Consider the following 455,745-nt stretch of genomic DNA (forward strand, 5'->3'; position numbering starts at 1 on the left):
GGCGCGGAACGTCCCGGCACCTCAGAACGCGGCGCGGATCTCCCCGACGCGTACGCCGCCGCCGAGCAGCGGGGCGTCGGCTATGCGGTCGAGGACCGGGGCGTCGACGCCCATGGTGCGCAGGGTGCGGGCGAGGACGGGGCCGAGGGCGCGGGAGGCGCCGTCGTCGATCTTGAAGGCGAGGGCGCGGCCGTCCGGGAGGGCGACGGCCTGGACGGCCTCGGCGCCCATCTTGGAGAGGGTGCCGGGCAGTTCGCGCATGAGCCAGGTGTCGGGGCGGCGGGTGCCCGCGACGTACTCGGGGTGGGCGCGCATGGCGTCGGCGACGCGGCGGGCCGGGGTGCCGGGGTCGGCGGTGACGTAGGAGCGGAAGACGCGGGCGAGGCCGGTGAGGGAGATGGCCATGAGGGGGGCGCCGCAGCCGTCGACGCCGACGTGGTCGACGCTCTCGCCGCTGCGTTCCCGTACGACGTCGAGGACGAGGCGCTGGAGGGGGTGGTCCTGGTCGAGGTAGCTCTCGGTGGGCCAGCCGTTGCGGACGCAGGCCCAGAGCATGGCGGCGTGCTTGCCCGAGCAGTTCATGAGGATGGGCTTGCGGACGCCTCCGGCGGCGAGCCACGTCTCGGACTCGGTGGCGTCGAGGGGGAGGTCGGCGGGGGTGCGGAGGGCGGACTCGGGGAGACCGGCGGCGGCGAGGAGGCGGCGGACACCGTCGAGGTGAAACGTTTCTCCGGAGTGGCTGGCTGCGGCCAGCGCGAGGAGTTCGCCGTCCAGGTCGACCCCGGCGCGCAGGACGGCCTCGGCCTGCATGGGCTTGTTGCTGGAGCGGGGGAAGACCGGGGAGGTGACGTCGCCGAGGGCCAGCTCGACCTTGCCGTCCGCGTCGAGGACCACGAGGGAGCCGTGGTGGCGGCCCTCGGTGAAGCCGGAGCGTACGACCTCGGCGAGGACGGGGAGCTGGGCGTGCTGGTCAGGGACAACTGACGTCATCGTCGGCCTTCCGGGTAGGTGCGCCCGCCCTCGGTGGCGGGCGGGCGGCCTCCCGGGGGGTGGCCCCGGGCCGCCCGGCTAGGCGCCGGAGAGCAGATCGTCGATTCGTGCTTCACCTTCACGGTACCTGCGGGTGATCTCGGCGCTGCAACCGTCGACGGTCTCCTGGAGGCCACGGCGGCGGCGGGAGATGTCCTGCTCCAGGGCCTCCATGCGGGCGAGACCGGCTCGTAGCTCGGTGTCGGTGCGGGCGGAGAGGTCGGAGAGGCCGACGTCGTCCAGTATCCGATCGGCGAGCCGGCGGTATTCGGCGCCCCGGGGGGTGCCCAACGTCACGTGTCGGGCGGACTGGCGTACCGCGGAGGGGTCGTCGGTGAGGATCTCGGGAAGCCGGTCGAGCAGGGGCAGGGCGGCGGGGAGGACGACGGGGCGGCGGGGCGGCGGGGCCGGGCGTCCGGCTGGCGGATCGGTTCGCCTGGCCAGTTCGGCGCGGAGGATGTCGACGCGGCCCTGGAGGAGGCGGCGCAGGTAGGACAGGTCGGCTTCTTCCTGCTGGGCGTCGCGGCGCAGGGTGCGGAGCCGGGGCAGGGCGAGGGCGGTGAGATCGGTGAGGTTGGTGGGCGCGGAGCCGGTGGTGTGGGCGGTTCCGGTGCCGATGACGGTGGCGCCGGGGTCCGGTGTCCCGTTGACGGGATCTTGTGGCGTGGTCATTGCGTGGGCGTTCCCCTCCTCGGGCGGCACCGCACGGGCCCCCGGGGCGCCGCCTGGCACAGATCGTGCCACCGCGCCCGCACCCGGCGCAGCGTCGCCGCGCCCGAACGAGCGAGAATGGGCGCCATGCGTGCCGTAGCCCAGCGAGTGACCGAAGCCGCCGTGACCGTGGACGGCGAGACCGTAGGCAAGATCACCGGCCCGGGCCTGTGCGTCCTGGTCGGGGTGACGCACGACGACACCCCGGAGAAGGCGGCGCAGCTCGCCCGCAAGCTGTGGTCGCTGCGGATCCTGCCGGACGAGCGGTCGTGCTCGGACATCGACGCGCCGCTGCTGGTGGTCAGCCAGTTCACGTTGTACGGGGACGCGCGCAAGGGGCGTCGGCCGACGTGGAACGCCGCCGCGCCCGGCCCGGTGGCCGAGCCGTTGGTGGACGAGGTGGTGGCCCGGTTGCGCGAGCTGGGCGCGACGGTGGAGACGGGACGGTTCGGGGCGTCGATGAAGGTGTCGCTGGTGAACGACGGTCCGTTCACCGTGGTGCTGGAGATCTGAGCCGCGCGTCGGCGCTCACGGCGCGACGACGACCTCCTGGTTGGCGGGGACGGTGTCGGCGAGGAGTACGGCGTCGGCGGGGACGTTCCGCTTGACCAGGGCGAGGGCGATGGGGCCCAGCTCGTGGTGGCGGGCGGAGGAGGTCACGAAGCCGATCTGGCGGCCGTCGGGGCCGTCCTCGGCGAGGCGGACGGGGGCGCCGTGGCCGGGGAGCTTGACCTCGCTGCCGTCGAGGTGGAGGAAGACCAGGCGGCGCGGGGGGCGGCCGAGGTTGTGGACCCGGGCGACGGTCTCCTGGCCCCGGTAGCAGCCCTTGTTCAGGTGGACGGCGCTCTCCAGCCAGCCGACCTCGTGCGGGATGGTGCGGTGGTCGGTCTCCAGGCCGAGGCGGGGGCGGTGGGCCTCGATGCGCAGCGCCTCGTGGGCGAGGACCCCGGCGGGCGTTCCGGCGCGGCCGGCGAATGCCTCCAGTTCGGCGCGGGGCACGAAGACGTCCCGGCCCCAGGGCGTCTCGCGGACCGCCCAGTCGGCGGGGACCTCGGTGATGTTGCCCGCGGGGAGGTGGACGACGGCGTACGCGTCCCCGGCGTCGGCGGTCTCGACGCGGTAGAAGAACTTCATGCTCTCCAGGTAGGCGAGCAGGTCGCCCTGGGTGCCCGGTTCGACGTGGGCCCAGGTGGTCGTACCGTCGTCCACCAGGTACAGGGCGTGCTCGACGTGGCCGTGGGCGGAGAGGACGAGCGCCTCGGTGGCCTGGTGCGCGGGGAGTTCGCTGACGTGCTGGGTGAGCAGCAGGTGGAGCCAGGCCAGCCGGTCCTCGCCGGTGACGGTGACCACGCCGCGGTGGGAGAGGTCCACGAAGGCGGTGCCGTCGGCGAGCGCGCGCTGCTCGCGGAACGGGTCGCCGTAGTGGCCCGCGACCCCTTCGTCGGGGCTTTCCGCGGGGACGGCGCCGGGGAGGGAGAGCAGGGGACTGGAGGTCATGCGCTCCAGCGTACGACGTGGTCCCCGGCCGGTTCGCGGGTGCGGGAACGGGTCAGCCCCCGGCGGCGGAGCCGGCGCAGTCGGCGCAGCGGCCGAAGATCGCGAAGTGCTTCATGTCGGTGTCGAAGCCGAACTGCTGCCGGAGGCCGTCGATGAGGGGCTGGGCGACGGAGACGTCCGCCTCGATGACCGAGCCGCAGTCGCGGCACACCAGGTGCATGTGGTGGTGGCGGTCGGCGAGGTGGTAGGTGGGGGCGCCGTGGCCGAGGTGGGCATGGCTGACGAGCCCCAGTTCCTCCAGCAGTTCCAGCGTGCGGTAGACGGTGGAGATGTTGACGCCGCTGGCGGTGCGCCTGACCTCGGTGAGGATGTCGTCCGGGGTCGCGTGCTCAAGGGTGTCGACGGCTTCGAGCACGAGTTGGCGTTGCGGCGTCAGCCGGTAACCGCGTTCCCGCAGGTCCTTCTTCCAGTCGGTGGTCACCACCCGACCAGTGTAGGACCGCTGCGGGAACGGCCTACTTGAAGAAGGCGCCTACTTGCCTACTTGAAGAAGGCGATGCCGTCGTCGGGCAGGTCCTTGATGTCCTTGATCCACTCGGCCGGGGAGACGACCTTCTTGAGGTGGGCGGACATGTAGGGGCGCAGCGGGACCGAGGGGGTGGCCTTCTCGCCGACCCACATCAGGTCGCCCTTGACGTAGCCGAAGAGGCGCTTGCCGCCGGAGTACTCGTCGGCGGAGGCGATCCGGGCGACGGCGTCGGTGGCCAGGTCGATCTGCGGCTTGTTCTCGGCCAGCTCGCCGTACCAGATCTCGATGACGCCGCTGTCGCGGGTCATGACGACCTCGACCTTGCGGTCGCCGTCGACGCGCCAGAAGCCGCTCTCGCTCTCCAGCGGACGGACCTTGTTGCCGTCGCCGTCGAGCACCCAGGTGTGGGAGGTGTACTCCAGGAACGGGCGGCCGTCGTGGCGGAAGGTCACTTCCTGGCCGAAGTTGCACTTCTCGGCGCCGGGGAAGTCGAAGACACCCGCGCCCGCCCAGTCACCGAGGAGGAAGACCAGCGGGGCGATGTCCGGGTGGAGGTCGGACGGGATCTCGATCATCGGAACTCAGGCGATCTGTGAGTGGTTTCGAGGGGGCAGGTGCGCCCGGCCCTCAGCGCTGGCCCTGGAAGAGCTTCTTGAAGGAGAGCCCGGCGAAAGCGAGCACGCCGACGCAGACCAGGACGAGCAGGGCATCGAAGAAGTACTCCAGCACGGCGGCGCTCCTCGGGCAGGCTGATGGGTGACGCTAAAGGACCATGGCCGAGTCTAGTGGGCGGGTGTGCGCGGCGTAGGGTGGGGCCGTGACCAAGCAGCTCGTGATCAAGGTGACGGCCGGCGCGGACGCGCCGGAGCGGTGCTCGCAGGCGTTCACGGTGGCGGCGGTGGCCGTGGCCAGCGGGGTCGAGGTGTCGCTGTGGCTGACCGGTGAGTCGTCCTGGTTCGCGCTGCCGGGCCGCGCCGCGGAGTTCGAGCTGCCGCACGCCGCGCCGTTGCCGGAGCTGATCGACGCGATCCTGACCGGCGGACGCGTCACGCTGTGCACGCAGTGCGCCGCGCGCCGCGACATCACCGAGGACGACGTGGTCGAGGGCGTGCGGATCGCCGGGGCGCAGGTGTTCGTGCGGGAGATCATGGGCGAGGGCGTGCAGGCGCTGGTGTACTGAGCCTCGTCCGGTTCAGCGCTGGTCGGGGCCGGGTCCGGGGCCGGGTCCTCGGTCGCCGGGGTCCCGGTTGAGGCGGTCGCGGGCGGCCTTCTCCCGTTCCCGCCAGGTGTCGTCGGGCGGGTCGTCGCGCAGCCAGCTGTCGTCCGGCTCGTCCCACCAGGGGTCGTCCGGGCCACGCCGGTTGGCCACGATGGCGGCGCAGGGCGGGATGACCATGGCGACCACGCACATGGCCACGGCGGCGGGCACCGACCAGATCCGCACGACTCCCCAGGCCAGCACGAAGAGCCCGATGCAGACCCCCATCATCGCGAAGTACCGGTGACGGCGTCTCGCGTACATGCTTCCACGGTACGTCCGGCGGGCCGGGCGCACAGCCCGCGGGGCCGCACCCCGCCAGGCGTCCAACCCTGGGGTGCGGCCCCGTGGCCTCAACCGTGCCGTCAGACGGCGATGGCGACCTCCGCCAGACCGCCGCGCTGGGCGACCACCGTGCGGTCCACGGTGGCACCCGGCACCAGCGCGCGCAGCGTCCAGGTGCCCTCGGCGGCGTAGAAGCGGAACTGCCCGGTGGCCGAGGTGGGCACCTCGGCGGTGAACTCACCGGTCGAGTCCAGCAGGCGGACGTAACCGGCGACGGGCTCGCCGTCCCGGGTCAGCGAACCCTGGATGGTGGTCTCACCGGTCTTGGCGGACGAGGCGTCCGGGCCGCCGGCCTTGGCTCCACACATGGATGTCTTCCTTCGGGGCGAGGGGTGTCGGGGTTCAGTTGCCGGCGCCGAGCTCGATCGGCACGCCGACCAGCGAGCCGTACTCGGTCCACGAACCGTCGTAGTTCTTGACGTTGGCCTGGCCGAGCAGCTCGTGCAGCACGAACCAGGTGTGCGCGGAGCGCTCGCCGATGCGGCAGTAGGCGATGGTGTCCTTGGACAGGTCGACGCCCTCGCCCTCGTAGAGCGACTTCAGCTCCTCGTCGGACTTGAAGGTGCCGTCGTCGTTGGCCGACTTGGACCAGGGGATGTTGCGGGCGCTCGGCACGTGGCCGGGGCGCTGCGACTGCTCCTGGGGCAGGTGGGCCGGGGCGAGCAGCTTGCCGCTGAACTCGTCGGGGGAACGCACGTCGACCAGGTTGAGGCTGCCGATGGCCTTGACCACGTCGTCCCGGAAGGCGCGGATCGAGGTGTCCTGCGGCTGCGCCTTGTACGCGGTCCGCGGCCGGCTGGGGACCTCCGCGACCAGGTCGCGCGAGTCCAGCTCCCACTTCTTGCGACCGCCGTCGAGGAGGCGGACGTCGCGGTGGCCGTAGAGCTTGAAGTACCAGTACGCGTACGCGGCGAACCAGTTGTTGTTGCCGCCGTAGAGGACGACGGTGTCGTCGCCCGCGATGCCCTTCTCGGACAGCAGCTTCTCGAACCCCGCCTGGTCCACGAAGTCGCGGCGCACCGGGTCCTGGAGGTCCTGCTTCCAGTCGATGCGGATGGCGTTCTTGATGTGGTTCTTGTCGTACGCCGAGGTGTCCTCGTCGACCTCGACCACGACGACCTTGGGGTCGTCGAGGTGGGCCTGGACCCAGTCGGCGTCTACCAGGACGTCGCTGCGGCTCATGCTGTTCTCCTCCGGGGCAGTTGCGGCGGTGCTGAGGGGTGCGGGTCCGCCCCGGCTTCGCGGCGGGCGCCGGGCAGGCGGCGGGGGCGCGCGGAGGTGGCCGGGGTGGCGGGAGGGGACGCGGACGGGCGGGGAGGCCCGGTGGACGTGCGCCCGGCGGCGGCGGACGGGCCGCCGACGGGGAAGGGCGCGCCCCCTCAGGACGTACGACAGAGCATGGCGGCGACGCGGCACAGGTCGACTGCCCGCCGCTTCGTGAGGTCCGCCTGTCGCTTCATGGCCCCGATCGTAGGGAAGCCCGGGGGCGGGTGTCACCGGCGTGTCGTCAGGTGAGACGCGATCGTCCGAATGGCGGAACACTTTCCGTCGGACGCCGCGTCGGCGGGGGCGCGCGGGGGGCGCGTACCCCGCTGGAACGGTCCGTTCCGCGGAGGTCGGCCTGAGGGGCGGACGGTTTGTCTCAGCGGTCGGACGTGCGGGGGCGCCGTCCCGGCGGGGAGGCCGGGCGGCGCGGCCGACTCAGCCGGTCAGGGAGACGTTCTTGCCGGTGAGGGTGATCTCGACGCCCTGGAGGGTGGCGCGGATCGACGACAGCTGGATGCCGTGCGGCAGGCCGGACAGGCGCCGGGTGAAGTCGGTCTTGCTGCGCACCAGTTGGTCGAGGCCGGGGACGGCGTCGCCGCCGGGGATCTCCTGGGCGCGCAGCCGGACGGCGTTCCCGCCGTCGAGGCTGATCTCGCTGAGCACGCTGCGGTGGAGCGTCTGCCCGAGCACCGGCAAGGTGATGCTTCCGGTGACCTTGACCCGGCCCTTGCCGGAGGAGTCGGTGCCGCCGTAGGAGACCGAGACGCCGGAGGGGGCGGCCTTGGTCAGATCGGCGTAGGAGACGAGCGCGGTGCCGGAGGCGGTGTCGGCCACGGCGCTGGAGAAGTCGGAGTTGATGCGGACGTCGCGCAGGTCGGCGTCGAAGCGGGCGATGGTCAGCGGTCCGGTGGCGCCCTCCACCGTGGTGCCGTTGGGGTGCAGATCGGTCGCGCTGACCGTGACCTCGTCCAGGTTCTTGGCGAGGACCTGGGTCAGGAACGGGAAGCCCTTGACGGAGACCCCCGGCTTGGCGGAGAGCCCCTCGGCGCTCTGTATGCGGTCGGCCGCCTTGGACTCGGCGACGGAGAGCGCGATGCGGTCCGCGGCCACCAGCAGGCCGACCACCACCACGACCAGGATCAGCAGGATACGTATGCCACGCCGCATTGCGTCGCCCCCCAGGATTCGAGCGCCTTCGGTGTCCGTTCCCCCGCCGGTGAGCCTAACCCGACACCGCGAAGTGCCCGAGGAGGTACACCACGGGCGCGGCGGCGGCCAGCGGCAGGGCGACGCCCGCTGTGAAGTGGACGAACCGCGACGGCCAGTCGTAACTGGCCACGTGCAGCCCGATCACCGCGCACACCCCGGCCGCCGCGGCGAAGAGCACGGCGTGGGTGCCCAGCCCCATCAGGTGCGCACAGCCGTAACCGCTTCCCGCGGCGGCGGCCAGGGCGAGGACCACCGAGATCACGGCGGGCAACCGCACCGCCCGCACCACCGTCGCCACGGCCACCGCGCACCCGGCCACCACCACCGGGCGGTACCCCGCCGACGTCCCGGCCGCGGCGAGATGACCCGAGGCGAGCACGGCCAGCACGGTCGAGGCGGCCGTCGCCGTCAACGACGCCAGCCGTTCGTCCCCGTCCCCCCGGTGACGCATCTGCTGCACCAGGATGAGCAGGATCCACACCCCGAGCGTGCCCAGGATCACCGCCGGTGCCTGGCCGGTCGGCGCGGCCAGCAACCCGGCGTCGGCGGCCACCCCGGCGAGGAACGCCAGCGCGATGCCCTGCCGGGCCGGCCACATCCCGTTGAGCCGGAACCACCCGGCCGCCGTCACCGCCTGGAGCAGCACCGCCGCCACCGCCAGCGCCGGCCGCCCCAGCCACGCCCCGCCCGCGGTGAGCGCGGCGAGCACGACGGTCAGCAGGGCGGGCTGGATGCCCGGCGGGATGATCGGAGACCCGGTGCGAACGGTCGCCGCGGGGGCCGCGGTCGTCCCGGCGGCGGACTCCGGCACGGGTGCGTCCCCGGTGGCCGGCGCGGGCTCGGGCCAGGGCACGGCCGGGGGCGCCGGGGCGGGGGGGTGGCCGGGGTGTCCGGCGTACGGGTGCTGGTAGGGCTGGGCCGGGGGCAGGGGGGCGGAGACCTGGTGGCCCGCGTGCGTGCCGCCGTAGCCCGGGGCGGGCGGAGGCTGGGCGGCGTGGCGGCCGTGGGCGGGCTGCGCGCCGTTGTGGCCGGGGGCGGCCTGGCCGCCGGCGTGGCGGGGGGCGGACGGGGGCGGCTGGTGGTCCACGGGGGCACCGGACGGGTAGCCGTGCCTCGGCTGCCCGCCGTCGCCACCGGACGCGGGCTGCCCGTCGCCGTAGCCGGGGCCGGCGTGCCGAGGGGCGGGCGGGGGCTGCGGGGCGGCGTAGCCGTCACCGGGGTGGGAACCGTCGGCGGGGGGCCAGGGCTGGGGGTCGTTCCACTGCGGGGTGGTCATGGTGTGCGCCTCACCCTCCGGCGAACGGGGGGAGCACCTCGACGGTGCCGCCCGCGACGAGCTGGACGGACTCGTGGTCCCGGCCGCCCACCGGGGCGCCGTCGACCAGGAACGAGGAGCTGCCCAGTACGCGGGCGAACTCCCCCCGGTCCGCGTGGCGTTGGCGGGCCGCCGCGAGCGCGTCGGCCAAGGTCGCCGCGTGGTACGGCTCCTCGGCCACCCCGGCGGCGGCCTTCGCCGCGGCCCAATACCGGATCGTCCCCGCGGGCACGGCCCTCGCCGCGTCGCCGGCAACCATGGCGGCTCCTCCTGGTCGTGCTGGTCTGCTGGTCCGGCCGGGCCGTTCGTCATACGTCGTACCGGCGCTGCCGCGTCCATGATGACGGATGGCCCGCGCCCGCCGGCCCCGGCTCACCCGGTCCGCTCGGCCGCCCAGCGTCCGACGCGGGCGAGGAGCCCGGGGTGGGCGGCGTTCTCGGCGTGGCCGAAACCGGGCTCGATCCACAGCTCGGCGGCGTCCCCGGCGGCGTCCTTGAGCGAGTAGGGGTGGTCCAGCGGGAAGTAGCGGTCCCGGTCGCCGTGGACGATCAGCAGCGGGGTGGGGGCGATCAGCGGGACGGCGGCCACCGGGGAGAGCGGCACCGGGTCCCAGTCCTCGGGATGGATGCGGGTGCGCAGCCCGTACCGGGAGACCAGGCGGCCGGCCGGCCGGGTCACCGCCCAGTGGAGGCGGCGCATGGGCGCGGTGCCCCGGTAGTACCAGCGCGCTGGTGCACTGACCGCCACCACGGCGTCCGGCCGTGCCTCCGTGCGCCCCCCGACCGCCGCCTGCCGGAGCACCACCGAACCGCCCATCGAGAAGCCCACGGTGACCACCCGGCGGTAGCCGAGGGAACGGGCCCAGCCGACCGCCGCGTCCAGGTCGAGCACCTCGCGGTCGCCGACGGTGGACCGGCCGCCGGAGCCGCCGTGGCCGCGGAAGGAGAAGGTGACCACCCCCGCGACGTGCGCGAAGGCCGCCGCGGCCCGGCGTACCGCGGGGCGGTCGAGGGAGCCGGTGAAGCCGTGGGCGATCACGATCGCCAGGTCGCCGGTGTCCGTCGCGTCCGTATCGTCCGGTGCGGGACGGCGGTCGCGGGGACGGTGCCCGGCCTCGATCCGGACCCCGTCGTCCGTCAACAGCACGTGACGAAAAGCCCTCGTCCGGGTGGCGTCGTGACCACGGGACGTGATCGACGGAACACCCGGCGAGGCGGCTGCGGTCTCACCCGTGGACTCCATGTCGGCTATTCTCCTGGCCTGGAGGATCCGGGCAGCGTCGCCCCCGGGTCCTTTCGTGCTTTCTGCACGTCGCGTGCTTCCCGCACGCCGCCAGGGACGAGGAGGGTTCGGCACATGCGCACACCGAAATGCCCGGACGGACGGCAGAACCTGAACACGCGGGATGAACCTGGCAAACTTGCTCCATTGACCCCATCGACTCCATGGACAGCTTTGGACGGTCTCGCCGGCCAGCACACGCGACGCGGCCGGACGACCGACGGGAGCACCCGGTGAGTTCTCTTCTCCTCCTGACCAACGCCCTCCAGCCCTCCACCGAGGTGCTGCCCGCCCTCGGTCTGCTGCTGCACGGAGTCCGGGTGGCCCCCGCGGAGGGGCCGGCGCTGGTGGACACCCCCGGTGCGGACGTGATCCTGGTGGACGGCAGGCGTGATCTGCCGCAGGTGCGCAGCCTGTGCCAGCTGCTGCGGTCGACCGGCCCGGGGTGCCCGCTGATCCTGGTGGTCACCGAGGGCGGGCTCGCCGCGGTCACCGCCGACTGGGGCGTGGACGACGTCCTCCTCGACACCGCCGGGCCGGCCGAGGTGGAGGCGCGGCTGCGGCTGGCCATGGGGCGCCAGCAGATCGGCGACGACAGCCCGTCGGAGATCCGCAACGGCGACCTGTCGGTGGACGAGGCGACCTACAGCGCCAAGCTCAAGGGGCGCGTGCTCGACCTGACGTTCAAGGAGTTCGAGCTGCTGAAGTACCTCGCCCAGCACCCCGGCCGGGTCTTCACCCGCGCCCAGCTCCTCCAGGAGGTGTGGGGGTACGACTACTTCGGCGGTACCCGCACGGTGGACGTGCACGTACGGCGGCTGCGGGCCAAGCTCGGCCCCGAGCACGAGTCGCTGATCGGCACGGTGCGCAACGTGGGGTACCGGTTCGTGTCGCCGGAGAAGGAGAAGGGCGAGCAGCGGACGGCCGGGGAGGCGAAGGGCGGCGGCGGCGCGCAGCCGGCCGAGGCGCGCACCGGCGCGTCCCGTACCGCCGGTGCCCGCGCCGGTTCAGCGCGTACCGGCGGTAGCACGACCGGCGAGGGCGCCGGTCAGCCCGCGTAGACTGACGCGCGTGCCCAAGGTGACGCGTGACGACGTGGCCAGGCTCGCGGGGACCTCGACCGCGGTCGTCAGCTACGTCATCAACAACGGACCCCGGCCGGTCGCCCCGGCCACCCGCGAGCGGGTGCTCGCCGCGATCAAACAGCTCGGCTACCGGCCGGACCGGGTGGCCCAGGCGATGGCCAGCCGCCGTACCGACCTGATAGGGCTGATCGTCCCCGACGCGCGCCAGCCGTTCTTCGCGGAGATGGCACACGCGGTGGAGCAGGCCGCCTCCGACCGCGGCAAGATGGTGCTGGTCGGCAACTCCGACTACCTGGACGAGCGCGAGGCGCACTACCTGCGGGCCTTCCTCGGCATGCGGGTCTCCGGGATGATCCTGATCAGCCAGGGCGTGAGCGAGACCGCGGCGCTGGAGATCGACGCGTGGGACGCCCGGGTGGTGCTGCTGCACCGCAGGCCCGACGCGATCGACGACGTCGCGGTGGTCACCGACAACGTCGGCGGCGCCCAGCTCGCCGTCCGCCACCTGCTGGAACACGGCCACCCCTATGTGGCCTGCCTGGGCGGCAACGAGAAGACGCCGACGTTCGGCGACCCCGTCACCGACCACGTCGAGGGCTGGCGGCGGGCGATGCGCGAGGCGGGGCTGTCCACCGACGGGCGGCTGTTCGCCGCGGAATACAACCGGTACGACGCCTACCAGGTCGCCCTCCACCTCCTCGCCGGCCCCGACCGCCCCCCGGCGATCTTCTGCTCCACCGACGACCAGGCCCTCGGCCTCCTGCGCGCCGCCCACGAACTCGGCATCGACGTCCCCCGCGAACTCGCCATCGCCGGCTTCGACGACGTCAAGGAAGCCGCCCTCGCCGACCCTCCCCTCACCACCGTCGCCTCCGACCGAGAAGCCATGGCCCGCGCCGCGGTCGACCTGGTCCTCGACGACGGCCTCCGGGTAGCCGGCTCCCGCCGGGAGCGCCTGAAGCAGTTCCCGTCGAGGCTGGTCGTCCGCAGGTCCTGCGGCTGCGCGTAACGCGTACGCCTGCGGCGGGCTTGGGCCGGTACGGGGTACCGCGCGGCGACGCAGCAACGCCGGCGGCGGGCCCGCTCCGACGGGCACGATGCGTGCGGCGTACGCATGGCATCTGACGCGGGCACGCGCGACCGGGCGCCGGGCGCGGCGGGCGACGCCGTGACGCGTGCGCATTCGGCCTGGGGGTAACGGGGGGCTAAGTGGCGGGAGTTGGTCGGCGGGGCGGGCTTTATATCGGGCATACCTACTTCTGTCGGGCTTCTCAGCCGGCGCTCAGGGAACTCTCATGGAGCGCGGCGAGAGTCGTTGGCATGACACCGGACATGCAGGACAGCACCCAGCCAGGCAGTGGCGCGGCGGGCGCCTGGTACCCGCCGCGGCCCGAGTACCAGCCAGGGGCGGCGGGGCAGGACCCGGCCGTGCCGGAACCGCGGCGGCGGGCGCGGCGGCCGGTCGCGTTGCTGGTGGCGGTGGCGATCGCGTCGGGGGTCGTCGGGGGCGGCACCGCGGCGCTGATCGGCGGGGCCACGCACAGCACGGCCGCGGCGGCGCCCGTCGCGGGGGCACCCGTTTCGGCCAAGTCGGGCGGCAGCGTGGCCGCCGTCGCCGCCGCCGTCGGCCCCAGCGTCGTGGAGATCACCGCGGACTCCGGCGACGGCCAGTCCATCGGCTCCGGGGTGATCCTCACCGCGGACGGCACGATCCTCACCAACAACCACGTCGTCGCCGGCGCCGACAACGTCAAGATCGCGCTCAGCGACGGCCGTACCGCCACCGCGAACGTCGTCGCCACCGACCCGTCCAAGGACCTCGCGGTGATCAAGGCCAACGGGGTGAGCGGGCTGAAGGCGGCCCAGCTCGGCAGCTCCGCCGGTCTCGCGGTCGGCGACCCGGTGGTGGCCATCGGCTCCCCCGAAGGGCTCTCCGGCACGGTGACCAGCGGCGTCGTCTCCGCGCTCAACCGGGACGTGACGGTGCCGGTGGAGGACGGCTCCGGCAACTCCGACTCCAACGGCAACGGCAACGGCAACGGCAGCGACCGCTGGCCCTTCGGCTTCGGCGGCCACCAGTACAACGGCCAACTCGGCGGCGACACCACCACCTACAAGGCGATCCAGACCGACGCCTCGCTCAACCCCGGCAACTCCGGCGGCGCGCTGCTCAACATGAGCGGCCAGGTGATCGGCGTCAACTCCGCGATGTACGCGCCCTCCGGCTCCTCCGGCTCCGCCGCCTCCGGCAGCGCCTCGGGCAGCATCGGGCTCGGCTTCGCCATCCCCGTCGACACCGTCAAGGCGTTCCTCGACGCCCACCACATCGCCTACAACCGCTGAGCCGCAACCGCTGAGCCGTCCCGGAAGGAACCCGCGATGCCCCCCGTCACCGTGCGCGTCCGCGCCGTGCGCCACCGCCGCGCCGACGCCGGACCGGCCTGCCTCGGCCTCGCGCTCGCCACCGCCGTTCCCGCCCCGGCGGCCCGTGCCCGGGGCGCGGCCAAGCGGCGATCCGTGCGAGTCTGAACGGTGACGGCAGTGGAAGCAGCGGACGAAGAAGGCCGAGGTACACCCGTGATGAGCGCCGCCGACAACGGTGACCAGCCGTCCCGGATCCTGGTCGTGGACGACGAACCGGCGGTGCGCGAGGCGATCCGCCGCAGCCTGGTCTTCGAGGGGTACGACGCCGAGCTGGCCGCCGACGGCCTCGCCGCCATCGAACAGGTCGAGCGCTACCGCCCGGACGCCATCGTGCTCGACGTGCTCATGCCCCGCATGGACGGGCTGACCACCGCCCGGCGGCTGCGGGCGAACGGGGTCACCACGCCCATCCTCATGCTCACCGCCCGCGACACCGTCGGCGACCGGGTCACCGGACTCGACGCCGGCGCCGACGACTACCTGGTCAAGCCGTTCGAACTGGACGAGTTGCTGGCCCGGCTGCGGGCGCTGCTGCGGCGCAGCGAGTACGCCGCCCGCGCCGTCGCCGCGGGCACCCCGGCCGACGCCACCCTCACCTTCGCCGACCTGCGGATGGACCCGGCCACCCGGGAGGTCACCCGGGCCGGCCGCCCGGTCGAGCTGACCCGCACCGAATACACCCTGCTGGAACTCTTCCTCACCCACCCCCGCCAGGTCCTCACCCGGGAGCAGATCCTCAAGTCCGTGTGGGGCTTCGACTTCGAGCCGAGCAGCAACTCCCTCGACGTCTACGTGATGTACCTGCGCCGCAAGACCGAGGCCGGCGGCCTGCCCCGGCTGGTGCACACCGTGCGGGGCGTCGGCTACGTGCTGCGCGCCCCCGAGAGCAAGCCGTGAGACGACGGCCGTTCCGCTCGCTGCCGCTGCGGTCCCGGCTGGCGCTGCTGACGGCGCTGGCGGTGGCGGTCGCGGTCGCGGCGGCGGTCTTCGCGTGCTGGTTCATCACCCGGGCCGAGCTGCTGCGCGGACTGGACAACCAGCTCAAGGGGCAGGAGTTCGGCCCGCGCGACTACCAGCAGGTGTGCGGCTCGGCCCCCGGCTACGTCCCCAGCCCGTACACCGTGCGGGTGCTCCAGGGCGACGGAACGGTGTGCGCCTTCGCCAACCGGGCCACCCTGCCGGTCACCAAGGCGGACGTGGACGTGCTCTACGACGGGCGGGCGTGGGTGGCCTACGACACCAAGGACTCCCGCGGCACGCCGGTGCGCGTGGTGACCAGGCCGATCCCCTTCGCGCGCGACGCCGTCCTCTCCGTCGCCGCCCCCCTCTCCCAGGTCAACGACCCGCTGGGCCAGCTCGCCGTCATCCTCGCCGTGGTCGGCGGGGTCGGGGTGCTGGGCTCGGCGACGGCGGGGCTCGGGATCGCGCGGGCCGGGCTGCGTCCGGTGGACCGGCTCGCCGACGCGGTCGAGCACGTGGCCCGTACCGAGGACCTGACCGTGCGGATCCCGGTGGAGGGCGAGAACGAGGACGAGATCGCCCGGCTGACGACGGCGTTCAACTCGATGACCGCGCGGCTGGCGTCCAGCCGGGAACGGCAGCAGCAGTTGATCGCCGACGCCGGTCACGAGCTGCGGACGCCGCTGACCTCGCTGCGTACCAACATCGAGCTGCTGGCCCGCAGCGAGGAGACCGGCCGGCCGATCCCGGCGGAGGACCGCAAGGCGCTGATGGCGTCGGTGAAGGCGCAGATGACCGAGTTGGCGCTGCTCATCGGCGACCTCCAGGAGCTGTCCCGGCCGGAGGCCGTCCCGGGCAGCGAGCCCACCCAGATCGTGGCGGTGCACGAGGTCGCCGGGCAGGCGGTGCGGCGGGCCCGGCTGCGCGGCCCGGACCTGGTGCTGGAGACGGTACTGGAGCCCTGGTACGTACGGGCCGAACCGGCGTCGCTGGAGCGGGCGCTGGTGAACCTGCTGGACAACGCGGTGAAGTTCAGCCCGTCCGGCGGCACGGTGGAAGTGCGGTTGCGGCGTGGGGAGTTCACGGTGCGGGACCACGGTCCGGGAATCCCGGCGGAGGACCTGCCGCACGTCTTCGAACGGTTCTGGCGGTCGCCGTCCGCCCGCAGCCTGCCCGGTTCCGGCCTCGGACTGTCCATCGTGGCCCGTACCGTGGCCCAGCTCGGCGGGGCCGTCGCGCTCCACCCGGCGAAGGGCGGCGGCACGGTGGCCGTGGTCAGCCTGCCGGGGACGCCGGTCCCACCGGCGGAGCACGACTGACGGCCGACCGGCGGCGGCCCTCCGGCGGCACGACCTAGACTCTCGGCCATGACCGCCGCATCGACGCCGCCCTCCGCCCGCCGCCGGATCGAGACGCTGGACGAGCTGCCGCCGCCGGTGGCGCGGGACGTGCTGGAGCTGATCGAGCGCGCCGCGGTGTCGGACGGGCAGCCGGCCGTCTCCGAGCAAGGGCGGCTCAACCTGCGCGGCGGACCGCGCCCCGGGATCCGGCACCTGCTGGTCACCGACGACGGCGAGCTGGTCGGGTACGGGCAGCTGGAGGAGACCGACCCGGTGGAGGCGCCGGCCGCGGAGTTCGTGGTGGCCCCGGGCCATCGCGGGCGCGGCCACGGACGGGCACTGGGCCAGGCGCTGCTGGAGGCCTCCGGCAAGCGGCTGCGGGTGTGGGCGCACGGCGGCCACCCCGGGGCCCGGCACCTCGCCGTCCAGCTCGGGCTGTCGCTCTTCCGTGAACTGCGCCAGATGCGGCGTCCGCTGCCCGGCGAGCCGCTGCCCGAGCCGCGGCTGCCGCGGGGGATCACCGTGCGCGCCTTCCGCCCCGGCGAGGACGACGCCGCCTGGCTCGCGGTCAACGCCGTCGCCTTCTCCCACCACCCCGAGCAGGGCTCGCTCACCCAGCGCGACCTGGACGACCGCAAGGCCGAGCCGTGGTTCGACCCGGCCGGGTTCTTCCTGGCGGTACGGGAGGACGACGGCGCCATCGCCGGCTTCCACTGGACCAAGGTGCACGCCGCCGAACGCCTCGGCGAGGTCTACGTGGTCGGCGTCCACCCCGACGCCCAGGGCACCGGGCTCGGCAAGGCGCTCACCGCCATCGGGCTGCGCCACCTCGCCGACGACCGGGGACTGCCCACCGCCATGCTCTACGTGGACGCCGACAACGCCCCCGCGGTCAGCGTGTACGAACGGCTCGGTTTCACCACCTACGAAACAGACCTCATGTACCGCACGGAAGTCTGACTTTCACACACTCTTCGTCCAACACCCGTGTCGCCGCCACACCTCCAGTTGGCATCGGTGACGCCACTTTGACAGGGTGATCCCCTGGATCAAGCAGGTAACGGGGAAGGGTCGAGTAGTGTCCGATCTCAAAGTGACCAGTTCGGTGCTGAGTGATCTCAGACGGACATTCACCACGATCACGTCCCGGCTGGACACCGCGCGCCGCCAGCTCAGCGGCGTGGAGGGGCACGCCGCGGGCGAATCGGATCTCATCGACGCGCTGCACGAGTTCGCCGACGACTGGAAGTACGGCATCACCCAGATCGGCAAGCACACCGACAGCACGGTGCAGATGATCGACCAGATCGGCAAGACGTTCGATCAGGTCGACGTCGAACTGGCCAACAGTCTCAACAAGTCCGGGGGTAAGTGAGATGGCACGTTCGTTTCCCGCCCTCGGCTTCGATCCCACGCCCGGTGACGTCGACGAGACGCGCACCCTGGCCAAGCAGCTGTCGAACATAGCCACCGATCTCACCACCACGTACAACGAGATCTCCCGCGTCGACTGCACGGCCTGGCACGGCAAGGCGGCCACCGCGTTCAGCAACCACGTCTCGCACGACGTGCAGCCGCTGATCGGCAAGGCCAAGGACTCGTTCTCCGGCGCCGCCGACGCGCTGGCGGACTGGGCCGTCCGGCTCGCCGCCTTCCAGCACCGCGCCGACGACCTCGAACGCCGCGCCGCCGCCAAGCAGCAGGACGTCACCAGCACCGGCAACGCCCTCAACGCCCTGAAGGGCGACTCCTCCGGCGGGGACCACCCCGACCCGGCGGCCAAGAAGAAGCAGGACGACCTCAAGGACTCCCACAAGAGCGCCCAGCACGCGCTGGACTCGCTGCGCCAGGAGGCCGAGGACCTGCACGGCGAATACCGCCGCGAGGCCGTCCGCATCGGCCACCGGCTCCAGAAGGCCGGCCACATCGCCCCCGAGAAGCCCGGTCTGCTGCACTCCATCGCGCACGGCGTGGAGGAGGCGTGGGACGCCACCAAGGACTGGGTCAAGGAGCACGCCGACCTCATCAAGGTCATCAGCGACTTCGTCAGCGACCTCAGCGGCGTCCTGGGCATGCTGGCCATCATCACCGCGCCCTTCGAACCGCTCGGCGCGATCTTCGCCGGCGCGGCGGTGGCCACCAGCGCGATCGCCCTCGTGGGCCACCTGGTGGCCAAGGCGGGCGGGGCCAACGTCGGCTGGATGAGCATCGGCTTCGACGCGCTCGGCGCGATCCCGGGCATCGGCGTCTTCTCCAAGGGCGTCAAGGTGGTCGACGGCGCGGTGGCGGCGGGCCGGGCCGGCGAACTCGGCAACGGCTTCCGTGGCGTCACCACCATCGGCCGCAACATCGTCGGTCTCGGCGGCGACGCGGTGTCCGCTGCCAAGGAGTTCAAGCTGCCCAGCCTCGGGATGAGGTTCCTGGAGGGCAAGTCGATCGCGCTGGGCGGCCTGAAGGCCGGCGGCGTGATCAAGGCCGAGGGCTTCATGAACCGGCTCCAGCTGGTCTCCGAGGCCGGCTACCAGTACGGCCAGAGGCTCGGTGTCGGCGGTCTGAAGTTCGTCACCGGCGGCAGGGTGAACATCGACGCGATGAGCGGCCTGGGCCGCGGCATCGACGCCACCGTCAAGATCGCGCCGAAGCTCCTGTCCATCCCGGAGCACATCGGCGAGGCGATGCACCTGTACCGCGGTTCGCACCAGCCGGCCGCCGCGTAGGAAGAGACGAGCAGCCATGGACTGGTACCCCGCCGCCGGAGAGACCTCGCTGCTGCGCGGCCAGGTCTCGTTCGCCACGGGTTTCGCGGACCCGGTCAGCGGTATGCGCTGGTTCCGTGACCCGCAACGCCGCGACATCCAGCCGGAGTTGACCGGTTGGCCGTCCGGGCCGCAGTTCGAGCCGCACAGCAAGGCCGAGCAGACCATGGCGCGCGGCGCGCGGGGACTGGCCAAGGGCATCCCGCTCGTCATCGATACCGCGCTGCACTTCCTCGGGTCGAACGGCCCGCTTTTCGGCAACAAGATCGCATCCTCGCGCGGCGAGCCGCAGGACCCGGCCAACGAGGTCGAGGACTTCCCCGTGATGTGGGCGGCCCCCGGCACGTTGGCCCGTACCCTGCCGTGGCAGCTCGACCCGCGTCGGCGCCCGGAACGCCACCGTACGGAACTGGTCGTCACCGACCGGCGGTTGGTGGTCCTCGGCGTCGGACCCGACGTCCGCGCCCAGGCCGACGTGTTGTGGGAGGCCCCGGTGGACGCCGTGGCCGACGCGGTGGTCAAGCCGTTCAGCCACAACCAGGCCGACGTCCAGCTCGTCTTCACCGACACCTCGTGGGTACGGCTGAACGCGGGCCGGGCCGAGATGGCCGGCCGGATCGCCGGCGCCCTCACCCGGCGCCACCAGCGGACGATCGACACCGAGCTGACCGAGGCCCAGCGGCGCAAGGTGGCCGAACTGGTCGCCGCGCCGCCGCTGGAGGTGGCCAAGTCCTTCGGGCCGGTGCTGCCGGTCACCGAACCGCCGCGCCTGGTCAAACTGCCCAGCGGCATCCTCTCCGTGGAGATCGACGTACCGCTGTCGCGCGGCCCGAAGCAGACCCTCACGTTCTACCTCGACGCCGCCGGCACCCCCGCACTACCCAAGCCAGGTGACCTGTGACCACGACCGTCGCGCCCGAGAACACGAGCGGCGCGCTGCCGCCCATCCGCTTCACCGTCCCCACCGGCTTCCACAGCCTGCCGATCGCCGCCACCGAGGAGGAGCGCGACGAACTGGCCGCCCAGTTCGTCCGCGAGCTGTACCCCAACGGCGACGAGGCCCTGTGGACCCCGGCCGCGCCCTATTACGCGGCCGTCGGCGAACTGATGGAGAGCGCCGGCCTGGAATACTCCGCGATCGGCCTCTTCAGCAGCGAGGAGGGCGTCGCCCAGTGCTCCTTCTCGGTGCTGGCGTTCCCCTCCGACCACACCGACCCCGAGGTCGCCGCCAACGGCATCCAGGTCGTCCTCGCCAACGACCCCCTCAACCAGGTGCAATGGGTCGACCTGCCCTCCGGCCCCGCCGTCGCCTGCCTCACCGCCCACCAGATGCCACTGGCCCCGGAGATGACCGCCGACGGCCAGGAAACCCACCTGACCTCCGGCCAGATCCAGGTCTTCGTCCCCTTCCCCACCGGCCCCTTCACCGCGGTCTTCACGCTGAACACGCCGATGCTGAAGTACTGGGACGAGTTCTGCACCATGATGTTCGCCACCGTCGGCTCGATCAGCTTCGAGCCCGAGCCGGAGGACGACACCGAGCAGCCGGGTCCGGGCCCGGCCGGTGCCGAGCCGGTCGGCACACTTCAGAATTCCGGGTGGAAGTAACGTGGCCGGTGAACGCCCCAACCTCCGAGCCCTGGTGGGTCACGATCCGACCCCGGGCAACGTCGAGGAGACCCGCAGCCTGGCCCGTCAGTTGGACTCCTTAGCATCCGACCTGAGCACAGCCGTGGGCGAACTGGCGCTGATCGACATCGGCCAGTGGAAAGGCAAGTCGGCGCTCGCCTTCCGTGACCACGTCTCCCACGACGTTCAGCCGCTGATCGTCAAAGCCCAGCAGTCATTCGCCGGCGCCTCGAACGCGATGTCCAAGTGGGCCAGCCGCCTCCAGGGCTTCCAGGACGAGGCAGACGCACTGGACCGCCAGGTCGCCAGCCATCAAAACGTCTTGGACGCCGCCAACAAGGCAGCCCGCACACCGAGCCCCGCCCCGAACCCTTCGCCGTCCGGCAGCGACCATCCGGACAAGCAGAAGGAAGCCGCGGTCACCGCTGCCAAGGACGCTCTGAACAGCCTCAAGCAGCGGGTACTCGACCTGGAGCACGCTTATCGGCAGGCAGCCAAGGCCATCGCGGACCAACTCGTATCGGCCGGCCACATCTCGCCGGCAAAACCGGGGCTGCTCCACAGCATCCTGCACGGTGTCGAGAGCGCCTGGGAGGCGACCACGCACTGGGTGAAGGAACACGCAGAGCTGATCAAGATGATCGGTGACGTCCTGGGCACCATCTCGGCGGTGTTGGGGGCGATCGCGATCTTCACCGCTCCCTTCGAGCCGATCGGGGCCGTTTTCGCCGGCCTGGCCCTCGGTGTCGGCCTTGGTGCGCTGGGCGCGCACGCGCTGGCGAAAGCGGGCGGAGCGGATGTGTCGTGGTCCACGCTCGCCTTGGACACGCTGGGCGTACTGCCCGGCGTGAAGGGTCTCACCATGGGCGCCAAGATGGCGAAGGGCGCTTCGGCCGCGGAACGTGTGGCCGAGTTGGGCGGCACGGGGTTCAAGGCCGTGACGAAGGAAAGCAGGATCTTCAAACTGTTCGGCAAGTCGGTCGAGAGCGACTTCATCAAGGGAGAAGGCCTGGGCAACCGCGCACGCACAGCTGTCGAGGGTCAGCTTCAGTTCATGCGTGAGAACCAACTGGTCGGAACGAAGCTCATCAACCCCATCAGCCGGAAACTCGCGGGTTACGAATTCAAGGCGATGTCGACCGCCTCGCGGGCAGTGGACGGCGGAATCAAGATCGCTACCCACGCCATCACCGCGCCTCGCGAACTCATCAAGGACTGGAAAACCGTCGAGAAGTCCAATCCGATCGCAGTCCAGGATTTCAAGGTGGCATCGAAAGCGTTTGCCTGGGCCGCATCGGTGTGATGGCCATGGACACCACGGCCACGACCGAACACGAACTGACCGCGGCAGACCTGCCGCCACTCCTTCTCGCACTTCCCGCCGGCTTCCATCCGTTGCCCCTCGGCACCGAGGGGGCCGAACGCGAGGCCGCTGTATCGGCTTTGGTAAGAGAGATCTTCCCGAGAGGGAACGAAACCTTGTGGGCCGGCTTCGCCGGTGTGTACTCCGACACGGTCGAAATGATGCTCGACGCCGAACTGTCGTTCGCTGCCGTGGGGTTCTTCGACGTAGGTGACGGCAACGTGGGCCAGTGCAGCCTCACAGTCGCCGCCACCGTCTCCGGGCACGCTTCCCCCGAGACCGCCGCAGACGGCATCTGCGAGATACTGTCCAGGACATCGGAAGCCGAAGTGCAGCGTCTGGACCTGCCGTGCGGACCCGCCGTCCTCGCTGTCAGCGGCCGGGAAATCACCGTGGACGCGAGGGCGACGACGACCGGCGAGGACACGGTGGTGCGTACCAGGCAATTGCAGGTCATGGTGCCCTTCCCGACCGGTCCCTATCTCGCGGTGTTCACCATGGAGACACCCGCCATGCAGCACTGGGAGGACTTTTCCACAATGATGAGCGAGATCATGCGGTCGGTCGCCTTCCCGGAGCAGGATGCGGAGAATGCGGATGGCTGAGTACACGGGACCCGAGGAAGTGGTGCTGGGTCAGCAGCCCGTTTTCTTCAGCTCGAGGGACCGTTTCGGGCGAGCCGATCACCGGTCCTACCGGGATTTCAGACGGACCGACATCGAGCCTCATCTGCCGGGCTGGCCTCCGCGGCGTATGGACAACCCTGCTGTTTCGGTGACGAAGCAGACCGGGAAGTTCCTGGCCGAACTCGTGGGGGAAGTGCTCACAGGGCTCGCGGGGCCCTCGTCCGGCCGGAGGACGACCTCTCCGGACGAACGGGACACCCCGAACGAGGTGGACGACCTCGTCGTCATGTGGGCCGATCCGGGCACGGTCGCGCGGGACGCGCCGTGGCAGCTCGATCCGTCCCGACGGCCGCCCCGTTACCGGACCTTGCTGGTGGTCACCGACCGTCGCATCGTCGTGGTCGGGCGTCCCGGTGGAAAGGACGCCGTCGAGGGCGAGGAAGTGCTGTGGCAGGTGCCGCGCAGCCTCATCGCCCATGCCGAGGTGCGTCCGTTCGGAGGCGCCGACGGAGAGGATCTGCGCATTCACTTCACGGACGGGTCGTGGGTGCGGCTGGCCAACGGCGCCACACTGTGCAAACACCTGGAGGCGTTCCGGCGCTGACCCGCCAGGAACCCCACTCGCCCGATCACAGCAGGCTGGAACGAGGTCATATCCCCATGGACTGGTATCCCAACGCCGGTGAGACCTCGCTTCTGCGGTCCCGGATCTCGTTCGCGACAGGTTTCGCGGACCCGGTCAGCGGGATGCGGTGGTTCCGCGACACACAACGCCGGGACATCCAGGTGGAGGTGACCGGCTGGCCACCCGGCCCGCGGTTCGAACCGCACAGCAAGGCCGAGCAGACCGCGGCACGCGGCGCCCGCGGGCTGGCCAAGGGCATTCCGTTCGTCATCGACGTGGCGCTCCACTTCCTCGGGTCCAACGGCCCGCTCTTCGGTAACAAGATCGAGGGTGGGCGCGGGGAGCCGCAGGACCCGGCCGACGAGGTCGAGGACTTCCCCGTGATGTGGGCGGCCCCCGGCACGCTGGCCCGTACCCTGCCGTGGCAGCTCGACCCGCGTCGGCGTTCAAGGCAGTACCGCACCGACCTGGTCGTCACGGACCAGCGGCTGCTCATCCTCGGGAACGGGCCGGACGTGCACGCCCAGGCAGAGGTGTTGTGGGAGGCGCCGGCGGATGTCGTGGCCGACGCGGTGGCCAAGCCGTTCAGCGAGAATCACGGGGACTTCCAGCTCGTCTTCGAAGACGGCTCCTGGGTCCGACTCAGCGCCGGTGGCCCGGACCGGGTCGGCAAGTTCGTCGGCGCCCTCACCCGGCGCCACCACCAGGCCGACATGAGCGAGCTGACCGAGGCCCAGCGGCGCAAGATCGCCGAGCTGGTCGCCGCGCCCCCGCTGGAGGTGGCCAAGTCCTTCGGGCCGGTGCTGCCGGTCACCGAACCGCCGCGCCTGGTCAAACTGCCCAGCGGCATCCTCTCCGTGGAGATCGACGTACCGCTGTCGCGCGGCCCGAAGCAGACCCTCACGTTCTACCTCGACGCCGCCGGCACCCCCGCACTACCCGAACCAGGTGACCTGTGACCACGACCGGAACCCGAAACGCCGGCCGCGGCGGGCGTGTGAGCGGGGCGCGGATCTGGGAGCGGGGGCGGCTGGGAGGGCCGGGGCGGGGGGCCGCCTGGGCCAGGTGCGGGGTCGTGGTGGCGGCGACCGCGATCGGGGTGGGGGCCTGCTGGGTGCAGTGGGCGCACGCGAGCTGGACGGGCACCTGGGCCATCCTCGACCTGGTGCCCGGGGTGCTGGTGGCCTCGGCGGCGATGACCGCGGTGCTGTACTGGCTGCACGGCTCGGCGGGCCAGGTGATGCTCTTCCTGGCCGCCGCGCTGACGGCCGTCTTCGTCGGCGGGGTCACGCTGGGCGACGCCGTACTCGCCGGGCGGGGCACGGTCGCCCGGGCCACCGTGACCGACGCCGAGGGGCGCACCGACATCCGGGGCACCAGCTGGACCGACTGCCGGCTGCGGCTGCCCGACGGCACCCCGCTGGCGCTGCCGGTGCGCTGCGACCGGGAACGCCCCGGCGACACCGTCACCGTCACCACCGACCCGGGCGGCCTGGTGCCCCCCGCGCTCGGGGACCGCACGCACGTCGGCCCCGCCCTCCCCGGCCTGACCGGGGCCTGCGTGGTTGTCGCCGTCGGCTGCGCGGTCGCGGCCACGTGGAAGGGTGAACGGCAGCGGCTGCGCGGCGAACCGAGCCTCGCCGAGCGGTACAACCCCGGCTACTACCCCCGGCGCCGGTCCAGCCCCGGATACGGCAGCCGGCCCCGGCGCACCCCCGCCGACCTGGTCCACGGCGCCTGACCGGGGCCCCGCGCCGCAGCCCGCCGCTTTCCTGGCCGCCACGTCCCCGTTACCCGCGATTCAAACTCGCTTGCGACCATCGAGCCGATCGGCGTCCGGGTCGTTGGCGCAGGAGAATGGGGGAACCGGGTGCACAGCCGGATGCGGAGGAGGGTGTCGGCCTGATGTCTGCGACCAATCCCCACGCCGTGGAGTCCCCGGCCGACCACGCCCGGGTGCTCGGGGTGCCCGATCTCGACGGCGACGCGGACGAGCCGCCGCGGGCCGACGACGCGGAGCTGCCGCAGGGCCGCTTCCTGGACCGCGAGCGCAGCTGGCTGGCGTTCAACGAACGGGTGCTGGAGCTGGCCGAGGACCCGGCCACCCCGCTGCTGGAACGGGCCAACTTCCTGGCGATCTTCGCCGGGAACCTCGACGAGTTCTTCATGGTCCGGGTCGCCGGGCTCAAGCGGCGGATCGCCACCGGGGTCGCCACCCGTTCCGCCTCCGGCCTCCAGCCGCGCGAGGTGCTGGAGCTGATCTGGAACCGCTCCCGGGAACTCATGGCCCGGCACGCCGCCTGCTTCCAGAACGACGTCGCCCCCGAACTGGCCGCCGAGGGCATCCACCTCATGCGCTGGCAGGAGCTGACGGAGAAGGAGCAGGCCCGGCTGTTCACGCTGTTCCGGCGGCGGATCTTCCCGGTGCTGACGCCGCTGGCGGTGGACCCGGCGCACCCGTTCCCGTACATATCGGGGCTCTCGCTCAACCTCGCGGTGGTGGTGCGCAACCCGGTCAGCGGCCACCAGCACTTCGCCCGGGTGAAGGTGCCGCCGCTGCTGCCGCGTTTCCTGGAGGCCGGCGCCCAGCGGTACGTGCCGCTGGAGGACGTGATCGCGGCCCACCTCGAAGAGCTCTTCCCCGGCATGGAGGTGCTGGCCCACCACGCCTTCCGGGTCACCCGCAACGAGGACCTGGAGGTCGAGGAGGACGACGCGGAGAACCTGCTCCAGGCGCTGGAGAAGGAGCTGACCCGGCGTCGCTTCGGCCCCCCGGTGCGGCTGGAGGTCGAGGAGTCCATCGACCCGTACGTCCTCGACCTGCTGGTGCGCGAGCTGAAGGTCTCCGACGCCGAGGTCTACCCGCTGCCCGGACCGCTCGACCTGACCGGGCTCTTCGGCATCGCCGCGCTGGACCGGCCGGAGCTGAAGTACCCCACGTTCGTGGCCGGCACCCACCGCGACCTGGCCGAGGTGGAGTCGGCCTCGCCGCCGGACATCTTCGCCGCGCTGCGCGAACGCGACGTGCTGCTGCACCACCCGTACGACTCGTTCTCCACCTCCGTGCAGTCGTTCCTGGAGCAGGCGGCGGCCGACCCGGACGTGCTGGCGATCAAGCAGACGCTCTACCGCACCTCGGAGACCTCCCCGATCGTGGACGCGCTGGTCGACGCGGCCGAGTCGGGCAAGCAGGTGCTGGTGCTGGTGGAGATCAAGGCCCGCTTCGACGAGCAGGCCAACATCAAGTGGGCGCGCAAGCTGGAGGAGTCCGGCTGCCACGTGGTCTACGGGCTCGTCGGCCTCAAGACGCACTGCAAGCTGTCGCTGGTGGTCCGGCAGGAGGGCGACACCCTGCGCCGCTACAGCCACGTCGGCACCGGCAACTACCACCCCAAGACCGCCCGGCTCTACGAGGACCTCGGGCTGCTCACCTCCGACCCGCAGGTGGGCGCCGATCTGTCCGACCTGTTCAACCGGTTGTCGGGGTACTCGCGCCGGGAGTCCTACCGCAGGCTGCTGGTGGCCCCCCGGTCGCTGCGCGACGGACTGGTCTCCCGGATCACCAAGGAGATCACCCACCACCGGGCCGGCCACCCCGCGTTCGTCCGCCTCAAGGTCAACTCCATCGTGGACGAGGCCGTCATCGACGCGCTCTACCGGGCCTCCCGGGCGGGGGTGCCGGTGGACGTGTGGGTGCGCGGGATCTGCGCGATCCGGCCGGGGGTGCCGGGGCTGTCGGAGAACATCCGGGTGCGCAGCGTCCTCGGCCGCTTCCTGGAGCACTCCCGGGTCTTCGTCTTCGGCGGCGGCGGCGAACCGGAGGTCTGGCTGGGCAGCGCCGACATGATGCACCGCAACCTCGACCGCCGCATCGAGACGCTGGTGCGGGTGACCGACCCGGCGCACCGGGCCACCCTCAACCGGCTGCTGGAGACCGGCATGTCGGACGCCACCGCCTCCTGGCACCTGGGCCCGGACGGCAACTGGACCCGGCACGCCACCGACCCGGAGGGCCGCCCGCTGCGGCACGTACAGGAAATGCTCATCGACGCGCGGAGGCGCCGGCGTGGCCCAGCGACACCCTGACAGCGCGCGGCTCCCGGCGCCGCCGGAGACCACCGCGGGCGGCGTGCTCGCCGGGCACCTGGGCGACCACGCCGCCGAGTTCCTGCGCGCGCTGCGGCTGCGCGGCGAGGACGAGCAGGCGGCGATCGCGCTGCTGCGCGGCTCGGCCCGCAGAATCAGCGCCGCGCTGCACACCTACGAGGCGCTGGTGGACCCCGGCTGGGCGGAGACGCTCCGCGGCGAACTGCGCTGGCTGAGCACGCTGCTCGCCCGGGAACACCGGTACGGCGGCCAACTCGCCCGGCTGACGGCCGCGTTGCACCGGCTGGCCGACGGGGACGCCGCGGACCCGGCGGCCGGGCGGGGGCCGGTCGCGGTCGGCGCGGCCCGCGCCGGGGCGCTGCTGGAACGGCAGTTGACGCTGGCCCGGACCCGCGCCCACTCGGCGACGCTCCAGGCGTTCGGCTCGGCCCGGTTCCACGCGGTCGCCGACCATGTGGCGCTGCTCGCCTCGGAGTTGCCGCTCGTCCCGGCCGCCGGCGGTCCGGCCGGGCCGGTGCTGCTGCCGCTGGCGGAACGGGCCCACCAGCGGCTGACCGAGGCCGCCGCCGCGCTGCCGCTGTCCGCCGCCGGGCGCGCCTACAACGCCCACGCCACCCACGGCGCCCTCGCCGACCCGGCCGCCGCCGACCAGCAGGACGCCCCCTGGCACCGGGTACGGGCCCAGGCGCGGCTGTGCCGGTACGCGCTGGAGGTGGTCGACCCGCTGCTGCCCGGGGCCCCGGAGGCGAACCGGCTGCACGCCGCCTGGCGGGCGCTGGAACGCCACCGGGAGGCCGCCGACGCCGCCTCCGCCGCGGCCACGGCGGCCCGTACCCCGCGGATCACCCCGGCCACCGCCTACGCGCTCGGGGTGCTCCACGCCGACCAGCGCGCCGAGGTGGAGGCCGCCCGGCACGCGTTCGGCCGGATCTGGCAGAGTGTGGCGGTCCCGTTCCCGGAGGCGGTCACCGCCCCCTGACCACCGCCCGGAAGAGAACCCGTTGCCCAAGAGCTCCCCGATCCACGCCGCCGGTGCCGTGCTGTGGCGCCGCCCGCCGTACGGGGGCGCGCTGGAGATCGCGGTGATCCACCGGCCCCGGTACGACGACTGGTCGCTGCCCAAGGGCAAGCTCAAGCGCGGGGAGTCGGCGGCCGAGGCGGCGGTGCGGGAGGTCGCCGAGGAGACCGGGATGGCGTGCGTGCTCGGCCCCGAACTGCCGCCTTGCCGCTACCTGGTGGGCGCGCGCCCCAAGGAGGTGCGCTACTGGGTGGCCGAGGCGGCCGGCGGGGAGTTCGTCCCCGGCCGCGAGGTCGACCGGATGCGCTGGCTGCCGCCGGCCATGGCCCGCCTGCGGCTCACCCACGACCGTGACCGGCCGCTGCTGGACGCGGCGCTGCGTACGCTGAGCGGCATCGTCTGAACCAGTGCTGCCGCGCCGTCGTCGTACGCCACACCGACGGGCGAGGTTCACTCCGCGTTCACCGTTCCCCGTCGGCCACTTCACCTGTTCTGTCTAATTTCGGCCGTGCCGGTGGACGCGCGCCACCGGGACGACCGGTGGCGGCCACGTCCGGCCACGCCGGTGGTGAGCAGCACCACAACCTTGCTTCGCCGGGTGCCGGCGGGCTCCAGGAAGGAACACTCGAAGGTGAAGCTTCAGCGGAAGAGCGGCCTGCGGGCCCTGGCTGTCGGCGCGGCGGCTCTCTCCGGCGCCCTGGTCCTGACGGCCTGCGGCTCGGACAACAACTCCGGCAGCTCCTCGCCGTCCGGTCAGGCGTCGAACAACGCCGCCGGCAACATCAAGTGCGGTGGCAAGGGCAACCTGCTCGCCTCCGGCTCCACGGCGCAGAAGAACGCCATGGACGTCTGGGTCAAGAACTACATGCAGAGCTGTACCGGCACCCAGATCAACTACAAGGCGACCGGTTCCGGCGCCGGCGTCACCGAGTTCCTCCAGGGCAGCACCGCCTTCGCCGGCTCCGACTCGGCGCTCAAGCCCGAGGAGGTCGCCAAGTCCAAGTCCGTCTGCAAGGGCGGCGAGGCCATCGACCTGCCGATGGTCGGCGGCCCGATCGCGGTCGGCTACAACGTGCCGGGCGTGGACAACCTGGTGCTCGACGCGCCCACCCTGGCGAAGATCTTCGACTCCAAGATCACCAAGTGGGACGCCCCGGAGATCAAGAAGCTCAACCCCAACGCCAAGCTGCCGTCCACCTCGATCCAGGCGTTCCACCGCTCCGACGAGTCCGGCACCACCGACAACTTCACCAAGTACCTCAAGGGCGCCGCCCCGGCCGACTGGTCCTACAGCGGCGGCAAGGCGTGGCAGGCCAAGGGCGGCCAGTCGGCGCCGCAGTCCTCCGGCGTGGCCTCCCAGGTCAAGCAGACCGCGGGCGCCATCGGCTACTTCGAGCTGTCCTACGCCACCGCCAGCAACATCCCCACCGTCAAGATCGCTACCGGCGCCGCCGCCCCGGTCGAGGCCTCCTCCGACGCCGCCTCCAAGGCGATCGCCGACGCCAAGATCACCGGCACCGGCAACGACCTGGCGCTCAAGCTCAACTACGCCACCAAGACCGACGGCGCCTACCCGATCGTCCTGGTCACCTACGAGATCGCCTGCGACAAGGGCAACAAGCCGGAGACGCTGGACGCCACCAAGGCGTTCCTGTCCTACCTGGCGAGCGACGACGGCCAGAAGGGGCTGAGCGGCCAGGGCTACGCGCCGCTGCCCGCCGAGATCGCCACCAAGGTGCGCACCGCCGTCTCCGCGCTCTCCTGACCCACCGCGGCCGGCCCGCCACCCGCGCGGGCCGGCCGCCGCCACCTATCCGGTGCACCGCCACAGGGGCCGTCACCCCGCCAGACCGGAGCTGAGCTCGATGGACACCTCACCGACCGACACCCTTCCGCCACCGGCCCGGCAGCCGGGCCGCACCCGCCCGGGCGACCGGATCTTCCTCGGGCTCTCCCGGGGCTCCGGCATCCTGCTGCTGGCCCTGATGGCCGCCATCGCGGTCTTCCTCACCGTCCGCGCGGTCCACGCGATATCCCTGGACCACGGCAACTTCCTGACCACCTACGAGTGGAACGCCAACGCCAACCCGCCGGTCTTCGGCATCGCCGTGCTCGCCTACGGCACGGTGGTCAGCTCGGTGATCGCCATGATCATCGCGGTGCCGGTCTCGGTGGGCATCGCGCTGTTCATCACGCACTACGCGCCGCGCCGGCTGACCACGCCGCTGGCCTACCTGATCGACCTGCTCGCCGCGGTGCCCAGCATCGTCTACGGCCTGTGGGGCGCGCTCTTCCTGGTGCCGCACCTCCAAGGGCTCAACCTGTGGCTCAACGACTACCTGGGGTGGACCGGCGTCTTCCACAAGTCCGACCCGGCGAGCGCGGCCCGTTCGCTGTTCACCGTCGGCGTGCTGCTGGCCATCATGATCGTGCCGATCATCACCAACGTCAGCCGTGAGGTCTTCCGCCAGGTGCCCCGGGCACACGAGGAGGCCGCGCTGGCGCTGGGCGCCACCCGCTGGGAGGTGGTCCGCACCGCGGTGCTGCCGTTCGCCCGCTCCGGGATCATCTCCGCCTCCATGCTGGGCCTGGGCCGGGCGCTGGGCGAGACGATGGCGGTGGCCACCGTGCTCTCCGCCTCCCCGGTGCTCACCCTGCGCCTGCTCGACCCGGCCGGCGGCACCTTCGCGCAGAACATCGCCGCCAAGTTCAGCGAGGCCGGCGACTTCGGCCGGGACGCGCTGATCGCCTCCGGTCTCGTCCTGTTCGTGATCACCCTGCTGGTCAACGGTGCCGCCCGGCTGATCATCGCCCGGCGCCGGGAGTACTCGGGAGCCGCCGCGTGAGCGCCGCCGTCACCGAACGCCGGGCCACGGCGCCCGCCCACTCGCTGCTCTCCCAGCGCCGGCTGCCCCGCTGGGCCCCGGCCGGGATCGCGGTGGCCGCCATCGTCCTCGCGGTGGTCATCGGGCTCGCCGCCGGGCTCACCAGCCACGTCCAGTGGGGGCTGATCGCGCTGGCGCTCTTCGTGGCCGGCACCTACCTGGTCACCGCCCGCGTCGAAGGCCGCCGGCAGGCGCGCGACCGGGTCGCCACCAGCGCCGTGTGGGCCTGCTTCATCCTGGCCGTGGTACCGCTGTACTCGCTGGTGCAGACCACCATCAGCAAGGGCGTGAAGGTCCTCGACGGATACTTCCTGGGCCACTCCATGGCCGGCGTGGTCACCACCCAGCCCGGCGGTGGCGTCTACCACGCCGTCATCGGCACCCTGGAACAGGTGGCGCTGGCCTCGGTCATGGCGGTGCCGGTCGGTCTGCTCACCGCCGTCTACCTGGTCGAGTACGGACGCGGCCGGCTGGCGAAGTGGGTCACCTTCTTCGTGGACGTGATGACCGGCATCCCGTCCATCGTGGCCGGCCTGTTCATCCTGGCCTTCTGGATCATCATCCTGGGGTTCGGCTACTCCGGCTTCGCCGGTTCGCTGGCGCTGGCGATCCTGATGATGCCGGTGATCGTCCGCTCCACCGAGGAGATGCTCAAGCTCGTCCCGAACGAGCTGCGGGAGGCGTCGCTGGCGCTGGGCGTGCCCAAGTGGCGCACCATCCTCAAGGTGGTCCTGCCCACCTCCGTCGGCGGCATCCTGACCGGCGTGATGCTGGCGGTGGCCCGCATCGCCGGCGAGACCGCCCCGGTGCTGCTGCTGGTCTTCGGCAACCAGCTGATCAACAACGACCCGTTCAACGGCGCCCAGTCGTCGTTGCCGTACTACGTCTACGAGCAGTACGCCAACGGCAACGACGCCTCGTTCGACCGGGCCTGGGCGGCGGCCCTGGTGCTGATCGCCTTCGTGATGATCCTCAACCTGGTGGCCCGCGGCATCGCCCGCTGGAAGGCCCCCAAAACAGCCGGCCGCTGAGCCACCCGACCCCGAAGAGAAGTGATCCCCATGGCCAAGCGCATCGACGTCAGCGGCCTCTCCGCGTACTACGGCGGCCACAAGGCCATCGACGACATCTCGATGACCGTCGAGCCGCGTTCCGTGACCGCCTTCATCGGCCCCTCCGGCTGCGGCAAGTCGACCTTCCTGCGCACCCTGAACCGCATGCACGAGGTCACCCCCGGCGGCCGGGTCGAGGGCAAGGTCCTCCTGGACGACGAGGACCTGTACGGCAGCGACGTCGACCCGGTCTCGGTCCGGCGCACCGTCGGCATGGTCTTCCAGCGCCCCAACCCGTTCCCCACCATGTCGATCTACGAGAACGTCGCGGCCGGCCTGCGCCTCAACGGGGCCGCCAAGGGACGCAAGAACCTCGACGAGATAGTGGAGAAGTCGCTGCGCGGCGCCAACCTGTGGAACGAGGTCAAGGACCGGCTGAACAAGCCGGGCGCGGGGCTCTCCGGCGGTCAGCAGCAGCGGCTGTGCATCGCCCGGGCCATCGCGGTGGAGCCGCAGGTGCTGCTGATGGACGAGCCGTGCTCGGCGCTGGACCCGATCTCCACGCTCGCCATCGAGGACCTCATCGGCGAGCTGAAGGAACGGTTCACGATCGTCATCGTCACCCACAACATGCAGCAGGCGGCGCGGGTCTCGGACCGCACCGCCTTCTTCAACCTGGCCGGGGTCGGGCAGCCCGGCAAGCTGGTCGAGATCGACGACACCGAGCGGATCTTCTCCAACCCCTCGGTGCAGGCCACCGAGGACTACATCTCGGGCCGCTTCGGCTGAGCACGCTGCGGCCGGACCCGACCGCCTGTGCGGTGCTGCATGGCGGTGCCACCGCACAGGCGACGGGCCCGCCCCCCGGTCGGGGGCGGGCCCGTACTCGTCCTCGCGCGCGATCCGCGGGCGGGGTCAGACCGCCAGGTCCACGATCCCGTAGACCACCGCGGCCACCGCGGCGGCGGCCGGCATGGTGATGAACCAGCCCAGCACGATGTTCTTGGCGACCCCCCAGCGGACCGCCTTGACCCGCTTGGTGGCGCCCACGCCCATGATCGACGAGGTGATGACGTGGGTGGTGGAGATCGGCGCCTTGAAGATGTACGAGGTGATGTAGAGGATCGCGGCCGAGGTGGTCTCGGAGGCGAAGCCCTGCGGCGGGTCCAGCTCGATGATCTTGCGGCCGAGGGTCCGCATGATCCGCCAGCCGCCCGCGTAGGTGCCCAGCGAGAGCATCAGCGCGGTGACGATCTTGACCCAGATCGGGATGGAGTTGCCGGACTGGGTGCCGGAGATGGTGAGCGCCATCACCACCACACCCATGGTCTTCTGGGCGTCCTGGAGGCCGTGGCCGAGCGCCATCGCGGCGGCCGAGACGGTCTGCGCGGCCCGGAAACCGCGCTTGGCCTTGTGCGGGTTGACCCGGCGGAAGATCCACAGGATCACCACCATCACCAGGTAGCCGACGATCAGGCCGACCACCGGCGAGAGCACCATCGGGATGATGATCTTGTCCAGCACACCGCTCCAGTGCACGGTGACCGAACCGGCGAGCGCGGCGCCCACCAGACCGCCGAAGAGCGCGTGGCTGGAGGAGGACGGCAGGCCGAAGTACCAGGTCGTCAGGTTCCAGACGATCGCCCCGACCAGCGCCGCGAACAGGATCGCCATGCCGTGGCCGCCGGCCGGTGTGGCGATCAGCCCCTTGCTGACCGTCTGGGCCACCCCGCTGCCCAGGAAGGCACCGGCGAGGTTCATCACCGCCGCCATGGCCAGCGCCGCCTTGGGGGTCAGCGCCCGGGTGGAGATGGAGGTGGCGATCGCGTTCGCGGAGTCGTGGAAGCCGTTGGTGTACGTGAAGAAGAGCGCGACGCCGATGACGACGACGAGTACAAAGGTGTCCACGCCGGTCAGGACTCCTTGACCGCGATGGTCTCTACCGTGTTGGCGACGTGTTCGAAGGCGTCCGCGGCCTCTTCGAGGACATCCACGATCTGCTTGAGCTTGAGCACGTCCATGGCCTCGTACTTGCCGTTGAACAGGTGCGCCAGCAGCTTGCGGTGGATCTGGTCGGCCTGGTTCTCCAGGCGGTTGACCTCGATCCAGTACTCGGTGAGGTTCTGCATGGTGCGCAGGTTGGGCATGGCCTCGGCGGTCAGCTCGGCGGCCCGGGCGAGCACCTCGATCTGCTGCTCGACGCCCTTGGGCAGCTCCTCGATCTGGTAGAGGACGACCAGGTCGACGGCCTCCTCCATGTAATCCATGATGTCGTCGAGGGAGCCGGCCAGGGAGTAGATGTCCTCCCGGTCGAACGGGGTGATGAAGGACGAGTTGAGCTGGTGGAAGATCGCGTGCGTCGCGTCGTCGCCCGCGTGCTCGGCGGCGCGCATCCGGTCGGCGATCTCGGAGCGCGCGGAAGAGTCCGCCCCGAGCAGTTCCATCAGTAGCTTGGATCCGGTGACGATGTTGTCCGCGGATGCGGCGAACATGTCGTAGAAGCTCGTCTCCCTGGGGGTCAGACGAAGGCGCACTGGGGGTCCTCGGGTGCTCTGGGGTCGGTCTCGATGATGCTAGGCGCATCATCCGGCCACTGCGAACCGGCGTTCCCCAGTGTCGCCCATAGGGCAGAGTGCTCCATACAGGTGGGTCGCACATCGAGCCGATTCGGTATCATATACCGCAGGGGGGTATAAGCATGGGCAACCGTGGAAGCCGCGGGCCAAGCGACGAGCGGAGGACGCCGCGATGACGGTCGACGAGGCGGTACAGCAGCCGGCGGAGAACGCGGGCGGCCCCGAGGGCACGCCGTGCCACGGCGCTCCGCAGGGCCCGCACGGCTACAGCAAGCAGAAGGACCAGCACCTCAAGCGGCTCCGCCGCATCGAGGGCCAGATCCGCGGCCTCCAGCGCATGGTCGACGAGGACGTCTACTGCATCGACATCCTCACCCAGGTCTCCGCCGGCACCAAGGCGCTCCAGTCCTTCGCCCTCCAGCTCCTCGAGGAACACCTGCGCCACTGTGTCACCGCCGCCGCGGTTCACGGCGGCCCGGAGGCCGACGCGAAAGTGGCCGAAGCCACAGCGGCCATCGCCCGCCTCCTCCGCACCTGACGGCTCGCGCCGGGCGGAGCGGGAACGGGTGCGCCCGTTGGCCCCGGGGGGCGAGCCTGGGGTGCGCCCGGTTGCCCCGGGGGTGGCGGACTCCTGGGGGTGCGCCCGGTTGCCCCGGGGACTCCCGCGGGGTGCCCCCGGACCCGTCGCCGGCGTTGCCCCGACGCCCCCCGCCGAGGTGGCCGGCTCGCCCGGTTCGGGTTGCCGGGGTGGCCCCGGCGGCCCGCTGCCCGGTGGGTGGTTGGTGGGTTTTGGTTTGGTTCGGCACCGGGGTGGTTCGCCTTCGGTGCGTTTCGGGTCGGGGGCGCGCCGGGGGTGACTCCTCGCTCCAGGTTTCGTCGTCGGCTTTCCCCCGCCCCGCTGGGTCGCTGCGGGGACACCCCCGACACACCCCCTCCTGTCCGGTTGGCGGGTGCCTCTCTTCGCGGGAAGGGGTGAGTAAGGAGGTTGGGGTCACCCCGATCTCCTTCTCACCCACCCCGTGCCGCAGCGCGGAACGAGACCGGACGGGGGCGTGCAGGGGTGTCCCCGCAGCGACCCAGTAACCGGAGCGCAACCGTGGCGGATACGCGGAGCGAGGAGTCACCCCGGAGGGCCCCCGGACCCCAGGCAGACAGTGCGCACCCCGCACTGTACGAACGCAGCCACGGGTGGGCGGGGGGAAACGTCCGTGACGGCAACCACGACGAGACGGAGACCGGGGGCACCCGGGGAGGTAATGGCTGACCGCCAGCGCGAGCGAACCCGCAGACAGTGCGCACCCCGCGCTAGACGAGTACAGCCACGGGTGGGCGGGGGGAAACAACTGTGACGCCAGCCACGACGAAAGGGGACCGGGCGCACCCCGAGGACGTGATGGCTGACGGCCAGCGCCGGCGAACCCTCAGGGGGTGGGGCGGCGGGACTGGGTGGGGACTTTGGCGGGGGCGCGGCTGACGTCGAGAACCTCGTCGATACGGGCCGCGGACAGCCGTCCCTCGCCGACCGCGGTGGCCGCGATCATGAGTTCGCCGCACCACTCGATCTCGGCGAGCGCCACGAGGTCCTGCTGGTCCATCGCCTGCGGTCCGGGCGACGATGCCACGTGCACCACCTCCTCGTCCTAGCGCGCTGGATTTCCAGGCTAGGCAAGGGCCCGTCCGCGCCGCATGACACGTACGGACCATTTCCTCAGCCCTGCGGGGAAACGATCATGCCGGGATAGGTGTCGGCCGCGCGGGGCAGCGCGATCCGGACGGGGACGCCGAAGTCGTACACCTCGGTGACGGAGGTCACCGTCATCCGGTGGCCGTCCGGGGTGCGGTAGGTGAAGACCTCACGCAACCGCCGGGGGCGCCCCCGGGCGTCGAGGGCCACGTCGAACGGGACGGGGGCGCCGGCGAAGGAACGGATCGCGGCGGGCGGCCGGGTGATGCCCCGGTAACGCCACAGCACGGCGCCCGCCACCCGTTCCGTCCCGGCCGGGGCGGCCTCCCGCACCCCGCCGAGCAGCCGGGCCGCCGCCAGCGGATCGGTGGCACCCCCGGTGACCAGGTCGCCGTCGGCCAGCCGCGCGGTGTCCACCCGGAGCCACTTGTCCCGGGGGACGCCGGCGCCTCGGTGGCGCAGGTAGAGCGCGCCGGGGGCGACGACCTCGGTGACCGGGCCGGGCTCGGGGGCGCCGGGCGGCAGCACCACGGTGAGGGCGCCGCGCCCGGCCACGTAGTCGAACGTGCCGTCACCGGTGATCGTGCGGGGCGACCCGTCCCCGGCCGTCACCATCGTGGTGCGGAACCGCGAGGTGCCCGAACGCACCAGCGCCGCCGCGGCGCCCGCCACCGACTGCCGCGCGGCGGCCGACGGACGGTCCTGGGCGCCGGCCGCCTGCCCGGTGCAACCGCTCAGCGCGACGAGCGCGGACACCGCCGTCGTACCGATCCCCATGGCGGCCACAGCCGCCCGCCTCCGCCGCCGCCACGCCATGGCCGCCACCCCCGGGGGAGATCCGACATGAGTCGTTTCCCGGTTAACGACCGGCCCCGGGGCGCCGTCACGCCCCGGGTATACCGTGGTCGCGTGCTACCCCGGCCCGCGGGCCCCGTCGCCCGCACCGACCACCGTCCCGCCGACGCCCCCTCCGGCACCGCCGCCGACCAGGCCCACCGCACCACCACCGCCGAACGCGGCGCCTTCGCCTTCGCCCGGTGCTCGTGCGGCTGGCAGGGCCCCGCCCGCCGGGCCCGCGACCGCGCCCGGCGCGACGCCGCCGAGCACACCGCCCGGTGACCGCCGCCCCGCCCCGGGTCGTGGTCGCCGGAGAGGCCCTCATCGACCTGGTCCCGCACGGCACCGGCGCGCTCGCCGAGCTGTCGCCACGGCGCGGCGGCGGACCGTACAACACCGCCGTCGCCCTCGGCCGGCTCGGCGTGCCCACCGCGTTCTGCTCGCGCGTGAGCACCGACCCGTTCGGCGAGGCGCTGCTCGACGGGTTGCACACGGCCGGGGTGGACACCTCGCTGGTGGGACGCGGCCCGGAGCCGACCACGCTGGCCGCCGCGACGCTCGGCGCCGACGGCTCGGCGCGCTACACCTTCTACGTCGAGGGCACCGCCGACCGGCTGTTCACCGCGCCCGCCGCCCTGCCGCCGACAGTGCGCGCGGTCTGCCTGGGCACCTGCTCGCTGGTGCTGGAGCCGGGGGCCACGCAGTACGAGGGGCTGCTGCGGCGCTGCGCCTCGGCGGGCCTGCTGACCATGGTGGACCCCAACGTCCGGGCGGCGATCGTGCCGGACGAGGCCGCCTACCGGAAGCGGTTCGCCTCCTGGCTGCCGGAGGTCACGCTGCTGAAGGTCTCCGCCGAGGACGCCCGCTGGCTCACCGGCGCCGACGACCCGGCCGACCCCGCCCGCCACTGGCTCACCCAGGGCCCGCGGGCCGTGGTGGTCACCGACGGCGCCGCCGGCATCACCGCGTACACCCGGCACGCCGGAACGGTACGGGTGGCCGCCGTCCCGGTGCCGGTACGGGACACCATCGGGGCCGGCGACACCGTCAACGCCGCCCTGCTGCACTGGCTGGCCGGCCGGAACGCGCTGGACGCCGACGCGCTGGACGGGCTCGGCCCCGACGACTGGCGGGCGGCGCTCGGCCACGCCGCGCGGGCCGCCGCGATCACCTGCGGCCGGCCCGGCGCCGATCCGCCGTACGCCGCCGAGCTGGGCTGAGCCGCGGCTGGCCGGGCTCAGGCCGCCAGGTCCTTGTCGGCGGCGGTCGGCTCCGGGTACGGCTCGCCGCGCACCCCGGCCGTACGGGGCCGCCCCGGCGCCCGTACCAGTACGGCGGCCCGGCCCCGGCCCACCGCCGCCGCCAGCGGGGCCAGCGCCAGCATGGCCAGCGGGGCGAGCAGCAGCGAGGTGGCGGTGCCCAGGGCGAAGCCGCCGATCACGTCGGTCGGGTAGTGGGTGCCCATGAAGACGTACCCCAGGCCGTCCAGCGCGGCCAGCGCGATGGCGGCGAGGCCGGTCCTGCGGTGCACCATGAACAGCCCGACGGCGACCGCCATGGCCAGCGTGGCGTGGCCGCTGACGAAGGAGAACCCGGTGCGGCCGGGGACGAGCACGGTGAGCTGGTCGTGGTCGACGACCGGGGCGCGGCGGGCCACCAGCGACCGCACCGGCACGCTCAGCAGCACCGCGAGCCCGGCCGACAGCACCGCCCAGGCCACCCCGGCGACCGCGGCCGGCGCCCCCGCGCCCTGCCGCCGCGCCACCCGCCACCAACACCAGGCCAGCAGCGCCGCGAGCACCGCGAGCACCCCGTACTCGGCGCCGAAGGTGACCACCTGACGGAACCACCCCGGACAGTGCCGGGCGACCCCGTTGACGAGGTAGAGCAGTCCGACATCGGGGTTGGAGCCGTCCAACGCGAGCTCAGCCATCCAGAGCACCCCTCACCGGTTGTCGTGATCCCCGCGCGCCCAACCCCCGCTGATCGCACCGTCCGGGTCGTCAATCCGCGTACGACGACCGCGTACCACTCGTTCGCTTCCCATTGAACGAGGTTTCCGGTGGCACGGGTTCCGCTCTCACCGGATGATCACCAGGAAGTTATCGAAGGGAGACCGCAGCCGCCACGTCGGGGTCCAAGCGTGACGCAGCGTCAACGCGCCCTGGGGCGGGGGCGCGCCGCCGCCGTCAGGCGCCGGGCGCGGAGGCGGCCGGACCCTGCCTCGGCAGCGCCAGCGCCCCGTCCTGGGTCACCCGGGTCGCCCCGAAGTAGTCCGCCCCGTCGATCGGGTCGAAGCGGATCACGGCACCGGTGTGCGGCGCGTCGATCATGTAACCGCCGCCCACGTAGATCCCCACGTGATGGATGCTGCGCGGATCACTCAGGTCATGCGCGAAGAAAACCAGGTCGCCGGGGAGGAGTTCGTCCCGTTTCGGGTGCGGCCCGGCGTTCCACTGGTCGTTGGCGACCCGGGGCAGCTCGATGCCCACCGAGTGGTAGGCCGCCTGGGTCAGCCCCGAGCAGTCGAACCGGCCGCCGTCGTCCGCCGTCCCGGTGCCGCCCCACAGATACGGGGTGCCCAGCTTCGACTGCGCGAAGTAGATGGCGCCGGCCGCCTGCTGGGAGGGGGCCACCGGGGTCACCGGCGCGGTGAAGCTCTGCGCCAGCGCCTTGATGTTGCGTACGTACCCTTGCGTCTCGGCGTAGTGGGGGACGCCGTCGGCGCGGAGCACCGGGTCGAGGCCGGCGTTGTAGGCCGCCAGCATGTTGGCGGTGGTGTCACCGGAGATGCCGTGCACCTCCTTGGCCAACTCGCAGTCGTAGGCGGCGGCGGACGGGATGGCGTCGGCCGGGTCCCACACGTCGGCCTTGCCGTCCCCGTCGCCGTCGACCCCGTAGGTGGCCCAGGTGCCGGGCATGAACTGGGCGATGCCGAGCGCCCCGGCACCGCTGCGGGCCGCGGGGTCCCACCCGGACTCGCTGTACAGCTGGGCGGCGAGCACCGGGGGGCTGAGCTGGGGGCACAGGTTGCCCCACTTCTCCACCAGCGCGCTGTACCGGGCCGGCACCGCCCCCGGCGCCAGCCCCACCGCACGGCCGCCGCCGAGCAGCGACGAGGCGGCCGAATAGGTGCCGATCACCAGCAGGGCGACAAAGGCGAAGCCGGACCCCACCGCGATGGTGACACCCAGCCAGACTCTGTGCCCGCGCGCCCGCCTGCCGCTCATCCCACCCTCACCCCGCTCCCGGATCGTTGCTCTGCGCTATTACCCGTGATACACACAGTAAGGTCCGGCGCCCCCATCGGACACCGGCATGGGCCCCAGTGTGGACGCCCCGTCGCGCATCCCACGGGGAATCCACCGAGAATGTCGCTCGGTCGACATCCGCCAGCGGCATTGTCGGCCAATATAGAGTCTGGCCCCTTGCGCCCCTGCGAGGGTCCCAACTGATCATGCGGGGCGGTGAGTTGTTCATGTTCCTGGCAGCCTCGAAGGGCGACATCAACACCATCATCGGTGGAATCGCACCAAACTGGGGTCCCTTCGGCAACCTTGGGAACGAAGCACGGGTGATGGTGGAAGTCGTGATGGCCGTCGCCATCCTGCTGTGTCTGGCCATCGCCATCTGGGGTGCGGCCAAACAGCGGATCGGCGCGACGGCCCTGCGCGATACGTTCAGCGCCGAGCAGGGTAAGGGTCTGATCATCGCCGGACTGACCGGCGTGTTCATCATCGGATCCCTCGGCACCCTGTTCACCATCGTGTACGGGATGGCGGTCTAGGGCGGCGGCCGAGCCGAGCGCCCCCCGCGCACCCGTACACCCCCCTGGGCCCGTCCCCGGCCCCGACACCCCCACTTAGGCTGCGTGCTGATGCCCACTCATCCGAGCCACCGAGACCCCGGCGACGATCACCCCGACGCCACGACGCGCACCCGGCTGCCCGAAAGCACCGCCGGTACGGCGGCCCGCCGCCCGGCCCGCGTGTCACGGACCATGGTGACGGTCGTCGGGATCGTCGTCCTGCTCATCGCGGCGTTGGCCTTCGCCAACCGGCAGGGCGGCGGCTCCGGCAGCGCGGCCTCCGGCTCCGACGCCACCGGCGGCTCCGGCAAGGCCCCCGGCCCCGCCGCCACCGCGCCCACCGGACAGCGCCCGGTCACCACCAAGACCTCCGGCATCGCCACCGGCTTCCCCGGAACGGCCGAGGGCGCCCAGTCCGCCGCCGCCAACTACGCGGTGGCGCTGGGCGGTGACGGGATGTTCGACGCGGCACGGCGGAGGGAGATCGTGGGGGCGGTGTACGACCCGGCGGTGGCGAACGCGACCATCGCCCGGCTCGACAAGACCTACACCGACGCCGGCCTGCTCAAGCGCGTGGGCCTCACCCCCAAGGGCACCGCGCCGGCCGGCCTCACCTTCGTCTCCCGGGCCACCCCCGTCGGCACCAAGCTGGACGCCCTCGGGAACGGCACCGCCAAGGTCGAGGTCTGGTGTTCGTCGTTGTTCGGCCTGGCCGGTGACGGGTCGACGAACCCGGTGTCCGAAAGCTGGTACACCACCACGTTCGACCTGCGCTGGGCCGACAATGACTGGAAGGTGACCGGCTTCAGCCAGAAGGACGGGCCCACCCCCGTCGGCCGCGACCAGACCGCGTCGACGGCCAAGGAGATGACCGATGCGGTCAACGGGTTCGGAGGGTTGACCTATGCCCGCTAGTCGCCGTCACCCCGGCCCCCGCCGCCTGGCCACGGTGGCCTCGGCGTTCGCCGCCGTCCAGTGCGCCGCCCTGGTCCTCGCGGCACGGGTGGCGGCGGCGCCCACGCCACCCCCGCTGCCCCACCCGTCCAGCAGCACCGGCACCCCCTGCGACCTGAACGGCCCCGCCGGGTCGGCCATGTGCGGCAAGGGCACCGTTCCCTCCCTCCCCGACTCCAACCCTCTCGACCCGCTGTCCTCGCTGGCCAAGGGGTGCGCGGAGGCGGCTTCGTGGACGATCGGGAAGCTGAGCCACGCGGTGACGGCGACGTCGCAGGTGGACTTCACCAACGCCTCGTTCCTGCGGCAGTACGCCGTGGTGTTCGCCGCGTCGACGATCCTGACGCTGGTGCTGTGGCTGCTGGCGGTGGCGAAGCGGGCGGTGCGGGGGGTGCCGCTGACGGAGGCGCTGAGCGAGGCCGTGGGGTTCCTGTGGCTGACGGTGCTGGCCTCGGCGTTCACCCCGCTGGTGCTCTACACCCTGGTCTCCGCGGTGGACGCGGTCACCTCGGTGATCGCCACCGGCACCACCACCCACTCCGACGTGTTCTTCGGCTCCTTCGCCGCCGCCCTGAAGAAGGGCAACGACATCGGCGGCGGACCGATCATGCTCATCGTGGTCTCGCTGGTCTCGGTGCTCGCGGCCGGCGTGCTCTGGCTCGAACTGGTGATCCGTGCCGCGCTGCTGTACGTCGGCGCGCTGCTGGGCACCGCCGTCTACTCCGGCCTGGTCGACAAGAACATGTGGCACCACGTACGCCGGTGGGCCGGGATCATGATCGCGGTGATCCTGGTCAAGCCGGTGGTCGTGGTGGTGCTCTCGCTGGCCGGGGCGCTCTCCGGCTCGGGCGGGCCGTCCTCGTTCTCCGCCGTCGTCTCCGGGCTCGCCATCATCCTGCTGGCCATCTTCGCCAGCGCCATGATCTACCGGTTCGTCCCCGGCTTCGGCGACGACGTGGTCAACGTCCGCAACAACCGCAAGGCGTCCGCCGAATCCCCGGCCGCCGCGGTGATCTCCTCCCCCGCCGCCCTGGTCAAGCAGGGCATCAAGACGCACAGCAGCCGCGGCGGCCAGGAACAGTCCGCCGCGGGCAACGCCCCGCAACCCGCGGGGGCCGTCTCCGGCGGCCTGGCCGCCCACAGCTCCCGCACCGGCAACCCCGGCAAGGCCACCCCTCCGGCCGCCCCCGCCGCTCCAGCACCGCGCACGTCAGAACGTAAGAACGGAGGGGGCACGCCATGACCACACAGCCGGTCGGCCAACGCCGGACCTACCTGATCGGCAAGGCCCGGCCCAACGCCATCGTCGGCAAGAACCGGGAGACCGGCGAGATCGTCCTGATCGTCGTCGGCGCCGCCCTGGGCATGCTGTGCGGGCTGGCCATCCCCTACCTCCCGCTGCGCATCCTCGGGCTGATCACCTGCCCGCTGCTGGCGTTCGCCGCCGTCTTCCTGCCGTACCGGCACCGCACCTTCTACCGCTGGTTCGAGATCAACCGCAGCTACCGCCGCACCCTGCGCAACAGCGCCACCTACCGCTCCGGCGCCATCGAGGCCGGCACCCGGCTCGACGGCCGGGAGATCGAGGTCGGCCCGCCGCCCGGCATCGGCCGCGTCACCTGGCTCACCGCCCCCTTCGGCCCCGACGAGATCGCCGTCCTGCTCCACCTCGACCGGCGCACCGCCACCGCGGTGATCGAGATCGAGGGCCCCGGCGTCGGCCTGCGCGACAGTGAGGACCAGGAAGCCCTGGTCGAACGGTTCGGCACGCTGCTCAAGCACGTGGCCAACGGCGACGGCTTCGTCACCCGGCTCCAGATGCTCGCCCGCACCCTGCCCGCCGACCCCGACGCCCACGCCAAGGACGTCGCCCAGCGCGGCGCCGACGACGCCCCCGGCTGGCTGAAGTCCTCCTACGACCAGCTCCAGTCGATGGTCTCCACCTCCTCCGAGCAGCACCGCGCCTACCTGGTCGCCTGCATGCACTACACCCGCGAGCTGGCCGCCGAGGCCGCCGCGATGTCCCGGGCCACCGGCCACACCAGGGACGAGGGCCTGGCCATCGTGATGGCCCGCGAACTCAACGACATCTGCGCCCGGCTGGCCGAGGCCGACATCCGGGTCCGCCAGCCGCTCGGCCAGGCCCGGCTCGCCTCGCTGCTGCACTCCATGTACGACCCCGACCACCCCATCGACCACATCCAGGCGATGTCCCGGCGCAACGCCTGGCCGGCCGAACTCGACGCCACCGAACCGACGTTCCTCCAGGCCAAGACGCGCGAGTCGGCCACCCGGGCGCCCTGGTGCCACGCCACCGCCTGGGTCAAGGAGTGGCCGCTGACCCCGGTCGGCGTCAACTTCCTCGCCCCGCTGCTCGTCCACACCCCCGACGTGATCCGCACCGTCGCCGTCACCATGGACCTGGAGCCCACCGACGTCGCCATCGAGCGGATGCTCACCGAGAAGACCAACGACGACGCCGAGGCGAGCCGGGCCGCCAAGATGAACCGGGTGGTCGACCCGCGCGACATCGCCCACCACAGCCGGGTCGACCAGCGCGGCGAGGACCTCGCGGCGGGCGCCGCCGGGGTCAACCTGGTCGGCTACATCACCGTCTCGGCCCGCTCCCCGGAGGCGCTCGCCCGCGACAAGCGCACCATCCGCGCCTCCGCCGGGAAGTCGTACCTGAAGCTGGAGTGGTGCGACCGCGAGCACCATCGGGCGTTCGTGAACACCTTGCCGTTCGCCACCGGAATCCGTCGGTAAGGAGCCCAAGCATGGCCTCGCTGGATCCGATCGCCGCCCTGACCGACGCCTTCACCAGCTTCCTGTTCGGCAAGGTGGAGACCACCCGGCTGCCGGTACGCACCTCCACCGGCCAGGCCCAGGCGGTCTACCTGCCCACCGCCGCCCCGGGCCTGGGCGACTCCGGAGTGATCATCGGCCGCGAGGTCTACAGCGGCAAGGGCTACATCTACGACCCGTTCCAGCTCTACGGCCAGCAACTCCCCGCCCCCCACTGGCTGGTGCTCGGCGAGTCCGGCAACGGCAAGTCGGCGCTGGAGAAGACGTACGTCCTGCGCCAGCTGCGCTTCCGCGACCGGCAGGTCGTCGTCCTGGACGCACAGGGCGAGGACGGCGTCGGCGAGTGGAACCTGATCGCCCAGCAGCTGGGGATAACCCCCATCCGGCTGGACCCGATGGCCGCCCTCGACGGCGGTATCAAGCTCAACCCGCTCGACCCGGCGATCACCACCACCGGCCAGCTCGCGCTGCTGCGGACGATCATCGAGGTCGCCATGGGCCACGGGCTGGACGAACGCGCCGGCTTCGCGCTGAAGGTCGCCCACTCCTACGTCCACCACAACGTCACCGACCGGCAGCCGATCCTCACCGACATCGTCGACCGGCTGCGCCACCCGGCCGCCGAGTCCGCCGAGTCGATGAACGTCGACATAGAGGACGTACGGGCCTGGGGGCTGGACGTGGCGCTCGTCCTCGACCGGCTGGTCGACGGCGACCTGCGGGGCATGTTCGACGGGCCGACCACGGCCGGGATCGACCTGGACGCGCCGCTGATCGTCTTCGACCTGTCGCACATCGACCGCAACTCGATCGCCATGCCCATCCTCATGGCCATCGTCGGCGTCTGGCTGGAACACACCTGGATCCGCCCCGACCGGGTCAAGCGGATCTTCCTGGTGGAGGAGGCCTGGCACATCATCAACAGCCCGTTCGTGGCCCAGCTCTTCCAGCGGCTGCTGAAGTTCGGTCGGCGGCTGGGGCTGTCGTTCGTCGCCGTCGTCCACCATCTGTCCGACGTGGTGGACGGCGCCGCCGCCAAGGAGGCCGCGGCCATCCTCAAGATGGCCTCCACCCGGACGATCTACGCCCAGAAGGCGGACGAGGCCCGGGCCACCGGACGCGTCCTGGGGCTGCCCCGGTGGGCCGTGGAGATCATCCCCACGCTCACCCCGGGCATCGCGGTGTGGGACGTCAACGGCAACGTGCAGGTGGTCAAGCACCTGATCACCGAGGCGGAACGGCCGCTGGTCTACACCGACCGGGCGATGACCGAGGCGTCCACCGGACCGGCCGCCCGGGAACGCACCGCGGACGAGGTGACGTTGGGCAAGCAGCTCGCCGACGACGTGGTGGCGTGAGGTGGCGTGACCCGTGACCCCTCCGACGCGCACCCGCCGGGAGGGCGGCATCCCGGACGGCCTGCTGGTCTTCCTGATCGGCTTCCTGCTCGCGGTGACGGTCCTGGTGTGGACGGCCACCGGGCTCGCCGGGCTGTTCGCCCACGGCCACTGGCCGGACTCCCTGTACTTCACCCACACCCCGCAGGCCATGCGGCAACTGGTGGTCTCCCCCAAGAACGTGGCCGCCGCCTGGCCCGACGTCCGCCCCGCCGACCTGCCCGGCCCCGGACTGCTGTGGGGCATCCTCATCAGTGAGCTGATGGTCCTGCTGGTACTCCTCGGCTTCGGGGTCGGCACGGTGAGCCGGATGCGCGCGGTGCGGGCGGCCCGCCGCAACGCCGCCGCCCCGCCACATCCGCCGGCCCCGCCCGCGCCGCTGCCGCCGCCGGTGGCCGCCCCGGCGTACGCGGCGGGTGTCCCCAGCGGCGCCCCGGCTCCGACGGCGACGGGTACTGGCGCATCCGAGCCCGCGCCGACCCCACGGCAGCCCGTCGAACAGGCACCGCAGCCGCTGGTGGAGCAACCCCCGCCCACCATCCCCACCGGCCAACTCGACGGCTCCTACGTGCTGTTCACCGGACACCACCCGGACCGTGGCGGCGAGGCCGTGGAACCGGTGGTGCTGGCGGCCCCCGGCCCGGTCGTCGTCACCTGCCCCGACGCGCGGCTGTGGGAGCGTACGGCGGCCGGACGGGCGGCGGTCGGCCCGGTACACCTCTACGACCCCGAGCACCTGGTGGACGCCCCGGAACGGCTGCGCTGGGCCCCGCACAGCGGCTGCGAGGACCCCTCGGTCGCCACCGCCCGCGCCCGGGCGCTGCTCGCCCCGTTGCGCACCCACGACGTCACCGCCAACGACGCGGCGGCCACCTTGCTGCGCTGCTGGCTGCACGCCGCCGCGGTGGACGGGCTGCCGTTCCGCCAGCTCCACCGCTGGGCGGCCGGCTCGGGGGCGGCGGAACCGGTACGCATCCTGCGCACGGCACGGGAGGCGGCGTCGGGGTGGAGCGGCGAGCTGGAGGCGACGCTGCACGCCCACCCGGAACGCCGGGACACCGCGCAGGAGGCGGTGCGTCAGACGCTGGCCGGGCTCAACTCCGTGCACATCAGGGACGCTTGCACGCCGGCGCGAGGTGACCGGTTCGAACTGGAATCGTTCGTGCGCGACCGGGGAACACTGTATGTGGTGGGCGAGCCGCGGGAGGATCCGCGCTCCCGCCCGGGTGCGATGCCGTTGCTGACCGCACTCGTGTCAAGCGTGGTCGAGCACGGCCGGCGCATGGCCGCAGGGTCATCCCCCGGCCGGCTCGACCCACCAATGACCTGCGCCCTCGACCAGGTCGCCGCGCTCGCCCCGCTGCCCGAACTCCCCGGTCTGATGGGCCAGGGCCCCGCGCTGGGCATCGTCACGCTGGCCGTGCTGCGCTCTCAGGAGCAGGCCCGGCACCGCTGGCCGACCCGGGAGGCCCCGTCGATCTGGCGTACGGCCACGGCCTGCGTCACGGCGGACGGCTGAGGGCGCGTCGGCCCGGTGGCCCGCCCGGCTACGGATGCTCGGAAGCGTCCAGCGGACGGTCCAGCGCCAGCTCGAAGCCGGTGAGGGTGGGGTCCGGCGGATGCGGGGCGGAGACCCCCGTCTTGGCGAACCCCAGGCGGGTGTAGAAGGAGAAGGCCCGCGGGTTCCCGTCGCTGCACCACAACCTCACCCGCGCGATCTCCGGCCGCCGCCACGACCATTCCACCCCCGCCCGCACCAACGCCTCGGCCGCCCCACTCCCCCGGTGCTCCGGGAGGACGTACATCCCCACGACGTGCGTCTGCGGCACGGGATAACGGGCCTCGGTCTCCACCAGGACGGTGGCGGTGCCCACCCACGCTCCGGTGGACGGTTCCACGGCCACGAAGGTGGTGTTCCCGGACGCCCGGCGCTGCCAGAACTCGTCGGGGTGGCCGGCTTCCTGCTCGTACGTGCTGGCGAAGGCCGACCGGGCGATCGGATCGCGCAACGCCGTCAACCGCAGTGCCTTGGCCTTCGCCCACTCGCTCGGGCGGGCCGGCCGGATGTCGTAGTCCATCCAGGCATGGTAAACGCGAAAAGGCCGTTGGCCCGTACCGGATGACACACGGTACGGGCCAACGGCCCACAAATTGTTCGGCGGCGTCCTACTCTCCCACGGGGTCCCCCCCGCAGTACCATCGGCGCTGAAAGGCTTAGCTTCCGGGTTCGGAATGTAACCGGGCGTTTCCCTAACGCTATAACCACCGAAACACTATGAAGTAAACAACCAGACCACACAACACACCCTACACGGGGATTGTGACGGTTTTTCGTTACCTCAGAACCTACACAGTGGACGCGAGCAACCTATGGACAAGCCCTCGGCCTATTAGTACCGGTCAACTCCACCAGTCACCTGGCTTCCATATCCGGCCTATCAACCCAGTCGTCTACTGGGAGCCTTACCCCATCAAGTGGGTGGGAGCCCTCATCTCGAAGCAGGCTTCCCGCTTAGATGCTTTCAGCGGTTATCCCTCCCGAACGTAGCCAACCAGCCATGCCCTTGGCAGAACAACTGGCACACCAGAGGTCCGTCCGTCCCGGTCCTCTCGTACTAGGGACAGCCCTTCTCAAGACTCCTACGCGCACAGCGGATAGGGACCGAACTGTCTCACGACGTTCTAAACCCAGCTCGCGTACCGCTTTAATGGGCGAACAGCCCAACCCTTGGGACCGACTCCAGCCCCAGGATGCGACGAGCCGACATCGAGGTGCCAAACCATCCCGTCGATATGGACTCTTGGGGAAGATCAGCCTGTTATCCCCGGGGTACCTTTTATCCGTTGAGCGACGGCGCTTCCACAAGCCACCGCCGGATCACTAGTCCCAGCTTTCGCTCCTGCTCGACCCGTCAGTCTCACAGTCAAGCTCCCTTGTGCACTTACACTCAACACCTGATTGCCAACCAGGCTGAGGGAACCTTTGGGCGCCTCCGTTACCCTTTAGGAGGCAACCGCCCCAGTTAAACTACCCATCAGACACTGTCCCTGATCCGGATCACGGACCCAGGTTAGACATCCAGCACGACCAGAGTGGTATTTCAACAACGACTCCACCCAAGCTGGCGCCTGAGCTTCACAGTCTCCCACCTATCCTACACAAGCCGAACCGAACACCAATATCAAACTGTAGTAAAGGTCCCGGGGTCTTTCCGTCCTGCTGCGCGAAACGAGCATCTTTACTCGTAATGCAATTTCACCGGGCCTATGGTTGAGACAGTCGAGAAGTCGTTACGCCATTCGTGCAGGTCGGAACTTACCCGACAAGGAATTTCGCTACCTTAGGATGGTTATAGTTACCACCGCCGTTTACTGGCGCTTAAGTTCTCAGCTTCGCCCTGACGAATCAGAGCTAACCGGTCCCCTTAACGTTCCAGCACCGGGCAGGCGTCAGTCCGTATACATCGCCTTACGGCTTCGCACGGACCTGTGTTTTTAGTAAACAGTCGCTTCTCGCTGGTCTCTGCGGCCACCCCCAGCTCACCGTGCACGACGGATCACCAGGAATGGCCCCCCTTCTCCCGAAGTTACGGGGGCATTTTGCCGAGTTCCTTAACCATAGTTCACCCGAACGCCTCGGTATTCTCTACCTGACCACCTGAGTCGGTTTAGGGTACGGGCCGCAACAGCACTCACTAGAGGCTTTTCTCGACAGCATAGGATCATCCACTTCACCACAATCGGCTCGGCATCAGGTCTCAGACTATGTGTCATACGGATTTGCCTGCATGACGTCCTACACCCTTACCCCGGGACAACCACCGCCCGGGCTGGACTACCTTCCTGCGTCACCCCATCGCTCACCTACTACCACGTTGGACCGGCGGCTCCACCACTCCCCCTCACTCCGAAGAGATCAGAGGCGGCTTCACGGCCTTAGCATTCGAGGATTCAGCGTTGGCGCACTGCCACGGGTACCGGAATATCAACCGGTTGTCCATCGACTACGCCTGTCGGCCTCGCCTTAGGTCCCGACTTACCCTGGGCAGATCAGCTTGACCCAGGAACCCTTAGTCAATCGGCGCAAGAGTTTCCCACTCTTGTATCGCTACTCATGCCTGCATTCTCACTCGTGAACCGTCCACAACTACCTTCCGGCGCTGCTTCACCCGGCACACGACGCTCCCCTACCCACCCACACCCTCGTTGGAGGTATTGTGTGAGTGACACGACTTCGGCGGTGTACTTGAGCCCCGCTACATTGTCGGCGCGGAATCACTTGACCAGTGAGCTATTACGCACTCTTTCAAGGATGGCTGCTTCTAAGCCAACCTCCTGGTTGTCTCTGCGACTCCACATCCTTTCCCACTTAGCACACGCTTAGGGGCCTTAGTCGATGCTCTGGGCTGTTTCCCTCTCGACCATGGAGCTTATCCCCCACAGTCTCACTGCCGCGCTCTCACTTACCGGCATTCGGAGTTTGGCTAAGGTCAGTAACCCGGTAGGGCCCATCGCCTATCCAGTGCTCTACCTCCGGCAAGAAACACACGACGCTGCACCTAAATGCATTTCGGGGAGAACCAGCTATCACGGAGTTTGATTGGCCTTTCACCCCTAACCACAGGTCATCCCCCAGGTTTTCAACCCTGGTGGGTTCGGGCCTCCACGAAGTCTTACCTCCGCTTCACCCTGCCCATGGCTAGATCACTCCGCTTCGGGTCTTGAGCGCGCGACTGACTCGCCCTGTTCGGACTCGCTTTCGCTACGGCTACCCCACACGGGTTAACCTCGCCACGCACCGCAAACTCGCAGGCTCATTCTTCAAAAGGCACGCAGTCACGACCGCCAAGCAAAACCTGACGGCGACGCTCCCACGGCTTGTAGGCACACGGTTTCAGGTACTATTTCACTCCGCTCCCGCGGTACTTTTCACCATTCCCTCACGGTACTATCCGCTATCGGTCACCAGGGAATATTTAGGCTTAGCGGGTGGTCCCGCCAGATTCACACGGGATTTCTCGGGCCCCGTGCTACTTGGGTGGCTCTCAAGCAAGCCGCTGATGTTTCGACTACGGGGGTCTTACCCTCTACGCCGGGCCTTTCGCATGCCCTTCGCCTACACCAACGGTTTATAACTCGCCGACCGGCCGGCAGACCGGTCAAGAAAGCTCCCACAACCCCGCCTGCGCAACCCCTGCCGGGTATCACACACAAACGGTTTGGCCTCATCCGGTTTCGCTCGCCACTACTCCCGGAATCACGGTTGTTTTCTCTTCCTGCGGGTACTGAGATGTTTCACTTCCCCGCGTTCCCTCCACACTGCCTATGTGTTCAGCAGTAGGTGACAGCCCATGACGACTGCCGGGTTTCCCCATTCGGACACCCCCGGATCACAGCTCGGTTGACAGCTCCCCGGGGCCTATCGCGGCCTCCCACGTCCTTCATCGGTTCCTGGTGCCAAGGCATCCACCGTGCGCCCTTAAAAACTTGGCCACAGATGCTCGCGTCCACTATGCAGTTCTCAAGCAACGACCCATCCCCCACACCCAACACCTCACGGCGCCTTCGGCGAGACCGGTCTCCATGTCCGAGGGGACTCATCGTTCCCTCAGGACCCAACAGCGTGCCCGACACCACCCCGCTCAAGGACCACGTTCCACGCCGAAGCAGTACTAGTGCCCATCACAAGGCCATGCCGAATAGTCAACGTTCCACCCATGAGCAACCGTGCGAGACACTCGCTCGCATCCGGCTATGTGCTCCTTAGAAAGGAGGTGATCCAGCCGCACCTTCCGGTACGGCTACCTTGTTACGACTTCGTCCCAATCGCCAGTCCCACCTTCGACAGCTCCCTCCCACAAGGGGTTGGGCCACCGGCTTCGGGTGTTACCGACTTTCGTGACGTGACGGGCGGTGTGTACAAGGCCCGGGAACGTATTCACCGCAGCAATGCTGATCTGCGATTACTAGAGACTCCGACTTCATGGGGTCGAGTTGCAGACCCCAATCCGAACTGAGACCGGCTTTTTGAGATTCGCTCCACCTCACGGTATCGCAGCTCATTGTACCGGCCATTGTAGCACGTGTGCAGCCCAAGACATAAGGGGCATGATGACTTGACGTCGTCCCCACCTTCCTCCGAGTTGACCCCGGCAGTCTCCCGTGAGTCCCCATCACCCCGAAGGGCATGCTGGCAACACAGGACAAGGGTTGCGCTCGTTGCGGGACTTAACCCAACATCTCACGACACGAGCTGACGACAGCCATGCACCACCTGTACACCGACCACAAGGGGGCACCCATCTCTGGATGTTTCCGGTGTATGTCAAGCCTTGGTAAGGTTCTTCGCGTTGCGTCGAATTAAGCCACATGCTCCGCCTCTTGTGCGGGCCCCCGTCAATTCCTTTGAGTTTTAGCCTTGCGGCCGTACTCCCCAGGCGGGGAACTTAATGCGTTAGCTGCGGCACGGACAACGTGGAATGTCGCCCACACCTAGTTCCCAACGTTTACGGCGTGGACTACCAGGGTATCTAATCCTGTTCGCTCCCCACGCTTTCGCTCCTCAGCGTCAGTATCGGCCCAGAGATCCGCCTTCGCCACCGGTGTTCCTCCTGATATCTGCGCATTTCACCGCTACACCAGGAATTCCGATCTCCCCTACCGAACTCTAGCCTGCCCGTATCGAATGCAGACCCGGGGTTGAGCCCCGGGCTTTCACATCCGACGCGACAAGCCGCCTACGAGCTCTTTACGCCCAATAATTCCGGACAACGCTCGCACCCTACGTATTACCGCGGCTGCTGGCACGTAGTTAGCCGGTGCTTCTTCTGCAGGTACCGTCACTTGCGCTTCTTCCCTGCTGAAAGAGGTTTACAACCCGAAGGCCGTCATCCCTCACGCGGCGTCGCTGCATCAGGCTTTCGCCCATTGTGCAATATTCCCCACTGCTGCCTCCCGTAGGAGTCTGGGCCGTGTCTCAGTCCCAGTGTGGCCGGTCGCCCTCTCAGGCCGGCTACCCGTCGTCGCCTTGGTAGGCCATTACCCCACCAACAAGCTGATAGGCCGCGGGCTCATCCTGCACCGCCGGAACTTTCCACCCCAGGGCATGCGCCCTAAGGTCGTATCCGGTATTAGCCCCGGTTTCCCGGAGTTATCCCAGAGTGCAGGGCAGATTGCCCACGTGTTACTCACCCGTTCGCCACTAATCCACCCCGAAGGGCTTCATCGTTCGACTTGCATGTGTTAAGCACGCCGCCAGCGTTCGTCCTGAGCCAGGATCAAACTCTCCGTGAATGCTTCCGGGCTATCCCGGTGACACAGTCACGAGAGCGGCACGGGCCGGAGGAATAATCCGGTCCGTGCACAGCGTCCTCGCTGTGTTTTCTTCAAAGGAACCTCATCCATCCAGGCCGTCAGGCCTGGCGGACGGGGTATCAACATATCTGGCGTTGACTTTTGGCACGCTGTTGAGTTCTCAAGGAACGGAAGCTTCCTTCGTTGCCGTTTCCGGCCCCTCCGGGCTTTCCCTTCGTTGTCTCCAGCTTATCAGATCCTTTCGGGCCCGATCCCCGCTGGCGGGGTTTTGCCTTTTTGGCCTCTCGGCCCGTCCGGCGTGATCACTACTTTAGCGGATTTCCCCGGCGGCTCATAATCGAGCCGCTTGGAACGAAATTCGGCATGCCGAATTCGCCCCGGAGGGAAGGTCGTGCGGTAGTGGTTTGCCGCTCGAAGCGGCGTAAGTGGCTGCCGTCAGACGGGGTCCGCCCGTGGCAACCGTTCGACTGTACACCACACCGGAGAGAGCGACAAGGCGCGACATGGCCGTCGCCGGGCGCTACTCTCGGTCCATGACTTCGCGTGCGCTCACCCATCTGTGGTGGGCCGCCTGACGGCGGCCCACGCTCAGCGCATGCGATCCAACGGCCGCCGCTTCCGGCGGCCGTTCGCGTATCCACTCTCACTCCCGGCCCCGCAGGCGGCGGCTCCCACGGTCCGGCCGACGAACCGGCGGACAGACGACGGAGACGGGAGACGACGGAGATGACGCGGATCTTCAGCGGGGTCAAGCCCACCGGACACCTCACCCTGGGCAACTACCTCGGGGCGGTGCGGCGTTGGGTCACGGTGGACCAGCACCGGGCCGAGGCCCTGTTCTGCGTGGTCGACCTGCACGCTCTCACCATCGACCACGACCCGGCCCGGGTGCTCCGGCTGAGCCGGCAGGCGGCCACCGTCCTGCTGGCGGCCGGGCTCGACCCCGAGGTGTGCACGCTCTTCGTCCAGAGCCATGTGGACGAGCACACCCGGCTCGCCTACCTGATGGAGTGCACGGCCACCGACGGCGAGATGCGGCGGATGATCCAGTACAAGGAGAAGACCGCCTCCGAGCGGCAGCGGGACCGCGGCGTACGGCTGTCGCTGCTGACCTACCCGGCGCTGATGGCCGCGGACATCCTGGCGTACCAGGCGGACGAGGTGCCGGTCGGCGACGACCAGACGCAGCACGTGGAACTCGCCCGGGACCTGGCGGTGCGCTTCAACCAGCGGTACGGGCACACCTTCATCGTGCCGCGCGCGGTGAACCCGCCAGTGGCGGCGCGGGTGATGGACCTCCAGGACCCCACCGCCAAGATGGGCAAGTCCGTCGGTGCCACCCCGGGGATCGTCTATCTGCTCGACGAGCCCGACGCGATCCGCAAGAAGGTGATGCGCGCGGTGACCGACAGCGGCACCGAGGTGGCGTACGAACCCGAGGAGCGGCCCGGGGTTGCCAACCTGCTCGACATCCTCGCGGTCTGCACCGGCGACCGCCCCGAGGAGCTGGCCGGCGGTTACGACTCGTACGGCGCCCTGAAGAAGGACGCCGCCGAGGCCGTCGTCGAACTGCTGCGACCGCTGCGGACCCGGCACGCCGAGCTGTGCGCCGACCCGGGGTACGTGGACGGGGTGCTGCGGGCCGGGGCCGAGCGGGCCAGGGCGATGGCCCGGCCGACGGTGGACGCGGCGTACCGGGCGATCGGGCTCATGCCGGCGTTGTGAGGGGGGCGGGCGGGTCAGCCGTTTCCGGAGGCCAGCTCGCGGCTGCGGTCGCGGGCGGCCTCCAGGGCGGCGAGCAGCGCGGCGCGGACGCCGTGGTTCTCCAGTTCGCGGATGGCGCTGATGGTGGTGCCGGCCGGGGAGGTGACCGCCTCGCGCAGCTTGACCGGGTGCTCCCCGCTGTCCCGGAGCATGACGGCGGCGCCGATGGCGGCCTGCACGATCAGGTCGTGGGCCTGGGCGCGCGGCAGGCCGAGCAGGATTCCGGCGTCGGTCATCGCCTCGACCAGGTAGTAGAAGTACGCCGGGCCGGAGCCGGAGAGCGCGGTGGCCGCGTCCTGCTGGGACTCCGGCACCCGCAGCGTCTTGCCCACCGGCTTGAAGATCGCCTCGGCGCGGGCCAGATGGGCCTCGGTGGCGTGGGTGCCGGCCGAGATCACCGACATGCCCTCGTCCACCACCACCGGGGTGTTGGGCATGACCCGGACGACCGGGGTGCCCTCGGCGAGCCGCTGCTCGAACAGGGTGGTCGGGACGCCCGCGGCGGCGCTGATCACCAGGCGGTCGGCGGGTACATGCGGGGCTAGCTCGTCCAGCAGGGCCGACATGTCCTGCGGTTTGACGGTGACGATCAGGGTGTCGGCGGCCTTGGCGGCCTCCGCGTTGCCGACCGCTTCGACGCCGTACCGGGCCCGCAGCTCCTCGGCGCGCTCCGGGCGGCGGGTGGTGACCAGCAGGTCGGAGGGGGACCAGCCGGCCCGGATCATGCCGGACAGCAGCGCCTCACCGATCTTGCCGGCGCCGAGGACGGCGACTTTCTGCGTCATGGCGGATCTCACCTCGTGGTGCGTACGCGGTACCAGTTGCTGCCGTCATCCTCGCACCGGGGACGGGCCCGGGGCGGGGCGTTCCACGTGGTGGTCGCGGGTTCAGCGGCGCTTGCGCTTGCGGGCGGAGGGGTTGCCGGCGCGGCGGCGTTCGTACTGCTCCCGGGCGCGCTCGTACTCGGCGCGCAGCAGCTTCTCGCCGGGGGCCTCGATCAGGCTGCGGACGAAGTAGGCGAGGAGCGAGCCGACGAAGCCGATCAGCAGCAGGCCGCGGCCCTCGGGGGGCGCGCCCTCGGGGCGCCGTACGTAACCGTCCCAGGTGCGGCGGAACGCCAGCAGCGTGCAGACGGCGAGCGCCACTACGAAGAGGACGTTCACCACGGTGCCGACGGCGGCCGACTGGAAGCCCTGGTAGGCGAAGCGCAGCAGCAGGGCGCCGGCCGCGGCGGCGATCAGCGAGCCGGCCGCGACGCCCGCCCGGCGCAGCGCGTACCCGCCATCGTGGTGGAGCCAGGTGGTGCCGAAGAACCGCAGGGGTTCCGGACGCGGCTCCCCGCCGTCGGGCCGCTGGGTCTGCTCGGATTCGCTCACACCGGCCATTGTCCCCGACCCGGCCGCGGTCCTCCCCGGAGGAGCCCGGGGAGGACCGGCCGCGGTGCGTCAGTCAGCCCAGCTTGCTCACGTCGCGGACGGCGCCCTTGTCGGCGCTGGTGGCCATGGCGGCGTACGCCTGGAGGGCGGCGGAGACCTTGCGGTCGCGGGCGGCCGGACGGTACGCGCCGGCCAGGGCGGCGCGGCGTTCGGCCAGCTCGGCCTCGGGGACCAGCAGCTCGATGGCCCGGGTGGGGATGTCGATGCGGATCCGGTCGCCGTCGCGGACCAGGGCGATGGTGCCGCCGGCCGCGGCCTCCGGGGAGACGTGGCCGATGGAGAGCCCCGAGGTGCCGCCGGAGAAGCGGCCGTCGGTGATGAGCGCGCACTTGGCGCCGAGTCCACGGCCCTTGAGGAAGGAGGTCGGGTAGAGCATCTCCTGCATGCCCGGACCGCCCTTGGGACCCTCGTAGCGGATGACGACGACGTCGCCCTCCTCGACCGTCTTGTCGAGGATCTTCTCGACGGCCTCCTCCTGCGACTCGCAGACCACCGCCGGACCCTCGAAGGACCAGATCGACTCGTCGACGCCGGCGGTCTTGACCACGCAGCCGTCCACCGCGAGGTTGCCGTGCAGGATGGCGAGGCCGCCCTCCTTGGAGTAGGCGTGCTCGACGTCCCGGATGCAGCCGCCCGCGGCGTCGGTGTCGAGCGACTCCCACCGCTCGGACTGCGAGAACGCGCTGGCGGAACGGACGCAGCCGGGGGCGGCGTGGAACAGCTCGACCGCCTCCGGGGAGGGGGAGCCGCCGCGGATGTCCCACTTCTTGAGCCAGTCGGCGAGCGAGGCGCTGTGCACGGTGTGCACGTCCTCGTTGAGCAGCCCGGCGCGGTACAGCTCGCCGAGGATCGCCGGGATGCCGCCGGCCCGGTGGACGTCCTCCATGTAGTACGAGCCGTTGGGCGCGACCTTGGACAGGCACGGCAGGCGGCGGGAGAGGGCGTCGATGTCGGACATCGAGAAGTCCAGCCCGGCCTCCTGGGCGGCGGCGAGCAGGTGGAGGATGGTGTTGGTGGAGCCGCCCATGGCGATGTCGAGCGCCATGGCGTTCTCGAACGCGGCCCGGGAGCCGACGTTGCGCGGCAGGACGGTGGCGTCGTCCTGCTCGTAGTAGCGCCGGGTGATCTCCACGACGGTGCGGCCGGCCGCCTCGTACAGCGCCTTGCGGGCGGTGTGGGTGGCGAGGACGGAGCCGTTGCCCGGCAGGGAGAGGCCGATCGCCTCGGTGAGGCAGTTCATCGAGTTGGCGGTGAACATGCCGGAACACGAGCCGCAGGTCGGGCAGGCGTTCTCCTCGATGAGGGCCATGTCCTCGTCGGAGACCGCGTCGTTGGCGGAGTCGGCGATCGCCGAGATCAGGTCGAGCTTGCGGACCGTGCCGTCGACGAGGGTGGCGCGGCCCGATTCCATCGGGCCGCCGGAGACGAAGACGGTGGGGATATTGAGGCGCATGGCGGCCATCAGCATGCCCGGGGTGATCTTGTCGCAATTGGAGATGCAGATCAGCGCGTCCGCGCAGTGGGCCTCGACCATGTACTCGACGGAGTCCGCGATCAGGTCGCGGGAGGGCAGCGAGTAGAGCATGCCGCCGTGGCCCATGGCGATGCCGTCGTCCACGGCGATGGTGTTGAACTCACGCGGCACGCCACCGGCCGCCTTGACCGCCTCGGAGACGATCCGCCCGACCGGCTGGAGGTGGGTGTGACCCGGTACGAACTCGGTGAAGCTATTGGCGACCGCGATGATCGGCTTTCCGAAGTCCTCCCGCGCCACGCCTGCGGCGCGCAGCAGCGCTCGGGCTCCCGCCATGTTGCGACCGTGGGTGACCGTACGTGACCTCAACTCGGGCACGGTAGCTCCACTTCTCTGAGTTCTCACCGGGATCCGGCCTCGGGCCGGATCCCTCCGAGGGTACGCCGGGTGGCCGCGATGCGGACGGGCGTTCCACGATGTGTACACGCTCGCGCTGGCGGTCAGCCATTACTCCGTGGCCGGTTCGCCCGTTTCAGGTTTCCGGGGTGGCCCCCGTTCGCCCCTGCCCGGTGGGGGGTTGGGGTGGGTTTTGGTTTGGTTCGGCACGGGGCCGGTTCGCCTTCGGTGCGTTGGGGATCGGGGGCGCGCCGGGGGTGTCCCCGCAGCGACCCAACAGCCGGAGCGCAACTGTGGCGGATACGCGGAGCGAGGAGTCACCCCGGAGGGCCCCCGGAAACCCAGGCAGACAGTGCGCATCCCGCGCTATACGCGTACAGCCACGGGTGGGCGGGGGGAAACAGCTGTGACGATAACCACGACGAAGCGGAAACGGGCGAACCCCGAGGGGGTAAGGGCTGAGCGGCAACGTCAGCGCGTGGTGACCAGGTGGAGGCGGGTGAAGGCGAGCGCCTCGGCGAGGTCGGCTTCGCGTTCGGCGGCGGACATCGCCCTCCGGGTGTTGACCTCCACCACCACGTGGCCCGAGAACCCCCGGCGGGCAAGGCGTTCGAGGAGTTCCGCGCAGGGCTGGGAGCCGCGGCCGGGGACGAGGTGTTCGTCCTTGGCGGAGCCGTTGCCGTCGGCGAGGTGGACGTGGGCGAGCCGGTCGCCCATGCGGTCGGCCATGTCGAGGGCGTCGTTGCGGGCGGTGGCGGTGTGGGAGAGGTCCACGGTGAAGTGGCGGAAGTCCTCCTTGGTGGGGTCCCAGTCCGGGGCGTAGGCGAGCATCTCGCGGTCCCGGTAGCGCCAGGGGTACATGTTCTCCACCGCGAAGCGGACGTCGGTCTCGTCCGCCATGCGCCACACGCCGCGTACGAATTCCCGGGCGTAGGCGCGCTGCCAGCGGAACGGCGGGTGGACGACGACGGTGGAGGCGCCGAGGCGTTCGGCGGCGGCGCGGGCGCGCTGGAGCTTGGTCCACGGGTCGGTGGACCAGACCCGCTGGGTGATCAGCAGGCAGGGCGCGTGCACCGCGAGCACCGGGATGCCGTGGTAGTCGGAGAGCCGGCGCAGCGCCTCGATGTCCTGGCTGACCGGGTCGGTCCACACCATGACCTCGACGCCGTCGTACCCGAGCCGGGCGGCGATCTCGAAGGCGGTCGCCGTCGACTCCGGGTAGACCGAGGCGGTGGACAGCGCGACCTTGGCGTCCGGTACGCGTACCGTACGCCCGCCCGTCCGGGCCTGGTGCGCCGTGGGGTCCACTGGGTCAGCCACGGGGAACAGCGTACGGCGGCCCGTCAGCCGTACGGCACAGCGCTCCGGGGCGACGTGACCGGTCACACACCGCCGGGCTCAGCCGGCCGGGGCCATCCGGTCCAGGCGGCGCAGGATGACGCCCTCGCGCAGGGCCCACGGGCAGATGTCCAGTTCGGCCACGCCGAACAGGTCCATGGCGCCCTCGGCGACCAGCGCGCCGGCCAGCAGCTGGCGGGCGCGGCCCTCGGAGACGCCGGGGAGCCCGGCGCGTTCCCGTTCGGTCATGGCGGCGAGCCGGGGCACCCATTCCTCCAGCGTGGCGCGGCCGAGGGCGCGCGGGGCGTAGAGCCCCTCGGCGGAGCGGGCGGCGCCGCAGATCCGGGCGAGCTGCTTGAACGTCTTGGAGGTGCCCACCACGTGGTCGGGGCTGCCGAGGCGGGCGAACTCGGCGACGACGCGGCCGATTTCGGCGCGGACGTGTTTGCGCAGCGAGCGGACGTCCTCGGTGGCCGGCGGGTCGCCGGGGAGCGCGGCGGCGGTGAGCCGGCCGGCGCCCAGCGGCAGCGACACCGCCGCGTCCGGGTCCTCGTCCATGCCGTAGGCGATCTCCAGCGAGCCGCCGCCGATGTCGAGGACGAGGAGCTTCCCGGCCGACCAGCCGAGCCAGCGGCGGGCGGCCAGGAAGGTGAGGCGGGCCTCGTCCTCGCCGGAGAGCACGGTCAGCTCGACGCCGGTCTCCTCGGCGACCCGGGCGAGGACCTGTTCGCCGTTGGTGGCCTCGCGCACCGCGGAGGTGGCGAACGGCAGGATCTCCTCCACGCCCTTGTCCTCGGCGACCTGGCGGGCCTCGGCGATCTGCTCGGTCAGCCGCGTCACGCCGGTGGCGCCGATGGCCCCGTCCTCGTCGAGGAGTTCGGCCAGGCGCAGCTGGGCCTTGTGGGAGTAGGCGGGCAGCGGGCGGGCACCCGGGTGCGCGTCCACCACGAGCAGGTGGACGGTGTTGGATCCCACGTCGAGCACTCCGAGTCGCATGGCATGACGCTAGCAATCCGGCGCCGCGCGGTGGCCGCGGTCGCCCGTCCGAGGACCTACCCTGGGCTGCGTGGTGAAAGCGGCTGAGCAGGGATCCGCCGGGCGGCGGAAGGACCGGGCACGGGAGAACGCGGTGTCCGACGAGGTGGGGCTGGACTTCGCCCGGGCCTGGGTGGAGTTCCCCGACCCGGAGGACGACGAGCAGGTCTTCCGTTGCGACCTGACCTGGCTCACCTCCCGCTGGAACTGCGTCTTCGGCCGTGGCTGCCAGGGCATCGAGGCGGGCCGGGCCAGTGACGGCTGCTGCACGCTGGGCGCGCACTTCTCCGACGAGGACGACGAGGCGCGGGTGGCCAAGCACGCCGCCCGGCTCACCCCCGCGCTGTGGCAGTACCACGCCACCGGCACCGGTCCGGACGGCTGGGCCGAGGTGAACGAGGACGGGGACCGGCAGACCCGCCGGGTGGACGGCGCCTGCGTCTTCCTCAACCGGCCGGGGTTCGCCGGCGGTGAGGGGTGCGCGCTGCACACGCTGGCGCTGCGCGAGGGGCGCGAGCCGCTGGAGACCAAGCCGGACGTGTGCTGGCAGCTGCCGATCCGGCGCACCTACGAGTGGGTGGACCGCCCCGACGACACCCGGGTGCTGGTGGTCTCGATCGGCGAGTACGACCGGCGCGGCTGGGGTCCGGGCGGCCATGACCTGCACTGGTGGTGCACGGGTGCCACCTCGGCGCACGGGGCGAGCGAGCCGGTGTACGTCTCGTACCGGCCGGAGCTGACTGAGCTGATGGGGGCGGCGGCGTACGCGAAGCTGGTGGAGGTGTGCGAGGCGCATCTGGCGTCGCGCCTGCCGATCGCGCCGCATCCGGCGGATCCGCCGCGTAGCTAGCGCGTACAGCGCGTTCAGCGCGTTCCGGACGCGGAGGGGTGGCCGGCCGGGGAGGCCGGGCCGGCGGGCGGGGTGCTCGGCGGGGACGAGGACGGCGGGGGCGCGGGGGTGTGGCCGCGGCCGTCGAGGGTGACGACGGTGGCGCCGGGTTGCAGGGCGATGCGGGCGTGCCAGGGGCCGGGGGGCTCGGCCTGGTGGTCGACGGTGACGAGGACGGTGACGGGGCGGCCGGGCAGGAGTTCGCCGCCGGTGGCGCTCAGTCGCAGCCAGGGCGCGGCGGTGGTGGCCGACCAGCGCAGGGGCGTTCCGCCGTCGTCGGTGAGGGTGAGCACCGTGTCGGCGCCCTGCGGGTGGACGGTGACGGTCAGGCGTGCGGGGGCGGTGGACGGCCGGGTGGCGCCGGGTGGCGCGGCGGACGGCGGGGCGGTGCCGGTGGCGGGTGACGGCGGGCCGGCGTCCGCGGTGGCCGCCGAGGCGGGGCCGGGGGCGCCGCCGGCCGGCCCGGGGCGGCGTGGCCGGGCGGGGCGGGAGCGGTCGGCGCGGGGGTAGGGGTAGGTGTCGCCGTTGTCGGACCCGGTGGCCGAGACGGAGGCCTCCTGGTTGTCGGCGGTGTGCGGGGTGCCCCGGTAGGCGGCCCACAGGGCGAGGGCGGGGGCGGCGACCACGGCGGCGACCACGGTGGTGGTGACGGCGCGGCGGCGGAACAGGGCGCGGCGTCCGGCGCGTTCGTCGTCGTCCTGCGGGAAGCCGTGGCGGTCGAAGCGGGGCACGGCGCGGCGGCCCCGGCGGCGTTCGTACGTGGTGGAGCGCAGCGCGCGGCGGGAGCGGGCGAGGGCGGCGGCGAGTTCGGCGCGGGGCGCTTCGACGACGGCGAGCACGGCCGGGGTGGCGGTGCCCGGCCAGGGGCCGCCGGCCATCGCCTGTTCGGCGGTGAAGCGGCAGGCGGGGCATTCGTCGACGTGCCGGACGAGGCCGCGGTGGAGGGTGCCGCCGAGCAGGACGTGGGTGTCGCCGGCCAGGCGGGCGACGGCGGGGCAGCTGCCGAGTTCGACGACGGCCAGCGCGATGCGGGTGCGTTCGATCTCGCAGGCGGCGCTGGAGACCAGGGCGCGGGCGGTCTCCCGGTCGGTGCCGAGGACGGCGGCGACCTCGCGTTCGGTGAGCTGGTGGCGGACGGCGAGTTCGACGGCGCGGCGTTGTTGCGGGGTGGTGCCGGCGGCCTCGGGCCAGGCGAGGGCGGCCAGTTCACGGCGGCGGGCCTCGGCGCCGGCGGTGAGCGGCGCGGTGGCGTGGCCGGCGGCCCCGGCGGTGCTCTCGGCGGTGGGGGCGGTGCCGGGCGCGGCGGGGGCGAGGTGGCGGGCGCAGGCCCAGCGGGCGAGGGCGTAGAGCCAGGCGCGGCGCAAGGAGGCGTCGCGCAGCCGGCCGCGGTGGCGTTCGGCGACCGCCAGGGCGTCGGCGAGGGCGGCGACCGCGGTGTCGTGCTCGCACAGGGTGGACAGGCAGTAGGTGAACAGCCCGTCCAGGTACGGCTCGTCCGGGGCGGCCGGCTGCGGGGGCAGGCCACCGGGCGCCTGTCGGGTCGCGCGCGGCACCGCCCGGTGGGCGCCGGTGGCGTGGTGGTGCGACGGGGTGTGCTCGTGCCTGCTCATCACTGGCCGACGGTAGGGCGGGGATTCGCGCCCTCTCACCCCTCAGCGCCAGCTTTAACCCTTTCGGGTGTACTACCCCCTCGAAAGGGGACAGTGCGGCCATCCATCCGTGCGATTCACCGTGTCCCGCCAGGCCGCGCCACCCGTCCGCCCGGGCGCTCGCCACGGCGCGCGTGGTCTCCGGCGCTCCCCGGGCGTCTCCCCGGTTCCCGTACCCCGTTGTCGTACCCCGCCGATACGGTGGCTGCCATGGCTGCCCGAACGCGTACCGCCTCCAAGGACCGACCGTCGTACCGCTGCTCCGAATGCGGCTGGACGACGGTGAAGTGGCTGGGCCGGTGCGGGGAGTGCCAGGCGTGGGGCACGGTGGAGGAGGTGGGCGCCCCGGCGGTGCGCACCACGGCGCCGGGGCGGGTCACCACGCCGGCTCGGCCGATCGGGCAGGTCGACGGCAGGCAGGCCACCGCGCGGCCGACCGGGGTGGCCGAGCTCGACCGGGTGCTCGGCGGCGGGCTGGTGCCCGGGGCCGTGGTGCTGCTGGCGGGCGAGCCGGGGGTGGGCAAGTCCACGCTGCTGCTGGACGTGGCGGCCAAGGCGGCCGGGGAGCAGGCCCGCACCCTCTACATCACCGGCGAGGAGTCGGCCGGGCAGGTGCGGCTGCGGGCCGACCGGATCGGCGCCCTCTCCGACCACCTGTACCTGGCCGCCGAGACCGACCTCGCCGCGGTCCTCGGCCACCTCGACGACGTCAAGCCGGCGCTGCTGGTGCTGGACTCGGTGCAGACGGTGGCCTCGCCGGAGATCGACGGGGCCCCCGGCGGCATGGCGCAGGTGCGCGAGGTGGCGGGGGCGCTGATCCGGGCGTCGAAGGAGCGCGGCATGTCCACGATCCTGGTGGGCCACGTCACCAAGGACGGCGCGATCGCCGGGCCGCGGCTGCTGGAGCACCTGGTCGACGTGGTGCTCCACTTCGAGGGCGACCGGCACGCCCGGCTGCGGCTGATCCGCGGGGTGAAGAACCGCTACGGCGCCACCGACGAGGTCGGCTGCTTCGAGCTGCACGACGAGGGCATCACGGGGCTGGCCGACCCCTCGGGGCTCTTCCTGACCCGGCGTGCCGAGCCGGTGCCGGGCACCTGTCTGACCGTCACGCTGGAGGGGCGGCGCCCGCTGGTGGCCGAGGTGCAGGCGCTCACCGTGGCCTCGCAGATCCCCTCGCCGCGCCGGACCACCTCGGGGCTGGAGACCTCGCGGGTGTCGATGATGCTGGCGGTGCTGGAGCAGCGCGGCCGGATCCACCAGATCGGCAAGTGCGACATCTACAGCGCGACGGTGGGCGGGGTGAAGCTCTCGGAGCCCTCGGCCGACCTGGCGGTGGCGCTCGCCCTGGCCAGCGCGGCGAGTGACACCCCGTTGCCGAAGAACCTGGTGGCCGTCGGGGAGGTGGGGCTGGCCGGGGAGGTCCGCCGGGTGACCGGGGTGCAGCGGCGGCTGGCGGAGGCGGCCCGGCTGGGGTTCACGCACGCGCTGGTGCCGCCGGACCCGGGGCGGGTACCGGCCGGGATGCGGGTGACGGAGGTGGCCGACGTGGGCGAGGCGCTGCGGGTGCTGCCGCGTGGTGCGGCCCGCCGGACGGCGCGGGAGGCCCCACGGGAGGAGGAGCGTCGCCGGTAGACTTTGCCCTGGTCTCGCCCGTCCGGGCATTCGTACGACCGGAGGAGAGCAGTGGCAGCCAACGACCGGGCCGGAGGCACCTCCCAGGCCCGCAGGGCCGTGGGGGAGGGTTCCGGCAGGTCCGGCTCGGGGTCGGCGCCCTCCGGCGCGGCGGGCGCCGAGAGCCTGATGCGGTCCTCGCTGAGCGCGGTGGCGCCCGGTACGGCGCTGCGTGACGGGCTGGAGCGGATCGTCCGCGGCAACACCGGCGGCCTGATCGTGCTCGGCATGGACAAGACCGTCGAGTCGCTGTGCACCGGCGGTTTCGTCCTGGACGTGGAGTTCACCGCGACCCGGCTGCGCGAGCTGTGCAAGCTGGACGGCGCGGTGATCATGGACAAGGACATCACCAAGATCCTGCGGGCCGGGGTGCAGCTCGTCCCCGACTCCACCATCCCCACCGAGGAGACCGGCACCCGGCACCGCACCGCCGACCGGGTCAGCAAGCAGGTGGGCTTCCCGGTGGTCTCGGTGAGCCAGTCGATGCGGGTGATCGCGCTCTACGTGGACGGGCAGCGCCGCGTCCTGGAGGACTCGGCCACCATCCTGTCCCGGGCCAACCAGGCGCTGGCCACCCTGGAGCGTTACAAGCTGCGGCTGGACGAGGTCACCGGCACCCTGTCGGCGCTGGAGATCGAGGACCTGGTCACCGTGCGGGACGTCACCGCGGTCGCCCAGCGGCTGGAGATGGTCCGCCGGATCGCCACCGAAATCGCCGAGTACGTGGTGGAGTTGGGCACCGACGGACGGCTGCTGTCGCTCCAGCTCGACGAGTTGATCGCCGGCGTGGAACCGGAGCGCGAGCTGGTGGTCCGCGACTACGTGCCGGAGCCGACCGCCCCCAGAGCTTCGCCTGGGAGGGGCCCCCAGCGCACCCGCACGGTCGGCGACGCGCTGGCCGAGCTGGACGCGCTGCCGCAGAGCGAGCTGATCGAACTGACCACGGTGGCCCGGGCGTTGGGCTACACCGGCTCCCCCGAATCGCTCGACACCGCGGTCAGCCCGCGTGGTTACCGGCTGCTGGCCAAGGTGCCGCGGCTGCCGAACACGGTGATCGAGCGGCTGGTGGAGCACTTCGGCGGGCTCCAGAAGCTGCTGGCCGCCAGCGTGGACGACCTCCAGATGGTGGAGGGCGTCGGCGAGGCGCGGGCCCGTTCGGTCCGCGAGGGGCTGTCGCGGCTGGCGGAGTCGTCGATCCTGGAGCGGTACGTCTGACCCGCGGGGTGCCCGGTCGGCGCCGCGCGGACCGGCCCGTTCAGTTGCGCCGGTCCGCTTCCGTACGCCGGGCTCAGTCCGCGCTGAGGACGAACGAGGTCTGCGCGGTGGCGACGTCGCCGACCGCGGCCTTGGCCTTGTAGGTGCCCGCCTTCACCACCTGGGCGCCGCCGGTGGGGGTGGCGCAGTGCGGGGCGCCGGTCTCGCGGTTCCAGTAGGCCACGTAGGTCACCGAGCCGTGGGCCGGGACCTTGAGCAGGTAGGGGCTGCGGCCGGGCGGGCAGTCGTCGGAGGCCCACACCGGGTGGCCGGAGGCGTCCTCTATGGTCAGCACGGCGGCGGTGGCGCCGAAGTCCAACTTGCACGAGTCGTCACCGGAGTTGGCGGCGATCAGCTGGAACGTCGGGCGCTGGCCGGGGGCGTAGCTGCCGTGCAGGCTCACCAGCCGCAGTTGCGTGCGGCCCGGGGTGCAGGCGGGCAGCGGGGAGTCGGGCGGGAGCGGTCCGCCGCCGCCCGGGCCGCCGGAGCCGCCGCCCGTACCGGAACCGCCGCCGGAGCCCGTGCCGACACCCGAACCGGCGTCACCGGTACCGGAGTCGGCCCCGGACGAGCCGGAACCGCCGCCGGTGTCCCGGCCGCCGGGGCGCGCGGTGATACCGGTCTGGCTGGTGGACGGGCCGGGGGTGATCTCGGGCAGCGGACTGCGACCGCCGGGGCCGTGCGCCGAGGGCCGGCCGCCGTCGGAGGAGCCGCCGGAGGTGACGGCCCACACGATCAACGCGACGACGAGCAGGAAGAGGAACAGCACAACTGCCCGTCGCCGCCAGTAGATGGAGGAGGGCAGGGGGCCCACCGGGTTGCGCACATTGCCCACGCCACAAACTCTATGGGAGAGCGGGGCCCGCCCCGCGCATCACCCGCCGCAACTGGCGTAACACTTTGCAGCTCTTCATACTGTCCGACACTGACGGTGATCTTCGGTCACGCCCGGCGACCAGCGGTGTCGGAGGCGTGTGCGAGGATCGGGTGGAGATGACCACCGAGACCGCGCCCCAGTCCGCCGCCGGCACCCCGGTCGGCGTCCCCTCCGCCCGGCGTGCCGACCCCGCCGACGAGCACTCCGCCCTCCACCTCGCCGTCATCGGCTGGTTCGACGCGCACGCCCGCGATCTGCCCTGGCGGCGGCCGGAGGCGGGGGCGTGGGCGGTGATGGTCAGCGAGTTCATGCTCCAGCAGACCCCGGTGGCCCGGGTGCTCCCGGTGTACCAGGAGTGGCTGGCCCGCTGGCCCTCCCCGGCCGACCTCGCCGCCGAGCCGCCCGGGGAGGCGGTCCGCGCCTGGGGAAGGCTGGGGTATCCGCGCCGGGCGCTGCGGTTGCACGCCGCGGCCACCGCGATCAGCGAACGGCACGCCGGACGCGTCCCGGCCGGCCACGACGAGCTGCTGGCGCTGCCCGGGGTCGGCGAGTACACCGCCGCCGCCGTGGCCTCGTTCGCCTTCCGGCAGCGGCACGCGGTGCTCGACACCAACGTCCGCCGGGTCTTCGCCCGGGCCGTCACCGGCGTCCAGTACCCGCCGAACGCCACCACGGCGGCCGAACGGCGGCTCGCCCGCGGCTGTTGCCGGACGACGACGCCACCGCGGCCCGCTGGGCGGCGGCCACCATGGAGCTGGGCGCCCTGGTCTGCACCGCCCGTACCCCGCGCTGCGGCGGGTGCCCGATCGCCGAGCGCTGCGCCTGGCGGCTGGCCGGCTCCCCGGCGCACGACGGACCGCCGCGGCGCGGCCAGAGTTACGCCGGCACCGACCGCCAGGTGCGCGGCAAGCTGCTCGCGGTGCTGCGGGACGCCCCCGGCCCGGTGGCCCAGGCCGAGCTGGACGCGGTCTGGGACGACGAGGTGCAGCGCGCCCGGGCGCTGGACGGCCTGGTCGCCGACGGGCTGGTGGAGCCGGTGGCCCAGGGCGTCTACCGGTTGCCGCAGTCCTGACCGGCGCCCCGCCGCCTGGGGCGAAGCCTCCCAGGTGAAGACGGCGTGGACGAGCGGTGAGGATCGGGCGCCCACAGTGTGTCCCGAGGCCGCGGGTTCCGGTTGTTACACAACCGACGGGTTCCTGTGAGCTCGCTGTGCGCTCCCGGCCGGTGGTTCCGCAACAGCGCCTCCGTACCGTCCTGTCACGTCATCGCGTCCCGTCCGGCCCGACCAGCCGGGCGCCCAAGGGCGCGGTGCGGCTTACGGACACGTTGGCTTGGAAACGGGACGGATGGAGGCGGCTGCCATGGCGGCGAGCACGACGATCGACGACAGCGCCGGGCTGGACTTCGAGGAGTACGTGCGCTCCCGCCAGGAATCGCTGCTGCGCAGCGCCCGCCGGCTCGTCCCCGACCCGGTGGACGCCCAGGACCTGGTCCAGACGGCGCTGTGCCGGACGTTCCCGCGCTGGGACCGGATAGCGGACAAGGGCCTCGCCGACGCCTACCTGCGCCGCGTCATGATCAACACCCGTACCGAGTGGTGGCGGGCGCGGAAACTGGACGAGGTCCCCACCGACAACCTCCCGGACGCCAGCATCGACGACGGCACCGAGCAGCACGCGGACCGGGCGATGCTGATGAACGCCCTGCGGGTGCTGGCGCCCAAGCAGCGGCAGGTCGTCGTCCTGCGCCACTGGGAGCAGATGAGCACCGAGGAGACGGCGCGGGCGCTGGGGATGTCGACCGGCACCGTCAAGAGCACCCTGCACCGCGCCCTGGCCCGGCTGCGTGAGGAGCTGGAGCAGAACGACTTCCCCGGCGCGCGCGCCCAGCGGGAGCGGCGGGAGGCCGAGGAGGCGGAGCGGGCCCGGCCCGCCGCCACGCCCACCCCGCTGCGTACCGGCCGGGCCCGCGGGCCGCTGCGGGTCCCGGCAGCGAGGGAGGGCGCGTGCGCCGCATAGGCCCGGTCAGGTTCGCGCTGTGCGCCGCCGCGCTCGCGCCGCTGGTGCTCGTCACCGGTTGCGCCGAGGGCGGCGGCGTACGCGTGGAGGGGCCGGCCCCGACCTCGGTGAAGACGTCGGTCTCCCCGTCCCCGCGTCCGTCGGCCAGCCCCCGCAACGTGGACGCGCTGGCGCTGCTCACCAACGACCCCAAGGTGGGCACCAGCACCAAGGGCGCCCTCAAGCCGTGCGGCGGCCACGAGTACCCCATCGACACCTCGTACGGCGATGTCACCGGGAATTCCATGCCCGATGTGGTGATAAATGTCTCGACCTGTGGGGATGGCGTAGGACTCGGCAGCTATGTCTACCGCATGGAGAATGGCCAGTACGTCAACGTCTTCGAGGACGAGCAGCCGCCGGTGACCATCGACATCGACAAGGGGGACCTCGAACTCACCCGCCTGGTGTACAGCAACGACGACCCGGTGTGCTGCCCCTCCGGCGAGGACGTGATCACCTACCACTGGACGGGTACCCGCTTCGCGGAGATCTCCCGCACCCACAGCGACTACGGAAAAAGGGCGAATGGCTGACACGCACGTGCTTTTCGTGGAGGACGACGACGTCATCCGCGAGGCGACCCAGCTGGCCCTGGAACGTGACGGCTTCCAGGTGACCGCCGTGCCCGACGGGATCGTCGGGCTGGAGGCGTTCCGCGCCCAGCGGCCGGACATCGCGCTGCTGGACGTGATGGTCCCCGGGCTCGACGGGGTCAGCCTGTGCCGCCGGATCCGTGACGAGTCCACGGTGCCGGTGATCATGCTCTCCGCCCGCGCCGACTCCATCGACGTGGTGCTCGGGCTGGAGGCGGGGGCCGACGACTACGTCACCAAGCCGTTCGACACCGCGGTGCTGGTGGCCCGGATCCGCGCGGTGCTGCGGCGCTTCGGCCACGCCGGGCGCGGCCAGGAGACCGAGGGCGACCCGGCGCAGGACAGCTGCCTGCGCTTCGGCGACCTGGAGATCGACACCAACGGCATGGAGGTGCGGCGGGCCGGCCGGCCGGTCTCGCTCACCCCGACCGAGATGCGGCTGCTGCTGGAGTTCTCCGCCGCCCCCGGCTCCGTCCTCTCCCGGGACCGGTTGCTGACCAGCGTGTGGGACTACGAGTGGGGCGGTGACACCCGGGTGGTGGACGTCCACGTCCAGCGGCTGCGCACCAAGATCGGGCAGGACCGGATAGAGACCGTGCGCGGCTTCGGCTACAAGCTCAGGGCCTGACCGGCGTGCGTTGGAACCTCCGGGTGGGTCTGCGCTGGAAGCTGACCGCGGCGATCGCCGTGGTCTCGGCGCTGGTCGCCCTCGCGCTCGCCGTGGTGGTGCACGACGCGGCGCGGTTCAGCATGCTCAGCAGCGCCCGGGACGTGCAGGACACCCGGGTGCAGATCGCCGCCCGGATCTACGACTCCACGCACCGCCCGACGTTCGGCGCCAAGTTCAACGACCCCAAGCTGCCGCCGCCGCTGAAGGCCGCGGCGGCCAAGGGGCTGCGCGCCACCTACGTCCAGCAGACCAGCGGGGCCCCGGTGATCTGGGCGTCGATGCCGATGCCCAACAACAAGGTGCTCTCCATCAACAGCCGGTTCACCGACCGCACCGCGGTCCTGGACGACCTGGACGGCGTGCTGATCGCCGGGGCGGTGGCGGTGGTGCTCGCCGGGTCGGCGCTGAGCGTGCTCATCGGCGGCCAGCTCTCCCGGCGGCTGCGCAAGGCCGCGGTGGCCGCCCGCGAGGTGGCCGACGGCACCCCCGGCATCCGGGTGCGGGACGCGCTCGGCAGCCGGGTACGGGACGAGACGGACGAGCTGGCCCGGGCGGTGGACGCGATGGCCGACGCGCTCCAGAAGCGGCTGGACGCCGAGCGCCGGGTCACCGCCGACATCGCCCACGAGCTGCGCACCCCGGTCACCGGGCTGGTCACCGCCGCCGAGCTGCTGCCCCCGGGGCGCCCCTCGGAGCTGGTACGCGACCGTGCCCAGGCGCTGCGCACCCTGATCGAGGACGTGCTGGAGGTGGCCCGGCTGGACGGCGCCGACCAGCGTGCCGACCTCCAGGAGGTGGCGCTGCCGGAGTTCGTCAAGCGCCGGGTGCGCGGGCTCGCCCCGGAGGCCGTGGTGGAGGTCCGCCGGGACGCCTGGGTGCTCACCGACCCCCGGCGGCTCGAACGCATCCTGGGCAACCTGCTGGCCAACGCCTGCCGTTACGGCAAGCCGCCGGTCGAGGTGATCGTGGACGGCCCGGTGCTGCGGGTGCGGGACCACGGCCCCGGGTTCCCGGAGGTGCTGCTGCGGGAGGGGCCGAGCCGGTTCCGTACCGGCAGCAGCGACCGCGCGGGGCAGGGGCACGGGCTGGGGCTGACCATCGCCACCGGGCAGGCCCGGGTGCTCGGCGCCCGGCTGGCGTTCCGCAACGCCGACCCGGAGGACGCCGGGGGCGGCGCGGTGGCGGAGCTGTGGCTGCCGGAGAGCACGGAGGCCGTCCGGACCGCTCAAGCGGCCGGGACGACCTCGGTGCCCGGGGTCGCGGCGGCGGCCGAACCGCCGTCGGGTCCGGCGGACGACGGCCGCTGAACGGGGGTTACGGCGCGGCCGGTTCGGCCAGTGCCTCGGCCGGTACGGCGGCCTCGCCGGCCGGGGCGTCCCCGGCCGTCCTGGGGCCGGCGCCGCGCAGCGGGATCTCCTTGACGAACAGGGCGGCCACGAAGGCCAGCGCGGCGGTCACCGCGCCCCACAGGAAGACCGCGTGGGTGCCACTGACCACGGCGTGGAAGTAGGCGTCCTTGACCGGGGCCGGCATGTGCGCGACACCGTCCGGGGTCTGCTGGGCGTGGCCGGAACCCGCCTTGCCGGCCGCGGCGCCGAGCCGGGCGGTCATGGTCCGGGTGACCTGGTGGGTGAAGAGGGCGCCGAAGAGCGAGACGCCGAAGGAACCGCCGATGGTCCTGAAGAGCGTGGCCGAGGAGGAGGCGACGCCCATGTCCTTCAACTCCACGCTGTTCTGCGCCACCAGCATGGTGATCTGCATGAGGAAGCCCATGCCGGCGCCGAGCACGGCCATGAAGACCCCGGAGACCAGCCGGGTGGAGTGCACGTCCAGGGTGGACAGCAGGTACAGGCCGACCACCATCAGCGCGCCGCCGGCGATCGGGAAGACCTTGTACTTCCCGGTGGCCGTGGTGACCCGGCCGGCGATCAGCGAGACGGCCATCATGGCCAGCAGCATCGGCAGCAGCAGCAGACCGGAGTTGGTGGCCGAGGCGCCCTGCACCGTCTGCTGGTAGAGCGGCAGGAAGGTCATCGCGCCGAACATCACGAAGCCGACGATGAAGCCGATCACCGTCATCAGCGAGAAGTTGCGGCTGCGGAAGATGCCCAGCGGCATGACGGGCTCGGCCGCGCGGGTCTCCGCGAAGAGGAAGGCCACGATCGCCAGCACCCCGGCCACCAGCAGCGAGACGATCACCGGCGAGCCCCAGGCGTACTCGGTGCCGCCCCAGGTGGTGATGAGGACCAGGGCGGTGATGCCGATGGTCAGCAGCAGGGCGCCCAGGTAGTCGATGCGGCCCTGCGCGCGCTTCCTGGGCAGGTGGAGCACGGCGGAGATGACGAAGAGGGCGACCGCGCCGAGCGGCAGGTTGATGTAGAAGCTCCAGCGCCAGCCCCAGTTGTCGGTGATGAAGCCGCCGACCAGCGGGCCGCCGATCATGGCCAGCGCCATCACGCCGGCCATCATGCCCTGGTACTTGCCGCGCTCGCGCGGGGGTATCAGGTCGCCGATGATCGCCATGACGCCGACCATCAGTCCGCCCGCGCCGAGGCCCTGGATCGCCCGGAAGGCGATCAGCTGGCCCATCGACTGGGAGAGGCCGGAGAGCGCGGAGCCGATCAGGAAGAGCACGATCGACGTCATGAAGACGCCCTTGCGGCCGTACATGTCGCCGAGCTTGCCCCAGATCGGGGTGGCGGCGGCAGTGGTGAGCGTGTAAGCGGTGACCACCCAGGACAGATGGTCCATCCCGCCCAGCTCACCCACGATCGTGGGCATCGCGGTGCCGATGATCATGTTGTCCAGCATCGCCAGCAGCATGGCGATCATCAGCCCGAGCAACACCACGCGTACGCTGCGCGGCTTCCTGCCGGCGGGCGGGGACTGCGTTTGAGACATGGCCGAGCTCCCCCCGGAGTGGCGGCACTTACTTGCCGCCCGACTAGTCAGTGATCCGCCGAGAGTAGGCGTGGCGCCGGGGAGGCGTCAACTTGTTTACTTCCGCGTACCCCCCGCGCGCCTTGGCGCCGGAAATCGTATGAATTGCTCGCCCGGAAAAGCGGAAAGGGCCGCTCCCTTTCGGGAGCGGCCCTTTTACCGTGCTACGGCTCAGACGTCCTTGGAGAGGTTGGGGCCACTGCCGCCGCTGCCGGCCGCCTCGATGGGCGGGGCGTCGGCGACGGTCACCTTCTCCTCACCGCGGAAGGTGAACTTCTTCTCCTCACCCTCGCCCTCGGTGCCGACGACCACGATGTGACCGGGGCGCAGTTCGTTGAAGAGGATCTTCTCGGAGAGCTGGTCCTCGATCTCGCGCTGGATCGTCCGACGCAGCGGCCGGGCGCCCAGGATCGGGTCGTAGCCCTTCTTGGCGAGCAGCTTCTTGGCCTCGGGGCTGAGCTCGATGCCCATGTCCCGGTCCTTCAGCCGCTCGTCGACGCGGGCGATCATCAGGTCGACGATCTGGATGATGTCGTCCTCGGTGAGCTGGTGGAAGACCACGATGTCGTCCACACGGTTGAGGAACTCGGGGCGGAAGTGCTGCTTGAGCTCCTCGCCGACCTTGGCCTTCATCCGCTCATACCCGGTCTTGACGTCACCCGCGGCGGCGAAGCCGAGGTTGAAGCCCTTGGAGATGTCCCGGGTACCGAGGTTGGTGGTCATGATGATGACCGTGTTCTTGAAGTCCACGACCCGGCCCTGGGAGTCGGTCAGCCGACCGTCCTCCAGGATCTGCAACAGCGAGTTGAAGATGTCCGGGTGGGCCTTCTCGACCTCGTCGAAGAGGACCACGGAGAACGGCTTGCGGCGCACCTTCTCGGTGAGCTGGCCGCCCTCCTCGTAGCCGACGTAGCCGGGGGGCGAGCCGAACAACCGGGAGACGGTGTGCTTCTCGCTGAACTCCGACATGTCGAGCTGGATCAGCGCGTCCTCGTCGCCGAAGAGGAACTCCGCCAGCGTCTTGGACAGCTCGGTCTTACCGACGCCGGAGGGGCCGGCGAAGATGAACGAACCGCCGGGACGCTTCGGGTCCTTCAGGCCGGCCCGGGTACGCCGGATGGCCTGGGAGAGCGCCTTGATGGCGTCCTTCTGCCCGATGACGCGCTTGTGGAGCTCGTCCTCCATGCGCAGCAGACGCGAGGACTCCTCCTCGGTGAGCTTGAAGACCGGGATGCCGGTGGCGGTCGCCAGGACCTCGGCGATCAGCTCCTCGTCCACCTCGGCGACGACGTCCATGTCGCCGGCCTTCCACTCCTTCTCCCGCTTGGTCTTCGCGGCCAGGAGCTGCTTCTCCTTGTCGCGCAGCGACGCGGCCTTCTCGAAGTCCTGGGAGTCGATGGCCGACTCCTTCTCCCGGCGCACGTCCGCGATCTTCTCGTCGAACTCGCGCAGGTCCGGCGGGGCGGTCATCCGGCGGATGCGCATCCGCGAGCCCGCCTCGTCGATCAGGTCGATCGCCTTGTCCGGCAGGAAGCGGTCGGAGATGTAGCGGTCGGCCAGGGTGGCCGCCGCGACCAGCGCCGCGTCGGTGATGGAGACGCGGTGGTGGGCCTCGTAGCGGTCCCGCAGGCCCTTGAGGATCTCGATGGTGTGCGGGAGCGACGGCTCGGCGACCTGGATCGGCTGGAAGCGGCGCTCCAGGGCCGCGTCCTTCTCCAGGTGCTTGCGGTACTCGTCGAGCGTGGTGGCGCCGATGGTCTGGAGCTCACCGCGGGCGAGCATCGGCTTGAGGATGCTGGCGGCGTCGATCGCGCCCTCGGCGGCGCCCGCACCCACCAGGGTGTGGAGCTCGTCGATGAACAGGATGATGTCGCCGCGGGTGCGGATCTCCTTGAGGACCTTCTTCAGGCGCTCCTCGAAGTCACCGCGGTACCGGGAGCCGGCCACCAGGGCGCCCAGGTCGAGGGTGTAGAGCTGCTTGTCCTTCAGCGTCTCGGGGACCTCGCCCTTGACGATGGCCTGGGCCAGCCCCTCGACCACGGCGGTCTTGCCGACGCCGGGCTCGCCGATGAGGACGGGGTTGTTCTTGGTACGGCGGGACAGCACCTGCATGACCCGCTCGATCTCCTTCTCGCGCCCGATCACCGGGTCGAGCTTGGTCTCGCGGGCGGCCTGCGTCAGGTTGCGGCCGAACTGGTCGAGCACCAGGGAAGTGGACGGGGTGCCCTCGGCGGGGCCGCCGGCCGTGGCCGACTCCTTGCCGCCCTGGTAACCCGACAGGAGCTGGATGACCTGCTGCCGCACCCGGTTGAGGTCGGCGCCAAGCTTCACCAGCACCTGCGCGGCCACGCCCTCACCCTCGCGGATCAGGCCGAGCAGGATGTGCTCCGTACCGATGTAGTTGTGGCCGAGCTGGAGGGCCTCACGGAGCGACAGCTCCAGGACCTTCTTGGCACGAGGGGTGAAGGGGATGTGGCCGGACGGGGCCTGCTGGCCCTGGCCGATGATCTCCTCCACCTGCTGGCGGACCGCCTCAAGCGAAATGCCGAGGCTCTCCAGGGCCTTAGCGGCGACACCCTCACCCTCGTGGATCAGACCCAGGAGGATGTGCTCGGTGCCGATGTAGTTGTGGTTGAGCATCCGGGCTTCTTCCTGAGCCAGGACGACAACCCGCCGCGCGCGGTCGGTGAACCTCTCGAACATCGTTAATCGCTCCTCAGAGCGGTCAGGCAGATCGGGGCCGGTCCCCTCCCTGTCCTTCCGCATGCTAGTCCCGGCGAGCGGGACAGCTCACTTCAACCGTCGACACCCGTGCGGGGCTTCCTGCCCCGTACAGCCGACAACAGCTCCAACCCGATGGTGCGAGACGATGTTCCCGCAGGCCAGGCGGATGAACCTTTATCCAGTACGCCCATGGCGAACGCCCTGCTCAGCGACACGCCAGCCCGATTCCCGTAGGTACCCGTCCCTTGGGGCCGATGTCCCTCTCGTTGCCTTTCCCCACACCTTTTTCCTACCCGCACGGCGGGAGGGTCCATGCGGCGCACAACCGCTGCTCCGCTACCAGCGAACAACCTTGCGCCGGAGCCCGCACCACCGTGCGCCGGAAATTCCGCGTCGCGCTTTCACTACGGTACGTATCCGCTGACGCACCGTTCGTAACCCTTGCGCGGAACGGGAGTTGCTCCGGACATGGAGAACGACGCGGTGGAGGAGGCGGCCGTCCGGCTCTGGTACGAGCGGGAGATGGGCTGGCCGGTCACGGGCGGGCGGCCGGCCGGGCTGGTCACCGGGGTGCGCTTCGACGTCCTGGACGTACCGGCCGCCGCGGGGCGGGCGGTGCTGCGTCGCCTGCCCCGCACCGGTCCGGCCGCGCTGGCCGGCGACCGGATCTGGCTGCTGGTGGCGGCGGGCGGCGCCGAGGAGCTGCCCGGGCTGCTGGACTGGCTGGACTGGGGCGGCGTGGCGCTCGACCTGACCGCCCGGGGTGCCGGTGACCAGGTGCGCGCCCCCGCGCTCCCGGGGCGCCCCCCGCACCGCGGCGGGCCGGTGTGGCTGCGTCCGCCCGTGCGCGGGTGCGCGGTGGAGATGACGCTGCCCGCGCTGACCCTGGCGTGCGGCCCCGCCGGTCCGGCGGCCGACGGCCCGGTCGGGCTGGTGCCGCTGGTCGGCGTGGTGGCGACCGAATGCCACCGGAACCGGCTCTTCCCGGCGGATCCGCCGGGCTCCACACCACCGCGCGCGCCGGTATCCGCCCCCGCGTGCGTACCGGCGCCCCCGATGGCGCGCGGTCGGCTCCGGCCGCGTGCCCTCATCTGAACGTGCCGTGCTCCCCCGCCGGCCGGACCGCGGTACGCCGTCGCCCCGCGTACCCCGTGCCGTGCGCCGGACGGATCAGCCGTGCGCCTTCTCGTACGCCTCGCGGATGCTGGCGGGGACCCGGCCGCGGTCGTTGACCTCGTAGCCGTTCTCCTTCGCCCAGGCGCGGATCTTGGCGGTGTCGGCGCTGCCGGCGGCCGGGCGCGCGGCGCGGCCACGGCCACGGGAAGCACGGCCGCCGACCCTGCGACCGGCTTCCACGTAGTCGGCGAGCAGGCCGCGCAGCTTGTCCGCGTTTTCCGTGGAGAGGTCGATCTCGTACTGAGCGCCGTCGAGAGCGAACGTGACCGTCTCGTCGGCCTCGCCGCCGCTGATGTCGTCAACGAGAAGGACCTGGACCTTCTGTGCCACGGGCTTCCCTTTCATCGATATGGTCCGGGGAGACCCCGGGATAAAGCAGTACGGGTAAAAGGAAACCGCTTTTCCGCGGAAAACTCAAACCCTTGGACGAGGAGAGACCGCGCACCTGTACGGCCGACGCGCCTTCCGAGTGCGCGATTCGGACATACGGCATAGGCGATCACAGTTGCAAGAGCATCCGGGTGTTGCCCAGGGTGTTCGGCTTCACTCGTTCGAGGTCGAGGAACTCGGCGACGCCCTCGTCATAGGAACGGAGCAGCTCGCTGTAGACATCGGTGTCGACCGGGGTCTCGCCGATCTCCACGAAGCCGTGCTTGGCGAAGAACTCCACTTCGAAGGTGAGGCAGAAAATGCGCCGCACTCCCAGCCAACGGGCGGTCTGCAACAGCTTGCCGAGCACCTGGTGGCCGACGCCCTTGCCGTGCTGGTCAGGGCGGACCGCGAGGGTACGGACCTCGGCGAGGTCCTCCCACATGACATGGAGCGCGCCGCAGCCGACCACCTCGGCGTCCATGTCGCGCTCGGCCACCCAGAACTCCTGGATGTCCTCGTAAAGCGTCACCGTGGGCTTGTCGAGCAGGATCCGGTCGCGGACATACCCGTCCAGCAACTGGCGCACGGCCCGCACATCGCCGGTCCTGGCCCGGCGGATCGTGACGTCATTCGAGACTTCGCGGCTTGTGGACATAGCCGGACGTTATCGCCCGGGACCTTCCGGGGCGGCGGCGGGTTCATCGGGCGGGGCTTCGGGCTGGACGATGCGCGAGGCGTCCCGCAAGGCTTCCCGCTGTTCCGGCGACATCATGCTGAAGAACTGGACGAGGGCGGCGGCCGGGTTGTCGCTGGCCGCCCACGCCTCGTGCATCAGTGCGGCCGAGTAGGCGGCCCGGGTGGAAACCGCCTCATATCGATAGGCCCGGCCTTCGTGTTCCCGGCGCAGCCAGCCCTTGTGATGCAGGTTGTCCATTACGGTCATCACCGTGGTGTAGGCGATGGACCGTTCCCGCTGCAGGTCCTCCAGGACTTCACGGACGGTGACCGGGCGGTTCCACTGCCACACCCTGGTCATGACCGCGTCTTCGAGATCTCCCAATGGCCGGGGCACACCTGAATACTAGTGGCAAATGTCTGGTTTGCCGCTTTTATTCGTTCAGCTGTCACGGGCCGGGCCGGCCGGGCCCTGCTGCTGGGCGCCCTCGGCGCGGGCCAGCGCGGCGTCGACCAGCGCGTCCTCCTTGGCCTTGTTGGCGCCGCCCTGGTTCTTGATGATCGTCACGACCAGGGCGGTGAAGGCCACCGCCATCACGATGGGCGGCAAGAGCGCGGAGACGTAGTCCACGGTTCGCTCAACTCCTTCTCCGGGCGCGAACGGGCCTCACCAGAGTAGCCAGCGCGGCCGGGTCCGCCCGCGCAGGGTCGCCCGGCGGGTCCCCGGCCGCGGTCAGACCACCGCGCGACCGCCCGGCACCGGCCGGACCCGCTGCTGCGGCGGCGGCTCACGGCGCCGGGGCGGGAAGACCTCGGCGGGGGTGGGCACCTTGCGGTCGCGTTCCGGGGCGGACGGGCGCGCCGGTCCGGCGGGCCGGCCCGGCTCGGACGGCTGGGCCGGGGCGGAGGGCTCCTCGCGGGCGGGCCGGGCCGGGCGCCCCGGACGCGGCGCGGCGCCGGGGGACGGACGGCGCTCCGGGCCCGGCTCGTCCTCACCGCGCTCCCCCGCCACCGGCGCCAGGGCCGAGCCACCCCGGCCGCGCCCGCGTCCGCCGGGCAGCGCCAGCAGCCGTACCCGGGGACCGGGGGTACGGCCGGCGAACCGGTCCCTGACCGCCCGTTCGGCCAGCTCCTCGCAGCGGCGCCGGACGCCCTCCCGCCGGCAGGACTCGGCAGGGGTGCACGGCAGCCGGCACAGCCGGCGGACCGCGGCGAGGTCGTCGGGCGCGGGCGGATAGCCGTGGTCGAGCGCGGCGGCGAGCCGGTCCAGGTAGTCGGCGGCGGTGCCGGGCAGGGCGTCGCGGTAGCGGGCGAGGTCGGCCAGGAGGAAGGCGCGCAGCCGGTCGCCCTCGCGCACCGCCTCGTCCACCGCCGCCGTCAGCCGCGCGTACTCGTGCGCATCGGCGGCGGGCACGTCGTCGGGCGCGGTACGCAGGGCCACGGCGAGCGCGCGGCGGAGCACTCGCAGCTCCTCCGCGCTGAACGCCATGCCGCCTCGGGGTCCGTGTGGCGTGGGCATGCGCCGACTTTACGTACTAAACGGACAAACGTGGCGGATTGCGCCGCTGCGGTGTGTCTGCCGGCCTCCCCGGCCGGGGAGGCCGACGGCGCCGGGTCAGGAGACCGAGACGTTCCGCTCGTACACCAGGCGCAGCCCGATCAGGGTCAGCCACGGCTCGTGGTAGTCGATGATGGACGCCTCGCCGAGGACCAGCGGGGCCAGCCCGCCGGTGGCGATCACCGTGACGTCGTCCGGGTCGTCCGCCAGCTCCCGGGCCATCCGCTCGCCGATGCCGTCCACCTGGCCGGCGAAGCCGTACAGGATGCCGGACTGCATCGCCTCCACCGTGCTCTTGCCGATCACGCTGCGCGGCCGGGCCAGCTCGATCTTGCGCAGCTGGGCGCCACGCACCCCGAGGGCGTCCACCGAGATCTCGATGCCGGGGGCGATGGCGCCGCCCACGTACTCGCCGCGCGCGGAGACCGCGTCGAAGGTGGTCGCGGTGCCGAAGTCGACCACGATGCACGGGCCCCGGTACAGATGGGCGGCGGCCAGCGCGTTGATGATGCGGTCGGCGCCGACCTCCTTGGGGTTGTCCATCAGGATCGGCACCCCGGTCTTGATCCCCGGCTCCACCAGCACCGAGGGCACGTCGCCGTAGTAGCGCCGGGTCACCTCGCGCAGCTCGTGGAGGACGGAGGGGACGGTGGAGCAGATCGAGATCCCGTCGATCCCGTCCCCCAGCTCGTCGCCGAGCAGCGGATGCATCCCCATCAGGCCCTGGAGCAGCACCGCCAGCTCGTCCGCGGTGCGCCGCGCGTCGGTGGAGATCCGCCAGTGCTCGACGATCTCCTCGCCGTCGAAGAGCCCGAGGACGGTGTGGGTGTTGCCGACGTCGATGGTGAGGAGCACGGCTCAGCCCGCCCGCAGGTCGAGGCCGATGTCCAGGACCCGGGCGGAGTGGGTCAGGGCGCCCACCGCCAGGTAGTCGATGCCGGTCTCGGCGTACGCCCGGGCGTTGTCCAGCGTCAGCCGGCCGGAGGACTCCAGCATCGCGCGCCCGGCCACCAGCGCCACCGCCTCGGCGGTCTCGGCCGGGGTGAAGTTGTCCAGCAGGATCAGGTCGGCCCCCGCGTCCAGCACCTCCCGCACCTGGTGCAGGGTGTCCACCTCGACCTCGATCGCCAGGTCCGGGAACTCCTCGCGGACCTTGCGGAACGCCTCGGCCACCCCGCCGGCCGCCACCACGTGGTTGTCCTTGACCAGCGCCGCGTCCGACAGCGACATGCGGTGGTTGACCCCGCCGCCGCAGCGCACCGCGTACTTCTGGAGCGCCCGCAGGCCCGGGGTGGTCTTGCGGGTGTCGCGCACCCGCGCCCCGGTGCCGGCCAGCGCGTCCGCCCAGGCCCGGGTGGCGGTGGCGATGCCGGACAGGTGGCACAGCAGGTTGAGCGCGCTGCGTTCGGCGGTGAGCAGGTCGCGGGTACGGGTGCGGACGCTCAGCAGCACCTGGCCGGCCTCGACCCGGTCGCCGTCGGCGACGTGCCGCTCCACCTCGAACTCCTCGGTGCACACCACGGAGAGCACGGCCTCGGCGATGTGCAGCCCGGCCACCACGCCGGCCTCGCGGGCGGTGAAGTCGCCCACCGAGACGGCCTCTTCGGGGATGGTGGCCACCGTGGTGACGTCCACCCCGTGGTCCAGGTCCTCCTCGATCGCCAGGTGGGCGATGTCCTCGACCTGGACCGGGTCGAGCCCGGCCTCGACGATCAGCTGGGCCAGGTCGGGGTCGAGGCCGCACTCCAGCGGGTCCAGGTCGTACGCGTCGTCCCCGCCGCAGCCGCAGGAGTCACCGCAGCGCGCAGCGCTTCCGTCAAGGGTGGTGGGCGACGGGTGGGCGCAGCCACCGCCCGCGGTGACCGGGCTCTGGCCGGGACGGCCGATCTGGAGCAGGGGGAGGTCGGGGTTGCTCATCAGCGGTGCTCCCTGGAAGGGGTGGTTACGGGTGGGAAGTCGGCGGCCGGGGTGGGCGTGACGGTCAGCGTCCGCTCCGGGCCGAGACGGACGACCAGGTGGCGCCGCCAGGTGTCGTCGTCGCGCTCGGGGAAGTCCTCCCGCCAGTGGCAGCCGCGGGTCTCCTCGCGGCGGCTCGCGGCGGCCACCAGTACCCGGGCGACCAGGCAGAGGTTGGTCGCCTCCCAGGTCTCCACGCACGGCTCGGCGGTCTTGCCGTCCCGGGCCAGCTCCTCGGCGGCCCGGTCGTGCAGCCCGGCCAGGGCGGCGGCGGCCCGGTCGAGGCTGGCCGCGCTGCGCAGCACACCCGCGCCCTCGGTCATGATCCGCTGGATCTCGTACCGGGCGGCGTGCGGCAGCAGCGCGTCCCGGGCCGGGGCGGGGGCCACCGCGGGGCCGGGGCGGACGGTGCGCGAGGTGATGTCCGCGGCGATCCGCTCGGCGAACACCAGCCCTTCCAGCAGGGAGTTGGAGGCCAGCCGGTTGGCGCCGTGCACCCCGGTGCAGGCCACCTCGCCGCAGGCGTACAGGCCCGGGACGGTGGTGCGGCCGTGGCGGTCGGTGCGGACGCCGCCGGAGGCGTAGTGGGCCGCCGGGGCCACTGGGATCGGCTCGGTCACCGGGTCGATGCCGTGCGCGCGGCAGGCGGCCAGGATGGTGGGGAAGCGCTCGGCCCACATCCGGGCGCCGAACATCCGGCCGTCCAGGTACATGTGGTCGGTGCCGGTCTCCTGCATCCGGCGCGTGATGCCCTTGGCCACGATGTCGCGCGGGGCCAGTTCGGCCAGTTCGTGGCGGCCCACCATGAAGCGCGTGCCGTCGGCGTCCACCAGGTGGGCGCCCTCGCCCCGGACCGCCTCGGAGACCAGCGGCTGCTGCCCCTCGGCGTCCGGGCCGAGCCACAGCACGGTCGGGTGGAACTGGACGAACTCCAGGTCGGAGACCTCGGCCCCGGCGCGCAGCGCGAGCGCCACCCCGTCCCCGGTGGAGACCGGCGGGTTGGTGGTGGCCGAGAAGATCTGGCCCATGCCGCCGGTGGCCAGCACCACGGCCGGGGCGCGCACCGCGCCGACGCCGTCGCGCCGCCCCTCCCCCATCACGTGCAGGGTGACCCCGGCCGCGTGTCCGTCGGCGTCGGTGAGCAGGTCGAGGACGAGGGCGTTCTCCACGGTCTCGATGTCGCTCGCGCGGACCGCGGCGACCAGGGCGCGGGAGATCTCGGCGCCGGTGGCGTCCCCGCCGGCGTGCGCGATACGGCGGCGATGGTGGCCGCCCTCGCGGGTGAGGAGGATCTCGCCGGCCGCGGAGGTGTCGAAGCGGGCGCCGGTGCCGATCAGCCGCCGTACGGCGTCCGGGCCCTCGGTGACCAGCAGGCGTACCGCGTCCTCGTCGCACAGGCCGGCGCCGGCCACCAGGGTGTCGTCCAGGTGCTGGCCGGGGGTGTCGCCGTCGCCCAGGGCCGCCGCTATGCCGCCCTGCGCCCAGCGGGTGGAGCCGTCGTCGAGGCGGGCCTTGGTCACCACGGTGACCTTGGCCCCGGCGGCGGCGCACCGCAGCGCGGCGGTGAGGCCGGCCACACCGGAGCCGACGACGACCACGTCGGCGTCGATGGCCCAGCCGGGCGCGGGGGCGTTGAGTCGTATGCCGGTCATCGAGCCGCTCCGAGCTCCGCCTGGCGTGGTCGGTGCGCGACGTCCGGCGGGAATTCCAGGGGGATGTTGTCGATCAGTCGGGTGGTGCCCACCGTGGCGGCGACCGCGAGGACGGCGGGGCCGGTGTGGTCGTCGGGTGCCTCGGTGAAGTCGGCGGGGTCGATCAGCGCCAGGTAGTCCAGGCCGACGCCGTCGGCGCCGAAGAGCACGTCCGCCGCCGCCGCGCGGACCGCGGCCGGCCCGTGCGGCACGGCGTCGCGGCCGGCGAACAGGGCGCGGGAGAGGACGAGGGCCCGGGTGCGCTCGGCGGCGGTGAGGTAGCGGTTGCGGCTGGAGAGCGCGAGGCCGTCGGGTTCGCGGACGGTGGGGACGGCGGCTATCTCCACGCCGAAGTTCAGGTCGGCCGCCATGCGCCGGATCAGGGCGAGCTGCTGGGCGTCCTTCTGGCCGAAGAAGGCCACGTCGGGCCGGGTCAGGTGGAGCAGCTTGGCGACCACGGTGAGCATGCCGTCGAAGTGGCCGGGGCGGGAGGCGCCCTCGTACCGCTCGCCCATCGGTCCGGCGGTGATCCGTACCCGCGGCTCGCCGCCGGGGTAGACCTCGGCGACGGAGGGCGCGAAGACCACGTCGGCGCCGGCCGCGCGGGCCACCTCCAGGTCGGCGTCGAGGGTACGGGGGTAACGGTCGAGGTCCTCGCCGGGGCCGAACTGGAGCGGGTTGACGAAGACGGTGACCACGACGCGGCCGTCGGGGACGCGTTCGCGGGCGGTACGGATGAGCGTGGCGTGGCCCTCGTGGAGGGCGCCCATGGTCATCACGACGGCGACGCGGGGGCGGCCGGCGGGGTTCGGGGACGGGACCGCGGCGGCCAGTTCCCGCGCGGTGCGCACCAGTTGGGTCATGCCGTACCTCCGTCGGCCGGGCCGCCGTCGGCCAGGACGCCGAGCAGCGCCTCGGCGGCTTCCGCCTTGAGTGTTCCGTTGGCCAGCGCCCGGTCGGCGGTGGCCCGTGCCATGGCCAGGTAGGAGGCCACGGTCTGCGGCGCGTGCCGGCGCAGCTCGGTGATGTGCGCGGCCACGGTACCGGCGTCGCCGCGGGCGACCGGACCGGTCAGCGCGTCGTCGCCGGAACGCAGCGCGTTGTCCAGGGCGGCGCCGAGCAGCGGGCCGAGCATCCGGCCGGGGTTCTGCACGCCGGCCGCGGTCAGCAGGTCGCGGGCCTGGGCGACGAGGGTGACCAGGTGGTTGGAGCCGATCGCCAGCGCCGCGTGGTACAGCGGGCGGACCTCCTCGGGGATCCACTCCGGCTCGCCGCCCATCTCGACCACCAGCGCCTCGGCGGCCAGCCGCAGCTCCTCGGGGGCGGTCACCCCGAACGGGCAGCCGGCCAGCCGCTGTACGTCCACGGCGGTGCCGGTGAACGTCATCGCCGGGTGGATCGCCAGCGGCAGCCCGCCCGCCCGGCGCGCCGGATCGAGCACGGCCACCCCGTGGCGTCCCGAGGTGTGCACCACGAGCTGCCCGGGGCGTACCGCGCCGGTCTCGGCCAGACCGCGCACCAGGTCCGGCAACGCGTCGTCGGGCACGGTCAGCAGCACCAGGTCCGACATGGCCAGCACCCGCGCCGGGTCGACCAGCGGCACCTCGGGCAGCAACGCGGCGGCCCGGCGCCGGGAGGCGTCCGAGACGCCGGACGCGGCCACCGGCCGGTGGCCGGCCAACTGCAACGCCGCGGCCAGCGCCGGCCCGACCCGCCCGGCGCCGACGACGCCGACAGCGAGCCGCGCCGGCCGTGACCCGGCGGACGTGGTGGGGCGGGGGGTGTTCACCGGCGGTGCCTTCCGTTCCAGTCCTCGCGGGGTACCGGACGTCACTGGCCCCCCATGCTACGTGAGCCCGTCCGCCCCCTGTCGGGCGGCGGACGGGCGGTACGCCGGAGTTGCCCGGTGCCGCCGGGCGGGCGGTTGGGCTCACCCCCGCGCGCCCCGGGCGGAGTACGGGCGCGCTGCCCCCGGACCGCCGGGCGGGCGGGTGCCGCCACGGATGCCCAGTCGGGGGCAGCCGCCCTAGATGATTGAGTCCAAGGGGTGTCGTCGCTATCAGAGGCGGTTCAGGTCAGTGCATGAGTGCGGGCGCGGATTCGGTACCGCCGTCGCCGGTGGCTTCTGCCTGGGTGGGGGGCTTGGCGTTGACCAGGACGGCGGCCAGGAGGGCTGCGAGGAGGAGGACGGCGACGGACCACCAGAAGCCGGTGGTGTAGCCGTGGACCAGGCCGTCCAGCTGTACGGCTTGGGTGGTAGTGCGTCCGGCGAGGTAGCCGGCGGTGGCGGAGGCGGCGAGGGTGTTGAGCAGGGCGATGCCGACGGCGCCGCCGATCTGCTGGGCGGTGTTGACCAGGGCGGAGGCCGCTCCGGCGTCCTCGGGGCGGACGCCGTGCGTGGCCATGGAGACGGCGGGCATGAGGGCGGCGCCGCTGCCGAGGCCGAAGAGGAGGACGCCGGGCAGGACGATGGCCAGGTAGTTGGTGTGCGGGGTGATGAGGGTGAGCAGGGCCATGCCCGCGGCCGCGGTAATCAGGCCGGAGAGCATCACGGTGCGGGGCCGGAAGCGGATCGAGGCGCGGGCAGCGAGTTGGACGGCGCCGATGATCATGCCGAGGCCCATGGGGACGAAGGCGAGGCCGGTCTTGAGGGCGGAGTAGCCCAGGACGGTCTGGAAGTAGTAGGTCAGGAAGAGGAAGTCGGCGAAGAGGGCGACCACGGTGAGCCCGGCGACGAGGAAGGCTCCGGCGCGGTTGCGTTCGGTGACGATACGCAGGGGGAGCAGCGGGTCCTTGGTCTTGGTCTGGACGAGGACGAAGGCGGCGAGCAGGACGACGGCGGCGATGCCGGGCACGACGGTGAGGGGGGCGGACCAGCCGGCGTGCTCGGCGTTGGCGAAGGCGTAGACCAGCAGGGCCAGGCCCGCGGTGGACAGAACGACGCCGGGGATGTCGAGGCGGGTGCGCGGGCCGGCGGCCTTGATCTCGGGGATGACGCGGGCACCGCCGATGAAGGCGACGGCGGCGATGGGCACGTTGACGAGCAGAGTCCAGCGCCAGGTGGCGTACTCGGTGAGCAGGCCGCCCATGACGACGCCGAGGACGCCGCCCGCGCCGGCGATGGCGCCGTAGATGCCGAACGCCTTGGCGCGCTCCTTCGGTTCGGTGAACATCGAGGCCAGCAGGGAGAGGGCGGCGGGGACCAGGAGCGCGGCGAAAGCGCCCTGTCCGGCGCGGGCGATGAAGAGGGCCGGGCCTCCGGTGGCGGCGCCGCCAATGGCCGAGACCACGGCGAAGCCGGCCAGACCGGTGAGGAAGGTGCGCTTGCGGCCCCACTGGTCGGCGATCTTGCCGCCGAGCAGGAGTAGGCCCCCGAAGGCGAGCGCGTAGGCGGTGATCACCCACTGCCGGTTGGCGTCGCTGATGCCCAGGTCGGCCTGGGCGGTAGGCAGGGCGATGTTGACGATCGTGCCGTCCAGGGCCGTCATGAGCTGGGCGATGACGATGAACGTCAGCGCCTGCCAGCGGCGGGGGTAGAGGTGGGTCTCGGGCGTGGACATGGCAGTGGGGTTCCTCTGAGTCGGCTTCGGTGCGTGGCGGGGCGCGTGGGGGTGGCGGACGGTCGCGCCGTCCTCGCCCCTCTCTGTGGTCACGGGTATTGCTCACGTTTTCCGTGACTCCAACGCTAAGCGCACGTCACGGAAAAACGCAAGCTGTACCATGAGGGCATGAAGGAGACCGAGCGCGTCGATGTCGCCCTGCCCCCCGCCCCAGGCGCCGACCGTCACCTGTCCCTGGACTTCGCGGACAGTGTGGCGACCCTGCCTGGCGACCAGGGGTACGACCTGCTGGCCGTCCCCGACTCCGCCGTGCGCTGGCTCGCCGACCACGACCTGGCGCAGCCCGACGTGGAGATGCACGCCGTGTGCGCGCAGCGCATGCGAACGCTGCGTGAACACGTACGCGCCCTGTTCGCAGCCCACGTCGAAGGCATCGTCCCGCCGGACCGGTCCGTACGCGCCTTGAACGAGGCGCTGACCCGCGTGCCCGCCGTGCCCACTCTCGCCTGGGATGCGGCACAGGGTGCGCACCGCGTCCAGCCGCACCCCACCTCCCAGGCCGTGGACCACGCCTTCGCGCTCCTGGCGGCCGACGCGGCAGACCTGCTCACCGGGCCGGACGCTGATCGCCTCGCGGCCTGCGGCGCCCCGTCCTGCGACCGCTTCCTGGTGCGCACCCACGGCCGCCGGCATTGGTGCTCCACTCGGTGCGGCGACCGCGTCCGGGCCGCCCGAGCCCGCCGGAGCAGCACGACGGAACACGTTAAATAGTCGAATATTCGGTTACTCTGTGTGGCGTGGATCAACATGGCGGACGGGTCAGGACATGCCCTCAGTGGTCGTACGCGATCAGCGACCGCTTTACCGGCTGATCGGTCTTGTCGTTGTGCCAGACCACCGCGGTCAGTGCCAGGATGCGCGACAAGATCCGCACCACTACCCCGGCGGGGCTCTTGCCGCCGTGTCGTTCCAGGTCCAACTGGCCCTTGAAGGTCTGGTTGATCGACTCGATCACCTGGCGCAACGGCTTGAACAGGTGCGCCCCGGACCGCTCGGCCTCGCCCCTGCGGGCCGGGCGCAGCAGCACCAGGTGACGCTCCGCGAGGTCGAGCTCGAACTCGCGGCCGTAGTAGTTCTTGTCGCCGATGATCGTCTGGCCGGGATGGCTCGCCGCGACGTCGGGCGCGGTGTCGAGCATGTCGCGCAGCGTCTCACGCTCGTCGGCCTTCGCGCCCGTAAGCGCGAAGAGCACCGGTAGCCCGGAAAGGGTGCACACCAGGTGCAGCCGCAGGCCCCAGAAGTAGCGCGAGTGCGACGCGCAGTAGCCGTACTGGGCCCAGCCGGCCAGGTCCGAGCGCTTCGCGGTCTCCCGTGAGCAGCCGCAGCCGACGGGGGTGGAGTCGACCACCCACACGTCGTCGCTCCACAGCGTCGTGTCCGTGGCCAGGATGCGGATCATGCCTGTGAGCAGGGCGGACGCGGCGCGCAGCCGCTTGTTGTAGCTGGACTGCTGGGGCACATAGGGGAACAGGCGGGTGAAGTCCCGGCGGACCCGGCGCAGCCAGCGCCGCTCGGAGGTGTAGCCCAGCAGCGCCGACAGCACCGCGAGCGTGAGCAGCTCGGCGTCGCTGAGCGTAGGCGCGATGCCGACCTTGGGCCGGACCGGGGCCAGCCACGGGGAAGCCTTCAACTCGTCGTCGATGCGGGCGTAGAGTGCCGTTGCGAGGGTGTCCAGGTTGTTCGTCACAGACTGACCATGGACGCCCTCGCTCCATGTCCGCAGGCGAACCCTTGGACTCATTCATCTAGGGGGCCCGGGGCCGGGCGTGTCGGGCGCGCCCGAGCGGGCGAGGGCAGCGCCCCGGCGCGATGGGGCACTCACGGGGGCCGTGAACGGGCGCGGCGTGGAGGAGTCGCCGTACGCGGTGCGGGGCTACGGCCCAGGGCACGCCTTGGACCCGGGTCGGACGGAGCGACGCGTGGGGGCCGCCACGGGCTCCCGGACGCAGGCAGCCGCGCGGGAACGGTTCGGGCACGCCGAAAGCGCGCGAGCGGGCCTGGTCGGCGCGGCCCATCGCACCCCGACACGGGCGAGGACCGCCAGCCCCCGGCACCCGGGAACCCGCGGCAACCTCCAAACACCGCAGCCCCCAAGCCCGGGCAACCAGGCCCGGACCGGCGCACCCGAAACACGCGAACAGGCACGGCCGGCACGGCCCACCACACCCCGACACGGGCGGCGATCGCCGGCCCCCGGCACCCGGGAACCCGCAGAAACCTCCGCACGCCGCAGCCCCAAGCCCGGGCAACCAGGCCCGGACCGGCGCACCCGAAACACGCGAACGGGCACGGCCGGCACGGCCCACCGCACCCCGGCACGGGCGGGGACCACCGGCCCCCGGCACCCCGGCACCCGCCCCCGCCCCCGCGCCCGGGAACCCGCGACCCCCGCGCTCGGACGGGCCCCTACGGCGGCCGGCGGGAAACCCGGAGGCCGATCGGGGGAAGGGTGGGGCATGATCGGCGGCATGGAGACCACGGGCGGGGCGGAGCGGCGGAGGCGGGCGTGGCGGGGGGCCGCGCGGGTGTTGGGGCCGGTGCCGGAGACGATCGGGGAGCGGCTGGCGCGGCTGGCGGAGGGGGCCGGGGAGGCGGCGGGGCGGATCACCGACTTCTACGGGGACGGGGTGGTCGCCGAGGTCGAGGAGAAGGTGGCGGAGTTGCTGGGCACCGAGGCCGCCGCGTTCTTCCCGACCGGGACGATGGCGCAGCAGGCCGCGCTGCGCTGCTGGGCCGGGCGGACCGGCAACGAGGTGGTCGCCCACCACCCGCTGGCCCACCCCGAGGTGCACGAGGACGACGCTCTGCGGGCGCTCACCCGGCTGCGTACCGTGCGTCCGACGACCGAGCCGCGGTTGCCCTCCGCCGAGGAGGTGCGGGCGGTGCCGGAGCCGTTCGGCACGCTCATGGTCGAACTGCCGCTGCGGGACGCGGGGTTCGCGCTGCCGTCCTGGGAGGAGTTGACGGCGACGGTGGAGGCGGCACGGGAACGGGACGCCGTGGTGCACTTCGACGGCGCGCGGCTGTGGGAGTGCGCCCCGCACTTCGGGCGGACGCTGCCGGAGGTCGCCGGGCTCGCCGACAGCGTCTACGTGTCGTTCTACAAGTCGCTGCGCGGGATGTCCGGCGCCGCGCTGGCCGGCCCGGCGGCGTTCGTCGAGGAGGCGGTGGTGTGGCGGCACCGTTACGGCGGCCAGGTCTTCCAGCAGTGGCCCGCCGCGCTGGACGCGCTCGCCGGGCTCCGGGACGAACTGCCCAGGCTGCCCGGGTACGTGGCGCACGCCAAGGTGGTGGCGCGGGCGCTCGACACGGCGCTGGCCGAAGCGGGCGAGCCGTGGTTCCGGGTGCACCCGTACCCCCCGCACACCCACCAGTTCCAGGTGTGGCTGCCGTACCCGGCGGAGCTGCTCACCGAGGCCGCGGTGCGCCAGGCCGAGCGGACCGGCACCGCACTGTTCCGTACCTGGTCCGCCCCGGGGGCGGCGCCCGGGGTCGCCATGTCCGAGGTGACGGTCTCCGGGCCCGGTCACCTGGGGTGGACGCCGGAGGTGGTACGCGAGGCGGTCGGGGACTTCCTGGCGCTGGTGCGCGACCTCGCCGGGTGAGGAGGGGGAGGAGGGTGAGGGCGGCCGGCCCGGTCAGCCCACCGCGCCGCCGCCCGCGCGCACCAGCCCGGTCTCGTACGCCAGCACCACCGCCTGCACCCGGTCGCGCAGCTCCAGCTTGGTGAGGATGCGGCCGACGTGGGTCTTGACGGTGGCCTCGGAGAGCACCAGCCGCCGGGCGATCTCGCCGTTGGACAGGCCCTGCGCCACCAGCAGCAGTACCTCGCGTTCGCGTTCGGTGAGCCGGCCCAGTTCGGCGGAGACCGGCTCGCCGGTGTGCGGCAGCAGCGGGGCGAAGCGGTCGAGCAGCCGCCGGGTGGTGGAGGGCGCCACCACCGCGTCCCCGCTGTGCACCGCCCGGATCGCGGCGAGCAGTTCGGCCGGCGGCACGTCCTTGAGCATGAAGCCGCTGGCCCCCGCCTTGAGCGCGGCGAAGGCGTACTCGTCCAGGTCGAAGGTGGTCAGGATGAGCACCTTGGGGTTGCCGGTGCCGGCGGCGTGCTCGGCGCCGCCGCAGATCCGCCGGGTGGCCTCGACGCCGTCCAGCTTGGGCATCCGGACGTCCATCAGCACCACGTCGACCTCGCTGCGGCGCAGCACGTCCAGCGCCTCGGCGCCGTCGCCCGCCTCGGCGACGACCTCCATGTCGGGCTGAGCCTGCAACACCATGCGGAAGCCGGTGCGCAGCAGCATCTGGTCGTCGACGAGCATCACGCGGATCGCCATGGGGTCAGGGCCTTTCGGTAGCGGCGGGGGACGGCGGGTCGGGACGTCCTAGCGGGCGGGCTTGAGCGGCAGGGCGGCGCTGATCCGGAAGCCGCCGCCGGGCCGGGGGCCGGTGCACAGGGTGCCACCGACCATGGCGATCCGCTCGCGCATCCCGATCAGCCCGTGCCCGAGCCCGTCGGCACCGCCGGATTCGTACAGCTCCTGGCGGGCGCCGCGGCCGTCGTCCTCGATCAGCATCCGCAGTTCGGCGTCGCCGTAGGTGAGGTGGACGGTGGCCTGGGCGCCGGGGCCGCCGTGCTTGCGGGTGTTGGTCAGCGCCTCCTGGACGATGCGGTACGCGGTCAGCTCCACCCCGCTGGAGAGCGGGCGCGGGGTGCCGGCCACCTCGAACTCCACCGGCAGCCCGGCGCCGCGGACCTGCTCGATGAGGTCGCCGAGCTGCTCGACACCGGGCTGCGGGACGTACTCGCCGCCGCTGTCGTCGGAGGCGCGCAGCAGCCCGAGGAGGCGCCGCATCTCGGCCAGCGCCAGCCGCCCGGTCTGCGAGATGGTGCCCAGCGCCTGCTTGGCCTGCTCCGGGGAGGCGTCGAGCACGTAGGCGGCGCCGTCGGCCTGGACGACCATCACCGAGACGTTGTGGGCGACCACGTCGTGCAGTTCGCGGGCGATCCGGGCGCGTTCGGCGGCCACCGCGGCCTTGGCCTGCGCCTCGCGTTCGCGTTGCAGCCGTTCGGCGCGCTCCTCCAGCTGCGCGTAGTACGCCCGGCGGGTGCGCAGGCTGTCGCCGATCACCCAGGCGAGGACGAACGGGACGGTGAGGAAGACGACGGAGGCGGCGCGGTAGCCGACGGCCTCGTAGGCGCTGGGCCACCGCAGCTCGGCCAGCGGCGCCGCGCACAGCGAGGCGACCAGCGCCAGCCGGCGGGCCCAACGCGCCCCGGTGGAGGCGACCGTGTAGACGATCACCAGCATGGCCAGGTCGGAGGCGTTCACCCCGCCGTCGACCACCAGCTGGCCGACGCCGGCCGCCACCGCCAGCAGCAGCATCCACTCCGGCCACCGCCTGCGCAGCCACACCACCACGCACAGCGCGATCCCCTCGGGGATGATCAGCGCGCGATGGGTGCGCGAACCGGGCAGCGCCACGATCGTCAGCGCCGACAGTCCGAGCAGGACCACGGCCCAGAAGCCGTCGACCATCGTCGGGTGCCTGCGGAGAAAATCGTAGAGACGCTGCACGTAACCCAGAGTAGGCAGGTGGGCCGGGTTCCGGGGTCAGCCGGTAGAGCGATCTCGTACACCGTGCGTACTGCTCAGGGTGGACATCGGCGCCCGGGTGCGGCGGATAGCGTGGGGCGGTGACGACGCGGTGGTGCGGGTGGCGGGAGGCCACCGGGCGGGCGCTGTACGGGCCGGGCGGGTTCTTCCACCGCCCCGAGGGCCCGGCCGGCCATTTCCGCACGTCGGTGCAGGTTTCCCCGCACTTCGCGGCGGCCGTCGCGGAGCTGCTGGTACGGGTCGACGCGGCGCTGGGCCGACCATCGCGGCCGGCCTTCGTGGACGTGGGCGCCGGGCGCGGGGAGCTGCTCACCGGCGTGCTGCGCGCGCTCCCCGCCGAGCTGGCCGCGCGGGTGGTGCCGTACGGCGTCGAGCTGGCCGCCCGCCCCGCCGGGCTCGACCCGAGAGTGCGCTGGACGGCCGAGGTGCCGCACGGCGTCGAGGGGCTGCTCTTCGCCAACGAGTGGCTGGACAACGTCCCGGTGGAGGTGGCCGAGGCGGACGAGGCCGGGGTGGCCCGGCTGGTGCTGGTGGCCGAGGACGGCAGGCAGCGGCTGGGCGACCCGGTGGCCGGCGCGGACGCGCGGTGGCTGGCGCGGTGGTGGCCGATCGCCGGGGACCCGGGGGCGCGCGCGGAGATCGGCCGGCCCCGGGACGCGGCCTGGGCGGCGGCCACCGGCTGCCTGACGCGGGGGCTGGCGGTCGCCGTCGACTACGGCCACGTGCGCGGGCGGCGCCCGTACGGGGGGACCCTCACCGGGTTCCGGGAGGGGCGCGAGGTGCCGCCGGTGCCGGACGGTTCGTGCGACCTGACCGCGCACGTCGCCTTCGACGCCTGCGGTTCGGCCGACGCCACGTTGACCACGCAGCGCGCGGCGCTGCGCGCCCTCGGGGTCGGCGCCGCCCGGCCGCCGCTGGCGCTGGCCGGAACGGACCCGGCGGGGTACGTCCGCGCCCTGGCCGCGGCCTCCCGGGCGGCCGAGCTGACCGACCCGGCCGGGCTGGGCGGCTTCGGCTGGCTGATCGAGGGCGTCGGGCTGCCCGCGCGGATCCCACCGGCCGGGGACGACGCCGCGGCGGGCTGAGACACTGGTGGGCATGACGGAGACGACGGTCGGCATCGGTGGCGCCGCGGAGGGCACCGACATGGTGCTCAACATCGGCCCGCAGCATCCCTCGACGCACGGCGTGCTGCGCCTGCGCCTGGTTCTCGACGGCGAGCGGATCAGCCACGCCGAGCCCGTCATCGGCTACATGCACCGCGGCGCGGAGAAGCTGTTCGAGGCGCGGGACTACCGCCAGATCATCATGCTCGCCAACCGGCACGACTGGCTGTCGGCGTTCTCCAACGAGCTGGGCGTGGTGCTGGCGGTGGAACGCATGCTGGGCATGGAGGTGCCCGAGCGCGCGGTGTGGACCCGTACCCTGCTCGCCGAGCTCAACCGGGTCCTCAACCACCTGATGTTCCTCGGCTCCTACCCGCTCGAACTGGGCGGGATCACCCCGGTCTTCCACGCGTTCCGGGAACGTGAGGAGCTGCAGAACGTCATGGAGGAGGTCTCCGGCGGCCGGATGCACTACATGTTCAACCGGGTCGGCGGCCTCAAGGAGGACCTGCCGGCCGGCTGGTCCGGGCGGGCCCGGCAGGCGGTGGCCGCGGTGCGGTCCCGGATGGACGTCTTCGACCGGCTGGTGCTGGGCAACGAGATCTTCCGCGGCCGGACCCGCGGGGTCGGCGTGCTCCCCGCCGCCACCGTGCACGCCTACGGGGTCAGCGGCCCCCTCGCCCGCGCCTCCGGCGTCGACTTCGACCTGCGGCGGGACGAACCGTACCTGGCCTACGGGGAGTTGGCGGACACGCTGAAGGTGGTGACCCGGGAGGAGGGCGACTGCCTGGCCCGGTTCGAGTGCCTGCTGGAGCAGACGCACAACGCGCTCGACCTCGCCGACGCCTGCCTGGACCGGCTCGCCGAGCTGCCGCCCGGCCCGATCAACCAGCGGCTGCCCAAGGTGCTCAAGGCCCCCGAGGGCCACACCTACGCCTGGACCGAGAACCCGCTGGGCGTCAACGGCTACTACCTGGTCTCCAAGGGCGACAAGACGCCCTACCGGCTCAAGCTCCGCTCGGCCTCGTACAACAACATCCAGGCGCTGGTCGAGCTGCTGCCGGGGACGCTGGTGGCCGACATGGTGGCGATCCTGGGGTCGATGTTCTTCGTGGTGGGCGACATCGACAAGTGACCGCCGCGCGCCTCAGGAGTGCGCGCGCAGCTCCCGCAGGTCGAGCTGTTCGGTCTCGTCGTGCGCGGTCAGGTCGATGACCTGCTGGTCGTCCTCGGCCTCGACCGCGGCCTCGTCGGCGTCCCGGCCCGCGGTGTGCTCGGCGTAGGCCTCGTCGCCGACGACGTCCGCGAGGTCCCGGGCCGGGTCGGACTTCCGCAGGCCGAAGTAGTCGAAGCCGCCGGCCGGGGCGGCCGGGCGGCGTCCGGCGTACGGGAGGACGGCGGAGGCGACGGCGGGCACCAGCGCGGGCGGGGTGGCCGCCTCGGAGGTGTGCGCGTGGGCGGCGGGGTCGTCGGCCTGATCGGCCTGGTCTGCCTGGTCGGCTTTCGCGGCGGGGGCGGCGTGGCGGCCGGTGGCGCGGCCGAGGTTGCGCAGCGCCTCGGCGGCACGGGCGAAGGCGGCGGGGTCGAGACCGGCCGGGCCGGAGGTGAGCGCGGTGCGCGGTCCGGCGGCCAGTTCGAGCTGGCGGCGGCTCTCCAGGGCGCGGGCGCGTTCGCTCTCGGCGGTGGCGTACCGCCGCAGCAGCTCGGCGTGTTCGCCGCGGAGCCGGGACAACTCGGCGCGGCGGGCGCGCAGTTGGCCTTCGAGGCGGCGGCGGATCTCGCGGGACTCCTCGGCGTCGCTCTCCAGCTCGGCTATGCGCTCGTCGGTGCGCCACTCGTCACGCAGCCGGGCCGCGGTCAGCTCCGCGACCCGCTTGCCCGCCGCCCGGTCCCAGCGGCGCAGCAGGAACGCGCCGGTGCACGCGGCCACCGCGGCGGCCCCGACGAGCGCGCGCAGAACGACACCGTGGTCACCGGCGGGGCTGAACCAGGCACCGGCGGCGACAGCCGCGGCGGACCCGGCGACCGTCAGCGGGGGAAGGAGCCGGTGCAGCGGGGGTGAATGGCGGTGTCGTCCTCGAGGCATGGCTTGAAACTTAGCGTGCGAAAGCCGGTTCGGGGGAGGCGACAGTCCGATTTGGCACAGCCTGTTGCATCACAGTCGCATTGCGGTCGAGTTCCGGTACGCAGGGCATCCGGGCCGACACCAACCGTCCACCGGGAATTCCCCGGCGGAAGAAGAAATGGATCTTGAACGGGGGCCGGGCGGGCCCCCGTTCACGATCGTGCGGGTCAGCGGTGGCCGGTGGTCACCCCTTGAGCAAACCCTTGGACTTCAGATAGTCGGCGGCCACGTCGGAGGGCTTCTTGCGTTCGGCGTCCACCTGCCGGTCGAGTGCGGTGAGATCGGCGGTGGTGAGCACCTTGGTCACCTTCTCCAGCGCGGCGGCGACCGCCGGGGACCCGGCGTGCCCGGCGTTGACCACCGGCAGCAGGTTGTCGGCGTTCTGGAGCTTCTTGTCGTCGTCGAGCAGCACCAGCCCGAACTGGTCGAGGGTGGCGTCGGTGGTGCTGACCAGTACCAGCTGGTCGGTGCCGTCCTTGACCGTCTGCTTGGCCTGCGGGGTGTCCACGCCCTTGGGGTCGATTCCGGTGACGTCTATGCCGTAGGTCTTCTTCAACCCCGGTTCGCAGAACGGCCGTTGCGGGCATTCGTCACCGGCCGCCAGTTTCACCGGCAGCTTGGCCCGGCCGAGATCGCTGAGCGTCTTCAACCGGTGTTGCTCCGCAAAGGATTTGGTGACGGCGAACGCGTTCTGGTCGACCGCCTCGCCGGGCGGCAGAACCTTCAGGCCGCGTGCCTCGGCGAGCTTGGCCAGCGCGGACACGGTGGCCTTCACGTCGGATGAGGCGACCGGCTTGGCGCCGGAGCCGTTCTCCTTGGCGTTGAGGAATTCCGCGAGGGTGGCCGCGTACTCCGGCACGATGTCGATCTGGCCCTTCTCCAGGGCCGGTTCGTAAAGCTCGCGGTTGCCGAGCGTCTTGACCGTGGTGCCGTATCCGGCGTCGCCGAGGACCTTGGCGTACAGCTCCGCGAGGACCGTGCTCTCGGTGAACCCGCCGGCGCCGATCACCAGGGAGCCCTTGGCCCCGGAGCCGCCGGAGGCCGCGGAGGACGCCTGCCCCTGCTTCTCCAGGCTCTTGCCGCCGCCGCAGGCGGTCAGCCCCGCCGCCAGCGCGACCACGGCCGACACCGCGCGCACGGCGTGCGCGGCCCGCGCGGAGCGAAGTGGGTTGCTCATCGGATTGCCCATCTACTCGGTGTTCCAGTGCGTGGTGCCACGGTGGCGGTGTCCCGGCCCGGCCGCCGCCGGGGCGGCCGGGGGGCGGTCGCGGTCAGGAGGCGGTGGCCGCCTCGGCGGTGCGGCCACGGCGGACCCGGCGTTCCGCCCGGCGCCGGTGGCGCAGCGGGTCGGCGAACCGCTGGGCGGCCACGAAGACCGCCTCGACCAGCAGCGCGAGCACGGCCACCAGCAGCGCGCCGGCCACCACCTGGGCGGTGTCGTAACGGTTGAAGCCGGCCGTGATCACCCGGCCGAGACCGCCGCCGCCGGGGAGGGCGGCCAGCGTGGCGGTGGCCACCACCTGCACGGCCGCGGTACGCACCCCGGTCATGATCAGCGGGAAGGCCAGCGGCAGCTCGACCCGCCACAGCAGCTGGCCGCCGGTCATGCCCATGCCGCGGGCCGACTCCACCACGTCCCGGTCGACCTCGCGCATACCGACGTAGGCGTTGGTGAGCACCGGCGGCACGGCGAAGAGCACCAGGGCGATCACCGTGGGCCACTGCCCGTACCGGCCCAGCGGGCTGAGCACCAGCAGCACCAGCACCGCGAAGGTGGGCACCGCCCGGCCGACGTTGGACAGGTTGACCGCCAGCGCGCCGCCCCGGCCGACGTGGCCCAACCACAGGGCGACCGGCAGCGCGAGGACGCAACTGATCACCAGGCAGACCACGGTGAGGTAGAGGTGTTCGCCGAGGCGGTGGACGACCCCGTCGGTGCCCGCCCAGTGGGCCCCCGTGGTCAGCCACGTCCAGGCCCCCGAGACCGCGCCCATCAGACGGCCGCCTTTCCGGTGCCCGCGGTACGCCAGGCGCGCGGCCGAAGACGGCGCGCGCGGCCACGGTGACGCGTCCACGGGGTGAGCAGCCGCTGCACGGCGAGCAGCAGCAGATCGGCGGCGACCGCCATCACCACGCAGATCACCGACGCGGTGAGCACCTGCGCCTTGAACAAGCTGTTCATCCCCGTGTAGATCAGGTTGCCCAGGCCGCCGTAGCCGACGATGGCGCCCACCGTGGTCAGCGAGACCGCCGAGACCGTGGCGATGCGCAGCCCGGCCATGACCGCGGGCAGCGCCAGCGGCAGCTCCACGGTGAACAGCAGCCGCAACGGCCCGTACCCCATGCCGCGGGCGGCCTCCCGGGCGTCCTCGGGGACCGACTCCAGCCCCGCGAGTATGTTGCGCACCAGGATCGTCAGCGAGTAGAGGACCAGGCCGGTGACGACCACCGAGGCCGACACCCCGAAGACCGGCAGCAGCAGCGAGTACATCGCCAGCGACGGGACGGTGTACAGGATCGTGGTGAACGCCAGCACCGGGCCCGCCGCCGGCTTCCAGCGGCGGGCCACGAGCGCCAGCGGGAACGCCAGCAGCAGCCCCAGCGCCACCGACACCGCGGTGATCCACAGGTGCTGCACGGTGGCCGCGGTCAGCTCGTGGGCGCGTGAGCGCACGTACTCGCCGCAGATCCAGTCGTTCGCAGCCAAACAGTCCTGACCAGCCATCGCGCGACACCTCCCCCGTTGCGCGAATTCAACGCCCGCTCGTTTCGACAATTTCTTCGACGTCCGCGAGCCTAACCCGGGGCACCGACAATCGGCAGAACCGCGGCGCGACGGCAACACGACCGTCACACCGACGCCCGGCGCGGTCACCGGGACGACGGGGTACGGTCGGCAAGGGGCGGTCACCGCCGAAGCGCCGCCGCCCGGCCGGACGAGCCTTGTCGACAGTGGGGACCCATGATCCGTTTCGAGCACGTCACCAAGCGCTACCCGGACGGCACCACCGCCGTGGACGATCTGTCCTTCGAGGTCGCCGAGGGCGAGCTGGTCACCCTCGTCGGACCGTCCGGCTGCGGCAAGACCACCACCATGAAGATGGTGAACCGGCTGATCGAGCCCTCCGAGGGGCGGATCCTGCTCGGCGGCGAGGACATCGCCACCCTCGACCCGGTGGAGCTGCGCCGCCGCATCGGGTACGTCATCCAGCAGGTGGGGCTCTTCCCGCACAAGACGGTGCTGGAGAACACCGCGACCGTGCCCAGGCTGCTGGGCGGGCAGCGGCGGGCGGCCCGGGAACGGGCGGCGGAGCTGCTCGACCTGGTCGGCCTGGACCCCGCGGTGCACGGCGACCGCTACCCCGACCAGCTCTCCGGCGGCCAGCGGCAGCGCGTCGGGGTGGCCCGGGCGCTCGCCGCCGACCCGCCGGTGCTGCTGATGGACGAGCCGTTCGGCGCCGTCGATCCGGTGGTGCGCGAGCGGTTGCAGTCGGAGTTCCTCCGCCTCCAGCAGCGGGTGCGCAAGACGGTGCTCTTCGTCACCCACGACATCGAGGAGGCGGTGCGGCTCGGCGACCGGATCGCGGTCTACGGCTCCGGACGCATCGAGCAGCTGGACACCCCGGCCACCGTGCTGGGCGCCCCCGCCACCTCCTACGTGGCCGACTTCGTCGGCGCCGACCGGGGGCTGAAGCGGCTGTCGGTCACCCCGATCGAGCCCGACGACCTCGAACAGCCGCCGGTGGTCCGGCTGGACGACCCGGCCGGGGCCGCCGCCGCCCGGCTGCGGGGCGAGGGGGCGCGCTGGGCGGTGGTCCTCGACGCCGACGGGCTGTTGCACGGCTGGGTGGCCGCCGAGACGCTGGGCGACGGCGCGGTACGCGACCACGCCCGGCGGATGGACGCCTGGCTGCCGGTGGGGGCGACGTTGAAGCAGGCGTTCAGCGTGATGCTCCAGCACGACGCCGGGTGGATCGCGGTGCTCGACGGGGCGGGGGGCAACCGGTTCCGCGGCGTGCTCACCCCGGCCCGGCTCCACGCGGCGCTGCGCCGTTCCATCGACGCCGACGCCCGCGACGTGGCCCGGGCCGAGGTGGAGCTGGACTCCGTCCCGACCGTGTGACCAGGGCGGGTCAGGCCCGGTCGGCCGCGGGCGGGCCGTCGTCCTCGTCGTCGGGGAGCCGGCACACCCGCTCCAGGAAGAGCGCGGCGGCGACCACGGCGGCGCCGGCCACCACCGCGAGCCCGGCGTAGACGGCCTGGTCGCGGCGGGCCGGGACGTCCAGCTCGGAGAGGACCAGGAAGACGCAGGCGCCGCCGTAGACCCCGGCCACCAGCGCCGCCACCAGGGCGCTGGCCTGGCCGAAGACCACCGCCCGGGCGGCGAGCAGCGGGTCGACCCCCTTGGCACCGGGACGCCGTTCCCGCTGCGCGCGCAGCCGACCGCGCAGCGACAGCGCGGTGGCCGCCAGCACGACGGCGATCAGCGCCAGCACGATCGGCGCCGCCACCGGAACGCTCGGCAGCGTGCCCAGCGCGTTCCACAACCGGGAGCCGGCCCACGCCAGCACCCCGGCCACCACGAACAGCCCGACCAGCACCCGGAACCGCAACTGCTTCAACGAGCTCTCCTCACCCGAGGCCGCCGCCCAGCCGCGGCCGTCTCGGTGCCAACGACTATTCCGGCAGCCGGAGTTCCAGATCCGCACGGCGAGTGACGCCCTCGACACCGGCGGCGGCGAGCAGCTTGTCCACCGGGCCGTGGCCGGGCAGCTCCGCCTCCGGGTCGACGTCGTGCCAGGGGGCCAGCACGAAGGCCCGCTCGTGGGCGCGCGGGTGGGGCAGGGTGAGCGTCGGGTCGTCGCTGACCACGTCCTGGTAGCTGACGATGTCCACGTCGATGGTGCGCGGTCCCCAGCGCTCGTCGCGGACCCGGACGAACGCCTCCTCGATGGCGTGCGCCCGCTCCAGCAGCGAGGAGGGCGGCAGCGTGGTGCGCATCAGCACCACCGCGTTGAGGTAGTTGGGCTGGCTGCCCGGCTCGACGCCCCACGGCTCCGTCTCGTACACCGGCGAGACGGCCTTGACGCGCGCCCCCGGGGTGTCCGCCAGCGCGTCCACCGCGCCCTGGAGGGTCTCCATGCGGTTGCCGAGGTTGCTGCCGAGCGAGATCACCGCCCATTTGGGGTTGTGCAGCGTGGTGTCCGCGGCGTCCACCTGCTGTTCGACGGAGGCGGGGACCGGCTGGACGGTGGGGTCGGAGCTCACGGGCGCCTCCTGTGGATGGTGACGGTCACGTCGTCGAACGGAACGGTGATGGGGGCCTGGGGCTTGTGCACCGTCACCTCCACCTCCTGCACCACCTCGTGCTTGAGGCACTGGTCGGCGATGCGCTGGGCGAGCGTCTCGATGAGGTCGACCGGCTCGCCCTCGACGACGGCGGTGACCTCCTCGGCCACCACGCCGTAGTGCACGGTCCTGGTCAGGTCGTCGGTGGCGGCGGCCGGGGCGGTGTCCACCCCCAGCACCAGGTCCACCACGAAGGTCTGGCCCTCTTCCCGTTCATGGGCGAAGACGCCATGGTGGCCACGGGCCTTCAAGCCGCGCAGCGCGACACGATCCACGAACATCCTCCTGCCGTCGGTCACCGGGGCGGCCTGTCGGAAGCTACAAGCCGAAGCCGCGACTCGAATCTACCTGCGAGCACCGACAACCCGTGCCGACGGGTCCGCCTGGGCCGTCGCGACCGGGACCGGCGCATATGCAGCCGCCCTTACCCGGCGACGCACGGTCCACTCCTCCCTTGGGCTCTTCTTGGCTCGAACGGGTGGCCGCTCACAGCGCGGAGGAGGTGCCGCCGTCCGCCTCGTCGCCGTCCTCGCCGTCGTCCTCCTCGTCCTCGGCCATCACCGGCGAGCCGTGGTGCGACCACAGCCGCCAGCCGTCCTCGGTGCGGCGGAAGACGTTGGTGGCCACCACCAGCCCGCCGATCAGATCCCCGGCCGAGCCGTCCGGGCCCGCCGGACCGCCGCTGAGGATGTTCTCGCTGCAGGTCAGCAACGCGGTGTCGCCGGCCACCGTGATCTCGACGTCGGTGAGGAAGAACTGCATGTAGTCGGTGTTGGCCATGATCAGCGCGTAGGAGCGCAGCACGTGGCCCCGGCCGCGCAGCACCGGCCAGCCGGGGTGGACCACGCTGACCGAGTCGGCCAGCGCCCCGTCCAGCAGGACGGACTCCAGCGCCCCGAGGTCGCCGTTCTCCACCGCGTCGTAGAACGCCTGGTTGACCCGTTCGACCTCCTGCTCGTCGGTGCGGGCGGGCTGGGAGGTCACGTGGCCGCCTCGATGGCCCGGGCCACCCGTACCGCGTCCGCGGTGGGGCGCACCTGGTGGACGCGGACCGCCCAGGCGCCCTCGCGGGCGGCGATGGCCGAGACGGCGGCGGTGGCCGCGTCGCGTTCCCGGGCCGGCGGCAGGTGGCCGTCGCCGCCGGCCAGCACCCGGCCGAGGAACCGCTTGCGGGAGGCGGCCACCAGCAGCGGCCGGCCCAGCGCGCGCAGCGCGTCCAGCCGGGCCAGCAGCGCCAGGTCGTGCTCGGCGTCCTTGGCGAAGCCCAGCCCCGGGTCGAGCACGATCCGCTCCGGGTCGACCCCGGCCCCGACGACCGCCTCGAAGCGCTGCCGCAGTTCGGTGACGACCTCGCCGACCACGTCGCCGTAGCGGGCGCGGGAGACCATGTCGATGCTGTGGCCGCGCCAGTGCATCACCACGAAGGCGGCCCCGGTGGCGGCCACCAGCGGCACCATGCGCGGGTCGGCCAGTCCGCCGCTGACGTCGTTGACCAGCACCGCCCCGGCCTCGACCGCCCGCTCGGCGACGGCCGCGCGCATGGTGTCCACGCTCACCACGGCCCCGGCCGCGGCCAGCTCCCGGACCACCGGGACCACCCGGCGCAGCTCCTCCGCCTCGTCCACCCGGCTCGCGCCCGGACGGGTCGACTCCCCGCCGACGTCCACCAGGTCGGCCCCGGCGGCCACCAGGTCGAGGCCGTGCTTGACGGCGCGTTCCGGGTCGAACCACAGACCGCCGTCGGAGAAGGAGTCCGGCGTGACGTTGACCACGCCCATCACGGCACAACGGTCCCAGTCGGGCAGCCCCGCCACTCGGCCTCGCAACGTACTCATGCCTAGAGCCTAGGCCGTGCGCGACGGCCCAGGCTCTCGGCAGGGGGGCGCGGCGGGACGCCGCCGGGGTCAGGCGGCCTTCCCGCCGACCGCGGAGACCCGCTGGTGCTCGGGGTGGGCGCAGGCGCGCGTCTTCGGCTCCCGGCTGACGAACGGGATCCAGCGGCGCACCCGGGCGGGGAGTTCCAGGGTGATGAACGCCTCCGCCTGCATCACCGCGAAGCCGATCCGCGGCAGGTCGCGGTTGTTGGGGAAGACCATGAAGCGCGGCTCCCACTTCGGCTGGAACTTCTCGTTGAACTTGTACAGCGACTCGATCTGGAACCAGCGGGAGAGGAAGACCAGCAGCCCGCGCCAGAACCGCAGCACCGGGCCGGCGCCGATCCGCTCACCGCGGGCGAGCGCCGAGCGGAACATCGCGAAGTTGAGCGAGACCCGGGCGATGCCCAGCTCGGGGGCGTGCTGGAGGGCGTGCACGATCAGCAGCTCGTTCATGCCGGCGTCGGCGCTGCGGTCGCGGCGCATCAGCTCCAGCGAGATGCCGTCCTTGCCCCACGGCACGAAGTGGAGCACCGCCTTGAGGTCGCCGTGCGGGGACGGGTCGTCCTCGATCGTCTTGTGGGCGGTGACCACCACGCAGTCGCCGTCGCGCGGGTCGCCGAAGCGGCCCAGCGCCATGGAGAAGCCGCGCTCGGTGTCGGTGCCGCGCCAGTCGGCCGCCGCCGCGCGGACCCGCTCCCGTTCCTCCTCGGTCAGGTCGGAGACCCGGCGCATCCGGCAGCTGTAGCCGTTGCGCTCGACCCGCTTGACCATCTGGCGGACGTTGCGCATGGCGCGGCCGGCCAGCGAGAAGCCGGCGGTCTCCACGATCGCCTCGTCGCCGAGTTCGAGGGCGTCCAGGCCGGTCTCCCGGGTCCACACCTCGCCGCCGGTCTCCGAGCAACCGACGACCGCCGGGATCCAGGCGTGCGCCCGGGCCTCCTCCATGAAGCGTTCGATGGCCCCCGGCCACGCCTCGACGTCGCCCACCGGGTCGCCGCTGGCCAGCATGACGCCGGAGATCACCCGGTAGCAGATGGCCGCCTTGCCGGTCGGCGAGAAGATCACGCTCTTGTCGCGGCGCAGCGCGAAGTGGCCGAGGGAGTCGCGTCCGCCGTGCTTGGCCAGCAGCTCGCGCAGCCGGTCCTCGTCCTCCTCGCTGAGCTGGGCGGTGGGGTGCTCGGGGCGCAGGATCAGGTAGGCGGTGGTGAACAGGATCAGGAAGCCGAGGCCGCCGAGGGAGTAACCGACGATGTCGGCGACCCGGTCGGAGGTGTAGTGCACCGGCCCGCCGAAGCCGAAGAGGCCGTACAGGACGGTCAGGCACCGGTCGACGATGCCGGGGTTGCCGCTCTCGGTGCTCGGGTGGGAGCTGACGATCAGCAGGCCGACGCCGAAGCTGACCACGGTGAGCACCGCGAAGTTGAGCAGCGCCCGCCACCGGGTGCGCGGGTCCGAGAGGGCCGCGAACTCACTCTTATGGGTGAGCAGCAGGGCGAGCAGGACCACCGTGAGGGCGGCGTTGGCCGGCGAGAGCCGGTGGTGGAGCAGCTCGGTGACGACGCCCACCGGCAGCAGCACCACCGCCGCCGCCCACGCACGGCGCTTACGCCGCTTCAGACCGTGTGCGAGCATCAGCAGCAGGAGGCCGACGATGATCGACGCGGCGGCTGCGATGCTGCTCACCGCCCCCGGCAGATACCCCGCCCAGGTGTGCACCCGGCTATGGCGCAGCCGGGGGATGATCCCGGTGGCCAGGTCGAGAAGTCCGATGAGGGCGCAGACGGTGCCCACGAGCGCGGGCGCCTTGGAACCCAGGGTGAGACGCGGGCGTCGCTGCCGTGTGGCGGACGACTCAGTCATCGATGCCGCCCCCCGACGCAACCCCATTGAGGCAAACGGCATCTTTGTGTGCAGACATCGGTCTCCCAGCCCCGATAAGCGGATCTTCCAGCCTGTGGCCCGTCAGTGCGAGCGCTGTGTGCCCTGTAGGACGGGACCTCGGGTGATGAGGTTCCACTGTCGGAGCGACGGCGGCCGGTAAACCGAACGGAAAGCGCCTCATGGGTCTCACGAGCAAAAAACTCCTGGTCCTGGTCATCGTGCTCGCGGTGGCCGTGTTCGTCGCCACGATCTGGCTGTGGCCACGGTTGTCCCGCAAGGGGTTCAAACCGATAGCCGGGCGTGTCGGCCTGCTCTTCGGCGGGCAGGTGGCGATCCTGGCCGCGCTGGGGCTGGCGATCAACTCGTACTTCGGTTTCTACGCCTCGTTCGCCGATCTGTTCGGCACCCAGCAGGACCCCGGCCAGGTGGTGGACTACACGGCCAACGGCGGCGGTGGCAAGAACGGCCTGGAGCACGTCGGCTTCCAGGGCGTCGGGGTGCCCGGCGGCGGTTCGCCGGCCAAGGCGGGCCGCATCGAGAAGGTGCAGATCAAGGGCGAGAAGACCGGGATCACCACGCCGGCCTACGTCTACCTGCCGCCGCAGTACTTCCAGAAGGCCTACGCCAAGCAGCACTTCCCGGCCGCGGTGATACTCACCGGCTACCCGGGCACCGCCGAGTCGCTGATCACGCGCATGAAGTACCCGCAGACCGCGACCGAGCACATCCAGCAGGGCCGCATGCAGCCGATGATCATGGTCATGCTGCGCCCCTCGGTGGTGCCGCCGCGCGACACCGAGTGCATGGACGTGCCCGGCGGCCCGCAGGTGGAGACGTTCTTCACCAAGGACCTGCGGCAGTCCATCTCGGCCAACTACCGGGTGGGCACGGCCGCGGTGAACTGGGGCATCATGGGCGACTCCACCGGCGGCTACTGCGCGGTGAAGATGACCATGCGGCACCCGGACGCGTTCTCCTCCGCGGTCTCGCTCTCCGGCTACTACAGCACCCACAACGACCCGACCACGGGTGACCTCTTCGGCGGCAGCGCGCAGCTGAAGAACGAGAACGACATGATGTGGTGGCTCAAGCACAAGCCGGCCCCCAACGTGTGGGTGATGGTGACCAGCAGCAAGGAAGGCGAGTGGAACTACAGCCGCACGATGGCCTTCATCAAGGCGGTGAAGGACCCGATGCAGGTCTCCTCGATCATCCTGCCGAGCGGCGGCCACAACTTCACCACGTGGAACCGTGAGCTGCCCACCGCCATCGACAAGCTGGCCCAGCACCTGACGCAGTAACCCGGAGCCCACCGGGGCGCAACCGTTCCGACGCGGCCAGGAAGGCATCGCCTTCCTGGCCGCGTCGCCTTTGCCGGCCGGACGCGCTCAGCGGGCCAGTATCAGGCTCATCGCCTCGGCGCGGGTGGCCGGGTCGCGCAGCTGGCCGCGGACGGCCGAGGTGGTGGTCTTGGCGCCCGGCTTGCGGATCCCCCGCATCGACATGCACATGTGCTCGCACTCGACGACCACGATCACGCCGCGCGGCTCCAGGATGTCCATCAGCGAGTCGGCGATCTGGGTGGTCAGCCGCTCCTGGACCTGGGGGCGGCGGGCGTAGACGTCCACCAGCCGGGCCAGCTTGGACAGCCCGGTGATCTTGCCGGTGGTGGCCGGGATGTAGCCGACGTGCGCGACGCCGTGGAAGGGCACCAGGTGGTGCTCACAGGTCGAGTAGACCTCGATGTCCCTCACCAGCACCATCTCGTCGTGACCGAGGTCGAAGGTGGTGGTCAGGACGTCCTCCGGACGTTGCCACAGCCCGGCGAAGATCTCCTTGTAGGCGCGGGCCACCCGGGCGGGGGTCTCCTGGAGGCCTTCCCGGTCCGGGTCCTCGCCGACCGCGAGCAGCAGTTCGCGGACGGCGTTCTCGGCCCGCTTCTCGTCGAACTCGCCGGCAGCGTTACCCGCGTCGTTCAGCGTCACCGGGTCGGTCATGTGCGCCTCGTTCCTGGTCCTCGTCCCGGCGGGTCCGGATGAGCGCCCGCACGCGGATACGGCGAAGCCGTGCCCCCAAGGCTAGAACCCTGGGGGCACGGCGTTCATTCCGGGCCGGTCCGCCGGACGGGCGGAGGCGGGCAGGTCAGCTCTCGCCGCCCCGGTTCTCCTCCGGCAGCTCGACGGTGTCGGCGGGCTGCTTGACCGTGGAGACGGTGGGGGCGACGCCGTTGGCACCGGTGGCGCCGTTGGTCAGCGCCAGCTCCCGCGGGGAGAGCACCGGCGGCCGGGTGGAGGGGGTGCGGCGCGGCGAGCCCGTCCAGGCCGGCCGCGGCGGACGCTTGACCACCGGCTTGAAGATCTCGGCGATCTCCTCCTTGTTGAGCGTCTCCTTCTCCAGGAGCGCCAGCACCAGGTTGTCCAGGACGTCCCGGTTCTCGACGAGGATCTCCCACGCCTCGTTGTGCGCGGTCTCGATCAGCTTCTTGACCTCTTCGTCGACGAGGCCGGCGACCTCCTCCGAGTAGTCCCGCTGGTGGCCCATCTCGCGGCCCAGGAACGGCTCGGAGTTGTCGGTGCCGAACTTGATCGCGCCGAGCCGCTCGGTCATGCCGTACTGGGTGACCATGGCTCGGGCGGTGGCCGTCGCCTTCTCGATGTCGTTGGCGGCGCCGGTGGTCGGGTCGTGGAAGACCAGCTCCTCGGCGGCGCGCCCGCCCAGCATGTAGGCGAGCTGGTCGAGCATCTCGTTGCGGGTGGTGGAGTACTTGTCCTCGTCCGGCAGGACCATGGTGTAGCCCAGCGCCCGGCCGCGGGACAGGATGGTGATCTTGTGCACCGGGTCGCTGTTCGGAGAGGCCGCCGCGACCAGGGCGTGGCCGCCCTCGTGGTACGCGGTGATCTTCTTCTCCTTGTCGGACATGATCCGGGTGCGCTTCTGCGGACCGGCCACGACGCGGTCGATGGCCTCGTCCAGCATCTTGTTGTCGATCAGCTTCTTGTCGCTGCGGGCGGTGAGCAGCGCGGCCTCGTTGAGGACGTTGCTCAGGTCGGCGCCGGTGAAGCCGGGGGTACGCCGGGCCACCGCCTGCAGGTCGACGTCGGGGGCGACCGGCTTGCCCTTCTGGTGCACCTTGAGGATCTCCAGGCGGCCCTGGAGGTCGGGGCGGTCCACCGCGATCTGCCGGTCGAAACGGCCCGGGCGCAGCAGCGCCGGGTCGAGGATGTCCGGCCGGTTGGTGGCCGCGATCAGGATGACCCCGCCCTTGACGTCGAAGCCGTCCATCTCGACGAGCAGCTGGTTGAGCGTCTGCTCGCGCTCGTCGTGGCCGCCGCCGAGGCCCGCGCCGCGGTGCCGGCCGACGGCGTCGATCTCGTCGACGAAGACGATCGCCGGGGCGTTCGCCTTGGCTTGCTCGAACAGGTCGCGGACCCGGGAGGCACCGACGCCGACGAACATCTCGACGAAGTCGGAACCGGAGATCGAGTAGAACGGCACCCCGGCCTCACCGGCCACGGCGCGCGCCAGCAGCGTCTTGCCGGTGCCGGGCGGGCCGTAGAGGAGCACGCCCTTGGGGATCTTCGCGCCGACGGCCTGGAACTTGGCCGGCTCCTGGAGGAACTCCTTGATCTCCTGGAGCTCCTCGACCGCCTCGTCGGCCCCCGCCACGTCGGAGAACGTGGTCTTCGGGGTGTCCTTGGTGATCAGCTTGGCCTTGGACTTCCCGAAGTTCATCACCCGGGAGCCGCCGCCCTGCATCTGGTTCATCAGGAACAGGAAGACCACGACGATGAGCACGAAGGGCAGCAGCGAGAGCAGGATCCCGACGAACGGGTTCTGCTTCGACGGCGAGACGGTGTAACCGTCGGTGAGCTTGCCGTTGTGCGCGTCGTACTGGGCCTGGAGCTGCTTGGCGAGGTCGGCGGCCTGCGTCTCGCCGACGTAGCTCGCCTTGATCTTGTCGCTGCCGGCCACCTTCTGACCGGGGGCGAGCAGGACCGAGATGGTCTGCTCGTCACCGGTGGTGATCTTGACCGACTTGGCGATGCCGGTGTCGATTGCGTTGACGACCTGGCCGGTGTCCACAGTCTTGTAGCCGCCCGTCGAACCGACGACCTGCATCAAGACGACCACGGCGAGGACGGCCAGCACGATCCACATGACCGGCCCACGGAAGTAGCGTTTGACGTCCATCCATGCGGGGCGAGAACGCCCCGTCCCTCCTGCCATAGTGAGAGCACCCCGGCCATGACGGCCGCTGTGCGCCAGCTAGGTGTATGACCCGACCTTCGGACGGTACCTCAGCATTGTCACCCGACGACGCCGAGGACCGTTAACAAACCCCTCTTCCCTTGCTCCAACGGCAGGAAACCGCGATCCGTTCCAAGGGGGCCGCATCCAGTGTGCGGTCAGCCGCCGTAGACGTGCGGCGCGAGGGTACCGACGAAGGGCAGATTGCGGTACTTCTCCGCGTAGTCCAGCCCGTAGCCCACGACGAACTCGTTGGGGATGTCGAAGCCGACGTAGGTCACGTCGATGGCCACCTTGGCCGCCTCGGGCTTGCGCAGCAGCGTGCACACCCGCAGCGAGGCCGGGCCGCGCGAGGTGAGGTTGGACAGCAGCCAGGACAGCGTGAGCCCGGAGTCGATGATGTCCTCGACGATGAGCACGTGCTTGCCCGCGATGTCGGTGTCCAGGTCCTTGAGGATGCGGACCACGCCGGAGGACTTGGTGCCGGCGCCGTAGGAGGACACCGCCATCCAGTCCATGGTGACCGGGGTGGAGAGCGCCCGGGCCAGGTCCGCCATGACCATCACGGCGCCCTTGAGCACCCCGACGATCAGCAGGTCCTTCCCGGCGTAGTCCTTGTCGATCTCGGCGGCCAGCTCGGCCAGCTTGGCGTCGATCTCTTCCTTGCTGATGAGCACCTTCTCGAGGTCGGTGCCCATGTCCTTCTCGTTCACCCGCGCTACTTCCTGCAAGGGCCCTGCGGCTCGGTACGTCAGGGGGCCTCGGTCGCCCGCCGGAAGACCAGTCTGCCATTGCCGCGCCGCGCCTCGACGCCCCCGGGCAGGTTGATGGGGCCCTGACCTCGCCAGTCGGTGATCAGCCGGTCGGTCTCCTCGACGTGCCGGGCGAAGAGCGAGCCGCTCGGGCTGCCCGCGCCGACCGCCGCCGCCCGCAGCACCCGGCGGCGCACCGCCACCGGCAGCGCCCGCAGCTTGGCCACCTCCAGGGCGCCGTCCGGGTCCCCGGCCACCCGGGCCTCGTGGCCGGCCGCCGCCGCCCACTGGTCGAGCGCGTCGGCGTCGTCCCGGAAGAGCTGGGCGGTACGGGCGAGGGAGGCGACCACGCCACGGCCGAGCGACTTCTCCAGCACCGGCAGCGCCTCGTGGCGGACCCGGGCACGGGTGTAGGACGGGTCGGCGTTGTGCGGGTCCTCCCATACGTCGATGCCCTGGGCGAGACATGCCTGGCGGGTGGTGTCGCGGTCGAGGAGCAGGAAGGGGCGGCGGTAACGGCCGCCGGGGCCGGAGACGGCGGCCATGCCGGACAGCGACCGGGTGCCGGAACCGCGGGCGAGCCCCAGCAGCACCGTCTCGGCCTGGTCGTCGCGGGTGTGACCGAGCAGCACGGCGACCGCGCCGAGGGATTCGCTGGCGGCCGAGAGCGCGGCGTAGCGGGCCTCCCGGGCGGCGGCCTCCGGCCCGCCCTGGCGGCCCACGGTGACCCCGAGCGCCTCCACCGGGTCCAGCCCGAAGGCGCGCAGCCGGGCCGCCACGTCCAGCGCCCGGGCGGTGGAGCCGGACTGGAGACCGTGGTCGACGGTGACCGCGCCGGCCCGCAGCGGGAGTTTGCGGGCCTCGAAGGCGAGGGCCGAGGCCAGCGCCATCGAGTCGGCGCCGCCGCTGCACGCGGCGAGCACCAGGGGACGGCTCTGCGACGCGCCCGGACGGGCGTGGTCGTGGAGCACGTCGTGGAGTACGCGGCGGACCGCCAGGCGTATCGCGGCGACCGCAGGATGGGGACCCATGTCCATTCCCTCCTGAGAGAACACACCCCTGCCCGGCAACGTTCGGGAGGCGTGAGCGGGTGACGGAGCGTAGCTGAATGGTGACAGATACGACGTGTTACCCGAGCATCGCACGCCTACCCGACCGACATGGTCCCTCGGACGGGTGAACTACGGGGCGCGCGGGGATCAGGTTTCCGACCTGCGGTGCACCCTGGCGATCCACTCCGCCGGTTTGGCGATCTCCGTCTTGGTGGGCAGCGTGTTGGGCGAGGTCCACACCCGGTTGAACCCCTCCATGCCGACCTGGTCGACCACGGCGCGTACGAACCGCTCGCCGTCCCGGTACTGGCGCAGCTTGGCGTCGAGGCCGAGCAGCCGGCGCAGCGCCTGGTCGAGGCGGCCGGCCCCGGAGGCGCGGCGGCGCTGGAACTTCTCGCGGATCTCGGCGACGGAGGGGACGACCTCGGGGCCGACGCCGTCCATCACGTAGTCCGCGTGGCCCTCCAGCAGCGACATGACGGCGGTGAGCCGGGCCAGGATCTCCCGCTGGGCCGGGGTCTGCACCAGCTCCACCAGGCTGCGGCCCTCGCCCGGCGGCTCCTCCTCGCCCCGCGAGGCGACCAGCGAGCCGACCGCCTCGCGCAGCCGCTCCAGCAGGGTGACCGGGTCGATCTCGGTCTGCCCCAGGAACTCCTGGATCTCCGACTCGATGTGGTCGCGCAGCCAGGGCACCGCGGAGAACTGGGTGCGGTGGGTCTCCTCGTGCAGGCAGACCCACAGCCGGAAGTCGTGCGGTTCGACGTCGAGCTCCCGCTCCACGTGCACGATGTTGGGCGCCACCAGCAGCAGCCGGCCGGTGCGCGGGACGCCGGGGGCCGGGTCGGCCGGGCCCGCGGGCAGGTCCCGGGCGGCCGGGGCGAACGTCTCGTACTGGCCCAGCACCCGGGAGGAGAGGAACGACAGCAGGGCGCCGACCTCGACGCCGGTGACCTTGCCGCCGACCGCGCCGAGCACCGCGCCGCCGGGCAGCGGGCCGCGCCGGGTCCGCATCTTCTCCAGCAGCGGGCGCAGCAGCTCACGGAAGCCGGCCACGTTGGCCTTGATCCAGCCGGGCCGGTCGACCACGAGCACGGGGGTGCCGTGCTGCTGCCCTTCCGGTCCGCCGATGCCGTACATCCGGGTGAACGCCCGGACGTGCTCCTCCGACGCCTGGGCGTGGCGGCGCAGCTCGGCGACGACGGCGCGGGCCTCGTCGCGGCTGACTTCGGGCCCGGGGCGTACCAGGCGGGTCGCGGTCGCCGCCGCGAGGTTCCAGTCGACCATCTCGGCACCACCGATGCTCGTCATGGCTTCACGGTACGTGGCGCACCGGGGTTTTGGCTGCGGTGCGCCCGGGGCGCGGTGGCCGGCGGGGCGTGCAACCGGCACCCGGTGGCCGCCCGTCGGGGCTGCGCGACACCGCTGGATACTGGTGATGAGAGACTTGGCTGCCAGAATCATGTGCTGATCATGCTTGGAGGAGCCTTGGAGTTCGACGTCACGATCGAGATCCCGAAGGGTTCGCGCAACAAGTACGAGGTGGACCACGAGACCGGTCGTATCCGCCTGGACCGCCGGCTCTTCACCTCGACCAGCTACCCGGCGGACTACGGCTTCGTCGAGAACACCCTCGGCGAGGACGGCGACCCGCTGGACGCGCTCGTGCTGCTCGACGAGCCGACCTTCCCGGGCTGCCTCATCCGGTGCCGCGCGATCGGCATGTTCCGGATGACCGACGAGGCCGGCGGCGACGACAAGCTGCTGTGCGTCCCGGCGTCCGACCCGCGGGTGGAGCACCTGCGTGACATCCATCACGTGAGCGAGTTCGACCGGCTGGAGATCCAGCACTTCTTCGAGGTCTACAAGGACCTGGAGCCCGGCAAGTCCGTGGAGGGCGCCAGCTGGGTGGGGCGCGCCGAGGCCGAGGCCGAGGTGGAGCGTTCCGTCAAGCGGCTGGCCGAGTCCGGCAAGGCGCACCACTGACGTCCGCCTCCCGGCGGCCCGGCGGACCCCCGCGAGAACGCCGCTCGCGGGGGTCTTCGCGTCCCGGTGGACGTACCCCGGTCAGAAGCCCCGGGTGCGCTTGGCGGCGCGGCGCGGTCCGGCGCCCAGCGGCACCCGGATGACCATCCGGGCGATCTCGCCGCCGAGGTTGACCCCGATGGCCACCGCGAGCGCCAGCGCCACCGCCTTGGCCAGCGAGGCGACTCCCTGCACCTGCCGGCCCTGGGTGAAGGCGAGCAGCCCGAAGTAGGTCGCGCTGCCCGGCAGCAGCGGGCCGATGGCGGCGGTGACGTAGGGCAGCGCGGAGGCGTAGCGGTACCGGGAGAGCAGCTGGCCGAAGAGGCCGACGAGGCCGGCGGCGACCGCGGTGGCCGCGATGGCGTTGAGCCGGCCCTGCTGGGTGAGGCTGCCGTAGGTGACCCAGGCCACGCCGCCGTTGAGGGTGACCACCGGGAGCACGCCGCGTTCGCACTGGAGCAGTACGGCGAAGGCCAGGGTGAGCACCATGGCGGCGAGCAGTTGCACCGGCGGGTCGTGGAAGGCGCCGAGCGCCTCCTCGGGGTGGAGCTGGGCGCCGACGGTGACGCCGACGTAGAGCACCATCGACACCCCGAAGACGATGCCGATGATCAGGTAGAGCACTTCCAGCAGCCGGGCCGAGGCGGTGATGTAGAAGCCGGTCAGCCCGTCCTGCACGCCGGCCACCAGGGCGCGCCCGGGGATGAGCGCGTAGAGCCCGCCGGTGATCACCGCCGAGGACTTCACATGGCCGCCGCCGGGCAGGTGGTGGCCGAAGAGGGTGATCAGCACGCCCAGCGCGGCGGCCGGCATGGCGGCGGAGACGAACTGGTAGAACTCCGGCAGCCCGCGTCCGGCGCACAGCCAGGCGAGCCGGTCGCCGAGCATGGCGCCGACGGCCGCGGCGGCGAAGACCGTGGGGCCGCCGCCCACCAGCATGCTGGCCGCGCCCGCCAGCACCCCGGCGGCGAGGGTGAGCAGCCAGCCGGGGTACGGATGGCGGTTGCGGCGGATCTCGGCGAGGGCGCGGTAGGCGTCCTCCAGGGTGGCCTCGTGCGCGGTGATGTCGTCGATGAGCCGGTAGACGGCGGCGAGCCGGGTGTAGTCGGTGCCCCGGCGGCGTACCGTCCGCGAGGCGCTGACCGGGTCCTCGACCAGCGAGGGCTGGTAGGTGATGGACAGCAGGGTGAAGGTGACGGTGGGCTCGACGCGGTCGAGGCCGTAGGCGTGGGCGACGCCGAACATGGCGGCCTCCACGTCCTCCGCGCCCTCGCCGCCGGCCAGCAGCAGTTCGCCGATGCGCAGCGTCAGGTCGAGGATGCGGGGTACCGGCGGCCCTTCGGCCTCGGCCTTCTCGGCGGTCTCCGGCGCCGGGCGTTCGGCCACCGGCATCCGCAGCATGGCGCGCATCCGGTCCTGCCAGGGGGCGTCCCGGGCCAGCCGGACCACCGGGATGCCCTCGGGCGGGGTGAAGGCGGGCGGGGGCGCCGGGGCGGTGGCGGAGGCGCCGGACGGGGGCGCGAAGGCGGACCCCTCGGGCTCGGGCGGCGGCGGCAGCGGTACGCCCAGCGGCGGGGTGAAGGCGGAATGCGCCTCGTCGGATTCGGGCTTGGCGTCCTGCGCGCCCGGAGCCGGGTACTCCCCCGTCCGCTCGCTCTCCCTCACCTGCACCGCTCCCTCGCCCCGGCCTGCCCCGGGGCACGCGTCGTCCACTGCCTCGAACTTTACGGACAGTGTGGCGGGTGCCCGAAGGGGGCGGCGGGTAAGCGTTGCGGCGGCTGGGGCCGGTGGGGTCAGCGCTTGCCGGCGCGGTGGCGGCCCCGCCCCGGCGCCTGGCGCGGCGCGGGGACGGTGCCGTGGGCGGCGGGGGCCGGGGTGCGGGCGGCCCTGCGGCGGGCCCGCAGGTATTCGATGGCGATCGGGACCACCGAGACGAGGACGATCACGATGAAGATCGCCTCGATGTTGTCGCGGACGAAGGCGATCCGTCCCAGCAGCGAGCCGAGCACGGTGACCCCGGCGCCCCACAGCACGCCGCCGACGCAGTTGAAGGCGATGAAGGTGCGGTAGTTCATCCGGCTGACGCCGGCGATGATCGGGGTGAAGGTGCGGACCACCGGTACGAAGCGGGCGAGCAGGATCGACTTGGGGCCCTGGCGCTCGAAGAACTCGTGGGCCTTCTCCACGTTCTCCTGCTTGAACAGCCGGGAGTTGGGGCGGCGGAAGAGCGCGGGGCCGACCTTGCGGCCGAACAGGTAGCCGGTCTGGTCGCCGAGGACGGCAGCCACCGCCACCAGGGCGCACACCATCCACAGCGGGTAGTGCAGGTACTTGTGGCCGGCCACCAGCATGCCGGTGGTGAACAGCAGCGAGTCGCCGGGCAGGAAGAAGCCGATCAGCAGGCCGGACTCGGCAAACACGACCACCAGGATGCCGATCAGTCCGAAGGACTGGATCAGCTGGTCGGCGTTGAGCCACGCGGGCCCCAGGGCGAGGGTCGTCACAGGTGGCGTGCTCCTGGTCGTCGGCCGTCGGCGAGGGCCTGGGCGGTCGGGTCGCTTCCCCCCGGTAGGAACGCGCTGCGGCAACCGGGGGTTCCCCCCGAGCGTACCGGCGGCGGGGCCGGGCAGGATTGGGCCCATGGGAATCGACGACTACGGTGGCGGCCCGCAGCCGCACACCGATGTGCTGGTGGTCACCACCAACGACGTGCCGGGCCACACCGTGGAGAAGGTGATCGGCGAGGTCTTCGGCCTCACCGTGCGCTCCCGCCACCTGGGCAGCCAGATCGGGGCGGGGCTGAAGTCCATGCTCGGCGGCGAACTGAAGGGGCTCACCAAGACCCTGGTGGAGACCCGCAACCAGGCGATGGCCCGACTGATCGAACAGGCCCGCACCCGCGGTGCCAACGCCGTCCTCGCCATGCGCTTCGACGTCACCGAAGCCGCCGACATCGGCACCGAGGTCTGCGCCTACGGCACCGCCGTCGTCCTCGCCCCCCAGGCGTGACCCCCAGGGCCCGGACAGCGTGCCCCCCCCGAGCGCCGCCCCCCGTAACGCCGCCCGCCCCCCGTAACGCCGGACGACCAGGCTCAGGACGCCTCCGGTCGCCGGACCGTCCGGCGCCGGGCGGCCGAGGCCGGGCCGCTGAGCACCCGGCGCCAAAGGGACGCCCCAGCCCGGGCACCGGACGCTCCCGGGCGCCATACCGGCACTGGGGCACGGCACCGCCCGCGCGCCGGACGCCTCGCGTCGAACGGGCCGGTGGGTCCGGACGGGCGGACGGCGCCGACAAGCCGGCCCCTGGCCGGACGGCCAGAGGCCGCCGGGCCCTCCCGGGCGTTGGACGGGCCCCGGCCCCCGGCGCGGGCCCGGGCACCGGGCCGTCCGGCCGGACGGCCCGGCTCTCAGGCGTGGCGGGACGCGTTGGCGACGATCGCGTCGTGGACGTACGTGGCGAAGCCGGGGCGCATCGCTTCGAAGAAGGCGGCGAAGCGCTCGTCGGCGACGTACATCCCGGCGAGGCCGGTGTGGATCTCGTAGGAGCAGTCGTAGTGGTAGCGGGAGATCTGCTGCCGGTGCTCCTCGGCGAGGTCCATCGCGGCCTCGCCGTCGGCCGGGGCGCCGGAGGCGGCGAGGGCGACCATGCGGCGCCCCCAGTCCTCCTGCTCGGCCTTGATCCGCAGCCAGTCCTCCTTGGTGTAGCGGGCCGCCCGCTCCTGCGACTGGCGGTACGCCTCGGTGTGGCCCCAGCGCTGCTGGACCTCGTCGGCGTACTGGTCGGGGTCGTGCTCCCCGAAGACCTCGAACTTCTCCTCCGGGGTCAGGTTGATGCCCATCTTCTTCGCCTCCATGGCTCGTTCCACCGCCGCCGCCATCCTTTCGAGCTCCTCGATCCGGTCGGTGATCAGCCGGTGCCTGCGGCGCAGGTGCTCGGTGGGATCGGTGTCCGGGTCGTCGAGGAGGACGGCGATCTCCTCCAGCGGGAAGCCGAGTTCGCGGTAGAAGAGGATCTGCTGCAACCGGTCGAGGTCGGCGTCCCGGTAGCGCCGGTGTCCGGCGGCGCTGCGTCCGCCGGGGCGCAGCAGCCCGATCTCGTCGTAATGGTGCAGGGTGCGCACGGTCACCTTGGCGTACCGCGCCACCTCGCCGATCGCGTAGTCCTCCATCGTCCTGCCTTCCTCGGCCCGCCGCTCACGGCGCTGACGAGCTCCACGATGGGTCCTCACGCTACGTGAGGTGCAAGCCCGGTTCCGGCGGCCGGGGGCGCCGTGGAGGTGGCTGGTTTTTTTCGGTTGCCCGAGGCAACAGATGGAACGTGCAACTAACCAGGCGTACGTTTGATCACGCGGCCCGCACCGGGATGCGCGGGCCGGCCACGGGGTAGAGCCGCGCCCCGATCCTCGGGGCCGCCGACCGGAGGAGGCGACACCGCCCATGTGCGGGATAACCGGCTGGATCTCCTACGACAACGACCTCACCCGCCAGCGGGGCACGCTGGACGCGATGACCGCGACGATGACCTGCCGCGGCCCGGACGCCGGAGGCGTCTGGCTGGACGAGCACGCCGCCTTCGGCCACCGCAGGCTCGCCGTCATCGACATCGAGGGCGGCAAGCAGCCCATGAGCGTCGAACGGGACGGCCGCACCATCCTGGTGACCACCTACAGCGGCGAGATCTACAACTACCGCGAACTGCGCGACGAACTGACCGGGCTCGGCCACCACTTCCGCACCAGCAGCGACACCGAGGTCGCGCTCCACGCCTACCTGGAGTGGGGCGAGGAGTTCACCGAACACCTCAACGGCATGTACGCCTTCGCGCTGTGGGACCCGCGCACCGAGGAGTGCCTGCTGGTACGCGACCGGATGGGCATCAAGCCGCTCTACTACCACCCCACCCCGGACGGCGTGCTCTTCGGCTCCGAGCCCAAGGCGATCCTCGCCCACCCCTCGGTGCGCCCGGTGGTGGACGCCGAGGGCCTGGCCGAGCTGGTCTCGTTCACCAAGACCCCCGGCCACGCGGTCTACAAGGGCATGCGCGAGGTACGCCCCGGGCACCTGGTGAGAATCCGCAGGCAGGGGCTGACCGAGCGCCGGTACTGGGCGCTGGAGGCCCGCGAGCACACCGACGACCTGGACACCACGATCCGTACCGTGCGCGGGCTGCTGGACGACATCGTGGCCCGGCAGCTCATCGCCGACGTGCCGCTGTGCACCCTGCTCTCCGGCGGCCTGGACTCCTCGGCGATCACCGCGCTCGCCGCCCGCGGGCTGAACGCGGCCGGACGCGGCCCGGTGCGCTCCTTCTCGGTCGACTTCGTCGGGCAGACCGAGAACTTCAAGCCCGACGCGCTGCGTTCCACCCCGGACGGCCCGTACGCCCACGCGCTCGCCGAGCACGTGCGCTCCGACCACCGGGACATCGTGCTGGACCCGGAGTCGCTGATCGACCGCGGCAACCGGGCCGCCGTACTGCGCGCCCGCGACCTGCCGATCGGGCTCGGCGAGGGCGACACCTCGCTCTACCTGCTGTTCAAGGCGATCCGTGCGCAGTCGACGGTGGCGCTGTCGGGCGAGTCGGCGGACGAGGTGTTCGGCGGCTACAAGTGGTTCCACGACCCGGAGGCGGTGGCCGCCGACACCTTCCCGTGGCTGGTGGGCGCCGGGATCGGCAACTTCGCCGGGGACAAGACCGGCACGAGGGAGGCGCTGTTCGACGACGGGCTGCTGGCCAAGCTCGACCTGCTGGACTACCGGCAGCAGCGGTACCGCGACGCGCTGACCGAGGTGCCCTACCGGGACGGCGACACCGGGCTGGAGCGCCGGATGCGGGAGATCTGCTACCTGCACCTGACCCGTTTCGTCCAGGTGCTGCTGGACCGCAAGGACCGGGCCAGCATGGCGGTGGGCCTGGAGGTGCGGGTGCCCTTCTGCGACCACCGGCTGGTCCAGTACGTCTTCAACACCCCCTGGTCGATGAAGACCTTCGACGGCCGGGAGAAGTCGCTGCTGCGCGCGGCCACCCTCGACGTGCTACCGGAGATGGTCGCCCAGCGCGTCAAGAGCCCGTACCCCAGCACCCAGGACCCGCGGTACGTCAGCGCGCTGCGCGGGGAGCTGCGGCAGTTGATGGCCGACAAGGACGCCCCGGTGCGGCCGCTGCTGGACGCCGGAGCGGCCCAGCAGGCCGTCGAGGCCCAGGACCAGAGCTTCCGCAGCAGCACCGAGCTGGTGCTGGCGATGAACGCGTGGCTGCGGGACTACGGGGCGACGCTGGAGCTGTGACGCCCCGGGCCGGATCGCCACGGTGATGCCACCGGGCGGACCGCCGGCCGTCACCGTCAGGTCACCGGGCGGGGCTAACCTCCCGGCGGGCAGCTGCGGACCCGATGCGAGAACCCCCGTGCGCAGGTGGTGCACGGGGGTTCTCCGTCCGGCCGGATACCGGTCAGACCCGGCGGTGGGCGGCGACGGGACCGCCGTCCAGGAAGGGGCCGAGGCGTCCGGAGCGGGCCCGGGCCACGATCGGCCCGCCGACCCGGCCCAGCGGCACGGTGAACGCCGCCGCCAGCACCAGGCCGACCACCGCGCCCACGGCCACGTCGTGCGGGTAGTGCGCGCCCACCCAGACCCGGGAGGCGCCCATCAGCACCGCCGCGAGCAGCGCCACCCGGCCGATCTTGCGGTTGGCCAGAAAGAGCGCCAGCGCGGCGGAGAAGGCGACCACCGTGTGGTTGCTGGGGAACGCCCAGTCGTTGGAGGCGGCGCAGGCCTCCAGGTGGAAGGTGTGCGGGATCTGCCGGCACGGGCGTACTTCCTTGACGACCGACTTGAGCAGGTCGTTGACGACGTACGCGAGCACCACGACCACCGGCGCGCTCAGCACCCGGGCCATGGTGACCGGGGGCTGCCGGCGCGCCGACCACCAGGCGAGCACCATGAAGACGGCGAAGATCACGATCCCGTAGGCCGACCAGTCCTTCACCACGGTGTCGAACCAGCCCGGAGCGCTCCGCGCCCACCCGGTGACCTCGGAGAACAGCCCGCCGTCGATCTGCGAACCGTCGAAAGCCAGATTACTGAGGGTGCTGTGGGCCACATCGGCGGTGGGCAATGCGAGCACGAGCGGGGTTCCTCCGATAATCGACGAGGGCGTGCCCGGTCCGACCCGCCCCATACGTCTACAGGCTCGTAGACTGTCCGCCAACTGTAGTCGACGGCAAAGGGGACGGAATCCGTGACGGACATCGCACGCCGCCCGGCCGGCGAACTGGAGGCAGAGGTGCTCGCCGCCCTGTGGGCCGCCCGCACCCCGCTGACCCCGCCGCAGGTCCAGCAGTCGCTGGGCGGCACCCTGGCGCGCACCACGGTGGCCACCATTCTGGCCCGGCTGCACGACAAGGGAACGGTGGTGCGCACCCGGACCGGGCGCGCCTACGCGTACACCCCGGCGGTGGAGGACGAGGCGGCGCTCGCCGCCCGCCGGATGCACACCGAGCTGGAGAAGGGCGACGACCGCTCCGGCGTGCTGGCCCGTTTCGTCTCCCGGCTCTCCCCCGACGACGAGCGGGTGCTGCGCGGACTGCTGGCCCAGGCCGGCGGTGCGGGCGGACCCGCGGACGAGGCCGGGGGCCTGCGGTGACCTGGGCGGTGTGGGCGCCGCTGCTGGCACCGCTGCTGGCGGTGCCGGCCGCGCGGCGGCTCGCCGACTTCCTGCCGCCCCGGGCCGCGGCGGCGCTGCTGACCGCCACCGCCGTGCTGCTGGCGCTGCTGAGCGCCGGGTCGCTGGCGCTGCTGACCGCGGCCGGGCTGCTGCGGCTGCCGGTGGTGGCCGCGCTGGGCCATCTGTCCGCCCCGCTGATGCGCCGGGACAACCCGGTCGCGCTGCCGATCGGGGTGGCCGCCGCGCTGACGCTCACCGTCGCGCTGGCCGCCGCGCTGCACACCGCGCGGCGGCACCGGGCCGAGCTGTCACGGGCCGCCGGGTACGCGGCACGGCACGGCGGCGCCGGTGATCTGACGGTGCTGCCCGACCCGGGCGCGGACGCCTACGCGCTGCCGGGGCGGCCGGGCCGGGTGGTGGTCACCGCCGGGATGCTGCGCGAGCTGGACCCGCGCGAGCGCGCGGTGCTGCTCGCCCATGAACGCGCCCACCTGCGCGGCCGCCACCATCTGCTGCTGATCTGCACCGACCTGGCGGCCCGCCTCCACCCGGCGCTGCTGCCGCTGCGCGAGCCGCTCTCGTTCCATCTGGAGCGGTGGGCGGACGAGTCGGCGGCCGACGCCGTGGGGGACCGGCGGCTGACCGCCCGCGCGGTGGGCCGGGCGGCGCTGGCCGCGTCGGCGGCGCCGGCCCGGCGGCGGCCGGCCGCGGCGCTGGCGGCCGGGGCGGGTCCGGTGCCGCGCCGGGTCGCGGCGCTGCTCGGTACCGAGCAGCCGGGGGCCCGCCGGACGGCGTCGGCCCCGGGACGGTTCGCCGCGGCGGGCGCCGCCGTGCTCGCCGCCTGTGTGCTCGCCTCCGGCGTCAGCGCCCTGGAGGCGGCCCAGGAACTGCACGAGAACATCGAGTCGGCGCAGAGCGTCGAGGTGGCCCACGACCACCCGCACGACCCCGCCGGGCACCGGTTCGCGCCGCCGGAGAGCCGGTGATCCGGTTTCCGCTCCGGCGGTGCCGCCGGGACGGAACGTCTACACTCTTGTAGACCGTTCCGTTGACCGCCGCAGGAAGGCGCGAATGAACGTACTCACCCACGGGTCCCAGCTGGCCCTCAATCCGCTGGATCCCAACTCGCTGCTGTCGTCGTTCGGCGCCGTCGGCGTCCTCGTGGTGCTCTTCGCCGAGACCGGGCTGCTGGTGGGTTTCTTCCTGCCGGGTGACTCGCTGCTGTTCACCGCGGGGCTGTTCACCACCACCGGCTCCACCGCGGTGCTCCACCTGCCGCTGGGCTGGGTGCTGGCCGCCGCCGCGGCCGGGGCGCTGCTCGGGGCGCAGACCGGCTATCTGATCGGCCGGCGCGGCGGACCGGCGCTGCTGGCCCGGACGAAGAACCCCAAGCTGCACCAGGCGGTGGAACGCTCCGGTGAGCTGCTGGCCAAGTACGGCTACGGCAAGGCGATCGTGCTGGCCCGGTTCATCCCGCTGGTGCGCACCGTGCTCAACCCGATGGCCGGCGCCCTGGGCGTGCCCGCGTCGACGTTCACCACGTGGCAGGTGGTCGGCGGGCTGCTGTGGAGCCTCGGGGTGACGCTGGCCGGCCACGCGCTCGGCTCGACGATCCCCAACATCGACCACTACCTGCTGCCGATCGTGGCGCTGGTGGTCGTGGTCTCGCTGATCCCGGTGGCGCTGGAGATCCGCCGGGCCCGGCGCGCCCCGGCGGGCGGTTCCTGACCCCGGCGGGGGCGTCCGCACCGGTTGCGTACCGGCCCGGACGCCCCATCCCGGCCGGCTACAGCAGCGGGGACCCGCCGCGCAGGAAGGCGTCGCCGTGCCGGGCGATGTGCGCCTCCACCGCGGTGAGCGCCTTGTCCACCTCCTCCGGCGAGCCGGAACCCCGCTTCTCGGCGTAGTAGGCGGCGCCGAGCTTGCGCAGCAGCTCGTGGCCGGCCCGGGCCGCCTGCACCTCCTCCACCTTCTGCTTCCCCGCGTCGAGTCCGCGCTGGGCGGTCTCCTTCGCGCGGTCGAGAAAACCTGCCATCGCGTTACCTCCATCGGGTGCGGTACCCCTGGAACGAACCCCGCCCGGCACGGGGTTCCGCCGCCGTGCAACTGATGTTTGCCCCCGGTTTTGGGCGGAACGCTTCCGGCTGGGCCCTCGTAAGGGTGATACTCCGACGGAGAGCCGGATCATCCTCCGGCGACCGGACGAACCGAAGAGCCGTGAGAGCGAGGCTGCTGCCAGATGTTCAGGAACGGGCTCGAGCCGTGGCACATCATCCTCGTGGTGGTGGTCTTCATCCTGCTTTTCGGGTACAAGAAACTTCCCGAAGCCGCCCGTGGCCTGGGCAAATCCCTGCGCATCCTGAAGTCCGAGACGCGGGCGATGCGGGACGACCACTCCTCGGAGACCACGAGCGAGGACGGCTCCGGCACCGCACGGCCGGGGGCGCTCGGCTCACCGCAGGCGCCCGCCGCCGAACGCGCCGCCGAGCAGCCCAAGGACGAACGGCGCACCGCCTGACGCCCCCCGTCCACCCCACCCTCCGGCGCACGCGCCGACGACGCGCGCCCCACGTCCCCCCGGCGCTCCCCCAGCGACCGGCGCGTCCCCGTAACCGGGCCGGGGCCCCGCGTAGTTAGCGGTACGAAGCCTCCGCACGGTCCGTAGCGGGCCGGTCCCAGGGAGCCGCCATGGACGAGCCGGAAGAGCACCGTCCCACCCGGCGCCGGCTGGTGCTCGCCGGGCTCGCGCTGGGCGGGGCCGCCGCTGCCGCCGGGATCGTGGCGCGCCGCTCCGCCGGGGCCGCCCCGTCCGCCCAGGGCCACGGACACCCGGCCGCCGGGTCCCGTTCCGGCGCCGTGGACTTCGCGGCGGCGAGCTGGCGTCCGGCGAGCACCGCCAACTACACGGCCGCCGACCGCCCGCACAGCCACCCGATCGACCTGGTCGTCGTCCACGTCACCCAGGAGACGTTCGACAACACCATCCGGGTCTTCCAGGACCCGGCGCACGCGGCCACCGCGCACTACGTCGTCCGCTCCGCCGACGGCCGCGTCGCCCAGTGCGTACGCGAACGCGACATCGCCTGGCACGCCGGGAACTGGGCGTACAACACCCGCAGCGTCGGCATCGAGCACGAAGGCTGGGTCGACCGGCCGGAGTTCTTCACCGACGCGATGTACCGCGCCTCGGCCGCCCTGACCGCCGGCGTCTGCGCCCGGTACGGCATCCCCCGCGACCGCGACCACATCATCGGCCACAGCCAGGTGCCCGGCACCGACCACACCGATCCGGGCCCCGGCTGGGACTGGGCGCGCTACCTGCGGCTGGTCAACTCTTCGGGACGGTGACGCGGATCTTCGACTGGCCGTGCGGGCGCTTCTCCCAGTCCGCCATGAACGTCGCCTCCAGCCCGTGCCGGGCGGCGAGCCGCACCAGGGTCTCGGTGCGGTAGTAGAAGTCCTCGCGCAGCACGTGGTGTTCGGGGCCCTCGGTGCGGTCGAAGGTGAAGTCGAAGAAGCCGCCGGGGGCGAGGACGCGGCCCACGTGCGCCAGGCACTCGTCGATGACGGTGATCGGCGAGTGGGAGAAGACGCTGTGCGCGTGCACCACGTCGAAGTGGTTGTCGGGCAGGAAGTCGAAGGTCAGGTCGTGGGTGACGGTCAGGTAGGGCAGCTTGTCCTGGAGCCCGCGTTCGGCCACGGTCTTCTTGGCGGCGATGAGGATGTCGGGCGAGATGTCCATGCCGTAGTAGTGGCCCGGTTCCAGCAGTTCGATGAAGCGCCAGCCGGCCCGCAGGTTGCCGCAGCCGATCTCCAGCATCCGGTGGTGCGGGGCGAGGCCGTGCTCGCGCAGGTAGTCGAACTGCATCCGGCCCAGCGCCAGCCAGCGCTCGTGGCTGCGGCTGCCCACCGCCGCCTCCGGGCTGCGGGCGGCGTCGGAGGCCATCACCGCGCGGTAATAGTCCACATGGTTGGGGTACTTCACACGCAGCCAGCTGTCCCGGGCGGTGCGCTTGACGTAGGGCACGATCCGCTCGGGGTTGCGGACGGCGTAGCGGACCTTGTGGGTGATGGCGCTGCGGTTGACGCGCAGTTTCCTGGTGGCCACGGCGGCTCCTTCGGTGTCGGGGGTACGGGGTGTGGGGGTCAGGCGAACCGGCGGCGCAGCCGGTGGACGGTGACGATGAAGAGGAGGACGGCGGCGCCGAGGTAGGCAGTTGTCGCCAAGGCCGGGAACGGCCGGAAATCGCCGTGAAAGGCAGCACCGGTACGTGGCCGGGCGGCCGGGCCCACCGCCGCCAGCAACTGCCGTGCCCCGGGGACGGCGACCAGCGCGCAGGCCATCGCCGGCAACGTACCGCGCAGCAGCAGCCCGGCGCAGGCGCCCACGGCGAGGGCGAACAGCGCGCCGGCCACCGCGACCGCCACCGCCCCGGCGCCGGGCGGCGGTCCGCCGCCGAGGACGGCCAGCGGCGCCCGCCACCACTCCAGCAACGCCGTCAGCGCCCCGGAGCCGACCGCGGCGCACCCGGCGGCCAGCGCGAACCGGGTGGCGAACCAGCGCACCGGACCGACGCCCTGCGCCAGCGCCACCTGGTACGTACCGGTCTCCAGCTCCCGGCCGAGCAGCGGCGCGCCCCAGAAGACACCGACCAGCACCGGAACGGCGACGGTGGTGAACCGGTCGAGCACGGCGAGCGGACCCCGGTCGCGGCCGAGGAGGTCGAGCGCCCGTGGGTCCGCGCAGCCGCCGGACCTCCGGCACGGCACGAGGTGCTGGACGTCGATGGCGACCACCAACCCGGTACGGCGCCAGGTCACCCACACCGCGCACCCGGCCACCACCAGCGCGGCCACGGCGACGAGCACGCGCTGCTGGCGCCAGGCGAGCCACCCGGTGCCCCTCACGCGGCCCGCCCCACGGCGGCGGCCGGCTCGGTCACGTCGCTCAGCTCGCGGACGGAGAGCAGCACGGTGGTGCCGCGCCGGGCGTGATCGGCCAGCACCGGTGCGAGCAGGTCGCGCCGGGCGGCCGGGTCCAGGCCGGTCAACGGCTCGTCCAGCAGCAGCAGTTCAGGCCGTTTACCGAGAGCGAGAGCGAGGGCGACCCGGGTCCGCGCGGCGGGCGGCAGGGCGCCGACCCGGTCGCCGGGCCCGATGCCGGCCGACCGCACCACGGCGTGCGCGGCCCGGTCGTCCCACCCCCGGTTGAGCTCCCGGCCCAGGCGCAGCGTGTCGGCGACGGTGAAGTGCGGGTAGAGCGGGGCGTCCTGCCCCACGAAGGCGCACCCCCGACGGGCCCGCGCACTGCCCGGCGCGGCCCCGACCACCGTCAACCACCCGGTCGTCGGCCGCGACAGCCCGGCGGCGAGCCGCAGCAACGTACTCTTCCCCGCCCCGCTCGCCCCCGCCAACACGACGATCTCCCCGGCCGGCACCACCAGATCACACCCCCACAGCACCCAACGCCCACCCCGGTGCCGGTACCCCAGCCGAACGGCGTGCAGCGCGGCGGGTCCGGAGCCGGTGCGGTGGCGCCCGGACCCGGCCGTCCAGACGGTGAGTCGGCCCCGCCGCGCGGCGGGCACGGTACGAGGTGTCATGGGCGGGGGTCGCCGGGGCGCAACAGGCCGACGTCAAGGGCGCGTTGGACCCGGCGGGCGAGTCGCGGGCGGGCGGCGACGCCGCCGCGCCGGTCGAAGCGGAACGCAGTCATCTCCACCCCATTTCACTAATCGATTAGTGGAATGATGGTGTGAGGTGATCGCGGGGTCAAATCGGGTCGTGGGGGCCGTGGCGGGCCACCGGCACGGCCCCCGCCGGGTGGTCAGCCGTCGGAGGCGGGTCCGGGCTTGGTGTGGAGGACTTCGCGGGCCTGGTCCGCCGCGCGGGCGATGCTCTCGGAGACGAAGGCGACGAAGCGGGCGATGTTCTCCAGGCGGGCGCCGGCCGGGGTGGCGGGGCCGAGGACGCCGACGCCCTCGCGGGCGACCTCGGCGAGGTGGGCGGTGCCGCGGGCGCTGGCCATCATGGACTGGTACCAGACGTCGTCGTCGACGACGTAGCGCTCGCGGCGGCGCTCGTCGCGCTCCCGGCGGACGAGCCCCTGGCTCTCCAGGTACGCGACCGCCTTGGAGATCGACGCGGGGCTCACCTGCAGGCGCTCGACGAGTTCGGACGCCGTGAGGCTGCCCGCGTCGCTGAGGCAGAGACAGGAGAGCACCCGGGCCATCATCCTGGGCGTGCCGGACTGTATGAGGACGGTGGTGAACGTCTCCTCGTACGCGCGCACCGCCTCCGCGTCGCGACCGTGGGTCCGCCCGGCCACCTCCGGCCCGCGGGACGCGGCCTGCCGGCGTCGGCGGGCGCGGTGTTCTGTGGCGCGGTGGGCGAGGTCGGCGCGGTAGGCGGTGGGGCCGCCGTTGCGCATGACCTCGCGGGTGATCGTCGAGGTCGGACGGTCGAGGCGCCTGGCGATCTCCGCGTAGGCGAGGCCGTCGGCCAGCCCCAGCGCGATCTGCTGGCGTTCCTGCTGGGTGAGCCTGCCTCCCGGCATCACGGTCTCCTTCGTGCTCGCGCGTGGCCCCGTCGCCGCGAGCATAGCGTTCATCGCTATTCCATTGCAACGATCGGGACGAGTGACGTTGCGTTAGCCGATAGACCGTTGCAACGATTTCACGCACTTGAAGTGCACTAACGCCATTTCTATGCAACGGACTTGTTGCCACATCGGTGAAGACAACGTAGCGTTCACGTCATCGGAAACAACGAGTCCAAGGAGCGCACGATGCAGAAGTTCGCCACCGCCGCCCCCGTCACCGCCGTCCTCGACGTCCCCGCGGGCCGCGTCCAGTTCATCGCCGCCGACCGCGCCGACACCACGGTCGAGGTCCGGCCGGCGAACGCCGCCAAGGGCCGCGACGTGAAGGCGGCGGAGGAGACCACCGTCGAGTACGCCGACGGCGTCCTGCGGATCCGTACCGAGCGGAAGAACCAGCACCTCGGCCCCTCCGGCGCCGTCGAGGTGACGGTGCAGCTGCCCGCCGGCTCCCAGGTCGAGGCACGGACGGACGCCGTCGAGCTGCGGGCCGTCGGCCGCCTCGGGGACGTCGCCTTCCAGGGCGCGTACCGCCAGATCAAGATCGACGAGGCCGCCGCCGTCCGCCTCACCGCGGTCGACGGCGACGTGGAGATCGGCCGGCTCGGCGGCCCCGCCGAGATCAGCACCTCACGGGGCGACATCCGGATCGCCGAGGCCGTGCGCGGCACCGTCGAACTCACCACCCAGTACGGCGACATCTCGATCGGCGCCGCCGCCGGGGTCTCCGCCTCCCTGGACGCCGGCACCTCCTCCGGCCGCGTCAGCAACACCCTCAAGAACGACGGCACCGCCGGGCTCCGGATCCGCGCCACCACCGCCGGCGGCGACATCACCGCCCGCGGCCTGTAAGGCCACCGCGGCGCAGGGGCGGCGCCCGTCCGACGGTGACCGGACCGCCGGCTGACCAGGCCACGCCCCCGGTACCAACGGGTCGGGCGGCCCCGAAAGCGAGCCGATAATGGCTTGAAGCCGCCCCCTTCTAACGTTTCCCCCAAGAGCCGGAGAGCTGAAAACAGGGGGAAAAACACATGCGCTCCACCGCTGACGCCACCATCACGCGGATCTTCGCCGCCCTGGCCTTCACCACGCTTTTCGCGGGCCTTTCCCAGACCGTCGCGGCCGGTCACTTCCCGGCGTCGGCCCCGCATGTCGTGGCCGGTTCGGTCAGCCCGGACAACCAGGACTGGATCTGATCCGGACGTTCGGATCCGTGACCGTTCCCGGAAGGAAACGATGAGCTCCAGCAGCCTCGACAGCGCGGTTTACGGGTTGTTCACCACCCACGCGCTGCATCTGGCCGACAAGCACGGTGTCCTCGCCCATCTGATCGCGCACGGGCCGTCGGACCCGGCCGCGATCGCCGCCGCCCGGGGGATCGACCAGGAGACCCTGGAGCGGCTGCTGATCGTGCTGGCCGCCGCCGGGCTGATCCGGCGCGCCGCCGACGGGGCCTACGCGCCGGTGGCCGAGCTGGTGCCGTTCCTCGACCCGGCCGACCCGCGCTACCTGGGCGGCTTCGTACGCCACTTGGTGGAGAACACCGCCGGGCAGCTCGGCCGGCTCGACGCGTACCTGGTGCGCGGCAAGGCCGCGGTCGACGCCGGGCTGCCGTCCCCGTTCGAGAGCATCTACCGGGACGAGCAGGCCACCGCCGACTTCCTCGAAGCGATGTGGAACCTCAGCTTCGAGCCCTCCCGGGAACTGGCCGCGCTGGCCGGGCTGGAGGGGACCGGTCACCTGGTGGACGTGGGCGGGGCCAGCGGCGCATTCGCGGTCGCCGCGCTCACCCGTTACCCCGAGCTGCGGGTCACCGTCTTCGACCTGCCGCAGGTCGCCCCGCACCTGGCGCGCACCCGGGACGCCCACGGGCTGGACGGGCGGCTGGAGTTCGCCCCCGGCGACTTCTTCACCGACGAACTGCCCGCCGCCGACTGCGTCTCGTTCGGCTACATCCTCTCCGACTGGGAGGACGAGTTCTGCGTCGAGCTGCTGCGCAAGGCGTACCGGGCGCTGCCGCCGGGCGGGCGGGTGCTGGTGATGGAGCGCCTCTTCGACGAGGACGGCGGGCCGCTGCCCACCGCCGCGATGAACCTGTCGATGCACGTGGAGACCCGTGGCCGGCACCGCACGGCGGCCGAGTACGCGGGGCTGCTGACCGCGGCCGGCTTCACCGGGGCCGCCACCCACCGCTCCACCTGGGACAAGCATCTGGTTACCGGGAGACGATCATGACGACTCAGGAAGCCGGCGCGGTGCCGGTGGCCGTACCGGAGGGGACGCGGCCGGCGCCCGCCGGCTTCGTGCTGTCCGGGCGCGGCCTCCAGGCGGCGGCGGTGCAGCGGCGGGCCGGCCGGGCCGCGCTGGACGCCGCCGAGAAGGCGGCGCTGGCCGGCCTGTACCAGGAGGCGGTGGCCGGCGGCGCCGATCCCGAGGCGGAGACGCTGGCGCTGCTGACCCGCCCGTTCCGCCAGGACCCGGTGGTGCCCGAGTACTACCAGTACACCTGCGCGCACGTGTACGCCTGGTTCCTCGACCACGATCCGGCCGACCCGGTGGGCGGCGCCCTGCTGGCGCTCCACACCACGCTGGCCGACCTGCTCGCCACCGAACGGGCCGGGCATCCGGAGCCGGGGCGGGCGGAGCACATATCCGAGCGGGTGGCGCGGCTGACGGAGCTGCTGGCGCGGCTCGGCGAGGTGCCGGCCGGACGGGCCCCGGGTGCCACGACGGCGGCCCTGGTGGCGGCGGCCGAGGCCGACCCGGTGATCGCCCGGCGCTCCGCCCGGCTCGCCGAATGCACCCGCTTCCCGCGTTCCGACCGGGCCGAGGAACACGTCTTCCTGCGGTCGGTGCAAGCCAGCGAGCTGCTGTTCTTCCTGATCCGGCAGGTCGCGCTGGAGGCCTGCGCGGCGCGGGACACCGACCCGGCCGCCGCCGCCTGGTACCTGGAGCTGGGCCGGCACTGCGCCGAGGTCCTCCAGGGCGTCTTCCACACGCTGCTGACGCTCAGCCCGGCCGGCTTCATGACCTTCCGGGACGCCACCGGCGCCGCGAGCGCCGTGCAGTCGCTGAACTACCACGCCATGGAGATCGCGGTCTACGGCTACGACCCCCGCAAGGCGCCGGTGTTCGCCTCGATCGACCACCTCACCGCGTTCAACTCGCCCGAGGTACGCGACTTCCGGCCGCTGTCCACCACCATGGCGGACGCCGCCGACGAGCGGCTGCGCGAGGCGTGGCACCGGCTGGACCGCCGGTTGTCGAAGTGGCGCGGCTCCCACTACCGCTTCGCCCGCACCTACCTGCCGGCCGGCACCAAGGCGTCCGGCGGCACCGAAGGGGCGGCCTACGTGAAGAAGTTCGTCAAGAAGGACCACTGCCGCCCCGGCGACGACCCGGTCACCGCACGCCCGCTGCTCTCCGGCTTCCTCCACCGCTGAGCCGCCGCACGCCCGTGAAGACGCCGGAGCCGGCCCGTACCAAGTACGGGCCGGCTCCGGCGTCTTCGGGTCGGTCCGGGTCAGCGGGCACTCGGGGTGGTACGGGCCAGTTCCAGCAGGAGCAGCCCGAGCGCGGTGCCGCGCTGTCCGAACGCCGAGTGGTAGCGCAGCAGCATCTCGTTCTCCCGGGCCAGGTCGCCCTGGGACAGGCCGGCCGCGCGGCGCAGCGGGCCCAGGTCGCCCAGGGCGCGGCTGCGTTCCCGGACCAGGCCGATGATGCTGCGGTCCAGCTCGGCGATGTGTTCGTAGCGGGCGGTGATGTCGGTGTCGGTCACAGCGGTCATACCAGACCTCCAGCGTCCGGTTGCGGAACCGGTCAGACGGCTTCCATGCGGGCGAGCAGTTCGGGGGTGTGGAACTCGTCCACGCTGAGCACCCCGGCGAGCGTCGAGAAGTACCGGTCCATGTCCCCCTGGTCGGCGGCGATCGCCCGCAGCGCGTCCAGACGGTGCCCCGGCAGGTTGAGTTCGGCCACCGACAAGGTGGAGTAGTAGGCGTCGATCATCGACTCGTCGCGCAGCGCGGCGTACTCCTCCAGCCCGTCGATGAGTTCGTCGGGGTCGGCGAGGTCCTTGCCGGTGAGGCAGTCGGCGAGGAGCTGGGCCTGGCGGAAGGCGTCGGTGATGCCGCGGGCGGTGATCGAGTCCTTGTGGTGGCCGGCGTCGCCGACCAGCGCCCAGCCCAGGCCGGCCGGCTCGCGGAAGAAGTTGCGCTGGTCGCCGGTGCCGCGCAGCCGCTCCAGCGGTTCGCGGCCCTCGATGTGCGCGTACAGGTCCGGGGCGCTGGTGCGCAGCGCCTCCAGGTAGGCGCCCAGCGCGTCGCGGCGTACCCGTTCGAACTCGCTCTGCGGGAAGTAGGCGGCCACCAGCGTGGCGTCGTTGGTGGGCAGCGCGCCCACCCACTGGCCGCGTCCCTCGCGCAGGTCGAAGTGGTCCACGAACGGGTCCCAGTAGGCGTAGTAGGCGCAGGTCATCACCGGGTGCTCGGTGACGGTGGCGGCGCCGACCAGGGAGGCGAACCGGGAACGCATGCCGTCGGCGCCCACCACCAGGCGGGCGCGCTCCTCGTGGTGGCGGCCGTCCGCGGTGCGGTAGCCGACGCCCACCACCTGCTCGTCCTCGACCAGCACCGAGTCGACCGCGCACCCCTGGCGGAACTCCACCCCGGCGGCGACCGCGGCGTCCGCGAGGATCGCGTCGAGCAGGAAACGGCGCGGGGCGTAGGCGCTGCGGATGCCGTCGGCCGGCAGCGAGCAGCCGCTCATCACCAGGTCCTCGACCCGGTAGACCACCTTGTCGATGGGCGGGCAGCCGGTGGCGGTGACCTGCTCCAGCAGACCCCAGCGGTTCAGCAGCGCCACGCCGGGCTGGTGGATGTAGAGCGTGCTGAGGGTGTCCCTGGGGAACTCGGCCCGGTCCACCATCAGCACCCGGTACCCCGCGCGGGCGAAGAGCATGGCCGTGGGGGCCCCGGCACACCGGGCCCCGACCACGATGACGTCGTACACGGTGGACTCCCTGTCCTCCTGGAGCAGTAATTGGCGTGTGCGCAGGCTATTGGCGACGGGAATTGAAGCGTCATTGAGCCGTTATTCCACCCGGCGCGTGATATGCCGCCGATAATCGCGGCCCATACGCTGACCGGTCGCCCGTGCCCGACCGTTTCTCCGAGAGGTCCCCATGGTTGTCCCGATCCGCCCCGGCGGTACCGTTTCCGCCCCGCTCGACACATGGCTGCGGCGGCCCCGGCCGGTGGCCGCGCCCCGGCTGCGGCTGGTGTGTTTCCCGCACGCCGGCGGGGCGGCCAGTTTCTTCCGTGAGTGGCCGGGGTGGCTGCCGGCCGACGTGGAGGTGGCCGCGGTCTGCTACCCGGGCCGCGAGGACCGCATCCTGGACGACTGCGTGGCCGACATGGCCGGGCTCGCCGACCCGGTGGCCGACGCGCTGGCCGGCTGGACCGACCGGCCGCTGGTGTTCTTCGGGCACAGCATGGGTGCCTCGGTGGCGCACGAGGTGGCGCTGCGGATGGAGGCCCGCCACGGCGACGTGGTGCGGCGGCTGCTGGTCTCCAGCCGGGCGGCGCCGCCCCGGCTGAACCCCTCGGGGCTCTCCCGGCAGGGCGACGAGGCGCTGCTCGCCGATGTCTTCTCGCTCGGCGGGGCCTTCTCCGAGGTGCTCAACGACCCGGACATCCGCGAGCTGATGCTCCCCGCCATCCGCGCCGACTACCGGCTGCTGGACGACTACCGCCCCGACCCGGACGCCCGGCTGAACGCCCCGGTCAGCGCCTTCGTGGGGGACGACGACCCGCACGTGCCGGTGGCCGACATGGAGTCCTGGGCCCAGGTGACCCGCGGCGGCTTCGAGCTGACCGTCTTCCCCGGCGACCACTTCTACCTGGTGCCGCGCGGCCCCGAACTGGCCGGACGGATCGGCGAGTCGCTCACACGGGGGTGACCTGCGGCACCCGTCCCGGGGCAGCCAGGGGCGGGTCCGCGTAGGCGTCCGGGGCGGCCGGGAAGCGGGTGGCCACGGTACGCAGCGCGTCCACGGTGCGCGCGGGGCCGTAGCGGGCGGTCAGCCGGTCCGACACCAGGTGGAACTCGGTGCAGCCCAGCACGACCCCGGCGCAGTCGTAGGCCTGCCGCAACTCCTCCACCAGCGGCAGCGCCTCGTCCGGCAGCGGGCCGTAGGTCTTCATCCGGTAGATCAGCCGGTGCACCCGTTCCTGGTCGGCGGGGGCCGGCAGCACCACGCGGTGGGCGACGTCCGCCCAGCCCGGTGCCCGGTCGAAGATCCCGGCCCGCCGGGTGCCCTCGGTGGCCAGCAGCAGGAACCGCCCGGTGGTACGGAGCAGTTGGGCCGCGGTCACCTCGACCAGGGAGACCAGCCGGGCGCGCAGCGCGGGGTCGACCAGGGCGAGGAAGTGGTGGGCGGTGTAGCAGACGACGACGAGCTGGTCGGCGCCGCGGTCGAGGAGTTCGGCCAGCCGCAGCTCCAGGCGGCCGGTCATCTCGGCGGTGCGGCCGGTACGGATCGCCTCGGTGCGGTCCGGGAACGCCGGGTCGCTGTCGAGCAGCACCCGGGGCCGGGACTGGTCCGGCCCGGCCGGCTGGCAGGCGTAGAGCGTCCGGACGAACTCGGCGGAGGCCAGCGGTCCCATGCCGCCCAGCACGCCCAGGACTCGCGGGGAGGTGTACCCGGCGGACACGGCGCCACCTTTCATGGCTCGACTCATGGCTCGACGGTTCGGGGGGACGGCGCGCCGCCCGGCAGCGGCCGGGCGGCGCGCACCGGGTCAGACGCCCGGGGCGAGACGCGGGGCGAGGATCCGGCCGATCTCCGCGGCCGGCTCCGGCTCCAGCAGCTCGTGGTGCTCGCACTCCACCTCGTGGACGACGACCTCGCCGGTGGTGAACTCCTTCCACGCCTGAGGGGCCGCCCACGGCTGCTGGTTGCGGGTGGCCACCACCAGCACCAGGTCGCCGTGGAAGCGGCGGGGCCGGGTCTCGTTGGTCATCCGGACGTTGTTGACCATCACGTCCAGCGAGGCGGCCCGCTGCTCGGGGTCGAGGTGGCGCAGTTCGCTGGTGCCCCGGCCGAGCCAGTCGACGACGCGGGTACGGGTCTCCTCGGCGCTCGCCGGGCGGGCCTGCGCGCCCTCGGGGAGGCCGTAGATCTCCGCGTACCCGTCGTGCATCTGCTCCAGGATCTCGTCGGGGTCGGTGGCGGTGCCGGGGCCGTCCGGCGGGGCCGGGTAGGAGTCCAGCAGCACCAGCAGGCCGACCTCGTGGCCCTGTTCCTGGAGGCGGGCGGCGACCGCCTGCGCCATCAGCCCGCCCAGCGAGAGCCCCAGCAGGTGGTAGGGGCCCTCCGGCTGCACAGTGCGCATCTCGCGGATGTAGTCGTCGGCCATCTCCTCCAGCGAACTGGCCAGCGGACCGGTGCCGTCCAGCCCGCGCGCCTGGAGCCCGTAGACCGGCACGCCCGGGTCGACCACGCCCAGCAGCGCGGAGTACCGCCAGGCGTACCCGGCGACCGGGTGGACGCAGAACAGCGGGTGGGCGCCGCCGGAGGTGCGCAGCGGCAGCAGCGTCTCGAAGGCGCTGGCGTCCCCGCCGGCCAGCTGGGCGGCGAGCCGGGCCGGGGTGGGCGCGGCGAAGACGTCCCGCAGCCCCAGCGCGCCGCCGAGGACCGCGCGGACCCGGCCGACCAGCCGGGTGGCGAGCAGCGAATGGCCGCCCAGCTCGAAGAAGTTGTCGTCCACGCCTACCTGTTCGGCCCCCAGCACCTCGGCGAAGAGCCGGCACAGCAGCTCCTCCTGGGGTGAGCGCGGCGGCCGGGTCAGGCGGCCGGTCACCGGGGCCGGGGCGGGCAGCGCGCGCCGGTCGAGCTTGCCGTTGGGGGTCAGCGGCCACTCGTCGACGGTGACGAACGAGGCGGGCACCATGTAGGCGGGCAGCCAGTCGGCGACCACGGTGGCCAGCACCCCGGGCACCAGCGGCGCCGGGTGTCCCGGGTCGCGCTGGACGTAGGCCACCAGCCGCTGGTCGCCGGGGCGGTCCTCGCGGACCATGGCCACCGCGCGGCCCACCCCGGGGCAGCGCTCCACGGCGGCCTCCACCTCGGCGAGTTCGACCCGGAAGCCGCGCAGCTTGACCTGGGTGTCGGCGCGTCCGCAGAACTCCAGGGCACCGCCGGGCCGCCAGGCCGCCAGGTCGCCGGTGCGGTACATCCGGGCGCCCGGGGCGCCGTACGGGTCGGCCACGAAGCGCTCGGCGGTCAGCTCGGCGCGGTCCAGGTAGCCGCGGGCCAGGCCCGGCCCGGAGACGTACAGCTCACCGGTGACGCCGGGCGGCACGGGGTTCAGGGAGCGGTCCAGGACGTAGGCGCGCACCCCGTCGATGGGGCGGCCGATGATCCGGGCGCCGGCCGGGGCCCGCGGGTCGCGCGGGGTGAAGGTGACGTCGCAGGTGGCCTCGGTGGGCCCGTAGGCGTTGATCAGCAGCCGGTCGCGGCCCCAGAACGCGGCCAGTTCGGCGGAGAGCGCCTCGGCACCGGTGATCACCGTGGTCAGGTGGGGCAGGTCGGCCCAGGGCGCCTCGGCCAGCGCCGAGGGGGCGATCAGCAGGTGGCTGACGCGGCGGGCGGCGAGCACCTCGGTCAGCTCGGCGCCGGCCGGGGTGCGTTCCGGGACCACCAGGCAGCCGCCGGAGAGCAGCGCCAGCGCGGTCTCGGCCATCGACACGTCGAAGCTGGGCGAGGAGAACTGGAGCACCCTGCTGCCGGTGCCCACCCGGTAGTGGGCGATCTGGTTGGCGCTGAGCGCCCCGATGCCGGTGTGGGTGACCACCACGCCCTTGGGGCGGCCGGTGGAGCCGGAGGTGAAGACCACGTAGGCGGGGTGGCCGGGGCGCAGCGGGGAGCGGCGGTCGGCGTCGGTGAGGCCGGTCTCCGCGGCGGCGGCGAGTTCGGCGGCCACGGTGGCGTCGTCCAGCACCAGCCGGGGCACCGCGCCGGTGTCCGGGAGGCGTCCGGCGATCGCGGCGGTGGTCACCAGCAGCGCCGGGGAGGCGTCGGCGACCATCGCGGCCAGCCGCTGCGCCGGGTAGTCGGGGTCCAGCGGCAGGTAGGCGGCGCCGGACTGCATCACCGCGAGCACCGCCTGCGGCAGCAGTTCGCCGCGCGGCACGGCCACCGCGACGTACGCCTCCGGGGCGGCGCCGTGCGCCACCAGCACCCGGGCCAGCCGGTTGGCGCGCGCGTCGAGTTCGGCGTACGTCCACACCGTGGCGCCGGCCTCGACGGCGGGACGGTCCGGGGTGCGGCGTGCCTGGCGTTCGAAGAGTTCCGGGAAGGTGGCGAGCGGCGGGACGCGGTCGGCGGCGTCGGCGCCGAGGAGTTGGCGCCGCTCGGCCGGGGAGAGGATCTCCACCTGGCCGACCGGGCGGTCCGGGTCGGCGGCGAGGGCGTCCAGCAGCCGGGCCAGCCGCTCGGTCAGCCGCCGGGCGCTCTCCGGCTCGAACAGGTCGAGGGCGTACTCCAGCATGCCCTGCAGGCCCGCCGGGGTGCCGTCGGCGGAACGCCTCTCGTTGAGGCTGAAGGCGAGTTCGGCCTTGGCCACGCCGCCCGGGTCGGGCTCGGCCGACACGGTGAGCCCGGCCAGCTCCAGCGAGGCCGCGCCGGTGTTCTGCACGATCAGGGTGACCTGCGTGAACGGCGAGTGCGACAGGGTACGGGTCGGGTTGAGCGCCTCCACCACGCGCTCGAACGGCACGTCCTGGTGGGCGAAGGCGGCCAGGTCCGTCTCCCGCACCCGGCCCAGCAGCTCCCGGAACGTCGGGTCACCGGAGACGTCGGTCCGCAGCACCAGGGTGTTGACGAAGAACCCCACCAGATCGTCCAGCGCCTCGTCGGTACGGCCGGCCAGGACCGTGGAGACGGGGACATCGGTGCCCGCGCCGAGCCGGGAGAGCAACACCGCGACGGCGGCGTGCAGCACCATGAACATGGTGACGTCGGACTGCCGGGCCAGCGCGGCGAGCCGGGTGTGCAGGGCGGCGTCGAGGTCGAAGCGGACGGTGTCGCCGCGGTGGCTGGCGACCGCCGGACGCGGCCGGTCCAGCGGCAGCTCCAGCAGCTCCGGCGCCCCCGCCAACGTCTGCTCCCAGTAGGCGAGTTGACGCGACAGCACGCTGTCCGGGTCGTCCTCGCAGCCGAGCAGGTCACGCTGCCACAGCGCGTAGTCGGCGTACTGCGCGGGCAGCGGCTCCCACGCCGGGGCGGCACCGGCGCACCGGGCCCGGTAGGCCACCGACAGGTCACGGGCGAGCGGCGCCATCGACCAGCCGTCGCTGGCGATGTGGTGCACCAGCCACAGCAGCACGTGCTCGTCCTCGGCGACCCGGTAGAGCGTCACCTTCAGCGGGATCCCGGTGGCCAGGTCGAAGCGGTGGGCGGCCTCGCCGGCCAGCGCCTCGCGCAGCGCGCCCTCGCCGGCCACGGTGACCCGGGCCACCTCGGGGCGGGCGGCGGCGCCGGAGGCGATCACCTGGTAGGGCTCGCCGTCGGCCTGGGCGAAGCGGGTGCGCAGCGCCTCGTGGCGTTCGGTGACGTCCCCGACGGCCGCCACCAGCGCGTCGGCGTCGAGCGGGCCGGAAAGGCGCAGCGCCAGCGGGCAGTTGTAGGTGGGGCTGGGCCCTTCGAGCTGGAAGGCGAACCACAGCCGGCGCTGGGCGTGGGAGAGCGGCAGCCGGCGCGGGCGCTCCACCGCGGTCAGCGGGGCGCGGGCGGCGCCGGCCCGGGCGATGCGGGCGGCGAGCCCGGCGACGGTGGGCGCCTCGAAGACCGCGCGCACCGGCAGCTCCACCCCGAAGGCCGAACGCACCTGGCTGAGCAGGCGGATCGCGGTGAGCGACTGGCCGCCCAGGTCGAAGAAGCCGGCGTCCACCCCGGGGCAGGGGCGGCCGAGCACCTTCTCGAACAGGCCGAGGAGGATCTCCTCGGTGGCCGACTGCGCGGGGCGCGGCCCGACGGCGGCGACGGGCGCGGCCGGTTCGGCGGCCGGGGCGGGCGCGGCCGGTTCGGCGGGCGCGGTGGCCACCCGGCGGAAGGCGTCCGGCACCGGCACCGCCAGCTCCCGCACGGTGCGGCCGGGTTCGGCGGTCATCTGCCGCAGCACCTCGGTGACGGCGGTGAGCACCTGTCCGGCCTCGTCGGCGTCGAACAGGTCGGGGCGGTATTCGAGTTCGAGGCCGAGGCGCTGTCCGGTACGGGCCGCGATGAGGCGCAGCGGGTAGTGGGCGGCGTCGTGGCCGGCCACCACGGTGACCTCCAGGCCGGCGTAGGCGGGGCGGGCGGCGCCGTCGGAGGGGTAGTTCTCGAAGACCGCGAAGGTGTCGAAGAGGTCGCCGCCGTCGCCCGCGGCCCGCTGGAGGGCGGCGAGCCGCAGGTGGTGGTGGGCGAGCAGGCCGGTCTGGGCGGTACGCAGCCGGGTCAGGTTCTCGGTCACCGGGGCGTCGGGGTCCAGCCGGACGCGGACCGGGATGGTGTTGATGAACATGCCGACCATCGCCTCGATGCCGTCGACCTCCGGCGGGCGGCCGGAGACCACGGTGCCGAAGACCACGTCGTCGCGTCCGGTGAGACGGGCCAGGACGACGCCCCAGGCGCCCTGCACCAGGGTGTTGACGGTGAGCCCGTGGGCGGCCACCAGGCGGTCGAGGCCGGCCTCGGCGTCGGCGGGCAGGGCGCCGGAGACCCGGGCGGGCATCACCGGCACCCGGCCCGGGTCGGCCGGCACCACCAGACAGGGCCCGGGCAGCCCGGCCAGCTCCCGCCGCCACACCTCGGTGGAGGCCGCCTCGTCCTGCCGGCCGAGCCAGTCGAAGTACCGGCGGTAGGGCACCGGCGGGGCCAGCGCCGCGTCGTCGCCGCCGTGCTCGTAGAGGGTGAACAGCTCCCGCAGCAGGATCGGGTTGGACCAGCCGTCGACCACCATGTGGTGCGTGGTGAGCACCAGCCGGTGGTCCTCGGGGCCGAGGCGCACCAGGGTGAAGCGCAGCAGCGGGGGGCGGTCCAGCGGGAAGCGCCGGGCCCGTTCCGCGGTCAGCAGCCGATCCAGCGCGGCGTCCCGGTCGTCGCCGGTCAGCTCCACCTCGTCCCAGGGCAGCGGCGCCTCGCGGTGGATCACCTGGAACGGCTGGCCGTTGGCCCGCTGCCGGAACCCGGCCCGCAGGTTGGGGTGGCGCCGCACCAGGGCCGCCGCCGCGGTCCTCAGGTCGGCCGGACGCAGCGGCCCGCGCAGCGCGACGACCACCTGGACGTTGTAGACGTCGAGCGCCTCGTCGTCGAAGTGCGCGTGGAAGAACATCCCTTCCTGGAGCGGGGTGAGCGGCAGGACGTCTTCGAGCAGGGAGCGGTTCATCACAGCGACCTCAGTTCGGCTTCAAGTTCGTCGATCTCTTCCTGGGACAGCGCGAGGGAGAGGTCGGAAGGGGTGTGTCCACCGGCGTCGGCCCCGGTGGCGTGGGCGGCCAGGCCGTCCAGCGCCTCGAACCACGCCTCGGCCAGCTCGCGGACGTCGGCCTCGGCCAGCAGCTCGGCCGGCCACGACCAGGTGACGCTCAGCCGGGGGCCGCCGGGCAGGTCCTCGGTGACCGCGTTGACCTCGAGGGTGTGGTGGACGGGCATCCCGGCGTCCCGGGGCGCCGGGGTGGGCAGGCCGCCGACCCGGGTCCACGCCGCGGCGACGCCGGCGGTCGCGGCGGGCCCGGACGAGGCCATGCGTCCCAGGTAGTTGAAGCCCACGTCGGGCACCGGAAGCCCGGCGAGCCGGGGCGCGGTACGGGGGTTGAGGTGGCGCAGCAGGCCGTAGCCGACGCCGTTGCCGGGCAGCGCGCGCAGCTGCTCCTTGACCGCCTTGAGCGCGTCGCCGACCCCGGTGTCACCGGAGCGCACCCGCGTCCACTCCAGCGGTCCGGGGCGCAGTCGCACCGGGTAGAGGCTGGTGAACCACCCCACCGTGCCGGAGACGTCGGCGCCGGGCAGGACGTCCTCGCGGCCGTGGCCCTCCAGGTCGATCAGCACGCCGTCACCGGCGGGCCGGCCGCGCCGCCGCCGCCACTCGTCCAGCGCCAGCGCGAACGCGGTGACCAGGACGTCGTTGACGCCGGCCGAGAAGGCCGCGGGCACCGTGGTCAGCAGGGGCTCGACGCGCTCGGAGGGGAGGGTCAGGGTCAGGTCGCGCACGGTGCCCACGGTGTCCCGGCGCGGGTCCAACGGGCGGGCGCCGAGCGGGGGTTCGGGGGTGGCCGGGGCGGTGGCGGTCCACACCGGCAGGCCGTCCTCCCAGCGCGGTTCGCGGGCGGCCTCGGCGAGCCGGTGGGCCCACTCGCGGAACGGGGTACGGGGCTGCGTGAGCCTGGCCGTCCGGCCGTCGGCGGCGGCCTCGCAGGCGGCCCGCAGGTCGTCCAGGAGCAGGTGCCAGGAGACCGCGTCCACCGCGAGGTGGTGGACGAGGACCTGGAGCAGCCCGGGTTCGGCGGGTCCGGCGTCGTACCGGACGAGCTGGGTCACCACGCCGTCCCGGGGCGCCAGCCGCAGCCGGGCCTTCTCGCCGTTCTCGGCCACCACCGCGCGCAGCCGCTCCCCGGTGAGCCCGGTCACGTCCACCCGGTGCAGGACGCTCTCGGCGGTGACCGTGCCGGGCGCGGTGAACTCCGGCCGCCAGCCGCCGTCCGGGGCGCCGCCGACGCGCAGCCGCAGCGCCGGGTGGTGGTCGAGCCACTGCCGTACGGCGGCGGTGAGCGCCGCGTGGTCGAACCCGGCCGGTACGCGGACGGTCACCGACTGGTTGAAGCCCTCCCACGGACCGTCCAGCTCGCGCAGCCAGTGCATGATCGGGGTCATCGGGAAGGGGCCCACGGGGTCGTGTCCGCCGGTCGCCGCCGGCTCGGCGGACCCCTCCGCCACCGCGGCGAGCGCGGCCACCGTGCGGTGCTGGAAGACCTGCTGCGCCGTGACGGTGAGCCCGGCCGCGCGGGCCTGGGAGACCAGGCGGATGGAGCTGATGCTGTCGCCGCCGAGGTCGAAGAAGTCGTCGTCGATGGTGACGGATTCCCGGCCGAGGACGTCCGCGAAGACAGCCGCCAGCGTCTCCTCGCGTTCGGTACGCGGAGCACGGCCGCCCTCGGTGGCGAACTCGGGCACGGGAAGACGCTTGCGGTCCACCTTGCCGTTGGGCGTCAACGGCCAGCGGTCCAGGACCACCACGGTCGCCGGCACCATGTAATCCGGCAGCGAGGCGGCCACGTGCTGACGCAGCTCGGCCACATCAGGGGCGCACCCGTCCGCCGGGGTGACGTATCCGACGAGCTGCCGCCCGGCCGGACCGTCCTCCCGCACCACCACCAAAGCCTCGGCCACCGACGCGTGACCGGCCAACGCCGACTCGATCTCCCCCAGCTCGATCCGGAACCCCCGGACCTTCACCTGATGATCCGTACGCCCCAGGAACTCCAGCTCACCATCGGCACGCCACCGCACCAGATCACCAGTGCGGTAGAGCCGACCGCCGGGCTCACCGAACGGGTCCGCGACGAAACGCTCCGCCGTCAGCGCGGGACGCCCCAGATACCCCCGGGCCAGCCCCGCACCCGCCAGGTACAACTCACCCGGCACCCCGGCCGGCACCGGACGCAACCCCTCGTCCAGCACATACACCCGCGCGTTCGCGATCGGACCACCCATCGGCGGCACCACCGCACCCGACAACGGCGCCGACATCGTCGCGCACACCGTCGCCTCCGTCGGACCATACGCGTTGACCATCCGACGACCCCGCGACCAGCGGCCCACCAGCTCCGGCGCACACGCCTCACCGGCCACCACCAACGTCACACCCTCCGGCAACGCACCATCAGGCAGCACACCCAGCACCGCGGGCGGCAACGTCACATGCGTCACCCCCTGCTCCGCCACCAGACGCGCCAACGGCTCCCCCGCCACCAGACGCGACGCCGGAGCCACCACCAACGCCGCCCCATTCGCCAGCGTGACGATCATCTCGGCGGCTGCCGCGTCGAAGCTGAAGGAGGCGAACTGGAGCTTGCGGGAGGCCGGTTGGATGCCGAAGCGCTCCCCCTGCGCGAGGGCCAGCGAGGCGACGCCGCTGTGGGTGACGACCACGCCCTTGGGGCGGCCGGTCGAGCCGGAGGTGTAGATGACGTAGGCGGGGTGGCGGACGTCCAACGGGCCACCACGTTCCGCGTCGGTGACCGTGGTGTCGTCGAGCCCGGCCAGCTCGGCGAGGACCTCAGCGTCGTCCAGCACCACCCGGGCACACTCCACCGGCGGCAACTGAACACCACCGCAGGTCACCACACACACCGGCTTGGCGTCATCCAACATGTACGCGATCCGCTCGGCCGGATACTCCGGATCCACCGGCAGATACGCACCACCCGCCTTGTGCACCGCCAGCGCCGCCACCACCATCTCCACCGACCGCGGCACCGCCAACGCCACCAACGACTCACGCCCCACACCACACGCGATCAACAACCGCGCCAGCCGGTTCGCCCGCCCATCCACCTCCCCGTACGACAACTCCTCACCCTCGAACACCAACGCCACCGCACCCGGCGACCGCGACACCCACCCCTCGAACAACCCCGCCACCGAAGCCGGAACCACCTCACGAGCCGTGGCATTACGCCCCACCACCAACTCGTCCCACTCCGACGACGACAACACCCCCACACCACTCACCGGCACATCCGGCGCCGACACCAAACCACCCAGCACCCGCACCAAACGCCGCGCCAACACCCCCGCACTCGACCCCTCGAACAGATCCACCGCGTATTCGAGAGAGCCGGTGAGCCCGGCGGGGCGGCCGTCGGTGGTGAAGCGTTCGCGGATGCCGAAGGAGAGGTCGGCCTTGGCGGCGTCGAGGGCGACGGGCTCGGGGACCACGGTCAGGTCGCGCATGGTGAGCGCGGAGTCGGCGTTGTTCTGGAGGTTGAGCGAGACCTGGAAGAACGGCGTGTGGGAGAGGGCCCGGGTGACGTGGGCGGCCTCCAGTACGCGGTCGAACGGCACGTCCTGGTGGGCGAAGGCGGCCAGGTCCGTCTCCCGCACCCGGCCCAGCAGCTCCCGGAACGTCGGGTCACCGGAGACGTCGGTCCGCAGCACCAGGGTGTTGACGAAGAACCCCACCAGATCGTCCAGCGCCTCGTCGGTACGGCCGGCCAGGACCGTGGAGACGGGGACATCGGTGCCCGCGCCGAGCCGGGAGAGCAACACCGCGACGGCGGCGTGCAGCACCATGAAGAGCGTGGTGCCGGTCTCCTGGGCGAGGGAGACCAGCGCCTCGTGGAGCGCGGCGTCCACGGCCAGCTCCACCGAGGCACCCCGGTGGGAGGCGACGGCGGGACGCGGCTTGTCGAGCGGGAGTTCCAGCAGCTCCGGCGCGCCACTCAACCGCTCGGCCCAATAGGCGAGTTGGCGAGCGGCGAGGCTGTCGGGGTCGTCCTCGGCGCCCAGCACGTCACGCTGCCACAGCGCGTAGTCGGCGTACCCGACCGGCAGCGGCGCCCACGCGGGGGCCGTACCGGCGAGGCGGGCGCCGTACGCCTCGGAGAGGTCGCGGGCGAGCGGACCCATCGACCAGCCGTCGGCGGCGATGTGGTGCATCAGCAGCAGCAGGACGTGTTCGCCCGGGGTGATCCGGTAGAGCGTCGCGCGCAGCGGCACCTCGGCGGTCAGGTCGAAACGGTGGTCGGCCGCCTCGGTCAGGGCGGTACGCAGCGCGTCCTCGCCGCTCACCGGGACGACGGCCACGGCGGGCACGGCGTCGGCGGGCAGCACGACCTGGTACGGCTCGCCGTCCGCCTCGGCGAAGCGGGTGCGCAGCGCCTCGTGGCGCTCCACCACGTCCCGGACGGCGGCGGTGAGCGCGTCGGTGTCCAGCGGGCCGGTAAGGCGCAGCGCGAGCGGGATGTTGTACGTGGGGCTGGGGCCTTCGAGGCGGAAGGCGGCCCACAGGCGGCGTTGCGCGTAGGACAGCGGCAGGCGGTCCGGGCGGGCCATCGGGAGGAGGGCGGGCCGTGCGGACGCGGCCCGGTCGACGGCCTCGGCGAGCCCGGCGACGGTGGGCGCCTCGAAGATGGCGCGCACCGGGAGTTCGACGCCGAGTTCGCCCCTGAGGCGGCTGATCAGCCGGGTGGCGAGCAGCGAGTGACCGCCGAGGTCGAAGAAGTCGTCGTCGATGGTGACGGATTCCCGGCCGAGGACGTCCGCGAAGACAGCCGCCAGCGTCTCCTCGCGTTCGGTACGCGGAGCACGGCCGCCCTCGGTGGCGAACTCGGGCACGGGAAGACGCTTGCGGTCCACCTTGCCGTTGGGCGTCAGCGGCCAGCGGTCCAGGACCACCACGGTCGCCGGCACCATGTAATCCGGCAGCGAGGCGGCCACGTGCTGACGCAGCTCGGCCACATCAGGGGCGCACCCGTCAGCCGGGGTGACGTATCCGACGAGCTGTCGCCCGCCCGGACCGTCCTCCCGCACCACCACCAAAGCCTCGGCCACCGACGCGTGACCGGCCAACGCCGACTCGATCTCCCCCAGCTCGATCCGGAACCCCCGGACCTTCACCTGGTGATCCGTACGCCCCAGGAACTCCAGCTCACCATCGGCACGCCACCGCACCAGATCACCGGTGCGGTAGAGCCGACCGCCGGGCTCACCGAACGGGTCCGCGACGAAACGCTCCGCCGTCAGCGCGGGACGCCCCAGATACCCCCGGGCCAGCCCCGCACCCGACAGGTACAACTCACCCGGCACCCCGGCCGGCACCGGACGCAACCCCTCGTCCAGCACATACACCCGCGCGTTCGCGATCGGACCACCCATCGGCGGCACCACCGCACCCGACAACGGCGCCGACATCGTCGCGCACACCGTCGCCTCCGTCGGACCATACGCGTTGACCATCCGACGACCCCGCGACCAGCGGCCCACCAGCTCCGGCGCACACGCCTCACCGGCCACCACCAACGTCACACCCTCCGGCAACGCACCATCAGGCAGCACACCCAGCACCGCGGGCGGCAACGTCACATGCGTCACCCCCTGCTCCGCCACCAGACGCGCCAACGGCTCCCCCGCCACCAGACGCGACGCCGGAGCCACCACCAACGCCGCCCCATTCGCCAGCGCCATCACCAGCTCCCACGCGGCGGCGTCGAAACTCAGCGACGCGAACTGCAACACCCGCGCTCCCGGCGCCACTTCGAGGCGATCCGCCTGCGCCAGGGCCAGCGAAGCCACCCCCCGATGCGTGACGACGACGCCCTTGGGACGGCCGGTCGAGCCGGAGGTGTAGATGACGTAGGCGGGGTGGCGGACGTCCAACGGGCCACCACGCTCAGCGTCGGTGACCACAGCGTCCGACAACCCGGCCAGCTCGGCGGTGACCGCTTCGTCGTCCAGCACCACCCGGGCACACTCCACCGGCGGCAACGACACACCCGACGTCGTCACCACACACACCGGCTTGGCGTCGTCCAACATGTACGCGATCCGCTCGGCCGGATACTCCGGATCCACCGGCAGATACGCACCACCCGCCTTGTGCACCGCCAGCGCCGCCACCACCATCTCCACCGACCGCGGCACCGCCAACGCCACCAACGACTCACGCCCCACACCACACGCGATCAACAACCGCGCCAGCCGGTTCGCCCGCCCATCCACCTCCCCGTACGACAACTCCTCACCCTCGAACACCAACGCCACCGCACCCGGCGACCGCGACACCCACCCCTCGAACAACCCCGCAACCGAAGCCGGAACCACCTCACGAGCCGTGGCATTACGCCCCACCACCAACTCGTCCCACTCCGACGACGACAACACCCCCACACCACTCACCGGCACATCCGGCGCCGACACCAAACCACCCAGCACCCGCACCAGACGCTCCGCCAACACCCCCGCACTCGACCCCTCGAACAGATCCACCGCGTACTGGATCTCGCCGACCAGGCCGGCCGGGGTGCCGTCGGGGTGGGCGCGTTCTTCCAGGTAGAAGGTGAGGTCGACCTTGGCGACGCCGGTGTCGACCTCGCCGAAGCGGGCGTCGACGCCGGGCACGGTGAACTTGCCCCCGGCGTTGCTCTGGAGGGTGAGGATCACCTGGAACAGCGGGGCGTGGGAGAGGCTGCGGCCGGGGTTGACGGCCTCGACGACCTGCTCGAAGGGGACGTCCTGGTGGGCGTAGGCGGCCAGGTCGGTCTCGCGGACGCGGGCCAGCAGTTCCCGGAACGTCGGGTCGCCGGAGACGTCGGTCCGCAGCACCAGGGTGTTGACGAAGAACCCGACCAGGTCTTCCAGCGCCTCGTCGGTGCGGCCGGCGACGGCGGTGCCGAGCGGGATGTCGGTGCCGGCGCCGAGGCGGGAGAGCAGCACGGCGAGGGCGGCCTGGACGACCATGAAGACGGTGGTGTCGGTGCGCCGGGCGAGTTCCACCACGGCGGCGTGCAGGTCGGCGTCGACGGTGTAGCGGACGGTGGCGCCGCGGTGCGAGGCGACGGCGGGACGCGGCTTGTCGAGCGGGAGTTCCAGCAGCTCCGGCACGCCGTCCAACTGCTTGGCCCAGTAGGCGAGTTGTTCGGCGGCGAGGCTGTCCGGGTCGTCCTCGGCGCCGAGCACGTCACGCTGCCACAGCGCGTAGTCGGCGTACTGCACGGGCAGCGGCTCCCACGCCGGGGCGGTGCCGCCGACGCGGGCGCCGTACGCCTCGGAGAGGTCGCGGGCGAGCGGGGCGAGGGAACCGCCGTCGGCCGCGATGTGGTGGAGCAGCAGCAGGAGCACGTACTCCTCCGGCGCCACCTGATACAGCGTCACCTTCAGCGGGACCTCGCCCGCCAGGTCGAAGGCGTACCGTCCGCGTTCCCGCAGGGCCTCGGCGAGGGCCGGCTCGCCGTCGAGGGTGACGGACTCGACGGCGGGCCGGGCCTCGTCCCCCGGAGAGCACCACCTGGCACGGCTCGCCGTCGATCTCGGCGAACCGGGTGCGCAGCGCCTCGTGGCGCTCCACCACGTCCCCGACCGCCGCGACCAGCGCCCCGGTGTCCAGCGCGCCGGAGAACCGGATGTACAGCGGGCAGTTGTAGGTCGGGCTGGGCCCTTCGAGCTGGAAGGCGAACCACAGCCGCCGCTGCGCGAAGGACATCGGGAACATGGGTGGTCTCCTTGAGGGGACGCGGGCGGGAACGTGCGCGGGGTTTCTGGTCAGCCGCGGCGGCGCATGGAACGCAGCGAGGGACGCGCGCGGCGGGCACCGTCGAGCTGCTGGGCCAGCTCGGCGACGGTCGGGTTCTCGAAGATGGTGCGGACCGTGATCTCCGCGCCGAGCGCCGCCCGGACCCGGCTGATCAGCCGGGTGGCGAGCAGCGAGTGGCCGCCGAGCTTGAAGAAGTTGTCGTCGATGCCGACCCGCTCGACCTCCAGCAGCTCGGCGAAGATGGCGCAGAGCGTCTCCTCGCGGGCGTCGCGCGGCGCGCGTCCGGAGTCGGCGGCCACCGGCCGGCCGGGCTCGGGGAGCGCTTTGCGGTCCACCTTGCCGTTGGGGGTCAGCGGCCACTGGTCGAGGACGACGAGGGCGGAGGGCACCATGTAGCCGGGGAGCCGGGCGGAGCAGTGTTCCAGCAGCTCGTCGACGAGGCGGGCGGCCTCGGTGGCGCCGTCGGCGGGTTCGACGTAGCCGACGATCCGCTTGTCGCCGGAACGGTCCTCGCGCACCAGGGCCACCGAGCGGCGGGTGGCCGGGTGGGCGTCGAGGACGGCCTCGATCTCTCCGAGTTCGATGCGGAAGCCGCGCACCTTGACCTGGTCGTCGGTGCGGCCGATGAACTCCAGCTGGCTGTCGGGGCGCCAGCGCACCAGGTCGCCGGTGCGGTAGAGCCGGCCGCCCGGCCCGCCGAACGGGTCGGCGACGAAGCGCTCCGCGGTGAGCGCGGGGCGGCCGAGGTAGCCGCGGGCCAGGCCCGCGCCGGAGACGTACAGCTCGCCGGGGACGCCCACCGGCACCGGGCGCATCCCGGCGTCGAGCACGTAGGCCCGGCCGTGGTCGAGCGGGCCGCCGATGGGCGGGGTCCCCTCGCCGGTGAGCGGGCGGCCGACGGTGCTGACCACGGTGGCCTCGGTGGGCCCGTAGGAGTTGCTGACCCGGTGGCGCTTGGCCCAGCGGGCGGCCAGGTCGGCGCTGACGTTGTCGGAGCCGGTGACGATGGTGCGCAGGCAGGGCAGCTCGGCGTCCTCGGGGATGCTGGCCAGCGCGGCGGGCGGGATCACCGCGTGGGTGATCCGCTGCTCGGCCAGGGTGGCGGCGAGCGCCTCCCCGGCGAGCGGGTGGGTGTCGGGCACCACCAGGGCGGCACCGGTGGCCAGCGCCATGACGATCTCCAGCACCGAGGCGTCGAAGCTGGGCGAGACCAGCTGGAGCACCCGGGAGTCCGGCTCGATCTGGTAGGCGTCCGCCGCCGAGGCGGCCAGCGGGGCGAGTCCGCGGTGGGTGACCACGACGCCCTTGGGGCGGCCGGTGGAGCCGGAGGTGTAGATGACGTAGGCGGGGTGGCGGGCGTCCAGCGGGCCGCCGCGTTCGGCGTCGGTGACCGGGGTGTCGTCGAGCCCGGCCAGCTCGGCGGTGACCGCTTCGTCGTCCAGCACCACCCGGGCGCACTCCACCGGCGGCAGCTCGACGCCGTCGCGGGTGACCACGCACACCGGCGCGGCGTCGTCCAGCATGTAGGCGATGCGCTCGGCCGGGTACTCCGGGTCGACGGGCAGGTAGGCGCCGCCGGCCCGCTGCACCGCGAGCATGGCGGTGATCAGCTCGGCCGACTTGGGGAGCGCCAGGGCCACCAGGGACTCCCGGCGCACCCCGCGTGCCAGCAGCAGCCGGGCCAGGCGGGCGGAGCGGCGGGCCACCTCGGCGTAGCTCAGCGTCTCGCCGCGGTGCACCAGGGCGGGTGCGTCGGGGGCGGCGGCGGCCCGGCGGGCGAACAGCTCGGGCAGCGGCAGCTCGGCCAGGTCGGGCCGGATCGCGCCGGTGCCCGCGGCCAGCAGCCGGTCGCGTTCGCCGGCGGTAAGGACGTCGAAGGTGCCGACGCGGCGCTCCGGTTCGGCCACCGCGGTGCGCAGCACCCGCACCAGGCGGTCGGCGATGCGCTCGCCGGTCTCGTGGTCGAACAGGTCGGTGGCGTACTTCAGCGTCAGGCCGAGGCCGTCCGGGGCGAACTCGGCGTCGTGGCGCTCCTCCCAGAAGAAGATCAGGTCGAACTTGGCGATCTCGTTGGTGACCGTGGGGCTGGTCGCGGTGACCCCGGGGAAGTCCACCACGCCCTGGTCGTAGCTGTTGAGGCTCAGCGCCACCTGGACGAAGGGCGAGTGGGAGAGCGCCCGGTCGGGGTTGACCGCCTCGACGACCCGGTCGAAGGGGACGTCCTGGTGGGCGTAGGCGGCCAGGTCGGTGGTGCGGCAGCGGGCCAGCAGCTCGCGGAAGGTGGGGTCGCCGGACAGGTCGGTGCGGAGCACCAGGGTGTTGATGAAGAAGCCGATCAGGTCGTCCAGGGCCTCGTCGGTGCGGCCGGCGGCGCCGGTGCCCAGCGGGATGTCGGTGCCGGCGCCGAGCCGGGAGACGAGGGTGGCGATGGCGGCGTGCAGCACCATGAAGAGGGTGACGCCGGACTTCTGGGCCAGCGAGACCAGTTCGCGGTGGAGCGCGGGGTCCAGCTCCAGCTCGACGGTGCCGCCGTGGTGGCTGGCGACCGCCGGACGCGGCCGGTCCAGCGGCAGCTCCAACAGCTCGGGGGCGCCGGCCAGTTGTCCGGTCCAGAACTTCAACTGCCGGTTGATCAGGCTGTCCGGGTCGTCCTCGGTGCCCAGCAGGTCCCGCTGCCACAGCGCGTAGTCGGCGTACTGCACCGGCAGCGGCTGCCAGCGCGGCGGCGTGCCGGTGACGCGGGCGCGGTAGGCGGCGGACAGGTCGCGGGCGAGCGGCGCCATCGACCAGCCGTCGCTGGCGATGTGGTGCATCACCACGGCGAGCACGTGCTCGGTCTCCGACAGCGAGAACAAGGTGGCCTTCAGCGGCAGTTCGCCGACGAGGCCGAACGGGTGAAGCGCCGCCTCGGCCAGCGCCTCGGTCAGCCGCCGCTCGTCGGCGACGGGGACGAACGCCACCTCGGGGCGGAGTTCCCCGGGGGCGAGCACCTGCTGGTAGGGCTCGCCGGCGTCCTCGGGGTAGACGGTGCGCAGGATCTCGTGGCGGGCCACCAGGTCGGTGACGGCGGCGGACAGCGCGTCGGCGTCGACCCGGCCGGTCAGCCGCAGCCAGGTGGGGATGTTGTAGGTGACGCTGGAGCCCTGGAGCCGGTGGATGAACCACAGCCGGCGCTGCGCGTACGACAGCGGTACGCGCTCCGGGCGGGCCATGGGCAGCAGCGGCGGGCGGGCCGCCGTGACGCCCGCGCCGGCCAGGTCGCCGTCGGCGAGGCGGGCGGCGAGCCCGGCGACGGTCGGGGTCTCGAAGAGCGCCCGGATGGACAGTTCGGCGCCCAGGGTGCCGCGCAGCCGGGCGGTGAGCCGGGTGGCGAGCAGCGAGTGGCCGCCCAGGTCGAAGAAGTTGTCGTCCACGCCGACCCGGTTGACGCCCAGCACCTCGGCGAAGGCGCCGCACAGGATCTCCTCCAGGGAGTCGCGCGGGCCGCGCCCGGCGGTGCGGGCGGTGCCGTAGTCGGGGACGGGCAGCGCCTTGCGGTCGAGCTTGCGGTTGGGGGTGAGCGGCAGTTCGGGCAGGAGGACGAAGACCGCGGGGACCATGTAGTCGGGGAGCGCGGCGGCGGCGTGGCGGCGCAGCTCCTCCGGGTCGGGACTGGCGCCCGGGGCCGGTACGGCGTAGCCGACCAGCCGCTTGTCGCCCGGACGGTCCTCGCGGACCACCACGGCGACCTGGGCCAGCTCGGGGTGGGCCCCCATCACGCCCTCGATCTCGCCGAGTTCGATGCGGAAGCCGCGCAGCTTGACCTGGTCGTCGACGCGAGCGATGAACTCCAGCTGGCCGTCGGCACGCCGGCGGGCCAGGTCGCCGGAGCGGTACATGCGCTCGCCCGGGGCGCCGTAGGGGTCGGCGACGAAGCGGCCCGCGGTCAGTTCGGGGCGGCCCAGGTAGCCCCGGGTGACCAGGTCACCGGCGATGTACAGCTCGCCGGGGGTGCCGGCCGGGACCGGGCGCAGCCGGGCGTCGAGCACGTACATCCGGGTGTTCCAGATCGGCCGGCCGATGGTGACGACACCGGCGGGCACCGGGTCGCCGGGGGCGACGCGGAACTCCGAGCAGCCCACGGTGGTCTCGGTGGGGCCGTACTCGTTGATGACGGTGGCGCCGGGGTTGCGGGCCCGCCACTCGTCGAGGACGTCGCCCATGAGCGACTCGCCGCCCAGCACGAGCTGTTCGGACGGGGAGAACTCGCCGGGCAGGGAGATCAGCAGCGGCAGGTGGCTCGGGGTGGCCTTGACGAACGTCGGGCGTCGCTGCCCCTCGGTGACGCGGCTGGCCTCGGTCAGTTCGGTCAGCTCGACGCAGCCGCCGGCGGTGAGCGGGGCGAACAGGCCGGTGACGGTGAGGTCGAAGGCGACCGGGGAGTGCACCAGGGCGCGTCCGGCCACCGCCGGGTACGCCTCGCGCACCCAGGACAGGTAGCCGTCGAGGGAGCGGTGCTGGACGGTGACGCCCTTGGGGCGGCCGGTGGAGCCGGAGGTGAAGATGGTGAAGGCGGCGTTGTCCAGGCGCAGCGGGGCGAGCCGGTCGGCGTCGGTGAGCCGGTCGGCCGGGAGCGCGGCGAGGCTCGCGGTGGTGGCCGGGTCGTCCAGGCGCAGCACCGGGCGGTCGGCGGCCACGTGGTCGAGCACCCCGCCGGCGGTGACCACCAGCACCGGGTCCACGTCGGCGAGCATGAAGGCGAGCCGGTCGGCCGGGTAGCCGGGGTCGAGCGGCAGGTAGGCGCCGCCGGTCTTGGTGACCGCGAGCAGGGTGACCACCAGGTCCACCGAGCGCGGCAGGGCCACGGCGGCGTACCGCTCCGGGCCGAGGCCGCGGGAGACCAGCAGCCGGGCGAGCCGGTTGGCCCGCTCGTCCAGTTCGCGGTAGGTCAGCGAGGTGTCCTGGTGGACCACGGCGAGCGCGTCGGGGGTCCGCCGTACCCGTTCCTCGACCAGGTCGGGCAGCGGGCGCCCGCTGACCTGGTGGGATATGCCCTGCCAGGTGTGCAGCAGGTCCCGGCGCTCGTCGGCGGAGAGGATCTCCACCGCGGTGACCGGGGTGTCCGGCTCGGCGGCGACGGCGGCCAGCAGGCGCACCAGCCGGGCGGTCAGCGCGTCGGCGGTGGCCGGGTCGAACAGGTCGGCGGCGTACTCCAGCCAGCCCTCGATGCCGTCCGGGCGGCCGTCGCCCGCGGCGCGCTCCAGGATGTGGAAGGAGAGGTCGAAGCGGGCCGTGCCGCGCGCCACGTGCTCCTCGGTGACCGTCAGCCCGTCCGGGGTGAAGGCGTCGGCGGGGGTGTTCTGCGAGGTCAGGATGGTCTGGAAGAGCGGGGTGTGGGACAGGCTGCGGCCGGGGTTGACGGCTTCCACGACGCGCTCGAACGGCACGTCCTGGTGGGCGAAGGCGGCCAGGTCGGTGCCGCGGACCCGGGCCAGCAGCTCGCGGAACGTCGGGTCGCCGGAGACGTCGGTGCGCAGCACCACGGTGTTGACGAAGAAGCCGACCAGGTCCTCCAGGGCCTCGTCGGTGCGGCCGGCGACCGCGGCGCCGATGGGGATGTCGGTGCCGGCGCCGACCCGGGAGAGCAGCGCGGCGATGGCCGCCTGGACCACCATGAAGACGGTGGTGTCGGTCTGCCGGGCCAGCTCCACCAGACGGGCGTGGAGGGCGGGGTCGACGGCGTAGCGCACGGTGTCGCCGCGGTGCGAGGCGACCGCCGGACGCGGCCGGTCGGACGGCAGCTCCAGCAGCTCCGGCGACCCGGCCAACTGCCGCTTCCAGTAGTCGAGTTGGCGGGCCGCGAGCGACGCGGCGTCGTCCTCGGCGCCGAGCACGTCACGCTGCCACAGCGCGTAGTCGGCGTACCCGACGGGCAGCGGCTGCCACGCCGGGGCGGCCCCGGCGCGCCGGGCCTGGTAGGCCACCGACAGGTCGCGGGCGAGCGGCGCCAGCGACCAGCCGTCGCTGGCGATGTGGTGCACCAGCCACAGCAGTACGTGCTCGTCCTCGGCGACCCGCAGCAGCGACACCCGCAGCGGCACCTCGGCGGCCAGGTCGAAGCGGTACCCGGCGCGCTCGGTGAGCGCCGCGGCCAGCTCCGCCTCGGCGACCTCGGCCCTCTCCACCTCCGGAACGGACGCCGGGTCCAGCACCACCTGGTACGGCTCGCCGTCCGCCTCGGCGAACCGGGTGCGCAGCGCCTCGTGCCGGCCGACCACGTCGCCGACCGCGGCCACCAGCGCGTCGGCGTCCAGCGCGCCGGAAAGCCGCAGCGCCAGCGGGATGTTGTAGGTGGGGCTGGGCCCCTCCAGGCGGTAGGTGAACCACATCCGCGACTGCGCGTACGACAGCGGCACCCGCTCCGGGCGGGCCATCGGCACCAGCGCCGGACGGGCCTGCCCGGCCCCGGCCACCGCCGCGGCGAGGCCGGCCACCGTGGGCGTGGCGAAGACCGCGCCCACCGGCAGCTCCACGCCCAGCTCGCCACGGACCCGGCTCACCAGCCGCATGGCCAGCAGCGAGTGGCCGCCGAGCCGGAAGAAGTCGTCGTCCACCGAGACCGCGCCCACCCCGAGGACCTCGGCGACCAGGGCGCACAGCGTCTCCTCGGTCGCGGTGCGCGGCGCCCGGCCGTCCTCGGCGCCGGTGAACTCCGGGGCGGGCAGCGCGGCCCGGTCCACCTTGGCGTTGGGCGTCAGCGGGAACGCGTCGAGCACCACGAAGGCGGACGGCACCATGTAGTGCGGCAGTTCGGCGGCGACGTGGGCGCGGAGCGCGTCGGCGTCCGGGGCGGTGCCGTCGGCGGTCAGGTAGGCGACGACGCGCTGGTCGCCGGCGCGGTCCTCGCGGACCAGGACGACGGCGCGGGCCACGGCCGGGTGGCGGGCGAGGACGGCCTCGATCTCGCCGGGCTCCACCCGGAAGCCGCGCACCTTGACCTGGTGGTCGACCCGGCCGCGGAACTCCAGCAGCCCGTCCTCGCTCCACCGGGCCAGGTCGCCGGTGCGGTACATCCGGTCGCCGGGGGCGCCGAAGGGGTCGGCGACGAAGCGTTCGGCGGTCAGCTCCGGGCGCCCGGCGTACCCGCGGGCGAGACCGGCGCCGGCCACGTACAGCTCGCCGGTGACGCCGGGGGCCACCGGGCACAGCGCCTCGTCGAGGACGTAGCCGCGCATGTTGTCCATCACGCGGCCGAGCGGCAGCACGCCCTCGGGGGCCGGCTCGCCCGGCGCGAGGCGGAACTCGGCCATGTTGACGGTGACTTCGGTGGGGCCGTAGACGTTGATGACGGTCGCGCCGGGGTGGCGGCGGCGCCACTCGGTCAACGCCCGGTCGTGCAGCGCCTCGCCGCCGAGCATCAGGACCCCGGTCGGGGAGAAGGCGTCCGGCAGCAGTTCCAGCAGCGGCAGGTGGCTGGGGGTGGCCTTGAGGAAGGTGCAGGAGACCTCGCCGGCGTCGGCGTCCTCCTCCAGCCCGGCCAGCAGCACCCGGCCGCCGGAGACCAGCGGCGCCCACAGCTCGGAGACCGACATGTCGAAGGTGGACGGCGAGTGCCAGATCGAGGTGCCGCCCTCGCCCAGGCTGGGGTACTCGCGGCGGGCCCAGCTCAAGTAGTCGGCGAGCGCCCGGTGTTCGATCACCACGGCCTTGGGGCGGCCGGTGGAGCCGGAGGTGTAGGTGACGTAGGCGGGGTTGGCCGGACGCGGGGCGAAGGCGCGCTCGGCCGGGTCGAGCGGCTGCGCGGCCAGCCCGGCGAGGCGGGCGGCGAGGTCCGGGTCGTCGAGGACCACCCGGCGGGCGGCGAACGCCTCGTCCACGGCCAGGTCCGACATGACCAGCAGCGCGGCCGGGTCGGCGTCGGCGAGGATGTAGGCGATCCGCTCGGCCGGGTAGTCCAGGCCCACCGGCAGGTAGGCGGCGCCGGACTTGGTCACCGCCAGCAGCGCCACCACGTGGTCGACGGTGCGCGGCAGCGCGACGGCCACGCAGTCCTCGGCGCCGATGCCGCGGGCCAGCAGCAGCCGGGCCAGCCGGTTGGCCCGCTCGTCCAGCTCCCGGTAGGTCACCGGGACGTCCCGGTGGCTCACCGCGACCGCGTCGGGGGTGCGCCGCACCTGGGCCTCGAAGAGCTCAGGGAGCGTCAAGCCGGGGATCGAGCGAACCCGTCCCTGCCACTGAGCCAGGACTGTCTCCGGCCTGTTCATCTTTCCGACTCCTTGTGGATCCGATGCGTCACCAGGCGGCACGGCGCAAGCGGTGCGGTGGTCTTCCGCGGCAAGGCGCGGTCCGGGCCGACGGGCGGCCCCGTGGTCCGGCGCGGCGGGCTCGTCCTGCGAAGCTCGCCGGCCGGGCGGCCAATTCGCTTCCGGCAGGAAGGCGGAACACTACGCAAATGACGATAGGAAGCCGGTCTTTCACCGCGTTATTGAAGCCCTTTCGACAACGGCGCGCGGCCGCCGCGGGCCGAATGCCGCCGGGCGCCGCGCCGGTACGATGAGGCGTGTGAGCAGCGAGCGGTCACCGGGGTCCGAGCGGGAACGGCGAGGCCGGGACGGCGGCGGCGAACGGCGCCCGGCGGCGTTCTGGCGACCGGTCGCACAAGGGCTCTTCGACTTTTCCGGGTACAGCGTGCCGGAACTGGCGCGGCCGAAAAACCGGATACTGCGCCATCTCCCGTTGATCGCCGCGGTGTTGGCCGGACTTTCGCTGGTCGGCGGTGACACCGCGCTGATGGGCGCCCGGGTGGCGCTGCCGGTGGTGGTGTGCGCGCTGCCGGCGGTGGCCCAGTCGGCGGCGATCCCGCTGGCCCTGATCCGGCCGCCGGCCGCCTGGTGGCTGTCGCTGGCCGCGATGGCCTCGTACGCGGGGCTGAGCGCGGCGCTGCCCGGCCCGGAGCTGGCCGGCACCCCGTGGCCGTGGCCGGAGCCGGCGCTGCTGGCCCATCTGATCGTCACCTTCCTGACCGCGTGGCGGGTGCGCACCGCCGTCTTCATCGCGCAATGGGCCCTGAGCACCGCCGTCGGCGCCGTGGCGTGGGCGTTCTTCGCGCCGCCCGGCATCGTGCCGGACCTGCTGCCGTTCGCCGTGGTCTCCGCGTTCGGCCTGAGCGTGCTGGCCGGGCTGCGGGTACGCGACGAGGCCCGGCGCACCCTGCGCAAGCAGCAGCGCCTCACCGAGGTGGAACGCGCCCGGCGGGCGATGCTGGAGGAACGCACCCGCATCGCCCGGGAACTGCACGACGTGGTCGCCCACCACATGTCGGTGGTCGCCGTCCAGGCCGAGGCGGCGCCCTACCGGGTGGCCGAGCCGCCGAATGAGCTGGTGGAGAGCTTCGCCGGGATCAGGGAGAACGCGCTGGCCGCGCTCACCGAGATGCGGCACATCCTCGGCATGCTGCGCGACGACACCCCGGACCCGGACGCCCGCTACGCCCCGCAGCCCAGCCTGGACAACCTCGACGAGCTGCTGGACAACGTCCGCACCGCGGGGCTGACGGTCTCCGCCGCCGTCTCGGGCACCCCCCGTACGCTGCCGAAACGGGTCGAGCTGTCGGCGTTCCGGATCGTCCAGGAGGCGCTGAGCAACGCGCTGCGCCACTCCCCCGGCTCCCGGGTCGAGGTGGAGGTCGGCTACCGCCCGGACGCGGTGGAGCTGCGCGTCGCCAACAGCCCGGCCACCGCGCGGGTGCGGCGGCAGCCCGGGTCGGGCCACGGGGTGCTGGGGATGCGCGAGCGCGCCACCACGCTCGGCGGCACCCTGCGCGCCGGCCGCCGGGACGACGGGTGGTACGAAGTGGTGGCCTGTCTTCCGTACGCAGAGAGCGAGCGAGCGTGACGATCCGGGTACTGATCGCGGACGACCAGACGATGATCCGCGAGTCGTTCGCGATCCTGCTGAACGCCCAGCCGGACATCGAGGTGGTCGGGGAGGCCGGGGACGGCGAGGAGGCGGTGCGCGCGGTCGCGGAGCTGGGCCCCGACGTGGTGCTGATGGACATCCGGATGCCCCGACTCGACGGCCTGGAGGCCACCCGCCGGATCACCGGCGACGGCGACGCGGCGGCCAAGGTGCTGGTGCTCACCACCTTCGACCTGGACGAGTACGTCTACGAGGCGCTGCGCGCGGGCGCCAGCGGCTTCCTGCTGAAGACCTCCTCGGCGCACCAGCTCGCCGACGCGGTGCGCACCGTGCACGAGGGCGGGGCGCTGCTCGCCCCCACCGTCACCCGGCGGCTCATCCAGGAGTTCTCCCGGCTGGGCGGCAAGCCCGCGCCCCGCCGGGAACGCGTGGGCGACCTGACCGAACGCGAGACGCAGGTGCTCTGTCTGATCGCCCAGGGGCTGTCCAACCTGGAGATCGCCGGTGAACTGGTGATCTCCGAGCAGACGGTGAAGACCCACGTCAGCCGGATCCTGATCAAGCTGGGGCTGCGGGACCGGACCCAGGCCGCGGTCTTCGCCTACGAGACCGGGCTGGTCGTGGTCGGCGAGTGACCCGCCCGGCAGCGCCCCGGGGTCAGCTCCGCGTGCGGTACTTCCACACCGCCAGCGGCGCGAAGACCGCCATCAGGCCCACGCTCCACGCCACGGCCACCAGTGCCTCGTGCCCCACCGGGCCGCCGATCAGCAGATGGCGGGCGGTGTCGACGACCGCGGTCATCGGGTTGTTGGCGACGAACAGCCGCAGCCACCCCGGCATGGTGCCCGGGTCGACGAAGATCGAGCTGCCGAACTGCAACGGCACCATGGCCAGCGTGCCGATGGACTGCACGGTCTCCATGCCGCGCGCGGCCAGCCCGATGAAGGCGTGCAGCCAGCACAGCGCGACGCCGTAGAGCAGCACCACGCCGAGCGCGCCGAGCGCTTGCAGCGGCCCGGTGTGGATGCGGAACCCGATGGCCAGCGCGAAGGCGAGGACCACCAGTTGCCCGGCGAGCAGGCGTACCGCGTCGGCCAGGATGCGGCCGGTGAGCACCGCCGAGCGGGCCACCGGCATGGCCCGGTAGCGGTCCATCACCCCGGTGGCGAAGTCGGCGTTGAGGCCGATGCCGGAGGTGCGGGAGGTGGTGGTGATGGTCAGCGCCATGATGCCGGGCATCAGGTACTGCCGGTACTGGGCGCTGTCGCCGGCGATGGCGCCGCCGAAGGCGTAGATGAAGACCAGCGAGAGCACCACCGGCATCAAGGTGGCGTCGATGATCTGGCCGGGGCTGGCGACCGCCTTGCGCAGGTTGCGGCGGGCCAGCACCAGGGTGTGGCGGACGGCGCCGGCCGCCCCCGGGTGCGCCGGGCGGACCGCCGCGGGGATCGTCGTCACCGTGCTCACACCGCACTCCTCGCTGCCGGTCGTACCAGGTCGTCGGCCGGTCCGGCCGGGGTCTCCGGCTCCTCCGGCCCCCGGCCCCGCGAGGAGCCGGTGAGCATCAAGAACACCTCGTCGAGGCTGGGCAGGCTGGTCTCCACCGAGGCCAGCGGGACGCCGGCCGCGCCCAGCGTGCGGATCAGCGCGGTGAGCGCCTCGCCGCCGCCGGACAGCGGCAGGCGCAGGCTCTGCGGGGCGCCGCCGTCGCCCTCCACCACGGTGACCCGGTGGCCGGCCGAGGCCAGCGCGGCCTGGAGCGCGGGCAGGGCGCCGGGGTGCTCGGGGCGGACCCGCAGCGTCTGGCCGCCGAAGCGTTCCCGCAGCTCCGCGGTGCGGCCGGTGGCGATCACCTGGCCGCGGTCGATGACCACCAGGGAGTCGGCGAGCGCCTCGGCCTCCTCCATGTACTGGGTGGTCAGCAGCACCGTGGTGCCGGCGTCGGCGAGCCTGCGCACCTCGGCCCAGAGCGCGTTGCGGCTGTGCGGGTCGAGGCCGGTGGTGGGCTCGTCCAGCACGAGCACCCGCGGCTCGCCCACCAGGCTGGCGGCGAGGTCGAGGCGGCGGCGCATCCCTCCGGAGTAGCCGCCGCAGGGGCGCCCGCCGGCCTCCGTGAGCCCGAACCGCTCCAGCAGCTCGTCGGCGCGGGAACGGGCCGCGCGCCGCGAGAAGTTGAACAGCCGGGCGATGACGTACAGGTTCTCCCGCCCCGGCATGTCCTCGTCCACCGAGGCGTACTGGCCGGTGAGGCCGATCAGCGGGCGTACCCGGGCGGCCTGGCGCACCACGTCGTGGCCGTGCACCAGGACCCGCCCGGCGTCCGGCTCGACCAGGGTGGAGACCACGCGTACCAAGGTGGTCTTGCCGGCGCCGTTGGGCCCGAGCAGGCCGAGCACCTTCCCGGCCGGGACCTGAAGGCTCAGGCCGCGGATCGCCCGGGTGCTGCCGAAGCTCTTCTCCAGGCGGTCGATCTCGATGGCCGGGGTCATGCGGTCACTCCAGGGGTCGGATCAGTCGAGGACGTAGCCGTCGTCCGCCCGCAGGACGCGGCTGCGGCGCAGGTCGGTGAGGACGAAGGTGCGCTGGAGCCAGCGGTCCTTGCCGTCGTAGCGGGGGCGGAAGGCGGTGCGGCCGTGGGTGGTGACCCGGTTGTCGACGATGGCCAGGTCGCCGGGGGCGAGCACGGCGGTGCGGGCGATCTCCTCGAAGACCTCGGAGAGTTCGCCGAGCGCCGCCCGCGCCCGGTCGGTGAGCGGCCTGGTGGCCGACAGGTCCACCCGCAGGTCCGGGTCGTCCGGGTCGCCGGAGATCACCGGGTGCGGGGTGGGGTCGCCGCCGGCGTCGCCGAACGAGGGCGGCGGCGCGGTGACGAACTCGGCGGCGGCAAGCGCCCGCCGGGTCTCCTCGGACAGCAGCGGCAGCGCGTCCCGGATGCCCGCGGTGCGCAGTCCGGCGATGCCGTCGTGGTCGGCGCGCAGGCACAGCAGCATCACGAAGTCGGGCCGGTGCGGGTGGAACGCGTTCTCGTTGTGCCAGGTCAGCAGCACCGAGCCGGCGTTGCCCTGGAAGGTCTCCTGGCCCGGTACCGGCACCACGTCCTGCACCAGGGCGCCGGACTTCTCGGGGCGGAAGGCGGCCGGGTCGCCGAGACCGCAGGCGATCATGGTGAGGACGGCGGCCGGCACCGAGGCGGTGCGCTGCACCGAGCCGCGGGCGTTCGGGGTGGGCGGCAGCGTCTCCTCGTCCACCGGCAGGCCGCGCACCAGCAGCACCCCGCCGGTGCCGGAGTCGCGCCGGAAGTCGTGGAGCGCGCGGCGCAGCGCGACCGGCAGCGCGGACCAGCCGGCCCGGGCGGCGGCCACCCAGGAGGGGTCGTCCACCGGGCCGCCGGGCGCCGCGCACAGCGCGCGGGCGACGTCCTCGGTGGCCCCGGCGTCCGTGGCGGACAGCGTGAAGACGCCGGCCGGCGCGGCGGTGTCGAGTACGGCCGTCATGCGGCACCGTCCATGGCGGCGGCCAGGCTCTTGGGGCGCATGTCGGTCCAGTTGGCGGCGATGAAGTCGAGTACCTCGGCGCGGCCGGCCTCGGGGTGGGCGACGGTCCAGCCGGCCGGCACCTCGATGGTCACCGGCCACAGCGAGTACTGGCCCTCGTCGTTGACGAGCGCCAGGTACCGGCCGTCGGCGTCCTCGAACGGGTTGGTCATCGGTTGTGCCTTTCTCTGCTCAGGTCAGGGATGCCGTGGCGAGCGCGTCGGCGCCGTAGACGCCCTGCACCCACGTGGCGTGGTAGACGGTGTCGAGATAGCGCTCGCCCAGGTCGGGGGCGATGGCCACGGCGGTCGTCTCCGGGGTGCCGTGTTCGGCGAGCCACGCGGTGGCGCCGCTGACGACCGTTCCGGTGGAGCCGCCGAACAGGAAGCCGCGGGCGGCCAGCCGGTGGCACATGCGCACGGTGTCGGTCTCCGGGACGAGCAGCACGTCGTCGACGAAGCTCTCGTCGAGCAGTTGCGGGCGCACCCCGGTGCCCAGGCCCGGGATCATCCGGGGGGCCGGCGGGTGGCCGAAGGTGACCGAGCCGACGCTGTCCACGGCCACGATGCGCACGGTGGGCCGGTGTTCCTTGAACCAGCGGGCGCAGCCCATCAGGGTGCCGGTGGTGCCGGCGCCCACGAAGAGCACGTCCAGGGCGGGGAAGGAGCGGTCCACGGCGCGGGCCGTCCAGCGGTAGTGGGCGCGCCAGTTGCCGGGGTTGGCGTACTGGTTGAGCCACACGTACCGCTTGTCCTCCTCGCACAGCCGGCGCACGTGGGCCAGCCGGGCGCCGAGGAAACCGCCGTCGGCGGCGGGCTCGGTCACCGTGTAGACGGTGGCGCCCAGCGCCTCCATCAGCCGCTTGGAGGCGAGGTTGCAGCGCGAGTCGGTGACGCAGACGAAGCGGTAGCCCTTGCTCGCCGCGATGACGCTGAGGGCCACCCCGAGGTTTCCGGACGAGGACTCCACCAGAACCGAGTCCGGGCCGAGCAGCCCGTCGCGTTCGGCGGCCTCCACCATCTCCACCGCGGCCTTGAGCTTGACCGAGCCGGTGAAGTTGAACCCCTCGCACTTGAGGTGGAGCGGGCTGCCGATCACCGCGTTCAGGTCGACGTACAGGTCTTCCGCGTTGAATTCCTGGGGAGCCGAGATGATCGGCACGAAACCTCCCGCCCTTGGGGACGTTGGCGAATGCGTCAGTGGTCAGCCGTAGCGGCGCAGGTCGTGGAAGAAGTCGTCGACGACGGCGAGTTCCCCTTCGGCGCGCACGGTGTCGTAGATGTGCCGGCCGAGGGCGAGGTCGAGGACGCCGAGGCCGAACGGGGAGAAGATCAGCGGGCGGTCGGTGGGCGGGGTGAGCCGCGCGGTGAGCACGTCGTGCAGGGTGCCGTGCACGAAGTCGCGGTTGCCGGTGAGCTGTTCGGCCAGGTGGAGCGAGGTGTTGGCCTTCAGGCAGTGGTCGACGTCGTCCACCACGTTGGTGGCGGCGAGCACCACCTCGGGGGCGAGGTCGCGCAGCGAGACGTGGAGCACCAGCGGGTTGTGGTCGAACCAGGCGGGGTCGGTGACGTGCGGGGTGCCGGCCACGGTGGCGAAGACGACCAGGTCGCTGGAGCGGATCAGGTCCTCGGCGTGTTCGTGGACGGTGACCGGGCCCGGCTCGCCAGCGCCGCGCAGGTACTCGGTGAAGCCGGTGGCGTGCTCGGCCGACAGGTCGTGGACGCCGACCTGGTCGAACGACCAGCCGGTGCCGGCCAGGTAGGTGTGGATGTAGCGGGCGATCAGGCCGGTGCCGAAGAAGCCGATCCGGGTCGGGCGCGGCCGGCCCTCGCTGAGCTTGGCGGCGGCCAGCGCGGCGGAGGCGGCGGTGCGGGCCGCGCTGATGATGGAGGACTCCAGGCAGGCCAGCGGGTAGCCGGTGTCGTGGTCGTTGAGGATGAGCACGGCGGACGCCCGCGGGATGCCGGCCTCGACGTTCTCCGGGAAGCTGGAGATCCACTTGAGCCCGTCGGTGCGGATCTCGCCGCCGACCGAGGCGGGCAGCGCGATGATCCGGGCGGTGGGCCGGTCGGGGAAGCGCAGGAAGTACGAGGGCGGGTTGACCGTTTCCCCGTCACCGTGCAGCCGGTAGGCGGTCTCGATCAGGTCGACGACCTCCTTGTGGCGGCCGTCGAGGATCCGGTGCACCTGGGCGCCGGGGATCACCGCGAACGCGGGCGGCTGGTGCTGCTGGGGCATGGCGGGGCTCCGTGGGACGGGTAGGGGTAACGGGTGCGCGGACCGGGTCAGAGCGCGGGGCGCGGCGGGGTGCCGGGCGGCACGTGGCCGTCGAGGCGGACCCGGTCGCCGAAGAGCGCCACCACCTCGCGCTCGCCCTGGTACGCCTCGCGGCTGTGGGCGGTGCGCAGGTTGTCCAGGACCAGCAGGTCGCCGGCGCGCCAGGGTTCGCGCACGGTGTGCGCGGTGTAGACCTCGTTGATCACGCCGATCGCCTGCTCGTCGATGGGTTCGCCGTCGCCGTGGTAGGTGCTGAACGGCAGCGATCCGGGGCCGTACAGGGAGAGCAGGTATTCGCGGACGACCGGGTCGAGGGTGCGTTCGTTGAGGAAGGCGGCCTGGTTGAACCACAGGCGGGCGCCGGTCCTGGGGTGGCGTACCACGGCCGCGCGGAGCTGGCGGGTGTGCAGGGCGCCGTCCGGCAGCCACTCGTGGGTGATGGCCTGGGCGTCGCAGTAGGCGGAGACCGCCGCGCGGTCCTCGGTGCCGAACGCCTCGGTCAGGGTGACGCCGACGTCCCGGTAGCTGCGGGCCAGCAGCCAGCCGTGGGTCTCGAAGCGTTCGACCAGCTCGGCCGGGAGCGCCGCGAGGACGGCCGCCGCGTCGCTGATGGCGGTGGCGCCGCCGCTCGCCGGTGCCGTCAGGCAGCCGAACATGGCGATGCCGGGCACCTCGGCGGCGTAGGAGCGCTCGTGGTGCATGCACATCGGCTCGTCGGCCGGCCAGTGCGAGGCGGAGTGAACGCCGTCGCCGAGGTCGTCGCGGGAGGTGAACCCCTCGCGCTCGGGCATCGGGGTGACCCCGAGGTCGCGGGCGGCGCGGGCCAGGTCGGCGGGGGAGGCGAGGCCGAGGCCGCGCACCAGGACGGCGCCGGCGGAGTCGAGGAGTTCCCGGATCCGGGCGGCCGGCAGCGTGCCGCCGTCCACCTGGAGCACCGGCAGCCGCGGGTCCCCGGTGGCGGCCGGGACGGGCTCGTGGTGGGTGAGGGTCATACCGCTGCCTCCGTCAGTGCCTTGCGGTCGAGCAGTGCCGCGAGGTCCGCCAGGTCGGCGGTGCCGCGCAGTTCCGCGGGGGTGGCCCGGCCGTCCAGCCGTACCGCCAGCCGCAGCAGGGTCAGTGAGGTGCCGCCCAGGTCGCCGAAGCGGGCGGCGCGGCCGATGCGGTCCACCGGCACCTTGAGCACCTCGGACCACAGGGCGGCCAGGTGGCGTTCGGTCGCCGTGGCGGGGGCGTCGGCGGCCCGTTCGCCGTCTGCGGCCTCGGAGGCCAGCCGGGTCAGCGCCTTGCGGTCGGTCTTGCCGTTGGCGGTCAGCGGCAGCGCCGGCAGGTGGTGGAAGCGGCTGGGCACCATGTACGAGGGGAGGGCGGCGGACAGTTCGGCGCGGAGGGTCTCCTCGGGGACCTCGGCCGGGCCGCAGTAGAACCCCTCGAGCTGCTTGCCGTCGTCGTCGCCGGTGACCACCACCGCGCTGTCGCGTACCCCGGCCACCCGCAGCAGCCGGTTCTCCACCTCGCCGATCTCGATCCGGAAGCCGTGGATCTTAACCTGGGCGTCCCGGCGGCCCAGGTACTCCAGGCGGCCGTCGGGCAGCCAGCGGCCGAAGTCGCCGGAGCGGTAGAGGCGTTCACCGGGCAGGTAGGGGTCGGCGAGGAAGGCGGCGTCGGTGCGCTCGGGGTCGTTGACGTAGCCGCGGCCGACGCAGACGCCGGACATCACGATCTCGCCGGGAGAGCCGAGCGGCACCATCCGCAGCCGTTCGTCGACCACGTAGACGCGCACGTTGGACACCGGGCGGCCGAGCGGCACCGAGGGCTGTTCCGGGACGGCGCGCATCACCTCGTGGTTGGTGTCGTCACAGGTCTCGGTGAGCCCGTAGGCGTTGGCCAGCGCGCCGTCGGGGAAGGCGGCGAACCACCGCTCGACCAGTTCCTTCTTGAGCGCCTCGCCGGTCGCCGAGACGCAGCGCAGGTGCGGCAACTCGCGCCGGGTGCGCTCCAGTTCGGCCAGGACGACGTCGAGGTAGGAGGGGACCACCTGGGCCACCTCGACCCGTTCGGCGGCGAGCAGGGCGATGAAGCGGGCCGCGTCGAGGACGGCCTCCTGCTCCACGATCACCGTGCGCCCGCCGGTCACCAGCGCGGCGACCAGCTGCCACAGCGAGATGTCGAAGCACTGCGGGGCGGTCTGCGCCACCACCGTGCCCTCGGTGATCCCCAGGTCGTCGATCTTGGCGAAGAGGTGGTTGAGGAACCCCGCGTGCTCGCACATGGCGCCCTTGGGGCGGCCGGTGGAGCCGGAGGTGAAGTAGATGTAGGCGCCCTGCCCGGGGGCGACGGGGAGGCCCGGGTCGGTCACCGGGGCGTCGGCGGCGAGGAGTTCGTCGAGGTGTTCCGGGCGCACCCCGGGCAGCCCGGCCAGCGCGTCGTCCAGCGCCGGGCAGGCGCCGCGGGTGGTCAGCACCCGGCGGCACCCGCTGCGGCCGAGCATGTCGGCGACGCGGTCGGCCGGGAAGTGCGGCTCGACCGGCAGGTAGACCCCGCCCGCCTTGAAGACGGCGACGACCGCGGCGAGCCAGTCGAGGTCGCGTTCGGTGACCACGGCGACGACGTCCTCGTCACGCAGTCCGCCGGAGCGAAGCTGGTGGGCGATGCGGTTGGCCCGCTCGTTGAGCTGACGGTACGTCAGAGTGGCGCCGCGGTGGACGGCAGCGACCTCGTCGGGGCGCAGCCGTGTCTGCTCCTCGAAGAGCTGGTGGAACCGGGCCTTTGGCAGCGGGCGTTGGCGTCCGGCCAGGCCGTGCAGCTGGTAGGCGGTCTCCTCGGCGGAGACCGGGGACCAGTCGTGGTGGTCGGCGTGCGGGGTGGCGGCCAGCGCCTGGAGGGCGTTCAGCAGGTAGCCGGCGATGCGGCCGGTCTGCCCGGCGTCGAGCGCGTCGGGGCGGTGGCACAGCACCAGTTCGGTGCGCCCGTCGGCGACGGCGGTGCCCAGCGCGAGGACGACGTCCCCGGCCAGGTCACGGGCGTCCGGTTCGCCGTCGGCGACGAGCACGGTGTCGTACGGGGTGGCGCGGCCGGCGGCCCGGCAGACCTCGTCCAGCTCGTCCAGGCCGGCCGCGGACGCCTCGGCCAGCCGGGTCGCGGTGGCCTCCAGCAGCGCCCGCCAGGTGCCGTCGGCGGCCACCACCGGGCAGGGCACCGGACAGCCGCCGTCGCGCCGGTCGGCGTGGGCGGTGACCACGGCGGGGTCGCCGGTGAGCACCGCGAGCACCTTGACCCAGGCGGCCAGCAGCAACACCGGCTGCGGCAGGTCGAGTTCGGCGCCGAGCCGCAGCAGGCCGTCGACGACCGGCCGCGGCACCTCGGCCCGGTACCGGGCCGTCTCCCGCGCGCCCGGGTCCGGCCGTCCGACGGCACCGGCGGTCACCGGCTCGGCCGCCGACCACCTCGGCAGCGGGCCCAGTCCACCTCCGGCGAGCGCACGCTGCCAGAACTCCCGGCCGGTTGCCCGTTCCACCACGACGACCATTGCCTTCCATGTGACGGGCGCCCGGAACACGCCGGACGCCTGCGTTCTGCCACGCCATTTCGGATGACGTACCGAACGCTAGGGCGGTGCCTTATCAGCGGCCTATCACTTGATTAGCGGGCGGTGTTCAGGGGTTCTCCACGATCACCAGCTCGGTTTCCACCGAGGCGCGCAGCGGGAGGATTTCCCGGTAACCGGGGGATTCCAGCCAGTCCCGGGCGTGCTTTCCGGTGGGGAACTCCAGCACGGAAAGGTGGACCGGGTGCCAGCCGCCCTCCCGTACGTCGACCTTTCCGCCGCGGATCACGAAACGGCCCTCGAACGGGTCCATCGTGGCCTGCGCGCGCCGGCGGTACTCGGCGAGATCCGGGTTCTCGGAGAGCGTGGTGATGTTGGCGATGACATAGGCGGGCATGGCGAAAACTCCAGGGATTTACCGCACCGGCCGGACGGCGGCCGGTGCGTACGCGGATCGGGGCGGACGGTCAGCCGGGGAACGGCACGTCGGTGCCGAGGCCGCGCTCGGTGGCGCCGCGCAGCGCGGCGAAGCCGGCGGCCACGTCCTGCACCGCCAGGCCGAGCGACTTGTACAAGGTGATCTCCCGCTCGTCCCGGCGCCCCTCGGCCCGGCCCAGCAGCACCTCGCCGAGTTCGCCGCGGATCCGGCCGGCGTCGATGAGCCCTTCGGCCAGCGGGGCCCGCAGGTCGCCGGCCTCGTTGGCGGCCGACTCCTTGCTGTCGACGTAGATCGCGCACCGGGCCACCGCCGCCGAGGTCAGCTCCCGCGCGTCGGCCACCGAGGCGCCGACCGCGTTGACGTGGGCACCCGGGGCCAGGTCGGCCGCCTCCACCAGCGGCTCGTGCGAGGCGGTCGTGGTGCACACCAGGTCGGCCCCGGCCAGCGCCGCCGACACGGTGGCCGCGGCCTCCACCTCGACACCGGGCAGCAGTTGCCGCGCCCAGACCGCGAACGCCTCGGCGTTGGCCGCGGTACGGCTCCACACCCGTACCCGGCGCACCGGGCGGACCTCGGCCATCGCCTCCAGGTGCGCGCGGGCCTGCGCGCCGGAGCCCAGGATCGCCAGGTCGCCGGCGTCGGGGCGGGCGAGCGCGTCGGTGGCGACGGCGGAGACGGCGGCGGTGCGCACCGCGGTGAGCACGGCGGCGTCCAGCAGCGCGGCCGGCACCCCGGTCTCCGGGTCCAGCAGCAGCACCGCGCCGACCGTGGCGGGCAGCCCGCGGGCCGGGTTGCCGGGGTTGAACAGCACCGCCTTGACGCCGAAGCCGTACGCCGGGTCGCCGTCCTCGGCGGCCATGTGGGCCGGCATCACCCCCAGCATCGAGGGGTCGGTGGCCGGCCGCAGCACCGACCGCAGCGGCTGGGTGACCAGGCCCGCGCTGTACCGGCGCATCGCGCCCGCCAGGACGGGCACGGCCTCGCTCATCGGGAGCGCCTTGGTGACGGCCTCCCGGTCCAGGATCAGCATGTCCCTGCTTCCTCGTGCTCGGGGTGACGGACCACGGCGTCGTCGGCGGGGACGAAGACCGACCAGACCATCACGATGGTGCGGGTGCGGGAGATGAACTCCAGGCCGTGCCGGCCGGCGGCCGGCGCGGTGGTCAGCGCCAGGTCGGCCCGCAGCTCGCGGGCGGCCATCGCGGCGGCGCTGGTGGAGGGCACCAGATCGACCTGGCGCGGCCGGTAGGGGGCGGGCAGCAACTGGGCGACGAGCGGCACCGGCGCCGGGTGGCTGGCCACCGTCGGCTCGGCCGGCACCTGGCTGCCGGGCAGCTTGGCGATCCCGTACTCGGGGGTCTCCATGATGAAGGCAGCCGCCAGCGAGATCCGGGTGTCCATGTAGAACTCGTTGACCGCCGAGTAGGCGTTGGCGACCACGACATGGCTCACCTGGCCGGTGCGCAGCGCCTCACCGGCCGCCTCGTAGCTGTCGTAGAGGGTGATCAGCGGTTCGCGGTGCGGGCCGCCTTCCGGCAGCCGCGCCCACAGGTACCGGGCGGCCTCCTCGCTGCTGGTCCCCTTCGGCCCGAGCGTGCCGATCCGCCGGGCCGGATGGCGGGTGAGGAGGTCCCGGGTGAGCCAGTCGGGGCCGGCCTGGGTGGTGACGGCGGGGTACTCGGAGGTGGTGGTCGGCATCTCAGCTCTGCCCTCGGTCTATCCGGACGGCGGTCAGCCAGTGCGCGTAACGGGGATCGCCCGCGCCGCGCACGATCTGGGCGTAGGTGTCGGTGAGCCGGGTGGTGACCGGCCCGGGGACCCCGTCGGCGACCGGCCGGCCGGAGACCTCGGTGACCGGGGTGATCCCGACGCCGGTCCCGGTGAGCAGCACCTCGTCCGCCTGGTACAGGTCGGCCGGGCCCAGCTCGCACTCGGCGGTGTCCAGCCCGAGGTCGGCGGCGAGGGTGAGCACGGTGTCACGGGTGATGCCCGGCAGGATGTCCGCCGAGGCGGGCGGGGTCAGCAGCCGGTCGCCCTTGACCACGAGGACGTTGGCGGTGGTGGCCTCGGCGACCTTGCCGCGTTCGTCCAGCAGCACCGCGTCGTCGTAGCCGGCCGCCCGCGCCTCGTCCATCGCCAGCGCGTTGTTGACGTAGCCGCCGGTGGTCTTGGCCCGTACCGGCACCGACGAGCCGCGCGGCCGGGTCCAGGAGCTGACCGCGCAGCGGATGCCGCGCGGCGAGGTGTAGGCGCCCAGCGCGAAGGCGGTGACCGACAGCGCGTCGGAGACCCCGCTGAGCGAGACCCCGGGCGGCGAGCCGGGCAGCAGCGCCAGCTTGTAGGCGAGCGGGCGCAGGTAGGTGTCGGCGACGACGGCGTTGCGGCGCAGCAACTCGGCGCTGACGCCGACGAGTTCGTCGACGGTGGCGCCGGGGTCGATGCGCAGCAGCGCGCAGGAGCGCAGCAGCCGGGCGAAGTGGTCGTGCGCCCGGAAGAGCAGCACCTGGTCGCCGTCGGCGGCGGCGTAGCCGCGGATGCCTTCGAAGACACCGGTGCCGTACTGGAGGGCCTGGGTGGTCAGCGGCAGCCGGGCCTCGGTCGCCGGCAGGTACTCGCCCTGGTGGTAGGCCCAGCCGAGGACGCCGGGGCGGCGCTGCGGGGTCGGGGTGGCGGCGTGCTCGCCGGTGGTGGCCGTCATCGGGACCGTCCCGCGGCGATGGCGGCGGCGGCCTGCTGCTCGGCGTCGGGGGCCGACGCGTCGTCGCCGGTGCCGCGCCGGTCCACCAGGCGGGCGGCCTTCCAGCTGACCATGGCGCCGGTGGTGGTGATGGCGCCCAGCTCGGTGGCGGTGAAGCCGAGGTCGGCGCCGAGGACGTCGCGGCAGTCGGCGACGGCGGCCCGGAAGGCGTCCGCCATGGTGTCCAACGCCGGTGCGTCCTCGGTGAGTTGGAGATTGAGGGTGACACGGTCGGCGCCGTCGGCGTGGTCGAGGACGATCTGGTAGTCGAGGTAGCCGCGGATGTGGCGCAGCAGCAGGTTCTCCAGGTCGTAGCCGGTGATCGGGCGGCCGTTGATGTCCAGCCGGTCACGGACCCGGCCCAGCGCCTCCAGGGCGGGGGCGGGCACCGCGGCGTCCGGGCCGGGGTCGGTCAGCCGCACCAGGTCGCCGGTGCGGTAGCGGATCAGCGGCTTGGAGCCCTGGTAGAGGTGGGTCACCACCAGCTCGCCCTCGCGCACCCCCGAGGCGTCCGGGGCCACCCAGGCGCCGGTGACCGGGTCGATCACCTCGTTGAAGGCGATCAGCGGCACGGTGTACATCCGGCCGTCGCCGGCCACCGCGGACTTCACCGACGCCTCCTGGGAGGCGTAGAGCGCGTTGTAGGCGTCGGCGCCCCAGATCTCGCCGAGGTTGGCGAGCATGCTCGGGGAGGCCAGCTCGCCGGTGGTCATGACGACGTCGACGGCGAAGTCCCGGCGCGGGTCGAGACCGGCCGCGAACACCCGCTTGGCCAGCGTCATCGCCATCCCCGGGGTGCAGAACAGCCCGGTGATGGGGAAGGACCGCATCACGTTCAGCGCCCGGTCGAAGCCGACCGTCGGCGAGTGCGGCCACATCTTCGCCACCGACAGGCCCAGGTTGCGGCAGACGTCGCCGAAGGTGTCGGAGAAGGCGTGCAGGTCGGTGGGGCCGGCCACGCCGATCACCTGGCCGTCGCCGTAGCGCCGGAAGACCGACTCGTAGTAGTGGGTCAGCGCCGCGTTGTTGTGCAGCGAGTCGGTGTTGTCCCGCGGGCACGGGGTGGAGCGGCCGGTGGTGCCGGTGGTCTCGTAGAAGATCCAGGCGTCGGCGAGCGGTCGGCTGAGCATGTCCTGCTGGGCGGCGCGCAGGTCGTCCTTGGTGGTGAACGGGATGGCGGCCATGGTGGCCTCGTCGAGCGCGGTGATCCGCTCGGGGTCGACGCCGGCCAGGTGGCCCCGGTAGAAGGCGGAGTGCTCCTTGACGTAGGCCACGGTGGCGCGCACCAGGTCGGTCTGGTGGCGGGCGAGCCGGGCGGCGTCCCACTTGCCGGCCAGGAAGGTCTCGTGGTCGTCGCGCAGGCGCCGGACGAGTGCGTCCAGTTCCGGGTGATAGATCGTATACATCCGTACCTCTTGGTGTGTGCGGGCTACGCGGACGCGGTGGAGGGCGTCGCCGTCCGCGGGGCGGTCCCGGCCGGCTCCTCCAGCAGGTCCGCCACCACCCAGTCGCTGATCAGCCGCCACTTGTCGATGGCCTGCTGGTGGAAGGGGTGCACCAGGTAGCGCTCCAGCGCCGCCTCGTCCGCCACCAGGCCGATCACCGCGTAGTCGTAGGCGATGGGGCGGTCCGAGACGTTGCGGCCGACCTGCCACTCGACCAGTTCGGGGACCTCGGCCCCGACCCGCACCGAGATCCGTTCGGCGGCCTCGACATCGGGGTGGCCCCACCCGTAACCGGGCTTGAACTTGAAGAGGACGATGTGACGGATCATCCGGCTCTCCTGTCGTCGCGTCGGGGTCCGCCACGGCGGACGGCCCGGTCGCCCACGCTAGGAGCCGGCACCTTCTGGCTGATATCGCTTCGTTTTCGGTCCTCTTCCGGACCGACGGGCTGCGAAACCACGGCAGTTGGGGTCGGCACACGCCACGGGCGGCGACCGGAGGTCACCGGTCGCCGCCCGTGGGGAGGGGTTCAGCACACCTTCAGTAAGTCACGCGGGGCGCCGCCGCCGAGCGCCGCCATCTCCCGCGCCGCCTGCTGCTCACCGGCCGGCGAGTCCATCTGCCGGAAGAGGCTGCGGGCCAGGGTGAGGAACTGGCCGGCCCGATCCGGCCTGCCCAGCCGCACGTTGCAGCGGCCCAGGGTGAGGTTGACTCGGGCGAGCAGGAACAGGTCGTTGACCCGGTGGGTCAGCCGCAGCGCCTCCAGCAGCACCTGCTCGGCCGCCGGGTAGCGCTCGGCCACCACGTGGGTCTCGCCCAGGCCGAGCAGCGCGTACGCCTCGCCCCGGCTGTCGCCCTTCTCCCGCACCAGGCGCAGCACCCACTGGTACGACTCCTCGGCGGCGTCGTAGCGGCCCTGCCGCAGATAGGCGCCGGCCAGCCGGTTGAGCGCCTGCGCGGCGCCGCGGGTCTCGCCGAGGCCGGTGGCGATGCGCACCGCCTCCCGGGAGAGGGTCACCGCCTCGTCGGCGTTGCCCCAGTCCAGCTCGATCTGGGCCATCTGGCCCAGCGCGTGCGCCTCGGCGGAGGCGTCGCCCACCTCGTGGAGCACGTCCCGGGCGGCGGAGAGCTTCCCCATCGCCGAGACCAGGTCACCGCGGACCCGGTGCACGATGGCCAGGTTGCGCAGCGTCAGCGCGTGGCCGTGCACCTCGCCGACCTCCTCGAAGAGGCCGAGGGCCACCTCGAACAACGGCACCGCGCGGTCGAAGCGCTGCTGGAACATCTCCACCGAGCCCAGCTCGTACCACATGGCGGCCTCGCCGCGCCGGTTGCCCGACTTCTGCGCGGCCTCCAGGGCACGCTGCGCCACCAGCCGCCAGTTGTCGTAGTCGGCCCGGGTCTCGAAGAGCACCACGCTGGACATCGCCAGGTCCCAGGCGAGTTCGTCCAGCCCCAGGTCGCACGCCTGCACCAGCAGCGCCACCAGGGCCGAGCGCTCGGCGTCGAACCACTTCAGCGGGGAGCGCAGCAGCCCGTCCACCAGCGCCGGATCGAGCGGGCGGCGCGGCGTGCTGCCGTGGATGACGGAGAAGTCGCCGCCGTACTCGCGCCGGTGGCCCTCCTCGGCGAGGGTGAGCAGGGTACGCAGCACCCGGCCGCGCGCCTCGTCCCGTTCCTCCTCGCTCTCCTCGCTCTGCGCCAGTTCCCTGGCGTACAGCCGCAGCAGGTCGTGGAGTCCGTAGCGCAGGGTGCCGGTGGCGTCGGTGCCGGTGACGGTGAGCAGGTTGGCGTCGACCAGCCGCTCGATGAGGTCCTCGGCCTCGCCCGGGGAGACGTCCAGCAGCGCGGCGCCCGCCCAGGCGGTGAAGTCCGGCACGTTGAGCAGGCCGAGCCGCCGGTACATCCGGCCGGCCTTCTTCGGCAGCCCGCGGTAGCTGACCGCGAAGCTGGCCCGCACCCCGATGCCGCCGGTGCTCAACTCGTCCAGCCGGCGCCGCTCGTCGGAGAGCCGGTGCACCAGGTGCGCCACCGACCAGTGGCGTTTGACCGCCAGCCGGGCCGCGGCGATGCGCAGCGCCAACGGCAGCCCGTCGCACAGCCGGAACAGCTCCCGCACCGCCGACGGATCGGCGGCCACCCGCTCCTCGCCGGCGATCCGGGCGATCAGCCGCTCGGCCTCCGCCTCGCTCATCAGCCCCAGGCCCACCCGCACCGCGCCGCCCACCGCGAGGTGGTCGAGCTGCTCGCGGCTGGTCACCAGGACGCAGCACCGTCCGCTGCCCGGGACTAAGGGCAGCACCTCCTCGACCCCGGACACGTTGTCGAGCACCACCAGCACCCGCCGTTCGGCGAGCACGCTGCGGTAGAGCGACTCCCGCGCCCCCGGGTCGGCCGGGATCTGCTCACCGGGCACCCCGAGCGCCCGCAGGAACCGCTCGATCAGCGCGTGCGCCGACATCGGCGGCTGGTCGCCGTCGCCGCCGGAGAAGTCGGCGTACAACTGGCCGTCCGGGAACTGCCCGGCGGCCCGGTGCGCCCAGTGCACCACCAGCGCGGTCTTGCCGACACCGGCGACCCCGGTGACGAAGCCCAGCGCGGTGGGCTGCCCGGCCGGGGGGCGGTCCAGCAACGTGTCGAGCTGCGCCAGCTCCGCCTCGCGCCCCTGGAACGCGGCGGCGTCCGGGGGCAGTTCGGCGGGGACGAAACGGGTCTCCGGCGGCGGCGCGGACTCCGCGGGCAACGCCAGCCCCGGCTCGTCGCGCAGGATCGCGTTGTGCAGCTCCTGGATCACCGGGGAGGGCTCCAGGCCGAGTTCGTCCACGAAGTAGCGGCGCCAGGAACGGAACCCCTCGGTGGCCTCGCCGCGCCGGCCGGCCCGGTACTGGGCGAGCATCAGGTTGTGGCGGAGCTGCTCGTCGAGCGGGTAGTTCTGGGCCACCGCGGTCAGCTCGGGGATGAGCTCCTGGTGGCGGCCGAGCGCGAGGTCCACGTCGGACCACGCCTTGTAGGCCGACAGCCGCCGCTCCTCCAGCCGGGTGGCCTCGTCCTCCACCGGCTGCCCGGTCACCCCGGCCAGCGCCGGGCCCTTCCACAGCGCCAGCGCCCGGGTGTACAGCGCGCTGGCGTCGTCCAGCCGCGAGCCGCGCACCGCGGCGGCGGCGTCCGAGACCATCGAGGTGAACTCCAGCGCGTCGGTCTCGCTGCGCGCGGTCTCCAGCCGGTACCCCGGGTGGGCGGTGGAGATGATGTCGTCCTCGACCCCGGCCTGCTTGAACGCCTTGCGCAGGGCGCCGATGCAGATCGCCACCTGCGTGCGGGCGGTGGTCGGCGGCCGGTCGCCCCAGACCGCGTCCACCAGGGCGCCGACCGAGACCACCCGGCCCCACGCCAGGATCAGCATGGCGAGAATCGTCCGCTGCCTGGGGCCCCCGATCGCGACGGGACGGCCGTCAACCGTCGCGGAGAGTGAACCAAGAACCGTGAATCGTATGCGCGCAGGCCCGGAATCACCCGAATCCATGCAAGCCTCCCCCTGGCCAACCGACCCGGAACCCCCTGCTCCGCGATCGCCTCGGCACTATAGGCATGCTCCGGCACCGACCGCCAGCGCGGCTGAACGAGGGTTCTGGGGGAGGGTAACCACCCGGTGAACAGGGGGAGTTGACAGGCGTTCTCCGGCACCCCGGAGAAGGCCGCGGACTACGGTAGGGTGAAGAAGATCATCGGGTTGTCGCGGCTGTCGCGGACCGGCTCCGCCAGGTTCAGGTCACGCTTGACCGCCGCCAGCGCCTCGATCACCTCGGGGGCCTTCGCGGCGGACGGGGTGAAGTACGGGACGTTCTTCTCGGCCAGCCACTTGATGACCACCGAGCCCTCGCTCAGCGGCTTGGGCCGGCGGCCGTGGAAGACGTCGTGCACCTGGGTCGGGATGCCGTTCGGCACCGCCGGGAAGAGGTTGTCGACGTACCACCGCGCGAAGCGCGCGCCGTGGTCGGCGTCTATGAACAGGTAGTCGGTGTCGGAGGGCACCTTCGACAGGTGCTCGCGCACGTCGCCCTTGGTGAACGTCCAGCGGTCGGCGGCGAGTTCGGCCGGGACGTTGCGCACCACGTTGTCGACGATGTCGAACGAGTACAGGTGGCCCTTGCCGTTGTCCCTCAGCGCGCTCAGCAGCCACATGGTCGACCAGCCGTAGAACGTCCCGATCTCCACCAGCTTGTCCGGCCGGTGCTCCCGCACCAGCAGGTAGGTGATCTCGGCCTCGTAGTCGTCGAGCTGGGCCTTCATCGTCTTGCCGCGCTGCCGCAGGAACTCCCGCTGCGCGTCGCGTACCGCGCGCAGGTCGTTCTCGTACTTCACGTACAGCTCGCTGAGCGATTCGACGGAGATACCGCCCATGACTCCTCCAACAATTGCTTCGGACACAGACTCCGGCCACACCGCGCGAACCGTCCGAGGGCAGGCGGCACATGCCGCACGACACCGTATTCGGGGCCGTTATCGTCTCGGTATCGTTCGCTCATCTCCCCCGGCTCACCCGCTCCGACCTGCGCGGACGCCGCGTTCCCAGTCGCGGAAGGCGGCCAGGAAGCCGGCCAGCACGAGGGCGAACAGCAGGCACCAGCCGAGCCGGGCCAGCGGCCACAGCGGGGTGTCGGGGCTGGTGTGCAGGGCGAAGAGGTGGGCGCCGAGGCCGAGGGAGACCAGCGTGGTGGTGAGCATCGCGGTCTGGTGCCACAGGAAGACGGTGATCGCCGACAGGTTGAGCAGCGCCACCGCGGCCCACACGAACTGCCCCGGCCGGGCCCGCAGCGCCTCGGCGGCCGGGATGGCCGGCCCGCCGCCGCCCGGCTGCCCCACCAGCCGCCGCAACGGGGCGGCCAGCAGCAGCGCCGCGCCGCACTGCGCCAGGCCGAAGCAGACCGCGGCCAGGGTGGGCGGGTTGAGGTTGGACAACGCCTGCCCGGGGACGCCCACCATGCTCGCCGGATAACCGCCCCACACCACCAGCGCGACGGTGGCGAGCACCCCGCCGGCCAGCATCCCGGCCGCGTACCGGCGCCGGACGAAGCCGCCGGCGGCCCACCACGCGCCCAGCGCGTACGGCACCAGCCAGCCGGCCACGTCGTTGGCCTGCCGTACCGTCTCCGTCCAGCCGGCCGCGCCGGTCAGCGCGCGGGCCAGGTCGAGCGCGGCCACCAGCACGGCGGCGCCCACCGCCACCCGGCCGGGGTACCGGCACACCAGCGGGGTCGCGGCGGTGAGCACCACGTAGACCCCGAAGAACCACAGCGGGGAGAAGGCGAGCCACATCAGGGTGTGGACGGTCTCGTGGGCGACGCCGGCCACGGCCAGCCCCAGCAGCACCAGGCCCCACACGGTGACCATCGGCACCGCCGGGCGCAGCAGCCGGCGCATCCGCCCGGCCAGCCAGCCGCGGTACCCCTGGCCGCGCCGCCGCGCCGCGGTGTAGCTGTGCGCCCCGACCCGGCCGCCGACCAGGAAGAAGACGGCGAGCGGCTGGAGCAGCCAGGAGACCGGGGTGAACGCCGGCATGTGGTGCAGCGGGCTGTCGCCGCCGAGATGGCCGCCGGCCTGCAGCACCACCGCGCTCACCAGCCAGTGGCCGAGGACCACCCCGCTGATGGCGAGGGCACGCAGGACGTCGACCGCGCGGTCCCGCCCGGCGGGGGTTGCCGCGTCGATCCGGAGCACCGCCGAGTGCAAGCGGTCGGCGAGGGTGCGCCGGGACGGACGCGGCCCGGACGGGACCGGCGGGTACGGGGAGGTGAGGGCCGGGCGCGCCTGGACGTCCGGCCGGACTCGCACGTCAGCCACGGGACACCGCCGCGTCGCGGCCGAGGGTGATCAGGGCGAGGTTGCGCAACGAAAGACCTCCGGGGCGCAGGTAGTCGCTGTGTTGGGCGTCCCCGGTGGGCAGGGTCCGGGCGCCGAACCGCGGGGAGGTCGGGTCGGTGCCGAAGCCGATCCGCTCACCGAGGACGTCCAAGCTGGTGTGGGGCACCCGGGCGATCCAGTCCCGGGTGCCGCGGCCGACCCACAGCGGGGCGCGCAGCCCCAGTTCGGCGGCGGAACGCACGCCCATGCCGGGGCTGCCGAAGACCGCGACGCCGGAGACGGCCGCCTTGTCCGCGGCGTCCATGGTGCGCAGCGCGCTGCCGCAGACCACGGTGCCGTAGGAGTGGCACAGCAAGGTGACCCGGGCGCCGGGGTCGGTGCGGCGCACCTCGCCGAGGAAGCCGTCGAGCCGCCGGCCGCCCTCGCGGGCCCGGTCGTCGGTGGCCACGTCGCGGCTCATGGTGCGCGGGGCGCGGTAGCCGTACCAGGCGACGACGGCGACCCGGGCGTGCGGGTCGAGCGCCCGGGTCCGCGCGTAGAGGGCGCCCGCTCCGCCGTCCAACGAGGCGTAGCGCGAGCCGAGTTCGTCGAAGGTGTCGATCGTGGTGTCCGAGCCGGGCACCACCACGGCGACCCGGTCGGCGTGGGCGAGGTCGCCGAGGACCTCGACGGCCTGGCCGTCCCCGGTCGCGTCGAAGGTCAGGAAGTTCCGGCCCGGGGCGGCGAGTCCGGCGAGCGCGTGGGCCCGCCCGGTGTCGTCCATCCGCCGGGCGGCCCGCTCGGCCCGCACGATGTAGCGGTGGTTGGCCGCGTAGCGGGCCTGGAGGGTCTCCGCCGACACGGCCGGCAGCCGGGGCGGGACGGGGGTGCCCGGGACGCCGGCGCGGGCCGCGGCGGTGACCGAGGCGACGATGGTGCCGGCCGCGGCCACCATCAGCAGCCCGTGCCGCAGACGACGCTTGGCTCCCATGCGGGCCTTCCTTCCTGTTCGTTCGTGAACTGGAAGGAGGCTAGGTTTCCGGGCCGGTGGAGCGGATCCCGCTCAGGAGCGCTCTTCGCGGGTAGTCCTCAAGGACTACCCGGCGGTTCCGGCCCGGCCGTGCGTGCGTGCGCCGGGAGATAACGGACGGATACCCGCGCCCCGTAGTCTCCGGCGGCCTTGTACGACGACCAGAAGGAGATCACGGTGCGCACGAACACAACAGCCCGTATCGGCGCCCTGGCGGCGGTCGCCGCGGCGGCCGTCCTGGCACTGCCCGCGTCCGCCGACGCGGCCACCGGCAGCATCGACTACGGCCCGCTCGGCAAGCTGACCAACCCGGTCGACGGCACGTGCTACCGCTCCCCGCTGTATTCCAACGGCACCGGCCCGGCCGGGGTCACCAACAACACCAACGAGAAGATCACCGTCTACCTCAGCAACGACTGCACCAACTACCCGCACGTCATCGAGCCCGGCCAGTACTACAACTCCACCGGTGGCCTGGCCGGCGGCTTCGCGCGGCTGTACTCGGTCAAGGCCGGCTGATCCGGCGGCCCGCCCCCGGCCACCGGCCCCGGTAGGCGTCCGAAAACCGCCGGTCCGGCGGCCGGGCGGCGGCCACGATGATGGGGTGAACGACGACGAACCGCAGGCCGAAGCGGTCGAGGACGGACCGGACGGGTTCCGGCTGCGCCTCGCCCACCGGCCGCCCCTCGATCTGCCCCGGCTCTTCCGCTTCCTCGCCGCCCGCGCCGTGCCCGGGGTCGAGGAGTACGGATCCGGCACCTACCGGCGGGTGCTCACGCTGCCGCACGGCCCCGGGACGGTGGCCCTGACGGACGGCGGGGAGGGGTACGTGACCGGCAGGCTGCGCCTGGCCGACCGGCGCGACCTGCCGGTGGCCGTCGCCCTCTGCCGCCGACTGCTCGACCTGGACACCGACCCGGCCGCCGTCACCGAGGCGCTGGCCGGCTGCCCGCTGCTCGGCCCGCTGCGCGCCGCCGCCCCCGGACTGCGCTCCCCCGGCCACGTCAGCCCCGCCGAACTGGCGGTACGGGCGCTGCTCGGCCAGCAGATCTCGGTGGCCGGCGCGCGCACCATCGCCGGCCGGCTCACCGCGGCCTACGGCCGTCCGCTGCCGGTGGCCGACGGCGGCCTCACCCACGAGTTCCCCACCGCCGAGGCGCTCGGCACCGCCGACCCCGCCGACCTGCCGATGCCCACCGCCCGCAAGACGGCGCTGTACGCGCTGGCCGGCGCGCTCGCCTCCGGGGAGGTCGTCCTCGACCCGGACGCCGACCCGGACGAGGCCGAGTCCCGGCTGCGCGCCCTGCCCGGCATCGGCCCCTGGACGGCGTCGTACATCCGCATGCGCGCCCTCGGCGACCCGGACGTCTTCCTCGCCACCGACCTCGGGGTGCGCCACGCCCTGGAACGCCTCGGCCACCCCGGCGACCCCGCGAACGCGCGCCGGCTCGCCGAGCGCTGGCGGCCCTGGCGCTCGTACGCCTCGCACCACCTCTGGTCGACGCTGGAGCCGTCATGAACGAAGTCGCCTTCCTCGTACGGGAGTTCGCCGAGCCGCTGGACGGTCCGGTGCGGTACGCGGTGCTGGAGTCGCCGGTCGGGCCACTGCTGCTCACCGGGGACGGCCGCTCGGTCACCGGGCTGTACACCTCGGGTCAGCGGTACGGGCCGCGGATCGGCGCCGACTGGGTGCCCGACCCCGGGCTGCTGCCGCCGGTGCGCGACCAGCTCGCCGCCTACTTCGCCGGCGAGTTGCGCCGCTTCGACCTGCCGCTGGCGCCGTGCGGCACGCCGTGGCAGCGCCAGGTGTGGCAGGCGCTCACCACGGTGCCGTACGGGCGCACAACGACGTACGGCGCGCTCGCCGTCGCGCTGGGGCGGCCCACCGCCGCGCGGGCCGTGGGGCTGGCCAACGGACGCAACCCGGTCTCCGTCGTCATCCCCTGCCACCGCGTGGTGGGCGCCGACGGCTCGCTCACCGGTTACGCCGGCGGGCTGGCCCGCAAGCGGCGGCTGCTGGAGCTGGAGAGCGGTGCGCTGCCGCTGGGGTGACGCCGGGTCATGGGGGCAGTTCCGTCAGGAGTTCGGCGACCGCCTCGGGGGTCCAGTGGCCGTCCACCCCGGGGCGGCTCGCCAGGTACGCGGCGGTGCGCCCGGCGTCCCAGCCGTGCGACTCCATCAGCCCGCGGCCCAGATGGCGCAGGTACGGCGCGGACGGCGGGTTGCCGGGCACGTCGCGGTGGCCCCAGGGCGCGGTGAGGGTGAGCAGCGGGTGCCCGGCCAACTCCCCCGGGCAGACCACGGTTTCGTACCGCCCGGGGCCGACGCGCGCCCGGGAACGGGTGACCGCCTCGCCCAGGTCGAGGTCGCGCCCCGGCTCGCGGTACATCTCCTGGGCCGCGAGGTCGGAGAACTGCGAGGCGCCGATGAGGTACGCCCGCGCGGCGGTCCGCCCGGGTCCGTCCGGGTCGTAGAAGGCCCGGCCGCCGGTCCACACCTGCGACTCCGTGGCGAAGTAGAGCACCCCCGGCAGCATCACCGGCTCCCACCGCTCCGGCTCCCGCCGGTCCCGGCACCCCGGATACGCGCGCCGTCCCCCCGGCGGCCTGCCACCGAGGAGGTAGCAACGGAACCTGTCGTAGTGCATGTTGGACCCGAACGCCGCGTACCAGACCTTGTCGAGCGCCACCCTGCCCAGCTCCACGCGCACCTCGCCGTCGTCGCCGCCCGCGCGCTCCCCGGCCGCGGGCCGCCCCGGCGGACGGGCCCGGTGGACGCACGCGGGGACTATGGTGATCCCTTCCGGTGTCCAGGCGACGGAAGGGCTGGATCAGGTCGTGGCGGAGGCTACCTGGCTGCGGGTGCCGGTGGGCCCGGAGGCCCGCCGATGGGCGACCCGGGCGGCCACCGCCCGCGTACTGCTCGTCGTCCACAACGTCACCTCGGCCACCCGGCTCCTCGACGTCCTCCCGCTCTTCCACGGCGACCTGCGGATCCAGTGCCTCGCCACCTGCACCGGCTCCTCCCCCTTCACCGACGGCACCCGCCGCCTCCTCGACCAGGTCGGCCTGCTCGTCCTCCCCTGGGAACAGGCGAAGGCCACCCCCGCCGACCTCGTCATCAGCGCCAGTTACGGCGGTGAACTGGCCGAGCTCCAGGGCGAATTGGCCGTTTTGTCGCACGGTATCGGATACAATAAAAAGCTCAGCCGGGAGCCGGGAGCCGGGAGCCGGGAGCCGGGAGCCGGGAGCCGGGAGCCGGGAGCCGGGAGCCGGGAGCCGGGAGCCGGGAGCCGGGAGCCGGGAGCCGGGAGCCGGGAGCCGGGAGCCGGGAGCCGGGAGCCGGGAGCCGGGAGCCGGGAGCCGGGAGCCGGGCCGGTGTTCGGGTTGTCGCCGGAGTGGCTGCTGCACGAGGGGAAGCCGTTCGCGAGCGCGACCGTGCTCTCCCACCCGGAGCAGTTGGAACGGCTGCGGGCCGCGTGCCCCGAGGCCGCGCCCACCGCGGTGCTCGCCGGCGACCCGTGCTTCGACCGCATGCTGGCCGCCGTCCGGTACCGGGAACGCTACCGCCGGGCCTTCGGCATCGCCCCCGGACAGCGGCTCGTGGTGCTCAACTCCACCTGGAACCCGCGCGCGCTCTTCGGTGACGCGGCCGGCGACCCGCTGGCCCAGCTACTGCCCCGGCTCACCTCCGAGCTGCCGCTCGACCAGTACCGCACGGCCGCCGTGCTCCATCCCAACATCTGGCACGGCCACGGCACGGGACAGGTCCGCCGCTGGCTGGAGCGCGCCCGCCGGGCCGGGCTGTTGCTGATACCCCCGCTGGGCGAGTGGCGCCAGGCGCTGATCGCCGCCGACTGCGTCATCGGCGACCACGGCTCGGTGACCTACTACGCCGCCGCGCTCGGCCGGCCCGTCCTGCTCGGCGCCTTCCCGGCCCAGGACCTCGACCCCGGCTCGCCCGTCGCCGAGCTCGGCCGGAGCGCGCCGCACCTGCGCCCCCGCGAACCACTGCGCCCCCAGCTCGACCGCCTCCTGGACGGCTACGACCCCGCGCCGCAGGCCCGTTTCGCCGCGCTGGCCACCTCCGCCCCGGGGCGCTCCGCGGCACTGCTGCGCCGGCTCTTCTACGACCTGCTGGGGCTGGCCGAACCCGCGCACCCCGCCGCGCTGGACCGGCTGCCGCTCCCGGACCGCGCCGTACCGCCGCCGACGGCACCGGTGCGCGTGCTGACCCGGCTCGACCGGGCGATGGCGGGCGGGGCGCCCGAGGTCGCGGTCACCCGCTACGCCGACCCCGCGACGGAACCGGGCGACCCCGACACCCTCGACGCCCACACCGTGGTCCACGAGGAGACCGCCGACCCCGGCAGGCTCGACCTGGCCGACGTCGTCGTCGCCCACGACTCCCGGCTCGGCCCGGCGGCGGCCTGGACGCGCGAGGCGCTGGCGCTCTACCCGCACTGTGCCATGGCCGCCTTCGTCACCGGCCCCGGGCGCTGCCTCGTACGCACCGCCGACGGCCGCCTCGTCGCCCTGACCGCGGACCCGGACGACGACGGACGGCCCGACCTGTGCGACCCCGCGGCCTACGCCTCCGCGCTGTACGCCTGGTACGACGCCGGCGGACGCGCGGAGGAGCTGGCCCACGGGCTGGTGGTGGTGACCGGAGTCGGCCGACACCGGATCACCGTGGAGACGGACCCTCCTCCGGAGGCGTAGCCACGAGTTCGGCGAGCCGGGCGGTCACCTCGGCGAGGGCGGGCGAGCCGGTGGCGCGGTGGTGGGCGGCGGCCTCGCGCAGGTACCGTTCCTCGGCCGCGGTGTCACCGGCCGCCCGGGCGCACCTGGCCCGCAGCGCGGCGATGTCGCCCCGCTGGACGGTGGCGCCCTCGGCCGTCATGATTTCGGCCGCCTCGGCCAGCGGCGCCGCCGCGTCGCGCGGCCGGCCGGCGTCCAGCAGCGTCTCGCCCAGGCTGGTCAGCACCCGCGCCTCGTTGTAGGGATCGGGGAGTTCCCGCATCATCGCCCGGGCACGTTCCAGTTGGGCGGTGGCCTCCGCGTACCGCCCCTCCCCGCGCAGCGCGCGCCCGAGGTGGTGTTCGAGGAGGGCCAGCGCCCGGTGGTCGCCCACCCGCCGCGCCGGGACGCGGGCCTCCTCGAAGCAACGGGCCGCCTCGGCGGGCCGTCGCTGACGCAGGCGCAGCAGGCCCAGGGACTCGATCGCGGTGGCCTCACCACGGGGATGGCGGGCCCGGCGGTCGGCCTCCCGCGCCGCCAGGATCTCGGCCTCGGCCTCCTCCAGCCGACCCATCCCCAGGTATCCGAAGGCCAGTTGGCAGCGCATCCGCCCCTCGGCCCGCAGATCGGCGCAGCGCACCGCGGCCTCGACGCCGAGCCGGTGGGTGCGCAGCCAGTCCTGGTGGAACCCCATGCGCAGGAAGAGCCCCCAGAGCGCTTCGCACAACTGCCAGGCCAGATCGTCGAACCCGAGGTCGGCCGCCGCCTGGACGGCCTCGGTCAGGTTCTCCCGTTCCCGGGCGAGGGCGGCGAGGGCGCTCGCGGCGTCCGGGTGGGCGGGTTCCGCATCGCGCAGGGCGTCGTACCGCGGGCCGAGGTGCCAGCGCCCCGGGATGACGCACGCGTCGGCGGCCACCGCGGTACGCAGGCACCACGCCACCGTGGCGCGCGACGACGCCGCCACGGCGACCGGGCGCTCCTCGCTCTCCGCCCACCGCGCGGCCTGCTCCCGGACGAGGTCGTGCAGGCGGTAACGGTCCGTACCGGCCGTCTCCAGCAGCCGGGCGCCGGCGAGTTCGGCCAGCAGACCGCGGGCCTCCGCCACGTCGACGTCGCACGCGGCGGCGGCCAGTTCCGCGCCGATGGACGGCCAGGCGCGCAGCGCCAGCAGGCGAAGGGCGCGGGCGGCACCCGGGGAGAGCGCGGCGTAGGAGACGTGGACGGCGGCGGAGACGGCGTCCGGGCCGTGCGTGCCCGGTTCGTACGCGTCCGTACCCTGCGGGCCGTCACCGCCGGCCGGGGTGGGGTCGTTCCATTCCCGGGTCATCTCGCGCTCCAGGGTCGCCCAGTCCAGGTCCACGGCGGTGGCCATCCGGGCGCCGGCCGCGCACAGCGCCAGCGGCAGCCCCGCGCACCGCCGCGCGACGGCTTCGGCGTGGCGTGGTGCCTCCCGTACCGCCGGGTCGCCGGAGACCCGGGAGAGCAACAGCACGGCGTCACGTTCGTCCAGCGGTCCGACGTGCACCACGCGCGCCCCGCACTCCGCAACAAGACGCGGTAGTTGGCGGCGGCTGGTGACCACCGTCAGCGAACCGGGCGTACCCGTCACCAGCGGGATCACCTGCGCGGCCGAGTGCGCGTCGTCCAGCAGCACGAGCACCCGCCGGTCGGCCACCAGGGAACGGAACAGGTCCGCCTGGGCCTCCTGCCGGGCCGGTACGTACTGCGGGTTGACGCCCAGCGCGTGCAGGAAGCGACAGAGCACCGCGGACGGCGTGGCGGTGGCCCCCGGCGAGCCGCCGCGCAGATCGTGGTGGAGCTGGCCGTCCGGATAGCGGTCGCGCAGCGCGGCCCCGAGCCGCAGGGCCATCGCCGTCTTGCCGACCCCGCCGGCGCCGACGAGCACGACGACGGTCGGCGCGCCGTCGCCCTCGTCCACGGCGGCGACGAGCCGGGCGAGTTCCCGGTCGCGGTTGGTGAAGTGCGCGGGGGCGCCGGGCAGGGTGCGCGGCGGTGGCGTCCCGGGGATCACCAGGGGCATGGCGGCCTGCTGGAAGGTGACCGTCCCGACCGATCCGGCCTGTACGTGCGGCCCGTGGAACGTCCCGCCGTTGACGGTGTTGTCCACCCGTGACCGCGTCGGACCGGCTTCCTCTTCGCCCAGCACCGCGTCCCTCACTCCGTCCGCCGCTCGTCGGGGCGTGCCGTAAGCCCCGGCTGTGCGCATTGTTCACCACGAGGCGCGGTAGCGGGCCGTTTCGCCGTGGGTATCGGCCAGTTGGGCGTTTCGGCAGCGACGGGCTAACGGGGTTCGACGGCGTCCAGCGCCGGGGCGATCACGGCGAAGGCACGGTCGAGGAGCGCCACCGGGTCGGCGGCGCCGTCGGACTCGCTCCAGCGGCGCAGCACGGCGTCGAAGGCGGTCAGCGCCATCCCGGCGGCGAGCTGCGGATACAACTCGGCGTCCGGGTCGAGCCGCAGCCGGTGCGCCAGTCGCGAGGTCAGCTCGGCACGCCACTGCGCCTGCCGTTCCAGGAAGCGGGCGAGCAGGGCCGGGGTACGCAGGATGAGCCGGACCACCGGCAGCGCCCGCTCGACGTGGGCGCCGCCGCAGACCGCCAGCGCCGAGTGGACGGCGTGCCGCAGGGCGGCGGAGGGCGGCTCCGTCGCGGGCCGGGCCGCCAGTTCGTCCCGCATCCCGGTGCCCATGCCGGCCAGGAACTGGACGACCGACTCGACGTCCTGGTCAACAACGCCGGCCTGATGGCACCGCCCCGCTCGCTCACCCCCCAGGGCCACGAGTCGCAGTTCGCCTGCAACCACCTCGGCCACTTCGCCCTTACCGGCCTGCTGCTCGACCTGCTGACCGCGGGCCGCGACCCCCGGGGGGTCACGGTGACCTCGGTCAACCACCGCAAGGCACGGCTGTACTTCGACGACCTGACCGGCGAACGCCGTTACTCCCCGATGGGCTACTACAACCAGTCGAAGCTGGCCAACGCCGTCTTCGGCCACGAACTCCACCGCCGCCTCACCGAAGCCGGCAGCCCCGTACACAGCCTGCTCGCCCACCCCGGCTACACCGCCACCAACCTCCAGACCTCCGCCCCGGTCGCCCTCTGGCGCATCGTCTTCGGCCGCCTCGGCAAACCCCTCGCCCCCCGCCCCGCGGCGCCCTCCCCAGCTCTACGCCGCCACCTCCCCCACCGCCCGCCCCGGCCACCTCGTCGGCCCCAACGGCCCCACCGAACTCCGCGGCACCCCCACCGAAGTCCCCCTCTCCCCCACCGCCTCCAACCCCGAGGTGGGCCGCCAGCTGTGGGAGGTGTCGGAGGAGGGGAGTGGGGTGAGGTACGGGAGTCAGCGGCCCCACGACCGCGCCGCCGTCAGTTCGAGTCGAAGACCTCGATGTCGCATTTCGCGGCACCGCTCCGTTCGATCCTCACATCACTCGTGATCAGCGTCGCGGCGAGAGCCTCGGCCAGGGCGACGTACTGGGCATCGTAGGCGCTCAGGTTTCCGTGGAGCGCCTGAACGCGGTCCCAGAGGAAGAGCGTCTCGTGCCGGAGGAGCGGGAGCAGCTGGTAGGCATCGATGGCCTTGGCCACTTCCCGTTCCGTGAGCTTGCCCCCTCTCCTCATGCCGAGCAGTGCGGACTGGATCTCGTAGTCGACGAGTGTGGGCACGGCGACGGCAGCGGCGGCGCCCACCCGGGCGCGGACGGCAACGCCGAGCGGGTCGTGGTTGGTGAGGAAGTGCGCAAGGGCGGAGCAGTCGATGACGACCGTCTCGCTCACCGCCCGGTCCTCGCCTCGTCGATCGCGGCCAGCACGTCCTCGGTGCTGACGCCGGCCGTGGTCTCCCGGTTCAGGCGCGCCACCATCTCCGCCATGGTGGGCTTGGACGTCTCGCGCGCGATGAGATCGAGAAAGTAGGCCTGAAGGGACTTGCCGGCCTGGGCGGCCCGTACCTTCAGGGTCTGGATCTGGTCATCCGGGACGTCCCGAATCGTCAGGGCGGTCATGATGGCAGTATAGCGTCCGTGCATGCAAAACGCAGATAGCGCATGCTCGGGTGCGAGCGGCGCCGGAACTGAAAGCCGCCCGAGCGCGCCGCCAGGGCCGAGGTTCTCTGCCTCCTGATCGTGTCGTCGAGGGCCGCAGAAGGCCCAGCTGTGCCGACAGGCGGTCCGGCAACGACGAGTTCCCGGTTCGTGCCCGGGCAGGTGGCGGGGTCTGGGAGACTGGGGCCCGTGTCCGACGCTCCGCCGCCCCAGCCGTTCGCTTATCTGCAGGCGCCGAACGCCGCCCTCTACGGCCAGGTCCTGGCCGTGTTCGCGCAGGCACGGGAGCGGTTCATCGTCCATCTGCGGCCGGAGGACGTGGCCGCGGAGCTGCGCCAGGGCTCCGGCGGCACGGCGGCGGTGCCGGTCGGGACCGAGGCGGTCGGCGCGGCGCTGGAGAAGCTGGTCGAGTGGGGCAACCTCCGTGCGGACGCCGACACCGGCCGGGTGACATCGGTCGAGGACTTCCACCGGGCGCGCTACCTGTACCAGCTCACCCGCCACGGCCAGGCCGCGCTGCGCGCGATGGCCGTGTACGAGCAGGCGCTGGGCCGGCGCGGCGAGTTGCAGTCGGTCGCGCTGGCGGACATCGCCGAGCAGCTGGGCTCGCTGCTGGTCCTCGCGCAGGCGGAGGATCCCGATCCGGCCAAGACCCACCTGCTGCTGCTCCAGATCGCCGAGCGGTTCGGGAGCCTGGCGGACAACGCCCAGGCGTTCATGGCCTCGCTGCGCCGCACCATCGACTTCCAGGACGGCGACGAGGAGGCGTTCATCGCGTACAAGGACCGGCTGGTCGAGTACATCGAGCGTTTCATCGCCGACCTGGCGGGCCGCGGCGCGCAGATCGCGGACCTGCTCACCCGGCTGAACGCGGCCGGCGTGGGGCGCCTGCTCCTGGCGGCCGCCCGCCGGGAGGCCGGTGACGCCGTACCCGACTCGGACGAACCGGAGGCGGAGCTGGCCCGCGCGGAGGCGGCGCAGTCGGCGCTCGTCGCATGGGAGAACCGCTGGCGGGGCCTGGCCGACTGGTTCCTGAGCCGGTCGCCGCGTCAGCCCTCCCAGGCGAAGCTGCTGCGCGGTGCTGCGGTCAGCGCGATCACCGGTCTGATCAACACCGTGGCAGCGCTGAACGAGCGGCGCGGCGGGCGCTCGGATCGGTCGGCCGACTTCCGGGCGCTGGCCCGGTTCTTCGCGCAGGCCGCGGACGACGCGGCCGCCCACCGCCTGTGGCGGGCGGCCTTCGCCCTCACCCCGGCCCGGCATCTGACGGTCGACGCCGCTACCCAGGCGGCCTGGCAGGAGGCGGATCTCGCTGCCACCACGCCGTGGGCCGAGGCCCCGCCGCTGGAGATCAGCCCGCGGCTGCGTGAGACCGGTTCGTACGAGCGGCGCGGTAGGCCGAACCGGGTCGCGGACCGCACCGCGGCGCGGCAGGTGCTGGCCGAGCAGGTCGAGCGGGAGGCCGCCCAGACCACCGCCGCCCGGGCTCGGCTGGCCACCGACGGCCCGGTGCTGCTCTCCGAGCTGGCCGGCCCGGACGGGCTCGACCCGCACGCGTTCCGCTTGTTCCTCGCGGTACTCGGCGACGCGCTGTCGGCCCGGGTGCCGGGGGAGAGCGAGTCCTCGGCCCTCACCGGGGACGGCACGATGGAGGTCCGGCTGAAGCTGGTCGACCCGGACACGACGGTGCGGATCCCGACCGCGGACGGCGTGCTCTGCGGGCCGGAGCACATCATCGAGATCATCGACCTGGCGCCGACGGGAGATGTGGTATGACCGACGCGGACGTTCAGGCCGAGCGGCGCCGGGCCGCCCGCGCGCTGCTCGCCTCACCGCTGATGACCAGCGGAAGCGAGGCCAAAAGAAGTGAGGACTTTCGGCTGGTCCGCAAGCACGCGGGCGAGCTGGCGTCCTGGTTCACCCAGGAGACCGGTTGGCGGCTGGTGGTCGACGCGGGGGCCGCGCGGCTGTACAAGACGCCCGCCCGGCCGGATGACGCGACCCGGCCCGCCCGGGCGCCGCGGACCAGGGTGCCGTTCACCCGCCGCCGCTATGTGCTGCTCTGCCTGGCGCTGGCCGTACTGGAACGGGCCGACGCCCAGATCACCCTGGGCCGGCTGGCCGACGGTGTGCTGACGGCGACCGGCGACCCGGTGCTGGTGGCGGCGGGGATCGAGTTCCGGATGGACCGCCGTGAGGAGCGCTCCGACTTGGTGGCCGCCGTGCGGCTGCTGCTGGAGTGGGGTGTCCTGCACCGGGTGGCGGGCGACGAGGAGGCGTACCTGTCAGAGGCGTCGAACGACGTGCTCTACGACGTGCGGCGGCGCGTCCTGGCCGCCCTGCCGGCCGCGACCCGTGGCCCGTCCACCGTCGAGGCCGCCGCCCCGGACCAGCGGCTGACCCTGCTCACCTCCGACGTCGCGCCCGACACCGAGGAGTTGCGGCTGCGTGCGCTGCGCCACCGGCTCACCCGCAGACTGCTGGACGATCCGGTGGTGTACTACGCCGAGCTGCCGGAGGACGAGCGCGCCTACCTGGTCTCCCAGCGCCACGCGATCACCCGCCGGATCACCGAACTCACCGGCCTGGTCGCGGAGATGCGTGCCGAGGGGATCGCCATGGTCGACCCGGAGGACGAGCTGACCGACCTGCGGATGCCCGAGCAGGGCACCGACGGCCACGCCACCTTGCTGGTCGCCGCCCACCTCGCCACCGCCGACGGCCCCCGCACCGAGCCGCAACTCGTCGAGCTGGTACGGCAACTGGCCGCGCAACACCGCTCGTACTGGCGCAAGGGCGCCGCCGAGCCCGCCGCGGCGGCCGAGTTGCTGTCCCAGGCTCTCGACCGGCTCACCGCCCTCGACCTGGTGACCCGCGAGGGCGGCCACGTCACCGCCAAGCCGGCGCTGGTCCGCTACGCCCTGGCCGCCCCGACCATCCGAAAGGCCCGTTCCCGCGCATGACCGCTCCTCTGCCCGAGCCGACCCGCACCCGCTGGCAGCCGTTGCGCGCCGGGCTGGTCGACCTGTTCTACTACGACGCCGAGGAGTTCCGCTTCCACGACGGGCGGCTGCTGCTGCGCGGCAACAACGGCACCGGCAAGTCCAAGGTGCTCGCGCTCACCCTGCCGTTCCTCCTGGACGGCGAGCTCGCCGCGCACCGGGTCGAACCGGACGGCGACCGCGCCAAGCGGATGGAGTGGAACCTGCTGCTCGGCGGCAAGCACCCGCACGACGAGCGCACCGGCTACACCTGGCTGGAGTTCGGACGGATCGGCGAGGACGGCAAGCCGCAGTACCGGACGGTCGGCTGCGGCCTGAAAGCGGTCAAGGGCCGGGGCATCGCCAAGCACTGGTTCTTCACCACCTCGCTGCGCGTCGGCGCTCAGCTGCCGCTGATGTCCGCCACCCGCGTCCCGTACACCCGGGAGCGGCTGCGCGAGGCGCTGGAGGGCCACGGACTGGTCCACGACACGGCCGCCGAGTACCGCAGGGCGGTGGACGAGCAGCTGTTCGGCCTCGGCCCGGGCCGTTACGAGGCGCTGGTCAACCTGCTGATCCAGCTGCGCCAGCCGCAGCTGTCCAAGAAGCCCGACGAGAAGCTGCTGTCCAAGGCGCTCACCGAGGCCCTGCCGCCGCTCGACCCCGCCCTGGTCGGCGAGGTGGCGGAGGCGTTCCGCGGCCTGGACGAGGAGCGGCACGCCCTCCAGGCGCTCGCCGAGGCATCCGGCGCCGCCGCCGACTTCCTGACGCACTACCGCCGTTACGCGCAGACAGCGGCCAAGCGGCAGGCTGCGGTGCTGCGCGTCGCGCACAGCCGGTACGAGCACCTGGGCCGCGACCTCGGCGAGGCCGAGAGCGAACACACCGCCGCCGAGGAGCGGCTGGGGCAGGCGGAGGCGCGTCTGGCGGAACTGGAGGACGCCCGGGAGACCCTGGCCGCCGCCCGGGACGCGCTCACCCGCAGCCCCGAGATGGACGCCGCCCGTGAGCTGGAACAGGCGGGGAAGACCTCCGAGGCCCTGCGCGCCGTCGCCGACGACCGCACCGGTGCCTGCCGCACCGCGCGCCGCCAGGCCGACGACTGGCAGCGCCGCGCCGCCGCCGCCCACGCCCAGCACGAGACCGACCGGGCCGCCCTCGCCGCGGCCGACGACGCCGCACGCCACGCCGCCGAAGCGGCTGGAATCGACCACGCGCCGGTGGCCGGGACGCTGGAGGGTGACCACGCACCGTTCCAGGACACCCGCCGGGCGGGTGAGCGGGCGGTCGAACGCCGCCGCCAGGCCGTCACCGGCCTGGCCGCGCTGCTCGCCGCGGCCGAGCGGGCGCACGAGCGGTCCCGTACGGCGCAGACCGAAGCCACGCGCCGCTCCGCCGACCTGGAGGCCGCCCGCGAGCGGTCCGCCGAGGCCGCGCGGTCCGTCGCCGAGCAGGGCGCGGCCCTGACCGCGGCCTGGCGTGCCTGGGCCGTCGGCACGACCGAGCTGCGCCTGCCCGACCCCGACCAGGCCCTGGCCGCCCTGGAAGCCTGGACGGACACCCTGGCCGGGCCCGACCCGGTGGCCGAGGCCGCCGCCGCGGCGTACCACGCGGCCGTGGGCGCGCTCACCCGCCGCGAGGCCGGACTCGACGCCGAGCACGCCGCGGTACGGCGTGAACTCGCCGCCGTGGAGGAGGAGATCGCCCGCCTGGAATCCGGCGGCCACGACGCCCCGCCCCTGGCGCACACCCGCGATCCGGGTGCCCGCGCCGGCCGTCCGGGTGCGCCGCTGTGGCGGGCCGTGGACTTCGCCGACGCGGTACCGGCCGAGCACCGTGCCGGGATCGAGGCCGCGCTGGAGGCCGCCGGGTTGCTGGATGCCTGGGTCACCCCGGACGGCACTCTGCTCGACGCCGACGACGCCGTCCTGCTGCCCGGCACCGGGGCTCCCGGCACCAGTCTCGCTGCCGTGCTGCGCCCGGCCGTCGATCGCGCCGACCCGTCGGCCGCCGCCCTCGACGACGCCGCCGTCCGGGCCGCCCTGGCGTCGATCGCCCTCGGCGCGGACACCGACCACCACACCTGGGTCGCCACCTGCGGCCGGTACCGGATCGGCGCCCTGACCGGCCGCTGGACCAAGCCCGCCGCCCACTACATCGGCGAAGGCGCCCGCGAGGCCGCCCGCCGCGCCCGGCTCGCCGAGCTGGCCGACAAGCGCGGTGAACTCGCCTTTCGGCTCAACGAGGTGAGCGAGCAGCTCGCCGCCGTCCGTGACCGGGCCACCGCGCTCGCCGCCGAGCAGCAGAACCAGCCCTCCGACCACGCCCTGCGCGAGGCACACGCCCGCGCCGGACACGAGGCCGAAGCCGTACACCGCCTGACGGACCGGCTGACCGACGCCGAGCGCGAGGCCGCCACCCGTCAGGAGGACGCGGACCGCGCCGACCGGGAAGTCCACGAGTACGCCCAGGACACCGGCCTGCCCACCACCCGCGAGGAGCTCGAACAGGTCCGCGACGCGGTGTCCGGCTACGCCGCCGCCCTCGCCGCGCTGCTTCCGGCCGCCGCCGCCCGGGCTCGCTCCGCCACCCTCGCGGCCGAGACCGCCGCCGAGGCCGAGGCCGCCGCCACCGCTCTCGCCGAGGCCGAGGAGGCCGAGACCGCCGCCCGCCGTACGGCCGACGCGGCGGCCGAGCGCCACCGGGTGCTGGCCGAGACGGTCGGGGCGAGCGTCGAGGAGCTGTACCGGCGGCTGGCCGAGGCCGACGCGGCGATCGCCGCCCGGGACGCCGAGGAGAAGACCACTCGCCGCAGGCGGGACGAGGCCATGACCGCCCGTGCCCGCGCCGAGGGCCGGTGCAGCGAGATCCGCGCCCGGATCGAGGAGGCCACCGCCGAGCGCGACCGGGCCGTGGCCGCCCTGCGGGCCTTCGCCGCCACCGGCCTGCTCGCCGCGGCCCTGCCGGAACTCGCCGTCCCGCCCCTGGACGAGCCCTGGGCCCCCACGCCGGCCGTGGCCCTGGCCCGCACGATCAACCAGGAACTCGACGGCACCGACGACTCCGACCGGCGCTGGGAACTGATCCAGCAGCGGATCTCCGCCGAACACAAGACGCTCACCGACGCCCTCGGCCGCCACGGCCACTCGGTCGGCATGACCCTGCACGACGGCATCATGATCGTCGACGTGGTCTTCCAGGGCCGCACCCACGACGTGCCCGCCCTCGCCGCCTCGCTGCGCGAGGAGGTCGCGCAGCGTACCCGGCTGCTGTCCGCCAAGGAACGCGAACTGCTGGAGAACCACCTCGTCGGTGAGGTCGCGGGAGCCCTCCAGGAACTGATCGCCACCGCCGAGGAACAGGTGCAGGCGATGAACGAGGACCTGGCCGCCCGGCCCACCTCCACCGGCATGACCCTGCGCCTGGTCTGGCAGCCCGCCAAGGACGCGCCTCCCGGTCTGGAGGCCGTCCGCGCCCGCCTGCTGCGCCAGTCCTCCGACGCCTGGACTCCGGCCGACCGGGCGACGGTCGGCGAGTTCCTCCAGGCCCGCATCGCGCAGGACCGCGAGAACAACCCCGGCGACTCCTGGGCCGACCAGCTCACCCGCGCCCTGGACTACCGCACCTGGCACGCGTTCACCATCCAGCGCCGCCAGGACGGCCAGTGGCGCCCGGCGACCGGTCCTGCCTCCGGTGGCGAACGCGTGCTCGCCGCCTCGGTCCCGTTGTTCGCCGCGGCCTCCTCGCACTACTCCTCCGGCAGCCCGCACGCTCCACGCCTGATCGCCCTGGACGAGGCGTTCGCCGGTGTCGACGACGACTCCCGGGCCAAGTGCCTCGGCCTGCTGGCCTCGTTCGACCTGGACGTGGTGATGACCAGCGAACGCGAATGGGCCTGCTACCCGACCGTTCCCGGCATCGCCATCGCACAGCTGAGCCGCCGCGAGGGCATCGACGCCGTCCTGGTCACCCCGTGGCGCTGGGACGGTGTCGCGCGCACCCGCGAGACCCGGGCCGTTCCGTACGTTCCCGTCCAGGCCGCGGCCGCCGGACAGACGCATCCGTCCCTCCTCGAACAGTGAGTGGCCGATGACGGATCTGCCGCGGCTGCGTCGCCTGCTCGGCGGTCCCGAGACCGCCTGGCTGCTGGACCGCGCCCGCGACCGGATGGCCACCGGGCGGCCCCTGGACACCCCCGCCACGCTCAAGGCCGCCACCCCCGAACAACGCCGCGCGATCGAACTGCTGCTCGGCCGCCGACTGCGCTCGGGCAGCTCCCTGACCGTGCCACTGGCCGATGTCGACCGCGTGCTGCGCGCATCGCAGGCCTGCCCGAACGGCCTCGCCGCGGCGGTGGTCGCGCTGACCGGCCCGGTGACCGACCGGCGGGCCCAGGACACCGCCCTCGCGGCCGCCTGGCGACAGGCGCTGGCCGAACTCGACCACCCCGCAATCGCCGCCCGGGCCGAACTCGCGCCCTGGCGAGCCAAGATGGAAGCCACCGGCCTGCTCAAACGCCTCTCCGGAGGCGACCCGGCAACCGCGCGGCGGCTCGCCGTCGACGTCGTACGGGTGCTCTCCGCGCTCCCCGCCGACGGCCTCACCCTCCCCGTCCTCGCCGCCCGTACCCTCGGCGACGCCCACGCCCTGGACGACGGCCGCCCGCTGGCCGCGCTCGTCCTGTCCGCTGTCCGCGCGCTCGCCGCGCTGCCCGCCGAGACGGCCGCCGGCGCCGAGGGCCGCCGAGCCGCCTGGGCCGCCGTCGGAGTGGCGCTGGACGACCTCTCCTCCCGGGTCCTCGTCCTCGGCCTGCCCGGCTCCACCGGGGACACCACCGGCCGCATCCTCGCCGCCGCCCGCGAAGGCGGCGAACCCTGCGTCCTGACGCTCCGCCAGATCGCCGCGGGGCCGCTCGAACTCGGACTGACCGACCACACCACCGTCCACGCCTGTGAGAACCCCGCCGTCCTCGCCGCCGCGGCCGACGAGCTGGGCCCCGGCTGCCCACCGCTGGTCTGCGTGGAAGGCAACCCGTCCGCCGCCGCCCGCACCCTGCTCAGCCACATCGCCGACCAGGGCTACCCGATCGCCTACCACGGCGACTTCGACTGGGGCGGCATCCGCATCGCCACCGGCATCCTGCGCCTGCCGACCGCCGCACCCTGGCGCTACGACGCCCCTTCCTACCTCACCGCCGTCGACCGCGGCCTCGGTACCCCGCTCACCACCGGCATCCCAGCCCCTACCCCCTGGGACCCCGGCCTCGCACTCGCCCTCACCCACCACGCCGTCCGCGTCGAGGAGGAACAGCTCCTCGACCAGCTGCTCGCCGACCTCCACAGCCGCTGCACACGCGCCGACGGCGGCGCGAGGCGGCGTCATCGCGGATGAGGTGGACGCCGTTCGCCGTCGTACAGCAAGGGAGTCCCGGTCCGGGAGGTGCCCGGTCAGCCGGTCTCGTGAAGCCGCTCGCCGGTACCGGCGTCGATGAGGATCTGCCGCGCCGGACTCGCGTTGCCGGGTGCGACCGCCTGCGCCAGCGCGGCGCGCGCGGCCTCCGGTGTCGCTTCCGGCGGGATCACCAGCAGGGAGAAGTGGTCCTGGTCCCCGCGCGTGACGAGCACGGTGCCGTCACCCACCGGGAACGAGTCGACGTGGACCACGCGGTCGTCGACGATCAACCGCGTGGGAAGTTCCTCCCAGTCGGAGGCGTCGAGCCCCACCCGCATCACAGGCCCGAGGTGCTGGGTGAGCGCCATCACGAGTGCGGGCAGCTCCGCTGCGATGTCGCGCGAACGCGGCCACCACGCGCCGTCGAGCGTCCCCTCGCGCGATCGCGTGGTCCCCAGCCGCAGCAGCGCCGTGCCCGGCCGTACGGACGCGTGGATGCCCTCCGGAAGTACTCCGGAGGGCCGCGAGGTAGGGGAATCGTCCATGGCCTGCCGCCTGTCCGTCGTCGAACGCTCCTGGTCGCCGGCGACCAGGGGCCCGCACGTCCACGGTACTGCCGTCGTGGCAGGGCGACGGCGGTCGGGAAGGCGGCCGATCGCCGCGGACGCGGTGGCGGCCCCGCCGCGGCTCACCCACACTGGAAGCAGGGACCGCACCCGGACCACCGCCTGCCCCGGCGACCAGCGCCGCGCTCACCACCGGAACCGTACGTCCGGTCCGGCCCCCGACCGGAGGTGACCGAGGTGACCGCACGATGACCGACCAGCAGTTGCCCACGGCCGGTCACGCCGATGTCCGGGTGATCGCCGCGACGCCCGAGGTCGCCCGCGCAGTGGTGGAGATCCTGCGCCGCTGCTTCGCCACGACGGAGCAACGCAGCTACCCCGCGGGCCACGACGGCGCCACCCGCCTCCACCTCACGGTGGACACCACACGAGCGGCCGGCCCGGCCCGCGCCTGGCTCGCCCCCGGTCCGACCTCCGCCGGACAGCGGCCGCAGCAGGACGAGTCCTGACCCACCGGCCCGAGGGAGTGGCGATCATGGCAACGCTTCGGGAACGCAGGCAGTACCGGGAGGCCGTCCTGCGCGCCCTCTACCTGGCGGTCACCGACAACCGCACGAGCCTGAGCGGAGACGCACTCCGAGAGGCGGTGGACCTGCCCGGGCAGGACCTCGCGGCCGCGTGCCGCTATCTGGCGGACGAGGGGCTCATCTCGGTCGACTGGACATCACACCGCACCCCCACCACGGTGACGCTCACACACGAAGGACTGCGGCACATGGAGACGGAAGAGGACCGGGAAGGCTGAGCACTCCCAGCCCACCGACGGCCGTCTTCCGGCCTCCGCCACCTGGCTCCGGACGTGAGACGTATTCTCGCCCACCTGTGGCACAGCAGCGGCCGACGGGGGTGCGGGTGCGCCAGAGACGGGCCCGCCGCGCCCACGATGTCCGACGACCGATGGGCCTGCGGCCGGACAAGCCTTCGGGGGCGTGCGCGCGTTGTCGTTCCGAGGAGAGTGGCGGGCGGGCGTGATGGAATGACGGACTATGGCTGAGCATGCGCGGGAGCGCGACAAGGTCGCGGTCGACCGTTCCGAGGGCTTCGGCGAGCGGCTGCTGGGACTGCTGCTCGACCGCGCTCACGAGATGCCCCCGCAACTGATCGCTCCGCTGATCGCGGAAGAGGTCGGCAGGGTCGGCGGGCGCCACGTCTCGGTGTTCCTGCAGGACTACGAGCAGCTGATGCTGGTGCCGCTGCCCGGCAGGCGCCTGGTGGCCGGTGAGCCGGAACCGATCGCCGGCTCCCCTGCGGGCAGGGCGTTCCTGCAGGCGGCGCCGGTCGAGGTGCCGCAGGCCGACGGTGTGCGGTTGTACCTGCCGCTGCTGGACGGCAGTGACCAGGTGGGCGTGATGGCCCTCACCATGGACTCGCCGGACGACGACGACCGGCGGTTGCTGCGGCGGCTCGCCGGGCTGGTGGCGGACATGATGGTCACCAAGGACAGTTACACCGACCAGTTCACCCGGGCCCGGCGCAGGGGAACGATGAGCGTGGCGGCCGAGATCCAGTGGTCCCTGCTGCCCCCGCTGATGATGTCGGTCCCGCAGGTCGAGGTGGCGGGGATCCTGGAGCCTGCCTACGAGGTGGCCGGTGACAGTTTCGACTACGCGCTCAACGACGACATCCTGCACGTGGGTGTCATCGACGCGATGGGTCACGGACTGACCGCCGCGGTGATGGCGACGGCCGCCATCGGCGCGTACCGCCACGCCAGGCGGGCGAACGTCGGGCTGTCCGAGACCTACGCGTTCATGGACCGGGTCATCGCCGAGCAGTTCGGTCCCGAGCACTTCGTCACCGCGCAGATGATGCGTCTCAACACGACGACCGGCCACCTGCAATGGGTGAACGCCGGCCATCCGGCACCGCTGTTGATCCGGGACCACGACGTCATCCGACATCTGGAGAGCGCAACGACCCTGCCGGTGGGATTCGGCGGTGAGGAACCCAGGATCAGCGAACATATGCTCCGTCGAGGCGACCGGGTGCTGTGCTTCACCGACGGCATCATCGAGGAGCACACGGCCGGAGGCGAACAGTTCGGACTGGAGCACCTGATCGATGTCGTCAAGCGCGTTGGTCGCGACCAGACCGGCGTCCGCGCGATGGTGCGTGCCCTTTCCCACACCCTGAAGGGCGCTCGGGGCGGGGTGACGAGTGACGACGCAACCGTCTTCCTCATCGAGTGGCGGGGCGGGAGCGCCGAACACCTGGTGACCGTGCCGTAGGAGTGTCGCTCCGGGTGCGGTCCGTCGCCGGTCATGGGCCGTCTGCCCCGTCACCGCTTTCACGGACCGCGCTCGTCCGGCGCTCCCGGCACGCCGCCGCGTGCGCCTCGCCCGCCCGGGCCGAACGTCGGCCTCGCGCGTCTTGGCGCCGGCCTCACGCTCTGTGGTGCTCTTTGTGGTGCCGGGCCCGCGCCGTCCGGCTCCCCGCGCGGAGCCTGCCCCGGCCGCCGTCACGGTGGTCGCGGCGGGCGTCGTCGCGGGCGGGTGGAATGCCCGCCAGCCCGGTGTTCCGAGTGGTCGAGGCGACCGACTCGGCGGGCCGTGCGCCGGGGTCGGGCAGGAATCGCGCGTAGGGGTGAACGGCGACGCCTTCGGCTTGCTGGGCGTTGAGCAGACTGATCACAAGTGCTCCCAGGGCGATCATCGCGAGAATGACCGCCACGGTGACGAGGGTTGTCATCACGCCCGCCTCCCTGCCACCGGGCGGCTGAGAACGGCCGGTGCCGCGGGCGGTGCGGGGACGGGGGCGAGGTGCCCGCCTTCGGCCTCCCACTCCTCCGCAGCGGTCTCCTCCCGGCCGCGTTCGGCTTCAGCGGCGCTCCGTGCCGCTTCCCTCGCCATGAGGGTGGTGGCGGTGAGCGCGTTGTACGGGTCGGCCGCCGCGGACATCAGCCGGGCCGCCGCGGCGGCATCGGTCTGCGGCGGGACCACCAGCAGGTCCCTGCGGCCCGCGGCCTCGCAGATGATCAGCAGTTTGTGCGGCTCCTGCTCGGCGGTAAACCAGCCCACCTTCACCAGGTGCCCGTTGACCGGCACCTTCCGCGGGATGACCGGCCAGAACTGGGGATTGACCGAGACGCGGGTGACGCGACCCCACAGACTGTCCAACGCCTCTGACAGCGCGGGAAGTTCGTGCTCCAGGCTGCGGGAGCGGGGCCACCACGCGCCGTCGAGGGGGCCGGGCCTGGCTGCGGTGCTGCGCGGGTTCACGGATGCGCGTGCGGCAGCAGCCCGTGCGGTGCCCCAGTGATTGCCGGGGTGATCGTTGGGGTTGTCGTTCGGTGCCGCCGTGCGGTCGGTGGTCGTGGTCATGTCGCGGACCTGTCCCCGGGCGCTTTCCGCGGCCCGGTGTTTTCTGCGCCGAGAGCGACACCGACACGGAAGTCGATATACGAGGTGTCCCCGGTACTTTTCAGCCTACTCCGGTCACGGACCGATCAGCCGGGTCGGTGAACCAGAAATTTCTGCCGACGGTTCAACTCTTGATCGAACGACAGGTCCCCCCGGTTGGTTTCACTGCCTCCTGAGGCATCACCGCAGTTCACCGCGGTCGCCTGCGGTTCGGGAGCCCGGCGAGCCGGAAAGCGTCAGGGGAGATCCAGACCCGCTGGAAGAAGATCCGGCCACAAGGGGAAAAAGAAAAATGAGCAGAATGCCCCACCGCTGGTCAAGCGGGCACCGGTGGAGTAATTTGAGAGGTGGATCGCATGCGCTCACGTACGGCGATCCGGAAGGGGCGACCCCGGTGCGTACGCATCGGGGCCGTTTTTCGTCGGCCGGCACGGTACGGCCTCGGGTCGGCCTGCCTTCGCCGAGTCGGCGTCAGATCCAGTCCTTGTGCTTGAAGACGACGTACAGCAGCACCGACAGCACCACGATGAGGGCCGTGGACAGGATGAATCCCCACTGGCGGGCGAATCCCGGATACGGGAGGTTCTGCCCGTAGAAGCCGGTGATCGCGGTGGGAACCGCGATGATCGCCGCCCAGCTGGTGACCTTCTTCATGATGACGTTGACCCGGTTGGCCTGCACGGACAGGTTGGTTTCCACCACCGAGTTCATCAGGTCTCGCAGGGATTCGGTCCACTCGGTGACGCGCAGGACGTGATCGTAGACGTCCTGGTAGTAGGGCGTGAGCGGCTCGGTCACCACAGGCCGTCCGGATCGCATGAGCGCGTTGACCACTTCGCGCATCGGCAGCACCACACGGCGCAGTCCCACCAGGGACTTCCGCAGCGCGTACAGGCGGCGCTGCACCGTCTGGATCTGCTTCCGCCCCTCCTCGAAGAGCAGTTCCTCCAGATTCTCGATGGCATCGTCCAGTCGCTGGACGGCCGTGAAGTGCCCGTCGACGAGGTGGTCCAGCAAGCCGTGCAGCAGGAAGCCCACCCCGTGCCCAGCCAGCTCCGGGGCCTGGTCCCACCGCGCGATCACGTCGTCCACGACCAGCCCGTCGTCCTTGCGAACCGTGATCAGTGCCTGGCTGGTCAGGAACACCGCGACTTCACTCACCAGGAGCTCCGCGCTGTCCGCGGCGACGGTGACGGCGTAGGCGCTGAGAAAGTCGTGCGTGCGATAACGGTCCAGCTTGGGGCGCTGGCCCTCGTGCAGGGCGTCCTCCACGGCCAGCTCATGGAGCCCGAACTCCTCCCTGACCATGGCGAAGTCGGCCGGTCCCGGCCGGTGAAGATCCAGCCACACCACCGACCCGGGGTCGGCGAGGTGCGCGGAGATCTCCTGGACCGGAAAGTCCTCGGCGACCAGGGAGCCGTTGCGGTACAACCGGGTACGCGCCATGGCGCAGAGCGTAGCCAGCAGCCGTCCCGCGCTTCCGGTGCCGATAGGCTCGCCGTCCGGATTCCATCGGATGCCGGATGCCGCCAACCTTGACCACGGCGGATCCGGGGCAGGACGGCTGACGACCTCTCTGACGGCACCGCCGCTTGACAGCCGGCCGTCGAGACTCGGCCGCGCGAGGGCCGGAGCGGACACTTCCCGGATAGCCTCGAAGGGCAACGGGCTACCGGTCGCGACAGGTGACTGTCTGCGGTTACTCGCGTCTGGCCGGCTCAACCGCTGAGGAAGGAAGCAGGCCATGATCCACTCAGCCGATATCCGGGAGTGGTGCAACCGCACCGTCGTCGACCCGAAGGACCGCAAGATCGGTGTACTCGAAGCGATCTACGTGGACACCACCACCGACGAGCCGGCCATGGCCACCGTCCGCACCGGGCTGCCCACGCGTCACCAGCTGTCGTTCGTCCCTCTCGGCGAGGTGCTCCTCGGGCCGGACTACATCAAGGTCTCCTACTCCAGAGCGCTGGTGAAGAAGGCACCCTCGGTCGGCATGGACGACATCCTGCCCGCCGAGGCAGAGGAGGTGATCTTCCGCTACTACGGCATGCCCTACCAGCCGGGTACAGGCGGCGAGCGGCAACTCGCCCGCCGCTGACCGCCCGTGCTCAGCCGACAGGAGGTGCTCCCGCCATGGCCGTCTTCCTCTTCCTCGTCCTGGTGGCCGTCGCGTTGGGAATCATCGGCATTGTCGCCTTCGTCATCGCTTCGGCCGTCACCGGCATGCGCTGGTCGCGCCGCGCTGGTCACCGCCCCGCCCGCTGACACACGACACGCCCTCAGCGGTGCCGCTCTCCCGTTGCGGCGGTCGTCGCCGTGCCCAGCTCGGGGAACCGGGACTGCCCAACGCACCTCACGCGGGCGGGAAGTAAGGGTCCGCCCGGACTCGCCCCGGCCTACCCGCAGGTCTGGCCAACGCGACGACGTGACGAACTGGAATGTGCCGGCGACTGGGGATCGCGTGCCTGGACATCCCGGGCCACGGCGGGGTCCACGTCTCGGCGGATCGGTGCCGAGCCGCAGCGCGGCGCCGGTACCGCCACATGACGAGCCCCGTGTCGTCTCGCCTCACCGCAAGACGGCCGCCCTGCCTTTCCGCACGCCCGGCCGCCCGTCCCCTCTCTTCGGACGTACCCGATCCTTCATTCATCCCCGTCGACCGCTCTGTGCGTCAGCGTCGGCCCCGACCATCGCTGTGCCGTGATGGGCTCGGCCGAGCTGACGGCATCTGCGGTGGTCTGCATCGTCCGAGCCCGCGTACTTGTAGACGGACGACAACGCGTCGCATCTGTTCGCTCCTCCGGTCGGTCCCCTGCTCCTGCTCCAGTTGCAGCGCCCGTGCACTCTCGTCCACCGCCCGTCCACCGGAGCCCGTACAGCTTGAACGATCAAAACTGGCTGTCGCCGGGAAATGGCCAGGTCAGGACCCCTGGCTGTACAGCTTCGCCACTGAAACCAAAACCGCTGGCCTACGCATTGCGACGCATAGAACGAGAGTGTCCGATCTGAGCGTTTTCCATGGTCAAGGCAACGAAAAAACCGCAGGTCAAAGGCATGACCTGCGGTTTACCTACGAGCCGCCTGAGGGAATCGAACCCTCGACCTACGCATTACGAGACCATGAGCGTTCGTGTTGCGTGGTGCCTCGTCGTGCCGTGCGGTGACGTTTTTCCTGATCAGAGAATGTGCAACAGGTTGACCCATGCCACCCCGTGATGCACCGTCCAAAGGCATCTGTCCACCGGCTGTCCACCGAAGGGGTTGCAGCCGACCAACCAGCGAGACTGGAGCCGGGCTTGCGACGACACTGTCAACCAGTCAGAGAGACGAACGGAGGTCACTGTAGGACCTCCACAAGCGCCCCTTCGCTGGGGTTCCGGCACCGTATCGCCCTGCTCGAGTGCCGGGCGCCGGAGCCCGCGAAGGAGCAGCCGCGTCTGCATCCTGTATCGCTCGGCCCGGTGACTGTCAGGGCGCCGCTTTCGCTTCCGTTGGCGTGTAGCGATCCAGGCTCCTCGATGTGAATGCCGCTCCTTCGTCTCCTGACAGCGGCCAAGATAATTTCCCCACGTACGGCCAACAACTCCCCGCTGCCGGCCCCCACCTGCGGCCAGTTCAGCTCCCCACTTCCTGCACGTTGGACACGGTGCGTAGCTGCCGGGGGCGCACTCCTGGGTACCGGCTTGTAATGCCGCTTGGTACCCCACGCCGGAAGCTCTACGGTTGTGGCGTGGCGGGATACCGAAGATGAGGTGGCTGGCTGAGTGTTCAGCCGAGGCGCTCGGCGATGCGCTGCGGGTCGTGGCACCGGAGCTGAACGGATATCCGGTGACGGTACCTGCATCGGCGGGCGGCGACCCGCTGTGGCACAAGGCCAGCGCAATCGTCGGTGAGCAGTTCGTCGTGAAGTTCGCCTGGTCGCGTCCTGCCGCCCTCCGCCTGGCGCGGGAGATCGCGGTCCTGGATGCACTGTCGCGCGCGTCGGCGGTCCCGTTCTTGCCCGAGGTCGTCGTCGGCAGCACCGACCCCTTGTTGTTGATCACCAGGCTCGTGCCCGGGGCGTCCCTGTTCAAGGTCGTCGACTCGATCGACCGGGACCAGGCCGGCAGGCAGCTGGCGCGGTTCTTGGCGGCCCTGCACGACCCGTCAGCCGGCGAGCGTGTCCAGGCCGCCGTCGGTCGGCTCACCGGCGCTCAGCTCCCGCCGGCCACCACCACAGCCCTGCGCCAGCGGTTGGCACGATGGATCCAGCCGGAGCAGCACCGTACTGTCATGCGCTGGTGCGACTGGGCCGACGCCGTGCTGGCCTGCCCCGGCCCCGCCGTGCTGGTCCACGGCGACCTGCACGGCGACAACCAGGTATGGGACCACGACGAGCTCCGGCTGGTGGTGGACTTCGAGACCATCGGGGCCGCCGAACCAGAGTATGAACTGCGCGCCCTTCCCGGTCCCGGGATGGGACCAGGGGTGGAGCTGCTGACCGCCGCCATGCGTCACTACCGGCAGATCACCGGACGGCAGCTTTCTCCCGAGCGGGCGATGGCCTGGCATCTGCGCAACGCCCTCAGCGACGCACTGTGGCGCAGCGAGGCCAACATTCCCCTGCCCGACCATCGGACACCATCGCAGTGGGTGGACGACCTGTCCGCCCGCTTCACCGCGCTCGACATCGACCCTGAGGCGTCACCCCAACTACCCAGCCGGACATGATGCCGCGCCGACGTCCAGTCCGACCCCGCCCCCTGACCCGGCAGAGGTTGGACCATGCAACCGGGATAACTGATTTCCGTCACTGACGGTGACACTTTCCACGGCCACTTGACTCCCCGTCAGGTGGCCGTGGGCGGGGAAAGCTAACTGGCCACCTACAGTCTCCGCGGTCAGCCGGTTGCAGGATCTCCTTAGCGACGGTCACCGGGGTGCGGCCCTCCCGGCGGATGGAGGTCAGCAGTTCGACGTCGGCCTGGTCGTAGAGCCGGTCGCCGTCCGCTCGGCGTCTGGCAGCAGGCGCAGCCCCTTACCGCCTCGGGGATCAGCCCCACCGCGCGGGCAGCCTTTCCCATGGTCAGTCCTGGTATCGACACGGCGTTCAGCCTGCAGTGGGTCATGAATGCAAAGGGCTTCACCCTGCGAAGCCTTGCTGAGAACGTCGATGGTCACATGACGCCAGTTGCTCGCTACTTGTACTTGCCGGGCCTTGGCCAGCAGGGCAGCCTGCGCCAGCCATCGCACGAGCCGACAGCTCATGAGTACCGCGTTCGCCGGGGCCGCCGCCATCGAGAAGCGCGCGGGCGCCCTTCGTGCAGCACAGGGGACCACCAAGCATCCCTATCGAGCCGACGGCCGGGAGGCCCCCCACCGAGGGACGCCGCACACTCTCGCCTATTCTCCTTAGGAGATCGGCGGCGGGCTCCTCCGCCGCCGGAGACAGCGAGCCGGGAAGGCCCCCTGAACGTGAAAGAACACTTGCGCCCACGTGGGGTCGCGGCGCGTCTGCGGCGCCGCGTGGCCGCGCTGGCGGCTGGCGTGGTGGCTGTGCTCGGGCTGGTGCTGGCAGCGGCTCCGGCGGCCTCGGCGCACGCGTCGTTGCTGTTCACCACGCCGACGGTGGGCAGCAGTGTGCCGACGTCGCCGAAGGCCCTGACGTTGATCTTCGACCAGCCGGTGGCGCTGAGCGGCCCGACGGTGCGGCTGGCCGGGCCCTCCGGGGCGGCGGCCGGGGTCGGCGCGGTGACGCGGGGGCAGGGTGGCAGCGTGCTGACCGCTCCGGTGCGCGGCACTCTCGCACCCGGGGTGTACACGGTTACCTGGCAGGTGGTGGCGCAGGACGGGGATGTGATCACCAACAGCTACCGGTTCGCGGTCGGTCCGGCCGCTGCCGGGGCACTGTCGGCCGGGGGGACTGGCTCGGCGGCGACCGCCGGGCGGGGGGCGACGACCGTGCTGCGCTGGGTGCTGTTCGCGGCGCTGGCACTGGTGCTCGGTGAGGCGGCGGCCGTGTGGCGGGTGCGCGGGCACAGGCCGCAGGGGGCGCCGCTGCCGCGCCGGTGGGCGCTGCCTGGGGTGGGCGCTGGGTTGCTGGCGGCCCTCGGGCTGGTGGCGTTGATCGTCGGGAACGGCAGCCTGCTGGCGGCCGTTTCGCATCCGGATTTGGGGCAGGCGCGGTCGCGTCCGGGAGTGCTGGCGCTGGTCGAGGCCGACGCGTTCGCGGTGGCGGCGGGGGTGGGGTTGCGGTGGCGGCGCCGAGCGTGGCTTCCGCTGCCGGTGGTGGTGGTCGTCGAGGGGCTGCGGGCGCATCCGCAGGCGTTTGCGCCGGGCTGGGGCGTGATGGCCACGGTGGTGCACGTGACTGCGGCCGCGGTGTGGGCGGGGGCGCTGGTGTACGTGCTCCGCTGCGCGCTGGCCTGGAGGGGCACGCCTGGCGCGGCCCGAGAGGCGGTCGACGGCTACGCACGCCTGGCTGCCTGGCTGTTCGCTACCGTGGTGGCCACCGGCACGCTGAACGCGGTGGCGGTGGTGCCGCTGTCGAAGGTGGTGTCCACCGGTTACGGGCGGCTGCTCCTGGTCAAGCTGGCGGTGGTGGCGCTGGCGGCAGGTTGTGCGCTGGCCGCGCGGTTGCGGCTGCGCGACGGCAGGGTCGGGGTGCGGCCGATGCGGGCAGAGGCCGTGCTGTTGGCCGGGGTGCTGGCGGTGACGGCGGCGTTGACCGCTGCCGCGCCGCCTCGGCAGGCCGGCGGTGCGCTGCCGGCGGCGCCGCCCGTTTCCGGGCCGGTGGTGCCGTTGGGGGCGCGGGCCGGGCTGATCGGGGTGAGCGTGACGGCCAGCGCCGGGCAGGTGGTGGTGCAGCTGACCGCGCCGGGCGCGGACGCGCCGGGAGCGGATGCGGGCTACCGGCTGTCGGCGACGCTCGCTGACCCGTCCGGTCGGCAGCGCACCCTGGCGCTGCGCGGCTGCGGCACTGGCTGCTTCGTCTCCCCGGTCACGTGGCGGATGGGCGCCAGCCATCTCACCCTGCGCGCCGCCTCGCGCCACTGGGCGGGCGGCGCGGCCTCGGTGTCGGTGCCCTGGCCCGCCCACGCCGACCCGCAGGCGCTGGTCCGCCTGGCCCGGCAGCTGAGGCAGTCCGGTGCGTTCACCCTGTACGAACGGGTCACCAGCGACACCGCCCAGGGCCCGGGCATCCCGCACAGCATCCCGACCACCGGGGCACGGTTCCTGGCCGGCGAGCCGTTCAGCGGGGGCCGGGCGGCCGCCGTCGACAGCGTGCGCAATCCGGACGGCACCACGACACTGCTGCTCGGCTTCCCGGCCGACCGGGTCCAGATCGAGCTGATCCTGGACAGCACGGGGCGGCCGGTGCGCGAGTCCCTCACCGACGCCAACCACCTGACCACCCGCACGTTCATCTACCCGGAGAAGGGCGAGGGATGAGGATGCGCCGGCGTACCCGCACCGTGGCGGTGGCTGTTGCGGTGGCCGTCGTGGCGGTCCTGGGCACATTCGGCGTGCGGCAGCTGCGGCACGCCGACGCTGGCTCCGCGGCGACAGTCACCCAGACCCGCCGGGTGCTGCCCGCCGCCCAGCGGCCCGCCGCGCCGGTGCTGGACGGCCGCACCCTGACCGGAGCACGGCTGTCCACCGCCGACTGGCAAGGGAAGATCATCGTGGTGAACTTCTGGGGTTCCTGGTGCGCGCCGTGCCGCAAGGAAGCCCCCGCCCTGCGCCGGATCTCCGCCGAAAGCTACGCGCAGGGCGTGCGGTTCGTCGGGGTCGACATCCGCGACAGCCAGGCGAACGGGTCGTCCTTCGAGAAGGACCACCGGATCACCTATCCCAGCTTCGACGACCCGGACGCCACCTTGTCGCTGCGGTTTCACGCCCTGGCCCCGCAGGCCACCCCGTCCACGTATGTCTTCGACCGGATGGGGCGGATCGCGGCGGTGTTCTTCGGGGCCACCACCTACGACGAGCTGAACTCGGCTGTCGAACTCGTCGTTGAGAAGGGCTGAACCGAGCGGCGCCGCGGCGCGGTTGCTCACAGGGAGAGCTGGTAGCCAGCGACCCAGTAGCGGAGCATGCCGGTGAAGTAGTCCCAGATTCCGGTGACCTGCATGAGGCCGACGACGATGAGCATGGCGCCGCCAATGCGCATGATGGTGCGGGCGTGGCGGCGGGCGAAGCCGAACACCCGGAGGGCGCGGCGGAAGGCGAGCGCGGCCAGCAGGAACGGGATGCCGATGCCGAGGGCGTAGATGAAGGCGAGCAGTGCGCCGCGTCCGGCGGAGCCGGTGGTGACCGACAGGCTGAGCACGGCGGCCAGGGTGGGGCCGATGCAGGGGGTCCAGCCGAGCCCGAACATCACGCCCAGCAGCGGCGCCCCGGCCAGCCCGGCCCTGGGGCTGTACGAGAGGCGGAGGGTTCGTCCGGCCAGGGGGATGCGTTCGAAGGCGCCCAGGAACAGCAGCCCGAGCAGGATGGTCAGCGATCCGAGCGTGATGGCCAGGCCCCGCTGGTGGGCCAGCAGCAGGGTGCCCGCGGCGCCGAGCGCCGCGCCGTAGCTGGCGAACAGCGCGGAGAATCCAAGTACAAACAGCGCGGTGCCCGCCACCATCCTGCCCCGCCCGGTGCCCTCGCCGTCGGCGGCGTGCACGTCGGCGGCGGACATGCCGGTGGTGTAGGAGAGGTAGCCGGGCACCAGCGGCAGGCAGCACGGGGAGAAGAACGACACCGCCCCCGCCGCCAGCGCCAGCGGCGCCGCGATCAGCAGCGGGCCGCTGGTGACGAGCTGCGAGACGCCCTCGCTCATGACACATCCTCCAGGCCGGGAACCATACGAGGCCGCGACCCGAGGCGCCGCAGACTGGCTCCTAATGTACTTAGGCGATTCCGGCGCGAGAAACGGGGGTGCTCTGCGATGCAGGATTTCCGCTTCCTGCCCGGCTTAGGTGGGCTTTACATGGGGACGCGTCGCCCGCACCGCAGTCGCCGCCCTGGCCACGACCCTGCTGGCGGCCGGGTGCTACATGCCCCGTCGGCGGCTCGGGATGTCGGCCACTCCGCGGGTGCTGCAGCGTTGCTTTCATGTGGAGAGCAGCCCCGGGGCGGGCTTCCGCCGCGCGCGGTGCCGGCCGGGTAGGCGGGTGCGTCCGCACCGGATACGGGCATGCGTGCTGCTGCGTCAGCTGCGGTGGGCGGGCAGCGTGAGGAGGAAGGTGGTGCCGTCGCCGGGGGTGCTGCCAGCAGTGATCGTGCCGCCGTGGGCGGCGACCAGTTCGGCGGCGGCCAGGCCGATACCGGAGCCGCCGGCGCGGGCGGTGCGGCCGCGGTAGAAGCGGTCGAAAATCCGGGGGAGTTCGTCGGCGGGGATGCAGGGTGATTCCGGCACCGGCGAAGGCGTCGGCAAAGCTCGCGGTGCGGGCTGATACATCGAAGGGCCGCCCGGTCCTGCTCCCAGGACCGCGCGGCTCACGGTAGGTCGCGGACGGCTCAGCAGCCGCACTCCTCACCACGCCAGGCTTCCATGCCCTCGCGTACCGCGAGGGCGGCGACGAGCAGGCCGACGACCGGGTCGAGCCACCACAGGCCGAACAGGGTGTTGGCGAGCAGGCCGACCAGGACGGCGGCGGCCAGGTAGGCGCACAGCAGGTTCTGTGTGCCTTCACCCGAGGTGGCACCGGAATCCAGCACCTTGCCCAGGCGCCTCTTGGCCTGCCCGAGTAGCGGCATGACGATCAGCGAGGCGACCGACAGCCCGATGCCGAGCCAGCTGGTGGACGGCTTTTCACCCGAGGCCAGGGTGGAGATGGCGTCGTAGGCGATGTAGGGGGCGAGCAGGAAGAAGGTGACCGCGACGGCCTTCTGCGCGCGGGCCTCCGCGGTCTCCGACAGGGTCCGCGTCCCGCTGAACCGCCACACGATGATGACGGAGGCCAGGCCCTCGATCACCGAGTCCAGGCCGAAGCCCAGCAGCGCGACCGATCCGGCCAGCACCGTCGCGGTCACCGCGATCATGCCTTCGGCCGCCATGTAACCGAGAGAGAGCCACGACAGCAACTTCGCCCTGCGGGCGGCCGCATGCCAGGCCGCATCCCGCACCACCGGCGGCCGGCAGCAGGCGTCCGTACACCCGGGCCCGCAGTGACAGTCGGCTGCCGCGGACTCGGCGGTGATCTCGGTCGTCTCGTTCTGGCTCACGCGCCGCTCTCCTGTCCATAGGTGGGGCACAGCGCCACCGCGCACCCGGTGGCCTCCAGTACGGCCTCCGCTGCACTCAGCACGTCCAGCAACGCGGGCTGGGCCAGGGTGAACAGCGACGCACGGCCCACCGGGCGGGAGTCGACCAGCCCACACTCGCGTAGACAGGCCAGGTGTTTGGACACCGTCGACTGCGCCAGGCCGAGCTGGTCGACCAGATCGACCACCCTCGCCTCGCCGACCGCGAGCCGCCGCACGATCGCCAGGCGGGCCGGATCACCGAGTGAGCGGAACAGCGCGGCGGCCGGTGCCAGCTCGGTCCGCCCGGCAGCCACCTCCGGAGTTGTCATCGCCATTCCACGATGATAGCGACACCTTCCGGGGCCGTTCGGCCCCGGGCAGGGAACCCTGTCCCCCTCCGCCTGGACTGCCCGGGGTGCACGCTGGAAACGGGACATACGCATGCAGAAGGTGATCGGCATGATGTGGTACGACGGTGGCTGGGGCATGGGCGGCTGGCTCATCATGACAGTGATCACGGTGCTGTTCTTTGCGCTGCTGATCGCCGGGATCGTCGCGCTCGTCCACTACCTCACGACCACCCATCGCGGCCATCCGGCCGGCCCCCCGCCTTCTTCCAGTGAGCACGAGTGGGGAAACAGGCGGGCTGAGGAGCTGCTCGCGGAGCGGTTCGCCCGCGGGGAGATCGATGAGGACGAGTACAAGCGGCGGCTTGATCTGCTGCGGGAGCGGCGATGAGTGCGAAGCGCCGAGGCGTTGTGTGGCTGGTCGTCGCGGTGGCCGCAGTGGTGCTGGGCGTCGTACGGTGACGCTCGCGGCCACCGGCGCCCTGCGCGGCACGGTGCCGACCGCTCAGATAGCACCTGGAGCTCGGCCCGCAGCGCGGTGCAGTGCTCCGGCACTGCCCGGCCGGGTGGTGGACGTGATGGCGACCGACATGATGGGCGGCATGATGCCGGGCATGATGGGCGGCCCCGACGGGCGCGGCACGGGCTGGCACGGCATGGCCATGATGCGGCTGCTTGTCCACCCTGCCACGGTCCCGGCCGGGACGGTCTCGCTGCGGGTGGTCAACTCGGGCGCCTTCACGCACGAGGTGATCGTGCTGCCATTGCCGACAGGCCAATCGGTGGGGCAGCGCCCGATCGGGTCCGATGGACGCATCGATGAGGTGGGCAGTCTGGGTGAGGCGTCACGCAGCTGCGGCGCCGGCACGGGGGACGGCATCACCCCGGGCGCGTCGGCCTGGACCACGATGACGCTGCAGCCCGGTCGTTACGAGCTGGTGTGCAACGAGCCCGGCCACTACGCCGTCGGCATGTACACCGAGCTCGACGTCACCGCCCGGTAGCAGTCACCGCCGGCGGGGCCCGGGGCCGCCCGCTACGGCGCAGGCCAGATGCCGGAGCGGCGCCCCGGCCTTGGGGCGGGCCTGCGGCCGTCGTCAACACCGGCGATGTCTTGCAGCGGCCCTCTGACCGGTGGGCTCCAGCTCTGGAGCGGGGTCTTGTTGTTGCCAGGCGGATCAAGGTTGACGCCTCGCGACGGCAGGGTTGTGCTGGAAGAGGGGGTACATCCCCAAGGGAAGGGGTACGCCCATGAGCCGTGAGCAATCCCTGGTCGACGCCGACTGGGTGCAGCAGCACGTGGACGATGCGAGCGTGGTGATCGCTGAGGTCGACGAGGATGTGAGCGCCTACGACACCGGTCACATCCCGGGAGCGGTGAAGCTGGACTGGAAGAACGATCTGCAGGATCCGGTCCGCCGCGATTTCGTGGACCAGAAGGGCTTCGAGGAGCTGATGTCGCAGCGCGGCATCACACCCGACCACACCGTTGTGCTCTACGGCGGCAACAACAACTGGTTCGCCGCTTACGCCTATTGGTACTTCAAGGTCTACGGGCACGAGCGCGTGCGCCTGCTCGACGGCGGCCGCAAGCTGTGGGAGCTGCAGTCGCGGCCGCTCACCGAGGAGGTGCCGCAGCGGCCCAGGACCGACTACACCGCCAAGGAGCCGGACTACTCGATCCGGGCTTTCCGTGACGAGGTGCTGGCCTCGATCGGGCAGAAGAACCTGATCGACGTCCGCTCCCCGCAGGAGTTCTCCGGCGAGCTGCTGGCCCCCGCCCACCTGCCGCAGGAACAGGCGCAGCGCGGTGGTCACATCCCGACCGCCAGAAACGTCCCCTGGTCGAAGGCGGCCAACGACGACGGCACGTTCAAGAGGGACGAGGAACTGCGGGCGCTCTACCGCGACGCGGGGGTCGACTTCGACCGCGACACCATCGCCTACTGCCGCATCGGCGAGCGCAGCGCCCACACCTGGTTCGTCTTCCACGAACTGCTCGATCACACGAACGTGCAGAACTACGACGGCTCGTGGACCGAGTACGGCTCGATGGTCGGCGTTCCCATCGAGAAGTGACTTCACGGGAAGGACTCGGTTGCCGGAGGCGGACCAGAGATGACCGCAACACCCGTGGATCCCCACGCCACTACCCGGACCGTCGTGACCGGCCGGGTGCGGGCCGTCGACGGGCCGGCGGCGGGCGCCTGGGTCCGCCTGCTCGACCCGGCAGGGGAGTTCGTCGGTGAGATGGTCACCTCAGCGTCCGGCGAATTCCGCTTCTCCGTGCCTCCCGGGCACTGGGTGCTGCGGGCGCTCACGCCGCACGGTGTCGCGGAGATGCCGGTCGAGGCGGAACCCGGCCGGGCCATAGATGCCGAGCTACGGCTCTCCGAGCGGCTGCCCGAACGCCTGGAGATCATCCAGCTCGCCACGCTCAGCCTCGGCAACCGCAGCTACCTGATCACCGACGGGTCGGTCGCGGTCGCCGTGGACCCCCAGCGCGACCTGGAGCGCATCACCAGCGTGCTCGAGGACCGCGGCCTGCGGCTCGACACGGTCGTGGAAACCCACCTGCACAACGACTATGTCACCGGCGGTCTGGAGCTCGCCCGCCGATACCACGCCACCTACGCGGTGCCGTCCGGGCCGCCACTCGGCTTCGACGCCGTCCGGGTCCGCGGCGGCGACCAGCTGACGGCCGGAGAGCTGCGGATCCAGGTGATCGCCACACCCGGACACACCGACCACCACCTCGCCTATGCGTTCGCGCCCGCCGACGGCCTGCCCCGGCTGGTATGCACCGGCGGCTCCTTGCTGTACGGCACCACGGGGCGTACCGACCTGATGGGCGCGGACCTGGCCGAGCCGCTCGCCCGTCAGCAGTACCGATCGGTCCGCCACCCGGCCGAGGTACTGCCCGACGACACCGTAATCCTGCCGACCCACGGCTTCGGCAGCTTCTGCGCCGCGACGACGGCCGGCGCGGTCCAACGCTCCACCATCGGCCGGGAACGGGCGGTGAACCCTGTCTTCCGCCAGGCGGAGGACGCCTTCGTTACCGGGACACTGACCGGTCTGGAGCCCTACCCCGCGTACTACCGCCGGATGGCGCCGATCAACGCCGCCGGGCCGCCGCCCCGGGCCTCGCTCACCGGTCCCAGGCTGGCGGATCCGGCCGCACTGGCCGACCGGATCACGGCGGGCGAGTGGGTGGTGGACGTGCGTCCGCGAGCCGAGTACGCACCGGTCCACCTGCCGGGCACGGTGAACTTCGACGCCTCCGGAGCCCTTGCCACCTTCCTCGGCTGGCTGGTGCCGTTCGACGCCCCACTAACCCTGCTGGCCGCCGACCACAACGACTTGCAGGCAGCCCGCAACGAGCTGCTGCGGATCGGCTACGACCATCTCGCGGCCGCCGCCATCGGAAACCCATCGGGCGCTGCCCCACGGCGTGGCCTGCCGGCCCAAGCCGGTCTCGTTCTCGAACTTTCGTCCGCTACTGCTCCTGCGTCATGGGGTGCGCGTGCTCGACGGTGTCGTCGATGCAGTGGCGGACGCCGGAAGATGCAGCGAGTGTGCCCGGGTGACCTCCTCGCCGGGCAGGTCGGGCAACCCAAGGTCGAGGATGATCAGGTCGGAGTGGGCGCAGGCGGCCAGCTCCAGCGCCCGGGTGCCGGTTGCGGACGGCAGGACCTGGTAGCCCTCGCGTTGCCAGGTAGTCACCGACCAGGCGGCGCCGCTTGGGCTCGTCGTCGACGATCAGCACGGTTGACGTCATCTCAAGTCACTCCGGCGGGTTCCTGGGCCGCCTGGTCCTCGCGCAGTGGCTCCGGTGCGGCGGGGCGGGCCGGGTGCCGGCCGAAGGCGGCCAGCCGCAGGCTGTTGGAGACCACGGTGACGCTGGAGATGCCCATCGCGATCCCGGCGAGGATCGGGTTGAGCAGCCCGAGGGCGGCCAGCGGGATCAGGATGGTGTTGTAGGCGAAGGCCCAGAACAGGTTCTGCAGGATCGTGCGGTACGTGCGCCGGGCCAGCGCGATGGCGGTGACCACGCCCTCCAGGCTGCCGCCGAGCAGCGTGATGTCGGAGGACTCGATGGCCACGTCGGTGCCGGTGCCGATCGCGATCCCGAGGTCGGCCTGAACCAGGGCGGGGGCGTCGTTGACGCCGTCGCCCACCATCACCACCCGCAGCCCCTCCTCCTGCAGGCGGCGGACCTCGGCGACCTTGTCGGCGGGCAGGACCTCGGCCAGCACCCGGTCGATGCCCACCTGCTGGGCGATCGCGGCCGCGGTGCGCCGGTTGTCGCCGGAGATCATCGCGGTCTTCAGGCCGAGGCGGTGCAGGTCAGCGACCGCGGCGGCCGCATCGTCCTTGACGGTGTCGGCGAGGGCGATCACGCCGCGGGCCTCGCCGTCCCAGCCGACGTAGAAGGCGGTGGCGGCCTGCTCCTCGAACGCCTCCGCCCGGGCCCGGAGCCCGGCCGGGACCGGCCAGCCCGCCTCGGTGAACAGGGCGGTGCGGCCGACGAACACCATCCGGCCGTCCACCGTGCCGCGCACGCCGTGTCCGGGGGTGTTGGCAAACCCTCGCACGGGAGCGACGGGCAGCCCGTGGTCGCGTGCGGCGGTGACGACGGCGGCCGCGATCGGGTGTTCGCTGCCCGCTTCCACCGCGGCGGCCAGTTCCAGGGTCCATTCGTGGCCCGCAGTGCCGATCAGGCGCATGTGGCCGTGGGTGAGGGTGCCGGTCTTGTCGAAGACCACCACGTCCACCCGGCGGGAGGCTTCGAGGACCTCGCCGCCCTTGATCAGCACGCCGAGGGCCGCGCCGCGTCCGGTGCCGACCATGATGGCGGTCGGGGTGGCCAGGCCCAGCGCGCACGGGCAGGCAATGATCAGCACCGCGACGGCGGCGATCAGACCGTGCACCCAGGTCCCGGCCCCCAGTCCCCAGCCGAGCAGGGCGAGCAGCGCGATGCCGGCGACGACGGGCACGAACACCGCCGAGATCCGGTCGGCCAGCCGCTGCACCGGGGCCTGACCGCCCTGGGCCTCCTCCACCAGGCGCACGATCTGGGCCAGCGCGGTGTCGGCGCCGACCCTGGTCGCCCGCACCAGCAGCAGGCCGGAGGTGTTGACGGTGGCGCCGATCGCGGTGTCACCCACGCCCTTGTCCACCGGCACGCTCTCACCGGTGAGCATCGACTCGTCCACCGCCGAGGAGCCCTCCACCACCACCCCGTCGGTGGGCACCTTCTCGCCCGGCCGCACCACCATCACGTCGCCGGGCCGCACCCGGTCCAGGTCCACCAGGCGCTCGCCGCCGTCGGCCTCGCGCAACCGGGCCTGCTTCGCGCCGAGTTCCAGCAGGGCGGTGATGGCTCGGGAGGCCCGTCCCCGGGCACGGGCCTCGAAGTACCGGCCCAGAATGATCGCGGCCAGGATGACCGCGGCGGTGTCGAAGTAGTGCTCGGCGTGCGGGTCGGCCGCGATCCGCAGCGCGGAGAACCCGTAGGCGGCGAGGGTACCCAGCGCGATCAGGGTGTCCATGTTCATCTGGCCCGCCCGGGCCCGCACCCCGGCGCTGCGCAGGATCGGCCAGCCGATCACGAACTGCACCGGGGTGGCCAGGGCCCAGGCCGTGTACGAGGCCGCGGCATTGCGCGGGAAGGCTAGGGCCAGCACGAGTACGGCCACGGCGAGCGGCGCCGCGGCCAGTGCCCGCCACCGCCAGGACCGCTGCTCGGCGGCCGACTCGTCCCCGGCGGGCGGCTCCTCCGCAGCCACCGGCTCCAGGCCGTAGCCGATCGCGGTGACCGCCTGTTCCAGCTGCCCGGCGGAGGTGCTTGCATCGCCGCCCAGGGAGACGGTGGCCTGCGCGGTGGCGAAGTTGACGTGGGCCTCGGTGACGCCGGGCTGCCGCGAGAGGATCTTCTGGACCCGGGCCGAGCACGAGGCGCAGGTCATGCCGTGCACCGCGAAGTGCAGCTCCGTTGCCGCGGGGCCGCGGTCGGGGGATGCGGCCTGGGTCACGATGCGTTCGCCTCCACCACGCCGGCCACCTCGTACCCGGCGTCGTTGATCGCGGCGTCGATCGACGGCCGCCCGGCCGGGGCGTCAAAGGTGACCGTGACGGACTTGGCGGGGATGTCGACGCTGACGGCGGAGACCCCCGGCAGGGCGCCGACCGCGCCTTCAATGGCCTGCTGGCACTTCGCGCAGGAGATCCCGGGCACGGACAGCGTGATCACGTCGGACATCGCGGTGGCCTCTCTGTGGTGTTCGTGGAATGACTGCCTCGGTCAGCGGTGCCGGAACAGCACCTTCATCAGCTCGTCGTAGATGAGCGGATCGTCACCCTTGATCGCTTCGGTGACACACCGCTCCAGATAGTTGCGCGTCACCTGCCGGGCGACGCCGTCCAGCGCCTTCTGCACCGAGGCGATCTGGTCGAGCACGTCCACGCAGTACCGGCCCTCGCGGACCATCCGGGAGATGCCCTGCACCTGCCCGTTGATCTTGGCGAGCCGCACCACCGCGTCCTCGGCCACCTCGGCGGTCAGGTACCCGCCCGCCTGCTCGGTCTCCTGCGAACCCATCCAGAACCTCCTAAGGTATTTAGGAGTCTACTCCTACCCCCTAGGGGTGTCAAAGGGGGACTTCTGTCGCATGGGCGCCGTCCGGCGGAGTGCAGGGGCGGCACATCACGGCTCCATGGCTCCTTCGCACCGGCTGCCCAGCGTCGGACCCGTCGGACCTGGAGAAACAATGAAAGGGGCCACGGAATGATCAGGCGCAGAACCATCGGAATTGCGGCGGCGACCACCCTGCTCGCGGGCCTCGGCACCTACGGCGCGACCGCCGCCTTCGCGACCACCTCCGGCCCCGGCCCACAGGTGACGTCACCGGCCTCCCCGAGTGCCCAAAACGGCCGGGAAGGCGTGATCCGGCACTGCACGGATCAGCTTCCGGCTGGCGAACGCGCCACGGCCCCCGGGCACAGAAGGCGGTCGTGGTCACCTTCTTCCTCCTCACCCGTACGTCGGCTACGACGCGGTTTCCACCTGGGTCGCGGGCAAGAAGGGCATGAGCCAGCACCAGCCACTCCCGATCACCGCCGAGCCCGTGGTGGACCGCTGCGGCTGCGGGCGGGGATGTACGGGCGAGCGGCTGCGCGACGATGACAAACCAGGCAGACTAAGCTCCTAAGGTAATTAGGCTGTAGTGGGGTGTCGGTGGCGATGTGCCTCCTGGAGGGAGAGACGATGAGCAGCGCGAAGGCCCGGGGGTCCGAGGAGCGGCGGCGCAAGATAGCCGAGCAGCGGGCCGCGCAGAAGCGCCAGCAGCGTCGCCGGAAGATCGTGACTTGGACCGTCGGCGGGGTGCTGCTGGCCGCCGTCGCAGGCGGTGGGGCGTTCGCGGTGCTGTCGCAGAAGTCGGCTTCGCAGATCGCCGGGGTGCGCAGTTTCAGCGGTCTGGGGCGTAACCATGTCACCGGGACCGTGAAGTACGCCCAGACCCCGCCAGTGGGCGGCAACCACGCTTCGGTGTGGTTGAACTGCGGCATCTACAACGCGCCGGTGCCCAATGAGAACGCAGTCCATTCCATGGAGCACGGCGCGGTGTGGATCACCTACCGGCCGAGCCTGCCCGCCGCCGATGTCAGCAAGCTGGCGGCTGCGGTGCGCGGCAAGGCATACACCCTTCTCTCTCCCTACCCCGGCCTGCCGGCCCCGGTGGTGGCCAGTGCCTGGGGCAAACAGCTGAAGCTCACGGATGCCTCTGACGCCCGGCTGGCGAAGTTCGTGCACACCTACGCGGCCGGACCGCAGACACCGGAGCCCGGTGCGCCGTGCACCGGCGGGACCGGCACCCCGACCGGGTGAGTCGCCGCCCGACACCCGCGCCACCCGGCGAGGAACCACACAGGAGGAGTCGCCATGGGATGGATGATGACCGGCATGGGGATCTGGACCCTGCTGGGTGGCCTGCTGCTGGTCGCCCTGCTCGGGCTGGCCGTGGTCGCCGTGGCCGCGGTGCTGCGATCGAGGGCGCCAGGTGGACTGCCGCCGGGCGGCAGGCGCGGCCCGGAGGAGGCGCGGGAGATCCTGCGCCGCCGGTACGCGGCCGGTGAGATTGACGAGGACGAGTTCTGGCGCCGGATGTCCGGGATCAACGCAGAATGACCTGGGCGGCGGCCGCCGGGAGGCGGGCGGTGGTGGGCAACGGCATCGCCGTGCAGGGGGTGGAGGAGTGAGGGTGCCGACACCGTCGTGGCCGTTGACGGTGGGGTGGGAGGATCGCGACGCGCACCCGCGGGCGGTCCCGCTGGCGCTCGCGGGCGGGGCCGGCGCTGCGGCCATGGCGGTCTTCGGACTGCCGCCGGTGGATCTGCACGGGCCGCTGCACTTTCTCGGCGTGATGGATCCGCTGTGCGGGATGACCCGGGCGAGCAGGCTCCTCGTGCTTGGCCATATCGGTGATGCCCTGCGGTACAACCCCGCGGCCCCGGCGCTCGCGGCCGGAGCGGTCGCGGCGCTGGTCAAGGCTGCGTGGGGGCGGGCGGTCGGCCGCTGGTGCACCGTCCGCCTCTCCCGGCACGGCTGGGCCGCGCTCTTCTGGGTGCTGGTGATCGCGGGATGGGAGACGAACCAGCAGGCCGATGCTGAGCACCACTCCTGTGCCGCTGAGCGTGTCCCCGCTCGCCGCCGGGGCCGCAGCCGCGGCCCTGGCCGCCGCCGGGGCCGCAGCCGCGGCCCTGGCCGCCGTCGCGTTGACGTGGAGACCCTGGCGCAGCCGGGCCCGGGGCGGTGAGGAGCCCGCGGCCTGGGAGTCCAAGAGCGCTGAAATCCACTGACCGGAGCTGCACGAACCCCACCGAGACATATCAGCCTCGCAACGCGCACAACCGCGCCCAGGGGCAAGCAGTCTCATCACACGTCATCCGAGATGGGGAGACTCGATTTGATCACGGCACAGACGGCGCACGCCGCAACGAACACGGCCCACGGAAGGACACCCAGGGGCCGCTACCGGCGTACCCGCCACGGACTGCTCGCCCTTTCGGTCGGCGCCGTCCTGCTCGGGGTCTCCGCCTGCGGCGGGAGCGCCGGCGCCCAGCCCAGGGGAGGCAACGGTGCCGCTTCCGCGACCGCCTCGCAGGCCAGGTTGAGCATCCTGCCGAAGAACGGCGCTACCGGCGTCGACACTACCGGCGCGCTCAAAATATCCACGGCCGGCGGTAAGTTGACGAAGGTCGCGGTGACCTCCGCCGACGGCGCTGCGGTTGACGGCGCGATATCCGCCGACGGAAGCAGCTGGATACCTGCCGGCGCCCTGCATACCGGCACGCGCTACACGGTCGCCGCCACTGCGACCGACGCCGTGGGCCGCAGCTCCGTTCAGCATTCGTCGTTTACGACCCTCACGCCCTCGGCCACGAACTACGGCGTGTTCAACGTCGATTCGGGTGCGACCTACGGCGTCGGCATGGAGGTATCGCTGAACTTCACCAAGCCCGTCGCGAACGTGGCGGCCGTGGCCAAAGCGGTCACTGTCACCGCCAGCCCGCAGGTGGACGTGCGCGGCCACTGGTTCGGCAACCAGCGCCTGGACTTCCGCCCGGAGAACTACTGGGCGCCGGGCACCAAGGTGACGCTGCACCTGCGGCTGAACGGGGTGACGACCGCATCCGGCGTGTACGGGCAGCATTCCAAGGACGTGTCCTTCACCATCGGCCGCTCGCAGACCTCGGTCGCCGACAACACCGCCCACACGCTGAAGATCTACCGGGGCGGTTCGCTGTACAAGACACTGCCGGCCAGCCTCGGTGACGCCCAGCACACCACGTACAACGGCAAGATGGTCATCATGGAGAAGGACCCGGTGGTCGACATGGACTCGCGCACCGTAGGTCTGGGCAACGCCTACCACATCAAGGACGTGCCACACGGGATGCGGCTGTCCAGCTCGGGCACGTTCGCGCACGGCAACTACTGGCGGCCTGTGTCGGTCTTCGGCAACGAGAACACCAGCCACGGCTGCGTGGGCCTGCACGACGTCAAGGGCGGCGGCGACCCCTCCACCCCGGCGGCCTGGTTCTACAACAACTCGCTGATCGGCGACGTGGTCCAGGTCGTCAACTCGCCCGACACCACCATCGCCCCGGACAACGGCTGGAACGGCTGGAACATGCCCTGGTCCCAATGGATGGCCAACTGACGCTCCGCGCCGCACGGTTCACCCACGGCCCCGCAGTGCCCCCGCCCCGGGGCCGGCAGCGGCGGTCAGCCGGGCGGCGCTACGGCGGTGCCCGCGACGAAAGGCGCGATGAGCGGGATACGAGGCACAGGTTTGAACGTCTCGACGGCCTGCACGGTGAATCCGGCGGCGGCAAGAGCGGCCAGGGTGTCGCAGTTGGGGTGGCAGCCCGCGCCGAGGTAGTGCACCAGCGGGGCGAGAAGGTCCTGCGCGCGGGCGGCCGCCCCGGTGGCCCGGACGTGTTCGAGGAAGGCGAGCTGTCCTCCTGGGCGCAGGACGCGGCGGATCTCGGCCAGTGCCCGGGCCTGATCGGGGACAGTGCACAGCACCAGGGTGCACACCACGGCGTCGAAGTACCCGTCCGGGAAGGGCAGGACCTCCGCGGCGGCGTCCACCACCTGCACCGGCACGTGGGCCCGGCCGAGCTTCGCGGTGAGCCGCTCGCGCATCGCGGCCGACGGCTCCACCGCGCTCACCTGGCCAGCGGCCCGGAAGTGGGGCAGGTTCGCGCCGGTGCCCGCACCGAGATCCAGGACCCGGCCGGTCAGGCCGGCCACCAGGGCGGCCCGGCGGGCTCCAGCCCACCGGCGTTCGACGCCGGCGTTCATCCGGTCGTACCAGGCGGCGAAGCGCCGCTCCACGCGGGACTGCGCAGCAGGGCCGGTGGGCATGAGGGTTCTCTTTCCAGGTGAGGAGTCAGGGGCTCGCTACGGGGTCTTACCCGGCGCCCAGCACCGCCACGGCGGTGACGACGGCGGCCAGCAGGGCGGCGGCACCGTGGTGCACGGCCAGCATGCGTCCAGGCGGGCCGCGGTGCGAGGCGGCCCGAACGCTCACGCGTGCGGCCTGCAGCAGGACACCCGCCGCGAAGGCGGGCACCAGGGACGTGGCCGCCACGGGCAGACGTGCCGCCTCCAGGACCCACGCTCCGGCCAGCGGACCTAGGCACATCAGCGCCAGCCAGGCCGCCCTGCTCCGGCGCTGCTGGCCGGACAGCAGCGCGCCGACCGCGAGTCCTTCGGCCAGGGCGTGCACCGCCAGCGCGGCCGCCGTGGTCAGTGAGCCGCCCACGGCCAGCACCGATCCCTCCATGATCCGGTGGGCGGCCACCGCCCCCGCGGCACCGATTCCTCCGGCCTTCTCCGGCTCGCACGGGCAGCCCGCGCGGGCCACCGCCCCGGCCACCGCGAAGGCGGCCGCGGCGACGGCCGGCACCACCCCACACCGGGATACCGGCCCCGGGCGCGGCGGCCCAGGCGTCGGGCAGCAGGTGCAGGCCCGCGATCACCAGCAGTGCCCCCGCCGCACCCGCCAGCCACACCCCCTCACGGCCCGGGCGCCGCCAGGCCAGCGACGCCCCCGCCACGGTGGCCGCCGCTACCAGCCCGGCCCCGCCGGCGACCAGCACCGACGGCGCATACCCTCCCCCGGCCAGGGCGTCCGCCGCGTCCCGCACAACCAGCACCTGCCATTCCCCCCTGCCCGCCCGAACGGGCCCGCATCGGGGCAGAACGGGCCCCCATCGGACAACACCCCAGGTCTGCCCGCTGCAGCCCACCGCACTCCTAAAGTCCTTAGGCATTGGTGGTGCGCCGGCCTGCGGGCTGACCGGCAGACGCGCCGGGCGCACGCTTTCTGGAAGCGCCCGGCGTCAAGCGTGAGAACCGTGGCCTCTATGCCCTGCCGCTGTGGGGCAGCAGTCCGCCCCTCCGTGGTGGCGGCCGGACTCCCGGGGGGCGCGGGTCCGTGTCCCACCGGGGTCGCAGCACCGGCACGCCGGGGCCGTGCAGCAGTCACGGCAGCAGTCCGTGCCGGGCGGACGGCAGTCGCACGGCATCGCTACCGCCCGCAGCCCGGCCGAGGTCACCGAGACCGGGGCAGCCATCGCGGCCATGGAGGGCATCGAGGCCGTGGCGGGGTGGGTGGCGGCGTGGGCCTGAGCCAGGCCGGCGATGCTGGCCGTGGCGGTCAGGGCGGTCCCGGCGAGTATGCCGGCCCGGGCGAGAAGTCGCAGTCGCATGGATGATCCCTTCGTCTCTGCTCCGCCTCCACGGCCGGTGCCGCAGAGTGCGCACGGGATCACACTACGTAGCTCCTTAGGATGTTAGGCAACCGGGCGGGGGAAAGATCACCCGGATGCAGGACAGGCCGTTGCCACACCCTGCCCTGCGGGTTCCTAGGGCGCTTAGGATGGAGGCTGAGTCCGGACGACATGAGGAGGCGGGATGCCGTACTTCGGCGACCTGGAAGCCGCGATCATGAACGCGGTGTGGGCGTCGGACGAACCGGTCCGGGTCCGTGATGTCCTGGAGCGCCTGGACCGCGATCCCGGGCCCGCCTACACCACCGTGCAGACGGTGATGGACATCCTCTTCCGCAAGGGCTGGCTGACCCGCGTCAAGAAGGGCCGGGTCAACCTCTACGCCGCCGCCGCCAGCCGCGACGACTACGTCAGCGGGCTGATGGACGAGGCGCTGGCCGCCGCCGAGGACCGCACGGCGGCGCTGGTGAGGTTCTTCGAGGGCATGGACCCGGAGGAGACCGCCACGCTGCGCCGCATGCTCGGCGCCGCCAAGTCCGGCCAGTCCGCCGAGCCGCAGGAGCCGGCCCGGTGAGCGCGGCACTGATCCTGCTCGCCTACGCCGCCGTGCTGGCGCTGGCCGGGCCGCGGCTGCTGGCCCGGGGCGACTGGACCGAGCGGGCGCCGAAGCTGGGGATCATCGCCTGGCAGTCGCTGGCCGCCACTATCGTGGTCTCCGTGGCGCTGGCCGGCTTCGCCCTCGTCGTGCCGACCATGCGGGTCAGCGCCGACCTGGCCGACCTGCTGAAGGCGTGCATCATGGCGCTGCGCAGCCAGTACGCCACCCCGGGCGGGGCCGCCGCCGCCGCCGTCGGGGCGACGGCCGGCCTGGCGGTACTCGCCCGCGCCGTCTGGTGCGTGGCTGCCTCACTCACCACTGCCGTACGCTCCCGCGGCCGTCACCGCGACACCCTCGCCCTGGTCGGCACGCCCTCCCCCCGCCTGGGTGCGGTCGTGGTCGACCATGACGAGCCCGCCGTGTACTGCCTGCCCGGATGGCGCCGCCGGATCGTGGTCACCACCGGCGCGCTGCGCCTGCTCGACGACGACCAGCTCGCCGCCACCCTCGCCCACGAGCGCGCCCACCTCGACCAGCGCCACGACCTGGTGCTCGCCTGGTCCGGCGGCCTGGCCCGCGCGTTCCCCCGCATCCGGCTGTTCACCCAGGCCCACACCGAGACAATGCGGCTGGTGGAACTGCTCGCCGACGATGTCGCCGCCCGCACCTCCGAGCGGCTGACCCTGGCCGAGGCACTGCTGAACCTGGCCGGCGCCCGCACCCCCGCTGCCGCCCTCGGGGCCGGAGGAACCACCGCCGCGCTGCGCGTGCGGCGCCTCATCGCCCCACACCGACCACTGGGCCGCGCCCGCACCGCGCTCACCTCGACCACCGTGGCCGTACTGCTCGCCCTGCCCCTGATCGGCCTGGCCGCCCCCGCCATCGCCACCGGACACCTGCACTACTGCCCCCCGGGATCCGTGGCCGCGTCCACCATGCGCTGACCAGCCTGAGGAAAGGACCGAGCCGTGGACATCGAGTTGCTGGTCGTCAACGACTGCCCCAGCCAGGAAACGGCCGCGGCGCTGCTGCGCCACGTCCTGGACGAGGCCGGGCTGCCCGGCACGCCCATCCGGACGGTGACGGTCACCAGCCAGCGGCAGGCCGAGGGCCTCGGCTTCACCGGCTCGCCCACCATCCGCATCGACGGCCGCGACCCGTTCGCCGAACCCGGCCGCCCCGCCGGACTGTCCTGCCGCCTCTACCCCACCGCCTCCGGGCTGGCCGGCCTGCCCGAACCCGGCCCGCTCCGCCAGGCCCTTGAGCGCGCCGCCCGCACCCCGCACACCTGAACCAGCCGAGGCCGCCGACTCCCCTGGCCGCCAGAACGCCCGCGCCGCTCACTCTTGCCGACAGCCTCCACACCGACGCTGACCAGCGCCCCGCCGGTACGGACACCGAGCCGGCGCAGACCTGCGCAAGGGCCACAACCAGCAGTGCAGCAGCTCCCGCAGCCCCAGCATCGGCTCCCGGGGGGGAACCGTACGCGCCGGCACTGGCACCCGCACTCCCTTCTTCCTATTTACCTTAGGAGGTTCGTATAGTCTGGTGGGGAAGGGACCTCCCACCGGATGACTGGGGACGGCATGCAAGGGCTCTTGTTCGGAACGACGCTGCTCGCGTCGTTCCTCGGCGGCATCGTCGCGCTGCTCGCACCGTGCTGCGTCTCGGTGATGCTGCCCGCCTACCTGGCCACCGGCTTCCGCAAGCGACGCGGCATCCTCGCCGCCACCCTGGTCTTCGCCGCCGGGGTCGCAACCGTCATCGTGCCGATCGGTCTGGGCGCCACCGCAATCACTGCCCTGGTCTCCGGCCACCACTTCGCGGTCTTCTCCCTCGGCGGGCTGGCCATGGCCGCAGGCGGCATCGCCGTGCTGGCCGGCTGGCAGCCCAAGCTGCCGATGCCCGCGGGCCGCACCCCCGGCGGAGCCGCAGGCATCGGCCCCATATACGGCCTCGGCGTCTTCTCCGGCGCCGCCAGCTCCTGCTGCGCACCGGTGCTGGCTGGGGTCGCCGTACTGTCAGGCGCCACCGCCTCCTTCCCCGCCGCGCTCGCGGTGTCGGCAACCTACGTGGCCGGGATGGTAGCCCCGCTGGCGGTGATCGCCCTGCTGTGGGACCGCCGCGACTGGGGCGCCTCCCGCCTGCTGCACGGCCGCCAGGTCACCCTCGCCCTCGGACCGCTGCACCGCCGGATACCGGTGGGGATGCTCGCATCCGGGCTGCTGCTGATCGGCATGGGGTCGCTCACCGTCGTGATCGCCTTCACCGGCCCGGACATGGGCACCGGCGGCTGGCGGTTGCGGCTCGCCGCCGATCTGCAGCACTGGGCCAGCGTGACGACCGGCTGGCTGTCCTGGCTGCCCGGCTGGGCCTTCGCTCTGATCCTGACAGCCGCCGTTGCGTACCTGGTGCGCCAGGCCGTGCGCCATCACACCCGGCCGGATCCCCTCCCGGCCCCAGAAAGCCTCGGCGCCGCTGCGGTGCCGGAGTCCGCCTCCTGCTGCGAGGCACCCGCCCCGACCCTCCAGACCACCGGGACCACGACCGATGACTAAGACCCGCCCGGCCGCCAAGGCCACCGCGACCTCCTCCCGCGCGGCCAAGAACGCCGCCGCCCAGGGCGAGGCCCAGGGCACCGAACGGCGCCGCCGCACCCTGCGGTGGACCGCCGCCATCGCCGCGGCCGCCGCGGTCACCGGCGGGCTCTACGCCGTCTTCAGCAGCTCCTCCTCGTCCGCCGGTTCGGGGAAGGCCACTTACCAGGCCGGCACTCCCGGCATCGGCGCCACCGCCCCCGGCTTCGCCCTGGCCGCCAGCACCGGCAAGAAGATCAGCCTGGCCGGCTACCACGGCAAGACCGTGCTGCTGTACTTCCAGGAGGGCCTGACCTGCCAGCCCTGCTGGGACCAGATGACCGACCTGGAAAAGGACGCCGCCAAGGTCAAGGCAGCCGGCGTCGACCAGATCCTCTCCGTCACCTCCGACCCCGCCGACCTGATCACCCGCAAGACCAAGGACATGAAGCTGTCCACCCCCGTGCTGTCCGACCCGGACCTGGCCGTCTCCAAGCAGTACGACGCCAACTCCTACGGGATGATGGGCACCTCCCGCGACGGCCACACCTTCGTCCTCGTCGGCCCCGACGGGAAGATCAAGTGGCGGGCCGACTACGGCGGCGCGCCGAAGTACACGATGTACGTCGCCCCCGACAAGCTGCTGGCCGACCTCAAGGCAGGGGAGGCGAAGTAGCCATGCCCGACGCGCCCGTCACCACCACCCCCGCCGTCGTGCAGGTCACCCTGCTCACCCAGGCCGACTGCGCCATGTGCGACCACGCCAAAACTGTCCTCGCCCGGGTCGGCGCCGACCACCCCCTGCACATCACCGAGATCGGCCTCGCCACCGACGAAGGCCGCCGGCTCGCCCTCGAAGCCGGGGTGCTGTTCGCCCCCGGCGTCCTCCTTGACGGCAAGCCGTTCGCGTACGGCCGCCTGTCCGAGCGCAAACTCCGCCGCACCCTCACCACCCCATAGGAAGACGACCATGCAACAACTGCTCTACATCCTTCCCGCCCTGATGTGCCCGCTCGGCATGGGCGCCATGATGTGGTTCATGATGCGCGGCAACAAGCAGCAGCCCGCGCAGAGCAACACCACCGCCCAGGAACAGGAACTCGCCCGGCTCCGCAACGAGATAGCCGCCATCCGAGGCTCCCAGACCTCCGAAGCCGCAGAGCCGACCAGCGTCCCCCTCGACAAGCACCACCAGGCCAACCGGTGACCACCTGGCTGCTCCCGATCGCAGCCACCCTCGCCGCAGCCGGCCTGACCTACTGGTGCTGCATACGGCCCATGCGCCAAGGGCGGCACGGCAAGGCCTCGGCCGGGCACGGCTGCTGTCCACCGCCCGCAGCCATAGACCTGGACGACCAGATCCGACAAGCCAGGGAAGAGCTCATGACACTTCGTACGGCTGCGACGCACCCCCCGGAGTAACGCCGTCGAAGAGAGGGCCCCGCGGGGCCCCGGGTGGGGTCCACAGGACCGGTGAGCGAGTGATCGGCGGCCTCATCGGCGGCTTGGAGGATCCATGCGGCCTCGCGAAGGGACGTGGCACCCGCTTCGCCCCACCGACGCGCGGTCCTGGCCGTCAAAACCACCGCGGTCACGGCCGTGACACTTGTCGCGCGCGGCCGCTGTCGCTGATCCGCCCCATCAGATCTCGTCCTTCCGGGCCACACCGACGGCGGCGACTTGGTCGATCTCGGCGATAGCCCGCTCAGCACGGGACACGCTCACTGCCAGCCGGACACGCTCGGTTTTCTGGCGACAACTGGGGCCACCGATGAACATCTTGGTGTTCTGCCGGGACTCCTCCCACAGCGGGCGATGACACGACTCCGATCCTGCGGCCCTCGCTGCCCCGGCCCTGATCGTCGCGTGCATCGGCGTCTGGGCTGTCTGTAACCGCTACGAGCGCCGACGCCCCAAGCTCGGCCAACCGCCCTACGACTGCGAAGACTCCCGTCCCGTTGGGCAGCCATGGCCCGACAGCTCCACCACCTTGCACGCCCACCAGGAGACCGGCCACGTCAACACCGCATCGATCTGTCCATGCCGAGCCCGATGACGCCAACGCCGGGCGCGCGGACACGCCTCGGCCGCTCGCCGGAGAACCTCATCGAGTTCTCCAAGGAATTCCACCCGCGCAGCATCGGCCTGGTCGTCTTGGACATGAGATCTGTCAGGACCGGACAGTCCCGCCGCTACCTATGGCCCCATCGAAGATGGTCGCATTTCACCCGTCGACCCAAGGGCAGCGATCGGCCTCTGACGGGGGGTCACGCACGCCTGTCCACCGGTTGTCCACCGAAACCCGTCGCCCCTTCCGCCGGCCCTGGCCCTCGGTCATGTCGTCGGCAACAAACCCTAGCGTGCGGGAGTGGCAGCCCCAGGGAGCTGGGGAAACAGCCGTTTCGGCTGGACGGATGCGGAATACCCGGAGCCTTCCGTCGATTGGTCCTCTTGCAGAGATCACGGGAGGGGACGCTGGTGGCCGAGCTGATGATGTTCCGGCGAGACGCGGAGGGGCGGGACGTCGAGCTGCCCGGTTCGACGGTGGCGCTGGAGGTGGAACTGCAGCGGCGGGTCGAGGCCAGCCTGGAGGCGATGCTCGGCATCCGGTTCCTGGCGTCGGAGTACCCGACCGGTCCGTGGCACCGGGGCCGGATCGACACCCTCGGGCTGGACGAGAACGGCAGCCCGGTGGTGATCGAGTACAAGAAGGGCTCCGACAGCGGGGTGCTGTCGCAGGCCGTCTCCTACCTCTCCTGGCTGGACTCCGCGCGGCACGAGGTCGAGGCGCTCGTCCGGAAGGTGCTCGGCGCGGAGGCCGCCGAGACCATCGACTGGCGTCGCCCGCGGATGGTCTGCATCGCGGCCAGCTTCTCCCACCACGACCGCGTAGCCGTGCAGCGGCTGCCCGAGCGGATCGACCTGGTGCGCTACCGCGTCTTCGAGGGTGACCTGCTGAGCCTGCTGCTCGTGGACTCCTCGCCCGGTTCGGCGACCGCTGCTTCATTTCGGCGAACCAGGGAGCGGGACACGGCGACCACCAGCGTGCCGGCGGCCCCGGCGGCTTCCGCGCTGGCGGGCCCTGGTCTCGTCCCGGAGTGCCTGCGCGACCTGTACGCGGAGTTGGACGACGCGCTCACGGCGTGGGGCGAGGTCGAGGTGGCCCCTCTCCGGCACTACATCGCCTACAGGCGGCTGGTGAACGTCGCCTCCGTGATCTTCCGTCCGAAGCACGAGGCGATCCTCGTCTACCTCAGACTCGACCCGGGCACCGTCGCACTGGAGGAGGGCTTCACCCGGGACATGCGCGGCATCGGACACCTCGGAACCGGTGACCTGGAGGTACGCCTCGCGTCGGCGGCCGACCTGGAGAGGGCAGCACCGCTGATCCGGCGGGCGTTCGAAGCGGCCTGACGCAAGCAGAAGGGCGGCTGACGCATCGGTTACTCGATGCTCCAGCCACCCTTTGGCGTCTGCGGTCCGTGGGCCCCGGGCTCGCTCTCATGCTCACTCCTCCGGCCCGGCGAGGACGAAGTCGTCCTTCGTCAGCTCCGCGCGGAGTCGCTGTTCTGCCACGTCGGCATAGTGCGAGGACAGCTCGACGCCCACGAACCGACGTCCCTCGCGGAGGGCCGCGATCCCCGTTGAGCCGCTGCCCGTGAACGGGTCCAGTACGACTCCGCCTTCGGGGCAGATCTGCACGAGCTGCTGCATGATCTCGACCGGCTTCTGGGTGATGTGCACCCGGTCCTTGCGCGGCTGGGAGGCGATGAAGTGGCCGGGCAGGTACAGGTCCCGGTCCTTCGCCAGGCTGCCCTTGACGCCCCAGATGATGAACTCCGCCGACTGCTTGAACCCGCCCTTGCGAGGCCGGCTGGCGGGCTTGATCCACGGGATCGTGCCGCTCCAGGTCCAGCCCGCCATCTGCAGGGCATCGGACGTGGTCGGCTCCTGACGCCAGTCCGAAAAGACGATGGCGACCGAGTGCTCGGTGGAGGCCCGGTACGCCTCAGTGAGCAGGGCGGTCAGCCAGCTGCGGTAGCTGCGCTGATCTCGGTTCTCCCCGGGGAAGTTCTGCAGGTCGTGCGCGCTGTTGCTGGTGACGTACTTGGCTCGCGCGGTGCGACCGGTGCGGTCCGCGCTGGTACGTCCGCCGGAGTTGTACGGCGGGTCGGTGATGACGGCGTTGACGCTCTCGTCCGGGAGGGACTTCAGCACGGTAAGGGCGTCGCCTCGGTGCAGGGTGTAGCTCATGTGCGGGGCCTCTTTCAGGGCATGGCGGAACTGGACCCGCTCCTGACGGTGCTCAGCAGCGGTCGTTCCGAGCGGGGTTGCGCCGGAGGTTAGCCGCGTTTTCCGGCCGTACCTAACGATCCGAGCCGTGCTCTGCGGTCGGTCCCGGAGCCGTTTGGTGCGGCCGGAATCCCGGTCTACTGTCTCGCCATGTCACCGGGACAGAGCCTCGCTCCGCCCCCGCTGACCTGTGCTTATCCGTGTTGTCTCGTCCAAGAGAGCAGCGCGGCAGGCTTATTGACCTCTCATTCCCCAAGCCGTGAGGAGACCCGGTGTATCGCCTGAGATTACGAGCGCGGCTGGCTGCCGCGCGTGACCCGAGACCGGCGCTCAGGAGCTACCAACTCCTCTGATCCGGGCCCGTCCTGAGAGGCGGATTCACATCGGCGCGGTGCCGACGGCTTTGCACGAGAAGTCGGCACCGCGCCTCCTACGAACCACGAGGAGCCGCTGCGATGCAGCATGCCCTGATACACCCACGCCCCGACCCATCCCCCCTAACTGGCTGGCACCGCCTCCTCGGTGAACGGCGGCAGCGATGAAGAAGACCACGGGAGCCGTCGTCGGTCTCTTCGCAACCGGTCCGCTGCTGTTGGCCGTTCCGATCCTCGCCATCGGTGCCGGGACTGCCTCGGCTGCCTGCTCGACCGACGGTCCACAGGCTGTGGATACCTCAGCCGTCGCGGCTCAGGTCAAGGCGATCCTGAACGGCGGCGGCAAGGGGACGGTATCCGTGCCGGGGCTGGACGATCCGGCCGAGCAGGTACCCAACGCCAAGACCATCCAGGCCACCGGCGTCGCGATGAACATCCCGGCCCGCGGGCAGGTCATCGCTCTGGCTACCGCACTGCAGGAGAGCGGTCTGCGGAACCTGACCTACGGCGACCGTGATTCGCTGGGTTTTTTCCAGCAGCGGCCATCGCAGGGCTGGGGCACCGCGAACGAGGTCCTCGACCCGGTGCACGCCTCGACGAAGTTCTACGAGGCGCTGGAGAAGGTCTCGGGCTGGCAGTCCCTGTCCGTCACCCAGGCAGCCCAGGCAGTGCAGGCGTCGGGCTTCCCCGACGCTTATGCGAAGTGGGAGCCCCTGGCCACCGCCTTGCAGAAGGCGATCGCACCGTTGCTGTCGAAGGCCGGCGGCGCGGAGTCGAGCCCTTCGCCGTCCGGCTCGGGGAGCACGGGCAGTCCTCCGCCAAGCACCACAGGAGGCTGCACGAGTGGCGGGGACGGAACCAATTTCGGAACCATCCCGCCTGGGGCGGTGCCGACGGGTTACAAGATCCCGGCAACCGCTCCGCCGAAGGTCCAGACGGCGATCCGCTGGGCGCTCGGCCAGCTCGATACGCCGTATCAGTGGGGCGGGAGCTGCACCGATTCCCACGGGTCCGACCCCATGGGCCGGTGTGACTGCTCCTCGTTGATGCAGCAGTCGTACAAGGCTGCCGGGGTCACCCTGACACGGACGACGTATACGCAGGTCAAGGAGGGCAAGGCCGTATCGGTCGACGCTCTCCAGCCAGGCGACCTTGTCTTCACCGAAGGAACTGCGGAAGTCCCTGAGCACGTAGGCATGTTCCTCGGCCAGGGCTTGATCATCAACGCCCCGCACACCGGTGACGTGGTCCGCATCGCGACCCTGGCGTCCTGGAAATCGCGGATTCTCGCGGCCCGCCGAGTCGTCTGACCGGCGGTTTCTCCCTCCCTTCCTCCCTCGCACCGCCGCTCCGCCAGATCGGGCTTTGGCGTGCACTAGATCGAACTGGAGTTCGTAATGTACCTCGCCGACAAGGTCGTCCAGCTCGCCTACGACCCCGGGATCAAGCCAAACGAGGGCGGGCTGCCGGGCCTCGCCGTCCTCAAGGAGGTCATGGGCTCCGTCAACCTCTTCGGCATCATCGCCGTGGTCGGCGCGCTCGCCGTCAGCGCGGGCGTGTGGGCCTGGGGCCACCACTCCGGCGGCCACCAGGCCGAGGCGAACGGCAAGAAGGGCGTGCTGGTCAGCGCTGGTGCGGCCCTCCTGCTGGGTGCCGCGAACGGCGTGGTGGCGTTCTTCAGCACGCTGGGGAGCCAGGTCCACTGATGGCTCCCCGCTCCTCGAACCCCGGCGGCGCATCTCGCGTGCGCCGCCGGGCGCTGCTCGGCACCGCCGTCCTGGTGGTGCTTGTCGCCCTCGCCGGCCTGGCCGCCTACATCACCCGCGATGGCAGGAGCCCCTCCAAGGCTTCTGCGGCGGGTACGAGTTCGGCCGTCACCGCCGCCTCTCCTACCCCTTCGTCGTCCGGGCCGCCCACACCTGGTGCACGCCACAACGCCCTCCCGGTTCCGCCGGACACCCACGATCCGATCGTTTTCGGGAAGGCCGCCGCAGCGGCCCTGTGGTCCTACGACACCCGCTCCTACTCCCAGGTGCAGTTGCTGGCCGCACTGCACCGGTGGCTGACCACCGAGACCAAGTACGCCGACCCGGCTTCGGTCGACGCGATCGTCCCTTCCCCTGTGCTGTGGAAGGAAATGGCCGCCAACGACCAGTTCGCCACCGCCAAGGTGAACGAGGGCCACTTCCCGGACTCCTTCACCCAGGCACTTCAGGCAGCCCCCGGAGCGATCACGGAGGCATACGTCTACGCCGTCACGGTCTCCGGCAAGCAGTCGATCGCATGGAAGGGCTCTCCCGCCGGAGGCGCGGAGGACCGCGTCATCACCCTCGCGGTCCAGTGCCGACCCAACCAGCCCTGCGCCCTGGCCGGCGTCATGCCGTCCGTCGCGCCCTGACCCCCACCCCAGGAAGGAGGTACCACCATGGGAGTCTGCGACTGGCCCCTGATGGACAAGGTGTGCGGCGCCGTTGACTTCGCCACCAACCCTGCCGGAACCGTCACCGACGGCATCGGAGCATGGATCGCGAAGTCGGCGGGAGAACTGGCCGCCAGCGCGGCGAACCTCGCCGCCAAGGCCGTCAACGAGACCACGGCCATCGACCTCAACGCCCGATGGTTCCGGGACAACTACGAGCTGCTGCTACCCATCGGGCTCGCCCTGACCGTCGGCACGTTCTGCATCCAGTTGATGTTCGCGGCCTGGCGAAGGGACGAACGCGCTCTGGCCCGAGCCGCCATCGGCACCATGACCGGCGTCCTCTTCAGCTTCTGCGCCGTTGCCTTCACCACCGTCGCCATCACCGTGGTCGACGCCTTGTCCGACGGCCTGTTCAAGGCAGCCAACAGTTCTGTCGACGACGCGATCCGGCGCGTGGTGAAGGTCAACGAACTGGGGGCGATGTACGGCTTGGGCTGGGGTGTCCCAGCCCTGGTCGCCCTAGGCTGCGCGATCGGCGCCTTCTTGTACTGGGGCGTGATGGTAGCCCGCAAGGTCGGCGTGCTGATCATGGTCGCCCTCGCCGTCTTCGCCGGGTCCGGCGGCGGCTGGGAGGTCGCCAAGCGATGGCGGCGCGGCTGGATCGAGGCCACCGCCACCCTGGTCGTCTCGAAACTCCTGATGACCGTGGTCTTCCTGATCGGTGTCTCCGCGATGGGCAAGTCCGACGCCCACGACGGCATGGCAGCGTTGTCCGACGCGATGGCCGGCATCGTCGTGATGGTCTTGGTGCTGCTCTGCCCGTACGCGACGTACAAGTTCGTTCACTGGGCGAGCGACGGTGGCGGCCACGACGACCTGCACCGTACCGGCGTCGCCGGGATGGCAGTCGCCGCGGGAGCTGCCAAGACCGCAGGCAGCCTGGCGATGCAGGCCAGCACCGGCACCCCTGCACCGCAGGGGCCGAGCAAGGTCCCCGGCGCAGGCAGTGACGGTGTCGCCTCCGGGATCAACCCGTCCGGCAGCCTCAGCAAGGAGGGCATCGACGCCGGACCGCCCCAGCCCCGGACACGGTTCCGGTACGGCGAAGATGCGAACGCCTCCGGCGACAAGGGACGAGCCCTGATCCAGCGCCCCGGCATCCCGCCGCTCATCACCCGGCCCAGCGAGGGCGACACGGGGGGCTCGGAAGGAGGCGCCCCGGGTGGTCAGTTCGCCGGCGCGTCGGCGCCCGGGGACAGCATGACTCGCGCTGGTGCCGCCCCGCCTGCCGACCCGGCACCCGGAGCCTCGCCTCCGCCTACTACCGGTCCGTCGGCAACCGGTTCCGCGACGCCGACGAGCTGGGTCTACCCCAACCAGCCGCCTTCGGGGTCCTGACCAACCCCACCCGGGGGGCGGGCTGCCTGCGCAGCCCGCCCCCCATGCCCCCACCAGAAACGGAGTCCCGCCATGGCCAGCAGAAGAGCGCCGCACGCCTCGCCCTTCGCCCGCTCCCACCGTCTGGAACCACCATGTCTGACAAGCACCAGGCCCAAGCCACCCCGGCCACCGTCAAGTTTCCCCACCGCAGCAGGCGCGGCATCCTGCTCGGCCTGACCGCACCGCAACTGATCGTCGTCAGTCTCACCGGCCTTCTCCTGCTCGCTGTGATCCTCACGCGCGGCGTGGTCGGCGCCCTCGAACTCATCCCCCTCTGGGCCGTCATCGCCCTCCTGACGTTCGTCCGGTACCGAGGCCGCGCCCTGGCCGACTGGGCTCCGATCGTCACCCGGTACGTCCTGCGCCGGATGCGGGGCCAGCTGATCTGGCTCGCCCGGCCCTCCCGCCGGCCGATCCGCGAAGGACTCCTCCACCTGCCCGGTACCGCGGCCAGCCTGCGTGTGGTCACCGCCCCCGACCGCCGATACGGCGCGGTCCACAACCCCCACACCGGCACCCTGACCGCCGTCGTCAAGGTCTCCTCCCGCGCCTACGCACTGCTCGACCCGGGCACCCAGAACGCCAACGTCAACGGCTGGGGACGCGCGCTGGCCGCTCTCGCCCGAACCGGCCAGGTCGCCCGTATCCAGGTGATCGAGCGCACGGTCCCGGACTCCGGCGACGCGCTGCGCCGGTACTGGGAGGAGCACGGCCAGTCCGACGCTCCCGTGGCCGGCGCGATCTACAGCGAGCTGATCCAGAGCGCGGGCCCGGCCGCCGCGCCGCACGAGGCGTACGTCGCGGTGTCGCTGGACGCCAAGGCCGCACGACGTCTGATCAACCAGGCCGGAGGCGGTCTCACCGGGGCCTTCAGCGTCCTGGCGCAGCTGACCTCGACCTTCGACCAGGCCGCGCGCACCGCTGGGCTCAACCCGACCGGCTGGCTCACGGCCTGCGAGATCGCGGCCGTCGTGCGAACGGCGTACGATCCCAAGGCTCTTGCGGCGCTGGACCGTTGGTCCACCGCAGGACGCCCCGAGGCTGAGCCCGCCGCTGCCGGCCCCGTCGTGGTCGTCGAGAAGTCGGACCACATCGCGACCGACTCGGCCTTCCACTCCACGTACTGGGTGGAGAACTGGCCGCGGGCTGAGACGTCGGCGGGCTTCTTGCATCAGCTGCTGTTCACCGCCGGGGTCCGGCGCACCCTGTCGCTGTCGTACGAGCCCAAGGGGCTGGACGCCGCGCTGCGTGACGTCCGGCGCAAGAAGGCCAGCGTGATCGCCGACGCCGCCGAGCGAGCCCGGCGTGGCCAGGTCGACTCCGAGGCGGACTCGATCGAGTACCAGGACATCAAGTCCCGTGAGCGCCAGCTCATCGCGGGCCACGCGGATGTTGCCCTGACCGGCCTGCTGACCGTCTCGGCCGACTCGGAGGAGGAACTCCGTTCCGCCTGCGCGGTCGTGGAGACCGCGGCCGTCGGCGCCCAGCTCGATCTGCGGCCTCTCACCTGGCAGCAGGCTGAAGCGTTCACCGCCGCCGCCATGCCGCTCGCTCTCGCCGCCTGATGCCGGCCTTCCTTCCCTCCGAAAGAGCACCTCCCATGTCCCGCACCGCCAGTCCGACCGCGCAGGACTTCGTGCCCTTCGCCACCGCAGCGCTCGACTTCCACCGCGCGCTCAACCTTCCGGGTGGTCCTCTCGTCACCACCCGCGCCGAGCTGGACGCCCTGCACGCCCACCTGGTCTCGCTGCACGGTCTGCTCGATGCCCATGCCCTCCGCACCGGCCAGCTCGTCCCGGCCGAGGGAGACCAGCTTCGCGCTGCCCGCACTCGAATCTGGCAGGCCGCCGACCACGTCCACACCGCGTACCACGCGGCACCCCGGCCGGACTCCGGCGAGGTGCCTGAGCGCGAGGCGTGCCAGGCCGGCCTGCCCGAAGGGGCACCGGAGCTGACCATCTGCCAGCGCCATCAACGCACCGCGCACCTGGTACGCCGACGCACTACCCCGGCCGACCTGCACGCGCCGTTCACCGGCCTCGTCCGCCGCTGACCTGCCTTCCATCTGGAGAAACGTTCATGCCCCGCACTCGCGCCACCGCCTCCCACCTGTTCGTCCCCCGCAAGGCATCACGCGCCGAGCAGCGAGCCGCACGTGCCGGTTTCGCAGAGGCTCGCCGCCAAGCCCGCCTCGTCGGCGCACCGCCGAAGCACCGCGCCGACAACACCCTCGACCCGGAACTGCGACCCACCTACCCGCCGTCCGGACGCCCCGACTCCTCCTCAGCTCGGGGCGGCAAGCTCAGCCTGCCCGCCCATCGCATGACCACAGCCACCGTCAGCGGCGCCTACCCGTTTCTCGCGGAGGGCGGCCTGGGAGCCGAAGGGATCTTCATCGGCAGGGACGTCCATGCGGAAGCGGCGTTCTGCTACGACCCCTTCTCGCTGTACAGCAACGGGCGGATCGAGGGCTTCACCAATCCGAACGCCGTCTTGGCCGGGATCATCGGCATGGGCAAGAGTGCGCTGGCCAAGTCGATAGCCACCCGCGCCATCGCCCACGGGTACCGGGTCTACGTCCCCTGCGACCCCAAGGGAGAGTGGACGGCCGTCGCGCAGGCCCTCGGCGGCTACAGCATCGCGCTCGGGCCGGGGCTCCCGGGCAGGTTGAACCCCCTGGACGCTCCCGCCCGGCCCGCCTCGGTGAGCGAGGGCGACTGGTCCACCGAGGTGCGCAAGCGACGCCTCCTGCTCCTGGCGGGCCTGGCCCGCACCGTGCTGAAGCGCGATCTCCTGCCGATGGAGCACACTGCTCTGGACCTCGCCCTCGACCTGGTCGTCGCCGAGGCCAACGCCAACGGCACGGTGCCGCTGCTCGGCGACATCGCGCACGCCCTCGGCTCGCCCGAGCGCCTCCACCGGGCCCTCGGCGATCAGGCCGGACACATGGGACTGGCCGCCCAGGACCTCGCACACGCCCTTCGCCGTCTCGTGCACGGCGACCTGAGCGGCATGTTCGACGCTCCCTCGACGGTGGCCTTCGACCCCACCACCCCGATGCTGTCCATCGACCTCTCGCGCCTCGGCGGATCCGGCGACGACACCGCCCTGGTCTTGGCCATGACCTGCGCTTCAGCTTGGATGGAGAGCGCGCTCGCCGACCCGGACGGCGGCCGACGCTGGGTGATCTACGACGAGGCATGGCGGGTGATGCGCCACGTCGGCCTGCTGGAACGCATGCAGTCGCAGTGGAAGCTCTCTCGCGGACTCGGCATCGCGAACCTGATGGTCATCCACCGCCTCAGCGACCTGCTCAGCGCAGGTGATGCCGGCTCGCGCGGCCGGGTGCTGGCCGAGGGACTCCTGGCAGACTGCTCCACCCGCATCATCTACCGCCAGGAACCCGACCAGCTCGCTGCCGCGGCCTCGCTGCTCGGCCTGACCGGCGTCGAGACCGAGGCCGTATCCGCCCTGACCAAGGGCAGGGGCCTGTGGAAGGTTGCGGGCCGGAGCTTCATCACGCAGCACATCCTGCACCCGGCCGAGCGCGAGCTGTTCGACACCGACGCCCGCATGTCCGCCTAGCGTAACTTACCTGCCCTGCAATGACGTTGGGCAATGTCGTCAACCGTACCGGGTCAGGGCTGCCGAGTCCACGGCGGCGCCTCTGCCCCGGCAGCGAGTCCGGGCACCGTCGCACCAGGCGTCGGCTGGAACGACCGTCTGGCCGCCGCCCGCCCAGAGAGGTTCGCCGAGGTGTTCCACGAGGCGATCACGGAGGACTCGGGAGTCCGGGGCCCTTCCGCTGTCCAGCAGAGCGAATCTCCTGCCCACTTTCCACCGCCCGCCGTCCGTTCGCTGCCGCGTTCGCGGTGAGCACCGGCATAGAAACGAGGACCAACCGTGCCCACTTCTCCCTCTTCCCATGGAAGCCAGCCATCGGCGACCAACGAGCCCATGGCGTGGCGGCAGCACCTCCCAGCGCTGGCCTCTGCCGCCGCCGGCATCCAGCAGGCATCCGATGCCTGGGACGCCGTCTCGGACTCCTTCTGCGACGACACCGGCTGGCCCATCGATCAGAAGGGCTACGCCGACGGCAAGGTGACGCGCGACGCCGAGGCATGGAAACACGTCGAGGTCTTCCTCGCCCACGGCCCAGAGGTGCTTGCCGGCGTCCGCGCTGCCGCCAGCGGTGCCGACTACGTCGAAGGCCCGATCAGCGAGGACCTCCGCCGACTGCGCGGAATCGACACCACCCTGGAACGAGCACGCCAGATCCAGCACGAATGGGACCAGGTCATGGCGCTCATGGACGCCTCGCTCCCCGGCTCACGAGAGATCTACGCGAGCCAGGCACAGGAGATCCGCAACTCCGAAGGCTGGCACTACGCGGACAAGTTGGCTTTCCAAGGCCCGGCGCTCGCTCGGGCCGGCGACTACTTGGCCAACCGGGCGGATCCAGGCCAGTCCTCACAGACCGAACGCGCCCAGGTGGCCCTCGCACGATCAACCACCGTCAACCACGGGGCCACACCCGCTTCACCTCCGGCACCGCCTCCGTCGAATGCGCCAGCCCCGCGTCGTTCCCGCTGACGCCTCTAGCACTGAGTTCCGGCGAGACCAAACCGGCCGATCGACGGATCCTCACAATGCCCACCATCCCCACCGCCCTACCCGCCTGCGGCTCGCATCGCCGACGGCTGGGCACCTGGCCACGGAGAAACGCCATGCGTCCCGATCAATCCTTGGACCCCATCCCAAGGGAACACGGGTACGGACACCTCACCGGCCCCCTTCGGCAGCGCGGCCTGGAGTGCACCGTCGAGTACGGCCTCAGCGACTACATCGTCCACGCTGAGCTTCCCGACGGTAGTTCGTTGATCATCTCGCCACCCCAGGAGCCCCCGACCGACCATCCACCCGGACATCCCGAGAGCTGGTTGGTGACCCGCGGGCATCCCGACGATCCCGCAGTCCACGAAGTGATCTACGACTCGGAGCCAGACGGCCCCCACGCCCGGCACGCCGGCCGTGTCCCGAGTCTGCTCACCGCCATCGACGCGCGCCTTGATCAGCTCGGCGTGCCTCCGCGGCCGAACTCTGCCTCACCCCGAGTCAGTGCTGCTCTCGCGCTCTCGCCGACCGCCCAGCGCACGGTCCCAGCACCACTGCCGGCGGCTTCGGCCGTGCGCCCCGCACTGCCGCCTCCCGGCACACGGTCCGTACACGGTCGCTGACCGCTTCAACCCCGGAGTGCTCCATGTCCCTCGCCTGCAGAACCATCCCGGCCCCCGACCGCCCCTCCTCCCGAGCCCGCACCGGACGGATCACCCATGCCCACCCACTACGACTCGCTTCCCGATCTCGCGTTCGGCCACCACCCTGTCTACGGCATCGTGGCCGCGAACCCGAAGAACCTCGCTGCCAGCGCCTGGATGTTGAAAGGGTTCGACTTCCACCCCGTCCCGGATCAGCCGACGCTGTACGCACTGGCCGATCAGCAGCGTGACGGACAGGGCCGCACCACCCGGGCCGTCGCGATGCTACGCAGGGCCGGCTACCAGGTCGACGTGGACGCAGCGTTCGACCCCTCGCTGGCATCCCGTGACGCTCGCGCCCGTGACCAGCCCCCGCGGATAGATCCCGACGTCGCGTTCGCCGAGCATCCGCAGCTCGGCATCGTCGCGGCCACCGGTGACCACTCCTCCGCGCTCGGCGGCCGACTCATCCTGGAAGAACACGGCTGGCGGCACGACCCGAACCTGGACATCTACACGCTGCCCATCACCACCGACCGGAGCCAGGCCCTGGCGAAGGTCGCCAACGCCACGGTGGCCATGCACCGATCCGATCTCCAGGTCGCGATGCATCCCGTGCTTGCCCAAGACGTAGCCGTGCGCCGTGTCCCTGCGCCCGCGATGGCCGCGCGCCACGAGCGGAGTCCGAGCTTCGCCACGCATAAGTTCCCCATCAGCGCCGCCGCGCTCGCCGCCAGCCCGGCCCGCGAGGGCCTCCTGGGCAAGGCACCGGTTCCCGCTCCCGCCACCTCCGCTCCCGCGGCCCGGCCAGTCGACCCACGCATCGCGTTCTCCCGCAACCGCTGACCCAACTCCCGTAAGGAGCAGTTCCCATGGCCGTGAAGACCGTCTGGCATATCACCCACTCCTGCGGCCACCAGGCCGAGCGCGACCTGTCCGACCGGGCGGCCGACCGTCGCGCGGGCTTCGCCGAGTGGCTCGCCAAGCAAGAGTGCACCGACTGCTGGCGGGCCACCAAGGAGGGCAACGAGCAGGATAAGGCCGCCTGGCTCAAGGCTAAGCGAGCCCAAGAGCAGGCCGAATCCGAAGCCTGGTCGCAGCAGTACCGAATGCCGCCTCTGGAGGGGACCGAGCGAGCCATCGCCTGGGGTGTGCGCTGTCGCCACCAGCTCCTGGCCGCCGCCTACACCGCCCTGGTCCTCGAAGGCGACACCAGCGAGACGGAGTGGGAGGAGATCGAGGAGACCGCTCGGACCATCACCCGCGCCGGGTGGTGGATCGATCAGCGCTCCTCCGAACCCGACGACCTTACCGAGTTGCTCCAGGCCGCCACCGAAGCCGCCCGGCCCACGGAGAACCCCCACTTCTGACGGCCTGGTGCCCCGCCTCGGCGGGGCACGCACCAGCCTTGCGTCCGGGATGAGCGGCGGCGTCTACCAGTGATCTCCGGCCGGGCCAAATCGCGGATTTTGCGGATCCTCTCTCCCTGACGGCCCGATCACCCGGGCCCCTGTTCGCCACTCCCCTCGAGGTAGACGCCGTGATCGCCCATTTGCAACGCGCCAGCGACACCGCCGGCCTGCTCACCTACCTGTACGGGCCGGGCGAACAAGGCAACCACACCAGTCCACGGCTGATCGCGGGCGACGGCCACGGAGCCCCGGTAGAACTGCTCGCCGAGCCTGGCTCGCTGCCCTACCTGGCCCAGGCCCTTGATGCCCCCGTCGAGCGTCTCGGGGCCCGCGCACCCGAGCGGCCGGTATGGGTCTGCTCGGTCCGCTCCAACCCCCACCAGCCGGACCTCACCGACGCACAGTGGGCTGCGGTCGCCCGCCGCCTGGTGGACGCCACGGGAATCGCCCCGGACGGCGACCCGGACGCCTGCCGGTGGATCGCCCTGCGCAACCAGCCCCGGCAGGTGCACGTCGTGGCCACCCTCGCTCGTGAGGACGGCAGCCTCCACAACGCCCACCGGAGGTCCCCATGCCTGCTCCCTCCATCACCATCACTTCCGAGTTCAGTGGCAGCGTCTTGGCAAAGGGTGCCAGCGACGACCTTTCTGCCGCGCTTCTCAAGCACGCCGGCTTCCAGCAGATCGAGGACTGGTACGGCCGACGTCATCGCCTTCCCACCACCACCCCGGCCGCTGATCGGGTCGCCATCGCCACCCGCGCAGCCGAGATGCTGCGCGCTGCCGGCTACGGCGTCGACCTCGCCCCCTCCCTCGACACCGCCCGGATGACTCTCCCGACGAATCCGCTCGGGCCGTACACCGCCGGAGGGGAACTTCTGCGGCTCACCGACCAGATCAGGTCAGCAGAGAACGGCGCCGACCTTCGGCGGGCGGTCGACCACCTCCTTCATCCCGAGCACGGCGCGCTGGAGCGTGTCCGGGAAGCGCTGGAGGCGGCAGGCGAACAGATCAACGACCTTGACGAAGAGGCGTACCGGCTCGCGGACCGGTTCAGCTTCGCCGCTGAGTTCGTCAGCTCGGCGCAGTCCGAACTCGTCGACTCGGAGGTCGAGTTGCGCCGTGTCGGCAGCTCGCCACAGCACCAGGCCGAGACGCGGACACAATCTCCGGGGTTCTCCGGCCCGCGGCGCGCCGCTCTCGCCACATCTCCCGCAGCGGCGAAGGCGAAGGTCTCCTCGGTCCTCGGCGCCGGGGCAGCGGACGCCGTCGCGGCCGTACATCCGTCGCAGGTCCCCGGTCCTCGGACGCGGTGACCCGGTGATCTCTTTGTTCAGTGCCGCTGCCGACCTGCCGGTCGTACTCCCGCTGGCAGACGCCCTCGACACGAGCCGCGTCGGCTTCCTCATCGACACCGCCGACAGTCCCTTCGCCATCCGGGACTGGCTCTCGTCACTCGCCGACGGTCCGGCCCTGTCAGTCACTTGCGAGAACCTGCCGGTGCCCTCCTCTGCCACAAGACCGGCGGCGGGGAGCACGTCCGCCGCGTGTCCCCAGGCACCGAACCGCCAGCACACCGACCGAGGAACACCATGCCCGAGTTCTATCCAAGCATCGGCGAGGCCATCGGCGCCGCGATGCAACACAACATCCGGCTCGCCCACGGTACGGAGACGTCAGGCTCCGACAAGCCGCTGCAGGCCCGCTACCTGCCTCCTCCCGCCGCCGACCCGCACTCCGTCCCGGGGATGATCGCCCGGCTCACCGAGACCGCGACGCCCGACGAGGTTGCCGAAATCATCGAGGATGTCAACGGTGCCCTTGTCGGGGCTCTGCCGCAGCTGACCGAACTCGTCGCTGCCGCCGCCGACTGGACTCGCGTCCGGCTGACGTTCGACGACCCGCACCACAACCCCGCGTTCGAGACCTGGACGCGGCTGGCCGCTGCCCACGGCATGCTCCAGGACGTCCAGGAGCAGCTGGAGATCGCCGCGGACGGGATCGCCGCGTGTCCTGCCGAACTGACCGACCCCAGGCATCACGAGATGGTGAACGTCCTGCGGACCAGGGAGCTGCTCCACGACGTCCTCGGTTCCGGCGCGGTCGACGAAGCGCCGGCACGCGCCAAGGGCGATCCCGAAGCGAACCGGCAGCGGGCCGCCCGTATCTCCTCACCCAACGCAGCCGCCCAGGGCAGGACGTCCCCGGCCAGTTCCGCAGAGGCGTCGGTGAGGGCCAGCACCCCGCCGGCGCGCGGCCCCCGCACCCGATAGCTCCCCCCACCACCAACTCCTCCCCGAACAGGAGCTTCCTCGATGACTTGCAGAAGAGCGCCACGCGCCCCACCTCCCTCACCCGCCTGCGCTCACTCCAAGGACCCACCATGCCCGCACCTCGTACCAGCGCGCCCTCGACCACCACCGGGTCGGACGCGCTCCTCTACCTCCTCTTCGGCATACTCGGCATCGCGCTCGCCTTCGGTTCGCTGGCCTGGCTGACCGGCAATGCCACCAACTTCCTTTTCGGGGCGGGGCCTTGGTCCTCGTTCAGCGCGACGGACGCGCTGCTTCACCCCGATGTGCTGTGGCCGCACCTGAGCCCCACCGCCCTGCTGGTGGGCTCCCGGATCGTCCCCGGCCTGCTGTCCGTCTTCCTCACGATCGTCGGCGTGGTGCTGTGGATGCGGCTGCGCGGTGGCCCGACGAACGGCCTCGCCCGGAAGGCCGACCTCGCCCCGCTGCTGGACAAGGAGATCACGGCCAAGGCCAGGAGCCTGCGCCCCTCTCTGAGCGACCGGCAGAAGGTCGCCCCTGCTGACCGCGGCATCCTGCTCGGCACCCTCTCCCCGGGGCGGGCCAATGTCCGCGCGTCCTGGGAGGACGTGATCGTCGCGATCATGGCTCCGCGAAGCGGCAAGACCTCCGGACTCGCGATCCCCGCGATCCTCGCGGCGCCCGGCCCGGTCCTTCTCACCAGCAACAAGGCCGCGAACGACGCCTTCACCGCGACGGTGGACGCTCGCGCCGAGGTCGGCACGATCTGGACCCTCGACCCCCAGCAGATCGCCCACCACCCGCGCGAGATGTGGTGGGACATCCTGGCCGACGCCCGCGACCTGGCCGGGGCGAAACGTTTGGCCGGACACTTCGTCGCCGCCAGCGTGGACGAGTCGAACGGCTCCGACTTCTGGTCCACCGCCGCGAGCAACACGCTCGGCGCGCTGTTCCTCGCTGCCGCCAGCCACCGACGTCCGATCACCGACGTCCTGGCCTGGCTTGCCTCCCCCGCCGACCGGACCCCGGTCGACCTGCTCACCGATGCCGGCCACGACGCGGTCGCCGCCCAGCTCCAGGGCACCGTCTCCGGTGCGACCGAGACCCGCGACGGCATCTATGAGACCGCGAGGCAGTACGCGAGCTGCCTGCTCGACCCCGACGTCGCGGCCTGGGTCACACCCAGCAAGGACCTCCCCGAGTTCAAGCCCTCCGCCTTCGCCACGTCCCGCGACACCCTGTACCTCCTCAGCAAGGACGGCGGAGGCAGCGCGAGCGCGATCATCGCCGCAGCGGCCGACGCCGTGATGCGCGCCGCCGTGGTCGTCGCCGAGGGCTCCGGCGGACGGCTCGACCCGCCCGCCCTGTGCGTGCTCGACGAGGCGGCAAACGTCTGCAAGATCTCGGATCTCCCCGACCTGTACAGCCACTTGGGCAGCCGGGGCGTGATCCCGATGACGATTCTGCAGTCCTACCGGCAGGGCCAGCGGTGCTGGGGCGAGGCCGGAATGGACGCGCTCTGGTCTGCCGCCACCGTCAAGATCGTCGGAAGCGGCATCGACGACGCCGACTTCGCCGACCGACTCAGCAGGCAGGTCGGTGACCACGACGTCCAGACCACTTCGGTGTCGACCAGCGACGGCGGAAAGTCCAGCTCGGTCAGCATGCGCACCGAGCGGATCCTGCCGCCCGACGCGATCCGCGCGCTGCCCAAGGGCAAGGCACTGCTCCTGGCCACCGGCATCCGGGTTGCCATGCTTGACCTGCGGCCCTGGTACAAGGAGCCCTCCGCCAAGGTGGTCGGCCCGGCCTCCGCCCGTGCGACGAAGGCCATCACCGAACGGGCCATCGCCAAGACCCATGACCGCGACGACTTCGGACTGTCGGCGTGAGCGCGCACATGCGGCTCCTACCCTCGCCGGTCGTTTTGCGTGACGGCCGGTGGTGGTTGGTCAGCGGGGCCGGCTCGATTCTCGTCACCGACCCCACGTTCACCAGCATGCTCGACGGCTTCGCCCAGGCGGTGATCGCTGCCGACCAGGCGGTCGCCGACCTTCATGCCCGGCAGAGCGAACCTCCCGCTACCGGCCACGCAGGGGGTCAGCGATGAACCCCCTGCTGGAGGCCGAGCAGGCGGTACTCGGCTCCGTCCTGCTCGACCCGGGACAACTCCCGCACCTGGAGTGGCTCGCACCGGATCACTTCTACCGGCCGGTCCACCAAGCGCTGTTCGCCGCGCTGCGTAAGCTCCGAAACGATGGCCACCCCGCGCTGAACGAAAAGACCGTACCGCTGTCATGGGTGACCGATGCGGTCGACGAGGCCGGCCTCCACGTCCGTGGGCTGACCGCGGCGTACGCCCACACCCTGATCCAGTCCTGCCCGCGTCCCGCGCATGCTCCCGTGTACGGCCGCATGGTGCTGGAGGGCGCGATCCATCGCAGCGTCACGGAACACGCGATCCGTCTTCACCAGGCGGCTCGCGCCGACGCCCTGCAGGGCGAAGTCGAGGGAGCCCTGCACTACGCGGACGTCCTCGCCGGGGTGCTCAGTGAGCTTGCGCATCGGTGGGGAACCGAACCGCGCCCGGTCGCGCCGGCCACTCCGCCGGCCAGCGCCCCCATCGCCCCGCCGCAAGCTCGGGCGGGGCGGACCGCGGAGGACGAGCGGTTCCTTCTTGCCGTCCTTGCCGAGCGGCCGAAGGCCATGGACGAGGTGGTGGGCTGGCTGCGGCCGGGCGACTTCGCCGACCCGGCCCACGGGCAGCTCTACCGCTGCCTCGGCGCGCTGCACCACCGAGGCGAGCCCATCGATTGGGTCACCCTGCTCTGGGAGGCCCAGCGGCGCGGCCTGCTGGCCGACGGCACGGTGTCCAGCGACCAGCTCACCGCGATCTGCGACGGTGTGGGTCCTGGCAGCGCCGAGTGGCTCGGCGAGCTGGTGATGCGCTCCTCCGTCACCCGCACAGCGGCAACCTCTGCGCGTGCCATCCGTGCCCTGGCGGAGAACGAGGCACTGGCCCCCGGGCAGCTCATCAATCACGCCCTGCACGCCCTCGGCCCACTCGACGAAGTGCGTACGCGCTGGCAGGCCGCGAACGGCCTCCCCACTTCAACGCCGACCGCTCCGGCTCCTTCGTCGAACGGGCCTCCGCCCGCGCGGGTGCACGCTGCCCTCGCCCGCAGCGCGCCGCGGCCAGTCTCACCCCCCTCGGCCCGGCCCAGCTCTGCGCCCCATCCGGCCGTCGCGCGACCGCCTTCTCGCGGCCATGGCTGACCCCCAACCCGTCGCTCGTCCTCTCATCGGGATGCACCGTGAACACCACCCCATCTCGCACCGGCCGCCCGCAGCCGGTGCGGTGCCGGCGCGGCGGCAGCAGCTCCTGCTGACCGGAGCGCTCCGAGTCGGTGACATGCAGAACACCCTCGCGCGCCCTCCGCTGATCGGCTCGCTCTGGGGCTACGGAGGGCTGGACCTCGGAGTGCTGACCGCGCTCGGCGGCACGCTGGCCTGGCACGCAGAGGTCAATCCGGACGCCTCCCGCATCCTGGCCCGGCACTGGCCCGGGGTGCCGAACCTCGGCGACATCACGTCCGTGGACTGGTCCACCGTCCCCCGGGTGTGCGTCCTGACGGCGGGCTTCCCCTGTCAAAGACGTCTCGGTCGCCGGCCGACGGGCCGGACTCAACTCCCAGACCCGTTCCGGGCTGTGGCTGCACGTCGCCCGTGCGGTCGAGGCCCTCCGACCCTGTTTGGTGGTGATCGAGAATGTGCGCGGCCTCCTCACCTCGCCCGCCGGTTCCCCTGGCGACATGGAATCCTGCCCGTGGTGTCTGGGAGACACCCCAGGTCAGCCTCCTCTGCGGGCACTCGGTGCCGTACTCGGATCCCTGGCCGACCTCCGGTACGACGCAAGGTGGCTCGTGCTTCGGGCCTCCGATATCGGAGCACCGCATCGCCGCGAGCGGACCTTCCTCGCCGCCTGGCCTGCCGAGCACCCTGCTCAAGACGCCGACCAGCAACATCGCGAAGAACGGCGGCTCGCAACATCCCGCCAAGAGGAAGAGCGGGGGCCACGGCCCGAACCTGGCCGACGAGGTCGAGTGGCTCCTCCTGCCGACTCCCAAGGCGTCGGTGTGCAACAACCCTGATGTTCGCCTGGAGGTGGCCGTTCTCCCTGTGCTGTTGCGGGTTCTGGCCAGGGAGACCCTCACTCGTTGGTGTGGCTCTGAGGCAGATGAGGCCCCTTCGGGATTCCTGAACAGATTGCATCTCCACGCGGGACTATTCGCCCGTCTTGAAGTGGGGGAGGTGCAGGGTGGCCCTGGCTGTTGTCCGCGACCTGCGGCAGGCCCGCGGCGTGCCGAGTCCGGAGGAGCTGGAGGACTTCGAGACCGACGTCCTGGCCGGGTTCGTTCTGGCCCGTGCGTCGGCCGGTCTGACCGATGGGACGATCCAGTGCGATGTCGGGCACCTGGAGAAGGTGCGGGACTGGTTCGGCAGGCCGCTATGGGAGATGGAACCTCCGGACGCCGATGTGTACTTCGGCAAGGTCCTCCGCGACGCGACCCCCTCCCTGCGGGCGGGCCGGGCCGGCGCCATCAGCGTGTTCTTCGACTTCCTGGAGCTGCGGCACCGGGCCGAGCTGCACCAGCTGACCGGACGGCTAGTCGAGTGCCCGCTCGACGAGATGAACCGTCCCCGCGCGACCGTCACGCCGCAGCTGCGGATCCCGCCGAACCACGACGAGATCGAGGTGCTCTTTGCCGGGTGGCGCGACGACCTCGCCAGCTGCCGCAAGTTCGCTCCGGCTGCCCGGAATTACGCTGTCGCCCGCCTGTCCGCCGACGTGGGCCTGCGGATCAACGAGGCCCGGATGCTCGATCTGGACGATGTCCGCTGGGACCTGGGCCGGTTCGGAAAGCTGAACGTGCGCTTCGGCAAGGGCTCCCGCCGTTCCGGTCCCCGCCAGCGGATGGTGCCGCTGATCAACGGCGCGGATCGCAACCTGCGTTGGTACGTCGAAGAGGTCTGGGGCCACTTCGGTGCTGACCACACTCTCCCCGGAGCGGCGCTGTTCCCCTCCGAGCGGCGCTCGGTCTCCGGCCGGGCCAGCACCGAGGTGTTCCGCACCGCGCTGGCCGAGGCCACCGGCCGCCACCTCCCGGCCTGGGCCGGGAAGCTCACCCCGCATGTCCTGCGGCACTTCTGCGCCTCCCAGCTCTACCTGTCCGGGATGGACCTGATCGCGGTCCAAGAACTGCTCGGACACACCTGGATCGCCACGACGATGCGCTATATCCACGTGCACCGCACCCACATCGAAGACGCCTGGACGGCCGCCCACCAGCGCGCCGAGACCCGGTGGAAGGGACTGACCCGATGAAGTGGAATCTGCGACTGGCCGCGGCCCACCGAGGGATCTGGAAAGCGAGCGAGCTGCAACGGCTCCTCGCCGAGCACGGACTCGTGATCAGCGCCGGAAAGATGTCCGGCCTGTGGTCGAGCACCCCGGCCAGCATCAAGCTGGCCGATCTCGAAGTGATCTGCGTGGCGTTGGACTGCGAGATCACCGAGATCATGACGCCCGAGCCGGAGAACGTCACCCGCACCACGCCGACCGAGACGCCGACCGTCGAGGCCGCAGGACAGACCGGGACTGCCCCGGCAGTCGTGCCGCGCTCCCGTGGCGGCCGGTCCCTGCCACCGCGATGAACTGCCCCGTCTGCACCGAGCCGGTCCCGCCTCACACCATCCCGGGACGGCAGCGCGTCTACTGCTCGAACAAATGCCGGAGCCGGGCCTTCAGACGCCGTCACCCTGTGCCTCCCCGGCCCCGCCCGGCCAAGTTGAAGTACCCCAAGCCCACGGGGGAAGGCTCGCTGGGCACCGCCCGGAAGTACGCCATCAGGCTCGGCGAGGAACGAGGCTGGACGGTCTACATGCACCGCCAGGTCCACAAGGCCCTGGGCCGCGTCCTGACCGGACTGCCAGACGGGCAGCGCGTCAGCCACACCACGCTACGCGAGACGCTGACGGGCACGAACCTGCCGATGCGCCGCACCGCCGAGGTCCTGGCCGCGCTGGACCTGCTGATCGAGGACCGGACGCCGGCCGCCCGAGAATGGATCGAGCGCCGTGTCGGCGAACTGCCCGACGGCTTCCAGCGGGACGTGCGGAACTGGCTGCTGTGGCTGCTCGACGGGGACGCCCGCACCCGGCCGCGGGCGCTGGGAACGCTGCACTCGTACTTCGGCGCCGTCCGCCCGGTCCTGGAGCGATGGGCCGAAACCCACTCCCAGCTGCGGGAGATCACCCACGGCGAAGTCACCCACGCGATCACCGGCCTGCGCGGGAGCAAGTACACGATTCTCGTCACCGCCCTGCGGTCCCTCTTCCGCCACGCCAAGAGGCACGGACGCGTCTTCACCAACCCCATGCGGGGCATCCGCGTCGGACGCCGCCCGCCAGGCCCCGTCATGCCCATGTCCGACAACGAGATCGCCCACGCTCGGACGACCGCCGCAACACCAGAAGCCCGCCTCGCCATCGCTCTGGCCGCCGTTCACGCCGCCCGCGGCGAGACGATCCGGGCCCTGCAGCTGGAGGATGTGGACTTCCCCAGGAACCGCATCACTCTCGACGGGACCGTCCAGCCCATGGGCGCGCTCACCCGCGCCACCTTGCGAACGTGGCTCGCCGAGCGCCAGGCACGCTGGCCCCACACTCTCAACCGTCATGTCCTGGTCTCGCGGCAGACCGCGAACGACACCGGTCCCATCAGCCCGTACTTCCTCAAACGACAGCTCACCGTGCACGGCGTCAGTCTCGATCGCGTCCGCGCGGATCGGGTACTCGGCGAAGCCCTCGCCACCGGAGCCGACCCGCTGCACCTGACGGCGATCTTCGACCTCTCCGAGACCACAGCCGTGAAATACGCAGCCCTCGCCCGGCAGCTCCTCCACGATCTCCCCGGCCACGGGCAGAACCCAAGGACCGAACACGCCCCGACCCCCGCCAACAGCCCCGAGTTCCCGCCGAAGGAGCTTCGGAAATCATGAACCCACGGATCTCACGGGACCAAGGGCTCGCCCAACCAGCGGCACGGCAACGGGGACATGACCTTGCCGAGTGCGGCGGCGTCGCTGCTGCCCACACCCCGGACCACCGACACGGGCACCCCGGGACGCCGGCCAGGCAAGGGGTGGCGCCCTCCCCTGTCAGCAGTAGTTCTGCCGCTCTGGACGGATCCGAATCCGGAAGCCCCGGAGCAGACCGGCGATGGGGGGCGTACACAGCCGCCATCACCCGATGGGAGATGCTCACCCGCCCCGCGCCGCCGCCCACCGACGCGGCCGGACGGCTCCGTGCCGACTTCGTGGAGTGGATGCAAGGGCTGGAGCCCGGCTGGGTCACCGCCACTCCGGGACTCGGACGCCCGGCACAACTCACCGCGCTCGGCAACGGCGTTGTACCTCAACAGGCCAGCCGAGCAGTGGAGTTGCTGGCCCCTCCCTTTCCTCGTTGCCCGCGTTGCACCGCGGCGTAGCGCCCCACTACCGGATTTTCCCGGCCGGACCAAATCGCGGATTCTCCGGATCCTCTTCCCTATGTCGCCGTCTCACAGATGGAGCACGCCCCCATGTCCGACCCCCGCAAGACCGCCCCCGACCCCGAGCCGTTCCGCGTCCCTGACGGGGACCTCGACGACCTCGCCAGCGCACTCGCCAAGACGATGGCCGAGGTCAGGCAGCACGGTGTCATCCTCGACCGTCTGGGCTCCGAGCCCGCCTCCGCCGCACCCCAGCCGAACGACGACGTTCCGTCCGCGGAAGCAGCCGACTCCGCGCAGGAGGACGGCCCCACCTCGGTGTTCATCCTCGCCTTGGGCGGCGAGGCGTACGCCGTCGAACTCGCCGCCCTCAGCGACTGGGTGAACTACCTCTTCCTCCCGGTGTACGGCCGAGAGATCAGCACCACTCGCCCGTGGTGCTCGCAATGGCATGAGCACCCCGAGGCCGTCGCCCGGCTGCACGCCCTCTGGCTCGCATGGCAGCAGCTCACCGACGCCGAGGCTGGCCTGTCCGGTCCTTCGACGTGGCACCGCGACCACCTGGACCAGGCGCTGGCTCACCTACGTGCTCCCGACGGCCCTTTCGCCGCGTGCACGACGAGCCCGACCCGGCCCAACCACCGCGTGCTGGCCACTCCTGCCCCGGAGCAGTTGGGACTGGCGGCATGAACAGCGAACTCGACCTCCGCCTGGACGACTTCGAGCCCGCCGACGCGGACTCCGAGTACGCGGAACAGCGGTTCCGGGCCGGTGACCTCACCGTCCTGGCCGAGCACCACACCGCCCCCAACGGCTCCCACAGCTTCGTCCTCGCCCACGACCGCTCGGTCACCTGGGGCGTGCCCGGCGAACCGCAGATCCTCGCGATCAAGGTCGCCCGAGACTTCAACCAGAGCACCTTCACGTTCGAGTCGGCCTATCACCCCACCGTGTCCTTCGCTCAGAACTGGTTGATCGAGCGCGGTTGCCCGCCCGAGCGGATTTCCCAGATCGGCGACGACTTCATGAAGCCCGCCGACGATCTCACCGCGCGGATCGAACAGAGGCTCCGCACGTCGGGCGACAGGTACACGGTCCTCGACAGCTACACCTCGGATTTCGAACCGTGCGAGACCTGGACGTTGACCCGCGACTCCGTCGCTGCTCAGGCGCCGATTCGCGTCTTCCTCGAAGAGGGAGACTTCGACGCACACACGTACACGGTGCGCGAGGGCGCCTTCTCCGACGAGGACGCCGCCCGGCGCTGGCTGGACGACCGGAGCAGCCCGCTTCCACAGCCGCCGAAACACCTCGGGGACGCCGCCGCCCTCCGGAGCCGCGCCGCCCTCACCCGGTCGACCGGCGCCTTCGCGGTACCGAAGGCCGACCTCGATACCCACAGCGCGCCGTCGGCAGGAACGTTCCAGCACCCGAGCCCTGCGAGGTCGATGTGAGCCGCGCCCGCTTCGCCTTCGCCGCACACCCGGACGCCATCGCGGATCTGCGGGAACTCCCCGATGAGATACGCGATCTGGCACTGCTGGAACTGCAGAACCTGGTCCACGGAAGCGACGACTGCCTTCCCTTGAAAGGCCGCCTCGCGGGCTTCCACAAGGTCTACGTCGACCCGTCCGTCTCGTACCGGATGGTGATCCAGTTCCGCCCGGCCCCGCCCACCTCGCACCACAAGCGCGAGATCTATCTCGTCGCCGCCGGTAGCCGGAAGGACTACGCGGTCTACCGCGCGGCCCACCTCCGCACCGGCCCCCGCCAGGACACCGAGACGCCCTCTGCCACCGAGGCGCGCGTGCAGGCCGCTCGATCCCGCTCTCCCCGTGCGGCAGACCAGCCGACGGCTGTCCCGGCAACTCCACCAGCAGCAGCCCAGCCCTCTGCCGCCGCTTCCCGAAAGGCTCCTCAGCGATGACCACCAACCGCGCCCCTCTGGCCAGGACCGAACTGGCCGGGCTCCTCTCCGATGCGGCGCAGAGCGTCTCCGAGATCCTCACAGCCGAGTACCCGACGGCCGCCAGCCGCTCCTATCTGCACCCCGTGCTGGGCGTGCTCTCGGCCGGGCCCCGGGTGGTCCGCGAGCTGAACGACCGCTTCGAAGGGTTCCTGGCCGCCGAGCCGGTCCCCGCGACGCCGGCTGGTCTGTTCACCCTGGCCTCCTACGCCTCCGCACTGGGCTGGCTGACCGAATCCCTCGCCGAACTGACCACCTCAGTCGACCGGATCTGCACGCGCGTCGGGATGCCCACGGCGCCGCCGGACCCGGCCTTCACCACTCAGGCCGGCGGGGAGCAGGAAACCGAGTTCGACTTCGCCTTCAGCGCTCTGGAGATGGGGGCGATTCGTACCGCGGCCGAGGCCGCCGGTCTCACGCCGGGCGACTACATCGGGGTGCTCTCCGAGTCCCTGCTCGCCGCCTCCCGAATCACCGACGCCTGCATGGAGATCTCCAGCGGCCTCCTCGAAGACGCCGCCTACGTCCTCGGCGAGGCCACCGACCAGGTCTGGATCGGTGACGGCCCCGACAGCCTGCCCACGCTGGTCCGTTCGCTGCTTGCTCGGATGGAGGCCGCCGAATGAACGACGAAAACGCCAGCGACCTGGGCAACGACCACGGCTTCGGCCGGGTAGACGATTGGGCCATCTCGGGTGATCGCCAGCTCAGGGCTCTCGAAGCCGTCGAGGCCGGCGAACTGCGATTCCACCGAAGCGCGGTCTATGGCGACATCTACCTCTCGGACGGTCGAGGCCAGCGGCCGAACCCGGAGGTCTGGCCCGAAACCGTCCAGCGGCTGGTCGCCGACGGCCTGTTGGAACAGGACACCAGCGAGGGGCTGTACCGGCCCGGTCAGCTCCTCTCCCTCACGCCGCAGGGGGAGGCGGCCCTTCGAGACGCTCGTACGGCCACGCCTCGCGTGTCCGCCGCCCTCAGCCGCAGCAACTCGACGGCGCTCTCCGGCACCGCCGTCGGTCCATCCGTCGCGCCCGCGACAAGCGCGACACCCAAGCCTTCGCGTTCCCGCTGATCCCCCAGAAAGGGCGTCACCCATGTCCACCGCGATGTACACCCGCCGCCTGATCGAGCACCGGTACGGCCGCACGCTGGAGGAACTGCAGCGCGGCAACGCCAACGGTCACTCCGACGACCCTGTCCTGCCCATCTTGCTGAGGCGGCTCGACGGGCTTGCCCATACCGACGCCGAAGCCCGTTCTGCCCGCCGAAACCTCGACAGGGCCTGGCAGCGACGCCGTTCTGGCGAACACGTCCTCGACGACCTCGTGCTGCTGTACGCGACCGAAGTCATCGACCTCGAACGGCAGGAGCAGAGCGAGGCGGAAGCGGTCTGGGACCTGCTGGATGTCCGTCTCTTGCTGGACCGTCCTCCTGCGCAGCGACCCTCGCACCATCGAGCAGCCCGTACTCCTGGTGACGAGGAGCTGCTGGCCACCGCCCGAGAAGTCGCCGCCGGCCTGCATCGCCTCAACCGCGAGGCATTGGGTCGGGGACTGCGCGACCGCGGCATCCACGTCAGCAACCGGCGGCTCGGCGTGGTGCTCCAGAGGCTCCGGACTGAGAACCCTTCCCACTGACGAGCAGCTCACCACATATCTGGCAACCCCCATCCCCCTTAACGGAGTTCGTTTCCATGTCCACCCCCATGCACCCCTCCGCCGCATCGATCGGTGCGGTCGATGCTCAGCGCGTCGAGGACGCGCTCTCTCTGATAGCACCGAAGTGGACCACTTGGTCGGCTCAGACGCTGGCGCAGCAGGGCCGCCCCATGCGTGTGCGTGACGTCGCTGCCAGGTTCCCCTTCGTCAGCGAGCAGCTCGTCGGCAAGCGGCTTGCCCAGATGCACGCCGACGGTCTGGTCACCCGAGTCGACAACCGCCACGGGGCTCCGTACCAGCTCAGTGCCCTCGGCGAATCGCTGTCCCGGGTGCACCGTGCCCTTGCGCACTGGTCCCAGACCAACCTGTCGCTCGGCGGCCCGGTGGCCGGTGCAGAGCGCGTCGAAGACGCCGTGCGACGTCTGCACCTGCGGCATTCGACCGCCGTCATCCAGGTCCTCGACTCGGGCGGCCCCATGCGGTTCGTCCACATCGCCGAGGAGGCTGGCCTGGACAACGGCTTCACGCGGGTGCGACTCAACCGGCTTCAGGTCGATGGCCTGGTCACCCGTACCGGTCCGCGCCACGGCGACCCCTACGTCCTGACCGACGCCGGACGGGCCCTGGGCCCCGTATACGCGGCCGTCGAGCAGTGGAGCAACCCCGGTGCCCCGCGGAAGCACTCGACACCACCGGCCCCCGTCACGGCGGCCACCCGGACCCACACCGGCGTCCCTCTGGGGGCGGACGGCATCCGAACCGCAGCGGCCCTACGCCGGAGCACCGCCGCGCCGAGCGCCCTGTTCAGCCACGCACCGCAGCCGCAACCGCGGGTGCCGGCGGCTGTCACCGCCCAGTCGGCCCCCTCTCGGGTCCGGTGATCCAGGTGGCGCCCAGAGCCAGCGGTATCTCGCCATCGCCGCGGCGCCCGCGTGCACTCCAGCAACCTGTTCCGCTGCGCACGCGGGCGCGTTCCCCTCCTACGCGCTCGGAGCCTCGACCATGAGCACCCAGCAGCCCTACGACCAGGATCCCTACCAAGAGGTACTGGTCACTCCCATGTACCTGGCCGGCTCCAACGGAACCGGAGACGCCGGCTTCGCCCCCGTCGCGCACTGGCCGCACCACTACCTCGACGAGGGCCCCTGCCAGCTCCTTGTCACCTCGCCCGACCAGAGGATCCGTATCGGCTGGTTCGGCGACGACTTCGAGCTGTGGAAGATCACCGCAGCCGAGGACGCCGTCTCCGCGCCCCGGTGGACGGCAACTTTCAACCATGTCACCCCGGCCGAGATCGTCGCCGGTCTCACCACCGCTCTGGCCCACGACTACGCCGAAGCCGATGTCCACGAGGGCAACGGGCGCTTTCTGGTGAACCCGTCGCCGTACTGGGCCGACGCCGTCCAGCCACTGACCGATGCCGGCTGGACCCGCGACGGCGGGGCCGAACTCGGCACGGTCGAGATCATCGCACCTGACGGGCAAGCAGGCGTACTGATCGACAAACGCCTCTCCGGTCCGAATGCCGAAACCGTGGAACTGTGGGCGGGTCCGCCCGGCTGGGGCACACGCGCGGAAGCGGTCTTCACAGCCCGAACCCCGTCCCATCTGATTGCCGCGACGGCTGCGGCGATGGCAGATTCAGCCCCGGTAGTGCGCGAGCGCCACCAGCTCGATCGGGCGATGGAGCACCTGGTCACGCTCACCCCCGTCGGCCCGCCGGCCCCCGAGGGCCCTCGAACTCCCACCCCACTCGACGTGCGCCGCACCGCTGTCACCCAGGCCGTCCAACGCGCCACACGTTTCCCGCAGACAGCCGCCGACCTCCGGGTCATGGCCGCCCGCAGCCGCACGGCGGCTTCCGCACAGAACCGGTCGAGCAGTCCCGCACCCGCGCTGGGGGCCAGGCCGCTGGCCAACTCTTCGGCCCCTCGCCGTAGCCGCTGATCCCCGGCCCGCCGTTCCGGGACATTCCCCTGCCGAAGCACCATCTCCGAATGCCAGGAGTTCCGCCATGCCCGACGCCACCGCACTCGACCAGGCCACGGCCGTGATCGAGAAAGCCTGGGGCCGCCCTATCGAAGCCCTGGAATCCCTCGCGGTCCGCCGCCCCAACGACGACCCGCTCCTGCGCTCAGCCATGCACATCCGCTCGGCCTTGGTCATCACCGACAACGCCGTGGCCGTGCATCAGGACCGCCTGCACGCCCTTACCCGGCCCGGCCACGTGCCAGCCTTCTACGACCTGGAACGGATCACCAGCGCGGCGGCGGACCTTCGCGTTGCCCAAGCGGAGAGCCGTGCGTCCCTGCAGGCCATCAGCCACGTGATCGAAGCACGTGAAGCCGCCGCCACCGTGGACCGGCCGCCAGCCGTCCGGCTGGCCCAGGCCGCTGTTGCCCGCTCCGGGCACGCCCCGCGTCCCCTGGGCCAGTCGCCCGATCAGCCCGCTCCTTCGGCCGCTGTCGGCCCGCCCGTGGCCGGACTGGGGCCGCACCGCTGACCGGTCAGCTGGGGTCCTCGTCGCGGTGGGCATCCCCGATGCGGGAGCCCACCGCGCGGGCCAGCTCCTCCAGCGTCAACTCCACACGACGCCCATCCGCGATCCGGTCCTCCACCACCGGCCCCTCGTCCCACTTCCTGTCAGACTGCGCCCCGACAGCCCACTGGCCATCGGCGACCATCGCGATGTCACCCACCGTCCACGGCCGTCCGGCGGCGCGGATCTTTCGCTCCAGCCCGGCTCCGTCCCAGTGTCTGCTCGGCTCCGTCATCCCTGCTCCCCCTTCGGTCCCGCGCGGCCCGTTGCCGCAACCCCGTTACGACAACCGCATCCGCCGATCCATTCCCGGGCCGTCGGCCATCTTCTGACGGCCACCAGTTCGCCCACGTGTGACTTCGACGGATAGTTTGCGACTCCGCCAGCCTGGGACCTGGGGTTCCGACTTGTAGTTTGCGAGCCGTTCCGAGCGTTACTTTGCGAGGTGACGTCCGGCGATGGTGACCGTCAGTGACGAATCGGACTGCTGGCAGGTTGCAAGGAGGTCGGCGGCGTGGTCGGCCAGCAGCGGCAGGAGGACCGAGTAGGGCGAGCGGGGCTTGTCTCGTCTGAGCCGGTTGGCGAGGTGGATGGCCGGATCGGCTTTGGTGGTGCTGCGGCCCGGGGCTGCGATGGGCGGGCGGAAGCAGGGGGCGAGGCAGGGCTCGCTGCCTGTGACCTGTGACCAGATGAGTGCGGAGAGGGCCTCGTGCAGTTGGTCTGCCGGGGCTGACGGCTTTCGCTTGTTGGCCGCGACGAAGCGCTCGAGGAACTCGGCGAACGCGTCGTCTCCGAGGTGCCAGGACTCGTGTTGCCGGCGGCGACGCCGGTAGTCGACGTGGTCGGTCGCGGGGATGGCGGCGAGGTGGTCGGCGAGCCGGTAGAGGCTTTCGCGAAGTTCGTCCGTGCGTTCGTCAGAGCCGGTGGCGACCGGCTGCTGGGCCGGGGTGGTCAGGAAGTTGGTGCCGGGCGGGAAGCCGAGATATTCGGCTGCCTGTTGAGCGTTCATGTCTTCGGCGGCTTGGACGAGCAGGATCGCGGCCGTGCGCCGGAACCTGCGCGAGTGCGGCGGGAACGGGCAGTTGGCATCCGTCCAGAAGATCCGGAACCACTGGTCGGGTAGTTCCTGGGGGATGTTCTCGGGAGCGAAACCGTGGCGGCGTTCGATCTTGAGAGCGAGGAGCGAGGGGATGACCTGGCGTCGCGACCAGGCTGTGGAGGGGATGCGCGGCCGGGGACGCCTGCGCAGGGATTGCTGGACGACTGCGCGCCGGACGAGTGTGGCGTCCTTGTCCATGAGCTTCCAGGTGGCTCCCCAGCGCTTGTTGTCGCGTTCGGGGCATCGGGGGGCGAGCTGTGCGAGTTCCTGCCCGAGTTCCCCATCGGGCAGGCTCAGCAACCGGTCGGCGACGGACAGGACCGCGGCAGCGCCGATGGACGAGCGTGGCAGGTAGGTCCAGAAGACGCCGTCGTCGCGCGGTGCGCTCTGGGCGAGGAAGCCGGGCAGTCGCGTCTCCTGGGCGGCCAGGTGCTCGTCGACGGCGGCTTTCTGACCGGTGGGGACCAGGTCCGCCATCGCGGGCCAGGTCGCGAGGACGAGTGCGGTGATCGTCTGGAGGTCGGCGAAGGCCGCGAAGGCGTCCTCCGGTGCGGTGTCCTCGTCGAAGAGGCGGTCGAGGCGGGACTGCAGATCCGCGAGGTGCTGCGGCAGGGGCCGCGGCGGCGTGTCGGCGGGCTGGTCGAGTCGGTGCCCGCAGATCACGCCGGGCCGTTCGCGCTCGGCGTCGCTGCGGCAGGCGGCCGGGTGGAGATCTTCCAGCCCGGGGTTGCCGATCAGGAGGAGCGAGCCGGGCCAGCCCCCGCCCAGCGTGAGGCCGGACGGCCGGCGGCAGCCGGGGCACTCGTGTTCCAGAAACACGTTGTGTTGGACGCAGGCAAAGCTGGTGGCCAGTCGCCAGCGACGAAGCCAGGGACCGCCGTGCCGCCGCTGGACGGCCGAGCCGTCCCCGGCCAGGCAATGGGGGCAGTAGCGGCTGAACGAGGACAGGATCCAAGGCGGGGCGATCTGGCGGGGCTTGAGCAATACGCCGGCAGGACGGGGCAAGCCCAGCGCGTGGGCCACCGGCGGGAACCGGCTGGCCAGTGGATGCAGAGTCAGCTGGTCGACGGTCCCCGTGGTGGCCCCGATGATCCGGGCGAGCCGCTCACGCTTGACCGGGTCGATGAAGAACAGGCGGCCGCTCGGGGCGAGGGTCGCGGTGGTCTGGGCGCCGAGGAGGCCGAGCCGCCAGAGGATGTGTCCCGGGGGCAGGCGGAGGCGGTGGCCGAGGCGGAGCGCGAAGCCGGGCAGCGACTCGTCCGGCAGCGGGACCAAGCACCTGGCCATGCGGTGGTCGGGGACGGCCATGTCAGCCGGCCGAGCCGGCCGCCGAGGCGGGGCCGTGGTCGTCGAAGACGGTGTTGCGGCCGCGGCGCCGGCGGGCGGGTGTCCGCCCAGCGGTGGCCGGCGGTGTGGGGTCGACCTCTTCGGGGGCCAGCTGCGGGTCGTCGCGGCGGATCACGATCTCGTCCAGCGTGCCTTCGTCCAGCATCTCGTGGCCGCTGTCCATGGCTTCCTGGCAGCCGTCCTCGATGAGACGGCTCAGGAGTCCGACGATGCCGTTCGTGCGGCGCATCAGATACTCCGGCATCGTGCCCGTGGTCAGCATGCCCGGCTTGGCGTTCAGCAGCCGCAGGTGGGCCTCGATGCCGTGCAGGTGCTGCAGGAACGTGTTGATCTGTTCGCTGGTGGTGTAGCGGAAGCGGTCCATTTCGACCAGCTCGAAGCGGTGCTCGGTCTGGGTGGGCTCCAGGCCGTTGACGCGGGTGGACTCCAGCGGGGGCAGCACCCACTGCTGCTGACGCGCGTTCCACTTCGCCTCGCGCAGCAGCCCGGTGCCGGGGATGTTCACCCCGGTGAGGATCAAGGTGACGCCCAGGCTCATGAGCGCGCGGATCAGGTCGAGGACGTCCTGGTCGTCAGCGCGGTGCATTCGCAGCCGGCTGATGTCGTCCAGCACCAGCGCGCGGACCCCGTGGTCCCGCAACGTGTCGGCGACCAGCTGGACCAGGCGGGGCAGTGTCGCCGAGGCGCGCGTGTCGGCGCGGAAGAACCGCAGGATGGCCTGGCAGGTGCTTTTCGGGGTGGCGGTGACGGGGGTTGAGACATAGACGACCGGCGCGTGCAGGTCGGCGGTGCCGGGGACGGCGGCGGGGTTGAGGAAGTCGTGCAGCTGCAGCCAGGAGTCCTCGAATGCCGCGCAGACCGCGCTGACCGTGGCGGTCTTGCCGTAGTGGCCGAAGCCGCTGACCATCACCCCGGCCAGTGTCGGGTCGTCCATCTTGAGCGCGTTGCCGTGCAGTCGGCGCTTGATCAGCCGGGTCACCTTCGCTGCCATCGGGGTCTGCTGGAGCGGTAGGTTCACGTTCGTCAGCCGGCGGAACATGTCGTAGTCGAAGCGGCGGTCGACGGGCAGGACCGCCCACTGCTTCGGGGTCAGGTGCGGCGGGGGCAGCAACTGGCCGCGGGTGAGCCGGTAGTGCTGCCAGCCCTCGAAGGTGTCGCGGTGCAGCGTGGGCCGCAGCACGAGTTCGGCGAGCCGTTCCCGCGACGGCCACTGGTCCTTCGGATCGCCTGATCCGGATGCCGTCACGTGTTCTCCAGGGGTTCGTCGTCGGCCTGGCCGACCGGGGCATGGGCGGGAAGGAGGAATAGGTTGCCGCGCAAGGACTCCTCCAGCAGCGGCGGAGCCGTCAGCGCGGCAGGCTCCGCGCTCTCTCGCCGCCGGCGGCGGTCGGCGTCGACCGCCGCACGGACGGTGTGAGCGTGCCGCTCCCACGGCTGCGGCATCGCCGCAGGCGCCGGGACGGCATCAGGCTGCGGCCGGTCTGCGGCCGCCGCCTGGGCCCGCGCATGCTCGCGCGAGCGGGCGGCCCGGTCCTTCTTCCCGGCCTGGCTCGGCCAGGCCGCGACCGGGGTGACCGAGCCCAGCAGCTTCAGCAGGACCGGCAGCAGCTCGGCGTCCGAGCGCGGGGCCAGCCCGGCCCGCCGGACCTCCGCGAGCAGGTCAGCCGCAGTCTTGTCCGAGAACGCCGGGACCTCGCCCTCGGGCGGCAGCCCATTCCACCGCAGCGTGTGCCAGACCTGGTGATCGTCGGGGTCCTGGAAGAACACGGTGCGTCGGTCGCGCCGGTCGCTGGAGACGGCCCACTTGCCCGCGTGCCGGCCGCCGCGCTGCGACGGCAGCAGATAGCGCGGCTCGTCGAGAACCGGAGCGTGATACCAAAGGCCAAGGATCTTCACCCCGCGACGCGGGTGGATCTTGACGTGGTGCCGGCGAAGCAGCCGGTAGTAGAGCTCCGGCTCGGGGATCCGCAACGAGAAACCACCCTGCTGCATCGCCGCGGCGAACAGCGAGTTCGGGCTGTGCCGCTCGCCCGGCCCCCAGGCCGGGGAGTACTCGCCCAACTCCCTGACCTGCCAGACCTGGACGATCCAGGTGGCGATCAGGTGTTCCATCTGGGAGAACGTCAGCACCGCGTCCGCCTCCGGGTCGTTTCCGCGGTCCGCGACGTCCGTTCCGGTGAACCCGAGAAGGTGCTCGAACAGCAGCGTCTTGAATGCGGAGAACGCGCGCTCGACGGCGAACTTGTCGGTCGGACGCAGAGCCCGGGCGGGCAGAACGTTGCAGCCCAACTCGCGCTCAGATGCCACCAGTTCGTGGCTCTTGTAGGGGCCTCCGTGGTCGGTGGTGACCGTCTCGGGGGTGAAGAACGGCAGGGCGGCGACCTCGTGACCGGCGAACTCGGCCACGATCTCGGCGGGGACGCCGGGATAGGGCCAGGCCATCTCCTCGCCCCAGCCCAGGCGCATCGGCAGCGGCAGCATCACGTCCCGCAGGAGCATGGCGACGTCGACCGACTGATCCGCCTGCGGGGTGAGCCGGAACGCGGGGGCCGAGTGTGTGAACAGGTCCAGGCCGAGCGTCAGCGTCGCGCTCACCGGCTCCCCGAACACCGACTCGCGCAGCTTGACCGGCAGCGGAGTGGAGTCCAGCGCCAGAACCTGACCCGGCCGGTGGACCACCACCCTGCCCCGGACGCCCGCCTCCTCGGCCGCCGCGGCCGACCGCAGGTAACGCTGCCGGCCGCCCTGCGGCCCGAACCACTCCCGCCAGACCGCGGCCAGCGTGTCCCAGCCGGGGACCTTTTCGATCGGGAAGTCGGGAAACCGCTCCGCGACGTACTGGTGCAGCAGACGGTGCTTCGCGCTCATGCTGATCCGCGAACGGCCCTGGCACTCCTTGTGGACTGCGAAGACCGCCTCGCGGATCTCCGGGGTGATGCTGCGGCGCGGACCGCGCCGCCGGGTCCACCGGCCGTCCGCGCAGGCCGCCAGCAGGTCCTGCGGCGCGACCGTGGACAGTCCCTGGAGCGTGCGTAGTCCCAGCCCGGCAAGTCCCAGCATCGCCGCCTCGCCGGCGGGCAGGGCCTTCAACTCGGCGACCTTCGCCCGCCGTCGCTCGGTCAGCGTCGTCGTTGCGGGATCGTAGGCGGGCCGCGGCTCGCCGGGCCGGGCCAAGGCCGCGGTCCCCTCTCGGAACCCGGTCACCGCCTCCCGGACGTGCTCGGCCCGCAGCCGGGCCCGCCGCAGCTGGTCCTCCGTCAGATCCGCCGGGCCCGCGGGCTGGACGCCCGCGGCCGGTGCGGGCGCGGGCCGTCCCGGCCGGGCATCGCGATGGTTGACCAGCCAGGCGAACGAGCGGACCTCCGTCCGGCCCTCCTCGCAGGCCAGCGTCAGCCGCCCGAACTGCGGCTCGATCCCGGTGACCGTCCACTCGACGCCGTTCAGCACCACCCGCGCGCCCGCCGCCAGGTCGAACGACCGCATCACAGGCCGCCGACGCGAGTGGGCCAGACCAGCGAAGTGTCGCCGAGCGGCCGGCCCAGATCGACACCCAGGCGCCGGTGCCAGAGCAGATGCGTCGCGTGCGCGCGGGCGACAACCGGCAGCCTGGTCGCCGCCACCAGCTCACCGAACCGCATCGGCGCCGATGCCAGCAACTCTCCCTCCAGACCGAGCCGGTCCGGCAACGGACGACGCTGCGACGACAGATGGTCCAGGCCGGTCAGCACGTGCTCCCGCCAGCCGGCCACCACCGAATAGCCCCAGCCGCAGGCCGCCGCTGCCTCCCGGGCCGCGGCGAACTTCAGCCGGTCCTCCGGCTTGATCAGCCGCTCCGGGCGGACGTCGAAGAGCCAGATCCTCCCGTCCGGCATCACCGCCAGGAAGTCCGGAACATGGCGCGACCGTCCTCCCTGGTGTTCGAAGTCCAGCTCGAACGGCTGGGGCAGGACCTCCAGGACGCCGACGAAGTCCAGCGCGAGCAGCAGGCGCTGTTCCTCCAGCGACTCGAAGCCGTGGTGTCGCCCCGTGGAGACCATGAACTGCAGGCCCGGCCGGTGTCCCTGGCGAGAGCGCCACGTGAACTTCCGCACCGGCCGCGACGCCGACACCGGAGCCGAGGCCATGTTCCCCAACGGCCACGAGATCTCCGTCCCGCCGACCAGCCACGTACCGACCCAGCGACGCAGCCAGCCATCGGCCAGCCGAAGACGATCCCGCTCGGCGGCATCACCTGCGTACGCCACCAGCAGATCGTCCACGCCGCACACATCGGACCCGATCAAGGTCCCAGCCGAAGAACCCACCCGTACACAGCACCACGGCCACACACTTCAGCGCTGCCAGAGACCGCACATGACCACTACGCAACGTGACCCGACCGGGCCCCCGACCGGCGCTCGCAAACTACAGCTCGGATTCGCAATCTATCGATCGGAGTCACACCACGGCAGACGTCTCTCCCCGGGAAACGACTACGCACTTCGGCACACCGCATGCCAACGTACGGGTGTTGGGAAAACCGCAGGTCAACGAAGGGATCGTCCAACCGTGAACGCCTCCGCCACCCTCTTGCCCGTCGTCGTCCACCCGGCCGTGGAAGACCGTCACTGGCTCTCCGCCGACCACAGCGCGGGCCCGGTGCTCGACCTCCTCGACGCCCTCGGTTGGGCGATCGTCGACACCCCGGAGGCCAACGTCCACGCTACGAGCCCGGACGGTCGCGTCTACGTCGGCTGGCTCCCCGAGGACACCGCCGCCTGGAAGCGCGGCGTCGTCTGGCAGGTCCGGGTCCAGCCCACCGAAGGCGACCCGTGGGTTCAGGAGTTCGGCCTCCTCACTCCTTCCGAGGCCGTTGCCGGATTCATCGCCGCCCTCGTCGCCCACCGCTAACCGCACAAACCGCTTGCCGCCCGTAACCGAGGAACCCACCATGTCGTTTCGCGCTCCGCTCACCAACCATCACGCCGACGGCACCGACTGCCCGGCGGACCACAAGCACACCAGCTCCGGTAAGCCGCTCCATCCCGACTGCCCCGGTCGCGCATACACGCAGGCCATCTGCTCGTGCGGCGGCTGGGAGATGAAGCAGTCCGGCAAGGGCTACGTCAACGAGAGCCGCAAGCGGCACCTCGCCCAACACAGGCACGTCAGCCCCGCCGCGTCGCCCGTACTGCGCGACGTACTCCCCTTCAACATGCGCTGACGTTCCACCGCCCCTTCCCCGCACCGTCCTGCTCCCCGGAGGTTCCCGTGCCCCACTACCTGACCGTCGGCCACCTGCTCCGCCAGCTCCAGGCTCTTGACCCCAACCTGCCGATCCGCCTCGCCATCAACCCCGACTTCCCCTTCACCCACTACCTGGGGGCAGAGGTCATCGTCCGGGATGGCAAGGCGTTCATCGCCGACGACGGCCAGGAGGGCTACCTCCCGCCAGCGGTCAGCGACGCCCTCGCCTGGGCCTGACCCGTCCCACGAACACGCCCCGGAGGACCCCATCTCGTCACGATCACACCTCCTTCCACTACACGGCCTCGCCGTACGCCCCATGCCGAGCGACGTTCGCGGCGCGGTGGTCGAGCGCGTCTCCGCCCTGCCCGACGGACCGCTCGACGTCACCTGGCTTGCCGCTGGAACCCCGAGACTCCCCCTTGGTCGCATTCGCCTTTCCTGGGAGCAAGCCTCCCTCGCAGGCTGGGACGTCACCGCCCACCTGGGCCTGGCCACCACCGAGGTGCATCTCGCCTCCTGGCCTGCCGCCCCGGATGACTGGCCGCGCCTGGTCCGTCCGACCATCCACGAGGTGCTCGGCCTGTGCGCCGCCCTGGCGGTCGCGACCGCCGCCCTCGACCTCTCGAATCGCCTCGCCCAGGTCTGAGCGAAACCGCAGAAGGCCGCCCCGCGCCCATCAGGCAACGGGCGGCCTTGCCGTACGTCCAGCCGCGCGTTGCGTACGCTCATCCCCGACGAAGGAGGAGGACACGATGGCCGACGACCAGCAGCTCTGGGGGTATCAGGAGGTTGCCGCCCACCTGGGCATCAGCGTCCCCGCCGCCCGCAGCCGAAGGAGCCGGGGCAGCCTGCCCGCGCCCGACGACACCACCGTGCCGGACCGGCCCCGTTGGAGGCCAGCCACGTTCCAGAGTTGGAAACCGGTCGGCCGAGGATTCCGCAGCGACTTGCACAGCATCCCCGCGCACGGGATCAAGCCGTCCAGCTGACCGGTGCTCGTGCCCGCCCGTAGGCTGCGGCCATGACGTCCGATTCGCCGATGCCGTCCCCGCCGTTCCCTTCGCCCGACAACGCTGCGCTCCGGGTAGTCGTCGGCAACGCCATCGCATCAGTCCGCAACGGTGAAGCCTCGGTGGAGGAGGCGATCCTCCACGCCGCCGTCCACGGCTGGTACGAGGGTCATATCCAGGGCGAGGATGAGTGCCCCGGCTGCGACTTCCGGGGTGGGCTGCCCAAGAACAGCAACCGCGGCTGACCGTCCTGCACGCCGAGGAGCGCCACCGACATGTCGGTGGCGCTCCTCGGCGTTTGGTACTTCGCTCGTCTAGTCCAGGTAGGTGCCGGCGAAGGCCCCATCGAAGCCGAGCGCGGCGAGGCCCTGCTCGACGCTGGGGTACGTCGTCCCGTCCGGGGTGGCGATCAGGGCGTCGAAGTCGGCCCGGCTGATCTCGGGTTCGAGCCACTGGTTGCTGCACCGGCACACGATCCAGACGTTGCGGCTGTGGTTGATGAGCAGCCAGTCGCGCCGGGCGCGGCAGGCCGTGCACATGACCGGGATTCCGCGGAGGGCCAGCTCGCGCGGGTGGCTGAGGCAGCGTGTCGCGCCGGGGCCGCTGGGCGGCTGCGTCTCGTACGCGAGTTGCAGCAGGGGATCGGTGTCGGCGGGGATGACGGGCACGACGGGTGTCGGCTCTGCGGGTCGGTCGGTGGTTCTGAGCATGAGCGTCATCTCCCGGTCGGGTCGTTCTGTTTGCATCCGTAACAGCCGGTAGAACCGGTTGTCCAGGGGTTTACCGAGTCCGGCAGGCCGGTTGGCCGGCCTGCCGGACGCTGGTCAGCGGCGTGGTGTGCGGTTGCGCGGGTTGGTGGCGGTGGGCGGGGCTGCGGCCGTGGGTGCCGTCCGGTTGCTGCTGCGGTTGGTCGAGGTCTTGGGCTGGCTGGTGCCGGCCTGCGGGCGGCGGGGTGCTTCGCCGGGGTGAGCGGGGAGCTGGGCGAGACGGCGTAGCCGCCAGACCAGGACGTCGTTCACGTCCTCGGCGGTGTCGAGTTCGCGCAAGTCGATGGCTTGCTGCAGGAGGGACTTGGGGTCGTGGCCTGCTTTCTCGGCCTGGGCGAGGGTGGCGGTGAGGGCATCGGTCTTCATTGACGCGTTGTCTGCTCGTAGGCCAGCTTCGGGCAGGGCGTCACGGATGGTGGCCTCGTGAGTTCGGCGTTCGGCTTCGGGCAGGGCACGGCCTTGGTCGCGCAGTGCCTGCATCGGTGTGGCGGCGGCCTGACGGTAGGCGGCTCGAAGATGCTCGGCGGCCTGTCGGGAGGCATGGGCCTGCTGGGCATGGCCGCGGGCGGAGTGCCAGCGGGCGGCGGCCAGGGCGACCAGGACCAGGGTGGAGACGAGCATGGCGGTGGTGCCGCCGTCTTCCCCCCGGCCGAGAGCGCTGCCGGCCTGGACGATGCCCCGGGCCGCCGCGCGCACCGCGCGGGTATCGGCGCGTTCTGCCCGGACGTGGCTGCGGGTGGCTCGCTCGAAGGCACGGGCGGCGGCGCCCAGCTCGGCGCGAGTCGCAGCCGGGGAGGTCTGGGCGATCGCGTCCAGGAGTTCGCCGACCGCCGGGAGCTGGGCGACGGCCTCGTCACCGTCCCCGTCCAGCGCGGCAGCGGCGCGCTCGGCCACGCCGGTGGCGGTGCGCCGTGCTCGGGCGGGCCGTGACCAGTCGGTTCGGCTGCCGCCGTCGGCAGTCAGCGGTTCTTCGTCGCTCTTTCCGTCGGCCAGTCGGCGACGGATCTTCGGGAGGGAGAGGTCTGGAGCGAGGGTCGAGCCCGAGAACCAGATGGGTTCGCCTGCGGCGTTGCGGTCTCCGGGCAGAGCGACCTTGTAGCCTCGCAGGTCCCCGGAGGGCAGGGCTACGGTCTGGACGCGCAGCCCCGCCTCGCGCAGGCGCGCGAAGAACTCGTTCTCGTCGGCGGCCCCGGCAACGGCCTGGCGGACCGCGTCGCGGAGGGTTTCCCGGGAGGGCTCTGGGCGGCCGGTGCGCTCGGCCTTGAATCGCTCGGCGCTGGTGGGTGTCTTCGCCCCTGTACCGTCGCCGGGCTTGAGCCTGCGGAGCCCCATCTCCGGCTCGATCCGCCGGCACTCGGCCTGGGCCTTCTTGAAGTCGTAGTTCATCCGGGGGCGGCGAAGGTCACCGCGGACCATGGTGGCCACGATGTGGATGTGGTCGTCGGCGTGTCGGACGGCGACCCAGCGGCAGCCGTCCGGGTCGCCTTCGGGGGCGAGGTTGACGGCGTGGACCAGGCGGCGGGCAACAGTGTTCCACTCGGCGTCGGTCAGAATCCGGTCACCGGGGTCGGTGCGGACCGAACAGTGCCAGACGTGCTCGGCCGGTGCCTTGGCGCCGGCCTGCTTGACCCGCAGGTCCAAAGCGGCGGCGAGGCGGGCGAGGGTGGCCTTGGGGTCGGGGTCGGGGCTGGTGTCGCGTCCGGGGTCGGGGGCGAAGCCGTCCCAGCTCCCGACGAGGTGGGCGTCGATGTGTTCGTCGCGTTTGCCGGGGCCGTACAGGTAGACGAGGAGGCCGTGGGTCCGTGAACCGCGTCGGATCTTGGGCACCATCAGAGTCGCTTCTTCACGAGGGCGTCGGCCGTGTCATCGATACGGGCGAGGAGTCGGGTCAGGATCGCGAGTGCGTGATCGAGTTCACCGGCGCGGGGCTGCCCTCCGGCGTTGTAGATGTAGGCGATCTGATTGATGTTGTTGCCGACCCGGGCCAGGGCAGTGCGCAGGGCGGCCAGCTCGTCGATGGCGGTGTCGAGCTGTTCGTTGGTGTGCAAGGCGGTGGAACCGCGAGCGGCGGCGAGGCCGGCGGCGGCGAGGAAGCGGGCGACGGTGACGCCGCGCTGCGCAGCAGCGGCGACGATCTCGGCTTTCTCGGTGTCGGAGAGGCGCGTGGTCGTCTTGCGGGTGCGCTCGCTCGGGTTGCGGCTGCGGCGGCGCGGTTTGCGGTCGGGAAAGGCGGGCGTGCTCGGGCTCGGCTGCTCGCGGTGGTCGTTGCGGTCTGCTTCTCCCCCTGCGACCGGCGCCCCCTGGTGCCGGGAGTCCGGCTGGTCCCCGTTCGCCCTCGCTCGGGGACCAGCCGGACTTCCCCCGCCCTCCTGGGCGGGGGCAAGTGCGTATGACGGGCCGTAGGACCGTCGTACGCGACAACTTGCTCCGCCAGGAGCCGTCGTGGGGTCACGCTGCTGTCCGGCCGTACTGATCGCCGGGTCGTTGGCGGTCACCTGCGCGTCTCCGGATTTTCCTGCTGGATTTCGCGGACGAGTTCCTCGATCCAGTCCATGGCCAGGACCGGGTGGTGCAAGGTCCAGGGGCGACTGTGCCGTTCTCGTTGCACGGTCCAGGTGTTGTCGGGGCCGGATTGGGCGTGGTGGAGGTGGCCGCGCTGCTGCAGGACGGTCAGCCAGGAATCGACCTCGGCAGGTGTGGCCGGGCGGGTGCGCATGAGGTGCTCTCCGCTTCGCTTCGGAAGGAGGGGGGTGCGTGTCCGGGGGGCGGGTGACCGGCCAGGGGGCCCGGCTCGGTCACCCGCTTCGTGCTGTCCGGTCAGTTCCGGGCGGTGGTGACCGGCTGACCGTGCTGTTCGCGGAGCTGGGCCATCAGGGCGGTCAGTGTGTCGCTGGAGAGCGGGATCTTCTGACCCCGGATCGCCTGGGCGACCACCTTGCGGGTCAGCTTGTCCTCGGCCCTGACCGCCGACCGGGCGATCTTGAGGAGTTCCTCGGTGTCCGGGTCAGACCGCCGGTCACTGGTTGTCCGGGTGTCCTGGTCAGTGACCGGGGGCGGAGTGACCGGCCGGTCGGTGACCGGCGCGTGGCTGTTCGGGTGGCCGGTGACCGGCTCGGTGCCGGCCGGGCGGTCAGTGGCCGGCGGCGCGGTGTCCGACTGTCCGGGCTGGTCAGCGGCCTCCTGGGGCTGCTTGTGGTGACCGGTGACCGGGGTGCTGCTGTCCGCCAGGGCACTGTCCCCGGTCAGTGACCGAGGACTCGTGGTCTGCTTGTCCAGGGACAATCGCGGCTGGTCGGTCAGGGCACTGACCGGCTGACCGGTGGCGACTTGACCCGCCTGCGGCTGCTGACCGACCCGGTCAGTCCGGGTGACCGTGATGCCCTCGGGCCGGTCAGCCTGGCCGGGGTGACCGACCTGACCGAGGTCTTCGCGGTCACTGCCCTTGGCCGGGCCCCGGGCGATGAGGATGTAGAGGTGCACCGCGCCGGCCAGAGCGAGCGGGGCGATGGTGGACAGCACCGCGACCACCATGTCCCCGAGCCGGAGTCCGGTGGTCGAGGCCGCTTCCTCGTTGAGCCGCACCGCGTGGAGGGCATTGGCCCAGATGCTGGCGGCGGTGGCCGTGCCGAAGAGCGCCCAGACGTAGAGCCGGGCGCGCAGGGGTGCGTCGCGCAGGACCAGGAGCGCCCGTATGCCGTAGGCGATGAACCCGTCGATCACCAGGGGGAAGAGGTAGGTCAGGAGACCGCGGACGTGGATGGCGACGGCCATCTGCTGGAGGGCGTCGTACGACAACGCGCATCCCGCCCCGCCGAGGGCGATGACGACCGCGCGGTCCCAGCCGGTGATGTGTGCCGTCTTCGGCGCGCTGGCGGTACTCATGCCGCCGTCCCGAAGTCGTCACGGCCCAGGCGCTCGCCGTGGGTCTCGACCGACGAAGTGGTCTGCTTGCTCTGCTCCAGGTCTCGGTTGCGCAGGGCGCGGCGGGTCTCGCGGTACAGCTTCTGGGCGTGTTCCTCGGTGATCTTCAGGAGCCAGGCCAGGCGCTGCTCGGTCACCCCGTGGCGGTAGGCGGCGAGGACGACCGCGCGGCGCTCGGCCTTGGTGAGGTGGACGTCGCGCCCGGCGATGGTGGCGTTGACGCGGCTGTAGTCGAGGCGGTGGGCGAGCTTCTCGTGCAGCGGTCCGCGCTCCTCCTCGGTCATGCCGCCCCGGATGCCGTCGGTGTCGCCGCCTTCCAGAGCGGCGTCCAGGCAGGTGCGGCGGACCGGGCACTGGCTGCACAGCGACTTCGCGGCGGTGATCTTGTCGGTCTCGTCGGGCTCCGGGAAGAAGATTTCGGGGTCCACCGGGTTGTACTCGGTGCTCTGGCAGACGGCCTGGTCCTGCCAGGAGTGGTCGCCAAGCGAACGGTGGCGGGCAGGGCTGATCGTCGTGGTGGTCATGCGGGTTGCTCCGATCGCTCTCCGCGCGCAGGGGCGTCGGCGGAGGGGTGCGCTGGGTCGGGAAGTGCATGGGGCGGCGCGCTGAGGGCGCGGCCCGGCGTGGCGGCCTGCGGAGGGTCAGGCTGCGGCGCGGTGGCGTCTGCGGTCGACCGGCTCGAACTCGACCCGGGTGGTCATCTGCGCGAGCCTGCTGGTGACGCGGTCGCCGAGGTAGGCCCGGAGGTCCTTGATCGCCAGGTTCGTGGTGACCAGGGTCGGGAGCATGTGGTTGTACCGACGGTTGATCAGCCGGTACGTCACTTCCTCGACCCACTCGGACGCCTTGGCCGCCCCGAGGTCGTCGATGATCAGCAGCGGGCAGCGGCTTACGGCCGCCAGCTCGCGCTCGCTGTCGACCCCGGGCCGGGGCCGCAGGTCGGCGTACAGGTCGGCGGCGGTGGTCGCGCGCCAGCGGACCCCGAGGCCCATCTGGACGAGCAGCCGGATCGCGCCGTACGCCTGGTGCGTCTTGCCCGCGCCGACGACCCCGGCCATCAGCAGGCTGGGTCCGGTGGTGACCTGCCGCCGGGCTCCCTTGCTGGGGGCGACGGCCGCCCCGGCGACGTCGCGGGCCCAGGCCAGGACCTGCGGGTGGTCGGCCACCGCGCCCTGGTAGCGCGGGGGCATCCCGGCCGACAGGGCGTCCAGCGGCGAGAAGGGCTCGGGCTCGTCGACCAGTTCACTGACGGCGGCCGGGTCGATGTTGCGAGCGGCCAGGATCCGGGCCATCCGGTCCAGGGTGCCTTCGCCGAGGGTCTGCGGTTCGCGGTTACGCATCACAGCTCCTCGGCGTAGGCGGCAGCAGCGTTGGCCGGGTTGGTCCACGCCTGGTGAGCGGGCACGTTAGGCCGGATTCCCGGCCGCGCCAAACCGCCGGGGCGTGCGTTCATGGCCTCGTTGACCATGCTGGTCAGCACGCTCGGGTGCTTGGGGTTGGCTGCGAAGTTCTGCAGCCCGGCTCGGATGTGCTCCGGGGCGATGCCCTCGCCCAGGAGCTTCTTGGTGATCCGCCCGAGGTGCCCGATCACGTCGCTGGGCGGACGCTCGTCGCAGGCAGCGATGTACTCGCCGACGAGCTGGTTGGCCGAGACGGTGGCTGCGGGCGCTGTGCGCCCCGTAGGGAAAGAAGATCCAGGATCCAAGATCCTAGATCCAGGCGCCGAGCCCTCTCCGAGGCTTCGGGGAAGGTTCGGGGAGTCTTCGGCGAATGCGTTCTGACCTGCGCTTTTCGTGTCTGTGTGGCAAGGGGTGCCGGCCATGCCGTCGAAGGCTTCCTGCTGGGCGGCGGGAGCCTGGTCTGCCTGGCCGCGAAGCGTCGCGTCGGGCTGCGCGGGCAGGTCGAGGGCTCGGGGAGCGTTCGGCGAAGCCTCGGCGAGCCTTCGGGGAGGGGTCGGCGGCGACTCCTCGGCCCGCTTGGTGCAGACCCCCTTGCAGGGGCCGCAGCGGTCTGCGCCGTGGTGCTGGGAGCAGGAGGGCAGGCGGGACTGGCTCGCCTTGTCGATCTTCTGGTGCTCTGACCAGGTCACGATGTGGAGGTAGCGGCGGCCGTCGCAGCCGCTGTACCGGCAGATCAACCCGGCGTTCGCCAGCTGCTGGAGGTCGTCCTCGACGTGGACCGAGGTGTGCTCGGCTCGCAGGGGCCAGAGCAGCCCGGCGATGATCGCGGCGTTGTCGCGGTGGCGACCATGGTCGTCGGACTGGGTGAGCAGCCCGAAGAACGTCCGCTCCGCCTCGACGGTCACTTCGGCGAGCGACTCGGAGAAGAATGCCTCCGGCTTGATGGTTCGTATCCGCGCCATGTCAGCAGCCCCGACCGGCGGCGACCAGGTCGCTGGGGGTGAGCGTCGCGTCGGTCAGGTCGAAGGTGTGCGGCCGTGTCCAGTCCGCCTCGGGCCAGACCCGCAGGATCCAGCGTGCTGCGATCCTGGAGGTCGTCCGGCCCAGTTCCATGGTCTCCCCGGCCTCGTTCTTGACGATGGCGTGCGGGTGGGGCCACGACTGCTTCGGGTCGTTGAGGCTGACCCGGATAGTGGCCGCGCCCGGGATCATGTCGGCGAGCTGGTCGGCGAGCCGGTGGTGGCGGTCCGTGTCCGGGCAGGCCGGGGTTCCGCTCGGCATGGCGAGCATGCGATACTCCGTTGTTCGTAGGAGTGCGGTGCGGCGGTTCTCGTGCAAAAAGCCCCGTCGCCCCGCGAGATGTGAATCGGCGCCCCTCGGGGTGCCGGCCCGGCGCTTGGGAGTTGGTAGCTCCCGGGCGCCGGTCTCCTTCGCCCCTGCGGGCGTCATGGCGCGTGTGCGTGCATCGCCCCTCCCCTCCTGGCCTCTCCCCGGCTGGTGATCCGTTTGCGCGGGGACCAGAACCATATGGCGACCCCTGGCACAAGTCCAGCGTCCTCGCACCTGCTCCGACCAGGGGTGGAACACTGCACTGGATAGACTTGGGGATCAACGTACACCGCAATGGCGGCCCCGAGTCAACTGCAATGGAGATGCGTGAGGCGGTAGCGAGCATGATCGCCACTGGAGTGGATAGGATGGCGGTGATGACGAAGGGTTGGGGATGACCGAGAAGAACGAGCGCACCTTCGCGGAGCTGCTCGACTACCTGTTCCGGGAAGTGCACCCGAAGGGGCGCGGCCCGTACACGTACTCGGAGGTGTCACAGGGCATCCGCGACACGTCCGGCGTGACCATCTCCGCAAGCGCCATCCAGCAGCTCCGCACCGGGACCAACACGAACCCGAAGATGCAGACCATCCGGGCACTAGCCGGGTTCTTCGGAGTGAACCCGGGCTACTTCTTCGACGAGGCGGAGGCCGAGCGGCAGCGCGCGGAAATCCAGCTAGTAGCCGCCATGCGGGACCAGGACGTGCGCCGGGTCGCCTTGCGCGCCAACGGGCTCAGCACGTCGAGCCTGCACATGCTGAACACTGTGATCGACCAGGCCCGCCGGCTGGAGGGAATGCCGGAGGAGCCTGACGAGTCCGCGCTGCTTGACGACGAATAGGTTCGATCCCGCCCGAATCGCGGCGCGCCGCCCCCTGCCCCGATCAGGCGGTGTCCCCCTCTCGGTGTTGCTCCATCAGCACGACCACCCGCAAGAGGTCGCTGCGCATGGGCCGTAAGGCAACGATGCGGACAGCGACCTCCCGGCCACGGTGGTACGGGAGCCTGAGTCGACGCAGGTCGCCATGGGAGTGTTCGACCATCTCCCCTCGATCCCACATTTCCCGCGCGACCGGACATCCGGCGAGGACGTCACGCTCCAGTTGGCGCAGGGCCTCGTTTTTCGGGTGGTGGGCCCGCTCATAACGAATCTGCCCCAGAAAGGGGCGGACCCAGTCCTGCTCCCAGTTCACCAGCTGCTCACGGGCCTCCGACTCCAGGAAAGCCCACCTCATCTGGTTGGCCTGGTAGGCGGCCCACGGGAACCAGTTCAACAGCGGCCCGTTGTAGGCGATCACGTTCCACGCGAGATCCGTCGCGAAAGCGGGGGCGGGGGCCTGATTGTCCAGGAACTGCTGGAGCAGTACCTCGTCGATCTCCGCCACTGCTTCCGCTTCCGGAACCGAAGCAAGTGCCGGCGGGCGGCCAACTGCCCTTAAGTACAAGGCGCGGCGCTCCGCAGGGCTCAGTCTTAGCGCCAACGAAATTCGATCGAGGAAGTCGGCGGAATACTCGGCTTCCTCGCCGCGCTCCAGCGCGCCGTACCAACGCGCGCTCATTCCTGTCAGGCGAGCAACGTCACCCTGCGTCAGGCCGGGACTCCGGCGTCTCCGGACCGGCAAGCCCGGGATCGACCGCGGATCCATGCGGCTCCGCCACGATCGCAGCAGCTCAGGCAGGGACTCACCCTGCGGCTCATCGGCCCCGTGCTGCCCGCCCCGAGACTCCATGACCTGAGATTAGATCCCCCTGATCAGGTGACATGCGCCACAACACGCCCTGAATCACCATCAATCGATCATGAAATCAGTCATTCAGCGTAGTCGGCCATAACGGATAGTCGATCGTTCAACCACCCATCCTGCGCGTCATATCGCCCCGGGCCCTTAGCGATACGCTCTATAGAACAAGATCGAATATGGCTCTATCTGACGCGCCCCCGCCCCCCACCTCCCAGATCCAGTCACTTTCCGTAATCGGAACTCCCACTTCCGGGAAGCGAGAGTTCCCCCTTCCTCTTGGCATCCTCATGGCTGCCGCTCAAAAGCAAGTTGGTGCACAGCCGAGGCTGAGGGGGTATCTCCATGCCCATGCCAGAAGTCGACGAGACGCGACTGCGTGAATCGTGTGAGAGGCAGGTTGATCTCCTTCACCTGCCTCATCGCTTTAGCACGCGCGAATTGCGTGAGGCGATAGCCGACCTTCGCGGGAAGCCGATCATCCTGAAGCCGCTCAGCACGATCGGCGCCATCGATGCTCCCTGCGGCGTAAGAATCGAAACTCCGATGGCCGACCTCCTCTTTTACGAGGAAGGCACGTCTGTCCATCACCAGCGGCACATCCTCACGCACGAGCTGTGCCACGTGTACTGCGACCACCCTGGAAGCCTGGAGGTCGACGCGGAAACGGCCCGCGCCCTCGGGGTGAATCCCACGCTGGTGATGCGCATGTCGGGACGAACAAGCTACTCGACGGCCGATGAACGCGAAGCGGAGATGATGGCGACGGTTATCCGCCAGCGCATCTACCGCGAGCGCGAATCCCCTTCCCGTCAGCCGGAAAAGGGGTCGGATAGCTGGGACGCACTCTTCGCCCAGCCCATCAGGAAAGGTCCGTTCCGCTCACGATGAATGCCGTCTTCCTTGGCATGGCCTGCCTGCTCGCGGCGGCTGCCGGCTACTGGGTCCTCGGTCGAGGGACGCCCCGCCCCACCGGCGCATGGGCCATGGGCGCACTCCTCGGCTCGTTCGCCGTGGCCTTCGCCTCCTACGCGCCACTGTTCGAGCACGCCGTCGAAGCAGTCGTGCCGCACGTCGCCCGGCTGCTGAGCAACTGCGCTTCGCTAGCCGCCGCCACTGCGGTCCTGGCCGTCTCCTTCCAGCTCAACCTCAAACCTGCGGAAGCACAGCGGCGAATCCGCCTGCGTCTCGCCCTCTTCGCCGCGTCCGCCCTCGGCATGACCGTCCTGTTCACGGTCGAGGAGATGACACACCGCTCACCACAGGTGTACGCGCTCTATCTACTCCTGTTCATCGCCTACCTCGGCTTCGCCATCGTCGACTTCCTGCTCCAGGCCCTGCGTCAGTCGAAGTCCACTCGTCGAAGCAGCGTCCGCATCGGTCTGCGGATGGCTGCAGCAGGCTGTGCCTTCGGGCTGATCTATGCCCTGTACAAGCTGACGGAACTCGTTTCCATGGGCCTGGGCTTTCAACTCGAACCTAACCACTCGGAGTGCTCGTCGTTGGTCGCCGCGCCATGCGTCTTCAGCGTCACCTCTCCGGCCCTCGCCGTCCTGCTGATCTGTCTCGGCCTCACACTGCCGGCTGTGGTCTACCCCATCAGTCAGAGCCGCCGCCGACGCTGGGAGGTGGCGTCCTTCGAGGCACTCGGGCCTCTCTGGCAGGACCTGTCAGCCGCGATGCCGGAGATCGTGCTGTCGCCCGCGGACTACACCGAGGAGGCTTCGAACGACTCGGACTTCTTGCTCCAGCGGCGGGTCATCGAGATCAGCGACGCCATCCTTGCCCTTCGGCCGTACCGGTCGCGTCGAGTGCAGGAACTGGCCCAGGGAGCGTTCGATACTGGAACGGAAGAAGGAGCTGCAGCGGTCGAGGCGGCTGTCGTGAAAGCAGCGCTGGCCGCCTCGAAGGCAGGCCGATTCGCTGACGAGGTTGCTCTGCCGTCGGCGGAGGCCGCCTCGCGCAAGGACCTCCGTGCGGACACGGAGTGGCTTCTCCTGGTGGCTGATGCCTATGCCAACCGTGTTGGGCGTGTCACCGACGACGACCAGCCCGAGCCGATTGGAGCCTGATGGCATGAGCGACCCGACGACAGACCCGGCCTTCCTGCGGGATCCGTACCCGACCTACGCCGCCCTGCGCTCGAAGTGCCCGGTGCAGCAGGTGCCGTCCGGCTTGGGCGGGCACAGCAGTTACCTGGTCACAGGATTCGAGGAGGCCCGGGAAGCTCTCGCAGACCCGCGGCTCTCGAAAGATACCGCAGCGTTCTTCGCGGGCAAGGAGTCGCGGCGTCGTCTCCACCCGGCTGTCGCGCACAACATGCTGGCCACCGATCCGCCGGAGCACACCCGCCTGCGCAGGTTGGTGACGGGCTCGTTCACCACTCGCGCGGTGGAAGAGCTTCGGCCGTTCATCGCCAGGACCACCGATGCACTGCTGGACCAGTGGCCGGCCGAAGGCTCGGTCGACCTCGTCGCGGAGTTGGCGGTGCCGCTCCCCGTCATCGTGATCTGCGAGCTGCTCGGTATCCCGGAGCCGGACCGCGCGGAGGTCCGACGGTGGTCCGGCGAGCTGTTTGCCTCCGGGGCACCTGCCGTCATCGACGCTGCCTCCCACTCCTTGGCGGACTACATGACGGGGTTGATCGCCAACAAGCGCTCTCGGCCGGGGCAGGCGCTGCTCGACAGCCTCATTGCGGCCCGCGACGGGGACGACCGGCTCTCCGAGGAGGAGCTGGTGTCCCTGGGCGTGCTGCTCCTGGTCGCCGGCCACGAGACGACGACCAACTTCCTCGGGAATGCCGTCCTGGCCCTGCTCCAGCACCCCTCGGAGCTTCAGCGTCTCCGCCAGTACCCCGCCGAGATCACTTCGTCGCTCGACGAGTTGCTTCGGTACGACTCGCCCATCAGCACCGCGACGTTCCGGTTCACCACCGAAGCCGTCACCCTCGGCGGCATCGAGATCCCCGCAGGCAAGCCGGTGCTGGTCGCTGTCGGTGCGGCCAACCGCGATCCGGCGCGCTGGCCGAATCCGGACGAGCTGGATCTCGACCGCGTCGCTGCCGGTCACCTGAGCTTCGGACACGGGATCCACCGGTGTGTCGGAGCGCCCCTTGCCAAGGCCGAGGCGGACATCGCGCTCCGGAAGCTGCTCACCCGGTTCCCCGACATGCAGCTCGCGGTGCCGGCCGAACAGCTCACCTGGCGGAGGACGCGCCTGGTACGTGGCCTGGCGGCGTTGCCGGTTCTTACCTAGCAGGCGAGCCCGCAGGACGGCGATATGTGGCCGCGCTCCGTGCCCACCGCCCGTTCGGCCGGAGCGACCAGTCCGGGCGTTACACCTCCATCTGCTCGTCGGTCCCTTCCGGCCGCGAGTGGAGGTGTCCGACGCTGTTCCGGATCACCTCGTCGCTGATCCGCAGGGCCTTCGCCAGCCGTGCGGCCCGGGTTTCGGGAAAGCTGCCGCTTTGCAGCGCACACGCGCGGACGAGTTGGCGGGTTGCTTGGACTTGGTGGGAGGTGACGAGGGCCGTGAACCGGGGGTCAGCCAGGCACTCGCGGGCAGCGTAGCCGTCGGTCGCCGTGATGGTCCGGCGGTGCAGTTCTTCGGCCATGTGGTGCGCTGCGTCATTCTGATCTTGGTCGAGAAGATCCAAGATCGTGAGACCGAGTCGTATGTCGAAGACGGTGGTGCCCTGCTCGGGCTGGCGCTCGACGTAGCCGTCCACGAGTGCATCAAGGAGGTGGCCGACCGGGTGGAGGAGGGCCCGGTTGCACATCACGTTGAGGCAGCCAGTGACGGCGTTCTCCCAGGGTTCGCCGGGTGTTGTCTCGTCGACGAGCGCGACGGCGTCGGCGGGGTTGCGGCTGAGCGTGGCGAGGACGGCGACCTGGCGGCCGTCGAGCATCCGCTGCCCGACGCCTCGATGTTCGAGGATGTGGGCCAGGGCTTCCGCCCAGCGGCCGGCCATGGTGAGGGTGCGGGTGCCGTCGGCCAGGATGACGCGCCACAGCCAAGCGCGCACCTCGTGGCGGTCGGTGTCGTCGGCGGTGAGGTCGGCTGGCAGGTGGATGCCCTCGAACTGAGCGGTGGTGCCGGTGTTGACGGCCTCGTAGAGGCTGAGCAGGCGGCCTCGGCCGTCGTCCGCATGGCCCGCGCGGATCTGGAGCCGGGCGAGATTCACTACGGGTTCGAGGGCGCGGATCGCGGTCATGCCGGGCAGTGGAGCAGCGTGCAGGTAGGCGGCAGCGTGCTGGTGGCACATCTTCCGAGCCAGGTCGGGCAGGCCGAGATCGGAGGCGAGGAGGGCGGCCTGGTTGTAGACCGCGGAGGCCAGGCCCTGGTCCGCCTTGACGGCTGCGGCGTCGGCGAGTTCGACCAAGGCGTGCACGCGCCGGGGAAGGGGGAGGCACGCAGGCCGGAATCGGGAGATCAGCGGGAAGCGCTGGGCTATGGGTCCGTTCGGGTCCATGGGTCCCCCTGGGATGAAGACGAGAAGTAGGTTGGGCCGCCCGTGGTGTCCGCCGGTCGGTCGGCGGACACCACGCGGTCGACGGGCTACTGCCAGGCGACGAGGATGCGGTTCAACGGGGTGTCGAGGACGAAAGTGCCGGGCCGCTGCTCGACCGCGGGTCCGTCGAGCGGCAGGGCCTCGAAGGTGGCCTCCCGGCCGCGATACTCGCGGTCCCAGGTGCGGATGGCGTCGGCGACCTTCGCGGCCAGCTGGTCGCTACCGGGGCCGTGGCCGATGACGCCGAACTCCCAGAGCTTGCCGCCCTCGGGGGTCTTCTGCTCGGAAGGCCGGCGGGCGAGGTAGGTGACGGTGCTCTCCTCGACGGCGGCCGTGGCCGAGGGGTATGGGTCCTCGGTGAGCACCGTGCCCTTGGCGGACTGGGGGAAGAGCATCCGGACCAGGCCGGAGGGCACCGCGCAGGAGACGAACAGCTCCATCCACTCCGGCGACTCTCCTGCGCGGACCGTCATCTCGGTCCACTGCTCGACGCGCGGCTGGTCGAGGACACCCGCGAGGGCGTCTGCATCGATGAGTTGTCCGGAAGGGGCCTGGAGCCGCACGGTGCCGTCCGCGCTGAGCGGGACAACGCGGCGGTCATCGTCGGCGATGCCCCGCCTCAGCGGCATGAAGGTGTTCATCTCCGAGCCGAGCGACAGCCACCGGCCGTCGTGCTTCTCGTAGATGATGGAGCGCGAGACGCTGCCCTTGAGCCGCTGCGGGGTGACGAGCCGCCCGCCGGGGGAGAGCTGGTCGAGCCAGGCGTGGGGGATGCCGTGCGCGCCGACGGTGGCGACGATCCGGTCGTACGGGGCGCCTTCGGCGTGGCCGAGGGCGCCGTCGCGGGTCAGGGCCTCGACGTTGGTGACGCCGGCGGCGGCGAGGTGGGCGCGGGCGCCCTCGACCAGGTCGTCATCGACGTCGATGGTGGTGACGTGTCCGGTGGGGCCGACGAGGTGGCCGAGCAGGGCGGCGTTGTAGCCAGTGCCGGCGCCGAGTTCGAGGATGCGTTCGCCGGGCTGGGCGTCGAGCTGGTCCAGCATGAGGGCGACGATGCCTGGTTGGGAGGCGCAGGAGATGGACGTGCCCTCGCTGTCGTACTTGATGTTGACCGGCGCGTTGGCGTAGGCATCGGTCAGCGAGGCGTCGGGGACGAACAGGTGCCTGGGCACGGCGCGCAGAGCGGCTTCGACCGCGGGAGTGCGGGCGTGGCCGTTGGCCTTGATCTGGTCCACCAGGGCGTTGCGGAGCTGTTCGGCGTCGGCCTCGGCGGAGGTGAGTGTGTCGGTTTTCACCGCGCTGACGCTATCGGCCGCGGAGCCTGGCGCTGGTGCTGACGCGGTGTTTTCACTCGATCCCATGACTGCCTCTCGTGCGATGTGGGACAGGGCGTGCTGGTCTTCGGATGGCAGACCGGCACGGTTGGCGTGGAAGATCACGTGATGCGCGATGACGGCCCGCAGCCCGCGGGTCAGATCGCCCTGGGCGGCGAGGTAGGCCAGCGTGGTTCCGGCGCGCTCGAAGGCGGCGATCCACTCGGCGTGGCCGTCGAACGGCCCGCCCTCGCGGCACAGGCTGCGGGCCTCCGTGGTCATCAGGGTCCGCATCGCCGAGATCAGCGTGGCGGAGCGCTCGGGTGCAGGGGCGTCGGTGCCGGGACGCAGCGCGGCGACCTTCGCCCACACGTCGCCCTGCTCGAACCAGTCGAGGTTCGCGGCGCGCATCAGGCTGCTCATCAGCAGGACGGCGGTCTCGCGGCGCCCCAGATGCCCGGCGCAAACTGGGTAGTTGAGGAGATGACGGCTGTCCTCGTGGAAGAGGGCGTGCGCGGCCGTCATGGCGTTCGCGCCGCCGAACGCCTCGGTCTCCGCCTCGTAGATCGCGAGCGTGCAGGACAGCGCGATGCCGTCGGCCACCAGTTCGTCCAGCAGGGCCACCATGGTCGGCGACGGCCGGTCGGCCACGTACCGCAGGGGCCAGGGCTGCTTGTTCATGAACCACCAGCCGCTGAGCTGCCCGTCGGCCTCGGCAGCGAGCAGCGCTGGGGCGAGGCGTTCGGTGATGGCGCGACGCGCGGTGTCCCGGTCGGGGAAGGTGATGTTGTGCTGCTGCCAGCGCTCGGGGGGCATCAAGAGGTCCTTCGTTCGGAGGTTCAGGCGATGAGCAGGCAGGCGTCCCAGGCGGTGTGGGGCGGTTCCGCACTGTCCGCGGCGAGTAGCCCCAGCGCGGTTCCGGCGGCGCCGTCGAGCAGGCCGGCGCCCGCCTCGCCTTCCAGGAGCCGGGTGGCGGCGTCGTGCGGGGAGACGCCGGGCGGGAATAGCACGGCGAGAAGGGAGGTGACGGTGGCGCGGAGCTGGTCGGCGGTAGCCGGGGCGGCGTCGGCGGCGATACGGGCGGTGAGGTGGGCGAGGCCGGCGAAGCCGTGGCAGAGGCCGCTGTCCGGGATGGCTCGAAGCTGCGCAGGGTCAGTGAGCGCGTCCAGCAGGGCGGCCTCGGCGTCGGCCTGGAGGTCAGTGTCGCCGAGGGCGATCGCGGCGAGCTGCTGGGCACGGGCCAGGCCCGCGGTGCCGTAGCACCATGACGGTCGCCGTGGCGCGGAGGGCGTCAGCCGTTCGGCGCGCAGTTCGTCGTGGGTGATCCAGTACGGCCAGGTCGTGCCGCGCCCGGTGGTCGTCTTCCATTGCTCCAGCCAGGCCAGGATGGTGCGCATCGCCCGGTGGTGGCTGGCGACGATGGTGCCGCGGCGGGCGGCGAGCGCGAGCAGCGCGAGGACCGCGCCGACGCCGTGGGCCATGCCGTGGTTGGCGTGGCCGCCGGGGAAGCGGCTGTCCGGCCGGCCGGACGGCCCGGTGGGCGCCCACCATCCCGGCAGCTGCTCGCCGTCGCGGGTGACCGGCTCGGTCAGGCGCACGCAGTAGTCGAGTACGGCCCGCGTCGCCGGGCCGGTCGAGTCGCGGCGCAGGAGGTAGGCGCCGTAGCCGGTCAGGCCCCGGATGGCGTCGAACTCGGCGAGCGCAGGGAGCTGCCCGGCGTCGATGCGCCGGTGCGCGGCGTCCAGCCGCCGCCGGGCGTCCGCGGTCACCTGCCGGTCCAGCAGGCCGAGGCCGTGCCGGTAGGAGCCGGGGAGGTGGTCGGCCGCGCAGGCCAGGGCGTGGGCGAGCGCTGGGGCTCCGTAGAAGGGGTGGCTGTCGGGGCCGCTGGTGAAGGGCTGGTGGGTGGCGGCGGCGAGCCAGTCGTGGGCGCGCTGCCAGGGGGTGTGCCCGGCGGCGGCGCGCTCGATGTGCAGCAAGGCGATACCGGTCGGGCCGAAGGCGAGGTGCTGCCGGTTGGCGTCGGCGGTGGCCGCCGCCGGAGCGCCGTCGGGGTGGGCGAGGCGGTCGGCGACGGCGGCGGCCACAACGGAGTGCGCGGAGGGGTCGTTCACAGCCGCCTCCTGGTGCGGGCGGTGAAGGCGAGGGCTGCTGCGCGGGCGAGGTAGAGGGAGACCTCTTCCTCGGGGAAGTTCACCGCGACGTGCCGCACGAAGTGGACGTGCAGCAGGGAGGTCAGCACGTCGTCCACGGCGATGCCGTCGGTGTGCGGTCCCGGCAGGTGCCGCCGGTACGCGGCGAGCGCGGCGGCACGCTCGGCCCAGGCGTCCACGATCGACGTGCCGCCCGGCGCCGACCGCAGGGCCGCCCAGTCGCCGCTCGGGTCTGCCAGCGTGACGCTCTCGGCGAACTGCGGGCGGGGGACCGGCGCGGGCGCGGTCGGCGGGATGTGGTCGATCAGCCAACGCGCCCCGGCGTGCGGGCTGCCGAGGAATGCGGAGGCGATGGCGAGGAAGTGCGCGGCCACCAACGTGCGCTGCGTCGGGCGGATCGCCTGGGCGAGCTGCGCCACCACGGCCCGGGAGTCGGCGCGGAACACCGCCTCGGCCGCGTCCCACGCCGGCCCGGACCCCCACCGGCCCATCTCACGGTAGGAGGTGGGATACCGGAGGTCTGTCAGGAGCCCGGTGGAGCGCAGTTCGTCGGCCCACACGCTGACCGTGTGGGCGGTGTCGGCGAAGTCGTCCGGGTCCGGCAGTGCGACGCGCAGGCGAAGGTGCTGGTCAGGATCGCGGAAGCGGATAAACCACCACGGCGGTGAGCCGAGCCGTCGCATCAGGTCGGGCACGTGCCGGGTGAGCAGGTCCTCTTGGCGCCGCCGGTCGCCGTACAGGGCGGCCAGCAGCACCGAGGAGGCCGCCGGCGTCTCGATCTGGGTCGAGGACAGTGTGCGGGCAGTGGTCGGTGTGGGCAGCGCGGGCCAGGCCGTGGGCCGGATCGCTTTGAGGGGGACCACGATCTCGTGGGCCCGGCCCCCGCTCCAGTCGTCGGCTCCCGGCGGGGCCGCTTCGGTCAGCACCACCGCGCGGGCGCGGTCGAGGTGCTGACGCAGCAGGCTCCGGTGGCCGGCCTGGTCGAGGTCGAGCGGCAGCCGCCGGTCGTCTTGGACCAGGTGCACGTGCTGGGGCAGTCGCCTGCGCTCCCGCCAGCCGGCCAGCGCGGTGTCCCACTCCCCGCCGGGGCGGTGGCGGCTGGGAAGTTCGCCCGCCTCCAGCCGCCAGCGGGCCGGGGCCAGCACGATGCGGCCGTACCGCAGGCGCGGGAGGAACGGCATCGCTGCGGCTGCTCCCCAGTCGAACACGGTGACCTGGGCGTTCTGGGCCCGGGACACCTCGGTGATCAGTCGGGCCAGAGGCGGGGTGTGCTCGGTGAGGTTCAGCGCGTGCATCCCGACGGCCTCGACGCGGTGACCGCGGCCGGGCGCCGCCAGGTACATCCGGCGGCCGTCGCAGGCCACCGCCAGATCCGCCGGCGTGAGGACGGCAGCATCGGGGGCACGGTGCTCTTGCAGGCTGACCACGAGCGGCAGCACGCGCGGGGTTCGGGTGACGTGGGCAGTGTCGGGCAGCAGCGGGGGGAAGGAGAGCTGGGCCGCGACGGTACCCAGGTCGGCGCTGGGCAGGTCGGCCAACTCCGCTTGTAGAGCGTCGCGTTGCGCGGGCGCGAGGACGCTGAGGAACCGGCCGGTGGACACCCCGGCTCCGCGGGATACGCTCCTGATCTCCACGGTGAACTGCCCATGGTTCGCTTCACCAAGACTGGCCGCGTGCAGCCGCACGCCGATCTCCAGGTGGGGAGGCACTCGTGGCTCCTGCGGGCCCACGTCCAGGGCGGCCACCATCTCGTCGGTCAGCACGACCTCGTCGTGGCCGTCGAGCGCCGCAGCCTGGGCGAGCCGCACCAGTACATCGTCGCGGGGCGACAGGCGCCGACGGCGTGCGCCCGCCGGGGTGCCCGGGTATCCCGCCGGGTACCCGACGCCGCTGTCCGCGACGACCTCCAGCAGCGGCACCATCGTGCCGATGCCGAATCGCTCGTAGAAACGCTGGTGGTACTCGTTCCATGCCCGGGTGCCGTACGGGCGGGCGCTAAGCCGGGTGAGAATCGCTGCGGCGCGCTCCACCTCGCGGGCGACCGAATTCGGGAGCACCAAGTCGGCGCTGAGGCTGAGGTCGAGGGCGAGGGGATGCCGGCGAAGGCCCGGCACCAGTTCGCGCATCCGCGCGGTCACGGCGTTCCTGCCCTCGGGAGTGGCGCACTCGTCCAGCCCGGCGTGGACGGTACGCAGTTCTCGGACTGCGTGTGCGAGGGGGGTGAGGGAACCGGCCTGGACCGCATCGAGCTGCGCGACGAGATGACCGAGCGCATCGGTCTCGGTGAACGGCGCGTGGAGATTCGTGATCAGAACACGTCGCTGCACCAGGCCCGCCAGGAGTCTGTGGACCCGCTCAGGCGCCACGGACGGGAACTCGGCCATCAGCTTCTCGGCCAACTCCTCGACCAGGACCGGGGCACCAGCCGCTCGCAGGACGAGCCGCACGGGTGCCGACAGGTCGACGGACGCCTCGACGGCTCGGCGCCGACCGGCCGGGCCGTCGTTCTGGTACGGGACGATGAGGCTGCCGTCGCGCTCGAAGGCCGTGTTGTTGACGACTACCGACAGAAGCGGCAGCAGTTCCCCACTCCTCTCCAACTGCTCGATCAGCTTGGACAGCCACTCCGAGCCGGCGCGGGCCACGATCGCGTGGTCGTCGCCCCAGACGGCGCAGGGATCGTCACCGAAGGCGGCAGCGGCCACCCCGGCGAACAAGCCGAACGGCGTGGGCCTGTGCAACGCGCGCAGGAGGTAGCGGGCCACCGACAGTCCGACTCGGCGAACATCACCTGGAGCGGGGTCAACGGCCGTGCGCAGGGCCTCGGCCTCATCTGCGAGGGCTGGGCTGGCGTGACGCAGCGCCTCCGCGACGCTCGGGTCTCGCCAGACACTGCGAATCCAAGCAAGGCGCTCGGCGGTGACCTTTGGCAGTTCCTCGGCCTTGAAGGAGCGGTCATCGAAGTCCGGCCAGGGAAGCTGGGTCACGGTCGGCCGAGCGACGGCACGCACCAGGGCGGTCACGCCTGCCTGAAACACAGGGGGTGTAGCCACGAGTACCTCCTTGCACCGGAGTGAGGGGGCGGCCGGTGCCGCCGCGCGGGAAGCCCGGCGGCACCTACCCCCGTCAGGGCCAGACGGCCAGGGTCAGGCGACGTTGGTGGTGCAGGCGCCGCAGGTGCTGCCGCAGTTGTCGTCGGTCAGGCTTGTCAGCCCGGCCGCGTCGGAGACCTCCAGCAGGGAAACGTTCAGGTCGAACCCGTCCGACTGGCTCGTCGCCGTCGGCTCCTGGACCTGGGTGGTGCTCTGGGTAACGGGTCGCGTCATGACAACTCCAGGTGATTCGTTCGATGTTGCGGACAGGTGGTACTGCCAGCTCACTGACCGCCGGAGCGTAGCGACGGAGCTATGCCGCGGGCTCAGGTTCTGGCCATCCCGGCGCGATGGCCGAGCCGGGAAGCTTTGGGTGGAGCGCCGCCCGCCGGTCCGATCCCAAGTCAGGACCGGCGGGCGGCGGATCTAGGCGGCGGGCACGAGATCCGCGAGGTTGACGACCTGGTACTCCGTCAGCTCCCGCACCAGCTGGGACGCCAGGAACCAGCGAAGGCGCGAGTCGCCGTACGGGAGGGGGTCGTCGGAGCCGGGGAGGGCTCGCACACCGGTAGGTGCCCAGGTGTACGGCGTACCGATCACGCCGTGGAGGTGAAAGCGAGTGGCGAGCAGGGCGACGTGCCCGTTCCGGACCAGATGCCTGCACCGTTGGGCTGCCTCATGCGCGTGCTCGACGCAGACGGGCGGCTGCGCCGTCCGGATCGGCTGGCCGAGGCCAGGGCCAGCGGTCTCCAGGAACAGCACCCCGGGCCGGCCGGGGCGCTGGACGGTGGTGACGCCCTTGGCTGACTGGACGCACACCTGGCAGCGGAGGAAAAGCATGGTCTCGCGCTGCCGGGCCGGGTGGACGAGCTTCCACTGGGGGGCGCCTTCGGGAAGCTGGTCGAGGCCCCGGTTCTGCGAGACTCGGCCCCACAGCACATTCCGTGTGTCTCGGTCGCCGGGCCCCTCGTCCAGGTACGCGAGCTGGAGTCGGCCATCCTCGCCCCTGCGGGAGCACAGGAGCAGGGCACTGCACGCCTCCTCCCCTACCCGGGAGGTGATGTACGGAACGCTCCGGCGGGCGACAGTGGTCATGAGCCGAGTCCGGCCAGGGCGCGTCGCGGGGAGACGACCTCGCCGCTCGGCAGCAGCTCGCCTGTGTCCTCGAAGAGCAGGACGCCGTTGCAGAGCAATGTCCACCCTTGCTCTGGGTGGCTGACCAGGACCTGCGCGGCCTCGCGATCAGAAGCCTCTGCGCTGGGGCACGGGGGGTAGTGCTTACACATCGTAAGTCTCCGGACGTCGGGCTGGTCAGGGTGATGTTCCGGGGGTGCCGCTGGAGGGCCCGGCCCGCGTCAGGGCAAGCAACCGGCTGGCGGAGTAGAGCAGGATGCGCAGCCGCCGCCGTGCCGGATAGTTCCGGCTGGTATGCGTACCGCCGATGAGATCGTGCGCATGCTCGACAACGGTTCTGGCCGTCGCATTCGATCTGGAGACACCAAGACGGGCCTGGCAGTGCGGCAGGAGGTTGGTGATGACCGCCTCCACCCTCGGCACGTTCAAGCCGACCAGGTCCTCGGCATCCGGGCGGCTCAGGGATGCGCGAGCGTCGAGGATGACCTGGCGGGCGTCCTCGCGAAGGATCGCAAGCTCATCACCGGGCTCATCAGCCCACAACGCGGCGGTGATGGCCTCCAGCAACGTCATCCGGGTCACGACGCAGCCTCCTCGTGGCCGCTCGCCGGACCTCCAGTTCCGCTGAGCCGTTGTCCGTACCAGCGGTAGTCCTCGGTGTTCTTGCCGTCCCCGACGTCCGATCGGTGTCGAGGGGACGCGGCCAGCTCAGCCTGCTCGGCGGGGCTCAGCATGCGGACCCCGGCGAAGAGACGCTCCTCCCAAGAGCTGAGGACCCTGGTGGTCGGCTGGGAGGCCGTCGGGTGCTCGGTTGCGTCGCCCACGGCTCACAACCCGCGGACGCCGACGAGAACGCGGCCTATGACGTTGGGGTCGATCGGCGGCGCCTTCGACTCCTCGGGGCCGCCCTTGCCCCGGCGTCCCGGATTGCCGGCTCCGCCCTCGGGGCCGTCCTTCTCGGGGACGACGGGCACTTCCGCCCACACGACCTTTCCGGGCATCTGGTGTGCCGGATAGCACCCCCACCGTCGGCTCATCGCAGCGACGATGAAAACTCCCCGTCCTCCGGTCGCTTCGACACCGACCTGCTTCACGACGGGCGGCCTGGAGTCCCGGTCCCAGACCGATACCCGGATGAAGCCGTTGACGATCTCCAGCGCGATCTCGAAGGTCTGCGCCGCGCGCCATTGCGCGTAGGAGGAACCCTGCTGGACTCCCTCCTTCGGGTGCCGGACAGCGTTGGTGGCCAGTTCCGAAACCAGGAGCTTGACGGTCTCGATGCTGTCCGGGTGCGCACCCCAGCGGGAGAGGACGTCGGTGGTGTGAAGCCTGGCCAGTCCGACGGCGTTGGGAGTGTCGGCCAGCAGGAGCCTGGCTCGCGGGGGTGGTGCCTGGGACACGGTATGCCTCCCGAGTGGGGAGAGGAGCGCAGGGTGCGGTCTCTGGCTCTCGCTCGATTCGTGTTGGGCCGCCCGAACCCCGACTCGACGGTCCAGAGGTCGGGACGGCGGAATGCCAGGGTCGTGCCGTACCCGAGCGTGGGTCGCCGTGGCCGGCTGGTCGTCGGCTGCACGGTTGTTCCCGGTCGGGCACGACCACAAGAGAACCGCTGCCGCGAAGGGATATGAAGGATGCAGGAAGGATGGCTTCAGACACGCGAGTTGGCATGGTTGGCCGGAGGTTGTACGCATGGCAGGCAGCACGGAGCAGAGGAACCAACCCGACCTGCGGGCAGGCAGATTCGCCGGTCGCCGCATCGTGGTGACGGGCGGCTCCAGAGGGCTGGGAGAGGCGGTGGTTCGCCTGCTGCTGGCCGAGGGCGCCCATGTCGCCACCTGTGCGCGGAAGGCCGAGTCCTTGGACGGACTACGACGTTCCCTCGGTGTCGCCGATGAGTTGTTCACCCGGCCGCTCGACGTCGCCGTGCCGGAGCTGCTGGAGGAGTTCGTGGATTCGGCCGCTGGGGCCTTCGGTGGCCTCGATGGCGTTGTCGCCTGCGCGGGAGGTGCCCGGGGCGGGGGCATCACCGAGGCCACGGCCGAGGACTGGGCGACGACGTGGGCCTTGAATGCCGGCCACTTCGCTCGGCTCACCGCCTGCGCTACCTCTCACCTGCGGGCGGCGGGCGGCGGGTCGATCGTGGTCGTGTCCTCGATCTCCGGGTGGAAGCCTGGTCCCCAGGCGCAGTACGGGGCGAGCAAGGCCGCGCAGCTCCACATGGTGTCCTCGCTGGCGCGCGAGCTGGGGCCGCACGGGATCCGCGTGAACGCTGTCAGCCCGGGATCCATGCTGATCCCGGGGAAGCGGTGGGATCGCATGCGGCAGGAGGACCCCGTCGCCTATGAGCGATTTACTGCGGAATTCCCGGGGCGCGAACTGGTGCGTCCCGAGGAAATCGCGGACGTGATCGCCTTCTTGCTCTCCGACCAGGCTCGTGGTGTGACCGGGGTCAACCTCCCGGTGGACCGGGGGCAGAACGCGCCGACACCGCAGGGCTACTGATGTCGGGGTCAGGCGGCTCTACCGTCTTGATCGGGTTGATCGAGCCATTCGTAGGGTTGGGTCGCCCAGGGGTGCTGGGTGTGGCTATCAGGCGGCTGCCGTCTCGTGGCTTTCCTCGCTTCGCCGCCCGGCACCCCACGACGACTCGGCCGCCGATTAGGAAGTGCGAACAAGTCGCTGAGTAGAGCAATGCCGGCGAGGTCGTCCGTGGCACGAACAGAACGAACACGCACGTCAGGAGCACGATGAGCCGGATATGGGCGGGGATCGACAGCGGCAAGGGCCACCATCACGGCCTCGCACTGGACGCAGACGGCAAGACCCTGTTGTCGCGGCGGGTCGCCAACGACGAGCCCGAGCTGCTGAAGCTGATCGGCGACGTCCTGGACCTGGCCGACGGCCGTCAGGTCACCTGGGCCATCGACATGACCGGCGGGGAACCCGCGCTGCTGCTGGCCCTGCTGGTCAGCCACGGCCAGGAGATCCTCTACATCCCCGGCCGACTGGTGAACCGGGCCTCCGATGGCTACCGCGGAGAGGGCAAGACCGACGCCCGCGACGCCTACGTGATCGCCGACCAGGCCAGGATGCGCCGCGACCTGCGGCCCGTCCGCCCCGGCGACGAAGCCGCCATCGAACTGCGGCTGCTGACCGGCCGCCGCGGCGACCTCGTCGAGGACCGCACCCGCTCGGTGAACCGCCTGCGCGGCACGCTGCTGGGCATGTTCCCTGCCCTGGAACGGGCCCTGGACCTGACCAACACCGGCCCGCTCAAGCTGCTGACGGGCTACCAGACCCCGGCCGCGATCCGCCGCGCCGGCGTCACGCGGCTGACCAAATGGCTGGCCAACCGCAAGGTCCGAAACGCCAGAGCCCTCGCCGAAGCAGTCGTCGAGGCAGCCGAGCGCCAGCACACGGCCGTCCCCGGGGAGAAGACCATCGCGCGGCTGGTCCACACCCTGGCCGAGGAGGTGATGGCCCTCAACGAGCAGATCTCCGAGATGGACAAGCTCATCGAGGGCCGGTTTCGCGAGCACGAACTCGCTGACATAGTGCAGAGCGTCCCGGGCATCGGCACCGTGCTCGGTGCGGAGTTCCTTGCCGCCGTCGGCGGCAGTCTGGACGGTTTCGACTCCCCGGACGCCCTGGCGGCCTTCGCCGGCGTCGCTCCCGCACCCCGCGACTCGGGCAAGGTCAGCGGCAACCTCCACCGGCCTGCCGTCTATCACCGAAGACTTCAGCGCGTCTTCTACACCTCCGCGCTCGTCAGCGTCCGGTACGACCCGAACTCGAGGGCGTTTTACGACCGCAAACGCGCCGAGGGGAAGAAGCATGTCCAAGCTGTGCTCGCCCTCGCCCGCCGACGCGTCAACGTTCTGTGGGCCCTGATCCGTGACCGACGGTGCTATCAAGTCGCACCTCCAGTGACTACGGCTGCTTGACAACAGCATTAGGAAGCGGAGACGCCGAGTATCGGGCGGGCCTTGCGCTCGAAGTCGCGGACGATCGCCTCGTTGCGGCGGGGGGTGAGGCGGGTGCGGAAGTCGCGCAGGGCCTGCACGGACCGTTCGCTGTGCACTCCGCTCAGCAGGTCCAGGGCGCTGCTGGCCGTGCCGACCGCCTCGTCCAGGCGCTCCTGCTGGAGCAGTGCCGTCGCCAGCACCGAGCTGCTGATCGCCTGACGGCGGCGTCTGTCGGTGTTCGCCTTGACGGAGGCTGCCGCGAGACGTTCGGCTTCGGCCGGCTCGCCGAGGTCGCGGTGGACGAGGGCGGCCTCCGCCTCCAGGTAATGGTGGTCGAGGAACCGAACCCACGAAGACTCCTCGGCAGGACCGCGGCTTCGCTCCAGAGCGGCGCCGGCTGCGACGAGCGAGGCCGTTGCCTGCCGCGAGTCGCCCAGCATGGCGTATCCGCGGGCCGCCATGGCGTGCAGGCGCATAAGTCCGAGCGGGCTGCCGGAGGACTTGGCGGTCGCGATGCCGGCGCGGGCTAGCGCAACGCCTTCCGCCGGGTTGCCGAGGCTGGTCGCGAGGTGGGACATGCCAGCGAGGATCTGCCCACCGAGGACTCGGTCGCCGCCTTCGGCGCACAGGCGGAGCGCTTGGATCATGTACCGCTCAGCGAGGCCGTAGTCGGCCGTGTCGTACGAGCACCAGCCCGCCGTGGCAGCCAGTTTCGCGGCGTAGACGTAGAGGGTGCGCCGCTGGTTCGCAGGCAGACCCCGCTGCTGGAGCATGGGGGTGAGCTGTGTGCTGAGGTAGCCGACGATGCTCGGACGGACGTTCCCACCGCCGAAGCGGTTATCCATCAGATCGAACATGTCGATCATGGCTTCGACCTGCTCGACGGGGCCGCCTCCAGCCACAGCAGCCAGGTGGGGGGCCTGCTCGTCTTCGAGGAGCCACAGAAGCCACTGTCTCTGCGGGTCCATGAGGGCGCTCGCGACGAACGGGACAGCCCCGAGCAGGCTGCGTCGCGAGATGTCCGTGGAGCCCAGCTCCGCGAGCGTGTGCAGCGTTTCACCCACGTCTTCACGGTACGTCAACGCGCGGGCGACCACGGGCCTCTGGGCCTGCTGCGGAAATCCGAGGTCAGTGGGGGATACGGGACGGCCTAAGAAGCTGCCGATCGCCTCGGCGATGAACTGCGGGGACTCCCCCTTGGGCGTCATCCCCTGTACCCAGCGGGTGACCGACGCCTTGTCGTACCGAGTGATCTTGCCTTGGCGAGCGCCGAGTTCGTTCACTCGCCGCGCCAAAGCCGCGTTCGAGCATCCCGCTTCTTTGATGAGGGCCGCGAGGGCAATGTTGCCCTCTCCTGCCCCCGTCGCGCCGCCACCCATGCGTAGATGATGCCCTGTCGATCACCCTGTGTCCCAGTCTTTGAACGCTAAGGCAGGGAAGACCAACCCCCGTACAACCGAACAACCCCCGTGCCCCCTCCTCCCACCGCGGCCGGGCGATGAGACTGGGAGCGCTGCGGGCTGTCGGCCTTCCAGCACGGACGCTGTTGGAGCGCCACCGACGCCCTCGGCTCCGGAGGGAGAAACATGCAGCCTGTAGTCATCCTGGACTGCTTCACCGTCGAGCCCAGCGGACTCGGCGTGCCGCCGTACCTGTCGACCTACGTGCGCGCCGCTTGGTCCGCGCTGCGCCGGGCCCGCCCCGAGGCGGAGGTCCGGTACTTGACCATCGATGATGTGAGGTGGTGTCTGGCCGGCGGCAAGCCGGCCGTCGAGCCGCCCCAGAGCGATCCGCTCACGTACTCGGCAACCGCCAACCGGGACAACGCCATTCAGCTTCTGCGCGACGCGGAGGTCGTCGTCGTGGTGGCGGGCGACGCGGTCCCGTCGGTTCATCTCCACGCGGTGAACGGGTCGTTGCAGGAGATCGCCCGCGCACTCGCCTGTGCACGGGGACGCCGCTTCCTCCTGGGCCCGCTGTCCACGTACGCCGTGGCGGCACCTGCGGAGTACGCCGGGCTGTTCGACGCGGTCCACACCCACACCGTCACCTCGGGCGACCTGCTGCTGGGCAGTCGCCGCCCGGCGGACTACCAGCAGATGCGGCGCGACCGGGACTCGTTCACCGGCCTGGTCGAGCAGATGCTGTGGCGGCCGATCGCCGAGCTGGAGCTGTACCGCGGCTGCACGCGCCGCAAGTTCTGCGACTTCTGCAACGAACCGGCCAAGTCGCCGCTGGTCGCCTTCCGCGAGGTGGACGACGTCGTCGCCGAAGTGGAACAGCTCTACGCGGCCGGGGTCCGCAACTTCCGCCTCGGGCAGCAGACCTGCTTCTTCTCCTACCGCAACCGGGACGAGGAGGCGATCCGCGCCCTGCTGAGCGGCATCCGCCAGCGCTGTCCCGACCTGGAAGTGCTGCACATCGACAACGCCGATCCCCTCGCCGTCGCCTCCCCCGTGGGGCGGCGCATCGCCAAGCTGGTCGCGGACTACTGCACCGAGGGCAACTGCGCGCCCATGGGCATCGAGTCCTTCGATCCCGCCGTCATCGAACGGAACACCCTGACCTGCACGCCCGAGATCCTCATGCGGGCGGTCGAACATGTCAACGAGGCGGGGGCCGCTCGGGGTCCGGGCGGGCTGCCGATGCTTCTGCCGGGCCTGAACCTGATCTACGGCCTGCCCGGGGAGACCCACCGCACCCACGCGGCCAACCTTCAGGGTCTGGCCGCGATCCTCGACGCCGGCCTGCTGTGCCACCGCACCAACGTCCGCCTGGCGCGGGCTTTCCCGGGAACTCCGTTGGCCGCCCTCGGCGCGCTGGAGCCGCTGCCGTCCGCGGAGCACTTCGCCACGTGGAAGGCGGATATCGACCACACCTGGGACCAGCCCATGAAGGAACGGGTCTACCCCACGGGCCTGCGAGTGCCAGGGCTCCACTCCTACTTCATCGGACAGGGCGGCACCTGGTGGCGACGGCTCGGGTCGTACTCCATCCAGGTCGTCGAGCGCGGGGCGGCTGTTCCGCTCGGGACCACCGCCGACCTCGTGGTCACCGGACACGCTCCACGGATGATCTACGGAGAGCGCCTTGCACCCGCTGCCTGACGGATCGCTCGCGACCCTGGCGGCTCTGGACGCAGCAGCCCATCGGACCGTCCGGGCCGGGCTGCTGCTGCCCTGGGCGAATGTGGCAGTCGAGACCGAGCTGCCGCGTCTCGGGCTGCGCAACACCGTTTTCCACCACGCCCGGCTGGTCCCCGCCTCCAGGGCGACCGCCATCGACGAATCGTTCTGGCACGGGCTGCGGGCGGCATCGGCGGACGCACTCGATTCGCTGTCTCACGTCGAGCTGGACGCAGTGCTCCTCGCGTGCACGTCGGCCGGGTTCACCGGCGGGCCACCCCTGCCCGTCGGCATGACCACGGCGTTCGACGCGATGCTCGCTGCGCTGGCCGCCTCGGACGTGACGCGGGTGGTGCTCGCCACGCCCTATCCCACCGAGGTCACCGAGGCTGAGGCCGGGGCGCTCGCGGAGGCCGGCATCGACGTCCTGGCGCACGCGAGCCTTGGTCAGGACGACGGGTATCCGCAGGTCACCACCGACCAGGTGCTGGCGCTGGTGGACGGGCTTCCCCAGCACGCCCTCGACGCGGCGCACGCTGTGGTGCTGTCCTGTACCGGGTGGCACACCCTTCAGGCGGTGACCGAGCTGGAGCAGCGCCTGCGTACACCGGTCTTCTCCTCCAACCTCGCCATGGCCCTCTTCGCCGCCCGCCTCAGCTCAGGAGTCACGGCATGACCGCTGTCCGCCGCACGCCGGTGAAACCGCAGGACATCCAGCGGGTGCACCAGCTCGTCGCCCGCGTCGCCGCCCTGCCGGACGTCCAGGCCGAAGTCGAGGCCAACCACGACAACAACCGGTGGTGGCCCGCGACGATCACCGACCCGCGGGTGCGGATGCTCGCCGCCGGATGGTCCACCCGGGTCTCCTACCGCATGGTCGGCACCTACGCGAAGGTGATCCGGGCAGCGGACGCCCAGGGGTTCGACGCGCTGGTCGCCTCAACCGAGGGCGAACTCACCGAGCTGGTACGCCCACTGGGCCTGGCCCAGACCAGGATCGACTACCTGCGCTCACTCGCCGAGCTGCTGCAGGGCTGGAGCAAGGAGGGCGTCGACCCGCTCTCGCCATCGGCCGACGGCGACGAGCTGATCGGCGACTTCGCCCAGCGCGTGCGCGGGGCCTCGTACAAGGTGGCCCAGTGCGCGCTGCTCACCGCTCGCGGGTACCACTGCGGCATCATCCCCGTGGACTCCGGCATGGTCAGCAAGCTCGCCCCGGCGCTGGGCATCGACTTGCCGCCCGGACCGGCGGCCCACGAACGGATGCGTCACGTCCTGGAGGCCGCCGTCCACGCTCGGGCAGGCGACTTCCGCGCTCTGGCGGACGAGCACGGCCACCAGGTCACCATCCCGCAGGACGCGGAGCCGACCTGGTGGGTGCACCTCACCTTGATCTACTTCAAGCGGCTGTACCTCAACAGGCCCTCACCGCAGCTCTGCGGGCGCAGGCCGTTGTGCGCCAAGGCCGTCGGCTGCACTCACCGCGATCGATCCCACCAGCCCGGGGGTAAGAGGTGACGCGCCTCGACGTGATCGGCAACGTCAGCCGGGACGTGACCCGATACCCGGACCACCGCGGCAGTACCCGCCTCGGCGGCGCCGCCCTGTTCGTAGCACTCGCGGCGGCCAGGGCCGGCCGCCCGGCCGCACCGGTCTGCGTCCTCGGCGAGGACCTGGCCCACGTACCGCGGGCCCCCGCGCTCGACGGGATCGACTGGTCGGCCCGCGTTGATGCCGACGGCCCCTCCACCCGCTTCGACCTCCGGTACGACCTGCAAGGCGAACTCGTCGACGTCCGTACCGACTACGGCGTTGCCGAACGGCTGACCGAGCACGCTCTCGCGCACATGGACCGGCACCCGGGCAGCCAGTACCACGTCTGCTGCCGCCGACCCCTCGATACGGCAGCCGTACTCGACCGACTCGTTCACCACGGCGCCACCTTCAGCGTCGACTTCTTCCTCCCGAGCGCGCACGACATGATCCAGACCGCCACTCCCTGGCTCAACAGGGCGAACACGGTGTTCGTCAACGCGGCCGAGTACCGCCTCCTCCAAGCCATCACCGATACGGCGGCCCTGCCGGAAGTCGTCGTGACCGACGGCCCCCGCCCGGCCCGGGTATGGGCCTTCGGACAGCAGGCCGCCTCGGTGCTACCTCCGTCCCGGCCGCCACGCGAGGTGTCGGGGGCCGGCGACACCTTGGCCGGCACCTTCCTCGCCCACCGGTCCCGGGGCGCCACACTCGCCCAGGCCCTCACCGAAGCAGCCGAGGCGGCAGCCCACTTCGTGGCGGCACCCTCCCTTCCCATCCCGGCGCAACGCAGCGCCTGACCACCGACTTGGGGGCTCCTGCCGGTGTCCATCTACGTAGCTCACCGACTCTTCGCCGCTCACGACCGCGCCCTCGCCGCCGCACTCGCCGAGCGGCTCGCCGCGAAGGTCGGCACCGAGCGCGTCTTCCTGCCCTTCTGCGACACCGACGAGGAGGACCTGGTCGCCGAGGTCAAGGGCCGCCGTCTGTTCGAGCTGGACCGAGAACGCCTCGGCCGCCTCGACGCGATGATCGCCCTCCTACACGGGCCGAGCCTTGACGACGGCGTGTGTATGGAGATCGGCTACGCCGCCGCCAGCGGCATCCCGGTGCTCCTGCTCACCACCGACTTCCAGACCTACTCCCTCACCGAGGACGGCGCTCTCCTCGACTTCCCCGACCCCTTGATCCAAGCGGTGGCCAACCGCATCATCCGGGTGCCCCGCCTCGGGCCGCCGTCCTCCTCTCAGCAGCAGGGTGCGACGCACTACGCCGAGTTCCTCTCCCGGAACCTGTCCCAGGTCCGCGCCGCGCTCGACACGGCGGTCGAGGCCGCGCTGGAGCTGCCGGCACCCGGCCCCCGATCGACGCCCCACAGCGAGAACAGCCTCGTCTACGTCGAGGCATCGCCGTACACCGCATCAGGTCACGACCACCTCGCCCGTGCCTGCCGGGACGCCGGCCACCAGGTGGCGCTGCCCCGACGGTTCACTGCCACCGACCCGATCGCCGACGCCCTGCACGACCTGACCACGGCGTGCGGTGCCTCGCGGCTCCTGGCGGACGTCTCCGGCCCGGAGACCCCTCCCGGTACCGCCCTCCTGATCGGTGCCGCCCTCGCCTCCGGCGTACGGATCGGCGCGTTCCATCCACGCCCCACGTACACCCACGCCTCCGGCCGCGAGCCGAACTGGCGCAACCTCATGATCCAGTACGCCGTCCACGCTCACCTCGACGGCATGGAGGCGGTGCAGGCATGGCTGGCGACGTGAACCTCAACGAGATGGCCACTGCCCACGAGACCCTCGTGCTCGAAGGCCCGGACGGAGTGGGCAAGAGCACGCTCGCGCAGCGCTTATCAGCGCAGCACGGCTTCCGAGTGATCCACTCCCCCAGGACACCGGATCACCTCGACCTGGCCACCCGATACCGCGAGATCCTCGGCGGCGCCGGCCGCATCCTCTTCGACCGCTGCTTCGTCAGTGAACTGGTCTACGGACCCCTGCATCGCGGAAGGTCCCGCATCACCTGGAGCGAGGCGCTCGACCTGGCCGAGAGCGTGATCGAACGCAAAGGGCTGTTCGTCCACCTGACCGCACCCGCGCCCCTCATCCGCCAACGGCTCCTCGACCGCGACGGGGAAGCAGCGAGCCTCGACGAAGTCGCCGCCCTCGTCACCGGCTACCAGCGGGTGTTCACCACGCTCGCGGACTACACCAAGGTGCTCGCCCTCGACACGACAGCCCTCGAACTCCCGTCAGCCGGGTGAACGACGCCACGGAGCTGGCACACCGGGCACGCGGTTCCCGCTAGGCTGCGGCAGCACCCGCTGTATCGCTCCGGAGGGGTCGTGGACATCTCATCCGCCCAGAAGCTCGCCTGGGAGAACAAGCTCGTGAAGGGCTTCAACACCACGGACGTGTCCCTGGAGTTCGGTCTTCTCACGGCCGAGGTCGGTGAAGCCTTCACCGCCTGGCGCAAGGGCCTTCCCGACCTCGGAGAAGAGCTGGCCGACGTCTTTCTCTACCTGGCCGCCCTAGCGGAGATGAACGGGCTGGACCTCGACTCGGAGGTCGCCCGGAAGATCGAGAAGAACGGGCGGCGTACGTACGAGCGCAACGAACACGGAGCGCAGATCAGAACGAGTGGCGACTGAGCGTCGCCTCCCGACTCACGAGGGCGGCCCCTGGCTGAGGCCAGGTGCCGCCCTCGTTTTCCTGACGTCCGCCGTGATCGTCATCAGGCTGCCAGCGTGTGGCCCTCGGCTCTGGCGTCCGGTGCGCCACCCTCCGCACCATCCACCTGCGGGCGCTCCAGGCCGAGCAACTTCAGAAGTTCGGCTGTCGGGACGCGGTAGGCGTTGCCGAGCCGCAGAACCCTGACCGGGTACTCCCCTTGCTTGGCGAGCCCGTAGCCCGTGGATCGGCCGATCATGAGCGCCTTGTTGGCAGTGTCGAGATCGATCACCGCTGGGAGGGCCAGCAACTCCTCGCCGGTCAATCCGCGCCCGCCGGGGGAAGAAGGTGCTGCCATGTTGCCCTCCAAAGCTTCAAAGGTGTTTCTGTGCCGCCATACGTGTATCACGGAGTTGCGGCAGCACTTTTTGGCGATCTAAAGTGGCGCCATGACACATGACGGATGGGCGGCGGCGTTCACCGCCCGAGTGGCCCAAGCGATCAGGGAGGCCCGCAAGGCGGCCGGCCTCACCATGGGCGAGGTGGCCCAGGGCTGCGCTGACCGCGGCCTCGCGGAGATCACCGAGCACTCGTTGAAGAACCTGGAACTGGGTCGGAAGTCGAGCCTCACCATCGCCGACCTCGTCGTGCTGGCGGACGTCCTTAACGTCCCGCCCGTGCTGCTGCTGTTTCCGCTCGGTACAGCCCCCACGGTGGAGGCCCTGCCGGGGCGGACCATCTCGACGTGGGACGCGCTCGCCTGGTTCACGGGGGAGGCAGCACTGGACGAGCCCGCTGCTGAGGGCACCGCACGGGACGTCCTCGACCGGTTCCGGCAGCACGGCGACCTCGTGGCCGCCGCCACGACCTCCTACGCCTTGGCCCGGGAGCGGCGGCGGATGGCCAGCACCACGCTCGACCGGGCCCGCAGAGCCACGCTGCTCCAGCGCGCCGAGGGCTACGAGGAACATGCCTTCGAGGACGCGCAGGAGCTGCGCACCTACCGGGAGCGGATGCGCCAGCGTGGGCTCACTCCTCCCGCCCTTCCCGACGAACTCGCCTTCGTCGACCAGCCCGGTACCCTCGACCCCGCAAAGGAGAGCGAGTGAAGAACGGCACCATAACCCGGCGGTGCCGCTGCACCGACCCCGAGACCGGCAAGGACCTCGGGGCATCCTGCCCGAAGCTCCAGTCGCGACGCCACGGGACCTACGGGGTCTTCCAGGAGCTGGATCCCGCTCAGGATGGTCGCCGCCGTCGCTTCCGGCGCGGCGGCTTCGAGACCTCTGCCAAGGCCAAGGAGGAGCTGGACAAGGTCCGCGCCCTCATGGCCATCCCCGAGGAGGACGACGCCTGGGGCAGGACGCAGATCAGCGACCTGCTGGAGAACTGCGTCAAGGACAAGTCCCCGCTGCCGGACTACGACGAGACTCGCCGCAGGTTCCAGACTGGGCAGGCGCTGAACTCGAAGGTCACCGTCGGCGAATGGCTGGACGCCTGGCTGGCCGGGCGCAAGCGTCTACGCAGGGGCGGTGCGGCGCGCTACGAGTGCGATATTCGCATCCACCTCAAGCCCCACCTCGGGCACCTTCGCCTTGACAAGCTCCGGGTCCACCACATCGACACGATGTTCGACGCCATCAACGAGCGGAACATCGAGATCCAGGAGCAGAACGCCCAGCGACGGGCGGTCGCCAACGAGCTGAAAGCCACTCCGAACAAGGGGGCAGAGAACCGTGCGCGGCGGAAGTGGCTCCGCGCGCAGCTCGAGGCGATGCCCCCATTCCGCCGGATCACCGGCCTCAACACCCAGCCGCACATCCGCGACACGCTCCGGGCCGCGCTGAACGTCGCCATCGCCCAGCAGGTGATGCCCGCCTTCAACCCGGCTGCCCACGTGGAGCTACTGCCCGGGACCAAGCCGAAGGCTCTGATCTGGACCGACGAGCGCATCGCCCGCTGGGAGGAGACTGGCGAGAAGCCCTCGCCGGTCATGGTCTGGACGCCTGAACAGGCTGGCACCTTCCTCGACTTCGTCGCGCAGGATCGCCTCTACATGCTCTGGCGCATCATCGCCTTCCGGGGCACGCGACGTGGCGAAGCCTGTGGCGTCCGTTGGGAGGACCACTCCGCCAAGGCCCGTTCGCTGGCCATCGCCACACAGCTCGTCCAAGACGGCTGGGACGTCCACGAGGGTGCTCCGAAGACCGACAGCGGCTTCCGCCTGATCGCCTTGGACGACGAGACCAACAACGGCCTTCTCGCGCACAAGGCACGCCAGCAGCGGGAGCGCGAGGAGTGGGGCGAGGGCTGGCAGGACACCGGCCGCATCTTCACCCAGGAGGACGGCTCCCTTCTCCACCCCGGCAAGGTCAGCGACCTGTTCGAGCGCCTCACCGAGGCCGCTGGCCTGCCCCCCATCCGGCTCCACGACCTTCGTCACGTCGCCGCCACGCTGATGCTCGCCGCCGGGGTCGATATCAAGGTCGTCTCCGAGACCCTCGGTCACTCCGACACCCGTATCACGCGGGACATCTACCAGTCCGTCCTCGACGACCTCGCCCGCGACGCCGCCGAGAAGGTCGTGCAGCTCGTGCCGCACGCCCGCAGGCCGCTGGCGGCTGTCCCCGACGACGAACCCAAGTCGAAGACGGCTCCCAGGCGGCCGAGGATGGTGCCGCCGCGCAAGGGCGACGCTTCGCCGCAGGATCGTTCCGCCTGAGCGGCAGACAGAAGAGGAGCCCCGGTCAGAGGGAAGCTGACCGGGGCGCCGGCCTTTGCGCAAGGACCGATGCTCGCGCCGAGCAGTGGTCGGTACCTCTCCTGATTCTGACCGCTACCTCCGGCGCTGGGCCCCCTGGCGCCCGCCGGGCACAGGCCGTCAGGCGAGGTGGTCGGCGAGTTCTCGTTCCAGGGCGGCCTTGGGCTTGGCGCCCACGATGGTCTGGACGACCTCGCCGCCCTTGTAGACGTTCATCGTCGGAATGGACATCACGCCGTACTGGGCGGCGATGGCCGGGTTCTCGTCGATGTTGAGCTTGACGATCTCGATCTTGTCGCCGTGCTCGGTCGCGATCGCCTCCAGCGAGGGGGCGAGCTGGCGGCACGGGCCGCACCACGCGGCCCAGAAGTCGACCAGGACCGGCTTGTCGCTGGCGAGGACGTCCTGGGCGAAGGAGTCCTCGGTGACGTTCTTGAGAGCCATGGTGTGCTTGCTCCTACGAGGTTCAGACGGCGGCCGCGACCGGCTCGCCCTCGGCCTGGCCGGCAGGGACGTCGCTCAGCGCGGCGAGGTGCCGCTCGGCGTCCAGGGCGGCCTGGCAGCCGCTGGCCGCAGCGGTGATGGCCTGGCGGTAGGTGTGGTCGACGACGTCGCCGGCGGCGAAGACGCCGGGGATGTTCGTGCGGGTGGAGGGTGAGTCGACCTTGAGGTAGCCGTCCTCATCCAGATCCAGCTGGCCCTTGAACAACTCGGTGCGCGGGTCGTGGCCGATCGCGATGAACAGGCCGGTCACGTCCAGGTCGCGGGTGTCGCCGGAGATGACGTCACGGAGCACGACTCCGGCGAGCATGCCGCCTGTCTCCTTGATCTGCGCTATCTCGCTGTCGAAGGCGAAGGAGATCTTGTCGTCTGCGAAGGCGCGGTTCTGCATGACCTGGGATGCGCGCAGGGTGGAGCGGCGGTGGACGACGGTGACCGAGCGGGCGAAGCGGGTGAGGAAGGTGGCCTCTTCCATGGCGGTGTCGCCGCCGCCGACCACGACGATGTCACGGTCGCGGAAGAAGAAGCCGTCGCAGGTCGCGCACCAGGAGACGCCCCGGCCGGACAGCGCGTCCTCGTTCGGCAGGCCGAGCTTGCGGTAGCCGGAGCCGGTGGCCACGATCACGGCCTTGGCACGGTGGACCGTGCCTGCGGTGTCGGTGACTTCCTTGATCTCGCCGGCGAGGTCGACGGAGACGATGTCGTCCTCGACGATCTCGGCGCCGAAGCGTTCGGCCTGGGCCCGCATGTTGGTCATGAGGTCTGGGCCGTCGATGCCGTCGGGGAAGCCGGGGAAGTTCTCGACCTCGGTCGTCGTGGTCAGTGAGCCGCCGACGAAGATGGCGCCGCCGAAGACGAGCGGCTTCAGTTCGGCGCGGGCGGTGTAGAGGGCGGCGGTGTATCCGGCGGGACCGGAGCCGATGACGATGACCTCGCGTACCTCGCCGCTCATGCGGTCTTCTCCGGGGCGATCTCCTCGATCAGGCCCTCGACCAGCGTCTTGATCTCGTCGCGGATCGGGCGGACGGCCTCGACGCCCTGACCGGCCGGGTCGTCCAGCTGCCAGTCCAGGTACCGCTTGCCGGGGAAGACGGGGCAGGTGTCGCCGCAGCCCATGGTGATGCAGACGTCCGACTCCTTCACAGCGTCCACGGTCAGCATCTTGGGGGCCTCGGCGGAGATGTCGATGCCGACCTCCCGCATGGCCTCGACAGCGGCCGGGTTCACCTCGGCGCCGGGGTTGGAGCCCGCCGAGCGGACCTCGACACGGTCACCGGCCAGGTGGGTCAGCCACGCGGCGGCCATCTGCGAGCGGCCGGCGTTGTGGACACAGACGAACAGCACGGAGGGCTTCTCGGCCATCGGGGTCTCTCTTGTCTCATCGTGAAATCAGGCACAGGTGACATCAGCACCCGGTGGTGTCACCCACCACTGATGTGAGAGTATCAGTCCATGATGACGTCAGTCGACACTGACCTGATCCGGGTTCTGGCCGACCCGCTCAGGCTCCAGATCGTGACCCTGCTCGCCAAAGAGACGCTGTGCACCACCCACCTGGTGGAGGAGACCGGCGCCCGCCAGACCAACCTCTCCAACCACCTCAGAGTGCTGCGCGAAGCCGGGATCGTCGAGACGGAGCCATGCGGCCGGTACACCTACTACAAGGTGCGCCCGGACGTCATCGCCCAGCTCGCCGGTCAGTTCGCCGACCTGGCCGAGTCCGCTCGCAATGCCGCCGACAACAAGAGGGCCTGCCCGTGACCCGCACCGAAGCAGCCGCGACCGCTGAGGAGACCTCGGTCGTCGCGAAGCTGTCGACGCTCGACCGATTCCTCGCCGTCTGGATCCTCGCCGCCATGGCCGTCGGCCTGGGGCTCGGCCGGCTCATCCCCGGCCTGAACGACGCCCTGGCCAAGGTCGAGATCGGCGGCATCTCCCTGCCGATCGCCATCGGCCTGCTGATCATGATGTACCCGGTCCTGGCCAAGGTCCGCTACGACAAGCTCGACGCCGTCACCGGCGACAAGAAGCTGATGGTCTCCTCGCTGGTCATCAACTGGCTCGTCGGGCCCGCGGTGATGTTCGCCCTGGCGTGGATCTTCCTGCCGGACCTTCCCGAGTACCGCACTGGCCTGATCATCGTCGGACTCGCGCGCTGCATCGCCATGGTCATCATCTGGAACGACCTCGCCTGCGGCGACCGCGAAGCAGCCGCCGTCCTGGTCGCCCTGAACTCCGTCTTCCAGGTCCTCGCCTTCGGCCTGCTGGGCTGGTTCTACCTCGACCTGCTGCCCAACTGGCTCGGCCTCGGCAACGGCCAGCACCTGAACATCTCCATGTGGAAGATCGCCCTGAACGTCGTCATCTTCCTCGGCATCCCGCTGCTCGCCGGATTCCTCACCCGCCGCATCGGAGAGAAGAAGCTCGGCCGGGAGAAGTACGAAACGGGCTTCCTGCCGAAGATCGGCCCCTGGGCGCTGTACGGCCTGCTGTTCACGATCGTCATCCTCTTCGCTCTCCAGGGGAAGACCATCACCTCACAGCCGCTGGACGTGGCCCGGATCGCGCTGCCGCTGCTGGTCTACTTCGCAGTGATGTGGTTCGGCGTCTTCGGCCTGGGCAAGGTCATCGGCCTGGCCTACGACCGCACCGCCACGCTCGCCTTCACCGCCGCCGGCAACAACTTCGAGCTGGCCATCGCAGTCGCCATCGCCACCTTCGGCGTCACCTCCGGCCAGGCCCTGTCTGGTGTCGTCGGCCCGCTCATCGAGGTGCCGGTGCTGGTCGCGCTGGTCTACGTGTCGCTGGCCTGGCGGCGGAAGTTCAGCGCCGCCCAGCAGCTGACCCCGGTCACCCAGGAGGGCTGATGCACTGTCTGGACTGCTCCGACCTCGGGGCGCAGGTCGCCGCCATCGGCGTCTGCGCCCAGTGCGGAGCCGCCGTCTGCCCCGTCCACTCCGAGATCTCCCAGCAGTTCCTGACCTGCACCAAGCCGGTCTCCCGCCCGGTGGCCACCGAGCCACCGGTGCGGCGGCTGCTGTGCGGCACATGCGCCGCCGCCCACCGCGCCCATGCGGCGTGCTGCCCGCAGACCGCCAACGCCATCCGCACCTCGTGACGGGTGACCGGCACACCCAGGTGGTGATCGTCGGCGGTGGCCAGTCCGGGCTCGCCGCCGGCTACCACCTGCGCCGCCTCGGCGTGGACTTCGTCATCCTCGACGCCCAGTCCACGCCGGGCGGCGCCTGGCAGCACACCTGGGACTCACTGCACCTGTTCTCGCCGGCCGCCTTCTCCTCCCTCCCCGGGCGGCTCATGCCGCCGCAGCCAGGCGAGGAGTACCCGGACGCCGGACACGTGGTGACGTACCTGCGCGACTACGAGAAGCGGTACGAACTGCCCGTGGAGAGGCTCGTGCGCGTCCTCGGCGTGCACCGGGACGGCGAACTCCTGCGCGTGGAGACGGACTCGGGCAGCTGGCATGCCCGTGCCGTGATCAGTGCCACCGGCACCTGGTGGCGGCCCTTCCTCCCTGCCGTCCCCGGGCGACGGCACTTCGGCGGAGAGCAGTTCCACACCGTCGAATACCGGCGCCCGCAGGACTTCGCGGGCCGCCGCGTCATCGTGGTCGGCGGCGGCAACTCCGGTGCCCAGATCGCCGCGGATCTCGCGTACGACGCCGAGTTGACCTGGGCCACCCTGCGTCCGCCGCGCTTCTTGGCCGACGACATCGACGGCCGTGCCCTGTTCGACGCGGCCACCGCCCGCCGCCGTGCCGTGGATGAGGGCCGTACCGACACGGGAGGCGTGGCCTCGCTCGGCGACATCGTCGCCGTCCCGCCCGTACGGGAAGCCCGTGACCGCGGGCTGCTCAAGGCCGCCCCCATGTTCGCCCGCCTCATCCCCGGCGGCGTCGAATGGGCGGACGGCACCCGCGCCGAGGCCGACGCGATCATCTGGTGCACCGGGTTCCGCCCGGTCCTGTCCCACCTCGCGCCGCTCCAACTCCGGGGCCGGCGCGGCCACATCGCCACCACCGGCACACGTGCCGTGGACGAACCGCGGCTGCACCTGCTCGGCTACGGCGACTGGACCGGCCCCGCCTCGGCCACCCTGATCGGTGTCGGACGCCCAGCACGGGACGCCGCGCGACAGATCGCGTCCCTGCTTTCTCCTTGACCGCGGGGGCGGCGGGCCCCGAAGTTCAGCCTCGATGATCGAGCAAACTCGGGCCGGGTCAGTGCAGGCCCGGCCGTCGGCGGCCCGGCGGTAGGCGAGGCGACCGGCCTCAGCTGATGTGCGGGCTGCGGCGTTCGACGAGCACGACGTCGCGCCACACGCCGTTGTGGCGGCCGATACGCTCCCGGGTGCCGATGACGCGGAAGCCCGCCCGCTGGTGCAGGGCGAGGCTGGCGGTGTTCTCCGGGAAGATCCCGGACTGGATGGTCCAGATCCCAGCCGCCTCGGTGGAATCGATGAGCGCCTTGAGCAGCATGGCGGCGATCCCGCGGCCCCGGGCGTCGGGGTGGACGTAGACGGAGTGCTCGACCACGCCGGCGTACGCGCACCGGTCGGAAACCTTGGTGGCGGCGACCCAGCCGAGCACCACCCGGTCCGCGTCCAGAGCGACGAAACGGTGCTCGGGCAGCTTGGCCGCGCTGAACGCCGCCCAGGTCGGCGCCTTCGTCTCGTACGTCGCGTTGCCCTCATCGATGCCCGCCTGGTAGATCGCCAGGACCTGCTCGGCGTGCTCGGCCGTGAGCGGCACCATCACCGCACTCGACGCGCTGATGCGTTCCGACATGCTCCCCTCTTCCCGCCGTCGGTCAGACAGTGGTCGACGCGTTGGTCAGCAACTGGCCCATGGCGGCGAGCACGGACGGCTCGACCCGGTAGTACACCCAGGTGCCGCGCCGCTCGGAGGTCAGCAGCCCGGCTTCCTTGAGCTTCTTCAGGTGGTGGGAGACGGTCGGCTGGGAGACGCCGACGTCGGAGATGTCACACACGCACGCCTCGCCCCCCTCGTGCGAGGCCACGGCGGAGAACAGCCGCAGCCGCACCGGGTCGCCGAGCGCCTTGAACATCCGCGCGGCCTTCTCGGCCTCCCCGGCAGTCATCGGGCGCTCCGTCAACGGCGGGCAGCACGGCACCACAGCCTGGCCGTCATGAGGCTCGACTAGCGGCAGCACCTTGGCATTCGACATACGTCTATGTTGACACGCTTCGAATCAGCGGGCGAGGGGTGGCACCGCTCACATCTGCGGGCCACCCCTGCCGGTCAGCGGCCGGGCGTCACAGTCCGGCTGCGGCCGGGGCCTTGCGGACGTACACGCTCAGCGCGTCGATCACGTACTCGGCATCCCGGCCGACACCTCGCAGCGTGTTGGAGGCGAAGGACCGCTGGAACTCCAGGCCGAGGTAGACCAGTCCCGGATGGGTGGTGGAGATGCCGCCGCTGTGCAGCGGCATGCCGTGTTCGTCGAGGGCGCCGAGCTTGGCCAGGTAGCCGAGGTGGGGCCGGTATCCGGTCGCGAGCAGCACCACGTCGATCGTCTGGCGGCTCCCGTCTGCCCACACGGCCGCGTCGCCGTCGAGTGCGGTGAACATGGGGCGCCGCTCCAGCTGTCCGCTCTCCAGGGCCGCGCGGTAGCGGCCGGCGTCGAGGACGAGGGTGCCGCCGACGAAGTGGACCAGCCACTCGGGCGGCAGATGGTCGAAGCCTGTGCTCGTCAGCCAGTGGTGCAGGTCCCTGCCGTCACGGATCTGCGGCAGGAACCGCAGCGGGGCGCGGGTGGCCAGGGTCACCGTGGCCACGGCCGCGAGCTCGTGGCCGACCTGGACGGCGGAGTTGCCGCCGCCCACCACCACAACCCGCCTGCCCGCGTACGGTGCGGGGCTGCGGTAGTCGGCGACGTGCAGCAGCTCGCCGGTGAAGCCCTGCTGGCCGGGCAGGTCCGGCAGCAGTGGATTGCCGAAGGCGCCGCTCGCCGCGACGATCCCGGCCGCACCCAGGCGGCGGCCGTCGGCGGTGTGCAGCACGAAGCCGGCACCCTCGGCCTCCACCGTCTCGACGCGGGTATGGGTGCGGATCTCGGCGTCCAGGCGCTCCGCGTAGCGAGTGAGGTAGTCGACGACCTCATCGCGGTGCGGGTAGCGGTCCCCGTCGCCGCCGAAGGACAGGCCCGGCAGCGCGCTGAAGCGGGCGGGCGAGAACAGCGTGAGGCTGTCGTAGTAGTGGGGCCACGAGCCGGCCGCCCGCCCGGACGCCTCAAGAATCACCGGCGCAAGGCCCCGCTGACGCAAGCCATGCGCGGCGGCCAGCCCGGACTGCCCTCCCCCGATCACCGCGACATCGACGTACTCCATGACCAAACCCCCAGATTCGACAGATGTCTATGTTGACGCTTATCGAATCAGGTGTAATGCTGGCGGCGCAAGCTATCGACGCACGTCGAAACAAGAGGAGTCGCCGTGAACGCGCCCACCACCAGCGAGCTGCCCGTCGTCGTCATCGGAGCCGGACCCGCCGGGCTCTCGGCTGCCGCCCATCTGGCCGAGCGTGGCATCGAGCCGCTGGTCCTGGAGGCAGGCGACCGAGCCGGCGCGGCGGTCCGCGAGTGGAGCCACGTGCGCCTGTTCTCCACCTGGGGCGAAGTCGTCGACCCGGCCGCCGAGAAGCTCCTCGCCCCCACCGGCTGGGTGCATCCCGACCCGGCGACGTACCCGTCCGGCGGTGACTGGGCCGAGCTGTACCTGCAGCCGCTCGCCGACGTCCTCGGCGACCGCGTCCGCACCGGCGCCACCGTCACCGGCGTCTCGCGGGCCGGCCGCGACCGGATCGTCGACGCCGACCGCGAGACTCAGCCTTTCGTCGTGCACGTCACCCACACCGACGGCCGCGAGGAGCGGATCTTCGCCCGCGCGGTGATCGATGCCTCCGGCACGTGGACCACGCCGTCCCCGGCGGGTGGCAGCGGCTTGCCCGCGCTCGGCGAGAAGGCGGCGGCCGACCGCATCACCTACCGCGTCCCCGACCTCAAGGACTCGGCCGTCCGCGCCCGGTACGCGGGCAAGCGCACCGCCGTGATCGGCTCGGGCGCATCCGCCTTCACAGCCCTCGCCTACCTCGCCGACCTTGCGAAGTCCGACGACGGCGCGGGGACGAAGGCGGTGTGGATCCTGCGCCGTGGCATCTCCGGCTCCACCTTCGGCGGCGGCACCGCCGATGAGCTGCCCGCCCGCGGCGCGCTCGGCCTGGCCGCGAAGGCCGCCGTCGACGACGGCTACGCCGACGCCGTCACGGGCTTCCGTACGGAAGCCATCGAGCGCGACGGTGAGGGCCGTCTGGTGCTGGTGGGCGAGGACGGCCGCCGTCTGAAGCCGGTGGACGAGGTGATCGTGCTGACCGGCTTCCGCCCCGACCTGGCCTTCCTGTCCGAAGTGCGCCTGGGCCTGGACAAGCGCCTGCAGGCCCCGGTCGCCCTCGCGCCGCTGATCGACCCCAACCAGCACTCCTGCGGCACCGTCTACCCCCATGGCCACCGCGAACTGTCCCACCCCGAGCAGGGCGTCTACCTGGTCGGCATGAAGTCCTACGGCCGCGCCCCGACGTTCCTGGCCATGACCGGCTACGAGCAGGTCCGTTCCGTCGCCGCCGCCATCTCCGGCGACCTCGAATCCGCCGACAACGTCGAACTCACCCTCCCCGAGACCGGAGTCTGCGGCGGCGCCGGACTCTTCGACGCCCCCGAGGCCGACCAAAGCGGCGGGGGCTGCTGCGCGCCTGCGCCGCAGCTGGTCCAGATCGGCGCCCCGGCCGCCGTCCCTGCGGCCCCCGAGGGGCCGGCGGGCGGCTGCTGCGGCTCGTGACCATTCCCGGCACTCAAGTCGGCGGGGTTGCGACCGGATCGGGGGACCGGTCGCGGCCCCGCGCAGCCCTGCCCGCCCTCTGCCTGACGCAGATCACCAGCTGGGGCATCGTCTACTACGCCTTTCCGGTGCTCAATCCGCAGATCACCGTCGCGACAGGCTGGCCGGCGGGAGCGACTACCGCCGCCTTCTCGCTCGGCCTGGTCGTCTCCGCCCTCGCCGGGATCCGCGTCGGCCGGATCCTCGACCACCGCGGCCCCCGGACGGTCATGACGACCGGCTCCGTCCTCGGCACCCTCAGCCTGATGACCATCGCCCTGGCACCCAACCTGCCCACGTTCTTCCTGGGTTGGGCCATCGCCGGCCTCGCGATGGCCACGACGTTCTACCAGCCCGCCTTCGCCGCGCTCACCCGCTGGCACGCCCCCAACCACGTGAGGGCCCTGACGATCGTCACCCTCGCCGGCGGGCTCGCCTCCACCGTCTTCGCACCCCTGACCGCGCTCCTCGCCGACCATCTGCCCTGGCGGCACACCTACCTGGCGCTCGCCGCCCTCCTCGCCGTCGTCACCATCCCAGCACACGCGCTGGCACTGCGCGCCCCCTGGCCCGATGCCCCGCCCGCCCAGGACCGGACCGCAGCACAGACCGCGCGGGTGACACGCAGCCGACCGTTCTGGCTGCTCGCCACCGCCTTCACCTTGTCGGCGTTCGCGATGTACGCCGTCGTCATCGCACTCGTGCCCCTCCTGCTAGAGCGCGGCTACACCACCAGCCAGGCCGCCTGGGTTCTCGGCCTCGGCGGCGCCGGACAAACCCTCGGCCGAAGCCTGTACGCCGCACTCGCCCGCCACACCACCGTGACAACCCGCACGACCACACTCATCACCTTCGGCGGTCTCACCACCGCCGCCTTCGCCCTCGTACCAGGGCCGTACATCCTCATCGTCGCCGTCTCCATCGCAGCCGGCATGATCCGCGGCAACCTCACCCTCCTCCAGGCCACCGCCATCACCGACCGGTGGGGCACCAGCCACTACGGACACCTCTCAGCAATCCTTGCCGCACCGGCGACCACCGCGGCAGCCCTGGCACCCTTCGCCGGAGCCGTCCTCGCCGTGCCTCTCGGCGGCTACACCCACCTCCTCGGCCTCCTGGCCGCCGTCTCACTTACCGCCGCATTCACCGCACCCTGGACAAACCCTCTCAGCACCGAGCACCAGACGCCCCAGCTCAATTGAGACTGGACCACCTGCTGAATGCTGTGACTCGTCGGACCGGGACATTCCGATTGCGAGCCTCACGCCCGTTTGTGGGAATCCCCCAAGAGCGTCCTCGACCACGCGCCCTTGGTGAACCGTGGACGCGACCCGGGGATCTTCCACTCATCGCCCAACGGCATCCACCCGCTTGTCCACCGCTCTGCACGCTCGCTGCACGCGTGTCCACCGGTTGTCCACCGGTGGCGATCACGCTGCTCAAGAAGAGCTAGCCCATCGCCATGTATTGATCTTGAAAAACGCAAAACCCCAGGTCGGCGGGTAGCCGACCTGGGGTTCCTCGGAGCCGCCTTCGGGATTCGAACCCGAGACCTACGCATTACGAGTGCGTCGCTCTGGCCGACTGAGCTAAGGCGGCGTGCTGCGGGCCCGTAGGGGGACCGCAACGGCGCCAAGTCTACACATGTCGGCGGGGTGGTCCGTACGCGGGGCGGGGGGTGGGGTCAGGTGCAGCGGAGGTCGGGGTGCGGGGGGCGGCCGGTGAGGAGGTAGACGTTGACGGCGGTGTCGACGCAGTCGCTGCCGGTGACGTAGGCGGTGTGGCCGTCGCCGTCGTAGGTGATCAGGTGGCCGGAGGAGAGCTGGGCGGCGAGGGAGCGGGCCCAGGGGTACGGGGTGGCGGGGTCGCGGGTGGTGCCGACGACGACGATCGGGGCGGCGCCCTTGGCCTCGATGCGCTCGGGGCGTCCGGTGGGCTTCACCGGCCAGGACGCGCAGCTCAGGCTCATCCAGGCGAAGCCGGTGCCGAAGTGCGGGGACGCCTTGCGGAAGGAGGGCAGGGCGGCTTCGACGGCGGCCGGGCCGTTGGTGGCGGCGGGCAGGTCGAGGCAGTTCACGGCGGTGTTGGCGTACATGAGGTTGGCGTACGTACCGTTCGGGCCGCGTTCGTAGTACTGGTCGGAGAGGGCGAGCAGGGGGGTGCCGTCACCGGAGTTGGCGGCGGTCAGGGCGGCGCGCAGCAGCGGCCACATCTCCTTGGAGTACATCGCCTCGGTCAGGCCGGTGGTGCCGAGGGCTTCGACGAGGCGGCGGTTGCCGGCCGGGAGGGGGTGGGCGTCGAGGTTCTTCAGGAAGTGGTCGATGTAGGCGCCGGCGGCCTCGGTGGTGGTGCCCATGGGGCAGTCGGAGTGGGCCACGCAGTCCTTGGCGAACGCCTGGAACGCGGTCTCGAAGCCCGCCGCCTGCTGGCGTCCGGTCTCCAACGCGGTGAGCGTCGGGTCCATCGCGCCGTCGAGCACCATGCGGCCGACCCGGGACGGGAAGAGGCCGGCGTAGGTGGCGCCCAGGAAGGTGCCGTAGGACTTGCCGACGTAGGTGAGCTTCGCGTCGCCGAGCAGGGCGCGCAGTACGTCCATGTCGCGCGCCGACTCCACGGTGCTGACGTGCGGCAGCAGCTTGGCGGAACGTCGCCGGCAACCGGCCGAGAACCGCTGGTCGGCGGTGACCACGGCGTCCTCCTCGGTCGGGGAGTCGGGGGTGATGTCGGTCTGGGTGTAGGCGTCCATCTCAGCGTCGGTCAGGCAGGTGACCGGGGCGCTGCGGGCCACGCCGCGCGGGTCGACGGCGACCATGTCGTACTGGGCGCGTACCGGCGCGGGGTAGCGGACGGCGGCGTCGGCGAGGTAGTCGATCGCCGAGCCGCCCGGTCCGCCCGGGTTGACCAGCAGGGAACCGAGGCGTTCGCCCGGGCCGGTGGCCTTCTTGCGGGAGACGGCGAGCCGGATGTCGCCGGCCGAGGGGTGGCCGTAGTCCAGCGGCACCCGCATCGTGGCGCACTCGAAGCCTTGCGGCTGACACCCTTGCCAGCTCAGTTTCTGCTGGTAGTACGGGGTGAGCGCGGACGGGATCGCGGCGGGCAGCGGGGCCAGCGAGGCGGTCCGGTCCGGACGGGACGGCGCGGTGGTGCCGGTTTCCGCCCGGGACCCGGTGTCGTGCTGCCCGGAGCCGTTCGAGGCGCAGCCGGCCAGCAGCAGTCCGGCGACGGCGAGCGCGATCCCCGGGGTGCGGAGCGGGCGGGCGGTGTCGTTGAGTGGCAAGGAGTCCTCCCGTCGGGTCCCGCGAGCGTATCCACACCATGACGTGCGACGGGTGGCCTGCGTGCCTTTTCGTCCTCTTACGAGCTCTTACGAGTGATCCTCGCCGGGACGGGCTGGTCAGCCGGTGGTGTCCTCGTCCGGCTCCGGCGGCCTGGCGACGGGACGGTGCGCGGGCTTCGGGGCCTTCGGGGGCTTCACGGGCCTCGCGGGCTTCGCGGCCTTCGGTGGCTTGGGAGGCTTCGGCGCGGCCGGGGCCTTGGGTCGCGCCGGCGGCTTGACGGGGACGGGCGGCTTCGGCGGGTGCGGGGGCTTGCGGTCCAGCGGGTGCGCGGCCACGGCCGGACGGCGGACCGGATCGCGTCCGGCCGACGGCGGGCGGCGCACCGGTACCCTCCGGACGGGCGGTGCCGGACGGACCCGGCCGCCCGGCCCCTTCGGCGCCGCGAACTCCTCGGTGAGGTAGCCGGAGACCAGCGCCAGCTGCCGGCGCCGCGCACTCCCGGCGCCGGGCTGCGGCAGCACGTGGTCGAGGAACCGCACCCGGGCGCCGATCCGGCGCAACGCGGTGAGCAGCCGCATCGCCGCGCTGCGCTGCCGTTGCTCCGTGGCGGCGGTGGTCAGCAGCACGTGCGGCCGACCGCCCGGCGGTACCGGACCGGTGGGTACGGTGACGGCGCCGCCGCCGTCGTACGTACCCGAGACGCCGACGGCCGCCCGGTAGCGGTCGGGGTGCGCGAGAGCGGCACGCAGGGCGCACGGCGCGTACGGTCCCACGCCCAGCACCGCGCGGGCGTCCCGGCCGGCCACCACGCGGTAGCGCCGGGCGGCCTCGTCCATCGCCGCCACCGGATCGGCGCCGCAGTCGCGCGGTACGACCACCACGAACGGGTCGGCCAGCCCCCGCGCGGTGTGCCGGACGAACGCCGGGTACAGCTCCTCACGTTCCGGCGCGGTGGCCGGCAGGTAGGCCACGACCAGCGGGAACGCCACCTTGCGGGCGTTGGGGCCGGCGTACTGCGGGGGCAGCCAGACCCGGGTGCCGTCCGCGAGTTCGGCCAGGCTGCCCCCGGCGGGGCGGGCCACCTCGCGCGGGGCGGACGGACGCGCCGGCCGCGCCGCCGGACGCCCGGCCGGCGGGGCGGGGTGGGGCGCGGCGGCCATGACGGTACGGGGCTGGGTGGCGCGGCCGTACGGCAGGTTGAGGGCGACCGCGACGGCCCCGGTGAGGGCGAGCACGGCTCCGGCGGTACGCACCACCGCGGCGCGGTAGTTGACCGGCAACTCGTAGGTCCGCCCGGCGCGTTCGGCCGCCCAGCGGACCGCCGCGGCCCGGGCGAGCAGGACCGTCCCGCCCACGCCGACCGCGAGCACGACCGCACCGAACACCCAGGCCGCCAAAGACACCCACCACCCCGCAGCAACGACAGACCCGCCACCGCCCGACGACGGCGTGCAAGCCATCCCCTCCCACCCCGCCCACCCAACCGCCCCGCCCCGATCACCACCCGAACGCCACGCCCCCCGTAGGCCCTCCGGGTGCCCCCGCTCCGGCCGAACGCGGCAGCCTCCGGCGGCCCAGCGCCCGCCCCGCCCGGTGGCGTGCACCGACGCCACGGCGGGCCCACCCGTCCAGGCCCGGGTCGGCGCCCACGGCGGAGTGACCGTTCCGGTTGCGCGTACCGCCTGGCGGCCCCAGCGCCCGCCCCGCCCGTGGCCGTACCGTCCCACCCGGTGGCACGCACCGACGCCAGGGCGAGCCCACCGGCGCCCACGGCGAAGTGCCGTGCCGGTTGCGCGTACCGCCGTCGTCCACGCCGCCGATGGCACGTGACCAACGGCCCGTACGCCGCCGAAGCCGACACCGGAGCGGGGACCACGCCCGGCCCACGCATCCGGCTCTCGGTCGGCGCCACAGCGGCAGCGGAACGCGGCGGGGAAACAGAAGACACGGGCGGACCGCTGCGCCGGTGTACGTACCCGGTGGCCCCAGCGTCCGCTTCCCGTGGGCGTACCGACCCGCCCGGTGGTGCGCAGCGACGCCCGGGCCCGGCCCGTGCACCCCGGGCCCGCCCCGGCGCGGGGAACGCCGTGTCCTTCGGCGGCGCTCGGCGGCGGGGTCAGCCCGCTCTCAGGGCCATCGTCATCGCTTCGACGGCCAGGAGGGGGGCGACGTTGGAGTCGAGGGCTTCGCGGCAGGCGAGGATCGCTTCTATGCGGCGCAGGGTGTGTTCGGGGCGGCTGGTGGAGGCTATGCGGTCGATGGCGTCGGCGGCCTCGGCGTTGGCTATGGGGGTGGTGGAGCCGAGCTGGACGGCGAGGACGTCGCGGTAGAAGGCGGCGAGGTCGGTGAGGGCCAGGTCGAGGGTGTCGCGCTGGGTGCGGGTGGCGCGGCGTTTCTGGCGGTCGGCGAGGTCCTTCATGGCTCCGGCGGTGCCGCGGGGCAGGCGGCTGCCGGATCCGGAGGCGCCGAGGGCGGCGCGCAGTTCCTCGGTTTCCTTGGCGTCGGTCTCGTCGGCGACCTGTTTGGCGTCCTCGGTGGCCGAGTCGACCAGGGTCTGGGCGGCCTTGAGGCAGCCGCCGATGTCGCCGAGTTGGAGGGGGAGGCGCAGGACGGCGGCGCGGCGGGCGCGGGCGCGTTCGTCGGTGGCGAGGCGGCGGGCGCGGCCGATGTGGCCCTGGGTGGCGCGGGCGACCATGGCGGCGAGCGCGGGCTCGATGCCGTCGCGGCGGACGAGGACGTCGGCGACCGCGTCCACCGGCGGCGTGCGCAGCGTCAGATGACGGCAACGGGAACGGATGGTGGGGAGCACATCGTCCACGGAGGGCGCGCACAGCAGCCACACCGTGCGGGGCGCGGGCTCCTCGACCGCCTTGAGCAGGACGTTGGCGGCGCCCTCGGTGAGGCGGTCGGCGTCCTCCAGGACGATCACCTGCCACCGGCCGCCCGCCGGGGACATCGAGGAACGGCGGACCAGGTCGCGGGTGTCCTTGACGCCGATGGAGAGCTGATCGGTGGCGACCACCTCCACGTCGGCGTGGGTGCCGACCAGCGTGGTGTGGCAGCCGTCGCAGAAGCCGCAGCCGGGGGCGCCGCCGAGCGCGCGGTCGGGGCTGACGCACTGCAGGGCGGCGGCGAAGGCCCGGGCGGCGGTGGCACGGCCGGCGCCGGGCGGACCGGTGAAGAGCCAGGCGTGGGTCATCCGGGAGGCGGCCCGGGGCTCCTCGCCCGCCGTGGAGTCCACCGCGACGGCGGCACCGGGAGCGTGGCTCACCAGCGCGTCGGCGTCCCGGGCGGCGGCCGTCAGCTGCTCGACCACCGGCCCCTGGCCGACCACGTCGTCCCACACCGACATCCGCTCACTCCTTCCCCGCCGCCGGGGCCCTGAAGACCTGCCTCGCCCGTGGACACCATTGTGGGCCACCCCACTGACAACACCGACAACGACGGCCCGGGTCGTGGCGACACCGGGCCGTCGGCCGTCCGTACCCGCCGGTCACCGGTCGCGCTTGCGGCCGGGGCCGTCCTCCCGGTCGTCGTAGGGGCCGAGGAGTTCGTCGGCGAGGGTGGGCAGGTCGTCCAGCGGGGTCTCCTCCGCCCAGCTGGGGCGGGGCCGGTGGCGGCGGGCCGACGCGTCGGGGTGTTCGGCGGACGCGTCGCCCTGGGCCGGGTCGACCACCGGGAGTTCCCGGGTGCGGTCGGCGGGGGCCTCGGGGGCGGCGCCGTCGCCGCCCTGCCGGAAGAGCCAGGCGGGCACCCGGTCGGCCGGGTCGCCGCCGCCCTGCCGGACCGGGGGCAGCACCGCCGTCTCGTCCGTGGCGCCGGGCACCTCCCGGACCTGCGGGAGCACCGTGGTCTCCTCCGTGTCCGGACGCGCCTGCGGCAGCACCGCCGTCTCCTCGGCGTCCGGACGGCCCTGCGCGGGCACCGCGTCGGGACGTGCCTGCGGCAGCACGGCGGTCTCGTCGGCGTCGACCGGACGGGGCACCTCGACGGTACGGGTGGCCTCGTCGCCGGTACGGGCCCGCGGCGCGGACGTCCCACCGGCGGAACCCCCGGACGGCGGCTCGACCCGCGGCGTCTCGACGGTCCGCGTCTCGTCCCCGGACGGCTCGGACGCGCCGGAAGCCTTCCGGGCACCGGGCCCGGACGGCGACGGCGTCTGCACCGTGCGCGTCGCCTCACCGTCCCACGACGCACCGGAGCCACCGGAACCGCCGGACGAACCCCGCGCACCCGGCGCATCCGATCCACCGGCGGGCCGGGGCTCGGAGGGCGACGGCGTCTGCACCGTGCGGGTCGCCTCGGCGTCCCGCGGCTCGGCGGGGGGCTCGGGGGCCAGGGAGGACTCGGCGGCCACCCGGGCGGCCTCGGCGGCGAGGCGGGCGTGCTCGGCGCGGAGCAGCGCCTCCTCGGCCTTGCGCTGCTTCTCCAGGCGGCGGGCCTCCGCCTCGGCGCGCAGCCGGTCCTGCTCCTCCTTCATGCGGCGCAGGCGTTCCTGCTCCTCGCGGTAGGCGCGTTCCTCCGCCTCGCGGCGGGCGCGTTCCTCCTCGGCGAGGCGCCGGGCCTCCTCGGCGCGCTTGCGGGCCTCCTCCGCCTGGCGGGCCTCCTCGGCGCGGCGGGCCTCCTCGATCTCGCGGCGCTTGCGCTCCTCCTCCTCGGCGCGCAGCCGGGCCAGGGTCTCCTGGCGTTCGCGCTCCTTGCGCTCCTCCTCGGCCTTGAGGGCGGCCTCCTCCTCGGCCCGCCTGCGGGCCTCCTCGGCGGCCTTGCGCTCGGCCTCGGCGCGGGCCGCGATCTCCTGCTCGGACAGCGGCAGCACCTGGTCGAGCCGGTGGCGGACGATCCGGGTCACCGCATCCGGCTCCTGACCGGCGTCGACCACCAGGTAACGGGTGGGGTCGGCGGCGGCCAGGGTGAGGAAACCGGCGCGTACCCGCTCGTGGAACTCCGGGGGCTCGGACTCCAGGCGGTCCGGGGCCTCGGTGAAACGGTCCCGCGCGGTCTGCGGGGAGACGTCGAGCAGGACGGTGAGGTGGGGCACCAGGCCGCCGGTGGCCCAGCGAGAGATGCGGGCGATCTCGGTGGGCGCGAGGTCGCGTCCGGCGCCCTGGTAGGCGACGGAGGAGTCGATGTAGCGGTCGGAGATGACCACGGCGCCGCGTTCCAGGGCCGGCCGGACCACCGAGTCGACGTGTTCGGCCCGGTCGGCGGCGTACAGCAGGGCCTCGGCGCGGTGCGAGATGCCGGTGCTGGAGACGTCGAGCAGGATGGAGCGCAGCCGCTTGCCGATCGCGGTGGCCCCGGGCTCCCGGGTCACCACGACCTCGTGGCCCTTGCCGCGGATCCACTCCGCGAGCGCCTGGACCTGGGTGGACTTGCCGGCTCCGTCGCCGCCCTCGACGGCGATGAAGAAGCCGGTCGGGAAGGGCCGCTGCGCCGGGTCGCCGCCGCGCAGCGCCTCACGCAGGTCGCGCCGGAACGGCACTCCCTCGCGGTCGTCGAGCTTGCCGAGCACCAGCGCGGCCACCGGCAGCAGCAGCGCGCCGACGAGCATCAGGGTGTAGGCGGCGCCGCCGTGGTCGAAGGTGAACGAGGCGCCGGTCACCCGGTGCGGGCCGATCACCCCGGCCAATACCGGGGCCACCACGGCGGCCACCGCGACGGTGACCCGGACCACGGCGTGCAGGTGGTCGGTGGTGCGGGCGCGGCGGGGCTCCTCGGCCTCCTGGTCGATCAGCAGGTGGCCGCAGTTGGCGGCGACCCCGGCGGCGTACCCGGCGACCAGCGCGAGCAGCAGTTCGGTGGTCGGGTCCGGCACCAGGCCGAGCAGGAGCAGGGCGACGCCGGTGACGGCGACGGCGAGGCTGAGCAGGCGGCGGCGGGAGAGCGCGGGCAGCACCCGGCGCGCGGTGCGGATGCCGAGCACCGGCCCCGCGGTCAGGGCCAGGGTGAGGATGCCGTACTCGACCGGGCCGCCGCCCAGGTCGGCGCCGTGCAGTACGGCCAGCGCGGCGGCGGCGGCGATCGAGGCGGCGACGGCGGCGCAGGCCAGGACGAGGACGGGCAGGGCTCCGGTGCGTCCGCGTTCGGCGCCGGCCGGGCCCTTGGGCAGCCGCAGGCCCTCCAGCGGGGAGCGCGGCCGGGGCGTCCTCCCGGCCGGCGCCGCCTCGTCCGGTGCCGTGGCGGCGGCCGGGGCGGCGGCGTCCGGCAGGTGCAGCGAGTACAGGACGGTGATGGAGGCGGCGAAGAGCCCGGCGGCCAGGTAGCCGGCGAGCGCGACCTGGTGCAGGTCGAACCAGGTGGAGCCGACCGCGATCAGCTCGCTCACCAGGGAGACGACGATCAGGACCGCCGCCGCCAGCGGGAGCGCGGTGAAGCCGGTGCGCAGGTCGAGCCGGCGCAGCGCGTCGAGCCGGTCCGGGACGGCCGCCGTCACCTGGCCGGACGGGGCGGGGGCGGGGAGCAGCGCCGGGGCGGCGGCGTCCTTGGCCACCGTCCAGACGCGTTCGGCGACGCCGGAGACGAAGGCGGTGACCAGCAGCCAGGCGAGCGCGGTGTCGGGTACCCAGTCGATCCACAGCGGGGCGACGACGAGGAGTCCGAGGCGGACCGCGTCGGCGCCGATCATGGTCCAGCGGCGGTCGAGCAGGGCGCCGGAGCGCGTACCGGAACCGCCCTTGCCGTCGGTCTTCGCGGCGGGCCTGGCGACCGGGGTGATCAGCGCGCCGAGCGGTCCCAGCAGCACGGCGCCGAAGAGCAGCGCGGCCAGCACCCGCAGCGCCAGCACGGCCGCGACGGCGAAGGCCAGTCCGCGGTAGCCGCCGCCGAACGACTGGGCCTCGTCCGCCGCCTGCGCCGCGAGCGCCACCAGGGCCAGCACCCCGAGCCGGTCGGCCACCGACCCGGTCAGCTGGGCCGTCCACAGCTTGCGCAGGGACGGGACGCGCAGCAGGGCGCGTACGGCACGTTCGCGGGAGTCCGCGGCGAGTGCGTCGGAGAACGCCGTCGTGGCACGGTCCGCGGCGGGGGTTTCTTCGGGCCCGCCCATGGGCTGCTCGGGACGCGTCATCCTGCCAGCCTAACCAAAGCGGACGTCCCTACTCCTGCCACCCGGCGCACCGGGGTGCCGTGGTGCACGGTCCCGGTGGGCCGGACGGCGGGCGGCCGACGGGGGTCACTCGCCGTCGTCGGTGGCCACGGCGGTGCCGGCCGCGGCCGACGTGGCCTTCTTGGCGGTCGCCTTCTTGGCCGTCGTCTTCTTGGCCGCCGTGGTCTTCTTGGCGGCGGTCTTCTTCGCGGCGGTGGTCTTCTTGGCGGCCGTCGCCTTCTTCGCCGGGGCCTTCTTCGCCGGGGCCTTCTTGGCGGTCGCCTTCTTCGCCGGGCCCTTGGCGCGCTTCTCGGCCAGCAGCTCGTAGCCGCGCTCGGGGGTGATGGTCTCCACGTCGTCGTCCCGGCGCAGCGTGGCGTTGGTCTCGCCGTCGGTGACGTACGGGCCGAAGCGGCCGTCCTTGACCACCACGGGGCGTTCGCTGACCGGGTCGGTGCCCAGTTCCTTCAGCGGCGGCTTGGCGGCGGCCCGGCCGCGCTGCTTGGGCTGGGCGTAGATCGCCAGCGCCTCCTCCAGGGTGACCGTGAAGATCTTCTCCTCGGAGTCGAGCGACCGGGAGTCGGTGCCCTTCTTCAGGTACGGCCCGTAGCGGCCGTTCTGCGCGGTGATCTCGGCGCCCGACTCGGGGTCGGTGCCCACCACGCGCGGCAGCGACATCAGCTTGAGCGCGTCCTCCAGCGTCACCGTGTCGAGCGCCATCGACTTCAGCAGCGACGCGGTGCGCGGCTTGACGGCGTTCTTCCCGGTCTTCGGGGTGCCCTCGGGGAGCACCTCGGTGACGTACGGGCCGTAGCGGCCGTCCTTGGCGACGATGGTGTGGCCGGTGGCCGGGTCGGTGCCCAGCTCGATGGCGCCGGTGGGCTTGGCCAGCAGTTCCCTGGCGTAGTCGACGGTCAGCTCGTCCGGCGGCAGGTCGTCGGGGACGTCGGCGCGGCGGCTGGTCTCCTCGCCGTCCTCGCCGGTGACGGCCTGCTCGACGTAGGGGCCGTAGCGGCCGACGCGCAGCACGATGCCGTCGCCGACCGGGAACGAGGAGACCTCGCGGGCGTCGATGGCGCCGAGGTCGGTGACGAGTTCCTTGAGCCCGCCGAGGTGGTCGCCGTCGCCGTTGCCCGCGTCGGCGGCGACCCCGGCCTGGCCCTCGGCGGCCTCGCCGAAGTAGAACCGGCGCAGCCACGGCACCGCCTGCGCCTCACCGCGGGCGATGCGGTCGAGGTCGTCCTCCATCCTGGCGGTGAAGTCGTAGTCGACCAGCCGGCCGAAGTGCTTCTCCAGCAGGCCGACGACGGCGAAGGAGAGGAACGAGGGGACGAGCGCGGTGCCCTTCTTGAACACGTAGCCGCGGTCGAGGATGGTGCCCATGATCGTGGCGTAGGTGGAGGGGCGGCCGATCTCGCGCTCCTCCAGCTCCTTGACGAGCGACGCCTCGGTGTAGCGGGCCGGGGGCTTGGTGGAGTGACCGTCGGCGTCGAGGGAGTGCGCGGTCAGCGGGTCGCCCTCGGTCACCTGGGGGAGCCGGCGCTCCCGGTCGTCCAGCTCGGCGTTGGGGTCGTCGGCGCCCTCGACGTACGCCTTGAGGAAGCCGTGGAAGGTGATGATCTTGCCGGAGGCGGAGAACTCGGCGTCCCGGCCGTCGGCGGAGCGCCCCGCCACCTTGACGGTGACCGACTGGCCGACCGCGTCCTTCATCTGGGAGGCGACGGTGCGCATCCAGATCAGCTCGTACAGGTGGTACTGGTCGCCGGTCAGGCCGGTCTCGGCGGGGGTGCGGAAGCGGTCGCCGGAGGGGCGGATCGCCTCGTGCGCCTCCTGGGCGTTCTTGACCTTGGAGGCGTACACGCGGGGCTTGTCGGGCAGGTAGTCGGCGCCGTAGAGCTGGGTGACCTGGGTCCGGGCGGCGGAGATCGCGGTCTCCGACAGCGTGGTGGAGTCGGTCCGCATGTAGGTGATGAAGCCGTTCTCGTACAGCTTCTGCGCCACCTGCATGGTGGCCTTGGCGCCCATGCCCAGCTTGCGGCTGGCCTCCTGCTGGAGGGTGGTGGTGCGGAACGGCGCGTACGGCGAGCGGCGGTAGGGCTTGGACTCCACCGAGCGCACCGCGAACCGGGTGTCGGCGAGCGCCGCGGCCAGCGCCCGCGCGGCCGACTCGTCCAGGTGCAGGACGGCCGAGCCCTCCTTGAGCCGTCCGTTGGGGCCGAAGTCGCGGCCCTGGGCGACCCGGCGGCCGTCCACCGAGGTCAGCCGGGCGGTGAGGGTGCCGGGGTCGGTGGGGTCGCCGGCCCGGCCGGTGCCGAAGGTGCCGACCAGGTCCCAGTACTCGGCGGAGGAGAACGCCATCCGCTCCCGCTCGCGCTCGACCACCAGCCGGGTGGCCACCGACTGCACCCGGCCGGCCGACAGCCGCGGCATGACCTTCTTCCACAGCACCGGGGAGACCTCGTAGCCGTAGAGGCGGTCGAGGATGCGGCGCGTCTCCTGGGCGTCCACCAGCCGCTTGTTCAGCTCGCGGGGGTTGCGCACGGCGGCCTGGATGGCGTCCTTGGTGATCTCGTGGAAGACCATCCGGCGCACCGGGACCTTGGGCTTGAGGACCTCCTGGAGGTGCCAGGCGATCGCCTCGCCCTCCCGGTCCTCATCGGTGGCCAGCAGGAGTTCGTCCGACTCGGCCAGCAGCTCCTTGAGCTTCTTGACCTGCGTCTTCTTGTCCGCGTTGACGACGTAGACGGGCTGGAAGTCGTGTTCGACGTCCACCCCGAGGCGGCGCACCTCGCCGGTGTACTTGGCCGGCACCTCGGCGGCCCCGTTGGGCAGGTCGCGGATGTGCCCGACGCTCGCCTCGACCGTGTAACCGGGGCCGAGGTAGCCCTTGATCGTCTTCGCCTTGGCGGGCGACTCGACGATGACGAGGCGACGGCCGCCCTGTGCGGTCTCGGTGGTCGGGGACAACTTCGGCTCTTCTCTCCGGATCGGAAGGGTGACGCTGCGGAGTGTGACCGTAACCCAGGCCCCCGTGTCAAACGGGAAAAGTCCGCAACGCCACTCGAACGGTAACCCGACTTCATATCTTCCCGCCCACGGACATCCATGTCCGCCCGACGCCCGGGGAACGGGCCCGAGCCGATCCGGCCACCCGCCCCGGGGGTCGCGTGGCCCCGGGGACGGCGGCGGCGCGGTCAGTCGGCCGGCTCCAGGAAACCCTGCTCGACCAGGAGGCGGATGGCCTCGGGGGTACGGTCCCGCAGCACCACCGGGTCCTCGCCGAGCAGGTCGGCGATGGCGTCCAGGATGCGTCCGGCGGTGAGGGATCCGTCACAGACCCCGGCGAAGCCCGCGCCGACGGTGTCCACCTTGGTGGCCCGGCGCATCCCGCGCCCGGCGCGCAGCACCACGTGCTCGGGGTCCTCGGCGCCGGGCAGCCCCACCTGCTCCTGGACCACCCCGTCGGCCAGCCGGAATCGGGCCGCCAGCAGCGCGGCGTCGTCGTGGCCGCGCAGGAAGTCCTGGCGCTCGAACCACCGGCGGATCTCCGGGCCGAGCGGCTGCTCGACCGGGTGCGGCCACTCCTCGGCGACCACCACGGGGACCGCGGCGTCGGTGCGGCGCAGCGTGATCCAGCCGAAGCCGACGCCCTTGACCTTCCGCCGTTCGAATTCGGTCAGCCAGGCGTCGTACCGGGCCGCGTACCGCTGCGGGTCGCCGAGGTGGTCGCCGGCGTCGCGCAGCCACAGCTCGGCGTACTCGGCCGGGTCCTGCACCTCGCGCTGGACGATCCAGGCGTCGCAGCCGGCCGGCACCCAGGAAGTGACGCGTTCACGCCAGTCTTCCCCCTCGACGTGCTGCCAGTTGGCCAGAAGCTGGCAGTAGCCGCCCTCGGTGAGGTGCTCGGCGGAACGCTGGACGAGGGTGCGGCACAGGTCGTCGCCGGCCATGCCGCCGTCGCGGTAGACGAAGCGCTCGCCGGGCGAGATCACGAAGGGCGGGTTGGAGACGATCAGGTCGAAGCGCTCGCCGGCCACCGGCTCGAAGAGGCTGCCCTGCCGCAGATCGGGCTCGGGCGCCCCGGACAGGGCGAGGGTCAGCCGGGTGAACGCCAGCGCGCGCGGGTTGAGGTCGGTGGCGGTGACCTGGACGGCGTGGTCGCCGGCGTGCAGCGCCTGCACCCCGGATCCGGTGCCGAGGTCGAGCGCGCGGGCGACCGGGGTGCGCACGGTGATGCCGGCCAGCGTGGTGGAGGCGCCGCCGACCCCGAGGACGAGGCCGGCGCGGTCGGCGTCGGCGGCCGTGCCGGTCGCGTCGGCGCCGCGCGCCCCGGCCCGCGCCCCGGCGGCTCCCCCCACCGAGCAGCCCAGGTCGGAGACGATCCACCAGTCACGCCCCTCGGCGCCGGCGTAGGGCCGGACGTCCACGGTGGCGCGTACGGCGTCCGGCGTACCGGATTCCGTCTCCCCCGGCGGGACCGGCACCAGCCAGCCGTCCGCCAGGGCGTCCTGGAGGGGCAGCGCCTCGGCGGCGCGGGCGCGGGGGACCGGCCGCTGGAGGAGGAAGAGGCGCACCAGCGTCTCCAGCGGGGTCCCGCCCCGGGTGGCGCGCAGCGCGGGCACCGTCTCACTGCGCGAGAGCGCGGCGTAGGCCGTCGCCCCCAGCAGGTCGAGGCAGCCGTCGGCGGTGAAGGCGGCGGCCCGCAGGGCGTCGCGCAGCCGGGCGGTGCGTGCGGCGTCGGGGACCGGGATCCCGGCGGGGGTCAGGCTGTTGTCACTCACCCGGCCATTGTCGCCAAAAGCCGGGCGTCAGCCGTTCTTGGCGACCGCCGACTTCGACACGGAGGGCGAGGTGGTGGCGCCCTTCGACGCGGACGGGGCGGTGGACGCGGCGCGCGAGGCGGCGGCCGAGGGGGAGATCGTCGGCGAGGAGGTCGGCCTGCTGCAGCCGGGCTGCTTGTTCATGGCCTTGCCGACGTCGCCGGACTGGAGCTTGTTGAGCGCGTCGTCGCTGCTGCGGGCGAGGGTGCTGAGCTTGGCGGCGACCTTGGTGAGGCCGTCGGCGAACTTGCCCTGGTCGGAGGTGTCGAGGCCGTCCACGGTCTTCTTCAGCCCGGCGTAGGAGGACGAGGCGTCGTCGAACCGCTTGGCCGCGTTCTGCTGGATCTGGGCGCCGTTGTCCACCGGCGGGGCGCCGGCGTTGCGCACCGCGTCGGCGAGCGCCTTGTAGGCGCCGGAGAGCTGCTGGAAGGCGGCCGAGTCGGTGCTCTTGACGTCGTTCGGCTTGTGGTCGCCGGTGGAGACCGAGGTGATCGAGTCGTTGGCCGCCTCGATCTTCTTGCGCTGCGGCTGGAACTGGTCGCAGATCTTCTTGGCGTAGTCGTCGGCCCTGTTCGTGCCGGAGCCGCCGCCGCACCCGGCGAGCGCCAGCGTCAAGGTCGCCGTCCCGCACAGCGCGGCAATGAGCTTCTTGTTCACCGGTGGTTCCTTCCGTGGCTCTACGGCCCCGGAACATACACGCAAAGCGGGTGCCGCCCGCGAGTCGATCAGCCGCTTTGCCCGGTATTGCAGCCATTTGCCGGTACGGGTACGGGGCCCCGGGGGCGTCCGCGTACGTACCGGCGCGTGCCCCTGGACAGCGGCGGGCGGCGTACCCGGGGCTCGTCGCCCGGGCACACCGCCCGCCGCCGGTACTGTCGTTCCGCGCGGCTACGACACCACCGCCGGGTCGGCGGGGTCGGCGGACCGCGGCGCGGACTCGTTGCCGCCCTCGTCGCCGACGGCGATGCCCCGGCGCTTGGAGACGTAGACCGCGACGACGATCACCGCGAGCGCCAGCAGCGAGATGCCGACCCGCAGCCCGACGCTGGCCTTGCCGCCGTAGGAGTAGGTGACGATCGCCGGCGCGATGAGCAGCGAGACGAGGTTCATCACCTTCAGCAGCGGGTTGATCGCGGGGCCCGCGGTGTCCTTGAACGGGTCGCCCACGGTGTCGCCGATGACGGTGGCGGCGTGCGCTTCACTGCCCTTGCCGCCGTAGTGGCCGTCCTCCACCAGCTTCTTGGCGTTGTCCCAGGCGCCGCCGGAGTTGGCCAGGAAGACCGCCATCAGGGTGCCGGCGCCGATCGCGCCGGCCAGGAAGGCGCCGAGCGGACCGACGCCGAGCGCGAAGCCGACGAGGATGGGGGCCATGACGGCGAGCAGCCCCGGGGTGGCCAGTTCACGCAGCGCGTCCTTGGTGCAGATGTCGACCACCCGGCCGTACTCCGGCTTCTCGGAGTAGTCCATGATCCCGGGCCTCTCCCGGAACTGCCGGCGCACCTCGAAGACCACTGAACCGGCCGACCGGGAGACGGCGTTGATGGCCAGTCCGGAGAAGAGGAAGACGACGGCCGCGCCGAGCAGCAGCCCGACCAGGTTGTTGGGCTGGGAGATGTCCAGGCTCAGCCCGAGGCCGTGGGCGGCGCCGCCCACCTTGTCCCGGGCGGTGGCGATGGCGTCGGTGAACGAGCCGAACAGCGCGGTGGCCGCGAGGACCGCGGTGGCGATGGCGATGCCCTTGGTGATCGCCTTGGTGGTGTTGCCGACCGCGTCCAGGTTGGTGAGCACCTGGGCGCCGGCGCCCTGCACGTCACCGGACATCTCGGCGATGCCCTGCGCGTTGTCGGAGACCGGGCCGAAGGTGTCCATGGCCACGATCACCCCGACCGTGGTGAGCAGGCCGGTGCCGGCCAGCGCGACCGCGAAGAGGGCGAGCATCAGCGAACCGCCGCCCAGCAGGAACGCCCCGTAGACCGCGAGCCCGATCAGCACCGCCGAGTAGACCGCCGACTCCAGGCCCACGGAGATGCCGGAGAGCACCACGGTGGCCGGCCCGGTGAGCGAGGTCTTGCCGATGTCCCGTACCGGGCGCCGGGTGGTCTCCGTGAAGTACCCGGTGAGCTGCTGGATGAGCGCGGCCAGCACGATCCCGATGGCCACCGCGACCAGGGCGAAGACCCGCGGGTCGCCGCTGTGGCCGGTGATCGCCGCCGGTACGCCCTTGAGGTCGGCGAAGCGGGCGGGCAGATACGTGTAGACGGCGGCGGCGACCAGGCCGAGGGAGATCACAGCGGAGATGAAGAAGCCCCGGTTGATCGCGGTCATTCCGCTTCGGTCGTTGCGGCGCGGTGCGACGGCGAAGATTCCGATCATCGCAGTGATCACACCGATTGCCGGTACGAGCAGCGGAAATGCCAGCCCGGAATTGCCGAACGCGGCCTTCCCCAGGATCAGCGCGGCCACCAGGGTGACGGCGTAACTCTCGAAGAGGTCCGCCGCCATACCGGCGCAGTCGCCCACGTTGTCGCCGACGTTGTCCGCGATCGTGGCCGCATTGCGCGGGTCGTCCTCGGGAATGCCCTGCTCGACCTTGCCGACGAGATCCGCGCCGACGTCCGCGGCCTTGGTGAAGATGCCGCCGCCGACCCGCATGAACATCGCCAGCAGCGCGGCGCCGAAACCGAAGCCCTCCAGCACCTTGGGGGCGTCGGCCCGGTAGACCAGGACGACCACGGAGGCGCCGAGCAGCCCGAGGCCGACGGTGAACATGCCGACCACGCCACCGGTCCGGAACGCGATCTTCATGCCGTGGTGCGAGACCTTCGTCAGGTCCGCCGGCGGCGCCCCGGGCCCCGGCGTGGCCGCCCGTGCCGCCGCGGCCACCCGCACGTTGCTCCGTACCGCGAGCCACATGCCGATGTAGCCGGTGGCCGCCGAGAAGACCGCGCCCACCAGGAAGAACAGGGAACGCCCGAGACGCTGCGACCAGTTGTCGGCGGGCAGCAGCATCAGCAGGAAGAAGACGGCCACGGCGAAGACGCCGAGGGTCCGCAACTGCCGCTTGAGGTAGGCGTTGGCGCCCTCCTGCACGGCCGCGGCGATCCGCTTCATGCTGTCGGTGCCCTCGTCCGCGGAGAGCACCTGGCGGACCAGGACCACCGCGACGAGCAGCGCGACCACCGCCACCGCGGCGATGGCCAGAACGAGTTCGCGGTTGCCCCCGGTCAGTACGGCGGGCGCGGCGAAACTCCGGTGGAGAAGGGGAAGTTGATGAAGCTGATGAGACTGATGAACCTGGGAAAGATCGTGCACTCCTAGTTCCCGCACATGTTCCTGCAGATGAGGGGTGAGAAGCCCCGCCATTCGTCCTCCTTGACGTTTGGCACACGGGCGCGCGGCTCCTGCGACGGCAACAGCCACGGCGCTCAGGCGAGCTGAGCAAAGATGGACGGATTGTAGGGATCAACGCGGGATCAAAACAGAGCGCGGATACGAGAATTCGCCTGCCAGGACCGCCCCGCCGACAATTCCGCCCCCCACGGAAAATCACTTGATCAAGTGAACGCAAAGGGGTCGGGTGGACGCACGCCATTGATTCCGGATGCGGGTGTGGCTGCTGTGGCGGAGGCGCGTTCGGAGAGTGGAGGCAGGTTCGGCCGATGCCGTGAGGGGGCTCCGGGGTGGGCCGCGGTGGTGGGGCGCCGTGGGGCGCCGTGGGGGGCCGCTGTGGTCGGGCGCGGCGGCCGGCGGGGCGTTGCGGGGCGGGCGGGTCGCGGCTGCGGGCGGACGGGTGGAGGCCCGGCTACGGGGCCGGACGGAGGGTGGCCGGCTCCGGGGCCGGACGAGGGGGCCGGGGCGGACGGAAAAAGCCCTCGCGGCGGGGTGCCGGAGGGCTTCAGCGGGCTTCGGGTGGACGCGGTGCGGGCGCGGGTACGGCGCGGCCGGGGCGGGACGGGCGGGGGCCGTTTCGGCGGTCGCCCGGGCCCCGTGGTCCCGGGGTCAGGGGAGCGTGATCGCCGGGGTCGTCGGCCAGCTCATCCGGATGACGCCGCCGGTGGGTCCTTCGATCACCTCGACGTCGTCGACGAGCCCGCTGATCACCGCGAGCCCCATCTCGACCTCCTCCCCGGCCTCCTCGCCCGCCGGAGCGGGTGCCGGACGGCCGGAGGTCTCCCCCTCCGCGCGGGCCGCGGGAACGGTCGGCGCGGTCGGGATCTCGTCGCCCACCGCGATGGAGAACTTCTTCTCCTCCTCGGTCAGCACCACCCGTACCGGCAACTCGACCCCGTTGAGCCGGTGCAGCCCGACGGCGCGGGTGCACGCCTCGCCGACGGCCAGCCGGACCTCGTCGAGCACGGCCTCGTCCACCCCGGCGCGGCGCGCCACCGCCGCCGCGACCAGACGGGCGGTGCGGACGTGCTCGGGCAGGGCGCTGAAGCGCAGTTCAACGGTGGCCATGGCCTCCCCCTCGGACTTTCGGGCGTACGTCGGACAGGGGCCCGGGCACCCTGGCCGGGCCCGGCTCCCCGTTCCCGGGCGAACCAACTGGTCGGCGCGGGGCCGTCAGTCGGTCGCCGAGACGGCCGCCTCGACCGAGTCGTGGATGGGGAACACCTTGGTCAGACCGGTGATCCGGAAAATCTTCAGAATGCGCTCCTGGTTGCAGACCAGGCGCAGCGAGCCCTCGTGGGCACGCACCCGCTTGAGCCCGCCGACCAGCACACCGAGGCCGGTGGAGTCGAGGAAGTCCACGCCCTCCATGTCCACGACCAGGTGGTAGCTGCCGTCGTTGACGAGCTCGACCAGCTGCTCCCGCAGCTTGGGCGCGGTGTACACATCAATCTCGCCACCGACCTCGACGACCGTGCGGTCGCCGCCCGGACCGGAAACAGTGCGAGTCGAAAGGGACAGGTCCACGGATCCTCCAGCACCTTGCATCGAGCGGTCGCCACCTGGGGTCTCCCCCGCCGCAGGTAAAGGTAGGGGATGGATCGGCAGCCGCGTTGGCATTCAATCACTTACCGGCGGGCGCGCACGACGCCTTACGGCGATTGTCCGTCACGCCGGTGACACACTGAGTGTCAATGGCCCACGATCCTCTCCCGCAGTCGGCGTCCGGCCGCCCGGCCCCCGCCACGACCCTGCACACTCTCGCCTCCAGGGCAGGCCGCGCCGCGCGCATCACTCATACCGAGCACTTGCCCCCGAGACCTGGACGGCATGCCGATTGGCCTGATCAAATCCGCTCGGAAGTGATCGACGCGATACGCGTGGCGGGCATCGTCCGTCCGTGGGAGCACCAGGCCCGGGTCGCCGCCCACGCGGTGCGCGGCGAGTCGGTCGTGGTCGCCACCGGAACGGCCTCCGGCAAGTCCCTCGCCTACCTCGCGCCGGTGCTCAGCGCCCTGCTCGACGGCGCCGACGAGGCGGCCGGTGCGGGAGGCACCCCCGCCGCGGGCGCGACCGGGACCGGAGCGCGCGGCCCGACCAGGCGGGGCGGCGCGGCCCGCGACCCCGGCATCCGCGGCGCCACCGCCCTCTACCTCGCCCCGACCAAGGCCCTCGCGGCCGACCAGCGGCGGGCCGTGTCCGCCCTGGCGGCCCCGCTGGGCACCGCCGTCCGGGCCGCCGTCCACGACGGCGACACGCCGTACGAGGAACGCGAGTGGGCGCGCCAGTACGCCAACTACCTGCTCACCAACCCGGACATGCTGCACCGCGGGATCCTCCCCGGCCACGCCCGCTGGTCCTCCTTCCTGCGCCGGCTGCGGTACGTGGTCATCGACGAGTGCCACACCTACCGCGGCGTCTTCGGGTCGCACGTGGCCCAGGTGGTGCGGCGGCTGCGCCGGGTGTGCGCCCGGTACGGCGCCGATCCGGTCTTCCTGCTCGCCTCGGCCACCGTGGCCGACCCGGCCCAGGCCGCCTCCCGGCTCACCGGGGTGCCGGTCACCGAGGTCACCGAGGACGCCTCACCCCGCGGCGAACTGGTCTTCGCGCTGTGGGAGCCGCCGCTGACCGAACTGAGCGGTGAGCGCGGCGCCCCGGTACGCCGCACCGCCACCGCCGAATCGGCCGAACTCCTCACCGATCTGGTCGTCCAGGGCACCCGTACGGTCGCCTTCGTACGTTCCCGGCGCGCCGCCGAACTGATCGCGCTCCTCGCCCAGGACCGGCTGGCCGAGGTCGACCGCTCGCTGCCGTCCCGGGTGGGCGCATATCGCGGTGGCTATCTGCCGGAGGAACGCCGGGCCATCGAGGCCGATCTGCACAGCGGCCGGCTGCTGGGACTCGCCTCCACCACCGCCCTGGAACTGGGCGTGGACGTCTCCGGTCTGGACGCCGTACTGCTGGCCGGCTATCCGGGCACCCGGGCCTCGCTGTGGCAGCAGGCCGGACGCGCCGGGCGGGCCGGACAGGGCGCGCTCGCCGTGCTCGTCGCCCGGGACGATCCGCTGGACACCTATCTCGTCCACCACCCCGAGGCGCTCTTCGCCCGGCCCGTCGAGTCCACCGTGCTCGACCCCGACAACCCCTACGTGCTCGCCCCGCACCTGTGCGCCGCCGCGGCCGAGATCCCGCTGACCGACGCCGACCTGGCGCTCTTCGGCCCCGAGGCGGCCGGGCTGGTGCCGCAGTTGGAGAAGCGCGGACTGCTGCGGCGCCGCCCGCTGCCGCCCCCGTCCCGGGCCGAACAGGCCGCCGCCGGACCCCGGGAGGCGCTGTTCTGGACGCGCCGGGAACGGGCCGCCGACCTCACCGACATCCGCGGCGAGGGCGGCCGTCCGGTGCAGGTCGTCGAGGCGGACACCGGACGGCTGCTGGGCACCGTGGACGCCTCCGCCGCGCACGCCACCGTCCACGAGGGCGCCGTCCACCTGCACCAGGGCCGCACCTACCTGGTGCGCCGGCTCGACCTGGACGACGACGTGGCCCTGGTCGAGGAGGCCGACCCGCCCTACTCCACGATGGCCCGCGACACCACGGCGATCACCATCCTGGACACCGAGACCGAGCGCCCCTGGGGGCCGGACCGGCTCTGCTTCGGCTCCGTGGAGGTCACCCACCAGGTGGTCTCCTACCTGCGCCGCAAGCTGATCACCGGAGAGGTGCTCGGCGAGACCCGGCTCGACCTGCCGCCGCAGACGCTGCGCACCCGCGCGGTGTGGTGGTCGCTCACCGACGACCAGCTGGACGAGGCCCGGATCCACCCCGAGGAACTGCCCGGCGCCCTGCACGCGGCCGAACACGCCTCCATCGGCATCCTGCCGCTCTTCGCCACCTGCGACCGCTGGGACATCGGCGGGGTCTCCTTCCCGCTCCACCCCGACACCGGGCTGCCCACCGTCTTCGTCTACGACGGCCATCCGGGCGGGGCCGGCTTCGCCGAACGCGCCTTCCGCACCGCCAGGGCGTGGCTGACCGCGACCCGCGAGGCGATCGCCGCCTGCGAGTGCGAGTTCGGCTGCCCCTCGTGCATCCAGTCGCCCAAGTGCGGCAACGGCAACGACCCGCTGGACAAGGCGGCCTCGGTACGGGTGCTCGACCGCCTGCTGGCGGACGCCCCCGCCGGGGCCGGTTGATGGCGGACCGGCCCGCGCCCTGACCCTGGCCGGCCCGGCGAGCCACGACGGCAGCGCCCCGGAGACCTCGGCCACCACGTCGGCGACCTCGCCGGTCAGCGCGCAGGACACCAGCCGCGCCCCCTGGGCCGCCGCCACCCGGGCCGCCGCGCCGCAGGCACCGCCGGGCCCGTCCGGCGCGCGGTCGGCCGCCGCCAGAGCGGCCAGATCGGCCGCGCCGCCCGCCCGGTGCCGGGCCGCCACCACCTGGCCCAGCGCCAGCACCGAGGCGAACACGGCGCACAACGTCCCGGTGACCACGACCGCCCACACGGTGGCCGACCCCCGGTCGCTCCCGGTCCCGATGCCCCTCATGTGCCCTCCGCCCCGGCGGTGTCCTCCGCCCCGACCGTGTCCTCCGCCTCGGCCACCGCTTCGGCGCCGACGGTGAGGGACAGCAGCCCCGCCAGCCTCCCCGGCCCCAGCGACCGCGCGGTGACCCGGACCCGCATCAGGTCACCGTCCCGCCGCACCGAGACCTCGGCGCCGGGCGGTGCCGCCGCGACGGCCGCTCCGGTGGCCTCGGCCGGCGGTTCCGAGCGGGCCGCCGCCCGGGCGCCGGCCCGGGCCGCGTCCACGCACCGGATCTGCGCCGCCGCGGCCGTCAGCCCCCACAGCAGCATCGCGGTGAAGAGCAGCAGCACGGGCACCACGACAGCCGTCTCGGCGGTGACGTAACCGGCGTCCGCGCGACCGGCCCCCGGGCGCTGGGGGGACGGGCGGCGCGGGCCGGCCCGTCCCCGGTCAGAAGTGCGCATCGAGGGCCTTCTTGATGACGCCCTCGATCATCGCGCCGATCGAGCCGCCGGTGACCACCTTGTAGAGCACGATGGCGAGCCCGACGGCCGCGAAGGTGCCCATGGCGTACTCGGCGGTGGTCATACCGGCGTCGCCCGCCGCCGTGCGTACCGCGCGGAACCGGCGCCGGGTCCGTGCGACGGTGATCCGGATCAATCGCGTTGCCGTGTTCATGAGTCTCTCCGTTTCTGGTGATCGGCTGGTGTGCCGTGTTCTGGTCCTGGTGCCGGGCCGCCGTCAGCCCGGGTGCGTGAGGGTGCGGGCCAGCCCGATGACCACCGGGACGACGCCGACGGCGAGGAAGGCGGGGAGGAAGCACAGGGCCAACGGGGCAGTGGCGACGACCGCGGCCTTGCGGGCCGCGGCACCGGCCGCCCTGGTGCGGGCGGCACGGCTCTCGGCGGCGAGCCGGGCGACCGCCGAGACGGGCGGCACCCCGGTCGTCGCGGCGCGGGTCATCCAGTCGGCGAGCCGGTCCGCGCCCGGGGCGATCGCCAACCTCGCCCAGCAACGCGCCGGTTCGCCCCCGAGCCGCAACTCCGCCGCTGCCTGCCGCAACGCACCGCCCAGCGGGCCGTCCAGCGTGCGCCCCACCGCCTCGGCCGCCGCCGAGGGTGCCGCGCCCGCGTCCAGGCAGGCCGCCAACAGGTCGGCGGCGAGCGGCAGTTGCCGGGCGATCGACGCCGTCTCGGGGTCGGCGCGTGCCGTGCGGCGCCGCTGCCAACGCCGTACGCCGAACCCGGCCGCCACCGCCGCCCCGAGACCGGCCGGGCCGCCGACGAGCAGGCCCACCGCGATCGCCACGGCCACGGTGACGGCCAACCCTCGCAGGTCGGACCAGCGCGGCCCCGCGTGCCACGGCGAGCGGCGCGGACGGCGCGCCGGAACCGGCCGGCCCGCCCCGAACAGCGCTTCCCGGCGCAGTCGTGCGGCACGCCGCCGCCGGGCGCCGAGGACCACGACCGCCGGCCACGCCACCGCTACGCCGAGCAGCGCGACAATCCCCAGCCTGTGGATAACTTCCGCGCTCATGCCGCCCCACTCCCCGGAACGCCCGCCGCGTCCTGCGCCGCCCGTACGATCCGGGCCGTCCAGGCCAGCCCGGCCCACTCCAGCGCTCCGCCCACGGCCAGGCAGCCGAGCCCCGGCGGGGTCCGCAACAGCACCCCGAACGGATCGGCGCCCATGGCCCAGCCGAGGCCGAGGCCCAGCGCGGGGAGCAGGGCGAGCAGCACCGCGGTCGCCCGCGGCCCGGCCAACTGGGCGCGCAGGTCCTCGTGTTGGTCCAGTTCCGCCCGGAGCGCGGCGGCCAGCCGGTCGAGTCCGTCGGCGAGCCCGGCACCGCCGTCCACCGCTACCTCCCAGCAGGCGGCGACGGCGGCGAGGCCCTGGGCACCCGGCTGCCGGGAGGCCGTGCGCAACGCCCCCGCCACGTCACCGCCGAAGCGGGCCGCTGCCAGCAGCGGGGTGACCCAGCCGCCGGACGCGGCGGGGCCGAGGGCACGGGAGCGCTCCACCGCGTCCGCCAGCGCCGCGTCCGGCGGCCGTCCGGCCCGCAGGTCCCCGGCGACCGTGGCGCACAGCTCGGCCACCGCCCGCTGCCGCCGCTCCATGGCCGCCGCCCGCCGACGGATCCGCAACGCCCGCCCCACGTACGGCGTGGCGAACACCGCGGCCACCACCGGCAGCGGAGACCGCCCCGCCAGACCCAGCGCCAGCCCGGCGGGCAGACACCACAACTCGTGGCCCAGCCGCACCCGGTACCGCCGCTCGACACGCGCCCTGGCCCGGACGAGAACGTCCCTGACCCAGGCGGCCGGTGAGGAAGGGCCGGCCGGCGGGACGGCACCCGGCGCGAGCAGCAGCCGGGCGCGCCGCAGCGTCTCCTCCTGCCGCCGCAGCGACAACACCGCCGCGACCGCGCCCACCACCGCGCACCAGGCGGCGACGATCTGACCCTGCGTGGCCGTCATGCCCCGGCCCCCCGCTCGCACAGGGCGGCGAAACGCGGCCAGCCCGCCCGGCGCCGGTAGCCGCCGCCGGGGTCGCGGACGAGCGCAGGAACGGTGGCCACCAGGCCCTGCGCGTCGCGCCGGAGCACATGGATCTCGGCGAGCCCGCGCCGGCCCGAACGGTCCCGGGCCAGGTGGACCACGACCGACAGCGCGGCGGCGAGCTGGCTGTGGAGCGCGGCCCGTTCCAGCCCGGCGGTCGAGCCGAGGGCCTCCAGCCGGGCCGGGACGTCACAGGCGGCGTTGGCGTGCACCGTGCCGCAGCCGCCCTCGTGACCGGTGTTGAGCGCCGCCAGCAGGTCGAGCACCTCGGGGCCGCGCACCTCGCCGACGACCAGCCGGTCCGGGCGCATCCGCAGCGCCTGACGGACCAGGTCACGCAGGGTCACCCGGCCGGCGCCCTCCTGGTTGGCCGGGCGGGTCTCCAGGCGGACGACGTGGGGGTGGGCCGGGCGCAGTTCGGCGGAGTCCTCGGCGAGCACGATGCGTTCGTCCGGCCCGACCAGCCCGAGCAGAGTGGACAGCAGCGTGGTCTTGCCGCTGCCCGTGCCGCCGCTGATCAGGAAGGACAGCCGGGCGTCCACCACGGCTCGCAGCAGCGCGGCGGCCTCGGCGTCCAGACTGCCCGCGTCGGTCAGCTCGTCCAGGGTGAAGGCGCGGGCGCGCACGACGCGCAGTGACAGGCAGGGCGCGCCGACGGCGACGGGCGGCAGCACCGCGTGGAGCCGGGTGCCGTCCGGCAGCCGGGCGTCCACCCACGGGCGGGCGTCGTCGAGCCGCCGTCCGGCGACCGTGGCCAGCCGCTGGGCGAGCCGCCGCACCGCCGCCGCGTCGCGGAACCGTACCTCGGTGCGTTCCAGCCCGCCGCCGCGGTCGATCCAGACCTCGTCCGGGCCGTTGACCAGGACGTCGGTGACCCCGGGCAGCGCGAGCAGCGGCTCCAGCGGACCGGCGCCGACCATCTCGGAGCGCAGTTCGCCGACAACCCCCAGCACCGCGGTGTCGCCGAGCAGCCGTCCCTGCGCCCGCAGCGCGGCGGCGACCCTGGCCGGGGTGGGTTCGTGACCGGACTCGGCGAGCCTGAGCCGTACCGCCTCCAGCAGCGCCGTGCCGTCCGCGAGGCCGTCGGGGGCCACCGGCCGGCGTCCGCGTACCTGGCGGGCGGTCACGGGGTCACGCTCCCGCGGCCGGCCAGGGCGCCGTCGAGGAAGGCGGAGCAGAAGGCGGCGAGCGGACCGCGTCCACCACCGCCCGGCGGCTCACCGCCGTCCACCGCCTCCCGCAGCCCCTTCTCCCGGGGCAGCGAACCAGCCAGCGGCAGGCCGAGCAGCCGGGCGATCTCCTCGTCGCCGAGGTCGGGCGGGAACGGCCCACGGGCCACGACACGCAGATCGGACAGGACCATGCCGATCCGGGACGCCACCCGGTCGGCGGCGGCCACCGCGCGCAGCTCCGCCGGGACGACGAGCAGCCCCACGTCGATCTGGGCGAGCGCCTCCACCACGCCCTCGTCGAGCCGGCGTGGCAGGTCGACGACGACCACCCCGCCGCGCCGCCGGGCGGCACCGAGGACCGAGCGCATCGCCTCCGGGCCGATGACCACCGAATCGCCGCGGTCCCAGCTGAGCACGCTCAGGTCGTGCAGCTTGGGCAGCGACTCCTCCAGGGCGCCGCTGCTCACCCGGCCCTCGGAGGCGGCCAGGTCGGGCCAGCGCAGACCGCCCGCGCGTTCGCCGCCGAGCAGCACGTCGAGGCCGCCGCCGAGCGGATCGCCGTCGATGAGCATGGTGCGCCGGCCCTGCCGGGCGGAGGTCACCGCGAGGGCGCACGCCAGCGTGCTGGCCCCGGCACCGCCCCGGCCGCCGACCACGCCGATGGTGAGCGCGGGCTCCCCGACGGACTCGGCGGCGTCGGCGATCCGGTCGACCAGCCAGGGTTCGGCGTCGGGGAGGAAGAGAACGTGGTCGGCGCCGAGGTCGACGGCGCGGCGCCAGACGTCCTGGTCGTCCAGGTCGCGGCCGATGAGCAGCACGCCGGGGCGGCGCACCACACCGCGGACCCGGTGGGCGCAGTCGTCGCCGACCAGGACCAGCGGCGCCGTCGACCAGCTGCCCGGCCGGGCGGGCGGCCCGAAGGACACCTCGGGCTCGGCCCCGGCCGCCGCGCACAGCCGCAGCAGATCGTCGAGCAGGTCCTCGTCCTCGGTGACGATCAGCGGCCCACCCGGGACCGACTCGGATGCGGGGCGGCCGGAGGGAACCGGTGGCGGTTCGTCGGAACGCGCCGGTGGGACGGCGGGTGCCGGGCGCCGTGCCCGCGACCGCCCCGCCCGGCCGAGGTCACGGCCCGCCGCCCCGGCCGCGGAGGCGACCCCGGTGGCACGGGCCACGTCGGCATCGCCCGTCCCGCTCCGCGACACCACAGGCCACGGCGCGAACCGGACGTCCCGATGGCCCTCGGACGCCGCCAACGGCAGAGCCGCGTCGTCGTCCACGTGGCCGACGACCACATCCGTGTCATCGATGTCGGAGCCGAGACCGACATCCGCGCCCGCACCGGCGCCGGGCCCGGCGCCGGGACCGACGTCCACACCCGCACCGGTCGGCCCATTACCCGGCTTCTCCGGGGATAGCGCTCGATATCCGGCATCGGGAGATCGGGGGGTGGAGATCGGGTGGACATCGGGTGTCGAGTGGCGGATCTCACCCGGGTCACCGGGAGGTCTCCGGTTACCACGATGGCCACTTCCGTAACGGCCGTGCTCGTCCGCGTTACGGGTCGGGGTGAAGCCGTTGCCTGCCTTCGATTCGCTCATGACCGCCTCGTGTGCCGTTCGTGACGTCGCGTATCTCGCGGTACTCACGATGAAGGCGGCCGGGGAATCGGGATGATCTTGGTGGAAAACAGGGGATAACTCAGCGCTTGTGGATAACTACGTCACCCACATGGGTGACTTATCTCCGTTGGCGCAACGATTACGCTCCGTCACCCGTAGTGCTGGTAACAGGTAGGGGAGGGAGCCATCAGAATGATCAAGGAAGCGACGTCCGGGAACCGGACAGGAGGCCGGAAAAGTATCCGGACATGCGACGACCCCCGCCGGGGGGGAGAGCGGGGGTCGTCCCCACGGCCGACTCGGGGGGGGAGGAGCCGGACCGGGTTAGCACGGTCGCGAACGATCCGTGACTTCCATGGTGTACCCGAGAGGCTTCTCAGGCAAACCCACGCGCCTCAGCTTACGCCGAATGGTGGGTGCCTATGCTCGTCACCGTGGAAAACCACTCCTTGCCGCGCACCGCCGCCTTCTTCGATCTCGACAAGACGGTCATCGCGAAGTCGAGCACGCTGGCCTTCAGCAAGTCCTTCTACCACGGTGGCCTGATCAACCGCCGGGCCGTGCTGCGTACCGCATATGCGCAGTTCGTCTACCTGCTCGGCGGCGCCGACCACGATCAGATGGAGCGGATGCGCGAGTACCTGTCGGCGCTGTGCCGGGGCTGGAACGTGCAACAGGTGCGGGAAATCGTGGCGGAGACACTGCACGATCTCATCGACCCGCTCATCTACGACGAGGCGGCGTCGCTGATCGAGCGGCACCACGCGGCCGGGCGGGACGTGGTGATCGTCAGCACCTCGGGTGCCGAGGTGGTCGAGCCGATCGGGGCGATGCTCGGCGCCGACCACGTGGTGGCCACCCGCATGGTGGTGGAGGACGGCCGCTACACCGGCGAGGTGGAGTACTACGCGTACGGCGATACCAAGGCCCAGGCGGTGGCCGAGCTCGCCGCCTCCGAGGGGTACGACCTGAGCCGCTGCTACGCGTACAGCGACTCCGCCACCGACGTGCCGATGCTGGAGGCGGTCGGCCACGCCTACGCGGTCAACCCCGACCGGGCGCTGCGTCGCGAGGCGGTCACCCGGGGCTGGCCCGTGCTCACCTTCAACCGGCCGGTGCGGCTGCGGCAGCGCATCCCGTCCATGCCCAGCCGCCCGGTGCTGGCGGCGTTCGCCGCGGTGGGCACGGCGGTGCTGACGGCCGGGCTGGTCTGGTACGTCTCCCGCCGCCGGCGCCCGTTCGCGGGGGCGCTGACGACGGCCGCGCGCCGGTCCCCGTCGGCGCCGCGCTGACCCCGGCCGGGTCCGGCGGGCCCCGGCACGGCGCGGCGGACCGGTGGTCGATTGAGAGCGAAAGTAAAGAACCGTAGGCGGCCCTTCCGCTTCCCCGGAGCCGGAGGTAGAAAGGAAGCAACGGCCCGCGAGACCACGGACATCCGAGAGGAACCCCGTCGGACAGGCCCCACGGACCGCATGCACGGGCGCCGGGCACCCACGCGAAGCCGGCCCGCTGACCGGGTGAGCCACACCAGGTACCGGGCGGAAAGATCCCGACCTGATGGGCAGCACAGTGCACGCATGGTCACCCGACGTTCGTGCCAGCGGCGGTACCCCCACGGGTACCGCCGCATCCTTGTCCGCGGGCCCCCGGCCCGGGACGGCTCAGGCCGCGCCGCGCTGGAGCGCCTCGCAGACGGCCGTGCTCTCCCGGGCGCCGAGGGCGACGGCCTCGGCGCAGTGACCGATCCAGCGGGCCATGCCGTCGGGGGTGCCGGAGACGTAGCCCTCCAGGGCCTTGGCGTACTCGGCCCGGCCCAGTTCGGCGTGGCCGACCTCGGCGGGGCAGATGGACTTGGGGTCGAGACCGCTGCCGACCAGGACGATCCGCTGGGCCGCGCGGGCCACCGGACCGTTGTAGGAGCCGAACGGGCGCAGCGCCAGCAGCTCACCGTGGACCACGGCGGCCACCACGAGGGCGGGGGCCTCCGTCCCGGCCAGCAGGAGTCCGGCGAGCCCGTCGAGGCGGCCGGCCACCTCGTCCGCGTCCGGCAACGCCAGCGCGATCAACGGGTCCTCGTCCACCGTCTCACCGGCGAGCCGGGGGCGCCCGACCCGGTCCGCCGCCGCACCGGCGCCCGCCGCGTCCGGGGCCCCCGGTGCCGCCGCGTCCACCCCGGCCGCCACCAGGTGGAGCCGGGCCAGCACCTGCACCGGTGACTGCCGCCAGACGCTGAGCAGTTGACCCGCCTCGGCCGTCAGCCGCAGCGCGGCGCCGACCGTCCGCGCCTCGGGGTCGGCGCTGAAGTCGCTGCGCCGCCGTACCTCCTCCAGCGCCCAGTCGGCACCGGCGAGCGCGGCGGAACCGCGGGCACCGCGCAGCGCCGCCTCCGAGGCCACCTCGTTGGAGCGACGGCGCATCACCCGGTGGCCGTACACCTGGTCCACGGCCCGGCGCACCGTCTCCACGGCGTCGGGCACCCCGGGCAGCGAGCCCAGCACGGCGAGCGGATCGGCATTGTTACCCATGGGACGACACTACGCACTCGGAGCCCGAACCCCTCGATCGAGTGGTCTTCTTCACGTGGACCGAGCACGGTCGGCGCTTCCGCCCTTAAGTTGTTGAACATGAAGATCGCATTCGTCGGCAAGGGGGGCAGCGGCAAGACCACGCTCTCGTCGCTGTTCATCCGCCACCTCGCAGCCGCTCACCGTCCGGTCGTCGCCGTGGACGCCGACATCAACCAGCACCTCGGGCCGGCCCTCGGCCTCGACGAGCGGGAGGCCGCGGCGCTGCCCGCGATGGGTGCGCATCTGCCGGAGATCAAGGAGTACCTGCGCGGCGCCAACCCGCGGATCGCCTCCGCCGGGACGATGATCAAGACGACCCCGCCCGGCCGCGGCTCCCGCCTGCTGCGGGTCACCGAGGAGAACCCGGTCTACGCCGCCTGCGCGCGCACCGTCGAGCTGGACGGTGGCCCGGTACGGCTGATGGTGACCGGGCCGTTCAACGAGTCGGACCTGGGCGTGGCCTGCTACCACTCCAAGGTCGGCGCGGTGGAGCTGTGCCTGAACCACCTGGTGGACGGCCGGGACGAGTACGTGGTGGTCGACATGACGGCCGGCAGCGACTCGTTCGCCTCGGGGATGTTCACCCGCTTCGACATGACGTTCCTGGTGGCCGAGCCGACCCGCAAGGGGGTGGCCGTGTACCGCCAGTACAAGGAGTACGCCCGGGACTTCGACGTGGCGCTGCGGGTGATCGGCAACAAGGTGCAGGGCCCGGACGACCTGGCGTTCCTGCGGGACGAGGTGGGTGACGACCTGTTGGTGACGGTGGGTCACTCCGAGTGGGTGCGGGCGATGGAGAAGGGGCGCCCGCAGCCGTTCGACCACCTGGCGGAGGCCGACCGGCGGGCGCTGCGGACGCTGCACGACGCGGTGGACGCCCGCTACGAGCGGCGCGACTGGGCCCGTTACACGCGCCAGATGGTCCACTTCCACCTGCGCAACGCGGAGATGTGGGGGAACGCGCGGACCGGCACCGACCTCGCCGCCCAGGTCGACCCGGAGTTCGTGCTCGACGAGGCGCTCGCCGCGGCCCAGGCTTCCTGACCCACCGGCAGGCGGCCGGGGAAGACCCCGGCCGCCTCCCGATGGCCCATACCGGTGTGTCGCGCCGGGGCGCCGAGGGCAGGCTGCACCCGGCAGCGGAGCCGGGAGCCCCCAACAGGTCTAAACCAATTGCCGGAGAGCCCTTGTCAGCCGCCGCCTGGACTGATGAGCTATGCCCTGGGACAAATGGCAACACCCGAGGGACATCCCGCGGCCAAGCGGACAAAGGGAGTATGGCGTGAGCAGCAACGAGAGCCTGGCCAATCTGTTGCGGGAGGAGCGGCGCTTCGCGCCCCCGGCGGAGCTGGCCGCGACCGCCAACGTGACCGGCGACGCCTATGAGAAGGCCGCCGGCGACCGGCTGGGCTTCTGGGCCGAGCAGGCCCGCCGCCTGGACTGGGCGGTCGAGCCGACCGAGACCCTGGACTGGTCCAACCCGCCGTTCGCCAAGTGGTTCGCGGACGGCCGGCTCAACGTGGCCTACAACTGCGTGGACCGGCACGTCGAGGCGGGCCGCGGGGACCGGGTCGCCCTGCACTTCGAGGGCGAGCCGGGCGACAGCCGCTCGATCACCTACGCCGAGCTCCAGGAGGAGGTCGCCAGGGCGGCCAACGCGCTGACCGAGCTGGGGGTCGAGGCGGGCGACCGGGTCGCCATCTACCTGCCGATGATCCCGGAGGCGGCGGTGGCCATGCTGGCCTGCGCCCGGATCGGGGCGCCGCACTCGGTGGTCTTCGGCGGCTTCTCCGCCGACGCGCTGGCCACCCGGATCCAGGACGCCGACGCCAAGGTGGTCATCACCGCCGACGGAGGCTGGCGGCGCGGCAAGCCCGGGGCGCTCAAGCCCGCCGTGGACGAGGCGCTGACCCGGCCCGGCACCGAGGGCGTCCGCCATGTTCTCGTGGTCCGCCGTACCGCGCAGGAGGTCGAGTGGACCGAGGGGCGCGACCTGTGGTGGCACGAGGTGACGGGACGTCAGTCCGCCACGCACACCGCGCAGCCGTTCCCGGCCGAGCACCCGCTGTTCATCCTGTACACCTCGGGCACCACGGGTAAGCCCAAGGGCATCCTGCACACCTCCGGCGGCTACCTCACCCAGGCGGCCTACACCCACCACGCCGTCTTCGACCTCAAGCCGGAGTCGGACGTCTACTGGTGCACCGCGGACATCGGCTGGGTCACCGGCCACTCCTACATCGTCTACGGACCGCTGGCCAACGGCGCCACCCAGGTGATGTACGAGGGCACCCCGGACACCCCGCACCAGGGCCGGTTCTGGGAGATCGTGCAGAAGTACGGGGTCACCATCCTGTACACCGCGCCCACCGCGATCCGGACGTTCATGAAGTGGGGCGACGAGATCCCGGCCCGCTACGACCTGTCCTCGCTGCGGGTCCTCGGGTCGGTCGGCGAGCCGATCAACCCGGAGGCGTGGGTCTGGTACCGGGAGAAGATCGGGGCCGGCCGGACGCCGGTCGTGGACACCTGGTGGCAGACGGAGACCGGCTCCGTCATGATCAGCCCGCTGCCCGGGGTCACCGAGACCAAGCCCGGCTCCGCCCAGCGCGCGCTGCCCGGCATCAGCGCCACCGTGGTGGACGACAACGGCGCCGAGGTGCCCAACGGTTCCGGCGGCTACCTGGTGGTCACCGAGCCGTGGCCGTCGATGCTGCGCACCATCTGGGGCGACGAGCAGCGCTACCTGGACACCTACTGGTCCCGTTTCGCGCGCCGGGCCACCGACGCGGACGGCGGCGAGACCCGCGTCCCGCTCTACTTCGCCGGGGACGGCGCCAAGAAGGACGAGGACGGGGACATCTGGCTGCTCGGCCGGGTGGACGACGTCATGCTGGTCTCCGGCCACAACATCTCCACCACCGAGGTGGAATCGGCCCTGGTCTCGCACCCCAAGGTGGCCGAGGCCGCGGTGGTCGGCGCCACCGACGCCACCACCGGCCAGGCCATCTGCGCCTTCGTCATCCTGCGGGGCGCCGCCGCCGACGAGGGCGACGCGCTCGTGGCCGAACTGCGCGACCACGTCGGCCGCACCCTCGGCCCGATCGCCAAGCCCAAGCGCATCATGACCGTCGCGGAGCTGCCCAAGACCCGCTCCGGCAAGATCATGCGCCGGCTGCTGCGGGACGTGGCGGAGAACCGCGCCCTCGGCGACGTCACCACCCTCACCGACTCCACCGTCATGGAGCTGATCCAGGCCAAGCTGCCCAGCGCGCCCAGCGAGGACTGACCCCGGGCGGGTGAGCGAGGCGTTACGGGGGCGCCCGGCGACATGCCGGGCGCCCCCGGCGCGCTTATGGTGGCCATGCGTGCCCGTGCGCCGGTAACGGCCGCCGCGCGCGCCGCCGAGCCCGACCGGAGGTCACCGTGGCGCACTCCGAGCCGTCGGTCCGCCACCGCACCGTCTTCCTGGGGCGGATGCCGCTGCCGGAACGCAACTTCGTGGCCGACGCGCTGCGCACCGAGACCGTGGGCGGGGTGCTGCTGCTGATCGCCGCCGTGGTGGCGCTGGTGCTGGCCAACACCCCGGCGCGGCACGGCTACGCGGCCGTGCGGGACTTCGCCTTCGGCCCCGGCGCCGTCCATCTGCGTCTGTCGGTCGCCCACTGGTGCACCGACGGACTGCTCACCGTCTTCTTCTTCGTCGCCGGGATCGAGCTCAAGCGCGAGCTGACCACCGGGGAGCTGCGTTCGCCGGCCGCCGCGGTGCTGCCGGTGGCCGCCGCGGTGTGCGGGATGCTCTGCCCGGCCCTGACCTACCTGGCCGTGGGCGGGACCCACGGCGGTGACCTGCGCGGCTGGGCGGTGCCGACCGCCACCGACATCGCCTTCGCGCTCGCCGTCCTGGCCGTCCTCGGCACCGCGCTCCCGGCCGCGCTGCGCGCCTTCCTGCTGACGCTGGCGGTGGTGGACGACCTGTTCGCCATCGTGATCATCGCGGTCGCCTACACCGCCACGATCCGTCCGGTGTACCTGGGGCTCGCCGTCGCCGGGCTGGTGCTCTTCCGGCTGCTGCTGCGCAAGGGGGTGCGCGGCTGGTACGTGTACGTACCGCTGGCCGTGGTGGTGTGGGGGCTGACGCACGGCAGCGGGGTGCACGCGACCATCGCGGGGGTGGCGATGGGGCTGGCGCTGCCGACCGGGCGGGGGGAGCGGGTGGAGCACCTGGTGCGTCCGGTCTCGGCGGGGCTCGCGGTGCCGCTGTTCGCGCTCTTCGCGGCCGGGGTGCCGGTCTCCGGCGCGGCGCTGCACGCGGTCTTCACCGCGCCGGAGACGGTCGGGGTGGTGCTGGGGCTCTTCGCCGGGAAGATCCTCGGGGTCTTCGGCGGATCGTGGCTGACCGCGCGCTTCACCCGGGCCGCGCTCGGTCCCGAACTGGCCTGGGCCGACGTGTTCGCGGTGGCCTGCCTGGGCGGCATCGGCTTCACCGTGTCGCTGCTCATCGGCGAACTGGCCTTTCCCGTCGACCCGGTGCTCGCCGACGAGGTCAAGGCGGCGGTGCTGGTGGGCTCGTTGGCCTCGGCGATCGCCGCCTGCGTGGTGCTCAAGCTGCGCAACACCCGGTACCGCCGGCTCGTCGAGGAGGAGGAACGGGACGAGGACCGGGACGGCGTCCCGGACGTGTACGCGCAAGGAGATCCGGCGTACCACCTGAGGATGGCGGCGATCCACGAGGCCAGGGCCGCCGAGCACCGCAGGCTCGCGGAAGTGACCCGCCGGGGCACGCGACCGCAGGACGGTCCGGCATGATCGAGGGGTAGCACGGTCACCCCTCGACCACCAACCGCACACGACGGAGGACGCGATGAGCGCAGCCGACCAGGCCGACGAGCGCAGCTTGGGCCAACTGGTCGCCCAGGCCACGGCGGAGATGTCCGCCCTCGTGCACGACGAGATCGCGCTGGCCAAGGCCGAGCTGCGGCAGGACGTCAAGCGCGCCGGGATCGGCGGCGGCGCGATCACCGCGGCCGGGGTGCTGGCGCTCTTCGCGCTGCCGGTGCTGAGCTTCGCCGCCGCGTACGGCATCCACAACCTCGGGCTCGGGCTCGCCTGGTCGTTCCTGATCGTGGGGGGCGCCTACCTGGCGCTCGCGGCGGTCCTGGGGCTCTTCGCGGTGGCCAAGTTCAAGAAGGTCAAGAAGCCGGAGCGGTCCATCGCCTCGGCCCGGCAGACCGCCGCCGTCCTGGGCACCGTCAAGCCGCACCCGCGCGGTGCCGTACCGGCGCAGGGCCACAGGGAAGCAGCCCCGGCCCCCGCCGAGCACGCGTGAAGGCGCCGATTGTGACACGCTCTCGGACATGACGGACGTTGACTCGTCGGGGATCCGCCTCGAAGGCCCGTGGACGCACCGGGACGTGGCGGCCAACGGCGCCCGCTTCCACATCGCCGAGCTGGGCGACGGTCCGCTGGTCCTGCTGCTGCACGGCTTCCCGCAGTTCTGGTGGACGTGGCGGCACCAGCTGACCGCGCTGGCCGAGGCCGGGTTCCGCGCCGTGGCGATGGACCTGCGCGGCGTCGGCGGCAGCGACCGCACCCCGCGCGGGTACGACCCGGGCAACCTGGCGCTCGACGTGACCGGGGTGATCAGGTCGCTGGGCGAGGCCGACGCCGCGCTGGTCGGCCACGACCTGGGCGGTTACCTGGCGTGGACGGCGGCGGTGATGCGCCCCAAGCTGGTGCGCCGGCTGGCGGTGGCCTCGATGCCGCATCCGCGCCGGTGGCGGGCGGCGATGCTGAGGGACGTCCGGCAGAGCGCGGACAGCTCGCACGTCTGGGGCTTCCAGCGGCCGTGGCTGCCAGAGCGGCGGCTGACGGTGGACGACGCGGCGCTGGTGGGGCGGCTGATCCAGGACTGGTCGGGGCCCCGGCCGCCGGAGGAGGAGGCGCTGCGCGCCTACCGGCAGGCGATGCTGATCCCCTCCACCGCGCACTGCTCGATCGAGCCGTACCGCTGGCTGATGCGCTCGATGGCGCGGCCGGACGGGATGCAGTTCTACCGCAGGATGAAACGGCCGGTGCGGGTGCCCACGCTCCATCTGCACGGTTCGCTCGACCCGGTGATGCGCATCCGCAGCGCGGCCGGTTCCGGGGAGTACGTGGAGGCGCCCTACCGCTGGCGGCTCTTCGACGGCCTCGGCCACTTCCCGCACGAGGAGGACCCGCTGGCGTTCTCCACCGAGCTGGTCAACTGGCTCAAGGACCCCGAACCCGACCGCTGACCGCCGCCCCGGAAGACCACCGGTGCGACCATCACGCCATCTCACCGTACGACCGTCAGCCAAATGCCGGACGCATAAGCCGAATGAGCGAGGCGCTGGTGGTTACCGACCTTGCGGTGCGGGCACGTAGCTCGGTATGGGCTGGACGCACGACTACCGTGACGTATCAAGCGACCACCGGGGCACCGCCGCTACGCGTCGGCCGACGCCCGGGACGGTCCGCTACGACCAGGAGCAGTTGCTGGCCATTCCGCACATCCTGCGGCGCCGCGCTCGCTGGGTGAGCGCCCGGTTGCGCCACACGACACGCGGCTGACCTGGCCTTCCCCCGCCGACCCGATCTCACCGCCCGTTCGGCGCGGGCCGGATCACAGCGCGCATCCCTGGGTGTCCACCGGGCGTGCCGCGGTCCGGCCCGCGGCGACGTCGGTGCGTACCTCGTGCGAGGTGAGCGCGTAGCCGGTGCGGTCGTCGTCGAGCGACTTGGCGAAGACCACGCCGTAGACCTCGCCGTCCGGGGTGAGCAGCGGGCCGCCGGAGTTGCCCTGGCGGACGGTGGTGTAGAGCGAGTAGACGTCACGGCTGACGTTGCCGCGGTGGTAGATGTCCGGGCCGTGCGGCTGGATGCGGGCGCGGACCCGGGCGGCCCGCACGTCGTACCCGCCGTTCTCCGGGAAGCCGGCCACGATGGCGCCGTCGCCGCTGTGCGCGGGGTGGCCGACGAAGTCGAGGGCGGGGGCGTCGAGCGAGGGCACGTCCAGCACGGCGATGTCCCGCTGCCAGTCGTAGAGCACGACCTTGCCCTGGTACGTGGGGCCCTCGCCGCCGACCTGGACCACCGGATCGGTGACCCCGCCGACCACGTGGGCGTTGGTCATCACCCGGTGCGGGGCGAAGACGAAGCCGCTGCCCTCCAGCAGCTTGCCGCAGCCGCCGGCGGTGCCGGTGACCTTGACGATGCTGCGCTCGGCGCGGAGCGCCGCGGGGGCGGTGGCGAGCCTGGGGTCGGGGGCCGGCACCGGGGCGATCGGCTCGCTGGAGAACGGGGTGAACACCTGCGGGAAGCCGTTCTGCGCCAGCACCGAGGAGAAGTCGGCGAACCACATGTCGGCGCGCTGCGGGATCATCCGGGAGACCCCGGTGAGCACCTTGGAGGCGCGTACCTCACGCCCGATGGTGGGCAGCGCGGTGCCGGCCAGCGCGGAGCCGATCAGCCAGGCCACCAGCAGCATCGCCAGCACGTTGACGAGCGCGCCGCCGGTGGCGTCCACCGCCCGCGCCGGGGACCAGGTGATCCGGGTGCGCACCTTGTTGCCCAGGTGCGTGGTGAACGCCTGTCCCACCGAGGCGCAGACGATCACGACCACCACGGCCATGATCGCGCTGAACGTCCCCGGGGTGGCGTTGCCCATCGCCCCGTCCCAGATGACGGGGAGGACGTAGATCGCGGCGAGACCGCCCCCGAGGAAACCCAGCACCGACAGGATGCCCACCACGAATCCCTGCCGGTAGCCGATCACGGCGAACCACACGGCGGCGAGCAAGAGCAGGACGTCCAGCGCGTTCACCGGGATACCGTCTCACGTACGACGGGCCAGCGGGACTTCCCTTTCCCGGTCCCACTCCCGCTCCCAGCCGCTGAAGTACAGGATGCGGTCGATGAGTTCGGCGGTGAAGCCCCATACCAGGACATCGCACACGAGGAAGGCCGGGCCGCGGTGGCCGCTGGGGTGGGTGACCATCGCCCGGTTGCCCGGATCGGCGAGTTCGGCGACGGGGACGGTGAAGACCCGTTCCGTCTCGGCCGGATCGACCACCCGCACCGGGCTGCGCTCCCGCCACCAGCCGAGCACCGGGGTGACCACGAAGCCGCTGACCGGGATGTAGAGCCGGGGCAGCACCCCGAAGATCTGCACCCCGGCCGGGTCCAGCCCGGTCTCCTCGCACGCCTCGCGCAGCGCGGCCCGGACCGGACCCTCGCCCTCCGGGTCGCCGTCCTGCGGATCGAGGGAGCCGCCGGGGAACGAGGGCTGGCCGGCGTGCGAGCGCAGCGACCGGGAGCGCTCCATCAGCAGCAGCTCCGGGCCGTCCGGGCCCTCCCCGAAGAGGATCAGCACGGCCGACGGACGCCCGCCGTCGGCCGGCGGCAGGAAGCGGCTCAGCTCCTCCGGCGGCAGCACCGCGGCCACCTCGGCGACCGGCGCCAGCCAGGCGGGCAGCCCGCGCACATCGCACCCGGCCGTCGTCATTCCCCCTCCCCCGCCGGGACCACCGGCTGGTGGACGGCCTTCTGGTGCTCCACGAAGGACGGCGGCGGCTTGAGCCGCTGCCCGGTGCCGCCCGGCTGGAGCTCGTACTTCAGCAGCTTGCGCGCCTTGTCCGGGTCGGTCTCGCCCTCCCCGTAGGAGGGGCACAGCGGGGCGATCGGGCAGGCGCCGCAGGCCGGCTTGCGGGAGTGGCAGACGCGGCGGCCGTGGAAGATCAGCCGGTGCGAGAGCATCGTCCACTCCGACTTCGGGAAGAGGGAGCCGACCTCCTCCTCGATCTTCTCCGGGTCCTCGGAGGTGGTCCAGCCGAAGCGGCGGGCGAGCCGGCCGAAGTGGGTGTCCACGGTGATCCCCGGGACACCGAAGGCGTTGCCGAGCACCACGTTGGCGGTCTTGCGCCCGACCCCGGGCAGCGTCACCAGGTCCTCCAGGCGCCCGGGGACCTCGCCGCCGAACCGGTCACGCAGCGCCGCCGACAGCCCCAGCAGCGATCTGGCCTTGGCCCGGAAGAAGCCGGTGGGCCGGACGATCTCCTCCAGCTCCTGCGGATCGGCCGCCGCCATCTCCTCCGGGGTGGGGTACCTGGCGAAGAGCGCCGGGGTCGTCATGTTGACCCGCAGATCGGTGGTCTGCGCCGACAGCACGGTGGCCACCAGCAACTGGAACGGGTTCTCGAAGTCCAGCTCGGGGTGGACGTACGGGTAGAACTCGGCCAGCTCGCGGTTGATCCGCCGGGCCCGCCGGACCAGTGCGGTACGGGACTCGGCCTTGGCCGCGGGCTTCTTCGCGGGGCCCTTCGCCGCGGGGGCCTGCTTGGCGGCGGGCCTCTTCGCGGCGGCCTTCCTCGGCGCGGCCTTCTTGGCGGGGGCCTTCGCGGGGGCCGCCTTCCCGCCCGGGGCGCGCTTGCGCGGAGCCGCTTCGGCCGTACGGGCAGGCTGTTCGCTCACAGCGGAATCCGGGGCGGCGGTCACCCGGACGGATCCGCCATCTTGCTTCTTCCTCGGCGCACTTGGCGTATCAGGCACCCGGCCAGCCTAAGGCTCGGCGCCCGGATCCGCCCTTGGCCACCACGATGACGGCGCCCCGGCCGCACCGCCGCGACCGGCCATTTCGACCCCGCCGCACGCCCCGGGCCCGGCATAGGACACACTTGTGATTGATCGCACTGTTTTACCGTCCGGCATGATGGGGACAGGTCCCGGTCGGTGGAAGTCAACAAGGAGAGACCTCGTGGACGACGTTCTGCGGCGCGCACCGCTCTTCGCGGCGCTCGACGACGAGCAGGCCGCTGAGCTGCGCGCCTCCATGACGGAGGTCACGCTCGCGCGTGGTGACTCGCTCTTCCACGAGGGCGACCCGGGTGACCGCCTGTACGTGGTCACCGAGGGCAAGGTGAAGCTCCACCGCACCTCGCCGGACGGGCGCGAGAACATGCTGGCCGTGCTCGGCCCCTCGGAGATGATCGGCGAGCTGTCGCTCTTCGACCCGGGCCCGCGTACCGCCACCGCCACCGCGCTGACCGAGGTCAAGCTGCTCGGCCTGGGCCACGGCGACCTCCAGCCGTGGATGAACGCCCGCCCCGAGGTCGCCGTGGCGCTGCTGCGGGCCATCGCCCGGCGGCTGCGGCGCACCAACGACAGCATGTCCGACCTGGTCTTCTCCGACGTCCCCGGCCGCGTCGCCAAGGCCCTGCTGGACCTGTCGCGCCGCTTCGGCGTCCAGTCCGACGAGGGCATCCACGTGGTGCACGACCTGACCCAGGAGGAGCTGGCCCAGCTGGTCGGCGCCTCCCGCGAGACGGTCAACAAGGCGCTGGCCGACTTCGCCCAGCGCGGCTGGCTGCGGCTGGAGGCCCGCGCGGTGATCCTGCTGGACGTCGAGCGGCTGGCCAAGCGGTCGCGCTGACCGACCGGACGCTGCGGGAACGGGCGAGCGGAGACCATCCGCCCGCCCGCTTCCGTTCCCGGCCCGTGCCGTCAGATCAGGCCGTGCTCGCGCAGGTAGTCCAGCTGGGCCCGCACCGACAGCTCGGCGGCGGGCCACAGGGCGCGGTCCACGTCGGCGTAGACGTGCGCCACCACCTCGGCGGCGGTGCGGTGACCGGCCTCCACCGCGGTCTCCACCTGGGCCAGCCGGCTCGCCCGGTGCGCCAGGTAGAACTCCACGGCGCCCCGGGCGTCGTCCAGCACCGGGCCGTGGCCGGGCAGAATCGTTTCGATGCCGCCGTCCGTGGTGAGCGTCCGCAGGTGGCGCAGCGAGTCCAGGTAGTCGCCGAGCCGGCCGTCGGGGTGGGCCACCACGGTGGTGCCCCGGCCCAGCACGGTGTCGCCGGTGAGGACGGCGCCGTCGGCGGGCAGGTGGAAGGAGAGCGAGTCGGCGGTGTGCCCCGGGGTGGCCAGCACCCGCAACTCCAGCCCGCCGGTGGTGATCACGTCCCCGGCCGCCAGCCCCTCCTCCCCCAGCCGCAACGCCGGGTCCAACGCCCGTACCCGGGTGCCGGTCAGCTCGGCGAACCGGGCCGCCCCTGCGGCGTGGTCGGGGTGGCCGTGGGTGAGCAGGGTGAGCGCGATCCGCTTGCCGGCCTCCTCGGCGGTACGGATCACGGTGCGCAGATGTGCGTCGTCCAGCGGGCCGGGGTCGACCACCACGGCGAGCGGCGAGTCCGGCTCGGAGACGATCCAGGTGTTGGTGCCGTCCAGCGTCATCGGGGACGGGTTGGGGGCGAGCACGCAGACCGCGCGGGGGGTGGCGGGGCCGCCGACGGAGGGCTGCGGGGCACCGGGCAGGATGGCGGCCGTCATGACTCGGCTCCTCGGGCTGGCGTCGTCGGGTCCTCACTGTGCGGATGCCCCGGCACGGCGCCGTCATCCGTCGCGCCGCCCCGTTCCACGTGCCGGGTGAACTCCTCGTGCCCGGGCCAGCGCAACACCACCTCGTCGCCGACGAGTTCAGCCCGGGCCAGCACCGGCGTCATGTCCCGGCCGGCGCAGGAGGCGAAGGCGTCGGCCACGGTGGCGTACGGCAGCAGCGCGCGCAGCGTGGCGATGGTCGGCGGCATCATCAGCAACTCACCGCGGTCGTACCCGGCCACCGCGGCACCGGCGGAGAGCCAGGCCACCCGGTCGGCCTCGCCGGAGACGTCCCGGGTGCGCTGCCCGGCCGGCAGCGCGGCGAGGAAGAACCAGGTGTCGTAGCGGCGCTCCTCGAACTCCGGGGTGATCCAGCGGGCCCACGGCCCGAGCAGGTCGGAGCGGAGGACGAGGTCGCGGCGGGCGAGGAAGTCGGCGAAGGAGAGCTCCCGGCCGACCAGTGCCCGGCGGTCGGCCTCCCAGCCGTCACCGCTGGTGTCGGCGACCACCGAGGAGGCGTCGGGGCCGGCCAGCAGCACCCCGGACTCCTCGAACGTCTCCCGCACCGCGGCGCACACCACCGCCTGCGCCGACACCGGGTCGAGCCCCAGCAGCCCGCCCCACACCTCCCGTTCCGGCCCCGCCCAGCGCACCGGGCGTTCGTCCCGCGGGTCGACCCCGCCGCCCGGGTACGCGTAGGCGCCGGCGCCGAAGGCCATGGAGGCGCTCCGGCGCAGCAGATGGAGTTGGGGTCCGCCGGGGGCGTCGCGCAGCAGCAGCACGGTGGCCGCCCGGCGCGGCTCGACGGGGTTGAGCCTGCCCTCCGTCAGCGCCCGGATCCGGGCCGGCCAGGAGGGCGGGAACCATCCCTTGGCGGTACGGGAGGAACGGGACCGCGCGTCCGGCCCCTGGGCCGGAGCCGCCTGCGCGCCGCCGGACCGCGGTGCGTCCGGTCCCGGCGGCGTGCCCTTGGTCGTCGTCATGGCCGGATGCTATGCGCTGCCGTGCCGATGTTCGAGAGGACGTCCCGGCCGGGACCGGGGGTCAGCCGGCGATCTCCACCTGGATCTCGACCTCCACGGGCGCGTCCAGCGGCAGCACCGCGACGCCGACCGCGCTGCGGGCGTGGACGCCCTTGTCCCCGAGGATCTGCCCGAGCAGCTCGCTCGCGCCGTTGATCACCCCGGGCTGACCGGTGAAGTCCGCGGCGGAGGCGACGAAGCCGACCACCTTCACCACCCGCACGATCCGGTCCAGGTCACCGGTGACCGTCTTGACCGCCGCCAGCGCGTTCAACGCACACGTCGCCGCGAGGGACTTGGCCTCCTCCGCGGTGACCTCCGCGCCCACCTTGCCGGTGACCGGCAGCTTACCGTCCACCATGGGGAGCTGGCCGGAGGTGAAGACGAAGGAGCCGGAGCGCACGGCCGGCTGGTAGGCCGCGAGCGGCGGGACGACCTCGGGCAGCGTCAGCCCCAGCTCCGCGATCCTCGTCTCAACGGCACTCATGCCCTCCCGTCGCCCACCGCCACCCTCAACGGAGTCGCTTCGCGACGCGCTCATGACTTCTGCCGCTTCAGGTACGCCACCAGCTGCTCCGGGTTGTTCGGGCCGGGGACGACCTGGACGAGTTCCCAGCCGTCCTCACCCCACTGGTCGAGGATCTGCTTGGTGGCGTGCACGAGGAGCGGCACGGTCGCGTATTCCCACTTGGTCATGGGGCGACTGTAATGCTTCGGGCCGGGGCGGGACGCGTCCGCTCCCCCAGTCGAGGGCGGCCCTGTGCGTGGCATCCGGCCCGACTGGTTAGGCTCGGATGTGTGAGCGCCCAGCAGACAGCCTCCCCGAGGCTCCACATCGTCACGGGCAAGGGCGGCACCGGTAAGACCACGGTCGCCGCCGCACTGGCGCTCGCCCTGGCGACCGAGGGCAGACGGGTCCTGCTCGTCGAGGTCGAGGGGCGGCAGGGCATCGCCCAGCTCTTCGAGACCGAGGCGCTGCCGTACGAGGAACGAAAGGTGGCCATCGGCCCGGCCGGCCCGGCGGAGGGCGGTGGCCGGCGGTCCGGCGGCGAGGTCTACGCGCTCGCCATCGACCCCGAGTTGGCCCTGCTGGACTACCTGGAGATGTTCTACAAGCTCGGCCGGGCGGGCCGGGCGCTGAAGAAGATCGGCGCGGTCGACTTCGCCACCACCATCGCCCCCGGGCTGCGCGACGTGCTGCTCACCGGCAAGGCGTGCGAGGCGGTCCGGCGCCGCAACCCCGCGCACGCCAAGGAACGCCCGGGCGCCCGCACCTACGACGCGGTGGTGATGGACGCCCCGCCCACCGGACGCATCACCCGCTTCCTCAACGTCAACGACGAGGTGGCCGGGCTCGCCCGGTTCGGCCCGATATACAACCAGGCGCAGGCGGTGATGCGGGTCATCAAGTCCGCCGAGACCGCGGTGCACCTGGTGACGCTGCTGGAGGAGATGCCGGTCCAGGAGACCGTGGACGGCGTCGCCGAGCTGCGGGCCGCGGGGCTGCCGGTGGGCGCCGCGGTGGTCAACATGGTGCGTCCGGTGGTCCTCGACGACCGGACGCTGACGGTCGCGCTGGACGAGGACGTCCCGGCCACCCGGCGTACCGCGGTGGCCAAGGCGCTCTCGCAGGCCGGACTGGGCGGCGCCCGGCGCGGCGGCCTGGCCGAACGCCTGGTGGACCCGCTGCTGGAGCAGGCCCGCGAGCACGCCGGCCGGGTGATGCTGGAACGACGGCAGCGCGCCGACCTGGACTCCCTCGGGCTGCCCACTTTCGAACTGCGCATGCTGCCGGACGGGGTGGACGTCGGCGGGGTCTACGCCCTGGCCAGGTCGCTGCGCGCACAGGGCTTCGGCGGCGCGGACGCCGCCGTACGGGACGTCAGGGGGTCGCGCCGATGACCTGGGAGACACCGCCTCTCCAGATCGATCCGCTGCTGGACGACCCGGCCACCCGGATCATCGTCTGCTGCGGCTCGGGCGGGGTGGGCAAGACCACCACGGCCGCCGCGCTCGGCGTCCGCGCGGCCGAACGCGGCCGTACCGTCGTGGTGCTCACCATCGACCCGGCCCGCCGGCTGGCCCAGTCCATGGGGCTCACCGAACTCGACAACACCCCGCGCCGGGTGGCCGGGGTGGACGAGTCGGCGGGCGGCCGGCTGCACGCGATGATGCTGGACATGAAGCGGACGTTCGACGAGATCGTCGAGCAGCACGCCGATCCGCAGCGCGCCCAGGCGATCCTGGACAACCCCTTCTACCAGTCGCTCTCCGCCGGGTTCGCGGGCACCCAGGAATACATGGCCATGGAGAAGCTGGGCCAGTTGCGAGCGCGCGACGAGTGGGACCTGATCGTGGTCGACACCCCGCCCAGCCGGTCGGCGCTGGACTTCCTGGACGCGCCCGGCCGGCTCGGCTCGTTCCTGGACGGCAGGTTCATCCGGCTGCTGATGGCGCCGGCCAAGGCGGGCGGCCGGGCCGGGATGAAGTTCCTCAACGTCGGCATGTCGATGATGACCGGCGCGCTGAGCAAGGTCGTCGGCGCCCATCTCCTCCAGGACGTGCAGACCTTCGTGGCCGCGATGGACACCATGTTCGGCGGCTTCCGCAAGCGGGCCGACGCCACCTACCGGCTGCTCCAGGCGCCGGGCACCGCGTTCCTGGTGGTGGCGGCGCCGGAACGGGACGCGCTGCGCGAGGCGTCGTACTTCGTGGAGCGGCTGGCCGCCGACCGGATGCCGCTGGCCGGGCTGGTGCTCAACCGGGTGCACGGCAGCGGCGCCACCACGCTGACCGCGGAGCGCGCCCTCGCGGCGGCCGAGGCGCTGGAAGATCTGCTCGACGAGCCGTCAACGCAGGTGCTGGTCAACGGAGTTGAGGACGACGACGCCACGGCGGACGCGGAATCCCATCCGGACGACGGCATTGTCGATCATCACAACGGGAAGACTGGAGGAAGCCGCTCCTCCGGCCGCACCCCCGGCGACGGCTCCGACGACCCCGGTCACGGCGATCTCCCCGGCCGTGACCCCCGTGGCACCCGCGACGACGGCACACCCGACGGTGGCTCCCCCGGCTCTCCCACCCCCTCCGGCCACCACGCTCCGGTGTCCGGCGCCGACGCGACGGGTGAGCCCTCCGCGGAAGGTCTCGCCGCCGGTCTGCTGCGGTTGCACGCGGACCGGATGCAGTTGACCGTGCGCGAGCGCCGCGCCCGGGAACGTTTCGCCTCCGTCCACCCGGACGTCCCGGTGGCCGAGGTGGCCGCCCTCCCGGGCGATGTGCACGACCTCGACGGGCTGCGCGCGGTCGGGGAACGGCTGGCCGCCGGCGACCCGGTGACCTCGGTAGCCTGACGTACGGTCAGCCCCGGCCGCGTCCGGCGGGCGGGGCGCACGGGGGCATGCCGCGCGCCGCCGCGGGAGGACGCGGCGGTCGGCGCGTGCGTACGCAGGGCGGTAGGGCGCCGCGGCGATCGTCGGTGTGCGCGAGGAGCGACCGGGCGTGCGGGTACAGGCCCCGGCGGGGCCGGACGCGAAGGTGGGGCGCGGGCTCGTCAGCCGACGGCCGCGTAGTCCTCCTCGGCGTCGGCGGGCAGCAGGCCCATGCTGCGCTCGTACTCGTGACGGGCCGTCTCCAGCAGTCTGCGCCACGAGGTCACGGTGGGACGCCGGCGCAACAGCGCCCTGCGTTCCCGTTCGGTCATCCCTCCCCAGACGCCGAACTCGACGCGGTTGTCGAGTGCGTCGGCCAGGCACTCGGTACGCACCGGGCATCCGGTGCAGACCGCCTTGGCCCTGTTCTGTGCCGCACCTTGGACGAAGAGCTCGTCCGGATCAGTCGTCCGGCACGCTGCCTGTGCGCTCCAGTCGGTAACCCAGCTCATGCTGGCGCCGTCCTCTCCCGAATCGGGGCTCCCCCACGGCGGCAGCGGCATATTCACCGCCGCCAGTTGAGGACGTTACGGAAGGAGGGCAGGGCGCAACAGCCCCCTCGGGCCCAATCTTGAATGGCCCGATCGGACTATGCGTACCCGGCAGATCACCCACCGGAGTGAGCGAAGCGCAAACCCGACTCGCCGGACATCACCGCCATTTCACCCAAAGGTCTGGCTGAGACCTCTGGCATATGTCGGTAATCCGGACACCTCTCATCACCCACAAGAGTGAAGAAGGAGGGCGAAACCGTGCGCCATCGGAGCGCGTCGTTCACAGGGTAGGCGAACAGATGGGCGCACGTCCTGAGAATCGGCGCGTAGGCTGCTGCCCATGGCTTACAAGCGCTCGGACGGTGGCCTGTCGGCGGCCCGACAGGCCGTGAAGTTGCTCGGCGTCAGCGTGCTGTCGGGGGTCGTGCTCGCGGGCATCGCGCTGCCGGCCACCGGTGCCCTCGGGCTGACCGCCAAGGGCGCCGCCGCCGGGTTCGACCAGCTCCCGGGAGAGCTGAAGCGCCCCCCGCTGAGCCAGGCCTCCCGGATACTCGACGCCAACGGCGGCCTGATCGCCACCGTCTACTCGCGCGACCGGGTCTCCGTACCGCTCGACCGGATCAGCCCGACGATGCAGAAGGCGATCGTCGCGATCGAGGACGCGCGCTACTGGAAGCACGGCGCGATCGACGTCAAGGGCGTGCTGCGCGCCCTCAACACCAACGCGACCCAGGGCGGGGTCGCCCAGGGCGCCTCCACCCTCACCCAGCAGTACATCAAGAACGTCTTCATCGAGGAGGCCGGGGACGACCCCGACAAGGTCGCCGAGGCCACCCAGCAGACCCTGGGCCGCAAGGTCAAGGAGCTGAAGTACGCGATCCAGGTGGAGAAGGAGCTGGGCAAGCGCAAGATCCTGGAGAACTACCTCAACATCACGTTCTTCGGCGAGCAGGCGTACGGCGTCCAGGCCGCCGCCCAGCGCTACTTCAGCACCGACGCCGACAAACTCACCCTGGACCAGGCCGCGCTCCTCGCCGGCCTCGTCCAGTCGCCCACCCGTTACGACCCGATCAACGACCCCAAGGCCGCGCTCACCCGGCGCAACACCGTGCTCTCCCGGATGGCCGACCTGCACGACATCACCCGTGCCCAGGCCACCGCGGCGCAGGCCCGGCCGCTCGGCCTCAAGCCCAGCATCCCGCGCAACGGCTGCATCACCGCCGTCCAGGGCGCCGGCTTCTTCTGCGACTACGTCCGCGAAACCTTCCTGAACAACCCGGTCTTCGGCAAGACCCGGGAGGCCCGGGCCAAGCGCTGGACCGAGGGCGGCCTGACCATCAAGACCACCCTGGACCCCAAGGCCCAGGCGTCCCTCCAGGCTTCGGTCACCAAGCACGTCTACACCACCGACCCGGTGGCCACCGCGGTCACCATGGTGGAGCCCGGCAGCGGCAAGATCCGGGCCATGGGCCAGTCCCGGCCGTACGGCTTCGGCGCCCACCAGACGCAGATCAACTACTCGGTCGACCGCAACATGGGCGGCGGCCTCGGCTACCAGCCCGGCTCCACCATCAAGGCGTTCACCGCCGCGGCGGCCCTGGAGAACGGGATGTCGGCGACGCAGAGCTACCCGTCGCCGTACCAGATGCCGTACCCGGACGTCACCGACTGCTCCGGCCACCGGCTGCACGACGACGCCTCGGTGCCCAACGAGAACAAGTCCGAGGTCGGCCCCTACACCATGCCCGAGGCCCTGCAGAAGTCGATCAACACGTACTTCGTCTCGCTGGAGGCCGACACCGGGCTGTGCAACGTGGTCAAGATGGTCAACAACCTGGGCATGGACAAGCGGGCCGGCGGCGGCTCCTTCGGCCTCGGCGCCTCCTTCACCCTCGGTGCCAACGAGGCGTCCCCGCTGGACATGGCCGCCGCGTACGCCGCCTTCGCCAACGGCGGCGTCTACTGCGCGCCGACCGCCATCGAGTCGGTGACCGACACCTCCGGCAAGTCGCTCCCGGTGCCCCAGGAGTCCTGCCACCGGGCGATGTCGCAGCAGACCGCCGACACCATCAACACCATGCTCAAGGGCGTGGTCGACGACGGTACGGGCAAGGAAGCCGGCCTGAAGGACCGGGACAGCGCGGGCAAGACCGGCACCACCGACAGCCGCTACGCCGCCTGGTTCGTGGGGTACACCCCCAACATGTCGGCGGCGGTGTGGGTCGGCGACCCGGCGCACCACGTGCAGATGTACGACATCACCATCGGCGGCGTCTACCACCAGAAGGTCTACGGCCAGGACACCCCGGCCCCCATCTGGCAGGACGCGGTCAGCGGCGCGCTGGCCGGGGTGCCGGCGGAGAGCTTCCGCACCGTCAACATCCCGACACCGGACAAGAAGGGCGGCCAGGACGCCCAGAAGCCGCAGACCCCCGCCGGTGACAAACACGATCACGGCCGCGGCCACAACAACGGCAAGGCCCCCGGCGGCCCCGACCCCCAGCAGCCCCCCTTCAACTTCCCGCCCGGCATCATCGCCGGCAACGAGAACGGCGGAGGCCTGACCTGGCCCTGACCCGGTCACCCAACGCGCCCCGGACCTGTCGGTCGGGGGCACGTTGGTGTGTTGGGGGGCGTGTTGGGGGCGGGGCGCAGCCGGGGGCGCCGCGCGTCCCGGGGGCCCGACAGGCGCGACGGGCGAGCCGTGAACCGTTGACCCGCCGGGGGACGGGGCGCGTCCGGCGGCGACGGGCGAACCGGGGGCGCCTACCGCCGGGCGCGAGCCGTCAGGTGCTGAGCCGGCGCTTCACCGCGGCGGCGACCCGGCCGCCCTCGGCGCGGCCGGCGATCTTCGCGTTGGCGATCTTCATGACCGCGCCCATCGCCTTGGGCCCCTCCGTCCCGGAGGCCGCGGCCTCCGCGACCGCCTCGTCGACCAGGGCGCCCAGCTCCTCGTCGGTGAGCTGCTTGGGCAGGTATTCGGCGAGGATCTCGCCCTCGGCGCGTTCCCGGGCCGCCGACTCCGACCGGCCGCCCTGCTCGAACGCCTCCGCCGCCTCGCGCCGCTTCTTCGCCTCGCGGGTGATCACCTTCAGCACCTCGTCGTCGGAGAGCTCACGGGCCTGCGTACCCGCGGTCTCCTCCTTGCTGACGGCCGAGAGGGTGAGCCGGAGCGCGGCCAGCCGGACCTCGTCACGTGCCTTGAGGGCAACGGTGAGGTCCTCCTGAAGCCGCTGTTTGAGCGTCGTGGTCATACCGGGAGTCTGCCATGCGGGGACGGCGCGGCGCCGGAACATTTCCGGCGTACGCCGCCGCCCGGCGCCCCCGCCGGCGGGAGATCACCAAGATTTCCCGCCCCGCGTGGCGCGTGCAACGATGGGGCGTATGCGCGCGCGTTACGGGATCCCCTTGGGAATGACAGCGATCGGCGCGGCCGGGGTGGCGTACGCCGCCGGCTACGAGGTCCGGTCCTTCCGGCTGCGACGGGTCGAGGTGCCGGTGCTGCCGCCGGGGATGCGCCCGCTGCGCGTCCTCCAGGTCTCCGACATCCACATGGTCGCCGGGCAGCGCAAGAAGCGCCACTGGCTCCAGTCGCTGGCCGGGCTCCGCCCCGACTTCGTGGTCAACACCGGCGACAACCTCTCCGACCCCGAGGGCGTCCCCGAGGTGCTGGACGCGCTCGGCCCGCTGTTGGAGTTCCCGGGGGCGTACGTCTTCGGCTCCAACGACTACTACGGCCCCCGCTTGCGCAACCCCGCGCGCTACCTGTTCGAACGCGCCCAGGGACGTCACGGCCTCAACGGCAACCCCCCGGTCACCGGCGCCATCCACAACCCGTGGACCGAGCTGCGCGACGCCTTCGACGAGGCGGGGTGGACGGGCCTGACCAACGCCCGTGGCCGGCTCAAGCTGGACGGCGGCATCGAGGTGGCGCTCACCGGGCTGGACGACCCGCACATCAAGCGGGACCGGTACGCGCAGGTGGCGGGCGGTCCGGCGGACGACGCCGACTTCTCGCTCGCCGTGGTGCACGCGCCCTACCTGCGGGTGCTCGACGCGTTCACCGCCGACCGCTACCCGTTGATCCTGGCCGGCCACACGCACGGCGGCCAGCTGTGCGTCCCCTTCTACGGCGCCCTGGTCACCAACTGCGATCTGGACACCCGGCGGGTCAAGGGGCTGTCCACCCACCGCGCCGGAGGACGCCGCGCCTACCTGCATGTTTCCGCAGGATGCGGCACGAACCGCTACACCCCGGTACGTTTCGCCTGTCCGCCGGAGGCGACGCTGCTGACGTTGACGCAGCGCGCGGAGGAGCCGGTGCGGGGCCGCCGCTGAGAGGTGTCGAACGGGTCGGCGCGCCCGGTCGGGACGGCTCCCGGACGCCACGGGGAGCGATGGCTACCGTAGCCGGGTGACCGATCCACACCTTTCGCCCCTTTCACCGGTGCCCGCGCTGCGCCGGGTGCCGGTGGGCGGCGTTCCCGGCCGGTCCGCCCGACGGCACCGCCGCCCGCTGACCGCCGCGTTCCGGGGCCTGACCGCGCTCGCGGCGGGCGCGGGGGTGGCACTCGGCGCCCATGCCGCCCCGAGCGCGTCACGGTTCTTCGGCTACTTCGCGGTCGAGGCCAACTGCCTGCTGGCCCTGGTCTCGCTCTGGGGCGCATGGCGCGCCTGGTCCGGCCGGCGCCCGTTGCCCGCGTGGCTGACCGGCGCCGCCATGATCTACGTCACGCTCGGCGCCCTGCTCTTCCACGGTCTCCTCACCGAACCGGCAAGCGGCTTCACCCTCGGCGCCCCCTTCGCGCCCCCGACCGCCCCGCACCGGATCTCCGCCCAGCTGCTGCACACGGTCACCCCGACCGCCGCCGTCTGCGACTGGCTGCTGCTCACCGCCCCGGCCCGCTTCCGCCCCGCCCACGCCGTGCTGTGGCCCGCGTTCCCCCTGGCCCACCTGGGCTACGCCCTCCACCGGCACGCCCTGCTGCTCCCCGGCGCCTTCACCCGCTTCCCCCACCCCTTCCTCCCCCTGCACCCCCACGCCTACCAAGCCCTCACCCGCGACGCCGCCCTGCTCGTCATCCCCGTCTGGCTCCTCACCATCCTCACCGCCGCCCTCGACCACCTCCGCCCCACCCCACCCCCCGCCGGAACCGGATTTCGTCTCCGCTCCCCCGTCCGCTAAAGTAGTCCTCGTTGCACCGGGGTGTAGCGCAGCTTGGCAGCGCGCTTCGTTCGGGACGAAGAGGTCGTGGGTTCAAATCCCGCCACCCCGACAGAGAAACACCAGGTCAGGCCCGGTGCTGAGAGATCAGCACCGGGCCTGGTTTGCTTTGTGGCCCCGTTTTGGGAGCCGTTTGGGAGCCAACTTCCAGAAACCGGCTCCCGGCGGCTCCCAGTGAGCGGCCGTCCGCCGTCCAGCCCGCTCTTTGCCGCTCACGCTGGGAAAGGGTCATCCCTACGGTTGTGCGAGGCCGATCACAGGCGGTACGACGATCGCCATGCACCGATGGTCTCCGTTAAATGACCGGCAGCTCGCGCTCCTCACCCGCATCGGGGACGGAGCCGACCCCGTCACGTCGGACAGCCCAGAGTTCGCCCTCACCGCCCGCGCGCTCAAGGAGCGGCGTCTGATCACCATGCCCAAGCAGGATGGGAAGTGGCAGGCGGAGATCACTGACGCAGGGCGCTTCTACCTGGAACACGGTCATCACCCGGACCGGCCGGAACCGACGCCGCGCAGGCAGCGGTCGGCGGGTTCCGAGCAACGGACACGGCCGGCCCCTCCTACGCAGCAGCAAGACACAGCTCCGTCCACGACGAAGCCGGCGCCACAGCGCGCCGCCAAGCCCCCACAGGCGTCGCCGGCGGAAATCGGAGCCGCCTTGATCGCGGAAGTACAGCAGGCTGGGCGGTTCCTCCGCATCCCGAACCCCAGCGACCAGGAGCGAGCCCGCTACCGCAGGGCCTTCGACGCAGCCCGGCAGTGTGCGCCCGAGGGGTACCACCTGAAGTACAGCGGCCGGGCGAAGGGGGACTTCTTCCTCGGTCTGCTCAGGGTGTCGGGTGAGGACGACACCGAGTGGAACCGGATCCGGCTGGCGCGCAGCCGGGTGATCAGCGATGTCGAGGACGTGATCGCCGCTGTCACTGCGGACCACAGCGCCTTCGAGGTCTCGGAGGAGGTCCTGCCGCGAGTCCTCTCGCTTCTCCGGCTCCTCGCTGAGCAGGCACTCGCCCGCCACGGCGAGATCACGGTGTCCAAGAAGCGCAAGCAGCCCAGGCCCCTGCTCACCGTTCACGGCAGGACGTACGAGGTCGGCTTCCGCGAACGGCAGAAGCAGGTCCGGTACGTGCCCAAGCAGCCGGGCCGACGTACGTACGACTGGCAGCGGGTGACGCCGGCGCACAGGTTCGAGCCCTCCGGCGAGCTGGAACTGCTGATCAGCCAGCACTCGGGCTACGGCTACGGCCACAGCTACGGCTGGAAGAAGGAATGGGCCGACACCGCCAAGAAGCCGTTGGAGGAGCAGGTCGGTTCGGTCTTCCGGGCACTGAAGGCTCGCGCGGAGGAGCAGGAGCGGGCTCGGCTGGAACGGGAGGCGGAGCAGCGGCGCCTGCAAGAGGAGCGGGAGCGGCAGGAGGCGGAGCGTCGGCGTCTGGAGGCGGAGCGGGAGGAGCGCGAGAGGCGGGAGTGGGAGTCCGCCGTCAGTGCCGCCTCGATCAAGGCGGTGCACGCCCTACGGGCGGAGCACTTCGGCACAGCCCTGGAGCAGTGGAAGGTGGCTGGAGAGATCCGGGTGTTCTGCGTCGCTCTGGACGAAGCCGCCGCCACATCGGACGACGCCGTCGAAGCCGAGAGGCTGCGAGAGTGGTCGGCTTGGGGGAAGGCGGAGGCCGACCGGCTGGACCCCACCATGACCGGCAGGGGCCTGGCCGCTCTCGACTTCCACGCGGAGCCGACGGGAGATCAGCTACGGCCCTTTCTCGGCGGCTGGAACCCGCACCGGCCGGAGAGGGAGCAGCCTGCGGCACGGCCCGAGCCGCCGAAGCCGACCCCGGAGCCGTGGCGCGGCTCTATCGACGCACGTCAGGATCAAGGCTGGCGATATGGACGCCAAGGTCGCGCTCAATGGTGGAGGCGATGACGCCGTGCCCACGGTCGCGTAGGGCCTTGACCGCCTTCTCCACCAGCTGGCCGAGCCGGATGACCTCTTCGCGCAGTGCGACCAGCTCGTCGTAGCGCTCAGCCTTGTCCTCGCCGCACCACGCCCGGACGGTCCGCAGGACGGCCGCCTCCGCATCCAACTTGCGGTCGTCCCGACGACGGTACGAGTACCAGGAGGGCTGTGCGCGCTCCTGCTCGATGCCCTGCTGCTTGCGGTCCACCTCCGGGAGGATCTCGTCGGCGAGGCGGCCCGCTACCTGACGGGCGACGCGTTCGGTGATCGGCCAGCCGGCCAGGCACATGCCGGCACGGTTCTCGTGCACCATCGGGTCACTGCGGAGCGCGGTGGCATCCATGCCGATGAGCGGCGCCGTCTCGTCGAGTCGGCTCAGTTCCAGAACTCCCGCGTCCGCCACCCCTCGGCGGAGGCGCAGCCTGTTCTTCGGCCGGACGAACCCGAGGATCAAGCGTGCGGCCTCGAACTCCGTACCGCCCCGTACGTGGCGTGACGCCTCGGCCAGTCTGAGCTCTGCCTCGTCATCCGCGCGGAACGCCTCGACGTCTCGCCACGGTGCTACGAGGCAGCCGGGGCTGACCCATTCCTGCAGGCCGGCGTCATCCCCTTCCAGGAACCGGACATGGACCAAGCCAGACCTGCCACGGCCGCCCACCCGGACGATCTCCACCTGCCTGACAGAGCTGCCCAACTCCTTCGGCCTCGCGCGGTATGCCCAGTGCTCCCCAGTCTCCATATACCTATTGAGCCAGGTCCGTTGGCCCCGCTACTGGGCAATCGTCGCAACTGCTGGAGTGAGACGACCGCGCGGAGTTGACGCGGCCTCGCGCAGGCATCGGGAATACGGCTGTGCCCTCCGGCAGTGGTCGCCGGAGGGCACAGCACTCTGTTTGCTAAGACTTGGCGGGCACGCGTGACACTCCGCGTGCCCGCAGGAGATCACTCAGCACGCGCACGGGTGACGTGGCACTCATGGCCAAACGTGCGTCGAGCGCTGCCTCCCACTGCTCGGTCAGCCCCAGCATGAGGCGCTTGCGCATGCCTGGGGTGACGTGGGCGTAGCGCGCCGAGACCGAGCCGTCGATGTGGCCCATGCGTTCGTCCATGAGCACCTTCTCGGTTCCCAGGTCCTCCATCATCGTCCGGTGGGTGTGGCGAAGGCCGTGGGGCGTGAGCCCCTTGGCTATCGGGAGCCAGCAGGCGTCGGCCCGATCGCTGGCACCCCGACCCCGTGCCGGGACACCGGGCCACGGCTCGCCGAGCAGGGGCACCGGCCGTGGCTCCTGCGGTGCCTTCTTCGGGTACCAGCCGGAGACCGCCGGCGTGAACAGCCAGGTAGCGAAACCGTTCCTGCGCCAGTGGGCGGCATGCTCCGGTACGACGCCGCCCCGGACGAACCGAAGGTCCGCTATGGCCTGCTCGACCTTCTCTCGCGTGGCCTCGGTGACGCGTTCGGGGTGGTTGAGGACGTTGGACACCGTGCCCGTCGAGACGCCGGCACGACGGGCGACGTCGACCAGCTTCGCGCCCTGGTGGCCCCCGGTTCGCGCCGCGCCCTGCCCTCGGAAGACGTAGGTCTTGCCGTGGCAGGGGCACAGCGCGGGCTTCGTGCGGGCGATGTGGTTGGCGACCAGCGCTGACAGCCAGTCCATCGAGTCGATGGTGCGGTAGCTGTCGTCCTTGGGTGGGCAGCGCACCAGTTCCCCCGTGTCGAGCTCGTACAGCTGCCACTCGACCCGGACGGCTCCGGGGCGGACGAACGGGGTCTCTAGGCCGACGATCTCGCCCCAGCGCATGCCGGTGTATCCCTTGAGGACCACGGCGACGAACTCGTCGTCGCGGCCGGAGAGCAGGGCGGCGCGCTCGGCGGTCAGCAGGATGCCGAGCGCGTCGGTGACCACCTTCTCCGGACCACGGTCTCGGGAGCGGCCGGCGCGTTTGCCGCGTCCGCGCCGCCGAGCGGCCGGGTTGGACGTGATCAGGCCCTCGTCGATCGCGTCCTCGAAGATCAGGTGGAGCGTCGAGCGCCAGGTCTTGACGCTGGAAGCGGCATAGAGGGCCTTCTCCTTCTTCTCCCACAGGTCGACGTCCGTGCGCAGGATGCCGGCGAGCGCCTTGTCCTCGAACTCGGGGAGCAGGTGCTCCTCGATGTGGCGCTTGTAGTTCTGCATGGTCGAGGCGGCCAGGTCCTGGGCCTCGTACCAGCGGTTCGCGTACTCGCCGAAGGTCTCCTGGCCAAGGGCCGGGTCGCGCCAGTCGCCGCGACGGTACTTGTTCTCGGCCTCGGCCGCGGCCCGTTGGGCCTCGCCCTTGGTGGCGAACCTGAGCGCCTTGCCGTTCTCGTCGACCACCGTGTTGTGCTTGCCGGGCGCGACCTTGTACCGGCCGCGCCAGTAGCTTCCGCGCTTCTCCGCGAAACCCAAGTCCCGCTGTCCCTCTCTTCCTTGTCCTCGTCTATGGCAGATTCGATCGGGTCACGCGGCAGTGCCGTACTGCTGTTGTCGACGCGGCGGGCGGGCCCGTAGGCGGGTAGTCGGCGCCACGGCAGGGCGGCGAGGTTGCGCGGCGCCGGTCTGCGTACCGGGCTCGGAGAGCGGTTCGGTCGCCCGTGCGGCTGTCTGCGCGGGCTGTGCCGGCCGCTGCTCGTAGAGGCGGATGATGTCGGCGAGGTGCTCGGCGGTGAAGCGGTAGGCGCGGCCGACCCGGGTGTGCGGTATCAGGCGGCGTCGCGCTCGGTCCTTGACCCACCAGGCCGAGCAGCCGAGGGTGTCGGCGATCTCCTCGGGGCGGTAGAGGCGGGGTGGAGGGGCGTCGGACGGCCTGTGGGGCATGGGCGCGGGCGTGGATCGGTGCAAGGGGGCGGCTCCTGGTCGGGAGGTCGGGGAGGGGCTGCGTGAGCGGCTCAGGCGGCGCCCGGCCCCTGGAGGAGGGCGGCGGGTGACACCTGCAGGGCTGCGGCGATGGCGACGAGGTCGTCGATATCGCATCGCCGCTTGGCGAGTTCGATGCGGGACAGCATCGTGTTGGACATAGGACGGCCCAAGGCGGTACAGCGCGCCGCGAGTTGGCGCTGCCCAAGGCCGCGTTCGATGCGGAGGTTTTCGATGGTGCGAGCCACCGTCAATCCTGCGGGTCCTATTTCCAGAGATCGTGCTGCCATAGCTCCAGTTGTAGCGTGCATTTGGCGGTTTGGATAACCGCCGATCGTCGGCTATGTTGCGCCGCGCTCAATCGGTGAGCGAGGCGGTCGGGGTGCTGCGCAAGGCCGGATCCCCCGAACGGGAACCGACACCACAGACCCTCTCTGACGTGGGGTTTTGTGTTGTAGCTTCGTCACTCGCAGGACGTCAACGGCTTCCCGATGTGATCCTTCTGGCTCGGGATGCGCGGCAACTATTTGGTCAACCGCCGATCGTGCCCTACCGTTTTCGCACCGCCCTCGCCGACTCTATTTCCAGCGGCATTTCTGCCGTGAGAGATTGCGCCGGATAGGGCTGGACTTGCGCGACCTGGGTGTGGCTATGTTGACGACACCCCGGAAAGCACGAGCGGCCATCAACGCTCCCGCGTCAACGGCCAGACATCCCACGCCCCTTCACGCCCGACCCGCCCCGACCGACGGTGAACCGTGGGCATCCCGCCTACCGGCCACCGAGTGAGGACCGCCCCTCTTGGCACGAATCCGCACCATCAAGCCGGAAGCCTTCGTCTCCGAGTCCCTGGCCGCCGTCTCCCTGACCGCCGAGCGCACCTTCTTCGGCCTGCTCACCCAGGCTGACGACCAGGGCCGGCACCGCGACCACGCCGCGATCATCGCCGGGCAGCTGTGGGTACTGCGCCCGGAACACACGCCTGGAGCTGTCGAGCAGGACCTCGCCCAGCTCGCCGACGCTGGGCTGATATGCCGCTACAAGGGCCCGGGCGACAAGCGCTACCTGCACATCGTCACCTGGCGGCAGCATCAGAAGATCAACCGCCCCAGCGCAAGCCGCCTTCCCTCCTGCCCGCACCACGACACGCAGGCTCGCACCGCGCCCGGCGTCGATGCGCTGGCTGCGGGAGTCGGCATCACGGAGCCCGCACCGCAGCCTCACGGAGCCCTCCGTGAGGGCTCCGGGCGAATACGCGAGCCTGCGCTGAATCCGGTCACTGATGACGAAATAGCAGGTCAGAGCGATTTCGGTGAGCCTTCCGTGAGGCACCAGGGAGGGCTCAGTGAGGGAGCGGTGACGCCTCAGCGTCCGGATCTAGGACCTAGGATCATGGATCTAGGAAATACCCCTTCGGGGGGCGCGAGCGCCCCCGCACCCCACGCCGTCTCGGCCAACGAGCTCATCGCCGAGTACGCCGCCGCTTGCACACACCGTCCGCCCAAGGACGTCCTGGGCCATCTCGCTCGCGAGGTGCGCAAGCTGCTCGGCGAGGGCATCGCCCCCGCCCACATCCGGGCCGGCCTGGAACGGCACCGCGCCAAGGGCCTGCATCCCAGCACTCTGCCGAGCCTCGTGCACGAGGCCATGAACGCGGCCCCCACCGCGCCGGTTGTCCACAGGGCGTGGACAAACCCCGCCGATGTCGAAGCCGCCTACGGAGGTGACCTCTGACCGCCACCCTCACCCGCGAGCCCCACCGGGTCGGCCCGCTCGCCGACCGGCTCAACGGCATCCTTGCCAGCCGCGGCATCGACCTCGCCACCGCCGCCGTCGAGGACGGGCACGCCGAGCCCGTCACCGCGCTGGAACTCGCCGACGCCAGGATCCCCGCCCGCTACCGCCGTGCCCTGGCCGACCACCCGAAGGTCACCGCCTGGGCCGACGAGATCGCCCGCGCCGGACGCCCCGGCCCCGGCGGGCCGGGCATCGCCGAAGGCCCGTCGCTGCTGATCGCCGGCCCCACGGGCACGGGCAAGACGTACCAGGCGTACGGCGCCATCCGCACCCTGCTCGCCCGAGGGGTCCGTCTGCGCTGGGAAGCGACCACCACCGCCGACTTCCACGCACGCCTGCGCCCACGCGCCGGTCACGACGCCGAACGTGACCTACAGACTCTGGCGCGCTGCCCGCTGCTGTTCCTGGACGACCTCGGCGCGGCCAAGACCAGCGAATGGACCGAGGAGCTGACCTACCGGCTCATCAACCACCGGTACGAGCACATGCTCCCAACCCTCATCACCACCAACCTTCCGATGGAGCAGCTGCGCGTCACCCTCGGTGACCGTGTCGCCTCCCGCCTCGCCGAGATGACGGAGCGCGTCATCCTCGACGGCCCCGACCGACGACGCCGCACAGCGCCCGCCGCCTGACTGGCCGCCTCAGCGCCCTCTCCTGGCCGGTCCCGCCGCATCACCTGCGCTCACACCAGCCCTGCCCGCGCCAGCCGCTCGCGTAGGCGCTTGCAGCGCTCCGTCGATTCGCCCTACGCCCTTCGCCCTCAATCCTCGACGCCTTGGAGCCCCCTCCTGCCTCCTCTCAGCCCCGTCCCCCTCGCCATACGGATCAGCGGCACGCCGCTCCTCCCCGACTGGGCCACCTCCCCGGTGATGACCGTGGCGTTCCTCATCCCGCCCGTGGTGCTCGGCCTGCTCGCCGGGTGGCTGATCCGCCAGCAGCGCCGCCGACGGCATCACACCAACCGCTGGCGTGGAACCGCCGCGGTCCCGGTCGCGGCCGTGGCCGCGCTCGGCTGCACCGCCTACAGCGCGGACACCAGCTGGCGGTTCGCCGCCGACTACCTCGACATGGGCAGTACCGCCGAGCGCGTCGCGATGTTCGCCGCCGCCGAGCTGGCCCTGTTCGCCACCGCCCTGATGGCCCGGCAGAACCTCAACGGCCCGAAGCAGGCCCCCGGGCTGCCCGGCACCCTCACCTGGGTCATCACCGCAGTCCAGGTTCTGCCCGCCTACGCCGAGTCCGGGCCGGTCGGTGGCACCGTGCGAGCCTTCGTCGGCCCCGTCATGGCCGCGATGCTGTGGCACCTGGCCATGGGCATCGAGCTGCGCCACCGCGCCCCCGACGCCGCCTCACGCGGCCTGGCCGCCGTCCTCGTCCGCCAGGCCCGCGAACGCCTGCTGGCTCGACTCGGCATCGCCGACCAGGACGCCGATGCCGCCCGCCTCATCCGCGAGCGCGCGCTGAGCGAAGCCGTCGCCCTAATCCTGCGCGCCGAGTCGATGACCGACCGCCAGCGCGGCAAGCGGCGGCAACGACGCCTGACGGAACGCCTGCACGAGGCCCTGGAGCGGGCCGACGTCGACGGCGACCCGCTCCAGGACGAGATGCTGCTGCGCAAGCTCGCCACCCGTAAGCAGGCTGTCGGCCTCGCCTCCATCACGCTGCCGCCGCGCTGGCAGATTCCGGCCTCCAACCCCGCCCGTGGATCCGGGCACAGCCGCCCAGGCGCCGCCCGCCCGGCACCACTGCCGCGGGCAGAGGAGGACGTTGCCCGCACGCACCCGTCAGACCCGGGCGACGACGAGGTCCCTCCGCCTGCCCACCCGCAGCCTGCCCGCCCGGGGCCCGGGCTGCCCGCACGGGCAGAAACCGAAGACAGCCGGGCGCTCACGGGCAACAGCTCGGGCAGCCCTTCGGGCAGGCGCGAGCGGAAGGCGGCTGCCCGGAAGAAGCGCGACACCGGCAAAGCCCGTGCCTCTGACGAGGTCATCCTCAAGCACACCCGCCGCATCTACGAGGAGACGGGCAGCGTCGGCCGCGACCGGGTCGAGGCCGCCCTGCGCGGCGCCGACTACACCGTCTCCAGCGACGACGTCGGACGAGTCGTCCGCGAGTTCAAGGCCCAGCTCAAAGCCGCCGCCGGCACTCCGCCCCGCTGACCCCCGCAGCACCGGCATTCCCAACCAGACCGCGACCCGAAGGGCCTCATGCACACCCCACACCACGAAGACCCCACCACCCACGAGGAATCCCAGCCGATCACCCCTGCCACGGGCACAGCAAGTTGTACCGGGAGCAATGCTCCCGAGTCTCCCGCCCCGGGGGTGGCGGGAGCGGCCCGGCGCCAGGGGGCACCAGGCCGACAGGCAGCGGCCGAGGGCGGACCGCAGCCAGAAGGGAATCGGCAGGCCGAGGGCCTCTCGCGTGTGCGCCAGCGCCCTCGCCAGCCCAAGCCGCTCAAGCGCCTGCACCAGCCCAGCTGCCGCATGAACGACGCCGAGTACAAGCGTTTCACCGACGCAGCCGCCCAGTGCCAGATGACCAACGCCGCCTTCCTCGCCTACGCCGTCGACAAGGCCGCCCGCGACCTGAACCGCACCGCCGCCGAGATCGCCACCGAACGAGAGGTCATCGGCGAGCTGTTCGCCGCCCGGCGGCACCTCGGCTGGATACACGGCCTGTTCAACCAGGTCGCCAAGGCCCTCAACTCCGGCGCCGACGCACCCCACCTGGACTCCGCGGTCAAGGCCGTGCAGAGCGCGGCCCGCCGTATGGAGGACGCCGCCGATGCCCTGCTCGCCCACCGTGACGGCGGTGCCGCCGCGTGATCCCCAGCATCCACAAGCGCGGCACCAAGACGATCGGCCTGATCCGCTACCTGTACAGCCCCGGCACCCACGAGGAGCACACCGACCCCCACCTGGTGGCCGCCTTCGACCCGCTCACCCCCGACCCCGGCCGCGACCCGAAAGCCACCTACGAGCAGCTTCAGCGGCTGCTCGACCAGCCCGTCAACGCCCTGCCCGTCGGCCGGCGCCCGAAGAAGCACGTGTGGCACCTGTCCGTGCGGGCCAGCCCGGAGGATCCGATCCTGTCGGACGAGGACTGGGCGGCCATCGCCCGCCGCATGCTCGCCGCCACCGGCATCGCCCCCGACGGCGACGAAGCCGCGTGCCGGTGGGCAGCGGTCCGGCACGCCGACGACCACATCCACATCATCGCCACCCTGGTCCGCGACGACGGCCGTCGGCCCCGCCTGCACAACGAGGCCCGCCGCGCCCAGGCCGAAGCCCGCCGCATCGAAGCCGACTACGGCCTGCGCCGCGTCGCGCCTGGAGACGGCACCGCGGCCAAGCGCCCCACCAGCGCCGAACGCCGCAAAGCCGAACGCCAAGACCGGGAGCGCACGGCGCGCGAGGAACTGCGGGAGACCGTACGGCGCGCCGTGGCCGGCGCCGCCAGCGAGGAGGAGTTCTTCGATCGCCTGGCCGCCGCCGGTCTGCTGATCCGTAAGCGCATCGCGCCCTCCGGTGACCTGCTCGGCTACAAGGTCGCCCTCCCCGACGACCGCAACGGTCAGAAGGAGCCGGTGTTCTACGCGGGCTCCACGCTCGCCCCCGACCTGTCCCTGCCCCGCGTCCGCGAACGCTGGACGCTTCCCGCACAGGCCGCTTCGGCGGACGACTCACGGTCAGAGCAGCCCGCCCTGCCGGAAGTGACAGGTCCCGCGTTCGCGCGGCGCCGGGCCACCGCCGCCACCTGGCAGGCCCTCCTGGTCATCGACCACGGCGATGACGGCGCGGCAGCGGCCCAGATCGCCGCGGCGGGTGAGGTGCTGGACGCGCTCGCCAAGACCTCCGCCGCCCACACCCGCGCTGAACTCCGCGAGGCGGCCTTCGTGTTCGAGCGGGCCAGCCGCTCGCACATCAAGGCCGTACGCGGGCACGACCGCGCCCTGCGCCAGGCCGCCCGCGACCTCGTCCACAGCGGACCCGCCCTCGGCCGCGGCGAGGACGGCGCCACCACCGCCATGCTCATCGACATGGCCTTCTTCCTCACCATCGCCGCGGCGAACTGGCACGCGAAGAAGCAGCACAGCCAGCAGGCCGAGGCTGCCCAGCAAGCCGCCGAACACCTGCGCGCGGCCTACCAGGCCGCCGCAGCCCACCCCATGGCCATCCTCCACCAGCACGGCCAACACCTGGCCCTACGAGTTCGGCAGCGGCACGCCGACCTTCTCCACCAGGTGCTGCCGGAGCTGGCCACCCGGGTCCAAGCCGAACCCGGCTGGCCCGCCCTGGCCGCCACCCTCGAAGAAGCCCGCAAAGCCGGCCACGACCCAGCCGCCCTCCTTGCCGAGGCCACCCGGCGACGCGAACTCGACACCGCCGACTCCATCAGCGACGTCCTCGTATGGCGCCTGCGCCGCAGCGCCCACCTGCCCGCCCTCCCCGAAAACCCTCACGACACCCCCGCCCGAGGTAGCCAGCACACCCACTCTCCGGCGCCCACCACGCAACCGGCCACCAGCGCAGCGAACAACTCCCACCGTCGGCGCTGACCGGAGAAACGGGCGCAACATAGCCGACGATCGGCGGTTGGCCAACCGCTCGTTTCTCCGGACGATTAATGCCCTACCCCCACCCGACTCCGGTAAGGAGCTGAGGAGCACCCGTATGCCCAAGACCCAAGCCCGACCCAATGTCGTCCGTCTGCTCTGCGACGCGGACTACGAGCTCCGACGTGAAACCCGCACGTGGGTCCACCGCGACGGACGACCGTTCAGCAAGGAGGAACAGGCCCTCGTCTCCAGTGCCACCCGCGCCGAATTCGAAGAGATACAGGAACAGTTCACGCGGTACCGGGAGTACCGACGCATGGTGGACGATGCGCCGGAGGCTCTGCGGCGCTTCCTCGCCCCGTTCATGGCACAGCTCACCGAGAAGGACCTCGGCAACGCCCACGAGCTGATGAACGAGGACGAACGAACCGAGTTCGACCGGCTGCTCAAACTCACCATGGCACCGTTCCGTTCCTTCGCCCCGTACGCCTTCTGACCGGGGCCCGCGTCCATGCATGACCGACGTGGCGATGACCGGCTCCCAGGACAGAGCCGGGATCTCGCACACAGGCGTGGGCGTTCCAAGCGGTAGCCGATTCAGCGCGCCGCGTTGAACGAAGCTCCGGGTGCAGGAACGGTCTGCTCCCAGCAGCCGCGGTCCGCGACGCCACGGAGACGCCGGCCAAGGCAGAGCAGCAAGAAGCCGGGCGTCCCTGCAGGGGACGCCCGGCTTCGATGCGTTGGACGCCCTCAGCCGGCCGGAGCGCGCAGGAGCCGGTCGCGTGTACTTTCGGGCAGCACCCGGCGCAGGACCGGTGCGCTGGAGCTGAGGGAGTCGGCGAACGCGGCGACGAGGTCGTGCGGCACGCTGGCGCTGAACGACGCGGCCCACAGGTAGCCCGCGCCGAGTACCGGCTCGGCCCACGCCTGCCACCCGGCCAGGGCCGCCTCGTCCGCCTCAGCCACCAGCGCCAGTGGGTCGCCATCCTGGATGAGGGGCGGCACCTCGCCGAGGCGGATGTGGGAGGCGAACGTCGGATCCACCGCGCCCGACCCGGGCTGGTCGCCGTCACGCAGCCAACCGTGCGCCGTAACGGCGTCGAGGACCAGCTCGGGGCCACCGCACGGCAGGGCGGGCTGATCGCGGGCGTCGAGCGCGGCCAGGAAGCCGGCGAGGATCTCCCCCGGGACCTCGGGGGTGAAGTAGGCCGACCACTGAGCGAGCGGGCTGCTCGGGTCCGTACGAGCGGACACTTGCCAGGCGATCGGCAGGTTCCCCAGGTGGAACGGCTCGTCCGGCAGGACCCACTGCGCCCACCGCAGGGAGTCGGGGCTGAAGTGCAGGACGGTGCTGCGCAGGACCTGGCGGTCCCCCGGCGCCTCGTCCGGCTCCTGGCGTCCGCGGACGATCGTCAGGCTCGTCCAGCCCAGGCCGGCGAGCGTGTCGGCGACGGCGTCGTAGAGGCGTCCGTCGTCACCGGCCAGGTGCCGGGGACCGACCCAGTACGCGGACGGGACGCTGGCCGGAGCGGGTGGATCGATCGGGAAGTCGGGATGCAGGTACGCCTCCAAGAAGTTGGGGGGCTTGATGCCGCCAGCGGTGCGTAAAGCTGGATGGAGGTGCCGGGCCGCCCGGCGGCGACTTCGGGTGGCAGATAGCCGGGCTACCTCGTCTCGCCTTCACCATGTAGACGACGGGTTCCTGCAGGGGCGCCGACTCGAATCGAGCCTCTGCGTGTGGGTGTCACACGCGCTGGGAGGTCTCCAGCACGCGAGCGACTGCGGCGGCGACGACGTCGGCCGGCGTCTCGGTGTCGAAGGACATCTGGTAACCGCGCACCTTGGCCGTACCGGTGACGGCAATCTTCCACCCCTCGCCGTCGGTGCCAGGACGGCCGGACGGAAACCATCCGAGATAGAAGGATCCATCCTTCGAGTTGACATGCACGTCCGCGCGGTCGTCCACGACTAGGACGAAGTCGTCGGCGGAGAACTGATCCATCACGAGCGTGGCCTGGCCCGGGCCGAGCAGCCACTCACGCAGCCGCAGGGCCTCGACGCTGGTGGAGAATCCGGGACCCGGGGACCCCGCTGTCACGGGCAATCACCTCTCTGACCTGGTGTTTTACGAGAAGGTCGTCCAGGTTCACATGCCGCTGCGGCGTTGGCCAGTCATTCATGGATCTTTGCTGTCTGCCCCCGGCGAACTAAAGACGCAGAGGACGACACAGCGCGGTCCGACCTCGGAAAACGGGGTGCGCGCGGTGGGGCCAGCGCTGATAGTTGCCGCATGGATGCGATCGAGGCCGCACGCACCGTCGTAGACGAACAGCACCCCGAAGCGCGCGCCGCGTTCCTGGGCGGCAGCGTCGTGACGGGTCGCCGCACGGCCACGTCGGACCTCGACATCGTCGTCCTACTCCACGGACCCCCAGCCCCCTACCGTGCGAGCCTGCAGTACGCCAGCTGGCCGGTGGAGATGTTCGTGCACACCGAAGCGACGTGGCACGCCTACGTCGAACGGGAACTACGCAAGCGCCGGTCACCGCTGCTGTGGATGTGTGCCGACGGATTGCTGCTCTTCGACACCGACGGACTCGGAGCACGCCTGGCCGCACAGGCCCGGAAGCTGACCGCCGCCGGACCACCCCCGGTGCCGGCGGAAGAGATCGACGACCGCCGCTACGCGATCACCGACCTCCTGGACGACCTCGCGGGAAGCAACGACCAGAGCGAGCGCCTGTTCATCGCGACCGAACTGGTCCGACGCACCGGTGAGCTGGCACTGGCCGTTGGCCGTTCGTGGGGTGGCGGTGGGAAGTGGCTGGCACGCCGTCTTGAGACGACCGCGCCAGGACTCAGCACACGCCTCCACCACGGCCAACAGGAGGCACTGGGCGGGAGAGTCGAGACCCTCGTGGCCGCGGTGGACGAGGTGCTCGGGCAGGCCGGCGGCCGGTTGTGGGCTGGCTACAAGCGCGTCGGGACGCCCTGAGCGATCCCGCGCTGCGGACGTCGCAACATCTGTTCTTCCACGTGCAGATCACTTGACGGAGAACAACGCCCGAGCCTCCTCGGCGCACCCCCACGACAGCGTGACGCCAGCACCTCCGTGCCCGTAGTTGTGCACGACCGCAGTGCCGTCCTCCCCCACCTCTTCCTCCACACGGACCGTGGCGCGGGTCGGTCGAGCGCCGACCCTGTGTTCCAGGACGCGGGCTTGGGCGAGGCGGGGCTCGACCTCGGAACAGCGGGCGAGGATGCCGGCAGCCGCCTTGTCGTCGGGGGCCAGATCGCCCTCGCCGTCCATCGCCGTGCCGCCCAGGACGACGGTGTCGCCGTGGGGGTAGAAGCACAGGAGGTCCGGGGAGAGGCCGGTGTCCTCGGAGAAGAACTCGGTCAGCCCGGGGTTGGTGACGACGACGTGCTGACCGCGGACGGGCCGGAGGTCAGGGTCCGGAACCAGGTCGCGCGCGCCAAGGCCCGCGCAGTTCATGATCGCCGAAGCGGGACCGGCCTCCGAGAGCGAGGTCAGCCGTCGCCGCTCGACCACACCCCCGGCATCGCGGAGTCGGCGCAGGAGGTAGTCGAGGTAGGTGGGCATGTCGATCAGTGGCACGGTGAACCGGTAGCCCGCTGTGAACCCGGCCGGGAGTTCGGCCCGCTCGCACGGTCGGAAACCTGGCAAGGTTGTGGCCCAGTCCGGCGCGGCCTCGGCCGTGCGGGACGCTTCGATGCCACTGGTGAGCCGGACGCCCGTCGCCGGGTCCTGGGCCAGCTCCCGGAAGATCTCCAAGGACCGTTGTCCCCACTGGTCGACCTTGTCCTTCGGCTCGACCAGGTAAGGCCCCCACATCGCCCCGGCCGCCAGCGACGTGACCCCCGGCACCTGCTCGGCGATCACGTGCACCGAAGCCCCGGCCTCGGCGAGAACGACGGCCGTGGTGAGCCCAGCCACCCCAGCCCCGACAACGACAACGCGCTCCCCTGCGGTCATGAACCTGACCCTAACGGCCGGGTTGCGTCGATGGGGCGTGTTGGGCGAGGGCGTTCTCCAGGGCTGGCAGGAAGCCGCGCACGTGAGGGTTGCGCTGTCGGCGGCGGAGGTCGGCGGCAAGTTGGTGGAGCAGCGCCGCGCTGCGAGGCGAGCGGACGGCATCGAGGCGGTCGGCGGCGATCTGGCCGATCTCGCAGGCTGCCTCCAGGTCTCCGTGCGCGCTGTGGCCCAGGGCCAGCCAGGCTCCCTCGAACATGGCTCGGCGCTGGCTTGGGTCGCCGCGCGGGACGTCGTACGCCCCGGATCTGAGCATCTCGGTCCCCTGGGCGAGTAAGCGGCGGCTCTTCTTTCCGCTCTCCGCCTTCTGCTGTGCACGACCCATCTGGATGAGGCCGTAACCGGCCTGGCAGTCCAGGTGGTTGTCGGTGAGGAAGTACATCCAGCGGGGCTCTTCTTGGCGGCCGTCCCGGCTTGCGATCAGTTCGCGGGCAGAGCCGCGAGTGTGGGCGAAGTCGTTGTCGCGGCCGGCGGCGGCGTACGCGTAGGCGAGCCGGGACAGGACGGACGCCCGGACGGCCAGCGGGGCGGCGTCGCTCGCACGGCGGGCGGCCTCTCCGAGGGCGATGGCGTCCGCTGGGTGTCCTCGACTCGCCGCCTGGAAGGAGAGGTCGCCCAGGATGTGGGCGCACAGGGGAAGATCATTGACCTGATGGGCGGCCCGGAGCGCCGTGACGAAGTAGCGCTGCGCCAGTCCGTGGTCGGCCGCGTCGAAGGCCATCCAGCCGGCCAGCTGGCCGATCTCCGCGAGCGCGCGGATCAGACGGCTCGCGACAGCCGGAGAGTGGCCGCCTTCGCGGATCAGCAGCCCGACAGCCCGGAACTGTGCTCCGACGTAGGGCAGATGACGTGCCCCTCCGTGCTCGTCATCGAGCAACTGGAGCATGGGAAGGTGCTGCTCGACCTGGTCTACGAGCGGATCGGTGCCGAGCGACGACGTCATTCGAGGCGTGTACTGACCGCGTCCCGCGGTGCCGTCGAGGTACTGGGCGACGATCGCGAGGAGTCCCGCGCCCGAGATCGCGAGGAACCGGCGACGGTCGACGAGCCCTCCCATCACCCAGTCCTCCACGATCGCCTCCATGCCCTGCGCGGTCCAAGGCCGCGCGAGATCCGTGTCCGCAGGGACCAGCGCTGACGAGTCGCCCACACGGCCCTGCCACAGTTCGGCCACCGAGACATTCCTACCCAGCTCCTGGGAGAGCACGTAGGCGGCCATCACCGGCAATGGTGAACGAGGCAGGGACCCGGCGTCCCGCCAGTGGTACGGCGCCGACTCGGCCACCGTCCCCGCGCCGAACACTCGGTTGAGCTTGCGAGCGAGCGCCTTCGGGCTCCACCCGAGTTCGTCGAGGCACCCCGCCAGTACGACGTTGGGCTCGCCTGTCTGCGGTGCCACGTGCAACCACCCTTCGCTCCAGTGGTTCGTCCATCACTTCGCGGGCCCCATGGTGATGCCCCTGGACGGACGATTCACCACCGTCGCATGGAAGTTGACCGAGTTGACCCACTGATCGGGTCCTGTCTGACCTTCCCTCTCCTGTGTTCTTGGATCCCGGCGGAGGCGCCCGTCTTCCGAGCCGACGGAGAAAGAGGTGGGCCTTGAGACAGCACACGAGCACCTCCCCAGGCCGACCGGGCGGTGTGCTGGACCGTGACGCCGGACGACCAACCTCCGCCCCCGGACAAGGGCTTGCCGCTGATGACGGCACGACCTCCCTGATCACGGATCTGCCGTACGGACCGGAAGCGGCCGAGGTCGCCCGGGGCGCCGTGACGCTGGCGCTGCGTGGCACTGAGGAGGACGTACTTGCCGATGCCCGCCTGATCGGGTCGGAGCTCGCGACGAACGCCTTCGTCTCGGGCAGTCCTCCGTTGGTTCTGTGCGTCGACCGCAGGAGTCTGGCCAGTGGCGGCCTGGAGATCGAGATCACCGTCACCGACGGCGGCTGTTCCCGCCCGGCACCCGCTTCTCCTACCGCTCCTGACGAGCAGGCCGAATCAGGACGGGGACTGGTCATCGTCCATGCCTTGGCCGATGCCTGGTCGCTGACGACTGGCACCAGCGGCTCTCGTGCCTGGTGCCGAATCACCCACAGGCCGTGCTCTTCGTCCGCCGGCGCCTGATGTCCACGCCTGCCCAAACCCGTCCTCCAAGGAGGCACCACACAGTGCGCATCGACCATGCGACTTCCCCACCCTCACTCACGGCTGTGCCGGAGGCCGCTCGCCAGCCCAGGGTCGTCGTCGCTCTCCACGAGGGCTTCTACGGCGCAGAGTCGGGCACCGGCTTCAGCAACCGCGCTTTCCTCACGGCACTGGCCCGGCTCCTGCCGGCAGGCCGCCTCTCAGTGATCACCCCGCACGTGCCCGAGGCCGCGGGAGCGCACGATCAGCGGTGGGCCGGCGAGGTGCGGCAGATGCTGCGGCAGGCCGCAGCCGAGGTCATCACGATCCCGAAGGTCAACGCGCCGCCGGACTCGGTCCGCGGCTCGGTTCAGCTGTGCGACCTGGCGGGCGAGGCGGCCATACGCATCGCCGCGCGGGCGAGCCGGTGCCTCCTCGTCGGCCTCGACATCCCGTTCCTCGGGCTCGCGCCCTACACGTCGCCGACCACGGACCTGCTGCTCGTGCCCCGCTCCACGACCGCGCTGACGCGGCCCAAGGACGTCTCCCGCGTCCGCTGGGAGCGGGACGCCCTGCGGGCGGCGACACTCCGAGGTGCGCGCGTCGGGGCTATCTCCTCCCACATGCGAGGCCACCTCGTCGTCAACTACGCCGTCCCTCGGTCGAGCATCGTGAGCATCCCGAACGGACTGATCCGTGAGGAGATGGTCAGGCCGACCACGGCTCTGCCGCTGCCTTTCAAGGCCCGCGCCGGATTCCTTCTCGCCATGGGCCGCGCAGTCCCGACGAAAGGCTTCGAAGATCTCCTGGAGGCGTTGCGCCTGCTGAAGGAACGCGGTGTCCCCGTTCCTCACCTGCTGCTGGCTGCCGTGACCTCGGAGGAACACAAGCACCCCTCCTCGTACCAGCAGGACCTGGCTGTACACATCCGCGCGCACGATCTGGACGCGACTCTGATCCCTCGCTTCACCCCCGCGATCCGTGCCTGGCTGCACAGCCCGGCCCTACGCGCGGTCATCGTTCCCTCTCGCGAGGAGCCCTTCGGCCGGATACCCCTGGAGGCGTTCGCAGCCGGTGCTGGCCCGGTGGTCGCGACCACGGCCGGCGGCCTGGCCCAGACCGTCATCGACGGCGAGACCGGCTTCACGGCCGCACCGCAGGACCCCAGGTCCCTGGCATCCGCCCTGCACCGGGCCCTGACCGTCCTACCTCGAGAACGCGATCGGCTCCGGAGCGCCGGGGCGGCCCTGGTGCGCTCCCGCCACGACTACGAGGCCAGCGTCGGTTCCGTCATGGACCGCATCGCCCCTTGGGCGCTGGCGCGGTCAGCCACCGCGGAGGGCCGCGCGCGATGAACCAGCCGGTGGTGCTGATCAGCCTGGAGTCCCCGCACTCCTTCTGGCGGCTGTCCTCCGAACACGAGCGTGCGCTGTCCGCCGCCTTCCCCGGCATCGAGTTCCGTAGGGCGACCGAGGAGGCCGTGCCGCACCAGCTGGCCGACGCACACGTCTACTTCGGGTGGCGATTCGCGCCCTCGTGGCTGTTCGCCGCGCCACATCTGAAGTGGATCGCTTCCCCGGCCGCCGGCACCGACCATCTGCCCGTCGCCGAGGCGCACTCCGTCGGGGTGGCCCTGACCCGCTCGTACGGCTTCCACGGCAGGCCCATGGCCGAGCACGCAATGGGCCTGGTCCTGGGTTTCTCCCGCGGGTTGTTCACCAGCCAGCGCGTCCAGCGGAACCGTGGCTGGTGGAAGGACGACCTGGCCGAGGAGTTCTTCGACCTGGCGGGGGCGACGATGACCATCGTCGGCTGCGGCAGCGTCGGACGCCACCTCGCCCAGGTCGCTCGGGTCTTCGGCATGAACGTCATCGGAGTGCGCCGGACACCGCGTGCGGCTTCCGAAGGCGGGATCACGTGGGTCCACACGACGGCGGTGCACCAGGCGGTGTCCGTCGCCGACGTAGTGGTCAATCTGCTGCCCGCGACCCCGGCAACGGACCGCTACTTCGACCATGACCTCTTCTCGGCGTGCAAGCCCCGCTCTCTCTTCCTCAACCTCGGCCGCGCGGCAACCGTCGACCAGCCGGCCCTCCTGGCTTCCCTCGACACCGGCCACCTGCGCGGCGCGGCCCTGGACGTGTTCGATCCGAAACCGCTACCCGCCCGCCATCCGCTGCGGCTCCACCCCCGGGTCGTACTCACCCCGAAAAGCTCGGTGTTCTGCCGCGCGTACATGGACGAGGCGGTGGCGTTCTTCGCCGACAACCTGCACCGCTACCTCTCGGGCCAGCCCCTCAACGGCCTGGCCGAGGCGCCCGCCACCCGCTCTCCGCTCGTAGGAGGCTGACCAATGCCCACCGCAGGCCACGACGACCTTGCCGCCGCCTTCGCCGCCGCAGGCCGCAACCACCCCTACCTGGCCTTCACCCTGAACTCGCTGTGCAACCTGGACTGCGTGTTCTGCAAGCCCCGGTGCATGCCGGACTACGGGCACAAGGACCGACCCCTGACCGCCTCCGACTACGCGGCCATCGCCACCGAGGGCGGGGCCTGGAAGATCAGGAAGGCACACTGCTCCGGCGGTGAACCGACCCTCCGAGCCGACATCCTCGACGTCATCGCGGGCCTCGCCGACGGCCTCGGGCCCGACGCCGCGATCGGCATGACCAGCCACGGCAACCTGCGCCGGGGGCTGAGCGTCGAACAGCTCCACCACGCCGGCCTGACCTACCTCAACCTCAGCCTCCACAGCCTCGACCCGGCGCGTTCCGCCGCGATCATGGGCGGCGGCGACCCGCGCACCACCCGGAGCACCCTCGACGCCGCCCTCTCCCTCGGCCTGCGAGTGAAGATCAACTGCGTTCTTCAGCGCACCTACGTGGACGACGCCTTCGCCGTGGCCGAACTCGCCCGCGACCTGCCCATCGCCGTCCGCCTGATCGAACTCCAGAACATCGGCCCCGCCCAGGCGCTCTTCGACACCGAGTTCATCACCGAGGCAGAGGTCCGCGACCGTCTCCACGAGTGGTTCGCGAACGCCGGTGAAGTCTCCCGGGACCAGCTGGGCGTCCGCAGCCCCGGGCAGTACCTCCGTCCCGACGGCTGGGCGGGGTCGATCGGCTTCATCTCCAACTCCAGCTGCGCCACCTGCTCCGACGCCAACCGGATCAAAATCACGCCCACCGGAGTGGCGCGGCCCTGCATCCTGCACAACCGCGACATCCCCCTGAAGCCCCACCTCGCCGACGGCACCCTCGGCGACGCGTTCACCCACCTCTTCCAGGCCATGCTCGACCGCAACACCAACGACGCCTGGCAGGGCTTCCACTACGTCGACTACGACCTGCGCTGGGACCGGATGGAGCGCCCCGAAGGCACACCAGTCCTACCCCTGCTCCCCGTCCTCCCCACGGGAGCGGCCGGCCCCTCCTGCGCCCGCGCCTCCACCGGGGAGCGGTGATGGTCGTGGTCGACGCGCCGCCTCTCTACCAGGGACTCGGCGCTCTGTACGAAGGCGAGCTGGACGCTCACGGCGTCGGGGCCGTGATGCTCACCCACAAGTGGCAGCCGGCCGATCTGCTGGCTCCGCACTCCGACATCGACGTACGCGTTCTCCTGCGCCAGGCACCTGTGGACTGGGAAGAGTGGAATCACCGCCTGGCCGCCGCACACGCCGCCGCAGTCGGCCGGCAGGTCTCCCATCGACGTCTCCTGGAGCACCCGCCCGGCTTCGCGTTCACCGTGATCGAGGCGGACGGGCGGCTCGTGTCCGCGCCGGAACTCGCGACCTGGTCACTGATCAGCGGCAGCGCGCGGGACTTCCAGCGGTGGAAGTCCCGGGCCCAGATGGCGCCCTGGTGCGCGGTGGACGAGCGGTTCTATCGGGGGATCCTCCAGGCTCGGATGGCCGGCCGATACCAGCTGGCTGCGGACAGCACGGACAACGTGGTCGAGGACGTCGCCGCTTACCGGCGCCACTGCGTGGCGTGGCACTACCTCGCTCCGTGCTGGTTCGCCGCCGCGGCACTGGCGACCCGTACCCGCTGCCCCGGAAAGACGGCGGCCCTCACCCAGTGGCGGCCGGAGGGACTGGACGGATACGCCGAGCTGTTCCTCCGGCACTCGGAGCACCATGCCGATGTCCGACCACGGAGTCCGCGCCACCTGCTCCGCGCGGCCCATGTAGCTCTGGAGGCGGCCATGCGCCGCGTTCCTGACGGGGACCGCCCAGACGGCCAGGGGCATGAGCACGCTCGTACTGACTGGGTGATGACGGCCGGCATGCTCCGTGTACGTGTCGCCCGCTGGCTGTACTACCTCGATCCGCCGCCCGGCGTGGCGACCGAGTACCTGATCCAGCGGGAGGCGAAGGAACTCCGCTCCGCCGCCCAGACCTTGACCGCGCTGGCGGCAGAAAAGACCACACCGGCCCAGCAGCTGGCCGCCCGAATGGCGGCGTTGATCCCGACCGGACCGACCACCGCCGACACGCTGCGCGTGACCCTCGCGCGCTGGCACCGGGAGAAGACCACCGTCCAGGACTTCCTCAGTCTCACGCCCGATGACGTCCACCTCTGACCCAAGGAGTCTCGCCAATGACCGCGCGTGCGCCAGTGCCCCGCACCCTCAAAACCGCGAAGGTCAAGATCACCACGAAGTGCAACCGGCACTGCGACTTCTGCATCTTCGCCGACGGCGCCCAGGGCGAGAACATGTCCCTGTCGCTGTTCTCCACCATCCTGACCCGGCTGGAGACCATCCCCTTCCAGCAGCTGCACATCAACGGCGGCGAACCCACCGTGCACCGGGACTTCCCGGCGCTCAGCGACGCCGCCCGCACGCGGTTGCCGGACAAGGTCATGGTCCTGGGCACGAACGCCATAACCCTGGCCCGCAACCAGCCGATCATGGAGGCGACCCTCCGCTCATACGACCAGATCCTCATCGGCTGCGACGACGAACACGGGAACTACGACGAGGTGCACGCCGTCGTGCCCCGCCTCCGCGAAGCCGGCAAGACCGTGGTCGTCAACAGTGTCCTGGAAGGCATCAGTTCCACCCGGCTCACGCAGCTCGGGGCGCTGTGTGAGCAGTACGGCGCCATTCATGTCACCAACCACGTGCACCACGTCGACGTGGGCCAGCCGGCGAACGAGCTGCGCGGCCTCTGCGACCGCTACCTCGACCAGCACCTGATGATCGAGATGGACGGGTCCTGCTACCGCTGCTTCAACGCCATGGCGAAGGACGACAGCGAGTTCAGCATCTGGGACGAGGACTTCGCGGCCAAGGTGTTCGCGCCGCGCGCGCACCACTTCCGGTTCTGCCTGCGCTGCCACGAGTACACCGACTCCGGCGCCGCACTCGTCCCCGCCCTCACCGTCTGACCGGGAGGTACACCACCATGCCCGCAGTCCTCGGACTGAACTTCCACCACGACACGGCCGCCGCGTTAGTCGTCGACGGCCGCATCTACGCCGCCGAGGAGGAGCGCTGGAGCGGCGTCAAGCACAACCACCCCACCCGCAAGGGCACGCTCACCGCCCCGACCCGCGCACTCCAGTGGTGCCTGGAGGCCGCCGGCATCGAACCGGAGGACGTGGACGCCGTCTGGGCGGCCTCCATGCGTCCCAACCCCGCGGCCGGCTGGTGGCTGGCCGAGGAGCGGGAGGAACTCGCCGCCCTCCTGCCCGCCCCTCTCGGCGAACACTTCCGCCTCCTCTCCCACCACACGGCCCATGTGCTCTCCGGCTACCTGCTCTCCGGGCACGAGCACGCCGCGGGCCTCGTCATCGACGCCGGCGGCTCCTCACTGGGCTCCGACTTCGGCCCGGGCCGGGAGCGCATCACGGGGTACGACCTGTGGCCCGATCGCATCGACCGCCTCCACCAGGGCATGCCGGCCGTCGTGCCGGGCCCGGTCGGGCCCCGGCGCGTCCACTCCTCCCTCGGGCACTTTTACCGGAACCTCGCCCGGCGGGTGATCCCGCCCGGCGATGAGCCCGAGGGCAGCATGATGGCGCTCGCGGCCTTCGGCGATCCCCAGCGCTACGGAACACACATCCGCGAACTGGTCCGGCTCGGCGACGAGGGCGAGGTCCGCATCGACCACCCGTGGGGTTCCGCGGACGGCAGCACGCCGCTGCTGCTCGATGGCCGGGCCTGGACCGTCGACAACGTCGCGGAACAGCCGGAGCACAAGCGTGCCGACCTGGCCGCCGCCGTCCAAGAGGTCTTCGCCGGATCGGTCGTCCACATCGCCCGCCACCTGCAACGACTCACTCGGGCCTCAGCGTTGGTGTTCTCGGGCGGATGCGCCCTGAACTCCCACCTCAACGGCCAGCTGGCTGCCGACAGCGGCTTCGACACCCTCTTCGTCGCGCCCGCCCCGCACGATGCTGGCACAGCCGTGGGCGCCGCGCTCTACGGCTGGCACTACCAGCTCGGGCAGGAGCGCGTTCCGGTGCCGACCGACGCGGCCTGGGGCCCCGATCCGGGCGCGCTGCCGACGACGCCGAGGCCGTCCGGCTACCACGCCTTGCCCCACCTCGGGCTCGGACTGGCACCCACAGTGGCGGCACTGCTGGCCGAGCACCGCATCGTCGGCTGGGTGCAGGGACAGCTCGAATTCGGGCCGCGTGCCCTCGGTCATCGCTCGATCCTCGCCCACCCCGGTCACGCCGCCACGAGGGACCGACTCAACACGATCAAGAAGCGAGCCGCGTACCGCCCGTTCGCGCCGGCCGTCCTCGCCGAGCACGCCACGGAATGGTTCATGTCGGCGGGCGACCCCTTCATGAACCGTGTCGCCACCGTACGACGGTGCCGAGCCGACCGCGTCGCGGCGGTCACCCACCACGACGGCACCGCCCGCGTCCAGTCCGTCGCCGCCGACCACCAGGGCCTGCGCGCTCTCCTTGAGCAGTTCCGCGACCTCACCGGGCTGCCGCTGCTGCTGAACACATCCTTCAACCGCAAAGGCACCCCGATCCTGCGGACCGCTGAGCAAGCCCTGGGGGCGGCGGTGGAGCTGCGCCTCGACGCCCTCGCCGTCGGGGACACCCTGCTGCTCGCCGACCACGTCCCCGATCCCCGTGCCTCGTCCCTTCGTACGAGGTGAGGCGGATGGACCCCATCGATCTCGACCACGTCCTGACCGTGCTCGGTGCCGCCGCGTGGAGCCCGGACGAGCAGTCCCGCGCCCGCGTGGCCGCTGGCCTCGCGCTCACTGTCTACGACGGCCACACCCGCGACCAGGGCACCCCATACCTGGAGCACCCTCTGGCCGTCGTCAGGCTCCTGCGAACGGAGATCGGCGTCCGGCGCCCCGAGACCCTCATCCTCGCCCTCCTCCATGACGCCTTGGAGGTGGCCCCTGAGTCGGAGGCACTACTCGTCCATCACCTCGGCGGCCCGTTCACCGCCCGCCTGCGTGCCATGACGGCCGACCACCGCCTCGAACAGCGCCCCAAGTCCGACGGCGACGAGACCCGCTGGCGCACCAAGCAAGCCGCGCTCCCGCCCGAGGACCTCCTCGTCCGGCTCGCCGACCGCCTGCACAACCTGCGCGACCTCGCCGCGTCCCCGAACCTCGACCGGTGCCGACGGTTCCTCCAGACCCTGGGCGATTTCCACCTCCCCCTCGCCGACGCCGCCCGCGACCTCGACCCCCATCTGGAGACCATGCACGCGCGCCTGCACGCCGAGTACGTCCACCACATACAGGAGGTACGTCCGTGAAACGGGTCGTCTACTCGATGGAGCCGGTCGGCCGGACCGGCGGCCGGGTCTACCTGCGGATGCTCCACGAGGTGACGGCCGACGACGTGGAATGGCGCACCGTCCCGGACCACAAGCGGACCTACCGGGTCCGCCGCTGGCGCAAGCTCCGCCACCTCGCCCGCCTGGCCCCTTCCATACGGGCGCTGCACGGCACCACCGGCACCTTCGTGTGGGACGACCTCAGCCTGCTGTTGTTCACGCCCGAGATGCGCGCCCGCACGGTGTTCCTCCTGCACCACTACGAGCCGCTCCAACATGACTCCGCCCCCATCGAGGCCATGCTCTGGGAGCGGCTGTTCCGCGTTCTGCCGCAGTGCGCCGCCGTCGTGTGCGTCGCCCCGTACTGGGCCGACCAGCTCCGCGCCCGCGGCGTCCGCAACGTACGGGTGATCTACAACGCCTTCGACATGGCCGAAGTAGAGCAGGCACGCGGTTACGACCGGGCCGAGTGCCGCGCCGAGTTCGGCCTGCCGCCCGACGTGATCGGCGTCTACGCAGGCAAGGCCGTCCACTGGAAGGGGACCGAGGAGGTCTCGGCAGCCCTGGCCGGCGTTCCCGGGCTGCGGGTGATCACCAGCGGCAGCAACACCATCGGCCTCGACAGCGCGCACTACGACGTCGAGCGCGAGCGGTACCTGCGTCTGCTGCGCGCCTGTGACGTCGGCGTCTTCCTCCCACGGATGCGGGAGGGCTGGAGCCGCTGCGCCGCCGAGGCTTTACTCCTCGGCCTGCCCTGCCTCATCCGCCCGGTGGCCGGCCTAGGCGACCTCGCCGCGCTGGCTCGCCAGCCGGCCCCGGACCTCCGCCGCCTCCCGGCACAGGTCCGGCAGCGCGCGGCGACACGCCACACCGAGGCCAAGGCCGCGTACGAGGCCCTGGCCCGGTTCGACCTGAACTACTTCGGCGACGCCTGGGGCAACCTCCTGGCGCAGGTCACCTGACCAGCGGCTAAGCCTGCGCGGCCAGCTTCTTGCTGGCGGCGTCCAGACGGGCCAGCACGCGGTCCCGGCCGAGCAACTCCATGGACTCGAACAGCGGGAGTCCGATCGTCCGGCCGGTGACCGCGACCCGGATGGGTGCCTGGGCCTTGCCCAGCTTCAGCCCGTGCTTCTCCCCGACGGCGAGCAGGACGGCCTTCAGGTCGTCCGCCTTCCAGTCCGCGACGTCGGCCAGCTCGGCGCGGGCGTCCGACAGGATGTCGCCGGCGCCCGCCTTCATCGCCTTGTTCCACGACGCCTCGTCCTCGACCGGCTCGTCGAGGAAAAGGAAGTCCACATAGCTGGTGATCTCGGAAAGCAGCGCCAGCCGGGTCTGGGCCAGGGAAGCCGCCGCCTCGAAGACGTCCTTGTCGAACGCCTCCGGCCGCCACGGCGCGTACGGGGCGACGAGCCACGGCGCGCAGGCGGCGGCGAACTGCTCCGGTGACAGGGCGCGGATGTACTCGCCGTTGAACGCCGTCAGCTTCTTCACGTCGAAGAAGGCCGGCGCGGTGTTGACGTCCTCGATCCGGAAGAGCTGTTCCAGCTCCTCGTACGGCCTGATCTCCCGGTCGTCACCCGGGCCCCAGCCGAGCAGCATGAGGTAGTTCACCATCGCCTCGGGCAGGAAACCCTCGGCGAGGTAGTCCTCCAGCGCCACCTTGTCCCGGCGCTTGGACAGCTTCTGCCGCTTCTCGTTCACGATCACCGGCAGATGCGCCCACACGGGCGGCTTGGCACCGAGCGCCTCCCACAGCAGCTGCTGCTTCGGCGTGTTCGACAGGTGCTCCTCGCCCCGGATGACCTGCGTGATTCCCTCATCCAGGTCATCCACGACGTTGGCGATCAGAAAGACCGGGGACCCGTCGCCACGGGCGATCACGAAGTCCTCGATCGCGCTGTTCGGGAACGCCGGCTCCCCGCGGACCAGGTCGACCACGACGGTCTCCCCCTCGTCCGGCGTCCGGAACCGCAGCGCCCGCCCCTCCTCGAAGGCCAGCCCCCGGTCCCGGCAGAACCCGTCGTACCCGAGGTGCTCCGAGCCCGTGCGCTCCTTCAGCTGCTCCCGGGTGCAGTCGCAGTAGTACGCCCGGCCGGCCGCGAAGAGCTGCTGAGCCGCTTCCCGGTGCCGGTCGGCGTTGTGCGACTGGAAGTACGGCCCCTCGAAGGCCGAGTCCTCGCCATGGATGCCGATCGCCGCGAGCGCGCTGATGATGCCCTCGGTCCACTCCGGCTTGTTCCGGGCCGCGTCGGTGTCCTCGATCCGCAGGACGAACCTGCCGCCGGACTGTCGCGCCACCGCCCAGTTGTAGAGAGCGGACCGTGCACCACCGACATGGAACATGCCGGTCGGGGACGGGGCGAAACGAACGCGAACCGGGGCAGTAGACATGCGCTCCAGGGTACCGACGCCGGACCTACGCCTCGGACCACTCGCCCTACCTCCGCACCGACGTTTTTCGGCCGACCCGTACTCCCCCTCGCCTGTCCCCTTCCACTGCAGGTGCGTGCCCCTGCCTCGGCTGACCGCTCGCCACAGCTCCAGCCGACCTCGACGGCAGCCACCCGGACACGCTCCACGCTCGCACGGATATGCGACGCGACGCCGGATACAAAGCCCCGCGACGCTGCCCTCGCATTCTCGATTGCGGACGCGATCGCGCCGTTCGTATCCTTCCGGGCAACGCGTTGACGGAGACGAGTAGCCAGGGACCACGCGAGCAGAGAGAGCCGCCGGCATCTGGGAAGGCGGTCTCGCGCCCCGAGGCGAAGACCCTCCCGAGCGCGGGGAGGAACGGCCCCCTCTTATGGCCCAATGCCCCGCCGGCCGGCCCCCGTCACCGGGCCAGAACGAGGCCGCCACTTGGTGGCGGTGAAAGTGCGGTGGTACCGCGAGTTGCCCTTCTCGCCCGCACTCCCAAGGGATCATGACGATGTCCTTCGGAGGACCGCAATGATCCAAAGCCGCGTACACGTCTCCGACCTGCGAGAACACGTCGGTCGTACCGTCACCGTCTTCGGCTGGGTGAACACCCTGCGCCTGCAGAGCAAGATGCAATTCGTCGTCGTACGCGACGGAACCGGCATGGTGCAGGTGACCCACGAGCGTGACAACGGGCCGCTGGAGGCCCGGCTCCAAGCTCTCACTCCCGAATCCGCCGTCAAGATCACCGGACGGGTCGTGGACGCCGCCCAGGTCAAGCTCGGCGGCCTGGAGATCGTTCCGGAGGCCGTCGAGGTCCTGAACCCGGCCGCCACCCCGCTGCCGATCGACGAGCAGACGGGGATCGAGCACCGGCTGGACTGGCGTTTCCTGGACGTGCGCCGCCGTCCCGCCGCCCAGCTGATTTTCGCCGTGCAGACCACCCTGGAACAGGGGATGCGCGAGTACGCCTACGCGCAGGGCGCCACGGAGATGCACACCCCCAAGCTCATGGGCACCGCCTCGGAGTCCGGAGCGGAGGTCTTCGAACTCGGCTACTTCGGCCGCAGCGCCTACCTGGCCCAGTCGCCCCAGTTCTACAAACAGATGGCGATCTCGGCCGGCATCGAGAAGGTCTTCGAGATCGGCCCCGTCTTCCGCGCCGAGCCGTCGTTCACCTCCCGGCACGCCACCGAGTTCACCGGCGTCGACGTCGAGCTGGCCTGGATCGACGGCGTCGAGGACGTCATGGCGTTCGAGGAGCAGATGCTCACCCACGCCATCGCCAAGGTCGCCGACGCCCACGGCGAGGCCGTCCGCGAGCGGTTCGGTGTGGAGATCACGGTCCCCACGACGCCCTTCCCCCGCATCACCATGGCCGAGGCGCACGAGATCCTGCGCAAGGGCGGCTGGCACCAGGAGGGGATCAAGGAGGACCTGGACCCGGAGGGTGAGCGGAGTATCAGCGCCCAAATCCGGCAGGCCGCCGGCCACGAGTTCGTGTTCGTCACGCACTACCCGGTGGGCATCCGGCCCTTCTACCACATGCGGCCGGCCGACGACCCAAGCGTGACCCTGAGTTTCGACCTGCTCTGGAAAGGGCTGGAGATCACCACCGGCGCCCAGCGCGAGCACCGCTACGACGTGTTGCTGAAGCAGGCCGCCGAGAAGGGCATGAGCCCGGAGCCGATGCAGGACTACCTGAACGCGTTCCGGTACGGGTGCCCGCCGCACGGCGGCCTGGGCATGGGCCTCGGACGCGTACTGATGGTCATGCTCGGCCTGGAGTCGATCCGCGAGGTCACCTTCCTCTTCCGCGGACCGAACCGGCTCACCCCATAGCCGACAGCTGCACTCTGACCACCTGCGATGTTCCGCCCAGTGCCTCGTCTGCTGAAAGCATGGACGGGTGAGTGTTCATGAACTGGGGCGCTGGGTGCCGGCTCGCCCGGAAGACCTGGCCGCGATGTTCGCCGAAGCCGACTTCCCGTGGTGGATCGCCGGCGGGTACGCGATCGAACTCGCCGTCGGTCGCGAGCTACGCCCGCACGGCGATCTCGACGTCTTGGTCCTCCGCCGCGACCAAGCGCTCGTGCGAGACCTGCTGAACGACTGGGATATGCACGTTGCGGACCCGCCTGGCGCGGGGCACCTGCGTCCCTGGCGTCCGGGAGAGACACTTGAGGCGCCCCTCCACGACATCTGGTGCAGACGCACACGTGAGGCACCCTGGTCAGTGCAACTCATGCTGGACGAGGCCGAGGGCGCGCAGTGGGTCTCGCGGCGCAACCCAGCGGTCCGACTTCCGCTCGGCCGAGTGGGGCGGAGGAGTCCAACCGGAATCCCATACCTTGCGCCCGAGGTGCAGCTCTTCTACAAGACGAAGGCCACACGGGCCAAGGACGAGACTGACTTCGAAGCGGTATTGCCGCTTCTGGACGAGTCGCAACGTGTCTGGCTAGCGGATTCGATCGCGGCGACCGCCCCAGACCATCCCTGGCGGAAACGTCTTTTGTCCGCGGCCCGAACCTGAGAGGCCAGCCGTCTTGAGCCGATGCCTCGACTGCCTGAGCCGGGCTCGCTCCGCTGCTACGGTCGCCGGTATGGCGCTCTCGGGTCCCGCAACACAGCCAGTTGATCTACGGGTGGAGCCGGTCGACGAGGTTCTTGATCGGGTTGAGCGGTGTCTCCAGGGGTCCCTGCTCCCGGATTCGGTGATCCGCAAGCGTCGGACCGTCGGGGCTCGGACAGACCGTGATACGTGGGTCCGGGTGGAGCGGCGCGTACTCGCCAAGATCCCAGAACAGGGGTGGAACGGCACAGAGTGTGCCGCACGTCTCGAAGGCGTCGCCCAGCCCGAATGGCACGGATGTATGGTCTGGCGAGCGGGAGACAGCTCGGCGATGTGGCGGGCGGACGAGACCGAGCTCCTGCCGAGCCCTCCTGTCGGCACCGCTGTGCTGAGCGAGGCTCCGAAGCTTCCGAACGAGTGGTGGAGGGGGTTGAACGCCACATTGGACGCGCTGGCGTCGCAGCCCACGAGGCGGATCGCCACGCCGGACACCGCCACTATCACCCAGGAGCTCGTCACTGAGTCCATCCGCAGTGTTTTCCCTGGGGACTTCGACACGACCGTCGAGCGGTGGGTGTCAGCTCACGCGGACCTGAACTGGGCCAATATCACCGCACCGGTGTTCAGTCTCTTCGACTGGGAGGACTGGGGCAGCGCGCCGCTGGGGCTGGACAGCGCGACATTGTGGGCGAGTTCCCTTGCGATCCCAGCCTTGGCTGATCGCGTGCGACGGGAGCGCCGGCGCGACTTCGAGACTCGGGACGGCAAGCTGATGACGCTGTTCGTTTGCTCAAGGCTTCTTGGTCCGTACGCGCACCCTGAGGATCCCCGGCTTCGGCCAGCAGGACGCATGGCCAAGGAGGTCATCAAGCAGCTCCAGGCCGGGTGATCGCGAGAGGTAGCTCTGCACGCCAAAGCCGGGGCATGTTCGACGGATGCTACTCAAGATCGAAAGCCGCCGATGCGGCAACAGCTACCTACCTGCGAGGGGACTGCCGCTCCACCTGCCTCAGTATGCGGCTGGCCAAGTCCATGAAGTTCGTGATCGACGGCGCTTCCACGATCAACAACCGTCCGTGGCTGCTGCCGTCGTCGAAACCGCATCCTGTGTCGCGGACCAACGGTGTCAGCCAGTGGACGGTCGGGCGCTCCGCTGCGAAGTAGACAACCGGCCGCGGAGACCATGACTGATCGGACAGGTGGCTCCGGCAGCTTGCTGCAGTGAAGCAGCCAATCGATGTAAGGGCATACGAGAGGCCCGCCACGCCGAGTTCAAGGGAGCCGAGAAGTGGTTCGGCGGTATAGCCGTCCCCGACGAGTTCGACGATCTCACTCTCGGGATGCTCGGCGACAAAGCCTGCTGGCAGGCTGTCCGGGTCGTTTGACTCCAACGCGTTGGCGATTGCCTCGAAGTCAACGTGGGTCAGCGCGGCACGGTCGACCAGGTTGGAGAGGTGTTGCTCCTCCTTGACCATGGCGACGGCTTCCTCGTGGCTCACATCGCCGATGTCCCACACTCCCCGAAAGAACCCGTATCCCTCTTCATCGATCTCGTCCTCAGGTGGCAGACCTAACGCCACATTGGCAGGAAGGCTGGGGTCAACCTCTATGTCCACGACCGGAATCACGGGCGGCTCCAAGTAGTTGTCAGCGACCTTCTGCCCCACCGTAACCCTGCCCTTGGCCCATTCACATCAGTCGCTTGCACGCCTGGTTGCGCTGACGATTGCCATCGCCGCTCTCGTCTCGTTCCGGTCTGGCCCCATGGCACAGGTATCCGGCGGGCCGCCGAGGCGCGGGTCTAGAACACAGCCCGAACGCGCTCTGTACTTCCGAGCGATGGCCGGGTCGCGCGAGTAGCTGAAGCGGACGCGCAGCCAGCCTCGGGGCGCCTGCACCATGTCGCTCGCAAGCTGCAAGCACAACGGCTGCTCCTGGCTGCGGACATACGGAGGTCCTGTTCCTCCGTGCCAGTACCATTAGCGGCGGGTGGGGGGAGCCCTGCGTGACCGGCCTGGCAGGCGTGTTCCAGTCGCGGTCTCTGTCCGCCTGGTGCCTCTGGCTCTCCGGGACAGCTGTGCACCGACCGAGGGTCCCGGGGAGAAGTGGGACTGGGACCACACATGACGTACGACATCGCAGCTCCCGAGCCCGCCGGGATGGTCGCCTCGCTGAGCTCGCTGGGCTACTCGTTGCCGGCAGCGATTGCCGATCTCGTCGACAACAGCATCTCCGCGAAGGCACAGAACATCGACGTCGAGTTCGCCTGGGCCGGAAGCGACTCCTGGATCGCGGTCGTGGACGATGGCGACGGCATGAGCCAGGAGGAACTCGTCACGGCCATGACCGTGGCGGCGCGAGGACCGGCAACGCCTCGCTCGCCCACTGATCTGGGGCGGTTCGGGGTCGGTCTGAAGTCCGCGTCGTTCTCCCAGGCGCGACAGCTCACCGTGGCGACAGCCTGCGACGGCCAGTGGCACACGCGCACGTGGGACCTCGACGTGGTCGAGAAGTACGGCGAGTGGCGGTTGCTCCACGGGGCCGACGACGACACCGCCGCCATTCTCCAGAGAGTCCGGCCTTGCGGCGGCCATGGCACGGTGGTGCTGTGGCGTCGGCTCAACGGCTATCACACCACCGCTGTCACCGAGGACGACGAGCGCACGCAGAAGCAGTTCTACGCCGAGGCGACACGCACCGAGGCGCATCTCGGCATGGTCTTCGCACGGTTCCTCGTGGGAACCCGGCGACGCGCTCTAAGGGTTTCAGGAACCGCCGTACAGCCCTGGGACCCCTTCATGACTGCTCATCCCTCGGTCCAGCGGCTGCCTGCCGAGGAACTTCCCCTGGGTAACGGATCGGTGAGGGTCGAAGCGTTCGTCCTCCCGAGCGCCCACCGCCTGACTCCTGATGAGTTCAGCCATGCGGCAGGACCGCAGGGATGGCTTGATCAACAGGGCTTCTACGTGTACCGGCGCAACCGTCTGATTCTTGCGGGGGACTGGTTGGGGCAGCGCGGGATGCGTCGCGAGGAGAAGTACAACCTCGCTCGCATCTCTGTCGACATCCCGGCTGGATCAGACGCCGAGTGGGGAGTAGACGTGCGAAAGTCCAGCGTCGTCCCGCCTGTCAGTCTACGACCCCACCTTCATCGCATCGCACGTCAGGCCCGCACGAGGGCCGCAGAGGTGCTGCGACACCGCGGCCAGGTCGCCGCACGTACACACGGCGATCCCCTGGTGTACGTCTGGAACGTACGTCGTGCCGACGGCCGGCTCACCTGCCGGATCAACCGCAGTCATCCACTGGTCCAGGCCACGCTGAGGCAGGGAGGCGCGAACCCCGCTGACGTCCGTGCTCTGATCCGTCTCCTGGAGGAGACGGTACCCGTCGCCACACTCCGTGTGATGCACGAGACCGACACCAGCGACGATCCCGATCCCTTCGGCGGGGCGGGTCCCGCTGACGAGACTGCGACCGAGGTCGCACAGCGCATCTACGAGTCCCTTGTCTCAGGTGGCCGTTCGCCTGCTGCAGCGCGCGAACGGCTGCGCACCATGTCTCCCTTCGACCAGCTACAGGGGTTCTGGAGTACCTGAGCCTGTTGTCGGTGGTCCCCCATACTCTGCTCCATACCGTCTCAGACCAGTTGGAGGTTCCCCGTGAGCTCCACCCCCGACGAACCCCTCGCAAAGGCGAAGCGGTTGGTACGCAGCTTCCTGCCACAGGACCGGCAGCCCAGCCCCGACGAGGTGCAGATCGCGGTCAACGCGATCTTCGGCATGCTGGCCGCACAGGGGGAAACTCTGGACCGGGACCAGCTGGCCAAGGAGATCGAGGCCATGATCACGGTGTTCCAGGAGCGTTCCCTGGGACTCGTTGACCCCAAGGGGCACGAGCCCTGGCTCCCTGAGGCGAAGAACAACCGTTCCTGGGATTTCTGGGAGCGATACCGCTGGTTCCTCGAGGATGTCGAGGACCTGCCGCTTTCGGTCGTGCGACGGCTGGACCAGACCTCGGACGAGGTCTTGAGCCAACTGGAGGATCCGCGGCGGCCTGGCCCCTGGCGCCGCAAGGGGCTCGTGATCGGCCAAGTGCAGTCAGGCAAGACCGGACAGTACATCGGACTCGCTTCCAAGGCGGTTGACGCGGGCTACAAGCTCGTCGTTGTTCTCGCCGGCATCCACAACGACCTCCGGAGCCAGACGCAACTGCGCATAGACGAGGGCCTGCTGGGCTTCGACACCCAGCACCAGATGCGCTCCAACGAGAACGGGGACTCCCGCACCATCGGTGCCGGACTCATGCCGCTGCAGGGCAAGAAGCTCGACATCGCGTCTCCGACGAACAGCTCCGAGAAGGGGGACTTCGGACGCCAGGCCGCAGCCACGATCAACTTCCCGCTCGGCAGCTTTCCTGTCGTGCTCGTCGTCAAGAAGCACTGGAAGATTCTCGAGTACCTGCGCAGGTGGGTGACCGACGTGCAGGGCACCGAGGGCGAGAACGGCCGCAAGATCGTGCGCGACGTTCCGCTCCTGGTCATCGACGACGAGGCCGACAACGCGTCGATCAACACGGTCCGCGATCCTGACGACGACCCCACCAGGACAAACAGGGCGATCCGAGACCTCATCAACAGTTTCGACAGGGCGGCGTACGTCGGGTACACGGCCACTCCGTTCGCCAACATCTACATCGACCCCGACGCAGACCACGACGAGGTGGGCGGGGATCTCTTCCCGGAGAGCTTCATCCGCAGCCTCCCCTCGCCCTCGAACTATCTCGGCCCGGAGCGCGTGTTCGGACTGCAGGTGGATGACGAGGATGAGGAGGACGTGCATCCGTTGCCGCTGGTGCGTCACGTGAACGACTCCGACAGCTGGTTGCCGAGCCGGCACAAGGCCGGCGACAGGCCCCGTGGGGATCTCCCTCGGTCTCTACGTGAGGCCGTTGCGTCGTTCGTGCTCTCGTGCGCGGCTCGCCGGGCCAGGGGCCAGGTAAGGGTGCACAACTCCATGTTGGTGCACGTGACCCGGTTCACGGCTGTGCAGAGCCTTGTCCGCGAACAGGTGGAGGACCACCTGCACTTCCTTGTGGACTCGCTCCGTGACCGGTACGGGAAAGGGCCGAAACTTCTTGCGGAGTTCCAGGAACTCTGGGAGCGCGACTTCGTTCCCACCACCGCGCACTTCCCGGCTGACGAGGCTGAACCGCTGACCTGGGAGCAGGTGTCGACGGAGCTTCTGGACGCGATCAGGAAGATCCAGGTCAAGGCGGTGAACGGCACTTCCCGGGACGCTCTCGACTACTACGACAACCGCAAGGACGGCCTCTCTGTCATCGCCATCGGCGGCCAGAAGCTGTCCCGGGGCCTCACGCTTTCAGGGCTCACGGTCAGTTACTACCTGCGCTGGGCCAACACGTACGACACGCTGCTCCAGATGGGCAGGTGGTTCGGGTACCGACCCGGGTACGAGGACCTGTGCAGGCTGTACACCACGCCTGCCGTCGAGGACGCCTACGTGGAGGTCACGGCTGCGACCGACGAACTACGCCGCGAGGTCGAGGAGATGGCCACGCTCGGTCTTACACCCCGGCAGTTCGGTCTGAAGGTCCGCTCGTCGTCGCTGGGGCTCATGGTCACTGCGGCGAACAAGATGAGGCAGAGTGAGAGGATCCTGCTCAGTTACTCCGGCGAGGGGCCGGAGACGGTGATCTTCAACCTTGCCGACCGAGCTGTGAAGCGTAACTTCAAGTCGCTCGAGGACCTGGTGCGGCACCTCGACGGCATCACGGAACCCGAAACAGCGGTCAGCGGCGGCACGGTGATGTGGCGGGGGGTACCGCCGGAAGTGGTCTCCGAGTTCGTGGCCTCCTACGAGACCGACCGCATGGCCCAGAGGGTCCGTCCCCGACTCATCGCAAAGTACATCGAACAGTGTGCCAAGGTGGGTGAGCTGGGCAACTGGACCGTCTGCCTGGTAGGCAAGTCGGCCGCCACTCACGTGGACGTCGCCGGGCACTCGGTCGGACCAGTTACGCGTGCCCCGCTCAACCCGGAGTTCAGAACAGAGGGGCGGTACACGATCCGTCGTGTCCTCAGCCCGCGCGACGAGGGCCTCGATCTCGACGAAGCACAGCCTGAAGCGGCACGGGAGGCCGCTGGGAAAGCAGCGAAGCAGAAGGAGAAGACCTCGGTCCCGAAGCACCCGTCGGGTCCGTACCTCCGTCGTCAGCGACGTCCCGACCAAGCCCTGCTACTCATCTATCCCATCGAAGTACCAGGACCCGAGGACGACTCCCCGGAGCTGCCGCTGGTGGGCTTCCAGGTGAGCTTTCCCTACTCCCGTAACCAGTCGAAGACCGAGTACGTGGCGAACAGCATCTACCTGCAGGAGGACATCTACGCCCTCGACGAGGAGGACGACGCGTGACGGTCACCGAGGAGGACTGGCACGAGCTTGAGCGCCCTCACGACTCGCCAGGACGCTCCAGCCGTCGGTTGCATCCGGACTCCCCGCTGGACGTGTTCCTCTCCGTCGCCCATCCGGGGGGACAGCGCATGCTGGTACTCAGGGCCGACGCCCGCTCGGCAGACCACATCGTGCGTTCGGTTGGGCGACTGCCCCGGGCGGCCGGCATCGAGATGCAGCTGAGTGCGGTGTCCCGTCTCGAGTACGAACTCCAGTTGGTCCTCACGGCGAACGACCTCCGGGAAGTGTTCAACCCACTCGTGACCGACGTTGCCGACACCGCGCGTTCAGCGCCGGCCGCTGCCGACGCTCTGACAGCCGCCGTGAGCAGGTTCGAGCGCTGGCAGGATCTCCTGCGCACGGTTGGCACGGACGGGCTGGGAGCGGAGGCGCGGAGGGGACTCTACGGGGAACTTCTGGTGCTTGGTAACCACCTCCTGAGCACCCTGTCCGAGATCGAGGCTGTGGAGTCCTGGACGGGACCGACAGGCGCCAACCAGGACTTCCAGCTCCCCGGAGTCGCGATCGAGGTCAAGGCAAGTGCCGCGAAACACCCCCGCAGCGTCCGCATAGCGAGTGAGCGACAGCTGGACGACACCGGTGTCCCGCACCTGCTGCTGTGCATGATGGTGCTCGACGAACGACGGGGTGGGTCCGGCGAGAGCCTGAACCGTCGTGTGGAGCGCGTCCGGGGGCACCTTGCCAGCGCTGCTGCCAGGGCCCGATTCGACGGCCTGCTGATCCAGGCAGGTTACCTGCCCGGGCATCACGATCTCTATGAAGAACCTCGATACACCGTTCGTGACCTGCGCTTCTGGCACGTTCGGGATGGCTTTCCCAGGCTTGTCGAGTCGGACCTTCCCGAGGGCGTCAGCGACTGCACCTACCACGTGACCGTCTCGGGGTTGGACAGCTACCTGGCGTCAGTCGACGATGTGAGCATGTTGATCGGGGGAGCCCATGAGTGAGCAGGACCTGGCCGAGTACTCCCGGAGCCTCGTCGCTGACGTTCAGGCGACCGCGGACGCCGAGGGAACGACAACTCCGGAAGCGTTCACACACAGGGTCCTGTTCGACCTGGAGAAGGCCGGCGTCGTCTCCAACACCTTCAGCGCGTACCACAAGGCCCACGGTCACGAGATCCATGCGTACGGCATCGGAGAGGCGGGTGAGTCCTTGGACCTCTTCCTCACCGACTTCCACCTGGCCCCGCTGGAGACGAAACTCACCAAGGCCCAGACCGAAACCTCGTTCAAACGGCTGTTGACCTTCGCACGTCGTTGCCAGGAGGGCCTGCAGCAACATATTGACGAGTCCTTCGACGTGTACGACATGTGCGAGGCGGTCGAGAAGGCCCTGACCGAGGTGCAGAGGATCAGGCTCTTCCTCCTCAGCAACCGCGTCGCCACGACCGTGGAGGTCCCGCCCACCCACTTCGACGGCCTCCCGGTCGTCCACGAGGTGTGGGACCTGGCGCGGCTGCACCGTCACGAGACGTCGGGATCGCTCAGCGAGCCCATCGTGGTTCCCTTCACGCCTCCGCTGCCCTGCGTTTCCGCTCCGAGTTCGGAGCGGGACCATTCCGTCGTGCTCGCTGTGATACCCGGAGAGTTGCTGGCGGAGCTGTACGCGGAGCACGGGACACGGCTTCTCGAACTCAATGTGCGTTCGTTCCTGCAGGCCCGTGGTTCCGTGAACCGAGGCATCCGGGAGACCCTGTTGCACGCGCCCGGCCGCTTCCTGGCCTACAACAACGGGATCACGGCAACGGCCTCCCAGGTCGACTTCGTGACAGGCCCGGACGGAGAGCCGACCCACATCTCCCGCGTACACGGCCTCCAGATCGTCAACGGCGGGCAGACCACGGCGTCACTCCACTATGCCCGGTCACGGGACAAGGCCGACTTGTCCCAGGTCCGGGTCCAGATGAAGTTGACGGAGGTCTCGCCCGAGCGTCTCACCGAGATTGTCCCCAAGATCTCGGAGTACTCGAACACGCAGAACCGGGTGACCCAGGTCGACTTCAGCTCGAACCACGAGTATCACGTGGCGATCCAGCGGATCACCCGTTCCCTCTGGGCTCCCGCAGCCGACGGCAGTGGTCAGGAGACCCACTGGTTCTACGAGCGGGCACGCGGCCAGTACACGGACGAGCTTGCCAAAGCCCGTACGCCTGCCCGGCAACGCCAGTTCAAGAGGATCAACCCGACGAAGAAGAGGTACACCAAGGCCGATCTGGCGAAGTTCGTCCACTCGTGGATCCAGCTGCCCCACCTGGTGAGTCGGGGTGCACAGAAGAACTTTGTCGAGTTCATGCTGCGTATCGACGAGGCGCCACCACGTGTCGACATCCAGTACTGCCAGCGGGTGATCGCAATGGCGATCCTGTTCAAGGCCGTGGACCAGGTTGCCGCCGGCCATGGAGCGGGCAGTCACAAGAGCCTTGTGACGACGTACACGATGGCGAGACTGTCCCTGGCCACCGAGCAGCGGATCGACCTTGACCGGATCTGGCGTGAGCAGGGAATCTCCGCCGCCCTGGAAGCCGCGGTGGACGATCTGTGCCCCCGCGTCATGGAGGCGGTGACGAACCCGCTGGAGGGCAACCACGTGGGCGAGTGGGCCAAGAAAGTGGGGTGTTGGGACGCCGTTTCACGAGTGCGCTGGACGGTCCCCGACGCCCTGGCGGCCGAACTCCTGGACCTGCCCCTGGACGAAGCAGCACTGGCCGGCGGCAGCCCGGACGCCGAGGGGGCGGTCGAGGAACTCCTGATTGTGCCAACCGGCGAGTGGTACGCGCTGGAGCGGTGGGCCAAGGAGACGCACAACCTCGAACCCTGGCAGAGGCAGCTGGCCCAGTCCGTCGGGAAACGGATGGAGAACGGCCAAGAGGTGCCCGAAACACAAGCACTCCAGGCCCTTCACGCGCGTAGCGAGGCTCTGCGCCTGGGGTTCACTCCTGCTCAGTGATGGGACCACGCAGGTCCTGAGTCCTCGGTCAGAGCATGCCCTTCTCGACCAGGTCCCTGACAGCGTCCTCGGCCCGCCTCAGGACAATCCGTCCGTCACCGTCACTGAAGGCGACGAGATCGGAGCCCGGTGCGATGCCGGCCTCCGCCAGCAGGCCGAGCGGCAGCTCGATCCGACCCTGATCATCGACATGGAGTTCGGCTGGTTCCCGGAGCATGGGAAGAGTGTGGCACCCTCCGAGTCGAGGACGTCTACAGACTGGGAATGTGGTCATGAATGGAGGAGGGCTAACGCCGGACCGTGGGTGGGTCGCCACTCCGGAGGGTGAGCACCTTCGCGGCCGGCGCGTGAGGGACACCAGGCCGGAGGTGGCCCTCAGGAAGGCGGTGCACCGGCTGGGCCTCAGGTTCCGCCTTCACCAGAGGGTGGCTCCCAGGTGCACGGCCGACTTCGTGCTTCCCAGATACCACGTGGCCGTCTTTGTTGACGGCTGCTTCTGGCACGGCTGCCCGAAGCACGGCCCCAAGGTGTTCCGCGGACCGAACGCCGAGCGTTGGACGGACAAGATCGAGACCAACAGGGCCCGAGACAGACGCAACACGGAAGCAGCGGAGGCCGCCGGATGGACCGTGCTCCGGGTCTGGGAGTGCGAGGTCAAGGCCAGTCCAGCGGCGGCAGCACTCATGGTTGCCGAGCGGTGTTCGGCTCCTACTCGCGTGACTGGGCAGGAACAGGCTGCCGACCGTGCGTCCCACTCAGAGCATCCGTGACCAGGTCACCCGCAGCACTTTCCCTGCCCGCGCAGTAACTACTGAGAGGACACTGATCACAGAGAGGATTCTTCGCGTTGCACAGGGTGCTTCCGATGAGTCGTAGCGCAGCCATGCGCAGGGGGGCCTTTTCTCCTGCACCGACGAGCTTCACCAAGTGCACCCGGCCGTCACTGAGCCGGTTGGTGCGGTCAGAGTCGCTGTCGTGCAGCCGGGCAGCGACGCGCAGCGCACTCTGTCCCACCCACAGAAGGTCGTCATCGATCAGCAGCCGGTAGAGCGCGCCCTCGGCTGGTTTCATCCCCAGGCGCTTGGGCAGCTCCTTCTGCTTCTCCTCGTCCTCGGACCAGACACTTGACTTGCCGGCCACGGCGGTCAGCCTGTCGAGGCGCGCCCGAACGGCTGCCGTGGGGGCTGATTCAAGGAGAGTGCGCAGAGCGGACTTGGTCAGAGTCGCGTGCTCCCGGATCGTCTCGAGCATCTCGTGCATCTGACCGGACTGCACCCGGGTTCCCGCCAACACCGCCACGACCGCCGCGTGCACTGACGACAGCTTGGGCAACTGGTACCAGTTCTCCCCGTTGCGCTGCCGTTCCGCCCAGGCAGTCAGGTCCTCGCGGGCCGTGCGCCAGCGGGGCTGGAGTCCGCCTTCCCCGGCCTGGCACCCCTCGACAGGCAACAGCACTTCCGCGGCGGCCTTACCCAGGAGGGGTGGCACCGCGTTGCCGATCTGCCGGAAGGCGTCACTACGCGTCCCAGCGAACCTGAACCGGTCCGGGAAGGTCTGTACCCGTGCCGCCTCCCGAACGGTCAGGGTGCGGTTCTGGTCCGGATGGATGTACCAGTAGCCGTCCTTGGCGATGTGGGCGGTGATCGACCTGCTCAGGTCGTCCCAGTCAAGCTTCTTGTACTTGTCGGTGAAGTGCTCGGCGCTGTACCGCTGGAGCTCCGGGTCGATGTCCGAGTACAGGGTGTCGGAGTCCATGCTGTCGAAGATCACCCAGTCGTCCGGCCTGACCCTCCGGGTCATGTGGTCGAAGACGACCTCACGCTTCGCGCGCTTGCGCATCTCCCTGGCAAAGTCGGACAGATCTTCGGAGGGGGTGCCGTAGGCCATCTCACGCTCGCCGACACGCTCCGTGGGCACCACGGTGAGAGGAGGGAGGTCACCAATAGCATGGCGCAGGGTGGTGCGTTCGTCCTCGGCGACCTCCTGCTGCCACTCGAACCTCTCGATGTCGTTCCTGGCCAGAAGGATGAGCCGCTTCCGGTGCTGGGGTACTCCATAGCGCCATGCGTCGACAAGGCGTACCTGGGTTGCGTAGCCGAGCTCCTCGAGCTGCTGCTCGATCACGCGGACCACGAAGAAGTCGTCGCCGAGGCCCATGTCCGGGACGTTCTCCATGAGGACGGCGCGCGGCCTGATCCTCTTTATGACGTCCAGGTACGCGCTCCACAGCTCTTTACGGAGGTCGTGAGGGTCGCGGCCATGGTGCTCTACGAGGTGGCGGATCTTGCTCCGCCCGGCCCTGCTGAACGGCTGGCACGGCGGCCCCCCCGCCACCAGATCGATCTTCCCCTTCGCCGGCTCCAGCAGCTCCTCGAGCCTGTCACGCTCGGCTGGGTTCCCCAGGTCCATGTGCAGACTCATGCCGGGGAAGTTGGCCGCATGGGTCTCAAGGGCACGCTCGTCGAAGTCGACAGCGGCTGCAGTGGTCCAGCCAGCTCGCTGAAGCCCAAGACTCAGACCGCCTGCTCCGGAGAAGAGGTCCACGGCGAGGCGACGCCCCTTGCCGTACCCTTCGAGCCACTTTGCGAACCGCTCGGGCCTGCAGCTGTGCCGGTGCCGTGGGAGCTTGAGATAGTCGCTCCGTTCCAGGGGTACGCCATAGTGCGACTCCTGCACAGCACGCACCTCCACACAGCGAGAACAACGAGCACCAGGAGATCACAGACGCGCTGGTGGAGGCAAGGATTCCACCACGCTGACCTCCGGAAATCCCGTGAGACCGATGCTGCGCTCTGCCGGGTACCGGCGCGAGTCCGCGCGGCCCCCCAGTCCTCGGCTTCGAACCGACGTTCTGGTGCGTTACCAGAGGCAATCGTAGAGGACAGCAGTGACAGCGTCGCTCCCGGGGCCCGGATTGGCCGGACAAGCTGGTCAACGATCCGGCGGGGCTGAAGACACGTTCGAGTCGGCCTGAACCTGTGCACGGTTTCAGCCACTTACGAGAGCCGCCCACCTAGCTCGCTGATGGGTAGTTAGTAGAATCTTGCCCGCCACACACTGCAGAACATGGCTGACAGTTGACGAGCGGGGGCATGGGTGGACTCCGAGAACGCGAAGGCGTATCTCCGGCCGCGGGCCAGGCTCATGAGCACGCTCGGCGAAGAACTGATCAGCAACGAACGCGTCGCCCTCACCGAGCTGGTGAAGAACGCCTACGACGCGGACGCCAGCCTCGTCCTGATCCGCTTCAACCCTCCCCTCGAAGAGGGTGAGGGCTCGATCGAGGTCTGGGACAACGGGCACGGCATGTCGCCGGCCACAGTGCGCGGCACGTGGATGGAAATCGCCACCCCGCACAGGCACCGGAACCCCCGCAGTGAGTCAGGTGGGCGTCGCGTGCTGGGCGCCAAGGGCATCGGCCGGTTCGCCTCGGCTCGACTTGGCCATACCGCCACAATCACGACTCGGCGGGTCGATGAGCAGGAGGTCACCCTTCGCATCGACTGGGGGGACTTCACGGATGGTGACGCGTACCTGGATGAGGTTCCGGTCTCCCTGTCCACGACCACTCCGAGCGTCTTCGTAGACGGAGGCACAGCAGCGCAGACCTTTTCCGAGGTCCTCCGGGAATTTCAGTCAGCGCCCGCTACAGCCGTCGACACGGCGCATGGCACCGTGGTCCGACTCGAGAGGCTTCGCACGGCTTGGGGAACGAACGAGATCGAGGCCCTCAAGCGTTCCCTGTCCAGGCTCCTCCCCCCGCCGCCTCCCGCCGAGCTCTCTGTGCCGGACCAGCCTGAGTTCTCGATCTACATCGACACTCCGGAGGGGCCGCTCCGCCACCACAGCGGGTTCGTTTCTGCGAGTGAGACACTGGCCCATCCCCGCTATCGCCTCGTCGGCGCCGTGGATGCTGACGGAGACGCGAGCCTGGCCATTTACGCCGGCGACGAAGAACCGGTAGAGGTCGTCCAGGACAACCTCCGGAAGGACTCGAAGAGGCCCTCATGTGGCCCTCTGAAACTGGACTTCCGAGTCTGGGACCTTGAGTCGTCGGCCATCAAGCCGCTCCTGGCACTCGACACCAGCGCGAGGAACACCAACGACGTACGGGAACTCATCCGGAACAACAGCGGTGTGGCCCTGTACCGGGACGGGTTCCGTGTGCAGCCGTTCGGGGAACCCGGGTTCGACTGGCTTGGTTTCGACCAGCGACGCATCAACAACCCGACGCTGCGTCTCTCCAACCGGCAAGTGGCGGGATTCGTCTACATCTCGGCCGATGACAACCCCGGCCTCATGGACCGCTCGCACCGCGAAGGACTGATCGACTCCCCGGAGTACGAGGAACTGAAGGCAGTCATACTCCAGGCGATTGCCAGGTTGGAGACGCAACGCTACCGGCTGCGTCGGGAACCCACTGCTCCGACGGACGCCCCGCTCCTTGCCGGGCCGTCCGAAGGCAGGGGCCACGGGCTCTTCCAGAACTTCAACCTGGACCCGCTGCGACAGGTGGCTGCCGAGCGGCACCCAGACGACATCATCCTCAGCCGCGCCATCGAAGAGGCCACGGAGACGATCAACGAAGGCGTACGCAAGGTACAGGAGGTCATCGCCCAGTTTTCCCGCCTCGCGACGCTGGGAACCCTGGTCGATGTTGTCCTCCATGACGGACGTACCGCCCTTTCCCGCATCGGCGTGGGCCTTCGCCGCCTCGGCAAGATCACCACGAAGGTCGAGACACACGACGTGGAGTTGTCAGCTGCGCTGGGCAAGCTTCGCACGGACTTCACCGCACAGGAGAGGGCTCTCGACCGGCTCTTCGCTCGCATCGAGCCACTCAGTGGACGGAAACGTGGACGGCCCCGCCGGCTCTCTCTGCACCAGAGCATTTCCGAAGCCGTTGACGTACTGGAGTCGGAGATCACCAAGCACGGTGTAGACGTGAAGATCGGCGGGGAGGACGTGATCGTCACTGCCGAGCCAGGTGACATCAGGACTCTCGTGGTCAACCTCGTGAGCAACGCCGTGTACTGGCTCTCCACCATGCCCAAGGGCACCCCACGCGAGATCCTGATCGAAACGGAGCGCAACCATGAGGGCGAACTGGACGTGGTTGACATCACGGTCAGTGACAACGGCCCTGGGGTGCGCGAGGAGATCAAGGATCTGATCTTCGAGACCTACTTCAGCGACAAGCCTGATGGCGTCGGCCTCGGCCTCAGCATCGCAGGCAGCGTCGTGAAGGACTTCTACGACGGCGACCTGGGGCTGGTGAGCCCCGGCACCCTCTCGGGTGCGAGTTTCCGGGCACGACTGCGAAGGAGAGTTGGGTGACGTCGACCGACGTTGCGTATCGGGTGCTCATAGTCGATGACGACGCCCAGATGATCGCGGACCTTCGCGAAGTGCTGTCCGAGGAGCTCACAGACCTCGGGGAGATCCACTTCGAGTCCGAGCAGGACTTCTCCACAGCCGAGCAGCGGTTGATCGACGAGGACTTCGACCTGGTCATCCTCGACGTCCGCGACGCCGCCGATGGCAGGCCCTCCGCCGCCATAGAAGGACGGGGACACGAACTGTACGACGCCATCGCCGGCGCGCGGTGGCTGCCCGTGGTCTTCTTCACAGCTGTCCCTCAACAGGTGCGTGACCTGGAGAAGCCCCCACTCATTCGTGTGGTGACCAAGAACGCCTGGGACGAGGTCGCTCCCGCAGTCCGGGACGGGTTGCTCTCGGGAGTGTCGGAGTTGAGACGCCGTATCTCCGGTCTCGTCGAACGCAAGGTCCGCGTTTTCCTGCGTGACGTCGTGGCCCCGCACTGGCACGAGATGGCGGGCGCTGATCCCCACGAGATCACCCCGATCATCGTCAACCGCCTCGCGGCCGAGCTCCGGGAGAACGGCCCCAGCGAACTGGGTTACGCCGGGGACGGCGAGGCGGTCGCCACTGCTGGTCAACCCTCCGCTGCGCGGGTCTACTTGAAGCCGTTCGTGACCCATCACCTCACCGCCACGGACCTCGTGGTCAGCCCCGAGGGCGATTGGTGGATCGTCCTCACCCCTGCTTGCGACCTGTATGAGGACCACCCGGACGCCAACGTGGCGAGACCTCGTAAGGCCAAGGCACAGTACGTTCGCCTGGCCAAGGCTGACCGCATCTTCACCGAGGACGGCGAGGAGTCGGAGTCGCCAGCGATCGCCACATGGCTGGCCAGCTCGAAGAGCAACAGCCACAAGGACCAGGCCAAACAGGTCTTCGGGGACAAGCAGAACCGGTACCGCGCTCTTCCTGGCTACCTCGACATCCCCGACCTCCTGGTCGACTTCGAGAACGTGGTATCGGTCCCGCTCGCCGAGGCACGAACCTGGCGACGTGTCGCAACCCTCGACAGCCCGTTCTCGGAGGCGATGCTCATCGCCTACAGCCGCTCGGTGGGGCGTATCGGAACCCCGGACCTCAGCTTCGAGGACGTGAAAGTGCGGTTGGAACTCGAGAAGCCGAAGGCCAGGCACGTGCCGACGCAGGCTTCAACGCCATCAGCGAACGGCGAGATTGTGAAGGACTGAGCTTCCAGGCATTCGGACAGCGTGCGCGATCATCAGCGGAGGGCACGCCGGGCGCGGAAGCCTTGGCCCTCGTTGTGGTCGACACAGGGATGCCTTGGCATAGACCTACACGCCGCCGGTGGGCGCCACGCCCGGGGAGCCATCTGGGAGCCGACCCGCTCCCCGAACCCCTTCCAGGCCCCGCGACACCAACCGAGCCCACCCATCTGACCTGCGGAAACGCCATCGAGGCTGGCAGTCTCCCCAACCGAACCTCATTCGGGACGAAGAGGCCGTGGGTTCAAATCCCGCCACCCCGACTGGTGAAACACCGAGCTCAGGGGCTCGACCCACGAGAGTGGGTCGAGCCCCTGAGTCGTTTTTTGGTGGCCCTCACCGGACGGCTCCCCGTCTTCTCCGTTCCAGCGCATCGGCGACCGCTCGGTATCAGGAGGCGGACGATGATGGCCGCCGGGGCGATCGAGGGCGTTTGGTCCGGGAGCGGTCCTGTTGCTCAGCGTAGGCATGGGAGTGGCGACCGCGGAGTCGTGGACACCGGACCTTGCTTCCGGTCCGGTTCGACTTCCCACGCAAGGCCCTCCGACCGTGCCCACTTCACAGCAGATTGCGGATGCGGCCCAGCGCACTCGGGGGCGCATGGTGGAGCGCATAATGCATCAAGACAGGCCTTGCGCAAGTAAATCAGTGGCTATTGCTGTGACCGTGTTGGTTCGCCGGGTTGGTGGTCGTGGCGGTTGGATGTGGGGTGACGTCCGATCCGATCGCTGGAGGCGCGGTGGCCGAGCCTGTCCGTGTGCGCAGACTGACCGACCAGGAGGGGCAGAGGCTGCAGCAGATCGTGCGCCGGGGCAGTACCAGCACGGTGCGTTACCGGCGGGCGATGATGCTGCTGGCGTCGGCCGGCGGGAACCGGGTGCCGGTGATCGCCCAACTGGTGCAGGCCGACGAGGACACCGTCCGGGACGTGATCCACCGGTTCAACGAGATCGGCCTGGCCTGTCTGGACCCTCAGTGGGCGGGAGGCCGTCCCCGCCAACTCAACCCTGAAGACGAGGATTTCGTCATTGCGACGGCCACCACCCGCCCGGTCAAGCTCGGCCAGCCCTTCACCCGCTGGTCGCTGCGCAAGCTCGTCGCCTACCTGCGCAAAGTGCACGGCCGGGTGATCCGCATTGGCCGCGAGGCGTTACGGTGCCTGCTCGCCCGGCGCGGCGTCACCTTCCAGCGCACCAAGACCTGGAAGGAGTCCCCGGACCCCGAGCGCGACACCAAGCTCGACCGCATCGAGGAGGTCCTGGACCGCTTCCCGGACCGGGTCTTCGCCTTCGACGAGTTCGGGCCGCTCGGGATCCGGCCCACCGCGGGCTCGGGCTGGGCCGCACAAGGACATCCCGACCGGCTGCCGGCCACCTACCACCGCACCCACGGAGTCCGGTATTTCCACGGCTGCTACTCGGTCGGTGACGACAGCTTGTGGGGCGTCAACCGCCGCAGGAAAGGCGCCGGGAACACGCTGGCCGCACTGAAGTCGATCCGCGCCGCCCGTCCGGACGGCGCCCCGATCTACGTGATCATGGACAATCTGTCCGCCCACAAGGGCGCCGACATCCGACGCTGGGCGAAGAAGCACAAGGTCGAGGTGTGCTTCACACCGACCTACGCCTCGTGGGCGAACCCGATCGAGGCCCACTTCGGGCCACTGCGGCAGTTCACCATCGCCAACTCGAACTACCCCAACCACACCGTGCAGACCCGGGCCCTGCACGCCTACCTACGGTGGCGCAACGCCAACGCCCGCCACCGCGACGTCCTGGCCGCCGAACGCAAGGAACGCGCCCGGATCCGCAGCGAGAAAGGCATCCGCTGGGGAGGACGCCCCCTCACCACCGCGGCCTGACCAACCCGGCGAACCAACGCGGTCACAGCACTATACGGTCCACGATCATGTGGAAGAAGGTCCTGCCCTACTGGGGTCTGATCGCGTTAGTCCTAGCAGTAACCGGCTGGTTGACCTCTAACTTCGGACCCAGCGGGATTGCGACCCTCTCCGCCCTCAGCCTGCTGTGGTTCCTCTTCCAGGCACCCAACCCCTGCGGTGCTCCGATTCGTGCGGCGGGCAAGTCCTGCCGCAACAACGCCAGAGGTGTTCTGCGCGGCTGCCACCTGCAGCAACATAAGTGGCAGCGTATGCGGACTTTCTTCGTCCACCCGCGGCTTCGAAGTTGCGCGGCGCAGCTTTTCGCCAATCCCGTGACGGGCCTGGCCAGCCTCGGAGGCATCGTCACACTGATCTCCACAGTGATCAACATCAGCCTCGCCCTGTCAGGAAAAGGGAGCTCGTGAACCCAGCCTCCTCGGCACAGGAACCCTTCTTCGCAGGTTCGGAGCGTGGTTCGGCGGGAGCCACCGGCCGTCTTCCGGCGCCTGTCGATCGTTCCTCGTCCGCACTGCCCATCGCCACGTCACGCAGTCTTCGGAGCTCTTCCATGCCTTACACCGCAGAGATCAGTCGCGCCAACCCCACGGCGATCGTCTTCCTGGTCGACCGATCGACCTCCATGAGCGACCCGATCGGTGACGGAAGCACTACCCAACGCAAGGCTGACGTCGTCGCTGACGCCATCAACCGGCTGCTCACCGAGTTGGCCGTGAAGTGCGCCAAGGAAGAGGGAGTGCGGGACTACTTCCATGTGGCCGTGATCGGGTACGGCTCCACGGTCGGCTCTGCCTTCGTCGGTGAACTCGCGGGCCGCGACCTCGTGCCGCTCAGCCACGTCGCCGACTTCCCGGCCCGGATGGAGGAGCGGATCAAGAAGGTGCCGGACGGTGCCGGGGGACTCGCCGAAACCACGGTCAAGTTTCCGGTCTGGATGGATCCGGTGGCTCATGGCGGCACCCCCATGAACCGTGCCCTGCGCTACGCAGCGCAGCTGGTACGGGAGTGGGTGCAGCGCTACCCGGGTTGCTTCCCCCCCATCGTGCTCAACCTGACGGACGGCGAAGCCAACGACGGCGACCCCATCGAGGGAGCTGCCGAGATCACCTCTCACGCCACCGCTGATGGTGCTGTCCTCCTCTTCAACCTGCACGTGTCCGACTCCGGAGGCGAGCCGACTGCCTTCCCCGACTCCGAGGCAGGGCTGCCGGACGCTTATGCGCGACAGCTCTTCGCCATGTCGAGCACGCTCCCCAGCCACATGCGCTCATACGCGGCATCGCAGGGGCACCCGGTCAGTGAGAACACCCGAGGGTTCGTTTACAACGCCGACATCACCTCGGTCGTGCAGTTCCTCGACATCGGCACTCGTGCCACCGAGTTGCGGTGAGCCACAAGGGTCTCTACGTCACTCGGTTCGTGGTGCCCAAGGCCGGGGTCACCGTGGACGAGTGCGAGGACGCTCTGTGCGTCCTGCCGAACGAGCCGTACGACGCCCTCATAGAGGGGGTGGTCGCGGCAACCGTCTGCGACGGGGCGACCGAGAGCCTGCTGTCCGGCGAGTGGGCGCGGATGCTGGCCGGCGAGGCGTCCCGCTCCGCCGTCCGGCCTGAGGGGCTGTTGGCCTCACCGGCACAATTCCAAGCCTTCGCTGCCGATGTCATGAAGCAATGGGCCGACTGGCTACGGGGGTACACCGACCGGCGAGCGCACCGCGGCCAGCCGTTGCAGTGGTACGAGGAGGCGAAGCTGAGCGCCGGAGCCCACGCTACGCTCCTGTCGGCCGCTTTCACCCCGGACCCGGATCGTGACCTGTGGAGATGGCAGGCCGCGGCACTGGGCGATTCCTGCCTGTTCCACATCCGCGACGGATGCGTTCTCACAGCCCATCCGATCAGCTCCGCGGGTGATTTCGGGAACCGGCCGGAGCTCTTCTCCAGCAACAACCGGGATACCGAACTCCTCGCCACCAGGACACGCTTCCTCCACGGGACCTGTGTCAGCGGTGACATCGTGCTGCTGGCCACCGACGCGTTGGCCGCATGGTTTCTGTCCCAGCCTCGGCCGGGCGAGGCGGCCCACGCGCTGACCCAGTACGCACGAAACCCGGGCCAAGGCGAGCAGTTCGAGGAATGGGTGCAAGCCCAACGGCACAGCGGTGCCTTGCGCAATGACGACGTGGCTCTGATCCACATCGACGCCCAAGGACGGTGACACCCGATGCCCACGACCCCGTCCGGCGGCCCTAGGAGGTTTCCCACTGGATCCGAATACGCGACGGCCTTGCAGAACACCACCCTGTGCTTCCGCCATCCCGACCTGCGCGGTGCCGAGCCGGCACTCACCGGACTGGGTCTCCCCAAGGCGATCTCCGGCAACTTCGCCAGTGTTTTTTCCCTGGCCCTCCCCGGCGGCGGCGACCGCTACGCCGTCAAGTGCTTCACACGATACGTACCGGACCAGAACGAGCGTTACCAGGCGATCAGCAAGCACCTGACCAGCCTTCCGTCAGCCCGTCTGTCACAGCCGTGGAACATGGGGTTCGACTACCTCGCCGACGAGATCCTGGTGAACGGTGAGCGCTATCCGATCCTCAAGATGGAGTGGGTCCAGGGCCAGGGCCTGGCTTCATGGCTCGATCACCATCACCGTGACAGCACACAGGTACGGAAGCTCGCGGACCGCTTCACAGCGCTCATCGACGACCTGCACACCCACGGCATCGCCCACGGAGACCTTCAGCACGGGAACCTTCTCGTGGCACCGGACCTCACCCTCCGTCTCGTGGATTACGACGGCATGTACGTCCCGGCGTTAGCCGGACGGCACGGCACGGAGGACGGGCACCGCAACTATCAGTCACCATTGCGCGGTGGCAGGGACTTCGGCCCGGACATGGACCTGTTCTCCGGCTGGGTCATTCACACCGCGCTCAAGGCCGTGGCAGCAGACCCTCGCCTTTGGGCCGATCTCCACGAGCCCTCCGGTGAGTACCTCCTGCTGTCCGAGGACGACTACAAGGCACCTGCGGCATCGCCTCGATTCGCGAGACTCCTCAACCACCCCGATCCCGACGTCGCGCAGTCGGCTCAGCAACTCGCCGACCTCGTCGACACGCCGATCAGCGCCATCCCCCGCTTGCGGACCCGTGCACAGAGCAGCGGCACCGGCCCGCAGCCGTCGGGTACTGGGCACGCGTCCGGTACACCCGGTACCGGCCTGCCCGATTGGCTGCGTGAACACGTGCTGGTGGCCGAATCTTCCGATGCCGCGCCCTCTCATCCCGAGGGCCCAGGGTTCCGTCATCGGCGCCGGACGCGCGACCTACTGGCCCTACCGGTGTTGCTGGTCTCCCTTGCCGTACCGGTGCTCTTCGCTCTGGGGGTTCTCTCCATCGGCATCATCGCGACCGCCGCGTCGGCCACGGCGGGGCTGGTCTTCTTCGAGAACACGCGCCGTACCCGGCCGGAGCTCCGTGAAGTGCGACAGCAACTCAAGGCGCTCAAAGAACGGAAATGGGCAGCACAGAATCCAGCCGCCGCAGCCGCCCAGCTCGACAAAGAGATCGAATCCTTCGAGGACTCCGAACGCGAACGCGCAGCAGACGCGGACCGTGAGAGCCAGCGGCTCACCCGCCAGCACCAGCAGCGCTTGGCGAAGATCGAAAGCGACAAACAGAAGCTGGAGAGAGACCTGCGTCTCCAGCTGACCCGTCTTGATGACGAACTCACCGCGGACATCGCCAGGCGTTTGGCACTCCACCAACAGCGTTACTTGGAAGGGCAGTTGCAGAACGCGCTCATCGAGGATGCCAAGATCCCAGGTATCGGGCAGGCCCTGAAGAGGGCTCTGGCCTCTGCTGGTATCCGAACTGCAGCGGACTTCCACGGCGTCACGATCGTCAGCGCAGGAGGCAGGTACAGCAATCTCACCGCGTACATCGATCGGACCGGCGGCGGGAGGATCGATGTCAAGGGGATCGGACCGACCAAGGCCAGGGCTCTGGAGCAATGGCGAGAGCAACGGGTCGTCGCAGCCCGGTTCCGTTCCCCCACCAAACTGCCCGCCGATCAGCTCCAGGCGGCCAGAGCCGAATCCCGACAGCGCAAGACCGATCTTCAAGGCCGCCTCCGCGACATCGCCTCCCAGGCTGCGAGTGCGACGCAGAACGCCGAGCAGAACCTGCAGCAAGCCCGGGGCCGCCTCCGTCAGGAGGCCGAGCGGGCTCGCGCCACGGCACGTGCCCGGCGCGAAGCGTTCGCCCGTCGATCGGTGCAGATCCGGCAGGCATCCGATGAGATCCCGGTGCTTGATGCCGCCCTCGCCGCGGGCGTTCAAAGGCGCCGCCAGCTGTCCGCCTTCTCCTACCTGCGCTTCCTCACCACCGGTCGGCCGGGGTCCGGCGCTGCCCACGACGTGCCGTGAAGGGCGGGGCCCGGTCTGCGGACTCCACGGCCGCTCGCGCCCCTACCGACGGACCTCGTACACCACATTCACCGGCGTCTCCGCCACCCTCCGCCAAGCGGTGAGGCCGGATTGGGCGGCGAGGTGGCGGAGGGTGGGTTCGCCGGGGTGGTTGCCGAGGGCTTGGGGGCCTTGTTGGGCGAGGGCGGCGGGGAGGCAGACGGCTACGGAGGTGGCGGTGACGACGCGGCCGACGGGGGTGGCGTTCTCGCGGGGGTCGGCGGAGGCGTTGGGCTCGACGATCAGGCAGGTGCCGTCGTCCGCGAGGGCCTGGGCGACGTGGCGCAGGGCGGCGCCGGGGTCGCCCATGTCGTGCAGGCAGTCGAAGAAGGTGATCAGGTCGTAGCCGGTGCCGGGGAAGTCGTGGGCGCCGGAGACCTGGTGGTCGACACGGTCGGCGAGGCCTTCCGCGGCGGCGATGGAGCGGGCGGCCTCGACCGAGGGGGCGTGGAAGTCGAAGCCGTGGAACCGGGACCTGGGGAAGGCCCGGGCCATCAGCGCCGTGGAGTAGCCGTAACCGCAGCCGATGTCGGCCACCTCGGCGCCCGCCTCCAGCTTGCCGACGACGCCCTCCAGGGCCGGTAGCCAGCGGCTGACCAGGCAGTCGGCGTACCCGGGGCGGAAGAACTTGGCGGTGCCGGAGAAGAGGGCGCCGCTGTGTTCCGCCCAGGCCACGCCGTCGCCGGTGCGGAAGGCTTGCAGCAGGGCGTCCTCGGTGCCGTAGAGCGCTTGGAGCAGGGTGAAGAAGCCGGCCGCGTAGGTGGGCGCGTCGGGGTCGCCGAGCACCGCGGCGTGTTCGTCGGGGAGGCGGTAGGCGTCGTCGGCGGGGTCGTAGGTGACGTACCCGCCGGCCACCTGGGCGGCGAGCCATTCGCGTACGTACCGTTCCACCAGGCCGGTGCGATCGGCGAGGCGGGTGCTGGTCAGCGGGCCGGCGCCGGCCATGGCGCGGTAGAGCCCGAGGCGGTCGCCGAGCGAGGTGCACAGCCCGGCGACGGCGGCGCCGCCGTCGGTGACGACCCGTTCCAGGAACTCCGCCACCCGGTCCTCGTCCGCAGCCGTCGCCATGGCCGGTCACCTCCTCGCCGCGCCGCCCGCACGCGAAATCCGGTCGACATCTCCTTGTGCCAAGAATTCCACGCCACCGCCACATGCGCGCCATTACGCGACACAATGGCGGTAACGGCACAAGGGAGGTGTCCGTCATGCGCAAGGTCATCGACTGCCGGGACCACCCCAGCGCGATCAACTGCACGCTGACCATCGCCGGCGAGGAGGAGGAAGTCGTCCGGGCCGCCGTCCAGCACGCGGTGTCGGTGCACGGTCACGCCGACACCGCGGAACTGCGCGAACAGCTCCGCGCGGCACTGAAGAACGAGGCCACCCCGCAACACGCCTGAGTCCCGGCACGGGACGAGGCCCTCACCCCTGCGGGTTGAAGAAGGTGAACATCTTCTCCGGCTCGATCCGGGCCCACGGCAGGTCCCGCATCCACCGCCGCCACTTGTCGGCGCCGTACGACTCCACCAGCAGCGCCTCCAGCGCCGGGTCGTCGGTGGGGCGGATCTCGCGGGCCTTGCCGTGCACGGTGATCTGGAGGCGTTCGCCCTCGACGACGGTGGCGCTCACCGCGGGGCGGGCCCGCAGATGGCGGAAGCGGGCGGAGCCGGCGCCCGAGCCGAAGACGAAACGTCCCCGGTAGAAGACGGTGTCCACCGGGCCGACCCGGGGCTCCCCGTTGGCGGTCGCGGTGGCAAGCACCATCGTGCGCACCCCCTGGAGCGTCTGGACCACGGCTCCGGCGGGCAGCCGGCGTTCCTCGTCGAGCACCGACCGCAGATAGGCCCCGGCAGCGGCGTAACTGTCGTCCAGCAGCCGCTGGAGCGCGGACAGATCCTCGGCTGTCTCGTACATGCCACCAGTCTCCACCGCCGACGGCGCCTTCGCCGTGCGTCCGGCCCGGGACGAGAATAGGGGGATGAGTGATGTCACGGCTGCCATGCCGGAGTGGGAGAAGCGTTTCCGGGCACCACGGGTCGGGCTGCCGGAGTGGGCGCAGGACGCTCCGCAGCGCTGCCTGTTCGTCTCCAACGAGACGGGCACCTACGAGTTGTACGCCTGGGACCGCACGGCGGACGGCCGCCGCCAGGTCACCGACCGGCCCAACGGTACGACCGACGGGACGCTGACCCCGGACGGCGAGTGGATCTGGTGGTTCTCGGACACCGACGGCGACGAGTTCGGCGTGTGGATGCGCCAGCCGTTCGACGGCGGCGAGGACGAGCCGGCCGCACCGGGGCTCGCCCCCGCCTACTCCGCCGGGATCGCCCTCGGCCGGGACGGCACCGCGGTGATCGGCCGCTCGACGGACGAGGAGGGCACCACCGTCCACGTCCTGCGCCCCGGCGCCGAGCCGGTGGAGATCTACCGGCACGAGCAGTCCGCCGGGGTCGGCGGGCTCAGCGAGGACGGCACGCTGATCGTGATCGAGCACACCGAGCACGGTGACGCCATGCACGCCGCGCTGCGGGTGGTCACGCTGGACGGCACCACGGTGGCCGAGCTGGACGACACCGAGGGCGGCACCCGCGAGCTGGGCCTGGAGTCGCTGGGCTTCGCCCCGGTACCGGGCGACCCGCGGCTGCTCGTGGCCCACCAGCGGCGCGGCCGGTGGGAGCCGGTGATCTGGGACACCGCCACCGGTGAGCTGAGCGAGCCGGCGATCGGCCTGCCCGGCGACGTGTCGGCCGACTGGTACCCGGACGGTTCCGCGCTGCTGATCGAACACGTCCACCAGGCGCGCGGCGAGCTGTGGCGGTACGACTTCGCCGACGCCTCGCTGACCCGGCTGGAGACGCCGGTGGGTTCGATCGGCGGGGCGACCGCGCGGCCGGACGGCACGGTGGAGTTCCTGTGGTCGTCGGCGGCCACCCCGCCGCAGGTGCGGTCCAGCTCCGGCGCCACCGTGCTGGACGTCCCCGGGTTCCGGGCGCCGGCCTCGGTGCCGGTGGAGGACGTCTGGGTGGAGGGGCCGGGCGGACGGGTGCACGCGCTCGTCCAGCGGCCGGAGGGCACCGGGCCGTTCCCGACCCTGTTCGACATCCACGGCGGCCCCGCCTGGCACGACAGCGACGCCTTCGCGGCGGCCCCGGCGGCCTGGATCGACCACGGTTTCGCGGTGGTGCGGGTCAACTACCGCGGTTCGACGGGGTACGGCCGGGAGTGGACGGACGCGCTCAAGCACCGGGTCGGGCTGATCGAGCTGGAGGACATCGCCGCGGTACGCGAGTGGGCGGTCTCCTCCGGGCTCGCCGACCCCGACAAGCTGGTGCTGGCCGGCGGCTCGTGGGGCGGCTACCTGACCCTGCTGGGCCTGGGCACCCAGCCCGAGGCGTGGGCGGTGGGGCTGGCCGCGGTGCCGGTCGCCGACTACCTGGCGGCCTACGAGGACGAGATGGAGGCGCTCAAGGCGCTGGACCGCACGCTGTTCGGCGGCTCCCCGCGGGAGGTTCCGGAGCGGTACGCCGCCTCGTCGCCGATCACCTACGCGGAGCAGGTGCGGGCGCCGGTCTTCATCTCGGCCGGGATGAACGACCCGCGCTGCCCGATCCGGCAGATCGACAACTACGTCGGCCGCCTCGCCGAACTGGGCAAGGTGCACGAGGTCTACCGCTACGACGCCGGGCACGGCTCACTGGTGGTGGAGGAACGCATCAAGCAGCTGCGCCTCGAACTGGCCTACGCGCAACGCCACTTGGGGCTGTGAGCCATGTGGCCGGCGCCGTCCGCGTTCCGGGCGGCGCCGGTCACCGCGCCGGCTGCGCCTCGCCGGCCGGCTCCGCGTCGTCGCCGGGGACGAGGCCGAGCGCCAGGTCGCGCTGGGCCTCCAGCTCCCGGCGGACCAGCTTGAACCACATGTAGACGACGAACGCGGCGAAGACGAACCACTCGCCGGTGTACCCCAGGTTCTGGAAGGCCCGTACGTCCAGCGTGCTGTTGACGCCCTGGGCGCTGGTCGGCGGCACCGGCTTGAGCGGGGCGGTGGTGGCGGAGAGGGTGACCCAGCCGTCGTAGAGCCGGTACGGCACCATGTTGACCAGCGACGCGGTGCTGATCATGCCGAGCTGCCCGGCCGGCAGGCCGCCGGAGACCACCCCCGGGTCGCCGGGGTTCTCGGACGCCTGCAACGTGCCGGTCACCGTGACCCGCCCCGCGGGCGGAGCCGGTACGGCCCCGGGGTGCCCGGCGTCCCCGGGCAGCCATCCCCGCACCACGGCGACCGCCCCGCCCGAGGTACGCACCGGGGTCAGCACGTAGAACCCCTGCCGCCCGTCGAGCTGCCGGTCCGGTACGAGCAACTGGTGGCCCGCGTCGTACTCCCCGCTGACGGTCACCGGCCGGCCGACGGTCGCCTGGTTCACCGGCGTCCCCGTCCCCGGCAGCAGACTCCGCAGCGGCACCGGCGCCCGCGACCCGGCAGCCGGCTCCCGCTGCGCCGTGTGATGCGCCTCCACCCGCGCATCGAACCGGCCCAACTGCCACGTCCCCATGAACACGCAGAACGGAATCGCCAGCAACGCGAAGAGCGAGATCCCCAACCATCGCGGGGTCAGCAGGAACCGGTACACGCCTCAACGGTACGGGACCTGCCCGGCCCCGCCCCGGCGGGGCCGGGCGGTGGCGGCGAAGCCGCGGGCCGCCCTCGCGGGGGGCCGGGCCGCCGGGCGGCGCCGGAGTCGCCCGGCGGGCGGCATGACGCGTCGGGCTCGCGTGGCCACCGGCGGGGCCGGGCGGTGGGGGCGGGGCCGCCGGTGTTCCGGCGGGGCCGGGGGCGACGGCGGTGGCCCTGCCGGGGCGGGGCGCGGCGGGCTCGCGTGGCCACCGGCGGGGCCGGAGCGGCGGCGAGCCGATCGGGCGGGGCGCGCCGGACGGCGCGGTGCCCGCGCATGGCGCGGTGGGAGCGGTGAGCACCACGCGGTGCGGCGCACGTACCGGCGGAGCCGGGCCACGCGCCGCGCCACCCGACCGGGACGTGGCGAGCGGCACGATGCCGCAGACGGCGTCCGCACACCCAGCGCCGAGCCGGGACGCGGGGCGCCCCCCTACACCCACCGTCGAGCTGGACCATGCGGGGCGGTCGCCTACTCGGGCGCGGCGAGCAGCACGGATGCGGCAACCCCCGCACCCACCGGCGGGACCGGACCACGCGCCGCGACCACCAGGCCGGGCTCGGCGAGCGGCAGCGCGCAACGGACGCTACGTGGTGCGGCCTGCCCGGCCGGGCCGAGCGGCACGATGCCGTAGGCCGTGCCCAACGGCACCGGACGGGCCCGGCCACGCGCCGGGGCCGCCACCGTACCGGCGGAGCCGAGCCGCGGCGCCGGGGCCGTCCGTCGGGCGCGGTGAGCGGCACGGTGCGGCGGCGTCGTGTGGCCACCGGCGAAGCAACTACGACGGGACCGCCGGGACGGAGCGCAGCGGCGGCACGGTGGCCGCACATCGGCGGGGGCCAGACCACGCGCCCGGGGCCACCCGGCCGGGGCGCGGCGGGCGGGGCGGGAGCGCAGCGGGCGCACGGTGGCCGCACACCGGCGGAGCCGGGCACGGCGCCGGGAGCCGCCCAAGCGGGACGCGACCAGCACGACGCGGCGCGGCAAGCCCGCGCACCCACCGGCGAAGCCGGGACCACGGCGAGGGCCGCCGACGTACCGGCGAGCCGGGGCAGGGCGCGGTGGACGCGCATCAGACAGGGTCCGACCACGTACCGGGGCGTAGCGGGCGGTGCGGTGCCGACGCATCAGCGGGGCCGGACCACGCGCCCGGGGCCACGGGGGGCGTCGACGTGCGTATCGGGGCGGCGGTGGTCAGGGGGTGGGGAGTGGGGGGGTGCGGTAGAGGGTGCCGGCGCAGGGGGTGGGGAGGGTGGTGGTGGCGGCGGGCTGGGTGGAGCCGTCGGGGATGTGGGCGAGGGTGACGGCGGCGGTGGGGGCGGGTGGGGCGGTGGTGGTGCCGTCGGCGGGGGTGTCGGGGTGCTGGGCGGGGGTGTCGCCGGTGGTGGTGCCGGGCGTGTTGTGGTCGCCGGAGCCGCCGGAGGCGGGCGGGGGGCTGCTGGCGCAGTTGGAGGGCACCCATTCGAACTGCACCTGGTACGCCTTGCCGGGCGGCAGGATCAGGCTGTCCGGCGCGGTGGCCGGGTCGGGGAGATCGGTGGCCGGGTCGCCGGCGGTGTGGTCGACGACCTGGACCTTGGTGGGGTCGGCGGCGCCCTGCGCGGTGACCGTGATCTCGCCACCGCCACCGACCGTACAGCTCAGGTCGGAGACGTTGACCACCCGGAACGCCCCGCGGATCCGGCCGGCGCGGTCGGGTGAGCCGGTCTGCGCGGAGCCCTTGCCGAGCTGGGGGGCGGTGCAGGTGGGCGAGGTGGCCGCCATGGTGGCGGCGGGCGGCCGGCTCTTGCCGGGCTGTGCGTCCGGGGCGCCGGAGGAGGGGGCCGGGGAGGCCGGGGCGGAGCCGCCGGCGCTGGGCAGGACGCCGCCGGCCGGGCCCACCGGGCCGCCACCGGTCGCGCCCTGTTCGGCGGGGCCGGGGCCGCCGGGACCGGTGGTCCGCGCACGCGGGCCGGAGGCGGCGGCGGCCGTGGTCACCGGGGTGTCGTCGGCACCGGTGGCGTGCACCACGGCGGGCACCGCGGTGCCGATCAGCAGCACTCCGGCGGCGGCGCCCACCATGGCCTGCCGGCGCCGGGTACGCCGGGCGGGGACCGCCTGCCGGAGCCGTTCCAGGGCGTGCGGGGCCGGCTCGATGCCGTCGACGGCCTGGCGCAGCAGGTGGCGCAGGTCGAGGTCGTCCTCGGGGCGTTCGCCGGCCGGGCCGGGGTGGTGGTCTTCGTGGGCCATGCCGTGGGGTTGGTCGGGGCCGGGGCGGTTCATGCGGGGGTCTCCATGGCGACCCGCAACGCGGCTATGCCACGGGAACCGTACGCCTTGACGGAGCCGATCGATATCCCGAGGGTCTCGGCGACCTGGGCCTCGGTCATGTCGGCGAAGTAGCGCAGCACCAGCACCTCGCGCTGGCGGCGCTGGAGTCCGCGCATGGAGCGGATCAGCTGGTCGCGCTCCAGCTGCTCGTAGGCGCCCTCCTCGGCGCTGGCCATGTCCGGCATCGGCTTGGACAGCAGCTTCAGCCCCAGGATGCGGCGGCGCAGCGCGGACCGGGACAGGTTGACCACGGTCTGGCGCAGGTAGGCGAGGGTCTTCTCCGGTTCCCGGACCCGGCTGCGGGCGGAGTGCACCCGGATGAACGCCTCCTGGACCACGTCCTCGCAGGAGGCTGTGTCGTCCAGCAGGAGCGCGGCGAGGCCCAGCAGCGACCGGTAGTGGGCCCGGTAGGTCTCGGTGAGGTGGTCGACCGTGGTGCCCGCGGCCATCGTGTCGTCAGTACCGCTCACGGCCGGGGATTCCGGGGCGAGCCGGGTGACCGGCCAGGGGGCGATCACCGGCAGACCGCCGGAGGGAGCGGTACGCGGACGCGCGGGGGCCGCCGTCGCACCGCCGAGGGCGCTGCCCAGGCCGCCCGCCAGGGCGGGTTGGACGCCGAATACCTCTGCCACGACTGTTGGACGCCCGTATCCCCGGCAGGGTTGTACGAGAAACCCATGTGAACCGACCCATCCCCGCTGCCCCGGCTTCCCCGGCCCAAAGACGCTCCCCGCCCAACTGCCGGTTGCGGTAAGGCGGGGAGCGAAATTGTCGGACGTGAGGCGGGCTCACATCAAGCGGTACAGACCAGCGACTTCGTCACACCTTCTTCACAAAAGCTCCGCCGCGACCAGCTCGGCGATCTGCGCCGTGTTGAGCGCCGCGCCCTTGCGCAGGTTGTCGCCGCACAGGAAGAGCTCCAGGGCGTACGGGTCGTCCAGCGCCCGGCGCACCCGGCCCACCCAGGTGGGGTCGGTGCCCACCACGTCGGCCGGGGTGGGGAACTCGCCCTCGGCCGGGTCGTCGCAGACCACGACGCCGGGCGCGGCCCGCAGCAGGTCGTGGGCGGCGGTCACCGTCACCTCGTTCTCGAACCGCGCGTGCACGGTGAGCGAGTGCGCGGTGACCACCGGGACGCGTACGCAGGTGGCGTTGACCCGCAGGCCGGGCAGGCCGAGGATCTTGCGGGACTCGTTGCGGACCTTCAGCTCCTCCGAGGTCCACCCGTCGTCCTTGAGGGAGCCCGCCCACGGCACCACGTTGAGCGCCAGCGGGGCCGGGAAGGGCCCGAAGTCGCCGGCCGCGCGGCGCACGTCGCCGGGCTGGGTGCCCAGCGACGGGTCCGCGGCGACCTTGGTGAGCTGGTCGCGCAGCGTGTCGACGCCGGGCCGGCCGGCGCCGGAGGCCGCCTGGTACGAGGAGACCACCAGCTCGGTCAGGCCGAACTCGGCGTGCAGCGCGCCGACCGCCACGATCATCGACAGCGTGGTGCAGTTGGGGTTGGCGATGATGCCGCGCGGACGGATGCGGGCCGCCGCCGCGTTGACCTCGGGGACCACCAGCGGCACGTCCGGGTCCATCCGGAACGCCGCCGAGTTGTCCACCACGACCGCGCCCTTGGCGGCGGCGATCGGCGCCCACCGCGCGGAGACCTCGTCGGGTACGTCGAACATGGCCACGTCGACGCCGTCGAAGGCGGCCTCGTCGAGCGCGACCACCTCGACCTCCTCGCCGCGCACCACCAGCTTGCGGCCGGCCGAACGCGGCGAGGCGATCAGCCGGATCTCGCCCCAGACGTCCTGGCGGGAGGAGAGCAGGCCGAGCATGACGGCGCCGACCGCACCGGTGGCGCCGACCACGGCCAGCGTCGGGCCGGTGCGGCCCGCCGGGGTCATCGTCCGGTCCCGCCGTAGACGACCGCCTCGTCGGTCTCGCTGTCCAGGCCGAAGGCGCTGTGCACGGCCTGCACGGCGGCCTTGACGTCGTCGGCACGGGTGACCACCGAGATGCGGATCTCGGAGGTCGAGATGAGCTCGATGTTGACGCCGGAGTTGGAGAGCGCCTCGAAGAAGGCGGCGGTGACCCCGGGGTTGGTGCGCATACCGGCGCCGACCAGCGAGACCTTGCCAATCTGGTCGTCGTAGCGCAGCGAGTCGAAGCCGATCTGCCCCTTGGCCTTGGTCAGCGCCTCCATGGCCTTGTGACCGTCGGTCTTGGGCAGGGTGAAGGAGATGTCGGTCAGCCCGGTGGCCGCGGCCGAGACGTTCTGCACCACCATGTCGATGTTGATCTCGGCGTCGGCGATGGTGCGGAAGATCGTCGCGGCCTCGCCCGGCTTGTCCGGCACGCCGACGACCGTGATCTTGGCCTCGGAGGTGTCGTGGGCGACGCCCGAGATGATCGCCTGCTCCATGGCTTGCTCTTCTCCTTCAGCCTTGTTGCGCACCCACGTACCCACGTGTCCGGAGAACGAGGACCGGACGTGGATCGGGATGTTGTAGCGGCGGGCGTACTCGACGCAGCGCAGGTGCAGCACCTTGGAGCCGCTGGCCGCGAGTTCGAGCATGTCCTCGTAGGGGATCTCGTCGATCTTGCGGGCCTTCTTCACCACCCGCGGGTCGGCGGTGAAGACGCCGTCCACGTCGGTGTAGATCTCGCACACCTCGGCGTCGAGCGCGGCGGCGAGGGCCACCGCGGTGGTGTCCGAGCCGCCGCGGCCCAGCGTGGTGATGTCCTTGCTCTCCTGGGAGACCCCCTGGAAGCCGGCCACGATCGCGATGGCGTTGGCGTCGAGGGCGTCCCGGATCCGGCCCGGCGTGACGTCGATGATCCGCGCTTTGTTGTGGACCGAGTCGGTGATCACACCCGCCTGGCTACCGGTGAACGACAGCGCCTCGTGCCCGAGGTTTTTGATCGCCATCGCCAGCAGTGCCATGGAGATCCGCTCTCCGGCGGTCAGCAGCATGTCGAACTCGCGCCCGGCAGGGATCGGGGATACCTGCTCGGCGAGATCGATCAGCTCGTCCGTCGTGTCGCCCATCGCCGACACCACGACGACCACCTGGTGGCCGCTCTTCTTGGCATCGACGATTCGCTTGGCAACGCGCTTGATGCCCTCGGCATCCGCAACGGAGGAGCCGCCGTACTTCTGCACGACAAGGCCCACGTGCGCTCCTCGCAACTGTGTCTTCTGGGGGCTGCCCCAGTCCCCCGGTACGGGGGTATGCGGTCGGCTCAGTCTAACGAGCGGGCCGGATCCGCCCGTTATGTATCACATGGTGAGACGTTCCGCTCACGCCATGACCGGTGGGGCACGACCGGTGGGCCAAGGCCCACCCGCTCAGCGGCGATGCCTGCCCGCTCGCCGCCCGCTCACACGGAACCGTGGCCCAGCTCACGTCGGCCCCCGGGTGCGGGGGCCCCGCTCAGCGCTGCCCGTCCGGGTCCGCCAGCCGCAACGGCACGGCCAGCTCGGCGCGCATCACCCGGCCGGCCTCCTCGGCGAGGCGCTCGTCACCGTCCTCGGACTGGCCGTCGGTGTCCAGCCCGTCCAGCTCCTCCAGCGGCGAGTCCAGCCGCACGTGGGCCACGAGCGACTGGAGCGCCCGCAGGCTGGCGCTGGCGGTCGGACCCCAGTTGGACAGGTAGGAGAACTGCCACCACCACAGCGCCTCGGAGACCCGGCCCTCCTTGTAGTGCGCCAGGCCGTGCGTGAGGTCGGTGACCACGTCCGCCAGGTCGTCGGAGATCCGGCAGGCCACCGGCACGCTGCGCGGCACGTACGGGTCGAAGACCTCCGAGTAGACGTCCACCGGCTCCAGCAGCGCCGCCAGCCGCTCGCGCAGCTCGTCGGCGTCGGGCTCGGGGCCCGCGTCCGGCTCGTAGCGCTCCTCGGGGACGATGTCCTCGTGGGCGCCGAGCCGGCCGCCGGCGAGCATCAGCTGGGAGACCTCCAGCAGCAGGAAGGGCACCGCGCTCGCCGGCTCGTCACCCTTGGCCACTTCACGGACGGCCACGATGAAGCTCTCGATCTGGTCGGCGATCTGCACCGCGAAGTCGTCCGGTGCCTCCGAACGCCTCGGGACGCGGGGGACCGGGGGCGCGGCCGTCGCCGGGCGGCCGGGGTCGTTGCGCACCGCAGTGTCAGACATCGAGCAGTCGTCTCCCTTCGAAGGCACGCCCCAGCGTCACCTCGTCGGCGTACTCCAGGTCGCCGCCGACGGGGAGCCCGCTGGCCAGCCGCGTGACCTTCAGTCCCATGGGCTTGATCATCCGCGCCAGATAGGTGGCGGTGGCCTCGCCCTCCAGGTTGGGGTCGGTGGCCAGGATCAGCTCGGTCACCGTGCCGTCCGCGAGCCGGGCCAGCAGCTCCCGGATCCGCAGGTCGTCCGGGCCGACGCCCTCGATGGGGCTGATGGCGCCGCCCAGTACGTGGTAACGGCCACGGAACTCACGGGTCCGCTCGATGGCGACGACGTCCTTGGGCTCCTCCACGACGCATATCACCGCGGGGTCGCGGCGCGGGTCCTGGCAGACCCGGCACCGTTCCTCCTGGGCGACGTTGCCGCACACCGCGCAGAACCGGACCTTCTCCTTGACCTCGGCGAGCGCGTGCGCCAGCCGGCGCACATCGGCCGGGTCGGCCTGAAGGACGTGGAAGGCGATCCGCTGCGCGCTCTTGGGCCCCACGCCGGGCAGCCTGCCCAGCTCGTCGATGAGGTCCTGGACCACGCCTTCGTACACCGAACGCCTTCTTCCTTCGTGTCCCTACGGGTGCGGCACCGTGGTGGCCGCCCGCGCGGGGCGTCCTGCCCCGGGGTACGTACCGACCCCGTACCTGCCTCATTCTTCTACGCCGACCCGCTCCTCGTCCGCCCGGAGACGATGTCCGCCGGGATTTCCCCGGCCGGACATCTCCGCGCCACCGCGGGTGGGGGCGCGTTTCCGCAGGTCGGACGGGTCAGAACGGGAGGCCGGGGATCTGGCCGCCGCCGAGGCCCTGGGCGAGCGGGCCGAGCTTGTCCTGCTGGACCGCCTGCGCGGAGGCGTTGGCGTCCCGCACCGCGGCCAGCACCAGGTCGGCCAGCGTCTCGGTGTCCTCCGGGTCGACCGCCTTGGGGTCGATGACCAGGCCGACCAGCTCGCCGGCCCCGCTGACGGTGGCCTTCACCAGGCCGCCGCCCGCGCTCCCCTCGATCCGCGCCTCGGCCAGCTCGGCCTGGGCCGCGGCGAGGTCCTGCTGCATCTTCTGCGCCTGCTGCAGCAGTTGCTGCATGTTCGGCTGACCACCGGGCATCACTGGATCGCTCCTGCCGTGTACGACAACGTCTGCAACGCAACGTCCGAACGTGTGCGGTAAGGCGAGCCTACGTGCTCGGGGCCCGGTGCGCGCCACCCCCGGGCCGGTACGTGCGGGGTGCGGGTGCGGTGGTGGCCCCGGTGGTGCGCTCAGTCGTGGGTGATCTCCTCGATCACCGTGGCCCCCAGTTCGCGGACGAAGAGTTCGTGGCCGGAGAGCGCGGTGTCGTCGAGATCGGGGTCGTCCTCCTGCGGGATGTCGTCCTCGATGGAGACCGGCGGCGGCTCCTCGGCGGCCGGGCCGGACGGGGCCGGGGCGGGCGGGGCCGGGGGCGCGGCCGTCGGCGGGGCGGCGGGCCGGTCGGGGGCGGGACGGCGGGCGGGGGCGCCGCCGCCGAAGCCTCCGGGGCCGCCCGCTCCGCCGTAGCCGCCGCCCGGCGGACCCGCGGGGCCGGCGGCCGGGGAGCCCGCACCGCCCGAGGGGTCCACCACGGCCTCGATCTTCCACTCCACGTTGAGCAGGTCGCCGACGGCCTGGCGCAGCACCTCCTCGCTGCCGCCGTTCACGAAGCTGTCCCGGGCGCCGGGGTTGGCGAAGCCGACCTGGAGCGTGCTGCCGTCGAAGCCGACCACCTGGGCGTTCTGGCTGAGCAGGATCCACGTGAAACGGCGCCGGTTCTTGACCGCCTCCAGGATGTCCGGCCACATCTGCCGCACCCGGGAGGGGTCGCCGACCGGGGCCGCCGCCGAAGGGGCGGGGGCCGGGGCGGCGGGCGGCTGCGCGGGCTGCGCCGGGGGTACGGGGGCGCCGCCGCCGGCCGGGGCCGCGGTGGGCCAGGCTCCGGGCCGGCGTCCGGGTTCGGCGGCGGGCGACGGCGCGGCGGAGCCGGGTGCGGTGGCGGTGGGCCAGGCGCCGGGCGCCGGGGTCCGCGCGGGCTGGGCCGCCGGGGCGGTGGCGGTCGGCCAGGCGCCCGGGGCGGAGGCGGCGGGGGCCTGCTCCGGGGCGGCCGGGGGCTGGGGTGCCCGCGGTTCGGGGGCGGGCGTCGGCGCCGGGGCGGACGGGGCCGAGGCGGACGGGGCCGGGGGCGCGGGGGCCGGCTCGGGGGCGGGCTGGGGGCGCACGGCCGCGCGGGCCGCCGCCGCGCCCGGGGCGTGGCCCACCGGCTCGTACCCCACCGAAGGAGCCGGGCCGGCACCGGCCGCGAGGCCGCCGGCGAGCGCCTGGCGCTCCAGCCGGTCGAGCCGGGCCTGGACCGACTGTTCGTCCCCGTAGGCGGCGGGCAGCAGCACCCGGGCGCAGATCAGCTCCAGCTGGAGGCGGGGCGAGGTGGCGCCGCGCATCTCGGTGAGCCCGGCGTTGACCACGTCGGCCGCGCGGCTCAGCTCGGCGGCGCCGAAGACCGCGGCCTGGGCCGTCATCCGTTCCACCACGTCGGCCGGGGCGTCGATCAGCCCCTTCTCGCCGGCGTCCGGGACCGCCGCGAGGATCACCAGGTCCCGCAGGCGTTCTAGCAGGTCGGCGACGAACCGGCGGGGGTCGTGGCCGCCCTCGATCACCCGGTCGACCACCCCGAAGGCGGCTGCGCCGTCACCCGCGGCGAAGGCGTCCACCACGTCGTCGAGGAGCGCGCCGTCGGTGTACCCGAGCAGCGCGGTGGCCATCGCGTACGTCACGCCGTCCGCGCCCGCGCCGGCCAGCAGCTGGTCCATGACCGACATCGAGTCACGCACCGAGCCGGCGCCGGCCCGGACGACCAGCGGCAGGACGCCCTCCTCCACCGGGATCGACTCGCGGCCGCAGACCTCCGCGAGGTAGTCGCGCAGCGTGCCGGGGGGGACGAGCCGGAAGGGGTAGTGGTGGGTACGCGACCGGATGGTGCCGATGACCTTCTCGGGCTCGGTCGTGGCGAAGATGAACTTCAGGTGCTCGGGCGGCTCCTCGACCACCTTCAGCAGGGCGTTGAAGCCCTGCGGGGTGACCATGTGCGCCTCGTCGATGATGTAGATCTTGTAGCGGCTGGAGGCGGGACCGAAGAACGCCTTCTCCCGCAGGTCACGGGCGTCGTCCACACCGCCGTGGGAGGCCGCGTCGATCTCGATGACGTCGATGGAGCCGGGTCCGCCGCGCGCCAGGTCCTGGCAGGAACGGCACTCGCCGCACGGGGTCGGGGTGGGCCCCTGCTCGCAGTTGAGGCAGCGCGCGAGGATGCGGGCGCTGGTGGTCTTGCCGCAGCCGCGCGGGCCGCTGAACAGGTACGCGTGGTTGACCCGGTTGTTGCGCAGCGCCTGCTGCAACGGGTCGGTGACGTGCTCCTGCCCGATCACCTCGGCGAAGGTCTCGGGACGATAGCGGCGGTACAGAGCGAGGGACACGCTTACGACGATATCCGGGGACACCGACAACAGTGACCCGCCGCCCGCTCCCCACCGGTCCCCCCGAGGCTCGTGCACCCCTTCCACCCCAGGTCAGCGCGGTGCCCCGGTTCGTCACGCGCCTGCGCCGAACTCTCCCCGCGGACGCCGGGCCGCACGCCACGGACCCGGCGCCGACGTGTACGCCGGGCGCCCCCTCGTAGGCGGAACGCGCGCTGGGCGCGCGCTCGGGCGGGGCGCCGGGGCCTGCGCCGGGGCGCCACCGGGAGCGCGCCGGGCGGGAGCCCCGGCGGCCATGGCACCGCCAGGCCGGAGCCGTCGGGTCAGGGCTTTTTCCGTGCCGCCTTGGCGGCACGTTTCGCTTCCTGTTTGGTGGCGCGGACTTCGGCCAGGGATTCGGGGCCGGTGATGTCGGCGACGGAGCGGCGGGAGCCGGGTTCGCCGTAGGGGCCGGCGGCTTCGCGCCAGCCGTCGGGGGTGACGCCGAGTTGTTTGCCGAGGAGGGCGAGGAAGATCTGCGCCTTCTGCTTGCCGAAGCCGGGGAGGTCGACGAGGCGGGCGAGGAGTTCGTGGCCGGTGGCGGCGTCGCGCCAGACGGCGGCGGCGTCCCCGTCGTAGTGCTCGACGAGGTACCGGCACAGTTGCTGCACCCGTTTGGCCATCGAGCCGGGGTAGCGGTGGACCGCGGGCTTGGCCGACAGCAGGGCGGCGAACTCCTCGGGGTCGGCGGCGGCGATCTCGTGGGCGTCCAGGTCGTCGCCGCCCATCCGCCGCGCGATGGTGTACGGGCCGGTGAACGCCCACTCCATCGGGATCTGCTGGTCGAGCAGCATGCCGACGAGCGCGGCCAGCGGGCTGCGGCCGAGCAGCGCGTCGGCCTCCGGTCGCTGCGCGAGTCGCAGTGTCGTCGCCATCGCCGCCGTCCCTTCCGTCCGCGTTCCCCCTCCGATCCTGCCAGCCGGCCCGCCGACGGCCACCGCACGGCGTCCTTACCGCGTACTTGACCCCTACGTAGCGTCAGCCTTGAGACTCCGAGCGAGCGAGCGAGAGGTGACGGCGATGGGCTATTCGGTGGGGCAGGTGGCGGCGTTCACCGGGGTCACGGTGCGGACGCTGCACCATTACGACCGGACCGGGCTGCTGACCCCGGACGACCGCAGCCCGGCCGGGTACCGGCGGTACGACGACGGCGACCTCGCCCGGCTCCAGCAGATCCTGTTCTACCGCGAACTCGGGTTCCCGCTGGAGGAGATCGCCGAGATCATGAAGGATCCGCAGGCCAACGCGGTGCATCACCTGCGGGCCCGCCACCGGGCGCTGACCGAGCAGATCGCCCGGCTGCGGCGGCTGGTCGAGGTCGCCGAACGCGCCATGGCGGTGGAGCGCACCGGGGTCCGGCTCTCCCCCGAGGAACGGTTCGAGGTCTTCGGCGAGGTCGGCTTCGACCTCACCTACGTCTCCGACGCCGAGGCCCGGTACGGCGACAGCGAGCGCTACCGGCAGGCGATGTCACGGGCCGCGGCGCACACCAAGGAGGACTGGCGGGAGCTGATGGCCGAAGCCGCCGACTGGCGGCAGCGGCTGCTGGCCGTCTTCGACTCCGGGGCGGCCGCCGACGGGCCCGCCGCCATGGAGCTGGCCGAGGAGCACCGCGGCCACATCAGCAGGTGGTTCACCTCCTGCCCGTATCCGATGCACCGCCGTCTCGCCGACGACTACGTCACCGATCCGCGCGCCTTCGCGCTGGTCGTTCCCGCCACCGAACAACGTCCCGGCCTCGCCGCCTTCCTGCACACCGCGATCCACGCCAACGCGGCACGCGAACGGCCGGGCCGCGCCGACCCGAGTTGAGGAGTTCCCTTGCGTGTTCTGATCATGGCCGCCGGTTCCCGGGGGGACGTCGCCCCCTACACGGGGATCGGGGCCCGGCTGCGGGAGGCCGGCCACGAGGTGGCGCTGGCCACGCACAGCGGCTTCGCGGAGATGGTGAAGGGGTGCGGGCTGGCCTTCCGCGACCTGCCCGGGGACCCGCGTACGCCGGACGACGCGGCGGACCGGGACGGCGGCGGGCGGCGGACCGGGATGCGCGGCGCCGGCGCGTTCGTCCGGAAGCTGGCCGAGGGGGTCGCCCAGGCCGCCGAACCCGGCGCCGACCTGCTCCTGCTGTCGGCCACCACGGAGCCGCTGGGGGCACACGTGGCCGAGGCGATGGACATCCCGTACCTGGGGACGCGTCTCCAACCCGCCACGCCCACCGGCGAGTTCGCTCCCCCGCTGGGCGGGGCGCGGTCACTGGGCCGCTGGGGCAACCGGGCCGCGGGGCGCCTGGCGCTGCGGGTGGTGGACCGGCTGTACGAGGACGCGGTGCGGGACCTGCGACGGCGGCTGGGGCTGCCCCCGTCGACCGCCCGGGCCGCCCGGCTGCGGCGGGAGGCGGCGGGCCGGCCGGTGCTGCACGGCTTCAGCCGGCTGCTGGTACCCCGCCCGGCCGACTGGCCGGACGGCCACGACGTGGTGGGCACCTGGTGGCCGTACGTCGCCCCCGATCACCAACTGCCCGCGCGGCTGCGGGAGTTCCTGGCGGCCGGGGAGCCGCCGGTCTTCGTGGGGTTCGGCAGCATGGGCGGCGGGGACGGGGAACGGCTGAGCGCCATCGCCGGCGAGGCGCTGCGGCGGGCCGGGGTGCGCGGGGTGGTGCAGGCCGGCTGGGCGGGGCTGGAGGTGGCCGGGGACGAGGTGATCACCATCGGCGACGTACCGCACAGCCTGCTCTTCCCGCACCTGGCCGCGGTGGTCCAGCACTGCGGCGCCGGCACCACGGCCGCCGCGCTCCGCGCCGGGGTCCCGGTGGTGCCGGTGCCGGTCACCGCCGACCAGCCGTTCTGGGCGCACCGCGCGGGGGCCGTGGGCGCCGCCACCGCCCCGTTGCCGGCCGCCGGGCTCACCGGCGACCGGCTCGGCGCGGCGATCCGCGAGGCGGTGACCGTGGCGTCGTACCGCCGCCGGGCCGAAGCCGTGGCCGAGGGCATGGCGGCGGAGGACGGCGCGGGGCGCGTGGTGGAGGCGGTCGCGCGTTTCACGTGAAACATGGCCCCGCCCCAGACGCGGCCCTGCCCAGGACGCGGCCCCGCCCCATCCCGGCACCGCGTGTTTCACGTGAAACACTCCTGGCCGAATCAATCGGTATTACGGTATGACTAATCCGGACATCCGGATACCCCACCGCGCCCACGGGTAGCTTGAGCGGTGCCGTGCCGCCGCGTGAAAGGCCGAAGGCCGTGACCCAGCCTTTTGAGTTGCCGGATTTCTACATGCCGTACCCGGCCCGCCTCAACCCGAATCTCGAAGAGGCCCGGACCCACACCAAACAGTGGGCCCGCGACATGGGCATGCTGGAGGGGTCGGGAATCTGGGACGAGCACGATCTGGAATCCCATGACTACGCCTTGCTGTGCGCCTACACGCACCCGGACACGACGGGGCCGAAGCTTTCCCTGGTGACCGACTGGTACGTTTGGGTGTTCTTCTTCGACGACCATTTCCTGGAGACGTTCAAACGCTCGCAGGACCGGGCCGGCGGAAAGGCGTACCTCGACCGGCTGCCGGAATTCATGCCCATGGATCTGGCGGCCGGGTTCCCGGAGCCGACGAACCCGGTGGAGGCCGGGCTGGCCGACCTGTGGGCCCGCACCGTGCCCTCGATGTCCCTGGCGTGGCGGACCCGGTTCGCCGAGAGCACCGCCAACCTGCTCAACGAGTCGCTCTGGGAGCTGTCCAACATCAACGCCGACCGGGTGCCCAACCCGGTCGAATACATCGAAATGCGCCGCAAGGTCGGCGGCGCCCCCTGGTCGGCCGGGCTGGTGGAATTCGCGGTCGGCGCCGAGGTGCCCGACGTCATCGCCGATTCACGGCCGATGCGCGTTCTGCGGGACAGCTTCGCGGACGGCGTCCATCTGCGCAACGACCTCTTCTCCTACCAGCGCGAGACCGAGGAGGAGGGTGAATTCAGCAACGGCGTCCTGGTCCTGGAGAAATTCCTGCACTGCACGACGCAGGAGGCCGCCGACTCCGTCAACGACCTGCTCACCTCACGCCTTCAGCAATTCGAGAACACCGCGCTCACCGAAGTCCCGCCGCTGCTGCTGGAAAAGGGGATCGACCCGAAATCGTGCGCGGACGTCATGGCGTACGTCAAGGGCCTCCAGGACTGGCAGTCGGGCGGCCACGAATGGCACATGCGTTCCAGCCGCTACATGAACGGCGGCGCGGCGCCGGCCGCCGCCACCCGCTGGTCCCCGTTCGCCATCGGCGGCCCGGGCACCTCGGCGGCCGATCTGCGGCTGACCACCGGACGCGTCGGCGCCGGACGGGTCCGCGCCTTCACCCACGTACCCCACCAGCGGGTCGGCCCCTCCCGGCTGCCCGCCTTCCACATGCCGTTCCCCACCACCCTCAACCCGCACCTGCCGACCGCGCGCCGGGCCACGGTGGCGTGGGGACACCGGATGGGCATGCTGGAGCCGTTGCCGGAACTCCTCGGCGGACACCTGTGGGACGAGCACAAGCTGCACGCCTTCGACTTCCCGCTGTGCGCTGCCGGCATCAACCCGGACGCCCCGCCCGAGGCGCTCGACCTCGCCTCCCAGTGGCTGACCTGGGGCACCTACGGGGACGACTACTTCCCCGTGGTCTTCGGCCGCACCCGCGACCTGGCCGGCGCCAAGGCGTGCAACGACCGGCTGTCGGCCTTCATGCCGATCGGCGCCTCCGCCACCCCGCCGCCCGCCACCCCGCTCGAACGCGGCCTCGCCGACCTGTGGGCCCGTACCGCCGGCCCCATGACCACCGAGAACCGGCAAGCCCTCCGCACCTCCGTCGAGGTCATGACCGAGAGCTGGCTGTGGGAGCTGGCCAACCAGGCGCAGAACCGCATCCCCGACCCGGTCGACTACATCGAGATGCGCCGCCGGACGTTCGGCGCCGACCTCACCATGGCCCTGTGCCGCATCCAGCACGGCCGACGGGTTCCGCCGGAGGTCTACGCCAGCGGCCCGATCCGGTCGCTGGAGAACTCCGCGGTCGACTACGCATGCCTGCTCAACGACGTCTTCTCCTACCAGAAGGAGATCGAGTTCGAGGGCGAGGTGCACAACGGCATCCTCGTCGTGCAGAACTTCTTCAACTGCGACTACCCCACCGGGCTCGGCATCGTCCACGACCTGATGACCTCCCGGATGAAGCAGTTCCAGCACGTCGCCGCCCATGAACTCCCGGTGCTCTACGACGACTTGAAGCTCACCGCTGACGTCCGCCGGATCCTCGACGGCTACGTCCGCGAACTCCAGAACTGGATGGCCGGCATCCTCACCTGGCACCAGGGCTGCCACCGCTACCAGGAGTCGGAACTGCGCTACCGTCCCGGACCGCGCACCGGTGTGAGCGCCCCGGGCGTCGGCGCCGTGCCGGCCGGCCCCACCGGACTGGGTACATCGGCGGCCCGCCTGCCGCTGCTGACCAGCGGCCGGCCCCGGTAACGGCGGCGGGGGCGCGGCCGACAGGTGGTCGGCGTACGCTCACCGCTGTTGACCACCGTGGCGGCCCGCCCGGCCGCCAGTGCAGACCGGGGATCGCGTGGAACCAGAAGAGCCCGTCTCCTGGGCGGGGTCCGGCCAAGGCGCCGACGGCGCCGGGGGGTTGGACGCCGCCGACCAGTGGGTGTTCGATCCGGCGCTCGGCGAATACCGGCTGCGGCGGCCGGACGAACGTCCCGCCGGCGAGCCGCCGTCCGGCCCGGGCAGCACGGCGTCCGGCGGCCGGCGGGCCACCCGGCACGGCGTCCGGGGCCGCCGCCGCGCGGCCACCCGGCGCGGCGGCGGAGCGTGGGTCGCGGGCGCGGCCGTCCTGCTGCTCACGGCGGGCGGCGGCGGAGCGTACTTCCTGCTGCACGACGCGGGTACCCCGGCGAACGCGCGTCCGGCCGCGTCCGCGTCGGCGGGGTGCGCGTCCGCCTCCCCGGCGGCCGACGGCGGCCCGGCCGCCCGTCCCGGGCCGAAGGCCGCGCCGATCGACGTGCGGGTCACCGTACTCAACGGCAGCGGCACCTTCGGCCAGGCCGAGTCGGTGCTGCGCTGGATGCAGAACACCGAGGGGTTCCTGCGCACCAGCAACGGGGGCCCGGCGCCGCACACCGCGACCACCACCCTGGTCTACGCCCCCGGCCACGCCGACCAGGCCCGCACCCTGGCCGCCGCGATGAAGCTGCCCTCCGCCGCGCTGCGCCCCACCAGCCCGCGCGGCGGACCCAAGGACCCGATGACGCTCACCCTCGGCCAGGACTTCCGGGCGCCCGGGGTGGCTCCGATCCCCGCCGCGCCGGCGCACTCGTCGGGCTGCGCGACCACGGGCGGCTGATCTCACGCGGCTGATCTCACGCGGCTGATCTCACGCGGCTGACCTCGCGCGGCTGACCTCACCCGGCGGCGGACGGGCGGGGGCTCACGGCGCCGAGTCGGGCACGTCCGGCGAGACCGCGTACGCCTTGATCGGCGTCATCCACACGCCGTTGACCTTGAGCGTGGGGAAGGTGCTGACCTTGGCGCAGCCGCCGGACTTGTCGGCGGTGAGGGCGCGCGCGTCGGAGAGCGCCTTCTTGGTGTCCACCGGCGGGTGCGAGGCGCCGTCGCCGGAGGCCGGGAAGCTGGTGTCGCCGCCCCAGTCGGAGCCCACGACCACGGTCACCGAGGAGACCGCGGCGTCCTCCCGCAGCCGGTCGGCGGGGATGCCGAGGGCGCGCGCGACGACCTGCGCCGCGGGCTGCCCGCCGGGGGCGTAACGGACGGTGGTCCGCGAGGCCGCCGGGGCGTCGCCGTAGCCGCTCTCCTGGCTGAAGCCCTCGTCGGTCAGGTGCTGCACGATGCGTGCCGCGCGTCCGGTGACCCCGCCGGCGTTCTTGACCTGTACGGCGATCCGCGAGGCCGGCGGGGCGGACGGCGACGGGGGCGTGGAGGCGGAACCGCCCGGGTGGGCGCCGGCGGCAGGCTTGTCACCGCCGGCCAGCGACTGGTCGTCGATGATCGACTGGAACAGGCTGCGCGCCCCCGGGCCGACCACGACCTTCTGGTCGTCGTTGGGGTCCGGCGCGGTCTGCATGGTGGTGAAGGTGATCCGGTCGGTCGGCACCTTGTCGAGGTCCTCGGCGAACCCGATCAGCTTGGAGACGCTGTTGAGGCCGGTGTCCACGGTGAGCGCCTTGGTGGCCGCGTCCGCGAGCCGGTAGAGCGCGGCCGGGTCGGTCAGCGTGCCGCCGCTCTTGAACTTGCGCATCAGCGCGGCGAGATACATGTGCTGGGTCTCGGTGCGCCCGAGGTCGCTGCCGGTGCCGAAGGCGTGCCGGGAGCGCAGCCACTCCAACGCCGCCATGCCCTGGAGGGTGTGGCTGCCCTGGCGGAGCTTGAGGTGGGAGTCGGTGTCGTAGACGTTGTTGTCCACGCACACCGGGACCCCGCCGACCGCGTCCGACATGCTCACCACGCCGGAGAAGTCGATCATCGCGAAGTGGTCGATCGGGATGCCGGTGAGCTGGTGGACGGCGGCCACCTGGCAGTCCGGCCCGTACTGCAACGCGCTGTTGATGGCGCCGGTGTACCCCGGCTCCTTCTGCTTGGTCTTCTCGTCCGTGCACGACGGGATCTGCGTGACGGTGTCCCGGGGGACGCTCATCGCGGTGGCGTTGGAACGGTCGGCCGAGATGTGGACGACCATCTCCACGTCGGCGTTCTGGCCGGGTCCGCAGTCGCCGCCGATCTTGCAGTCGGCGGCGTTGTTCCGTCCGTCGGAGCCGATCACCAGGATGTTGATGGGGGTACGGCCGAAGGCGTCCGCCTTCTCCTGGCCGCCGCCGGTTATCGCCACCGACTTGATGTTGGCGTTGAGGTGCTCGTAGACGAAGACCCCGGCGCCGGCCACGATCACCACGACGGCGAGCGCGGTGAGCCCGATGATCTTCTTGGCGCTGCGTTTGCGTGTCTTGCGCCGGCTGCGTCCGGCCGCGCGCCGCCGCGTCCCCTCGGCCGGCGGCGCCTCGTCATCCGTCCGTCCGCCCCGCCGAGGACGCGGAACCCCGTCCCGGCCCGCCGCCGAAGCCCTCCGGCGGTGCGATACGTCGGCCATGCCTCACCCTTTAGCGGTCGAGCCGCCTGCCGCGGCGCTTACCGTTGCGACGGCAGCACGTGGGGGTGGCGCATGCGTCGCGGTACCTCGAACAAACAGACGCCCGATCCTCGCCAACAGTTGCACATCTGCGCAACCCAGCACCCGTCCGACCCCGCCCCCACCCCGGCCCCGCCGGACGAAGCGGCCCTCGACGCCCCGGGCACCGCCGACTCTACGCGCAAGTAGCCGGACCCCACCCGGGTGAAGTGGCGAAGATCACAGTGGATCGGGGTGTAGAGCTGTAGAGCGGCAGACCCGGTTGCCCACCGCTCCCGCCGCCCTAAAGTCTTGGCATGAGCGGTCGCGCGGCGGAATCGCCTGGGCCTTCAGGACAGACATTGCGCCGCCTCGTCGGCGACGCGGTCTGGACGGCCATGCTCGCCCACACCTACGAGCGCCGGCACCCGGCCGGCATCACGCTCCTGCGCCAGGGCCAGCCCGGTACCCACGTGCTCGTCCTGCGTGGCGGCGTGGCCAAGGTGATCCGGCACGAACGCGACGGCGGCCTCACTCTCCTGGCGTTCCGTGGGCCGGGGGAACTACTGGGCGAAGTCGCGGTGCTGGACGACGGAGTGCGCTCGGCCAGCGTGCGGACGATCTCACACTGCTCGGTGGGGGTCATGAGCAAGGCGGACTTTCTCCGCTTCGTCACCGAGCACTCCCTGTTCCCCGTACTCGTGCGCTATGCCCTCACCAAGCTGAGGGAGTCGGATCTCGCCCGTGGGGGTGGTGACGTCCCGACCCGTCTGGCGGCGGCCTTGGCCTACCTGGCGGACATCTGCGAGCCCTCAACCCCTTCACCCGGCCAGCCGCTGGAACTGGCCCTGACCCGCGACGAACTGGCCCAGTACCTCGCCACCTCGCGAAACACGATCACCGCCGCCCTCTGCCAATTGGAGCCGTTCCAGGTACGCGCGGGTCGAAAACGCATCGTCATCGAAGACCTGCCGGCGCTGAGACGGGCCGCCGCCGACCACCGCAACGCCTTGTGACGCCTGTCACTCCGATTGCGCACTGGGCGAGCACACGCTCCCACGCTTTCCCGCGAAGCTCTGACGCACCGAACCACCCGGGAAAGCACAGGAGTTTCGATGTCACAGTTCAGCTCGCAGTTACCCGAAGCCGGTGCCGGCTCCTACACACGGAGCCGCCACCTCCCGCCCTACCGGGGAATCGTGGCCGTCGACGCGAAGGACTTCACCGGCTATCCGGCCATCGAACACGGCGTGATCAGCCAGGCCATCCCCGAACTGCTCCGGGTGTCGCTCCAGCGTGCCGGGATCGGTGAGGTCTGGGACGACCGCAGGTTTCCGGCGTCCACCGGCGACGGCTACGTGTTCGGCTTCGAGCCCAGGTGGATGCCGTTGGTGATCCACCCCTGGCTCAACATCCTTCAGGATGTGCTGGCCGAGTTCAACGTGCACTCGACCGGGGCGGTGCGGATCCGCCTCAGGGTCAGCCTTCACATCGGGCCCCTGCCGGACTCGGGGGCGGAGTTCGACGGCAACGGCACACCGCGCAACGACACCCACCGGCTGCTCGACTCGCGTCCGGTCAAGGCCATGCTCGCCGCCTCCAACGAGCACACCACCCAGGTCGCCGCCATCCTCTCCGACCGGTGCCACCAGGACGCCGTGGCGAGCGGGTACACCGGCCGCCACCCCGACCACTTCATCGAGGTACCGGCGACCGTCGAGGGCAAGCGGTTCGACCAGCGGGCCTGGCTCTACGTACCCGCCCCTTCGGGCAACCTTTACGACCGCCGCGTCCTGGGTGACCAAGTGGTCCAGGACACCGCGGCCAGGCCCACCACGCCCTCCCGCCAGGTGCCCAACCGGTCGGTGACGAACAAGGCACCCGGCGGCAACGTGAACACCGGCACCGTGCACGGAGGCCAGAGCGTCAGCAACATCCGGACCGGCGGCGACCACGTCGGCGGGAACAAGGCCGGCACTGTCCGCGGCAACCAAGGCGACACGGTCCACGGCGACAAGAACGAGCGTCGCCAGTGAGCGCGGGGGAGGGCCGGTCCGATGCGGTGCGGGACGGAGGTGGCTCCTCCGACCCCACCGAAGCCCCTCCGCCGCATCCGGACGACGATGATCCTGACCACGACGAGTTCGATCACCTCTTCACCGCTCCGGCCGGCTTACCGCCGGAGGACGGCCGGCGCTACGTCATCTACGCCCCGAACGGAAACATCAACGCCGGCTCGGTCCACGGCGATCAGCACGTGGAGAACCGCAGCGGTACCCCCGGTCCTCTCGGCCGACGTGTGGAAGCGCACGAAGGTCCCATCCCAGAACGTGAAGTGCTGGAGGCGCGGACGGGGTTCGCCACGCCGGAGTGGTTCCCGACCGCACTGGCCGAACTCGACACCGGCCTGCTGTTCCTCACCGGGGAGTCGGGTACCGGAAGGCGCACGGCGGCCCTGAACCTCCTGCACCGTCACAGCGGCGGCAGTAAGGATCTGCGCGCGCTCGACAGCGATGTGGACCTGTCCTCCTGGCGCCCCACCCATGCCGGGACCCACGGCTATCTGGTCTACGGCCTGCTTCCCAAGCACCCGCTCAAGCCCGCACTCGTCGCCAATGTGAGACGGTTGCTGAGCGATGCCGGCGCACGCATGGTGATCGTGCTGCAGGACGACCCGGAGCTGGTGCGGGCCCTGGAGCGCGATCTCCACGTCTCCCCGGTACGGTGCGTTCCCCCGCCACCACGCACGGTCTTCGAGGCCCGGTTCGAAGCCGCGGTGCCCGACCCGGCGGACCGCGACCGGTTGCTGGACCGGCTGGAACCGGGTCTGCTGGACGAGTTGCTCGCCCCCGAACTGGTCCCGGCCCAAGTGGCCGAACTGGTCGGCATGGTGTGTGGGGCGGGCGACGGTGTCCCGGACGCCAGCGACCTGCGCGACCGCCTGAGCTTCCTCACGGAGGATGAGGCCCCGGAGTTGTTGCGCAAGCTTCACGAGGACCCTGACGGACTCGCCTTCCTGCTGGCGACGTGTGTCTTCGAAGGGCTCGACCACCGTGTGGTCCGGGAGGAGGCCGAGCGGCTTCTGTCGTTGGCGGACGGACGGCTGAGCTCGGTGCTGCCGGAGGACTCCGGCCGCGCCGACGGCAGCGGTGGCGGAAGCCGCCAGGAGGGTCCCCGTACCAACCCACGGTTCGTCTTCCGGCGTTCGCTCGAAGATCTGCTCCGGATCGTACGGGCCGAGCGGGCGCCCAGGGAGATCAGGACGGGCTCGGGCTACACCTACGCCATGGAGCCCGTGCGGTTCACCCGGCACCGGCAAGGAGAGGCCGTGCTGAAGCATGTGTGGCGCGAGTACGGCCAGTTGTCCGGGCTGCTGACCGACTGGATGGACACCGTCCCCCACGAGGAGGTCGAGCTGGCCCAGCCCGTCGGCCGTGTCATGGGGCTGGCCGCCGGGTGGGGCGGAGGCCGCCGCGCGCTCCTGCACATCCGCAAGCTGGCCGGTTCCGACCGGCGGACCAGCCGCACCATCGCCGCGTACGCCTTGGGCATGGCGGCGGAGGACCCGGTCCTGGCGAGCGAGGTCAAGCACCGCCTCAACGAATGGAGCAGCGGGCGCAGCCCCCAACTCCGCTCCACCGTCGCCTACGCCTGCGGGACCGATTTCGGTGTCGCCCGCCCCGATCTGGCGATGCGGCTGCTGCGGCGAGCGTACCGAGGGCTGGACGGCGACGAATACCCCATCGCCATGGGCATCCGCACCGCACTGCGCAACCTGTTCGCATCCGGCAACCAGAGGACGGTCTTCCGCCACTTGACCGAGTGGGCCGCCCGCACCGGCCATGACGCCGAGTTGTCGCTCGGTTCGTTCCCTTACCTCCTGCAAGATCCCCGCTGGTTCCACGAACAGTTGCTCGGGGCCGGGGAGTTCACGGACGCCATCCTCGCGTTCGTCCACCGGGCCCTCGACGACGAGACGCTGTTCGACACGACCTGCCGGTACCTGATCCAGTGGTGTCGCCTGGCCGCCTGGGACGAGCAGCAACGTACGGCTGTGGACATCTTGCTCTCCGCGCTCGCCCGGGAGATGAGTCACGGCGTCCTGCGGCTGTTCGTGGAGATCGACCGGCACGCCGACGCGGAGCTCGCCGGGCGCCCCGTCGCGCGGCGTGCGCTCGACGCGTGGCGTGGAGGCGAGCCGCAGCCGTCCAGCTTCGCAACCGTGCCTGGAGGACATGATGACGCCTGAGAACGATCACCCCCTCTACGCCCGCGCCGCGCGCGCCCCGTGGCGGGAGATTCTGCGGCAGCGCTGGTCCGGCCGTCGCGACCGCGCCTTGGTGCTCCAGGACCGGGACGGAGGGTTCCACCTGGTCGGCCCCCGAAACCGCTCGGCCACGCCTCCCGGCCACTACGGGGCGCCCATGGGCCCGGCCGCTCCCCGCAAGACGCTGCGCGGGTACGACGGCGCGTTCCTCGTCCAGCTCGATGAACGGTCCGGAACGCGCAACGTGGCGCTGCCGACCGCGCAGGGTACGGACTCGGTCGAGCTGCGCGTGCTCTGGTGGGTGTATGAGCCCGTACAGACGGTACGCACACGGACCACACACGGATGGGCACCGGTACGCAAGGATCTCGACCAGCGGGTACGCCGGCTGGTGGACGAGTACGCCGCCGGGGGACACCGCCTCGGCACGCCCGGGATGGCGCAGCACCTTGCCGCGCCCCAGATGCTGCCGGACCGCGGGCTCGCCTACCGGGTCTCGGACATCTCGGCACGGGAATCCGACGACGAGCTGCGACCGGGACAGGCCGGCGAGGTCGATCTGCCGTACTCCTGGAACGCCGACCGCCGGGAGGAATACGAATTCTGCGTACGGGCCGTGCGAAGCGGTCCAGCATCACTCGCGGCACTCTGGCTGCTCAGGCACCCCGATCAGGTCAGCCAGGTCCTGGGCTGGGTGGTGGACCACCGGACCCTGATCCGGGGCGAAACCAACTGGCAGGACGAAATGGCCGCCCTCCTGGCCACGCTCACCTCGCAGGAGCGGCAAGAACTCTCCGAGCTCCTGCGTGACCGGCTCGCCAACCTGGGCCGACGCGTCCCCCCGCGGGGGGATTCACCGGTGGAACAGGTGCCCCCGCCCACCGGCGTCAACGGCTGGTCGGTGAACCTGGCGGGAGGATGACGGGTGTGACATACCGGCCGACCGTCTCACCAGGTCCGTCCCGCTGACCACCCCTCCGGCTGCGGGGCCGGACGCCCGCCCCGTGCCACGGAACGCCGAAGGCCCCGACCGGTGAACGGTCGGGGCCTTCGGTTCGCCTGACGGCGAGGGCGGAGGATACGAGATTCGAACTCGTGAGGGGTTGCCCCCAACACGCTTTCCAAGCGTGCGCCCTAGGCCACTAGGCGAATCCTCCGCGGCAAACATTACAAGACGCGGGGGGGTGGTTGCGAACTCGATCGGGGGTGGGCCGATCGGGTAGGCTGGGCGCAGCCCCTCACGTGGCGCTATCTCGCTGAACCCCCCCAGGGCCGGAAGGCAGCAAGGGTAGGTGAGCTCTGGCGGGTGCGTGAGGGGTCTTGTCGTTGACGCGTCGGCCGGCCGGGGGGCGGATCGGGGCGTGACCAAGCGCACAGCGGCCGGGCGGGGGCGAATCCGGGGCGGGCGCCCGTCGTCACCCTCGTACCCCGGTGCCGCGGCTGCGCCTGGAGGGGATCGGCCGGTAGGCTTTCCGTGTGATCTTCAAGCGCATCGGCAGCAGTCGGCCGTATCCCGACCACGGCCGCATCAGCGCCCGCGAGTGGGCGGACGTCGCGCCACGCCCGGTACGCCTCGACCAGTTGGTCACCACCAAGGGCCAGCTCGACCTGGAGACGCTCCTGGCGGAGGATTCGACCTTCTACGGCGATCTCTTCGCCCACGTCGTGAAGTGGCGCGGCGATCTCTACCTGGAGGACGGCCTCCACCGGGCGGTACGGGCCGCGTTGCAGCAGCGGCAGGTGCTCCACGCCCGCGTCCTGGAGATGGACTGACGGGTCAACTCGGCGGGCCCGGGTCACCGGAAGGTGGGGGTTGACCCTTTCGGGTTGACGCTTGGGACGTTCGTTGATCATCTAGTAGGCCCAGGCGCCAACCGGCACTACGCTGCGCCCATGAGCATGCTCACGCCGCCCGGCATGGGCGGGAAGTACCGCATCACCGGGAACCAGTACCCCCGCATGCGGCGCCCGCGCGGTCACCGTCGCCTGATCTTCGCCGCCGTCGCCGCGGTCGCCGTCGTGGGGCTCATCGGCTGGGGGACCGTGCAGCTCATCGACGTGTTCGCGGGCAAGGGCCAGCAGACGCGGATCAGCGCCGGCAAGGCCCCCGGGTGCGCCGGCACCGCGGGTACGGCCCGCAGGCCGGCCGGCGGCGCCCCGGCCGGCCTGCCCAAGCCCGGCTCGGTGACGGTCAACGTCTACAACGCCACCCAGCACGGGGGCCTCGCCAAGACCACCGCCGACGAACTCAAGAAGCGCGGCTTCGCCATCGGCAAGGTCGGCAACGCCCCGGCGGAGTACGACAAGAAGGTGTCCGGGGCGGCGATACTGCTCGGCGGGCCCAAGGCCCAGGGCGCCCTGAAGGTGCTCGCCACCCAGGTGTCGGCGGCGCAGACCAGGACCGACGCGGGGCGGGGCGGCGGCGCGGACGTCGACCTGATCATCGGCGACAAGTTCTCCGCGCTCGACGCCAAGGAGACCGCCGACCGGGCACTGGCCGCCCTCACCCACCCGGCCTCCGCGTCGCCGTCCGCCGGACACTGCTGACCGGAACGGGGCCGCGCGTGACGGGGACGGTCAGCCCGCCGTCCCGTACATGCGGTCGCCCGCGTCGCCGAGGCCCGGGACGATGTAGCCCTGCTCGTTGAGGCGTTCGTCGACGGAGGCGGTCACCACGGTGACCGGGCGGCCGGCGAGTTCGCGTTCCATCAGGGCGACGCCCTCGGGGGCGGCGAGCAGGCAGATGGCGGTCACGTCGTCGGCGCCGCGTTCGATGAGCGTGTCGATGGCGGCCACCAGGGTGCCGCCGGTGGCCAGCATCGGGTCGAGGACGTAGACCTGGCGGCCGGAGAGGTCGTCGGGCATCCGGGTGGCGTAGGTGGACGCCTTGAGGGTGTCCTCGTCCCGGACCATGCCGAGGAAGCCGACCTCGGCGGTGGGCAGCAGCCGGACCATGCCGTCGAGCATGCCGAGGCCGGCCCGCAGGATCGGCACCACCAGCGGACGCGGGTGCGACAGCCGTACCCCGGTGGTCTCGGTGACCGGGGTGGTGATGCCCACCTGCTCGGTGCGCACGTCCCGGGTGGCCTCGTAGGCCAGCAGGGTGACCAGTTCGTCGGCGAGCCGCCGGAAGGTGGGGGTGTCGGTGCGCCGGTCGCGCAGCGTGGTGAGTTTGTGCGCCACCAACGGGTGGTCGACGACGTGGATCCGCATGCCCTCGACATTAACCGAGGTCGTCGGCGCCGGACGCCGCACGTCGGCGGTCCGCCCGGAGGGTTCCGGCGCATCTTTCGCCGGGGCCGGGGAAGAGGTGTCCCTACGCCGTACGTAGCTGTCCGTAGGGGTGGTGGCCATGGCCAACGAGCGGGAGACGCGCGACGCGGACGGAGAGCCGGGAGGGACGGCCGACGGCTCCGCCGCGGTATCCGGCCGCGCCGCCGACCGGGACGCCGAACGCCGTCGCCGCCGGGCCCTCTTCCTCCGCGAACTCAGCGAGGCCAGGGAACTGCGGGCCAGGGTCCAGCCCCGCCGCGCCCGGGCGGCCCGCATGCGGCAGCAGATGCGGATGCGAACGTTCCGCTGGTGACCGGGACGTCGGGGGCCTGGCCGGCCGGGCAGTCCGGCACCGGCACACCGGGGTGCCCGGACGCAAAGCCTGCCGCCCGCCGGACGCGGACACGGCGCAGATCCCGGGAGCCGCAACCGCGGAAGGCCCGCCGGGCCCCGGAGCGCCGAAGCCCTCCGCAGTCCGACGCCGGCGCCGTCTCCCTCCCCCGGCCCACCCGGCGTGGCCGCCGCACACCCGTCCCGACGCCGGCGGAGAGGGGCGCTTCCGCTGCTAGCGAAACGTCCACTCTTGGCCAACGATCTTCCCGCCGACACGCGCGGCCGGGGCGCGAGCCGTCCCGAGGTGCGTCCCGGGCGGGTTCGGGGCGCGGGCGCCGGGGGGCCGTCCGGGGGCGCCGGGGCAGGCCGCAGCGGCTGTCGGAGATCGGCCGAAACCATGCGCCACACCCACCCCGGGACCGCCCGGCAACCGGCCATGAAGCCGAAAAAACGTACCCGGCCTGCCACGACGCAGTGCGGAAGACCTCTCGCAACGCTTAGGTTTCTGCCACGATGCCGAGTGGGCGGGGCTGTCCCCGTCCGTCCGGGCACACCTAAGACCAGTGGGAGAGTCACGGTGTACTTCGCCGCACTGCTCGCGCGCACCGAGGACGGGTGGGAAGCGAGCGACACGGAGCTCGACGATGTGGAGACCCTCGCCGACCTGGCCGATCTCGCCCGAGAGGCCACGGCCGACGACGAGACGGTGCTCGTCCTGATCGAGCAGGAGGATGCGTGGTTCGCGGTCGTCCGGGTGGACGGCGAGGAGGATCCGCGCATCTACGTCTCGGACGCCACCGCCGCGTCCCGCAGCTCGTACGGGGAGATCCTGCTCACCGACGAACTGCTCGGCCGCGGGCCGGAGGACGTGGACGACCTGGCCGACCTCGATCTGGACGGCACCGAGGACGGCGAGGAGACGGGGACGGAGGACGAGGACGCGGCGGACGACAACCACACCACCCCGGCCGGCCCGGTCGGGGAGGCAGACCTCCTCGCCGACTTCGGGGTGAGCGAGAAGCAGCTCACGGCGCTCACCGCCGAGGTGGTCCCCGGGGACGCGCTGGGCGAGATCGCCGAGGCGCTCGGCTGCGCCGAGGTGCTGGAGGCGGTCCGCTGACCATCGACCGTCCGGACCCGCTGCGGGACCCCTGGACCGCGGCCATGCGGCTCGCCCTGGAGGAGGCGGCACTGGCGCCTCGTACCGGGGACGTGCCGGTGGGCGCGGTCGTCCTCGCGCCCGACGGCACCGTCCTCGGCCGGGGGCGCAACGAGCGGGAGGCCACCGGCGACCCGACCGCCCACGCCGAGGTGGTGGCCGTCCGCCGGGCCGCCGCCGCCCTCGGGGAGTGGCGGCTGACCGGCTGCACCCTGGTGGTGACCCTGGAACCGTGCACCATGTGCGCGGGCGCCATCGTCCTCGCCCGGCTCGACCGGGTCGTCTACGGCGCCCGTGACGACAAGGGCGGCGCGGCCGGCTCGCTGTGGGACGTGGTGCGTGACCGCCGGCTCAACCACCGGCCCGAGGTGGTGTGCGACGTGCTCCCCGAGGAGTGCGCCCGGCTGCTGACCGACTTCTTCCGCACCGGGGGTGGCGCGGGCGGGTCCGGGGCCGGGAGGGCGGATTTCAACGCACGGCCCGGCGTCCGCTAAGCTTCCTCTCGGTAGCGTGTCCGAGCGGCCTAAGGAGCACGCCTCGAAAGCGTGTGAGGGGGCAACTCCTCCGTGGGTTCAAATCCCACCGCTACCGCTCTTCGACCGAAGGCGTCGGCTCTTGCGAGCCGGCGCCTTCGGCGTTCCCGCCCCCGTCCGGCGGGCGCTCGACAAAACCGCCCGCGACAAGGGACCTTGGTGCCCGGCAGAAACCGGAACAGCGGGGAGGACGGCGGGGCATGGCGCAGGCGCGGAAGATAATCGTGGTGATCCTCGTCGTCTTCGTGCTCTACACGATCATCACCTCCCCGGTCCGGGCGGCGCAGTTGGTCCAGGTAGGGTTCGAGGGCATTTCGAGCGCCGCCAAGGCCGTCGGCCAGTTCATGTCCTCGCTCGTCAACTGACGTCCCCGCGGGGCCGGCCGGAGCCCGCGCGGCGCTTCCGCAGCGGCCCGCTAGGAGCTCCCGTGATCCGACACCTGGTCCTGTTCAAGCTCAACGAGGGCGTCGACCGCGACGACCCGCGCGTGGTCGCGGGGGTGCGGGCCTTCCAGGAGCTGGGCGCGAGCATCCCGGAGCTGACGTCCTGGGAGTGCGCCTGGAACATCACGGACCGGCCGATCGCCTACGACTACGCGATCAACTGCACCGTCGCCGACCGGGACGCCCTCGTGCGTTACCTGGAGCACCCCGCTCACCAGGCGGGCGTCGCTCAGTGGAAGGAATTCGCCACCTGGGTGATCGCGGACTACGAGATCTGAGCGATCCCCCGCCAGCATCCGGGCGAACCCTTCGCCACCGGCATCCGGAACGGCCCCCGTCACGTGAGGCGGGGGCCGTCGTCGTATCACCCAACAGGCCATCAACACGGCGATTTACGGTGCTTGCGCACAGTGGACATGTCTTGTGATGCTATGACCGCTTTTGCCGGACGAGTGGATCGACCAGCGGGCCGGAGCAGGGCCGCGTGGACCGTTGAGGGGTGGTGTGTGCCGTTGCCGGCCCGGACTGCACCCGCACCGCTCGCCGACTCCGCCGGGCGGCCGGTCCCGGAGGTGGACCCCGCCCCGGCGCCGGCCCCGGAGCCCGCCGAGCCCGTGGCCCCGGCCGGCGAAGGCCCCGAGGAGCACGGAGACCACGGCGCCGTCGGAGAGGCGGAGACCTCGGTGCGGGAGAGCGCGGCGGCGCGGGCCCCGAGCCCGGCCGGTGACGCGACCGCGTGCGCTCCGGCGCCCGGGATCCCGGCGCACGCCGTTCCGTCCGCCTCCGGCGCCCCTGACGCCGCCGCGCCGGCCGGGCCCGGGGAGTCCGCGGAGCCGCCGCAGGAGGGCGCCCCCGGCGCGCGTACGGGGCGTTCGCGCCCTCCGCGCAGTGCCCGGGCGGCTGACGCGCGCGCGCTCACCCAGGTGCTCTTCCAGCAGTTGTCCGGGCTGGAGCCGGGCACCCCGGAGCACGCCCGGGTGCGGGCCGCGCTGATCGAGATCAACCTGCCGCTGGTGCGGTACGCCGCGGCCCGCTTCCGCAGCCGCAACGAGCCGATGGAGGACGTGGTCCAGGTCGGCACCATCGGGCTGATCAACGCCATCGACCGCTTCGACCCGGACCGCGGGGTGCAGTTCCCGACGTTCGCCATGCCGACCGTGGTCGGGGAGATCAAACGTTACTTCAGGGACAACGTGCGCACCGTCCACGTACCGCGGCGGCTGCACGAGCTGTGGGTGCAGGTGAGCGGGGCCATCGAGGACCTGACCGTGCTGCACGGGCGGTCGCCGACGACCGCCGAGATCGCCGGGCGCCTCGGGCTCTCCGAGGAGGAGGTGCTCGCCTGCCTGGAGGCCGGCCGGGCGTATCACGCCACCTCGCTGGAGGCCGCGCAGGAGGGCGACGGCGCCCCCGGCCTGCTGGACCGGCTCGGCTACGAGGACCCCGAGCTGACCGGGGTCGAACACCGCGATCTGGTGCGCCATCTGCTGGTGCAGCTGCCGGAACGCGAGCGGCGGATCCTGCTGCTGCGCTACTTCGGCAACTTGACGCAGTCGCAGATCAGTGCCGAGCTGGGGGTTTCGCAGATGCACGTCTCCCGGCTACTTTCACGGAGCTTCGCCCGACTGCGATCCGCAAACCAGCTCGAACCGTAGTCAGCGGGAGCGATGCCGGCACCGTTCAACCCGTGCAAATAAATCGACTTGGCGCTACAGCGCGTTGCCGACATGTGACATTCTGCTTGAACTGCGTTTGCCGCGGCCCGGCCTCCGGTATGCAGGGGGAGGAACCGTCGCTCGCGACCCGTCCGCGACCTCAAGGGGGTGGCATGTCCGTAGAAGTGGGCAGTCAGAAGGTGCTTCCGCTCGATGCGCCGGACGCCGCCGAATGCGGCGCGGCCATCAACACGCGCACCCTGTCCCGTTCGCTCTTCATGCGGCTCGCCGAACTCCCGCCGGACAGCCCGGACCGGGGCTACGTCCGGGACACCCTGATCGAGCTCAACCTCCCGCTGGTGCGGTACGCCGCGGCCCGCTTCCGCAGCCGCAACGAGCCGATGGAGGACATCGTCCAGGTCGGCACGATCGGGCTGATCAAGGCGATCGACCGGTTCGACTGCAACCGGGGCGTGGAGTTCCCGACCTTCGCCATGCCCACCGTGGTCGGCGAGATCAAGCGCTTCTTCCGGGACACCTCCTGGTCGGTCCGGGTCCCGCGGCGCCTCCAGGAGCTGCGGCTGGCGCTGACCAAGGCCAGTGACGAGCTGGCCCAGCGGCTCGACCGCTCCCCCACGGTCGCCGAACTCGCCGCCGTGCTCAAGGTTTCCGAGGAGGACGTGGTCGACGGACTCGCCGTCGGCAACGCCTACACCGCCAGCTCGCTGGACTCCCCGCCGCCCGAGGAGGACGGCGGCGAGGGCTCCCTCGCCGACCGGCTCGGCTACGAGGACAGCGCCCTGGAGGGCGTGGAGTACCGCGAGTCGCTCAAGCCGCTGCTGGCCCAACTGCCGCCCCGCGAGCGGCGGATCATCATGCTGCGCTTCTTCGCCAACATGACGCAGTCGCAGATCGGCGAGGAGGTCGGCATCTCCCAGATGCACGTCTCCCGGCTGCTCACCCGCACCCTGGCCCAGCTCCGCGAGGGGCTCACGGCCGAATGAGGGTCCACGGGCCGTCGCCGACCGGGCGGCCCGTGCCCGGAACGGAACGGGGCCGGTGCGCTTACCACATCCCGTTCCACGGCGGACAGGTTCTCACCGATCACCACCGTAATTCCCCGTCGCCGTCCACATTCTGACTGAGCGTCAGTATTCTGGCGCGATGGTCCGCATACCCGGCCGCCCGGCCACGGGAGGGCGGCGCGCCAGGTCCCCCCGGCATCCTCTGCCGCGTTGGCACACGCTCCCGGCGAGCCGGCGGCGCGCTCTGACGGCTTCCGCCGCGACGGTGAGCGCGGCGCTGCTGGCCTGGCTGGCGTTGTTCGGCGGCACCGGCAGCGGGGGCGGCTACCTCGCCTCCGGCGCCGACGGGCCGACCGGTCCGCGCCACCTGGTGCCCCCGGACGCCAAGGTCTCGTTCGTCCCGTTGCCCGGATCGTCCGGCCCGGCGCGCGGTGCGCCGGATCCGCCGGCGGCGGCACCGTCCGCGTCCGGCCCGGCCGCCTCCCGGATCGCGCCGTCCACGTCCCCGCCGGCGACGCCGACGCCGACGCCCTCCACCGGAGAACCGGCGAACCCCGGGCCCGTTCCCGTACCCCCCGGACCGCCGGACAGCGGGCAGCCGCCGTCCGCGCGGCCCGCCCGGCTCACCATGGACGACCCGGTACGCGCACCCGGTGACCAGCGCTGGTGCGACGAGGTCACCGTCGTCTTCACCGACACCGGCGACCTGCCGGTGACCTCCGGCACGGTGACCTTCGCCACCCACGTCATCGGGCTGCTCGGCACCGACTGGGCCACCGTGACGACCACCCGGCCGGTGCCCGTCCCGATCGCGGGCGGGCGCAGCGTGCGGCGCGCCTACCAGGTGTGCGTGGACGCCTGGCGGGTGCCGCTGGGGATGCACGTCGAGACGCGCTCGGTACGGCTCGGCGGAGCGGACGGGTCCGGGTCAGAGCGCGAGGTACGCGACGACCGCGACGACGACCACGGCGAGCACGATGCCGACGATCAGGCCGGTGCGCGGGCCGCGTGAGGTGCCGTAGGTGGTCGCCGCACCGGCCGCCGGAGCCCGTTCGGCACCCTCGTCGACGAAGGCGCGGAACATCTGGGTGCTGCCGGCGGGGTCGTACGCCTGGCCCTGGTTGGGCCCCTGGTTCGGGGGGTAGTCAGCCATGACGCAGGACCCTAGCGAAACGGCGGCCCAATACACCACCGGACGAGGTCCGCGCGGGGAAACGCGGGACGGCGTAGGGTCGTTGGACATGGCACGCATCGGAAGTTCTGATCTCGACGTCTTCCCGCTCGCGCTCGGCGGCAACGTCTTCGGCTGGACCGCCGACGAACGCGAGTCGTTCGCCGTACTGGACGCCTACCGGGCGGCCGGCGGCAACTTCATCGACACCGCCGACGTCTACTCCATCTGGGCCGAGGGCAACCCCGGCGGCACCTCGGAGACCGTCCTGGGCAACTGGATGGCCTCCCGCGGCAACCGGGACGAGCTGGTGATCGCCACCAAGGTCGGCGCCCACCCCGACTTCAAGGGGCTGCGCGCCGGGACGATCAAGAGCGCGGTGGAGCACTCGCTGCGCCGGCTGCGTACCGACCGCATCGACCTGTACTACACCCACTACGACGACCCGGACACGCCCGTCGAGGAGTTCCTCGGCGCCCTCGACTCCCTGGTCGAGGAGGGCAAGGTCCGGCACATCGGCGCCTCCAACATCAGCGCCGAGCGGCTGTCCGAGGCGCTGGCCGCCTCCAAGCGCGAGGGGCTCGCCTCCTACGTGGCGCTCCAGCCGCACTACAACCTCGTCGAGCGCGACGCGTACGAGGGGCCGCTGGCCGAGGTGGTCGCCGAGCACGGGCTGTCGGCGGTGCCGTACTACGCGCTCGCCTCCGGCTTCCTGACCGGCAAGTACCGTCCCGGTGCCGAGGTGGACAGCGCGCGGGCCGGTAGCGCCGCCCGGTACCTGGAGGGCGAGAAGGGGCCGCGGGTGCTGGCCGCGCTGGACGAGGTGGCACGGGCGCACGACGCCGCGCCGGCCACGGTGGCGCTGGCCTGGCTCGCCGCCCAGCCGACGGTGGCCGCGCCGATCGCCAGCGCCCGCACGGTGGACCAGCTGCCCGCGCTGACGGCCGTGGCGGAGCTCACGCTGACCGAGCAGGAGCTGGCCAGGCTCACCGAGGCGTCCGCCTGACACGACACGTCTTCGACGACCGCGCCCGTCCTCGTCCCGGAGGGCGGGCGCGGCCCTTTACGCCCTCTTTACCGCCCGGTACGAAGATTCATTTGCGTGTAGCAACTAACCAGGCTTACAGTTGCTTCAGGCAACTAGTCCTGGCTGGGAGTGTTCATGGCGACGCAGGAGCAGTGCGCGGAGCTGGTACGGCATTTCAGCGGACTGAGCGCGGTCAGCAGAGGGCTCGGCCGCGCGTTGCCGCCGGAGTGCCCACCCGCCTCGGTGGCGGTCCTGACCCTGCTCGCCCGGTACGGCGAGATGCGGACGGGCCGGCTGTCCGAGCGGCTGGGGGTGGACATGTCGGTGACCAGCCGGCACGTCGCCTATCTCGCGGACCGCGGGTGGATCGACCGCCACCCCGACCCACAAGACAAAAGATCACGGCTGCTGCGGCTGACGCCCCTCGGTGAACAGGCGCTGCGCGAGGCGTCCGACCGGATCGCCGAGGCGCTCGCCGACTTCCTCCGGGACTGGACCGACGAGGACGTCTCGCAGCTCGCCACGCTCATGGCCCGGCTGCGCGCCAGCTTCGGGGACTGCCGGCCACGAGCGGCCCACCCGAACGCGTCCCGCACCGGCGGCTGACGCGGCACCGAAAGCAAGAAGCAGGACGGCACGACGCGTCACGGCCCATGGCGGCACGCGCGTCCACGGCACCACACCGCCCGCACGGCGTGGTGCCACGGCCATGACGCGGACTGGAGAAGGAGACGATGGCAACGACCACACCACCCGGTGTGCGGAAGGCGGGCCCCAAGCACGGGCCCGCCGACCCCAAGCACGGAACGCACGGCCACCACCACGGCGGTGCCCCGGCCCCGATGACCCACCGGCAGATCCTGGAGGCGCTCTCCGGGCTGATGCTCGGCATGTTCGTGGCGGTGCTCTCCTCCACGATCGTCTCCACCGCGCTGCCGACCATCCTCGCCGACATCGGCGGCGGCCAGAGCGCCTACACCTGGATCGTCACGGCGGCGCTGCTCGCGGTCACCGCGACCACCCCGCTGTGGGGCAAGATGTCGGACCTGGTGAGCAAGAAGCTCCTGGTCCAGATAGCCCTCGTGCTCTACATCGTGGCGTCGGTCGCGGCCGGTTTCTCGCAGAACGCGGGCATGCTCATCGCCTGCCGCGTTGTGCAGGGCGTCGGCGCCGGCGGTCTGTCCGCGCTCTCCCAGGTGATCATGGCGGCGATGATCTCGCCGCGTGAGCGGGGCCGTTACAGCGGCTACCTCGGCGCCACCTTCGCGGTGGCCACCGTCGGCGGTCCGCTCATCGGCGGCGTGATCACCGACACCAGCTGGCTCGGCTGGCGCTGGTGCTTCTACGTCGTGGTGCCCTTCGCGCTGATCGCGCTGGTGGTGCTCCAGAAGACCATCCACCTGCCGGTGGTGCGGAACAAGAAGAAGGTCGACTGGCTCGGCGCCTTCTTCGTCACCGCCGCGGTCTGCCTGATCATGGTCTGGGTCACCCTGGCCGGGGACAAGTACGACTGGATGTCGTGGCAGACCGCCGTGATGGTCCCGGGCGCCGTGGTGCTCGCGGCGATCTTCGTCCTGGTGGAGTTCAAGGCCGCCGAACCGATCATCCCGATGCGGCTGTTCCGCAACAAGACGATCAGCATCACCTCGCTGGCCAGCGTCTTCGTCGGCGTCGCGATGTACTCCGGCACCGTCTTCCTCAGCCAGTACTTCCAGCTCTCCCGCGGCAAGACCCCGACCATGTCGGGTGTGATGACCATCCCCATGGTCGCCGGCCTCTTCCTGGCCTCGATGGGCTCGGGACAGGTGATCACCCGTACCGGCCGCTGGAAGGCGTTCCTGATCGGCGGTGGCGTCTTCCTCACCGGCGGCGCCGCGCTGCTCGGCATGCTGCGCTCGGACACCCCGTACTGGCAGGTCGCCGTCTACATGGCGCTGATCGGCATCGGCGTCGGCCTGATGATGCAGAACCTGGTGCTCGCGGTGCAGAACCAGGTGGCCCCCAAGGACCTGGGCTCGGCCAGCTCGCTGGTGACGTTCTTCCGGACGCTCGGCGGTGCCATCGGCGTCGCGGCGCTCGGCGCGGCCCTGTCGTCCCGCATCACCCACTACACCAAGGACGGCTTCGCCGCCCTCGGCATCCCGGTGCCCGCCTCCGGTGGCGGCGAGTCCGGCATCCCGGACCTGAAGAAGCTCCCGGCCGTGGTGCGCGGTGTGGTCGAGGGCGCCTACGGGCACGGCATCGGTGACGTCTTCCTGTACGCGGCGCCGTTCGCGTTCGTCGCGCTGCTGCTGGTGCTCTTCATCAAGGAGGTGCCGCTGCGCACCAACACCGGCCTCCAGCAGGCCGCCGGTGCCGCCGAGGGCACCCCGGAGCCGGCCCCGGCGCGGGCTTCGGCCACCATTTCCCAACCGGCCCTGGAGCCGGAGCTGGTCAGTGCGGCTGCCGGTGCGCAGTCGGCCGCCGCGTACGCCACCGCGGGTACGAGCCCGTACGGCGAGGAGGTTCCCATGAACGGCAGCATGATCCACGGATTCGTGCGCGGCGCCGACGGCTCCGCGGTCGGATCCGCGACCTTGACCCTGATCTCCCTCCAGGGCCGGCAGCTCGGCCGCGCCCTGGTCGGACCGGACGGCGGCTACAGCCTGGCGGCGCCCGGCCCGGGCAGCTACGTGCTGATCGCGGCGGCCGACGGCCACCAGCCGCAGGCGTCCACCGTGGTCGTCGGCGACGGTCCGCTCGGCTACGACGTGATGCTGGCCGGCACCAGCGGGCTGGCCGGTGCCGTCCGCGCGGCGGCCGACGGGCAGCCGGTGGCCGACGCCATGGTCGTCGTCACCGACGTCCGCGGCGAGGTGCTGGCCACCGCCAAGACCGGCGAGTCGGGCACCTTCAGCTTCGAGGAGCTGACCCCCGGCAGCTTCACGGTGGCCGTCAACGCCGCCGCGTTCCGCCCGGTGGCGCTGCCGGTCGAGGTGGACGGCCAGGGGATCACCCGGATCGAGGTGGAGCTGGCCTCCGGTGCCCAGCTCCAGGGCGTGGTGCGGGCCGGGGCGGAACACCGTCCGCTGGCCGACGCCCGGGTCACGCTGATCGACGCGGCGGGCAACGTCGCGGGCACCGCCACCACCGGTGAGGACGGTTCGTACGCCTTCACCGACCTGGA

Annotated in this window: 414 protein-coding genes, 4 tRNA genes, 3 rRNA genes, 1 other RNA gene and 7 pseudogenes (1 of these 429 cut by a window edge); 226 read left to right on the forward strand and 203 right to left on the reverse strand. The window is 71.9% G+C overall.

Going from position 1 to position 455,745, the window contains the following annotated elements; all coding sequences use genetic code 11:
* Window positions 1-21 precede the first annotated feature (21 nt).
* A complete protein-coding gene (locus SCATT_RS11860; protein ID WP_014143281.1) occupies window positions 22-990 on the reverse strand; it encodes an asparaginase in 969 nt (322 codons plus the stop codon).
* 78 nt (window positions 991-1,068) lie between these two features.
* Window positions 1,069-1,701: an RsiG family protein gene (locus SCATT_RS11865; protein ID WP_014143282.1), complete on the reverse strand. Its 633-nt coding sequence runs from the start codon at window positions 1,699-1,701 to the stop codon at window positions 1,069-1,071.
* A gap of 126 nt (window positions 1,702-1,827) precedes the next feature.
* Here SCATT_RS11865 and dtd point away from each other — a divergent pair, with 126 nt between their 5' ends.
* Window positions 1,828-2,253 (forward strand): D-aminoacyl-tRNA deacylase, encoded by a 426-nt coding sequence (gene dtd, locus SCATT_RS11870; protein WP_014143283.1) that lies wholly within the window; start codon window positions 1,828-1,830, stop codon window positions 2,251-2,253.
* 15 nt (window positions 2,254-2,268) lie between these two features.
* On the opposite strand, the gene ygfZ is transcribed toward dtd, so the two are convergent.
* The 3 genes from ygfZ to SCATT_RS11885 are packed head-to-tail and all read right to left on the reverse strand — an operon-like array spanning window position 2,269 to window position 4,341.
* Window positions 2,269-3,237, reverse strand: coding sequence for a CAF17-like 4Fe-4S cluster assembly/insertion protein YgfZ (ygfZ, locus tag SCATT_RS11875; RefSeq protein WP_014143284.1), 969 nt, complete (start codon window positions 3,235-3,237; stop codon window positions 2,269-2,271).
* Between the two features lie 52 nt (window positions 3,238-3,289).
* Entirely contained in the window at window positions 3,290-3,721 is a 432-nt protein-coding gene (locus SCATT_RS11880) for a Fur family transcriptional regulator (RefSeq protein ID WP_014143285.1), read from the reverse strand.
* 56 nt (window positions 3,722-3,777) lie between these two features.
* Complete coding sequence (locus SCATT_RS11885; protein WP_014143286.1) at window positions 3,778-4,341, reverse strand: heme-binding beta-barrel domain-containing protein; 564 nt, start codon at window positions 4,339-4,341, stop codon at window positions 3,778-3,780.
* A 242-nt stretch (window positions 4,342-4,583) separates the two neighbouring features.
* Between SCATT_RS11885 and SCATT_RS11895 the strand changes: the two genes are divergently transcribed.
* A complete protein-coding gene (locus SCATT_RS11895) occupies window positions 4,584-4,946 on the forward strand; it encodes a DsrE family protein (RefSeq protein WP_014143288.1) in 363 nt (120 codons plus the stop codon).
* A gap of 12 nt (window positions 4,947-4,958) precedes the next feature.
* Here SCATT_RS11895 and SCATT_RS11900 read toward each other — a convergent pair whose 3' ends face one another.
* The 8 genes from SCATT_RS11900 to SCATT_RS11930 all read right to left on the reverse strand — a co-directional run bounded on the left by SCATT_RS11900 (window position 4,959) and on the right by SCATT_RS11930 (window position 10,401).
* Entirely contained in the window at window positions 4,959-5,288 is a 330-nt protein-coding gene (locus SCATT_RS11900) for a DUF3099 domain-containing protein (protein ID WP_014143289.1), read from the reverse strand.
* A 101-nt stretch (window positions 5,289-5,389) separates the two neighbouring features.
* Window positions 5,390-5,677 (reverse strand): DUF1416 domain-containing protein, encoded by a 288-nt coding sequence (locus SCATT_RS11905; RefSeq protein WP_014143290.1) that lies wholly within the window; start codon window positions 5,675-5,677, stop codon window positions 5,390-5,392.
* A 34-nt stretch (window positions 5,678-5,711) separates the two neighbouring features.
* Entirely contained in the window at window positions 5,712-6,551 is an 840-nt protein-coding gene (locus tag SCATT_RS11910; protein ID WP_014143291.1) for a sulfurtransferase, read from the reverse strand.
* Window positions 6,552-6,748: 197 nt separating this feature from the next.
* Complete coding sequence (locus SCATT_RS40740; RefSeq protein ID WP_350240574.1) at window positions 6,749-6,829, reverse strand: putative leader peptide; 81 nt, start codon at window positions 6,827-6,829, stop codon at window positions 6,749-6,751.
* A 241-nt stretch (window positions 6,830-7,070) separates the two neighbouring features.
* Window positions 7,071-7,802 carry an LmeA family phospholipid-binding protein gene (locus tag SCATT_RS11915; protein WP_014143292.1) on the reverse strand — a complete coding sequence of 244 codons (732 nt, stop codon included), beginning with the start codon at window positions 7,800-7,802 and terminating at the stop codon, window positions 7,071-7,073.
* 55 nt (window positions 7,803-7,857) lie between these two features.
* Window positions 7,858-9,120, reverse strand: coding sequence for a hypothetical protein (locus SCATT_RS40305; protein WP_014627920.1), 1,263 nt, complete (start codon window positions 9,118-9,120; stop codon window positions 7,858-7,860).
* A 10-nt stretch (window positions 9,121-9,130) separates the two neighbouring features.
* Window positions 9,131-9,418 (reverse strand): MoaD/ThiS family protein, encoded by a 288-nt coding sequence (locus tag SCATT_RS11925; protein WP_014627921.1) that lies wholly within the window; start codon window positions 9,416-9,418, stop codon window positions 9,131-9,133.
* A 113-nt stretch (window positions 9,419-9,531) separates the two neighbouring features.
* On the reverse strand, window positions 9,532-10,401 hold the full coding sequence (locus SCATT_RS11930; RefSeq protein ID WP_014627922.1) for an alpha/beta hydrolase: 870 nt from the start codon (window positions 10,399-10,401) through the stop codon (window positions 9,532-9,534).
* A gap of 272 nt (window positions 10,402-10,673) precedes the next feature.
* Here SCATT_RS11930 and SCATT_RS11935 point away from each other — a divergent pair, with 272 nt between their 5' ends.
* The 23 genes from SCATT_RS11935 to pstB all read left to right on the forward strand — a co-directional run bounded on the left by SCATT_RS11935 (window position 10,674) and on the right by pstB (window position 33,099).
* Window positions 10,674-11,501: a response regulator transcription factor gene (locus tag SCATT_RS11935; protein ID WP_014143296.1), complete on the forward strand. Its 828-nt coding sequence runs from the start codon at window positions 10,674-10,676 to the stop codon at window positions 11,499-11,501.
* A 10-nt stretch (window positions 11,502-11,511) separates the two neighbouring features.
* A complete protein-coding gene (locus SCATT_RS11940; protein WP_014143297.1) occupies window positions 11,512-12,534 on the forward strand; it encodes a LacI family DNA-binding transcriptional regulator in 1,023 nt (340 codons plus the stop codon).
* A gap of 311 nt (window positions 12,535-12,845) precedes the next feature.
* A complete protein-coding gene (locus SCATT_RS11945) occupies window positions 12,846-13,868 on the forward strand; it encodes a S1C family serine protease (RefSeq protein ID WP_014143299.1) in 1,023 nt (340 codons plus the stop codon).
* 36 nt (window positions 13,869-13,904) lie between these two features.
* Window positions 13,905-14,054, forward strand: a complete 150-nt coding sequence (locus tag SCATT_RS38560) for a hypothetical protein (protein WP_014627924.1) — start codon at window positions 13,905-13,907, stop codon at window positions 14,052-14,054.
* A 51-nt stretch (window positions 14,055-14,105) separates the two neighbouring features.
* Window positions 14,106-14,846 carry a response regulator transcription factor gene (locus SCATT_RS11950; RefSeq protein ID WP_041824668.1) on the forward strand — a complete coding sequence of 247 codons (741 nt, stop codon included), beginning with the start codon at window positions 14,106-14,108 and terminating at the stop codon, window positions 14,844-14,846.
* Window positions 14,843-16,228, forward strand: a complete 1,386-nt coding sequence (locus tag SCATT_RS11955) for a sensor histidine kinase (RefSeq protein ID WP_014143301.1) — start codon at window positions 14,843-14,845, stop codon at window positions 16,226-16,228. Before SCATT_RS11950 ends, SCATT_RS11955 begins: the two co-directional genes overlap by 4 nt.
* Window positions 16,229-16,276: 48 nt before the next feature.
* The gene (mshD, locus tag SCATT_RS11960; protein ID WP_014143302.1) at window positions 16,277-17,209 is read left to right on the forward strand and encodes a mycothiol synthase; all 933 of its coding nucleotides are present in this window, start codon (window positions 16,277-16,279) and stop codon (window positions 17,207-17,209) included.
* Window positions 17,210-17,327: 118 nt separating this feature from the next.
* Window positions 17,328-17,624, forward strand: coding sequence for a hypothetical protein (locus SCATT_RS11965; protein WP_014143303.1), 297 nt, complete (start codon window positions 17,328-17,330; stop codon window positions 17,622-17,624).
* Window position 17,625: 1 nt separating this feature from the next.
* On the forward strand, window positions 17,626-18,966 hold the full coding sequence (locus SCATT_RS11970; protein WP_014143304.1) for a putative T7SS-secreted protein: 1,341 nt from the start codon (window positions 17,626-17,628) through the stop codon (window positions 18,964-18,966).
* 16 nt (window positions 18,967-18,982) lie between these two features.
* Window positions 18,983-19,906: a hypothetical protein gene (locus SCATT_RS11975; RefSeq protein WP_014143305.1), complete on the forward strand. Its 924-nt coding sequence runs from the start codon at window positions 18,983-18,985 to the stop codon at window positions 19,904-19,906.
* Window positions 19,903-20,613, forward strand: a complete 711-nt coding sequence (locus SCATT_RS11980; protein ID WP_014143306.1) for a hypothetical protein — start codon at window positions 19,903-19,905, stop codon at window positions 20,611-20,613. The genes SCATT_RS11975 and SCATT_RS11980 overlap by 4 nt, the downstream gene beginning before the upstream one ends.
* A gap of 1 nt (window position 20,614) precedes the next feature.
* Window positions 20,615-21,937: a putative T7SS-secreted protein gene (locus SCATT_RS11985; protein ID WP_014627926.1), complete on the forward strand. Its 1,323-nt coding sequence runs from the start codon at window positions 20,615-20,617 to the stop codon at window positions 21,935-21,937.
* Between the two features lie 5 nt (window positions 21,938-21,942).
* A complete protein-coding gene (locus SCATT_RS11990) occupies window positions 21,943-22,602 on the forward strand; it encodes a hypothetical protein (protein ID WP_042507643.1) in 660 nt (219 codons plus the stop codon).
* Window positions 22,595-23,227, forward strand: coding sequence for a hypothetical protein (locus SCATT_RS11995; RefSeq protein ID WP_157894828.1), 633 nt, complete (start codon window positions 22,595-22,597; stop codon window positions 23,225-23,227). Before SCATT_RS11990 ends, SCATT_RS11995 begins: the two co-directional genes overlap by 8 nt.
* 56 nt (window positions 23,228-23,283) lie before the next feature.
* Window positions 23,284-24,207: a hypothetical protein gene (locus tag SCATT_RS12000; RefSeq protein WP_014143310.1), complete on the forward strand. Its 924-nt coding sequence runs from the start codon at window positions 23,284-23,286 to the stop codon at window positions 24,205-24,207.
* A 116-nt stretch (window positions 24,208-24,323) separates the two neighbouring features.
* On the forward strand, window positions 24,324-24,989 hold the full coding sequence (locus tag SCATT_RS12005; protein WP_014627929.1) for a hypothetical protein: 666 nt from the start codon (window positions 24,324-24,326) through the stop codon (window positions 24,987-24,989).
* Window positions 24,990-25,153: 164 nt separating this feature from the next.
* A complete protein-coding gene (locus SCATT_RS12010) occupies window positions 25,154-27,334 on the forward strand; it encodes an RNA degradosome polyphosphate kinase (protein WP_014143312.1) in 2,181 nt (726 codons plus the stop codon).
* The gene (locus SCATT_RS12015; RefSeq protein ID WP_014143313.1) at window positions 27,315-28,334 is read left to right on the forward strand and encodes a CHAD domain-containing protein; all 1,020 of its coding nucleotides are present in this window, start codon (window positions 27,315-27,317) and stop codon (window positions 28,332-28,334) included. Before SCATT_RS12010 ends, SCATT_RS12015 begins: the two co-directional genes overlap by 20 nt.
* A 22-nt stretch (window positions 28,335-28,356) precedes the next feature.
* Window positions 28,357-28,776 carry an NUDIX hydrolase gene (locus SCATT_RS12020; RefSeq protein WP_014143314.1) on the forward strand — a complete coding sequence of 140 codons (420 nt, stop codon included), beginning with the start codon at window positions 28,357-28,359 and terminating at the stop codon, window positions 28,774-28,776.
* Between the two features lie 228 nt (window positions 28,777-29,004).
* On the forward strand, window positions 29,005-30,138 hold the full coding sequence (gene pstS / locus SCATT_RS12025) for a phosphate ABC transporter substrate-binding protein PstS (protein ID WP_014143315.1): 1,134 nt from the start codon (window positions 29,005-29,007) through the stop codon (window positions 30,136-30,138).
* 100 nt (window positions 30,139-30,238) lie between these two features.
* Window positions 30,239-31,219: a phosphate ABC transporter permease subunit PstC gene (gene pstC / locus SCATT_RS12030; protein WP_014143316.1), complete on the forward strand. Its 981-nt coding sequence runs from the start codon at window positions 30,239-30,241 to the stop codon at window positions 31,217-31,219.
* Window positions 31,216-32,289 (forward strand): phosphate ABC transporter permease PstA, encoded by a 1,074-nt coding sequence (gene pstA, locus SCATT_RS12035; RefSeq protein WP_014143317.1) that lies wholly within the window; start codon window positions 31,216-31,218, stop codon window positions 32,287-32,289. The genes pstC and pstA overlap by 4 nt, the downstream gene beginning before the upstream one ends.
* Window positions 32,290-32,319: 30 nt before the next feature.
* On the forward strand, window positions 32,320-33,099 hold the full coding sequence (gene pstB / locus SCATT_RS12040) for a phosphate ABC transporter ATP-binding protein PstB (RefSeq protein ID WP_014143318.1): 780 nt from the start codon (window positions 32,320-32,322) through the stop codon (window positions 33,097-33,099).
* A 126-nt stretch (window positions 33,100-33,225) separates the two neighbouring features.
* Here pstB and SCATT_RS12045 read toward each other — a convergent pair whose 3' ends face one another.
* Both SCATT_RS12045 and SCATT_RS12050 read right to left on the reverse strand, forming a co-directional pair.
* A complete protein-coding gene (locus tag SCATT_RS12045; protein WP_014143319.1) occupies window positions 33,226-34,218 on the reverse strand; it encodes an inorganic phosphate transporter in 993 nt (330 codons plus the stop codon).
* A 5-nt stretch (window positions 34,219-34,223) separates the two neighbouring features.
* Window positions 34,224-34,844 (reverse strand): DUF47 domain-containing protein, encoded by a 621-nt coding sequence (locus tag SCATT_RS12050; protein ID WP_014627931.1) that lies wholly within the window; start codon window positions 34,842-34,844, stop codon window positions 34,224-34,226.
* 214 nt (window positions 34,845-35,058) lie between these two features.
* Here SCATT_RS12050 and SCATT_RS12055 point away from each other — a divergent pair, with 214 nt between their 5' ends.
* A complete protein-coding gene (locus SCATT_RS12055) occupies window positions 35,059-35,424 on the forward strand; it encodes a metal-sensitive transcriptional regulator (protein ID WP_014143321.1) in 366 nt (121 codons plus the stop codon).
* An 883-nt stretch (window positions 35,425-36,307) separates the two neighbouring features.
* Here the strand turns inward: SCATT_RS12055 and SCATT_RS38565 are convergent.
* A complete protein-coding gene (locus tag SCATT_RS38565) occupies window positions 36,308-36,508 on the reverse strand; it encodes a hypothetical protein (protein ID WP_014627932.1) in 201 nt (66 codons plus the stop codon).
* An 86-nt stretch (window positions 36,509-36,594) separates the two neighbouring features.
* On the reverse strand, window positions 36,595-37,347 hold the full coding sequence (locus SCATT_RS12065) for a hypothetical protein (protein WP_106433173.1): 753 nt from the start codon (window positions 37,345-37,347) through the stop codon (window positions 36,595-36,597).
* A 132-nt stretch (window positions 37,348-37,479) separates the two neighbouring features.
* Between SCATT_RS12065 and SCATT_RS12070 the strand changes: the two genes are divergently transcribed.
* Both SCATT_RS12070 and SCATT_RS12075 read left to right on the forward strand, forming a co-directional pair.
* Window positions 37,480-37,689: a hypothetical protein gene (locus tag SCATT_RS12070; RefSeq protein WP_014143324.1), complete on the forward strand. Its 210-nt coding sequence runs from the start codon at window positions 37,480-37,482 to the stop codon at window positions 37,687-37,689.
* A complete protein-coding gene (locus SCATT_RS12075) occupies window positions 37,686-38,627 on the forward strand; it encodes a carbohydrate kinase family protein (protein ID WP_014143325.1) in 942 nt (313 codons plus the stop codon). The genes SCATT_RS12070 and SCATT_RS12075 overlap by 4 nt, the downstream gene beginning before the upstream one ends.
* Window positions 38,628-38,644: 17 nt before the next feature.
* Here the strand turns inward: SCATT_RS12075 and SCATT_RS12080 are convergent, their stop codons facing one another.
* Both SCATT_RS12080 and SCATT_RS12085 read right to left on the reverse strand, forming a co-directional pair.
* Complete coding sequence (locus tag SCATT_RS12080) at window positions 38,645-39,340, reverse strand: phosphatase PAP2 family protein (protein WP_014143326.1); 696 nt, start codon at window positions 39,338-39,340, stop codon at window positions 38,645-38,647.
* 256 nt (window positions 39,341-39,596) lie between these two features.
* Window positions 39,597-40,637 (reverse strand): C40 family peptidase, encoded by a 1,041-nt coding sequence (locus SCATT_RS12085; protein WP_014143327.1) that lies wholly within the window; start codon window positions 40,635-40,637, stop codon window positions 39,597-39,599.
* A gap of 248 nt (window positions 40,638-40,885) precedes the next feature.
* On the opposite strand from SCATT_RS12085, the gene SCATT_RS12090 reads away from it, so the two are divergent.
* The 6 genes from SCATT_RS12090 to SCATT_RS12115 all read left to right on the forward strand — a co-directional run bounded on the left by SCATT_RS12090 (window position 40,886) and on the right by SCATT_RS12115 (window position 47,890).
* Window positions 40,886-41,194: a hypothetical protein gene (locus tag SCATT_RS12090; RefSeq protein ID WP_041825083.1), complete on the forward strand. Its 309-nt coding sequence runs from the start codon at window positions 40,886-40,888 to the stop codon at window positions 41,192-41,194.
* A gap of 90 nt (window positions 41,195-41,284) precedes the next feature.
* Window positions 41,285-42,130 (forward strand): hypothetical protein, encoded by an 846-nt coding sequence (locus SCATT_RS12095; protein WP_014143329.1) that lies wholly within the window; start codon window positions 41,285-41,287, stop codon window positions 42,128-42,130.
* Window positions 42,120-43,412: a hypothetical protein gene (locus SCATT_RS12100; RefSeq protein ID WP_014143330.1), complete on the forward strand. Its 1,293-nt coding sequence runs from the start codon at window positions 42,120-42,122 to the stop codon at window positions 43,410-43,412. The genes SCATT_RS12095 and SCATT_RS12100 overlap by 11 nt, the downstream gene beginning before the upstream one ends.
* On the forward strand, window positions 43,409-44,935 hold the full coding sequence (locus tag SCATT_RS12105) for an SCO6880 family protein (protein WP_014143331.1): 1,527 nt from the start codon (window positions 43,409-43,411) through the stop codon (window positions 44,933-44,935). Before SCATT_RS12100 ends, SCATT_RS12105 begins: the two co-directional genes overlap by 4 nt.
* An 11-nt stretch (window positions 44,936-44,946) precedes the next feature.
* Window positions 44,947-46,332 carry an ATP-binding protein gene (locus SCATT_RS12110; RefSeq protein WP_014143332.1) on the forward strand — a complete coding sequence of 462 codons (1,386 nt, stop codon included), beginning with the start codon at window positions 44,947-44,949 and terminating at the stop codon, window positions 46,330-46,332.
* A gap of 13 nt (window positions 46,333-46,345) precedes the next feature.
* On the forward strand, window positions 46,346-47,890 hold the full coding sequence (locus tag SCATT_RS12115) for a type IV secretory system conjugative DNA transfer family protein (protein WP_014143333.1): 1,545 nt from the start codon (window positions 46,346-46,348) through the stop codon (window positions 47,888-47,890).
* 28 nt (window positions 47,891-47,918) lie between these two features.
* Here SCATT_RS12115 and SCATT_RS12120 read toward each other — a convergent pair whose 3' ends face one another.
* The 4 genes from SCATT_RS12120 to SCATT_RS12135 form a co-directional block, all read right to left on the reverse strand.
* A complete protein-coding gene (locus SCATT_RS12120; protein ID WP_014143334.1) occupies window positions 47,919-48,449 on the reverse strand; it encodes a GNAT family N-acetyltransferase in 531 nt (176 codons plus the stop codon).
* 75 nt (window positions 48,450-48,524) lie between these two features.
* Window positions 48,525-48,641: ribosomal RNA gene (rrf, locus tag SCATT_RS12125) — 5S ribosomal RNA — on the reverse strand.
* Window positions 48,642-48,741: 100 nt separating this feature from the next.
* Window positions 48,742-51,864: ribosomal RNA gene (locus tag SCATT_RS12130) — 23S ribosomal RNA — on the reverse strand.
* 274 nt (window positions 51,865-52,138) lie between these two features.
* Window positions 52,139-53,664, reverse strand: a 16S ribosomal RNA gene (locus SCATT_RS12135).
* The 16S, 23S and 5S rRNA genes sit together here, the layout of an rRNA operon.
* 747 nt (window positions 53,665-54,411) lie before the next feature.
* Here SCATT_RS12135 and trpS point away from each other — a divergent pair.
* Window positions 54,412-55,410, forward strand: a complete 999-nt coding sequence (gene trpS, locus SCATT_RS12140; RefSeq protein WP_014143336.1) for a tryptophan--tRNA ligase — start codon at window positions 54,412-54,414, stop codon at window positions 55,408-55,410.
* A gap of 14 nt (window positions 55,411-55,424) precedes the next feature.
* Here trpS and proC read toward each other — a convergent pair whose 3' ends face one another.
* The 5 genes from proC to SCATT_RS12165 form a co-directional block, all read right to left on the reverse strand.
* Window positions 55,425-56,234: a pyrroline-5-carboxylate reductase gene (gene proC / locus SCATT_RS12145; RefSeq protein ID WP_014143337.1), complete on the reverse strand. Its 810-nt coding sequence runs from the start codon at window positions 56,232-56,234 to the stop codon at window positions 55,425-55,427.
* Window positions 56,235-56,336: 102 nt separating this feature from the next.
* Window positions 56,337-56,834 carry a membrane protein gene (locus SCATT_RS12150; RefSeq protein ID WP_014143338.1) on the reverse strand — a complete coding sequence of 166 codons (498 nt, stop codon included), beginning with the start codon at window positions 56,832-56,834 and terminating at the stop codon, window positions 56,337-56,339.
* A gap of 64 nt (window positions 56,835-56,898) precedes the next feature.
* The gene (ilvD, locus tag SCATT_RS12155) at window positions 56,899-58,737 is read right to left on the reverse strand and encodes a dihydroxy-acid dehydratase (protein WP_014627940.1); all 1,839 of its coding nucleotides are present in this window, start codon (window positions 58,735-58,737) and stop codon (window positions 56,899-56,901) included.
* Window positions 58,738-59,226: 489 nt separating this feature from the next.
* Window positions 59,227-60,063 carry a sugar phosphate isomerase/epimerase family protein gene (locus SCATT_RS12160; RefSeq protein ID WP_014143340.1) on the reverse strand — a complete coding sequence of 279 codons (837 nt, stop codon included), beginning with the start codon at window positions 60,061-60,063 and terminating at the stop codon, window positions 59,227-59,229.
* 90 nt (window positions 60,064-60,153) lie between these two features.
* Window positions 60,154-61,089, reverse strand: coding sequence for a Ppx/GppA family phosphatase (locus SCATT_RS12165; protein WP_014143341.1), 936 nt, complete (start codon window positions 61,087-61,089; stop codon window positions 60,154-60,156).
* A gap of 73 nt (window positions 61,090-61,162) precedes the next feature.
* On the opposite strand from SCATT_RS12165, the gene SCATT_RS12170 reads away from it, so the two are divergent.
* Window positions 61,163-61,978 carry a hypothetical protein gene (locus SCATT_RS12170; protein WP_042507570.1) on the forward strand — a complete coding sequence of 272 codons (816 nt, stop codon included), beginning with the start codon at window positions 61,163-61,165 and terminating at the stop codon, window positions 61,976-61,978.
* Between the two features lie 14 nt (window positions 61,979-61,992).
* On the opposite strand, the gene SCATT_RS40310 is transcribed toward SCATT_RS12170, so the two are convergent.
* Complete coding sequence (locus SCATT_RS40310; RefSeq protein ID WP_158693795.1) at window positions 61,993-63,627, reverse strand: BACON domain-containing protein; 1,635 nt, start codon at window positions 63,625-63,627, stop codon at window positions 61,993-61,995.
* Between the two features lie 249 nt (window positions 63,628-63,876).
* On the opposite strand from SCATT_RS40310, the gene radA reads away from it, so the two are divergent.
* Entirely contained in the window at window positions 63,877-65,301 is a 1,425-nt protein-coding gene (gene radA, locus SCATT_RS12180) for a DNA repair protein RadA (protein ID WP_014143345.1), read from the forward strand.
* A gap of 51 nt (window positions 65,302-65,352) precedes the next feature.
* Window positions 65,353-66,555: a DNA integrity scanning diadenylate cyclase DisA gene (disA, locus tag SCATT_RS12185; RefSeq protein ID WP_014143346.1), complete on the forward strand. Its 1,203-nt coding sequence runs from the start codon at window positions 65,353-65,355 to the stop codon at window positions 66,553-66,555.
* 73 nt (window positions 66,556-66,628) lie between these two features.
* On the opposite strand, the gene SCATT_RS12190 is transcribed toward disA, so the two are convergent.
* Window positions 66,629-67,420 (reverse strand): hypothetical protein, encoded by a 792-nt coding sequence (locus SCATT_RS12190; protein WP_014143347.1) that lies wholly within the window; start codon window positions 67,418-67,420, stop codon window positions 66,629-66,631.
* Between the two features lie 167 nt (window positions 67,421-67,587).
* Here SCATT_RS12190 and SCATT_RS12195 point away from each other — a divergent pair.
* The 5 genes and pseudogenes from SCATT_RS12195 to SCATT_RS12215 all read left to right on the forward strand — a co-directional run bounded on the left by SCATT_RS12195 (window position 67,588) and on the right by SCATT_RS12215 (window position 72,101).
* Window positions 67,588-68,543 (forward strand): annotated as a pseudogene (locus SCATT_RS12195) (A/G-specific adenine glycosylase).
* 274 nt (window positions 68,544-68,817) lie between these two features.
* Entirely contained in the window at window positions 68,818-69,489 is a 672-nt protein-coding gene (locus SCATT_RS12200) for a SigE family RNA polymerase sigma factor (RefSeq protein ID WP_407696607.1), read from the forward strand.
* Entirely contained in the window at window positions 69,477-70,064 is a 588-nt protein-coding gene (locus tag SCATT_RS12205; protein WP_014143351.1) for a hypothetical protein, read from the forward strand. Before SCATT_RS12200 ends, SCATT_RS12205 begins: the two co-directional genes overlap by 13 nt.
* Window positions 70,057-70,752, forward strand: coding sequence for a two-component system response regulator CseB (gene cseB / locus SCATT_RS12210; RefSeq protein ID WP_014143352.1), 696 nt, complete (start codon window positions 70,057-70,059; stop codon window positions 70,750-70,752). Before SCATT_RS12205 ends, cseB begins: the two co-directional genes overlap by 8 nt.
* 5 nt (window positions 70,753-70,757) lie before the next feature.
* Entirely contained in the window at window positions 70,758-72,101 is a 1,344-nt protein-coding gene (locus SCATT_RS12215) for a sensor histidine kinase (protein ID WP_231905073.1), read from the forward strand.
* Between the two features lie 7 nt (window positions 72,102-72,108).
* Here SCATT_RS12215 and SCATT_RS12220 read toward each other — a convergent pair whose 3' ends face one another.
* Both SCATT_RS12220 and SCATT_RS12225 read right to left on the reverse strand, forming a co-directional pair.
* Entirely contained in the window at window positions 72,109-73,695 is a 1,587-nt protein-coding gene (locus SCATT_RS12220) for an MDR family MFS transporter (RefSeq protein ID WP_173405632.1), read from the reverse strand.
* Window positions 73,696-73,905: 210 nt separating this feature from the next.
* Complete coding sequence (locus tag SCATT_RS12225) at window positions 73,906-76,437, reverse strand: ATP-dependent Clp protease ATP-binding subunit (protein WP_014627946.1); 2,532 nt, start codon at window positions 76,435-76,437, stop codon at window positions 73,906-73,908.
* 489 nt (window positions 76,438-76,926) lie between these two features.
* Between SCATT_RS12225 and SCATT_RS12230 the strand changes: the two genes are divergently transcribed.
* Window positions 76,927-77,553 (forward strand): SCO3374 family protein, encoded by a 627-nt coding sequence (locus SCATT_RS12230; RefSeq protein ID WP_014143356.1) that lies wholly within the window; start codon window positions 76,927-76,929, stop codon window positions 77,551-77,553.
* A 75-nt stretch (window positions 77,554-77,628) separates the two neighbouring features.
* On the opposite strand, the gene SCATT_RS12235 is transcribed toward SCATT_RS12230, so the two are convergent.
* The 11 genes from SCATT_RS12235 to SCATT_RS12285 form a co-directional block, all read right to left on the reverse strand.
* Window positions 77,629-77,964 carry a histone-like nucleoid-structuring protein Lsr2 gene (locus tag SCATT_RS12235; RefSeq protein WP_014143357.1) on the reverse strand — a complete coding sequence of 112 codons (336 nt, stop codon included), beginning with the start codon at window positions 77,962-77,964 and terminating at the stop codon, window positions 77,629-77,631.
* Window positions 77,965-78,133: 169 nt separating this feature from the next.
* Window positions 78,134-78,661, reverse strand: coding sequence for an amino-acid N-acetyltransferase (locus SCATT_RS12240; RefSeq protein WP_078590707.1), 528 nt, complete (start codon window positions 78,659-78,661; stop codon window positions 78,134-78,136).
* 9 nt (window positions 78,662-78,670) lie between these two features.
* Complete coding sequence (locus SCATT_RS12245) at window positions 78,671-79,078, reverse strand: BlaI/MecI/CopY family transcriptional regulator (protein WP_078590709.1); 408 nt, start codon at window positions 79,076-79,078, stop codon at window positions 78,671-78,673.
* Window positions 79,079-79,123: 45 nt separating this feature from the next.
* Complete coding sequence (locus SCATT_RS12250; RefSeq protein WP_014143361.1) at window positions 79,124-79,312, reverse strand: hypothetical protein; 189 nt, start codon at window positions 79,310-79,312, stop codon at window positions 79,124-79,126.
* Window positions 79,313-79,414: 102 nt separating this feature from the next.
* A complete protein-coding gene (locus SCATT_RS12255; RefSeq protein ID WP_014143362.1) occupies window positions 79,415-80,170 on the reverse strand; it encodes a hypothetical protein in 756 nt (251 codons plus the stop codon).
* 126 nt (window positions 80,171-80,296) lie between these two features.
* A complete protein-coding gene (locus tag SCATT_RS12260) occupies window positions 80,297-81,094 on the reverse strand; it encodes a type III pantothenate kinase (RefSeq protein ID WP_014143363.1) in 798 nt (265 codons plus the stop codon).
* 3 nt (window positions 81,095-81,097) lie between these two features.
* A complete protein-coding gene (gene nadC, locus SCATT_RS12265) occupies window positions 81,098-82,156 on the reverse strand; it encodes a carboxylating nicotinate-nucleotide diphosphorylase (RefSeq protein ID WP_014143364.1) in 1,059 nt (352 codons plus the stop codon).
* Complete coding sequence (locus SCATT_RS12270) at window positions 82,156-83,847, reverse strand: L-aspartate oxidase (protein ID WP_014143365.1); 1,692 nt, start codon at window positions 83,845-83,847, stop codon at window positions 82,156-82,158. The genes nadC and SCATT_RS12270 overlap by 1 nt, the downstream gene beginning before the upstream one ends.
* Entirely contained in the window at window positions 83,844-84,749 is a 906-nt protein-coding gene (gene panC, locus SCATT_RS12275) for a pantoate--beta-alanine ligase (RefSeq protein ID WP_014143366.1), read from the reverse strand. Before panC ends, SCATT_RS12270 begins: the two co-directional genes overlap by 4 nt.
* Window positions 84,746-85,675, reverse strand: a complete 930-nt coding sequence (locus tag SCATT_RS12280; protein WP_014627949.1) for a Rossmann-like and DUF2520 domain-containing protein — start codon at window positions 85,673-85,675, stop codon at window positions 84,746-84,748. Before SCATT_RS12280 ends, panC begins: the two co-directional genes overlap by 4 nt.
* Window positions 85,676-85,961: 286 nt before the next feature.
* Window positions 85,962-87,446: an MFS transporter gene (locus tag SCATT_RS12285; protein ID WP_014143368.1), complete on the reverse strand. Its 1,485-nt coding sequence runs from the start codon at window positions 87,444-87,446 to the stop codon at window positions 85,962-85,964.
* A 168-nt stretch (window positions 87,447-87,614) separates the two neighbouring features.
* On the opposite strand from SCATT_RS12285, the gene SCATT_RS12290 reads away from it, so the two are divergent.
* Window positions 87,615-88,217 (forward strand): CGNR zinc finger domain-containing protein, encoded by a 603-nt coding sequence (locus SCATT_RS12290; RefSeq protein ID WP_014143369.1) that lies wholly within the window; start codon window positions 87,615-87,617, stop codon window positions 88,215-88,217.
* Window positions 88,218-88,278: 61 nt separating this feature from the next.
* Here SCATT_RS12290 and SCATT_RS12295 read toward each other — a convergent pair whose 3' ends face one another.
* The gene (locus SCATT_RS12295) at window positions 88,279-89,193 is read right to left on the reverse strand and encodes an IS982 family transposase (protein WP_014143370.1); all 915 of its coding nucleotides are present in this window, start codon (window positions 89,191-89,193) and stop codon (window positions 88,279-88,281) included.
* Window positions 89,194-89,974: 781 nt separating this feature from the next.
* On the opposite strand from SCATT_RS12295, the gene SCATT_RS12300 reads away from it, so the two are divergent.
* Window positions 89,975-91,111 (forward strand): threonine aldolase family protein, encoded by a 1,137-nt coding sequence (locus tag SCATT_RS12300; protein ID WP_407696608.1) that lies wholly within the window; start codon window positions 89,975-89,977, stop codon window positions 91,109-91,111.
* Window positions 91,112-91,144: 33 nt separating this feature from the next.
* Here SCATT_RS12300 and SCATT_RS12305 read toward each other — a convergent pair whose 3' ends face one another.
* Window positions 91,145-91,837, reverse strand: a complete 693-nt coding sequence (locus tag SCATT_RS12305; RefSeq protein ID WP_014143372.1) for a response regulator — start codon at window positions 91,835-91,837, stop codon at window positions 91,145-91,147.
* A 48-nt stretch (window positions 91,838-91,885) separates the two neighbouring features.
* Entirely contained in the window at window positions 91,886-93,079 is a 1,194-nt protein-coding gene (locus SCATT_RS12310; protein WP_041824674.1) for a sensor histidine kinase, read from the reverse strand.
* Between the two features lie 119 nt (window positions 93,080-93,198).
* On the opposite strand from SCATT_RS12310, the gene SCATT_RS12315 reads away from it, so the two are divergent.
* Both SCATT_RS12315 and SCATT_RS12320 read left to right on the forward strand, forming a co-directional pair.
* Complete coding sequence (locus SCATT_RS12315; RefSeq protein ID WP_014143374.1) at window positions 93,199-94,203, forward strand: SAM-dependent methyltransferase; 1,005 nt, start codon at window positions 93,199-93,201, stop codon at window positions 94,201-94,203.
* A 13-nt stretch (window positions 94,204-94,216) separates the two neighbouring features.
* Window positions 94,217-95,359, forward strand: a complete 1,143-nt coding sequence (locus SCATT_RS12320; protein WP_014143375.1) for an NADH-quinone oxidoreductase subunit D — start codon at window positions 94,217-94,219, stop codon at window positions 95,357-95,359.
* A 12-nt stretch (window positions 95,360-95,371) separates the two neighbouring features.
* Here the strand turns inward: SCATT_RS12320 and SCATT_RS12325 are convergent, their stop codons facing one another.
* The 4 genes from SCATT_RS12325 to SCATT_RS12340 all read right to left on the reverse strand — a co-directional run bounded on the left by SCATT_RS12325 (window position 95,372) and on the right by SCATT_RS12340 (window position 99,074).
* Entirely contained in the window at window positions 95,372-96,310 is a 939-nt protein-coding gene (locus tag SCATT_RS12325) for a hypothetical protein (protein WP_014143376.1), read from the reverse strand.
* A gap of 223 nt (window positions 96,311-96,533) precedes the next feature.
* On the reverse strand, window positions 96,534-97,526 hold the full coding sequence (locus SCATT_RS12330) for an ABC transporter substrate-binding protein (RefSeq protein WP_014143378.1): 993 nt from the start codon (window positions 97,524-97,526) through the stop codon (window positions 96,534-96,536).
* Window positions 97,527-97,620: 94 nt separating this feature from the next.
* Window positions 97,621-98,343, reverse strand: coding sequence for an ABC transporter permease (locus tag SCATT_RS12335; RefSeq protein WP_014143379.1), 723 nt, complete (start codon window positions 98,341-98,343; stop codon window positions 97,621-97,623).
* On the reverse strand, window positions 98,343-99,074 hold the full coding sequence (locus SCATT_RS12340; protein ID WP_014143380.1) for an ABC transporter permease: 732 nt from the start codon (window positions 99,072-99,074) through the stop codon (window positions 98,343-98,345). Before SCATT_RS12340 ends, SCATT_RS12335 begins: the two co-directional genes overlap by 1 nt.
* Before the next feature lie 237 nt (window positions 99,075-99,311).
* On the opposite strand from SCATT_RS12340, the gene SCATT_RS12345 reads away from it, so the two are divergent.
* Window positions 99,312-100,472, forward strand: coding sequence for an ABC transporter ATP-binding protein (locus SCATT_RS12345; RefSeq protein ID WP_014143381.1), 1,161 nt, complete (start codon window positions 99,312-99,314; stop codon window positions 100,470-100,472).
* A gap of 10 nt (window positions 100,473-100,482) precedes the next feature.
* On the opposite strand, the gene SCATT_RS12350 is transcribed toward SCATT_RS12345, so the two are convergent.
* From SCATT_RS12350 to SCATT_RS12375, 6 genes are all read right to left on the reverse strand, one after another.
* On the reverse strand, window positions 100,483-100,971 hold the full coding sequence (locus SCATT_RS12350) for a DUF3180 domain-containing protein (protein ID WP_014143382.1): 489 nt from the start codon (window positions 100,969-100,971) through the stop codon (window positions 100,483-100,485).
* A gap of 55 nt (window positions 100,972-101,026) precedes the next feature.
* Window positions 101,027-101,617 carry a 2-amino-4-hydroxy-6-hydroxymethyldihydropteridine diphosphokinase gene (gene folK, locus SCATT_RS12355; protein WP_014143383.1) on the reverse strand — a complete coding sequence of 197 codons (591 nt, stop codon included), beginning with the start codon at window positions 101,615-101,617 and terminating at the stop codon, window positions 101,027-101,029.
* A complete protein-coding gene (gene folB / locus SCATT_RS12360) occupies window positions 101,614-101,973 on the reverse strand; it encodes a dihydroneopterin aldolase (protein ID WP_014143384.1) in 360 nt (119 codons plus the stop codon). Before folB ends, folK begins: the two co-directional genes overlap by 4 nt.
* Window positions 101,974-102,184: 211 nt before the next feature.
* Complete coding sequence (locus SCATT_RS12365; protein WP_014143385.1) at window positions 102,185-102,682, reverse strand: nuclear transport factor 2 family protein; 498 nt, start codon at window positions 102,680-102,682, stop codon at window positions 102,185-102,187.
* Complete coding sequence (gene folP / locus SCATT_RS12370; RefSeq protein WP_014143386.1) at window positions 102,679-103,533, reverse strand: dihydropteroate synthase; 855 nt, start codon at window positions 103,531-103,533, stop codon at window positions 102,679-102,681. The genes SCATT_RS12365 and folP overlap by 4 nt, the downstream gene beginning before the upstream one ends.
* Window positions 103,534-103,602: 69 nt before the next feature.
* On the reverse strand, window positions 103,603-105,435 hold the full coding sequence (locus SCATT_RS12375) for a phosphatidylglycerol lysyltransferase domain-containing protein (protein WP_014143387.1): 1,833 nt from the start codon (window positions 105,433-105,435) through the stop codon (window positions 103,603-103,605).
* A gap of 200 nt (window positions 105,436-105,635) precedes the next feature.
* On the opposite strand from SCATT_RS12375, the gene SCATT_RS12380 reads away from it, so the two are divergent.
* Window positions 105,636-106,757: an alpha/beta hydrolase gene (locus SCATT_RS12380; protein ID WP_014143388.1), complete on the forward strand. Its 1,122-nt coding sequence runs from the start codon at window positions 105,636-105,638 to the stop codon at window positions 106,755-106,757.
* An 87-nt stretch (window positions 106,758-106,844) separates the two neighbouring features.
* Here SCATT_RS12380 and folE read toward each other — a convergent pair whose 3' ends face one another.
* The 5 genes from folE to SCATT_RS12405 form a co-directional block, all read right to left on the reverse strand.
* On the reverse strand, window positions 106,845-107,453 hold the full coding sequence (gene folE, locus SCATT_RS12385) for a GTP cyclohydrolase I FolE (RefSeq protein WP_014143389.1): 609 nt from the start codon (window positions 107,451-107,453) through the stop codon (window positions 106,845-106,847).
* A 145-nt stretch (window positions 107,454-107,598) separates the two neighbouring features.
* Complete coding sequence (ftsH, locus tag SCATT_RS12390; protein WP_014143390.1) at window positions 107,599-109,647, reverse strand: ATP-dependent zinc metalloprotease FtsH; 2,049 nt, start codon at window positions 109,645-109,647, stop codon at window positions 107,599-107,601.
* 215 nt (window positions 109,648-109,862) lie between these two features.
* Window positions 109,863-110,417, reverse strand: coding sequence for a hypoxanthine phosphoribosyltransferase (gene hpt / locus SCATT_RS12395; protein WP_014143391.1), 555 nt, complete (start codon window positions 110,415-110,417; stop codon window positions 109,863-109,865).
* A 38-nt stretch (window positions 110,418-110,455) separates the two neighbouring features.
* The gene (gene tilS / locus SCATT_RS12400; protein ID WP_014143392.1) at window positions 110,456-111,487 is read right to left on the reverse strand and encodes a tRNA lysidine(34) synthetase TilS; all 1,032 of its coding nucleotides are present in this window, start codon (window positions 111,485-111,487) and stop codon (window positions 110,456-110,458) included.
* Between the two features lie 168 nt (window positions 111,488-111,655).
* Window positions 111,656-112,816: a zinc-dependent metalloprotease gene (locus SCATT_RS12405; protein ID WP_014143393.1), complete on the reverse strand. Its 1,161-nt coding sequence runs from the start codon at window positions 112,814-112,816 to the stop codon at window positions 111,656-111,658.
* Between the two features lie 177 nt (window positions 112,817-112,993).
* On the opposite strand from SCATT_RS12405, the gene SCATT_RS12410 reads away from it, so the two are divergent.
* Complete coding sequence (locus tag SCATT_RS12410; protein WP_014143394.1) at window positions 112,994-113,491, forward strand: inorganic diphosphatase; 498 nt, start codon at window positions 112,994-112,996, stop codon at window positions 113,489-113,491.
* A gap of 81 nt (window positions 113,492-113,572) precedes the next feature.
* Here the strand turns inward: SCATT_RS12410 and SCATT_RS12415 are convergent, their stop codons facing one another.
* A complete protein-coding gene (locus SCATT_RS12415) occupies window positions 113,573-115,195 on the reverse strand; it encodes a threonine/serine exporter family protein (protein ID WP_014627956.1) in 1,623 nt (540 codons plus the stop codon).
* A gap of 128 nt (window positions 115,196-115,323) precedes the next feature.
* Entirely contained in the window at window positions 115,324-116,034 is a 711-nt protein-coding gene (locus SCATT_RS12420; protein ID WP_014143396.1) for a DedA family protein, read from the reverse strand.
* A 136-nt stretch (window positions 116,035-116,170) separates the two neighbouring features.
* Between SCATT_RS12420 and SCATT_RS12425 the strand changes: the two genes are divergently transcribed.
* A complete protein-coding gene (locus tag SCATT_RS12425) occupies window positions 116,171-116,539 on the forward strand; it encodes a YbjQ family protein (protein WP_014143397.1) in 369 nt (122 codons plus the stop codon).
* A 398-nt stretch (window positions 116,540-116,937) separates the two neighbouring features.
* On the opposite strand, the gene SCATT_RS12430 is transcribed toward SCATT_RS12425, so the two are convergent.
* The gene (locus SCATT_RS12430; RefSeq protein ID WP_014143398.1) at window positions 116,938-117,699 is read right to left on the reverse strand and encodes a MerR family transcriptional regulator; all 762 of its coding nucleotides are present in this window, start codon (window positions 117,697-117,699) and stop codon (window positions 116,938-116,940) included.
* A gap of 268 nt (window positions 117,700-117,967) precedes the next feature.
* Between SCATT_RS12430 and asnB the strand changes: the two genes are divergently transcribed.
* The gene (gene asnB / locus SCATT_RS12435) at window positions 117,968-119,818 is read left to right on the forward strand and encodes an asparagine synthase (glutamine-hydrolyzing) (RefSeq protein ID WP_014143399.1); all 1,851 of its coding nucleotides are present in this window, start codon (window positions 117,968-117,970) and stop codon (window positions 119,816-119,818) included.
* A 163-nt stretch (window positions 119,819-119,981) separates the two neighbouring features.
* On the opposite strand, the gene SCATT_RS12440 is transcribed toward asnB, so the two are convergent.
* Complete coding sequence (locus SCATT_RS12440) at window positions 119,982-120,656, reverse strand: phosphatase PAP2 family protein (protein ID WP_014143400.1); 675 nt, start codon at window positions 120,654-120,656, stop codon at window positions 119,982-119,984.
* A gap of 114 nt (window positions 120,657-120,770) precedes the next feature.
* Between SCATT_RS12440 and SCATT_RS12445 the strand changes: the two genes are divergently transcribed.
* The 3 genes from SCATT_RS12445 to SCATT_RS12455 all read left to right on the forward strand — a co-directional run bounded on the left by SCATT_RS12445 (window position 120,771) and on the right by SCATT_RS12455 (window position 122,924).
* Window positions 120,771-121,175, forward strand: coding sequence for a BlaI/MecI/CopY family transcriptional regulator (locus SCATT_RS12445; RefSeq protein WP_014143401.1), 405 nt, complete (start codon window positions 120,771-120,773; stop codon window positions 121,173-121,175).
* Window positions 121,172-122,182: a M56 family metallopeptidase gene (locus SCATT_RS12450; protein WP_014143402.1), complete on the forward strand. Its 1,011-nt coding sequence runs from the start codon at window positions 121,172-121,174 to the stop codon at window positions 122,180-122,182. Before SCATT_RS12445 ends, SCATT_RS12450 begins: the two co-directional genes overlap by 4 nt.
* A gap of 85 nt (window positions 122,183-122,267) precedes the next feature.
* On the forward strand, window positions 122,268-122,924 hold the full coding sequence (locus SCATT_RS12455; protein WP_014143403.1) for a DedA family protein: 657 nt from the start codon (window positions 122,268-122,270) through the stop codon (window positions 122,922-122,924).
* 58 nt (window positions 122,925-122,982) lie between these two features.
* Here SCATT_RS12455 and SCATT_RS12460 read toward each other — a convergent pair whose 3' ends face one another.
* On the reverse strand, window positions 122,983-123,231 hold the full coding sequence (locus SCATT_RS12460; RefSeq protein WP_014143404.1) for a hypothetical protein: 249 nt from the start codon (window positions 123,229-123,231) through the stop codon (window positions 122,983-122,985).
* Between the two features lie 204 nt (window positions 123,232-123,435).
* On the opposite strand from SCATT_RS12460, the gene tatA reads away from it, so the two are divergent.
* Window positions 123,436-123,714 (forward strand): Sec-independent protein translocase subunit TatA, encoded by a 279-nt coding sequence (tatA, locus tag SCATT_RS12465; protein ID WP_014143405.1) that lies wholly within the window; start codon window positions 123,436-123,438, stop codon window positions 123,712-123,714.
* A 170-nt stretch (window positions 123,715-123,884) separates the two neighbouring features.
* The gene (locus SCATT_RS12470) at window positions 123,885-124,544 is read left to right on the forward strand and encodes an N-acetylmuramoyl-L-alanine amidase (RefSeq protein WP_014143406.1); all 660 of its coding nucleotides are present in this window, start codon (window positions 123,885-123,887) and stop codon (window positions 124,542-124,544) included.
* On the opposite strand, the gene SCATT_RS12475 is transcribed toward SCATT_RS12470, so the two are convergent.
* The 4 genes from SCATT_RS12475 to SCATT_RS12490 form a co-directional block, all read right to left on the reverse strand.
* Window positions 124,525-125,304 carry a class I SAM-dependent methyltransferase gene (locus SCATT_RS12475; RefSeq protein WP_014143407.1) on the reverse strand — a complete coding sequence of 260 codons (780 nt, stop codon included), beginning with the start codon at window positions 125,302-125,304 and terminating at the stop codon, window positions 124,525-124,527. The genes SCATT_RS12470 and SCATT_RS12475 overlap by 20 nt on opposite strands.
* A 38-nt stretch (window positions 125,305-125,342) precedes the next feature.
* Window positions 125,343-126,104: a hypothetical protein gene (locus SCATT_RS12480; RefSeq protein ID WP_014143408.1), complete on the reverse strand. Its 762-nt coding sequence runs from the start codon at window positions 126,102-126,104 to the stop codon at window positions 125,343-125,345.
* Window positions 126,101-126,799 (reverse strand): ATP-binding cassette domain-containing protein, encoded by a 699-nt coding sequence (locus SCATT_RS12485; protein WP_014143409.1) that lies wholly within the window; start codon window positions 126,797-126,799, stop codon window positions 126,101-126,103. The genes SCATT_RS12480 and SCATT_RS12485 overlap by 4 nt, the downstream gene beginning before the upstream one ends.
* A 224-nt stretch (window positions 126,800-127,023) precedes the next feature.
* Window positions 127,024-127,752 (reverse strand): GbsR/MarR family transcriptional regulator, encoded by a 729-nt coding sequence (locus tag SCATT_RS12490; protein ID WP_014143410.1) that lies wholly within the window; start codon window positions 127,750-127,752, stop codon window positions 127,024-127,026.
* A 231-nt stretch (window positions 127,753-127,983) separates the two neighbouring features.
* Here SCATT_RS12490 and SCATT_RS12495 point away from each other — a divergent pair, with 231 nt between their 5' ends.
* The 4 genes from SCATT_RS12495 to SCATT_RS12505 all read left to right on the forward strand — a co-directional run bounded on the left by SCATT_RS12495 (window position 127,984) and on the right by SCATT_RS12505 (window position 131,237).
* Entirely contained in the window at window positions 127,984-128,646 is a 663-nt protein-coding gene (locus tag SCATT_RS12495) for a DUF4097 family beta strand repeat-containing protein (protein ID WP_014143411.1), read from the forward strand.
* 179 nt (window positions 128,647-128,825) lie between these two features.
* The gene (locus SCATT_RS38980; protein ID WP_014143412.1) at window positions 128,826-128,990 is read left to right on the forward strand and encodes a hypothetical protein; all 165 of its coding nucleotides are present in this window, start codon (window positions 128,826-128,828) and stop codon (window positions 128,988-128,990) included.
* A 40-nt stretch (window positions 128,991-129,030) separates the two neighbouring features.
* A complete protein-coding gene (locus tag SCATT_RS12500) occupies window positions 129,031-130,029 on the forward strand; it encodes a methyltransferase (protein WP_014143413.1) in 999 nt (332 codons plus the stop codon).
* Window positions 130,026-131,237, forward strand: a complete 1,212-nt coding sequence (locus SCATT_RS12505; protein ID WP_014143414.1) for a tryptophan 2,3-dioxygenase — start codon at window positions 130,026-130,028, stop codon at window positions 131,235-131,237. Before SCATT_RS12500 ends, SCATT_RS12505 begins: the two co-directional genes overlap by 4 nt.
* An 80-nt stretch (window positions 131,238-131,317) precedes the next feature.
* On the opposite strand, the gene SCATT_RS12510 is transcribed toward SCATT_RS12505, so the two are convergent.
* Window positions 131,318-131,581: a chorismate mutase family protein gene (locus tag SCATT_RS12510; protein WP_014143415.1), complete on the reverse strand. Its 264-nt coding sequence runs from the start codon at window positions 131,579-131,581 to the stop codon at window positions 131,318-131,320.
* A 32-nt stretch (window positions 131,582-131,613) separates the two neighbouring features.
* Entirely contained in the window at window positions 131,614-132,804 is a 1,191-nt protein-coding gene (locus tag SCATT_RS12515) for an NAD(P)/FAD-dependent oxidoreductase (protein WP_014143416.1), read from the reverse strand.
* A gap of 172 nt (window positions 132,805-132,976) precedes the next feature.
* On the opposite strand from SCATT_RS12515, the gene SCATT_RS12520 reads away from it, so the two are divergent.
* A complete protein-coding gene (locus SCATT_RS12520) occupies window positions 132,977-133,753 on the forward strand; it encodes a thioesterase II family protein (RefSeq protein ID WP_014143417.1) in 777 nt (258 codons plus the stop codon).
* Here SCATT_RS12520 and SCATT_RS12525 read toward each other — a convergent pair.
* The 5 genes and pseudogenes from SCATT_RS12525 to SCATT_RS12540 form a co-directional block, all read right to left on the reverse strand.
* Entirely contained in the window at window positions 133,740-134,507 is a 768-nt protein-coding gene (locus tag SCATT_RS12525) for an aspartate/glutamate racemase family protein (RefSeq protein WP_014143418.1), read from the reverse strand. The two genes, SCATT_RS12520 and SCATT_RS12525, sit on opposite strands and share 14 nt — an antisense overlap.
* 87 nt (window positions 134,508-134,594) lie before the next feature.
* Complete coding sequence (locus SCATT_RS12530; protein ID WP_014143419.1) at window positions 134,595-140,222, reverse strand: non-ribosomal peptide synthetase; 5,628 nt, start codon at window positions 140,220-140,222, stop codon at window positions 134,595-134,597.
* Window positions 140,222-147,760, reverse strand: coding sequence for a non-ribosomal peptide synthetase (locus SCATT_RS12535; RefSeq protein WP_322973106.1), 7,539 nt, complete (start codon window positions 147,758-147,760; stop codon window positions 140,222-140,224). Before SCATT_RS12535 ends, SCATT_RS12530 begins: the two co-directional genes overlap by 1 nt.
* Before the next feature lie 130 nt (window positions 147,761-147,890).
* Window positions 147,891-148,043, reverse strand: a pseudogene (locus SCATT_RS40315) (hypothetical protein); the annotation flags it as partial.
* Window positions 148,044-148,093: 50 nt separating this feature from the next.
* Complete coding sequence (locus SCATT_RS12540; RefSeq protein WP_014143421.1) at window positions 148,094-156,328, reverse strand: non-ribosomal peptide synthetase; 8,235 nt, start codon at window positions 156,326-156,328, stop codon at window positions 148,094-148,096.
* Window positions 156,329-156,617: 289 nt separating this feature from the next.
* Between SCATT_RS12540 and SCATT_RS12545 the strand changes: the two genes are divergently transcribed.
* Together SCATT_RS12545 and SCATT_RS12550 are read left to right on the forward strand one after the other, a co-directional pair.
* The gene (locus SCATT_RS12545; RefSeq protein WP_202446658.1) at window positions 156,618-157,958 is read left to right on the forward strand and encodes a sensor histidine kinase; all 1,341 of its coding nucleotides are present in this window, start codon (window positions 156,618-156,620) and stop codon (window positions 157,956-157,958) included.
* Window positions 157,955-158,617: a response regulator transcription factor gene (locus tag SCATT_RS12550; protein ID WP_014143423.1), complete on the forward strand. Its 663-nt coding sequence runs from the start codon at window positions 157,955-157,957 to the stop codon at window positions 158,615-158,617. The genes SCATT_RS12545 and SCATT_RS12550 overlap by 4 nt, the downstream gene beginning before the upstream one ends.
* Window positions 158,618-158,639: 22 nt before the next feature.
* Here the strand turns inward: SCATT_RS12550 and SCATT_RS12555 are convergent, their stop codons facing one another.
* The 18 genes from SCATT_RS12555 to SCATT_RS12640 all read right to left on the reverse strand — a co-directional run bounded on the left by SCATT_RS12555 (window position 158,640) and on the right by SCATT_RS12640 (window position 178,789).
* Complete coding sequence (locus SCATT_RS12555; RefSeq protein ID WP_014143424.1) at window positions 158,640-159,449, reverse strand: ABC transporter permease; 810 nt, start codon at window positions 159,447-159,449, stop codon at window positions 158,640-158,642.
* Window positions 159,446-160,471, reverse strand: coding sequence for a daunorubicin resistance protein DrrA family ABC transporter ATP-binding protein (locus tag SCATT_RS12560; RefSeq protein ID WP_014143425.1), 1,026 nt, complete (start codon window positions 160,469-160,471; stop codon window positions 159,446-159,448). The genes SCATT_RS12555 and SCATT_RS12560 overlap by 4 nt, the downstream gene beginning before the upstream one ends.
* A gap of 21 nt (window positions 160,472-160,492) precedes the next feature.
* The gene (locus tag SCATT_RS12565; protein WP_014143426.1) at window positions 160,493-161,476 is read right to left on the reverse strand and encodes a clavaminate synthase family protein; all 984 of its coding nucleotides are present in this window, start codon (window positions 161,474-161,476) and stop codon (window positions 160,493-160,495) included.
* Window positions 161,473-161,688 (reverse strand): MbtH family protein, encoded by a 216-nt coding sequence (locus tag SCATT_RS12570; protein ID WP_014143427.1) that lies wholly within the window; start codon window positions 161,686-161,688, stop codon window positions 161,473-161,475. The genes SCATT_RS12565 and SCATT_RS12570 overlap by 4 nt, the downstream gene beginning before the upstream one ends.
* Window positions 161,689-161,707: 19 nt before the next feature.
* Window positions 161,708-162,676, reverse strand: coding sequence for a 2,3-diaminopropionate biosynthesis protein SbnA (gene sbnA, locus SCATT_RS12575; RefSeq protein WP_014143428.1), 969 nt, complete (start codon window positions 162,674-162,676; stop codon window positions 161,708-161,710).
* Window positions 162,677-162,718: 42 nt separating this feature from the next.
* Window positions 162,719-163,753, reverse strand: coding sequence for a 2,3-diaminopropionate biosynthesis protein SbnB (sbnB, locus tag SCATT_RS12580; RefSeq protein WP_014143429.1), 1,035 nt, complete (start codon window positions 163,751-163,753; stop codon window positions 162,719-162,721).
* Window positions 163,754-163,800: 47 nt separating this feature from the next.
* Complete coding sequence (locus tag SCATT_RS12585; protein WP_014143430.1) at window positions 163,801-164,784, reverse strand: TauD/TfdA family dioxygenase; 984 nt, start codon at window positions 164,782-164,784, stop codon at window positions 163,801-163,803.
* A complete protein-coding gene (locus SCATT_RS12590; RefSeq protein ID WP_231905075.1) occupies window positions 164,781-167,306 on the reverse strand; it encodes an amino acid adenylation domain-containing protein in 2,526 nt (841 codons plus the stop codon). Before SCATT_RS12590 ends, SCATT_RS12585 begins: the two co-directional genes overlap by 4 nt.
* Window positions 167,307-167,445: 139 nt before the next feature.
* Window positions 167,446-167,733, reverse strand: coding sequence for a DUF1330 domain-containing protein (locus SCATT_RS12595; protein ID WP_014143432.1), 288 nt, complete (start codon window positions 167,731-167,733; stop codon window positions 167,446-167,448).
* A gap of 70 nt (window positions 167,734-167,803) precedes the next feature.
* Window positions 167,804-168,805, reverse strand: a complete 1,002-nt coding sequence (locus tag SCATT_RS12600) for an ornithine cyclodeaminase family protein (protein WP_014143433.1) — start codon at window positions 168,803-168,805, stop codon at window positions 167,804-167,806.
* On the reverse strand, window positions 168,799-169,473 hold the full coding sequence (locus tag SCATT_RS12605) for a hypothetical protein (RefSeq protein WP_014143434.1): 675 nt from the start codon (window positions 169,471-169,473) through the stop codon (window positions 168,799-168,801). Before SCATT_RS12605 ends, SCATT_RS12600 begins: the two co-directional genes overlap by 7 nt.
* A 1-nt stretch (window position 169,474) precedes the next feature.
* Window positions 169,475-170,473 (reverse strand): branched-chain amino acid transaminase, encoded by a 999-nt coding sequence (locus tag SCATT_RS12610; RefSeq protein WP_014143435.1) that lies wholly within the window; start codon window positions 170,471-170,473, stop codon window positions 169,475-169,477.
* Window positions 170,470-171,918 (reverse strand): phenylacetate--CoA ligase family protein, encoded by a 1,449-nt coding sequence (locus SCATT_RS12615; RefSeq protein ID WP_014143436.1) that lies wholly within the window; start codon window positions 171,916-171,918, stop codon window positions 170,470-170,472. The genes SCATT_RS12610 and SCATT_RS12615 overlap by 4 nt, the downstream gene beginning before the upstream one ends.
* A gap of 23 nt (window positions 171,919-171,941) precedes the next feature.
* Window positions 171,942-172,286, reverse strand: coding sequence for a Dabb family protein (locus SCATT_RS12620; RefSeq protein ID WP_014143437.1), 345 nt, complete (start codon window positions 172,284-172,286; stop codon window positions 171,942-171,944).
* 200 nt (window positions 172,287-172,486) lie between these two features.
* Window positions 172,487-175,480: an AfsR/SARP family transcriptional regulator gene (locus tag SCATT_RS12625; protein ID WP_078590713.1), complete on the reverse strand. Its 2,994-nt coding sequence runs from the start codon at window positions 175,478-175,480 to the stop codon at window positions 172,487-172,489.
* 179 nt (window positions 175,481-175,659) lie between these two features.
* On the reverse strand, window positions 175,660-176,358 hold the full coding sequence (locus tag SCATT_RS12630; protein WP_014143440.1) for a class I SAM-dependent methyltransferase: 699 nt from the start codon (window positions 176,356-176,358) through the stop codon (window positions 175,660-175,662).
* Between the two features lie 135 nt (window positions 176,359-176,493).
* Window positions 176,494-177,798 carry an acyltransferase family protein gene (locus SCATT_RS12635; protein ID WP_014143441.1) on the reverse strand — a complete coding sequence of 435 codons (1,305 nt, stop codon included), beginning with the start codon at window positions 177,796-177,798 and terminating at the stop codon, window positions 176,494-176,496.
* Entirely contained in the window at window positions 177,791-178,789 is a 999-nt protein-coding gene (locus SCATT_RS12640; protein ID WP_014143442.1) for an alpha/beta hydrolase, read from the reverse strand. The genes SCATT_RS12635 and SCATT_RS12640 overlap by 8 nt, the downstream gene beginning before the upstream one ends.
* Window positions 178,790-179,005: 216 nt before the next feature.
* On the opposite strand from SCATT_RS12640, the gene SCATT_RS12645 reads away from it, so the two are divergent.
* From SCATT_RS12645 to SCATT_RS12655, 3 genes are all read left to right on the forward strand, one after another.
* A complete protein-coding gene (locus tag SCATT_RS12645; RefSeq protein WP_014143443.1) occupies window positions 179,006-179,347 on the forward strand; it encodes a hypothetical protein in 342 nt (113 codons plus the stop codon).
* A gap of 85 nt (window positions 179,348-179,432) precedes the next feature.
* Window positions 179,433-180,347, forward strand: coding sequence for a DNA-3-methyladenine glycosylase family protein (locus SCATT_RS12650; RefSeq protein WP_014143444.1), 915 nt, complete (start codon window positions 179,433-179,435; stop codon window positions 180,345-180,347).
* Complete coding sequence (locus SCATT_RS12655) at window positions 180,344-180,880, forward strand: methylated-DNA--[protein]-cysteine S-methyltransferase (protein ID WP_014143445.1); 537 nt, start codon at window positions 180,344-180,346, stop codon at window positions 180,878-180,880. Before SCATT_RS12650 ends, SCATT_RS12655 begins: the two co-directional genes overlap by 4 nt.
* Before the next feature lie 7 nt (window positions 180,881-180,887).
* On the opposite strand, the gene SCATT_RS12660 is transcribed toward SCATT_RS12655, so the two are convergent.
* The gene (locus SCATT_RS12660; RefSeq protein ID WP_014143446.1) at window positions 180,888-181,532 is read right to left on the reverse strand and encodes a hypothetical protein; all 645 of its coding nucleotides are present in this window, start codon (window positions 181,530-181,532) and stop codon (window positions 180,888-180,890) included.
* Between the two features lie 85 nt (window positions 181,533-181,617).
* Here SCATT_RS12660 and SCATT_RS12665 point away from each other — a divergent pair, with 85 nt between their 5' ends.
* On the forward strand, window positions 181,618-183,549 hold the full coding sequence (locus SCATT_RS12665) for a UDP-N-acetyl glucosamine 2-epimerase (RefSeq protein WP_014627968.1): 1,932 nt from the start codon (window positions 181,618-181,620) through the stop codon (window positions 183,547-183,549).
* Here the strand turns inward: SCATT_RS12665 and SCATT_RS12670 are convergent.
* A complete protein-coding gene (locus SCATT_RS12670; RefSeq protein WP_014143448.1) occupies window positions 183,515-185,734 on the reverse strand; it encodes a tetratricopeptide repeat protein in 2,220 nt (739 codons plus the stop codon). The genes SCATT_RS12665 and SCATT_RS12670 overlap by 35 nt on opposite strands.
* A gap of 134 nt (window positions 185,735-185,868) precedes the next feature.
* The gene (locus SCATT_RS39500) at window positions 185,869-186,390 is read right to left on the reverse strand and encodes an acyl-CoA-like ligand-binding transcription factor (RefSeq protein WP_407696610.1); all 522 of its coding nucleotides are present in this window, start codon (window positions 186,388-186,390) and stop codon (window positions 185,869-185,871) included.
* On the opposite strand from SCATT_RS39500, the pseudogene SCATT_RS40745 reads away from it, so the two are divergent.
* Window positions 186,331-186,612 (forward strand): annotated as a pseudogene (locus tag SCATT_RS40745) (short-chain dehydrogenase); the annotation flags it as partial. The gene SCATT_RS39500 and the pseudogene SCATT_RS40745 sit on opposite strands and share 60 nt — an antisense overlap.
* Window positions 186,613-186,953: 341 nt before the next feature.
* On the opposite strand, the gene SCATT_RS12680 reads toward SCATT_RS40745, so the two are convergent.
* Window positions 186,954-187,364 (reverse strand): type II toxin-antitoxin system VapC family toxin, encoded by a 411-nt coding sequence (locus tag SCATT_RS12680; protein WP_014143450.1) that lies wholly within the window; start codon window positions 187,362-187,364, stop codon window positions 186,954-186,956.
* Complete coding sequence (locus SCATT_RS12685) at window positions 187,361-187,591, reverse strand: FitA-like ribbon-helix-helix domain-containing protein (RefSeq protein WP_014143451.1); 231 nt, start codon at window positions 187,589-187,591, stop codon at window positions 187,361-187,363. Before SCATT_RS12685 ends, SCATT_RS12680 begins: the two co-directional genes overlap by 4 nt.
* Window positions 187,592-187,819: 228 nt before the next feature.
* Here SCATT_RS12685 and SCATT_RS12690 point away from each other — a divergent pair, with 228 nt between their 5' ends.
* Genes SCATT_RS12690 through SCATT_RS12705 form a run of 4 tightly spaced genes read left to right on the forward strand, consistent with a single transcriptional unit; the run spans window position 187,820 to window position 196,002 of the window.
* Entirely contained in the window at window positions 187,820-189,406 is a 1,587-nt protein-coding gene (locus tag SCATT_RS12690) for a TIGR02677 family protein (protein WP_014143452.1), read from the forward strand.
* Window positions 189,403-190,593 carry a TIGR02678 family protein gene (locus tag SCATT_RS12695; protein WP_014143453.1) on the forward strand — a complete coding sequence of 397 codons (1,191 nt, stop codon included), beginning with the start codon at window positions 189,403-189,405 and terminating at the stop codon, window positions 190,591-190,593. Before SCATT_RS12690 ends, SCATT_RS12695 begins: the two co-directional genes overlap by 4 nt.
* Window positions 190,590-194,693 (forward strand): TIGR02680 family protein, encoded by a 4,104-nt coding sequence (locus SCATT_RS12700; protein WP_014143454.1) that lies wholly within the window; start codon window positions 190,590-190,592, stop codon window positions 194,691-194,693. Before SCATT_RS12695 ends, SCATT_RS12700 begins: the two co-directional genes overlap by 4 nt.
* A 7-nt stretch (window positions 194,694-194,700) precedes the next feature.
* Window positions 194,701-196,002, forward strand: a complete 1,302-nt coding sequence (locus SCATT_RS12705) for a TIGR02679 family protein (RefSeq protein ID WP_014143455.1) — start codon at window positions 194,701-194,703, stop codon at window positions 196,000-196,002.
* 56 nt (window positions 196,003-196,058) lie between these two features.
* Here the strand turns inward: SCATT_RS12705 and SCATT_RS12710 are convergent, their stop codons facing one another.
* Window positions 196,059-196,547 (reverse strand): DUF5994 family protein, encoded by a 489-nt coding sequence (locus SCATT_RS12710; protein WP_014143456.1) that lies wholly within the window; start codon window positions 196,545-196,547, stop codon window positions 196,059-196,061.
* Window positions 196,548-196,816: 269 nt separating this feature from the next.
* On the opposite strand from SCATT_RS12710, the gene SCATT_RS12715 reads away from it, so the two are divergent.
* The 3 genes from SCATT_RS12715 to SCATT_RS12725 all read left to right on the forward strand — a co-directional run bounded on the left by SCATT_RS12715 (window position 196,817) and on the right by SCATT_RS12725 (window position 198,856).
* Entirely contained in the window at window positions 196,817-197,077 is a 261-nt protein-coding gene (locus tag SCATT_RS12715) for a hypothetical protein (protein WP_014143457.1), read from the forward strand.
* A gap of 26 nt (window positions 197,078-197,103) precedes the next feature.
* A complete protein-coding gene (locus SCATT_RS12720; protein ID WP_014143458.1) occupies window positions 197,104-197,373 on the forward strand; it encodes a hypothetical protein in 270 nt (89 codons plus the stop codon).
* Between the two features lie 241 nt (window positions 197,374-197,614).
* The gene (locus SCATT_RS12725) at window positions 197,615-198,856 is read left to right on the forward strand and encodes a PP2C family protein-serine/threonine phosphatase (RefSeq protein ID WP_014143459.1); all 1,242 of its coding nucleotides are present in this window, start codon (window positions 197,615-197,617) and stop codon (window positions 198,854-198,856) included.
* Window positions 198,857-199,010: 154 nt separating this feature from the next.
* On the opposite strand, the gene SCATT_RS12730 is transcribed toward SCATT_RS12725, so the two are convergent.
* The 3 genes from SCATT_RS12730 to SCATT_RS12740 form a co-directional block, all read right to left on the reverse strand.
* On the reverse strand, window positions 199,011-199,316 hold the full coding sequence (locus tag SCATT_RS12730) for a hypothetical protein (RefSeq protein WP_014143460.1): 306 nt from the start codon (window positions 199,314-199,316) through the stop codon (window positions 199,011-199,013).
* Window positions 199,316-199,948 carry a DUF5994 family protein gene (locus SCATT_RS12735; RefSeq protein ID WP_014143461.1) on the reverse strand — a complete coding sequence of 211 codons (633 nt, stop codon included), beginning with the start codon at window positions 199,946-199,948 and terminating at the stop codon, window positions 199,316-199,318. The genes SCATT_RS12730 and SCATT_RS12735 overlap by 1 nt, the downstream gene beginning before the upstream one ends.
* Window positions 199,949-200,458: 510 nt before the next feature.
* On the reverse strand, window positions 200,459-201,433 hold the full coding sequence (locus SCATT_RS12740; RefSeq protein WP_014143462.1) for a magnesium transporter CorA family protein: 975 nt from the start codon (window positions 201,431-201,433) through the stop codon (window positions 200,459-200,461).
* A gap of 298 nt (window positions 201,434-201,731) precedes the next feature.
* On the opposite strand from SCATT_RS12740, the gene SCATT_RS12745 reads away from it, so the two are divergent.
* From SCATT_RS12745 to SCATT_RS12760, 5 genes are all read left to right on the forward strand, one after another.
* Window positions 201,732-202,088, forward strand: a complete 357-nt coding sequence (locus tag SCATT_RS12745) for a PRC-barrel domain-containing protein (RefSeq protein WP_014143463.1) — start codon at window positions 201,732-201,734, stop codon at window positions 202,086-202,088.
* A gap of 35 nt (window positions 202,089-202,123) precedes the next feature.
* Window positions 202,124-202,255: a hypothetical protein gene (locus SCATT_RS40320; RefSeq protein WP_014143464.1), complete on the forward strand. Its 132-nt coding sequence runs from the start codon at window positions 202,124-202,126 to the stop codon at window positions 202,253-202,255.
* Between the two features lie 1,482 nt (window positions 202,256-203,737).
* Window positions 203,738-204,700, forward strand: a complete 963-nt coding sequence (locus SCATT_RS12750) for a phosphotransferase family protein (RefSeq protein ID WP_014143465.1) — start codon at window positions 203,738-203,740, stop codon at window positions 204,698-204,700.
* Between the two features lie 816 nt (window positions 204,701-205,516).
* On the forward strand, window positions 205,517-207,421 hold the full coding sequence (locus tag SCATT_RS12755; protein ID WP_158693796.1) for a copper resistance CopC/CopD family protein: 1,905 nt from the start codon (window positions 205,517-205,519) through the stop codon (window positions 207,419-207,421).
* On the forward strand, window positions 207,418-207,999 hold the full coding sequence (locus SCATT_RS12760; protein WP_014143467.1) for a TlpA family protein disulfide reductase: 582 nt from the start codon (window positions 207,418-207,420) through the stop codon (window positions 207,997-207,999). Before SCATT_RS12755 ends, SCATT_RS12760 begins: the two co-directional genes overlap by 4 nt.
* 26 nt (window positions 208,000-208,025) lie before the next feature.
* On the opposite strand, the gene SCATT_RS12765 is transcribed toward SCATT_RS12760, so the two are convergent.
* From SCATT_RS12765 to SCATT_RS12780, 4 genes are all read right to left on the reverse strand, one after another.
* Window positions 208,026-208,796 (reverse strand): cytochrome c biogenesis CcdA family protein, encoded by a 771-nt coding sequence (locus tag SCATT_RS12765; RefSeq protein WP_014143468.1) that lies wholly within the window; start codon window positions 208,794-208,796, stop codon window positions 208,026-208,028.
* Between the two features lie 372 nt (window positions 208,797-209,168).
* Window positions 209,169-209,375, reverse strand: a complete 207-nt coding sequence (locus SCATT_RS12770; RefSeq protein WP_014143469.1) for an ATP-binding protein — start codon at window positions 209,373-209,375, stop codon at window positions 209,169-209,171.
* Window positions 209,376-209,476: 101 nt separating this feature from the next.
* Window positions 209,477-210,184, reverse strand: a complete 708-nt coding sequence (locus SCATT_RS12775; protein ID WP_014143470.1) for a cation diffusion facilitator family transporter — start codon at window positions 210,182-210,184, stop codon at window positions 209,477-209,479.
* Window positions 210,181-210,540, reverse strand: coding sequence for an ArsR/SmtB family transcription factor (locus tag SCATT_RS12780; RefSeq protein ID WP_231905076.1), 360 nt, complete (start codon window positions 210,538-210,540; stop codon window positions 210,181-210,183). The genes SCATT_RS12775 and SCATT_RS12780 overlap by 4 nt, the downstream gene beginning before the upstream one ends.
* Before the next feature lie 106 nt (window positions 210,541-210,646).
* Between SCATT_RS12780 and SCATT_RS12785 the strand changes: the two genes are divergently transcribed.
* The 4 genes and pseudogenes from SCATT_RS12785 to SCATT_RS40750 form a co-directional block, all read left to right on the forward strand.
* Entirely contained in the window at window positions 210,647-210,943 is a 297-nt protein-coding gene (locus SCATT_RS12785; RefSeq protein WP_014143472.1) for an SHOCT domain-containing protein, read from the forward strand.
* A 187-nt stretch (window positions 210,944-211,130) separates the two neighbouring features.
* A complete protein-coding gene (locus tag SCATT_RS38985; RefSeq protein WP_014143473.1) occupies window positions 211,131-211,556 on the forward strand; it encodes a sulfocyanin-like copper-binding protein in 426 nt (141 codons plus the stop codon).
* Between the two features lie 247 nt (window positions 211,557-211,803).
* Window positions 211,804-212,631: a sulfurtransferase gene (locus SCATT_RS12795; RefSeq protein WP_014143474.1), complete on the forward strand. Its 828-nt coding sequence runs from the start codon at window positions 211,804-211,806 to the stop codon at window positions 212,629-212,631.
* A 39-nt stretch (window positions 212,632-212,670) separates the two neighbouring features.
* A pseudogene (locus tag SCATT_RS40750) lies at window positions 212,671-213,489 on the forward strand (DUF1416 domain-containing protein); the annotation flags it as partial.
* 845 nt (window positions 213,490-214,334) lie between these two features.
* On the opposite strand, the gene SCATT_RS12800 reads toward SCATT_RS40750, so the two are convergent.
* Genes SCATT_RS12800 through SCATT_RS12810 form a run of 3 tightly spaced genes read right to left on the reverse strand, consistent with a single transcriptional unit; the run spans window position 214,335 to window position 217,156 of the window.
* On the reverse strand, window positions 214,335-216,590 hold the full coding sequence (locus tag SCATT_RS12800) for a heavy metal translocating P-type ATPase (protein ID WP_014143476.1): 2,256 nt from the start codon (window positions 216,588-216,590) through the stop codon (window positions 214,335-214,337).
* The gene (locus tag SCATT_RS12805) at window positions 216,587-216,817 is read right to left on the reverse strand and encodes a heavy-metal-associated domain-containing protein (RefSeq protein ID WP_014143477.1); all 231 of its coding nucleotides are present in this window, start codon (window positions 216,815-216,817) and stop codon (window positions 216,587-216,589) included. The genes SCATT_RS12800 and SCATT_RS12805 overlap by 4 nt, the downstream gene beginning before the upstream one ends.
* 42 nt (window positions 216,818-216,859) lie before the next feature.
* Window positions 216,860-217,156: a metal-sensitive transcriptional regulator gene (locus SCATT_RS12810; RefSeq protein ID WP_014143478.1), complete on the reverse strand. Its 297-nt coding sequence runs from the start codon at window positions 217,154-217,156 to the stop codon at window positions 216,860-216,862.
* A gap of 666 nt (window positions 217,157-217,822) precedes the next feature.
* On the opposite strand from SCATT_RS12810, the gene SCATT_RS12815 reads away from it, so the two are divergent.
* The 4 genes from SCATT_RS12815 to SCATT_RS12830 all read left to right on the forward strand — a co-directional run bounded on the left by SCATT_RS12815 (window position 217,823) and on the right by SCATT_RS12830 (window position 220,778).
* Window positions 217,823-218,443 carry a DUF3105 domain-containing protein gene (locus SCATT_RS12815; RefSeq protein WP_014143480.1) on the forward strand — a complete coding sequence of 207 codons (621 nt, stop codon included), beginning with the start codon at window positions 217,823-217,825 and terminating at the stop codon, window positions 218,441-218,443.
* Between the two features lie 54 nt (window positions 218,444-218,497).
* A complete protein-coding gene (locus tag SCATT_RS12820) occupies window positions 218,498-218,743 on the forward strand; it encodes an SHOCT domain-containing protein (protein WP_014143481.1) in 246 nt (81 codons plus the stop codon).
* 73 nt (window positions 218,744-218,816) lie between these two features.
* Window positions 218,817-219,371: a DUF2752 domain-containing protein gene (locus SCATT_RS12825; RefSeq protein WP_014627985.1), complete on the forward strand. Its 555-nt coding sequence runs from the start codon at window positions 218,817-218,819 to the stop codon at window positions 219,369-219,371.
* 150 nt (window positions 219,372-219,521) lie between these two features.
* On the forward strand, window positions 219,522-220,778 hold the full coding sequence (locus tag SCATT_RS12830; RefSeq protein WP_014143483.1) for a L,D-transpeptidase: 1,257 nt from the start codon (window positions 219,522-219,524) through the stop codon (window positions 220,776-220,778).
* 65 nt (window positions 220,779-220,843) lie between these two features.
* On the opposite strand, the gene SCATT_RS12835 is transcribed toward SCATT_RS12830, so the two are convergent.
* Window positions 220,844-221,488: a class I SAM-dependent methyltransferase gene (locus SCATT_RS12835; RefSeq protein WP_014143484.1), complete on the reverse strand. Its 645-nt coding sequence runs from the start codon at window positions 221,486-221,488 to the stop codon at window positions 220,844-220,846.
* A gap of 46 nt (window positions 221,489-221,534) precedes the next feature.
* A complete protein-coding gene (locus tag SCATT_RS12840; RefSeq protein WP_231905077.1) occupies window positions 221,535-222,032 on the reverse strand; it encodes a hypothetical protein in 498 nt (165 codons plus the stop codon).
* A 569-nt stretch (window positions 222,033-222,601) separates the two neighbouring features.
* Between SCATT_RS12840 and SCATT_RS38580 the strand changes: the two genes are divergently transcribed.
* The 9 genes from SCATT_RS38580 (at window position 222,602) to SCATT_RS12885 (ending at window position 229,446) form a co-directional block, all read left to right on the forward strand.
* Window positions 222,602-222,757 (forward strand): hypothetical protein, encoded by a 156-nt coding sequence (locus SCATT_RS38580; protein WP_014627986.1) that lies wholly within the window; start codon window positions 222,602-222,604, stop codon window positions 222,755-222,757.
* Between the two features lie 285 nt (window positions 222,758-223,042).
* Window positions 223,043-223,432, forward strand: a complete 390-nt coding sequence (locus tag SCATT_RS12850) for a BlaI/MecI/CopY family transcriptional regulator (RefSeq protein WP_014143488.1) — start codon at window positions 223,043-223,045, stop codon at window positions 223,430-223,432.
* Window positions 223,429-224,400 (forward strand): M56 family metallopeptidase, encoded by a 972-nt coding sequence (locus tag SCATT_RS12855; RefSeq protein WP_014143489.1) that lies wholly within the window; start codon window positions 223,429-223,431, stop codon window positions 224,398-224,400. The genes SCATT_RS12850 and SCATT_RS12855 overlap by 4 nt, the downstream gene beginning before the upstream one ends.
* 24 nt (window positions 224,401-224,424) lie before the next feature.
* Window positions 224,425-224,748, forward strand: coding sequence for a DF family (seleno)protein (locus SCATT_RS12860; protein WP_014143490.1), 324 nt, complete (start codon window positions 224,425-224,427; stop codon window positions 224,746-224,748).
* 294 nt (window positions 224,749-225,042) lie between these two features.
* Window positions 225,043-226,014 carry a cytochrome c biogenesis CcdA family protein gene (locus tag SCATT_RS40325; RefSeq protein ID WP_014627987.1) on the forward strand — a complete coding sequence of 324 codons (972 nt, stop codon included), beginning with the start codon at window positions 225,043-225,045 and terminating at the stop codon, window positions 226,012-226,014.
* Window positions 226,007-226,708 (forward strand): peroxiredoxin family protein, encoded by a 702-nt coding sequence (locus SCATT_RS40330; protein ID WP_014143492.1) that lies wholly within the window; start codon window positions 226,007-226,009, stop codon window positions 226,706-226,708. Before SCATT_RS40325 ends, SCATT_RS40330 begins: the two co-directional genes overlap by 8 nt.
* A 2-nt stretch (window positions 226,709-226,710) precedes the next feature.
* Window positions 226,711-226,992 (forward strand): glutaredoxin family protein, encoded by a 282-nt coding sequence (locus SCATT_RS12875; RefSeq protein ID WP_014143493.1) that lies wholly within the window; start codon window positions 226,711-226,713, stop codon window positions 226,990-226,992.
* 10 nt (window positions 226,993-227,002) lie between these two features.
* Complete coding sequence (locus tag SCATT_RS12880) at window positions 227,003-227,239, forward strand: hypothetical protein (protein WP_014143494.1); 237 nt, start codon at window positions 227,003-227,005, stop codon at window positions 227,237-227,239.
* A gap of 1,271 nt (window positions 227,240-228,510) precedes the next feature.
* Window positions 228,511-229,446, forward strand: a complete 936-nt coding sequence (locus SCATT_RS12885) for a DUF5655 domain-containing protein (RefSeq protein ID WP_014143496.1) — start codon at window positions 228,511-228,513, stop codon at window positions 229,444-229,446.
* 93 nt (window positions 229,447-229,539) lie between these two features.
* Here SCATT_RS12885 and SCATT_RS12890 read toward each other — a convergent pair whose 3' ends face one another.
* Window positions 229,540-230,286, reverse strand: coding sequence for a DNA-methyltransferase (locus SCATT_RS12890; RefSeq protein ID WP_014143497.1), 747 nt, complete (start codon window positions 230,284-230,286; stop codon window positions 229,540-229,542).
* Between the two features lie 577 nt (window positions 230,287-230,863).
* On the opposite strand from SCATT_RS12890, the gene SCATT_RS12895 reads away from it, so the two are divergent.
* The 29 genes and pseudogenes from SCATT_RS12895 to SCATT_RS13035 all read left to right on the forward strand — a co-directional run bounded on the left by SCATT_RS12895 (window position 230,864) and on the right by SCATT_RS13035 (window position 257,182).
* Window positions 230,864-232,009, forward strand: a complete 1,146-nt coding sequence (locus SCATT_RS12895) for a C40 family peptidase (protein WP_014143498.1) — start codon at window positions 230,864-230,866, stop codon at window positions 232,007-232,009.
* A gap of 87 nt (window positions 232,010-232,096) precedes the next feature.
* Window positions 232,097-232,405 (forward strand): DUF6112 family protein, encoded by a 309-nt coding sequence (locus SCATT_RS12900; protein WP_014143499.1) that lies wholly within the window; start codon window positions 232,097-232,099, stop codon window positions 232,403-232,405.
* A complete protein-coding gene (locus SCATT_RS12905) occupies window positions 232,405-233,097 on the forward strand; it encodes a hypothetical protein (protein WP_042507571.1) in 693 nt (230 codons plus the stop codon). Before SCATT_RS12900 ends, SCATT_RS12905 begins: the two co-directional genes overlap by 1 nt.
* A gap of 27 nt (window positions 233,098-233,124) precedes the next feature.
* Window positions 233,125-234,519 carry an SCO6881 family protein gene (locus SCATT_RS12910; RefSeq protein ID WP_014143501.1) on the forward strand — a complete coding sequence of 465 codons (1,395 nt, stop codon included), beginning with the start codon at window positions 233,125-233,127 and terminating at the stop codon, window positions 234,517-234,519.
* A gap of 134 nt (window positions 234,520-234,653) precedes the next feature.
* Window positions 234,654-236,126: an SCO6880 family protein gene (locus SCATT_RS12915; RefSeq protein WP_014143502.1), complete on the forward strand. Its 1,473-nt coding sequence runs from the start codon at window positions 234,654-234,656 to the stop codon at window positions 236,124-236,126.
* Between the two features lie 35 nt (window positions 236,127-236,161).
* The gene (locus SCATT_RS12920; protein ID WP_014143503.1) at window positions 236,162-236,614 is read left to right on the forward strand and encodes a DUF6238 family protein; all 453 of its coding nucleotides are present in this window, start codon (window positions 236,162-236,164) and stop codon (window positions 236,612-236,614) included.
* Between the two features lie 26 nt (window positions 236,615-236,640).
* Window positions 236,641-238,146, forward strand: a complete 1,506-nt coding sequence (locus tag SCATT_RS12925; RefSeq protein ID WP_014627990.1) for an ATP-binding protein — start codon at window positions 236,641-236,643, stop codon at window positions 238,144-238,146.
* 372 nt (window positions 238,147-238,518) lie between these two features.
* Window positions 238,519-239,154, forward strand: a complete 636-nt coding sequence (locus SCATT_RS12930; RefSeq protein WP_014143506.1) for a hypothetical protein — start codon at window positions 238,519-238,521, stop codon at window positions 239,152-239,154.
* 740 nt (window positions 239,155-239,894) lie between these two features.
* A complete protein-coding gene (locus SCATT_RS12935) occupies window positions 239,895-240,665 on the forward strand; it encodes a hypothetical protein (protein WP_014143507.1) in 771 nt (256 codons plus the stop codon).
* A 26-nt stretch (window positions 240,666-240,691) separates the two neighbouring features.
* Entirely contained in the window at window positions 240,692-241,189 is a 498-nt protein-coding gene (locus SCATT_RS12940) for a hypothetical protein (protein WP_014143508.1), read from the forward strand.
* 613 nt (window positions 241,190-241,802) lie between these two features.
* The gene (locus SCATT_RS12950) at window positions 241,803-242,546 is read left to right on the forward strand and encodes a hypothetical protein (RefSeq protein ID WP_014143510.1); all 744 of its coding nucleotides are present in this window, start codon (window positions 241,803-241,805) and stop codon (window positions 242,544-242,546) included.
* 276 nt (window positions 242,547-242,822) lie between these two features.
* Window positions 242,823-243,503 (forward strand): hypothetical protein, encoded by a 681-nt coding sequence (locus tag SCATT_RS12955; RefSeq protein WP_014143512.1) that lies wholly within the window; start codon window positions 242,823-242,825, stop codon window positions 243,501-243,503.
* 110 nt (window positions 243,504-243,613) lie between these two features.
* Complete coding sequence (locus SCATT_RS12960; RefSeq protein WP_014143513.1) at window positions 243,614-245,395, forward strand: type IV secretory system conjugative DNA transfer family protein; 1,782 nt, start codon at window positions 243,614-243,616, stop codon at window positions 245,393-245,395.
* Window positions 245,392-245,613: a hypothetical protein gene (locus SCATT_RS12965; RefSeq protein ID WP_014143514.1), complete on the forward strand. Its 222-nt coding sequence runs from the start codon at window positions 245,392-245,394 to the stop codon at window positions 245,611-245,613. The genes SCATT_RS12960 and SCATT_RS12965 overlap by 4 nt, the downstream gene beginning before the upstream one ends.
* Window positions 245,610-246,779, forward strand: coding sequence for a DnaB-like helicase N-terminal domain-containing protein (locus tag SCATT_RS12970; protein ID WP_014143515.1), 1,170 nt, complete (start codon window positions 245,610-245,612; stop codon window positions 246,777-246,779). Before SCATT_RS12965 ends, SCATT_RS12970 begins: the two co-directional genes overlap by 4 nt.
* A 136-nt stretch (window positions 246,780-246,915) precedes the next feature.
* Window positions 246,916-247,086 (forward strand): annotated as a pseudogene (locus SCATT_RS40755) (DNA cytosine methyltransferase); the annotation flags it as partial.
* A gap of 121 nt (window positions 247,087-247,207) precedes the next feature.
* A pseudogene (locus tag SCATT_RS40760) lies at window positions 247,208-247,654 on the forward strand (DNA cytosine methyltransferase); the annotation flags it as partial.
* Between the two features lie 167 nt (window positions 247,655-247,821).
* Window positions 247,822-248,889, forward strand: a complete 1,068-nt coding sequence (locus SCATT_RS12980; protein WP_014143516.1) for a tyrosine-type recombinase/integrase — start codon at window positions 247,822-247,824, stop codon at window positions 248,887-248,889.
* Entirely contained in the window at window positions 248,886-249,218 is a 333-nt protein-coding gene (locus SCATT_RS12985) for a helix-turn-helix domain-containing protein (RefSeq protein WP_014143517.1), read from the forward strand. The genes SCATT_RS12980 and SCATT_RS12985 overlap by 4 nt, the downstream gene beginning before the upstream one ends.
* A gap of 107 nt (window positions 249,219-249,325) precedes the next feature.
* Window positions 249,326-250,564, forward strand: coding sequence for a hypothetical protein (locus SCATT_RS12990; RefSeq protein WP_014627995.1), 1,239 nt, complete (start codon window positions 249,326-249,328; stop codon window positions 250,562-250,564).
* A 581-nt stretch (window positions 250,565-251,145) separates the two neighbouring features.
* Window positions 251,146-251,745, forward strand: a complete 600-nt coding sequence (locus SCATT_RS12995) for a DUF4913 domain-containing protein (protein WP_014143520.1) — start codon at window positions 251,146-251,148, stop codon at window positions 251,743-251,745.
* Window positions 251,742-252,509, forward strand: coding sequence for a hypothetical protein (locus tag SCATT_RS13000; RefSeq protein WP_014143521.1), 768 nt, complete (start codon window positions 251,742-251,744; stop codon window positions 252,507-252,509). The genes SCATT_RS12995 and SCATT_RS13000 overlap by 4 nt, the downstream gene beginning before the upstream one ends.
* A complete protein-coding gene (locus SCATT_RS13005; RefSeq protein WP_014143522.1) occupies window positions 252,506-252,982 on the forward strand; it encodes a hypothetical protein in 477 nt (158 codons plus the stop codon). Before SCATT_RS13000 ends, SCATT_RS13005 begins: the two co-directional genes overlap by 4 nt.
* Window positions 252,979-253,647 (forward strand): hypothetical protein, encoded by a 669-nt coding sequence (locus SCATT_RS13010; RefSeq protein ID WP_014143523.1) that lies wholly within the window; start codon window positions 252,979-252,981, stop codon window positions 253,645-253,647. Before SCATT_RS13005 ends, SCATT_RS13010 begins: the two co-directional genes overlap by 4 nt.
* Window positions 253,644-254,093, forward strand: a complete 450-nt coding sequence (locus SCATT_RS13015; protein ID WP_014143524.1) for a hypothetical protein — start codon at window positions 253,644-253,646, stop codon at window positions 254,091-254,093. The genes SCATT_RS13010 and SCATT_RS13015 overlap by 4 nt, the downstream gene beginning before the upstream one ends.
* A 22-nt stretch (window positions 254,094-254,115) precedes the next feature.
* Window positions 254,116-254,658: a hypothetical protein gene (locus SCATT_RS36385; RefSeq protein ID WP_014143525.1), complete on the forward strand. Its 543-nt coding sequence runs from the start codon at window positions 254,116-254,118 to the stop codon at window positions 254,656-254,658.
* Window positions 254,659-254,714: 56 nt separating this feature from the next.
* On the forward strand, window positions 254,715-255,560 hold the full coding sequence (locus SCATT_RS13025; protein ID WP_050990283.1) for a winged helix-turn-helix transcriptional regulator: 846 nt from the start codon (window positions 254,715-254,717) through the stop codon (window positions 255,558-255,560).
* Between the two features lie 121 nt (window positions 255,561-255,681).
* On the forward strand, window positions 255,682-256,626 hold the full coding sequence (locus SCATT_RS13030) for an SPDY domain-containing protein (RefSeq protein ID WP_014143528.1): 945 nt from the start codon (window positions 255,682-255,684) through the stop codon (window positions 256,624-256,626).
* A gap of 67 nt (window positions 256,627-256,693) precedes the next feature.
* Window positions 256,694-257,182: a hypothetical protein gene (locus SCATT_RS13035; protein ID WP_014143529.1), complete on the forward strand. Its 489-nt coding sequence runs from the start codon at window positions 256,694-256,696 to the stop codon at window positions 257,180-257,182.
* 4 nt (window positions 257,183-257,186) lie between these two features.
* On the opposite strand, the gene SCATT_RS13040 is transcribed toward SCATT_RS13035, so the two are convergent.
* The 5 genes from SCATT_RS13040 to SCATT_RS13060 form a co-directional block, all read right to left on the reverse strand.
* Window positions 257,187-257,453, reverse strand: coding sequence for a hypothetical protein (locus SCATT_RS13040; RefSeq protein ID WP_014143530.1), 267 nt, complete (start codon window positions 257,451-257,453; stop codon window positions 257,187-257,189).
* Window positions 257,454-257,651: 198 nt separating this feature from the next.
* Window positions 257,652-259,625, reverse strand: coding sequence for a TniQ family protein (locus SCATT_RS13045; RefSeq protein ID WP_014143531.1), 1,974 nt, complete (start codon window positions 259,623-259,625; stop codon window positions 257,652-257,654).
* Between the two features lies 1 nt (window position 259,626).
* On the reverse strand, window positions 259,627-260,910 hold the full coding sequence (locus tag SCATT_RS13050) for a TniB family NTP-binding protein (RefSeq protein WP_014143532.1): 1,284 nt from the start codon (window positions 260,908-260,910) through the stop codon (window positions 259,627-259,629).
* A complete protein-coding gene (locus SCATT_RS13055) occupies window positions 260,907-263,147 on the reverse strand; it encodes a transposase (protein ID WP_014143533.1) in 2,241 nt (746 codons plus the stop codon). Before SCATT_RS13055 ends, SCATT_RS13050 begins: the two co-directional genes overlap by 4 nt.
* A complete protein-coding gene (locus SCATT_RS13060) occupies window positions 263,147-263,923 on the reverse strand; it encodes a TnsA-like heteromeric transposase endonuclease subunit (protein ID WP_014143534.1) in 777 nt (258 codons plus the stop codon). The genes SCATT_RS13055 and SCATT_RS13060 overlap by 1 nt, the downstream gene beginning before the upstream one ends.
* A gap of 289 nt (window positions 263,924-264,212) precedes the next feature.
* Between SCATT_RS13060 and SCATT_RS13065 the strand changes: the two genes are divergently transcribed.
* From SCATT_RS13065 to SCATT_RS13090, 6 genes are all read left to right on the forward strand, one after another.
* Window positions 264,213-264,554 (forward strand): SPDY domain-containing protein, encoded by a 342-nt coding sequence (locus SCATT_RS13065; protein ID WP_014143535.1) that lies wholly within the window; start codon window positions 264,213-264,215, stop codon window positions 264,552-264,554.
* Window positions 264,555-264,594: 40 nt separating this feature from the next.
* Window positions 264,595-264,867: a hypothetical protein gene (locus tag SCATT_RS13070; protein WP_014143536.1), complete on the forward strand. Its 273-nt coding sequence runs from the start codon at window positions 264,595-264,597 to the stop codon at window positions 264,865-264,867.
* A gap of 47 nt (window positions 264,868-264,914) precedes the next feature.
* Entirely contained in the window at window positions 264,915-265,127 is a 213-nt protein-coding gene (locus SCATT_RS13075; protein ID WP_014143537.1) for a hypothetical protein, read from the forward strand.
* An 82-nt stretch (window positions 265,128-265,209) separates the two neighbouring features.
* Entirely contained in the window at window positions 265,210-265,539 is a 330-nt protein-coding gene (locus SCATT_RS13080; RefSeq protein ID WP_014143538.1) for a hypothetical protein, read from the forward strand.
* Between the two features lie 106 nt (window positions 265,540-265,645).
* Entirely contained in the window at window positions 265,646-265,882 is a 237-nt protein-coding gene (locus SCATT_RS13085) for a MarR family transcriptional regulator (RefSeq protein ID WP_014143539.1), read from the forward strand.
* 32 nt (window positions 265,883-265,914) lie between these two features.
* Window positions 265,915-266,148 carry a hypothetical protein gene (locus SCATT_RS13090; RefSeq protein ID WP_014143540.1) on the forward strand — a complete coding sequence of 78 codons (234 nt, stop codon included), beginning with the start codon at window positions 265,915-265,917 and terminating at the stop codon, window positions 266,146-266,148.
* A 69-nt stretch (window positions 266,149-266,217) separates the two neighbouring features.
* Here the strand turns inward: SCATT_RS13090 and SCATT_RS13095 are convergent, their stop codons facing one another.
* From SCATT_RS13095 to SCATT_RS13135, 9 genes are all read right to left on the reverse strand, one after another.
* Window positions 266,218-266,613, reverse strand: a complete 396-nt coding sequence (locus SCATT_RS13095; RefSeq protein WP_231905078.1) for a hypothetical protein — start codon at window positions 266,611-266,613, stop codon at window positions 266,218-266,220.
* A 114-nt stretch (window positions 266,614-266,727) separates the two neighbouring features.
* On the reverse strand, window positions 266,728-268,500 hold the full coding sequence (locus SCATT_RS13100; RefSeq protein WP_014143542.1) for a relaxase/mobilization nuclease domain-containing protein: 1,773 nt from the start codon (window positions 268,498-268,500) through the stop codon (window positions 266,728-266,730).
* A complete protein-coding gene (locus SCATT_RS13105) occupies window positions 268,500-269,165 on the reverse strand; it encodes a plasmid mobilization protein (RefSeq protein ID WP_014628002.1) in 666 nt (221 codons plus the stop codon). Before SCATT_RS13105 ends, SCATT_RS13100 begins: the two co-directional genes overlap by 1 nt.
* The gene (locus tag SCATT_RS13110) at window positions 269,162-269,386 is read right to left on the reverse strand and encodes a hypothetical protein (RefSeq protein ID WP_014143544.1); all 225 of its coding nucleotides are present in this window, start codon (window positions 269,384-269,386) and stop codon (window positions 269,162-269,164) included. Before SCATT_RS13110 ends, SCATT_RS13105 begins: the two co-directional genes overlap by 4 nt.
* Window positions 269,387-269,487: 101 nt before the next feature.
* Window positions 269,488-270,552, reverse strand: a complete 1,065-nt coding sequence (locus tag SCATT_RS13115; RefSeq protein ID WP_014143545.1) for a DUF2637 domain-containing protein — start codon at window positions 270,550-270,552, stop codon at window positions 269,488-269,490.
* Window positions 270,549-271,115, reverse strand: a complete 567-nt coding sequence (locus SCATT_RS13120) for a WhiB family transcriptional regulator (protein ID WP_014143546.1) — start codon at window positions 271,113-271,115, stop codon at window positions 270,549-270,551. Before SCATT_RS13120 ends, SCATT_RS13115 begins: the two co-directional genes overlap by 4 nt.
* Before the next feature lie 117 nt (window positions 271,116-271,232).
* Complete coding sequence (locus SCATT_RS13125; protein WP_014143547.1) at window positions 271,233-271,931, reverse strand: ATP-binding protein; 699 nt, start codon at window positions 271,929-271,931, stop codon at window positions 271,233-271,235.
* A complete protein-coding gene (locus SCATT_RS13130) occupies window positions 271,931-272,953 on the reverse strand; it encodes a hypothetical protein (protein ID WP_014143548.1) in 1,023 nt (340 codons plus the stop codon). Before SCATT_RS13130 ends, SCATT_RS13125 begins: the two co-directional genes overlap by 1 nt.
* 1 nt (window position 272,954) lies before the next feature.
* A complete protein-coding gene (locus SCATT_RS13135) occupies window positions 272,955-273,281 on the reverse strand; it encodes a hypothetical protein (RefSeq protein WP_014143549.1) in 327 nt (108 codons plus the stop codon).
* A 433-nt stretch (window positions 273,282-273,714) separates the two neighbouring features.
* Between SCATT_RS13135 and SCATT_RS13140 the strand changes: the two genes are divergently transcribed.
* A complete protein-coding gene (locus tag SCATT_RS13140) occupies window positions 273,715-274,161 on the forward strand; it encodes a hypothetical protein (RefSeq protein ID WP_014143550.1) in 447 nt (148 codons plus the stop codon).
* Between the two features lie 43 nt (window positions 274,162-274,204).
* On the opposite strand, the gene SCATT_RS36390 is transcribed toward SCATT_RS13140, so the two are convergent.
* Window positions 274,205-275,050: a helix-turn-helix domain-containing protein gene (locus SCATT_RS36390; RefSeq protein ID WP_078590719.1), complete on the reverse strand. Its 846-nt coding sequence runs from the start codon at window positions 275,048-275,050 to the stop codon at window positions 274,205-274,207.
* Window positions 275,051-275,410: 360 nt separating this feature from the next.
* On the opposite strand from SCATT_RS36390, the gene SCATT_RS36395 reads away from it, so the two are divergent.
* Genes SCATT_RS36395 through SCATT_RS13160 form a run of 3 tightly spaced genes read left to right on the forward strand, consistent with a single transcriptional unit; the run spans window position 275,411 to window position 278,314 of the window.
* Window positions 275,411-275,950 carry a regulator component gene (locus SCATT_RS36395; RefSeq protein WP_106433176.1) on the forward strand — a complete coding sequence of 180 codons (540 nt, stop codon included), beginning with the start codon at window positions 275,411-275,413 and terminating at the stop codon, window positions 275,948-275,950.
* Entirely contained in the window at window positions 275,947-277,131 is a 1,185-nt protein-coding gene (locus SCATT_RS13155; RefSeq protein ID WP_014628005.1) for an MAB_1171c family putative transporter, read from the forward strand. The genes SCATT_RS36395 and SCATT_RS13155 overlap by 4 nt, the downstream gene beginning before the upstream one ends.
* A gap of 4 nt (window positions 277,132-277,135) precedes the next feature.
* Window positions 277,136-278,314, forward strand: coding sequence for a cytochrome P450 family protein (locus SCATT_RS13160; RefSeq protein WP_014628006.1), 1,179 nt, complete (start codon window positions 277,136-277,138; stop codon window positions 278,312-278,314).
* A gap of 79 nt (window positions 278,315-278,393) precedes the next feature.
* Here SCATT_RS13160 and SCATT_RS13165 read toward each other — a convergent pair whose 3' ends face one another.
* The 10 genes from SCATT_RS13165 to SCATT_RS13210 all read right to left on the reverse strand — a co-directional run bounded on the left by SCATT_RS13165 (window position 278,394) and on the right by SCATT_RS13210 (window position 288,658).
* Window positions 278,394-279,530 (reverse strand): hypothetical protein, encoded by a 1,137-nt coding sequence (locus SCATT_RS13165; RefSeq protein ID WP_078590721.1) that lies wholly within the window; start codon window positions 279,528-279,530, stop codon window positions 278,394-278,396.
* A gap of 86 nt (window positions 279,531-279,616) precedes the next feature.
* Window positions 279,617-281,698: a methyltransferase, FxLD system gene (gene fxlM, locus SCATT_RS13170; protein ID WP_014143556.1), complete on the reverse strand. Its 2,082-nt coding sequence runs from the start codon at window positions 281,696-281,698 to the stop codon at window positions 279,617-279,619.
* 23 nt (window positions 281,699-281,721) lie between these two features.
* Window positions 281,722-282,993: a lanthionine synthetase C family protein gene (locus SCATT_RS13175; protein ID WP_014143557.1), complete on the reverse strand. Its 1,272-nt coding sequence runs from the start codon at window positions 282,991-282,993 to the stop codon at window positions 281,722-281,724.
* Window positions 282,990-285,965, reverse strand: coding sequence for a lantibiotic dehydratase (locus SCATT_RS13180; RefSeq protein WP_041825098.1), 2,976 nt, complete (start codon window positions 285,963-285,965; stop codon window positions 282,990-282,992). Before SCATT_RS13180 ends, SCATT_RS13175 begins: the two co-directional genes overlap by 4 nt.
* 213 nt (window positions 285,966-286,178) lie before the next feature.
* Window positions 286,179-286,358: an FxLD family lanthipeptide gene (locus tag SCATT_RS13185; RefSeq protein ID WP_014143559.1), complete on the reverse strand. Its 180-nt coding sequence runs from the start codon at window positions 286,356-286,358 to the stop codon at window positions 286,179-286,181.
* A 192-nt stretch (window positions 286,359-286,550) separates the two neighbouring features.
* Window positions 286,551-287,063: a hypothetical protein gene (locus SCATT_RS13190; protein ID WP_014628009.1), complete on the reverse strand. Its 513-nt coding sequence runs from the start codon at window positions 287,061-287,063 to the stop codon at window positions 286,551-286,553.
* A gap of 152 nt (window positions 287,064-287,215) precedes the next feature.
* Window positions 287,216-287,410, reverse strand: coding sequence for a DUF5999 family protein (locus SCATT_RS13195; RefSeq protein WP_014628010.1), 195 nt, complete (start codon window positions 287,408-287,410; stop codon window positions 287,216-287,218).
* Between the two features lie 25 nt (window positions 287,411-287,435).
* Window positions 287,436-287,831, reverse strand: a complete 396-nt coding sequence (locus tag SCATT_RS13200) for a hypothetical protein (RefSeq protein ID WP_202447349.1) — start codon at window positions 287,829-287,831, stop codon at window positions 287,436-287,438.
* Window positions 287,832-287,836: 5 nt separating this feature from the next.
* Window positions 287,837-288,082: a hypothetical protein gene (locus tag SCATT_RS13205; protein WP_014143563.1), complete on the reverse strand. Its 246-nt coding sequence runs from the start codon at window positions 288,080-288,082 to the stop codon at window positions 287,837-287,839.
* Between the two features lie 3 nt (window positions 288,083-288,085).
* The gene (locus tag SCATT_RS13210; RefSeq protein WP_014143564.1) at window positions 288,086-288,658 is read right to left on the reverse strand and encodes an ATP-binding protein; all 573 of its coding nucleotides are present in this window, start codon (window positions 288,656-288,658) and stop codon (window positions 288,086-288,088) included.
* Between the two features lie 289 nt (window positions 288,659-288,947).
* On the opposite strand from SCATT_RS13210, the gene SCATT_RS13215 reads away from it, so the two are divergent.
* Both SCATT_RS13215 and SCATT_RS13220 read left to right on the forward strand, forming a co-directional pair.
* A complete protein-coding gene (locus tag SCATT_RS13215) occupies window positions 288,948-289,760 on the forward strand; it encodes an SDR family NAD(P)-dependent oxidoreductase (RefSeq protein ID WP_014143565.1) in 813 nt (270 codons plus the stop codon).
* A gap of 245 nt (window positions 289,761-290,005) precedes the next feature.
* Window positions 290,006-291,202, forward strand: coding sequence for an IS110 family RNA-guided transposase (locus SCATT_RS13220; RefSeq protein ID WP_014143566.1), 1,197 nt, complete (start codon window positions 290,006-290,008; stop codon window positions 291,200-291,202).
* An 8-nt stretch (window positions 291,203-291,210) separates the two neighbouring features.
* On the opposite strand, the gene SCATT_RS13225 is transcribed toward SCATT_RS13220, so the two are convergent.
* Window positions 291,211-292,602, reverse strand: coding sequence for a hypothetical protein (locus SCATT_RS13225; RefSeq protein ID WP_041824695.1), 1,392 nt, complete (start codon window positions 292,600-292,602; stop codon window positions 291,211-291,213).
* Between the two features lie 207 nt (window positions 292,603-292,809).
* Here SCATT_RS13225 and SCATT_RS13230 point away from each other — a divergent pair, with 207 nt between their 5' ends.
* From SCATT_RS13230 to SCATT_RS13260, 7 genes are all read left to right on the forward strand, one after another.
* A complete protein-coding gene (locus tag SCATT_RS13230) occupies window positions 292,810-294,330 on the forward strand; it encodes a radical SAM protein (protein ID WP_014143568.1) in 1,521 nt (506 codons plus the stop codon).
* Between the two features lie 82 nt (window positions 294,331-294,412).
* The gene (locus SCATT_RS13235; protein ID WP_231905080.1) at window positions 294,413-295,024 is read left to right on the forward strand and encodes an aspartate racemase/maleate isomerase family protein; all 612 of its coding nucleotides are present in this window, start codon (window positions 294,413-294,415) and stop codon (window positions 295,022-295,024) included.
* Entirely contained in the window at window positions 295,021-295,866 is an 846-nt protein-coding gene (locus SCATT_RS13240; RefSeq protein ID WP_014143570.1) for an HhH-GDP family DNA glycosylase, read from the forward strand. The genes SCATT_RS13235 and SCATT_RS13240 overlap by 4 nt, the downstream gene beginning before the upstream one ends.
* Complete coding sequence (locus tag SCATT_RS13245; protein ID WP_014143571.1) at window positions 295,863-296,681, forward strand: carbohydrate kinase family protein; 819 nt, start codon at window positions 295,863-295,865, stop codon at window positions 296,679-296,681. The genes SCATT_RS13240 and SCATT_RS13245 overlap by 4 nt, the downstream gene beginning before the upstream one ends.
* Window positions 296,682-296,705: 24 nt before the next feature.
* On the forward strand, window positions 296,706-297,653 hold the full coding sequence (locus SCATT_RS13250) for a nucleoside 2-deoxyribosyltransferase (RefSeq protein WP_014143572.1): 948 nt from the start codon (window positions 296,706-296,708) through the stop codon (window positions 297,651-297,653).
* Window positions 297,638-298,150, forward strand: coding sequence for a nucleoside/nucleotide kinase family protein (locus SCATT_RS13255; protein ID WP_014628017.1), 513 nt, complete (start codon window positions 297,638-297,640; stop codon window positions 298,148-298,150). The genes SCATT_RS13250 and SCATT_RS13255 overlap by 16 nt, the downstream gene beginning before the upstream one ends.
* Before the next feature lie 81 nt (window positions 298,151-298,231).
* Complete coding sequence (locus tag SCATT_RS13260; protein ID WP_014143574.1) at window positions 298,232-298,537, forward strand: MazG-like family protein; 306 nt, start codon at window positions 298,232-298,234, stop codon at window positions 298,535-298,537.
* A gap of 83 nt (window positions 298,538-298,620) precedes the next feature.
* On the opposite strand, the gene SCATT_RS13265 is transcribed toward SCATT_RS13260, so the two are convergent.
* Entirely contained in the window at window positions 298,621-298,914 is a 294-nt protein-coding gene (locus SCATT_RS13265; protein WP_014143575.1) for a hypothetical protein, read from the reverse strand.
* A 91-nt stretch (window positions 298,915-299,005) separates the two neighbouring features.
* Between SCATT_RS13265 and SCATT_RS13270 the strand changes: the two genes are divergently transcribed.
* Together SCATT_RS13270 and SCATT_RS13275 are read left to right on the forward strand one after the other, a co-directional pair.
* A complete protein-coding gene (locus tag SCATT_RS13270; protein ID WP_014143576.1) occupies window positions 299,006-299,665 on the forward strand; it encodes a helix-turn-helix domain-containing protein in 660 nt (219 codons plus the stop codon).
* A complete protein-coding gene (locus SCATT_RS13275) occupies window positions 299,662-301,278 on the forward strand; it encodes a tyrosine-type recombinase/integrase (protein WP_014143577.1) in 1,617 nt (538 codons plus the stop codon). The genes SCATT_RS13270 and SCATT_RS13275 overlap by 4 nt, the downstream gene beginning before the upstream one ends.
* Window positions 301,279-301,437: 159 nt before the next feature.
* On the opposite strand, the gene trxA is transcribed toward SCATT_RS13275, so the two are convergent.
* The 3 genes from trxA to SCATT_RS13290 are packed head-to-tail and all read right to left on the reverse strand — an operon-like array spanning window position 301,438 to window position 303,180.
* The gene (gene trxA / locus SCATT_RS13280; RefSeq protein WP_014143578.1) at window positions 301,438-301,761 is read right to left on the reverse strand and encodes a thioredoxin; all 324 of its coding nucleotides are present in this window, start codon (window positions 301,759-301,761) and stop codon (window positions 301,438-301,440) included.
* A gap of 22 nt (window positions 301,762-301,783) precedes the next feature.
* On the reverse strand, window positions 301,784-302,770 hold the full coding sequence (gene trxB, locus SCATT_RS13285) for a thioredoxin-disulfide reductase (protein WP_014143579.1): 987 nt from the start codon (window positions 302,768-302,770) through the stop codon (window positions 301,784-301,786).
* On the reverse strand, window positions 302,767-303,180 hold the full coding sequence (locus SCATT_RS13290) for an arsenate reductase ArsC (protein WP_014143580.1): 414 nt from the start codon (window positions 303,178-303,180) through the stop codon (window positions 302,767-302,769). Before SCATT_RS13290 ends, trxB begins: the two co-directional genes overlap by 4 nt.
* Before the next feature lie 90 nt (window positions 303,181-303,270).
* On the opposite strand from SCATT_RS13290, the gene SCATT_RS13295 reads away from it, so the two are divergent.
* The 4 genes from SCATT_RS13295 to SCATT_RS13310 are packed head-to-tail and all read left to right on the forward strand — an operon-like array spanning window position 303,271 to window position 305,997.
* Window positions 303,271-303,579 carry an ArsR/SmtB family transcription factor gene (locus SCATT_RS13295; RefSeq protein WP_014143581.1) on the forward strand — a complete coding sequence of 103 codons (309 nt, stop codon included), beginning with the start codon at window positions 303,271-303,273 and terminating at the stop codon, window positions 303,577-303,579.
* Window positions 303,576-304,685, forward strand: a complete 1,110-nt coding sequence (gene arsB, locus SCATT_RS13300; RefSeq protein WP_014143582.1) for an ACR3 family arsenite efflux transporter — start codon at window positions 303,576-303,578, stop codon at window positions 304,683-304,685. Before SCATT_RS13295 ends, arsB begins: the two co-directional genes overlap by 4 nt.
* Window positions 304,685-304,936, forward strand: a complete 252-nt coding sequence (locus SCATT_RS13305) for a DUF2180 family protein (RefSeq protein WP_014143583.1) — start codon at window positions 304,685-304,687, stop codon at window positions 304,934-304,936. Before arsB ends, SCATT_RS13305 begins: the two co-directional genes overlap by 1 nt.
* Window positions 304,933-305,997, forward strand: a complete 1,065-nt coding sequence (locus tag SCATT_RS13310) for an ArsO family NAD(P)H-dependent flavin-containing monooxygenase (protein ID WP_014628019.1) — start codon at window positions 304,933-304,935, stop codon at window positions 305,995-305,997. Before SCATT_RS13305 ends, SCATT_RS13310 begins: the two co-directional genes overlap by 4 nt.
* A 109-nt stretch (window positions 305,998-306,106) precedes the next feature.
* Here the strand turns inward: SCATT_RS13310 and SCATT_RS13315 are convergent, their stop codons facing one another.
* The 3 genes from SCATT_RS13315 to SCATT_RS13325 all read right to left on the reverse strand — a co-directional run bounded on the left by SCATT_RS13315 (window position 306,107) and on the right by SCATT_RS13325 (window position 308,184).
* A complete protein-coding gene (locus SCATT_RS13315) occupies window positions 306,107-306,622 on the reverse strand; it encodes a GNAT family N-acetyltransferase (protein WP_014143585.1) in 516 nt (171 codons plus the stop codon).
* 22 nt (window positions 306,623-306,644) lie between these two features.
* Entirely contained in the window at window positions 306,645-307,022 is a 378-nt protein-coding gene (locus tag SCATT_RS13320) for an ArsR/SmtB family transcription factor (RefSeq protein WP_041824698.1), read from the reverse strand.
* Between the two features lie 88 nt (window positions 307,023-307,110).
* A complete protein-coding gene (locus SCATT_RS13325; RefSeq protein WP_014143587.1) occupies window positions 307,111-308,184 on the reverse strand; it encodes a flavin-containing monooxygenase in 1,074 nt (357 codons plus the stop codon).
* A gap of 105 nt (window positions 308,185-308,289) precedes the next feature.
* Here SCATT_RS13325 and SCATT_RS13330 point away from each other — a divergent pair, with 105 nt between their 5' ends.
* On the forward strand, window positions 308,290-309,687 hold the full coding sequence (locus tag SCATT_RS13330; protein WP_014143588.1) for an FAD-dependent oxidoreductase: 1,398 nt from the start codon (window positions 308,290-308,292) through the stop codon (window positions 309,685-309,687).
* On the forward strand, window positions 309,684-310,928 hold the full coding sequence (locus SCATT_RS13335) for an MFS transporter (RefSeq protein ID WP_014143589.1): 1,245 nt from the start codon (window positions 309,684-309,686) through the stop codon (window positions 310,926-310,928). The genes SCATT_RS13330 and SCATT_RS13335 overlap by 4 nt, the downstream gene beginning before the upstream one ends.
* A gap of 323 nt (window positions 310,929-311,251) precedes the next feature.
* Here SCATT_RS13335 and SCATT_RS13340 read toward each other — a convergent pair.
* The 11 genes from SCATT_RS13340 to SCATT_RS13390 form a co-directional block, all read right to left on the reverse strand.
* Window positions 311,252-311,325: transfer RNA gene (locus tag SCATT_RS13340), tRNA-Thr, on the reverse strand.
* An 85-nt stretch (window positions 311,326-311,410) separates the two neighbouring features.
* Window positions 311,411-313,003, reverse strand: a complete 1,593-nt coding sequence (locus SCATT_RS13345; RefSeq protein WP_014143590.1) for an alpha/beta hydrolase — start codon at window positions 313,001-313,003, stop codon at window positions 311,411-311,413.
* A gap of 117 nt (window positions 313,004-313,120) precedes the next feature.
* A complete protein-coding gene (locus tag SCATT_RS13350; RefSeq protein ID WP_231905083.1) occupies window positions 313,121-314,374 on the reverse strand; it encodes a hypothetical protein in 1,254 nt (417 codons plus the stop codon).
* Between the two features lie 746 nt (window positions 314,375-315,120).
* The gene (locus SCATT_RS13355; protein WP_014143592.1) at window positions 315,121-316,356 is read right to left on the reverse strand and encodes a DNA polymerase III subunit delta'; all 1,236 of its coding nucleotides are present in this window, start codon (window positions 316,354-316,356) and stop codon (window positions 315,121-315,123) included.
* 141 nt (window positions 316,357-316,497) lie between these two features.
* A complete protein-coding gene (gene tmk, locus SCATT_RS13360) occupies window positions 316,498-320,070 on the reverse strand; it encodes a dTMP kinase (protein WP_014143593.1) in 3,573 nt (1,190 codons plus the stop codon).
* Between the two features lie 105 nt (window positions 320,071-320,175).
* Window positions 320,176-323,055, reverse strand: coding sequence for a type I DNA topoisomerase (gene topA / locus SCATT_RS13365; protein ID WP_014143594.1), 2,880 nt, complete (start codon window positions 323,053-323,055; stop codon window positions 320,176-320,178).
* A gap of 227 nt (window positions 323,056-323,282) precedes the next feature.
* The gene (locus tag SCATT_RS13370; RefSeq protein ID WP_014143595.1) at window positions 323,283-324,869 is read right to left on the reverse strand and encodes a DUF7059 domain-containing protein; all 1,587 of its coding nucleotides are present in this window, start codon (window positions 324,867-324,869) and stop codon (window positions 323,283-323,285) included.
* A gap of 27 nt (window positions 324,870-324,896) precedes the next feature.
* On the reverse strand, window positions 324,897-325,565 hold the full coding sequence (locus SCATT_RS13375; protein ID WP_014143596.1) for a hypothetical protein: 669 nt from the start codon (window positions 325,563-325,565) through the stop codon (window positions 324,897-324,899).
* 231 nt (window positions 325,566-325,796) lie between these two features.
* Complete coding sequence (locus SCATT_RS13380) at window positions 325,797-328,271, reverse strand: sodium-translocating pyrophosphatase (protein WP_014628021.1); 2,475 nt, start codon at window positions 328,269-328,271, stop codon at window positions 325,797-325,799.
* Window positions 328,272-328,907: 636 nt separating this feature from the next.
* Entirely contained in the window at window positions 328,908-329,366 is a 459-nt protein-coding gene (locus SCATT_RS13385; protein WP_014143598.1) for an ATP-binding protein, read from the reverse strand.
* Window positions 329,367-329,471: 105 nt separating this feature from the next.
* Window positions 329,472-329,825 carry an STAS domain-containing protein gene (locus tag SCATT_RS13390; protein WP_041824701.1) on the reverse strand — a complete coding sequence of 118 codons (354 nt, stop codon included), beginning with the start codon at window positions 329,823-329,825 and terminating at the stop codon, window positions 329,472-329,474.
* A gap of 167 nt (window positions 329,826-329,992) precedes the next feature.
* On the opposite strand from SCATT_RS13390, the gene SCATT_RS13395 reads away from it, so the two are divergent.
* The gene (locus tag SCATT_RS13395) at window positions 329,993-332,491 is read left to right on the forward strand and encodes a DEAD/DEAH box helicase (protein ID WP_173405633.1); all 2,499 of its coding nucleotides are present in this window, start codon (window positions 329,993-329,995) and stop codon (window positions 332,489-332,491) included.
* A 63-nt stretch (window positions 332,492-332,554) separates the two neighbouring features.
* Here the strand turns inward: SCATT_RS13395 and SCATT_RS36400 are convergent.
* The 7 genes and pseudogenes from SCATT_RS36400 to ssd form a co-directional block, all read right to left on the reverse strand.
* Window positions 332,555-332,845 (reverse strand): annotated as a pseudogene (locus SCATT_RS36400) (Rv3654c family TadE-like protein); the annotation flags it as partial.
* Complete coding sequence (locus SCATT_RS13400) at window positions 332,842-333,288, reverse strand: TadE family type IV pilus minor pilin (RefSeq protein WP_014143601.1); 447 nt, start codon at window positions 333,286-333,288, stop codon at window positions 332,842-332,844. The gene SCATT_RS13400 and the pseudogene SCATT_RS36400, both read right to left, overlap by 4 nt.
* Window positions 333,275-333,502 (reverse strand): DUF4244 domain-containing protein, encoded by a 228-nt coding sequence (locus SCATT_RS13405; protein ID WP_014143602.1) that lies wholly within the window; start codon window positions 333,500-333,502, stop codon window positions 333,275-333,277. The genes SCATT_RS13400 and SCATT_RS13405 overlap by 14 nt, the downstream gene beginning before the upstream one ends.
* A 63-nt stretch (window positions 333,503-333,565) precedes the next feature.
* Window positions 333,566-334,360, reverse strand: coding sequence for a type II secretion system F family protein (locus SCATT_RS13410; protein WP_014143603.1), 795 nt, complete (start codon window positions 334,358-334,360; stop codon window positions 333,566-333,568).
* Window positions 334,357-335,301, reverse strand: a complete 945-nt coding sequence (locus SCATT_RS13415) for a type II secretion system F family protein (RefSeq protein ID WP_014143604.1) — start codon at window positions 335,299-335,301, stop codon at window positions 334,357-334,359. The genes SCATT_RS13410 and SCATT_RS13415 overlap by 4 nt, the downstream gene beginning before the upstream one ends.
* Window positions 335,298-336,509: a TadA family conjugal transfer-associated ATPase gene (locus tag SCATT_RS13420; protein ID WP_014143605.1), complete on the reverse strand. Its 1,212-nt coding sequence runs from the start codon at window positions 336,507-336,509 to the stop codon at window positions 335,298-335,300. Before SCATT_RS13420 ends, SCATT_RS13415 begins: the two co-directional genes overlap by 4 nt.
* Window positions 336,506-337,555 (reverse strand): septum site-determining protein Ssd, encoded by a 1,050-nt coding sequence (gene ssd / locus SCATT_RS39530; RefSeq protein ID WP_042507650.1) that lies wholly within the window; start codon window positions 337,553-337,555, stop codon window positions 336,506-336,508. Before ssd ends, SCATT_RS13420 begins: the two co-directional genes overlap by 4 nt.
* A gap of 1,043 nt (window positions 337,556-338,598) precedes the next feature.
* Between ssd and SCATT_RS13430 the strand changes: the two genes are divergently transcribed.
* Window positions 338,599-339,468 carry an HAD family hydrolase gene (locus SCATT_RS13430; RefSeq protein WP_014143607.1) on the forward strand — a complete coding sequence of 290 codons (870 nt, stop codon included), beginning with the start codon at window positions 338,599-338,601 and terminating at the stop codon, window positions 339,466-339,468.
* A gap of 369 nt (window positions 339,469-339,837) precedes the next feature.
* Here SCATT_RS13430 and SCATT_RS13435 read toward each other — a convergent pair whose 3' ends face one another.
* Entirely contained in the window at window positions 339,838-340,701 is an 864-nt protein-coding gene (locus SCATT_RS13435) for a Fic family protein (protein WP_014143608.1), read from the reverse strand.
* A 99-nt stretch (window positions 340,702-340,800) separates the two neighbouring features.
* Here SCATT_RS13435 and SCATT_RS13440 point away from each other — a divergent pair, with 99 nt between their 5' ends.
* The 5 genes from SCATT_RS13440 to SCATT_RS13460 all read left to right on the forward strand — a co-directional run bounded on the left by SCATT_RS13440 (window position 340,801) and on the right by SCATT_RS13460 (window position 347,021).
* Window positions 340,801-341,787 carry an ATP-binding protein gene (locus SCATT_RS13440; protein ID WP_014143609.1) on the forward strand — a complete coding sequence of 329 codons (987 nt, stop codon included), beginning with the start codon at window positions 340,801-340,803 and terminating at the stop codon, window positions 341,785-341,787.
* Between the two features lie 238 nt (window positions 341,788-342,025).
* Window positions 342,026-344,032, forward strand: coding sequence for an acetate--CoA ligase (gene acs / locus SCATT_RS13445; RefSeq protein ID WP_014143610.1), 2,007 nt, complete (start codon window positions 342,026-342,028; stop codon window positions 344,030-344,032).
* A 188-nt stretch (window positions 344,033-344,220) separates the two neighbouring features.
* Entirely contained in the window at window positions 344,221-345,552 is a 1,332-nt protein-coding gene (gene nhaA, locus SCATT_RS13450) for a Na+/H+ antiporter NhaA (RefSeq protein WP_042507651.1), read from the forward strand.
* A 55-nt stretch (window positions 345,553-345,607) separates the two neighbouring features.
* Window positions 345,608-346,072 carry a phage holin family protein gene (locus SCATT_RS13455; protein ID WP_014143612.1) on the forward strand — a complete coding sequence of 155 codons (465 nt, stop codon included), beginning with the start codon at window positions 345,608-345,610 and terminating at the stop codon, window positions 346,070-346,072.
* 28 nt (window positions 346,073-346,100) lie between these two features.
* The gene (locus SCATT_RS13460; RefSeq protein ID WP_014143613.1) at window positions 346,101-347,021 is read left to right on the forward strand and encodes an alpha/beta fold hydrolase; all 921 of its coding nucleotides are present in this window, start codon (window positions 346,101-346,103) and stop codon (window positions 347,019-347,021) included.
* 368 nt (window positions 347,022-347,389) lie between these two features.
* On the opposite strand, the gene SCATT_RS13470 is transcribed toward SCATT_RS13460, so the two are convergent.
* Genes SCATT_RS13470 through nth form a run of 3 tightly spaced genes read right to left on the reverse strand, consistent with a single transcriptional unit; the run spans window position 347,390 to window position 350,259 of the window.
* Window positions 347,390-348,589: a MarP family serine protease gene (locus tag SCATT_RS13470; protein WP_014143615.1), complete on the reverse strand. Its 1,200-nt coding sequence runs from the start codon at window positions 348,587-348,589 to the stop codon at window positions 347,390-347,392.
* Between the two features lie 12 nt (window positions 348,590-348,601).
* Window positions 348,602-349,270, reverse strand: coding sequence for an NUDIX hydrolase (locus SCATT_RS13475; protein ID WP_014143616.1), 669 nt, complete (start codon window positions 349,268-349,270; stop codon window positions 348,602-348,604).
* Window positions 349,267-350,259 (reverse strand): endonuclease III, encoded by a 993-nt coding sequence (nth, locus tag SCATT_RS13480; RefSeq protein ID WP_014143617.1) that lies wholly within the window; start codon window positions 350,257-350,259, stop codon window positions 349,267-349,269. The genes SCATT_RS13475 and nth overlap by 4 nt, the downstream gene beginning before the upstream one ends.
* Before the next feature lie 259 nt (window positions 350,260-350,518).
* On the opposite strand from nth, the gene SCATT_RS13485 reads away from it, so the two are divergent.
* Window positions 350,519-351,193, forward strand: a complete 675-nt coding sequence (locus tag SCATT_RS13485; protein ID WP_014143618.1) for a Crp/Fnr family transcriptional regulator — start codon at window positions 350,519-350,521, stop codon at window positions 351,191-351,193.
* A 71-nt stretch (window positions 351,194-351,264) separates the two neighbouring features.
* On the opposite strand, the gene SCATT_RS13490 is transcribed toward SCATT_RS13485, so the two are convergent.
* The 4 genes from SCATT_RS13490 to SCATT_RS37690 form a co-directional block, all read right to left on the reverse strand.
* Window positions 351,265-352,089, reverse strand: coding sequence for an MBL fold metallo-hydrolase (locus SCATT_RS13490; protein WP_014143619.1), 825 nt, complete (start codon window positions 352,087-352,089; stop codon window positions 351,265-351,267).
* Entirely contained in the window at window positions 352,086-353,120 is a 1,035-nt protein-coding gene (locus SCATT_RS13495) for an NUDIX hydrolase (RefSeq protein ID WP_014143620.1), read from the reverse strand. Before SCATT_RS13495 ends, SCATT_RS13490 begins: the two co-directional genes overlap by 4 nt.
* Window positions 353,121-353,181: 61 nt before the next feature.
* Window positions 353,182-353,646: a RidA family protein gene (locus SCATT_RS13500; RefSeq protein ID WP_014628029.1), complete on the reverse strand. Its 465-nt coding sequence runs from the start codon at window positions 353,644-353,646 to the stop codon at window positions 353,182-353,184.
* A 50-nt stretch (window positions 353,647-353,696) separates the two neighbouring features.
* On the reverse strand, window positions 353,697-353,855 hold the full coding sequence (locus SCATT_RS37690; protein WP_014143622.1) for a DUF4177 domain-containing protein: 159 nt from the start codon (window positions 353,853-353,855) through the stop codon (window positions 353,697-353,699).
* 102 nt (window positions 353,856-353,957) lie between these two features.
* Between SCATT_RS37690 and SCATT_RS13505 the strand changes: the two genes are divergently transcribed.
* Together SCATT_RS13505 and SCATT_RS13510 are read left to right on the forward strand one after the other, a co-directional pair.
* Window positions 353,958-355,061 (forward strand): ArsA-related P-loop ATPase, encoded by a 1,104-nt coding sequence (locus tag SCATT_RS13505; RefSeq protein WP_014143623.1) that lies wholly within the window; start codon window positions 353,958-353,960, stop codon window positions 355,059-355,061.
* Entirely contained in the window at window positions 355,058-356,515 is a 1,458-nt protein-coding gene (locus SCATT_RS13510) for an ArsA family ATPase (protein WP_014143624.1), read from the forward strand. The genes SCATT_RS13505 and SCATT_RS13510 overlap by 4 nt, the downstream gene beginning before the upstream one ends.
* 200 nt (window positions 356,516-356,715) lie before the next feature.
* On the opposite strand, the gene SCATT_RS13515 is transcribed toward SCATT_RS13510, so the two are convergent.
* Window positions 356,716-357,045 carry a WhiB family transcriptional regulator gene (locus SCATT_RS13515; protein WP_014143625.1) on the reverse strand — a complete coding sequence of 110 codons (330 nt, stop codon included), beginning with the start codon at window positions 357,043-357,045 and terminating at the stop codon, window positions 356,716-356,718.
* A gap of 382 nt (window positions 357,046-357,427) precedes the next feature.
* On the opposite strand from SCATT_RS13515, the gene SCATT_RS13520 reads away from it, so the two are divergent.
* Complete coding sequence (locus tag SCATT_RS13520; RefSeq protein ID WP_014143626.1) at window positions 357,428-359,662, forward strand: transglycosylase domain-containing protein; 2,235 nt, start codon at window positions 357,428-357,430, stop codon at window positions 359,660-359,662.
* A gap of 211 nt (window positions 359,663-359,873) precedes the next feature.
* On the opposite strand, the gene SCATT_RS13525 is transcribed toward SCATT_RS13520, so the two are convergent.
* Window positions 359,874-360,341, reverse strand: coding sequence for a GatB/YqeY domain-containing protein (locus SCATT_RS13525; RefSeq protein ID WP_014143627.1), 468 nt, complete (start codon window positions 360,339-360,341; stop codon window positions 359,874-359,876).
* Window positions 360,342-360,471: 130 nt separating this feature from the next.
* Here SCATT_RS13525 and SCATT_RS13530 point away from each other — a divergent pair, with 130 nt between their 5' ends.
* The 4 genes from SCATT_RS13530 to SCATT_RS13545 all read left to right on the forward strand — a co-directional run bounded on the left by SCATT_RS13530 (window position 360,472) and on the right by SCATT_RS13545 (window position 364,235).
* The gene (locus SCATT_RS13530; RefSeq protein WP_014143628.1) at window positions 360,472-361,425 is read left to right on the forward strand and encodes a metallophosphoesterase; all 954 of its coding nucleotides are present in this window, start codon (window positions 360,472-360,474) and stop codon (window positions 361,423-361,425) included.
* Window positions 361,426-361,501: 76 nt separating this feature from the next.
* Complete coding sequence (locus SCATT_RS13535; protein WP_014628033.1) at window positions 361,502-362,272, forward strand: Pr6Pr family membrane protein; 771 nt, start codon at window positions 361,502-361,504, stop codon at window positions 362,270-362,272.
* 17 nt (window positions 362,273-362,289) lie between these two features.
* Window positions 362,290-362,363: transfer RNA gene (locus tag SCATT_RS13540), tRNA-Pro, on the forward strand.
* Between the two features lie 225 nt (window positions 362,364-362,588).
* A complete protein-coding gene (locus tag SCATT_RS13545) occupies window positions 362,589-364,235 on the forward strand; it encodes a hypothetical protein (RefSeq protein WP_014143630.1) in 1,647 nt (548 codons plus the stop codon).
* On the opposite strand, the gene SCATT_RS13550 is transcribed toward SCATT_RS13545, so the two are convergent.
* The 4 genes from SCATT_RS13550 to SCATT_RS13565 all read right to left on the reverse strand — a co-directional run bounded on the left by SCATT_RS13550 (window position 364,165) and on the right by SCATT_RS13565 (window position 367,431).
* Entirely contained in the window at window positions 364,165-365,007 is an 843-nt protein-coding gene (locus tag SCATT_RS13550) for a hypothetical protein (protein WP_014143631.1), read from the reverse strand. The two genes, SCATT_RS13545 and SCATT_RS13550, sit on opposite strands and share 71 nt — an antisense overlap.
* Window positions 365,008-365,164: 157 nt before the next feature.
* A complete protein-coding gene (locus tag SCATT_RS13555; RefSeq protein WP_014143632.1) occupies window positions 365,165-366,694 on the reverse strand; it encodes a LacI family DNA-binding transcriptional regulator in 1,530 nt (509 codons plus the stop codon).
* Window positions 366,695-366,745: 51 nt separating this feature from the next.
* A complete protein-coding gene (locus SCATT_RS13560) occupies window positions 366,746-367,102 on the reverse strand; it encodes a helix-turn-helix domain-containing protein (protein ID WP_014143633.1) in 357 nt (118 codons plus the stop codon).
* Window positions 367,103-367,173: 71 nt separating this feature from the next.
* The gene (locus SCATT_RS13565; protein WP_041824705.1) at window positions 367,174-367,431 is read right to left on the reverse strand and encodes a helix-turn-helix domain-containing protein; all 258 of its coding nucleotides are present in this window, start codon (window positions 367,429-367,431) and stop codon (window positions 367,174-367,176) included.
* 511 nt (window positions 367,432-367,942) lie between these two features.
* On the opposite strand from SCATT_RS13565, the gene SCATT_RS13570 reads away from it, so the two are divergent.
* From SCATT_RS13570 to SCATT_RS13595, 6 genes are all read left to right on the forward strand, one after another.
* A complete protein-coding gene (locus SCATT_RS13570) occupies window positions 367,943-368,875 on the forward strand; it encodes a hypothetical protein (protein ID WP_014143634.1) in 933 nt (310 codons plus the stop codon).
* Window positions 368,872-369,573 carry an ATP-binding protein gene (locus SCATT_RS36415; protein WP_078590729.1) on the forward strand — a complete coding sequence of 234 codons (702 nt, stop codon included), beginning with the start codon at window positions 368,872-368,874 and terminating at the stop codon, window positions 369,571-369,573. Before SCATT_RS13570 ends, SCATT_RS36415 begins: the two co-directional genes overlap by 4 nt.
* A 237-nt stretch (window positions 369,574-369,810) precedes the next feature.
* Entirely contained in the window at window positions 369,811-371,100 is a 1,290-nt protein-coding gene (locus SCATT_RS13580; protein ID WP_173405634.1) for a hypothetical protein, read from the forward strand.
* A 327-nt stretch (window positions 371,101-371,427) separates the two neighbouring features.
* A complete protein-coding gene (locus tag SCATT_RS13585; RefSeq protein WP_014628036.1) occupies window positions 371,428-371,769 on the forward strand; it encodes a hypothetical protein in 342 nt (113 codons plus the stop codon).
* Window positions 371,766-373,502 carry a relaxase family protein gene (locus tag SCATT_RS13590; RefSeq protein ID WP_014143638.1) on the forward strand — a complete coding sequence of 579 codons (1,737 nt, stop codon included), beginning with the start codon at window positions 371,766-371,768 and terminating at the stop codon, window positions 373,500-373,502. Before SCATT_RS13585 ends, SCATT_RS13590 begins: the two co-directional genes overlap by 4 nt.
* 115 nt (window positions 373,503-373,617) lie before the next feature.
* Window positions 373,618-373,998 (forward strand): hypothetical protein, encoded by a 381-nt coding sequence (locus SCATT_RS13595; RefSeq protein WP_014143639.1) that lies wholly within the window; start codon window positions 373,618-373,620, stop codon window positions 373,996-373,998.
* Between the two features lie 254 nt (window positions 373,999-374,252).
* Here SCATT_RS13595 and SCATT_RS13600 read toward each other — a convergent pair whose 3' ends face one another.
* Both SCATT_RS13600 and SCATT_RS13605 read right to left on the reverse strand, forming a co-directional pair.
* On the reverse strand, window positions 374,253-375,074 hold the full coding sequence (locus tag SCATT_RS13600; protein ID WP_014143640.1) for an SPDY domain-containing protein: 822 nt from the start codon (window positions 375,072-375,074) through the stop codon (window positions 374,253-374,255).
* A gap of 172 nt (window positions 375,075-375,246) precedes the next feature.
* Window positions 375,247-375,600 carry an SPDY domain-containing protein gene (locus SCATT_RS13605; RefSeq protein ID WP_014143641.1) on the reverse strand — a complete coding sequence of 118 codons (354 nt, stop codon included), beginning with the start codon at window positions 375,598-375,600 and terminating at the stop codon, window positions 375,247-375,249.
* Window positions 375,601-375,792: 192 nt separating this feature from the next.
* On the opposite strand from SCATT_RS13605, the gene SCATT_RS13610 reads away from it, so the two are divergent.
* Complete coding sequence (locus tag SCATT_RS13610; protein ID WP_014143642.1) at window positions 375,793-376,497, forward strand: nucleotidyltransferase domain-containing protein; 705 nt, start codon at window positions 375,793-375,795, stop codon at window positions 376,495-376,497.
* A 48-nt stretch (window positions 376,498-376,545) separates the two neighbouring features.
* On the opposite strand, the gene SCATT_RS13615 is transcribed toward SCATT_RS13610, so the two are convergent.
* Both SCATT_RS13615 and SCATT_RS13620 read right to left on the reverse strand, forming a co-directional pair.
* Window positions 376,546-377,499, reverse strand: coding sequence for an FAD-dependent oxidoreductase (locus tag SCATT_RS13615; RefSeq protein ID WP_041824708.1), 954 nt, complete (start codon window positions 377,497-377,499; stop codon window positions 376,546-376,548).
* Window positions 377,500-377,509: 10 nt separating this feature from the next.
* A complete protein-coding gene (locus SCATT_RS13620) occupies window positions 377,510-378,955 on the reverse strand; it encodes a carph-isopro domain-containing protein (protein ID WP_014143644.1) in 1,446 nt (481 codons plus the stop codon).
* A gap of 245 nt (window positions 378,956-379,200) precedes the next feature.
* On the opposite strand from SCATT_RS13620, the gene SCATT_RS36420 reads away from it, so the two are divergent.
* The 9 genes from SCATT_RS36420 to SCATT_RS13660 are packed head-to-tail and all read left to right on the forward strand — an operon-like array spanning window position 379,201 to window position 388,409.
* A complete protein-coding gene (locus SCATT_RS36420) occupies window positions 379,201-379,683 on the forward strand; it encodes an ATP-binding protein (protein ID WP_014628038.1) in 483 nt (160 codons plus the stop codon).
* 44 nt (window positions 379,684-379,727) lie between these two features.
* Window positions 379,728-381,038: a glycosyltransferase family 4 protein gene (locus SCATT_RS13625; protein ID WP_014143646.1), complete on the forward strand. Its 1,311-nt coding sequence runs from the start codon at window positions 379,728-379,730 to the stop codon at window positions 381,036-381,038.
* On the forward strand, window positions 381,035-382,033 hold the full coding sequence (locus SCATT_RS13630; RefSeq protein ID WP_014143647.1) for a D-2-hydroxyacid dehydrogenase: 999 nt from the start codon (window positions 381,035-381,037) through the stop codon (window positions 382,031-382,033). The genes SCATT_RS13625 and SCATT_RS13630 overlap by 4 nt, the downstream gene beginning before the upstream one ends.
* A 3-nt stretch (window positions 382,034-382,036) precedes the next feature.
* Complete coding sequence (locus SCATT_RS13635) at window positions 382,037-383,146, forward strand: radical SAM protein (RefSeq protein WP_014143648.1); 1,110 nt, start codon at window positions 382,037-382,039, stop codon at window positions 383,144-383,146.
* Complete coding sequence (locus SCATT_RS13640) at window positions 383,146-384,264, forward strand: hypothetical protein (RefSeq protein WP_014143649.1); 1,119 nt, start codon at window positions 383,146-383,148, stop codon at window positions 384,262-384,264. Before SCATT_RS13635 ends, SCATT_RS13640 begins: the two co-directional genes overlap by 1 nt.
* A 17-nt stretch (window positions 384,265-384,281) precedes the next feature.
* The gene (locus tag SCATT_RS13645) at window positions 384,282-385,073 is read left to right on the forward strand and encodes a radical SAM protein (RefSeq protein WP_014143650.1); all 792 of its coding nucleotides are present in this window, start codon (window positions 384,282-384,284) and stop codon (window positions 385,071-385,073) included.
* Window positions 385,074-385,090: 17 nt separating this feature from the next.
* On the forward strand, window positions 385,091-386,806 hold the full coding sequence (locus SCATT_RS13650; protein WP_014143651.1) for a carbamoyltransferase family protein: 1,716 nt from the start codon (window positions 385,091-385,093) through the stop codon (window positions 386,804-386,806).
* 5 nt (window positions 386,807-386,811) lie between these two features.
* Window positions 386,812-387,426, forward strand: coding sequence for an HD domain-containing protein (locus tag SCATT_RS13655; RefSeq protein WP_014628040.1), 615 nt, complete (start codon window positions 386,812-386,814; stop codon window positions 387,424-387,426).
* Complete coding sequence (locus SCATT_RS13660; RefSeq protein ID WP_014143653.1) at window positions 387,423-388,409, forward strand: glycosyltransferase; 987 nt, start codon at window positions 387,423-387,425, stop codon at window positions 388,407-388,409. Before SCATT_RS13655 ends, SCATT_RS13660 begins: the two co-directional genes overlap by 4 nt.
* Window positions 388,410-388,416: 7 nt before the next feature.
* Here the strand turns inward: SCATT_RS13660 and gltX are convergent, their stop codons facing one another.
* Complete coding sequence (gene gltX, locus SCATT_RS13665) at window positions 388,417-389,790, reverse strand: glutamate--tRNA ligase (protein WP_014143654.1); 1,374 nt, start codon at window positions 389,788-389,790, stop codon at window positions 388,417-388,419.
* Between the two features lie 609 nt (window positions 389,791-390,399).
* Between gltX and aspS the strand changes: the two genes are divergently transcribed.
* The 3 genes from aspS (at window position 390,400) to SCATT_RS13680 (ending at window position 393,329) form a co-directional block, all read left to right on the forward strand.
* On the forward strand, window positions 390,400-391,710 hold the full coding sequence (gene aspS / locus SCATT_RS13670; RefSeq protein WP_014143655.1) for an aspartate--tRNA(Asn) ligase: 1,311 nt from the start codon (window positions 390,400-390,402) through the stop codon (window positions 391,708-391,710).
* 124 nt (window positions 391,711-391,834) lie between these two features.
* Complete coding sequence (locus SCATT_RS13675) at window positions 391,835-392,401, forward strand: nucleotidyltransferase domain-containing protein (RefSeq protein ID WP_014143656.1); 567 nt, start codon at window positions 391,835-391,837, stop codon at window positions 392,399-392,401.
* A 70-nt stretch (window positions 392,402-392,471) separates the two neighbouring features.
* Complete coding sequence (locus SCATT_RS13680; RefSeq protein WP_041824717.1) at window positions 392,472-393,329, forward strand: hypothetical protein; 858 nt, start codon at window positions 392,472-392,474, stop codon at window positions 393,327-393,329.
* An 88-nt stretch (window positions 393,330-393,417) separates the two neighbouring features.
* Here the strand turns inward: SCATT_RS13680 and SCATT_RS13685 are convergent, their stop codons facing one another.
* Window positions 393,418-394,107 carry a hypothetical protein gene (locus SCATT_RS13685; protein WP_014143658.1) on the reverse strand — a complete coding sequence of 230 codons (690 nt, stop codon included), beginning with the start codon at window positions 394,105-394,107 and terminating at the stop codon, window positions 393,418-393,420.
* 456 nt (window positions 394,108-394,563) lie between these two features.
* Between SCATT_RS13685 and SCATT_RS13690 the strand changes: the two genes are divergently transcribed.
* From SCATT_RS13690 to SCATT_RS13705, 4 genes are all read left to right on the forward strand, one after another.
* Window positions 394,564-396,039 carry an ATP-binding protein gene (locus tag SCATT_RS13690; RefSeq protein ID WP_014143660.1) on the forward strand — a complete coding sequence of 492 codons (1,476 nt, stop codon included), beginning with the start codon at window positions 394,564-394,566 and terminating at the stop codon, window positions 396,037-396,039.
* Window positions 396,040-396,102: 63 nt separating this feature from the next.
* Window positions 396,103-398,874: a Z1 domain-containing protein gene (locus SCATT_RS13695; protein ID WP_014143661.1), complete on the forward strand. Its 2,772-nt coding sequence runs from the start codon at window positions 396,103-396,105 to the stop codon at window positions 398,872-398,874.
* Entirely contained in the window at window positions 398,871-399,881 is a 1,011-nt protein-coding gene (locus tag SCATT_RS13700; protein ID WP_014143662.1) for a PD-(D/E)XK motif protein, read from the forward strand. Before SCATT_RS13695 ends, SCATT_RS13700 begins: the two co-directional genes overlap by 4 nt.
* A complete protein-coding gene (locus tag SCATT_RS13705; RefSeq protein ID WP_014143663.1) occupies window positions 399,874-401,883 on the forward strand; it encodes an AIPR family protein in 2,010 nt (669 codons plus the stop codon). The genes SCATT_RS13700 and SCATT_RS13705 overlap by 8 nt, the downstream gene beginning before the upstream one ends.
* 28 nt (window positions 401,884-401,911) lie before the next feature.
* Here SCATT_RS13705 and SCATT_RS13710 read toward each other — a convergent pair whose 3' ends face one another.
* Entirely contained in the window at window positions 401,912-402,100 is a 189-nt protein-coding gene (locus SCATT_RS13710; protein WP_014628047.1) for an AbrB/MazE/SpoVT family DNA-binding domain-containing protein, read from the reverse strand.
* Window positions 402,101-402,155: 55 nt separating this feature from the next.
* Between SCATT_RS13710 and SCATT_RS36425 the strand changes: the two genes are divergently transcribed.
* Complete coding sequence (locus SCATT_RS36425) at window positions 402,156-402,653, forward strand: very short patch repair endonuclease (RefSeq protein ID WP_078590731.1); 498 nt, start codon at window positions 402,156-402,158, stop codon at window positions 402,651-402,653.
* On the opposite strand, the gene dcm is transcribed toward SCATT_RS36425, so the two are convergent.
* A complete protein-coding gene (gene dcm / locus SCATT_RS13715) occupies window positions 402,592-404,559 on the reverse strand; it encodes a DNA (cytosine-5-)-methyltransferase (RefSeq protein ID WP_041824720.1) in 1,968 nt (655 codons plus the stop codon). The genes SCATT_RS36425 and dcm overlap by 62 nt on opposite strands.
* A gap of 420 nt (window positions 404,560-404,979) precedes the next feature.
* Here dcm and SCATT_RS13720 point away from each other — a divergent pair, with 420 nt between their 5' ends.
* The 7 genes from SCATT_RS13720 (at window position 404,980) to SCATT_RS13745 (ending at window position 414,813) form a co-directional block, all read left to right on the forward strand.
* A complete protein-coding gene (locus tag SCATT_RS13720) occupies window positions 404,980-407,220 on the forward strand; it encodes a sensor histidine kinase (protein WP_014143665.1) in 2,241 nt (746 codons plus the stop codon).
* Window positions 407,217-408,452 (forward strand): response regulator, encoded by a 1,236-nt coding sequence (locus tag SCATT_RS13725; protein ID WP_014143666.1) that lies wholly within the window; start codon window positions 407,217-407,219, stop codon window positions 408,450-408,452. The genes SCATT_RS13720 and SCATT_RS13725 overlap by 4 nt, the downstream gene beginning before the upstream one ends.
* Window positions 408,453-409,227: 775 nt before the next feature.
* Window positions 409,228-410,349 (forward strand): IS630 family transposase, encoded by a 1,122-nt coding sequence (locus SCATT_RS13730; protein ID WP_014143667.1) that lies wholly within the window; start codon window positions 409,228-409,230, stop codon window positions 410,347-410,349.
* Window positions 410,350-410,396: 47 nt separating this feature from the next.
* Window positions 410,397-410,795, forward strand: coding sequence for a hypothetical protein (locus SCATT_RS38585; RefSeq protein WP_157894831.1), 399 nt, complete (start codon window positions 410,397-410,399; stop codon window positions 410,793-410,795).
* A gap of 143 nt (window positions 410,796-410,938) precedes the next feature.
* The gene (locus SCATT_RS13735; RefSeq protein WP_014143669.1) at window positions 410,939-411,778 is read left to right on the forward strand and encodes a vWA domain-containing protein; all 840 of its coding nucleotides are present in this window, start codon (window positions 410,939-410,941) and stop codon (window positions 411,776-411,778) included.
* Complete coding sequence (locus SCATT_RS13740; RefSeq protein WP_014143670.1) at window positions 411,775-412,602, forward strand: hypothetical protein; 828 nt, start codon at window positions 411,775-411,777, stop codon at window positions 412,600-412,602. The genes SCATT_RS13735 and SCATT_RS13740 overlap by 4 nt, the downstream gene beginning before the upstream one ends.
* Window positions 412,603-412,671: 69 nt before the next feature.
* The gene (locus tag SCATT_RS13745) at window positions 412,672-414,813 is read left to right on the forward strand and encodes a protein kinase domain-containing protein (protein WP_014143671.1); all 2,142 of its coding nucleotides are present in this window, start codon (window positions 412,672-412,674) and stop codon (window positions 414,811-414,813) included.
* 42 nt (window positions 414,814-414,855) lie between these two features.
* Here SCATT_RS13745 and SCATT_RS13750 read toward each other — a convergent pair whose 3' ends face one another.
* Window positions 414,856-415,920: a class I SAM-dependent methyltransferase gene (locus SCATT_RS13750; RefSeq protein WP_014143672.1), complete on the reverse strand. Its 1,065-nt coding sequence runs from the start codon at window positions 415,918-415,920 to the stop codon at window positions 414,856-414,858.
* A 137-nt stretch (window positions 415,921-416,057) separates the two neighbouring features.
* Here SCATT_RS13750 and SCATT_RS13755 point away from each other — a divergent pair, with 137 nt between their 5' ends.
* Complete coding sequence (locus SCATT_RS13755) at window positions 416,058-416,252, forward strand: DUF1059 domain-containing protein (RefSeq protein WP_014143673.1); 195 nt, start codon at window positions 416,058-416,060, stop codon at window positions 416,250-416,252.
* Between the two features lie 22 nt (window positions 416,253-416,274).
* Here SCATT_RS13755 and SCATT_RS13760 read toward each other — a convergent pair whose 3' ends face one another.
* Window positions 416,275-416,766, reverse strand: coding sequence for a pyridoxamine 5'-phosphate oxidase family protein (locus SCATT_RS13760; RefSeq protein ID WP_014143674.1), 492 nt, complete (start codon window positions 416,764-416,766; stop codon window positions 416,275-416,277).
* 64 nt (window positions 416,767-416,830) lie between these two features.
* On the opposite strand from SCATT_RS13760, the gene SCATT_RS13765 reads away from it, so the two are divergent.
* On the forward strand, window positions 416,831-418,618 hold the full coding sequence (locus SCATT_RS13765) for a S9 family peptidase (protein WP_014143675.1): 1,788 nt from the start codon (window positions 416,831-416,833) through the stop codon (window positions 418,616-418,618).
* Between the two features lie 40 nt (window positions 418,619-418,658).
* Here SCATT_RS13765 and SCATT_RS13770 read toward each other — a convergent pair whose 3' ends face one another.
* The 10 genes from SCATT_RS13770 to SCATT_RS13820 all read right to left on the reverse strand — a co-directional run bounded on the left by SCATT_RS13770 (window position 418,659) and on the right by SCATT_RS13820 (window position 430,417).
* Window positions 418,659-419,480, reverse strand: a complete 822-nt coding sequence (locus SCATT_RS13770; protein ID WP_014143676.1) for an SURF1 family protein — start codon at window positions 419,478-419,480, stop codon at window positions 418,659-418,661.
* A 1,236-nt stretch (window positions 419,481-420,716) separates the two neighbouring features.
* Window positions 420,717-421,784 carry an anti-sigma factor gene (locus tag SCATT_RS38590; RefSeq protein WP_014628050.1) on the reverse strand — a complete coding sequence of 356 codons (1,068 nt, stop codon included), beginning with the start codon at window positions 421,782-421,784 and terminating at the stop codon, window positions 420,717-420,719.
* On the reverse strand, window positions 421,781-422,464 hold the full coding sequence (locus tag SCATT_RS13785; RefSeq protein ID WP_014143679.1) for a SigE family RNA polymerase sigma factor: 684 nt from the start codon (window positions 422,462-422,464) through the stop codon (window positions 421,781-421,783). Before SCATT_RS13785 ends, SCATT_RS38590 begins: the two co-directional genes overlap by 4 nt.
* 198 nt (window positions 422,465-422,662) lie before the next feature.
* Window positions 422,663-423,727 carry an aspartate-semialdehyde dehydrogenase gene (locus SCATT_RS13790; RefSeq protein WP_014143680.1) on the reverse strand — a complete coding sequence of 355 codons (1,065 nt, stop codon included), beginning with the start codon at window positions 423,725-423,727 and terminating at the stop codon, window positions 422,663-422,665.
* Window positions 423,724-424,998 (reverse strand): aspartate kinase, encoded by a 1,275-nt coding sequence (locus tag SCATT_RS13795; RefSeq protein WP_014143681.1) that lies wholly within the window; start codon window positions 424,996-424,998, stop codon window positions 423,724-423,726. The genes SCATT_RS13790 and SCATT_RS13795 overlap by 4 nt, the downstream gene beginning before the upstream one ends.
* Before the next feature lie 259 nt (window positions 424,999-425,257).
* Window positions 425,258-425,983 carry a DUF5063 domain-containing protein gene (locus SCATT_RS13800; RefSeq protein WP_078590735.1) on the reverse strand — a complete coding sequence of 242 codons (726 nt, stop codon included), beginning with the start codon at window positions 425,981-425,983 and terminating at the stop codon, window positions 425,258-425,260.
* Entirely contained in the window at window positions 425,976-426,575 is a 600-nt protein-coding gene (recR, locus tag SCATT_RS13805) for a recombination mediator RecR (protein ID WP_014143683.1), read from the reverse strand. Before recR ends, SCATT_RS13800 begins: the two co-directional genes overlap by 8 nt.
* Window positions 426,576-426,792: 217 nt before the next feature.
* A complete protein-coding gene (locus SCATT_RS13810; RefSeq protein WP_014628052.1) occupies window positions 426,793-427,131 on the reverse strand; it encodes a YbaB/EbfC family nucleoid-associated protein in 339 nt (112 codons plus the stop codon).
* Between the two features lie 149 nt (window positions 427,132-427,280).
* Window positions 427,281-429,503: a DNA polymerase III subunit gamma and tau gene (locus SCATT_RS13815; RefSeq protein ID WP_014143686.1), complete on the reverse strand. Its 2,223-nt coding sequence runs from the start codon at window positions 429,501-429,503 to the stop codon at window positions 427,281-427,283.
* A 323-nt stretch (window positions 429,504-429,826) separates the two neighbouring features.
* Window positions 429,827-430,417 (reverse strand): HhH-GPD-type base excision DNA repair protein, encoded by a 591-nt coding sequence (locus tag SCATT_RS13820; RefSeq protein ID WP_014143687.1) that lies wholly within the window; start codon window positions 430,415-430,417, stop codon window positions 429,827-429,829.
* Between the two features lie 145 nt (window positions 430,418-430,562).
* On the opposite strand from SCATT_RS13820, the gene SCATT_RS13825 reads away from it, so the two are divergent.
* From SCATT_RS13825 to SCATT_RS13840, 4 genes are all read left to right on the forward strand, one after another.
* Window positions 430,563-431,354 carry a MerR family transcriptional regulator gene (locus tag SCATT_RS13825; RefSeq protein WP_014143688.1) on the forward strand — a complete coding sequence of 264 codons (792 nt, stop codon included), beginning with the start codon at window positions 430,563-430,565 and terminating at the stop codon, window positions 431,352-431,354.
* Between the two features lie 9 nt (window positions 431,355-431,363).
* Window positions 431,364-432,587 carry a glycosyltransferase gene (locus tag SCATT_RS13830; protein WP_014628053.1) on the forward strand — a complete coding sequence of 408 codons (1,224 nt, stop codon included), beginning with the start codon at window positions 431,364-431,366 and terminating at the stop codon, window positions 432,585-432,587.
* Window positions 432,588-432,781: 194 nt separating this feature from the next.
* Window positions 432,782-435,040 carry a family 2 encapsulin nanocompartment cargo protein terpene cyclase gene (locus SCATT_RS13835; protein WP_265736685.1) on the forward strand — a complete coding sequence of 753 codons (2,259 nt, stop codon included), beginning with the start codon at window positions 432,782-432,784 and terminating at the stop codon, window positions 435,038-435,040.
* 97 nt (window positions 435,041-435,137) lie between these two features.
* Window positions 435,138-435,917, forward strand: coding sequence for a LytR C-terminal domain-containing protein (locus SCATT_RS13840; RefSeq protein WP_014143691.1), 780 nt, complete (start codon window positions 435,138-435,140; stop codon window positions 435,915-435,917).
* Window positions 435,918-436,001: 84 nt separating this feature from the next.
* Here the strand turns inward: SCATT_RS13840 and SCATT_RS13845 are convergent, their stop codons facing one another.
* A complete protein-coding gene (locus tag SCATT_RS13845) occupies window positions 436,002-437,675 on the reverse strand; it encodes an LCP family protein (protein ID WP_014143692.1) in 1,674 nt (557 codons plus the stop codon).
* Window positions 437,676-438,010: 335 nt separating this feature from the next.
* Between SCATT_RS13845 and SCATT_RS13850 the strand changes: the two genes are divergently transcribed.
* The 4 genes from SCATT_RS13850 to SCATT_RS13865 all read left to right on the forward strand — a co-directional run bounded on the left by SCATT_RS13850 (window position 438,011) and on the right by SCATT_RS13865 (window position 442,882).
* The gene (locus SCATT_RS13850; RefSeq protein WP_231905085.1) at window positions 438,011-438,709 is read left to right on the forward strand and encodes a Crp/Fnr family transcriptional regulator; all 699 of its coding nucleotides are present in this window, start codon (window positions 438,011-438,013) and stop codon (window positions 438,707-438,709) included.
* A gap of 99 nt (window positions 438,710-438,808) precedes the next feature.
* The gene (locus SCATT_RS13855; RefSeq protein WP_014143694.1) at window positions 438,809-439,729 is read left to right on the forward strand and encodes a hypothetical protein; all 921 of its coding nucleotides are present in this window, start codon (window positions 438,809-438,811) and stop codon (window positions 439,727-439,729) included.
* Window positions 439,730-440,028: 299 nt separating this feature from the next.
* Window positions 440,029-441,942 (forward strand): hypothetical protein, encoded by a 1,914-nt coding sequence (locus SCATT_RS13860; protein WP_231905086.1) that lies wholly within the window; start codon window positions 440,029-440,031, stop codon window positions 441,940-441,942.
* Window positions 441,932-442,882, forward strand: coding sequence for a hypothetical protein (locus tag SCATT_RS13865; RefSeq protein WP_042507572.1), 951 nt, complete (start codon window positions 441,932-441,934; stop codon window positions 442,880-442,882). The genes SCATT_RS13860 and SCATT_RS13865 overlap by 11 nt, the downstream gene beginning before the upstream one ends.
* Before the next feature lie 150 nt (window positions 442,883-443,032).
* On the opposite strand, the gene SCATT_RS13870 is transcribed toward SCATT_RS13865, so the two are convergent.
* Window positions 443,033-443,117, reverse strand: a tRNA-Ser gene (locus SCATT_RS13870).
* Window positions 443,118-443,189: 72 nt separating this feature from the next.
* On the opposite strand from SCATT_RS13870, the gene ffs reads away from it, so the two are divergent.
* The 3 genes from ffs to SCATT_RS13880 all read left to right on the forward strand — a co-directional run bounded on the left by ffs (window position 443,190) and on the right by SCATT_RS13880 (window position 444,507).
* Window positions 443,190-443,286, forward strand: an RNA gene (ffs, locus tag SCATT_RS36435) — signal recognition particle sRNA small type.
* A gap of 150 nt (window positions 443,287-443,436) precedes the next feature.
* Window positions 443,437-443,733: a type II toxin-antitoxin system VapB family antitoxin gene (locus SCATT_RS13875; protein WP_014143697.1), complete on the forward strand. Its 297-nt coding sequence runs from the start codon at window positions 443,437-443,439 to the stop codon at window positions 443,731-443,733.
* 120 nt (window positions 443,734-443,853) lie between these two features.
* A complete protein-coding gene (locus SCATT_RS13880) occupies window positions 443,854-444,507 on the forward strand; it encodes a LytR C-terminal domain-containing protein (RefSeq protein ID WP_014143698.1) in 654 nt (217 codons plus the stop codon).
* A 30-nt stretch (window positions 444,508-444,537) separates the two neighbouring features.
* On the opposite strand, the gene upp is transcribed toward SCATT_RS13880, so the two are convergent.
* Window positions 444,538-445,173 carry a uracil phosphoribosyltransferase gene (upp, locus tag SCATT_RS13885; protein WP_014143699.1) on the reverse strand — a complete coding sequence of 212 codons (636 nt, stop codon included), beginning with the start codon at window positions 445,171-445,173 and terminating at the stop codon, window positions 444,538-444,540.
* Window positions 445,174-445,312: 139 nt separating this feature from the next.
* On the opposite strand from upp, the gene SCATT_RS13890 reads away from it, so the two are divergent.
* The 9 genes from SCATT_RS13890 to SCATT_RS13925 all read left to right on the forward strand — a co-directional run bounded on the left by SCATT_RS13890 (window position 445,313) and on the right by SCATT_RS13925 (window position 451,393).
* Window positions 445,313-445,546, forward strand: coding sequence for a hypothetical protein (locus tag SCATT_RS13890; protein ID WP_014143700.1), 234 nt, complete (start codon window positions 445,313-445,315; stop codon window positions 445,544-445,546).
* A 597-nt stretch (window positions 445,547-446,143) separates the two neighbouring features.
* On the forward strand, window positions 446,144-446,686 hold the full coding sequence (locus tag SCATT_RS13895; protein WP_014143702.1) for a tRNA adenosine deaminase-associated protein: 543 nt from the start codon (window positions 446,144-446,146) through the stop codon (window positions 446,684-446,686).
* A 44-nt stretch (window positions 446,687-446,730) separates the two neighbouring features.
* Complete coding sequence (gene tadA, locus SCATT_RS13900) at window positions 446,731-447,219, forward strand: tRNA adenosine(34) deaminase TadA (protein WP_014143703.1); 489 nt, start codon at window positions 446,731-446,733, stop codon at window positions 447,217-447,219.
* Between the two features lie 10 nt (window positions 447,220-447,229).
* Window positions 447,230-447,316, forward strand: a tRNA-Ser gene (locus tag SCATT_RS13905).
* 142 nt (window positions 447,317-447,458) lie between these two features.
* Entirely contained in the window at window positions 447,459-447,623 is a 165-nt protein-coding gene (locus SCATT_RS38990) for a hypothetical protein (RefSeq protein ID WP_014143704.1), read from the forward strand.
* 62 nt (window positions 447,624-447,685) lie between these two features.
* A complete protein-coding gene (locus SCATT_RS13910) occupies window positions 447,686-447,979 on the forward strand; it encodes a Dabb family protein (RefSeq protein ID WP_014143705.1) in 294 nt (97 codons plus the stop codon).
* 405 nt (window positions 447,980-448,384) lie between these two features.
* On the forward strand, window positions 448,385-449,356 hold the full coding sequence (locus SCATT_RS13915; RefSeq protein ID WP_106433180.1) for an RNA polymerase sigma factor SigF: 972 nt from the start codon (window positions 448,385-448,387) through the stop codon (window positions 449,354-449,356).
* Window positions 449,357-449,529: 173 nt separating this feature from the next.
* On the forward strand, window positions 449,530-450,360 hold the full coding sequence (locus SCATT_RS13920) for an RNA polymerase sigma factor SigF (protein ID WP_014143707.1): 831 nt from the start codon (window positions 449,530-449,532) through the stop codon (window positions 450,358-450,360).
* Between the two features lie 286 nt (window positions 450,361-450,646).
* On the forward strand, window positions 450,647-451,393 hold the full coding sequence (locus SCATT_RS13925) for a hypothetical protein (protein WP_014143708.1): 747 nt from the start codon (window positions 450,647-450,649) through the stop codon (window positions 451,391-451,393).
* On the opposite strand, the gene SCATT_RS13930 is transcribed toward SCATT_RS13925, so the two are convergent.
* The gene (locus SCATT_RS13930) at window positions 451,310-451,534 is read right to left on the reverse strand and encodes a hypothetical protein (RefSeq protein WP_014143709.1); all 225 of its coding nucleotides are present in this window, start codon (window positions 451,532-451,534) and stop codon (window positions 451,310-451,312) included. The two genes, SCATT_RS13925 and SCATT_RS13930, sit on opposite strands and share 84 nt — an antisense overlap.
* A gap of 88 nt (window positions 451,535-451,622) precedes the next feature.
* On the opposite strand from SCATT_RS13930, the gene SCATT_RS13935 reads away from it, so the two are divergent.
* The 3 genes from SCATT_RS13935 to SCATT_RS13945 form a co-directional block, all read left to right on the forward strand.
* On the forward strand, window positions 451,623-452,558 hold the full coding sequence (locus tag SCATT_RS13935; RefSeq protein WP_014143710.1) for an aldo/keto reductase: 936 nt from the start codon (window positions 451,623-451,625) through the stop codon (window positions 452,556-452,558).
* 156 nt (window positions 452,559-452,714) lie between these two features.
* Window positions 452,715-453,185: a MarR family winged helix-turn-helix transcriptional regulator gene (locus SCATT_RS13940; protein WP_014143712.1), complete on the forward strand. Its 471-nt coding sequence runs from the start codon at window positions 452,715-452,717 to the stop codon at window positions 453,183-453,185.
* Window positions 453,186-453,313: 128 nt separating this feature from the next.
* Window positions 453,314-455,745 carry the 5' portion of an MFS transporter gene (locus tag SCATT_RS13945; RefSeq protein WP_014143713.1) on the forward strand. 115 nt of this gene lie beyond the right edge of the window, so only the first 2,432 of its 2,547 coding nucleotides appear in the window; its start codon is at window positions 453,314-453,316; its stop codon lies beyond the right edge, outside the window.

Origin of the sequence: Streptantibioticus cattleyicolor NRRL 8057 = DSM 46488, assembly GCF_000240165.1 — a bacterium.
Taxonomy (GTDB): Bacteria; Actinomycetota; Actinomycetes; order Streptomycetales; family Streptomycetaceae; genus Streptantibioticus; species Streptantibioticus cattleyicolor.

Coding starts and splice junctions, on each gene's coding strand:
- SCATT_RS11950 (WP_041824668.1), top strand. CDS start 14,106: ATGAGCGCCGCCGACAACGGTGACCAGCCGTCCCGGATCCTGGTCGTG.
- SCATT_RS13305 (WP_014143583.1), top strand. CDS start 304,685: ATGCACTGTCTGGACTGCTCCGACCTCGGGGCGCAGGTCGCCGCCATC.
- SCATT_RS12065 (WP_106433173.1), bottom strand. CDS start 37,347: ATGGGGATCGGTACGACGGCGGTGTCCGCGCTCGTCGCGCTGAGCGGT.
- SCATT_RS38590 (WP_014628050.1), bottom strand. CDS start 421,784: ATGAACCGCCCCGGCCCCGACCAACCCCACGGCATGGCCCACGAAGAC.
- SCATT_RS12375 (WP_014143387.1), bottom strand. CDS start 105,435: ATGACTGAGTCGTCCGCCACACGGCAGCGACGCCCGCGTCTCACCCTG.
- SCATT_RS12850 (WP_014143488.1), top strand. CDS start 223,043: ATGCCGTACTTCGGCGACCTGGAAGCCGCGATCATGAACGCGGTGTGG.
- SCATT_RS12240 (WP_078590707.1), bottom strand. CDS start 78,661: ATGTCCACAAGCCGCGAAGTCTCGAATGACGTCACGATCCGCCGGGCC.
- SCATT_RS13510 (WP_014143624.1), top strand. CDS start 355,058: ATGACCTGGGAGACACCGCCTCTCCAGATCGATCCGCTGCTGGACGAC.
- panC (WP_014143366.1), bottom strand. CDS start 84,749: ATGACCCAACTGGTGCGCACCGCGCGGGAACTGGCCGCCGCGGTCCCG.
- SCATT_RS12470 (WP_014143406.1), top strand. CDS start 123,885: ATGGACGAGCCGGAAGAGCACCGTCCCACCCGGCGCCGGCTGGTGCTC.
- SCATT_RS12120 (WP_014143334.1), bottom strand. CDS start 48,449: ATGGACTACGACATCCGGCCGGCCCGCCCGAGCGAGTGGGCGAAGGCC.
- SCATT_RS12405 (WP_014143393.1), bottom strand. CDS start 112,816: ATGACGAGCATCGGTGGTGCCGAGATGGTCGACTGGAACCTCGCGGCG.
- SCATT_RS12165 (WP_014143341.1), bottom strand. CDS start 61,089: ATGCGACTCGGAGTGCTCGACGTGGGATCCAACACCGTCCACCTGCTC.
- SCATT_RS12000 (WP_014143310.1), top strand. CDS start 23,284: ATGGACTGGTATCCCAACGCCGGTGAGACCTCGCTTCTGCGGTCCCGG.
- SCATT_RS13635 (WP_014143648.1), top strand. CDS start 382,037: ATGCCCACCGCAGGCCACGACGACCTTGCCGCCGCCTTCGCCGCCGCA.
- SCATT_RS13030 (WP_014143528.1), top strand. CDS start 255,682: ATGAGCACCCAGCAGCCCTACGACCAGGATCCCTACCAAGAGGTACTG.
- SCATT_RS13270 (WP_014143576.1), top strand. CDS start 299,006: ATGACACATGACGGATGGGCGGCGGCGTTCACCGCCCGAGTGGCCCAA.
- SCATT_RS13130 (WP_014143548.1), bottom strand. CDS start 272,953: ATGGCGCGGATACGAACCATCAAGCCGGAGGCATTCTTCTCCGAGTCG.
- tmk (WP_014143593.1), bottom strand. CDS start 320,070: ATGACGCGTCCCGAGCAGCCCATGGGCGGGCCCGAAGAAACCCCCGCC.
- SCATT_RS12940 (WP_014143508.1), top strand. CDS start 240,692: ATGGCCGTGAAGACCGTCTGGCATATCACCCACTCCTGCGGCCACCAG.
- mshD (WP_014143302.1), top strand. CDS start 16,277: ATGACCGCCGCATCGACGCCGCCCTCCGCCCGCCGCCGGATCGAGACG.
- SCATT_RS11865 (WP_014143282.1), bottom strand. CDS start 1,701: ATGACCACGCCACAAGATCCCGTCAACGGGACACCGGACCCCGGCGCC.
- SCATT_RS13220 (WP_014143566.1), top strand. CDS start 290,006: ATGAGCCGGATATGGGCGGGGATCGACAGCGGCAAGGGCCACCATCAC.
- SCATT_RS11900 (WP_014143289.1), bottom strand. CDS start 5,288: ATGTACGCGAGACGCCGTCACCGGTACTTCGCGATGATGGGGGTCTGC.
- SCATT_RS40740 (WP_350240574.1), bottom strand. CDS start 6,829: ATGAAGCGACAGGCGGACCTCACGAAGCGGCGGGCAGTCGACCTGTGC.
- SCATT_RS12430 (WP_014143398.1), bottom strand. CDS start 117,699: ATGGAGGACTACGCGATCGGCGAGGTGGCGCGGTACGCCAAGGTGACC.
- SCATT_RS12585 (WP_014143430.1), bottom strand. CDS start 164,784: ATGACCCTCACCCACCACGAGCCCGTCCCGGCCGCCACCGGGGACCCG.
- SCATT_RS13055 (WP_014143533.1), bottom strand. CDS start 263,147: ATGCGGTCGTTCGACCTGGCGGCGGGCGCGCGGGTGGTGCTGAACGGC.
- sbnB (WP_014143429.1), bottom strand. CDS start 163,753: ATGCCCCAGCAGCACCAGCCGCCCGCGTTCGCGGTGATCCCCGGCGCC.
- SCATT_RS12380 (WP_014143388.1), top strand. CDS start 105,636: ATGGGTCTCACGAGCAAAAAACTCCTGGTCCTGGTCATCGTGCTCGCG.
- SCATT_RS12320 (WP_014143375.1), top strand. CDS start 94,217: ATGACGGAGACGACGGTCGGCATCGGTGGCGCCGCGGAGGGCACCGAC.
- pstC (WP_014143316.1), top strand. CDS start 30,239: ATGGACACCTCACCGACCGACACCCTTCCGCCACCGGCCCGGCAGCCG.
- SCATT_RS12520 (WP_014143417.1), top strand. CDS start 132,977: ATGGTTGTCCCGATCCGCCCCGGCGGTACCGTTTCCGCCCCGCTCGAC.
- SCATT_RS13755 (WP_014143673.1), top strand. CDS start 416,058: ATGCGCAAGGTCATCGACTGCCGGGACCACCCCAGCGCGATCAACTGC.
- SCATT_RS12720 (WP_014143458.1), top strand. CDS start 197,104: ATGGCAACGCTTCGGGAACGCAGGCAGTACCGGGAGGCCGTCCTGCGC.
- SCATT_RS12905 (WP_042507571.1), top strand. CDS start 232,405: ATGGCTCCCCGCTCCTCGAACCCCGGCGGCGCATCTCGCGTGCGCCGC.
- SCATT_RS12750 (WP_014143465.1), top strand. CDS start 203,738: ATGAGGTGGCTGGCTGAGTGTTCAGCCGAGGCGCTCGGCGATGCGCTG.
- SCATT_RS12995 (WP_014143520.1), top strand. CDS start 251,146: ATGTCCGACCCCCGCAAGACCGCCCCCGACCCCGAGCCGTTCCGCGTC.
- SCATT_RS13855 (WP_014143694.1), top strand. CDS start 438,809: ATGTCACAGTTCAGCTCGCAGTTACCCGAAGCCGGTGCCGGCTCCTAC.
- SCATT_RS11860 (WP_014143281.1), bottom strand. CDS start 990: ATGACGTCAGTTGTCCCTGACCAGCACGCCCAGCTCCCCGTCCTCGCC.
- SCATT_RS12290 (WP_014143369.1), top strand. CDS start 87,615: ATGAAGGAGACCGAGCGCGTCGATGTCGCCCTGCCCCCCGCCCCAGGC.
- SCATT_RS11945 (WP_014143299.1), top strand. CDS start 12,846: ATGACACCGGACATGCAGGACAGCACCCAGCCAGGCAGTGGCGCGGCG.
- SCATT_RS12615 (WP_014143436.1), bottom strand. CDS start 171,918: ATGTATACGATCTATCACCCGGAACTGGACGCACTCGTCCGGCGCCTG.
- SCATT_RS12695 (WP_014143453.1), top strand. CDS start 189,403: ATGACCGACGCGGACGTTCAGGCCGAGCGGCGCCGGGCCGCCCGCGCG.
- SCATT_RS11975 (WP_014143305.1), top strand. CDS start 18,983: ATGGACTGGTACCCCGCCGCCGGAGAGACCTCGCTGCTGCGCGGCCAG.
- SCATT_RS12300 (WP_407696608.1), top strand. CDS start 89,975: ATGGAGACCACGGGCGGGGCGGAGCGGCGGAGGCGGGCGTGGCGGGGG.
- SCATT_RS11995 (WP_157894828.1), top strand. CDS start 22,595: ATGGCTGAGTACACGGGACCCGAGGAAGTGGTGCTGGGTCAGCAGCCC.
- SCATT_RS12910 (WP_014143501.1), top strand. CDS start 233,125: ATGGGAGTCTGCGACTGGCCCCTGATGGACAAGGTGTGCGGCGCCGTT.
- SCATT_RS12640 (WP_014143442.1), bottom strand. CDS start 178,789: ATGGGAGCCAAGCGTCGTCTGCGGCACGGGCTGCTGATGGTGGCCGCG.
- SCATT_RS12570 (WP_014143427.1), bottom strand. CDS start 161,688: ATGACCAACCCGTTCGAGGACGCCGACGGCCGGTACCTGGCGCTCGTC.
- SCATT_RS12425 (WP_014143397.1), top strand. CDS start 116,171: ATGGGAATCGACGACTACGGTGGCGGCCCGCAGCCGCACACCGATGTG.
- SCATT_RS13750 (WP_014143672.1), bottom strand. CDS start 415,920: ATGGCGACGGCTGCGGACGAGGACCGGGTGGCGGAGTTCCTGGAACGG.
- SCATT_RS12785 (WP_014143472.1), top strand. CDS start 210,647: ATGCAGAAGGTGATCGGCATGATGTGGTACGACGGTGGCTGGGGCATG.
- SCATT_RS13735 (WP_014143669.1), top strand. CDS start 410,939: ATGCCTTACACCGCAGAGATCAGTCGCGCCAACCCCACGGCGATCGTC.
- SCATT_RS13890 (WP_014143700.1), top strand. CDS start 445,313: ATGGCCAACGAGCGGGAGACGCGCGACGCGGACGGAGAGCCGGGAGGG.
- trpS (WP_014143336.1), top strand. CDS start 54,412: ATGACGCGGATCTTCAGCGGGGTCAAGCCCACCGGACACCTCACCCTG.
- SCATT_RS13395 (WP_173405633.1), top strand. CDS start 329,993: ATGGCCCACGATCCTCTCCCGCAGTCGGCGTCCGGCCGCCCGGCCCCC.
- SCATT_RS13290 (WP_014143580.1), bottom strand. CDS start 303,180: ATGGCCGAGAAGCCCTCCGTGCTGTTCGTCTGTGTCCACAACGCCGGC.
- SCATT_RS13015 (WP_014143524.1), top strand. CDS start 253,644: ATGAACGACGAAAACGCCAGCGACCTGGGCAACGACCACGGCTTCGGC.
- SCATT_RS13655 (WP_014628040.1), top strand. CDS start 386,812: ATGGACCCCATCGATCTCGACCACGTCCTGACCGTGCTCGGTGCCGCC.
- SCATT_RS12105 (WP_014143331.1), top strand. CDS start 43,409: ATGACCACACAGCCGGTCGGCCAACGCCGGACCTACCTGATCGGCAAG.
- SCATT_RS12700 (WP_014143454.1), top strand. CDS start 190,590: ATGACCGCTCCTCTGCCCGAGCCGACCCGCACCCGCTGGCAGCCGTTG.
- SCATT_RS36395 (WP_106433176.1), top strand. CDS start 275,411: ATGCCAGAAGTCGACGAGACGCGACTGCGTGAATCGTGTGAGAGGCAG.
- SCATT_RS13565 (WP_041824705.1), bottom strand. CDS start 367,431: ATGGCAGCACGATCTCTGGAAATAGGACCCGCAGGATTGACGGTGGCT.
- SCATT_RS12875 (WP_014143493.1), top strand. CDS start 226,711: ATGCCCGACGCGCCCGTCACCACCACCCCCGCCGTCGTGCAGGTCACC.
- cseB (WP_014143352.1), top strand. CDS start 70,057: ATGGCTGACACGCACGTGCTTTTCGTGGAGGACGACGACGTCATCCGC.
- SCATT_RS13200 (WP_202447349.1), bottom strand. CDS start 287,831: ATGACGTTGCTGGAGGCCATCACCGCCGCGTTGTGGGCTGATGAGCCC.
- SCATT_RS12710 (WP_014143456.1), bottom strand. CDS start 196,547: ATGGACGATTCCCCTACCTCGCGGCCCTCCGGAGTACTTCCGGAGGGC.
- SCATT_RS13580 (WP_173405634.1), top strand. CDS start 369,811: ATGACCGTGGCGTTCCTCATCCCGCCCGTGGTGCTCGGCCTGCTCGCC.
- SCATT_RS13440 (WP_014143609.1), top strand. CDS start 340,801: ATGAAGATCGCATTCGTCGGCAAGGGGGGCAGCGGCAAGACCACGCTC.
- SCATT_RS13010 (WP_014143523.1), top strand. CDS start 252,979: ATGACCACCAACCGCGCCCCTCTGGCCAGGACCGAACTGGCCGGGCTC.
- SCATT_RS12285 (WP_014143368.1), bottom strand. CDS start 87,446: ATGTCCACGCCCGAGACCCACCTCTACCCCCGCCGCTGGCAGGCGCTG.
- SCATT_RS12495 (WP_014143411.1), top strand. CDS start 127,984: ATGCAGAAGTTCGCCACCGCCGCCCCCGTCACCGCCGTCCTCGACGTC.
- SCATT_RS12895 (WP_014143498.1), top strand. CDS start 230,864: ATGAAGAAGACCACGGGAGCCGTCGTCGGTCTCTTCGCAACCGGTCCG.
- SCATT_RS12110 (WP_014143332.1), top strand. CDS start 44,947: ATGGCCTCGCTGGATCCGATCGCCGCCCTGACCGACGCCTTCACCAGC.
- SCATT_RS13930 (WP_014143709.1), bottom strand. CDS start 451,534: ATGGCTGACTACCCCCCGAACCAGGGGCCCAACCAGGGCCAGGCGTAC.
- SCATT_RS12325 (WP_014143376.1), bottom strand. CDS start 96,310: ATGCCTCGAGGACGACACCGCCATTCACCCCCGCTGCACCGGCTCCTT.
- SCATT_RS40325 (WP_014627987.1), top strand. CDS start 225,043: ATGCAAGGGCTCTTGTTCGGAACGACGCTGCTCGCGTCGTTCCTCGGC.
- SCATT_RS13385 (WP_014143598.1), bottom strand. CDS start 329,366: ATGGCCACCGTTGAACTGCGCTTCAGCGCCCTGCCCGAGCACGTCCGC.
- SCATT_RS13135 (WP_014143549.1), bottom strand. CDS start 273,281: ATGCTCGCCATGCCGAGCGGAACCCCGGCCTGCCCGGACACGGACCGC.
- SCATT_RS13435 (WP_014143608.1), bottom strand. CDS start 340,701: ATGGGTAACAATGCCGATCCGCTCGCCGTGCTGGGCTCGCTGCCCGGG.
- SCATT_RS12820 (WP_014143481.1), top strand. CDS start 218,498: ATGGGATGGATGATGACCGGCATGGGGATCTGGACCCTGCTGGGTGGC.
- SCATT_RS12665 (WP_014627968.1), top strand. CDS start 181,618: ATGGTGATCCCTTCCGGTGTCCAGGCGACGGAAGGGCTGGATCAGGTC.
- SCATT_RS38985 (WP_014143473.1), top strand. CDS start 211,131: ATGGCGACCGACATGATGGGCGGCATGATGCCGGGCATGATGGGCGGC.
- folP (WP_014143386.1), bottom strand. CDS start 103,533: ATGAGTACGTTGCGAGGCCGAGTGGCGGGGCTGCCCGACTGGGACCGT.
- SCATT_RS13680 (WP_041824717.1), top strand. CDS start 392,472: ATGGCGCTCTCGGGTCCCGCAACACAGCCAGTTGATCTACGGGTGGAG.
- SCATT_RS12095 (WP_014143329.1), top strand. CDS start 41,285: ATGCCCACTCATCCGAGCCACCGAGACCCCGGCGACGATCACCCCGAC.
- SCATT_RS13850 (WP_231905085.1), top strand. CDS start 438,011: ATGAGCGGTCGCGCGGCGGAATCGCCTGGGCCTTCAGGACAGACATTG.
- nadC (WP_014143364.1), bottom strand. CDS start 82,156: ATGAGCAACCCCGACCTCCCCCTGCTCCAGATCGGCCGTCCCGGCCAG.
- SCATT_RS13255 (WP_014628017.1), top strand. CDS start 297,638: ATGGCTGGCGACGTGAACCTCAACGAGATGGCCACTGCCCACGAGACC.
- SCATT_RS12565 (WP_014143426.1), bottom strand. CDS start 161,476: ATGACGGCCGTACTCGACACCGCCGCGCCGGCCGGCGTCTTCACGCTG.
- SCATT_RS12925 (WP_014627990.1), top strand. CDS start 236,641: ATGCCCCGCACTCGCGCCACCGCCTCCCACCTGTTCGTCCCCCGCAAG.
- SCATT_RS13025 (WP_050990283.1), top strand. CDS start 254,715: ATGTCCACCCCCATGCACCCCTCCGCCGCATCGATCGGTGCGGTCGAT.
- SCATT_RS13430 (WP_014143607.1), top strand. CDS start 338,599: ATGCTCGTCACCGTGGAAAACCACTCCTTGCCGCGCACCGCCGCCTTC.
- upp (WP_014143699.1), bottom strand. CDS start 445,173: ATGCGGATCCACGTCGTCGACCACCCGTTGGTGGCGCACAAACTCACC.
- folE (WP_014143389.1), bottom strand. CDS start 107,453: ATGACCGACCCGGTGACGCTGAACGACGCGGGTAACGCTGCCGGCGAG.
- SCATT_RS12705 (WP_014143455.1), top strand. CDS start 194,701: ATGACGGATCTGCCGCGGCTGCGTCGCCTGCTCGGCGGTCCCGAGACC.
- SCATT_RS11990 (WP_042507643.1), top strand. CDS start 21,943: ATGGACACCACGGCCACGACCGAACACGAACTGACCGCGGCAGACCTG.
- SCATT_RS12935 (WP_014143507.1), top strand. CDS start 239,895: ATGCCCACCCACTACGACTCGCTTCCCGATCTCGCGTTCGGCCACCAC.
- SCATT_RS13640 (WP_014143649.1), top strand. CDS start 383,146: ATGGTCGTGGTCGACGCGCCGCCTCTCTACCAGGGACTCGGCGCTCTG.
- SCATT_RS13040 (WP_014143530.1), bottom strand. CDS start 257,453: ATGACGGAGCCGAGCAGACACTGGGACGGAGCCGGGCTGGAGCGAAAG.
- SCATT_RS12735 (WP_014143461.1), bottom strand. CDS start 199,948: ATGACCACGACCACCGACCGCACGGCGGCACCGAACGACAACCCCAAC.
- SCATT_RS38980 (WP_014143412.1), top strand. CDS start 128,826: ATGCGCTCCACCGCTGACGCCACCATCACGCGGATCTTCGCCGCCCTG.
- SCATT_RS12335 (WP_014143379.1), bottom strand. CDS start 98,343: ATGGGCGCGGTCTCGGGGGCCTGGACGTGGCTGACCACGGGGGCCCAC.
- SCATT_RS11915 (WP_014143292.1), bottom strand. CDS start 7,802: ATGCGGCGTGGCATACGTATCCTGCTGATCCTGGTCGTGGTGGTGGTC.
- SCATT_RS12330 (WP_014143378.1), bottom strand. CDS start 97,526: ATGAGCAACCCACTTCGCTCCGCGCGGGCCGCGCACGCCGTGCGCGCG.
- SCATT_RS13610 (WP_014143642.1), top strand. CDS start 375,793: ATGGATGCGATCGAGGCCGCACGCACCGTCGTAGACGAACAGCACCCC.
- SCATT_RS12255 (WP_014143362.1), bottom strand. CDS start 80,170: ATGGCGTTCAGCGCGGAGGAGCTGCGAGTGCTCCGCCGCGCGCTCGCC.
- SCATT_RS12485 (WP_014143409.1), bottom strand. CDS start 126,799: ATGACACCTCGTACCGTGCCCGCCGCGCGGCGGGGCCGACTCACCGTC.
- SCATT_RS13560 (WP_014143633.1), bottom strand. CDS start 367,102: ATGCCCCACAGGCCGTCCGACGCCCCTCCACCCCGCCTCTACCGCCCC.
- SCATT_RS12220 (WP_173405632.1), bottom strand. CDS start 73,695: ATGTCTCAAACGCAGTCCCCGCCCGCCGGCAGGAAGCCGCGCAGCGTA.
- SCATT_RS12760 (WP_014143467.1), top strand. CDS start 207,418: ATGAGGATGCGCCGGCGTACCCGCACCGTGGCGGTGGCTGTTGCGGTG.
- SCATT_RS12055 (WP_014143321.1), top strand. CDS start 35,059: ATGACGGTCGACGAGGCGGTACAGCAGCCGGCGGAGAACGCGGGCGGC.
- SCATT_RS13045 (WP_014143531.1), bottom strand. CDS start 259,625: ATGGCCGTCCCCGACCACCGCATGGCCAGGTGCTTGGTCCCGCTGCCG.
- SCATT_RS40305 (WP_014627920.1), bottom strand. CDS start 9,120: ATGACCACCCCGCAGTGGAACGACCCCCAGCCCTGGCCCCCCGCCGAC.
- SCATT_RS13520 (WP_014143626.1), top strand. CDS start 357,428: ATGGCTTACAAGCGCTCGGACGGTGGCCTGTCGGCGGCCCGACAGGCC.
- SCATT_RS13495 (WP_014143620.1), bottom strand. CDS start 353,120: ATGACGACGACCAAGGGCACGCCGCCGGGACCGGACGCACCGCGGTCC.
- pstB (WP_014143318.1), top strand. CDS start 32,320: ATGGCCAAGCGCATCGACGTCAGCGGCCTCTCCGCGTACTACGGCGGC.
- SCATT_RS11925 (WP_014627921.1), bottom strand. CDS start 9,418: ATGGTTGCCGGCGACGCGGCGAGGGCCGTGCCCGCGGGGACGATCCGG.
- SCATT_RS13585 (WP_014628036.1), top strand. CDS start 371,428: ATGAACGACGCCGAGTACAAGCGTTTCACCGACGCAGCCGCCCAGTGC.
- SCATT_RS13790 (WP_014143680.1), bottom strand. CDS start 423,727: ATGACCCCGGCGGGCCGCACCGGCCCGACGCTGGCCGTGGTCGGCGCC.
- SCATT_RS13630 (WP_014143647.1), top strand. CDS start 381,035: ATGAACCAGCCGGTGGTGCTGATCAGCCTGGAGTCCCCGCACTCCTTC.
- SCATT_RS13380 (WP_014628021.1), bottom strand. CDS start 328,271: ATGGCGGGGCTTCTCACCCCTCATCTGCAGGAACATGTGCGGGAACTA.
- SCATT_RS12605 (WP_014143434.1), bottom strand. CDS start 169,473: ATGCCGACCACCACCTCCGAGTACCCCGCCGTCACCACCCAGGCCGGC.
- nhaA (WP_042507651.1), top strand. CDS start 344,221: ATGCCGCTGCCGGAACGCAACTTCGTGGCCGACGCGCTGCGCACCGAG.
- tilS (WP_014143392.1), bottom strand. CDS start 111,487: ATGGGTCCCCATCCTGCGGTCGCCGCGATACGCCTGGCGGTCCGCCGC.
- SCATT_RS13825 (WP_014143688.1), top strand. CDS start 430,563: ATGGGCTATTCGGTGGGGCAGGTGGCGGCGTTCACCGGGGTCACGGTG.
- SCATT_RS13525 (WP_014143627.1), bottom strand. CDS start 360,341: ATGACCACGACGCTCAAACAGCGGCTTCAGGAGGACCTCACCGTTGCC.
- SCATT_RS13035 (WP_014143529.1), top strand. CDS start 256,694: ATGCCCGACGCCACCGCACTCGACCAGGCCACGGCCGTGATCGAGAAA.
- SCATT_RS12530 (WP_014143419.1), bottom strand. CDS start 140,222: ATGAACCGCTCCCTGCTCGAAGACGTCCTGCCGCTCACCCCGCTCCAG.
- SCATT_RS12685 (WP_014143451.1), bottom strand. CDS start 187,591: ATGACCGCCCTGACGATTCGGGACGTCCCGGATGACCAGATCCAGACC.
- SCATT_RS13295 (WP_014143581.1), top strand. CDS start 303,271: ATGATGACGTCAGTCGACACTGACCTGATCCGGGTTCTGGCCGACCCG.
- SCATT_RS13325 (WP_014143587.1), bottom strand. CDS start 308,184: ATGGAGTACGTCGATGTCGCGGTGATCGGGGGAGGGCAGTCCGGGCTG.
- SCATT_RS13155 (WP_014628005.1), top strand. CDS start 275,947: ATGAATGCCGTCTTCCTTGGCATGGCCTGCCTGCTCGCGGCGGCTGCC.
- SCATT_RS13095 (WP_231905078.1), bottom strand. CDS start 266,613: ATGCTCAGAACCACCGACCGACCCGCAGAGCCGACACCCGTCGTGCCC.
- SCATT_RS13515 (WP_014143625.1), bottom strand. CDS start 357,045: ATGAGCTGGGTTACCGACTGGAGCGCACAGGCAGCGTGCCGGACGACT.
- SCATT_RS12500 (WP_014143413.1), top strand. CDS start 129,031: ATGAGCTCCAGCAGCCTCGACAGCGCGGTTTACGGGTTGTTCACCACC.
- SCATT_RS13880 (WP_014143698.1), top strand. CDS start 443,854: ATGAGCATGCTCACGCCGCCCGGCATGGGCGGGAAGTACCGCATCACC.
- SCATT_RS12505 (WP_014143414.1), top strand. CDS start 130,026: ATGACGACTCAGGAAGCCGGCGCGGTGCCGGTGGCCGTACCGGAGGGG.
- SCATT_RS13080 (WP_014143538.1), top strand. CDS start 265,210: ATGCCGAGCGACGTTCGCGGCGCGGTGGTCGAGCGCGTCTCCGCCCTG.
- SCATT_RS13935 (WP_014143710.1), top strand. CDS start 451,623: ATGGCACGCATCGGAAGTTCTGATCTCGACGTCTTCCCGCTCGCGCTC.
- radA (WP_014143345.1), top strand. CDS start 63,877: ATGGCTGCCCGAACGCGTACCGCCTCCAAGGACCGACCGTCGTACCGC.
- SCATT_RS13240 (WP_014143570.1), top strand. CDS start 295,021: ATGACCGCTGTCCGCCGCACGCCGGTGAAACCGCAGGACATCCAGCGG.
- SCATT_RS11885 (WP_014143286.1), bottom strand. CDS start 4,341: ATGATCGAGATCCCGTCCGACCTCCACCCGGACATCGCCCCGCTGGTC.
- SCATT_RS12460 (WP_014143404.1), bottom strand. CDS start 123,231: ATGGCAGGTTTTCTCGACCGCGCGAAGGAGACCGCCCAGCGCGGACTC.
- SCATT_RS40320 (WP_014143464.1), top strand. CDS start 202,124: ATGGCCGTCTTCCTCTTCCTCGTCCTGGTGGCCGTCGCGTTGGGAATC.
- SCATT_RS12230 (WP_014143356.1), top strand. CDS start 76,927: ATGGAGAACGACGCGGTGGAGGAGGCGGCCGTCCGGCTCTGGTACGAG.
- SCATT_RS13415 (WP_014143604.1), bottom strand. CDS start 335,301: ATGACGGCCACGCAGGGTCAGATCGTCGCCGCCTGGTGCGCGGTGGTG.
- tatA (WP_014143405.1), top strand. CDS start 123,436: ATGTTCAGGAACGGGCTCGAGCCGTGGCACATCATCCTCGTGGTGGTG.
- SCATT_RS12010 (WP_014143312.1), top strand. CDS start 25,154: ATGTCTGCGACCAATCCCCACGCCGTGGAGTCCCCGGCCGACCACGCC.
- SCATT_RS12305 (WP_014143372.1), bottom strand. CDS start 91,837: ATGGCGATCCGCGTGATGCTCGTCGACGACCAGATGCTGCTGCGCACC.
- SCATT_RS13140 (WP_014143550.1), top strand. CDS start 273,715: ATGACCGAGAAGAACGAGCGCACCTTCGCGGAGCTGCTCGACTACCTG.
- SCATT_RS13355 (WP_014143592.1), bottom strand. CDS start 316,356: ATGTCGGTGTGGGACGACGTGGTCGGCCAGGGGCCGGTGGTCGAGCAG.
- SCATT_RS12920 (WP_014143503.1), top strand. CDS start 236,162: ATGTCCCGCACCGCCAGTCCGACCGCGCAGGACTTCGTGCCCTTCGCC.
- SCATT_RS37690 (WP_014143622.1), bottom strand. CDS start 353,855: ATGACCAAGTGGGAATACGCGACCGTGCCGCTCCTCGTGCACGCCACC.
- SCATT_RS38560 (WP_014627924.1), top strand. CDS start 13,905: ATGCCCCCCGTCACCGTGCGCGTCCGCGCCGTGCGCCACCGCCGCGCC.
- SCATT_RS12085 (WP_014143327.1), bottom strand. CDS start 40,637: ATGAGCGGCAGGCGGGCGCGCGGGCACAGAGTCTGGCTGGGTGTCACC.
- SCATT_RS12900 (WP_014143499.1), top strand. CDS start 232,097: ATGTACCTCGCCGACAAGGTCGTCCAGCTCGCCTACGACCCCGGGATC.
- SCATT_RS12510 (WP_014143415.1), bottom strand. CDS start 131,581: ATGACCGCTGTGACCGACACCGACATCACCGCCCGCTACGAACACATC.
- SCATT_RS12950 (WP_014143510.1), top strand. CDS start 241,803: ATGCCTGCTCCCTCCATCACCATCACTTCCGAGTTCAGTGGCAGCGTC.
- SCATT_RS12490 (WP_014143410.1), bottom strand. CDS start 127,752: ATGCCGGGAGGCAGGCTCACCCAGCAGGAACGCCAGCAGATCGCGCTG.
- SCATT_RS12795 (WP_014143474.1), top strand. CDS start 211,804: ATGAGCCGTGAGCAATCCCTGGTCGACGCCGACTGGGTGCAGCAGCAC.
- trxB (WP_014143579.1), bottom strand. CDS start 302,770: ATGAGCGGCGAGGTACGCGAGGTCATCGTCATCGGCTCCGGTCCCGCC.
- SCATT_RS12595 (WP_014143432.1), bottom strand. CDS start 167,733: ATGCCCGCCTATGTCATCGCCAACATCACCACGCTCTCCGAGAACCCG.
- SCATT_RS12715 (WP_014143457.1), top strand. CDS start 196,817: ATGACCGACCAGCAGTTGCCCACGGCCGGTCACGCCGATGTCCGGGTG.
- SCATT_RS13400 (WP_014143601.1), bottom strand. CDS start 333,288: ATGCGCACTTCTGACCGGGGACGGGCCGGCCCGCGCCGCCCGTCCCCC.
- SCATT_RS13185 (WP_014143559.1), bottom strand. CDS start 286,358: ATGACGCGACCCGTTACCCAGAGCACCACCCAGGTCCAGGAGCCGACG.
- SCATT_RS11970 (WP_014143304.1), top strand. CDS start 17,626: ATGGCACGTTCGTTTCCCGCCCTCGGCTTCGATCCCACGCCCGGTGAC.
- SCATT_RS12780 (WP_231905076.1), bottom strand. CDS start 210,540: ATGGCGATGACAACTCCGGAGGTGGCTGCCGGGCGGACCGAGCTGGCA.
- SCATT_RS12225 (WP_014627946.1), bottom strand. CDS start 76,437: ATGTTCGAGAGGTTCACCGACCGCGCGCGGCGGGTTGTCGTCCTGGCT.
- SCATT_RS12610 (WP_014143435.1), bottom strand. CDS start 170,473: ATGACGGCCACCACCGGCGAGCACGCCGCCACCCCGACCCCGCAGCGC.
- SCATT_RS12810 (WP_014143478.1), bottom strand. CDS start 217,156: ATGGGTTCGCAGGAGACCGAGCAGGCGGGCGGGTACCTGACCGCCGAG.
- SCATT_RS12340 (WP_014143380.1), bottom strand. CDS start 99,074: ATGGCTGGTCAGGACTGTTTGGCTGCGAACGACTGGATCTGCGGCGAG.
- SCATT_RS13215 (WP_014143565.1), top strand. CDS start 288,948: ATGGCAGGCAGCACGGAGCAGAGGAACCAACCCGACCTGCGGGCAGGC.
- SCATT_RS13225 (WP_041824695.1), bottom strand. CDS start 292,602: ATGGGTGGCGGCGCGACGGGGGCAGGAGAGGGCAACATTGCCCTCGCG.
- SCATT_RS12730 (WP_014143460.1), bottom strand. CDS start 199,316: ATGACAACCCTCGTCACCGTGGCGGTCATTCTCGCGATGATCGCCCTG.
- SCATT_RS12985 (WP_014143517.1), top strand. CDS start 248,886: ATGAAGTGGAATCTGCGACTGGCCGCGGCCCACCGAGGGATCTGGAAA.
- SCATT_RS12765 (WP_014143468.1), bottom strand. CDS start 208,796: ATGAGCGAGGGCGTCTCGCAGCTCGTCACCAGCGGCCCGCTGCTGATC.
- SCATT_RS13645 (WP_014143650.1), top strand. CDS start 384,282: ATGACCGCGCGTGCGCCAGTGCCCCGCACCCTCAAAACCGCGAAGGTC.
- SCATT_RS13490 (WP_014143619.1), bottom strand. CDS start 352,089: ATGACGGCCGCCATCCTGCCCGGTGCCCCGCAGCCCTCCGTCGGCGGC.
- SCATT_RS11905 (WP_014143290.1), bottom strand. CDS start 5,677: ATGTGTGGAGCCAAGGCCGGCGGCCCGGACGCCTCGTCCGCCAAGACC.
- gltX (WP_014143654.1), bottom strand. CDS start 389,790: ATGTTCCATGTCGGTGGTGCACGGTCCGCTCTCTACAACTGGGCGGTG.
- SCATT_RS13550 (WP_014143631.1), bottom strand. CDS start 365,007: ATGGAGACTGGGGAGCACTGGGCATACCGCGCGAGGCCGAAGGAGTTG.
- SCATT_RS13000 (WP_014143521.1), top strand. CDS start 251,742: ATGAACAGCGAACTCGACCTCCGCCTGGACGACTTCGAGCCCGCCGAC.
- SCATT_RS12630 (WP_014143440.1), bottom strand. CDS start 176,358: ATGGGCGGTATCTCCGTCGAATCGCTCAGCGAGCTGTACGTGAAGTAC.
- ftsH (WP_014143390.1), bottom strand. CDS start 109,647: ATGGACGTCAAACGCTACTTCCGTGGGCCGGTCATGTGGATCGTGCTG.
- SCATT_RS40310 (WP_158693795.1), bottom strand. CDS start 63,627: ATGAGCAGGCACGAGCACACCCCGTCGCACCACCACGCCACCGGCGCC.
- SCATT_RS38990 (WP_014143704.1), top strand. CDS start 447,459: ATGGCGCAGGCGCGGAAGATAATCGTGGTGATCCTCGTCGTCTTCGTG.
- SCATT_RS12270 (WP_014143365.1), bottom strand. CDS start 83,847: ATGACCGGCATACGACTCAACGCCCCCGCGCCCGGCTGGGCCATCGAC.
- SCATT_RS13650 (WP_014143651.1), top strand. CDS start 385,091: ATGCCCGCAGTCCTCGGACTGAACTTCCACCACGACACGGCCGCCGCG.
- SCATT_RS12745 (WP_014143463.1), top strand. CDS start 201,732: ATGATCCACTCAGCCGATATCCGGGAGTGGTGCAACCGCACCGTCGTC.
- proC (WP_014143337.1), bottom strand. CDS start 56,234: ATGACGCAGAAAGTCGCCGTCCTCGGCGCCGGCAAGATCGGTGAGGCG.
- aspS (WP_014143655.1), top strand. CDS start 390,400: ATGATCCAAAGCCGCGTACACGTCTCCGACCTGCGAGAACACGTCGGT.
- SCATT_RS40330 (WP_014143492.1), top strand. CDS start 226,007: ATGACTAAGACCCGCCCGGCCGCCAAGGCCACCGCGACCTCCTCCCGC.
- SCATT_RS12890 (WP_014143497.1), bottom strand. CDS start 230,286: ATGAGCTACACCCTGCACCGAGGCGACGCCCTTACCGTGCTGAAGTCC.
- SCATT_RS38585 (WP_157894831.1), top strand. CDS start 410,397: ATGTGGAAGAAGGTCCTGCCCTACTGGGGTCTGATCGCGTTAGTCCTA.
- SCATT_RS13475 (WP_014143616.1), bottom strand. CDS start 349,270: ATGACGACGGCCGGGTGCGATGTGCGCGGGCTGCCCGCCTGGCTGGCG.
- SCATT_RS12600 (WP_014143433.1), bottom strand. CDS start 168,805: ATGCTGATCCTGGACCGGGAGGCCGTCACCAAGGCGCTCCCGATGAGC.
- SCATT_RS12560 (WP_014143425.1), bottom strand. CDS start 160,471: ATGACCCCGGCCATCGAGATCGACCGCCTGGAGAAGAGCTTCGGCAGC.
- SCATT_RS12805 (WP_014143477.1), bottom strand. CDS start 216,817: ATGTCCGACGTGATCACGCTGTCCGTGCCCGGGATCTCCTGCGCGAAG.
- SCATT_RS12655 (WP_014143445.1), top strand. CDS start 180,344: ATGAACGAAGTCGCCTTCCTCGTACGGGAGTTCGCCGAGCCGCTGGAC.
- tadA (WP_014143703.1), top strand. CDS start 446,731: ATGCGGCTCGCCCTGGAGGAGGCGGCACTGGCGCCTCGTACCGGGGAC.
- SCATT_RS13165 (WP_078590721.1), bottom strand. CDS start 279,530: ATGGACCCGAACGGACCCATAGCCCAGCGCTTCCCGCTGATCTCCCGA.
- SCATT_RS13195 (WP_014628010.1), bottom strand. CDS start 287,410: ATGTGTAAGCACTACCCCCCGTGCCCCAGCGCAGAGGCTTCTGATCGC.
- SCATT_RS13920 (WP_014143707.1), top strand. CDS start 449,530: ATGTCCGTAGAAGTGGGCAGTCAGAAGGTGCTTCCGCTCGATGCGCCG.
- SCATT_RS13120 (WP_014143546.1), bottom strand. CDS start 271,115: ATGACCACCACGACGATCAGCCCTGCCCGCCACCGTTCGCTTGGCGAC.
- SCATT_RS13595 (WP_014143639.1), top strand. CDS start 373,618: ATGCCCAAGACCCAAGCCCGACCCAATGTCGTCCGTCTGCTCTGCGAC.
- SCATT_RS13530 (WP_014143628.1), top strand. CDS start 360,472: ATGCGCGCGCGTTACGGGATCCCCTTGGGAATGACAGCGATCGGCGCG.
- SCATT_RS13405 (WP_014143602.1), bottom strand. CDS start 333,502: ATGAACACGGCAACGCGATTGATCCGGATCACCGTCGCACGGACCCGG.
- SCATT_RS12970 (WP_014143515.1), top strand. CDS start 245,610: ATGAACCCCCTGCTGGAGGCCGAGCAGGCGGTACTCGGCTCCGTCCTG.
- SCATT_RS13455 (WP_014143612.1), top strand. CDS start 345,608: ATGAGCGCAGCCGACCAGGCCGACGAGCGCAGCTTGGGCCAACTGGTC.
- SCATT_RS12090 (WP_041825083.1), top strand. CDS start 40,886: ATGTTCCTGGCAGCCTCGAAGGGCGACATCAACACCATCATCGGTGGA.
- SCATT_RS13100 (WP_014143542.1), bottom strand. CDS start 268,500: ATGGTGCCCAAGATCCGACGCGGTTCACGGACCCACGGCCTCCTCGTC.
- SCATT_RS12540 (WP_014143421.1), bottom strand. CDS start 156,328: ATGAACAGGCCGGAGACAGTCCTGGCTCAGTGGCAGGGACGGGTTCGC.
- fxlM (WP_014143556.1), bottom strand. CDS start 281,698: ATGCCCCCCGAGCGCTGGCAGCAGCACAACATCACCTTCCCCGACCGG.
- SCATT_RS11910 (WP_014143291.1), bottom strand. CDS start 6,551: ATGAGCCGCAGCGACGTCCTGGTAGACGCCGACTGGGTCCAGGCCCAC.
- SCATT_RS36390 (WP_078590719.1), bottom strand. CDS start 275,050: ATGGAGTCTCGGGGCGGGCAGCACGGGGCCGATGAGCCGCAGGGTGAG.
- SCATT_RS13085 (WP_014143539.1), top strand. CDS start 265,646: ATGGCCGACGACCAGCAGCTCTGGGGGTATCAGGAGGTTGCCGCCCAC.
- SCATT_RS13115 (WP_014143545.1), bottom strand. CDS start 270,552: ATGAGTACCGCCAGCGCGCCGAAGACGGCACACATCACCGGCTGGGAC.
- SCATT_RS12545 (WP_202446658.1), top strand. CDS start 156,618: ATGAGGCGTGTGAGCAGCGAGCGGTCACCGGGGTCCGAGCGGGAACGG.
- SCATT_RS12625 (WP_078590713.1), bottom strand. CDS start 175,480: ATGGATTCGGGTGATTCCGGGCCTGCGCGCATACGATTCACGGTTCTT.
- dtd (WP_014143283.1), top strand. CDS start 1,828: ATGCGTGCCGTAGCCCAGCGAGTGACCGAAGCCGCCGTGACCGTGGAC.
- SCATT_RS12455 (WP_014143403.1), top strand. CDS start 122,268: ATGAACGTACTCACCCACGGGTCCCAGCTGGCCCTCAATCCGCTGGAT.
- SCATT_RS13110 (WP_014143544.1), bottom strand. CDS start 269,386: ATGCGCACCCGCCCGGCCACACCTGCCGAGGTCGATTCCTGGCTGACC.
- SCATT_RS12930 (WP_014143506.1), top strand. CDS start 238,519: ATGGCGTGGCGGCAGCACCTCCCAGCGCTGGCCTCTGCCGCCGCCGGC.
- SCATT_RS13675 (WP_014143656.1), top strand. CDS start 391,835: ATGTTCGCCGAAGCCGACTTCCCGTGGTGGATCGCCGGCGGGTACGCG.
- SCATT_RS12815 (WP_014143480.1), top strand. CDS start 217,823: ATGAGCAGCGCGAAGGCCCGGGGGTCCGAGGAGCGGCGGCGCAAGATA.
- SCATT_RS13410 (WP_014143603.1), bottom strand. CDS start 334,360: ATGAGCGCGGAAGTTATCCACAGGCTGGGGATTGTCGCGCTGCTCGGC.
- SCATT_RS12620 (WP_014143437.1), bottom strand. CDS start 172,286: ATGATCCGTCACATCGTCCTCTTCAAGTTCAAGCCCGGTTACGGGTGG.
- SCATT_RS13265 (WP_014143575.1), bottom strand. CDS start 298,914: ATGGCAGCACCTTCTTCCCCCGGCGGGCGCGGATTGACCGGCGAGGAG.
- SCATT_RS12080 (WP_014143326.1), bottom strand. CDS start 39,340: ATGGCTGAGCTCGCGTTGGACGGCTCCAACCCCGATGTCGGACTGCTC.
- SCATT_RS13460 (WP_014143613.1), top strand. CDS start 346,101: ATGACGGACGTTGACTCGTCGGGGATCCGCCTCGAAGGCCCGTGGACG.
- SCATT_RS13615 (WP_041824708.1), bottom strand. CDS start 377,499: ATGACCGCAGGGGAGCGCGTTGTCGTTGTCGGGGCTGGGGTGGCTGGG.
- SCATT_RS13800 (WP_078590735.1), bottom strand. CDS start 425,983: ATGTCTGACACTGCGGTGCGCAACGACCCCGGCCGCCCGGCGACGGCC.
- SCATT_RS36425 (WP_078590731.1), top strand. CDS start 402,156: ATGAATGGAGGAGGGCTAACGCCGGACCGTGGGTGGGTCGCCACTCCG.
- SCATT_RS13940 (WP_014143712.1), top strand. CDS start 452,715: ATGGCGACGCAGGAGCAGTGCGCGGAGCTGGTACGGCATTTCAGCGGA.
- SCATT_RS13820 (WP_014143687.1), bottom strand. CDS start 430,417: ATGGCGACGACACTGCGACTCGCGCAGCGACCGGAGGCCGACGCGCTG.
- SCATT_RS13230 (WP_014143568.1), top strand. CDS start 292,810: ATGCAGCCTGTAGTCATCCTGGACTGCTTCACCGTCGAGCCCAGCGGA.
- SCATT_RS36385 (WP_014143525.1), top strand. CDS start 254,116: ATGTCCACCGCGATGTACACCCGCCGCCTGATCGAGCACCGGTACGGC.
- SCATT_RS12345 (WP_014143381.1), top strand. CDS start 99,312: ATGATCCGTTTCGAGCACGTCACCAAGCGCTACCCGGACGGCACCACC.
- SCATT_RS13320 (WP_041824698.1), bottom strand. CDS start 307,022: ATGTCGAATGCCAAGGTGCTGCCGCTAGTCGAGCCTCATGACGGCCAG.
- SCATT_RS12960 (WP_014143513.1), top strand. CDS start 243,614: ATGCCCGCACCTCGTACCAGCGCGCCCTCGACCACCACCGGGTCGGAC.
- SCATT_RS12915 (WP_014143502.1), top strand. CDS start 234,654: ATGTCTGACAAGCACCAGGCCCAAGCCACCCCGGCCACCGTCAAGTTT.
- SCATT_RS13865 (WP_042507572.1), top strand. CDS start 441,932: ATGACGCCTGAGAACGATCACCCCCTCTACGCCCGCGCCGCGCGCGCC.
- SCATT_RS13090 (WP_014143540.1), top strand. CDS start 265,915: ATGACGTCCGATTCGCCGATGCCGTCCCCGCCGTTCCCTTCGCCCGAC.
- SCATT_RS13760 (WP_014143674.1), bottom strand. CDS start 416,766: ATGTACGAGACAGCCGAGGATCTGTCCGCGCTCCAGCGGCTGCTGGAC.
- SCATT_RS12100 (WP_014143330.1), top strand. CDS start 42,120: ATGCCCGCTAGTCGCCGTCACCCCGGCCCCCGCCGCCTGGCCACGGTG.
- SCATT_RS12725 (WP_014143459.1), top strand. CDS start 197,615: ATGGCTGAGCATGCGCGGGAGCGCGACAAGGTCGCGGTCGACCGTTCC.
- SCATT_RS12835 (WP_014143484.1), bottom strand. CDS start 221,488: ATGCCCACCGGCCCTGCTGCGCAGTCCCGCGTGGAGCGGCGCTTCGCC.
- SCATT_RS13845 (WP_014143692.1), bottom strand. CDS start 437,675: ATGGCCGACGTATCGCACCGCCGGAGGGCTTCGGCGGCGGGCCGGGAC.
- SCATT_RS12955 (WP_014143512.1), top strand. CDS start 242,823: ATGCCCGAGTTCTATCCAAGCATCGGCGAGGCCATCGGCGCCGCGATG.
- ygfZ (WP_014143284.1), bottom strand. CDS start 3,237: ATGACCTCCAGTCCCCTGCTCTCCCTCCCCGGCGCCGTCCCCGCGGAA.
- SCATT_RS13690 (WP_014143660.1), top strand. CDS start 394,564: ATGACGTACGACATCGCAGCTCCCGAGCCCGCCGGGATGGTCGCCTCG.
- SCATT_RS12150 (WP_014143338.1), bottom strand. CDS start 56,834: ATGGCCGGTGTGAGCGAATCCGAGCAGACCCAGCGGCCCGACGGCGGG.
- SCATT_RS13765 (WP_014143675.1), top strand. CDS start 416,831: ATGAGTGATGTCACGGCTGCCATGCCGGAGTGGGAGAAGCGTTTCCGG.
- SCATT_RS13125 (WP_014143547.1), bottom strand. CDS start 271,931: ATGCGTAACCGCGAACCGCAGACCCTCGGCGAAGGCACCCTGGACCGG.
- SCATT_RS13315 (WP_014143585.1), bottom strand. CDS start 306,622: ATGTCGGAACGCATCAGCGCGTCGAGTGCGGTGATGGTGCCGCTCACG.
- SCATT_RS13070 (WP_014143536.1), top strand. CDS start 264,595: ATGTCGTTTCGCGCTCCGCTCACCAACCATCACGCCGACGGCACCGAC.
- SCATT_RS13545 (WP_014143630.1), top strand. CDS start 362,589: ATGCACCGATGGTCTCCGTTAAATGACCGGCAGCTCGCGCTCCTCACC.
- SCATT_RS12740 (WP_014143462.1), bottom strand. CDS start 201,433: ATGGCGCGTACCCGGTTGTACCGCAACGGCTCCCTGGTCGCCGAGGAC.
- SCATT_RS13160 (WP_014628006.1), top strand. CDS start 277,136: ATGAGCGACCCGACGACAGACCCGGCCTTCCTGCGGGATCCGTACCCG.
- SCATT_RS13710 (WP_014628047.1), bottom strand. CDS start 402,100: ATGCTCCGGGAACCAGCCGAACTCCATGTCGATGATCAGGGTCGGATC.
- SCATT_RS12880 (WP_014143494.1), top strand. CDS start 227,003: ATGCAACAACTGCTCTACATCCTTCCCGCCCTGATGTGCCCGCTCGGC.
- SCATT_RS11930 (WP_014627922.1), bottom strand. CDS start 10,401: ATGGAGTCCACGGGTGAGACCGCAGCCGCCTCGCCGGGTGTTCCGTCG.
- SCATT_RS13500 (WP_014628029.1), bottom strand. CDS start 353,646: ATGAGTGCCGTTGAGACGAGGATCGCGGAGCTGGGGCTGACGCTGCCC.
- SCATT_RS12200 (WP_407696607.1), top strand. CDS start 68,818: ATGGAGGCGGCTGCCATGGCGGCGAGCACGACGATCGACGACAGCGCC.
- trxA (WP_014143578.1), bottom strand. CDS start 301,761: ATGGCTCTCAAGAACGTCACCGAGGACTCCTTCGCCCAGGACGTCCTC.
- SCATT_RS13705 (WP_014143663.1), top strand. CDS start 399,874: ATGAGTGAGCAGGACCTGGCCGAGTACTCCCGGAGCCTCGTCGCTGAC.
- asnB (WP_014143399.1), top strand. CDS start 117,968: ATGTGCGGGATAACCGGCTGGATCTCCTACGACAACGACCTCACCCGC.